This window comes from Pseudoxanthomonas sp. J31 (assembly GCF_000510725.1).
In the GTDB taxonomy this organism is placed as follows: Bacteria; Pseudomonadota; Gammaproteobacteria; order Xanthomonadales; family Xanthomonadaceae; genus Pseudoxanthomonas.
In genome coordinates this window covers 223,116-667,050 of sequence record NZ_AZNZ01000001.1, presented here as the reverse complement: position 1 = coordinate 667,050, position 443,935 = coordinate 223,116, and the positions used below count along the sequence as shown (strand labels likewise).

At 72.2% G+C, this 443,935-nt stretch carries 405 protein-coding genes, 3 tRNA genes, 4 pseudogenes and 2 riboswitches (2 of these 414 only partly in view); of the genes and pseudogenes, 182 read left to right on the top strand and 230 right to left on the bottom strand.

Annotated features, from left to right (window positions below; genetic code table 11):
- Positions 1-208 carry the end of an ABC transporter permease gene (locus PSEJ31_RS0103030; RefSeq protein WP_019398432.1) on the top strand. The gene continues 527 nt to the left of window position 1, outside the view, so 208 of the gene's 735 nt are visible here — the last part of the coding sequence; its start codon lies beyond the left edge, outside the window; the stop codon is at positions 206-208.
- 31 nt (positions 209-239) lie between these two features.
- Here PSEJ31_RS0103030 and PSEJ31_RS0103025 read toward each other — a convergent pair whose 3' ends face one another.
- Positions 240-1,103, bottom strand: coding sequence for a YicC/YloC family endoribonuclease (locus PSEJ31_RS0103025; protein ID WP_019398433.1), 864 nt, complete (start codon positions 1,101-1,103; stop codon positions 240-242).
- Between the two features lie 117 nt (positions 1,104-1,220).
- Here PSEJ31_RS0103025 and rph point away from each other — a divergent pair, with 117 nt between their 5' ends.
- From rph to pepQ, 6 genes are all read left to right on the top strand, one after another.
- Positions 1,221-1,946, top strand: a complete 726-nt coding sequence (gene rph, locus PSEJ31_RS0103020; protein WP_019398434.1) for a ribonuclease PH — start codon at positions 1,221-1,223, stop codon at positions 1,944-1,946.
- A gap of 14 nt (positions 1,947-1,960) precedes the next feature.
- On the top strand, positions 1,961-2,557 hold the full coding sequence (gene rdgB / locus PSEJ31_RS0103015; protein ID WP_019398435.1) for an RdgB/HAM1 family non-canonical purine NTP pyrophosphatase: 597 nt from the start codon (positions 1,961-1,963) through the stop codon (positions 2,555-2,557).
- Positions 2,558-2,578: 21 nt separating this feature from the next.
- Entirely contained in the window at positions 2,579-3,733 is a 1,155-nt protein-coding gene (gene hemW / locus PSEJ31_RS0103010; RefSeq protein WP_019398436.1) for a radical SAM family heme chaperone HemW, read from the top strand.
- Positions 3,734-3,830: 97 nt separating this feature from the next.
- Positions 3,831-6,176, top strand: a complete 2,346-nt coding sequence (locus PSEJ31_RS0103005; RefSeq protein ID WP_028914609.1) for a DUF1631 domain-containing protein — start codon at positions 3,831-3,833, stop codon at positions 6,174-6,176.
- The gene (locus PSEJ31_RS0103000; protein ID WP_019397503.1) at positions 6,173-6,505 is read left to right on the top strand and encodes a PilZ domain-containing protein; all 333 of its coding nucleotides are present in this window, start codon (positions 6,173-6,175) and stop codon (positions 6,503-6,505) included. Before PSEJ31_RS0103005 ends, PSEJ31_RS0103000 begins: the two co-directional genes overlap by 4 nt.
- A 58-nt stretch (positions 6,506-6,563) precedes the next feature.
- A complete protein-coding gene (pepQ, locus tag PSEJ31_RS0102995) occupies positions 6,564-7,883 on the top strand; it encodes a Xaa-Pro dipeptidase (RefSeq protein WP_019397504.1) in 1,320 nt (439 codons plus the stop codon).
- A gap of 55 nt (positions 7,884-7,938) precedes the next feature.
- Here pepQ and PSEJ31_RS0102990 read toward each other — a convergent pair whose 3' ends face one another.
- Positions 7,939-8,535: a TetR/AcrR family transcriptional regulator gene (locus PSEJ31_RS0102990; protein WP_019397505.1), complete on the bottom strand. Its 597-nt coding sequence runs from the start codon at positions 8,533-8,535 to the stop codon at positions 7,939-7,941.
- A gap of 164 nt (positions 8,536-8,699) precedes the next feature.
- Here PSEJ31_RS0102990 and PSEJ31_RS0102985 point away from each other — a divergent pair.
- The 3 genes and pseudogenes from PSEJ31_RS0102985 to PSEJ31_RS0102975 form a co-directional block, all read left to right on the top strand.
- Positions 8,700-9,542 (top strand): annotated as a pseudogene (locus PSEJ31_RS0102985) (alpha/beta hydrolase); the annotation flags it as partial.
- An 80-nt stretch (positions 9,543-9,622) separates the two neighbouring features.
- Positions 9,623-12,100 carry an acyl-CoA dehydrogenase gene (locus PSEJ31_RS0102980; protein WP_028914608.1) on the top strand — a complete coding sequence of 826 codons (2,478 nt, stop codon included), beginning with the start codon at positions 9,623-9,625 and terminating at the stop codon, positions 12,098-12,100.
- A gap of 77 nt (positions 12,101-12,177) precedes the next feature.
- Entirely contained in the window at positions 12,178-12,654 is a 477-nt protein-coding gene (locus PSEJ31_RS0102975; protein WP_028914607.1) for a hotdog fold domain-containing protein, read from the top strand.
- A gap of 123 nt (positions 12,655-12,777) precedes the next feature.
- On the opposite strand, the gene PSEJ31_RS0102970 is transcribed toward PSEJ31_RS0102975, so the two are convergent.
- A complete protein-coding gene (locus PSEJ31_RS0102970; RefSeq protein ID WP_037034295.1) occupies positions 12,778-14,127 on the bottom strand; it encodes an MFS transporter in 1,350 nt (449 codons plus the stop codon).
- A 219-nt stretch (positions 14,128-14,346) separates the two neighbouring features.
- On the opposite strand from PSEJ31_RS0102970, the gene PSEJ31_RS0102965 reads away from it, so the two are divergent.
- Positions 14,347-15,933 carry a choline dehydrogenase gene (locus tag PSEJ31_RS0102965; RefSeq protein ID WP_028914605.1) on the top strand — a complete coding sequence of 529 codons (1,587 nt, stop codon included), beginning with the start codon at positions 14,347-14,349 and terminating at the stop codon, positions 15,931-15,933.
- A gap of 42 nt (positions 15,934-15,975) precedes the next feature.
- Here PSEJ31_RS0102965 and PSEJ31_RS0102960 read toward each other — a convergent pair whose 3' ends face one another.
- Positions 15,976-17,874 (bottom strand): M48 family metallopeptidase, encoded by a 1,899-nt coding sequence (locus tag PSEJ31_RS0102960; RefSeq protein ID WP_028914604.1) that lies wholly within the window; start codon positions 17,872-17,874, stop codon positions 15,976-15,978.
- 73 nt (positions 17,875-17,947) lie between these two features.
- The gene (locus tag PSEJ31_RS0102955; RefSeq protein ID WP_026010270.1) at positions 17,948-18,553 is read right to left on the bottom strand and encodes a LemA family protein; all 606 of its coding nucleotides are present in this window, start codon (positions 18,551-18,553) and stop codon (positions 17,948-17,950) included.
- A gap of 161 nt (positions 18,554-18,714) precedes the next feature.
- Here PSEJ31_RS0102955 and PSEJ31_RS0102950 point away from each other — a divergent pair, with 161 nt between their 5' ends.
- Positions 18,715-20,019 carry a serine hydrolase domain-containing protein gene (locus PSEJ31_RS0102950; protein WP_019397513.1) on the top strand — a complete coding sequence of 435 codons (1,305 nt, stop codon included), beginning with the start codon at positions 18,715-18,717 and terminating at the stop codon, positions 20,017-20,019.
- Positions 20,020-20,475: 456 nt separating this feature from the next.
- On the opposite strand, the gene PSEJ31_RS0102945 is transcribed toward PSEJ31_RS0102950, so the two are convergent.
- From PSEJ31_RS0102945 to PSEJ31_RS0102925, 5 genes are all read right to left on the bottom strand, one after another.
- Complete coding sequence (locus PSEJ31_RS0102945) at positions 20,476-20,931, bottom strand: histone H1-like repetitive region-containing protein (RefSeq protein WP_028914603.1); 456 nt, start codon at positions 20,929-20,931, stop codon at positions 20,476-20,478.
- Between the two features lie 772 nt (positions 20,932-21,703).
- Positions 21,704-22,099 (bottom strand): glycine cleavage system protein GcvH, encoded by a 396-nt coding sequence (gene gcvH / locus PSEJ31_RS0102940; RefSeq protein ID WP_019397515.1) that lies wholly within the window; start codon positions 22,097-22,099, stop codon positions 21,704-21,706.
- Positions 22,100-22,190: 91 nt separating this feature from the next.
- Positions 22,191-23,297, bottom strand: a complete 1,107-nt coding sequence (gene gcvT / locus PSEJ31_RS0102935) for a glycine cleavage system aminomethyltransferase GcvT (RefSeq protein ID WP_028914602.1) — start codon at positions 23,295-23,297, stop codon at positions 22,191-22,193.
- A 96-nt stretch (positions 23,298-23,393) separates the two neighbouring features.
- Positions 23,394-23,825 (bottom strand): NfeD family protein, encoded by a 432-nt coding sequence (locus PSEJ31_RS0102930; protein WP_019397517.1) that lies wholly within the window; start codon positions 23,823-23,825, stop codon positions 23,394-23,396.
- Positions 23,826-23,828: 3 nt separating this feature from the next.
- The gene (locus tag PSEJ31_RS0102925; protein ID WP_028914601.1) at positions 23,829-24,794 is read right to left on the bottom strand and encodes an SPFH domain-containing protein; all 966 of its coding nucleotides are present in this window, start codon (positions 24,792-24,794) and stop codon (positions 23,829-23,831) included.
- Between the two features lie 135 nt (positions 24,795-24,929).
- Between PSEJ31_RS0102925 and PSEJ31_RS0102920 the strand changes: the two genes are divergently transcribed.
- The 3 genes from PSEJ31_RS0102920 to PSEJ31_RS0102910 are packed head-to-tail and all read left to right on the top strand — an operon-like array spanning position 24,930 to position 27,388.
- Positions 24,930-25,592 (top strand): sigma-70 family RNA polymerase sigma factor, encoded by a 663-nt coding sequence (locus tag PSEJ31_RS0102920; protein ID WP_026010271.1) that lies wholly within the window; start codon positions 24,930-24,932, stop codon positions 25,590-25,592.
- Entirely contained in the window at positions 25,589-26,248 is a 660-nt protein-coding gene (locus tag PSEJ31_RS0102915) for a hypothetical protein (RefSeq protein WP_028914600.1), read from the top strand. Before PSEJ31_RS0102920 ends, PSEJ31_RS0102915 begins: the two co-directional genes overlap by 4 nt.
- A 33-nt stretch (positions 26,249-26,281) precedes the next feature.
- The gene (locus tag PSEJ31_RS0102910) at positions 26,282-27,388 is read left to right on the top strand and encodes a PDZ domain-containing protein (protein WP_028914599.1); all 1,107 of its coding nucleotides are present in this window, start codon (positions 26,282-26,284) and stop codon (positions 27,386-27,388) included.
- A 68-nt stretch (positions 27,389-27,456) separates the two neighbouring features.
- On the opposite strand, the gene PSEJ31_RS0102905 is transcribed toward PSEJ31_RS0102910, so the two are convergent.
- Positions 27,457-27,651, bottom strand: a complete 195-nt coding sequence (locus tag PSEJ31_RS0102905) for a hemin uptake protein HemP (protein ID WP_028914598.1) — start codon at positions 27,649-27,651, stop codon at positions 27,457-27,459.
- Between the two features lie 74 nt (positions 27,652-27,725).
- Positions 27,726-28,700, bottom strand: a complete 975-nt coding sequence (locus tag PSEJ31_RS0102900; RefSeq protein WP_028914597.1) for an aldo/keto reductase — start codon at positions 28,698-28,700, stop codon at positions 27,726-27,728.
- Between the two features lie 192 nt (positions 28,701-28,892).
- Here PSEJ31_RS0102900 and PSEJ31_RS0102895 point away from each other — a divergent pair, with 192 nt between their 5' ends.
- From PSEJ31_RS0102895 to dusB, 3 genes are all read left to right on the top strand, one after another.
- Complete coding sequence (locus PSEJ31_RS0102895) at positions 28,893-30,191, top strand: nucleoside transporter C-terminal domain-containing protein (RefSeq protein ID WP_019397443.1); 1,299 nt, start codon at positions 28,893-28,895, stop codon at positions 30,189-30,191.
- 75 nt (positions 30,192-30,266) lie between these two features.
- Positions 30,267-31,232: a ribokinase gene (locus PSEJ31_RS0102890; protein ID WP_028914596.1), complete on the top strand. Its 966-nt coding sequence runs from the start codon at positions 30,267-30,269 to the stop codon at positions 31,230-31,232.
- A gap of 10 nt (positions 31,233-31,242) precedes the next feature.
- Positions 31,243-32,241, top strand: coding sequence for a tRNA dihydrouridine synthase DusB (dusB, locus tag PSEJ31_RS0102885; protein WP_028914595.1), 999 nt, complete (start codon positions 31,243-31,245; stop codon positions 32,239-32,241).
- 142 nt (positions 32,242-32,383) lie between these two features.
- Here the strand turns inward: dusB and PSEJ31_RS0102880 are convergent, their stop codons facing one another.
- On the bottom strand, positions 32,384-33,397 hold the full coding sequence (locus PSEJ31_RS0102880; protein WP_028914594.1) for a metal-dependent hydrolase: 1,014 nt from the start codon (positions 33,395-33,397) through the stop codon (positions 32,384-32,386).
- 153 nt (positions 33,398-33,550) lie between these two features.
- Here PSEJ31_RS0102880 and metK point away from each other — a divergent pair, with 153 nt between their 5' ends.
- A complete protein-coding gene (metK, locus tag PSEJ31_RS0102875) occupies positions 33,551-34,768 on the top strand; it encodes a methionine adenosyltransferase (RefSeq protein ID WP_028914593.1) in 1,218 nt (405 codons plus the stop codon).
- 75 nt (positions 34,769-34,843) lie between these two features.
- Here the strand turns inward: metK and PSEJ31_RS0102870 are convergent, their stop codons facing one another.
- The 3 genes from PSEJ31_RS0102870 to ppc form a co-directional block, all read right to left on the bottom strand.
- Positions 34,844-36,964 carry an amylo-alpha-1,6-glucosidase gene (locus tag PSEJ31_RS0102870; RefSeq protein WP_232210965.1) on the bottom strand — a complete coding sequence of 707 codons (2,121 nt, stop codon included), beginning with the start codon at positions 36,962-36,964 and terminating at the stop codon, positions 34,844-34,846.
- 9 nt (positions 36,965-36,973) lie between these two features.
- Entirely contained in the window at positions 36,974-38,065 is a 1,092-nt protein-coding gene (locus PSEJ31_RS0102865; RefSeq protein WP_019398505.1) for a glycosyltransferase family 4 protein, read from the bottom strand.
- Between the two features lie 329 nt (positions 38,066-38,394).
- Entirely contained in the window at positions 38,395-41,109 is a 2,715-nt protein-coding gene (gene ppc, locus PSEJ31_RS0102860) for a phosphoenolpyruvate carboxylase (protein ID WP_026010501.1), read from the bottom strand.
- Between the two features lie 245 nt (positions 41,110-41,354).
- Positions 41,355-41,470: riboswitch (S-adenosyl-L-homocysteine riboswitch) on the top strand.
- Between the two features lie 31 nt (positions 41,471-41,501).
- Between ppc and ahcY the strand changes: the two genes are divergently transcribed.
- Positions 41,502-42,947: an adenosylhomocysteinase gene (gene ahcY, locus PSEJ31_RS0102855; protein WP_019398507.1), complete on the top strand. Its 1,446-nt coding sequence runs from the start codon at positions 41,502-41,504 to the stop codon at positions 42,945-42,947.
- A 64-nt stretch (positions 42,948-43,011) separates the two neighbouring features.
- Here ahcY and PSEJ31_RS0102850 read toward each other — a convergent pair whose 3' ends face one another.
- Together PSEJ31_RS0102850 and PSEJ31_RS0102845 are read right to left on the bottom strand one after the other, a co-directional pair.
- Complete coding sequence (locus PSEJ31_RS0102850; protein ID WP_028914591.1) at positions 43,012-43,704, bottom strand: hypothetical protein; 693 nt, start codon at positions 43,702-43,704, stop codon at positions 43,012-43,014.
- A 139-nt stretch (positions 43,705-43,843) separates the two neighbouring features.
- On the bottom strand, positions 43,844-44,401 hold the full coding sequence (locus PSEJ31_RS0102845) for a DUF3228 family protein (RefSeq protein WP_028914590.1): 558 nt from the start codon (positions 44,399-44,401) through the stop codon (positions 43,844-43,846).
- Positions 44,402-44,604: 203 nt separating this feature from the next.
- Here PSEJ31_RS0102845 and metF point away from each other — a divergent pair, with 203 nt between their 5' ends.
- Together metF and PSEJ31_RS16285 are read left to right on the top strand one after the other, a co-directional pair.
- A complete protein-coding gene (gene metF, locus PSEJ31_RS0102840) occupies positions 44,605-45,429 on the top strand; it encodes a methylenetetrahydrofolate reductase [NAD(P)H] (protein WP_028914589.1) in 825 nt (274 codons plus the stop codon).
- Positions 45,430-45,477: 48 nt separating this feature from the next.
- Complete coding sequence (locus tag PSEJ31_RS16285) at positions 45,478-46,263, top strand: hypothetical protein (RefSeq protein WP_028914588.1); 786 nt, start codon at positions 45,478-45,480, stop codon at positions 46,261-46,263.
- Here PSEJ31_RS16285 and PSEJ31_RS15595 read toward each other — a convergent pair.
- The 5 genes from PSEJ31_RS15595 to PSEJ31_RS0102810 form a co-directional block, all read right to left on the bottom strand.
- Positions 46,260-47,669, bottom strand: a complete 1,410-nt coding sequence (locus tag PSEJ31_RS15595) for a HAMP domain-containing sensor histidine kinase (protein ID WP_051403623.1) — start codon at positions 47,667-47,669, stop codon at positions 46,260-46,262. The two genes, PSEJ31_RS16285 and PSEJ31_RS15595, sit on opposite strands and share 4 nt — an antisense overlap.
- Positions 47,626-48,309, bottom strand: a complete 684-nt coding sequence (locus PSEJ31_RS0102825) for a response regulator transcription factor (RefSeq protein WP_019398513.1) — start codon at positions 48,307-48,309, stop codon at positions 47,626-47,628. Before PSEJ31_RS0102825 ends, PSEJ31_RS15595 begins: the two co-directional genes overlap by 44 nt.
- A gap of 551 nt (positions 48,310-48,860) precedes the next feature.
- On the bottom strand, positions 48,861-49,748 hold the full coding sequence (gene rimK / locus PSEJ31_RS0102820; protein ID WP_019398514.1) for a 30S ribosomal protein S6--L-glutamate ligase: 888 nt from the start codon (positions 49,746-49,748) through the stop codon (positions 48,861-48,863).
- Positions 49,749-49,822: 74 nt separating this feature from the next.
- Positions 49,823-49,896, bottom strand: a tRNA-Gly gene (locus tag PSEJ31_RS0102815).
- A gap of 64 nt (positions 49,897-49,960) precedes the next feature.
- Complete coding sequence (locus tag PSEJ31_RS0102810) at positions 49,961-51,757, bottom strand: autotransporter domain-containing esterase (RefSeq protein WP_028914587.1); 1,797 nt, start codon at positions 51,755-51,757, stop codon at positions 49,961-49,963.
- Positions 51,758-51,897: 140 nt separating this feature from the next.
- Between PSEJ31_RS0102810 and thiS the strand changes: the two genes are divergently transcribed.
- From thiS to PSEJ31_RS0102790, 4 genes are all read left to right on the top strand, one after another.
- The gene (gene thiS / locus PSEJ31_RS0102805; protein ID WP_019398516.1) at positions 51,898-52,098 is read left to right on the top strand and encodes a sulfur carrier protein ThiS; all 201 of its coding nucleotides are present in this window, start codon (positions 51,898-51,900) and stop codon (positions 52,096-52,098) included.
- Positions 52,099-52,152: 54 nt separating this feature from the next.
- Positions 52,153-52,947, top strand: a complete 795-nt coding sequence (locus PSEJ31_RS0102800; RefSeq protein ID WP_019398517.1) for a thiazole synthase — start codon at positions 52,153-52,155, stop codon at positions 52,945-52,947.
- 2 nt (positions 52,948-52,949) lie between these two features.
- A complete protein-coding gene (gene trmB / locus PSEJ31_RS0102795; RefSeq protein ID WP_028914586.1) occupies positions 52,950-53,714 on the top strand; it encodes a tRNA (guanosine(46)-N7)-methyltransferase TrmB in 765 nt (254 codons plus the stop codon).
- A gap of 87 nt (positions 53,715-53,801) precedes the next feature.
- Positions 53,802-55,655 carry an SLC13 family permease gene (locus tag PSEJ31_RS0102790; RefSeq protein WP_019398519.1) on the top strand — a complete coding sequence of 618 codons (1,854 nt, stop codon included), beginning with the start codon at positions 53,802-53,804 and terminating at the stop codon, positions 55,653-55,655.
- Between the two features lie 6 nt (positions 55,656-55,661).
- Here PSEJ31_RS0102790 and PSEJ31_RS0102785 read toward each other — a convergent pair whose 3' ends face one another.
- The gene (locus tag PSEJ31_RS0102785) at positions 55,662-56,003 is read right to left on the bottom strand and encodes a Rieske (2Fe-2S) protein (RefSeq protein WP_019398520.1); all 342 of its coding nucleotides are present in this window, start codon (positions 56,001-56,003) and stop codon (positions 55,662-55,664) included.
- 62 nt (positions 56,004-56,065) lie between these two features.
- Between PSEJ31_RS0102785 and PSEJ31_RS0102780 the strand changes: the two genes are divergently transcribed.
- The 5 genes from PSEJ31_RS0102780 (at position 56,066) to PSEJ31_RS0102760 (ending at position 61,266) form a co-directional block, all read left to right on the top strand.
- Positions 56,066-56,341, top strand: coding sequence for a hypothetical protein (locus PSEJ31_RS0102780; RefSeq protein WP_019398521.1), 276 nt, complete (start codon positions 56,066-56,068; stop codon positions 56,339-56,341).
- A gap of 54 nt (positions 56,342-56,395) precedes the next feature.
- On the top strand, positions 56,396-57,112 hold the full coding sequence (locus PSEJ31_RS0102775) for a fumarylacetoacetate hydrolase family protein (protein WP_037034290.1): 717 nt from the start codon (positions 56,396-56,398) through the stop codon (positions 57,110-57,112).
- Positions 57,113-57,187: 75 nt separating this feature from the next.
- Positions 57,188-57,613, top strand: a complete 426-nt coding sequence (gene mscL, locus PSEJ31_RS0102770; protein WP_028914584.1) for a large-conductance mechanosensitive channel protein MscL — start codon at positions 57,188-57,190, stop codon at positions 57,611-57,613.
- A 91-nt stretch (positions 57,614-57,704) separates the two neighbouring features.
- Entirely contained in the window at positions 57,705-59,105 is a 1,401-nt protein-coding gene (locus PSEJ31_RS0102765) for a M28 family peptidase (protein WP_028914583.1), read from the top strand.
- 160 nt (positions 59,106-59,265) lie between these two features.
- Positions 59,266-61,266, top strand: a complete 2,001-nt coding sequence (locus PSEJ31_RS0102760; protein ID WP_028914582.1) for a glycoside hydrolase family 97 protein — start codon at positions 59,266-59,268, stop codon at positions 61,264-61,266.
- Between the two features lie 22 nt (positions 61,267-61,288).
- On the opposite strand, the gene PSEJ31_RS15590 is transcribed toward PSEJ31_RS0102760, so the two are convergent.
- The 9 genes from PSEJ31_RS15590 to cysD all read right to left on the bottom strand — a co-directional run bounded on the left by PSEJ31_RS15590 (position 61,289) and on the right by cysD (position 75,662).
- Positions 61,289-62,197, bottom strand: coding sequence for an RNA methyltransferase (locus PSEJ31_RS15590; RefSeq protein WP_037034288.1), 909 nt, complete (start codon positions 62,195-62,197; stop codon positions 61,289-61,291).
- Positions 62,197-63,702 (bottom strand): alanine/glycine:cation symporter family protein, encoded by a 1,506-nt coding sequence (locus PSEJ31_RS0102750; protein WP_028914581.1) that lies wholly within the window; start codon positions 63,700-63,702, stop codon positions 62,197-62,199. Before PSEJ31_RS0102750 ends, PSEJ31_RS15590 begins: the two co-directional genes overlap by 1 nt.
- A gap of 117 nt (positions 63,703-63,819) precedes the next feature.
- Positions 63,820-65,016, bottom strand: a complete 1,197-nt coding sequence (locus tag PSEJ31_RS0102745) for a DUF418 domain-containing protein (RefSeq protein WP_037034286.1) — start codon at positions 65,014-65,016, stop codon at positions 63,820-63,822.
- Positions 65,017-65,082: 66 nt separating this feature from the next.
- The gene (locus PSEJ31_RS0102740; protein WP_028914579.1) at positions 65,083-65,628 is read right to left on the bottom strand and encodes a GNAT family N-acetyltransferase; all 546 of its coding nucleotides are present in this window, start codon (positions 65,626-65,628) and stop codon (positions 65,083-65,085) included.
- Between the two features lie 49 nt (positions 65,629-65,677).
- Entirely contained in the window at positions 65,678-68,347 is a 2,670-nt protein-coding gene (locus PSEJ31_RS0102735) for a M1 family metallopeptidase (protein WP_028914578.1), read from the bottom strand.
- Positions 68,348-68,437: 90 nt separating this feature from the next.
- A complete protein-coding gene (locus tag PSEJ31_RS0102730; protein ID WP_028914577.1) occupies positions 68,438-71,572 on the bottom strand; it encodes an efflux RND transporter permease subunit in 3,135 nt (1,044 codons plus the stop codon).
- 4 nt (positions 71,573-71,576) lie between these two features.
- The gene (locus tag PSEJ31_RS0102725; RefSeq protein WP_028914576.1) at positions 71,577-72,680 is read right to left on the bottom strand and encodes an efflux RND transporter periplasmic adaptor subunit; all 1,104 of its coding nucleotides are present in this window, start codon (positions 72,678-72,680) and stop codon (positions 71,577-71,579) included.
- 100 nt (positions 72,681-72,780) lie between these two features.
- The gene (gene cysN, locus PSEJ31_RS0102720; RefSeq protein ID WP_050992141.1) at positions 72,781-74,751 is read right to left on the bottom strand and encodes a sulfate adenylyltransferase subunit CysN; all 1,971 of its coding nucleotides are present in this window, start codon (positions 74,749-74,751) and stop codon (positions 72,781-72,783) included.
- On the bottom strand, positions 74,751-75,662 hold the full coding sequence (gene cysD / locus PSEJ31_RS0102715) for a sulfate adenylyltransferase subunit CysD (protein ID WP_028914575.1): 912 nt from the start codon (positions 75,660-75,662) through the stop codon (positions 74,751-74,753). Before cysD ends, cysN begins: the two co-directional genes overlap by 1 nt.
- 230 nt (positions 75,663-75,892) lie before the next feature.
- Between cysD and PSEJ31_RS0102710 the strand changes: the two genes are divergently transcribed.
- From PSEJ31_RS0102710 to PSEJ31_RS0102700, 3 genes are all read left to right on the top strand, one after another.
- Entirely contained in the window at positions 75,893-77,749 is a 1,857-nt protein-coding gene (locus PSEJ31_RS0102710; RefSeq protein WP_028914574.1) for an assimilatory sulfite reductase (NADPH) flavoprotein subunit, read from the top strand.
- 63 nt (positions 77,750-77,812) lie between these two features.
- The gene (gene cysI / locus PSEJ31_RS0102705; RefSeq protein ID WP_028914573.1) at positions 77,813-79,534 is read left to right on the top strand and encodes an assimilatory sulfite reductase (NADPH) hemoprotein subunit; all 1,722 of its coding nucleotides are present in this window, start codon (positions 77,813-77,815) and stop codon (positions 79,532-79,534) included.
- 33 nt (positions 79,535-79,567) lie between these two features.
- A complete protein-coding gene (locus PSEJ31_RS0102700; RefSeq protein ID WP_028914572.1) occupies positions 79,568-80,308 on the top strand; it encodes a phosphoadenylyl-sulfate reductase in 741 nt (246 codons plus the stop codon).
- A gap of 25 nt (positions 80,309-80,333) precedes the next feature.
- On the opposite strand, the gene PSEJ31_RS0102695 is transcribed toward PSEJ31_RS0102700, so the two are convergent.
- On the bottom strand, positions 80,334-80,717 hold the full coding sequence (locus PSEJ31_RS0102695; RefSeq protein ID WP_028914571.1) for a DUF6165 family protein: 384 nt from the start codon (positions 80,715-80,717) through the stop codon (positions 80,334-80,336).
- A gap of 162 nt (positions 80,718-80,879) precedes the next feature.
- Here PSEJ31_RS0102695 and PSEJ31_RS0102690 point away from each other — a divergent pair, with 162 nt between their 5' ends.
- Positions 80,880-81,101, top strand: a complete 222-nt coding sequence (locus tag PSEJ31_RS0102690; RefSeq protein WP_019397952.1) for a hypothetical protein — start codon at positions 80,880-80,882, stop codon at positions 81,099-81,101.
- Positions 81,102-81,160: 59 nt separating this feature from the next.
- On the opposite strand, the gene PSEJ31_RS0102685 is transcribed toward PSEJ31_RS0102690, so the two are convergent.
- Complete coding sequence (locus PSEJ31_RS0102685; RefSeq protein WP_019397953.1) at positions 81,161-82,144, bottom strand: LysR family transcriptional regulator; 984 nt, start codon at positions 82,142-82,144, stop codon at positions 81,161-81,163.
- 206 nt (positions 82,145-82,350) lie between these two features.
- Between PSEJ31_RS0102685 and cobA (PSEJ31_RS0102680) the strand changes: the two are divergent.
- Positions 82,351-83,133 (top strand): annotated as a pseudogene (gene cobA / locus PSEJ31_RS0102680) (uroporphyrinogen-III C-methyltransferase); the annotation flags it as partial.
- A gap of 31 nt (positions 83,134-83,164) precedes the next feature.
- Complete coding sequence (gene cysK, locus PSEJ31_RS0102675; protein ID WP_019397955.1) at positions 83,165-84,124, top strand: cysteine synthase A; 960 nt, start codon at positions 83,165-83,167, stop codon at positions 84,122-84,124.
- A 72-nt stretch (positions 84,125-84,196) separates the two neighbouring features.
- Here the strand turns inward: cysK and PSEJ31_RS0102670 are convergent, their stop codons facing one another.
- Positions 84,197-85,708 carry an acetyl-CoA hydrolase/transferase family protein gene (locus tag PSEJ31_RS0102670; RefSeq protein ID WP_026010380.1) on the bottom strand — a complete coding sequence of 504 codons (1,512 nt, stop codon included), beginning with the start codon at positions 85,706-85,708 and terminating at the stop codon, positions 84,197-84,199.
- A 311-nt stretch (positions 85,709-86,019) separates the two neighbouring features.
- On the opposite strand from PSEJ31_RS0102670, the gene ppa reads away from it, so the two are divergent.
- Both ppa and PSEJ31_RS0102660 read left to right on the top strand, forming a co-directional pair.
- Positions 86,020-86,559 (top strand): inorganic diphosphatase, encoded by a 540-nt coding sequence (gene ppa, locus PSEJ31_RS0102665; RefSeq protein ID WP_019397957.1) that lies wholly within the window; start codon positions 86,020-86,022, stop codon positions 86,557-86,559.
- A 199-nt stretch (positions 86,560-86,758) separates the two neighbouring features.
- Entirely contained in the window at positions 86,759-87,868 is a 1,110-nt protein-coding gene (locus tag PSEJ31_RS0102660; RefSeq protein ID WP_026010381.1) for an HDOD domain-containing protein, read from the top strand.
- Between the two features lie 55 nt (positions 87,869-87,923).
- Here PSEJ31_RS0102660 and PSEJ31_RS0102655 read toward each other — a convergent pair whose 3' ends face one another.
- The 5 genes from PSEJ31_RS0102655 to thiC all read right to left on the bottom strand — a co-directional run bounded on the left by PSEJ31_RS0102655 (position 87,924) and on the right by thiC (position 96,898).
- Positions 87,924-88,514 (bottom strand): DUF4136 domain-containing protein, encoded by a 591-nt coding sequence (locus PSEJ31_RS0102655; protein ID WP_037034283.1) that lies wholly within the window; start codon positions 88,512-88,514, stop codon positions 87,924-87,926.
- A gap of 134 nt (positions 88,515-88,648) precedes the next feature.
- The gene (locus PSEJ31_RS0102650) at positions 88,649-91,264 is read right to left on the bottom strand and encodes a TonB-dependent receptor (RefSeq protein ID WP_028914569.1); all 2,616 of its coding nucleotides are present in this window, start codon (positions 91,262-91,264) and stop codon (positions 88,649-88,651) included.
- A gap of 62 nt (positions 91,265-91,326) precedes the next feature.
- Positions 91,327-92,229: an AraC family transcriptional regulator gene (locus PSEJ31_RS15585; RefSeq protein WP_051403622.1), complete on the bottom strand. Its 903-nt coding sequence runs from the start codon at positions 92,227-92,229 to the stop codon at positions 91,327-91,329.
- A 118-nt stretch (positions 92,230-92,347) separates the two neighbouring features.
- Positions 92,348-94,636, bottom strand: a complete 2,289-nt coding sequence (locus PSEJ31_RS15580) for a winged helix-turn-helix domain-containing protein (protein ID WP_051403621.1) — start codon at positions 94,634-94,636, stop codon at positions 92,348-92,350.
- A 384-nt stretch (positions 94,637-95,020) separates the two neighbouring features.
- Positions 95,021-96,898 carry a phosphomethylpyrimidine synthase ThiC gene (gene thiC, locus PSEJ31_RS0102635; protein WP_019398180.1) on the bottom strand — a complete coding sequence of 626 codons (1,878 nt, stop codon included), beginning with the start codon at positions 96,896-96,898 and terminating at the stop codon, positions 95,021-95,023.
- Between the two features lie 109 nt (positions 96,899-97,007).
- Positions 97,008-97,115: riboswitch (TPP riboswitch) on the bottom strand.
- Positions 97,116-97,215: 100 nt separating this feature from the next.
- Between thiC and PSEJ31_RS0102630 the strand changes: the two genes are divergently transcribed.
- A complete protein-coding gene (locus tag PSEJ31_RS0102630; protein WP_028914568.1) occupies positions 97,216-98,778 on the top strand; it encodes a BCCT family transporter in 1,563 nt (520 codons plus the stop codon).
- Here PSEJ31_RS0102630 and PSEJ31_RS0102625 read toward each other — a convergent pair.
- From PSEJ31_RS0102625 to ilvD, 3 genes are all read right to left on the bottom strand, one after another.
- Positions 98,763-100,595: a methyl-accepting chemotaxis protein gene (locus PSEJ31_RS0102625; RefSeq protein WP_019398178.1), complete on the bottom strand. Its 1,833-nt coding sequence runs from the start codon at positions 100,593-100,595 to the stop codon at positions 98,763-98,765. The genes PSEJ31_RS0102630 and PSEJ31_RS0102625 overlap by 16 nt on opposite strands.
- Positions 100,596-100,687: 92 nt before the next feature.
- Positions 100,688-102,025 (bottom strand): cellulase family glycosylhydrolase, encoded by a 1,338-nt coding sequence (locus PSEJ31_RS0102620; protein ID WP_028914567.1) that lies wholly within the window; start codon positions 102,023-102,025, stop codon positions 100,688-100,690.
- 115 nt (positions 102,026-102,140) lie between these two features.
- Entirely contained in the window at positions 102,141-103,979 is a 1,839-nt protein-coding gene (gene ilvD, locus PSEJ31_RS0102615) for a dihydroxy-acid dehydratase (protein ID WP_028914566.1), read from the bottom strand.
- A gap of 463 nt (positions 103,980-104,442) precedes the next feature.
- On the opposite strand from ilvD, the gene ilvC reads away from it, so the two are divergent.
- From ilvC to PSEJ31_RS17185, 9 genes are all read left to right on the top strand, one after another.
- A complete protein-coding gene (gene ilvC, locus PSEJ31_RS0102610; protein ID WP_028914565.1) occupies positions 104,443-105,450 on the top strand; it encodes a ketol-acid reductoisomerase in 1,008 nt (335 codons plus the stop codon).
- A complete protein-coding gene (gene ilvG, locus PSEJ31_RS0102605) occupies positions 105,447-107,177 on the top strand; it encodes an acetolactate synthase 2 catalytic subunit (RefSeq protein WP_028914564.1) in 1,731 nt (576 codons plus the stop codon). The genes ilvC and ilvG overlap by 4 nt, the downstream gene beginning before the upstream one ends.
- Positions 107,161-107,445 carry an ACT domain-containing protein gene (locus PSEJ31_RS0102600; RefSeq protein ID WP_028914563.1) on the top strand — a complete coding sequence of 95 codons (285 nt, stop codon included), beginning with the start codon at positions 107,161-107,163 and terminating at the stop codon, positions 107,443-107,445. Before ilvG ends, PSEJ31_RS0102600 begins: the two co-directional genes overlap by 17 nt.
- A gap of 90 nt (positions 107,446-107,535) precedes the next feature.
- A complete protein-coding gene (locus tag PSEJ31_RS0102595) occupies positions 107,536-108,687 on the top strand; it encodes a threonine dehydratase (RefSeq protein ID WP_028914562.1) in 1,152 nt (383 codons plus the stop codon).
- On the top strand, positions 108,684-110,258 hold the full coding sequence (locus PSEJ31_RS15575) for a 2-isopropylmalate synthase (RefSeq protein ID WP_051403620.1): 1,575 nt from the start codon (positions 108,684-108,686) through the stop codon (positions 110,256-110,258). The genes PSEJ31_RS0102595 and PSEJ31_RS15575 overlap by 4 nt, the downstream gene beginning before the upstream one ends.
- A gap of 103 nt (positions 110,259-110,361) precedes the next feature.
- Positions 110,362-110,574, top strand: a complete 213-nt coding sequence (locus PSEJ31_RS0102585) for a hypothetical protein (protein WP_125075860.1) — start codon at positions 110,362-110,364, stop codon at positions 110,572-110,574.
- Between the two features lie 49 nt (positions 110,575-110,623).
- The gene (leuB, locus tag PSEJ31_RS0102580; RefSeq protein WP_019399662.1) at positions 110,624-111,682 is read left to right on the top strand and encodes a 3-isopropylmalate dehydrogenase; all 1,059 of its coding nucleotides are present in this window, start codon (positions 110,624-110,626) and stop codon (positions 111,680-111,682) included.
- 29 nt (positions 111,683-111,711) lie between these two features.
- Complete coding sequence (gene gdhA, locus PSEJ31_RS0102575) at positions 111,712-113,052, top strand: NADP-specific glutamate dehydrogenase (RefSeq protein ID WP_028914560.1); 1,341 nt, start codon at positions 111,712-111,714, stop codon at positions 113,050-113,052.
- Positions 113,053-113,996: 944 nt separating this feature from the next.
- Positions 113,997-114,347 carry a hypothetical protein gene (locus PSEJ31_RS17185; protein WP_232210964.1) on the top strand — a complete coding sequence of 117 codons (351 nt, stop codon included), beginning with the start codon at positions 113,997-113,999 and terminating at the stop codon, positions 114,345-114,347.
- 51 nt (positions 114,348-114,398) lie between these two features.
- Here the strand turns inward: PSEJ31_RS17185 and leuD are convergent, their stop codons facing one another.
- Positions 114,399-115,043: a 3-isopropylmalate dehydratase small subunit gene (leuD, locus tag PSEJ31_RS0102560; protein ID WP_028914557.1), complete on the bottom strand. Its 645-nt coding sequence runs from the start codon at positions 115,041-115,043 to the stop codon at positions 114,399-114,401.
- An 11-nt stretch (positions 115,044-115,054) separates the two neighbouring features.
- Positions 115,055-116,482, bottom strand: coding sequence for a 3-isopropylmalate dehydratase large subunit (gene leuC, locus PSEJ31_RS0102555; protein WP_019399658.1), 1,428 nt, complete (start codon positions 116,480-116,482; stop codon positions 115,055-115,057).
- A gap of 133 nt (positions 116,483-116,615) precedes the next feature.
- Here leuC and PSEJ31_RS0102550 point away from each other — a divergent pair, with 133 nt between their 5' ends.
- Positions 116,616-117,482, top strand: coding sequence for a LysR family transcriptional regulator (locus tag PSEJ31_RS0102550; RefSeq protein ID WP_019399657.1), 867 nt, complete (start codon positions 116,616-116,618; stop codon positions 117,480-117,482).
- Positions 117,483-117,643: 161 nt separating this feature from the next.
- On the opposite strand, the gene PSEJ31_RS0102545 is transcribed toward PSEJ31_RS0102550, so the two are convergent.
- Together PSEJ31_RS0102545 and PSEJ31_RS0102540 are read right to left on the bottom strand one after the other, a co-directional pair.
- A complete protein-coding gene (locus PSEJ31_RS0102545) occupies positions 117,644-120,808 on the bottom strand; it encodes an efflux RND transporter permease subunit (protein ID WP_028914556.1) in 3,165 nt (1,054 codons plus the stop codon).
- 3 nt (positions 120,809-120,811) lie between these two features.
- A complete protein-coding gene (locus PSEJ31_RS0102540) occupies positions 120,812-121,930 on the bottom strand; it encodes an efflux RND transporter periplasmic adaptor subunit (protein WP_037034279.1) in 1,119 nt (372 codons plus the stop codon).
- Between the two features lie 85 nt (positions 121,931-122,015).
- Here PSEJ31_RS0102540 and PSEJ31_RS0102535 point away from each other — a divergent pair, with 85 nt between their 5' ends.
- From PSEJ31_RS0102535 to PSEJ31_RS0102525, 3 genes are all read left to right on the top strand, one after another.
- The gene (locus PSEJ31_RS0102535) at positions 122,016-122,675 is read left to right on the top strand and encodes a TetR/AcrR family transcriptional regulator (protein ID WP_028914555.1); all 660 of its coding nucleotides are present in this window, start codon (positions 122,016-122,018) and stop codon (positions 122,673-122,675) included.
- A 138-nt stretch (positions 122,676-122,813) separates the two neighbouring features.
- Complete coding sequence (locus PSEJ31_RS0102530) at positions 122,814-123,476, top strand: protein-L-isoaspartate O-methyltransferase (RefSeq protein WP_019399653.1); 663 nt, start codon at positions 122,814-122,816, stop codon at positions 123,474-123,476.
- Positions 123,477-123,570: 94 nt separating this feature from the next.
- Positions 123,571-124,935, top strand: coding sequence for a TolC family outer membrane protein (locus PSEJ31_RS0102525; protein WP_028914554.1), 1,365 nt, complete (start codon positions 123,571-123,573; stop codon positions 124,933-124,935).
- A gap of 68 nt (positions 124,936-125,003) precedes the next feature.
- Here the strand turns inward: PSEJ31_RS0102525 and waaA are convergent, their stop codons facing one another.
- Entirely contained in the window at positions 125,004-126,329 is a 1,326-nt protein-coding gene (gene waaA / locus PSEJ31_RS0102520) for a lipid IV(A) 3-deoxy-D-manno-octulosonic acid transferase (protein WP_028914553.1), read from the bottom strand.
- Positions 126,330-126,388: 59 nt separating this feature from the next.
- Here waaA and PSEJ31_RS0102515 point away from each other — a divergent pair, with 59 nt between their 5' ends.
- Entirely contained in the window at positions 126,389-127,342 is a 954-nt protein-coding gene (locus PSEJ31_RS0102515) for an LpxL/LpxP family Kdo(2)-lipid IV(A) lauroyl/palmitoleoyl acyltransferase (RefSeq protein WP_037034277.1), read from the top strand.
- A gap of 14 nt (positions 127,343-127,356) precedes the next feature.
- On the opposite strand, the gene PSEJ31_RS0102510 is transcribed toward PSEJ31_RS0102515, so the two are convergent.
- The 5 genes from PSEJ31_RS0102510 to PSEJ31_RS0102490 form a co-directional block, all read right to left on the bottom strand.
- Positions 127,357-128,682 (bottom strand): O-antigen ligase family protein, encoded by a 1,326-nt coding sequence (locus PSEJ31_RS0102510; RefSeq protein WP_028914551.1) that lies wholly within the window; start codon positions 128,680-128,682, stop codon positions 127,357-127,359.
- A complete protein-coding gene (locus tag PSEJ31_RS0102505) occupies positions 128,663-129,775 on the bottom strand; it encodes a glycosyltransferase (protein WP_028914550.1) in 1,113 nt (370 codons plus the stop codon). The genes PSEJ31_RS0102510 and PSEJ31_RS0102505 overlap by 20 nt, the downstream gene beginning before the upstream one ends.
- 28 nt (positions 129,776-129,803) lie before the next feature.
- Positions 129,804-130,001 (bottom strand): zinc-finger domain-containing protein, encoded by a 198-nt coding sequence (locus PSEJ31_RS0102500; protein ID WP_019399647.1) that lies wholly within the window; start codon positions 129,999-130,001, stop codon positions 129,804-129,806.
- Between the two features lie 108 nt (positions 130,002-130,109).
- Complete coding sequence (locus PSEJ31_RS0102495) at positions 130,110-130,799, bottom strand: YceI family protein (RefSeq protein WP_232207938.1); 690 nt, start codon at positions 130,797-130,799, stop codon at positions 130,110-130,112.
- Entirely contained in the window at positions 130,732-131,319 is a 588-nt protein-coding gene (locus PSEJ31_RS0102490) for a malonic semialdehyde reductase (RefSeq protein WP_026010733.1), read from the bottom strand. Before PSEJ31_RS0102490 ends, PSEJ31_RS0102495 begins: the two co-directional genes overlap by 68 nt.
- A 109-nt stretch (positions 131,320-131,428) precedes the next feature.
- On the opposite strand from PSEJ31_RS0102490, the gene PSEJ31_RS0102485 reads away from it, so the two are divergent.
- On the top strand, positions 131,429-132,397 hold the full coding sequence (locus PSEJ31_RS0102485; RefSeq protein WP_028914549.1) for a mitochondrial fission ELM1 family protein: 969 nt from the start codon (positions 131,429-131,431) through the stop codon (positions 132,395-132,397).
- Here PSEJ31_RS0102485 and glnE read toward each other — a convergent pair.
- From glnE to groES, 5 genes are all read right to left on the bottom strand, one after another.
- Positions 132,394-135,231 carry a bifunctional [glutamate--ammonia ligase]-adenylyl-L-tyrosine phosphorylase/[glutamate--ammonia-ligase] adenylyltransferase gene (glnE, locus tag PSEJ31_RS0102480; RefSeq protein WP_028914548.1) on the bottom strand — a complete coding sequence of 946 codons (2,838 nt, stop codon included), beginning with the start codon at positions 135,229-135,231 and terminating at the stop codon, positions 132,394-132,396. The genes PSEJ31_RS0102485 and glnE overlap by 4 nt on opposite strands.
- 381 nt (positions 135,232-135,612) lie before the next feature.
- Positions 135,613-136,689: a 3-deoxy-7-phosphoheptulonate synthase gene (locus PSEJ31_RS0102475; protein ID WP_028914547.1), complete on the bottom strand. Its 1,077-nt coding sequence runs from the start codon at positions 136,687-136,689 to the stop codon at positions 135,613-135,615.
- Positions 136,690-137,043: 354 nt separating this feature from the next.
- Positions 137,044-137,712, bottom strand: coding sequence for a hypothetical protein (locus PSEJ31_RS0102470; RefSeq protein ID WP_028914546.1), 669 nt, complete (start codon positions 137,710-137,712; stop codon positions 137,044-137,046).
- 197 nt (positions 137,713-137,909) lie between these two features.
- Positions 137,910-139,544, bottom strand: coding sequence for a chaperonin GroEL (gene groL / locus PSEJ31_RS0102465; protein WP_019399950.1), 1,635 nt, complete (start codon positions 139,542-139,544; stop codon positions 137,910-137,912).
- A gap of 63 nt (positions 139,545-139,607) precedes the next feature.
- On the bottom strand, positions 139,608-139,898 hold the full coding sequence (gene groES, locus PSEJ31_RS0102460) for a co-chaperone GroES (protein ID WP_019399951.1): 291 nt from the start codon (positions 139,896-139,898) through the stop codon (positions 139,608-139,610).
- Between the two features lie 224 nt (positions 139,899-140,122).
- Here groES and cutA point away from each other — a divergent pair, with 224 nt between their 5' ends.
- From cutA to PSEJ31_RS0102390, 14 genes are all read left to right on the top strand, one after another.
- Entirely contained in the window at positions 140,123-140,440 is a 318-nt protein-coding gene (gene cutA / locus PSEJ31_RS0102455; protein ID WP_028914545.1) for a divalent-cation tolerance protein CutA, read from the top strand.
- A 73-nt stretch (positions 140,441-140,513) separates the two neighbouring features.
- The gene (locus PSEJ31_RS0102450; RefSeq protein WP_051403631.1) at positions 140,514-142,751 is read left to right on the top strand and encodes a protein-disulfide reductase DsbD; all 2,238 of its coding nucleotides are present in this window, start codon (positions 140,514-140,516) and stop codon (positions 142,749-142,751) included.
- Complete coding sequence (locus PSEJ31_RS0102445) at positions 142,748-143,317, top strand: TlpA disulfide reductase family protein (RefSeq protein WP_019398821.1); 570 nt, start codon at positions 142,748-142,750, stop codon at positions 143,315-143,317. The genes PSEJ31_RS0102450 and PSEJ31_RS0102445 overlap by 4 nt, the downstream gene beginning before the upstream one ends.
- A 104-nt stretch (positions 143,318-143,421) precedes the next feature.
- Entirely contained in the window at positions 143,422-143,862 is a 441-nt protein-coding gene (gene aroQ / locus PSEJ31_RS0102440) for a type II 3-dehydroquinate dehydratase (protein ID WP_019398820.1), read from the top strand.
- Positions 143,863-143,916: 54 nt separating this feature from the next.
- On the top strand, positions 143,917-144,402 hold the full coding sequence (gene accB / locus PSEJ31_RS0102435; protein WP_019398819.1) for an acetyl-CoA carboxylase biotin carboxyl carrier protein: 486 nt from the start codon (positions 143,917-143,919) through the stop codon (positions 144,400-144,402).
- A 27-nt stretch (positions 144,403-144,429) separates the two neighbouring features.
- Complete coding sequence (locus PSEJ31_RS0102430) at positions 144,430-144,876, top strand: four helix bundle protein (protein WP_026010559.1); 447 nt, start codon at positions 144,430-144,432, stop codon at positions 144,874-144,876.
- A complete protein-coding gene (accC, locus tag PSEJ31_RS0102425) occupies positions 144,866-146,233 on the top strand; it encodes an acetyl-CoA carboxylase biotin carboxylase subunit (RefSeq protein ID WP_019398817.1) in 1,368 nt (455 codons plus the stop codon). The genes PSEJ31_RS0102430 and accC overlap by 11 nt, the downstream gene beginning before the upstream one ends.
- 156 nt (positions 146,234-146,389) lie before the next feature.
- The gene (prmA, locus tag PSEJ31_RS0102420) at positions 146,390-147,307 is read left to right on the top strand and encodes a 50S ribosomal protein L11 methyltransferase (protein ID WP_019398816.1); all 918 of its coding nucleotides are present in this window, start codon (positions 146,390-146,392) and stop codon (positions 147,305-147,307) included.
- Positions 147,308-147,348: 41 nt separating this feature from the next.
- Positions 147,349-148,200: a DUF3426 domain-containing protein gene (locus tag PSEJ31_RS16425; RefSeq protein WP_084220782.1), complete on the top strand. Its 852-nt coding sequence runs from the start codon at positions 147,349-147,351 to the stop codon at positions 148,198-148,200.
- A gap of 80 nt (positions 148,201-148,280) precedes the next feature.
- Positions 148,281-148,556 carry a DNA-binding transcriptional regulator Fis gene (gene fis / locus PSEJ31_RS0102410; RefSeq protein WP_028914542.1) on the top strand — a complete coding sequence of 92 codons (276 nt, stop codon included), beginning with the start codon at positions 148,281-148,283 and terminating at the stop codon, positions 148,554-148,556.
- Between the two features lie 67 nt (positions 148,557-148,623).
- Positions 148,624-150,210, top strand: a complete 1,587-nt coding sequence (gene purH / locus PSEJ31_RS0102405; RefSeq protein ID WP_019398813.1) for a bifunctional phosphoribosylaminoimidazolecarboxamide formyltransferase/IMP cyclohydrolase — start codon at positions 148,624-148,626, stop codon at positions 150,208-150,210.
- 157 nt (positions 150,211-150,367) lie between these two features.
- Entirely contained in the window at positions 150,368-150,874 is a 507-nt protein-coding gene (locus PSEJ31_RS0102400; RefSeq protein ID WP_028914541.1) for an N-acetyltransferase, read from the top strand.
- Between the two features lie 99 nt (positions 150,875-150,973).
- Entirely contained in the window at positions 150,974-152,266 is a 1,293-nt protein-coding gene (gene purD, locus PSEJ31_RS0102395) for a phosphoribosylamine--glycine ligase (RefSeq protein WP_028914540.1), read from the top strand.
- A gap of 3 nt (positions 152,267-152,269) precedes the next feature.
- Positions 152,270-153,409, top strand: coding sequence for an aminotransferase class I/II-fold pyridoxal phosphate-dependent enzyme (locus tag PSEJ31_RS0102390; RefSeq protein ID WP_028914539.1), 1,140 nt, complete (start codon positions 152,270-152,272; stop codon positions 153,407-153,409).
- 4 nt (positions 153,410-153,413) lie between these two features.
- Here the strand turns inward: PSEJ31_RS0102390 and PSEJ31_RS0102385 are convergent, their stop codons facing one another.
- Both PSEJ31_RS0102385 and ygiD read right to left on the bottom strand, forming a co-directional pair.
- Positions 153,414-154,727, bottom strand: a complete 1,314-nt coding sequence (locus PSEJ31_RS0102385; protein ID WP_028914538.1) for a M20 family metallopeptidase — start codon at positions 154,725-154,727, stop codon at positions 153,414-153,416.
- A 46-nt stretch (positions 154,728-154,773) separates the two neighbouring features.
- On the bottom strand, positions 154,774-155,634 hold the full coding sequence (gene ygiD / locus PSEJ31_RS0102380; protein WP_051403618.1) for a 4,5-DOPA dioxygenase extradiol: 861 nt from the start codon (positions 155,632-155,634) through the stop codon (positions 154,774-154,776).
- 153 nt (positions 155,635-155,787) lie between these two features.
- Between ygiD and PSEJ31_RS0102375 the strand changes: the two genes are divergently transcribed.
- The 3 genes from PSEJ31_RS0102375 (at position 155,788) to PSEJ31_RS0102365 (ending at position 158,757) form a co-directional block, all read left to right on the top strand.
- On the top strand, positions 155,788-157,695 hold the full coding sequence (locus PSEJ31_RS0102375; RefSeq protein WP_028914536.1) for an MFS transporter: 1,908 nt from the start codon (positions 155,788-155,790) through the stop codon (positions 157,693-157,695).
- 306 nt (positions 157,696-158,001) lie between these two features.
- Entirely contained in the window at positions 158,002-158,340 is a 339-nt protein-coding gene (locus PSEJ31_RS0102370; protein ID WP_019398806.1) for a CD225/dispanin family protein, read from the top strand.
- Positions 158,341-158,373: 33 nt separating this feature from the next.
- Positions 158,374-158,757, top strand: a complete 384-nt coding sequence (locus PSEJ31_RS0102365; protein ID WP_164514527.1) for a DUF2752 domain-containing protein — start codon at positions 158,374-158,376, stop codon at positions 158,755-158,757.
- Positions 158,758-158,849: 92 nt separating this feature from the next.
- Here the strand turns inward: PSEJ31_RS0102365 and PSEJ31_RS0102360 are convergent, their stop codons facing one another.
- Genes PSEJ31_RS0102360 through PSEJ31_RS0102340 form a run of 5 tightly spaced genes read right to left on the bottom strand, consistent with a single transcriptional unit; the run spans position 158,850 to position 162,306 of the window.
- The gene (locus tag PSEJ31_RS0102360) at positions 158,850-159,743 is read right to left on the bottom strand and encodes a membrane protein (protein WP_019398804.1); all 894 of its coding nucleotides are present in this window, start codon (positions 159,741-159,743) and stop codon (positions 158,850-158,852) included.
- Between the two features lie 21 nt (positions 159,744-159,764).
- On the bottom strand, positions 159,765-160,700 hold the full coding sequence (nudC, locus tag PSEJ31_RS0102355) for an NAD(+) diphosphatase (RefSeq protein WP_019398803.1): 936 nt from the start codon (positions 160,698-160,700) through the stop codon (positions 159,765-159,767).
- A gap of 20 nt (positions 160,701-160,720) precedes the next feature.
- On the bottom strand, positions 160,721-161,089 hold the full coding sequence (erpA, locus tag PSEJ31_RS0102350; RefSeq protein WP_019398802.1) for an iron-sulfur cluster insertion protein ErpA: 369 nt from the start codon (positions 161,087-161,089) through the stop codon (positions 160,721-160,723).
- Positions 161,090-161,120: 31 nt separating this feature from the next.
- Positions 161,121-161,579 carry a polymer-forming cytoskeletal protein gene (locus tag PSEJ31_RS0102345; protein ID WP_019398801.1) on the bottom strand — a complete coding sequence of 153 codons (459 nt, stop codon included), beginning with the start codon at positions 161,577-161,579 and terminating at the stop codon, positions 161,121-161,123.
- Position 161,580: 1 nt separating this feature from the next.
- Complete coding sequence (locus PSEJ31_RS0102340; protein WP_019398800.1) at positions 161,581-162,306, bottom strand: DUF6776 family protein; 726 nt, start codon at positions 162,304-162,306, stop codon at positions 161,581-161,583.
- A 119-nt stretch (positions 162,307-162,425) separates the two neighbouring features.
- On the opposite strand from PSEJ31_RS0102340, the gene PSEJ31_RS0102335 reads away from it, so the two are divergent.
- The 3 genes from PSEJ31_RS0102335 to PSEJ31_RS0102325 all read left to right on the top strand — a co-directional run bounded on the left by PSEJ31_RS0102335 (position 162,426) and on the right by PSEJ31_RS0102325 (position 167,804).
- On the top strand, positions 162,426-163,010 hold the full coding sequence (locus PSEJ31_RS0102335; protein ID WP_019398799.1) for a DUF4126 domain-containing protein: 585 nt from the start codon (positions 162,426-162,428) through the stop codon (positions 163,008-163,010).
- 76 nt (positions 163,011-163,086) lie between these two features.
- Positions 163,087-164,976, top strand: coding sequence for an EAL domain-containing response regulator (locus tag PSEJ31_RS0102330; protein ID WP_028914535.1), 1,890 nt, complete (start codon positions 163,087-163,089; stop codon positions 164,974-164,976).
- A gap of 53 nt (positions 164,977-165,029) precedes the next feature.
- Complete coding sequence (locus tag PSEJ31_RS0102325) at positions 165,030-167,804, top strand: hybrid sensor histidine kinase/response regulator (protein ID WP_037034377.1); 2,775 nt, start codon at positions 165,030-165,032, stop codon at positions 167,802-167,804.
- Here PSEJ31_RS0102325 and bfr read toward each other — a convergent pair.
- From bfr to PSEJ31_RS0102310, 3 genes are all read right to left on the bottom strand, one after another.
- A complete protein-coding gene (gene bfr, locus PSEJ31_RS0102320) occupies positions 167,777-168,247 on the bottom strand; it encodes a bacterioferritin (protein ID WP_028914533.1) in 471 nt (156 codons plus the stop codon). The two genes, PSEJ31_RS0102325 and bfr, sit on opposite strands and share 28 nt — an antisense overlap.
- 101 nt (positions 168,248-168,348) lie before the next feature.
- The gene (locus tag PSEJ31_RS0102315) at positions 168,349-168,546 is read right to left on the bottom strand and encodes a (2Fe-2S)-binding protein (RefSeq protein ID WP_019399996.1); all 198 of its coding nucleotides are present in this window, start codon (positions 168,544-168,546) and stop codon (positions 168,349-168,351) included.
- Positions 168,547-168,635: 89 nt separating this feature from the next.
- Entirely contained in the window at positions 168,636-169,235 is a 600-nt protein-coding gene (locus PSEJ31_RS0102310; protein ID WP_028914532.1) for an RNA pyrophosphohydrolase, read from the bottom strand.
- A 157-nt stretch (positions 169,236-169,392) separates the two neighbouring features.
- Between PSEJ31_RS0102310 and PSEJ31_RS0102305 the strand changes: the two genes are divergently transcribed.
- Positions 169,393-169,469 (top strand) — tRNA-Met (locus PSEJ31_RS0102305).
- 80 nt (positions 169,470-169,549) lie between these two features.
- Here PSEJ31_RS0102305 and flgA read toward each other — a convergent pair.
- Complete coding sequence (gene flgA / locus PSEJ31_RS15565) at positions 169,550-170,278, bottom strand: flagellar basal body P-ring formation chaperone FlgA (RefSeq protein ID WP_084220780.1); 729 nt, start codon at positions 170,276-170,278, stop codon at positions 169,550-169,552.
- Between the two features lie 136 nt (positions 170,279-170,414).
- Between flgA and flgB the strand changes: the two genes are divergently transcribed.
- The 12 genes from flgB to PSEJ31_RS16280 all read left to right on the top strand — a co-directional run bounded on the left by flgB (position 170,415) and on the right by PSEJ31_RS16280 (position 180,065).
- The gene (gene flgB, locus PSEJ31_RS0102295; RefSeq protein ID WP_028914531.1) at positions 170,415-170,783 is read left to right on the top strand and encodes a flagellar basal body rod protein FlgB; all 369 of its coding nucleotides are present in this window, start codon (positions 170,415-170,417) and stop codon (positions 170,781-170,783) included.
- A 5-nt stretch (positions 170,784-170,788) separates the two neighbouring features.
- Positions 170,789-171,190 (top strand): flagellar basal body rod protein FlgC, encoded by a 402-nt coding sequence (flgC, locus tag PSEJ31_RS0102290; protein WP_028914530.1) that lies wholly within the window; start codon positions 170,789-170,791, stop codon positions 171,188-171,190.
- On the top strand, positions 171,187-171,873 hold the full coding sequence (locus PSEJ31_RS0102285) for a flagellar hook capping FlgD N-terminal domain-containing protein (RefSeq protein ID WP_028914529.1): 687 nt from the start codon (positions 171,187-171,189) through the stop codon (positions 171,871-171,873). Before flgC ends, PSEJ31_RS0102285 begins: the two co-directional genes overlap by 4 nt.
- Before the next feature lie 6 nt (positions 171,874-171,879).
- Complete coding sequence (locus PSEJ31_RS0102280; RefSeq protein ID WP_028914528.1) at positions 171,880-173,067, top strand: flagellar hook-basal body complex protein; 1,188 nt, start codon at positions 171,880-171,882, stop codon at positions 173,065-173,067.
- Positions 173,068-173,071: 4 nt separating this feature from the next.
- Complete coding sequence (gene flgF / locus PSEJ31_RS0102275; protein ID WP_028914527.1) at positions 173,072-173,797, top strand: flagellar basal body rod protein FlgF; 726 nt, start codon at positions 173,072-173,074, stop codon at positions 173,795-173,797.
- A gap of 30 nt (positions 173,798-173,827) precedes the next feature.
- On the top strand, positions 173,828-174,613 hold the full coding sequence (gene flgG / locus PSEJ31_RS0102270; protein WP_028914526.1) for a flagellar basal-body rod protein FlgG: 786 nt from the start codon (positions 173,828-173,830) through the stop codon (positions 174,611-174,613).
- Entirely contained in the window at positions 174,613-175,272 is a 660-nt protein-coding gene (locus tag PSEJ31_RS0102265; RefSeq protein WP_037034273.1) for a flagellar basal body L-ring protein FlgH, read from the top strand. The genes flgG and PSEJ31_RS0102265 overlap by 1 nt, the downstream gene beginning before the upstream one ends.
- Positions 175,269-176,402, top strand: coding sequence for a flagellar basal body P-ring protein FlgI (locus PSEJ31_RS0102260; protein WP_306460557.1), 1,134 nt, complete (start codon positions 175,269-175,271; stop codon positions 176,400-176,402). The genes PSEJ31_RS0102265 and PSEJ31_RS0102260 overlap by 4 nt, the downstream gene beginning before the upstream one ends.
- A gap of 101 nt (positions 176,403-176,503) precedes the next feature.
- Positions 176,504-176,737 carry a hypothetical protein gene (locus PSEJ31_RS15560; protein WP_051403616.1) on the top strand — a complete coding sequence of 78 codons (234 nt, stop codon included), beginning with the start codon at positions 176,504-176,506 and terminating at the stop codon, positions 176,735-176,737.
- A 20-nt stretch (positions 176,738-176,757) separates the two neighbouring features.
- The gene (gene flgK / locus PSEJ31_RS0102250; RefSeq protein ID WP_028914524.1) at positions 176,758-178,101 is read left to right on the top strand and encodes a flagellar hook-associated protein FlgK; all 1,344 of its coding nucleotides are present in this window, start codon (positions 176,758-176,760) and stop codon (positions 178,099-178,101) included.
- A gap of 10 nt (positions 178,102-178,111) precedes the next feature.
- Positions 178,112-179,023, top strand: coding sequence for a flagellar hook-associated protein FlgL (gene flgL / locus PSEJ31_RS0102245; RefSeq protein ID WP_028914523.1), 912 nt, complete (start codon positions 178,112-178,114; stop codon positions 179,021-179,023).
- 7 nt (positions 179,024-179,030) lie between these two features.
- A complete protein-coding gene (locus PSEJ31_RS16280; protein WP_051403615.1) occupies positions 179,031-180,065 on the top strand; it encodes a hypothetical protein in 1,035 nt (344 codons plus the stop codon).
- A 6-nt stretch (positions 180,066-180,071) separates the two neighbouring features.
- Here PSEJ31_RS16280 and PSEJ31_RS15550 read toward each other — a convergent pair whose 3' ends face one another.
- From PSEJ31_RS15550 to PSEJ31_RS0102060, 36 genes are all read right to left on the bottom strand, one after another.
- Positions 180,072-181,364, bottom strand: a complete 1,293-nt coding sequence (locus PSEJ31_RS15550; RefSeq protein ID WP_051403614.1) for a HAMP domain-containing sensor histidine kinase — start codon at positions 181,362-181,364, stop codon at positions 180,072-180,074.
- 2 nt (positions 181,365-181,366) lie between these two features.
- Positions 181,367-182,128 carry a response regulator transcription factor gene (locus PSEJ31_RS0102230; RefSeq protein ID WP_028914522.1) on the bottom strand — a complete coding sequence of 254 codons (762 nt, stop codon included), beginning with the start codon at positions 182,126-182,128 and terminating at the stop codon, positions 181,367-181,369.
- A gap of 364 nt (positions 182,129-182,492) precedes the next feature.
- On the bottom strand, positions 182,493-184,586 hold the full coding sequence (locus PSEJ31_RS0102225; protein WP_028914521.1) for a flagellar biosynthesis protein FlhA: 2,094 nt from the start codon (positions 184,584-184,586) through the stop codon (positions 182,493-182,495).
- A complete protein-coding gene (locus PSEJ31_RS0102220; protein ID WP_028914520.1) occupies positions 184,583-185,719 on the bottom strand; it encodes a flagellar type III secretion system protein FlhB in 1,137 nt (378 codons plus the stop codon). The genes PSEJ31_RS0102225 and PSEJ31_RS0102220 overlap by 4 nt, the downstream gene beginning before the upstream one ends.
- Complete coding sequence (fliR, locus tag PSEJ31_RS0102215; protein ID WP_028914519.1) at positions 185,716-186,501, bottom strand: flagellar biosynthetic protein FliR; 786 nt, start codon at positions 186,499-186,501, stop codon at positions 185,716-185,718. The genes PSEJ31_RS0102220 and fliR overlap by 4 nt, the downstream gene beginning before the upstream one ends.
- A gap of 5 nt (positions 186,502-186,506) precedes the next feature.
- Positions 186,507-186,776 (bottom strand): flagellar biosynthetic protein FliQ, encoded by a 270-nt coding sequence (locus PSEJ31_RS0102210; RefSeq protein ID WP_028914518.1) that lies wholly within the window; start codon positions 186,774-186,776, stop codon positions 186,507-186,509.
- 4 nt (positions 186,777-186,780) lie between these two features.
- Complete coding sequence (fliP, locus tag PSEJ31_RS0102205) at positions 186,781-187,524, bottom strand: flagellar type III secretion system pore protein FliP (RefSeq protein ID WP_028914517.1); 744 nt, start codon at positions 187,522-187,524, stop codon at positions 186,781-186,783.
- On the bottom strand, positions 187,521-187,859 hold the full coding sequence (fliN, locus tag PSEJ31_RS0102200) for a flagellar motor switch protein FliN (RefSeq protein ID WP_028914516.1): 339 nt from the start codon (positions 187,857-187,859) through the stop codon (positions 187,521-187,523). Before fliN ends, fliP begins: the two co-directional genes overlap by 4 nt.
- Positions 187,860-187,862: 3 nt before the next feature.
- The gene (locus tag PSEJ31_RS0102195; protein ID WP_028914515.1) at positions 187,863-188,708 is read right to left on the bottom strand and encodes a FliM/FliN family flagellar motor C-terminal domain-containing protein; all 846 of its coding nucleotides are present in this window, start codon (positions 188,706-188,708) and stop codon (positions 187,863-187,865) included.
- Between the two features lie 168 nt (positions 188,709-188,876).
- Entirely contained in the window at positions 188,877-189,707 is an 831-nt protein-coding gene (locus PSEJ31_RS0102190; protein ID WP_028914514.1) for a flagellin, read from the bottom strand.
- A 153-nt stretch (positions 189,708-189,860) separates the two neighbouring features.
- Entirely contained in the window at positions 189,861-190,601 is a 741-nt protein-coding gene (locus tag PSEJ31_RS0102185) for a glucosaminidase domain-containing protein (RefSeq protein WP_028914513.1), read from the bottom strand.
- Positions 190,585-191,016 (bottom strand): flagellar export chaperone FlgN, encoded by a 432-nt coding sequence (flgN, locus tag PSEJ31_RS16275; RefSeq protein WP_051403613.1) that lies wholly within the window; start codon positions 191,014-191,016, stop codon positions 190,585-190,587. The genes PSEJ31_RS0102185 and flgN overlap by 17 nt, the downstream gene beginning before the upstream one ends.
- Position 191,017: 1 nt before the next feature.
- Entirely contained in the window at positions 191,018-191,308 is a 291-nt protein-coding gene (locus PSEJ31_RS15540; protein WP_037034269.1) for a hypothetical protein, read from the bottom strand.
- Positions 191,309-191,439: 131 nt separating this feature from the next.
- Entirely contained in the window at positions 191,440-192,393 is a 954-nt protein-coding gene (locus tag PSEJ31_RS15535) for a flagellar motor protein MotB (RefSeq protein WP_051403612.1), read from the bottom strand.
- Positions 192,390-193,262: a flagellar motor stator protein MotA gene (motA, locus tag PSEJ31_RS0102165; protein ID WP_028914512.1), complete on the bottom strand. Its 873-nt coding sequence runs from the start codon at positions 193,260-193,262 to the stop codon at positions 192,390-192,392. The genes PSEJ31_RS15535 and motA overlap by 4 nt, the downstream gene beginning before the upstream one ends.
- Positions 193,263-193,322: 60 nt before the next feature.
- The gene (fliA, locus tag PSEJ31_RS0102160; RefSeq protein WP_028914511.1) at positions 193,323-194,042 is read right to left on the bottom strand and encodes an RNA polymerase sigma factor FliA; all 720 of its coding nucleotides are present in this window, start codon (positions 194,040-194,042) and stop codon (positions 193,323-193,325) included.
- Positions 194,039-194,503 carry a flagellar basal body-associated FliL family protein gene (locus PSEJ31_RS0102155; protein WP_028914510.1) on the bottom strand — a complete coding sequence of 155 codons (465 nt, stop codon included), beginning with the start codon at positions 194,501-194,503 and terminating at the stop codon, positions 194,039-194,041. Before PSEJ31_RS0102155 ends, fliA begins: the two co-directional genes overlap by 4 nt.
- 4 nt (positions 194,504-194,507) lie before the next feature.
- Positions 194,508-195,653 (bottom strand): flagellar hook-length control protein FliK, encoded by a 1,146-nt coding sequence (locus PSEJ31_RS17335; protein WP_198015015.1) that lies wholly within the window; start codon positions 195,651-195,653, stop codon positions 194,508-194,510.
- An 8-nt stretch (positions 195,654-195,661) separates the two neighbouring features.
- Positions 195,662-195,982 (bottom strand): hypothetical protein, encoded by a 321-nt coding sequence (locus PSEJ31_RS0102145; RefSeq protein ID WP_028914508.1) that lies wholly within the window; start codon positions 195,980-195,982, stop codon positions 195,662-195,664.
- On the bottom strand, positions 195,979-196,365 hold the full coding sequence (fliS, locus tag PSEJ31_RS0102140; protein ID WP_028914507.1) for a flagellar export chaperone FliS: 387 nt from the start codon (positions 196,363-196,365) through the stop codon (positions 195,979-195,981). The genes PSEJ31_RS0102145 and fliS overlap by 4 nt, the downstream gene beginning before the upstream one ends.
- Positions 196,366-196,371: 6 nt before the next feature.
- Positions 196,372-197,721: a flagellar filament capping protein FliD gene (gene fliD / locus PSEJ31_RS0102135; protein WP_051403611.1), complete on the bottom strand. Its 1,350-nt coding sequence runs from the start codon at positions 197,719-197,721 to the stop codon at positions 196,372-196,374.
- Between the two features lie 18 nt (positions 197,722-197,739).
- A complete protein-coding gene (locus tag PSEJ31_RS0102130) occupies positions 197,740-198,189 on the bottom strand; it encodes a hypothetical protein (protein ID WP_028914505.1) in 450 nt (149 codons plus the stop codon).
- A complete protein-coding gene (fliI, locus tag PSEJ31_RS0102125; protein WP_028914504.1) occupies positions 198,186-199,481 on the bottom strand; it encodes a flagellar protein export ATPase FliI in 1,296 nt (431 codons plus the stop codon). Before fliI ends, PSEJ31_RS0102130 begins: the two co-directional genes overlap by 4 nt.
- Positions 199,478-200,143 carry a FliH/SctL family protein gene (locus tag PSEJ31_RS15530; RefSeq protein WP_084220778.1) on the bottom strand — a complete coding sequence of 222 codons (666 nt, stop codon included), beginning with the start codon at positions 200,141-200,143 and terminating at the stop codon, positions 199,478-199,480. The genes fliI and PSEJ31_RS15530 overlap by 4 nt, the downstream gene beginning before the upstream one ends.
- Positions 200,140-201,186 carry a FliG C-terminal domain-containing protein gene (locus tag PSEJ31_RS0102115; protein ID WP_028914503.1) on the bottom strand — a complete coding sequence of 349 codons (1,047 nt, stop codon included), beginning with the start codon at positions 201,184-201,186 and terminating at the stop codon, positions 200,140-200,142. The genes PSEJ31_RS15530 and PSEJ31_RS0102115 overlap by 4 nt, the downstream gene beginning before the upstream one ends.
- Positions 201,179-202,795 carry a flagellar basal-body MS-ring/collar protein FliF gene (gene fliF, locus PSEJ31_RS0102110; protein WP_051403609.1) on the bottom strand — a complete coding sequence of 539 codons (1,617 nt, stop codon included), beginning with the start codon at positions 202,793-202,795 and terminating at the stop codon, positions 201,179-201,181. The genes PSEJ31_RS0102115 and fliF overlap by 8 nt, the downstream gene beginning before the upstream one ends.
- A 16-nt stretch (positions 202,796-202,811) precedes the next feature.
- On the bottom strand, positions 202,812-203,126 hold the full coding sequence (locus PSEJ31_RS0102105; RefSeq protein WP_037034265.1) for a flagellar hook-basal body complex protein FliE: 315 nt from the start codon (positions 203,124-203,126) through the stop codon (positions 202,812-202,814).
- A 124-nt stretch (positions 203,127-203,250) separates the two neighbouring features.
- Positions 203,251-203,988, bottom strand: a complete 738-nt coding sequence (gene cobA / locus PSEJ31_RS0102100) for a uroporphyrinogen-III C-methyltransferase (protein WP_028914500.1) — start codon at positions 203,986-203,988, stop codon at positions 203,251-203,253.
- Between the two features lie 68 nt (positions 203,989-204,056).
- On the bottom strand, positions 204,057-206,837 hold the full coding sequence (locus PSEJ31_RS0102095; protein WP_028914499.1) for a nitrate reductase: 2,781 nt from the start codon (positions 206,835-206,837) through the stop codon (positions 204,057-204,059).
- Entirely contained in the window at positions 206,837-207,202 is a 366-nt protein-coding gene (gene nirD, locus PSEJ31_RS0102090) for a nitrite reductase small subunit NirD (protein WP_028914498.1), read from the bottom strand. Before nirD ends, PSEJ31_RS0102095 begins: the two co-directional genes overlap by 1 nt.
- A 1-nt stretch (position 207,203) precedes the next feature.
- A complete protein-coding gene (nirB, locus tag PSEJ31_RS0102085) occupies positions 207,204-209,669 on the bottom strand; it encodes a nitrite reductase large subunit NirB (protein WP_037034262.1) in 2,466 nt (821 codons plus the stop codon).
- Positions 209,666-210,220: a GNAT family N-acetyltransferase gene (locus PSEJ31_RS0102080; RefSeq protein ID WP_125075834.1), complete on the bottom strand. Its 555-nt coding sequence runs from the start codon at positions 210,218-210,220 to the stop codon at positions 209,666-209,668. The genes nirB and PSEJ31_RS0102080 overlap by 4 nt, the downstream gene beginning before the upstream one ends.
- Before the next feature lie 12 nt (positions 210,221-210,232).
- Positions 210,233-211,096 carry a formate/nitrite transporter family protein gene (locus PSEJ31_RS15525; protein WP_037034260.1) on the bottom strand — a complete coding sequence of 288 codons (864 nt, stop codon included), beginning with the start codon at positions 211,094-211,096 and terminating at the stop codon, positions 210,233-210,235.
- A gap of 43 nt (positions 211,097-211,139) precedes the next feature.
- On the bottom strand, positions 211,140-212,309 hold the full coding sequence (locus tag PSEJ31_RS0102070; protein WP_028914496.1) for a nitrate/nitrite transporter: 1,170 nt from the start codon (positions 212,307-212,309) through the stop codon (positions 211,140-211,142).
- A gap of 373 nt (positions 212,310-212,682) precedes the next feature.
- A complete protein-coding gene (locus PSEJ31_RS0102065) occupies positions 212,683-213,747 on the bottom strand; it encodes a CmpA/NrtA family ABC transporter substrate-binding protein (RefSeq protein ID WP_037034254.1) in 1,065 nt (354 codons plus the stop codon).
- 4 nt (positions 213,748-213,751) lie between these two features.
- Positions 213,752-214,324: an ANTAR domain-containing protein gene (locus PSEJ31_RS0102060; RefSeq protein WP_028914494.1), complete on the bottom strand. Its 573-nt coding sequence runs from the start codon at positions 214,322-214,324 to the stop codon at positions 213,752-213,754.
- A gap of 435 nt (positions 214,325-214,759) precedes the next feature.
- Here PSEJ31_RS0102060 and PSEJ31_RS15520 point away from each other — a divergent pair, with 435 nt between their 5' ends.
- From PSEJ31_RS15520 to PSEJ31_RS0102045, 3 genes are all read left to right on the top strand, one after another.
- Positions 214,760-215,218 carry a hypothetical protein gene (locus PSEJ31_RS15520; protein ID WP_019398266.1) on the top strand — a complete coding sequence of 153 codons (459 nt, stop codon included), beginning with the start codon at positions 214,760-214,762 and terminating at the stop codon, positions 215,216-215,218.
- Positions 215,219-215,364: 146 nt separating this feature from the next.
- Positions 215,365-216,762: an oxygen-independent coproporphyrinogen III oxidase gene (gene hemN / locus PSEJ31_RS0102050; RefSeq protein ID WP_028914493.1), complete on the top strand. Its 1,398-nt coding sequence runs from the start codon at positions 215,365-215,367 to the stop codon at positions 216,760-216,762.
- Between the two features lie 19 nt (positions 216,763-216,781).
- Positions 216,782-217,540, top strand: a complete 759-nt coding sequence (locus tag PSEJ31_RS0102045) for a helix-turn-helix domain-containing protein (RefSeq protein ID WP_051403606.1) — start codon at positions 216,782-216,784, stop codon at positions 217,538-217,540.
- 7 nt (positions 217,541-217,547) lie between these two features.
- On the opposite strand, the gene PSEJ31_RS0102040 is transcribed toward PSEJ31_RS0102045, so the two are convergent.
- Complete coding sequence (locus tag PSEJ31_RS0102040) at positions 217,548-219,323, bottom strand: alpha/beta hydrolase (RefSeq protein WP_198015013.1); 1,776 nt, start codon at positions 219,321-219,323, stop codon at positions 217,548-217,550.
- Positions 219,324-219,675: 352 nt separating this feature from the next.
- Here PSEJ31_RS0102040 and PSEJ31_RS0102035 point away from each other — a divergent pair, with 352 nt between their 5' ends.
- Positions 219,676-221,973 carry a nitric-oxide reductase large subunit gene (locus PSEJ31_RS0102035; RefSeq protein WP_028914490.1) on the top strand — a complete coding sequence of 766 codons (2,298 nt, stop codon included), beginning with the start codon at positions 219,676-219,678 and terminating at the stop codon, positions 221,971-221,973.
- A gap of 183 nt (positions 221,974-222,156) precedes the next feature.
- Here PSEJ31_RS0102035 and PSEJ31_RS0102030 read toward each other — a convergent pair whose 3' ends face one another.
- From PSEJ31_RS0102030 to PSEJ31_RS0102020, 3 genes are all read right to left on the bottom strand, one after another.
- Positions 222,157-222,477, bottom strand: coding sequence for a YkgJ family cysteine cluster protein (locus PSEJ31_RS0102030; protein WP_019398262.1), 321 nt, complete (start codon positions 222,475-222,477; stop codon positions 222,157-222,159).
- Complete coding sequence (locus PSEJ31_RS0102025) at positions 222,474-223,145, bottom strand: methyltransferase domain-containing protein (RefSeq protein ID WP_019398261.1); 672 nt, start codon at positions 223,143-223,145, stop codon at positions 222,474-222,476. Before PSEJ31_RS0102025 ends, PSEJ31_RS0102030 begins: the two co-directional genes overlap by 4 nt.
- Before the next feature lie 196 nt (positions 223,146-223,341).
- Positions 223,342-223,596: a hypothetical protein gene (locus tag PSEJ31_RS0102020; protein ID WP_019398260.1), complete on the bottom strand. Its 255-nt coding sequence runs from the start codon at positions 223,594-223,596 to the stop codon at positions 223,342-223,344.
- Positions 223,597-223,737: 141 nt separating this feature from the next.
- On the opposite strand from PSEJ31_RS0102020, the gene PSEJ31_RS0102015 reads away from it, so the two are divergent.
- The 3 genes from PSEJ31_RS0102015 to PSEJ31_RS17310 are packed head-to-tail and all read left to right on the top strand — an operon-like array spanning position 223,738 to position 225,536.
- Positions 223,738-224,982, top strand: coding sequence for an NnrS family protein (locus PSEJ31_RS0102015; RefSeq protein ID WP_037034251.1), 1,245 nt, complete (start codon positions 223,738-223,740; stop codon positions 224,980-224,982).
- A gap of 9 nt (positions 224,983-224,991) precedes the next feature.
- The gene (locus PSEJ31_RS0102010; protein WP_028914488.1) at positions 224,992-225,393 is read left to right on the top strand and encodes a SirB2 family protein; all 402 of its coding nucleotides are present in this window, start codon (positions 224,992-224,994) and stop codon (positions 225,391-225,393) included.
- 11 nt (positions 225,394-225,404) lie between these two features.
- Complete coding sequence (locus tag PSEJ31_RS17310) at positions 225,405-225,536, top strand: hypothetical protein (protein WP_019398257.1); 132 nt, start codon at positions 225,405-225,407, stop codon at positions 225,534-225,536.
- 10 nt (positions 225,537-225,546) lie between these two features.
- Here PSEJ31_RS17310 and PSEJ31_RS0102000 read toward each other — a convergent pair whose 3' ends face one another.
- Positions 225,547-226,791, bottom strand: coding sequence for an alginate export family protein (locus tag PSEJ31_RS0102000; protein ID WP_028914487.1), 1,245 nt, complete (start codon positions 226,789-226,791; stop codon positions 225,547-225,549).
- A gap of 56 nt (positions 226,792-226,847) precedes the next feature.
- Between PSEJ31_RS0102000 and PSEJ31_RS16420 the strand changes: the two genes are divergently transcribed.
- Complete coding sequence (locus tag PSEJ31_RS16420; protein WP_232210963.1) at positions 226,848-227,243, top strand: DUF2249 domain-containing protein; 396 nt, start codon at positions 226,848-226,850, stop codon at positions 227,241-227,243.
- Positions 227,240-228,511 (top strand): hypothetical protein, encoded by a 1,272-nt coding sequence (locus PSEJ31_RS0101995; RefSeq protein WP_028914486.1) that lies wholly within the window; start codon positions 227,240-227,242, stop codon positions 228,509-228,511. The genes PSEJ31_RS16420 and PSEJ31_RS0101995 overlap by 4 nt, the downstream gene beginning before the upstream one ends.
- Before the next feature lie 54 nt (positions 228,512-228,565).
- Here PSEJ31_RS0101995 and PSEJ31_RS0101990 read toward each other — a convergent pair whose 3' ends face one another.
- Positions 228,566-230,623, bottom strand: coding sequence for a TonB-dependent copper receptor (locus PSEJ31_RS0101990; protein ID WP_028914485.1), 2,058 nt, complete (start codon positions 230,621-230,623; stop codon positions 228,566-228,568).
- A gap of 240 nt (positions 230,624-230,863) precedes the next feature.
- Between PSEJ31_RS0101990 and nirK the strand changes: the two genes are divergently transcribed.
- The 8 genes from nirK (at position 230,864) to prpF (ending at position 238,719) form a co-directional block, all read left to right on the top strand.
- The gene (gene nirK / locus PSEJ31_RS15515) at positions 230,864-231,928 is read left to right on the top strand and encodes a copper-containing nitrite reductase (RefSeq protein ID WP_019398253.1); all 1,065 of its coding nucleotides are present in this window, start codon (positions 230,864-230,866) and stop codon (positions 231,926-231,928) included.
- A gap of 14 nt (positions 231,929-231,942) precedes the next feature.
- Entirely contained in the window at positions 231,943-232,746 is an 804-nt protein-coding gene (locus tag PSEJ31_RS0101980; RefSeq protein WP_028914642.1) for an SUMF1/EgtB/PvdO family nonheme iron enzyme, read from the top strand.
- Positions 232,743-233,363 (top strand): SCO family protein, encoded by a 621-nt coding sequence (locus PSEJ31_RS0101975; protein WP_019398251.1) that lies wholly within the window; start codon positions 232,743-232,745, stop codon positions 233,361-233,363. Before PSEJ31_RS0101980 ends, PSEJ31_RS0101975 begins: the two co-directional genes overlap by 4 nt.
- 37 nt (positions 233,364-233,400) lie before the next feature.
- A complete protein-coding gene (gene azu, locus PSEJ31_RS0101970) occupies positions 233,401-233,859 on the top strand; it encodes an azurin (protein WP_028914484.1) in 459 nt (152 codons plus the stop codon).
- 75 nt (positions 233,860-233,934) lie between these two features.
- The gene (locus PSEJ31_RS0101965) at positions 233,935-234,174 is read left to right on the top strand and encodes a hypothetical protein (protein ID WP_019398249.1); all 240 of its coding nucleotides are present in this window, start codon (positions 233,935-233,937) and stop codon (positions 234,172-234,174) included.
- A 204-nt stretch (positions 234,175-234,378) separates the two neighbouring features.
- Positions 234,379-236,997, top strand: a complete 2,619-nt coding sequence (gene acnD / locus PSEJ31_RS0101960; RefSeq protein ID WP_028914483.1) for a Fe/S-dependent 2-methylisocitrate dehydratase AcnD — start codon at positions 234,379-234,381, stop codon at positions 236,995-236,997.
- Between the two features lie 45 nt (positions 236,998-237,042).
- Complete coding sequence (locus PSEJ31_RS0101955; protein WP_019398247.1) at positions 237,043-237,501, top strand: SRPBCC family protein; 459 nt, start codon at positions 237,043-237,045, stop codon at positions 237,499-237,501.
- Positions 237,502-237,537: 36 nt separating this feature from the next.
- Positions 237,538-238,719 (top strand): 2-methylaconitate cis-trans isomerase PrpF, encoded by a 1,182-nt coding sequence (prpF, locus tag PSEJ31_RS0101950; RefSeq protein ID WP_028914482.1) that lies wholly within the window; start codon positions 237,538-237,540, stop codon positions 238,717-238,719.
- Positions 238,720-238,754: 35 nt separating this feature from the next.
- On the opposite strand, the gene PSEJ31_RS0101945 is transcribed toward prpF, so the two are convergent.
- Both PSEJ31_RS0101945 and PSEJ31_RS0101940 read right to left on the bottom strand, forming a co-directional pair.
- A complete protein-coding gene (locus PSEJ31_RS0101945; RefSeq protein WP_028914481.1) occupies positions 238,755-239,681 on the bottom strand; it encodes an NAD(P)/FAD-dependent oxidoreductase in 927 nt (308 codons plus the stop codon).
- 62 nt (positions 239,682-239,743) lie between these two features.
- A complete protein-coding gene (locus PSEJ31_RS0101940; RefSeq protein ID WP_019398244.1) occupies positions 239,744-242,455 on the bottom strand; it encodes a bifunctional acetate--CoA ligase family protein/GNAT family N-acetyltransferase in 2,712 nt (903 codons plus the stop codon).
- A 196-nt stretch (positions 242,456-242,651) separates the two neighbouring features.
- On the opposite strand from PSEJ31_RS0101940, the gene ccoN reads away from it, so the two are divergent.
- The 10 genes from ccoN (at position 242,652) to PSEJ31_RS0101890 (ending at position 251,759) form a co-directional block, all read left to right on the top strand.
- Complete coding sequence (gene ccoN / locus PSEJ31_RS0101935; protein WP_026010448.1) at positions 242,652-244,091, top strand: cytochrome-c oxidase, cbb3-type subunit I; 1,440 nt, start codon at positions 242,652-242,654, stop codon at positions 244,089-244,091.
- 15 nt (positions 244,092-244,106) lie between these two features.
- Positions 244,107-244,736 (top strand): cytochrome-c oxidase, cbb3-type subunit II, encoded by a 630-nt coding sequence (gene ccoO, locus PSEJ31_RS0101930; protein WP_028914480.1) that lies wholly within the window; start codon positions 244,107-244,109, stop codon positions 244,734-244,736.
- Positions 244,733-244,891 carry a cbb3-type cytochrome c oxidase subunit 3 gene (locus tag PSEJ31_RS16415; RefSeq protein WP_125075816.1) on the top strand — a complete coding sequence of 53 codons (159 nt, stop codon included), beginning with the start codon at positions 244,733-244,735 and terminating at the stop codon, positions 244,889-244,891. Before ccoO ends, PSEJ31_RS16415 begins: the two co-directional genes overlap by 4 nt.
- Positions 244,888-245,829 (top strand): cytochrome-c oxidase, cbb3-type subunit III, encoded by a 942-nt coding sequence (gene ccoP / locus PSEJ31_RS0101920; protein ID WP_019398240.1) that lies wholly within the window; start codon positions 244,888-244,890, stop codon positions 245,827-245,829. Before PSEJ31_RS16415 ends, ccoP begins: the two co-directional genes overlap by 4 nt.
- Complete coding sequence (locus tag PSEJ31_RS0101915; RefSeq protein ID WP_019398239.1) at positions 245,826-246,122, top strand: hypothetical protein; 297 nt, start codon at positions 245,826-245,828, stop codon at positions 246,120-246,122. Before ccoP ends, PSEJ31_RS0101915 begins: the two co-directional genes overlap by 4 nt.
- Before the next feature lie 184 nt (positions 246,123-246,306).
- The gene (locus PSEJ31_RS0101910) at positions 246,307-247,857 is read left to right on the top strand and encodes a 4Fe-4S dicluster domain-containing protein (RefSeq protein ID WP_037034352.1); all 1,551 of its coding nucleotides are present in this window, start codon (positions 246,307-246,309) and stop codon (positions 247,855-247,857) included.
- Entirely contained in the window at positions 247,854-248,372 is a 519-nt protein-coding gene (locus PSEJ31_RS0101905; protein WP_019398237.1) for a FixH family protein, read from the top strand. The genes PSEJ31_RS0101910 and PSEJ31_RS0101905 overlap by 4 nt, the downstream gene beginning before the upstream one ends.
- 5 nt (positions 248,373-248,377) lie before the next feature.
- The gene (locus PSEJ31_RS0101900; RefSeq protein ID WP_028914478.1) at positions 248,378-250,840 is read left to right on the top strand and encodes a heavy metal translocating P-type ATPase; all 2,463 of its coding nucleotides are present in this window, start codon (positions 248,378-248,380) and stop codon (positions 250,838-250,840) included.
- The gene (gene ccoS / locus PSEJ31_RS0101895) at positions 250,837-251,031 is read left to right on the top strand and encodes a cbb3-type cytochrome oxidase assembly protein CcoS (protein WP_019398235.1); all 195 of its coding nucleotides are present in this window, start codon (positions 250,837-250,839) and stop codon (positions 251,029-251,031) included. The genes PSEJ31_RS0101900 and ccoS overlap by 4 nt, the downstream gene beginning before the upstream one ends.
- Positions 251,028-251,759, top strand: coding sequence for a sulfite exporter TauE/SafE family protein (locus PSEJ31_RS0101890; protein WP_019398234.1), 732 nt, complete (start codon positions 251,028-251,030; stop codon positions 251,757-251,759). The genes ccoS and PSEJ31_RS0101890 overlap by 4 nt, the downstream gene beginning before the upstream one ends.
- Before the next feature lie 4 nt (positions 251,760-251,763).
- Here the strand turns inward: PSEJ31_RS0101890 and PSEJ31_RS0101885 are convergent, their stop codons facing one another.
- The 4 genes from PSEJ31_RS0101885 to rplM form a co-directional block, all read right to left on the bottom strand.
- Positions 251,764-252,801 (bottom strand): sensor domain-containing diguanylate cyclase, encoded by a 1,038-nt coding sequence (locus tag PSEJ31_RS0101885; RefSeq protein WP_037034242.1) that lies wholly within the window; start codon positions 252,799-252,801, stop codon positions 251,764-251,766.
- An 80-nt stretch (positions 252,802-252,881) separates the two neighbouring features.
- Positions 252,882-252,956, bottom strand: a tRNA-Gln gene (locus PSEJ31_RS0101880).
- Positions 252,957-253,060: 104 nt separating this feature from the next.
- The gene (gene rpsI / locus PSEJ31_RS0101875; RefSeq protein ID WP_019398232.1) at positions 253,061-253,453 is read right to left on the bottom strand and encodes a 30S ribosomal protein S9; all 393 of its coding nucleotides are present in this window, start codon (positions 253,451-253,453) and stop codon (positions 253,061-253,063) included.
- A gap of 10 nt (positions 253,454-253,463) precedes the next feature.
- Complete coding sequence (rplM, locus tag PSEJ31_RS0101870) at positions 253,464-253,892, bottom strand: 50S ribosomal protein L13 (protein ID WP_019398231.1); 429 nt, start codon at positions 253,890-253,892, stop codon at positions 253,464-253,466.
- A gap of 226 nt (positions 253,893-254,118) precedes the next feature.
- Between rplM and coq7 the strand changes: the two genes are divergently transcribed.
- Positions 254,119-254,766, top strand: coding sequence for a 2-polyprenyl-3-methyl-6-methoxy-1,4-benzoquinone monooxygenase (coq7, locus tag PSEJ31_RS0101865; RefSeq protein WP_028914477.1), 648 nt, complete (start codon positions 254,119-254,121; stop codon positions 254,764-254,766).
- Positions 254,767-254,914: 148 nt separating this feature from the next.
- On the opposite strand, the gene sugE is transcribed toward coq7, so the two are convergent.
- Together sugE and speD are read right to left on the bottom strand one after the other, a co-directional pair.
- Positions 254,915-255,232, bottom strand: coding sequence for a quaternary ammonium compound efflux SMR transporter SugE (sugE, locus tag PSEJ31_RS0101860; RefSeq protein ID WP_028914476.1), 318 nt, complete (start codon positions 255,230-255,232; stop codon positions 254,915-254,917).
- Between the two features lie 166 nt (positions 255,233-255,398).
- Positions 255,399-256,193, bottom strand: a complete 795-nt coding sequence (gene speD / locus PSEJ31_RS0101855) for an adenosylmethionine decarboxylase (protein WP_024870477.1) — start codon at positions 256,191-256,193, stop codon at positions 255,399-255,401.
- Between the two features lie 135 nt (positions 256,194-256,328).
- On the opposite strand from speD, the gene crp reads away from it, so the two are divergent.
- A complete protein-coding gene (gene crp, locus PSEJ31_RS0101850) occupies positions 256,329-257,018 on the top strand; it encodes a cAMP-activated global transcriptional regulator CRP (protein ID WP_028914475.1) in 690 nt (229 codons plus the stop codon).
- An 18-nt stretch (positions 257,019-257,036) separates the two neighbouring features.
- On the opposite strand, the gene PSEJ31_RS0101845 is transcribed toward crp, so the two are convergent.
- From PSEJ31_RS0101845 to PSEJ31_RS0101785, 13 genes are all read right to left on the bottom strand, one after another.
- Complete coding sequence (locus tag PSEJ31_RS0101845; protein ID WP_028914474.1) at positions 257,037-257,759, bottom strand: haloacid dehalogenase-like hydrolase; 723 nt, start codon at positions 257,757-257,759, stop codon at positions 257,037-257,039.
- The gene (gene trpC / locus PSEJ31_RS0101840; protein ID WP_019398226.1) at positions 257,756-258,550 is read right to left on the bottom strand and encodes an indole-3-glycerol phosphate synthase TrpC; all 795 of its coding nucleotides are present in this window, start codon (positions 258,548-258,550) and stop codon (positions 257,756-257,758) included. The genes PSEJ31_RS0101845 and trpC overlap by 4 nt, the downstream gene beginning before the upstream one ends.
- Before the next feature lie 79 nt (positions 258,551-258,629).
- Entirely contained in the window at positions 258,630-258,986 is a 357-nt protein-coding gene (locus PSEJ31_RS0101835; RefSeq protein WP_028914473.1) for an antibiotic biosynthesis monooxygenase, read from the bottom strand.
- The gene (trpD, locus tag PSEJ31_RS0101830) at positions 258,983-260,029 is read right to left on the bottom strand and encodes an anthranilate phosphoribosyltransferase (RefSeq protein WP_028914472.1); all 1,047 of its coding nucleotides are present in this window, start codon (positions 260,027-260,029) and stop codon (positions 258,983-258,985) included. The genes PSEJ31_RS0101835 and trpD overlap by 4 nt, the downstream gene beginning before the upstream one ends.
- A gap of 374 nt (positions 260,030-260,403) precedes the next feature.
- Complete coding sequence (locus PSEJ31_RS0101825; RefSeq protein ID WP_028914471.1) at positions 260,404-260,826, bottom strand: F0F1 ATP synthase subunit epsilon; 423 nt, start codon at positions 260,824-260,826, stop codon at positions 260,404-260,406.
- 38 nt (positions 260,827-260,864) lie between these two features.
- Positions 260,865-262,262: a F0F1 ATP synthase subunit beta gene (gene atpD / locus PSEJ31_RS0101820; RefSeq protein WP_019398222.1), complete on the bottom strand. Its 1,398-nt coding sequence runs from the start codon at positions 262,260-262,262 to the stop codon at positions 260,865-260,867.
- A 97-nt stretch (positions 262,263-262,359) separates the two neighbouring features.
- Positions 262,360-263,223, bottom strand: coding sequence for a F0F1 ATP synthase subunit gamma (gene atpG / locus PSEJ31_RS0101815; RefSeq protein WP_019398221.1), 864 nt, complete (start codon positions 263,221-263,223; stop codon positions 262,360-262,362).
- 125 nt (positions 263,224-263,348) lie between these two features.
- On the bottom strand, positions 263,349-264,896 hold the full coding sequence (atpA, locus tag PSEJ31_RS0101810) for a F0F1 ATP synthase subunit alpha (protein ID WP_028914470.1): 1,548 nt from the start codon (positions 264,894-264,896) through the stop codon (positions 263,349-263,351).
- 75 nt (positions 264,897-264,971) lie between these two features.
- The gene (locus tag PSEJ31_RS0101805; protein WP_019398219.1) at positions 264,972-265,499 is read right to left on the bottom strand and encodes a F0F1 ATP synthase subunit delta; all 528 of its coding nucleotides are present in this window, start codon (positions 265,497-265,499) and stop codon (positions 264,972-264,974) included.
- Between the two features lies 1 nt (position 265,500).
- A complete protein-coding gene (locus PSEJ31_RS0101800) occupies positions 265,501-265,971 on the bottom strand; it encodes a F0F1 ATP synthase subunit B (RefSeq protein ID WP_019398218.1) in 471 nt (156 codons plus the stop codon).
- Positions 265,972-266,093: 122 nt separating this feature from the next.
- Complete coding sequence (gene atpE / locus PSEJ31_RS0101795) at positions 266,094-266,375, bottom strand: F0F1 ATP synthase subunit C (RefSeq protein ID WP_013534007.1); 282 nt, start codon at positions 266,373-266,375, stop codon at positions 266,094-266,096.
- A gap of 69 nt (positions 266,376-266,444) precedes the next feature.
- The gene (gene atpB, locus PSEJ31_RS0101790; protein WP_019398217.1) at positions 266,445-267,242 is read right to left on the bottom strand and encodes a F0F1 ATP synthase subunit A; all 798 of its coding nucleotides are present in this window, start codon (positions 267,240-267,242) and stop codon (positions 266,445-266,447) included.
- A gap of 72 nt (positions 267,243-267,314) precedes the next feature.
- Positions 267,315-267,683 (bottom strand): hypothetical protein, encoded by a 369-nt coding sequence (locus tag PSEJ31_RS0101785; RefSeq protein ID WP_026010442.1) that lies wholly within the window; start codon positions 267,681-267,683, stop codon positions 267,315-267,317.
- Between the two features lie 346 nt (positions 267,684-268,029).
- On the opposite strand from PSEJ31_RS0101785, the gene PSEJ31_RS0101780 reads away from it, so the two are divergent.
- The gene (locus PSEJ31_RS0101780; protein ID WP_037034234.1) at positions 268,030-268,854 is read left to right on the top strand and encodes a hypothetical protein; all 825 of its coding nucleotides are present in this window, start codon (positions 268,030-268,032) and stop codon (positions 268,852-268,854) included.
- 79 nt (positions 268,855-268,933) lie between these two features.
- Here PSEJ31_RS0101780 and lpdA read toward each other — a convergent pair whose 3' ends face one another.
- Positions 268,934-271,042: a dihydrolipoyl dehydrogenase gene (gene lpdA, locus PSEJ31_RS0101775; RefSeq protein WP_019398214.1), complete on the bottom strand. Its 2,109-nt coding sequence runs from the start codon at positions 271,040-271,042 to the stop codon at positions 268,934-268,936.
- Positions 271,043-271,052: 10 nt separating this feature from the next.
- Entirely contained in the window at positions 271,053-272,462 is a 1,410-nt protein-coding gene (aceF, locus tag PSEJ31_RS0101770; protein WP_028914468.1) for a dihydrolipoyllysine-residue acetyltransferase, read from the bottom strand.
- Between the two features lie 385 nt (positions 272,463-272,847).
- On the opposite strand from aceF, the gene PSEJ31_RS0101765 reads away from it, so the two are divergent.
- On the top strand, positions 272,848-273,468 hold the full coding sequence (locus tag PSEJ31_RS0101765) for an OmpW family outer membrane protein (protein WP_028914467.1): 621 nt from the start codon (positions 272,848-272,850) through the stop codon (positions 273,466-273,468).
- A 57-nt stretch (positions 273,469-273,525) separates the two neighbouring features.
- Here PSEJ31_RS0101765 and PSEJ31_RS0101760 read toward each other — a convergent pair whose 3' ends face one another.
- From PSEJ31_RS0101760 to PSEJ31_RS0101735, 6 genes are all read right to left on the bottom strand, one after another.
- Entirely contained in the window at positions 273,526-274,299 is a 774-nt protein-coding gene (locus tag PSEJ31_RS0101760; protein WP_019398211.1) for a YiiX/YebB-like N1pC/P60 family cysteine hydrolase, read from the bottom strand.
- 48 nt (positions 274,300-274,347) lie between these two features.
- Complete coding sequence (locus PSEJ31_RS0101755; RefSeq protein WP_028914466.1) at positions 274,348-274,899, bottom strand: hypothetical protein; 552 nt, start codon at positions 274,897-274,899, stop codon at positions 274,348-274,350.
- 9 nt (positions 274,900-274,908) lie between these two features.
- Positions 274,909-275,715: a MetQ/NlpA family ABC transporter substrate-binding protein gene (locus PSEJ31_RS0101750; protein WP_019398209.1), complete on the bottom strand. Its 807-nt coding sequence runs from the start codon at positions 275,713-275,715 to the stop codon at positions 274,909-274,911.
- Positions 275,716-275,751: 36 nt separating this feature from the next.
- Positions 275,752-276,453 (bottom strand): methionine ABC transporter permease, encoded by a 702-nt coding sequence (locus PSEJ31_RS0101745; RefSeq protein WP_028914465.1) that lies wholly within the window; start codon positions 276,451-276,453, stop codon positions 275,752-275,754.
- On the bottom strand, positions 276,450-277,457 hold the full coding sequence (locus PSEJ31_RS0101740) for a methionine ABC transporter ATP-binding protein (RefSeq protein WP_028914464.1): 1,008 nt from the start codon (positions 277,455-277,457) through the stop codon (positions 276,450-276,452). The genes PSEJ31_RS0101745 and PSEJ31_RS0101740 overlap by 4 nt, the downstream gene beginning before the upstream one ends.
- A gap of 106 nt (positions 277,458-277,563) precedes the next feature.
- Positions 277,564-278,463, bottom strand: coding sequence for a DMT family transporter (locus PSEJ31_RS0101735; protein ID WP_037034232.1), 900 nt, complete (start codon positions 278,461-278,463; stop codon positions 277,564-277,566).
- An 86-nt stretch (positions 278,464-278,549) separates the two neighbouring features.
- Here PSEJ31_RS0101735 and PSEJ31_RS0101730 point away from each other — a divergent pair, with 86 nt between their 5' ends.
- The 3 genes from PSEJ31_RS0101730 to PSEJ31_RS0101720 all read left to right on the top strand — a co-directional run bounded on the left by PSEJ31_RS0101730 (position 278,550) and on the right by PSEJ31_RS0101720 (position 280,492).
- A complete protein-coding gene (locus tag PSEJ31_RS0101730) occupies positions 278,550-279,032 on the top strand; it encodes a YajQ family cyclic di-GMP-binding protein (protein WP_028914462.1) in 483 nt (160 codons plus the stop codon).
- Positions 279,033-279,066: 34 nt separating this feature from the next.
- Positions 279,067-279,615: a DUF1415 domain-containing protein gene (locus PSEJ31_RS0101725; protein WP_028914461.1), complete on the top strand. Its 549-nt coding sequence runs from the start codon at positions 279,067-279,069 to the stop codon at positions 279,613-279,615.
- A 70-nt stretch (positions 279,616-279,685) separates the two neighbouring features.
- Positions 279,686-280,492: an SDR family oxidoreductase gene (locus tag PSEJ31_RS0101720; RefSeq protein ID WP_028914460.1), complete on the top strand. Its 807-nt coding sequence runs from the start codon at positions 279,686-279,688 to the stop codon at positions 280,490-280,492.
- Positions 280,493-280,499: 7 nt separating this feature from the next.
- Here PSEJ31_RS0101720 and PSEJ31_RS0101715 read toward each other — a convergent pair whose 3' ends face one another.
- The 7 genes from PSEJ31_RS0101715 to PSEJ31_RS0101685 form a co-directional block, all read right to left on the bottom strand.
- Positions 280,500-281,777: a sialidase family protein gene (locus PSEJ31_RS0101715; RefSeq protein ID WP_028914459.1), complete on the bottom strand. Its 1,278-nt coding sequence runs from the start codon at positions 281,775-281,777 to the stop codon at positions 280,500-280,502.
- Between the two features lie 9 nt (positions 281,778-281,786).
- Positions 281,787-283,916, bottom strand: a complete 2,130-nt coding sequence (locus tag PSEJ31_RS0101710; protein WP_232210962.1) for a TonB-dependent receptor — start codon at positions 283,914-283,916, stop codon at positions 281,787-281,789.
- A 103-nt stretch (positions 283,917-284,019) separates the two neighbouring features.
- Positions 284,020-284,415 carry a DUF2946 family protein gene (locus PSEJ31_RS0101705; RefSeq protein ID WP_019398200.1) on the bottom strand — a complete coding sequence of 132 codons (396 nt, stop codon included), beginning with the start codon at positions 284,413-284,415 and terminating at the stop codon, positions 284,020-284,022.
- A gap of 66 nt (positions 284,416-284,481) precedes the next feature.
- Positions 284,482-285,186, bottom strand: coding sequence for an HAD family phosphatase (locus PSEJ31_RS0101700; RefSeq protein ID WP_019398199.1), 705 nt, complete (start codon positions 285,184-285,186; stop codon positions 284,482-284,484).
- On the bottom strand, positions 285,183-285,893 hold the full coding sequence (locus PSEJ31_RS0101695) for a pseudouridine synthase (protein WP_028914457.1): 711 nt from the start codon (positions 285,891-285,893) through the stop codon (positions 285,183-285,185). Before PSEJ31_RS0101695 ends, PSEJ31_RS0101700 begins: the two co-directional genes overlap by 4 nt.
- Positions 285,894-285,901: 8 nt before the next feature.
- Entirely contained in the window at positions 285,902-286,948 is a 1,047-nt protein-coding gene (locus tag PSEJ31_RS0101690) for a class I SAM-dependent methyltransferase (RefSeq protein WP_028914456.1), read from the bottom strand.
- 160 nt (positions 286,949-287,108) lie between these two features.
- Positions 287,109-289,955 carry a TonB-dependent receptor gene (locus tag PSEJ31_RS0101685; protein ID WP_037034230.1) on the bottom strand — a complete coding sequence of 949 codons (2,847 nt, stop codon included), beginning with the start codon at positions 289,953-289,955 and terminating at the stop codon, positions 287,109-287,111.
- 134 nt (positions 289,956-290,089) lie between these two features.
- Here PSEJ31_RS0101685 and agaR point away from each other — a divergent pair, with 134 nt between their 5' ends.
- Positions 290,090-290,872: a transcriptional repressor AgaR gene (gene agaR / locus PSEJ31_RS0101680; RefSeq protein ID WP_028914454.1), complete on the top strand. Its 783-nt coding sequence runs from the start codon at positions 290,090-290,092 to the stop codon at positions 290,870-290,872.
- Positions 290,873-290,884: 12 nt separating this feature from the next.
- On the opposite strand, the gene PSEJ31_RS0101675 is transcribed toward agaR, so the two are convergent.
- Positions 290,885-292,018, bottom strand: coding sequence for an amidohydrolase family protein (locus tag PSEJ31_RS0101675; RefSeq protein ID WP_232210961.1), 1,134 nt, complete (start codon positions 292,016-292,018; stop codon positions 290,885-290,887).
- 124 nt (positions 292,019-292,142) lie between these two features.
- Here PSEJ31_RS0101675 and PSEJ31_RS0101670 point away from each other — a divergent pair, with 124 nt between their 5' ends.
- From PSEJ31_RS0101670 to PSEJ31_RS0101650, 5 genes are read left to right on the top strand one after another with little or no spacing between them, the layout of a single operon-like run.
- Complete coding sequence (locus tag PSEJ31_RS0101670) at positions 292,143-294,242, top strand: glycoside hydrolase family 36 protein (RefSeq protein ID WP_028914452.1); 2,100 nt, start codon at positions 292,143-292,145, stop codon at positions 294,240-294,242.
- Positions 294,239-295,138, top strand: a complete 900-nt coding sequence (locus PSEJ31_RS0101665) for a DMT family transporter (protein ID WP_019398049.1) — start codon at positions 294,239-294,241, stop codon at positions 295,136-295,138. The genes PSEJ31_RS0101670 and PSEJ31_RS0101665 overlap by 4 nt, the downstream gene beginning before the upstream one ends.
- A 32-nt stretch (positions 295,139-295,170) precedes the next feature.
- A complete protein-coding gene (locus PSEJ31_RS0101660; protein WP_019398048.1) occupies positions 295,171-296,460 on the top strand; it encodes a D-tagatose-bisphosphate aldolase, class II, non-catalytic subunit in 1,290 nt (429 codons plus the stop codon).
- A complete protein-coding gene (locus PSEJ31_RS0101655) occupies positions 296,450-297,607 on the top strand; it encodes an SIS domain-containing protein (protein ID WP_028914451.1) in 1,158 nt (385 codons plus the stop codon). The genes PSEJ31_RS0101660 and PSEJ31_RS0101655 overlap by 11 nt, the downstream gene beginning before the upstream one ends.
- Positions 297,607-298,554, top strand: a complete 948-nt coding sequence (locus PSEJ31_RS0101650) for a BadF/BadG/BcrA/BcrD ATPase family protein (RefSeq protein WP_028914450.1) — start codon at positions 297,607-297,609, stop codon at positions 298,552-298,554. The genes PSEJ31_RS0101655 and PSEJ31_RS0101650 overlap by 1 nt, the downstream gene beginning before the upstream one ends.
- 208 nt (positions 298,555-298,762) lie before the next feature.
- On the opposite strand, the gene alr is transcribed toward PSEJ31_RS0101650, so the two are convergent.
- Positions 298,763-299,833, bottom strand: coding sequence for an alanine racemase (gene alr, locus PSEJ31_RS0101645; protein ID WP_028914449.1), 1,071 nt, complete (start codon positions 299,831-299,833; stop codon positions 298,763-298,765).
- Between the two features lie 52 nt (positions 299,834-299,885).
- A complete protein-coding gene (locus PSEJ31_RS0101640; RefSeq protein WP_028914448.1) occupies positions 299,886-301,196 on the bottom strand; it encodes a D-amino acid dehydrogenase in 1,311 nt (436 codons plus the stop codon).
- Positions 301,197-301,345: 149 nt separating this feature from the next.
- On the opposite strand from PSEJ31_RS0101640, the gene PSEJ31_RS0101635 reads away from it, so the two are divergent.
- Complete coding sequence (locus tag PSEJ31_RS0101635) at positions 301,346-301,849, top strand: winged helix-turn-helix transcriptional regulator (protein WP_019398043.1); 504 nt, start codon at positions 301,346-301,348, stop codon at positions 301,847-301,849.
- A gap of 143 nt (positions 301,850-301,992) precedes the next feature.
- On the opposite strand, the gene PSEJ31_RS0101630 is transcribed toward PSEJ31_RS0101635, so the two are convergent.
- The 4 genes from PSEJ31_RS0101630 to PSEJ31_RS0101615 form a co-directional block, all read right to left on the bottom strand.
- Positions 301,993-304,173, bottom strand: a complete 2,181-nt coding sequence (locus tag PSEJ31_RS0101630) for a carboxy terminal-processing peptidase (RefSeq protein WP_037034227.1) — start codon at positions 304,171-304,173, stop codon at positions 301,993-301,995.
- A 217-nt stretch (positions 304,174-304,390) separates the two neighbouring features.
- Positions 304,391-305,404 (bottom strand): lipoyl synthase, encoded by a 1,014-nt coding sequence (gene lipA / locus PSEJ31_RS0101625; protein WP_028914446.1) that lies wholly within the window; start codon positions 305,402-305,404, stop codon positions 304,391-304,393.
- A gap of 361 nt (positions 305,405-305,765) precedes the next feature.
- Complete coding sequence (lipB, locus tag PSEJ31_RS0101620) at positions 305,766-306,479, bottom strand: lipoyl(octanoyl) transferase LipB (protein WP_026010396.1); 714 nt, start codon at positions 306,477-306,479, stop codon at positions 305,766-305,768.
- Positions 306,467-306,745: a DUF493 family protein gene (locus PSEJ31_RS0101615; protein ID WP_019398039.1), complete on the bottom strand. Its 279-nt coding sequence runs from the start codon at positions 306,743-306,745 to the stop codon at positions 306,467-306,469. Before PSEJ31_RS0101615 ends, lipB begins: the two co-directional genes overlap by 13 nt.
- 147 nt (positions 306,746-306,892) lie before the next feature.
- Here PSEJ31_RS0101615 and PSEJ31_RS0101610 point away from each other — a divergent pair, with 147 nt between their 5' ends.
- Positions 306,893-307,963, top strand: coding sequence for a lipid A deacylase LpxR family protein (locus tag PSEJ31_RS0101610; RefSeq protein ID WP_083852396.1), 1,071 nt, complete (start codon positions 306,893-306,895; stop codon positions 307,961-307,963).
- A 51-nt stretch (positions 307,964-308,014) separates the two neighbouring features.
- Here the strand turns inward: PSEJ31_RS0101610 and PSEJ31_RS16270 are convergent, their stop codons facing one another.
- The 10 genes and pseudogenes from PSEJ31_RS16270 to PSEJ31_RS0101560 all read right to left on the bottom strand — a co-directional run bounded on the left by PSEJ31_RS16270 (position 308,015) and on the right by PSEJ31_RS0101560 (position 320,101).
- Positions 308,015-309,202, bottom strand: coding sequence for a CsgG/HfaB family protein (locus PSEJ31_RS16270; protein WP_051403605.1), 1,188 nt, complete (start codon positions 309,200-309,202; stop codon positions 308,015-308,017).
- Between the two features lie 151 nt (positions 309,203-309,353).
- Complete coding sequence (locus PSEJ31_RS0101600; RefSeq protein WP_147208018.1) at positions 309,354-310,241, bottom strand: CsgG/HfaB family protein; 888 nt, start codon at positions 310,239-310,241, stop codon at positions 309,354-309,356.
- A gap of 268 nt (positions 310,242-310,509) precedes the next feature.
- Positions 310,510-311,727 (bottom strand): D-alanyl-D-alanine carboxypeptidase family protein, encoded by a 1,218-nt coding sequence (locus PSEJ31_RS0101595; protein ID WP_028914444.1) that lies wholly within the window; start codon positions 311,725-311,727, stop codon positions 310,510-310,512.
- 77 nt (positions 311,728-311,804) lie between these two features.
- A complete protein-coding gene (locus PSEJ31_RS0101590; protein WP_051403604.1) occupies positions 311,805-312,902 on the bottom strand; it encodes a septal ring lytic transglycosylase RlpA family protein in 1,098 nt (365 codons plus the stop codon).
- Positions 312,899-314,026: a lytic murein transglycosylase B gene (gene mltB / locus PSEJ31_RS0101585; RefSeq protein ID WP_019398169.1), complete on the bottom strand. Its 1,128-nt coding sequence runs from the start codon at positions 314,024-314,026 to the stop codon at positions 312,899-312,901. The genes PSEJ31_RS0101590 and mltB overlap by 4 nt, the downstream gene beginning before the upstream one ends.
- Positions 314,027-314,099: 73 nt before the next feature.
- Complete coding sequence (gene rodA, locus PSEJ31_RS0101580; protein ID WP_019398170.1) at positions 314,100-315,221, bottom strand: rod shape-determining protein RodA; 1,122 nt, start codon at positions 315,219-315,221, stop codon at positions 314,100-314,102.
- A 401-nt stretch (positions 315,222-315,622) separates the two neighbouring features.
- Positions 315,623-317,485 (bottom strand): annotated as a pseudogene (gene mrdA / locus PSEJ31_RS15505) (penicillin-binding protein 2); the annotation flags it as partial.
- 9 nt (positions 317,486-317,494) lie between these two features.
- Positions 317,495-317,980 (bottom strand): rod shape-determining protein MreD, encoded by a 486-nt coding sequence (mreD, locus tag PSEJ31_RS0101570; protein ID WP_019397792.1) that lies wholly within the window; start codon positions 317,978-317,980, stop codon positions 317,495-317,497.
- A complete protein-coding gene (mreC, locus tag PSEJ31_RS15500; RefSeq protein ID WP_084220774.1) occupies positions 317,977-318,951 on the bottom strand; it encodes a rod shape-determining protein MreC in 975 nt (324 codons plus the stop codon). Before mreC ends, mreD begins: the two co-directional genes overlap by 4 nt.
- A gap of 103 nt (positions 318,952-319,054) precedes the next feature.
- Positions 319,055-320,101: a rod shape-determining protein gene (locus PSEJ31_RS0101560; RefSeq protein ID WP_013533965.1), complete on the bottom strand. Its 1,047-nt coding sequence runs from the start codon at positions 320,099-320,101 to the stop codon at positions 319,055-319,057.
- A gap of 327 nt (positions 320,102-320,428) precedes the next feature.
- Here PSEJ31_RS0101560 and PSEJ31_RS0101555 point away from each other — a divergent pair, with 327 nt between their 5' ends.
- A complete protein-coding gene (locus PSEJ31_RS0101555) occupies positions 320,429-321,364 on the top strand; it encodes a carbohydrate kinase family protein (protein ID WP_028914442.1) in 936 nt (311 codons plus the stop codon).
- Between the two features lie 72 nt (positions 321,365-321,436).
- Here PSEJ31_RS0101555 and PSEJ31_RS0101550 read toward each other — a convergent pair whose 3' ends face one another.
- The 4 genes from PSEJ31_RS0101550 to ubiE all read right to left on the bottom strand — a co-directional run bounded on the left by PSEJ31_RS0101550 (position 321,437) and on the right by ubiE (position 325,315).
- Positions 321,437-321,703, bottom strand: coding sequence for a hypothetical protein (locus PSEJ31_RS0101550; RefSeq protein WP_019397789.1), 267 nt, complete (start codon positions 321,701-321,703; stop codon positions 321,437-321,439).
- A 7-nt stretch (positions 321,704-321,710) separates the two neighbouring features.
- Positions 321,711-322,451 (bottom strand): hypothetical protein, encoded by a 741-nt coding sequence (locus PSEJ31_RS0101545; RefSeq protein WP_019397788.1) that lies wholly within the window; start codon positions 322,449-322,451, stop codon positions 321,711-321,713.
- Positions 322,452-322,501: 50 nt separating this feature from the next.
- Entirely contained in the window at positions 322,502-324,436 is a 1,935-nt protein-coding gene (locus PSEJ31_RS0101540) for a M1 family metallopeptidase (protein WP_028914441.1), read from the bottom strand.
- 117 nt (positions 324,437-324,553) lie between these two features.
- Complete coding sequence (gene ubiE, locus PSEJ31_RS0101535) at positions 324,554-325,315, bottom strand: bifunctional demethylmenaquinone methyltransferase/2-methoxy-6-polyprenyl-1,4-benzoquinol methylase UbiE (protein WP_019397786.1); 762 nt, start codon at positions 325,313-325,315, stop codon at positions 324,554-324,556.
- A gap of 89 nt (positions 325,316-325,404) precedes the next feature.
- On the opposite strand from ubiE, the gene PSEJ31_RS0101530 reads away from it, so the two are divergent.
- The 9 genes from PSEJ31_RS0101530 (at position 325,405) to PSEJ31_RS0101490 (ending at position 335,741) form a co-directional block, all read left to right on the top strand.
- Positions 325,405-325,872 (top strand): MarR family transcriptional regulator, encoded by a 468-nt coding sequence (locus PSEJ31_RS0101530; RefSeq protein WP_026010341.1) that lies wholly within the window; start codon positions 325,405-325,407, stop codon positions 325,870-325,872.
- 6 nt (positions 325,873-325,878) lie between these two features.
- On the top strand, positions 325,879-327,543 hold the full coding sequence (locus PSEJ31_RS0101525) for an MFS transporter (RefSeq protein WP_028914440.1): 1,665 nt from the start codon (positions 325,879-325,881) through the stop codon (positions 327,541-327,543).
- Positions 327,540-328,628: an HlyD family secretion protein gene (locus PSEJ31_RS0101520; protein ID WP_028914439.1), complete on the top strand. Its 1,089-nt coding sequence runs from the start codon at positions 327,540-327,542 to the stop codon at positions 328,626-328,628. The genes PSEJ31_RS0101525 and PSEJ31_RS0101520 overlap by 4 nt, the downstream gene beginning before the upstream one ends.
- Positions 328,629-328,683: 55 nt before the next feature.
- The gene (locus PSEJ31_RS0101515) at positions 328,684-329,154 is read left to right on the top strand and encodes a nucleoside deaminase (RefSeq protein ID WP_028914438.1); all 471 of its coding nucleotides are present in this window, start codon (positions 328,684-328,686) and stop codon (positions 329,152-329,154) included.
- A 65-nt stretch (positions 329,155-329,219) separates the two neighbouring features.
- A complete protein-coding gene (locus PSEJ31_RS0101510; protein WP_028914437.1) occupies positions 329,220-330,266 on the top strand; it encodes a ligase-associated DNA damage response exonuclease in 1,047 nt (348 codons plus the stop codon).
- Positions 330,263-331,867, top strand: coding sequence for an ATP-dependent DNA ligase (locus tag PSEJ31_RS0101505; RefSeq protein WP_028914436.1), 1,605 nt, complete (start codon positions 330,263-330,265; stop codon positions 331,865-331,867). Before PSEJ31_RS0101510 ends, PSEJ31_RS0101505 begins: the two co-directional genes overlap by 4 nt.
- Positions 331,864-334,386, top strand: a complete 2,523-nt coding sequence (locus PSEJ31_RS0101500; protein ID WP_051403603.1) for a ligase-associated DNA damage response DEXH box helicase — start codon at positions 331,864-331,866, stop codon at positions 334,384-334,386. The genes PSEJ31_RS0101505 and PSEJ31_RS0101500 overlap by 4 nt, the downstream gene beginning before the upstream one ends.
- Positions 334,376-335,026, top strand: coding sequence for a ligase-associated DNA damage response endonuclease PdeM (gene pdeM, locus PSEJ31_RS0101495; protein WP_028914434.1), 651 nt, complete (start codon positions 334,376-334,378; stop codon positions 335,024-335,026). The genes PSEJ31_RS0101500 and pdeM overlap by 11 nt, the downstream gene beginning before the upstream one ends.
- Positions 335,027-335,276: 250 nt before the next feature.
- On the top strand, positions 335,277-335,741 hold the full coding sequence (locus tag PSEJ31_RS0101490; RefSeq protein WP_028914433.1) for a hypothetical protein: 465 nt from the start codon (positions 335,277-335,279) through the stop codon (positions 335,739-335,741).
- A gap of 57 nt (positions 335,742-335,798) precedes the next feature.
- Here PSEJ31_RS0101490 and hslU read toward each other — a convergent pair whose 3' ends face one another.
- Both hslU and hslV read right to left on the bottom strand, forming a co-directional pair.
- Positions 335,799-337,163 carry an ATP-dependent protease ATPase subunit HslU gene (gene hslU / locus PSEJ31_RS0101485; RefSeq protein WP_028914432.1) on the bottom strand — a complete coding sequence of 455 codons (1,365 nt, stop codon included), beginning with the start codon at positions 337,161-337,163 and terminating at the stop codon, positions 335,799-335,801.
- A gap of 159 nt (positions 337,164-337,322) precedes the next feature.
- The gene (hslV, locus tag PSEJ31_RS0101480; RefSeq protein WP_019399937.1) at positions 337,323-337,874 is read right to left on the bottom strand and encodes an ATP-dependent protease subunit HslV; all 552 of its coding nucleotides are present in this window, start codon (positions 337,872-337,874) and stop codon (positions 337,323-337,325) included.
- A gap of 563 nt (positions 337,875-338,437) precedes the next feature.
- Between hslV and PSEJ31_RS0101475 the strand changes: the two genes are divergently transcribed.
- Both PSEJ31_RS0101475 and PSEJ31_RS15495 read left to right on the top strand, forming a co-directional pair.
- Positions 338,438-339,598 carry a zinc-dependent alcohol dehydrogenase gene (locus PSEJ31_RS0101475; protein ID WP_028914431.1) on the top strand — a complete coding sequence of 387 codons (1,161 nt, stop codon included), beginning with the start codon at positions 338,438-338,440 and terminating at the stop codon, positions 339,596-339,598.
- Between the two features lie 23 nt (positions 339,599-339,621).
- Complete coding sequence (locus tag PSEJ31_RS15495; RefSeq protein WP_125075786.1) at positions 339,622-340,029, top strand: hypothetical protein; 408 nt, start codon at positions 339,622-339,624, stop codon at positions 340,027-340,029.
- Positions 340,030-340,089: 60 nt separating this feature from the next.
- Here PSEJ31_RS15495 and PSEJ31_RS0101465 read toward each other — a convergent pair whose 3' ends face one another.
- The 17 genes from PSEJ31_RS0101465 to acs all read right to left on the bottom strand — a co-directional run bounded on the left by PSEJ31_RS0101465 (position 340,090) and on the right by acs (position 357,812).
- Positions 340,090-340,413, bottom strand: a complete 324-nt coding sequence (locus PSEJ31_RS0101465; RefSeq protein ID WP_019399940.1) for an MmcQ/YjbR family DNA-binding protein — start codon at positions 340,411-340,413, stop codon at positions 340,090-340,092.
- Positions 340,414-340,436: 23 nt separating this feature from the next.
- Positions 340,437-340,829 carry a DoxX family protein gene (locus PSEJ31_RS15490; protein WP_051403602.1) on the bottom strand — a complete coding sequence of 131 codons (393 nt, stop codon included), beginning with the start codon at positions 340,827-340,829 and terminating at the stop codon, positions 340,437-340,439.
- A gap of 147 nt (positions 340,830-340,976) precedes the next feature.
- On the bottom strand, positions 340,977-341,858 hold the full coding sequence (gene xerC, locus PSEJ31_RS0101455) for a tyrosine recombinase XerC (protein ID WP_028914430.1): 882 nt from the start codon (positions 341,856-341,858) through the stop codon (positions 340,977-340,979).
- A gap of 66 nt (positions 341,859-341,924) precedes the next feature.
- The gene (locus PSEJ31_RS0101450) at positions 341,925-342,605 is read right to left on the bottom strand and encodes a DUF484 family protein (RefSeq protein ID WP_019398822.1); all 681 of its coding nucleotides are present in this window, start codon (positions 342,603-342,605) and stop codon (positions 341,925-341,927) included.
- On the bottom strand, positions 342,602-343,447 hold the full coding sequence (dapF, locus tag PSEJ31_RS0101445) for a diaminopimelate epimerase (protein WP_019398823.1): 846 nt from the start codon (positions 343,445-343,447) through the stop codon (positions 342,602-342,604). The genes PSEJ31_RS0101450 and dapF overlap by 4 nt, the downstream gene beginning before the upstream one ends.
- A complete protein-coding gene (locus PSEJ31_RS0101440) occupies positions 343,434-343,679 on the bottom strand; it encodes a lipoprotein (RefSeq protein ID WP_019398824.1) in 246 nt (81 codons plus the stop codon). Before PSEJ31_RS0101440 ends, dapF begins: the two co-directional genes overlap by 14 nt.
- Before the next feature lie 49 nt (positions 343,680-343,728).
- Positions 343,729-344,139, bottom strand: a complete 411-nt coding sequence (locus PSEJ31_RS0101435; RefSeq protein ID WP_019398825.1) for a YbaN family protein — start codon at positions 344,137-344,139, stop codon at positions 343,729-343,731.
- Positions 344,140-344,235: 96 nt separating this feature from the next.
- Positions 344,236-346,383 (bottom strand): S9 family peptidase, encoded by a 2,148-nt coding sequence (locus tag PSEJ31_RS0101430; protein ID WP_232210960.1) that lies wholly within the window; start codon positions 346,381-346,383, stop codon positions 344,236-344,238.
- 97 nt (positions 346,384-346,480) lie between these two features.
- Positions 346,481-348,592 carry a prolyl oligopeptidase family serine peptidase gene (locus tag PSEJ31_RS0101425; protein WP_026010562.1) on the bottom strand — a complete coding sequence of 704 codons (2,112 nt, stop codon included), beginning with the start codon at positions 348,590-348,592 and terminating at the stop codon, positions 346,481-346,483.
- A 99-nt stretch (positions 348,593-348,691) separates the two neighbouring features.
- Positions 348,692-349,039 (bottom strand): hypothetical protein, encoded by a 348-nt coding sequence (locus tag PSEJ31_RS17375; protein WP_028914428.1) that lies wholly within the window; start codon positions 349,037-349,039, stop codon positions 348,692-348,694.
- A 283-nt stretch (positions 349,040-349,322) separates the two neighbouring features.
- Positions 349,323-350,291, bottom strand: a complete 969-nt coding sequence (locus tag PSEJ31_RS0101415; protein ID WP_028914427.1) for a YafY family protein — start codon at positions 350,289-350,291, stop codon at positions 349,323-349,325.
- Positions 350,292-350,439: 148 nt separating this feature from the next.
- On the bottom strand, positions 350,440-351,345 hold the full coding sequence (gene hemC / locus PSEJ31_RS0101410) for a hydroxymethylbilane synthase (RefSeq protein ID WP_019398830.1): 906 nt from the start codon (positions 351,343-351,345) through the stop codon (positions 350,440-350,442).
- 81 nt (positions 351,346-351,426) lie between these two features.
- Positions 351,427-352,155 carry a LytTR family DNA-binding domain-containing protein gene (locus PSEJ31_RS0101405; RefSeq protein ID WP_198015012.1) on the bottom strand — a complete coding sequence of 243 codons (729 nt, stop codon included), beginning with the start codon at positions 352,153-352,155 and terminating at the stop codon, positions 351,427-351,429.
- Positions 352,156-352,243: 88 nt separating this feature from the next.
- Positions 352,244-352,906, bottom strand: coding sequence for a carboxylesterase (locus PSEJ31_RS0101400; protein WP_028914425.1), 663 nt, complete (start codon positions 352,904-352,906; stop codon positions 352,244-352,246).
- Positions 352,907-352,978: 72 nt separating this feature from the next.
- Positions 352,979-354,913 (bottom strand): glucans biosynthesis glucosyltransferase MdoH, encoded by a 1,935-nt coding sequence (mdoH, locus tag PSEJ31_RS0101395; protein WP_232210959.1) that lies wholly within the window; start codon positions 354,911-354,913, stop codon positions 352,979-352,981.
- 159 nt (positions 354,914-355,072) lie between these two features.
- On the bottom strand, positions 355,073-355,738 hold the full coding sequence (locus tag PSEJ31_RS0101390) for a response regulator transcription factor (protein WP_019398978.1): 666 nt from the start codon (positions 355,736-355,738) through the stop codon (positions 355,073-355,075).
- A gap of 130 nt (positions 355,739-355,868) precedes the next feature.
- Positions 355,869-357,812, bottom strand: a complete 1,944-nt coding sequence (acs, locus tag PSEJ31_RS0101385) for an acetate--CoA ligase (protein ID WP_019398979.1) — start codon at positions 357,810-357,812, stop codon at positions 355,869-355,871.
- Positions 357,813-358,125: 313 nt separating this feature from the next.
- Here acs and PSEJ31_RS0101380 point away from each other — a divergent pair, with 313 nt between their 5' ends.
- Positions 358,126-359,466 carry a DcaP family trimeric outer membrane transporter gene (locus PSEJ31_RS0101380; protein WP_026010601.1) on the top strand — a complete coding sequence of 447 codons (1,341 nt, stop codon included), beginning with the start codon at positions 358,126-358,128 and terminating at the stop codon, positions 359,464-359,466.
- Between the two features lie 14 nt (positions 359,467-359,480).
- Complete coding sequence (locus tag PSEJ31_RS0101375) at positions 359,481-361,142, top strand: MFS transporter (protein ID WP_028914423.1); 1,662 nt, start codon at positions 359,481-359,483, stop codon at positions 361,140-361,142.
- A 436-nt stretch (positions 361,143-361,578) separates the two neighbouring features.
- Here the strand turns inward: PSEJ31_RS0101375 and PSEJ31_RS0101370 are convergent, their stop codons facing one another.
- The 5 genes from PSEJ31_RS0101370 to def all read right to left on the bottom strand — a co-directional run bounded on the left by PSEJ31_RS0101370 (position 361,579) and on the right by def (position 367,583).
- Positions 361,579-362,820, bottom strand: coding sequence for an O-antigen ligase family protein (locus PSEJ31_RS0101370; protein WP_019398982.1), 1,242 nt, complete (start codon positions 362,818-362,820; stop codon positions 361,579-361,581).
- Positions 362,821-362,927: 107 nt separating this feature from the next.
- Positions 362,928-364,646, bottom strand: coding sequence for a glycosyltransferase family 39 protein (locus PSEJ31_RS0101365; protein WP_019398983.1), 1,719 nt, complete (start codon positions 364,644-364,646; stop codon positions 362,928-362,930).
- 29 nt (positions 364,647-364,675) lie between these two features.
- The gene (rsmB, locus tag PSEJ31_RS0101360; protein WP_051403600.1) at positions 364,676-366,031 is read right to left on the bottom strand and encodes a 16S rRNA (cytosine(967)-C(5))-methyltransferase RsmB; all 1,356 of its coding nucleotides are present in this window, start codon (positions 366,029-366,031) and stop codon (positions 364,676-364,678) included.
- Between the two features lie 3 nt (positions 366,032-366,034).
- On the bottom strand, positions 366,035-366,955 hold the full coding sequence (gene fmt, locus PSEJ31_RS0101355) for a methionyl-tRNA formyltransferase (protein ID WP_019398985.1): 921 nt from the start codon (positions 366,953-366,955) through the stop codon (positions 366,035-366,037).
- Positions 366,956-367,070: 115 nt separating this feature from the next.
- Complete coding sequence (gene def, locus PSEJ31_RS0101350; protein ID WP_019398986.1) at positions 367,071-367,583, bottom strand: peptide deformylase; 513 nt, start codon at positions 367,581-367,583, stop codon at positions 367,071-367,073.
- A gap of 144 nt (positions 367,584-367,727) precedes the next feature.
- On the opposite strand from def, the gene PSEJ31_RS0101345 reads away from it, so the two are divergent.
- The 10 genes and pseudogenes from PSEJ31_RS0101345 to PSEJ31_RS0101305 all read left to right on the top strand — a co-directional run bounded on the left by PSEJ31_RS0101345 (position 367,728) and on the right by PSEJ31_RS0101305 (position 377,190).
- Positions 367,728-368,846: a LysM peptidoglycan-binding domain-containing protein gene (locus PSEJ31_RS0101345; protein WP_028914421.1), complete on the top strand. Its 1,119-nt coding sequence runs from the start codon at positions 367,728-367,730 to the stop codon at positions 368,844-368,846.
- Between the two features lie 74 nt (positions 368,847-368,920).
- On the top strand, positions 368,921-370,039 hold the full coding sequence (gene dprA, locus PSEJ31_RS0101340; protein ID WP_028914420.1) for a DNA-processing protein DprA: 1,119 nt from the start codon (positions 368,921-368,923) through the stop codon (positions 370,037-370,039).
- Positions 370,040-370,114: 75 nt separating this feature from the next.
- Positions 370,115-370,585 (top strand): DUF494 family protein, encoded by a 471-nt coding sequence (locus PSEJ31_RS0101335; RefSeq protein ID WP_019398989.1) that lies wholly within the window; start codon positions 370,115-370,117, stop codon positions 370,583-370,585.
- A 103-nt stretch (positions 370,586-370,688) separates the two neighbouring features.
- Positions 370,689-370,829 (top strand): annotated as a pseudogene (locus tag PSEJ31_RS17370) (DUF4339 domain-containing protein); the annotation flags it as partial.
- 129 nt (positions 370,830-370,958) lie between these two features.
- Complete coding sequence (locus PSEJ31_RS17365; protein WP_050992193.1) at positions 370,959-371,204, top strand: CD225/dispanin family protein; 246 nt, start codon at positions 370,959-370,961, stop codon at positions 371,202-371,204.
- Entirely contained in the window at positions 371,201-371,875 is a 675-nt protein-coding gene (locus PSEJ31_RS0101325; RefSeq protein ID WP_028914418.1) for a GYF domain-containing protein, read from the top strand. The genes PSEJ31_RS17365 and PSEJ31_RS0101325 overlap by 4 nt, the downstream gene beginning before the upstream one ends.
- Positions 371,876-371,899: 24 nt before the next feature.
- Entirely contained in the window at positions 371,900-373,126 is a 1,227-nt protein-coding gene (locus PSEJ31_RS16260) for an RDD family protein (RefSeq protein WP_051403599.1), read from the top strand.
- 179 nt (positions 373,127-373,305) lie between these two features.
- Positions 373,306-375,798, top strand: coding sequence for a DNA topoisomerase I (locus tag PSEJ31_RS0101315; RefSeq protein WP_028914417.1), 2,493 nt, complete (start codon positions 373,306-373,308; stop codon positions 375,796-375,798).
- A gap of 122 nt (positions 375,799-375,920) precedes the next feature.
- Positions 375,921-376,484, top strand: coding sequence for a Sua5/YciO/YrdC/YwlC family protein (locus PSEJ31_RS0101310; RefSeq protein ID WP_019399204.1), 564 nt, complete (start codon positions 375,921-375,923; stop codon positions 376,482-376,484).
- 4 nt (positions 376,485-376,488) lie between these two features.
- Positions 376,489-377,190 (top strand): hypothetical protein, encoded by a 702-nt coding sequence (locus PSEJ31_RS0101305; protein ID WP_232210958.1) that lies wholly within the window; start codon positions 376,489-376,491, stop codon positions 377,188-377,190.
- A 7-nt stretch (positions 377,191-377,197) separates the two neighbouring features.
- Here the strand turns inward: PSEJ31_RS0101305 and PSEJ31_RS0101300 are convergent, their stop codons facing one another.
- A complete protein-coding gene (locus tag PSEJ31_RS0101300; RefSeq protein ID WP_232207928.1) occupies positions 377,198-378,004 on the bottom strand; it encodes a sulfite exporter TauE/SafE family protein in 807 nt (268 codons plus the stop codon).
- Between the two features lie 91 nt (positions 378,005-378,095).
- On the opposite strand from PSEJ31_RS0101300, the gene PSEJ31_RS0101295 reads away from it, so the two are divergent.
- The 4 genes from PSEJ31_RS0101295 to PSEJ31_RS0101280 all read left to right on the top strand — a co-directional run bounded on the left by PSEJ31_RS0101295 (position 378,096) and on the right by PSEJ31_RS0101280 (position 382,348).
- On the top strand, positions 378,096-380,090 hold the full coding sequence (locus PSEJ31_RS0101295; RefSeq protein WP_019399207.1) for a transglycosylase SLT domain-containing protein: 1,995 nt from the start codon (positions 378,096-378,098) through the stop codon (positions 380,088-380,090).
- A gap of 40 nt (positions 380,091-380,130) precedes the next feature.
- A complete protein-coding gene (locus PSEJ31_RS0101290; protein WP_028914415.1) occupies positions 380,131-381,372 on the top strand; it encodes a multifunctional CCA addition/repair protein in 1,242 nt (413 codons plus the stop codon).
- Between the two features lie 102 nt (positions 381,373-381,474).
- Positions 381,475-381,831, top strand: coding sequence for a DUF1428 domain-containing protein (locus tag PSEJ31_RS0101285; protein ID WP_028914414.1), 357 nt, complete (start codon positions 381,475-381,477; stop codon positions 381,829-381,831).
- 91 nt (positions 381,832-381,922) lie between these two features.
- Positions 381,923-382,348: a YciI family protein gene (locus PSEJ31_RS0101280; protein ID WP_019399210.1), complete on the top strand. Its 426-nt coding sequence runs from the start codon at positions 381,923-381,925 to the stop codon at positions 382,346-382,348.
- A 28-nt stretch (positions 382,349-382,376) separates the two neighbouring features.
- On the opposite strand, the gene crcB is transcribed toward PSEJ31_RS0101280, so the two are convergent.
- The 4 genes from crcB to PSEJ31_RS0101260 all read right to left on the bottom strand — a co-directional run bounded on the left by crcB (position 382,377) and on the right by PSEJ31_RS0101260 (position 384,207).
- A complete protein-coding gene (gene crcB, locus PSEJ31_RS0101275) occupies positions 382,377-382,754 on the bottom strand; it encodes a fluoride efflux transporter CrcB (protein ID WP_026010643.1) in 378 nt (125 codons plus the stop codon).
- A 141-nt stretch (positions 382,755-382,895) separates the two neighbouring features.
- Positions 382,896-383,291, bottom strand: coding sequence for a GFA family protein (locus PSEJ31_RS0101270; RefSeq protein WP_028914413.1), 396 nt, complete (start codon positions 383,289-383,291; stop codon positions 382,896-382,898).
- A gap of 16 nt (positions 383,292-383,307) precedes the next feature.
- Positions 383,308-383,733: a VOC family protein gene (locus tag PSEJ31_RS0101265; RefSeq protein WP_028914412.1), complete on the bottom strand. Its 426-nt coding sequence runs from the start codon at positions 383,731-383,733 to the stop codon at positions 383,308-383,310.
- 69 nt (positions 383,734-383,802) lie between these two features.
- Complete coding sequence (locus tag PSEJ31_RS0101260; RefSeq protein ID WP_037034338.1) at positions 383,803-384,207, bottom strand: ester cyclase; 405 nt, start codon at positions 384,205-384,207, stop codon at positions 383,803-383,805.
- Between the two features lie 222 nt (positions 384,208-384,429).
- On the opposite strand from PSEJ31_RS0101260, the gene PSEJ31_RS0101255 reads away from it, so the two are divergent.
- The gene (locus PSEJ31_RS0101255; protein WP_028914411.1) at positions 384,430-385,704 is read left to right on the top strand and encodes an RNA polymerase sigma factor; all 1,275 of its coding nucleotides are present in this window, start codon (positions 384,430-384,432) and stop codon (positions 385,702-385,704) included.
- Positions 385,705-385,712: 8 nt separating this feature from the next.
- Here PSEJ31_RS0101255 and PSEJ31_RS0101250 read toward each other — a convergent pair whose 3' ends face one another.
- From PSEJ31_RS0101250 to PSEJ31_RS0101230, 5 genes are read right to left on the bottom strand one after another with little or no spacing between them, the layout of a single operon-like run.
- Entirely contained in the window at positions 385,713-386,786 is a 1,074-nt protein-coding gene (locus PSEJ31_RS0101250) for a heparan-alpha-glucosaminide N-acetyltransferase domain-containing protein (protein WP_019399219.1), read from the bottom strand.
- A gap of 50 nt (positions 386,787-386,836) precedes the next feature.
- Positions 386,837-387,988 carry an N-acetylglucosamine-6-phosphate deacetylase gene (gene nagA / locus PSEJ31_RS0101245; protein WP_028914410.1) on the bottom strand — a complete coding sequence of 384 codons (1,152 nt, stop codon included), beginning with the start codon at positions 387,986-387,988 and terminating at the stop codon, positions 386,837-386,839.
- Positions 387,988-389,037, bottom strand: a complete 1,050-nt coding sequence (locus PSEJ31_RS0101240) for an SIS domain-containing protein (RefSeq protein ID WP_019399221.1) — start codon at positions 389,035-389,037, stop codon at positions 387,988-387,990. Before PSEJ31_RS0101240 ends, nagA begins: the two co-directional genes overlap by 1 nt.
- Before the next feature lie 7 nt (positions 389,038-389,044).
- Positions 389,045-390,118: a LacI family DNA-binding transcriptional regulator gene (locus PSEJ31_RS0101235; protein ID WP_028914409.1), complete on the bottom strand. Its 1,074-nt coding sequence runs from the start codon at positions 390,116-390,118 to the stop codon at positions 389,045-389,047.
- 39 nt (positions 390,119-390,157) lie between these two features.
- Positions 390,158-391,444, bottom strand: coding sequence for a sugar MFS transporter (locus tag PSEJ31_RS0101230; protein ID WP_028914408.1), 1,287 nt, complete (start codon positions 391,442-391,444; stop codon positions 390,158-390,160).
- Positions 391,445-391,822: 378 nt separating this feature from the next.
- Between PSEJ31_RS0101230 and PSEJ31_RS0101225 the strand changes: the two genes are divergently transcribed.
- The 3 genes from PSEJ31_RS0101225 (at position 391,823) to PSEJ31_RS0101215 (ending at position 398,039) form a co-directional block, all read left to right on the top strand.
- Positions 391,823-392,824: a glucokinase family protein gene (locus PSEJ31_RS0101225; protein ID WP_019399224.1), complete on the top strand. Its 1,002-nt coding sequence runs from the start codon at positions 391,823-391,825 to the stop codon at positions 392,822-392,824.
- A gap of 128 nt (positions 392,825-392,952) precedes the next feature.
- Entirely contained in the window at positions 392,953-395,619 is a 2,667-nt protein-coding gene (locus PSEJ31_RS0101220) for a TonB-dependent receptor (protein ID WP_028914407.1), read from the top strand.
- A gap of 110 nt (positions 395,620-395,729) precedes the next feature.
- On the top strand, positions 395,730-398,039 hold the full coding sequence (locus PSEJ31_RS0101215) for a family 20 glycosylhydrolase (protein WP_037034225.1): 2,310 nt from the start codon (positions 395,730-395,732) through the stop codon (positions 398,037-398,039).
- 44 nt (positions 398,040-398,083) lie between these two features.
- Here PSEJ31_RS0101215 and PSEJ31_RS0101210 read toward each other — a convergent pair whose 3' ends face one another.
- Both PSEJ31_RS0101210 and PSEJ31_RS0101205 read right to left on the bottom strand, forming a co-directional pair.
- Positions 398,084-398,470: a membrane protein gene (locus tag PSEJ31_RS0101210; RefSeq protein WP_019399227.1), complete on the bottom strand. Its 387-nt coding sequence runs from the start codon at positions 398,468-398,470 to the stop codon at positions 398,084-398,086.
- Positions 398,467-399,657 carry an SAM-dependent methyltransferase gene (locus PSEJ31_RS0101205; RefSeq protein WP_028914405.1) on the bottom strand — a complete coding sequence of 397 codons (1,191 nt, stop codon included), beginning with the start codon at positions 399,655-399,657 and terminating at the stop codon, positions 398,467-398,469. Before PSEJ31_RS0101205 ends, PSEJ31_RS0101210 begins: the two co-directional genes overlap by 4 nt.
- 51 nt (positions 399,658-399,708) lie before the next feature.
- Between PSEJ31_RS0101205 and PSEJ31_RS0101200 the strand changes: the two genes are divergently transcribed.
- Positions 399,709-400,446, top strand: coding sequence for a pteridine reductase (locus tag PSEJ31_RS0101200; RefSeq protein ID WP_019399229.1), 738 nt, complete (start codon positions 399,709-399,711; stop codon positions 400,444-400,446).
- A 7-nt stretch (positions 400,447-400,453) separates the two neighbouring features.
- On the opposite strand, the gene folK is transcribed toward PSEJ31_RS0101200, so the two are convergent.
- The 7 genes from folK to tsaD form a co-directional block, all read right to left on the bottom strand.
- Positions 400,454-400,963: a 2-amino-4-hydroxy-6-hydroxymethyldihydropteridine diphosphokinase gene (gene folK / locus PSEJ31_RS0101195; protein ID WP_028914404.1), complete on the bottom strand. Its 510-nt coding sequence runs from the start codon at positions 400,961-400,963 to the stop codon at positions 400,454-400,456.
- Between the two features lie 14 nt (positions 400,964-400,977).
- Entirely contained in the window at positions 400,978-401,808 is an 831-nt protein-coding gene (locus PSEJ31_RS0101190) for a 20S proteasome subunits A/B (protein WP_028914403.1), read from the bottom strand.
- 63 nt (positions 401,809-401,871) lie between these two features.
- The gene (locus tag PSEJ31_RS0101185) at positions 401,872-402,801 is read right to left on the bottom strand and encodes an alpha-E domain-containing protein (RefSeq protein ID WP_019399232.1); all 930 of its coding nucleotides are present in this window, start codon (positions 402,799-402,801) and stop codon (positions 401,872-401,874) included.
- Positions 402,801-404,246, bottom strand: a complete 1,446-nt coding sequence (locus PSEJ31_RS0101180) for a circularly permuted type 2 ATP-grasp protein (RefSeq protein ID WP_028914402.1) — start codon at positions 404,244-404,246, stop codon at positions 402,801-402,803. The genes PSEJ31_RS0101185 and PSEJ31_RS0101180 overlap by 1 nt, the downstream gene beginning before the upstream one ends.
- Positions 404,247-404,318: 72 nt before the next feature.
- Entirely contained in the window at positions 404,319-405,569 is a 1,251-nt protein-coding gene (locus tag PSEJ31_RS0101175; RefSeq protein ID WP_084220772.1) for a mechanosensitive ion channel domain-containing protein, read from the bottom strand.
- A 57-nt stretch (positions 405,570-405,626) separates the two neighbouring features.
- Positions 405,627-405,992 (bottom strand): dihydroneopterin aldolase, encoded by a 366-nt coding sequence (folB, locus tag PSEJ31_RS0101170; RefSeq protein WP_019399235.1) that lies wholly within the window; start codon positions 405,990-405,992, stop codon positions 405,627-405,629.
- Positions 405,993-406,102: 110 nt separating this feature from the next.
- Complete coding sequence (gene tsaD, locus PSEJ31_RS0101165) at positions 406,103-407,137, bottom strand: tRNA (adenosine(37)-N6)-threonylcarbamoyltransferase complex transferase subunit TsaD (RefSeq protein ID WP_019397769.1); 1,035 nt, start codon at positions 407,135-407,137, stop codon at positions 406,103-406,105.
- Between the two features lie 132 nt (positions 407,138-407,269).
- On the opposite strand from tsaD, the gene rpsU reads away from it, so the two are divergent.
- The 10 genes from rpsU (at position 407,270) to PSEJ31_RS0101115 (ending at position 417,538) form a co-directional block, all read left to right on the top strand.
- A complete protein-coding gene (rpsU, locus tag PSEJ31_RS0101160; protein WP_013533886.1) occupies positions 407,270-407,485 on the top strand; it encodes a 30S ribosomal protein S21 in 216 nt (71 codons plus the stop codon).
- Between the two features lie 155 nt (positions 407,486-407,640).
- Positions 407,641-408,087, top strand: a complete 447-nt coding sequence (locus PSEJ31_RS0101155; protein WP_019397770.1) for a GatB/YqeY domain-containing protein — start codon at positions 407,641-407,643, stop codon at positions 408,085-408,087.
- 237 nt (positions 408,088-408,324) lie between these two features.
- Positions 408,325-409,491 carry an acyltransferase family protein gene (locus PSEJ31_RS0101150; RefSeq protein WP_028914400.1) on the top strand — a complete coding sequence of 389 codons (1,167 nt, stop codon included), beginning with the start codon at positions 408,325-408,327 and terminating at the stop codon, positions 409,489-409,491.
- The gene (locus PSEJ31_RS15480; protein WP_051403597.1) at positions 409,481-410,614 is read left to right on the top strand and encodes a serine hydrolase; all 1,134 of its coding nucleotides are present in this window, start codon (positions 409,481-409,483) and stop codon (positions 410,612-410,614) included. The genes PSEJ31_RS0101150 and PSEJ31_RS15480 overlap by 11 nt, the downstream gene beginning before the upstream one ends.
- Positions 410,605-411,705, top strand: coding sequence for a serine hydrolase (locus PSEJ31_RS0101140; protein ID WP_028914399.1), 1,101 nt, complete (start codon positions 410,605-410,607; stop codon positions 411,703-411,705). The genes PSEJ31_RS15480 and PSEJ31_RS0101140 overlap by 10 nt, the downstream gene beginning before the upstream one ends.
- A 143-nt stretch (positions 411,706-411,848) precedes the next feature.
- Positions 411,849-412,340: a GNAT family N-acetyltransferase gene (locus PSEJ31_RS0101135; RefSeq protein WP_019397005.1), complete on the top strand. Its 492-nt coding sequence runs from the start codon at positions 411,849-411,851 to the stop codon at positions 412,338-412,340.
- Between the two features lie 62 nt (positions 412,341-412,402).
- Positions 412,403-413,329 (top strand): YihY/virulence factor BrkB family protein, encoded by a 927-nt coding sequence (locus PSEJ31_RS15475; protein ID WP_037034220.1) that lies wholly within the window; start codon positions 412,403-412,405, stop codon positions 413,327-413,329.
- Between the two features lie 87 nt (positions 413,330-413,416).
- Entirely contained in the window at positions 413,417-415,135 is a 1,719-nt protein-coding gene (gene dnaG, locus PSEJ31_RS0101125; RefSeq protein ID WP_028914398.1) for a DNA primase, read from the top strand.
- 379 nt (positions 415,136-415,514) lie between these two features.
- On the top strand, positions 415,515-416,261 hold the full coding sequence (locus PSEJ31_RS0101120) for a TerC family protein (protein WP_028914397.1): 747 nt from the start codon (positions 415,515-415,517) through the stop codon (positions 416,259-416,261).
- A 302-nt stretch (positions 416,262-416,563) separates the two neighbouring features.
- On the top strand, positions 416,564-417,538 hold the full coding sequence (locus tag PSEJ31_RS0101115) for an MBL fold metallo-hydrolase (RefSeq protein ID WP_028914396.1): 975 nt from the start codon (positions 416,564-416,566) through the stop codon (positions 417,536-417,538).
- 48 nt (positions 417,539-417,586) lie between these two features.
- Here PSEJ31_RS0101115 and PSEJ31_RS0101110 read toward each other — a convergent pair whose 3' ends face one another.
- Genes PSEJ31_RS0101110 through PSEJ31_RS0101095 form a run of 4 tightly spaced genes read right to left on the bottom strand, consistent with a single transcriptional unit; the run spans position 417,587 to position 421,031 of the window.
- Positions 417,587-418,486, bottom strand: a complete 900-nt coding sequence (locus tag PSEJ31_RS0101110) for a heme o synthase (RefSeq protein ID WP_028914395.1) — start codon at positions 418,484-418,486, stop codon at positions 417,587-417,589.
- Complete coding sequence (locus PSEJ31_RS0101105) at positions 418,483-419,670, bottom strand: COX15/CtaA family protein (RefSeq protein ID WP_019397011.1); 1,188 nt, start codon at positions 419,668-419,670, stop codon at positions 418,483-418,485. Before PSEJ31_RS0101105 ends, PSEJ31_RS0101110 begins: the two co-directional genes overlap by 4 nt.
- 13 nt (positions 419,671-419,683) lie before the next feature.
- Entirely contained in the window at positions 419,684-420,259 is a 576-nt protein-coding gene (locus tag PSEJ31_RS0101100) for a hypothetical protein (RefSeq protein WP_028914394.1), read from the bottom strand.
- A 55-nt stretch (positions 420,260-420,314) separates the two neighbouring features.
- Positions 420,315-421,031 carry an SURF1 family protein gene (locus PSEJ31_RS0101095; RefSeq protein ID WP_050992095.1) on the bottom strand — a complete coding sequence of 239 codons (717 nt, stop codon included), beginning with the start codon at positions 421,029-421,031 and terminating at the stop codon, positions 420,315-420,317.
- Between the two features lie 75 nt (positions 421,032-421,106).
- Here PSEJ31_RS0101095 and PSEJ31_RS0101090 point away from each other — a divergent pair, with 75 nt between their 5' ends.
- Positions 421,107-421,325, top strand: a complete 219-nt coding sequence (locus PSEJ31_RS0101090) for a twin transmembrane helix small protein (RefSeq protein WP_019397014.1) — start codon at positions 421,107-421,109, stop codon at positions 421,323-421,325.
- Positions 421,326-421,435: 110 nt separating this feature from the next.
- Here the strand turns inward: PSEJ31_RS0101090 and PSEJ31_RS0101085 are convergent, their stop codons facing one another.
- From PSEJ31_RS0101085 to PSEJ31_RS0101060, 6 genes are all read right to left on the bottom strand, one after another.
- Positions 421,436-422,311 (bottom strand): cytochrome c oxidase subunit 3, encoded by an 876-nt coding sequence (locus PSEJ31_RS0101085; protein WP_028914393.1) that lies wholly within the window; start codon positions 422,309-422,311, stop codon positions 421,436-421,438.
- Between the two features lie 22 nt (positions 422,312-422,333).
- Complete coding sequence (locus tag PSEJ31_RS0101080; RefSeq protein WP_019397016.1) at positions 422,334-422,936, bottom strand: cytochrome c oxidase assembly protein; 603 nt, start codon at positions 422,934-422,936, stop codon at positions 422,334-422,336.
- Positions 422,933-423,064 carry a hypothetical protein gene (locus PSEJ31_RS17305; RefSeq protein ID WP_255326644.1) on the bottom strand — a complete coding sequence of 44 codons (132 nt, stop codon included), beginning with the start codon at positions 423,062-423,064 and terminating at the stop codon, positions 422,933-422,935. The genes PSEJ31_RS0101080 and PSEJ31_RS17305 overlap by 4 nt, the downstream gene beginning before the upstream one ends.
- Before the next feature lie 67 nt (positions 423,065-423,131).
- A complete protein-coding gene (ctaD, locus tag PSEJ31_RS0101070) occupies positions 423,132-424,745 on the bottom strand; it encodes a cytochrome c oxidase subunit I (protein ID WP_019397017.1) in 1,614 nt (537 codons plus the stop codon).
- A 62-nt stretch (positions 424,746-424,807) separates the two neighbouring features.
- Positions 424,808-425,731, bottom strand: coding sequence for a cytochrome c oxidase subunit II (gene coxB, locus PSEJ31_RS0101065; RefSeq protein ID WP_026010171.1), 924 nt, complete (start codon positions 425,729-425,731; stop codon positions 424,808-424,810).
- 19 nt (positions 425,732-425,750) lie between these two features.
- Positions 425,751-426,224, bottom strand: coding sequence for a DUF2244 domain-containing protein (locus PSEJ31_RS0101060; RefSeq protein WP_028914392.1), 474 nt, complete (start codon positions 426,222-426,224; stop codon positions 425,751-425,753).
- 211 nt (positions 426,225-426,435) lie between these two features.
- Here PSEJ31_RS0101060 and PSEJ31_RS0101055 point away from each other — a divergent pair, with 211 nt between their 5' ends.
- Positions 426,436-427,149, top strand: coding sequence for an AraC family transcriptional regulator (locus tag PSEJ31_RS0101055; protein ID WP_019397020.1), 714 nt, complete (start codon positions 426,436-426,438; stop codon positions 427,147-427,149).
- A gap of 196 nt (positions 427,150-427,345) precedes the next feature.
- Positions 427,346-430,534, top strand: a complete 3,189-nt coding sequence (gene putA, locus PSEJ31_RS0101050) for a bifunctional proline dehydrogenase/L-glutamate gamma-semialdehyde dehydrogenase PutA (protein ID WP_051403596.1) — start codon at positions 427,346-427,348, stop codon at positions 430,532-430,534.
- Positions 430,535-430,606: 72 nt separating this feature from the next.
- On the opposite strand, the gene tyrS is transcribed toward putA, so the two are convergent.
- The gene (tyrS, locus tag PSEJ31_RS0101045; protein ID WP_028914390.1) at positions 430,607-431,815 is read right to left on the bottom strand and encodes a tyrosine--tRNA ligase; all 1,209 of its coding nucleotides are present in this window, start codon (positions 431,813-431,815) and stop codon (positions 430,607-430,609) included.
- A gap of 182 nt (positions 431,816-431,997) precedes the next feature.
- Here tyrS and PSEJ31_RS0101040 point away from each other — a divergent pair, with 182 nt between their 5' ends.
- The 3 genes from PSEJ31_RS0101040 (at position 431,998) to PSEJ31_RS0101030 (ending at position 435,652) form a co-directional block, all read left to right on the top strand.
- Complete coding sequence (locus tag PSEJ31_RS0101040) at positions 431,998-433,425, top strand: peptidoglycan DD-metalloendopeptidase family protein (protein WP_028914389.1); 1,428 nt, start codon at positions 431,998-432,000, stop codon at positions 433,423-433,425.
- A gap of 19 nt (positions 433,426-433,444) precedes the next feature.
- Positions 433,445-434,563, top strand: coding sequence for an anhydro-N-acetylmuramic acid kinase (locus PSEJ31_RS0101035; protein ID WP_028914388.1), 1,119 nt, complete (start codon positions 433,445-433,447; stop codon positions 434,561-434,563).
- A gap of 90 nt (positions 434,564-434,653) precedes the next feature.
- Positions 434,654-435,652, top strand: a complete 999-nt coding sequence (locus PSEJ31_RS0101030) for an isoaspartyl peptidase/L-asparaginase (protein ID WP_051403629.1) — start codon at positions 434,654-434,656, stop codon at positions 435,650-435,652.
- Positions 435,653-435,658: 6 nt separating this feature from the next.
- Here PSEJ31_RS0101030 and PSEJ31_RS0101025 read toward each other — a convergent pair whose 3' ends face one another.
- Positions 435,659-436,165, bottom strand: coding sequence for an O-acetyl-ADP-ribose deacetylase (locus PSEJ31_RS0101025; protein ID WP_026010175.1), 507 nt, complete (start codon positions 436,163-436,165; stop codon positions 435,659-435,661).
- A gap of 222 nt (positions 436,166-436,387) precedes the next feature.
- Between PSEJ31_RS0101025 and PSEJ31_RS0101020 the strand changes: the two genes are divergently transcribed.
- The gene (locus PSEJ31_RS0101020; RefSeq protein WP_019398609.1) at positions 436,388-437,077 is read left to right on the top strand and encodes a hypothetical protein; all 690 of its coding nucleotides are present in this window, start codon (positions 436,388-436,390) and stop codon (positions 437,075-437,077) included.
- A 25-nt stretch (positions 437,078-437,102) separates the two neighbouring features.
- On the opposite strand, the gene PSEJ31_RS0101015 is transcribed toward PSEJ31_RS0101020, so the two are convergent.
- The 3 genes from PSEJ31_RS0101015 to PSEJ31_RS0101005 form a co-directional block, all read right to left on the bottom strand.
- On the bottom strand, positions 437,103-437,330 hold the full coding sequence (locus tag PSEJ31_RS0101015; RefSeq protein ID WP_028914386.1) for a hypothetical protein: 228 nt from the start codon (positions 437,328-437,330) through the stop codon (positions 437,103-437,105).
- A gap of 74 nt (positions 437,331-437,404) precedes the next feature.
- Positions 437,405-438,712 (bottom strand): MFS transporter, encoded by a 1,308-nt coding sequence (locus PSEJ31_RS0101010; protein WP_028914385.1) that lies wholly within the window; start codon positions 438,710-438,712, stop codon positions 437,405-437,407.
- Positions 438,709-439,521: an exodeoxyribonuclease III gene (locus PSEJ31_RS0101005; protein WP_019398612.1), complete on the bottom strand. Its 813-nt coding sequence runs from the start codon at positions 439,519-439,521 to the stop codon at positions 438,709-438,711. Before PSEJ31_RS0101005 ends, PSEJ31_RS0101010 begins: the two co-directional genes overlap by 4 nt.
- A gap of 114 nt (positions 439,522-439,635) precedes the next feature.
- Between PSEJ31_RS0101005 and pyrE the strand changes: the two genes are divergently transcribed.
- A complete protein-coding gene (pyrE, locus tag PSEJ31_RS0101000) occupies positions 439,636-440,295 on the top strand; it encodes an orotate phosphoribosyltransferase (protein WP_019398613.1) in 660 nt (219 codons plus the stop codon).
- A 51-nt stretch (positions 440,296-440,346) separates the two neighbouring features.
- Positions 440,347-440,991, top strand: coding sequence for a hypothetical protein (locus PSEJ31_RS0100995; RefSeq protein WP_037034215.1), 645 nt, complete (start codon positions 440,347-440,349; stop codon positions 440,989-440,991).
- A gap of 40 nt (positions 440,992-441,031) precedes the next feature.
- Here PSEJ31_RS0100995 and PSEJ31_RS17170 read toward each other — a convergent pair whose 3' ends face one another.
- The 3 genes in view from PSEJ31_RS17170 to coaBC are tightly spaced (at most 14 nt apart) and all read right to left on the bottom strand, a layout consistent with a single transcriptional unit that may run on beyond the window.
- On the bottom strand, positions 441,032-443,359 hold the full coding sequence (locus PSEJ31_RS17170) for a phosphomannomutase/phosphoglucomutase (protein ID WP_051403595.1): 2,328 nt from the start codon (positions 443,357-443,359) through the stop codon (positions 441,032-441,034).
- A gap of 14 nt (positions 443,360-443,373) precedes the next feature.
- Positions 443,374-443,835 (bottom strand): dUTP diphosphatase, encoded by a 462-nt coding sequence (gene dut / locus PSEJ31_RS0100985; protein WP_019398196.1) that lies wholly within the window; start codon positions 443,833-443,835, stop codon positions 443,374-443,376.
- On the bottom strand, positions 443,832-443,935 hold the 3' portion of the coding sequence (coaBC, locus tag PSEJ31_RS0100980; RefSeq protein ID WP_051403594.1) for a bifunctional phosphopantothenoylcysteine decarboxylase/phosphopantothenate--cysteine ligase CoaBC. The gene runs 1,141 nt beyond the window's last position; only the last 104 of its 1,245 coding nucleotides appear in the window; its start codon lies off the right edge, out of view — the gene reads right to left on this strand; it ends in the stop codon at positions 443,832-443,834. Before coaBC ends, dut begins: the two co-directional genes overlap by 4 nt.

Here is a 443,935-nt window from a genome sequence, read left to right as displayed (position 1 = left end):
GCTGGCGGTGTCGGTGGTGGCCACCCTGGCGGCGATGCAGCTCGGCGCCTCGCAATACTGGTACTGGCTGCCCTGGGCCTATCCGGTGGCGGCCAGCAACGGCGGCCATGAGGCCATGCGCGACGCGGCGGTGCTGCTCGGACCCATGCTGGCGGCGGTGCTGTTCCCGCTGACCGCCTGGTGGCTGTCGCGGCGCGAGATCGCCTGAGCGCCATCCGGCGCGCGGCCCCCCGCGCGGCTCACTCGATGTTCTGCACCTGCTCGCGGATCTGGTCGATCAGCACCTTCAGCTCGACCGCGGCGGCCGAGGTGCGGGCGTCGACCGACTTGGAACCGAGGGTGTTGGCCTCGCGGTTGAACTCCTGCAGCAGGAAGTCCAGGCGGCGGCCCACGGCCTGCGCCTTGCCGGAGAGGATCCGGCGGATCTCGGCGACGTGGCTGGCGAGGCGGTCCAGCTCCTCGTCCACGTCCAGCTTCTGCAGCCACAGCACCAGCTCCTGCTCGGCGCGGCCCGGGTCCACCGGGTGCGGCAGGTCGGCCAGGCGCGCGGCCAGCTTGGCGCGCTGGCCCTCGCGGATGTCCGGCACCAGCGCGCGCACTTCGCCGGCGATGCGCTCCACCGCGTCGACCCGCTCGCGGATCGCGGCGGCCAGCGCCGCGCCCTCGCGCTCGCGCGCGGCGATGAACTCGTCCAGCACCTGGTCCAGCAGCTCCAGCGCCTGCGCCTGCAGCGCCTCGCCGTCGGCCACCGGGGTCTGCAGCACGCCCGGCAGCTGCAGCAGGTCGGTGAACTGCACCTGCAGGTTGGGGAAGCGCGCGTCCAGGCGCTGGGCCAGCTCGCCCAGCTGCGCCAGCAGGGCCTCGTTGACCGCCAGCCCGGCGGCGCCTTCCGGCGCGCGCAGGCGCATCACCAGGTCCAGCTTGCCGCGCTGCACGCGCGCGGCCACGCGCTCGCGCAGCACCGGTTCCAGCGCGCGCAGCTCGTCGGCCAGGCGCAGGCCGGTCTCCAGGAAGCGGTGGTTGACCGAGCGCAACTCGCAGGAGAGCACGCCCCAGGAGGTACCACGTTCGCCGCTGGCGAAGGCGGTCATGCTGCGGATCATGCGGGAATCCGTCTTTGGCAGGGGGCGAATGTTAATCTAGCCGGCCCGCCGCGGCACCCTGCCGCCTTCGCCGGCCCCGCCGGCGGACCGCCGGGGCCCCGCCTACGGAAACCACACATGACCGTCGTCCGCCCCAGTGGCCGCGCCCCCGACCAGCTGCGCCCCGTGCGCATCGAACGCGGCTTCACCCGCCACGCCGAAGGCTCCGTGCTCGTCAGCTTCGGCGACACCCGCGTGCTGTGCACCGCCAGCATCGACAACAAGGTGCCGGCATTCCTGCGCGGCAAGGGCGAGGGCTGGGTGACGGCCGAGTACGGCATGTTGCCACGCTCCACCCACACCCGATCCGAGCGCGAGGCCGCGCGCGGCAAGCAGGGCGGCCGCACCCTGGAGATCCAGCGCCTGATCGGCCGCGCCCTGCGCGCCTGCGTCGACCGCGGCGCCCTGGGCGAGCGCACCATCACCCTGGACTGCGACGTGCTGCAGGCCGACGGCGGCACCCGCACCGCCGCCATCACCGGGGCCTACGTGGCGCTGGCGGACGCGGTGCGCTGGCTGCTGGCGCGCGGCGAGATTTCCCGCGACCCGATCCACGGCGCGGTCGCCGCGATCTCGGTCGGCGTATACCGCGGCGTGCCGGTGCTGGACCTGGACTACGCCGAGGACAGCGACTGCGACACCGACATGAACGTGGTGATGAACGACGGCGGCGGCTTCATCGAGCTGCAGGGCACGGCCGAGGGCCATGCCTTCCGCCGCGACGAACTGGACGCGCTGCTGGGCCTGGCCGAGCGCGGCATCGGCCAGCTGCTGGAACTGCAGCGCCAGGCCCTGGCCGGCTGAGGCGGGAGCATGCGATGAAGCTGGTCCTGGCCTCCTCCAACCGCGGCAAGCTCGACGAACTGCACCACCTGCTGGCCGACAGCGGGATCGAGCTGGTCGCGCAGTCCGACCTGGGCGTCGAGGACGCCAAGGAGACCGGGCTGACCTTCGTCGAGAACGCGCTGATCAAGGCGCGCCACGCGGCCCGCGTCACCGGCCTGCCGGCGCTGGCCGACGACTCCGGGCTGTGCGTGGACGCCCTCGGCGGCGCGCCGGGCCTGTACTCGGCGCGCTATGCCGGCGAGCCGGCCAACCCGCAACGCAACATCGACAAGCTGCTGGCCGCGCTCGACGGGGTCGACGACCCGCGCCGCGGCGCCCACTTCCAGTGTGTGCTGGTGGTGCTGCGCCATGCCGAAGACCCGCAGCCGCTGCTGGTCGAGGGGCAGTGGCGCGGGCGCATCATCCGCGAACGCCGCGGCAGCGGCGGCCACGGCTACGACCCGGTGTTCCTGGACCCCGCGCACGGGCTGACCGCGGCGGAAATGCCGATGGAGCTGAAGAACCGCATCAGCCACCGCGGCAAGGCGCTGGAACTGCTGCGCGCGCGCCTGCCCGAAGTGCTTGGCTGAGCGCGCCGGCGCGAGCCTGCCATGCCCGACCTGATCCCGCCGCCGCTGTCGCTGTACGTGCACCTGCCCTGGTGCGTGCGCAAGTGCCCGTATTGCGACTTCAACTCGCACGGAGCCAGGGGCGGACTGCCGTTCGACGAGTATGTGGCCGCGCTGGTACGCGACCTGGAACACGACCTGCCCCTGGTCTGGGGCCGCACCGTGCACAGCGTGTTCTTCGGCGGAGGCACGCCCAGCCTGTTCCCGGCCGCGGCGATCGAGGCCATCCTCTCGGCCGCCGCCGCGCGCCTGCGCTTCGCCCCGGACGCGGAAATCACCCTGGAGGCCAATCCCGGCACCGCCGAGCACGACCGCTTCGAGGGCTACCGCGCCGCCGGGGTGAACCGGATCAGCTTCGGCATCCAGAGCTTCGACGACGGCTGCCTGCAGCGCCTGGGCCGGATCCACGACAGCGCCGAGGCCGAGGCCGCGGTGAAGCTGGCCCAGGACGCCGGTTTCGACAACCTCAACCTGGACCTGATGTACGCCCTGCCCGGCCAGGACCTGGCCATGGCCGAGCGCGACCTGGAACGTGCCTTCGCCCTGCAGCCGGCGCACATCAGCCACTACCAGCTGACGCTGGAACCCAACACCGTGTTCTTCGCCCGGCCGCCGCAAGGCATCCCGGACGACGACCTGGCCTGGGACATGCAGGAGCGCTGCCAGGCCCTGCTGGCCGACGCCGGCTACGTCCACTACGAGACCAGCGCCTACGCCCGCCCGGGCCGGCAGTGCGCGCACAACCTCAACTACTGGCGCTACGGCGACTACCTGGGCATCGGCGCCGGCGCCCACGGCAAGATCACCCTCGGCGCCGAACAGGCCATCCTGCGCCGCTGGAAGCACAAGCACCCGGCCACCTGGATGGCCGCCGCCGGCACCGCCCAGGCGATCGGCGGCGACGACCGCATCGCCCCGGAGCAGCGCCCGTTCGAGTACATGCTCAACGCCCTGCGCCTGCACGAGGGTTTCGCCCTGGCCGACTTCGAGGTGCGCACCGGACTGCCGCGCGCGCATCTGGCGCCGGCGCTGGAACAGGCCCGCGGCCGCGGCTGGCTGCAGCTCGAGGGCGAGCGGGTGGCGCCCACCGCACTGGGGCGGCGCTTCGCCAACGACGTGATTTCCCTGTTCCTCTGAGACCATCCCCGGCCCCGCCGGGACCGCGGTGCGGCGCGCCATGCCGCCCCGCATGGAAACGTGCTAAATACCGCCCAAGGGGGAACGCGGTCACAGAATGCAAGCCACCAACCGACCAACGCCGGGCCACCCGGCATTCCCGGCGCTGGCCGACGCCGCCCTGCCGGCGCGCGTGCGCGCCATCCTCCTGCAGGTGCGCGAGCTGGCCGCCACGCAGCTGGGGCCGTGGCTGGAGGCCACTCTGGACGGGCTGGAAAACCAGCTCTTCAGCCTGGCCGAGGGCGCGCGCAGCAGCAGCGAGCAGGCCGAGCGCCTGGATGCGATGCGCCTGCTGCGCCAGCACCGCGCCGCCTTCCAGCCGCGCTTCCTCGCCGCACTTGAAGGCAGCCTGGCCGGCCTGCGCGCACCGCCGCCGGCCGAGCCCGCCGAACCGGCCGAACCCGCGCCCGGGCCGGCACTGGCCCTGGTCGAGGACACCGAACTGGACCGCGCCATCGTCCTGCGCGAGATCGCCCGCCGCCAGGTGCAGCGCGGCGGCAGCGAGCTGTTGCTGCTGGCGCAGCGCTTCGCCGTGCTGGCCGCCACGCCGGCGTTCGAGCTGGAGCAGCTGCCGCTGGGACCGCATGCGCTGTGCCAGTGCCTGCGCACGGCTGGCGACGCGCTGCAGCTGCCGCCGGAGGCGCAGCTGCTGCTGTACCGCCAGTTCGAACGCCAGGTGATGGACCTGCACGGCGAGTTCGCCCGCCAGCTCAATGCCCTGCTCGACCGCGCCGGGGTGCTGCCGGGCCTGGTGTACACGCCCTACCGTCCACCGCGTGCCAGCGCCCCGCAGCGGCGCAGCACGCCGGCGCAGGCCGCGAACCGCCCGCGGCCGATGACCGGCTGGCACGGCCAGGGTCGCGGCGCGGGCTGGGGCCGGGCGCTGGCCGGCCTGCCGGGGGGCATGCCGCCAGGGGCGGCTGCCGGCACCGCGCCCGCGGCCGCGGCCGGAGAGGCCACGCCCGCCATCGCCAGCGCGGACGGCGACCCGAAGGAAGTGCAGGCCGCGTTCGCCGCCATGCGCGAATTGCTGGCCGCGCACCGCGCCGCCACCCGCCCAGCGGCACCCGGACCGGCGGTCCCGCCGCAGGTGCTGCCGCCGCAACTGGTCACCCAGGTGCTGGGCAGCCTGCAATCGCTGCCGCTGGCGCGCGCCCGCGGCCAGCGCCGCCGCACCATGCAGGACCTGCGCGAGGCCACCCTGGCGCGGCTGCGCGCCGAGCACGGGCCGGCCGCCGCACTGCCGCCGGAACACGAGGACGCGTTCGACCTGCTGTCCATCCTCTACCAGGAGATCGGCCGCCAGGTGCGCGGCGACGCACCGGCCCAGGACCTGCTGGAACGGCTGCAGGTGCCGCTGGCGCGCGCCGCGCTGCAGGACCAGGGCTTCTTCGTCGCCGAGCGCCACCCGGCGCGCGAACTGCTCAACTCGGTGGCCGAGTCCGGCGCCACCTGGCTGGGCGAGGACGATGCCGACCCGCAGCTGGTGCAGCGCCTGGAGCAGGTGGTGCAGCGGGTGGTCGAGGCCTACGACGGCGACCCGGCGGTGTTCGAACTGGCCAACCAGGAGGTCCAGGAACAGCAGCGCGCGATGCTGCGCAAGGCCGAGGTCAGCGAGCGCCGCCAGGTGGAGGCCGCGCGCGGGCGCGACCGCCTGGCCGGTGCCAAGCACCAGGCCGACGCCGCGATCCGCGCCTGCCTGGCCGGGCGCAGGCCACCGCAGTTCGTCCAGGCCCTGCTCAACCAGGCCTGGGCCGACGTGCTCACCCTCACCGCCCTGCGCCACGGCGAGGACTCGCCGGAATGGCGCGAGCGCACCGCGGCCACCGCGCGCATCGTCGAGGTCACCTGCGATCCGGAAGCCGCGCCCGACTCGGCACTGGGCACGCAGATCGAGGCCGCGCTGCGCCAGGTCGGCTACCACGAGGACGAGGCCGGCGCGATCGCCCGCCGCCTGTCGCGCAGCGAGGACGACGAGGTCACCTCGCGCACCGAGCTCACCGCGCGGCTCAAGGCGCGCGCGCGCCTGGGCGAGGACGCGGCACGTCGCAGCGAGCCGCTGCCGCCGCGCAGCGCCGGGGAGCAGGCCTGCTACGACCAGGTGCGGGCACTGCCGTTCGGCACCTGGTTCGAATTCAGCCTCGGCGCCCAGGGCGAGGTGCGGCGGCAGCGGCTGTCCTGGTACAGCCCGGTCACCGACCACGCGCTGTTCGTCAACACCCGCGGCCAGAAGGTGGCCGAACATTCGCTGGACGCGCTGGCGCGGATGATGGCCGCCGGCCAGGCGCGGGTGGTCACCGAGGAACGCAGCCGCCTGGTCGACCGCGCCTGGCACGCCACCCTGCGCCTGCTGCGCGGGCTGGCCGGGCGCGCGGAGCCGGCGCCATCGGGAGCAGGTGCATGAACAACGAGGATGCCCGCCGCGGGCGGCGGCGCCAGGTGCCCGGCAGCGTGCCGGTGGAAGACGTGATGGCCGGCGCCGTGGTCGGCCACCTCGGCAACCTGTCCGAGGGCGGCCTGCTGCTGCTCGCCGCGGCGCCGCTGCGCGAGGACGCGCTGTACCAGCTCCGGTTCGTGCTCGACGACCCGGGCGATCCAATCGACGTCGGTGTGCACCTGCTGTGGTCGGCGCCGGCCAACACCCCGGGCCAGGCCTGGTGCGGCTTCCGCTTCCTGGCCATCTCCGAGGTGCACCGCGCGCGGGTGCGCGCCTGGGTCGAGGCCGAGGCCTGACGGCGGCAGCGGCGCATGCGCTGGGGCAGAATGGGCGCTTTCCGCCGTACTGCCCCCGATGAACGCCACCGAGATCGCCGCCCTCTACCCCCAGCACCTGGCCACCCTGCGCGCGCGCGCCGACGAGGCGCTGGCCCGCTGCGGCCGCGAGCACCTGCTGGTGCCGAGCGGGCGCCGCCACTACCAGGCCTTCGACGACCGCGACTACCCGTTCGCGGCCAACCCGCACTTCAAGCACTGGGTGCCGCTGACCAGCGTCGCCGACAGCTGGCTGGTGTACACCCCCGGGCACAAGCCCAGGCTGATCTACCTGCAGCCGCGCGACTACTGGCACGTGGTGCCGGAGGCGCCCAGCGGCTGGTGGGTGGAGCACGTGGAGGTGCAGGTGATCCGCACCCCGGAGGAGGCGCTGCCGCTGCTGCCGCCTGCCGCGCGCAGCGCGATCATCGGCGAGGCCAACAGCGCCCTGGGCGACTACGTCCCCGACAACCCGCAACCGGCGCTGGACTACCTGCATTACCAGCGCTCGTACAAGACCGCGTACGAGGTCGCGCTGATGCGCCTGGCCCAGCGCCGCGCGGTGCGCGCCCACCGCGCCGCCGAGCGCGCCTTCCGCGCCGGCGCCAGCGAGTTCGAGATCCACATGGCCTACTGCGCCGCCGCGCAGCAGGACGCCACCGAGGTGCCGTACCAGAACATCGTCGCGCTCAACACCCACGGCGCGGTGCTGCACTACACCGAACTGGACCGCGTGGCCCCGGCGGAGTCGCTGAGCTTCCTGATCGATGCCGGCGCCAGCCACTGCGGCTATGCCGCCGACATCACCCGCACCTACGCCGGCGACTGCGCCAGCGAGTTCCAGGCCATGATCGACGCTGTGGACGCCGCGCAGCAGGCGATGTGCGCCGGCGTGCGCGCCGGCGCCGACTACCGCCAGCTGCACCTCGACGCGCACCTGGCGCTGATGGGCATCCTGCGCGAGTTCGGCGTGCTGAAGGTGTCGCCGGAAGCGGCGCTTGCCACCGGGGTGAGCGCGGCGTTCTTCCCGCACGGCCTGGGCCACCCGCTGGGGCTGCAGGTGCACGACGTGGCCGGGTTCGCCGCCAGCGACCGCGGCGGCACGATCGACCGTCCCGCCGGGCATCCCTACCTGCGCATGACCCGCGTCCTGGAGCCGGGCATGGTCGTCACCATCGAGCCGGGCATCTACTTCATCGACATGCTGCTGGACGAGGTGAAGGCCCGCGGCCACGCCGACGCGGTGGACTGGGCGCGGGTGGATTTCTTCCGCCCCTACGGCGGCATCCGCATCGAGGACGACGTGCTGTGCACGGAGGCGGCGCCGGAGAACCTCACCCGCGCCGCGTTCGCCGGATAAGCCGCAAAAAGCGAAGGGCCCGCTCGCGCGGGCCCTTCGCCTTCCAGCCGTCCCCTCAGTTCGGGATCAGCGTGTTGATCACGTGCTCGAGGTATTCCTCGAACTCCTCGTGGGTCATCTTCGGCTGCTGCGGGCGCAGCTGCAGGAAGCCGACGTAGGCGGCATAGGTCAGGCGCGCGCGGTTCACCGCCTCGCTGCGGCCGAGGCCGGCCTGGCGGAACGACGCGGTGAGGTAGTCCTGGCGGCGCTGCGAGACCCGCTGGATCACCGGACCCACGGCCGGATGCTCCAGCGCGCGCAGCAACTCGCTGTAGATCGCGTGCGGCTTGGTCTCGTGGCCGACCAGCTGGAACAGCTTGCGCAGGCGCTCGCGCGGATCCGGCACTTCCTCCAGGCTGCCGAACACCTGTTCCTGCTCGACCTCTTCCCAGCGCTCCAGCGCGGCCTGCAGCAGCGCATCGCGTGAAGGAAAGTGCCAGTAGAAGCTGCCCTTGGTCACGCCCAGGCGGCGCGCCAGCGGCTCCACCGCGACGGCGGACACGCCCTGTTCGGCAATGACATCCAGCGCGGCCTGGGCCCAATCGGCGGCGCTGAGACGGGCGCCACGCGCGGGCGTGGCGGGCGGGGTGGCGGGCGCGGTGGTGGTATCCATGGGCGGATTTAACCATACGGCGAGGTGCGTTGCAGTATGCCGTTTCCGCGGAAACCGAGGCCTGACAGGGATTTGCAGCACCACCGCCGGCACCATACGGTGCATGCTGCACTGCCATACGCCTTCGTATTGACTTTGCGTGAAACGCATCCATACCATTGGGTATGGTATTTCCCCCGACCCCTGCCCCCGGCAGCCACGAGCTGCGCCTGTCCGGCGCCGGCCTGGAACTGGCTGCCACCTGCCATGGCGACTGCCATGCGCCGGCAGTGCTGTTCGCGCACGGCTTCGGCCAGACCCGCCGCGCCTGGAGCGCCAGCGCAGGGCGCGTCGCGCAGCGGGGTTACCGCGCCCTGGCCTACGACGCCCGCGGCCATGGCGGCTCGGACCGCAATCCGCCGGACCTGGCCTATGCCGCGCAGCAGTTCATCGACGACCTGATCGTGGTCGCCGGCGAGCTGCCGCAGCCGCCGGTGCTGGTGGCCGCCTCGATGGGCGGCCTGTTCGGGCTGGCCGCCGAGGCACGCTGGCCGGGCCTGTTCCGCGCCATGGTGCTGGTCGACATCACCCCGCGCTGGGAAGCGGCCGGCATGCAGCGCATCCTCGGCTTCATCAGCGCCTTCCCGGAAGGCTTCGCCTCGCTGGACGAGGCCGCCGACGCGATCGCCGCCTACCTGCCCGGGCGCGCGCGCAAGAGCGAGGCGGCCCTGCGCGAGGTGCTGCGCCAGGGCGCCGACGGCCGCTGGCAGTGGCACTGGGACCGCCGCCTGGTGGACGAGCTGGCACGCGACGGCGAGCGCCACCAGGACGAACTGTCCGCGGCCGCCCGTGCGGTACGCTGTCCGCTGCTGCTGCTGAGCGGCGGCCGCAGCGACCTGGTGTCCGACGCCACCGTCGACGAGTTCCTCGGACTGGTGCCGCACGCGCGCCATGTCCGCATCGCCGGCGCCACGCATATGCTTGCCGGCGACGACAACGACCGTTTTACCGCCACCCTGCTGGACTACCTGGGCGAACTGGACGGTACGGGGCACACCGGCCGTTGCGCCGCGCCCTCCGATCCAGCGTCCGTCAACGGAGCTTTACCATGAGCATTGCCGCGCCAATCCTGGCCTTCCTGCTGATCAGCGGGTTCGCCGCCTACCACCGCATGCGCCTGATAACCTGGGCCGTGCTGCAGGCCATCGCCCTGGCCGCCTGCTGGTGGCTGGGCGCGCACCAGACCACCACCCTGGTGATGGCGATCATCACCGCGGTAATCGCCGTGCCGCTGCTGCTGCCGTTCATCCGCAAGCCGCTGATCGTGGCCCCGCTGCTGAACGTGTTCCGCAAGATCCTGCCGCCGCTGTCGCAGACCGAGCGCATCGCCCTGGAGACCGGCTCGGTCGGCTTCGAGGGCGAGCTGTTCACCGGCGACCCGGACTGGCAGAAGCTGCTCGCCTATCCCAAGCCGCAGCTCACCGCCGAGGAGCAGGCCTTCCTCGACGGCCCGGTGGAAGAGCTGTGCAAGATGATCAACGACTGGGAACTGACCCACGTCCACGCGGACCTGCCGCCGGAGATGTGGGAGTTCATCAAGAAGAACAAGTTCTTCGGCATGATCATCCCGAAGGAGTACGGCGGCCTGGGCTTCTCCGCGCTGGCCCACCACAAGGTGATCCAGAAGATCGCCTCGATCTCCTCGGTGGTCAGCTCCACCGTCGGCGTGCCCAACTCGCTGGGCCCGGGCGAGCTGCTCAACCACTACGGCACCAAGGAGCAGAAGGATTACTACCTGCCGCGCCTGGCGGTGGGCGAGGAAGTGCCGTGCTTCGGCCTGACCGGCCCGTTCGCCGGCTCCGACGCCACCTCCATCCCCGACTACGGCATCGTCTGCAAGGACACCTGGCAGGGCCAGGAAGTGCTGGGCGTGCGCCTGACCTTCGACAAGCGCTACATCACCCTGGCCCCTGTCGCCACCCTGATCGGCCTGGCGTTCCGCATGTACGACCCGGACGGCCTGATCGGGCAGACCAAGGACATCGGCATCACCCTGGCGCTGGTGCCGCGTGACACCCCCGGGGTCGAGATCGGCCGCCGCCACTTCCCGCTGAACTCGCCGTTCCAGAACGGCCCGATCCGCGGCAAGGACGTGTTCATCCCGCTGAGCCAGCTGATCGGTGGCGCCGAGATGGCCGGCAAGGGCTGGAACATGCTCAACGAGTGCCTGGCCGTGGGCCGCTCGATCACCCTGCCGTCCACCGCCTCCGGCGGCGCCAAGTTCGGCGCCCGCGTCACCGGTGCCTACGCCCGCATCCGCAAGCAGTTCGGCCTGTCGGTCGGCCGCTTCGAGGGCGTGGAGGAAGCGCTGGCCCGCATCGGCGGCAAGGCCTACACCGTCAGCGCGCTGTCGCAGGCCACCGCCGCGGCGGTCGACCGCGGCGACGTGCCCTCGGTGCCTTCGGCGATCGCCAAGTACCACTGCACCAGCATGGGCCGCGAGGTCATCTCCGACACCATGGACGTGATCGGCGGCAAGGGCATCATCCTCGGCCCGCGCAACTTCGCCGGCCGCAACTGGCAGGCCGCCCCGATCAGCATCACGGTCGAAGGCGCCAACATCATGACCCGCAGCCTGCTGATCTTCGGCCAGGGCGCGATCCTGTGCCATCCGTGGGTCATGAAGGAGATGAAGGCCGCCCAGGAGAAGGACCGCAAGGCCGCCGTCGCCAGCTTTGACGAGAGCCTCGCCGGGCACGTCCGCTTCGGCTTCTCCAACGCGGTGCGTTCGTTCTGGCTGGGCCTGACCGGCTCGAAGTTCGGCAGCGTGCCGGGCAACGCCTACACCCGCCCGTTCTTCCGCAAGCTCGACCGCTACTCGGCCAACCTGGCGCTGATGACCGACGTGTCGATGCTGCTGTTGGGCGGCAAGCTGAAGTTCAAGGAATCCCTGTCCGGCCGCCTGGGCGACGTGCTGAGCCACCTGTACATGGCCGGCGCCGTGCTCAAGCGCTACCACGACGAGGGCACCCCGGAAGCGGACAAGCCGCTGCTGGCGTGGAGCATGTACAACAGCTTCCACGTGATCGAGAAGGCGCTGTCGGACGCGCTGCGCAACTTCCCGATCCGCCCGGTGGGCTGGCTGCTGTGGGCGCTGGTGTTCCCGCTCGGCCGCCGCGCCGAGGCCCCCGGCGACCGCCTGAACCACCGCGTGGCCTCGCTGCTGATGACCCCGAACGAGGCGCGCGACCGCCTGGGCCAGGGCGTGTTCCTGACCCCGTGCGAGAACAACCCCGGCGGCCGCATCGACAGCTACCTGGCCAAGGCCGTGCAGGCCGAGCCGGTGGAGCGCAAGTTCCTCAAGGCGCTCAAGACCAAGGGCATCGAGGCGCTGGACTTCAACGCCCAGCTCGACGAGGCCGTGGCCGAGGGCGTGATCACCGCCGAGGAGCGCAAGCTGCTGGAAGAGCTGCGCCAGATCACCCTGGACACCATCACCGTGGACGACTTCGACGTCCACGAGCTGCGCGCGGCCAGCTTCTACGACCGCTACGGCAACGACGGCCGGCCCAAGGCCGCCGCCTGACCGGCAAGGCAAGACGAGGACGGCGGGCCCTGTGCCCGCCGTCTTCGTATCCGGCATCCGCCAATGGAGGAAGCGACATGTCCCAGACCCCGCTGTTGCGCCTGTACCGGCGCATGCAGGCCTGGCCCGCCGGCCAGTGGCTGTTCTCCCGCGCCGTGTGCCTCAAGGCGCCCTACTTCGCCAGCATTGCCCCGCGCATCACCGCGCTGGAACCGGGCCGCTGCGAGGGCCGCATCCGCCACCGGCGCAAGGTCACCAACCACATCGGCACGGTGCACGCGATCGCCCTGTGCAACCTGGCCGAGCTGGTCGCCGGACTGATGACCGACGCCAGCCTGCCGCCATCCATGCGCTGGATCCCGCGCGGCATGCAGGTGGAATACCTGAAGAAGGCGGCCGGCACCATCCACGCCGTGGCCACGCTGGAAGCGCCGCTGGTCGCGGCCACGACCGGCTACGACCTGCCGGTGCGGGTCGAGGCGCGCAACAGCGCCGGCGAGGCCGTGTTCCGCGCCCGCATCAGCATGTGGGTCTCGCCGCGCCCACCGCGCTAGCCGCGTAGCCCGGGCAAGCAGAGCGCGCCCGGGGCACGCAGGTCACCGGCGCTGCGCAAGTGCTCTGGATCCCGGCGTACGCCGGGACGACGGTCGCGGACGGCGCCGGCGACGCCGCCGGCCTCATCCCCCGCGCTCGGCCGGCAGCTTGCGCTCCTCGCGCAGCAGGCGCCACGCGCCCACGGTCATGGTGCCGGCCACCAGCAGGCCCGCGCCGAACACCACGCTGGAGCCGAAGGCCGACAGCAGCTTGTGCAGCCAGACGAAGGTCAGGTCGCCGCCGCGGTAGATCACAGTGTCGATCGCCGCGCCGGCCTTGTAGCGCCACTCGCGGCCGACGCGGGTATAGATCGTCTCGCGCGCCGGCTTGGCCAGGGAGAACTCGCTGGCGCGGGTCACCACCTGCACCACCGCCACCAGCAGCGGCAGCGGCGAGGCGGCCAGCAGCGAGAAGCCGAGGATGATGGCGAAGCCGGGGATCAGCAGCGCGGGAGCGATGCCGAAGCGCGACAGGATCCGCCGGGTCAGCAGCAGCTGCACCACCAGGGTCAGGGTATTGACCGCCAGGTCCAGGGTGGCGAAGTAGTCGGCGCGCTGCTCGGCGCTGCTGAAGGCGACGCGGGCGATCGCGTTCTGCTCGTTGTACAGCAGGGTGCCCACGCCCACGCCCATGACCACCATCAGCGCCAGCCAGCGCAGCAGCGGCTCGCGCGCGATCAGCTTGAGCCCGGCCAGGACCTCGCCGCCCATCGGCTGCTCGCCGCTGGCCAGCTTGCGCGCGCGCTCGCGGCGCACGGCGTAGTGCCGCAGGCGCAACAGGCAGACCACGCACAGCGCCAGCATGACCGCCGAAACCAGCATCATGTTGGCCACCCCGAGCCGGGTCACCAGGGCCTTGGTCAGCAGCGGACCGAGGAAGGCGCCGACGGTGCCGGCCGCGCCGATGTAGCCGTAGCAGGCGCGCGCCTGGACGTTGTCGAACACGTCGGCCATGAAGCTCCAGAACACGGCCACCGCGAACAGGTTGAACACCGTGATCCAGAGGATGAAGGCCAGCCCGCGCCCGGGCATGCCGCTGTCGAACATCGCATAGAACAGCAGCAGGGTGAGGATGAAGAAGCCGTAGATGACCGGCAGGAACACCCGCCGCGGGAAGCGGCTGACCAGCCAGCCGTACACCGGCTGCAGCACCAGCATGATCAGGAACACCGAGGTGAAGATCACCTGCAGCGCGAACTCGCCCAGGGACACGCCGCGCCGGGCGAAGAACCCGATCATGGCCGTCGGGAAGATCGCCTCGATGTCGCTGGAGGCGGCCATCGCCTCGCGCACCGGGCGCAGCACGTAGTAGCCGGTGAGCAGGCAGAAGAAATACAGCAGCGACCACCACAGGGCCGGCGAATCCACCCCGAGCTGGTCCAGCACCTGCCGCAGGCCGCGGCGGCGGGTCGGAGCGTCGGTGGTTCGGGTCATGCGTCCTGGGCTGCCGGCCTGGGGGACGGCCGTAAGGCGCGCAAGTTAGCCGATGCCGGGCAATGCCGCCAGCGGCAGCCCGCTTCGCACCGGGAGAGGGAAGCGCGCCGCCTCCCGCGGAGAGGGGGATTCCGGCCCCTCCCAGGCCGGAGCCGGGTTGCGCGCCGCCGGGGCCACCGCCAGCATTCATCCACGCCACGCGGCGGAACAGGGGAACGCATGTACGACTACGTGATCATCGGCGCCGGTTCGGCCGGCTGCGTGCTGGCCGCGCGGCTGAGCGAGGACCCGGGTTGCCGGGTGCTGCTGCTGGAGGCCGGCCCGCGCGACTGGCACCCCTTCATCCACATGCCCGCCGGTCTCGGCCGGCTGGTCAACCAGCGCAGCATCAACTGGGATTACAGCACCGAGCCGGAGCCGCAGCTGCACGGACGCCGGCTGTGGTGGCCGCGTGGCAAGGTGCTGGGCGGCTGCAGCTCGATCAACGCCATGTGCTACACCCGCGGCGTGCCTGGCGACTACGACGCCTGGGCCGCGGCCGGCGCCGAGGGCTGGCACTGGGAAGCGGTACTGCCGTACTTCCTGCGCGCCGAGGGCAACGCGCGCGGTGCCGGGCCGCTGCACGGCGCCGACGGCCCGCTGGCGGTGTCCGACCTGCGCCACCGCAATCCGCTGTCGGAGGCCTTCGTCGAGGCCGGGGTGCAGGCCGGCTGGCCGCGCAACGACGATTTCAACGGCCCCTCGCAGGAAGGCTTCGGCTTCTACCAGGTCACCCAGCGCGACGGCGCGCGCTGTTCCACCGCGGCCGCCTACCTGGCCCCGGCGCGGGCGCGGCCCAACCTCGAAATCGCCACCGGCGCGCTGGTGACCCGGATCGTGGTCCGGAACGGACGCGCCTGCGCGGTCGAGTACCGGACCGGCACGCACGCGCACCGTGCCGAAGCAGGACGCGAAGTGCTGCTCAGCGCCGGCGCGGTCAACTCGCCGCAGCTGCTGATGCTGTCCGGCATCGGCCCGGCGCACGAGCTGCGCGCGCTCGGCATCCCGGTGCTGGCCGACCTGCCCGGGGTCGGCGCCAACCTGCAGGACCACCTGGACATCTGCACCCTCCACCACTGCCCGCCGGGGCTGAGCTACGACCGCGCCAGCGAGCTGAAGATCGCCTTCGACTACTTCCTGCGCGGCCGCCGCGGCGCCGGCACCAGCAACATCGCCGAGGCCGGCGGCTTCGTGCGCTCGGCGCTGGCCACCGACGCACGTCCCGACGTGCAGTTCCACTTCGTGCCGGCCATGCTCGACGACCACGGCCGCAACCGCCTGGCCGGCGACGGCCTGACCGTGCATGCCTGCTTCCTGCGTCCGCGCAGCCGCGGCCGGATCGCGTTGCGCGATGCCGATCCGCGCAGCCCGGCGAGGATCCACGCAGGCTACCTGTCCGATCCGGAAGGCTTCGACCTGAAGGTGATGGTCGAGTGCGCGAAGCTGTCGCGCCGGCTGCTGTCGCAGCCGGCGCTGGCGCGCCACCTGGGCGCCCCCATCCACCCGCAGCGCACCGACCTGTCCGATGCCGGGCTGGAGGAATTCGTGCGCGCCAAGGCCGAGACCATCTACCACCCGGCCGGCACCTGCCGCATGGGCAGCGATGCGCAGGCGGTGGTGGACCCGCAGCTGCGGGTGCGCGGCATCGACGGCCTGCGCGTGGTCGACGCGTCGGTGATGCCGGAACTGCCCGGCGGCAATACCAATGCGCCGGTGGTCATGATCGCCGAGCGCGCCGCCGACCTGCTGCGCGGCCGCGCCGCCTGAGCCTGCAACCACGCACCCCGTCGCCGGCGGCGCGGGTGCGCTTCAGCGCGACAGCAGCGCCGGCAGCGGGCAATGCAGGACCCCGCATACCGTGCGCAGCAGCTCGGCCTCGGCCACGCTGACCTTGCCGTCGTGCGAGACCGCATCGACCAGCGCTTCGACCAGCACCTGCTTGGCCGGCGGCGCCAGCGCATCCAGTGGCTCCCACACCGTGTCCAGCGCCTGCACGCCCTGCGCCGGCGGCGCGTACGGCAGGTGGTCGCGCGGCAGCACCCGCTGCAATCCGGCCAGGTAGGCGCGGCGCGCGCCCTCCGGGTCGCCCGGGTGCCCGGCCTGGGCCAGCACCGCCAGCAGGGTGGCGAACTCGCGGCGCACGCCGGGCGCCTTGTTGCGGCCGAAGCGCGCGTGGCGCGAGGGATCCAGCGCCTCGCGCACCTGCACCTGCAGCAGCCGCGACAGGCAGTACTCGAACACCGAGACCCGGCCGTCGGCGTGCACCATCGCCTCGACCGCGCCGAGGAAGGCATCCAGCTGCGGCCGCGGCTGCTGGCGCAACACCGGGAAGGCCAGCGCCGCCAGCGGCAGGCGCAGTGCCGGGTGCAGCGCCTGCAGGCGCTCCTGGCGCAGCTGGCGGGTGCGCGCGGCCACTGCCTCGCCGCAGCGCGCGGCCACCTCCTGCAGCTGGCGCGCGGCGACCGCGGCGTCCGCATCCAGCACCAGGGCCAGCAGCAACGGCATCGCCGCCTCGCGCTGGCGCGCCAGCGCCCGCAGTTCCGGATCCAGGTTCTCCACCAGCCCGTGCGCCTGGCGGTAGTCGTCCTCGGCCGGCGCCGCGACCTGCCCGGAGACCGCGGCCGGCGCCACCGCCATCCGCGCCTCGCGCGGCGGCAGCGGCGGCGGCAGGCCCGGCACCGCATCACGCGCGGCCAGCCCCAGGGCCAGGTCCTCGGCCAGGCCATCGGGCGGGGCGGCGTGCCAGCGCGCCTGCAGCTGGCGCAGCTGCTGCGGGTCGAACGACGGTTCCAGCCGGCGGATGCGTTCGACCAGGGGCGGGTGCGTGGCCATCAGCGAGGACAGCGCCATGCCCTGGCCGAACAGCATGTGCCCGATCTCCTCGGCCTCGGCGCGGTCGGCCAGGTGCGAGCCTTGGCGCAGGCCGCCGATCTTCTTCAGCGCGCCGGCCAGGCCGCTGGTCTGGCGGGTGAACTGCACCGCCGAGGCATCGGCCAGGTATTCGCGCTGGCGGCTGATGCCGGCCTTGATCAGGCGGCCGAAGAACACGCCAATGCTGCCCACCACCACCGCCACCAGCGCCGCCAGGACCAGCGGCAGCCCGTCCCGGCTGCGGCCCAGCCGCCCGTGGAACAGGATCCGCTGGCCGATCAGGGACAGCATCATGATCCCGAACAGCACGCCCACCAGGCGGATGTTCAGGCGCATGTCGCCATTGAGCACGTGGCTGAACTCGTGCGCGATCACGCCCTGCAGCTCGTCGCGGTTGAGCCGCTCCAGCGCGCCGCGGGTGACCGCGATCGCCGCGTCGGAGGGGCTGTAGCCGGCGGCGAAGGCGTTGATGCCGGTTTCCTGTTCCAGCACGAACAGGCGCGGCACCGGCACGCCGGAGGCGATGGCCACTTCCTCGACCACGTTGCGCAGCCGGCGCAGCTGCGGGTCGAGGGTGTCCTCCGGCACCCAGGTGCCGCCCATCTGCGCGGCGATGGCGGCACCGCCGCCACGCAGCGAGGCGATCCGGTACAGCGAGCCCAGCCCGATCACCGCCAGGGTGAGGACCGTGGCCGCCAGCGCGGCGCCGGTGCTGCCGGTGAACAGCAGCACCGCCGCGTCCACCGCCAGCACGATGCAGACCACGGCCAGCGCGAACAGCAGCACCAGCCGGAACGAGCCGCGGCGCGCGCGTTCCTGGTGTTCGAAGAAGTTCATCGTCGACGTTCCCTGGTCGAGGCCCGGCGCCCGCGGCGGCGTGGGCCGCCGACGGGCATGCTGCCGGGGGCGATCAGAACTGGACGCGCGGGGCCTCGCGCACCTGCGCTGCGCGGTCGGCCGGCGGCTCCAGCAGCGCGGCAGGAGCGAAGTTGAACAGCCCGGCGACCACGCTGGAGGGGAACATCTCGCGCTTGTTGTTGTAGGCCATCACCGCGTCGTTGTAGGCCTGGCGGGCAAAGGCCACGCGGTTCTCGGTCGAGGTCAGCTCCTCGGACAGCTGCATCATGTTCTGGTTGGCCTTCAGGTCCGGATAGGCCTCGGCCACCGCCATCAGCCGCCCCAGCACCCCGTTGAGCGCGCCCTGGCTGGCGGCCAGCTCGGCCATCGCCGCGGCGTCGCCCGGGTTGGCCTTGGCCGCGGCCAGGCCGGCCTGCGCTGCCGAGCGCGCGGCGATCACCGCCTCCAGGGTCTGCCGCTCATGGCTCATGTAGGCCTTGGCCGTCTCCACCAGGTTGGGGATCAGGTCGAAGCGGCGCTGCAGCTGCACGTCGATCTGGGCGAAGGCGTTCTTCCACGCGTTGCGCGCGCTCACAAGGCCGTTGTAGATGCCCACCGCCCACAGCGCCGCGACCACGACCAGGCCCAGAATTACCAGCAGGATCAACAAACTGCCCATTCATCTTCTCCTTGTTTGTGCAATCCGGAAAACCGGCGCTAGAATCGGTTGCGGCAGTAAATCACAGGTAGGAAGCGATGAGAGACGGGCGCACTTCCCGGTCCGCCAAAGCGGGCCGCGTACTCGCACCCCGGGCACTCAGGCTCGCTACCCTGGGGCTGATGCTGGGACTGGCGATCCCGTCCACCGCGCGCACCCCCACCCTGTCGGCCAACCCGCCGCCGCCGACCCAGCCGCTCCCTTACCGCGACGTCTCTACCCGCACCGTGCTGCCGCCGGCCGCGGGCTTCGACGTGGCCGTGTTCGAGGCGATGGCCGAGCAGCTGGTGGAAGGCCGGCGCGTGCCGGGGCTGGCCATGGCCGTGGTCCAGGGTGGCCGCATCCTCAGCGCGCGCGGCTACGGTGTCACCGACGTGGCCCGTCCGGAGCCGGTCGACGCCCACACCGTGTTCCGCCTGGCTTCGCTGTCCAAGGCCTTCGCCGGCACCATGGCCGGCCTGCTGGTCAACGACGGCAGCCTGCGCTGGGACAGCAAGGTGGCCGACTACGTCCCCGGCTTCCGCCTGGCCGACGAGGAATACACCCGGCGGGTCACCGTCACCGACCTGCTGAGCCACAGCGTCGGGCTGAAGGCGCACAACGCCTACGACCGCGACATCGAGGCCAATGCCGAGTACTACCAGGTCGCGCAGAAGCTGGCCGAGGCGCCGGTGCAGTGCGCGCCCGGCGAGTGCTACGCCTACCAGAACGTGGCCTTCAGCCTGGTCGGCGACGTGGTCTTCGCCGCCACAGGCAAGTTCTACGAACAGGAAGTGCAGCGGCGCATCTTCGAGCCGCTGGGCATGCGCGACGCCAGCCTGGGCCTGCCGGGCATCGAGTCCAGCCACCGCTGGGCGCGCCCGCACGTGCGCAGCCGCAACGGCTGGGTCTCGATCCGGCCCAAGCCGACCTACTACCGCCTGCCGCCTGCCGCCGGCGTCAACGCCAGTGCCAACGACATGGCGCAGTGGCTGCTGGCCCACACCGGACACCGCCCGGACGTGTTGCCGGCGCCGTTGCTGGCCACCCTGCACGCACCGGTGGTGCCGACCCCGGGCGAGCTGCGCTCCGGCTGGCGCCGCGAGCGCCTCAACTCGGCCGCCTACGCCCTGGGCTGGCGCGTGTTCGACTATGCCGGCGAGGAAGTCGTGTTCCATGCCGGCGCGGTGCAGGGCTACCGCGGCATGGTCGCGCTGCTGCCCGGGCGCGACCTGGGCGTGGCGATCCTGTGGAACAGCGAGAGCAGCCTGCCCTCCGGCCTGCTGCCGACCATCCTCGACCAGGCCATCGGCCTGCCGCCGAAGCGCTGGCTCGACGTGGACGTCGACTTCGGTTCGGACAACCTGATGGTGGACCGCGAGGCGGCCCCGCCTGCACCCGCGCGCCGCGGCACCTCCGCCGCGCGCGCCACCGCCTCGCCGCGCTGAGCGGCGCGACCACGTCGGGGCCGGCGTAGCACGGTCCCGCGGCACCTTTGAAGTGCGCTCCATGGCGGGCGACGCATAGCCCCGGACAGGCCGAAGGCGCATCCGGGATCCCCTCTGGCAGGAAGTTACGGGCCGCCCCGGTCTGCGTAGCCCGGCGGCGACTGCGCACCGCGTGGCGACGCGACGGGCTTGCGCCATTGGAGCGCGACGCCCGCGGGCCGTCGCCGCGCCCCTGCAGCCCCGGAGTGCGAGGCCCTTCTTGCCGGCTTGGCTGCCCACCAGCCCGCATGCATCGCCAGCCCCGGCTGGCCGGATGCACTCCGCTCACCCGTGCCTCGGTCGCGCGCGCGCCAGGACGTCTGCCCCGGAGGACCGGACGACCCGGATAAAAAAAACTCCCTCCCCGCTGGGCTTCGGGGAGGGAGTCATTCAGGTACTACGGTAATCGGAGGCTGATCAGATCAGCGGGGCCGGGGTGGCCGGCAGCGCAACCGGGGCCTGCTTCTTCTTGGCGGCCTTGCGGGCGGCCGGCTTCTTCGCGGCGGCCTTCTTGGTGGCCTTCTTCGCGGCCGGCTTCTTGGCGGCCTTCTTCGCAGCCGGCTTCCTGGCGGCGGTCTTCTTGGCGGCCTTCTTGACGGTCTTCTTCGCCGCGGCCTTCTTCGCGACCTTCTTGGTCGCCTTCTTGGCGGTGGCCTTCTTCGCGACCTTCTTGGTCGCCTTCTTGGCGGCGGCCTTCTTCGCGACCTTCTTGACGGCCTTCTTCGCGGTGGCCTTCTTGGCGACCTTCTTCGCAGCCGGCTTCTTGGCGGCGGTCTTCTTGGCGGTGGCCTTCTTGGCGGCGGCCTTCTTGGCGACCTTCTTCACCGCCTTCTTGGCGGCGGGTTTCTTCTTCGCAGCTTTCTTGACAGCCATGGTGTAGCTCCTCGTCAGTGATTTGCGGTTGGGTTAACGCCCAGTCGCGAAAGCCCGCCGCACGTGCAGCGGGGAACCCGTCGGCGCGCCAGGCACGTCGATACGGATACAGTTTCGCCCGCGCGATGCAGTGGCGCGGGCGGGAATCTGGGGGGGCGCTGCGTTTGCTCGGGGGAAGCGGGTCCTATCCACCTGGAGGGATTTCATGGCGGATGCCCGGGTTGTGCTTCGCGTTGTGGTGTTGATTCGACTCACTCGCTTCGGCAGGCAGCGTCTGCTGGGCGAAACCTAATCACGGTTTTTTTTACTGTCAACACCCGCGCGCGCGTTTTCTCCCGCCATCGCGCGCGGCGCGAGGCGGCATCCCGCCTCGGGCGACCACCCGCCGGTGCGGCAAGGCGCGCGCGCACATCGCGCGCCTTGCAAACCGATGCGGAAAAACAAGTGGTTTTTTGCGAGGCGCGCCTGCGCACACGCTTCCGGGCACGCGCCCGGTGCTCCCCGGGAAAGCGCGGCGCCGGCATCGCGCGCGGCGTGCATCAGGCGGTTTTTTTTTCCGCCGCAACCGATCCTTTTCGCGTCGCACAAGCCGATTTGCGCAGAACTGCGCGAGCCTTGCGCGGCGTTCGACGCGCACCGGAGCGCTGGCCGGCGCATCGCGCGCGTCGCTGCGGCCACATCGCCACCGCCCGCGCGCGCCGACCACATCCCGGAAACGACGACGCCCGCCGGAAGGCGGGCGTCGTGCGTTGCCGCGGGTCGGCGAGGACGTTCAGTCCTCTTCGCCCTCGATCAGCTCGGCATAGTCGTCCGGCGACAGCAGCTCGGCGAGCTGGTCCTCGTCCACGCCCTCGATCACGAACAGCCAGCCCTCGCCGTAGGCGTCCTCGTTGATGGCCTCCGGCTTGTCGGCCAGCGCGGTGTTGACCTCCGCCACCCGGCCGCTGACCGGGCTGTACACGTCCGAGGCGGCCTTGACCGACTCCACCACCGCCACGGCGTTGCCCGCCTCGACGCTGGCGCCGACTTCCGGCAGCTCGACGTACACCAGGTCGCCCAGCAGCGACTGCGCGTGGTCGGAAATACCCACGGTCACGCGGCCGTTGCCTTCGGCACGGGCCCACTCGTGGGACTTGAGGAATTTGAGGTCGCCGGGGATCTCGCTCATTGGGGTGGCTCCGCTCGCGCAGGGGGTGTTGGGACGGCGGCTAGTCTAAGTACGGCCCCTCGCGAGGTAAACCGTCGCCGCCGTCGCCGGATCAGGCCAGCACGCCTGGTTGCGCCTTGCCCTCGCGCACGAACGGGAATTTCACCACCCGCACCGGCACCTCGCGGCCGCGGATGTCCACCCGCACCTGGCCCGGTTCGCCGGCGGGGATGCGCGCCAGCGCGATCGCCTTGCCCAGGGTCGGGGAGAAGGTGCCGGAGAGGATCTCGCCCTCGCCGCCGGCGGCCAGCACCTTCTGGCCATGGCGTAGCACGCCGCGCTCGTCCATCACCAGGCCGACCAGCTGCCGCGGCACGCCCGCGGCCTTCTGCGCCTCCAGCGCGGCGCGGCCGATGAAGTCCCGGCCCTCGTCCAGCGCCACCGTCCAGCCCAGGCCCGACTCCCACGGCGTGGTGGATTCGTCCATGTCCTGGCCGTAGAGGTTCATGCCTGCCTCAAGGCGCAGGGTGTCGCGCGCGCCCAGGCCGGCCGGGCGCACGCCCGCCTCCAGCAGCGCGTTCCAGAACGCGACCGCCTGCCCCTCCGGCAGCACCACCTCGAAACCGTCCTCGCCGGTGTAGCCGGTGCGCGCCAGGAACAGCGGGATGCCGGAGGCCGAGGCGACCTCGATCGCGGCGAAGCGGGCCAGCGCGCCGGCGCGCGCGCGATCGGCTTCGGCAAGCAGGCCGATCACCTTGTCGCGCGCCTGCGGGCCCTGCACGGCGATGATCGCCAGCTCGGCGCGCTCGCGCACCTCCACGCCGAAGGCTTCGGCCTGCTGGCTGATCCACGCCAGGTCCTTCTCGCGGGTGGCGGCGTTGACCACCAGGCGGAAGTAATCCTCGCCCAGGTAGTAGGCGATCAGGTCGTCGATCACCCCGCCCTGCTCGTCGAGCATGCACGAGTACAGGGCCTTGCCCGTGGCCTTGAGCTTGTCCACCGAGTTGGCCAGCAGCCGGCGCAGGAACGGGCGCACCCGGGCCCCGTGCAGGTCGACCACGGTCATGTGGCTGACGTCGAACATGCCGGCGGCCTGGCGCACCAGGTGGTGCTCGTCGATCTGGGAGCCGTAGTGGATCGGCATGTCCCAGCCGCCGAAGTCGACCATCTTCGCGCCCAGGGCACGGTGGCTTTCGTTGAGTACGGTCTTGCGGGTCATGGCGCTCTCGGAGATGGAAAGGCGCCATTATCCCCTACCCCGCCGGCGCCGCGGCCGGTGCCGGGAGTCATGCCGTGCGCCGCGACGGCGCCGTGCTCAGGCTTCCTGCACCTTGAGGATGGCGCCGTCGGCGGCCACCACCCGCACCAGGGTCCCGGCCGGCAGGTCCGGGCCCTCGACGGTCCAGAACGCATCGCCGACCTTGATCCGCCCGCGGCCGGCGACGATCGCCTGCTCCAGCGGCGCGACCAGGCCGATGTTCTGCTCGGCGCGGCGGTTGAGCAGGGGCCGGTCGCTCTGCCGCCCGCGGCCGCGGAACCAGCGCCGGTAGACCTGGATCGACAGGAAGCTCAGCACCACGAACAGCGCCACCTGCGCCAGCAGCGGCAGGCCGGGCAACAGCAGGACCAGCAGCAACATCGCCGCGGCGGCAAACCCCATCCACAACAGGAAGGCGCCCGGGGCCAGGGTCTCGGCGGCGATCAGCGCCAGCGCCAGCACCGCCCAGGTGGTCACGTCCCAGCGCATGGCTCAGGCCCCCGGGCGCAGCGGCGGCGGGTTGCGGCGCGCGGCGCTGGCCTGTTGCTGGCCGGCCAGCGCCTCGCGCGCCAGCTCGGCCACGCCACCCAGCGAGCCGAGGATGCCGCTGGATTCCATCGGCATCAGCACGAACTTCTGGTTCGGCGCGGTGGCCAGCTTGGCGAAGGCCTCGACGTACTTCTGCGCGACGAAGTAGTTGATCGCCTGCACGTCGCCCTTGGCGATGGCCTCGGACACCATGGCCGTGGCCTTGGCCTCCGCCTCGGCCAGGCGCTCGCGCGCCTCGGCGTCGCGGAACGCCGCCTCCTTGCGGCCCTCGGCCTCCAGGACCGCCGCCTGCTTCTCGCCGTCGGCGCGCAGGATCTCGGCCTGGCGCAGGCCCTCGGCCTCCAGGATCTGCGCGCGCTTCTCGCGCTCGGCCTTCATCTGCCGGGCCATGGCGTCGACCAGGTCGCGCGGCGGCTGGATGTCGCGGATCTCGATGCGGGTGACCTTCACCCCCCACGGGTTGGTGGCGTGGTCGACCACGCCCAGCAGCTGGGCATTGATCGCCTCGCGCTGGCTCAGCGACTCGTCCAGGTCCATCGAGCCGATCACGGTGCGGATGTTGGTCTGCACCAGGGCGATCATCGCCACCTCCAGGTTGGCGACCTCGTAGGCGGCCTTGGCCGCGTCCAGCACCTGGAAGAACACCACCCCGTCCACCCGGACCACGGCGTTGTCCTTGGTGATGACGTCCTGGCTGGGCACGTCCAGCACCTGCTCCATCATGTTCACCTTGCGGCCGACGCCGTAGATGATCGGGATCAGGAAGTGCAGGCCCGGCTCGAGCGTGTGCGTGTAGCGGCCGAAGCGCTCGACCGTCCATTCGTAACCCTGCGGCACCATGCGCACGGTCTTGAACAACACGATGATGCCGGCCAGCGCCAGCACCGCGGCGACGAAACCCGAAGACATCCCCTTCCTCCCGTGGCCATCCAGGCCCTGATTGTCCGGTTTCCAGTATAGGCACGGCCGGGCCCGGCACCGCCGCGTCCCCTCGCGGCGCCCCCGCGTGCGACGCTTTCGCCGTCCCGGGCATCCATGAGGTCGATGAGCCACGATCTGCCGCCCGATCCACCCGCGCCCCCGGCATCCGTCCCCTGGGTGCCGGCGGCCGTCGCCGCGCCGGCGCCGGACCTGCGGGCGCAGCCGGGCGCGCCGCGCTCGGCCTTCGCCATCGCCGTGCCCGACATCCTGCTGGCGCGGGCCCGCCGCGGCGAGCCGGCGGCGTTCGAGCAGATCTACCGCTGGTTCGAGCGGCCGGTGTTCACCCTCGCCCTGCGCCTGTGCGGCGATCGCGAAGAGGCCAGCGAGGTGTTGCAGGAGACGATGCTGAAGGTGCTGCGCGGGATCGGCGACTACCGCGGCAGCGGTCCGTTCTGGGGCTGGTTGCGGCAGATCGCGATCAACGAAGCGCTGCTGCGGCTGCGCCGCGGCCGCCGCCTGGACCAGGAACTGGCGCTGGACGGCCACGACCTGGAGGACGCCGCGCCACCGCCGCCGGCGGCGGCCGATGCCGCCCTGCTGCAACGCGCGCTGGCGGCGCTGCCGGCAGCCACCCGCAGCGTGCTGTGGCTGTACCACGCCGAGGGCCACACCCACGAGGAGATCGCCGCGCTGATGCAGCGCAGCCCGAGTTTCTCCAAGTCGCAGCTGGCGCGCGGCACCCGCCGCCTGCGCGCCCTGCTGCAGGTCGAGGAGTCCCCCGCATGAACGAGCACACCCCTTCCCGCGCCACCGACAGCTGGCACGAGGCATTCGCCGCGTTGCCGCTGGAAGCCCCGCCCGCCGATGCCTGGCCGAAGCTTGCACCGCACCTGGCGCCCCCGCGGCGGCACCCGCGCCGCGCGCTGTCCTGGGCGATCGCCGCCTGCACGGCGGCATTGGCCGCGCTGCCGGCGCTGCTGCTGGTACGCCATGCAGGCCCCACGCAGGAATTCGCGACCCCAGCCGCCACCACGCGGATCCCTGCCCGCGCGGCCCAGGCCGGCGCCGTCGGCGTGCACGCCGACGCCCGCCCCGATCCGGCCGCAGCCGGTGGCGCGTCCGCCGCGGGCAGCCCCCCGGCGCATGTGGCCCTGGACCAGCTGCAGGCCGAGTCCGCCCGGCTGGAGGCGCTGCTGGCCGAACTGTCCGTCGACGGACCCGTCGATGGTGCGCAGCTGGCCCTGGTCCTGGCGCTGCAGGCGCAGGTCGGCGAGGTCGATGCCGCGCTGGCCGCCCCCGCGTTGGCGGCTGATGCGCGCGCGGAACTGTGGCAGCACAGGGTGGCGCTGCTGCGCGAACTGGCTGCCGTCGCCAGCGACCAGCGCTGGGATGCGCTGTTTGCCGATGCCTCCTCCCGCTACGCCCTGGTCCAGGTCTACTGACCGGGCGCCATCGTCTTCCACCGGAGAACGATCATGAGTCCTGCCTGCATCCGCACGACCCGGCGCGCCACGCCGTGGCTGCTGGTCTGTGCCTGCCTGCTGGCCCTGCCGGCCCAGGCCGCCGCCGACGCGAACAAGAAGGAAGCCGGGACCGCCGCCGGCGCCGAGGCGGCGCGCGCCGCGGCCGACCTTGCGAAGGCGCGCGCCGACCTGGCCGAAGCCGCCCGCCGGGTTGCCGAGCTGTCGCGCACCCAGGCCGGCGGAGCCGTGGCCTCGCTGCGCAGCGCCCAGGCGCGCCCGCGCCTGGGCGTATTGCTGGGCGAAGATCCGCAGGCCGGGGTGCGCATCGTCGGCGTGACCCCGGGCAGCGGCGCCGAGAAGGCCGGCCTGCGCAGCGGCGACCGCCTGCTGCGCATCCGCGGCAAGGCCATCGCCGGCGGCACCGGGCAGGCGCGGGTCGAGGCCGCGCGCCAGGCACTGGCGCAGCTGCAGGCCGGCGGCAAGGTGCAGCTGACTTACCAGCGCGACGGCCGCGAACACACGGTCGAGGTCGCGCCCGAGGCGCTGCCGGTAAGGGTAATCGCGCACCGCATCTCCGGCGACGGCGCGCTCGGCGAAGACCTGGCCCCGCTGCGCGACCTGGCCCCGGAACTGCGCCGGGAGGTGCTGCACCTGGCGCGCGGCGCCTGCGCCGACGGCGAGGAGTGCAGCGCGCCGCTGCTCGGCGAGGCGCTGCGCTGGAACGGCCTGCACCTGGTCGCGCTCGATGCCCAGCTCGGACGCTACTTCGGCACCGATCGCGGCGTGCTGGTGCTGTCCCAGGGTGCGCTGCCCGGGCTGCAGGCCGGCGACGTGATCCAGCAGGTGGAAGGCGTGGCGGTGGCCACGCCGGCCGAGGCCATGCGCCGGATGGCGCAGAAGAAGCCCGGTGAACAGGCGCGGGTGACGGTGCTGCGCGAGCGCAGCGCGCGCCAGCTGCAGGTGACCGTGCCCGAGCCGCTGCGCGCGCTGGATTTCGTGCCTGCGCCGCCGGCTCCGCCCGCGCGGCCCGCGCATCCGGACATGCCGCCGCCGCCCGCGCCGCCGCGCCCGCCGACCGCGCAGCTGCAACCGCCGGCGTCGGTGCCGCTGCTGGTCTGAGCCTGGCGCGCCGCGGCCACGGCGCCCGGCGCGGGGGAGGGAGGACGCCGGGGCCGGGGCCGCAGGCGTTACTTGGTGAGGATCAGCTTGTCGTTGCTGGTGTGGCGCAGGCGATACACGCGGTCGCCGTGGCGGATCAGGATCTCGCGGCGGCCGCGCAGCAGCTGCTCGCTGCTCAGGGCCTCGGCATCGATGGAAACGCTGGCGCCGTCCGGGGTGCTGCGGACGGCGGACGAAGGCAGGCTCAGGCGATGCACGTTCATTGCGGACTCCAGCGGGGGGACGGGAAGGTTCCAGCCCCGCCAATGATAATAATTCGCATTTGCGTGTCAACGCCTCAGCGGGTGGTGACCACCTCCAGCCGCTGCCACGCCTGCTCGTCGTGGCGCTGCGCCACGTCCAGCGCGGTGAGGTTCTGCAGCAGCTGCTCCACCCGGCTGGCGCCGAGGATCACGCTGCTGACATGCGGATTGCGCAGGCACCAGGCGATGGCCAGCGGCGCCGGCGCCTCGCCGAGCCGGGCCGCCGCCTCGACGAAGGCTTGCGCGCGCTCCAGCCGGCGCTCCTGCGGGTCGCCCAGCACCAGCGGCTGCAGCCAGCCGGCATCGGCCTGGGCCAGCCTGCCCTCCCCGGCCAGGCCGTTGGCGTACTTGCCGGTCAGCAGGCCCGAGGCCAGCGGCGACCAGGTAGTGGTGCCCAGGCCCAGCTCCGAATAGAGCGGTGCGTACTCCAGCTCCACCCGCTGCCGGTGCAGCAGGTTGTACTGCGGCTGCTCAACCACCGGCGCGGCCATGTGCTCGCTGCGCGCGAAGCGTGCCGCCTCGCGGATCAGCGCTTCCGGCCATTCCGAGGTGCCCCAGTACATGACCTTGCCCTGGCGCACCAGCATGTCCATCGCCGCGACCGTCTCCTCCACCGGCGTGTCCGGATCCGGGCGGTGGCAGTAATAAAGGTCCAGGTAGTCCACCCGCAGCCGCTTCAGCGCGGCGTGGCAGGCATCGACCACGTGCTTGCGCGACAGCCCGCGCTGGGTCGGGCGCGGCGCTTCGGCGGCGCCGAAGAACACCTTGCTGGAAACGCAGAAGCCGTCGCGCGGCAGGCGCAGGTCGGCGATCACGTCGCCCATCACCCGCTCGGCCTCGCCGTTGGCATAGGCCTCGGCGTTGTCGAAGAAGTTGATGCCGTGGTCCCAGGCCGCGGCCACCAGTTCGCGGGCCTGGCCGCGGCCGACCTGGCGGCCGAAGGTCATCCAGGCGCCAAAGGAAAGCGCGGACAGCTGCAGGCCGGTGGCGCCAAGGCGGCGGTATTGCATCGGAGTCACTCCTGTGGATCACGGATGCGGCAGTGTAGGCGCGTCCGCCGCGGGGCCGCGCAACAAGGCGCCCGGCGATCGTCGCAACACCCCTGCGACGCCTTTGGCGACGGGCCCTGGCGTGCTCCATACATACGCGCAGGGGGCCGACCTGCTACGCTTTCGCACATCCTTAACATTCGCGGAACCCTCATGATCGAGGCAATCGGACGGATCGGCTTCGGCCTGTTCGGACTGGCCGTGCTGATCGGCATCGTCTGGCTGTTCTCCAACAACCGCCGCGCGGTGGACTGGAAGCTGGTCGGCACCGGCGTGGTGCTGCAGATCGCCTTCGCGGCGCTGGTGCTGCTGGTGCCGGGCGGGCGCGAGGTGTTCGACGCCATGAGCCACGGCTTCGTGCGCGTGCTCGGCTTCGTCGGCGAGGGCTCCAACTTCATCTTCGGCAGCCTGATGGACACCTCGACGGTGGGCTTCATCTTCGCCTTCCAGGTGCTGCCGACCATCATCTTCTTCTCGGCCCTGATGGGCGTGCTCTACCACCTGGGCGTGATGCAGGCGGTGGTGCGGGCCATGGCCTGGGCGATCACCAAGGTCATGCGCGTGTCCGGCGCCGAGACCACCAGCGTCTGCGCCAGCGTGTTCATCGGCCAGACCGAGGCGCCGCTGACCGTGCGCCCGTACATCCCGAAGATGACCCAGTCCGAGCTGCTGACCATGATGATCGGCGGCATGGCCCATATCGCCGGCGGCGTGCTGGCGGCCTACGTGGGCATGCTCGGCGGCGGCGACCCGGAGCAGCAGGTGTTCTACGCCAAGCACCTGCTGGCGGCGAGCATCATGGCCGCCCCGGCCACCCTGGTGATCGCCAAGATCCTGGTGCCGGAAACCGCCGAGCCGCTGACCCGCGGCACGGTCAAGATGGAAGTGGAGAAGACCACCGCCAACGTGATCGACGCGGCCGCCGCCGGCGCCGGCGACGGCCTGCGCCTGGCACTGAACATCGGCGCGATGCTGCTGGCCTTCATCGCCCTGATCGCCCTGGTCAACGCCCCGCTGACCTGGCTGGGCGAGGTCACCGGCATCGCCTCGGCGATCGGCAAGCCGACCAGCCTGTCCACCATCCTCGGCTACCTGCTGGCGCCGATCGCCTGGGTGATCGGCACGCCGTGGGCCGACGCCACCACCGTCGGCTCGCTGATCGGACAGAAGGTCGTGATCAACGAGTTCGTGGCCTACACCGAGCTGTCGCAGATCGTGAACGGCCAGGTGCCGGGCCAGGTGCTCAGCCGCGAGGGCGCGCTGATCGCGACCTACGCGCTGTGCGGCTTCGCCAACTTCAGCTCGATCGCGATCCAGATCGGCGGCATCGGCGGCCTGGCCCCGGAGCGCCGCCAGGACCTGGCGCGCTTCGGCCTGCGCGCGGTGCTGGGCGGCTCCATCGCCACCTTCATGACCGCCACCATCGCCGGTGTACTGTCGCACTTCGGCTGACCGCCGGCCGGCGGCCGCGCGCCCCCGCGCCCGGCCTGGCCATTCCCCCCGTAGTCCAGACGCAGCAGAGGCTCCATGAATCCGGTCATCGTCGTCGGCTCCTTCAACGTCGACCATGTCTGGCGTTGCAACGAACTCCCCGCCACCGGCGCGACCATTGCCGGCCAGTACATGACCGGCCCCGGCGGCAAGGGCTTCAACCAGGCCGTGGCCTCCGCCCGCGCCGGCACGCCGACCACCTTCATCTGCGCCCTCGGCGAGGACGCCGGCGGCGCGCTGGCGCGCGAACTGGCCGCGGCCGACGGCATCGACCTGCGCGCCGAGTCCAGCAGCGAGCCCACCGGCACCGCGGGCATCTACGTCGACGCCCGCGGCCGCAACACCATCGTCATCGGCGCCGGCGCCAACGGCGTGCTGGGCGTGGCCCACGTCACCGCCGACCCGGCGCTGGCGCGCGCGGCCGGCGTGCTGCTGGCCCAGCTGGAATCACCGGTGGATGCAATCGAGGCGGCGCTGGCCATGGCCCGCGAGGCCGGCACCACCACCGTGCTCAACCCGGCGCCGGCCAACGCGCAGGCCAGCATGGGCCTGCTGCGCCTGGCCGACGTGCTGACCCCGAACGAGACCGAATTCGCCGCCCTGCTCGCGCGCCAGGTCGGCGAGCGGGTGGAGCCGGACGCGGTGGCCGCGCTGGATGGCGCGCGCCTGCACGCGCTGTGCCGCAAGCTGCTGCCGCACGGCACCGTGGTGGTGACCATGGGCTCGGTGGGCGTGTTCGTCTCGCATGCCGAGGAGCAGTTGCGCGGTGATGCCCAGCCCTACTACCGGATCGGCGCCGAGAGCGTGGCCGCCAGCGATACCACCGGTGCCGGCGACGCCTTCAACGGCGCCCTGGCCGCCTCGCTGGCGCGTGCCCCGGAGCAGGCCTTCGCCACCCACGTGCGCTACGCCAACCGCTTCGCCGCGCTGTCCACCGAGCGCCCCGGCGCGGCCGCTTCGATGCCGCGCCACGACGAGGTGCTGGCCCGCTTCCCGGGCTGAGGCGGCGGCGATGCGGATCGGTCCCTACGCGATCGAGCCGAGGGTGGTGCTGGCGCCGATGGCCGGCGTCACCGACAAGCCGTTCCGGCTGCTGTGCAAGCAGCTGGGCGCGGGCCTGGCGGTGTCGGAGATGACCATCTCCGACCCGCGCTTCTGGAACACCCCCAAGTCGTTGCGGCGCATGGACCACGCCGGCGAGCCGGATCCGGTCAGCGTGCAGATCGCCGGCACCGAGCCGCGGCAGCTGGCCGAAGCGGCGCGCTACAACGTCGACCAGGGCGCGCAGATCATCGACATCAACATGGGCTGCCCGGCCAAGAAGGTGTGCAATGCCTGGGCCGGCTCGGCGCTGATGCGCGACGAGGCGCTGGTGGCGCGCATCCTCGAGGCGGTGGTGGCGGCGGTCGAGGTGCCGGTCACGCTCAAGATCCGCACCGGCTGGTGCGCCGAGGTGCGCAACGCGCCGGCCATCGCCCGCATCGCCGAGGACGCCGGGATCTCCGCGCTGGCGATCCACGGCCGCACCCGCAACCAGCACTACACCGGGCAGGCGGAGTACGACACCATCGCCGAGGTGAAGTCGCGCCTGCGCATCCCGGTGGTGGCCAACGGCGACATCGACTCGCCGGCCAAGGCCGCCTTCGTGCTCGCCTACACCGGCGCCGACGCGGTCATGGTTGGCCGTGCCGCGCAGGGCCGGCCGTGGATCTTCCGCCAGATCGCCCATTACCTGGCCACCGGCGAGGAGCTGCCAGAGCCGGCCGTGGCCGAGGTGCGCGACATCCTGCTTGGCCACCTGCAGGCGCTGCACGCGTTCTACGGCGAGGAACAGGGCGTGCGCATCGCCCGCAAGCACCTGGGCTGGTACGCGAAGGACCGCCCGGAGAACGCCGCCTTCCGCGCCGTGGTCAACCGCGCCCAGACCGCCGCCGAGCAGCTGGCCCTGACCCGCGACTACTTCGACGCGCTGGAAGCCGGCGTGGCGTTCGCCCTGCCCGAGGTGGCCTGAGCGCGTAGCGACGGCAGCGCTGAAGCGTGGCTGTTGCGACCGGGGCGATGTGTCGTGATCCCGCCCCCTCCCGCGCCCCCTCCCACGGGGAGAGGGAAACTGCGCAATCCCGAATCACGAATCACGAATCAAGAAACCCCAATCACTCCGGCGCCTCCCAGATCCGCCGCCACATCGGCCCCAGGCGCCGGCGCGCTTCCCAGGGCAGGCGCAGTTGCTGCGGCCGGATCGCCTGCCAGCGGCCGTCGGGACCGCGCTGGGCCACCACGAACACGAAGCTGTAGTCCGGTTCGGCGCCCATGCGCAGGTCGGACAGTTCCAGGCGGCCGTCGCGCTCGCGCGCCTTCATGAAGCCGTGGTTGAACCAGGCCAGGCGCTGCACCGCCGGGATCTGCGCGGCCTCGGCCAGGGCCTGGGTATTGGACGGATGGCCGCGGAACGCGATCGGGCCCTGGTCGGCCACCAGCGAGTGCTCGCCCTCGACGAAGCCGCTGGGCGTCATCGCCACCACCCGCCACAGCAGGGTGTTGAACGGCATCGGCACCGAGAAGCGCGGCGCATCGCCCAGGCCCATGGCCGCCAGGGTGCGCTGGGCCTGGCGCTCGACCATGGCCTTGGCCGCCAGCGACCAGCCAAGGTAGGCGCTGCTGAGGACCAGGCCGGCCACCAGCGCGCGCTGCGCCAGCGGCCGCTCCCGCGCCCACCAGGCGACCCCGCAGCCCAGCAGCAGCCACACCGTGTACAGCGGATCGATGATGAACACGCTGGACCACATCACCGGCGGCACCGGCAGCGGCCACCACAGCTGGGTGCCGTAGACGGTGAACGCGTCCAGCAGCGGATGCGTCACCAGCGCCAGCTGGATCGCCCAGAACCAGCGCGCCGGCGCCTGCGCCACCCGCCCACGCCCGTACCGCCGGAACAGCCACCACAGCAGCCAGCCCAGCAGCGGCAGCACGAACAGCGAATGGCTGAAGCTGCGGTGCGCGGTCATCAGCACCACCGGATCGTCGCTGGCCAGCATGATCGGCAGCGAATCCAGGTCCGGCAGGGTGCCGAGGGCGGCGCCGGCCAGCAGCGCGGCGCGGCGGTGGCGGGCGGGGGCGATGGCGGCGGCGACGGCGCCGCCGAGGACGATCTGGGTCAGCGAATCCATGGCCCGGATGCTAGCAGCCGGCCTTCACGCCGGCCCGCGGCGGGGCCGCCACGGTTAACGGAAACCGACCCCGGCGGCGGCAGAATGCAGGACGGCGCGCGCGCGTGTATCATGCGCGGCCATCTTTTCATCCGAATACAGGGATATAGCCCGATGTCCAGCTATCTCTTCACCTCCGAATCGGTCTCCGAGGGCCATCCGGACAAGATCGCCGACCAGATCTCCGATGCGGTCCTGGACGCCATCCTGGCGCAGGACAAGCGCGCCCGCGTGGCCTGCGAGACCCTGGTGAAGACCGGCGCCGCCATCGTCGCCGGCGAGGTGACCACCACCGCCTGGGTGGACATCGAGGCGCTGGCGCGCCGCATCATCAACCAGATCGGCTACGACAACTCCGGCGTCGGCTTCGACGGCCACACCTGCGCCATCATCAACATGCTCGGCAAGCAGTCCCCGGACATCGCCGCCGGCGTGGACCGCAAGAAGCCGGAGGAACAGGGCGCGGGCGACCAGGGCCTGATGTTCGGCTACGCCTGCAACGAGGCGCCGGAGTTCATGCCGGCCCCGATCTACTACTCGCACCGCCTGGTCGAGCAGCAGGCCAAGGTCCGCAAGAAGAAGAGCTCGCCGCTGCCGTGGCTGCGCCCGGACGCCAAGAGCCAGGTCACCCTGCGCTACGACGGCAACAAGGTGGTGGGCCTGGACGCGGTGGTGCTGTCGACCCAGCACGACCCGGGCATCAGGCACAAGGACATCGTCGAGGGCGTCTACGAGTACATCCTCAAGCCGGTGCTGCCGAAGAAGTGGCTGGAGACGCTGCCGAAGAAGAAGCTGCACATCAACCCGACCGGCATCTTCGTGATCGGCGGCCCGGTGGGCGACTGCGGCCTGACCGGCCGCAAGATCATCGTCGACACCTACGGCGGCATGGCCCGCCACGGCGGCGGCGCGTTCTCCGGCAAGGACCCGTCCAAGGTCGACCGCTCGGCCGCCTACGCCGCCCGCTACGTGGCCAAGAACGTGGTCGCCGCCGGCCTGGCCGACAAGTGCGAGGTGCAGGTGTCCTACGCCATCGGCGTGGCCGAGCCCACCTCGATCTCGGTCACCACCTTCGGCACCGGCCGCATCCCGGACGCGCAGATCGAGAAGCTGATCCGCAAGCACTTCGACCTGCGTCCGTACGGCATCATCAAGATGCTGGACCTGGTGCACCCGGTGTACCAGGCCACCGCCGCCTACGGCCACTTCGGCCGCAAGCCGTACGAGGTCAGCTACACCGACGGCGCCGGCAAGAAGCAGGTCGCCACCGCCTTCTCCTGGGAGAAGACCGACAAGGCCGAGGCGCTGCGCGCCGACGCCAGGCTGAAGTAATCCGCCCCGCCGCATCCGCGGCGGCCGGAACCAGCGAAGGGCCGCGCGATGCGGCCCTTCGCTTTTGCGCGGCGGCTACAGCCGCACGCTTACCCGGACCGATTCGGCGCCACCGGCGCGGGCGGCGACCACGCGTTCGCCGATGCGCTCGAACACCAGGTCCAGGCGCGCCCCGCCCACGTCCAGCCGCTCCACCCACAGCCGGTCCACGCCAGGCGGCAGCTGCGGGTGCTCGATCGCCACCTCGCCGGCCAGCGCATCCACCTCCAGGCCCAGGCAGGCCTGCAGCAGCATGAACACCGAGCCGGCCGACCAGGCCTGCGGCGTGCACGCCACCGGATAGGCGATCGGCGGCTCGCCGGCGCTGCGCGGGAAGCCGCAGAACAGTTCCGGCAGGCGCATGTCGAAATGGGTCGCCGCCTCGAACACCTCGCCCAGCAGGCGCGCCGCCTGGCGGCGCGCGCCGTAGCGCGCCATGCCCGCCGCGCACAGGGCCACGTCGTGCGGCCATACCGAGCCGTTGTGGTAGGACATCGGGTTGTAGCGCGGCTGGTCCGCGGCCAGGGTGCGCACGCCCCAGCCGTTGTCGAAGCGCGGCGAGGCCAGCTGCGCGATCACCCGCTGCGCGCGCTCCGGTGGCGGCAGGCCCACGTACAGCAGGTGCCCGGGATTGGAGGCCAGCACCCGGCACATGCGCCCGTCGCCATCGCGCGCCAGCGCGTAGAAGTCCAGCGCCTCGTCCCAGAAGCGCGCCTCCACGGTCCGGCGCAGGCGCCCGGCGCGCGCCTCCCAGGCTTGCGCCGCCGCGTGCTCGCCACGCTCGCGCGCCAGCGCCGCCATCGCCCGCAGCGCCTCGTAGGCATAGCCCTGCACCTCCACCAGCGCGATCGGGCCGGAGGGCAGCTGCCCGTCCTCGTGGAACACCGAGTCCTCGCTGTCCTTCCAGCCCTGGTTGGACAGGCCGCTGTCCTGCCCGCGCGCGTAGGCCAGCAGGCCGTCCGGGTCGGCGTCGCAGCTGCGCTCGATCCAGCCGGTGGCGCGCTGCAGCGCCGGCCACAGCTGGTCGATGAAGGCGCGGTCGCCGGTGCGGCGGAAGTAGCGGCCGGCCAGGGCCACGAACAACGGGGTGGTGTCCACGCCGCCGTAGTACAGGCCGAACGGCACCTCGCCCAGCGCCGCCATCTCGCCCTTGCGGGCCTCGTGCATGATCTTGCCCGGCGCCGAATCGCGGAAGCTGGAATCCTCCGCGGCCTGGCGTTCGGCGAGGAAGGCCAGCACGCCGCGCGCCAGGCCCGGGTCCAGCCACAGGGTCTGCAGCGCGGTGATGATGGCGTCGCGCCCGAACGGGGTGGAGAACCAGGGAATGCCGGCGTACGGGTAGCGTCCCGAAGGCAGGTCGCTGGCCAGCAAGGCGATGTCGGTGCGCGAGCGCTCCACCCAGGCATCGAACAGCAGGCCGCTGCCGCGCAGGCGCGCCCCGGAGCGGCGCCGCGCGCGCAGCGCGCGCCGGGCCTGGGCCATGGCCCGGCGGTGGCGGGTGGCTTCCGGCTGGCCGGCGTCGGCGCCGGCCTCCAGGTACAGGGCGAAGCTCGCGCGCGGGTCCAGCCGCAGTTCGAAGCGTGCCATGCCCTCCTCCAGCCGCGCCGGCGCGGTGGAGAAGGCCAGCACGGTGCGCCGCTCCACCCCGTCCAGGCCCTGGTAGCGCAGCACCACGCGGTCGGCCGCGGCCTCCACCTGCGGGTAGTTGCCGCGGCGCACGCGCTCCATGCCGCGTACCTCGAACATGTCGCGGAAGTCGGCGGCGAACTCCAGGGTCAGCGGCACCGACACCGGCACGCGGTCGTAGTTGGAGCAGACGATGCGCTCGTGCAGGCGTCCCTGCCACAGGAAGCGCGAGCGCTCGATGTGGATCACGCCCCGCCCCGCCGCCGCGCTGCCGCCGATCGGCGGCAGCGGGCGGTTGGTCAGGTGCGCGGTGAACACCACCTTGTCGTGTGCGGTGGCGGCGCTGAGCAGGGTCGGCGCGGTGCCGTCCAGGCCCAGGCGCAGCCGCGACAGCACCCGGGTGCCGTCGTGGAACAGGCCATCGGCCACGTCGCCGCCGTGGATGTCGCCCAGCGCGTCGCTGACCAGGAAGCTGTCGCCGTCCTTGAGCGAATAACTCACCTGGCGGCTGGCCGGGAGGGTGCGCGCCATGCGCATGGCTCAGGCCCTGCGCACGAACGCGTCGCCGTCGCCGGCCACGGCGTCGTTGGCCGCCTCGGTGGCGCGGGTGGCCAGGCGCCGGTACAGGTCCAGGTAGCCGCGCGCCATCACCGTGGACGAGAAGCGGCGCTCGAACACCCGGCGGATCGCGGCGCGGTCCAGCTCGGGCAGGCGCTCCACCGCGGCCACCGCTTCCTCCATCGAGGCGACGATGAAGCCGGTGACGCCGTGCTCCACCACCTCGCGCACCGAGCCGTGGTCCCAGGCGATCACCGGGGTGCCGCAGGCCATGGCCTCGATCATCACCAGGCCGAACGGCTCGGGCCAGTCGATCGGGAACAGCAGCGCGGCGGCGTGGCCGAGGAAGCCGGACTTGTGGGCGTCGTCGATCTCGCCGATGAACTCCACGCCCTCGGCCTCCAGCATCGGCTCGATGCAGTCATGGAAGTAGACCGCGTCGGCCGCGTCGACCTTGGCCGCCATGCGCAGCGGCATGCCGGCGCGGGCGGCGATGTCGATCGCGCGGTCCGGGCGCTTCTCCGGCGAGATCCGGCCCAGGAACGCCAGGTAGTCGCCGCGCGGCGACTCCGGCGGTTGCAGCAGGTCCTCCGGCAGGCCGTGGTGCACCGTGCCCAGCCAGCTGGCGAAGCGCAGCGGCTGGCGTTGCTGGTCGGAGATGGACACCAGCGGGTAGCGCGGCCACAGCCGGTAGGCCTGGGCCAGGCCGGCCAGGTCCAGCCGCCCGTGCAGGGTGGTCACGGTGCGCCCGGCCAGGTCCTCGAACATCGGGAAGTGCAACAGGTCGACGTGGAAGTGCAGCACGTCGAATTCGTCGGCGCGGCGGCGCACCTCGTGCAGCATGGCCAGGTGCGCGGCGACGTCGGACTTCAGCGGCTCCGGATCCAGGCGCAGGGCCTGGTCGCGGCAGGCCACCAGGCGCGCGCGGGTGCGGCTGTCGCCGCTGGCGAACACGGTCACCTCGTGGCCGAGCTGCACCTGGGCGTCGGCCAGGTAGGCGACGATGCGCTCGGTGCCGCCGTACAGGCGCGGCGGGACGGCTTCGTACAGGGGTGCGATATGGGCGATGCGCATGCCGGGCCCTCCTCAGCGGCGGCCCGGGCCGCCGGCTGACGGCCTGCGCGCGTGGCGGTACAGGATCAACACGTCTACGTTCATCGTGCTCCTCCTCGTTGCGGTCGCCGGCGGCAAGCCACGGGCCACGCCCGCGGCCGGGCGGCCACGGGCAACGCAAGGGGACGCACGGCCAGCACCGTCGGTCGGCCCGGAAGACACACGGGGGACGGTGGAAGCGGTGTTTCCGCGGCCGGCCGTGGGCGCCGCCGCGGCCGGGAATCTGGGGACGGCGGCGGCGCTTTCAAGCCCCGCCGCCCGGGCCCGGCCGCGCCGGGCGGGGGCCGGCCTCAGCCGGTGTTCTGCACGCCCTGGGATACGCCGTTGACGCTGGCCACCAGCGCCCGCAGCAGGGCATCGTCCTCGCGCCCGCTGGTGCGCCAGCGCCGCAGCAGGTCGGCCTGGAGCACGCTGATCGGGTCCACGTACGGGTTGCGCAGGCGGATCGACAGGGCCAGGCGCTGGTCATGCTGGAGCAGGAACTCGTGCCCGTTCAGGCGGAGCACCCAGTCGCGGGTGCGCGCGTGCTCGTCGCGGATGCGCGGGAAGAACTGCGCGTGCAGCTCATCCCCGGCCAGGCGCGAGAACATCTCGGCGATGCCCATGTCGCCCTTGGCCAGGACCATGGAGATGTCGTCCAGGAAGGTGCGGAAGAACGGCCAGTCGGCGGCCATTTCGCGCAGCACCTCCTCGCCGTGCCGCTCCACCGCCGCCTGCAGGCCGCTGCCCACGCCGAACCAGCCGGGGATCACCGCGCGCGCCTGGCTCCAGGCGAACACCCACGGGATCGCGCGCAGGTTGGACAGGGCCGCGTCCTCGCCCAGCCGGCGCGAGGGCCGCGAGCCGAGGGTCATGCGCTCGATCACGTCGATCGGGGTGGCACTGCGGAAGTAGTCCATGAACCGCGGCGCCCCGACCAGGGCGCGGTAGGCCACGCTGCTGGCCTCGGCCACGGTATCCATCACCTCGCGCCAGCGCGCCTCGCGCGGCTCCGGCGGGCGCGGGCGGATGCTGGAGACCAGCACCGCGCCGGTGGTCTGCTCCAGCGAGCGCAGGGCCAGGGCGCGGATGCCGAACTTGCGGTGGATGGCCTCGCCCTGCTCGGTCACGCGCAGGCGGCCGTCGACGCTGCCGCGCGGCGAGGCGTCAACCGCGCGGGTGGTCTTGCTGCCGCCGCGGCTGAGCGAGCCGCCGCGGCCGTGGAAGAAGGTCAGGCGGATGCCATGCTCCTCGGCCACCTGCAGCAGCTCCACCTGGGCGCGCTGCAGGCTCCAGCGCGAGGCGGCGATGCCGCCGTCCTTGCCGCTGTCCGAGTAGCCCAGCATCACCATCTGCACGTTGCCGCGCGCCTGCAGGTGTTCGCGGTACACCGGGTCGGCCAGCAGGTCGCGCAGGGTGGCCGGGCCGTGGCGCAGGTCGTCCACGGTCTCGAACAGCGGGGCGATGTCCAGCGGCACCCGGCCGGCCTCGTCCACCAGGCCGCCGCGGCGGGCCAGGGCCAGCACCGCCAGCACGTCGGCGCGGCTGCGCGCCATGCTGATGATGTAGGCGCCCAGCGCGTCGGGCCCGTGGCGGCGGCGGGCGTCGACCAGGGCGCCGAACACCGCGTCCAGGCGCCGGTTGCCCTCGTCGCCGGCCTGCGGCAGCGGCTGGCCGGCGCCGGCATGCCCAGCCAGGATCCGCGCCTGCTCGACCGGGTCGCGGCTCTCCCATTGTTCGTCGCCGAGCGCGGCGGCGATGGCGCGCGCGTGCACGGTCGATTCCTGGCGCACGTCCAGGCGTGCCAGGTGGAAGCCGAAGGTACGCAGGCGCCACACCAGGCGCCGCACCGAGAACCAGCCGGCGTGCACGCCGCGGTTGTGCTCCAGGCTCTTGCGGACCAGGTCCAGGTCGGCGGCGAACTCCTCCGGCGAACCGTAGCCGCTGGCCTGGTCCTCCAGCGTGGCCAGCAGGCGCGCGCGCATCAGCTCCAGCAGCAGGCGGTAGGGCATGTCGGCGTGGCGCGGGCGGCTGGCGGCGGCCGCCTGCGGCAGCAGCGCGCGGTACTGCTCCAGCCGCTCCAGCACCGCCGCGTCCACCCCGACCACGCCCGTGCTCTGGGTCAGCACGCTGGCCAGCTGCTGCAGCTCGGCCGCGTACTTGCCCAGGATCGCGCGGCGCTGGGCGTCGAGGGTGTTGCGGATGGTGTTGGCGTCGACGTTCGGGTTGCCGTCCATGTCGCCGCCGACCCAGGTACCGAAGCGCAGCAGGCGCGGCAGCTCGGTGGCGATGCCGAAGGTATCGCCCAGCGCGTGCTCCAGGGTCTCGTAGAACACCGGCATGATCCGGTACAGCACCTCGGTCAGGTAGAAGCCGACGTGCTCGCGCTCGTCGTCCACGGTCGGGCGCACCGGCGAGGAATCGGCGGTCTGCCAGGTCGAGGTCAGGGCCATGCGGAAGCGCGCCAGGTCGGCGGCGCGCTCGCCCGGGGTGCGGTTGCCGTCGAGGTCGTCGATCAGCGCCGCCACCATGATCTGTTCCTTCTCCAGCAGCGCGCGCCGCACCGCCTCGGTCGGATGCGCGGTGAACACCGGCTCGATGTCGATCCGCTCCAGCCATTCCAGCAGCTCGGTCGGTTCCACCCCGGCCGCGCGCAGGCGGCGCAGGGCATCGAGCAGGCTGTCCGGCTGCGCCTTGTCGCCGCCGGCGCGCTGGTAGTCGCGGCGGCGGCGGATGCGGTGCACGCGCTCGGCGATGTTCACCACCTGGAAGTAGGTGCTGAAGGCGCGCACCAGGGCTTGGGCATGGGCCGGCTCCAGGCCGTCCAGCAGCGCCGACAGCGAGGCCATGCCGCCGCCGTTCTGGCGGCGGGCGATGGCCGTGGTGCGCACCCGCTCCACTTCCTCCAGGAACGCCGGCGACTCCTGTTCGGCGAGCATCTCGCCGACCAGCGCGCCGAGGCGGCGCACGTCGTCGCGCAGGGGAAGATCCGGTGGAGCAAACTCGAGGTTGCGGGGAGCGTTCATCGGCACGCGCACGGCTCTGCTTTGACCAGCGATCTGGCAGCTTAGCCGGGGGTTGTGCGGCGCCGCAAAAGTTTCAGGCGTATCGGAAACCGTCGCCGTGCCGCGCATCGGGGCCGGCCCGGTCGCAGGCCACGCGGGGCGGCTCCCCGCGCCGGAGCGCGACCCGGCTGGCCGAAGCCCGGATGCGGCCCCCTGCCGCGCCGGGTTCATCCCCCGATCCGGATGCGCCGATATAATGCGCCGGCGCCGTCGAGGGGCGCTGCGACCAAGGATCGCGCGGGTTTCCCGCCACCGCCCGCCAGCCGGGCCGGACTTGGCCAGGCTCGACGCGCATCTTCCGCGACAACGGCGCCCGGACCACTGGGGACTCCCCCTTTCCTCCGGAGCATGCAATGAACGCCGTAGCACAGACCTCCCCCGCCACCGCCCCGTACCGCGTCGCCGACATCTCGCTGGCCGACTGGGGCCGCAAGGAGATCGACATCGCCGAGCACGAGATGCCGGGCCTGATGTCGATCCGCCGCAAGTACGCCGCCGCGCAGCCGCTGAAGGGCGTGCGCGTGACCGGCTCGCTGCACATGACCATCCAGACCGCGGTGCTGATCGAGACCCTGAAGGACGTCGGCGCCGACGTGCGCTGGGCCTCGTGCAACATCTTCTCCACCCAGGACCACGCCGCGGCGGCGATCGCCGCCACCGGCACCCCGGTGTTCGCCTGGAAGGGCGAGACCCTGGAGGAATACTGGGACTGCACCCTGGACGCACTGACCTTCACCCTGCCCGACGGCACCCTCGCCGGCCCGCAGCTGGTGGTGGACGACGGCGGCGACGTCACCCTGCTGATCCACAAGGGCTACGAGCTGGAGCAGGGCGACGACAGCTGGGTCAACTCGCCCTCCTCCTCGCACGAGGAGCAGGTGATCAAGGACCTGCTCAAGCGCGTCGCGCAGGAGCGCCCGGGCTACTGGACCCGCGTGGTCGCCGACTGGAAGGGCGTGTCCGAGGAGACCACTACCGGCGTGCACCGCCTCTACCAGCTGGCCGAGGCCGGCAAGCTGCTGGTGCCGGCGATCAACGTCAACGACTCGGTCACCAAGAGCAAGTTCGACAACCTCTACGGCTGCCGCGAATCGCTGGCCGACGGCCTCAAGCGCGCGATGGACGTGATGCTGGCCGGCAAGGTCGCCGTGGTCTGCGGCTACGGCGACGTCGGCAAGGGCTCGGCGCATTCGCTGCGCGCCTACGGCGCGCGCGTGATCGTCACCGAGATCGACCCGATCTGCGCGCTGCAGGCGGCGATGGAGGGCTTCGAGGTCGCCACCGTCGAGGACACCCTGGGCAAGGCCGACATCTACGTCACCACCACCGGCAACCGCGACATCATCACCCTCGAGCACATGCAGGCGATGAAGGACCAGGCCATCGTCTGCAACATCGGCCACTTCGACAACGAGATCCAGGTCGACCGCCTGAACAACTCCGGCGCCGTGCGCCTGAACATCAAGCCGCAGGTGGACAAGTACACCTTCCCCTCGGGCAACAGCATCTTCCTGCTGGCCGAAGGCCGCCTGGTGAACCTGGGCTGCGCCACCGGCCACCCGAGCTTCGTGATGTCCAACAGCTTCTCCAACCAGACCCTGGCGCAGATCGACCTGTGGCAGAACAAGGACAAGTACGAGAAGGTGGTCTACCGCCTGCCGAAGAAGCTGGACGAGGAAGTGGCGCGCCTGCACCTGGAGAAGATCGGGGTCAGGCTGACGAAGCTGACCCAGGCCCAGGCCGACTACCTGGGCGTGCCGGTCGACGGCCCGTTCAAGCCGGAGCACTACCGCTACTGACCTGTCCCCCGGGACGGAACACGGAACGGGCGCCGCGAGGCGCCCGTTTCCGTTTGCGCGCGGCTCAGACCATGCGCTGGGCGGCGGCGATCTCCTCCGGCGTGGCCGCCGTCTTCATCACGATCGAGCGGATCGCCTCGGAAACGCCGGTCAGCGGCACCCGGTCGGACAGGCGGCGGAAGGTGTCGCGGCTGTCGTAGCCGGAGCTGTCGGTGAGGTAGGTGTCGTACATCTGCAGCAGCTCCTGGCAGGCGGCCGACAGCGAGCGCTGGCTGCCGGCGGCCAGGGCCTTGCCGACCCGGTCGAAGGTGTGCAGGCAGTCGGACAGCCACAGCAGGTCGTAGCGCGCCTTGCTGTGCTCCGGCCCGTAGTGGCCGCGGGTGTAGGCGCTGTAGTCGCGGATCGCGGTCGCGACCCGGGCCACGTGCTCGAACAGGGTGCCGATCTCGCCGGAGATGTCCAGGCAGTCGATCATCACCGTCGGCACCGGCCGTTCCTCCGGCTCGGCCTCGCTTTCCTCCAGCTCGCGGCGCAGGGCCGCGTGCTCGCGCTGGAGGGCCTCCAGCTGCAGCGCCAGCGACTGCGCCTTCTCCTCGGTCCGGCGCAGCGCGGCGCGGTAGCGGGCGATGCGGTCCTGGGCCTGGCCGTGCGCGCTGCGCTCGCGCCGCAGCCGGCGCGCGCCGATGACCGCCAGCGCCGTGGCGCAGGCGGCCCAGATGGCCAGGACGGTCATCATGACGATCGGGAAGATGCTCATGCGCTCGGATCGGCAGTGGCAGGTTCGCGCCGGCAGCGGGCGCGCCGGACCATCCCCCGCGCGGGGCTGGCACCTCTAGATCGGCCGCGACCGCCCGGTCCTGAAGCCCGGCCGGGCCACGGACCGCGGCGGCGGCGGTTCAGGGCCGCCAGTTGGCGTTGTTTTCCCAGAACTCCACGCTGCGGCGGTAGGCCTCGCGGTCCAGCGGCACGCCCGAGCCGCCCTCCTCCACGCCCAGCGCGTTGCGCATCATGGTGATGGGCGCCATCGGGATTTCCTCCGGCTCCATGGTGTACAGGCAGCCGACGATGCCCCAGTCGCCGTCGATCGGGCTGCCTTCCTTCGCCAGTTGCTCGGCGCTGTACAGGATCGGGATCAGGTAGTTGGCCACCGGCGGCTCCACCCCCTCGAACCACCGCACCAGCACCGGCAGCTCCTCGCGGGTGCGCGCCTCGTAGGCCGAGCGCAGCAGGTGCCGGTTGGCATCGGTGATCGGCACCGTCAGGCAGCGGGTGCTGGTCCAGTTGCGGTGCACGTGCAGCTTGCAGAACGGCGCGTAGCCGTCGAGCACCTTCAGCGGCGGATGCTCGTTGAGGTAGCGCTCGAACTCCTCGGCGCTGCAGTCGCGGATGGTGTTGCCCCGCGGCTGGCGCGGGAACAGGCGGGTGCGGGCGAAGGGGGTCATTACGATGCGCATGGCCCATTTTGGGCTGTGATTCGTGATTCGTCATTCGTCATTCGAAAAAGCAAGGCATCCCCCTGCGCCCCAACCCCGGGGTCCCGGCCCTCCAATCACGAATCACCAATCACGAATCACCAATCACCAATCACCAATCACGGCTTCTACCCATCCATCGCGATAAAGAGATATGATTGCGGCGCCCCTCGGGAAATGCCGCGATGACGCCGATCAGCTTCGAGTTCTATCCGCCCAAGACCGACGAGCAGCGCGCGCAGCTGGACCGCGCCGCCAGCCGCCTGGCGGCCTGGGGCCCCGAATACGTCTCCTGCACCTTCGGCGCCGGTGGCTCCACCCTCAGCTACACCGCCGACACCGTGCGCCACCTCAACCAGCACCATGGGTTCGAGGCTGCGCCGCACGTGTCCTGCGTGGGCGGCAGCCGCGAGGAGATCCGCGAACTGCTGCGGCGCTACCGCGAGCTCGGCTGCCGCCGCATCGTCGCCCTGCGCGGCGACCTGCCATCGGGCATGGGCCATCCCGGCGACCTGCGTTACGCCGCCGAGCTGGTGCAGCTGATCCGCGCCGAGCACGGCGACCACTTCCGCATCGAGGTGGCGGCCTACCCGGAAACCCATCCCCAGGCCGAGGACGCGCTGGCCGACCTGCGCCACTTCAAGGCCAAGGTCGAGGCCGGCGCCGACGCCGCGATCACCCAGTACTTCTACAACGCCGACGCCTACTTCCGCTTCGTCGACGACGCGCGCCGGCTGGGCGTGGAGGTGCCGATCGTGCCCGGGATCATGCCGATCTCGAACTTCACCCAGCTCAAGCGCTTCTCCGAGGCCTGCGGCGCGGAGATCCCGCGCTGGATCGCCCGGCGCATGCAGGCCTATGGCGACGACCTGGCGGCGGTGCGCGAGTTCGGGGCCGACGTGGTCGCCGACCTGTGCCGGCGGCTGGTCGCGGGCGGCGCTCCGGCCCTGCACTTCTACACCCTCAACCTGGCCCGGCCGACCGAAACCGTGCTGCAGCGGCTGGCCTGACCCGGCGTTCGCCTCCCGTGCACGGGGGGCGTCGCTAGGCTCGGGCGCATGTCCTGCCGGCTGCCGCCCCTGCCCCGCCTTGCCCTTGCCGCGCTGGCCGCCGCGGCGGCACCCGCACTCGCGCAGGACAGCATCAAGCGCTGCGTCGACCCGGCCGGACGCAGCGTGTTCACCGACCGCCGCTGCAGCGAGCTGGGTGCGGTGCCGACCGCGCCGGAAGAATTCCTGGCGCCGACCCCGTCCACGCCGGATGCGCCGGCCGACGGCCCCGCCGGCGGCGCGGGGCAGACTCCGCCCCCCGGCGGCTGCCCGCGCACCCCGTCGCAGCTGGCCGGGCGGCTCAACCGCGCCCTCGCCACCCGCGACGGCAACCGTCTCTCGAGCCTGTACGACTGGGTCGGCGTCTCCGGGCGCGCGGCCGCACGGGTGCTGGATCGGCTGGAACGGATCGCGGCGCGGCCGGTGCTCGGCATCGTCCCGGTGCTGTCCGCGGCGCCGGCCAGCGAGCCGCCGCCGGCGGTGGCGGAACCGGAACGGGAGCCGGTGCCGGAGCTTGCGGGCATGTCCGGATCGGCGCCGCCGGAAGCCGCACGCTGGCTGCCGGACTGGATGCGCATGGACGGCGGCGGCACGGGCAGCGCGCGCGGCAGTGCGGATGAAGCACTGGCGCAGGCAGCGGCAGAGCCGGTACTGCTGGCCTCCACCGCCGCGCCGCCACCGGCGCCGCGCACGGTGGGCCTGCGCGTGGAGCAGGCCTTGCCGGGCACGGCGACGCCGGCGCGGACCGTGTTCGGCCTGCAGCGCCGCTTCGGCTGCCTGTGGCTGAAGCTCTAGCCGGCGCGCACCGCGGCCGCCCCGCGGCCGCCGAAGGCCAGGGTCGCGACCACGCCGTGCTGGCCGTCCTCGCGCGGCCTGACGCTGACCTCCCAGCCGTACAGCTCGCACAGCCGGCTGACGATCGACAGGCCGATGCCCGCGCCCTGCGAATGCCCGGCGTGGGTGCCGCGGTAGCCGCGGCGGAACAGGCCGGCCGCATCCTCGCTGCTGAGCCCGGGCCCGGTGTCGACCACCTGCACCGCGCCCGGCAGCAGCCGCACCCGCACCTCGCCGGAAGGCGTGTACTTGACCGCGTTGCCGATCAGGTTGCCCAGCGCCACCGACAGCGCCGCCTCCGGCGCCTCCACCACCAGCTCGCCCTCACGCCCTTCCAGGCGCAGCTCCAGCGACTTGCCGCCCAGCTGCGCGCGGTGCGATTCCAGCAGCTGCTCGGCGACCACGGCCACGTCGCTGCGGCCCTGGCCACGCTCGTTGCGCGACAGCAGCAGCAGCGAGCCGATCAGGTCGCTGCACTGCTGCTCGGCGCGTTGGATGCGCAGCAGCCGGGCGCGGGTGCGCTCGTCCAGGTCCGGGCGCGACAGCAGCAGTTCCACCGCACCCTTGATCACCGCCAGCGGGGTGCGCAGCTCGTGGCTGACGTCGGCGTTGAACTCGCGGTCGCGCTGCACCACCTCGGTCAGCCGGGTGGCGTAGTCGTCCAGCGCCTCGGCCAGCTGGCCGACCTCGTCCTCGGGGAAGTGCGGCGCCAGCTTCTTCGGCTGGCTGCTGCCGCGGTAGGCGCGCAGGCGCGCGGCCAGCTCGGTCACCGGGCGCATCACCCGCGACGCCGACCACCAGCCGATCAGCCACGACAGCGCGCTGAACAGCACCAGCGAGGCGAACAGCGCGCGCTTGAGCTGGGCCTCGCCGCGCAGCGCCTGGGTCATGTCGTAGGCCAGGAAGAACCACTCGTCAGGGGTCTTGCGCACCGCCAGCTTGTACGCGAACGGCTCGCCGTCCTCGTCGCGGCCGACGATGTTGTGGATCCCGTCCGGCAGCTCGTACCAGTCCGGCTCGTCGCGGCGCAGCTGCTCGAAGTCCGGGCGCCGCACCACCCGCCCGTACATCTGCTGAACCGGCAGGTCCGGGTTGCGGGTCGGGTCGATGTAGAACCGGCGCGCGTACTCGTTGATGTTGCGGTTCATCACGTCCTCGACCAGCTGGTTCTCCACGCGCTGGCGCGCGTAGTCGGTGAGGAACGCGAACAGTGCCGTCAGGCCGGTGCCCAGCAGCAGGAACGAGAGGATGATGCGGGTGCGCAGCCGCCTGCGGAAGCGGCGCGGCCGGCGGCGGCCGGGCGGCCGTTCCGCCGGCGCCTGCTCAGTTGCCACCTTCGGGGGCTGCGATGCGGTAACCGATGCCATGGCGGGTCTGGATGTAGGGGGTGGCGAAGGGCTTGTCCACCACCGCCCTCAACCCGTGGATGTGGACCCGCAGGGAATCGGAATCGGGCAGTTCCTCGCCCCAGACGCGCGTTTCCAGCTCCTGGCGCGTGACCACCGCCGGCGAGGCCTCCATCAGCGCCTGCAGGATCTTCAGCGCGGTGGGGTTGAGCTGCAGCAGCCGGCCCTCGCGCCGCACCTCCAGGGTGTCCAGGTTGTACTCCAGGTCGCCGACGTTGAGGATCCGGGTCTGCACGCCCTTGCCGCGCCGGGCCAGGGCGTTGAGCCGCACCTCCACCTCCTGCAGCGCGAACGGCTTGATCAGGTAGTCGTCCGCTCCGGAATCGAACCCGGCGAGCTTGTTCTCCAGGCTGTCGCGGGCGGTCAGCATCAGCACCGGGGTCTGCTTGCGCGCCTCGTTGCGCAGCTTGCGGCAGACCTCGATGCCGTCCATGCCCGGCAGGTTCAGGTCGAGCACGATGGCGTCGAAGTCGTGGACCACGGCCAGGTGCAGGCCGGTCACGCCGTCGGCGGCGAAATCCACGGTGTGGCCGCGGTCCTCGAGGTAGTCGCCGAGGTTGGCGGCGATGTCGCTGTTGTCTTCGATGACGAGTATGCGCACTTAGGATCCTGTCGTTGGCTGGGCGGCTCGCGCCATGGTCGGGCGGGAGCGCATCGGGTTCTGCGCGCGCGGCCGCGCGGCCGCGGCCACGCGGTTGGCGGCGCGCCAGCGGCCGGCCGGGAGGCGGCGGCACGCCAGGCGACCATCCTCGCGTTTGCGGGTGAGCATGGCGTTTACGCGGGCCGGGGCGGAACGCGCCGTCCAGGCCGCCGGCCCGGCGGCGGGCCCCATGGCGGTCGGTGGAAGCGGCAGCGGCTTGCGCATCAGGGTGCTCCGGTCGGGAAGGTCCGCTTGCGCGGTGGGCAGGCGGGGTTCCGCGCCGTCCGATTCTGCCCCTGCGCCGAGTGGGGCGGCAATCCGGGCCCCGGACCTACAAAAAGGCCCAGGCCTGACCGCCTGGGCCGAAGTAGTGCCCCGATTACCGTAGTCCCTGGACACCGGCGGGCGGCAACCCGCCGGGGACGATGGAGCCTGCGGTCCGGGCGAGACTACGGACGGGGCGATTAAAGGGGTGTTAAAGCCCCCTGGCCGCCGCCCGGGTCTTGCATAAGTTATTGATCCAAAAGACTCACGCGTTGGGCGACGTGGTCGATGATGGCCCCGGCCACGTCCACCCCGCAGGCGCTCTCGATGCCCTCCAGGCCCGGGGTCGAATTGACCTCCAGCACCAGCGGGCCGCGGCTGGAAGCGACCAGGTCCACCCCCGCCACCTCCAGGCCCAGGGCCCGGGCCGAGCGCACCGCCACCTCCTGCTCGCGGGCGCTGGCCTCGGCCGGGCTGGCCTGGCCGCCGCGGTGCAGGTTGGAGCGGAACTCGCCCTCGGCCGCCTGGCGGCGCATCGCCGCCACCACGCGGTCGCCGACCACGAAGCAGCGCAGGTCGGCGCCCGCGGCCTCGGCCACGAACTCCTGCACCAGGAAGTTGGCGTACAGCCCGCGCAGGGCCTCGACCGTGGCGCGCGAGGCCGAGGCCTTCTCGGTCAGCACCACCCCCGCGCCCTGGGCGCCCTCGTTGAGCTTGACCACGTGCGGCGGCGGGCCCAGCAGCGAGAGCAGGTCGTCGGTGTCGTCGGGGTTGTCGCCGAACACCGTGGTCGGCAGGCCGATGCCCTGCGCGGCCAGCAACTGGTGCGCGCGCAGCTTGTCGCGCGCGCGCAGGATCGCGTCGGAGGGATTGGGGGTCCAGCTGCCCATCAGCTCGAACTGGCGCAGCACCGCGGTGGCGTAGCGGGTGACCGAAGTGCCGATGCGCGGGATCACCGCATCGTAGCCGGACACCGGCTTGCCCTTGTAGCGCATGGCGAAGTCGCCCGGGGCGATGCGCATGTAGCAGCGCAGCGGGTCCAGCACGCGCACGCTGTGGCCGCGGCCGCGCGCGGCCTCGACCAGGCGCCGGGTCGAGTACAGCGAGCCGTTGCGGGAAAGGATCGCCAGCTTCATCTCGATCTCGCGCGGTCCGCGTGCATGGCCCGGAAACGCAAGACGCCGCGGCTCGCGCGGCGTCTTGCGGGATATGGAGCGGGAGACGGGAATCGAACCCGCGTTAGCAGCTTGGGAAGCTGCAGTTCTACCATTGAACTACTCCCGCACGGCCGGAAGTCTATGCGGCCGCGGGGCACGGGCGCAACGCCCGTGCCCACCACGGCGCCGGCTCAGAAGCCGCCGGCCAGGCCCAGGAACAGGCCGGCGTCGGTGCCGCCGGCGCGGTCCAGGGTGCCGCGCGCGCCGAGGTCGGCCTTCAGCCCGAACAGGTTGAAGCGCGCGCCCAGCACCACCGTGCCGTAGCTGTCGTCGATGTCCAGGCCCGGCACTGCGAACTCCACGCCCGGCATGGTCTGCAGCCGCGCGGTGGCCCGCGCCGGCGCGTCCTCGAACTCGCGATCCCAGGTCGCGCGCAGGTACGGGGTGAAGTCGCCGGTGTCGTAGCTCAGCTGCCAGCCCAGGCTGCCGACCAGCGAGTCGCGCGACTGGTCCGGCAGGACCAGGGCGCTGGAGGAGGTGTTGCCCTCGGTCCAGCCGTCCAGGTCGATCTTCTGCCACAGCAGCGAGGCCACCGGGCCGTGGCGCAGCGCGCCCTCGCCGAACTGGAAGCCGCCGGACACGCCCACGGCACTGGCATGGCCCTCGGTCGAGCCGGAGTGGCGGCGCAGCGCCGGGCCGATGCGCACGTCGCGGTCCACGTCCAGGTCCAGGTAGGTGTAGCTGGCCTGCGCGTTCACCCAGGCGCGCTGGCCGTACCAGCCGACGAAGCCGCCGAGGGTGGTCTCGTCCTGGGTGAAACCGCCACGGTTGCGGCCGAAGTCGGCGTCCATGCGCCCGTAGCCGGCGAAGCCGCCGGCGACCAGGCCGTTGCCGTTGGACCAGTCCACCCCGAACAGCGCCGCCGGGGCCATGCCGTCGTACAGCTTGCCGTGGTCGTAGCGCTGGTGGTCGGCGCGCAGGCCGCCCCACCAGCGCACCCCGGCCGCGGCCGGGCGGCCGTCCACGTGCAGGGCCACCTGGTCGGCGCGGCTGCGCCCGGTCACCGTCGCCGCGTGCGGCAGGATCGCCACCAGGCGCGGGCCTTCCAGCACCGAGACGGCGTAGTCGGCCAGCATCGCGTGGGCCGCGCCGGTGGGATGCACGCCGTCGGCGAACAGGTAGGTGGTGCCGGCGTCCGGGCTGGCGTAGCTGGTCGGGTTGCAGGCCAGCGAGCTGCTGCCCGGCGGCAGGCAGGCCACGCCGGTGACGTTCGCCAGCCCGTAGGTCGCGGGGCTGGCGGCGATCTCCCGCAGCAGGTTGAAGGTATCCAGCGGGATCACCTTGTAGCCGGCCTGGCCCAGGGCGCCGTACAGCGCCTCGTTGTAGCCGGCCGACAGCGCGGTGAGCGTGGCCTGGGCCACGGGGCCGGCGGCGATGGCGCTGGGGGTGATGCCGATGTCGGGCAGGTTCGGGACCAGGATGTAGCGGGCACCGGCCGCGTCCAGCGCGCCCACCGCCTGCACGGTGCCGCCCACCGCGGCGGCGATGGTGGCATCGACCGGGGCGCCGTCGCTGATGGCGAAGATGTCGTTGGCGCCGGTCCACACCGTGTACAGCGCCGAGCCGTCGGCGCGGCCGCCATTGGCGCCCAGGTAGGCCTGGACCTGGCTGAGGGTGCTGTCGGCCGGGGCGTTGGGAACAGCGGCCCGCGAGCCACCCTGGGCGTAGTTGTCGCCGCCGTCCACCGCCGGGCTGGCGTTGGTGCCGTAGTGCTGGGCCAGCTGCTCGGACCAGACCAGGGCCGGGTTGGTGGTGAACTTGCCGGCGAACGCCCGCGCCTCCGGCGGGACCAGGCCGCGGAAGTGGCCGGAGTCGGTCAGGCTGTCGCCGAAGAACACGGTGCGGCTGTATTCCCCGGCCATCGCCGGGGCGGCCGCCAGGGCCAGGGCCAGCGGCAGCAGCTTGCGCAGGGGACGGAACTGGGACATGCGGAACTCCTGTGGTGCCGGGCATCAGCGGGCCGGCGATGGTTGGTTGGAACCGAAACGGTTGCCGCAATGATCGGCGATGCGCGCGCCGGCTCCACGCTGCGCTGCGGCAGGCGCCGCGGGATGCGACAATCGCGGCCATGGACATCGTGCTGAACGGAGAGCCGCGCAGCCTCGCGGCCGCAACCACCATCGCATCGCTGCTGGAAGCCGAGGGCCTGGCCGGGCGCCGGGTCGCGGTCGAGGTCAACGGGGAAATCGTGCCGCGCGGCAGCCATGCCACCCACGTGCTGGCCGAGGGCGACCGGGTCGAAGTGGTCCATGCCCTGGGCGGCGGCTGAGCAGGAAGCGCCGCGCCGGTTCCGCCTGCACGCGCCGCGGGCCATAATCGGCCGATGAACAACGTTCCCGCTTCCGATCCGCTGGTCATCGCCGGCCGGACCTTCCATTCGCGCCTGCTGACCGGCACCGGCAAGTTCAAGGACCTGGACGAGACCCGCCGCGCCACCGAGGCCGCCGGCGCGCAGATCGTCACCGTCGCCATCCGCCGCACCAACATCGGCCAGAACCCGGGCGAGCCCAACCTGCTCGACGTGCTGCCGCCGGAGAAGTACACGATCCTGCCCAACACCGCCGGCTGCTACACCGCCGAGGACGCGGTGCGCACCTGCCGGCTGGCGCGCGAGCTGCTGGACGGCCACAACCTGGTCAAGCTCGAGGTGCTGGGCGACCAGAAGACCCTGTACCCGGACGTGGTGCAGACCCTCAAGGCGGCCGAGCTGCTGGTGGCCGACGGCTTCGACGTGATGGTCTACACCTCCGACGACCCGATCCTGGCCCGCCAGCTGGAGCAAATCGGCTGCGTGGCGGTGATGCCGCTGGCCGCGCCGATCGGCTCGGGCCTGGGCATACAGAACCGCTACACCCTGCTGGAGATCATCGAGAACGCCAAGGTGCCGGTGCTGGTCGACGCCGGCGTGGGCACCGCCTCGGACGCGGCCATCGCCATGGAGCTGGGCTGCGACGGCGTGCTGATGAACACCGCCATCGCCGGGGCCAAGGACCCGGTGCTGATGGCCAGCGCCATGCGCAAGGCGGTGCAGGCCGGGCGCGAGGCCTTCCTGGCCGGGCGCATCCCGCGCAAGCGCTACGCCAGCGCTTCCTCCCCCGTGGACGGACTGATCGGCTGACGATGACCGACCCGTTCACCAGCGAGGGCGCCAAGGCCCCGCCCAAGCCCTACACCGCCAGCGAGGGCCGGCGCGAGATCCGCAGCTTCGTCCTGCGCCAGGGCCGGTTCACGCCGGCGCAGCAACGCGCGTTCGACGAGGCCTGGCCGCGCTTCGGCATCGACTACACCGGCCAGGTGCGCGACTACGACGCCCTGTTCGGCCGCGCCGCGCCGAAGGTGATGGAGATCGGCTTCGGCAACGGCGAGGCGCTGCGCTTCGCCGCGCAGCAGGACCCTTCGCGCGACTACATCGGCCTGGAGGTGCACGCCCCCGGCGTGGGCCGCCTGCTCAACGCCCTGGCCGCCGACGGCAGCGACCACGTCAAGGTCTACCACCACGACGCGGTGGAGGTGCTGCGCAACGAGGTCGCCGACGGCGCCCTGGACGAGATCCGGATCTACTTCCCCGATCCGTGGCACAAGAAGCGGCACAACAAGCGCCGCCTGGTGCAGCCGGAGTTCGCCGCGCTGCTGGTGCGCAAGCTGCGCATCGGCGGCCGCCTGCACCTGGCCACCGACTGGGAGCCTTACGCCGAGCACATGTGGGACGTGCTCGAGGCGACCCCCGGGCTGGCCAACCGCGCCGGCCCGCGCGGCCACGTGCCGCGCCCGGAATGGCGGCCGCAGACCCACTTCGAGCGCCGCGGCCTGACGCTGGGCCACGGCGTGTGGGACCTGCTGTACGACCGCACCGACGCCCCCTCGCCGGAGCCCGTCGCAGGATGAGGCACCTGGCCGTGGCCGCCGTCGTGCACCTGGCATGCGGCCACGGCCGCCGTCCCGCCACGGGCCGGCGCTGAGCACGGGGACGCCATGGAATCCGGCCTGACCCTGACCAACGACATGCGCCTGGTGCTGGGCCTGGTGGCCTTCACCATGGCGATGTTCGTGTTCGACCGGATCCGCGCCGACCTGGTCGCGCTGGTGGTGCTGGTGGTGCTGGGCGTGACCGGCCTGGTGGCGCCGGAGGAGATCTTCAGCGGCTTCTCCGGCAACGCGGTGATCAGCATCATGGCCACGATGGTGCTGGGCGCGGGCCTGGACCGCACCGGCGCGCTCAACCGCCTGGCCGGCTGGCTGCTGCGGCGCGGCCACGGCATCGAGCAGCGGCTGATGCTGATGACCACCGCCATCGCCGGCCTCAATTCCTCGTTCATGCAGAACCCGTCGGTGATGGCGCTGTACCTGCCGGTGGCCTCGCGCCTGTCCACCCGCACCGGGATGGCGCTGTCGCGGCTGCTGCTGCCGCTCGCCGCGGCGATCGTGATGGGCGCGGCGCTGACCATGGTCGGCAACTCGCCGCTGATCCTGCTCAACGACCTGCTGGTCTCGGCCAACAACAACCTGCCCTCGGGCATGGCCACGCTGGAACCGCTGTCGATGTTCGCCCCGGCGCCGGTGGGCCTGGCCCTGCTGGTGGGCTCGCTGCTGTACTTCCGCTTCTACGGCAACCGCAAGCTGGCCGAGGAGGAAACCGGCGGCGAGAACGCCACGCCCTCCAGCACCGAGGGCTACTTCGCCCGCACCTACGGCCTGGACGGCGACGTCTACGAACTGGCGGTGACCGCCGACAGCCCGCTGGTGGGCATGACCCTGGGCGAGGCCGAGAACCTGCACGACGCGCCGGTGCTGCTGGCGCTGAAGACCGGCAACGACACCCGCCTGGCGCCGCCGGCGGACATGCGCATCTGGGTCGGCAGCGTGCTGGGGGTGATGGGCCGCCGCCAGCAGGTGGCCGACTTCGCCCAGAACCATTTCCTGCGCATGTCCTCGCGCCTGCGCAACCTCGGCGACCTGTTCAACCCGGCGCGCGCCGGCATCTCCGAGGCGGTGGTGCCGCCGACCTCGACCTTCATCGGCAAGACCGCGCGCGAGATGCGCCTGCGCCAGCGCCTGGGCATCAGCCTGCTGGCGATCAACCGCGACAAGCAGGTGATCCGCGAAGACGTGCGCTCGGTGCCGCTGCGCGCCGGCGACATGCTGGTGTTCCACAGCTTCTGGCAGGACCTGGCCCAGGCGGCGCGCAGCCGCGACTTCGCCGTGGTCACCGACTACCCCAAGGGCGAGCAGCGCCCGCACAAGTTCAAGATCGCCATGGCGATCTTCGCCTTCACCATCCTGGTGGCGCTGTTCGCGCGCCTGCCGGTGTCGCTGATCCTGATGACCGGCGTGGCCGGCATGCTGCTGGCCGGCGTGCTGAAGATGGACGAGGCCTACGCCGCCATCAACTGGAAGACCGTGTTCCTCACCGCCTGCCTGATCCCGCTGGGCTGGGCCATGGACAGCAGCGGCGCGGCGGCGTGGGTGGCGGGCAACACCCTGGACCGGCTGCCGGAGGGCACCCCGCCCTGGGTGCTGCAGATCGCGGTGGCGCTGCTGACCACCGGCTTCTCGCTGGTGATCAGCCACGTCGGCGCGACCATCGTGATGGTGCCGATCGCGATCAACCTGGCGCTGGCGGTGGGCGGCGACCCGACCGCGTTCGCCCTGGTCACCGCGCTGTCGGCCTCCAACAACTTCATGACCGCCTCCAACCCGGTGATCTCGATGATCACCGGCCCGGCCGGCTACACCTCGCGCCAGCTGTGGCGCGTGGGCGGACCGTTGTCGCTGCTGTACTCGGCGATCGCGGTGACCGTGGTCAACCTGATGTTCTGGGGCCGCTGAGCCGGTTCAGGCCAGCCACACCTGGCCGTCGCGCACTTCCACCGCCACCGGCCGCAGGCGGTCGCCGCGGCACGGCCCGGCCACGCAGCCACCCCGCTCCAGCTCGAACGCGGCGCCATGCGCGGCGCACACCAGCTGGCCCTCGCGGCTCTTCAGGAACTGTCCGGGGGCCCAGTCCAGGCGCCGGCCGGCATGCGGGCAGACGTTGAGCCAGGCGCGCACGGCCTCGCCGCTGCGGTACACCACCAGCGACTCGGACTCGCCGTCGATCACGGCCTGGGCCTCGGCCAGGGCGCCGTCGGGCAGGGCGTCCAGGCTGAGCAGGGGTTCCTGGTTTAACGGATTCATCACACCTCGCGTGGGCATCGCGCCGATACTGCCGGCCACCGCCATTCTGGCACGGCACCGAAATGCACCAACGCTCCTTCCGCTTCGACAGTGCGCGCCTGCGCGACCTGTTCCAGCCCCGCAAGCCGCGGCACCCGCTGCTGCGCGTGGCCCTGGGCGTGGTCGGCGTGGCCCTGCTGGCGCTGCTGGTGTTCTTCAGCGTGTTCGTGGGTGCGGCCATGCTGGCCGCCGGCCTGGCCTGGAAGCTGCTGCGCGGGCGCGGCAGCGCGCGCCCGGGCGCACGCCCGGTGATGGACGGCGAGTACCGCGTGCTGCGCCGCCAGGCCCTGCCCCGCTGACCCGGGCCTGCCGCCCCGGCTAGACTGTGCGGCCCTCCAGCCAGCGGGCCGCCCATGAGCGCCGATAACCAAGACGTCATCCCCGCGCCCCCCGTGCCGCGCCTGGCCGTGCGCGGCGGCGGCCGCTTCCCGGTACGCCGGATCTATTGCGTGGGCCGCAACTTCGCCGACCACGCCCGCGAGATGGGCGTCGCGGTGCCGGGCAGCAAGGCCGAGCGCGGCACCCCGGTGTTCTTCATGAAGCCGGCCGATGCGGTGGTCACCGACGGCGTGGTGCCCTACCCGCCGGCCACCGCCGACCTGCACCACGAGGTCGAGCTGGTGGTGGCGATCGGCCGCGACGCCCCGGCCGGGGTGCTGCCGGTGGAACAGGCGCAGGCGCTGGTGTTCGGTTACACCGTCGGCCTGGACCTGACCCGCCGCGACCTGCAGGCCGCGGCCAAGGCCAAGGGCCTGCCCTGGGACACCGCCAAGGGCTTCGACCATTCCGCGCCGGTGGGCGAACTGCTGCCGGCGGCCGAAGCCGGAACCCTGGACGGGCGCGTGCTGGAGCTGCAGGTCAATGGCCAGGTGCGCCAGCGCGCGCCGCTGTCGGACCTGATCTGGGACGTGCCGGAGATCCTGCACGAGCTGTCGAAGCTGTATGCCTTGCGCGCCGGCGACCTGGTGTTCATGGGCACCCCGGCCGGAGTGGCCGCGCTGCAGCCCGGTGACGCCTTCGCCGCCAGCCTGGACGGCATCGCCACCCTGCACGGCCGCGTCGCCGCCTGATCGCCGCCCGCGCCCGGCGCGGGTTACGCTTCGCGCCCGTGCCGCGGGCACCCGTAGACAGAGAAGGAGAACGAGATGGGCATGATCAGCGAGTTCAAGGAATTCGCCATGCGCGGCAACGTCATCGACCTCGCCGTGGGCGTGGTGATCGGCGGCGCCTTCGGCAAGATCGTCACCGCGCTGGTGGACAAGGTCATCATGCCGCCGCTGGGCTGGCTGATCGGCAACGTCGACTTCTCCGACCTGGCCTGGACCCTCGCGCCGGCGCGCGTGGCCGCCGACGGCAGCGAGATCCCGGCGGTGGTGATCGGCTATGGCGAGTTCCTCAACACCGTCATCCAGTTCCTGATCGTGGCCTTCGCCATCTTCATGCTGGTCAAGGGCGTCAACCGCCTGGCCCGTCGCCGCAAGCAGGAAGAGGAAGCCCCGGCCGCGCCGCCGGAGCCGAGCGAGGAAGTGCTGCTGCTGCGCCAGATCCGCGATTCGCTGCAACAGCGCTGAGCGGACCCGCCGCTCCCGTGACCAAGCGCACGGGAGCGGCCCGGCGGGGCTTGCTAGGCTCGGCTTTTCCCAACGCCGGAGCCTCGCCGCAATGCGCCTTGCCCTGCTTGCCGCCGCCCTGCTGGTCCCGCTGGCGGCCGTCGCCGCCGAAACCCGCATCCCCGACCGGGCCCTCGAACAGGCCGCGGGCCTGCGCGAGCGGGCCCTGGCCGACGACACCGCCTGGAAGGTCACCGAGTCGCTGACCACCGAGATTGGCCCGCGCATCGCCGGCAGCGAGGCCGACGCCCGCGCCGTGGCCTGGGCGGCGGCCAAGTTCCGCGAGCTGGGCTTCGACAAGGTGTGGACCGAGCCGGTGACCTTCCCGAAGTGGGAGCGTCGCAGCGAAAGCGCCGCGGTGGTCGGCGCCAACGCGCAGCCGCTGGCGGTCACCGCCCTGGGCGGCAGCCCGGGCGGCACGGTCGAGGCCGAGATCGTGCGCTTCCCCGACCTGGCGGCGCTGGAAGCGGCGCCGGAGGGCTCGCTGGCCGGGCGCATCGCCTTCGTCGACTACCAGATGCCCGCCGCGCGCGACGGCAGCGGCTACGGCCCCGGCGGCGCGATCCGTTCGCGCGGCCCGTCGCTGGCGATCCGCAGGGGCGCGATCGGCTTCCTGATGCGCTCGGCCGGCACCGACAGCCACCGCGTGCCGCATACCGGCATCACCCACTTCGACGAGGGCCTTGCCCCGGTGCCCTCGGCCGCGCTGAGCATCCCCGACGCCGACCAGCTGGCGCGCCTGGCCGCGCGCGGCCCGGTCAAGGTGCGGCTGTCGCTGGATTGCGGCTGGGACGGCGAATACACCTCGCAGAACGTGATCGGCGAGATCACCGGCCGCAGCAAGCCCAGGGAAGTGGTGCTGCTGGGCGCGCACCTGGATTCCTGGGACCTGGGCACCGGCGCGGTGGACGATGCCGCCGGCATCGGCATCACCATGGCCGCCGCACGCCTGATCAAGCAGATGCCGCGGCGCCCGGCGCGCAGCATCCGCGTGGTCGCCTACGCCAACGAGGAACAAGGCCTGGTCGGCGGCAGGGCCTACGCGGACAGGCATGCCGGCGAGATCGCGGTGCACCAGCTGGCCGCCGAGAGCGACTTCGGCGCCGGCCGCATCTACGCCTTCAACACCGGCGCGCCGGAGCATGCGCAGGCCGCCACCCGCCAGATCGCACAGGCGCTGGCGCCGCTGGGCATCGAGCACGCGCCCGGCCAGGGCAGTCCCGGCCCGGACATCATCCCGCTGTCGGCCAAGGGCGTGACCTGGGCCTGGCTGGCCCAGGACGGCAGCGACTACTTCCACCTGCACCACACCGCCGACGACACCCTCGACAAGATCGACCCGGAGGCGCTGAAGCAGAACGTCGCCGCCTGGGCGGTATTCGCCTGGCTGGCGGCCGAGGCCGAAGGCGACTTCGGCAGCAAGCCGGGCGCCACCCCGCGGCCGGCGAACTGATCGCGCAAGGCCTCCGCGGCGCACCGCCGCGGAGGCAGTCCGCCCCGGCGGGCCATGCCTGCGCGCCGGGTGCGCAGGTATTCCGGATCCTCACCGGTCCATGCCGGACGCCAGCCGCGGCAGCGGGTACGCTCCCCTGCACCAGGAAGGGAGCCGCCGAATGCCAGCCATGCTGCGAACCGTACTCGTCCTCCTGCTGGGCCTGCCTGCGGCCCACGCCCAGGCATCCGCGCCGCTGCAGCTGCAGTCGCCCGACGGCCGCAACAGCGTCACTTTCGAGCTGGATGCCGACGGCGCCCCGCTATGGTCGGTGGCGCGCGACGGCCAGGCGGTGATCGCGCCCTCGCCGCTGGGCGTGCGCCTGGGCGGCGGCGAACCCATCGCCCAGGGCCTGCGCCTGGCCGGCAGCCGCGCCAGCGAGGCCGACGAGCCCTACGAACTGGTGGCGGGCAAGTCGCGCGAAGGACGCGACCATTACCGCCAGCTGGAAGTCGAACTGGCCACCACGGACGGTCGCATCCTGGGCCTGGTGCTGCGCGCCTATGACGACGGCGTCGCCCTGCGCTACCGCCTGCCGCGCCCGGCGCGCGGCGACCTGGTGGTGGACGGGGAACTGACCGGCTTCCTGTTCCCGCGCGACTTCGCCTGCCACGCGCTCAACCTCGGCCGCTTCGGCACCAGCCACGAAGGGGAGTTCGACCCGGTCGCCGCCTCGCGCATCCGCCCCCACCACCTGCTTGGCCTGCCGCTGGTGTGCGCCACCGGCGAGGGCAGCACCACCTTCGCCATCGCCGAGGCCGACCTGGACCGCTATGCCGGCCTGTACCTGGCCGGCCGCGGCGATGGCCGCCCGGGCGTGGAGGCCAGGCTGTCGCCGCGCCTGGACGAACCCGGCGTGGCCGTGCGGCTGCCGCGCGGCGAGGTGGACGCCGGCGGCCATCCCACGCCCTGGCGGGTGCTGATGCTGGGCGACAGCCCCGGCGCACTGGTGGAGTCGGACCTGGTGGCCCGGCTCAATCCGCCCACGCCGATCGCCGACACCTCGTGGATCCGCCCAGGCAAGTCGGCCTGGGACTGGTGGTCCGGCGGCCTGGCCCCGGACGTGCCGGAGCCGGGCATGAACACGGCCACCATCCGCCGCTACATCGACCACGCCGCGGCGCTGGGCCTGGAATACATGCTGATCGACGATGGCTGGTACGTCGGCAGCAGCGGCGACGGCCGGTACAACCCCAGGGCCGACATCACCCGGCCGGTGCCCGGCCTGGACCTGGAGGGACTGATCGGCTACGCCCGCCAGCGCGGCGTCGGCATCTGGCTGTGGGCGCACTGGAAGTCGCTGCAGCCGCGCCTGGACCAGGTGTTCGCGCACTACGCCAGGCTCGGCGTCAAGGGCGTCAAGGTCGACTTCATGGAGCGCGACGACCAGCAGATGGTCGCCTTCTTCCACGAGATGATGCGCGCCTCGGCCCGGCACCGGCTGATGCTCAACCTGCACGGCGCCTACCACCCCACCGGCCTGCACCGCACCTGGCCGCAGTTCCTGACCCAGGAAGGCGTGCTCGGCGCCGAGTACAACAAGTGGAGCCGGCGCATCACCCCGGAGCACAACCTGACCCTGCCGTTCACCCGCATGCTGCTGGGGCCGATGGACTACACCCCGGGCGGGTTCCGCAACGCCACGCCGGAGCAGTTCCGGATCTCGTTCAAGGGGCCGCAGGTGATGGGCACGCGCGCGCACCAGCTGGCGATGTACGTGGTCTACGACAGCCCGCTGCAGATGGTCGCCGACAGCCCGGACGCGTACGTCGACGCCCCCGGCGCCGAATTCATCGCGCGCGTGCCGGCCAGCTGGGACGAAACCCGGGTGCTGGACGGGGCGATCGGCAGCCACATCGCGACCGCGCGCCGCGCGGGCCGCGACTGGTACATCGGCGCGATGGCCAACCAGGCACGCAGCGTGGAGCTGGACCTGGGCTTCCTGCCGGCGGCGGACTACACCCTGACCCTGTGGCGCGACGGCGCCACGCCCACCGACGTGGTCCGCGAGCAACGGCGCATCGATGCCGACCACCGTCGCATCCGCCTGGAACTGGCGGCCGGCGGCGGCGCGGTGCTGCACCTGCAGGCGGTGCCGCTGCGGATCGCCGCGTCCGACTGAAGCGCGGCGATCCCGGGCGCGCTCAGCACCGGGTCGCGGCCCAGTGCGCGAGGAACACCGCGGTGGCCGCGGCGACGTTGAGGCTTTCCACCGCACCGGTGCCGGGAATCGACACGCGGTGCATGCAGGCACCGGCCAGGCCCGGGTCCATGCCCTCGCCCTCGGCGCCCATCACGTAGACCAGGCGCGCCGGCGGCTGCAGCGCGAACAGGTCCTCGCCGTCGCGCACCACGGTGGCGGCCGAAGCGAAGCCGGCCGCATGCAGGCGCGCCAACGCCGCATCGTTGTCCGGCAGGCGCACCAGGGGCACCGCCTCGGCACCGCCCTCGGCCACCCGCGCGGCGGCGCCGGACAGGGCCAGGGTCGAACGCTCCGGCAGCAGCACCGCCGCGCCGAAGTGCGCGGCCGAGCGCAGGATCGCGCCGAAATTGTGCGGATTGCCCACCCCGTCCAGCCACAGCGCCAGCGCCGGGGCGCCGGGCGCCAGGGCGGCGAGCCAGTCATCCAGCGCCAGCGGCGCGGTGCGCAGCACGTCGGCGACCACGCCTTCGTGGTGGGAGCTGGCGGCCAGCCGGTCCAGGTCCTCCGCCTCGACCACGCGGTAACCGACGCGGTTCTGCACGCACCAGGCCAGCAGCGGGCGCAGCGCGTGCACCCGCGACTGCAGCAGGTACAGCTTGCGGATCGCCTGCGGCCGGCGTTCGAACACCGCCTGCACCGCGTTGAGCCCGTACAGCCGTACTTCCTCGCGGCGCGCCGGCCGCGGCGCCGGCGCCGCGGCCGCGTCGGGCTCCCGTGCCTGCGGCCAGCCCGCCGCGGCGGGAACCGCGCCACGCTCCGGGCGCCCGGCCGGCGCCGGCCGCGCATCGCCCTCGCGGCGCGGCGGCCCCTTGCGCGGTGGGCGCGGGCCGCGGTCCCAGGGATTGCCCATCAGTCCTTCCTGGACCAGAAGCCGGCATTGCGGATGCCCAGCGCCTCCGGGTCGAACACGGGCTCGACGCCAAGCTTCTTCTGCCGCTCGTAGTCCTGCAGTGCCAGCAGCGCCGGCTTCTGCAGGATCAGGATGGCGATGATGTTGAGCCAGGCCATCAGGCCCACGCCGATGTCGCCCAGGGTCCAGGCGGTGGCGGCGTTGTGGTAGGCACCGAACACCACCATGGCGATGATGCCCAGGCGCAGCAGCAGGGTCGCCAGCGGGTGCGTCTTGCGCACGCCGGCCAGGTAGGTGAGGTTGGTCTCGGCCATGTAGTAATAGGCCATGATCGTGGTGAAGGCGAAGAAGAACAACGCCAGCGCCACGAACGCCGAGCCCCAGCCCGGCAGCACCGACTCCACCGCCGCCTGGGTGAACTGCGCGCCCTCGGAGGGTGCCACGCCCGGCACGCCGCTGACGATGGCCTGCAGCGTCTCCTTGCCGTCCTCCATCACCACGCGGAAGGTGTTGTACATGCCGGTGGACAGCAGCAGGAACGCGGTGGAGGTGCACACCAGCATGGTGTCGAAGTAGATCGCGAAGGCCTGCACGTAGCCCTGCTTGGCCGGGTGCGAGACCTCGGCGGCCGCGGCCGCGTGCGGGCCGGTGCCCTGGCCGGCCTCGTTGGCGTACACGCCGCGCTTGACGCCCCAGGCGATGGCCTGGCCGATGATCGCGCCGAACGCCGCGTGCGCGCCGAACGCGCTGGAGAAGATGTCGGCGAACATGCCCGGCACCTTGTGCGCGTTGAGGATCATCACCACGATCGCCATCAGGATGAAGGCCAGGGCCATGAACGGCACCACCAGCTCGGCGAAGGCGGCGATGCGCTTGATGCCGCCGAAGATGATCAGGCCCAGCAGGGTGGCCACGCCCAGGCCGATCCACAGCTTGAGCATGCTGGCGCCGCCGCTGGCCTCGCAGAACGCCGCGCCGCCGCCGCACAGCACGTTGCTGGCGCTGTCGGCGATGGCGTTGGCCTGCACGCCCGGCAGCAGCAGGCCGGTGGCGACCACGGTGGCCACGGCGAACGCCACCGCGTACCACTTCAGGCCCATCGCCTTCTCGATGTAGTACGCCGGGCCGCCGCGGTAGCGGCCCTCGGCGTCCTTTTCCTTGTAGATCTGGGCCAGGCTGGACTCGACGTACGAGGTCGAGGCGCCGAGGAAGCCCATCACCCACATCCAGAACACCGCGCCCGGGCCGCCGTAGGCGATGGCGGTGGCCACGCCGGCGATGTTGCCGATGCCCATGCGCCCGGCCATGGAGATGGCCAGGGCCTGGAACGAGGAGACGCCGGCGTCGGACTTCTGCCCGGTGACGGTCAGCCGGCACATCTCGGCGAATCCGCGCACCTGCATCACGCGGGTGCGGAAGGTGAACCACAGGCCGGCACCCAGGCACAGCGCGATCAGCGCATTGCTCCAGATGATGCCGTTAATCCAGGCAAGAAAAGCTTCCACGGGTCAGGGTCTCCGGCCGTCGGAACGGAAAGGGGAAGGGGCGGCGCGCGCCGCAAGGTGAAGGAAAGATAACCGCAACCCGCCCCGCCGCGCAGTGCCTTCCGGCACGGGCGCCGCTCAGGCCGGTGCGCCCTGCACGCGGCGGAACGGCACCCGCAGGGTGGTCCAGGTGCCCGCGCGCCACAGCCATTCCAGCGGTCCGTACAGGAAATGGCGGAACCACAGGTGGGCGAACGCCAGCTGCGCGGCGAACGCGGCCAGGCCCCAGAGCACGGCCTGCAGCTGGGTCATGCTGGCGTGCAGGCCCAGGCCGTAGCCGTAGAACACCGGCACGAACAGCAGCGACTGGCCCACGTACAGGCTCAGGGTCATGCGCCCGGCCGGCGCCAGCAACCGCAGCACCGGCTGCGCCGGTCCGTGGTACAGCACCAGGAAGCCGAACAGCAGCACCGCCATCACCGCCAGGTCGAACAGGCTGCCAAGCAGGCTGCCGGCCAGCGCGCGCGGCATGAACATCGCATCGCTGGCCGGCACCAGCGCCGCCAGCGGTTCGCGGGCGAAGTACAGGACCGCGGCCGCGGCCAGGGCCAGCAGCAGGCCGGCCATGCGCAGGCGCGCGAATGCCTGCGGCCGGGCGAAGAAGCCGATCCGTCCCAGCACCATGCCGGCCAGCGACAACCCCAGGATCTGGCTCAGCCGGCCGGAGCCGTGCATGAAAGCCCATTTCTGGGCGTGTCCCTCCACCACGTTGATCCGCACCGTGTCCCACAGGCTGCCGCTGGCGTACAGCGGATTGATCGCGTCGCTCCAGTAGGCCGGCGCGCGGTTGGCCCATTCCGCGCCGGCCAGCCCGGCCGCGATCTGCACCAGCATCAGCGGCTGCAGCAGCAGCACCGCCGCCAGCGCCAGCAGCACGCGGTTGGACCGGACGCGGTGGAACGGCAGCAGGAACAGGCCCATCACCGCCAGCACCTCGAGGATGTCGCCGCGGTACCACAGCCCGTGCAGCAGGCCCATCGCGGCCAACAGCAACAGCCGCCACGCGAAGCGGAGGCTGAAGTCCCGGCCGCGGCGTTCCCCGGCCTGCATCAGGATGAAGAAGCTGGTGCCGAAGCACAGCGCCATCAGGGCGAAGGCCTTGCCGGCGAACACCAGCCACACCGCGTCGTGCACCGCCAGCTGGAACGGGTCGGTCACCGGCGCCAGCCAGTACAGCTCGAACAGTTCCGGCATGTGCACCATGAACAGCCCGAACAGGGCGAAGCCCCGCAGGGCATCGAGGTTCTCCAGGCGCGCGCCGCCGCTCCCTGCCATGCCGTTCCCCTCCACCGGAATCGGCCCATGGTGCATGCACCGGGGGCGGGCTGGAAGGGCCCGGGCTCAGCGCCCCGCGGCCCCGCCCCACAGCCGCGCATACCAGTGCAGGTCGTGGAAGCGGCCGCCCTTGCGGATCCCGGCGCGGCAGGTGCCCTCGTGGCGGAAGCCGTTCTTCTCCAGCACCCGCGCCGAGGCCGGGTTGCCCTCCAGCACGAAGGCCTCCACCCGCTGCAGGCCGTACGCGGGCACCGCCGCCTGCAGGAATGCGCCGACGATCCGGGTCATGTGCCCGCGGCCCCAGTGGCGGCGCCCGAGCCAGTAGCCCAGCCGCGCCGCGTGCGCGCGTTCGCCGCCCTGCAGCAGCAGGCCGAGGCCGCCGCAGGCGCGGCCTTCCAGTTCGATCGCCCAGGCCGTGGCCAGGTCGACCACGCGCCCGGCCAGGAAGGCCTCGCCGTCGGCGCGCGTGTACGGATGCGGGAAGCGCTCGCCGAGGCCGCGCACCACCGCGGCGTCGTCGGCGTGTTCCAGCAGCGCCTCCAGGTCGTCGGCGCACCACGGGCGCAGGAGGAAGCCGTCCCCCTGCACCCGCAGCCTAGGCGCCGCGCTCATCGCCGCGCCCCCTGCGGGGCGGGGCGATGCGGCCGCGCGGCGGCCGCCATCAGCGGATCCGCGCCGGGTCCTGGGCGGCCTTGAGCGCGGCGCACAGGCGCTGCGATTCGGCCGCCTGGGCCATGCCGCGCTCGGCACCCGGCAGTTCCGCCAGGCGCGGGCCGAAGAACGCCTCCAGGCGCTCGGCCGCCTCGACCGAGCACTGCCCGGCCACGGCCATGCCCGGCATGTAGGTGGCGGCGAACACGCCGGTGCGCGCGAGGATGCGGTCGAAGTTGGCGGTGAACCACGGCCACAGGCCCTCGCGCAGCTGCGGATCGTCCACGCCGACGCCGACCAGCCAGTACATCTCGCCGACCTTGACCACCGGATCCAGCGCCAGGTCGCGCACCCGCGCCACCTGGGCCGGGTCGCGGGTGGCGGCCAGGGCATGCAGCATGGCGTTGCGCTGCACCGGATCGCCGTTGTCCGCCAGCTCGGCGATCAGCCGGCTCACCACCGGCTCGCCACGGGTGCGCACCGCCGCGCCCAGCACCTCGCCCAGCAGGTCGGGCTCGGCGGCGGCGAAGTCGAGGGCGCCGCTGCCGCCACCCAGCACCTTGTCCGCCTGCTCCAGCAGGGCCGCGGTCACCTCGGGGATCTCCAGCTGCCCGCCCAGCAGCTGCACCAGGGCCGGACGCAGCTCGGTGTCGCGCGCCGACTCACCCGGCTTGCGCGCGTAGCCCAGCGCGCGCAGGCGCGGCAGGAACGCATCGCTGGCCGCCTGGCGCAGCACCTGGCGCTGCGCGTCGGTGCTGGCCAGGTTGCTCCAGATCCAGTTGAAGCGCGGGAGCAGCGCGGTGGCCACCTCCGGCGAGGCGGCCCCGGCCAGGCGGCGCATGCCCTCCAGCACGTCGTGCGCGTCGGCGTCGCCGCGGGCGAAGGCCGCGCCCAGCGCATCGGCGTAGGCCAGCTGCTCGGTATCGGCCAGCTTGGGCACCTGCGCGGCCAGGCGCGCCAGCTGCTGCGGCGGCAGGCTGAAGCGGTAGTAGCCGGTGGCGCCGGCGTTGGGCATCACCCAGCTGTCCGCGCTGGCGCCGGGCAGCGCGATCTCGCCGCTGCGTCCGCTGACCAGCCCGCAAGCAGTGCGGTCACCGCCCTTGACCCCGTAGCGCACGCACACCGGCACGCCCCACTGCTGGGCGGCGTCGCCGGCCGAACCCAGCGGCAGGTAGCGCTGCTGCTGCACGCGGAAGCGCCATTCCCTGCCCTTGCCGACCAGCTCGCCGGACAGGTACGGCACGCCCGGCTGCTCGATGAAGCTGCGGAACGAGGCCTTCAGCGCCTCGCCCTTGCCGGAGGCGGCGGCGATCTCGTCGATCAGGTCGAACGCAGTGGCGTTGCCGAAGGCGTGCTTGCGCATGTACTGGCGCATCGCCTGGCGGAACACGTCCTCGCCGACGAAGGCCTCGAACATGGCCAGCACCGCCGCGCCCTTCTGGTAGGTGATGCCGTCGAACGCGGTCTCGATGTCGCCGTTGCCGGTGATCGGCTGGCGGATACGGCGGGCACTGACCAGGCTGTCGGCGGTCATCGTGCGCTGCGCGCTGGAGACCCGGTCCAGCTGCGCCTCGTATTCCGGGCGCAGGGCCATGGTGATCTTCTGCTGCAGCCAGGTGGCGTAGGCCTCGTTGAGCCACAGGTCGTCCCACCACTCCATGGTCACGATGTCGCCGGTCCACTGGTGGGCCAGCTCGTGCGCGGTGACGTTGAACGAGCCCTTGACGTTGCGCGTGGGCGAGTTGTCGTCCAGCAGCAGCAGCCAGTCGCGGAAGGTGACGAAGCCCGGGTTCTCCATCGCGCCGGCGGAGAAGTCCGGGGCCGCGACCAGGTCGAGCTTGCCGAACGGGTAGCCGTAGTCGAAGTACTCCTCCAGCCACTCGATCATCGCCGGCGACTGCTCCAGCGCCTTCTGCATGCGCCCGCCCTGGCCCCTGGCGGCGACGCCGGCCAGCGGCACCGGCTCCTTGCGCCAGCGGTTGGGTGCGATTTGCGGGCCCTCGACCACGTCCCACGGGCCCACGCCGAAGGCCACCAGGTAGGTGGGCAGCGGCAGGGTCGGGGCGAAGCGCACGGTCTTCCAGCCCTTGCCGGCCGGTTCGGTGGCGACCTCGGCGGTGTTGGCGCGGGCCACGTCCTGTTCGGGCACGGTCAGGCTCAGCTCGAACGGGGTCTTGTACGCCGGCTCGTCGAACGCCGGGAACGCCAGGCGCGCGCTGATCGGCTCCATCTGGGTGATGGCGTAGTCATCGCCCTGGTAGCCGACCTTGTATAGGCCTTCCAGCTGCTGGTTGAACGGCGCGGTGTAGCGGAACTCCAGCGCCAGCTTCTGCGCCGGCAGCTCGCTGCCGAAGTCCACCCGGGCGACCCCGGCGCGCTCGTCGGCCTGGCTCCAGCGCGCCGGGATGCGGCGGCCGTCGGCGGTGACCACCGTGGCCGATGCCACCTGCAGTTCCTTGCCATGCAGCCACACGTGGTCCGAGGCCTGGCGCAGCTCCAGTTCGATCCGCGCCGTGCCCTCGAACCGCGGCTGGCGCGGGTCGACCTTCAGGTCGATCGCGTAACGGGCCGGCACCGCCCAGTCGGGCAGGCGGGTGAGCGGGACCTCGTCGGCGGCGTGGGCGCCAAGGCAGGCCAGGGCCAACGGGGAGAGCAACAAGGGACGGAGGAACTTGCGCATCAGGACATCCAACCTGCGACGTGTGAAAGGTTGCAGGTGTACCAGTCCGGGCAATCCGGGAAAAGTGCCGCAAGGCCCCTTTCCCGGGTTTCAGCCGTGACCGCCCACCGGCGGCGTGCGTGCTTCCAGCCGCTCCAGCTCCTGCGCCAGCGCCTCCGGCGAACGGGTGAACGGCGCCAGCAGGGCGTAGAACGCGGGCACCACGTACAGCGACAGCAGGGTCGAGAACGACACGCCGAAGATGATCACGATGCCGATCGTGGCGCGGCTGGCCGAACCCGGGCCGCCGGCCACCACCAGCGGCACCGCGCCGACCACGGTGGCGACCGAGGTCATCAGGATCGGGCGCAGGCGCACCCGCGCCGACTCGGCGATCGCGGCGGCCACGGAGCGGCCCTCGTCGCGCAGCTGGTTGGCGAACTCCACGATCAGGATGCCGTTCTTGGCCGCCAGGCCGATCAGCATGACGATGCCGATCTGGCTGAACAGGTTGAGCGTGCCGCCGGTGGCCCACAGGCCGATGAGCGCGCCCAGCACCGCCAGCGGCACGGTCAGCATGATCACCAGCGGGTGCAGGAAGCTCTCGAACTGCGCCGCCAGCACCAGGTACACCACCAGCAGGGCCATGGCGAAGGTCAGCAGCACCGCGCCGCCGGCCTCCTGGTACTCGCGCGACTCGCCCTTCCAGTCGATCTGGGCGTAGTCGGGCAGTTCCTCGGCGGCGACCTGGCGGGTCCATTCCAGCGCCTCGCCCATGCTGTAGCCCGGCGCCAGGCCGGCGCTGATGGTGATCGCGCGCAGGCGGTTGAAGCGGTTGAGGCTGCCCGCCTCGGCCACCTCGCGCAGGGTGACCAGGTTGGACAGCGGCACCAGCTCGCCGCTGGCGGCGCGCACCCAGGTGCGCTCCAGGTCGGCCGGGTCCATGCGCTTGTCGCGGTCGGCCTGGAGCATGACGTCGTACTCCTCGCCGTTGTCCACGAAGGTGGTCACCTGGCGCGAGCCCATCATGGTCTCCAGGGTGCGGCCGATTTCCTGCACCGACACGCCCAGGTCGGCGGCGCGGTTGCGGTCGATCTCCACCCGCATCTGCGGCCGGGTTTCCTTGTAGTCCGAGTCCGGGTCCTGGATCCCGGGGTTGGACTCCATGCGCTGCAGGATGCGGTCGCGCCACTGCGCCAGCTCGGCGTAGTCGGGGCCGCCCAGCACCAGCTGGTAGCGCTGGCCGCGGGTGTTGACCAGGCCACCGGGCACGTTGGCGCGCACCTGCACCCCCGGCAGCGTGCCCAGCTCGCGGCGCAGCTCCGCCACCACCTCGTCGGTGCTGGCCTTGCGCTGGCGCCAGTCCTGCAGGAACACCACCACTTGACCGGTGTGCATTTCCTCGCTGCCACCGAAGCCGCGCGGCACGCGCGAGTTGGCGCGCTGCACCGGCTGGTCCCCGCCCACCCGGCGCAGGATGATCTCCTCCACCTGCTGGATCTGGGAGACGGTGTAGTCGAAGCCGGCACCCTCGGGGCCGTCGACCATCACGAAGAAGCGGCCGCGGTCCTCGGCCGGTGCCAGCTCGCTGGGCACGCGCAGGCCCAGCGCCGCCACCGCCGCCAGGCACAGGGCCATGGCCAGCAGCAGCAGCGCCAGCAGGCGCCGGCCCGGCAGCCCGACCAGGCGCGTGACCTGGCGGCCGTAGCCGTCGCTGACCCGGGCCAGCACGCGCTGGGTCCAGGCGTTGAGCCCGCGCGGCGCCGCATGCGGGCGCACCAGCTTGGAGCACATCATCGGGGTCAGGGTCAGGGCGACGAAGGCCGAGATCGCCACCGCCGCCGCCAGCGCCACCGACAGCTCGCGGAACAGGCGCCCGGTATTGCCCTCCATGAAGCCCACCGGCAGGAACACCGCCACCAGCACCGCGGTGGTGGCGATCACCGCGAACGCCACCTGCGCGGTGCCGCGGCGCGCGGCCACCAGCGGCGGCTCGCCGAGGTCGGCGCGGCGCTGCACGTTCTCCAGCACCACGATGGCGTCGTCCACCACCAGGCCGATGCACAGCACCAGCGCCAGCAGGGTCAGCAGGTTGATCGAGAAGCCGAAGGCATACAGGGCAATGAATGCGGTCACCAGGCACACCGGCACGGTGACCGCCGGGATCAGCGCCGCGCGCAGGCTGCCCAGGAACAGCCAGATCACCCCGAACACCAGGACCATGGCCTCGGCCAGGGTCCAGTACACCCGCTCCACCGAGGCTTCGATGAAGATGGTGCTGTCGTAGGCCACGAAGATGTCCGTGCCTTCCGGCAGCGTCTTCTGGATCTCCTCCGCTTCGGCGCGCGCGGCGCGGGCCACGTCCAGGGCGTTGGCAGTGGAAGTGCGGACGATGCCCAGGCCGACGTTGGGCACGCCGTTGCTGCGCAGGTAGGAGCGCCGCTCCTCCGGGCCCAGTTCGACCCGGGCCACGTCGCCCAGGCGCACCACGTAGCCGTCGGCGCCCTTGCGCAACGGCAGGTTCGCGAACTGCTCCGGCGCCCGGTAGCCGCGCTCCACCCGCAGGGTGAAGTCGCGGGTGGCCGACTCGATGCGCCCGGCCGGCAGCTCCACGTTCTCCGTGCGCAGCGCCGATTCGACGTCGCCGGCGGTGATCCCGCGCGCGGCCATGGCATCGCGGTCCAGCCAGATGCGCATGGCGTAGCGCTGGGCGCCGCCCAGCTGCACCCGGGCCACGCCGTCCAGCGCCGAGAGCCGGTCGACCACGTAGCGGTCGGCGTAGTCGGTCAGCTCCATCGTGTCCATCACGGTGGAGCGCATGTTGAGCCAGATGATGACGTCGGCGTCGGCCTCGACCTTGGCGATCTCCGGCGGGTCGGCCTCGTCCGGCAGGCGGTCCATGACCCGGCTGACGCGGTCGCGCACGTCGTTGGCCGCCGCCTCGATGTCGCGGCTGAGGTTGAACTCGATGGTGACGCCGGCGCGGCCGTTGCGGCTCTGCGACTGGATGGTGCGGATGCCCTCGATGCCGGCCAGGCCGTCCTCGAGGATCTGGGTCACGCGGGTCTCGACCACCGCCGCCGAGGCGCCGGGATAGCGCACCTCGACCGAGACGATCGGCGGGTCGATGTTGGGCAGCTCGCGCAGGGTCAGGCGCATGAACGACATGCCGCCCAGCACCACCAGCAGCAGGCTCACCACCATCGCGAAGACGGGGCGGCGGATCGACAGGTCGGACAGCTTCATCGGCTCAGCCCTGGCCGCCCGCGCCGGCGTCGGCGGCATGGCCGGCGGGGGCCGCGGCCCCGCCTTCGGCCGCGGCCGGCGCGGCGGCATCGACCACCTTCACCCCCGGGCGCAGCTTGCCGGTGCCCTCGACCACGATGCGGTCGCCGGCGGCCAGGCCCTCGGCGATCTCGGCCAGCCCCTCGCGGCGCAGGCCGGTGCGCACCGGCACCTGCTCCACCACGCCCTCGCCGTCGACCCGGTACACGAACGAGTCGCGGCCCACCTGCACCACCGCCAGCTCCGGCACCACCAGCGCCTCGCGCGGCGGCTGGAACAGGCTCACGTCCAGCAGCATGCCCGGGCGCAACAGGCCTTCGGGGTTGTCGAACTCGGCGCGCACGGTCACCGCGCGGGTCTGCGGGTCGATCCGCGCGTCCACGGTCTGCACCCGGCCCTCGAAGCTGCGGCCGGGCCAGGCCGCGCCGCGGGCGCTGACCACGGCGCCCTGCGCCACCCGCGACAGCGCCGCCTCCGGGACCTGGAAGTCGACGTAGACCCGGGAGATGTCGTCCAGGGTGGCGATCACCGCGTTGGGGGTCAGCAACGCGCCGGGGCTGACCTGGCGGATGCCCAGCACGCCGGCGAACGGCGCCCGGATCTGGCGGTCGCCGATGTCCGACTGCATCTGCCGCACCCGTGCCAGGGCCGCGTCGCGGGTGGCGCGCTGGGTATCGAGGGTGGCGCGCGAGACCAGCTGCTGCGCGGCCAGGCTCTCCAGGCGGCGGAACTGCTGCTCGGCCTCGGCGGCGGCGGCCTCGGCCTCGACCAGGGCGGCGCGCTGGGCGTCCACCCGCAGGGTCACCAGGGGCTGGCCGGCGGCCACCTTCTGCCCGCTGTCGAAGTGCACCTGCTCGACGATCTCGCTGACCTTGGCGCTCAGGGTCACCGACTCGCGGGCACGCACCGTGCCCAGGCCCTGGACGGTATCGCTCCACGGCCGCGGCTGGACCACGGCGGTGGTCACCGGGATCGCGGCCCCGCCGCCGCGGGCGGCCGGCGCCTGGCGGTCGCAGCCGGCCAGTGCCAGCAGCCCGCACAGGAGCAACGCCGGGATTCGTGCCGCCATCGATCGCCTCGCTGGATTCATGCGCAAACCGCGGAGTGTAGCCAGCGGGCGTGAACGGCTCTATGTGGCTTTGGTTGGCCCCCGCCCCCGGGAACTTCCGCTATGGCTGCAGGTCCAGTGCCGCCAGCACCCGCGCGACCAGCGCCTGCGGGTCCTCGCGGTCGGCGTGCAGGTGCACCTCGGGTGCCTCCGGCGGCTCGTAGGGCGAGTCGATCCCGGTGAAGTTCGGGATCAGCCCGGCCCGGGCCTTGCGGTACAGGCCCTTGACGTCGCGCGCCTCGGCCACTTCCAGCGGCACGTCCACGAACACCTCGATGAACTCCCCCGGGGCGAAGCGCTCGCGCGCCATCCGCCGCTCGGCGCGGAACGGGGAGATGAAGCTGACCAGCACGATCAGGCCGGCGTCGGCCATCAGCCTGGCCACCTCGGCCACGCGGCGGATGTTCTCCACCCGGTCCTCGTCGGTGAAGCCGAGGTCGCGGTTGAGGCCGTGGCGGACGTTGTCGCCGTCCAGGACGAAGGTGTGGTAGCCCAGCGCATGCAGGCGCTTGTCCACCAGGTTGGCCACGGTGGACTTGCCGGCGCCGGACAGGCCGGTGAACCACAGCACCCTCGGCACCTGGCCCTTGATCCGGGCGCGGGCGGCCTTGTCCACGTCCAGGTGCTGCCAGTGCACGTTGTCGGCGCGGCGCAGGGCGAAGTCCAGGGTGCCGGCGGCGACGGTGTCGTTGTTCTGGCGGTCGATCAGGATGAAGCCGCCCAGGGTGCGGTTCTCCGCGTAAGGCGCGAAGGCGACCGGCTCCTCCAGGCTCAGGTTGCAGTAGCCGACCTCGTTGAGCTGCAGGCGCTTGGCCGCCAGGTGCTCCTGGGTGTTCACGTCCACCCGGTGCTTGATCTCGCTGATGCTGGCGGCCACGGTGCGGGTGCCGATCTTCAGCCAGTACGGCCGGCCCGGCAGCAGCGGGGCGTCGCTCATCCACAGCAGGTGGGCGGCGAACTGGTCGGCCACCGCGGGCGGGTCGCCGGCGGCGGCGATCAGGTCGCCACGGCTGACGTCGATCTCGTCGGCCAGGGTCAGGGTCACCGCCTGGCCGGCCTCGGCGCGCGGCAGCGGGCCGTCCGGGCCCAGCACCTGGGCAATGGTCGAGCGCCGCGCCGAAGGCAGCACCACCACCGGGTCGCCCGGGCGCGCCACGCCGGCAGCAATCGTGCCGGCGAAACCGCGGAAGTCCTGGTTGGGCCGGTTCACCCACTGCACCGGCAGGCGCAGGCCGGTGCGGGCCTGGCCGTCTTCGACCTCCACCGACTCCAGGTGCTCCAGCAGCGCCGGGCCGTCGTACCACGGGGTGTTGGGCGAGCGCCGCAGCAGGTTGTCGCCTTCCAGCGCCGACAGCGGGATCACCTGCACGTCGGGAATGCGCAGCTGCGCGGCAAGTTCGCGATAGCCGGAGGCGATCGCCTCGAACACGGCCTGGTCGTAGCCGACCAGGTCCATCTTGTTCACCGCCAGCACCACGTGGCGGATGCCCAGCAGCGAGACGATGTAGCTGTGGCGGCGGGTCTGCGCCAGCAGGCCCTTGCGCGCGTCCACCAGGACCACGGCCAGGTCGGCGGTGGAGGCGCCGGTGGCCATGTTGCGGGTGTACTGCTCGTGGCCGGGGCAGTCGGCGACGATGAACTTGCGCTTGTCGGTATCGAAATAGCGGTAGGCCACGTCGATGGTGATGCCCTGCTCGCGCTCGGCGGCCAGGCCATCCAGCAGCAGGGCGTAGTCGATGCGCCCGCCCTGGGTGCCGTGGCGCCGGCTGTCGGCCTCCAGTGCCGCCAGCTGGTCGTCGAACAGGCGCTTGCTCTCGTACAGCAGCCGCCCGATCAGGGTGCTCTTGCCGTCGTCGACGCTGCCGCAGGTGATGAAGCGCAGCAGCGGCTTGCTTTCGTGCTGGCGCAGATAGAGTGAAACCGCGCTATCCGCGCCGTCATTGGTGATTGGTGATTCGTGATTGGAAGAAGCAACGGCGGTGGCCTGCGCCTTCGAATCACCAATCACGAATGACGAATCACTGCTGCCCATCAAAAATACCCCTCGAGCTTCTTCTTCTCCATCGACGAGGACGGGTCGTGGTCGATCACCCGGCCCTGGCGCTCGGAGGTGGTGGCCACCAGCATCTCGGCGATGATCGCCTCCAGGCTGTCGGCTTCCGATTCGATCGCACCGGTCAGCGGGTAGCAGCCGAGGGTGCGGAAGCGGACCTTGCGCATCCGCGGCACCTCGCCCGGCCGCAGCGGCAGGCGCTCGTCGTCGACCATGATCAGCGCGCCGTCGCGCTCGACCACCGGGCGCTCGGCGGCGAAGTACAGCGGCACCACCGGGATCTTCTCGCGGTAGATGTAGAGCCACACGTCCAGCTCGGTCCAGTTGGACAGCGGGAACACGCGCACGCTCTCGCCGCTGCGCACGCGCGCGTTGTACAGGTTCCACAGCTCCGGGCGCTGGCGCTTGGGGTCCCAGCGGTGGTGCTCGTTGCGGAACGAGAACACCCGTTCCTTGGCCCGCGACTTCTCCTCGTCGCGGCGCGCTCCGCCGATGGCAGCGTCGAACTTCCACTTCTCCAGCGCCTGCTTCAGGCCCTGGGTCTTCATCACTTCGGTGTGCACGCTGGCGCCGTGGCTGACCGGGCCGATGTCCTGGGCGATGCCCTCGGGATTGACGTGCACCCGCAGTTCCACGCCGGTCTCGGCCGCGCGGCGGTCGCGGAAGGCGATCATCTCGCGGAACTTCCAGCGCGTGTCCACGTGCAGCAGCGGGATCGGCGGGATCGCCGGGGCGAACGCCTTCAGCAGCAGGTGCAGCAGCACCGAACTGTCCTTGCCCACCGAGTACAGCAGCACCGGGTTGCGGAACTCGGCCGCCACCTCGCGCAGGATGTGGATGCTCTCCGCCTCCAGGCGGTCGAGGTGGGACAGGCGGTGGGAAAGGCTCATCTGCGACCTGGGGAATGGGGCCGCGGCAGGCGTTGCCGGGGCGCTTCGCAGTACCGGCCCGCATGGAACGGGGGGCGTGCGATGGAGCCGCAGTATCCGCACGCGGGCCCGCGCAGATGAAATAAGCGGCGAGCATAAGCCAATAACCACAAGCCGTTTCAATAGCGGGACCGGGCTTCCTACCATCGGACTCCCGTCGAGTTGCGACTGCGTCCACAAGGCCCCTGCCAATGACCGCTGCGTCCCCCGCCTTTCCGCCCGGTCCGCTCGACGAGGACCGCAAGGTCCTGCTGGCGCGGCTGGTGGAAGGCCTGGATGCGCCCGCGCTGTGGTGGCTGTCCGGCTACACCGCCGGCCTGGCCCAGGGCCACGGCGCGCCGCAACTGGCGGTGCTGCCCGGCGGCGGCGCGGCCGCGGCCCCGCAGTCCGGCCAGCGCCTGACCGTGCTCTACGGCAGCCAGACCGGCAATGCCCGGCGCGAGGCGGAGAAGCTGGCCACCGCCGCGGAAGCGGCCGGCCTGGCGGTGCGCCTGGTGCGCGCCGACGCCTACCCCACCCGCGAGCTGGCCAGCGAGCGCCTGCTGTACATCGTCATCAGCACCCAGGGCGAGGGCGATCCGCCGGACGACGCGATTGGTTTCACCGAGTTCCTTTCCGGCAAGCGCGCGCCGAAGCTGCCGGAGCTGAAGTACGCGGTGCTGGGCCTGGGCGATACCAGCTACGCCGATTTCTGCGGCATCGCGCGCAAGCTGGACGCGCGCCTGGCCGAACTGGGCGCGCAGCGCATCCACGACCTGGGCCAGGCCGACCTGGACATCGACAGCGTCGCCGCGCCCTGGCGTGAAGCGGCCCTGGCCAAGGCCGGCGAACTGCTGCGGGCCGCCGCGCCTGCGTCCGGCGCGCACCTGGCTACGGTCACCCCGCTGCGGCCGGCCGCGGCCGGCTGGTCGCACGAGCGCCCGTTCCCGGCCGAGGTGCTGGCCAACCAGCGCATCACCGGGCGCGAGTTCCGCGCGGTCGGTTTCCGCAAGTACGGGCCGGTGGAGAAGGACGTCCGCCACATCGAGCTGTCGCTGGAAGGCTCCGGCCTGGCCTACGAACCCGGCGATGCGCTGGGCATCCGCCACCGCAATCCCGAACCCCTGGTGGCCTCCGTGCTGGAGGCCGCCCGCCTGGACGGTAACGCTGCCGTCACCATCGAAGGGGAGACTCTGCCCCTGCACGAGTGGCTGGCCACCCGGCGCGAGCTGACCCGGCTGTCGCGACCGTTCCTGGCCGCGCATGCCGAGCGCTCCGGCTCCGCGTCGCTGCGACAGCTACTCGACCCGACCCAGCCTGCCGGCCTGGCGGCGCTGCTCGCGGACCACCAGCTGGTGGACGTGCTGCGTCGCTGGCCGGCGGATTGGGACCACCAGGCCCTGGTGGCCGCGCTGCGGCCACAGGCCCAACGCCTGTACTCCATCGCCTCCAGCCGCAAGCGCGTCGGCGAGGAAGCGCACCTGACCGTGGACGCGCTGCGCTACCACGCCCACGGCCACGACCACCTCGGCGCCGCCAGCGCCTTCCTGGCTGCGCTGGAGGAAGGCGCGCAGGTACCGGTGTACGTGGAGCCGAACGAGCGCTTCCGGGTCCCGGCCGATGCCAGCCGCGACATCATCATGATCGGCCCGGGCACCGGCGTGGCCCCGTTCCGCGGCTTCGTCCAGGAGCGCGCCGAGACCGGCGCCAGCGGCCGCAACTGGCTGTTCTTCGGCGCCCAGCACTTCAACACCGGTTTCCTTTACCAGGCCGAGTGGCAGGAAGCCCTGCAGCGCAAGGAACTGCATCGCCTCGACCTGGCCTTCTCCCGCGACCAGCCCGCCAAGGTCTACGTGCAGGACCGGCTCCGCGAGCGCGGCGCCGAGCTGTACGCCTGGCTGCAGGACGGCGCGCACCTGTACGTTTGCGGCGCGATCGCCATGGGCAAGGACGTGCATGCGGCGCTGCTGGACGTGGTTGCCGCGCACAACGGCGGCGACCGCGAAGCGGCGGCCGAATACCTCACCACGCTGCAAGCCGAAGGGCGCTACGCCCGCGACGTCTACTGACCCGATCCGGTTCAACGGAAACACGTCCCCCAATCCCGAATCACCAATCACCAATCACTTTCCATGAGCCACCCCTCCGTCGAAGACATCAAGATCAACAGCCGCGGCCTGCGGGGCACGCTGCTGGAGGGACTGGCCGACCCGGTCAGCGGCTCGCTGTCGTTCGAGGACCAGCGCCTGGTCAAGTTCCACGGCACCTACCAGCAGGACGACCGCGACATCCGCGACGAGCGCCGCCGCCAGAAGCTGGAACCGGCGCACCAGTTCATGATCCGGATCCGCGCCCCGGGCGGGGTCTTCACCCCGGAGCAGTGGCTCAAGCTCGACGCCATCGCCACCCGCTTCGCCAACCACTCGCTGCGCATCACCACCCGCCAGACCTTCCAGTTCCACGGCGTGGTCAAGCGCGAGCTGAAGGCGACCATGCAGGCCATCAACGCCGCCGCGCTGGACACCATCTCCGCCTGCGGCGACGTCAACCGCAACGTGCTCGGCTGCAGCAACCCGCTGCTGTCCGGCCTGCACGCGCAGGTGCACGAGTGGGCGCAGAAGCTGTCGCTGGAGTTCCTGCCGAAGACCCGCGCCTACTACGAGATCTGGCTGGACCAGGAGAAGCTGGCCGACAGCGGGCAGGAGGAAGAGCCCCTGTACGGCAAGTCCTTCCTGCCGCGCAAGTTCAAGATGGCCGTGGCGGTGCCGCCGGTGAACGACGTGGACGTGTTCGCCAACGACTTCGGCCTGATCGCCATCGACGACGGCGCCGGCGGCCTGGCCGGCTTCAACGTCACCATCGGTGGCGGCATGGGCGCCAGCCACGGCGATCCGAAGACCTATCCGCGCCTGGGCAACGTGATCGGCTTCGTCGCCCCGGAGCAGGCGATCGACATCGCCCGCGCCGCGCTGGTGGTGCAGCGCGACCTGGGCGACCGCGTGGAGCGCAAGCACGCGCGCTTCAAGTACACCATCGACGACCACGGCCTGGACGCGATCGTCGCGCGCATGCAGGAACTTGCCGGGTTCCGCCTGCAGCCGGCGCGGCGGTTCCGCTTCGAGCACAACGGCGACCGCTTCGGCTGGATCGAGGGCGAGGACGGGCGTTGGCACCTGACCCTGTCGGTCCCGTCGGGGCGCATCGCCGACCGCCCCGGCGCGCCGCACCTGACCGGCCTGCGCGAGATCGCCAACGTGCACCGCGGCCAGTTCCGCCTGACCGCCAACCAGAACCTGATCATCGCCAACGTGCCGGCCAGCGAGCGCAAGCGGATCGACGCCCTGGTGCGCGACCACGGCCTGGACCTGGAGAACCGCGCCCCGATCGCACTGCAGCGCACGGCCATGGCCTGCGTCGCCCTGCCCACTTGCGCCCTGGCCATGGCCGAGGCCGAACGCTACCTGCCCGACTTCGCCGCCAGGCTGCAGCCGGTGCTGGAGAAGCACGGCCTGGCCGACGCGCCGATCCTGCTGCGCATCTCCGGCTGCCCCAACGGCTGCTCGCGCCCCTACCTGGGCGAGATCGCCCTGGTCGGCAAGGCCCCGGGCCGCTACAACCTGATGCTCGGCGCCGACCACCGCGGCCAGCGGCTCAACACCCTCTACCGCGAGAACATCACCGAGGCGCAGATCCTCGAGGCGCTGGAACCGCTGCTGGCGCGCTATGCCGCCGAGCGCCAGCCGGAGGAGCGCTTCGGCGACTTCCTGCACCGCGCCGGGCTGGTCGCCCTGCCGTCCTATCCCACCCACGTCCAGGTCGGGCCCGCCGAAGCGGCCGTGCCCGTCCCCGCCTGAGCCATGCCGCATCCGCACCGGAGCGCCACCCCCATGAGCACCAATGCCGTTCCCGACCAAGCCGCCAACAGCGCCGATGCCAGCCCGGTGCTGGACCTCGACACGCTGAACCCCAGGCTGGAAGCGATGGACGCCGAGGCCCGCGTGGCCTGGGCGCTCGAACAGGGCCCGGCCAACCACGTGCTGTCCTCCAGCTTCGGCGCCCAGGCCGCGGTCGCCCTGCACATGCTCACCGCGCAGAAGCCGGACATCCCGGTGATCCTGGTCGACACCGGCTACCTGTTCCCGGAGACCTACCGCTTCGCCGACGAGCTGGCCGAACGGCTGAAGCTCAACCTCAAGGTGTACCGTCCGCTGATCAGCCGCGCCTGGATGGAAGCGCGCCACGGCCGCCTGTGGGAGCAGGGCGTGGAAGGCCTGGACAACTACAACCAGCTGCGCAAGGTCGAGCCCATGCGCCGCGCCCTGGACGAGCTACAGGCCGGCACCTGGTTCACCGGCCTGCGCCGCAGCCAGTCGGCCAGCCGCGCCAACACGCCGATCCTGCAGTGGCGCGGCAACCGCCTGAAGGTCAGCCCGATCGCCGACTGGAGCGACCGCGACGTGTGGCAGTACCTGAAGAAGCACGACCTGCCCTACCACCCGCTGTGGCACGAGGGCTACGTTTCCATCGGCGACTTCCACACCACCCGCCGCTGGGAGCCGGGCATGAAGGACGAGGACACCCGCTTCTTCGGCCTCAAGCGCGAGTGCGGGATCCACGAGGACATCTGAGGGTTGGCGAGCGGGCCGGAAAACCTCAGCGGTACTGCTTTTCCTCGACGAACTGCGAACCGGCCAGGCGGTTGATCTCATTCTTGTAGCCGACGCGCTCGCCATTGCGCGCGGCCACCGCGCGCGCCAGTTCGATGAATTCGGCGCCAAAGTCCTGGGCCGCTTCCTTGGCGCGCAGCGCGTCCTGCACGTCCCACATGCGCTCGTTGACGTCGCGCAGCCTGGCCTTGAGCGCGGCCAGCTCGGCCGAGCTGCCTTCCAGCGGCTGCCACAGCGGCCGCAGGCCCTCCAGCTCGCGCACCACGTTGGCGCGCTTGTCCGGGTCGGCGATGCGCTCGGCCTTGATCTCCAGGATCGTGATCTTGTCGACGAGCTCCCCGACCGAAACGGGGACCATGATGGTGTTCATGCGGCTTCTGCTGGCGGTGGGGTGGCCAGTTTACCGGAGGGCCGCAGCGGGCCGCGTGGCAGGCGCCCCGGAAAAACCTGCGGACACTGCCGCCCGGGCACGACACGGCATCCACCGGCGCCGGCGCAGACTGCCGGCGACCTGGATACCCGCGGAGGCGACATGGCACGCGAGCACGGCGGGAAAGGCATTTCCTTCACGACCGGCATCGCCCTGGGCATCGCCATCGGCGCGGCGATCGGCGTGGCGATGGACAACGTGGCGCTGGGCATCGGGCCGGGCATCGCCATCGGCATCGCCCTGTCGCTGGCCACTTCGGGCAAGCGCACCAGACCCGGGGACGAAGCGGGAACCAGCGGGAACCGCGACGACGGGAGGTCCTGATCGCCGGCCTGTGGCTGCCGGCCCTGCATCACCAGACGCCATTGCCCTGAGGGCGCGGCTCAGCTGGTGATCGTCTGGGTCAGGGATTCCCAGGTCGGCGGCGGCGGCCAGTCGGGCTCCTGGTTGCCGTCCAGCACCCGGCGCAGGTCGCGCTTGTCGATCTGCGGCGCCAGTACGTGCACCAGCTCCAGCGCGTAGTCGCGCAACACCCGCTCGCGCGGCAGCACCGCCCAGGCGATGCACTCGCTGACCTCCGGCGGCGCCGGCCAGCCGCGCAGGTCGGTATCGCCGGTGCTCACCGCCATTTCCGCCAGCAGGCCCACGCCCAGCCCGGCGCGCACGTAGGTCTTGATCAGGTCCGCGTCCAGCGCGGTCAGCGCGAGGTTCGGCTCCAGGCCCACCGAGTGGAAGGCGCGCTGCAGCGAGGATTCCGGGCGCACCGAGGATTCATAGCTGATCAGCGGGTACTTCGACAGCTCGTGGATGTCGGGCGCGCGCCCGGCGCGGTCCAGCGGATGCCCGCGCGGCACCAGCGCCAGCCGGCGCCAGCGGTACAGCGGCACCGCCACCCCGCCCTGCGGCTCGCTGCCGGCGGTGCTGACCACGGCCATGTCGGCATCGCCCTGCGACAGCAGGTCCAGGGCCACGCCTTCGGCCGACTGCTGCAGGTGCACGCTCACCTGCGGGAAGTCGCGCTTGATCCGCGCGATCGCCGGCGGCAGCACGAAGCGCGACTGGGTGTGCGTGGTGATGATGGTCAGCTGGCCCTGGTTGTCGCGGCGCTGGTTGGCGGCGTAGGCGCGGATGTTGGCGGTCTCGGCCAGGATCACCCGCGCCCGCTCCAGCACCTCGGCGCCGGCCGGGGTGATCGATTCCAGGCTGCGGCCCTTGCGCACGAACAGCAGGAAGCCCAGCTCGTCCTCCAGCTGCTTGAGCTGTTTGGACAGGCCCGGCTGGGTGGCATGCACGCGCGCCGCGGCCAGGGTGATGTTCAGCCCGGCGTCGGCAATGGCGACCAGATAGCGCAGCTGGGTGAGCGTCATGGCGCGGTACCGGCGATGGCATGGCGGGGTGTTGCGGACTGTAGGGCAATCCGCGCCCGAGCCTTATAACCCGAACGCATGAGCTTTGCCCGGCAAGTTATTTCCGCCGGTCATGAGGCGGGCGTACGGTCGGCTTCCCTTCCTGCGACCGTACAGCCGTGAGCCTGTCGCCCACCGCCGCACCGTCTTCCGGCTCCCCCCTGGAACTGGCCCCGGGCAGCGTCGCCCTGGTCGGTGCCGGGCCCGGCGATCCGGGACTGCTGACCCTGCACGCCCTGCGCGCGCTGGAAGCCGCCGAGGTGCTGCTGCACGACCGCCTGGTCGGCGCCGGGGTGCTGGCCCTGGCCAATCCGCAGGCGCTGCGGGTGGAGGTCGGCAAGTCCGCCGGCAACCACAGCATGCCGCAGGAGGAGATCCACGCCCTGATGCTGCACCACGCCCGCGCCGGCCGCCGCGTGGTCCGGCTCAAGGGCGGCGACCCCTTCGTGTTCGGGCGCGGCGGCGAGGAGCTGGAATTCCTGCGTGCGCACGGCATCCCCTACCAGGTGGTGCCGGGCATCACCGCGGCGGTCGCCTGCGCGGCCTATGCCGGCATTCCCCTGACCCACCGCGACCACGCCCAGTCCCTGCGCCTGGTCACCGCGCACTGCCGCGACTCGGCCGACACCCTGGACTGGGAGGCGCTGGCCCAGGAGCGCCAGACCCTGGCCGTGTACATGGGCGTGGCCGCGCTGGAGCAGTTGCAGCAGCGCCTGCTCGCCGCCGGGCGCGACCCGGCCACGCCGTTCGCCCTGGTGGAAAACGGTTCGCGCCCGGAGCAACGGGTGGTCGCCGGCACCCTGGCCGACCTGGCGCAGACCGCGCGCGCGCATGCGGTGTCTTCACCGGCCCTGCTGATCCTCGGCGAGGTGGCCGCGCTGGCCGCCCGCCTGCACTGGTTCGGCGCCCCGCCGCTGGGCGCGCCCGCGGCGCTGGCGCGCGCCGCCTGATTTCCATCCCGTCACGACAACGGAACTTCACATGGCCATCTACGACAGCATCCTCGACACCATCGGCCGCACTCCGGTCGTCCGCCTCAACCGCATCGCCCCGGAGGGCATCGAGCTGTACGCCAAGGTCGAGGCCTTCAACCCGGCCGGCTCGGTCAAGGACCGCCTGGCCCTGGCCATCGTGCTCGACGCCGAGGCCAAGGGACTGCTCAAGCCGGGCGACACCATCGTCGAGGCGACCTCCGGCAACACCGGCGTGGCGCTGGCGGCGGTGGCCGCGGCGCGCGGCTACAAGTTCGTGGCCACGATGGTGGAGACCTTCTCGGTCGAGCGCCGCAAGCTGATCCGCGCCTACGGCGGCAAGGTGATCCTGACCCCGGCGGCCGAGCGCGGCAGCGGCATGGTGCGCAAGGCCGAGGAGCTGGCGAAGAAGCACGGCTGGTTCCTGGCGCGCCAGTTCGAGAACCCGGCCAACCCGGCCTACCACCGCCAGACCACCGCCGCCGAGATCCTGCGCGACTTCGCCGGCCGCCGCCTCGACCACTTCGTCAGCGGCTGGGGCACCGGCGGCACCCTGACCGGCGTGGGCGAGGTGCTGCGCGTGGCCCGCCCGGAGGTGAAGATCACCGCCGCCGAGCCGGCCAACGCCTCGCTGCTGGCCGGCGGCGAGTGGAAGCCGCACAAGGTGCAGGGCTGGACCCCGGACTTCGTCCCCTCGGTGCTCAACCGCGACGTGGCCGACCGCATCCTCGGCGTGACCGACGACGAGGCCATCGCCACCGCGCGCCGCCTGGCCGCCGAGGAAGGCATCTTCGTCGGCATCTCCGCCGGCGCCACCGTGGCCGCCGCGCTGAAGGTGGCGGCCGAGGCCCCGGCCGGCTCGGTGCTGCTGGCCATGCTGCCGGATACCGGCGAACGCTACTTCTCCACCCCGCTGTTCGAGGGCGTCAACGAAGGCTCGGACGACGAGTGGCTGGAGTCGCTGGGCTGATCCGGCCGCACCGGCAGGGACGAAGAAGGGCGGCCACTGGCCGCCCTTCTTCGTCTGCCACCGCGAAGGCCGTCAGGCCTTCATCGTCCCCGTCTCCAGGTAGCGCTGGTGCCAGGACAGTGCCTCGGCCAGCAGGTGCGGGGTATGCCGGCCCTTGCTGTCGCGCAGGGCGCGGTCGTAGTAGTCCTGCAGCATCGGCCGGTAGTCCGGGTGCGCGCAGTTGTCGATGATCGCCCGCGCGCGCTGCTTGGGCGACAGCCCGCGCAGGTCGGCCAGGCCCTGCTCGCTGACCAGCACCGCCACGTCGTGCTCGGTGTGGTCGACGTGGCTGACCATCGGCACGAAGGCCGAGATCGCGCCGTTCTTGGCCGTGCTCGGGCTCAGGAAGCAGGACATGAAGCCGTTGCGGGCGAAGTCGCCGGAGCCGCCGATGCCGTTGATGATGCTGGTGCCGCAGACGTGGGTGGAGTTCACGTTGCCGTAGAGGTCGGCCTCGACCATGCCGTTCATGCCGATCACGCCCAGGCGGCGCACCAGCTCGGCGTGGTTGGAGATCTCCTGCGGGCGCAGCACGATCTTCTCGCGGTACAGGTCGATGTTGCGCGCGAACTCCTCCACGCCCTCGGGGCTGAGCGAGAACGAGGTGGCCGAGGCCATGTCGATCGTGCCGTTGCCGATCAGGTCGAGCATGCCGTCCTGGATCACCTCGGTGAACGCGGTCAGGCCACGGAATCCGCCGTCGTGCAGGCCGGCCAGCACCGCGTTGGCGATGTTGCCCACGCCCGACTGCAGTGGCAGCAGGTGCTCGCCCAGGCGCCCGGCGCGGATCTCGTGGCGGAAGAACTCCACCAGGTGGCCGGCGATGGCGCGGGAGACGTCGTCGATCGGGGCGAAGCGGCCGATGCGGTCCGGCGCGTCGCTCTCCACCACCGCCACGACCTTGTCCAGGTCGACCTTGAGGTAGGGCTCGCCGATGCGGTCGCCCGGGTGGGTCAGCGGGATCGGCTTGCGCTGCGGCGGCTTGGCGGTGCCGTAGTAGATGTCGTGCATCCCCTCCATGCCGCGCGGCTGGCGGTGGTTGACCTCGATGATCACCTTGTCGGCCAGGTCCAGCCAGGTCTTGTTGTTGCCCACCGAGGTCGAGGGCACCAGGCGGCCGTCGGGCAGGATCGCGGTGACCTCGACGATGGCCAGGTCGATGCGGCCGAGGAAACCGAACAGCGCATGCTGGGCGACGTGGCCCAGGTGCACGTCCATGTACTCGATCTGGCCGCCGTTGATGCGGCCACGCAGTTCCGGATCGGACTGGTACGGCAGGCGGAACTCGATGCCGCCGGCGCGCGCCAGCACGCCGTCCAGTTCCGGCGCTGTCGACGCGCCGGTGAGGATGCGGATGGCGAAGGATTCGCCGCGCTCGTGCGCCGCCTCGATGCGCGCGGCCAGCGCCTGGGGCACGGCCTTGGGATAGCCGGCGCCGGTGAAGCCACTCATGCCCACGGCCATGCCGGGCTGGATCAGGGCAGCGGCCTGCTCCGCCGACATGAGCCTGGAAGCCAGGCCGGCGTGGGCAATACGCTCGTTCATGATGCAGGGGGTCCAACGTCGCGGGGAGAATCGCCCGATTCTACCGGTCCCGGGCCCCCGGCCTGCCGCCGCGGCCGCGGCGCGCCCATGCGCTTTTCGGCTAATTGCACCGCGGCCCCGGCTGTGCGCACCGGGGATTTGCGTGATGCGCGGCACGCCCCGGGCCGTGCCTGGCCGCGCGGGAGCCCGCCGCGGCGCCCCGCCTCCGGGCCGCGCCCGCCCCGGAGGGCCCTGCCATCGTGCGTTGTGCAATGCAATACCGCAGCGCGTAAAATGGCCGGATTCACCCAACCGATGGAATGGAGTCACTGATGGGCCTCGACCAGGTCAATTCCGGACGCAACCCGCCCGAGGAAATCAACGTCGTCATCGAGATCCCGAAGGACTCCGAGCCGGTCAAGTACGAGGTGGACAAGGAAAGCGGCGCGATCTTCGTCGACCGCATCCTCTCCACCCCGATGCGCTACCCGTGCAACTACGGCTACGTGCCCAACACCCTGTGCGGCGACGGCGACCCGGCCGACGTGCTGGTGGTGCTGCCGCTGCCGCTGGTCCCGGGCTCGGTGGTGCGCTGCCGCCCGGTGGGCGTGCTGAAGATGAGCGACGAGGCCGGCGGCGACGAGAAGATCCTGGCCGTGCCGGTGGCCAAGGTGTTCGCCGGCTACGCCCACGTGGAGAACATCAACCAGGTCTCCAGCCACTGGCTGGAGCGCATCGGCCACTTCTTCGAGCACTACAAGGACCTGGAGAAGGGCAAGTGGGTCAAGGTCGAGGGTTGGGGCGACGCCGAGGAGGCCCGCCGCATCCTGGTCGAGTCGATGGAACGCGCCAAGGCCAAGGGCGAGGCCTGATCGCCACCGGGTGCGGCACGGCCGCACCCATCGCGCGCCGGCGGTCCGCCGGCGCCGCCGGACCGCCAAATGCGGCACACTTCCCGGCAGTGCCGTGCCCGGGGTGCCGGCAATCCTGAAGATTCCTGCGCGGTTATCCGCTACCGTGCAGGGGCGGGCCCCGGCACGCCCTGGCTGGACGATCTTCGTGGAGGAATGAGTGCGCATCCTGTTCGTCGGTGACGACGTCGTGTTTCCTGCCGACCTCGTGGAACTGGTCGGTGACATGGGAGAGGACTGGGATGTCCACCGTTGCCCGGATGGCGGCTCGGCCATGGCCCACGTGGCCGCGGTCGAGGTCGACGTGGTCCTGGTGCCGCCGGCGCTGCCGGACATGCCGCCGGCCACCCTGCTCGGCCAGGTCCGTACCCTGAGGCCCTCCACCTCGCGCATGGCGGTGATCGAGAACTCGGCCACCCCGCCGGCGCGCATCATCGGCCTGGCCCACCGCTTCCTGCCCGCCCCCGTGGCCCCCGAGTTGCTGCTGGAATCCATCGGCAGCCTGGAGGAGCTGCGCGAGCTGGTCGACAACCCGCAGCTGCGCGACGGCATCGGCCGGGTCGAGCAGCTGCCCTCGCCGCCGCAGCTGTACCTGCGCCTGATGCACGCGCTGGAGAACGACGAGGACACCAGCGCCGCCGACATCGCCGCCCTGGTCGCGGCCGACCCGGCGATCGCGGCCAAGGTGCTGCAGCTGTGCAACTCGGCGTTCTTCTCCTCCGGGCGCACCGTGACCGACCTGCGCGCCGCGGTGACCCGGCTGGGCATCGCCACCCTGCGCGACCTGGTCCTGGCCAGCGAGGTGTTCGCCCTGCCGGCCCCGGCCGGGGTGGACCGCGCGGCGCTGCAGCAGCGCGCGCTGGTGGCCTCGCGCCTGGCCAAGCGCATGCTCCCCGAATCCAGCGCCGAGCTGGGCGCCACCGCCGCCCTGCTGGCCGACATCGGCCTGCTGCTGCCCGGCGTGCGCGACGAGCGCGAGCCGGCCGCCGCCGGCGACGCGCGCCCCGGCCATACCGAGGCCGGCGCCTACCTGCTGGGCCTGTGGGGCCTGCCGATGCCGATCATCGAGGCGGTGGCGTTCCACCGCACGCCGTCGCGCTCGTCCAGCCGCAGCTTCTGGGTCACCGGCGCCACCCACGTGGCCATGGCCCTGGCCTCCGGCGAGGAGCCGGACCTGGAGTACCTGCAGCGCTGCAACGTGCTGCCGCGCCTGGAGGAGTGGCGCGCACAGGCGGACCTGCTGCTGGACTCGGCCGCGGTCGGCGCCTGAGGCGCGGCGGCCGCGGCATGCAACCGGCGCGGGCACATCCGCCCGCGCCGCCGCGTCAGCGCGGCGCGGCCCGGTACGGGTAGCGGGCGAAGATCTGGGCCACGGCCGAGTCGATCCGCGCGTCGCGCTCGGCCGGCGTGCTGCGGCTGCTGGCCTGGCCTACCGCCACCCCGGTCCACACCAGCCGGTTCTGGCGCGCGTCCACCAGGTCCACGTTGAGCGTGCCTTCGGTGTAGCGGCGCACGCTGGTGCGCTCGCGCCAGTACGGCACCGCCACGTAGCTGCGGGCGCGGTAGCTGTAGTAGTAGTCGTAGTCCACCTCGGGGATGGTGCTGACGTCGGTGCGTTCCTGCAGGTAGGCGTTGAGGTTCACCCACAGGTCCGGGTCGCGCTCGTCGTAGACGTAGCCGCGCGCCTCCAGCTGCGCGCGTGCGGCCTGGCGGATGCGGTTGCTGGTGGGGGTGGAATAGCCGCGCGACTCGATCGCCAGCGGCGAATAGAAGGCGAAGCTGCGGTAGCGGCCGAAGTCGGCCGAAGGATCGGCCTCGCTGCTGATCCGCGGGCCGCTGGCACAGGCCGCCAGCAGCAGCATGGCCGCGGCCGCCAGCACGGCGGCGGCGCGGGGGATACGGAGGAAGCGGACCATGGCGTGCTCCTGCGTCCCCCGGGAGGGAGGACCTGGCGCCGGATGATCCGCGCCGGCCCGTGAACGCGGCGCCAGCGCGCGCCGAAAAAAGACGGGGAGGCCTTGCGGCCTCCCCGTCCCTCCCCCTGCAGGCCTCAGAACTTCTGCGAGACGCGGAAGTACACGGTGCGCCCGTAGGCGTCGTAGAGGTGGAAGTTCCAGGGCTGGTTGTCGTAGCCGACCAGCTCCGGGTAACGGTCGCCGGCGTTGTTCACGCCCAGGCTCAGGCTGCCGTTCCACGGCGCGTTCCAGGTCAGGTTGAGGTCGTGGGTGGTGTAGCTGCCCACGCGCACGCCCGGACCGCTGGTGATGAAGCCGTAGGGCGGGACCTCGGCCGGGTTCTGCTGGCTGCCGATGTAGTTGATGTTCCAGGCGAGGTTGAAGTCGCCGCGGCTCCAGGCGTTGCGCCAGGTGGCGCGCAGCTTCGGCTGCGTGACCCAGCCCAGCGGATCCTTGCGGGTGTCACCGTCGACCACGGTGTACTCCAGCACCCGCGCCACCTGCAGCCAGCTGTCCACGCGGCCCCAGGCGAGGTTGCCGGAGGCACGCAGGTTCAGGTCCAGGCCGCGGGTATCCAGCTTGCCCTCGTTGACGAAGGCGGTCTGGATCTCGCTGATGGAACCGTTGCTGCGGCGCTTGACCCAGGTGTGCTCCGGCAACGGCTGGCCGGCGTTGTCCAGGCCGACCAGCTCGCGGAAGGAGATCAGGCGGATGCGGTCGTCGATCTGGATCCGGTAGTAGTCCAGGGTCAGGTTGAACCAGTCCAGCGGATCCCAGGCCAGGCCGACGCTGAACTGCCGCGAGTGCTCCGACAGCAGGTCCGGGTTGCCGGTCTGGTAGGAATCGACCTGGTAGGCGACCTCCTCCTCGTTCTCCGGGCCGTCGGCGATGTTGTCGCCGTTGGCGTCGCCGCCGCACAGCACCGGCGAGAAGCCGGTGGCCACGCAGGTGCGGTAGTCGGAGATCGGCTCGGCGCTGAACGCGCGCTGGCTGTGCACGTAGGGCAGCGCCGGGGCGCGGAAGCCCTCGCCCACCGAGGCGCGCAGGGTCAGGTTGTCCAGCGGCTGCCAGCGCAGCGACAGCTTCGGCGAGACGTCGCTGCCGTAGTCGTCGTAGCGGTCGTAGCGCGCGGCCAGGGTGAAGTCGAAGTCCTGCGCCACCGGCAGGTACCACTCGGCGTAGGCCGCGCTGACCTTGCGCCGGCCGCCGGCGGTGTTGCCGGCCGAGCCGGCCACCGCGCCGGACTCCGACAGCGCGTCGTAGACGTCGGCGTAGTCCTCCCGGCGGTGCTCCACGCCCAACGCCACCGCCGAGGTGCCGCCTGCCATCTGGAACAGGTCCAGCGCCGCGCTGGCGAACATCTCGTCGACGTTGAACTTGCCCTGGCGGTTGGTGGTGACGGTGAAGCCCTTGACCACGTCCGGGTCGGCGAACGGATCGGCGACGTTGTAGCTGCCGTTGGCGGCGGCCTTCTCCGCCAGCGGGGTGACGATGTAGCCGCGGCCGATGTCGGAGGAGCTGGCGCGGCTGGTGCGCAGGCCGAAGTCCAGGGTCAGGCGCTCGCTGGCCATCCAGCTGGCGCCCAGCTGCACGTCGACGGTGTCGTTGTCGATGAAGTTGTCGCGGTTGCCGGCCGCGGCGTAGCGGTGGTAGATGAACGCGCCCAGGCCGTCGCCCTTGACCGGGTCGTTGGGGCTGCCCTCCTCCACGTACAGCACGCCCGGGGTCGGGGCGAAGCGGCCGAAGCTGCTGGCCTTGCTGTAGCTCAGCGCGGCATTGACGCTGAAGCTGGGGCTGACGTCGTACTGGCCGCGGGCGAAGAGGGCCTTGTTGCGGACCGAGGCGTCGCTGGCGGCCACGGCGTTGTAGTCGTAGGCGCAGGTGTCGCCGTTCATCCAGAAGCCGTCGCTGTTGCAGGCGAAGCCCGGCAGCGCGCCGCCGTACTCGCCTTCCTCGCCCGGCGCGTCCGGGTCCTCGATGTAGTAGTTGTTGCCGTAGCCGGAGCCGCCGCGGACGTCGCCGCCGATCTGGTCGCGGCTGAAGACGATGCCGCGCGCGTTGTACGAGGCGCCCATCAGCAGGCTGCCGCGCTCGGAGCTGGTGCCGAACAGCAGCGAGGCCTCCTCGGTGTCGCCGCCGCGCACCGCCGGGTTGCCGCGGCCGTAGCGCACCTCGCCACCCTCGAAGTCCTTGCGCAGGATGATGTTGACCACGCCGCCGATGGCGTCGGAGCCGTACAGCGCCGAGGCGCCGTCGGACAGGATCTCGATCCGTTCCACCGCCGCCAGCGGGATGGTGTTGAGGTCGGCCGCGGTGCCGGTGCTCGGCGCGTACGGCGCGCGGCGGCCGTCGACCAGCACCAGGGTGCGGTCGGCGCCGATGCCGCGCATGTCCACCTCCGACACCGCCTGGGCGCTGCTGCCCGAGCGCGGGCGGAAGCTGCCGAACGCGGCGAAGGAGCTGTCGCGCAGCAGCTCGGCCACCGAGATGTCGCCGCTGGCGTCGATCGTGGCGCGGTCGATCACGGTGACCGGGACCGCGCCCTCGATGTCGGCGCGCTTGAGGCGCGAGCCGGTGACGGTGACCCGGTCCAGGGTCTGCGCCTCGCCGGCGGGGCCTTCCTGTGCGGCGACGCCGCTGGCGGCCAGGGCGCAGGCGATGCCCAGCGGCAGCGCCGCCAGCCGCGATGCGGCGCGTGGATGGTGTTTCATGGGTGTTCTCCGGTCCGTTAGGGGTTTGCGAAAACGCAGCAAGACGTTACGGAGCCACGCGCTCATCCCGCTTGGCCGTGCATGTCGACCGGGTTTGCCAGGGCTGCCGCCACGCTCCCCCCATGGAGACGGTAGATCGACGGCGGCACGCCGAACTGCGCGCGGAACGCGCGCGAGAAGCTGCAGTTGTTCTCGAAGCCGCACGCGGCGCCGACCTCGCCCACCGCCATCCGCCCCTCCAGCAGCAGGCGCGCGGCGCGCTGCAGGCGCAGGCGCGCCGAGGCCGCCTGCGGGGTCTCCCCGTACACCGCGCGGAACGCGCGGATGAAGTACCAGACCGACATGCTGGCGCGATCGGCCATCTGCAGCGTGGTCAGGGCGCGCTCGGGGTGCCCCTCCAGGTAAAGCATCACCCGCTGCATGCGCGCGAACACCTGGCGGCGGCGGTGCAGGGTGCGGCCGGGGCAGCGCTCCACCAGCGCGCTGCAGTCGTCCTGCAGGTCGGCCAGCGCGCGCAGCAGGCGGCCGAGCAGGACCGAGGCGTCAGCCGGGTGCAGCCCGGGACGCAGCAGCCGGCGCCACAGCGACAGCACGCCGCGGCGCGCGCGCGGCGGCGCCTCGCCGCGCCCGGGATACATCGGCGCATAGGCCGACTGCTGCAGCCGCGCCTGCAGGCCGGCGGAAAGCACCAGGCCCAGCACCAGCGCGCGGCTGCCGCTGCGCACCACCGGCATCGACTCGCGGTCCAGGTAGATCCAGTGCCCGGCGCCCAGGGCGAAGCGGCCCTCCTGGCTTTCCAGCTCGGCGCTGCCGCGCACGACCAGCCAGATGCTGGCCGCGCCGGCCTGCAGCGCGAGGCCCGCGCCGCGCGCCAGGGTCGCCAGCGTGGGCCGCTCGTGCGCGCCGGGCGGCCAGTGCAGCTCCTGCAGCTGTCCGCGGTCGCCCGACAGTGTCCTGATCCTCATGGCCGTGTCTCCTTGCGGGGGAACTGGCCACCTGTTTGCCGGAGCGCCGCGCGCGTTGCAGGAAACGCCGCTGAAATCTTCCTGATATTTGTCTTTCGGCCGGCCTCGCCCTTTCGGATCAGCGGCTTGCGCCGCGCCGCAGCGAGGCCAGCGAGGCCAGGCCCACGTCCATGTCGTCCTCCAGCGGCAGCGCCAGGAAGGCACGGCGCCCGGCCTCGTCGACACTGGCCGAACCGGAGGCCACCGCGTGGGTGTGCGACAGGCAGCGCGGACGCGCCGCTCCGGCGCCGATCTCGCTCCAGCCGGTGGCGCAGCCCGGCGCCGGCGCGGTGGAGAAGATCCGCCCGCCGGCAACCAGCCATTCGCGGTACTGCTCAGGCACCGGCGCATCCATGCCGACCTGCACCACCCGCTGCAATGCCGGGTCGGCGCACCACAGCCCGCTGCGCGTGGTGCGGCTGAAGCAGACGCGGTCCTGCCGGTGGTCGTAGCGGGCCAGGGCGACGTCGTCGAGGCTGGCCAGTTCGCGCCACTCCGGCAGCTGGTACAGGACCAGCCGGGTACTGCCGCCGCTGCCGTCGACGCCGACCAGCAGCTGGTCCGGCCTGCCGGTCCAGGCGGCGAAGGCGGGCACGCCCGGCACCGGCAGCACCCGCACGGTGTCGAAGCCAACCTCGACCTGGTACAGGCGGTCGCCGCCGCTGCCGGTGGCACCGATCACCAGCAGGCGGCTGCCATCCGGCGCCCACACCGGCGGGTTGCGCGGCACCGGCACGATGCCCGGCACCGCGCGCAGGGTCTGCGGGTGCTCCAGCTCGCCGATCCACAGCTGCGCGGCCAGGCTGCGGTCGGACACGAAGGCCAGGGTCGAGCCGTCGGGCGATACCGCAGGCATCAGGTCCACGCCGCTGGAGGCGAACACCGGTTCGCCCGGCTGCGTGCCGTCGCCGGCCGCCTCCAGGTCGAAGGCGTACAGGCCGCTGCGGAAGCGGTAGATGCCGAACACCATCGTCCACGCATCGGCGGCCACTTCCGGGAACACCGGGTTGCCGCGCGGGGGCGACGGCAGTTCGGTGATCGAACCGTCCGCCAGCGCCAGCCGGTACAGGCGCGCCTCCTCCTTGACCAGGCTGAAGACCAGGCCGCTGCCGTCGGGCAGCCAGTCCCAGCCGCGGATGTCGCCGCGCAGGCGGGTCAGCTGCCGCGGCGGACCGCCGGCCGCGGGCATCAGCCACAGGTCGCCCAACGAGGTGCCGCGGCGGAAACCCAGCCAGGCGCCGTCGGGCGAGAACCGCGGCAGGGTATCCAGGCCGTCGGCCGGATAGGCCAGCGCCTCCCAGCGCCCGCTGCCCAGGTCCAGGCGCCGCAGCGGCGCCGACTGCCCGCTGCTGCGGCGGCGCCCGCCCATCACCAGGGCACGGCCGTCCGGGCTCCAGTCGAAGGCGGCGTAATCCTCGCCCTCGCAGCGGCCGACTTCGCGCTCGCCGCCGCCGGCGGCCGCGACCACCATCAGCCGGCAGCCGTCGCCGCCGGTGCGCACGAAGGCGATGCGGCGCCCGTCGCGCGACCATGCCGGCAGGTCATCGGCCTCGCCGTGGCCGGGGAAGGTCAGCTGGCGCGGACTGCCGTCGCCGGCCGGCTGCAGGTACAGCGTGCGCGGGCCGCCGGCGCGGACCGGGCGCGCGTAGGCGACCTCGCTCCCGTCCGGCGAAAGCGCCGGCCCCTGCTCGGGCAGCGCGGTCGCGGCGATGGCCTGGTACTGCAGCGGCGGTGCGCCGGCCGCCACGTCGGCGGCATCGTTGGCGCGCGTGCGCGGATTCAGCAGTTGCCACGCGCCGGCGCCGAAGGCCAGCACCAGCAACAGGGACAAGGCCGGCCACCAGGACGCGATGCGCCGGCGCGGCGCGCGTGCGGGCGCGCCCGTGCCGGCGGCCGCTGCAGGCGCCTGCTCCTGTGGCGCCGGCCGCGGCTGGATCGGCGCCGGCACCGCGGGCGCCGGTGCCGCCGGCACTGCGGCCGGTTCCGGCGTGGCGGCCGGTTCGATCCAGCAGCACGGCACCACCAGGCGGTAGCCGGCCTTGGCAATGGTCTCGATGTACGGCGGCGCCTCGCCGCGGCCGCCGAACGCACGCCGCAGCTGCGCCACCGCCTGGGTGAGCACGTCGTCGGTGGGCAGGGTGTCAGGCCAGACCCGCTCCAGCAGCTGTTCGCGGCTGACCACGCGGCCGCCGGCCTCGACCAGCGCCAGCAGGACCTGCAAGGCCTTGAGCGTCAGCCGCCGCGGTTCCTCCGCGCCCGGCCGCGACACCACCCTGCGGTCGACGTCGACCTCGCACTCCCCCACGCGCAACAGCCTGCCGGCCGCTTCCGCGGCCCGTTTGCGCGCCTCGCTCTCCGCCGCACCCATGCGACTCCCATGTATCCAGTGCCCCGGGGCGCTTCGCCCCGCCGTGCCACGACCGCCGGCCGGCGCAACCGGCCTGGCGCCTGCCCCATGCAGGCGGGCGATCCGGCAATGCAGGCACACTAGCCACGGCCCCGGGCAGCGCCATGTGTCTTTGGTACGGGTGACCGAAGTCCGGTCAGCTGCCGGTCGGGAAACGGGCAGGCGCGGCGCGCCATCGCGGCAAGCGCGGCAAAGCCGCCCGGCCATCGCCGGCTAACACCCCCGGGACGGCGATGGGGACACTGGCGCACGCCGCGGTCGACGTCGTTCCGCGGCATGGCGCCAGCAGCGCCTTGCCTGGTCGCGGTACCAGGGGGAGGGGCCGCGACCAGGCCCTTTTGCGCGCTATCCGGCGCGGTAGACCTCCGCGCCCTGCTCGCGGAACTCGGCCGCCTTGCCGGCCATGCCCGCCTCCAGCGCCGCCCGCTCGTCCAGCCCGTGCTCGGCCGCGTAGTCGCGCACGTCCTGGGTGATCTTCATCGAGCAGAAGTGGGGCCCGCACATGGAGCAGAAGTGCGCCAGCTTGTGCGCCTCCTTGGGCAGGGTCTCGTCGTGGAACTCGCGCGCCTTCTCCGGATCCAGGCCGAGGTGGAACTGGTCCTCCCAGCGGAACTCGAAGCGTGCCTTGGACAGGGCGTTGTCGCGTACCTGCGCGCCGGGATGGCCCTTGGCCAGGTCGGCCGCGTGCGCGGCGATCTTGTAGGCCATGATGCCGTCGCGCACGTCCTGGCGGTTGGGCAGGCCCAGGTGCTCCTTCGGCGTGACGTAGCAGAGCATGGCCGTGCCGTACCAGCCGATCATCGCCGCGCCGATCGCCGAGGTGATGTGGTCGTAGCCCGGGGCGATGTCGGTGGTCAGCGGCCCGAGCGTGTAGAACGGCGCCTCGCCGCACTCGCGCAGCTGCTTGTCCATGTTCTCCTTGATCAGCTGCATCGGCACGTGGCCGGGGCCCTCGATCATGGTCTGCACGTCGTGCTTCCAGGCGATCTTCGTCAGCTCGCCCAGGGTCTCCAGCTCGCCGAACTGGGCCGCGTCGTTGGCGTCGGCGATGCAGCCCGGGCGCAGGCCGTCGCCCAGGGAGAAGGCCACGTCGTAGGCCTTCATGATTTCGCAGATTTCCTCGAAGTGGGTGTAGAGGAAATTCTCCCTGTGGTGCGCCAGGCACCACTTGGCCATGATCGAGCCGCCGCGGGAAACGATGCCGGTCACGCGCCTGGCCGTGAGTGGCACGTAGCGCAACAGAACGCCGGCGTGGATGGTGAAGTAGTCCACGCCCTGCTCGGCCTGCTCGATGAGCGTGTCGCGGAAGATCTCCCAGGTCAGCTCCTCGGCGCGGCCGTCGACCTTTTCCAGTGCCTGGTAGATCGGCACCGTGCCGATCGGCACCGGCGAGTTGCGGATGATCCACTCGCGGGTCTCGTGGATGTGCTTGCCGGTGGACAGGTCCATCACCGTGTCCCCGCCCCAGCGGATCGCCCACACCATCTTCTCCACCTCCTCGGCGATGCCCGAGGACACGGCGGAGTTGCCGATGTTGGCGTTGATCTTGGTCAGGAAGTTGCGGCCGATGATCATCGGCTCGCTCTCGGGGTGGTTGATGTTGCACGGGAGGATGGCGCGGCCGCGGGCGATCTCGTCGCGCACGAACTCCGGGGTGATCACCTCGGGGATGCTGGCGCCGAAACCCTGGCCCGGATGCTGGGCACGCAGCGCCGCGTCGCGCACCGCCTCCAGGCGCTGGTTCTCGCGGATGGCGACGAACTCCATCTCCGGGGTGATGATCCCGCGCCGCGCGTAATGCATCTGGGTGACGTTGGCGCCGGCCTTCGCCCGGCGCGGCAGGCGGCGCCCGGGGAAGCGCACTGCGTCCAGCTTCGGGTCGTGCTCGCGCGCGCGGCCGAACTCGGAGGTCAGCGCCGGCAGCTCCTCGGTGTCGCCGCGTTCGGCGATCCACTGCGCGCGCAGCGGCGGCAGGCCCGCGGCCAGGTCGATCCGCGCCTCCGGGTCGGTGTACGGGCCGGAGGTGTCGTACACCGTCACCGGCGGGTTGTCCTCGCCGCCGAACACGGTGGGGGTGCGGGTCAGCGCGATCTCGCGCATCGGCACGCGGATGTCCGGGCGCGAACCTTCGACGTGGATCTTGCGCGAGCCGGGGATCGGCCGGGTGACGGAGCCGGAAAGCTGGGCGGTCTGCTGGAGCAGGGAGGCGGGGATGGCGTTCATGCGTTGTGTCCGTCCGTTCAGGGGATAACCGCACCGGGGTGCGGGACGGGACGACGGACCACGCATGCGCGGCACCGCCGCCCGAAGCGGGCGGACACAGGACGGACGGAGCCCGTCCTGCGAAGCTTCCCTACGCCGGTATGAGCCGGATCAGGTTCCAAGGGACTGTCTCAACCGCGCGCCCCAACCGGCGCCCGCGGTACCCCCGCTTCGGCGCCGATTACACCACAGACCGCGCGCGCTTGCCGCAGGCCGCCGCGACGGGCCGCCAACGGGGCCGTTGCTAGACTGTGCGCCTCCACGCCACCGGAGCCGGCATGGTCTTCCGCATCTCCTTCTTGCTGATCGCGCTGCTTGCGGCGGCAGCAGGCCTGGCGCCGTCGCGCTTCGCCGCGATGGTGGACGCGCTGCTCGGGGGCATGCTCGCCAACACCGGCTGGCTCTACCTGCTGGTCGTGTTCGCCACCCTGCTGTTCATGCTGTACCTGGCCTTCGGCAGCCTGGGCGAGCTGCGCATTGGCGGCGAGGACGCCGAACCGCAGTTCGCGGTGGGCAGCTGGCTGGCGATGCTGTTCGCGGCCGGCATGGGCATCGGCCTGGTGTTCTGGGGCGCGGCCGAGCCGCTGTCGCACTACTTCAATCCGCCCGAGGGGCTGGAACCGGCGAGCATGCCGGCCGCGCGCGCGGCGATGCGCTACGCGTTCTTCCACTGGGGCCTGCACCCGTGGGCGATCTACGCCCTGGTCGGGCTGGCCATGGCCTGGTTCCAGTACAACCGCCGCGGCCGCGGCCAGCTCAGCGACCTGCTGCAGCCGCTGCTGGGCCGCCACCACCGCGGCTGGGCCGGGCGTTGCGTGGACATCGCCGCGGTGGTGGCCACCGCGATCGGCGTGGCCACCACCCTGGGCTTCGGCGCGCTGCAGATCACCGCCGGCCTGCGCACCGTGTCCGGCACGCCGACCGGGACCGGCATGCAGCTGGCGGTGATCGGCGTGGCCTTCGTGCTGTACATGGCCTCCAGCCTCAGCGGCGTGGAGCGCGGCATCAAATGGCTGTCCAGCGCCAACCTCGCGCTGGCCGGCGCGCTGCTGCTGGCGGTGCTGGCGCTGGGCCCGACCGCGTTCCTGTTCGACGTGTTCACCAACGCGCTGGGCGGCTACCTGGACCGGCTCGTCGGCATGAGCCTGCGCATGTCGCCGTTCTCCGGCAGCGCCTGGGTCAGCGAGTGGACGATCTTCTACTGGGCCTGGTGGATCTCGTGGGCGCCGTTCGTGGGCAGCTTCATCGCCCGCGTGTCCTACGGCCGCACCATCCGCGAGTTCGTGGTCGGCACGGTGCTGGCGCCGAGCCTGCTGGGCTTCGCCTGGTTCGCGGTGTTCGGCGGCCTGGCGCTGTGGCAGCAACTGTTCGTGGCCGACCTGCAGCCGGTGCTGGAAAGCGGCTACGAGAACGTGCTGTTCGCCCTGTTCGGGCACCTGCCCGGCAGCACCGCCCTGAGCGCGGTGGCAGTGGCGCTGCTGGCGGTGTTCTTCGTCACCTCGGCCGACTCGGCGGTGCTGGTGCTGGCCAGCATGTCCAGCGACCAGTCCGGCGACCCGCCGCCGCTGCGGCGGATCGCCTGGGGCGTGGCGATCGCGGTGGTGGCCGCGGCCCTGCTGCTGGCCGGCGGCCTGGACGCGCTGCAGGGCCTGGTGACGATCTCGGCGCTGCCGTTCGCGCTGTTGCTGGTACTGGTGATGCTGGCCCTGCAGCGCACGCTCGCGCATGCGCGGGCGGTGCGCCGGCGCCGCGCGCAGATGCTGCGCCACGCGCTGGAGCACTGGGTCTACGGGCCGCGCCAAGGCCGCGGCCCGGCGCCCCCGCCCTACTCCAGCGAGTAGCCGATGCGGAACCCGCCCCAGTGGCGCCCGTCCACGTACACCGGCACCGACAGGTCGAACATGATCTGGCCGGTGTCGCGGCGGTAGACCTGCAGCCGGTACGGGTCGGTGTGCGCGCCCACGCTGCGGCCGACGCGGTCGCCGAAGATGCGCTTGGTGCGGTTGCCGACCAGGTCCTTCTCGCGGTCGCCGGTCAGAGGCTGGCAATAGCGCTGGTTGTGGGTGGGCACGTAGCCGTCGGGGTTGGCGCTGATCGCGAACACGATCCACGGCTCGGCGTTGGCCACCGGCTCCTGCAGCGGCGGCAGGATGCGGTCGCACAGCGCGTCGAACGGGGTGCGGTACTTGGGCGGGTCGATCCCGGGGATCTGCTTGTACTCGCGCGAGAACAGCGCCTCGGCACCGATCCGGCCCTCGGCCACCGCCGCGGCCAGGGCCATGCCGATGCGGCGCGCGCCGGCCTCGGCCAGTTCGCGCACGCGCGCATGCCTCGGCACCTGCATCGGGTCCGGCGGCAGCCGGAACAGGCCGACGCAGTCGTGCAGGGTGGCCACGCCCTGGCCCAGCGCCTCGCTCAGTTCGGCCACGTGCGCGGCGTGCTGCAGGTTGCTGTGGCCCAGTTCCACCACCTGCTCCACCGCGCGGTCGATCGCCAGCACCTCCTCGCCCTGCGAGGCGATGCGCCGCGCCACCGATTCCATCGCCGCGCCGGCGCCCTGCAGGGACTGGCCGATGCCGGCCAGCATCTCCCCGGTATGGCGCGCCGACTCGGCGCTCTCGCCCAGCGCCTCGACCGTGCCGCCGACGATGGCGCGCACGTCGCGCGCGGCACTGGCGGCGCGCTCGGCCAGGCGCCGGATCTCGCTGGCGACCACGGCGAAGCCGCGCCCGGCCTCGCCGGCATGCGCGGCCTCGATCCCGGCGTTGATCGACAGGATGTTGGTCTGGAACGCGACCGAGTCGATCACCTCGATCACCTCGCCGGCGCGCGCCGCGCGTTCCTCCACCTGGCGCATCGCCGCGGCCAGGGCGCGCGCGGCCTCGCCGCCGCGCCGCGCGTCCTCGTCGGCGCGCACCGCCGCGGCGCGCACCTGCTCCAGTTCGCCGCGCACGTCGTCCAGGTCCTGGCGCAGCCGGCTGGTGGCCGCCAGCACCTGTTCCAGGGCCTCGGCCTGGGCGCGGGTCTGCGCCGCCAGCTCGTCGTTCTCGCCGACCACCTTGGGCACGTCCGCGGCCAGCTGCACCGACAGCGCCACCGCCTGGCGCACCGCCTCGGCGAGGTTGCCGAAGCCGGCAGCCAGGCGCCGCCCGGCCTCGCTCGCGGCCTGCGCAGGCGGCAGCTGCAGGGCCAGGTCGCAGCGGGCCAGGGCCTCGTTGACCGCCGCCAGCAGCTCGCGCGGCTGTTCGGCCCCGGCCAGCCGCTGCGCCAGCGGGGCCAGCAACGGATGGGTGACCGCCCCGCCGCCGGCGGCCATGCCGGCGGCCTCGCGCAGCAGCGTGGCGGTTTCGGCGTGCGGCAGCGAGGCGATCCAGCCCTCGCCATCGGCCTGGTAGCGCAGGCGCCGCGCAGGATCGTCGCCGGGCGCGGCCCACACCCCGGCGCCATCGGCCAGGTCGCCGCGCTGCAGGCCCCATAGCGGGCCTGCGGCCGGCACCGGCAGGGCGGTGTCCTCCAGCCCCAGCAGGTCCCGGGCGGTGCGGTTGGCGGCCACGATGCGGAGCCCGTCGTCCAGGCGCAGCAATGCAACCGGCGCATCGGGCAGCGCAGGCGCGCTGGCCTGCGTGTCCTGCTGCGTCGGCGACTCGATCGTCGACATGATCCCCCTCCTCTCCCTGTCCCGGATATCGGCCGCCGAGCGCAAGGCCTGAAGGCGGAAAGCACGGCGCCGCCGGCCCGGCCTGAACCAGTTCAGGGGAGCGCGCGCAACTGGCGTGCGTGGGCGGAGACGATTTCCAGGGTCGAACGGTCGCTGTCGAACAGGGAGAACAGGCCCTGCGCTTCCTGCGGCGGGTCGCCGGTGAACGGATCGCCTTCCTTCCACATCCAGTCCGGGTTGGAGGTGCGGCCGCGGCCGCCCCAGGCCCAGAAGTTGGAACCGGCAATCGGCGCCCCGGCGCGCGCATGCTGCAGCAGGCGCGCGTACACCGCCTGGTAGAAGCGGTCGCGTGCGGCCACCGGCGCGGCCGGGTCGTAGGAACCCTTGTCGCGGTTGAGGCCGAACTCCGACAGCACGATCGGCTTGCCCAGCCTGGCCGCCATTTCCACGTGGCGGTCGATGTACTCCAGCGACGCCTGCAGCCCGGCTTCCAGCCGCGCCGCCGGGTCGTGGTGGTCGATCCAGCCCCAGTTCGACGGCCACAGGTGGAACGTCAGGTAGTCGATGTGCGGCGAGGCATGCGCGATCAGGTAGTAGTCGTCCTCGCCCAGCGAACCCATGCGGCCCTCGCTGCCGGTGCTCACCAGTTGCCTGGGCGCCAGCTGGCGGATGAAGGCGGCGGTATCGTCCAGCCAGGCGCGGTAGGCCTGGAAATTGGCCGCGCCGGCGGCGTCGCTGCCCGGGCGCGGCTCGTTGGCCAGCTGCCAGGACATCACCGTTGGATCCTCGGCGTAGGCGATGCCGTTGACGCTGTTGCGGCGGGTGACGACGGTGCGGATCGCGTCGCGGTAGGCGGCCTGCGCATCGGGCATGGCGTAGAAGCGCGCCGAATTCTGCATGAAGCCGTTCCAGTCGCCGGTCTCGTCCGGATCGAACACCGGTTCGCCGCTGAACCAGGACACGTATTGCGACATGCCGCCGGACCACTGCCAGAAGTTGTTGAGGTACAGCACCGCCTTCATGTCGCGCTTGCGCATCTCGTCCAGCAGCACGTCCAGGCCCTCCAGCAGGCGCTGGTCGTACTCGCCGGGTGCGACCATGAAGGCCGGGCGCACGCCGCGCCTGAAGCCGCTGGCCTCGCTCATCGCCAGCACGCGCAGGTTGTCGATGCCGGCGGCCTTGAGCTGGTCCAGCTCGGCGCGCAGCCGCTCGCGGTCGCCCACCCCATCGGGGGCGCCGAGGTAGGCGCCGTACCAGAAGTTGGCACCGGCAAAGCGGTAGGGCTTGCCGTCGAGCACGAAGCCGGTCCCGTCGACGCGCACGAAACCGGACGCTGCGGCCGGCGCCGGCAGGCACTGCAGTACCGCCAAAAGCACCGCGGCGGCGAACGCGAAGCGGCGGCCTGGCCGAGGTAACGATATCCCACGCATGCACTGCCCTCCTGGCTTGGGAAGGCGCATTAGACCCGGAACGGTCGCGGCAGGCATGCTGCGGCCGCACAAGGCGCGCCCGCGCCGGCACCGCCGGGCGGGCGCGTCCGAAGGCTCACCCCTCCAGCAGCTCGCGGTTGCGCACCGCGCCCTTGTCGGCGCTGGTGGCCAGCAGGGCATAGGCCTTCAGTGCGGTGCTGACCTTGCGCGCGCGCGGCTGCCCCGGGCGCCAGCCCTGCGCGTCCTGCTCGGCCCGGCGGCGCGCCAGTTCGGCCTCGTCCACCAGCAGCTGGATGCTGCGCGCGGGAATGTCGATGCGGATGCGGTCGCCGTCGCGCACCAGGCCGATGGTGCCGCCGGCCGCGGCCTCCGGCGAGGCATGGCCGATCGACAGGCCCGAGGTGCCGCCGGAGAAACGGCCGTCGGTCAGCAGCGCGCACTTCTTGCCCAGGCCCTTGGACTTCAGGTAGCTGGTCGGATAGAGCATCTCCTGCATGCCCGGGCCGCCCTTGGGCCCTTCGTAGCGGATCACCACCACCTCGCCCGCCTGCACCTCGTCACCGAGGATGCCCTTCACCGCCGCGTCCTGGCTCTCGTACACCCGCGCCGGGCCCTCGAACACCAGGATGGACTCGTCCACGCCCGCGGTCTTCACCACGCAGCCGTCGGCGGCGAGGTTGCCGTAAAGCACCGCCAGTCCGCCCTCGCTGGAGTAGGCGTGCTGCAGGTCGCGGATGCAGCCTTCGCTGCGGTCCAGGTCCAGCGACGGCCAGCGGGTGTCCTGGCTGAAGGCGACCTGGGTGGGGATCCCGGCCGGGCCGGCGCGGTAGAAGGTGTGCACGGCCTCATCGCTGGTGCGGGCCACGTCCCAGCGCTCGATCGCCTCGCCCAGGCTGGGCGCATGCACGGTCGGCACGTCGGTATGCACCAGTCCGCCGCGCGCCAGCTCGCCGAGGATGGCCATGATGCCGCCGGCGCGGTGCACGTCCTCGATGTGGTACTTCTGCGTGTTCGGCGCGACCTTGCACAGCTGCGGCACCTTGCGCGAGAGGCGGTCGATGTCGCGCAGGGTGAACGGCACCCCGGCCTCCTGCGCCGCGGCCAGCAGGTGCAGGATGGTGTTGGTCGAACCGCCCATGGCGATGTCCAGCGCCATCGCGTTCTCGAACGCCTCGAAAGTGGCGATGCCGCGCGGCAGCGCGCGCCCGTCGCCGCCGCCATACCAGCGGTGGCACAGCTCCACCGCGGTCACGCCGGCGCGCTTGAACAGGGCCTCGCGATCGGCATGGGTGGCGACCACGGTGCCGTTGCCCGGCAACGACAGGCCCAGCGCCTCGGTCAGGCAGTTCATCGAGTTGGCGGTGAACATGCCCGAGCACGAACCGCAGGTCGGGCAGGCGCTGCGCTCCACCGCCGCCACCTGTTCGTCGGTGGCGTTGGGATCGGCGGCCATCACCATCGCGTCGATCAGGTCCAGCTTGTGGTCGGCCAGGCGGGTCTTGCCCGCCTCCATCGGCCCGCCGGACACGAACACGGTGGGGATGTTGAGCCGCAGCGCGGCCATCAGCATGCCCGGGGTGATCTTGTCGCAGTTGGAGATGCACACCAGCGCGTCGGCGCAGTGCGCGTTGACCATGTACTCCACCGCGTCGGCGATCAGTTCGCGGCTGGGCAGCGAATAGAGCATGCCGTCGTGGCCCATGGCGATGCCGTCGTCGACGGCGATCGTGTTGAACTCCTTGGCCACGCCACCCACGCGCTCGATCTCGCGCGCCACCAGCTGGCCGAGGTCCTTGAGGTGGACGTGGCCGGGCACGAACTGGGTGAACGAGTTGGCGATGGCGACGATCGGCTTGTGGAAGTCGCCATCCTTCATCCCGGTGGCGCGCCACAGGGCGCGGGCACCGGCCATGTTGCGGCCGTGGGTGGAGGTGCGGGAGCGGTATTCGGGCATGGCTGTACGGGTGCTGGCGAAGGCGGGCGCGCATGCGCGGCGGGGTTGCCGGATGCGGACGGAGCGCGCGGGAGGTGCAACCGATTGTGATGCGTTTCCACGGTTGCATCTGCAACAGTAAAACGGCCACGGAAGGCGCTTGACAAGCCTGGAATCGGCGTGCTTTCCTGCGACCCATGCTGCATCGCCACACGACCACCGACGCCGACCTGCACGCAGCCGCGAACGCCGCGGTGTCGGTCCTCGTCCTCGTCCTTATTAGCTCGCCAACAGGTGCGGGACGAGCCGGCGTGTAGGCAACAGAAAGACGCCAGACCCTCAAAACCCCGCACCGGAAGGCGCGGGGTTTTTTGTTTCCACCTTGCACAAGGTTCCGTCCGGAAAGTTCTCAGCAGAAACGATCTCGTTCCGGCAAATTCCCAAGCTTCGCCTTCCCATCCACGCAACCGCACAGGACCACGCCATGACCAGCAGCACCTCCACCAAGATCGCGATCGTCGGCTACGGCAGCCAGGGCCGCGCGCACGCGCTGAACCTGCGCGATTCCGGCTTCGACGTGACCGTGGGCCTGCGCCCGGGCGGTCCGACCGAGGCCAAGGCCCAGGCGGACGGTTTCGTGGTCAAGAGCCCGGCCGAGGCGGTGAAGGACGCCGACCTGGTCGCCGTGCTGGTCCCGGACATGGTCCAGAAGAAGCTCTACGAGGAAGTCCTGCGCGACAACCTCAAGCAGGGCGCGGTGCTGCTGTTCGCCCACGGCCTGAACGTGCACTTCGGCATGATCACCCCGCGCGAGGACCTGGACGTGGTCCTGGTCGCGCCCAAGGGCCCGGGCGCCCTGGTCCGCCGCGAGTACGAGATCGGCCGCGGCGTGCCGTGCATCTATGCGGTGTACCAGGACAAGTCGGGCAAGGCCGAGGAATACGCCCTGGCCTACGCCGGCGGCCTGGGCGGCGCCCGCGCCAACCTGATCAAGACCACCTTCAAGGAAGAGACCGAGACCGACCTGTTCGGCGAGCAGGCCGTGCTGTGCGGCGGCGCCTCGTCCCTGGTGCAGGCCGGCTTCGAGACCCTGGTCGAGGCCGGCTACCAGCCGGAGATCGCCTACTACGAAGTCCTGCACGAGCTGAAGCTGATCGTCGACCTGTTCTACGAAGGCGGCATCACCCGCATGCTCGAGTTCATCTCCGAGACCGCCCAGTACGGCGACTTCGTCTCCGGCCCGCGGGTGATCGACGCCTCGGTCAAGGCGCGCATGAAGGAAGTGCTGAAGGACATCCAGGACGGCACCTTCGTGCGCAACTGGCAGGCCGAGTACGACGCCGGCCTGCCGAACTACAGGAAGTTCCAGCAGGCCGACAAGGACCATCCGATCGAGAAGGTCGGCCGCGAACTACGCGCCAAGATGGTGTGGCTGCAGGGCAGCGCCCAGCCCGCCGAAGAACAAACCGCCAAGAAGACCGCCGCCGCATGAACGCCAACACCCCCACAGCGACGGCGGCCGGGCTGCGCAATGGCGCAGCCTGGGTCGCGCACGCGCTGGAGGCCGAGGGGGTCGACACCATCTTCGGCTATCCGGGCGGCGCGATCATGCCGTTCTACGACGCCCTGGTGGATTCGGGGCTGCGCCACATCCTGGTCCGCCACGAGCAGGGAGCGGCCCTGGCGGCCAACGGTTACGCCCGCGCCTCCGGCAAGGTCGGCGTATGCGTGGCCACCTCCGGGCCCGGCGCCTCGAACCTGGTCACCGGCATCGCCGACGCGATGCTGGATTCGGTGCCGATGGTGTGCCTGACCGGCCAGGTGCCGACGTCGCTGCTGGGGACCGACGCGTTCCAGGAGCTGGACGTGTTCGGCATGACCATGCCGATCGTCAAGCACAGCTTCCTGGTGCGCAGCGTGGACGAGCTGCCGCACGTGATGGCCGAGGCCTTCCGCATCGCCCGCGAAGGCCGCCCGGGCCCGGTCCTGGTCGACCTGCCCAAGGACGTCCAGGTCGGCGCCGCCACCCACCTGCCGGCGCACGTGCCGGCCCCGGTGCAGGCGCCGCCCCCGCCGCCGGATGCGGCCCTGGCCGAGGCCATCGCTGCGATCGCCGCGGCCGAAAAGCCGGTGATCTACGGCGGTGGCGGCATCGGCATCTGCGATGCGGTGGACGAGTTCCGCCAGTTCGTCGAGGCCACCGGCATCCCGACCGTGCTGACCCTGCGCGGCCTGGGCGCCTTGCCCGGCAACCACCCGCAGTTCCTGGGCATGCTGGGCATGCACGGCACCCGCGCCGCCAACATCGCGGTGCAGGAGTGCGACCTGCTGGTGGTGGTTGGCGCCCGCTTCGACGACCGCGCCACCGGCAAGCTGTCCGAGTTCGCGCCGTTCGCGCGGGTGGTCCACCTGGACGCGGATGCCTACGAGATCTCCAAGCTGCGCACCGCCGACATCGCCCTGCCCGGCGACCTGGCCGCGGGCCTGCGCGCCCTGGCCGCGGCGCGCAGCACCGCCGGCGAATGGCGCCAGCGCTGCACCGCCCTGCGCGAGAAACATGCCCCGCGCTACGACGCACCCGGCACCGACATCTACGCCCCGGCGCTGCTGAAGCGGGTCAGCGAACTGTGCCCGGACGCGATCATCACCGCCGACGTGGGCCAGCACCAGATGTGGGTGGCGCAGCACTGCCGCTTCAGCCATCCGCGCAACCACCTGACCTCCGGCGCGCTGGGCACCATGGGCTTCGGCCTGCCGGCGGCGATGGGCGCGCAGTTCGCCTTCCCCGACCGCCCGGTGGTCCTGGTCAACGGCGACGGCGGCTTCATGATGAACGTGCAGGAGCTGGTCACCATCGCCCGCTGCAAGCTGCCGGTGAAGATCATCCTGCTGGACAACAGCGCCCTGGGCATGGTCCGGCAGTGGCAGGAACTGTTCTTCGACAAGCGCTACAGCGAGATCGACCTGTCCGACAACCCGGACTTCGCCGCCCTGGCCCAGGTGTGCGGCATCCCGGCCTCGCGCATCGAGCAGCGCTCGCAGATCGAGGACGCACTGGCGGCGCTGCTGTCGGCGCCCGGCCCGGGCCTGCTGCACGTGAAGATCGACGCCAGGGCCAACGTCTGGCCGCTGGTCCCCGCCGGGCAGGCCAACAGCCACATGCTGGACGCCAACCCCAACGAACAGAAGGCAGAGTCAGCTCATGCACTACCGGCTTGACCTGGTGCTGAAGCCCGTGGAGGGCGCGCTGGTGCGCGTGATCGGCATGACCGAGCGCCGCGGCTTCGCGCCGCGCGCGATCCAGGGCTTCCCCGACGCCGCCGACGGGCGCTGGCGCCTGCAGATGGTGGTCAACAGCGGCGGGCGCACGGCCGAGACCCTGCGCCGCCAGCTGCAGAAGGTGTACGACTGCGAATCGGTGCAGATCTCGCCGGTCGACGGCCCGCTGCCCGGCGAAGCCGGCGCCGGCCACGGAGGCGCGCCATGAACGCGCGCGCAGCCGCCCGTTCCGCCGTCGCCCCCGTGGAGGCGACGGTGCGGAGGTGCCTTCTCGGAAATCGCACGGAGCGCCGCGGCGATGCCTGATACCGGCCGCACCAGCGCAGGAGAAGCGGACGTCGGCGACGTCGGCGTGGCCGACGTACTGGCCGCGCAGTCGCGCCTGCGCCGGTTCCTGCCGGTGACGCCGATGCACCACGCCGAGCGCTTCGGGGTGATGCTCAAGCTGGAGAACCTGCAGCGCACCGGCTCCTACAAGGTGCGCGGCGCGCTCAACGCGATGCTGGCCGCGCGCGAGCGCGGCGACGACCGCCCGGTGATCTGCGCCTCCGCCGGCAACCACGCCCAGGGCGTGGCCTGGGCCGCCTACCGCCTTGGCGTGCAGGCGATCACGGTGATGCCGCACGGCGCGCCGCAGACCAAGATCGCCGGCGTCACCCACTGGGGCGCCACCGTGCGCCAGCACGGCGACAGCTACGACGAGGCCTACGCCTTCGCCCGGCAGCTGGCCGAGCAGTACGGCTACCGCTTCCTGTCCGCGTTCGACGACCCGGACGTGATCGCCGGCCAGGGCACGATCGGGATCGAGATCGCGCCGCACGCCCCGGACGTGGTGATCGTGCCGATCGGCGGCGGCGGGCTGGCCTCCGGCGTGGCCCTGGCGCTGAAGTCGCAGGGCGTGCGCGTGGTCGGCGCCCAGGTCGAGGGCGTGGATTCCATGGCCCGCGCGATCCGCGGCGACCTGCGCGAGATCGACCCCGCCAGGTCGCTGGCCGACGGCGTCCGGGTGAAGGTGCCCGGGTTCCTGACCCGGCGCCTGTGCGCGCGCCTGCTGGACGACGTGGTGATCGTGCGCGAGGCCGAACTGCGCGAGACCCTGGTCCGGCTGGCGCTGGAAGAGAACCTGATCGCCGAGGGCGCCGGTGCCCTGGCCCTGGCCGCCGGCCGCCGCGTGGCCGGGCGTCGCAAGTGCGCCGTGGTCTCCGGCGGCAACATCGACGCGGCCACCCTCGCCCAGCTGCTGTCCGAGGTCCGCCCGCGGCCGCCGCGCAAGCCGCGCCGGCGCAGCCGCGGCCCGGAACCGGCCGCCGCCGCGGGGGATGGTGCGGCGCGCAAACCGATCCCCGTGGCAAAGCGCCGCCCAGCCGCTAACCTGTCCCCCACCACCACCGTTTCCGTCCCAATGGCGCCCATCGCGCCGCAGCCCGTCGAAGAGGAGTTCACCTGGTGAACGCGCAACAGTCCCAAGCCCAAACCCAGGTCTCCCAGGCCCGCATCCGGGTGTTCGATACCACCCTGCGCGACGGCGAGCAGTCCCCCGGCTGCAGCATGACCCCGCCGCAGAAGCTGGTCATGGCCCGCGCACTGGCCGAACTGGGTGCGGACGTGATCGAGACCGGCTTCCCGGCCAGCTCGCAGTCCGACCGCGAGGCCATGGCCCTGATCGGCCGCGAGATCCGCGAGCCGGTGCTGGCCGTGCTCTCGCGCTGCCTGCAGGCGGACATCGACACCTCCCTGCGCGCGCTGGAGGCCGCCGCGCGCCCGCGCCTGCACGTGTTCCTGTCCACCAGCCCGCTGCACCGCGAGCACAAGCTGCGCATGAGCCGCCAGCAGGTGCTGGACCGGGTGGTCGAGAGCATCCGCTACGCCAAGGGCCACATCGACGACATCGAGTTCTCCACCGAGGACGGCACCCGCACCGAGGAGGACTTCCTGCACGAGGTCGTGGCCGCGGCGATCGAGGCCGGCGCCACCACCATCAACATCCCCGACACGGTCGGCTTCACCACCCCGGAGGAGATCCGCGGCATCTTCCAGCGCCTGATCGCGCAGGTGCCGGGCGCGGACAAGGTCATCCTCAGCGCGCACTGCCACAACGACCTGGGCCTGGCCGTGGCCAACACCCTGGCCGCGATCGAGGGCGGCGCGCGCCAGGTCGAGTGCACCATCAATGGCATCGGCGAGCGCGCCGGCAATTGCGCGCTGGAGGAGATCGTGATGGCGCTGAAGGTGCGCAACGCGTTCTTCGAGGCCGACACCGGCATCGACACCCGCCGCCTGGTGCCGACCTCGCAGCTGCTGCAGCGCCTGATCGGCATGCCGGTCCAGCGCAACAAGGCGGTGGTCGGCAGCAATGCCTTCGCCCACGAGTCGGGCATCCACCAGCACGGCATGCTGCGCCACCGCGGCACCTACGAGATCATGCGCCCGCAGGACGTGGGCTGGCCGGACACCCAGATGGTGCTGGGCCGCCACAGCGGCCGCGCCGCGGTCGAGCAGCGCCTGCGCGCGCTGGGCTACTACCTGGAGGAGGCGGAGCTGGACCTGGTGTTCGCCGACTTCAAGGCGCTGTGCGAGCAGCAGCGCGTGGTCACCGACGCCGACCTGCAGGCGCTGATGCAGGACACCGGCGACGGCGAGGGCTACCGCCTGGCCTCGATGACGGTCAGCGACGCCGGCCAGCGCGCCAGCGCCACCGTCGAGCTGTCCGACCCGGATGGCCGCCGCGTGGCCGAGACCGCCGAGGGCGACGGCCCGGTGGACGCGCTGTTCGCCGCGCTGTCGGCCGCCACCGGCGTGCAGCTGAGCCTGGAGAGCTACCAGGTGCACAGCGTCGGCCTGGGCACCGATGCCCGCGGCGAAGCCAGCCTCAGCGTACGCCACGGCGAGGACGAATACGAAGGCACCGGCACCAGCCGCGACATCATCGAGGCCAGCGCGCTGGCCTGGCTGGACGTGGCCAACCGCCTGCTGCGCCAGCGCCGTGCCGCGGGGAACAGCGAGCAGCTGGCCACCGCCTGATCCGATGCAGACCCGGCCGGCCGCCGGTGGGGAGCCGGCGGCCGGCCTCCATTCCACAGACCGCCGACCGGCGCTCCCCGTGCCGGTCGCCGAGGAACGTTCCATGCCCATCCCCGAAAGCAACCCGGCCGCCGCGCTGAGCTTCGACGCTGCCGTGAACCGTGCCCTGGCGCGCCGCCGCGCCGACATCCCGCTGCCGCCGCGCCCCGACGCGTCCGAGTGGGACGGCCCGGTGCGCCCGCAGGCAGCCGCGGCCGGGCCCGCCCGCGATCCGGCGCCCGCGCCGGCCGAAGCCGAAACCGAAGCCGCCGGCTGAGCCGCGCCCGGCCACGCGCATCCCACCTTCCCCGTTGCGAGGCACCCCCATGCACGCGAACATCGTCGTACTGCCCGGCGACGGCATCGGCCCGGAGATCGTCTCCGCCACCCTGCCGGTGCTGGAGGCGGTCGCCGCCCGCCATGGCCACAGCTTCTCCTTCCAGGAGCACGACATCGGCGGCATCGCCATCGACCGCCACGGCGAACCGCTGCCGGCATCCACCCTGGAGGCGGCGAAGAACGCCGACGCGGTCCTGCTCGGCGCGGTCGGCGGCCCGAAGTGGTCCGATCCCAACGCCAAGGTGCGGCCGGAGCAGGGCCTGCTGGCGATCCGCAAGGGCCTGGGCCTGTTCGCCAACCTGCGCCCGGTGCGCCCGCACGCGGCGGCGCTGGGCGCCTCGCCGATCAAGTCCGAACTGCTGGAAGGCGTGGACATCGTGGTGGTGCGCGAGCTGACCGGCGGCATCTACTTCGGCGACAAGACCCGCAGCGCCACCGACGCCAGCGACCTGTGCCGCTACACCGTGGCCGAGATCGAGCGCGTGGTGCGCAGCGCCGCGGCGCTGGCGCGCAGCCGCCGCGGCCACCTCACCTCGGTGGACAAGGCCAACGTGCTGGAGACCTCGCGCCTGTGGCGCGACGTGGCCGCGCGCGTGGTGCGGGAGGAGTTCCCGGACGTGACCCTGGAGCACCAGCTGGTCGACTCCATGGCCATGCACCTGCTGTCGCGGCCGCGCGCCTACGACGTGATCGTCACCGAGAACATGTTCGGCGACATCCTCACCGACGAGGCCTCGATGCTGGCCGGCTCGCTGGGCCTGCTGGCTTCGGCGTCGCTGGGCGACGGGAAGGTCGGGATCTATGAACCGATCCACGGCTCGGCGCCGGACATCGCGGGCAAGGGCATCGCCAACCCCTACGCCACCATCCTCAGCGCGGCCATGCTGCTGCGCCACTCGCTGGGCCTGGAGGCCGAGGCCGCCGCGGTGGAGGCGGCGGTGTCGTCCGCGCTGGACGACCGCGTGTTCACCGCGGACCTCGCGCCGGCGGGCCAGGCCGTCGACACCACCCGGGCCGCGCAGGCCGTGATCGAGCGCCTGCGCTGAGCAGCCGCCCCAGGCAAAGGAGACAAGCCATGCCAGGTTCCAGGGAAGAGTTCCTCGAGCGGGTACAGCGCCGCGATCCGGGCCAGCCGGAATTCCTGCAGGCGGTCAAGGAAGTCACCGCCAGCCTGTGGCCGTTCCTCGAGCGCAACCCGCAGTACGCGCGCGACGGCCTGCTGGAACGGCTGGTCGAGCCGGAGCGGGTGATCCAGTTCCGCGTGTCCTGGGTCGACGACCGGGGCCAGGTGCAGGTCAACCGTGCCTGGCGCGTGCAGCACAGTTCGGCGATCGGCCCGTACAAGGGCGGCATGCGCTTCCATCCCACGGTGAACCTGTCGATCCTGAAGTTCCTGGCCTTCGAGCAGACCTTCAAGAACGCGCTCACCACCCTGCCCATGGGCGGTGGCAAGGGCGGCTCGGACTTCGACCCCAAGGGCAAGAGCGACGGCGAGGTGATGCGCTTCTGCCAGGCGCTGATGCTGGAGCTCTACCGGCACCTGGGCCCGGACACCGACGTGCCGGCCGGCGACATCGGCGTTGGCGCGCGCGAGGTCGGCTACATGGCCGGCATGATGAAGAAGCTGTCCAACCAGGCCGGCTGCGTGTTCACCGGCAAGGGCCTGGCCTACGGCGGCAGCCTGATGCGCCCGGAGGCCACCGGCTACGGCACCGTCTACTTCGTCGAGCAGATGCTGCACCACGCCCACCGCGAGACCCAGGGCGCGCGGGTGCTGGTCTCCGGCTCGGGCAACGTCGCCCAGTACGCGGCGGTGAAGGCCACCGACCTGGGCGGCAAGGTGCTGACCTTCAGCGATTCCGGCGGCACGCTCTACGCGCGCGACGGCTTCGACATGGAGGCGATCGAGGCGGTGATGGAACTGAAGAACGTGCGCCGTGGCCGCCTGGCGGAACTGGACGGGGACCGGCGCTTCGAATACCTGCCCGGCAAGCGCCCCTGGCACATCCCGGCCGAGATCGCCCTGCCCTGCGCCACCCAGAACGAGCTGGACGGCGAGGACGCGCGCACCCTGGTGAAGAACGGCGTCATCTGCGTGGCCGAGGGCGCGAACATGCCCTCGACCCTGGAGGCGGTGGACGTGTTCCTGGAGTCCGGCACCCTGTACGCGCCGGGCAAGGCCTCAAACGCCGGCGGCGTGGCCACCTCGGGCCTGGAGATGAGCCAGAACGCGCTGCGCCTGTCCTGGCACCACGCCGAGGTGGACGAGCGCCTGCACGCGATCATGAAGGACATCCACGGCAACTGCGTGCGCCACGGCAAGCGCAAGGACGGCACGGTCAACTACGTGGACGGCGCCAACATCAGCGGCTTCGTGAAGGTGGCCGACGCGATGCTGGCGCAGGGCGTGTACTGAGGCGCCCGCGGCGCGGGCGCCGCCCCGCCGCGGAAGGTCTGCACGCCGCATCGCGCCAGCGCGGCGCGGCGTGGCGGCCACCAGGGCCCATGCCTGGCGCCGCCCTTGCCGGCTTCCGTCGGCGTTTCCACCGCTTCGTCGCATCGCCCCTGCTGCGCGCGCGGGGCGCGTGCCAGGCTCCCGGCACCCTTGCCGCCGGAGACCTGCCATGCGCCTGCCCTTGCTCGCCACGCTCCTGCTCCTCCTGCTTCCCGCCACCGTGCCGGCGAAGCCGCCGGCCTGGCGGCTGGAACCCGCCGCGGACCACGGCATCGATCCGGCCGCGCTGGCCGGGATGGAACGTGCCATCGCGGCCGGCGAGTTCGGCCAGGTCACCAGCGTGCTGGTCGCCCGCGACGGCGTGCTGGTCTACGAGCGCTATTTCGACGAGGGTGGCGCGGAGGCGCGCCGCGACACGCGCTCGGCGACCAAGACCGTCGCCGGCATGTTGGCCGGCATCGCCCAGGCCGAGGGCCGGATGCGGGCCGACGCGCCGGTGCTGCCGCTGCTGCGGCGCCCGCCTCCGGCCAATCCGGATCCACGCAAGGACGCGATCACCGCGGTCGACCTGATGACCATGTCCTCGCTGCTGGAGTGCGACGACTGGAACCAGTGGTCGCGCGGCAACGAGGAACGCATGTACCTGGTCGAGGACTGGGTCGGGTTCTACCTGGACCTGCCGATCCAGGGCTTCCCGGCGTGGATGGAGCGGCCGGAAGACTCGCCATACGGACGCAGCTTCCGCTACTGCACCGCCGGCGTGACCACGCTCGGCGCCGCGATCCAGGCCGCCGTCGGCCGCCCTCTGCAGGACTATGCCCGCGCCAGGCTGTTCGACCCGCTGGGCATCGAGGCGCCGGCCTGGCAGTTCTCGCCGCTGGGCCTGGCCCAGGCCGGCGGCGGCCTTGCCCTGCGCAGCCGCGACCTGCTCGCGCTGGGCGAGCTTGTACCGCCGCGGCGGCGAATGGAACGGCCGCCAGCTGGTGCCGGCGGCATGGGTGGCCGAATCCACCCGGCCGCATGCGCGCATCGAGGACGGCATCGACTACGGCTACCTGTGGTGGCTGCACCACGACACCAGCGAGGGCCGCACGTTCGATTCGTTCGCGATGAACGGCACCGGCGGCAACACGGTGCGGGTGTTCCCCGCGCAGCGCCTGGTCGTGGTCGTCACCACGACCAACTACGGCAAGCCCGACGCGCCGCAACTGACCTTCCGCCTGCTGACCGGCAAGCTGCTGCCGGCGGTCAGGTGACCGCCCACGGCCGCGGGAGCGCGGCGCGGGCAAGCCGCGCCGCATCCTGGATCAGGCGGCGCCGAACAGCCAGGGCTGGGCGGCGCGGTGGCGTGCCTCGAAGGCGGCGATCGCGTCCTTCTCCTGCAGGGTCAGGCCGATGTCGTCCAGGCCGTTGAGCAGGCAGTGCTTGCGGAAGGCGTCCACCTCGAAGCGGTGCTGCACGCCATCGGGGCGGGTGACCGTCTGCGCCGCCAGGTCCACGGTCAGGGTGTAGCCCTCGCTGGTTTCGCACTGGCGGAACAGCTCGTCGACCTCGGCGTCGGACAGCACGATCGGCAGCAGGCCGTTCTTGAAGCTGTTGTTGTAGAAGATGTCGGCGAAGCTGGGCGCGATGATCGCGCGGAAGCCATACTCGTCCAGTGCCCACGGCGCGTGCTCGCGCGAGGAGCCGCAGCCGAAGTTCTCGCGCGCCAGCAGCACGCTGGCGCCCTGGTAGCGCGGGAAGTTGAGCACGAAGTCCGGGTTGATCGGCCGCGTGCTGCAGTCCTGCCCCGGCTGGCCCACGTCCAGGTAGCGCCACTCGTCGAACAGGTTCGGGCCGAAGCCGGTGCGCTTGATCGACTTGAGGAACTGCTTGGGGATGATCTGGTCGGTGTCGACGTTGGCGCGGTCCAGCGGGGCGACCAGGCCGGTGTGGGTGGTGAAGGCTTTCATTGGCGGTTTCCTCAGGCCTGGACCAGTTCGCGCACATCGACGAAGTGGCCGGCCACCGCGGCGGCGGCGGCCATCGCCGGGCTCACCAGGTGGGTGCGGCCACCGGCGCCCTGGCGGCCCTCGAAGTTGCGGTTGGAGGTGGAGGCGCAGTGCTCGCCGGCGCCCAGCCTGTCGGGATTCATCGCCAGGCACATCGAGCAGCCCGGCTCGCGCCACTCGAAGCCGGCCTCGATGAACACCTTGTCCAGGCCCTCGGCCTCGGCCTGGGCCTTGACCAGGCCCGAGCCCGGCACCACCAGCGCCTGCTTGATCGTCGGCGCCACCTTGCGCCCGCGCGCCACCGCGGCGGCCGCGCGCAGGTCCTCGATCCGCGAGTTGGTGCACGAACCGATGAACACGCGGTCCAGCCGGATCGAGGTGATCGGCTGGTTGGGTTGCAGGCCCATGTACTTCAGGGCGCGCACGATCGAATCGCGCTTCACCGGATCGGGTTCGCGTTCCGGATCCGGCACCGTCGCGTCCACCGGCACCACCATCTCCGGCGAGGTGCCCCAGCTGACCTGCGGCTTGATGTCCTCGGCGCGCAGCTCGACCACGGTGTCGAAGTGCGCGTCCGGGTCGGAGACCAGGGTACGCCACAACGCCACCGCCGCGTCCCACTGCCCGCCCCTGGGCGCGAACGGGCGGCCCTTCACGTATTCGATGGTCTTCTCGTCCACCGCGACCATGCCCACCCGCGCGCCAGCCTCGATGGCCATGTTGCAGATGGTCATGCGGCCTTCCATCGACAGTTCGCGGATCGCGCTGCCGGCGAACTCCAGGGCGTGGCCGTTGCCGCCGGCGGTGCCGATCCGGCCGATCACCGCCAGCACGATGTCCTTGGCGGTCACGCCCGGGCCCAGCTTGCCTTCGACCCGGACCTGCATGTTCTTCATCTTCTTGGCCACCAGGCACTGGGTGGCCAGCACGTGCTCGACCTCGGAGGTGCCGATGCCGTGCGCCAGCGCTCCAAAAGCACCATGCGTGGAGGTGTGCGAGTCGCCGCAGACCACGGTCATGCCCGGCAGGGTCGCGCCCTGCTCCGGGCCGACCACGTGGACGATGCCCTGGCGGGCATCGTCCATGCGGAACTCGAGGATGCCGAAATCGGCGCAGTTCTCGTCCAGGGTCTGCACCTGCAGCCGCGACACCGGGTCGGCGATGGCCTGCAGGCCGCCGGCGCGCTCGGCCCGGGTGGTGGGCACGTTGTGGTCGGGCGTGGCGATGTTGGCGTCCACCCGCCACGGCTTGCGGCCGGCGAGGCGGAGCCCCTCGAACGCCTGCGGCGAGGTCACCTCGTGCAGGATGTGGCGGTCGATGTAGATCAGCGAGGAGCCGTCGTCGCGGCGGCTTACCTCGTGCATTTCCCACAGCTTGTCGTAAAGGGTCTTGCCGGCCATTCCCTCTGTTCCTCTGGCGGTGGCGGGCGCGCGGCCCGCCGAGCTTGGGGAAATCCTGCCGCCTTGCCATCGATAACTCAAATGCATATTTTTCATCCGGTAGATTCCTGCCAGGAATCAATCCGGAGCCGCGATGGACTGGGGCAGCCTGTCGGCATTCGTCGCCGTCGCCGAGCGCGGCGGCTTTTCCGCCGCCGCCGAGCAGCTGCACCTGACCCAGCCGGCGGTGAGCAAGCGCATCGCCCAGCTGGAGCAGGACCTGGAGGTGCGCCTGTTCGACCGCCTCGGCCGCCAGGTGGTGCTGACCGAGGCCGGGCGCCTGCTGCTGCCGCGGGCGCGGCAGATGCTGGCCGAGGCCGATGCGGCGCGGCGCGCGTTGCAGGACCTGGGCCAGGACATCGGCGGCCGCCTGAGCCTGGCCACCAGCCACCACGTCGGCCTGCACCGGCTGCCGGCCCTGCTGCGCCGCTTTACCGCGCTGCACCCGCGGGTGGCGCTGGACATCCGCTTCATGGATTCGGAGCAGGCCTATGCCCAGGTGCTGGGCGGCGACGTGGAGCTGGCGGTGACCACGCTGGGGCCGACCGAGGCACCGCTGCTGGCCACGCCGGTATGGGACGATCCGCTGCGCTTCGTGGTGGCGCCGGACCATCCGCTGGCGCGGATGGCGAAGGTGGGCCTGGCCGACATCGCCGCGCATCCGGCGGTCCTGCCGGATCCGGGCACCTTCACCCACCGCATCGTCGCCCAGGCCTTTGCCCGCCGCGGCCTGTCGCTGCAGCTGCGCCTGACCACCAATTACATGGAGACCATCAAGATGCTGGTCTCGGTGGGCCTGGCCTGGGGAGCGCTGCCGCTGACCATGCTCGACGCCCAGGTGCAGGTGCTGCCGGTCCAGGGCGTGCAGCTGTCGCGGCAACTCGGGTATGTCGTGCATGGCGGCCGCACGCTGTCGCGGGCGGCGCAGGCGTTCATCGCGCTGCTGCGTGGGGATTCGTGATTCGTGATTCGTGATTGGTGATTGGCCGGGACGATGGCGCTGGCCGAGGGGTAAGCGAAGCGCACCCGGGTTCCCCTCTTCCGAGGGGAGTGGGGCTTCGTGCGGGTGTGCCCGGGGCGTAGCCGAAGCAGCGGCATTGCTCCGGCTACACCGTCCCGCCGTCAGGCTGTTGCCTCTTCCGGCCTGACCCGGAACCAGGCCGCGTACAGCGCCGGCAGGAACAGCAGGGTCAGGGCGGTGGCCACGATCAGGCCGCCCATGATCGCCACCGCCATCGAGCCGTAGAATGCGCTGCGCGACAGCGGGATCATCGCCAGCACCGCGGTCAGCGCGGTCAGCACGATCGGGCGGAAGCGGCGCACGGTGGCGTCGACGATGGCGTGCCAGCGGTCGTGGCCGGCGGCGATGTCCTGCTCGATCTGGTCGACCAGGATCACCGAGTTGCGCATCACCATGCCGGCCAGCGCGATTGTGCCCAGCAGTGCCACGAAGCCGAACGGCATGCGGAAGACCAGCAGGAACCAGGTCGCGCCGATCAGGCCCAGCGGCGCGGTCACCAGCACCATCAATGTGCGGGAGAAGCTGCGCAGCTGGACCATCAGCAGCGTCGTGACCACGAACAGGAACAGCGGCATGCCGGCCTTGATCGAGTTCTGCCCGCGCGCCGAATCCTCCACCGAGCCGCCGACCTGCAGCAGGTAGCCCGGCGGCATCGCCTCGCGGATCCCGTCCAGGGTCGGGTCGATCTGCGCGGTGACCGCCGCCGGCAGCAGTTCGTCGCCGATGTCGGCGCGCACGGTGATGGTCGGCAGCCGGTCGCGGTGCCAGATGATCCCTTCCTCGAAGGTCTGCCGGATGCGCGCCACCTGCGACAACGCCACGCTGCCGCCGTCGCCGGTGGGGATGGCCAGGCTGCCCAGCAGTTCCAGCTGCTCGCGGTCGCCGGCGCCGCCGCGCAGCATGATCCCGACCAGCTCGTTGCCCTCGCGGAAGGTGCTGGCGGTGTAGCCGGACAGCTGCGCGCTGAGGAACTGCGCCAGCTGGGCGCTGTTGACGCCCAGCGCGCGGGCGCGGTCCTGGTCGATCTCCAGGCGCACCACCTTGCTCGGCTCGTCCCAGTCCAGGTTGACGTTGGTGGTGTGCGGGTTGGCGCGCACCTTCTCCGCCACCTCGCGTGCGATCGCGCGCACCTGGTCGATGTGCTCGCCGGAAACGCGGAACTGCACCGGGTAGCCCACCGGCGGGCCGTTCTCCAGCCGGGTCACGCGCATCTGCAGCTCCGGGAACTGCGGCGCCACCTCGCGCAGCAGCCAGTTGCGCAGTTCCTCGCGCGCCTGGATGTCGCGTGCCAGGACCACGAACTGGCTGAAGTTGGTCGCCGGCAGCTGCTGGTCCAGCGGCAGGTAGAAGCGCGGCGAGCCGGTGCCGACGTAGGCCACGTAGTTGCGCACGTCCTCGCGCTGCTGCAGCAGCGCCTCCAGTTTCTTCGCCTGCGCCTCGGTGGCGCGCAGCGACGCGCCCTCGGCCAGTTCCAGGTCCACCATCAGCTCCGGCCGGGTCGAGTCCGGGAAGAACTGCTGCGGCACGAAGCGGAACATCGCCAGCGACAGCACGAACAGGCCGACGGTGGCGCCGATCACCCACCAGCGCCGGCGCAGGCAGGCATCGAGCAGGCGGCGGAAGCGCTGGTAGAACGGGCGCTGGTACGGGTCGTGGTGGTGGCCGTCGAGCGGCGCCGGGGCCAGCAGCGCGGCGTACTGAGGCCAGCGGTCGGCCAGCCGCTCGCGGAAGGCACGCCGGCGCGCGGCCAGGCTGCCCGGCTTCGGCGGCCGGGGATGCGCCAGGTCCGGCAGCATCTTGTCGCCCAGGTAGGGGATGAACAGCACCGCGGCGATCCACGACACCAGCAGGGCGATGGTCACCACCTGGAACAGCGAGCGGGTGTACTCGCCGGTGCTGGAGGCGGCGGTGGCGATCGGCAGGAAGCCGGCCGCGGTGATCAGGGTGCCGGTGAGCATCGGGAACGCGGTCGATTCCCAGGCGAAGCTGGCCGCGCGCAGGCGGTCGAAGCCCTGCTCCATCTTGATGGCCATCATCTCCACCGCGATGATCGCGTCGTCCACCAGCAGGCCCAGCGCCAGCACCAGCGCGCCCAGCGAGATCTTGTGCAGGCCGATGCCGAAGTAGTTCATCACCGCGAAGGTCATCGCCAGCACCAGCGGGATCGAGACCGCCACCACCAGGCCGGTGCGGAATCCCAGCGAGAAGAAGCTGACCAGCAGCACGATGGTCACCGCCTCGGCCAGCACGCGCACGAACTCGCCCACCGAGTCGCGCACCGCCTCCGGCTGGTCGGAGACCTTGCGCAGCTGCATGCCCGCCGGCAGCTGCTCCTGCAGCCGCGCGAACTCGGCCTCCAGCGCCTCGCCCAGGCGCAGGATGTGGCCGCCGTCGCGCATGGCCACGGCGATGCCGATCGCGTCCTGGCCCATGAAGCGCATGCGCGGCGCGGCCGGATCGGCGAAACCGCGGGTCACCGTGGCCACGTCCTGCAGGCGGATGGTGCGGCCGTTGGCGCGGATCGGGAACGCGCGGATCTCCTCCAGGGTGCGGAACGGGCCGTCCACCCGCAGCTGCACGCGCTCGGAGGCGGTCTCGTAGAACCCGGCCGGCACCACCGCGTTCTGTCCTTCCAGCGCCTGCTGCACCGCCTGCAGCGGGATGCCCAGGGTGGCCAGGCGCGCGTTGTCGATCTCGATCCAGACCTTCTCGTCCTGCAGGCCGATCAGCTCGACCTTGCCCACGTCCGCCACCCGCTGCAGTTCCAGCTGGATGCGGTCGGCGTAGTCCTTGAGGATGGCGTAGTCGAAGCCCTCGCCGGTGAGGGCGTAGATGTTGCCGAAGGTGTCGCCGAACTCGTCGTTGAAGAACGGCCCGACCACCCCGTCCGGGAGCGTGGCGCGGATGTCGCCGACCTTCTTGCGTACCTGGTAGAACAGCTCGGGGATGTCCTTCGAGCGCATCGAGTCGCGGGCCATGAAGATCACCTGCGACTCGCCCGGGCGCGAGTACGAGCGCACGAACTCGTACTTGCCGGTGTTCATCACCGCCTTCTCGATCCGCTCGGTGACCTGCAGCGAGACCTCCTCGGCGGTGGCGCCCGGCCACAGCGTGCGCACCACCATGGCCTTGAAGGTGAACGGTGGGTCCTCGCTCTGGCCCAGGCGCAGGTAGGACCAGGTGCCGATCACCGCCAGGGCGATCATCGCGTACAGCACCAGGCCGCGGTTGTGCAGCGCCCACTCGGAAAGGTTGAAGCGGCGCATGGCTCAGTCCGCCTTCGGCCGCACGGCGGCGGCCACCGGCCGGTTGCCGCGGTCCACCGCGAGCACCGCCTCGCCCTCGCGCAGCAGGTGGCCGCCGGCGGCGACCACCCAGTCGTCGGCGCGCAGCTCGCCGCGGACCTCCACCGTCTCGGTGCCCAGCGGCCCGTGCTCGACCGGCACGCTGGCGACCTTGCCCTCGCGCACCACCCACACCGCCGGCTTGCCGTCGGCGCCCTGCTGCAGCGCCGCCAGCGGCACCCGCAGGCCGGCGCCGGCCGCGCCGTGGCCGAGGAACACGCGCGCGCTCTGGCCCAGCACCACGTCGCCGGCCACCGCATCGTCCAGGGCCACGCGCACGGCGTAACTGCGGGTCAGCGGATCGGCCGCCGGGGCCAGTTCGCGGATCCGCGCCGGCAGGCGCTGGCCGGGGCGGCTCCACAGCTCGACCTCGGCCGGATCGCCGACCTTGAACTGGCCGATGCGGTCCTCCGGCAGGTCGATCGCCACCTCGCGGCCACCGTCGGCGGCCAGGGTGAACACGGTCTGCCCGGCCGCCACCACCTGGCCGACCTCGGCCTGGCGGCTGGCGATCACCCCGGCGTGCGGCGCGCGCAGGGTGGCATAGGCGGCCTGGTTGCGGGTCACCTCCCACTGCGCGCGGGCGGCATCGACCTGCCCGGCCGCGGCCTTGTACGCCGCCTCCTGGGCCTCGTAGGCCGAGCGGCTCACCAGCTGCTGCTCGACCAGCTTCGCGTAGCGGTCCAGGTCGCCCTTCGCCCGCGCCAGCTCGGCCTCGGCCGCCGCCAGCTGCGCCCGCGCGGCCTGCGCCTGCAGCGCCTGGTCGCCCGGATCCAGCTCGGCCAGCACCTGGCCTTCGGCCACCCGCGCACCGGCGTCCACCCGCCGCGCCACCAGCTCGCCACCGATGCGGAACGCCAGCGGGCTTTCCTCGCGCGCCCGCACCTCGCCGGGGAAGGCCAGCCCCGCGGCTTCGCCGGCCGCCTGTGGCTGCACCACCCAGACCGGGCGCGCCTTCTCCGGCGCCTCCGCGCCATTGCCGCACCCCGCGAGGGCGACCACCACGAGGGCTGCCGCTACGCCACGCCTGACCCGTCCCTGCATCGCCACGACTCCGTCCCGTAGGTGGAAAATAGTGAACCGGCCGGTATGGTATAAATAGAAAACCAACTAGTCTAGTATTGCCTGCATGACCCGCCCGACCACGCCCGCCAGCGCCGCCGCGCCCGCCCGCAATCCGGGCCCCGGCCGCCCCAAGGACCTGGCCAAGCGCGCCGCGATCCTGGAAGCGGCCAAGCGCATGTTCCTCGAACAGGGCTACCAGGGCGTGAGCATGGACCAGATCGCCGCCGCCGCCGGCGTGTCCAAGCTGACCGTCTACAGCCACTTCGGCGACAAGGAGACCCTGTTCTCCGAGGCGATCGCCGCCAAGTGCCGCGAGGTGCTGCCGGACGAGCTGTTCGTGAACCCGCCCGAGGGCCCGCTGCGCGAGCAGCTGCGGGCCATCGGCCACGCCTTCTTCGCCCTGATCACCAGCGACGAGGCCATCCGCATGCACCGGATGCTCTCCAATCCCGGCGCCGCCGACCCGGCCCTGCGCGAGCTGTTCTGGAACTCCGGCCCGCGCCGGGTCCAGGAGGTGTTCGCCCAGTTCCTGCAGGCACGGGTGGCCGAGGGCCAGCTGCGGATCGAGGACGTGCCCCTGGCCGCCTCGCAGTTCTTCTGCCTGCTCAAGGGCGAGCTGTACTCGAAGATGGCCTGCGGCCTGTGCGGCACGCCCGCGCCGGCCGACCTGCAGCGGCACCTGCGGGCCACGGTGGATTTCTTCCTGCGCGCCTATGCGGCCTGAACCGCGTCCCGCAGGGCCGGTGGTCGCGGTGACTTCCGGCACTGAACGCCGCCGCCCGGGCGCGGCGATCCTTCCAGCGCCGGCACGGGCCGCCGCGGTAGTAGAATGCCCGGCCTCCCGCGCCTTGTGATAGCAGCCATGACGATCGATTACGCCCTTGCCCGCGAACTGATGGTGGAACAGCAGGTCCGCCCCTGGGAGGTCCTGGACGCCGCCGTGCTCGAGGTGATCGGCCGCCTGCCGCGCGAGGCGTTCGTGCCGGAGGCGCAGCGCGCGCTGGCCTACGCCGACATCGAGCTGCCGCTGGGCCACGGCGTGCGCATGATGAAGCCGGTGGTCGAGGGCCGCATGCTCCAGGCCCTGGCCCTGCAGCCGGGCGACAGCGTGCTGGAAGTGGGCACCGGCAGCGGCTACGTCACCGCCTGCCTGGGCGAGCTGGCGCGCGAGGTGGTGAGCATCGAGATCCAGCCGGAACTGGCCGCCGCCGCGCGCAGGCACCTGGACGCTGCCCGCCTGGGCACCAACGTCCGCATCGAGACCGCCGACGCCCTGCAGTACGCGCCGACCCGCCAGTTCGACGCGGTCTGCGTGACCGCCGCGGTGGACACGGTCCCGACCCGGTTCCTGGAGTGGCTGCGCCCGGGCGGCCGCCTGTTCGTGGTCCGTGGCCGCGCGCCGGTGATGGAAGCCGTGCTGCTGCGCCACACCGGCGATGTCAACGCGCCGGCCGTTGAATCGTTGTTCGAGACCGAGCTCGAGTACCTGCGCGGCGCCGAGCCGGCCCCGCAGTTCAGTTTCTGACCGCAATGCCCCGCGGGGCAGCGGTCGGATCCCGATATCCCCACGACGGCCCGGGCATGGACCCGGGCCCAACATGAAGATAAGGAAGCCGCTGATGATCCGCCGTTCCCTCGCCCTGGCCCTGGCGGCCGCACTGGCCCCCGCCTCCGCCGGCGCCGCCGACCTGCTGCAGACCTACGAGATGGCCCGCAACGGCGACCCCACGCTGGCGATCGCCGAATCGAACACGCTGATCACCAAGGAAGGCCGTGTGCAGGCGCGCGCCGCGCTGCTGCCGAACCTCAGTGGCGAGGCCAGCCTGAGGCGCGCGCGCAACGAGCACGAGGGCGTCCCCGGCTCGACCACCACGACCACCCGCAGGTACAACCTGAACGCCTCGCAGACGCTGTTCAACTGGGGCCAGTTCGCCAGCCTGCGCGCCGAGCGCACCCTGAGCGCCGCCGCCGACCAGGACCTGGCCGCCGCCAGCGACGACCTGATGGTGCGTACCGCCGCCGCCTACTTCGACGTGCTGGTGGCGATCGAGTCGCTGGCCGCGGCCGAGACCAACGAGGCCGCCGCCAAGCGCCAGTTCGACTACGCCGACAAGCGCCTGGAAGTGGGCCTGGCCCCGATCACCGACGTGCACGAGGCCCGCGCCCAGTACGACGAGGCCCGCGCCAACGCCATCCTCGCCCGCAATGCGCTGCAGGACGCCTACCAGGCCCTGGCCGAGCTGACCGGCCAGCCGGTGCGCGACCTGCGCGCCCTCCCGGCCGACTTCCGCCCCGAGCTGCCGACCCTGCGCGACGGCGCCGATGCCTGGGTGGCCGCCGCGATCGAGCGCAACCCCAGCCTGCGCTCGGCCGAACTGCGCGCCCAAGCCGCCAATCACAACGTGGAAAACGCCCGCGCCGGCCACTACCCGACCCTGTCGCTGAATGCCACCTGGGGCAAGGACGAGAGCTGGGGCGACCTGTCCGAAAGCGGCATGCGCGCCGGCGAAAGCACCGGCAGCGGCATCGGCATCACCCTGAACGTGCCGATCTTCTCCGGCGGCGCGACCCAGTCGCGCGTGCGCCAGGCGATCGCCCAGCGCGACATCGCCCAGGACCAGTACGAGCAGCAGCGCCGCGCCCTGGACCGCAACACCCGCAACCTGTACCAGGCCCTGGTCGCCGGCGTGAGCGAGGTCGAGGCCCGCCGCCTGGCCGTGGTCTCGGCGCAGAGTGCCTACGAGGCCTCGCAGGTCGGCCTGGAAGTCGGCACCCGCACCGTGCTGGACGTGGTCCAGAACCAGCGCACCCTGTTCCAGGCCCAGGTCGAGTACGCCCGCGCCAAGTACAACTTCCTGCTCAACCGCCTGCTGCTGTCGCAGGCCACCGGCGAGCTGGACGTGGACGCGCTGCGCCAGGTCAATGCCCTGCTGACCGTCGACGCCGAGGCCCAGCTGCAGGATCCGTCGGTCCTGCGCCAGTAAGCCGCGGCACCGGCACCGGAATGGAGAAGGCCGCCCACGGGGCGGCCTTCTTCGTTTCCGGCTTCCGCTCAGTCCTCGACCGGATCCGGCGCCGGCAGGTCCGGCGCGATCAGCTCCAGGGTGTTGCGCAGCGCCCCGCGGCCCTGGTCGACCAGGGCGCGGCCGGCCTCGACCATGGCCTGGCGCAGCGGGGCGTCGCCCAGCAGCGCCTCCAGCGCGTCGCCGACCTCCTGCAGGTCGCGGCCCACGCGCAGCGCCCCGGCCTCGTCCAGGCGCCGCGAGATCTCGGCGAAATTGTGCAGGTGCGGGCCGGTGACCACCGCCGTGCCCACCGCCGCCGGCTCCAGCAGGTTGTGCCCGCCGACCGGCTGCAGGCTGCCGCCGACGAAGGCCACGTCGGCGCAGGCGTAGAACGCCATCAGCTCGCCCAGGGTATCGACCACGAACACGTCGTCCCCGGCCGCCGGCCAGCCGCCGGCGCTGCGCGTGCCCACCTGCCAGCCCGCCGCCTCGGCCGCGGCGCGTACCCGCCCGAAGCGCTCCGGGTGGCGCGGCGCCCACAGCAGCAGCAGGTCCGGCCAGCGCGCACGCAGGCGCCGGTGCAGGGCCAGCACGTCCTCCTCCTCGCCCTCGTGGGTGCTGGCCGCGATCCACACCGGGCGCTTGCGGCCGAGCGCGTCCTCGAACGCCGCGCGCAACGCCTCCAGGCCGTCGGGCACCTCCACGTCGTACTTGAGGTTGCCCAGCACCCGCACCTGGTCGGGACGCGCGCCCAGCACCTGGAAGCGGCGCGCATCGGCGTCGGACTGCGCGGCCACGCAGCGCACCGTGCGCAGGGCGCGGCCCAGCAGCGGCCGCAGCAGGCGGTAGCCGCGCAGGGAACGGGCCGACAGGCGCGCGTTGAGCACGTACACCGGGATGCCGTGGTCGCGGCAGCCGAACAGCATGTTCGGCCACAGCTCGGTTTCCATGATCAGTGCCAGGGTCGGGCGGAAGTGCTGCAGGAAGCGGTCCACGCTGCCGGGCAGGTCGTAGGGCAGGTACACGTGGTCCACCCGCCCGCCCCACAGCGCGCGCACCCGCTGCGAGCCGGTGGGCGTGATCGTGGTGACCACCCAGCGGGTGCCCTTGCCCTGGCGCAGCAGGGCGTTGACCAGCGGCGCGGCGGCGTTGACCTCGCCCACCGACACCGCGTGCAGCCACACGCACGGGCGGCCCTGCTCGGTGCTGTAGGCGCCGTAGCGCTCGTCCCAGCGGCGGAAGTACTCGCGCACGCGGAAGCCGCGCGAGATCAGGTGGTACAGGGTGAAGGGCGACAGCAGGTACAGCGCCAGCGAGTAGAGCCAGCGCACCAGGCGTTCGCCCGGTTCCTTGGGCGGAAACGGAGTCGGCATCGGCGCAGGATAGCCGAGCCGGCGACGGCCGGTTGCCGGCCAAGGCTTAGAATCTGCGCATGAGCGCCGCAGACACGCCCCCTCCCCGCCCTTCCTTCGCCCCGCGCAACTGGCCGATGTGGCTGGCCCTGGGGATCATGGTCGCCGCCGCGCGCCTGCCCTGGCTGTGGCAGCGCGCGATCGGCCGCGGGGTGGGCTGGCTGGCCTGGCACCTGGCCCGCGAGCGCCGCCGCGCCGCCGAGGTCAACCTCGCCCTGTGCTTCCCGCAGCAGACGCCGCAATGGCGCGCGCGCCTGGCGCGCGACAGCTTCGACGCGCTGGGCGTTGGCCTGTTCGAGTTCGCGCGCGCCTGGTGGGGTTCGCTGGCGCCGATCGAGCGCGACGTCCGGATCGAGGGCCTGGAGCACCTGCGCGAACTGCAGGCCCAGGGCCGCGGCGTGCTGCTGGTTTCCGGCCACTTCATGACCCTGGAGATGTGCGGGCGGCTGCTGTGCGGGCAGGTGCCGCTGGCCGGCATGTACCGCCGCCACCGCAACCCGGTGATGGAGTGGGCGGTCAAGCGCGGCCGCCTGCGCTATGCGGTGGCGATGTTCGCCAACAGCGACCTGCGCGGCGCGGTGCGCCACCTCAAGCGCGGCGGGATGCTGTGGTACGCGCCGGACCAGGACATGCGCGGCAAGGACTCGGTGTTCGCGCCGTTCTTCGGCATGCCGGCCTCGACCATCACCGCCACCCACCAGCTGGCGCGGGTCACCGGCTGCGCGGTGGTGCCGTTCTTCCACCGCCGCGAGGGCGGCCGCTACATCCTGCGCGTGGCCCCGCCGCTGGCGGACTTCCCCAGCGAGGACGCGGTCGCCGACACCGCCCGGGTCAACGCCGCGATCGAGGCCATGGTGCGCGAGGCGCCGGCGCAGTACCTGTGGATCCACCGCCGCTTCAAGCGCCAGCCGCAGGGCCGCAGCAACTACTACGAGCGCGGCCGCGGCCTGCCCGCGCCGCCACCGGCCGCCTGAGGCCGGCCCGGAGCTCAGGCGCGCGCCGCCGGCGCGTCGCCGCGGGCATGCAGCAGCCCGGCGTAGAGCCCGGCCAGCAGCATCAGCACCCCGCCCCAGAAGGTGGAATAGAACGCCAGGTGGGTGTTGAGCGGGAACACGGTCGCCGCCAGCGCCAGCAATGCCGGGGCCGCGCGCCGGCGCGCCGCGGGCCCGGCGCGGCACCAGCCGCGCCACGCCGCCCAGGCCCCGCCCAGCCAGGCCAGCAGGCCCAGCACGCCGGTCTCGCTCAGCAGTTCCAGCACCAGCTGGTGCGCGTGCAGCGCCTCGCCGCCGCCCCACAGGGTCTCCTGCGCCGGCGCCGGATCGCAGCCTGCCCAGGCCCGGCGGAAGCCGCGCACGCCCACGCCGTTCAGCGGATGCTCGCGTGCCATGCATAGCGCGCCCCGCCAGATCCGCCCACGTCCGGACAAGGCGCCGTCGATCCCGCCGGCATCGGCCTGCAGCGCCAGCGCAGTGCGCGCCACCCGCTGCTGCAGCGGCGGCGAGGCCAGGTACAGCGCCACCAGCGCCAGCAGCGCGGCAGCTCCGAAGCCGGCCAGCCGCGCCGGCCCCAGCACCCGCCAGCCCGTGGCCAGCAATACCAGCGCCAACGTCAGCCAGGCCGCACGCGCGCCGCCGAGGACGACGGCCAGGCCCAGCACCGCCGCGGCCAGGCACCAGCCCCACGCCCGCCCGCGCGCCGCCGCCGGGGCGAGGACGAATGGCGCCAGGCTGGCCAGCACCAGGCCCAGCTTGGGATTGCAGTCACCAAACACGCCGTTGACCCGGTCCCAGGCCTGCACCTCGGCAACCGGACACAGCGGCCCGCCGCCGGCCAGCGCCTTCAGCGCGTCCAGGGCGAGGAACAGCGGACTGGCCCCGGCCAGCGCCTGCAGCAGCGCATCGACGCTCCAGGCCAGCGCCAGCAGCGCCAGCCCACCCAGCACCACCCCGCGCCCGCGCGGTTCGCGCACGGCAATGGCGACGCCCCACAGCAGCGGCAGGTAACGCAGGTCGGCCAGGGTTTCCTTCCAGGCCCGGGCCCGGTCCAGCGCGTCCGCGGCCGACAGCAGCTCCGGCAGCCAGTAGGCGCCGAACAGCAGGCCCGCCAGCACGAACGCGCCGCGCTGCAGCGGCAACGGCCGGCGCCGCAGCGCGCACCAGGCCAGCTGCACGGCCACCGCCAGCGCCCCCAGCGACAGCACCGCCTCGGCCGGCCCCGGTAGCGGCCACAGCGCCACCGCCAGCAGCACCCAGGCCGGCGTCCAGGCGAACGCGCGGCCAGGCGCGGGAGCGTGCTCAGCCGGCCAGTTCCGCATACAGGTCCAGAGTGGCCTGCTGCATGGCCTGCAGGGTGAAGGGGACGGCCACCGGCGCGGGCGGCTCGCGCAACAGCCGGGCTGCGGCCGCGGCCAGCGCATCGCTGTCGAACGGCGGCACCGCGCCGGCCGGCTGCAGCGCCTGCAGCAGTTCGCCCACCCCGCCATGGGCCCAGCCCAGCACCGGGCGGCCCACCGCCAGCGCTTCCACCACGGTACGGCCGAAGGCCTCGGGCTTGCGCGACAGCTGCAGCACCAGGTCGCTGGCCGCGTACGCGGTGGCAATGGCCGCGGTGGGTGCGGTGAACAGCACCGCATCGGCCACGCCCAGCTGCGCGGCCAAGGCCTCCAGTTCGGCGATATAGGCCTCGCGCCCGGGTTCGCGCGCGCCCGGCAGCCACAACCGTGCCTGCGGCTGGCCACCGGCACGCAGGGCGGCCAGCAGCCGCAGGGCGTCGGCATGGCCCTTCAGGCGCGTGCCGCGCCCGGGCAGCAGCAGCAAGGGGGCGGCCCCGGCCAGGGCCGGGTGCTCCGCCGCCACCGCGGCGCGGGCAGCGGGATCGGGCAAGGGCCGCGGCGGAAACTGCGCCGGATCGATGCCGCGCTCGATCACCCGCAGCCGGCCCGGATCGGTGTCCGGGTAATGACGCAGCACGTAGTCGCGCACCGTGCGCGAGACGCAGACCACGCGCTCGCCGCTGGCCATGACCGCGCTGTAGCGCCCGGGCGAATTGAGTCCGTGCACGGTGGTGACCCAGTGCGGGCGGCGCGCGGCCGGTAGTCCGGCCAGGGCCATCCGTCCCAGCCAGGCCGGCAGGCGCGAGCGCGCGTGGACGATGTCCACGCCCTGGTCCAGGAACAACCGGCGCAGGGCCGGGACATGGCGCAGCACGGCCGGCGACTTGCGGCCGATGGCCAGTTCGACGTGCTCTGCCCCGCCGGCGCGCAGCTGCGGCACCAGGCGGCCGCCGGCGGAGACGACGATGGCGCGGTGGCCGCCGGCGGCCAGGGCCGCGGCGATCTCGAGGGTGGAACGTTCGACGCCGCCGGATTCCAGCGCCGGCAGCAGCTGGACCACGGTCAGGCGGCGCATCGGCGGCGTGGCCGGGATGCGGCGGGCGTCAGTCGACCAGCTGGTAGACGGCCGAGCAGTACGGGCACTTGGCCTCGCCGTTCGGCTCGTCCTGGATCGGCAGGTACACGCGCGGGTGCGAGTTCCACAGCGCCATTTCCGGCGTCGGGCAGCTCAGCGGCAGGTCCGCGCGGTGCACGGTGTAACGCTTCTCGGCATTGGCGGGCGCGGCGGCGGTGGTGTTCATGGCGTGTAGCTCGGATCGGCAGGAAGCGCGTGGATTCTACCAGCGCGCGGGCCACCGCGGCCCGGGTCGCGGCGGTGCCGGCCCGCGCGGGGCCGGCACCGGCGGGCCTCACTTGGCCTTGGCGTGGGCCTCGGTGGTGATGCGCAGGGTCACCTCGTCGCCGACGTTGGGCACGTAGGCGCCCACGCCGAACTCGCTGCGCAGGATGGTGGCGGTGGCGTCGAAGCCGATCGCCGGGGCCTTGAGCATCGGATGGTCGGCGGCCTTGTTGAAGGTCACGTCCAGCACCACCGGGCGGGTGATGTCCTTGATGGTCAGCTCGCCGGTGACCTTGAGCTTGCCCTCGCCGGCGGGCTCGACCTTGGTGCTCCTGAACTTCGCGGTCGGGTACTTCTCGGCGTCGAAGAAGTCGGCGCTGCGCAGGTGCTCGTTGAACTTGCTGCTGAAGGCCTCCAGGCCGGACAGCGGCAAGGTCACCTCCACGCTGGAGGCGGACACGTTGTCGGCGTCGTACACCAGGGTGCCCTGGACGTCGCCGAAGTTGGCGAACGGATGCGAGAAGCCGAAGTGGCTCCACTGCGCCAGCACGTTGGTGTGGGTCGGATCGAGGTTGTAGGTCACCGGGGCGGCGGAGGCAGCACCGGCGAAGGCGGCCAGGGCGACGGCGAGCAGGATCTTGCGCATGGTGGAACTCCTTGTGGTTTGCCGTGACGACTGCGGGGGCGACGCCTCAGACGATGCGCGCGGCTTCGTCGAAGGACAGTCGCGGGGAACGCGGGAACAGGCTGGCCGGGTCACCGTAGCCGAGGTTGACCAGGATTTCCGAGCGGATGTTGGTGCCGGCGAAGAACGCCTCGTCGACCTTGGCCGGGTCGAAGCCGGTCATCGGGCCGGCGTCCAGGCCCAGCGCGCGCGCGGCCAGGATCAGGTAGCCGGCCTGCAGCGACATGTTCAGCAGCGAGGGCTTGTCGCGGCCCTCGCGCGGGCCGTCGAACCAGGCCTTGGCGTCGGCGTGCGGGAACAGGTAGGGCAGCTTCTCGTGGAAATCCAGGTCGCGGCCGACGATCACCGTCACCGGCGCGGACATGGTCTTGGCATGGTTGCCCTCGGACAGCGCCGGGGCGAGCTTGGCCTTGGCCTCGGCCGATTTCACGAACACGAAGCGCGCCGGCGTGGTATTGGCTCCGGTCGGGCCCAGCTTCAGCAGGTCGTAGAGCCGGCGCAGGGTGTCGTCGCTTACTTCGCCGGTGAAGGCGTTGTAGGTGCGGGCGCTGCGGAACAGCTGGTCGAGGGCGGCTTCGTTCAACGGTTGGCTCATGGTTCTGGCTAAAGGGTCCGGTTGCGGCACGAGGCCACGGGTGGGCCGCAGTGTAGAGTGTTGCAGCAGCGGTTTACCAAATCCGGCCCGGAACGAATTGATGTCGCGCATGGAACGGAACGCGTCCACCACGGCCTGGCTGCTGACCGATGGCAACGCCGGCAACGTGCGCCAGGCCGAGGCCCTGGCCGGCGCCCTCGGCCTGGACTCGCCGCACCTGCCGGAACTGGCGCCGCGCGCGCCCTGGCGCTGGCTGGCGCCGCGGCGCTTGCCCGGGGCGCGGCACGCGTTTGGTCCCGGGCTGGCGGCGGCCCTGGCGGGTCCGGCCCCGGCGCTGGCGATCGGCTGCGGCCGCCAGGGTGCGCTGGCCGGGCGCCTGGCGCGCGAGCGCGGCGCGCGTGCGGTGCAGATCCTCGATCCGCGCATCGACAGCCGCCACTGGGACCTGGTGGTGGTGCCGGAGCATGACCGCCTGCGCGGCACCAACGTCATCACCCTGCTGGGCAGCCTCAACCCGGTCGACGACGCCTGGCTGGAACGGGCGCGGCAGCAGTTCCGCGCGCTGTGCGCGCTGCCGCGTCCGCGCACCGCGCTGCTGCTGGGCGGCCCGACCCGGCATGCGCCTTGGTCGCTGGATTCGCTGGCGCAGGCGCTGGCGGCGCTGCGCGCGCAGGTGCGTGCGGAGGGTGGCAGCCTGCTGGCCACGGTCTCGCGGCGCACCCCGGCGGCCGCCTCCGCGCCGCTGCACGCGGCGATGCAGGGCGTGCCGGGCATGGCCTGGGACGGCGGCGGCGCCAACCCCTATCCGGGCCTGCTGGCCTGCGCCGACCGCATCGTCTGCACCCCGGACTCGGTGAACATGCTCTCCGAGGCCTGTGCCACCGACGCGCCGGTGTACGTGCTCGAACCGCAGCTGGCACGCGGGCGCCTGGCGGCCTTCCTGCGCGCACTGCAGGATCTGGGCCGGGTGCGCGCGCTTGCCGGCGGGCTGGAACCGTTCCCGGTGCAGCCGCTGCGCGAGACCGCGCGGGTCGCCGCCGAGGTGCGCCGGCGGCTGGGACTGGAGGACGCGCCCTAGGAGGCGTCCGGCGCCGGGTCGAACACCAGTCCGTGCGCGGCGATCGCAGCGGCCACCTGCGCCCGCTGCGGATCCAGCGCGCCGTCGTCGGGAACCAGCCGCGGGCGCCGGTCCAGGGTGCAGCCCAGGCCCGCCTCCACCAGCGCCGCATGCGCCGCCAGCAGCGCCTGCACGGTGGCCTCCGCCAGCCGGCCGGCCGCGCCCAGCGCGGCCAGCAGCCGCGGCGTGTCGCGCGGCTCCAGCAGCGGCGGGCAGGTCGCGGCCTCGCGCAGCACCAGGTACTGCACCAGGAACTCCAGGTCGACCAGGCCGCCGGCGCCCTGCTTGAGGTCGAAGCGCGCCGCGTCGCTGCGGTCCAGCTCGGCGCGCATGCGCCGGCGCATGCCGGCCACGTCGGCGGCCAGCGCCGCCGGATCGCGCGGCCGCGCCAGGGTCTGGCGGCGGATGCGCTCGAAGTCCGCCCCCATCGAGGCATCGCCGGCGACCATGCGCGCGCGCACCAGGGCCTGGTGCTCCCAGGTCCAGGCGCGGTGCAGCTGGTATTCCGAATAGCTGGACAGCGAGGACACCAGCAGGCTCTTGCCGCCGTCCGGGCGCAGGCGCATGTCGGTCTCGTACAGGCGCCCGGCGCTGGTGACCGCGCCCAGCAGGCCCACCACCTTCTGCGCCAGGCGCGCGTACCAGCGCCCGGCCTCCAGCGGCCGCGCGCCGTCGGACAGGGCCTCCGGGTCGGCGTCGTAGAGGAACACCAGGTCCAGGTCCGAACCGAAGCCAAGCTCGCAGCCACCGAGGCTGCCGTAACCGACCACGGCGAAGCGCCCGCCGGGGATGCGGCCGTGCGCAGCGACCACCTCGCCCTCGGCCATGGCCAGCACCTGGGCCACCACCGCGTCGGCCAGCCAGGCCAGCTCGCGCACGCTGTCCGTGGCCGGCTGGCGCCGATCCAGCGCGGCCAGGGCGATGCGGAAGCTCAGCGCCAGGCGCACCTCGTTGAGCGCGCGCAACGCCGCCTCCGGGTCGCCGTCGCCGCTGGCCACCGCCGCGGCGCAGGCGCGGTGCATTTCCGCCGCGTCCGGGATCGGCCCGGCCACGCGGATGTCCAGCAGCTCGTCCAGCAGCAGCGGATAGGCGGCGATGCGGTCGGCCAGCAGCGCGCTGCGCGCCAGCACGTCGACCAGCCGCGCCAGCGCGCTGGGCTGCTCGTCCAGCAGGGCCAGGTAGCTGGCGCGGCGCAGGATCGACTGCAGCAGGCCCAGCAGGCGCTTGAGCGCCGCATCCGGCTGCGCCGAGCGCGCGGCCGCACCCAGCAGCGCCGGCACCACCCGGTCCAGGCGCGCGCGCGCCGCGTCCGACAGCGCGCGCACGCCGTTGCCGCGGGCGAAGTCGCGCAGTGCCGCGTCGGCGCCGGCGGAATCGCCAAAACCGGCATCGGCCAGCACTCCGGCCTCGCCGGCCTGCGGCAGCGCGCGCCAGTAATCCTGCAGCGCGTCCGGCGCGGATTCGCGCCGGCGCGGCACCAGCAGCGCGTCGAACTCGGCCGAGACCCGGGCGCGGCAGGCGGCCAGTTCCGCCGCCAGCGCCTCCCAGCCTGCGTGGCCCAGGGCCAGGGCGATGCGCTCGCGCGCTTCCGGATCCTCCGGCACCGAGTGGACCTGGGCATCGCCCAGCATCTGCACCCGGTTCTCCAGCCGGCGCAGGAAGCGGTAGGCAGCGGCCAGCGCGGCGCCGTCCTGCGCGGCGATCTGCCCGCCCTCCACCAGCGCCTGCAGCGCCGGCAGCAGGCAGCGGCCGCGCAGCGCCGGTTCGCGCCCGCCGCGGATCAGCTGCAGCGACTGCACCAGGAACTCGATCTCGCGGATGCCGCCGCGGCCGCGCTTGAGGTCGTCGGCCATGTCGCGGCGCTGCATCTCCGCCACGATCGCCGCCTTCATCGCGCGCAGGCCGTCGAGCGCGGTGAAGTCCAGGTAGCGGCGGTAGACGAACGGGCGCAGCGTCTCCAGCCAGGCCTCGCCGGCGGCGATGTCGCCGGCCACGGTGCGCGCCTTGAGCCAGGCATAGCGCTCCCAGTCGCGGCCCTCGCGCTGGAAGTACTGGTCCATCGCCGCGAACGACCACGCCACCCGGCCGGCATTGCCGAACGGACGCAGGCGCAGGTCGACGCGGTGGCAGAAGCCGTCGGCGGTGACCTCGTCCAGCAGCTTGGCCAGGCGCTGGCCCAGGCGCGCGAAGTATTCCTCGGCTTCCAGCGCGCGGCGGCCGTCGGATTCGCCCTCGTGGGCGTAGGCGTAGACCAGGTCGATGTCGGAGGAGAAGTTCAGCTCGCCGCCGCCGAGCTTGCCCAGGCCGAACACCACCAGCCGCTGCGGCCGCCCGGCCGGATCGCGGACCACGCCATGGCGCTGCGCGAACTCCTGCTCCAGCGCCTCCAGGGCCAGCGCCAGGCATTGCTCGGCCAGCCGCGTGCTGCCAGCCAGGGTGGCGTCGACGTCGTCCAGGCCCAGCACGTCGCGCCATACCAGGCGGGTGGAGGCGGCGGCGCGGAAGCGGCGCAGCTGGCCGGGCCAGTCGTGCGGCTGCAGCGGGTCCAGCACCGGCGGCGGCAGCGGCGCCGGATCGTCCGCGGCCAGGTGGGCCAGCAGCGCCGGCTGCCGGCGCAGGGTCTCGATCGCGAAGTCGCTGCCCAGGGCCACCCGCGCGACGCGGTCGCACAGCCCGGGGTCCTGCAGCAGCGCGGCATGCTCGGCCGAGGCGGCACGCAGGGTGGAAAGGGCGCGTTCGGCGTGGAGCCTGCGGAGTTCATCCGCGGCGGGGACGGGAGGCGTGGGCGTGCTCATCGCCCGGATTGTGGCATGCGCCCGGCGCGCGCCCGGGCCGGGCAGGCATAAAAAAAGCCCGCTTGCAGCGTACTGCCAGCGGGCCTGCTCCCTCCCCCACGTCGGGATGCGGGGCCATCGTGAAGAGCGTCCGAAGCCTTTGCACGCTGCACTGCAAAACAGCACCCGCCGATTCATCAACGTGGATTTCCGGGCATTTTTGCTGAATACGGATATTCCCCGAAGTGATACCGGTATCACATGAACCGACATGGATCCCGGGCAGGACCCGCGGGCACCTTTCCGGTGCCGCCGCGGGCACCTGCGGGGGCCATCAGCCTGAACGGACTGCGCAAAAACGCCCCGGGCGCGGTGCGCGGCCGGGGCGTCCGGGGGGCGGATTCAGGCGGCCTGGTGCGCGGCCGGCAGCGCGCGGCGTCGGCGCACGGCCTGCGCCAGCCGCTCCAGCACCGCGGCCGAGGCCTCCCAGCCAAGGCAGCCGTCGGTGATGCTCTGCCCGTAGGCCAGGGCACGCCCGGCCACCGGGTCCTGGCGCCCGCCGACCAGGTGGCTTTCCACCATCACCCCGATGATCCGGCGCTCGCCGCCCTCCAGCTGCGCGGCGATGTCCTCCACCACCGCGGGCTGGCGCTCCGGGTTCTTGCCGGAGTTGGCGTGGCTGGCATCGATCATGATCCGCGGCGCCAGGCCCGAGCGTTCCAGCACCTCGCTGGCGGCCTGCACGCTGGCGGCGTCGTAGTTGGGCGCCTTGCCGCCGCGCAGGATCACGTGGCAGTCCGGATTGCCGGCGGTGGCGGCGATGGCCGAGCGCCCGTCCTTGGTCACGGCCAGGAAATGGTGCGGATGCGCCGCCGCCATCACCGCGTCGGCGGCGATGCGCACGTTGCCGTCGGTGCCGTTCTTGAAGCCCACCGGGCAGGACAGGCCAGAGGCCATCTCGCGGTGGATCTGGCTCTCGGTGGTGCGCGCGCCGATCGCGCCCCAGGCCACCAGGTCGGCGATGTACTGCGGCGAGATCGTGTCCAGGTACTCGCAACCGGCCGGCAGGCCCAGGTGGTTGATGTCGCGCAGCAGGCCGCGGGCGATGCGCAGGCCCTTGTTGATGCGGAAGCTGCCGTCCAGGTCCGGGTCGTTGATCAGGCCCTTCCAGCCGACGGTGGTGCGCGGTTTCTCGAAGTACACGCGCATCACGATCTCCAGCGCGTCGCCGAGGCTGTCGCGCAGCGGGCGCAGGCGCCGGGCATATTCCATCGCCGCGTGCGGGTCGTGGATCGAGCACGGGCCGATCACCACCGCCAGGCGGTCGTCGCGGCCGTGCAGGATCGCCGACAGCGCGCGGCGCGCATCGGCCACCGTCTGCGAGGCCTGCTCGTCGCAGGGAATCTGGGCCAGCAGCTCGGCCGGGGGAGTCAGCGGTTCGAGGCTGCGGATGCGGAGGTCGTCGGTATGCGGGGCCATGGCGTTTCCATCTCTTGGTGTGGGGTCTGCCCAGCGTGGCGGCATGAAAAAAGCCGCCAGGTTCGCTGGCGGCTTTCGGGAATGCGTCTGAAGCTTTCTTCAGGGTGAGCGCAATCCTTCCTCCGCCAGCGGCTTCGGAAAGTAGTACCAAAAGTAAAAGCTGGCACGGGTTGCGATCATGGGCCGTATTGATAGCACGCGGTGCTTGTGCGCTGCCACAGTTTCATCCGCAACCCGCGCGTCCGCGGCGTGGATGCGGTCACGGAACGCAAAAAAAGAAGGCCGCCGCGAAGAGCGGCGGCCTTGCCAGGCCCGCGCAACGGCGCGGGCCGGCGGATCAGGGAATCCGCAGGATCAGAAGCGGTACACCAGGCCGGCGCCCAGCACCGGGTACAGGCTCAGGTCGACGCTGTCCTCCAGGTCGCGGCGCTCGGCTTCCAGGTCGGCGGCGAACTGGGGGTCGCCGGCCAGGCCGGTGGCGACCAGCTCGACCGAGGTCTTGGCCGCGACCACGCCCAGCTCGGCGTAGAAGCCCAGCCCCGAGCCGCCGCGCGAGCGGTAGCCGATGCCGGCGTACGGGGCGACCTTGTCCTTCAGCTCGACGCGGCCCTGCAGGCTGCCCACGTCCTCGGCCGAGTACTCGGTGCCGTTGAACTCGTAGACGCCGCCGGCGCGCGGAGTGCCGGTCACCGCGGCCTTGATGTCGCCGACCACGGCGCCGACCGACAGCTGCAGGCCACCGGCGAACGGATGCCAGTTCAGCAGCACGCGGGCGTTGTCGGACTTCAGCTCGCCGTCGTAGCGCACCTCGTCGGTGGTCTCGTCGCCGTCGAACTGGAAGGTGCTGTAGCCGACGGTGGCGGAGAAGCGCTTGCTGAGGCTGGCGTTGACGTCCACGCCGTAGCCGAGGGTGGACACGCCGGCGCCGACGCTGACGTCCTCGAACGGGGCGGCGATGGCGGCGGGCGCGAGCAGCGCGGCCGGCAGGGCGAGGGCCAGGGCGGCGAGTTTGTTCTTGGTCATGGGGGATTCCGTTGGGTGGGTTGGGACGCGGGGTCCTGGGTGGATAGCGACCGCCACCGCGCGCGCATTAATCCCGCCTTGGTCGCGGCGTGCCCGCGGCGCGCACCCGGTCACGGAATCCGCCATGCGCGCAAAGGAAAGGCCCCGCCTTGCGGCGGGGCCTTCCGGTACTGCGTGGACCGGCCTTGGGGCCTGGATCAGAAGTCCATGCCGCCCATGCCGCCCATGCCGCCCGCGGCCGCCGGCTCTTCCTTCTTCGGCAGCTCGGCCACCATGGCCTCGGTGGTGATCATCAGGCCGGCGATCGACGCCGCGTTCTGCAGCGCGGTGCGGGTGACCTTGGTCGGGTCCAGGATGCCGAACTCGAACATGTCGCCAAACTGGCCGGTGGCGGCGTTGTAGCCGAAGTTGCCATCGCCGTCCTTGACCTTGTTGACGATGACCGACGGCTCCTCGCCGGCGTTGGTCACGATCTCGCGCAGCGGGGCCTCCATCGCGCGCAGGGCGATCTGGATGCCGTGGTTCTGGTCCTCGTTGGCGCCCTTCAGGGCCTCGACCGCCTTCTTGGCGCGGATCAGGGCGACGCCGCCGCCCGGCACCACGCCTTCCTCGACGGCCGCACGGGTGGCGTGCAGGGCGTCTTCGACGCGGGCCTTCTTCTCCTTCATCTCGACCTCGGTGGCGGCACCGACCTTGATCACGGCCACGCCGCCGGCGAGCTTGGCCACGCGCTCCTGCAGCTTCTCGCGGTCGTAGTCCGAGGAGGTCTCCTCGATCTGGGCCTTGATCTGCTTGATGCGGGCCTCGATGGCGGAGGTGTCGCCGGCGCCGTCGATGATGGTGGTGTTCTCCTTGGAGACCTGCACCTTCTTGGCGCGGCCCAGGTCCTTGATGGTGGCCTTCTCCAGCTGCAGGCCGACTTCCTCGGAGATCACGGTGCCGCCGGTCAGGACGGCCATGTCCTCCAGCATCGCCTTGCGGCGGTCGCCGAAGCCCGGGGCCTTGACGGCGACGACCTTGACGATGCCGCGGATGGTGTTGACCACCAGGGTCGCCAGGGCTTCGCCCTCGACTTCCTCGGCCACGATCAGCAGCGGCTTGCCGGCCTTGGCCACGCCCTCGAGGATCGGCAGCAGGTCGCGCACCGACGAGATCTTCTTGTCGTGCAGCAGGATGAACGGATCATCCAGGTCGGCGGTCTGCGACTGCTGGTTGTTGATGAAGTACGGCGACAGGTAGCCGCGGTCGAACTGCATGCCCTCGACCACGTCCAGCTCGTTCTCCAGGCCCGAGCCTTCCTCGACGGTGATCACGCCTTCCTTGCCGACCTTCTTCATCGCCTCGGCGATGATGTTGCCGATCGACTCGTCGCTGTTGGCCGAAATGGTGCCGACCTGGGCAATGGCCTTGTCGTCGGCGGTCGGCTTGGACAGCTTCTTCAGCTCCTCGACGGCGGCCTTGACGGCCTGGTCGATGCCGCGCTTGAGGTCCATCGGGTTCATGCCGGCGGCCACGGCCTTGGAGCCCTCGCGGATGAAGGCCTGGGCCAGCACGGTGGCGGTGGTGGTGCCGTCACCGGCGTTGTCCGAGGTCTTGGAAGCGACTTCCTTGACCATCTGCGCGCCCATGTTCTCGAACTTGTCGGCCAGCTCGATCTCCTTGGCGACGGACACGCCGTCCTTGGTGATCGTCGGGGCGCCGAAGCTCTTCTCGAGCACGACGTTGCGGCCCTTCGGGCCCAGGGTCGCCTTGACGGCGTTGGCGAGGATGTTCACGCCGCGCACCATGCGCGAGCGGGCGTCTTCACCGAAACGGATTTCCTTCGCAGCCATTTTGAAAAACTCCGTGATTCTTTAAGCGTTGAGTGGATCGAAGCGCAGGAACCGCGGCGGGACTCAGCCCAGCACCGCGAAGATGTCGTCTTCCTTCACCACCAGGTACTCGGTGCCGTCCAGCTTGACCTCGGTGCCGGCGTACTTGCCGAACAGCACCTGGTCGCCGACCTTGACCTTGGGGGCGCGCACGCTGCCGTTGTCGAGCACCTTGCCCTCGCCCACGGCGATGACCGTGCCCTTGATCGGCTTCTCGGCAGCCGAATCCGGGATCACGATGCCACCGGCGGAGACCTTCTCCTCCTCGGTGCGCTTGATCACGACGCGGTCGTACAGCGGCTTGATGTTGCTCATTTCAATCCCTCACAAGTGATTGACTGGGTTGGAAAAAGGGCGGCGAGTCTAGCACTCGCCCCTGGCGAGTGCCAGCGCCCGCGACGGCAGGAAAAACCCCCGACGGGCCGAGGGCATGGGCCCCATGTGGGGCGCCGGCGGAGGCCTTTCAAGGGGCCGGCCGGGTTTTTCTTCCGGGCCCCGGGTCCGGGCCCCGGGGCCGCGGCCGGCTACACTCTGAGCCCATGGACGTGCACCTGGTGTTTTGCAGCTGCCCCGACCCGGACACCGCCTCCACCCTGGCCAGGACCCTGGTGGAGGAGCGGCTGGCCGCGTGCGCCAGCGTGCTGCCGGGGATGCACTCGGTATACCGCTGGCAGGGCGCGGTGGAGTTGGCCGACGAGGTGCTGCTGCTGGCCAAGGCCCCGGCCGACCGCCTGCCGGACCTGATCGGGCGGCTGCAGGCGCTGCATCCCTATGAACTCCCCGAGGTGCTCGCGGTCCAGGCCACGGCCGGGCTGCCCGCCTACCTCGGATGGGTGGTCGAGGCCACCCGCGACTGACGAACGGAAGACGAAGACACGCATGACCCCGCACCGCCCCCTGCCGGCCCGGCACCTGCCCGGCCTGCTCCTGATGCTGCTGACCTGGCTGGCGGTCCTCGCCCCCGTCCAGGCCGCGGTCGACGCCAAGGACCTGCTGCCGGTGGACGAGGCCTTCGTCCTGACCGCGACCGCGCCCGAACCGGGGCGGATCGAGATCCACTGGAAGATCGCCGAGGGCTACTACCTCTACCGCCACCGCACCGCGGTCAGCGCCAGCGGCGACTTCGTCGGCGGCAACCTGCGGCTGCCGGCCGGCGAGCGCCACGTCGACGAGTTCTTCGGTCCGGTGGAAACCTACCGCGGCGCGCTGGTGGCGATCCTCGACGGCCAGCCCACCGGCGCCGGCGCCAGCGCCGAGCTGCAGATCCGCTACCAGGGCTGCGCCGACATCGGCATCTGCTATCCGCCGCAGACCCGCCGGGTGCAGGTGCGCCTGCCCGGCACCAGCACCGCCGCCAGCCGCCTGGCGGCGCTGCAGTCGGCCAACGCCGGGCGCGACCGCCTCGCGACGGCGCTGGGCGGCGTCCGCCCGGCCCTGCCGGAGGCGCAGGCCTTCGCGGTGGACGCCATCGCCGACGGCGGCAACCGCATCCGCGTGCGCCTGCAGCCGGTGGCCGGCTACTACATCTACCGCGACACCACCCGGTTCGTGCTGGAGGACGCGCCGGGCCTGTCCGCCGGCCGCCCGCAGTGGCCGCCGGGAACCGCGCACCGCGACGAGCACTTCGGCGAGGTGACGGTGTACTTCGAACCGGCGGAGGTCGTGCTGCCGGTGGTCCGCACCCGGCCGCACCCGGCGCGCGCCACCCTGGTGGTGACCTTCCAGGGCTGCCAGGAAGGCGGCATCTGCTACCCGCCGATGACCCGGCGCGTGGCCGTGGACCTGCCCACCGGAGAGGTGACGACGGCGGCGGCGGTGGGCGCCGCGCCGCTGCCCCCGGCCCCGGCCGCAGACGCCGGCGAGGTGGCGCCTGCGGAGCTGCCGGCCCCGCCGGAAGCGGCACCGGATGCCTCGGCCGGCAACGCCGCGCGCACCGCGGCGCCGCCAGCGGCCGCGGGCAACGGCAAGCGCGGCCTGGTCGGCGCCCTGCTGCTGGCCCTGCTGGGCGGTCTGGTGCTGAACCTGATGCCATGCGTGCTCCCGGTGCTCTCGCTCAAGGCCCTGGGCCTGGCCCAGAGCGGGGAGAGCCGCGAGCGCGCCCGCGCCCACGCGCTGTGGTACACGGCGGGCGTGCTGGTGGCGTTCGCCGCCGTCGGCGCCCTGGTGGTGGGCCTGCGCGCCGCCGGCCAGGCCGCCGGCTGGGGCTTCCAGCTGCAGCAGCCATGGTTCGTGGCCGCGCTGGCCTACCTGATGTTCGCGGTCGGCCTGAGCCTGTCGGGCGTGTACACCCTGGGCACCGGGGTCGGCGGCGGCCTGGCCGCCGCGCGCAACGGACCGGCCGGCGACTTCCTCACCGGGGTGCTGGCCTGCGTGGTCGCCAGCCCCTGCATAGCCCCGTTCATGGGCCCCGCCCTGGCCTACGCCTTCGCCGCGCCGGCCGCGGCCGGGATGCTGGTGTTCCTGGTACTGGGCCTGGGCCTGGCGCTGCCGTTCCTGCTGGTCGGCTTCGTGCCGGCACTGGCACGGCGGCTGCCGCAACCGGGGCCGTGGATGGAGACGGTCAAGCAGCTGCTGGCCTATCCGATGTACCTGACCGCGGTGTGGCTGCTGTGGATCCTCGGCCGCCAGCGCGGGGTGGACGCGGTGGCGATGGTGCTGGTCGGCGCCGCGGTGCTGGCGCTGGCGCTGTGGTGGTTCGAGCGCAGCCGCTGGTGGGGCCGCCGTGGCGCCACCCTGGCCGCCCTGGTCCTGGTCGCGGTGGCGCTGGCGCCGGTGTGGGGCGTGACCCGCCTGCCGCCGGCCAGCGTGCGCGCCGCCGACAGCGACGCGGTGCCCTACTCGGCCGCCGAGCTGGACCGGTTGCGCGGCGAGAACCGGGTGGTATTCGTCAACATGACCGCCGACTGGTGCGTGACCTGCAAGGCCAACGAGCGCAACGTGCTGGCCCGCGACGGCTTCCGCGAACTGCTGGGCCGCACCGGGGCGGTCTACATGCGCGGCGACTGGACCAATACCGATCCGGCCATCAGCGCGTTCCTCGAGGCGCACAACGCGGTGGGCGTGCCGCTGTACGTGGTCTACGGACCCGGCGCACCGCCGGCGGTGCTGCCGCCGGTGCTGACCCCGGCGATCGTCGAGGACGCCCTGCTCAGGGCGGCGGCGCGGTGAGGCCCGGCCTGCGCCTGGTCCTGGCGGCAGCCTGCGCCGCCGCGCTGGGCCTGGGCGCGCGCGCCTGGTACGAGCAGCGCCGCCCGGACCTGCCGGCGCCGCTGCCGGTGCCCGAAGGGGTGCGCGCGGCCATGCCGGGGCAGCACCCCGACCCGATCCGCCTGCCCGACCTGGACGGCAACCTCGTCGAACTGGCCGCGATCGCGCCCGGCCGCCCGCTGCTGGTCAACGTCTGGGCCAGCTGGTGCGGGCCTTGCGTGGAGGAGATGCCGGAGCTGCAGCGCTTCGCTGCCGCCCAGGGCGCGGACGGGGTCCAGGTCGTGGGCCTGGCCCTGGACGAGGCGGAGGCGGTGCGCGCCTTCCTGCGCCAGGTCCCGGTGGACTACCCGATCCTGCTGGACCGCCCCGGTCCGGCCGACGCCAGCGTGCGGCTGGGCAATACCCGCGGCCTGCTGCCCTACACGGTGCTGCTGGATCGGCAGCGCCGGGTGCTGCGGCAGAAGCTGGGACCGTTCCAGCCCGGCGAGATCGCCGACTGGGCCGCGGCCGGCACCGGGCCGGACTGAGGCCGGCCTTCAAACGGTTGCTTGAAACGCTTTCATCTTCGCCGAACTGGACAGTAAAGGCGCCTTCCTCCAGACTGCCGCCCTTTCCGGTTCCGCCCGCAACCATGGCAAAGCTGCTGGTCCTGCACGGCCCCAACCTCAACCTGCTCGGCACCCGCGAGCCGGAGGTCTACGGCCACGCAACCCTGGCCGACATCGACGCCGACCTGGCCCGCCGCGCCGCGGCCGCCGGGCACCAGCTCGAGTCGTTCCAGTCCAACGCCGAGCATGCGCTGGTGGACCGGGTCCAGGCCGCCCGCCAGGACGGCACGGCCTTCATCCTGATCAACCCCGCCGCCTTCACCCATACCTCCGTCGCCCTGCGCGACGCCCTGGCGGCGGTGGCGATCCCATTCATCGAGATCCACCTGTCCAACCCGCACGCCCGCGAACCGTTCCGCCAGCACAGCTACTTCAGCGACAAGGCGGTCGGCGTGGTGTGCGGGTTCGGCGCCGACAGCTACCGCTACGCCCTGGATGCGGCGCTGGCGCGGCTGCCGGCCTGAGCCCCATCCCGTTGCAACGCGTCCGCGCCGCGGACGCCCCACACAGAGGCCACCATGGACCTGCGCAAGATCAAGAAACTCATCGACCTGCTGGAAGAATCCAACCTCGCCGAAATCGAGATCAAGGAAGGCGAGGAAAGCGTGCGCCTGTCGCGCATCCCGCAGGGCGTGGCGGTGGCCGCCCCGGCCGCCTCGCTGGAAGTGCGCTCGCCCGCCGCGGCCCCGGCCGCCGCGCCGATGCCGATGAGCTCCCCGGTCGAGGCCGCCACCGGCGGCACCCCCAAGCCGGGCAGCGACCTGCCGCCGGGCCAGGTCGTGCGCGCGCCGATGGTCGGCACCTTCTACGCCGCCCCGGCCCCGGACAAGCCGGCCTTCGTCACTGTCGGCCAGCAGGTCAAGGCCGGCGACACCCTCGGCATCATCGAGGCGATGAAGATGTTCAACCCGATCGAGGCCGACGTCTCCGGCACCGTGGTCGCCATCCTGTGCGAGAGCGGGCAGCCGGTGGAGTTCGACCAGCCGCTGTTCGTGATCGGCTGACGCCGATCACGACGGGATTGGTGATTCGTGATTGGTGATTCGAAGGAGCGGCCGCACCAGCGCCTGGATGCATGGCGCGATGCGATGGAACTTGCCGCCCTGGTGTACGCGTACTCGGCCGGCTTTCCCGCGGAGGATCGGTACGGCCTGACGGCGCAGATGCGCCGGGCCGCCGTGAGCGTGCCATCGAACATCGCCGAAGGCGCCGCCCGTCGCTATGCCCCTGAACTCGTACGTTTCCTGCTGATTGCGCGCGGCTCGCTGTCCGAACTGGATACGCAGCTGGCGCTGGCTCCGCGGCTCGGCCTCGCCGCCCCGGACCAGGACCTCCTGCAGCTGCTCGATCGCACCTTCGCGCGCCTCAACGCGCTGATCAGGTCGATCGACGACACCGCAGCCGCGCGCGACGAGCCGGCCTACTACGAATTACCAATGACGAATCACGAATCACGGGCCCAATCCCATGCTCGATAAAGTCGTAATCGCCAACCGCGGCGAAATCGCGTTGCGGATCCTGCGCGCCTGCCATGCGCTGGGCATTCGCACCGTCGCCGTGCACTCCACCGTGGACCGCAACCTCAAGCACGTGGCCATGGCCGACGAGTCGGTCTGCATCGGGCCGGCGCCGTCCACCGACAGCTACCTCAACATGGCCTCGATCATCGCCGCCGCCGAGGTGACCGATGCCCAGGCCATCCACCCCGGCTACGGCTTCCTGTCCGAGAACGCGGACTTCGCCGAGCGGGTGGAGCAGTCCGGCTTCATCTTCATCGGCCCCAAGCCCGACACCATCCGCCTGATGGGCGACAAGGTCGAGGCGATCCGGGCGATGAAGGCCGCCGGCGTGCCCTGCGTGCCCGGCTCCGGCGGCCCGCTGGGCGACGACATCGCCGCCAACGCCAGGATCGCCCGCGAGATCGGCTACCCGGTGATCATCAAGGCCGCCGGCGGCGGCGGCGGCCGCGGCATGCGCGTGGTCCACTCCGAGGCCGCGCTCAGGGCCGCGATCGAGACCACCAAGAGCGAAGCCAAGGCCGCCTTCGGCAATGGCGAGGTGTACATGGAGAAGTACCTGGAGAATCCGCGCCACGTGGAGATCCAGGTGCTGGCCGACGGCCAGGGCAACGCCATCCACCTCGGCGAGCGCGACTGCTCGATGCAGCGCCGCCACCAGAAGGTGGTCGAGGAGGCGCCGGCGCCGGGCATCACCGCCGAGCAGCGCGCGGAGATCGGCAAGGTCTGCGTCGAGGCCTGCATCCGCATCGGCTACCGCGGCGCCGGCACGTTCGAGTTCCTGTACGAGAACGGCCGCTTCTACTTCATCGAGATGAACACCCGCATCCAGGTCGAACACCCGGTCACCGAGATGGTCACCGGCATCGACCTGGTGGCCGAGCAGCTGCGCATCGCCGCCGGCCACAAGCTGCGCATCCGCCAGGAGGACGTGGTGCTCAACGGCCACGCCATCGAGTGCCGCATCAACGCCGAGGACCCGGAGACCTTCTTCCCCAGCCCCGGCCTGATCCAGCACTTCCACGCTCCGGGCGGCCCGGGCGTGCGCGTGGACACCCACATCTACGAGGGCTACCGCGTGCCGCCGAACTACGACTCGATGATCGGCAAGCTGATCGTGCACGGTCCGGACCGCGAGACCGCGATCTGCCGCATGCGCGTGGCCCTGAGCGAGATGGTGGTCGACGGCATCAAGACCAACATCCCGCTGCAGCAGCGGATCATGCGCGACAAGGGCTTCCAGGCCGGCGGCCAGAACATCCACTACCTGGAGAAGCGCCTGGCCGAGCGCAAGAACCAGTCGATCGCACTGGGGTGAGGACAACCCGCCTGCGCGGCGCCGCCTCGGGAACGCCCCGGCGCGCCGCGCCGGGCAGGTGGCACCTGGGGCCGGCCATGCCGGCCCTTTCCCTTTGCGGCCAGCGCAGGCCCCGCGTGAGACAATCGCGCCCCCACACCGCAACCGCCCACGCCCATGCCCTACCTTGAACTTAGCCTGCGCAGCACCGAGGCCGAGCAGCCGCGCTACGAGCGCGCGCTGGAGGACGTGGGCGCGCTGTCGGTGACCCTGCTGGACGCCGACGCCGACACTCCCAACGAGCGCGCCATCCTCGAACCCGGCGTGGGCGAGACCCCGGTGTGGAAGTCGCTGGTGCTGAGCGCGCTGTTCGACGCCGACGTCGACGCGCTGGCCCTGCTGGCCGCGCTGGAGGCGTTCGACCCGTCGCTGGACTGGAGCAGCGCCTCGTTCCGCAAGGTCGAGGACCAGGACTGGGAGCGGGTCTGGCTCGACCAGTTCCAGCCGATGCGCTTCGGCGCGCGCACCTGGATCGTGCCGTGGAACCACGAACTGCCGGCCGAGGCCACCGCGGCCGATGCCGCGGTGGTGCGCCTGGACCCGGGCCTGGCGTTCGGCTCGGGTACCCATCCGACCACCGCGCTGTGCCTGCGCTGGCTGGACCAGCTGGCCGGCGAAGGCCTGCTGCAGGACGCGCGCGTGCTCGACTTCGGCTGCGGCTCCGGGATCCTCGCCCTGGCCGCGCTGAAGCTCGGCGCCGCGCAGGCGGTGGGCGTGGACAACGACCCGCAGGCGCTGCAGGCCTCGCTCGACAACGCGCTGCGCAACGAGGTCGAAGGCCAGCTGGCGGTGTACCTGCCGCAGGACGAACCGGAAGCGACCTATCCGGTGGTGGTGGCCAACATCCTCGCCTCGGCGCTGGATGCGCTGGCCAACACCCTGGCCGCGCGCGTGGCCCCGGGCGGGCGCATCGCCCTGTCCGGCATCCTGGAGGGCCAGGAAGGCGAACTGCTGCAGCGCTACGCGGCCTGGTTCGACGAGCTGCAGGCCAGCGTCGACGGCGATTGGGTGCGGATCGACGGCGTGCGCCGCTAAGGCGCCTGCGCCGGCCGCGGGCGCATGGTTGAATAGCGGGCATGTTCACCGCCTGCCCGCACTGCGATTTCCTGGTCACCCACCTGTCGGGCCAGCCGCGGCCCGAGGCCTGCCCGCGCTGCGGCAAGCCGCTGGCGGCCGATCCCGGCGCATCGGCCGCCAGCGGTCCGGCCGTGGCAGGCGCGGCTGCACCGCCGGCGCTGGCCACCCTGCTGGATGACGAACCGACGCCGCCAGCGGCTATCGCGCCGGAAGCGGCATCCGCCGCAGCAGACCCTGCGCCCGGACCGGAGCCCATCCCGCAACCGCAGCCCGAGCCGCGGTCCACGCCGCAGCCGCCACCGGCCATCGCCGCGGATGCACCGTCCGTCGTCGCCCTGCATGCCACGCCGGCGCAGGCGTCCGCCGCACCACGCACCAACGCGGCGCGCCCGCGGCGCGCGCGCTGGCAGTGGCCGCTGGTGGTGCTGCTGGCCCTGCTGCTCGGCCTGCAGGTGCTGCTGGCCGACCGCGCGCGGCTGGCGGCCGATCCGCAATGGCGCCCGTTGCTGCTGCAGGCCTGCGGCGTGCTGCGCTGCAGCCTGCCGGACTGGCGCGAGCCGGGCGCATTCACCATGGTCGAGCGCAGCGTGCGCCCGGGCCAGGCGCCGGGCACCCTGCGCGTGGACGCCACCTTCCGCAACGATGCGCGCTGGGCCCAGCCCTGGCCGCTGCTGCAGCTGTCGCTGGCCGATGCCGACGGCCGCACCACCGGCAGCGGCGTGTTCGCGCCGGAGCAATACCTGGGCGAGGCGCCGGAAGGATTGCTCGCACCCGGGCAGAGCGCGCAGGTCACCTTCGTGGTGCAGGAGCCGGCGCCGGGCACGGTGGCGTTCTCCTTCAGGTTCCACTGATGGCCAATGGCAGCGGCCGGGCGGCCGCGCTAGACTCCCCAACCCGCTCGATGCACGCGCATCATCCAACGGAATCCCACGTGCAGCAGAACGCCCCTTCCCGCGCCGACGCCGGCCGCAGCGCCCCCCGCCCGCCCCTGCGCGAGCACGTGGCGCAGTCGGTGCGCCGCTACCTGCGCGACCTGGACGGGGTGGAAGCCAACGACGTCTACGAGATCGTCCTGCGCGAGATGGAGATCCCGCTGTTCGTCGAGGTGCTGAACCACTGCGACGGCAACCAGAGCCGCGCCGCGGCGCTGCTGGGGATCCACCGCGCCACCCTGCGCAAGAAGCTGAAGGACTACGGGCTGGTCTGAGCCCGCGGGCGGCCCCGGGGGCGGCGGCTATAATTCCGCCTCTTTCCCCGCACCCTGCTGCCCACCCATGACCGCCGATTTCCTGCCCGTGCGCCGGGCACTGCTGTCCGTTTCCGACAAGACCGGCCTGATCGACCTGGCCCGCGCCCTGGCCGCGCGTGGCGTCGAGCTGCTGTCCACCGGCGGCACCGCCCGCGCCATCCGCGAGGCCGGCCTGCCGGTCAGGGACGTGTCCGAGGTCACCGGCTTCCCGGAAATGATGGACGGCCGGGTCAAGACCCTGCACCCGGTGGTCCACGGCGGCCTGCTCGGCCGCGCGGGCCTGGATGATGCGGTGATGGCCGAGCACGGCATCGCCCCGATCGACCTGCTGGTGCTGAACCTGTATCCGTTCGAGCAGGTCACCGCCCGCGCCGACTGCACCCTGGCCGAGGCGGTGGAGAACATCGACATCGGCGGCCCGGCGATGCTGCGCAGCGCGGCCAAGAACTTCGCCCGGGTCGCGGTGGCCACCTCGCCGGAGCAGTACGCCGGCCTGCTGGCCGAGCTGGAGGCCAACGACGGCAAGCTCTCGGCCGCCACCCGCTTCGCCCTGTCGGTGGCCGCGTTCAACCGCGTGGCCCAGTACGACGCTGCGATCAGCAACTACCTGTCGGCCGTGACCGACGCCAGCGCCGAAGTGCCGGTGCGCGCGGCCTTCTCCGCCCAGGCCAACGGCAGCTTCGTCAAGGTCATGGACCTGCGCTACGGCGAGAACCCGCACCAGCAGGCCGCGTTCTACCGCGACCTGCACCCGGCGCCCGGCTCGCTGGCCACCTTCACCCAGCTGCAGGGCAAGGAGCTGAGCTACAACAACATCGCCGACAGCGACGCGGCCTGGGAATGCGTGCGCCAGTTCGACGCCCCGGCCTGCGTGATCGTCAAGCACGCCAACCCCTGCGGCGTGGCCGTGGCCGCCGGCGTGGGCGAGGCTTACGAGCAAGCCTACGCCACCGACCCGACCAGCGCCTTCGGCGGCATCATCGCCTTCAACCGCCCGCTGGACGCGGCCACCGCGCAGACCATCCTCGACCGCCAGTTCGTCGAGGTGCTGATCGCCCCGGACTACGACGAAGGCGCGCTGGAGTACGCGAAGAAGAAGGCCAACGTGCGCGTGCTGCGGATCCCGATGGCGCCGCCGTCGCCGGGCTTCATCGACCTCAAGCGCGTGGGCTCGGGCCTGCTGATGCAGACCGCCGACGACCGCGTGGTCACCCGCGACGAGCTGAAGGTGGTGACGAAGCTGGCCCCCACCGAACAGCAGTTCGCCGACCTGCTGTTTGCCTGGAAGGTGGCCAAGTTCGTCAAGTCCAACGCCATCGTCTACGCGAAGGACAACCGCACCATCGGCGTCGGCGCCGGGCAGATGAGCCGCGTCTACTCGGCGCGCATCGCCGGGATCAAGGCCGCCGACGCCGGGCTGGTGGTCGAGGGTTCGGTGATGGCCTCCGACGCGTTCTTCCCGTTCCGCGACGGCATCGACGCGGCGGCCGAGGCCGGCATCAAGGCGGTGATCCAGCCCGGCGGCTCGATGCGCGACGCCGAGGTGATCGCCGCGGCCGACGAGCACGGCATCGCCATGGTGTTCACCGGCGTGCGTCACTTCCGCCACTGAGCGCCGTCCGCCGGCGGGCATGGGCGCGGCCGCGTCCCCCGGGGCGCGGCCGCTGCGCGTTGCGCACCAACCGGCATCACCCGGCGTTCGCCGCCGCGCCGCTACCTTGCCCGGCACGCCGCCCGCCCATGGGCCGGCCATGCACAAGGAGGCTGCCATGTGGATCCGCGAGGAAGGCCCCGGCGACGCCGACGCCATCTGCACCGTGCTGCGCGCCGCCTTCGCCGGATTCCCGGGCGCGGGCCAACTGGAGGCCCGCACCGTGGACAGCCTGCGCCTGGACGACGCGCTGGCGGTCTCGCTACTGGCCGACATCGACGGCCGCGTGGCCGGCTACGTCGCCTTCTCCCCGGCACGGCCCTCGCGCGACGGCGACGCCTGGTACGTGCTGGGCCCGCTGGCGGTGGACCCGGCCGACCAGGGCCATGGCATCGGCAGCGCCCTGGTCCACGCCGGGCTGCTGGCGCTGCAGGAACGCCAGGCCAACGGCTGCGTGGTGCTGGGCGATCCGGCCTACTACGGCCGCTTCGGCTTCGTCGCCGATCCGCTGCTGACCCTGCCCGGGGCGCCGCAGGGCGCGTTCCAGGCCCTGCGCTTCACCGATGCCGCTTCGGCCGGCGAGGTGGTGTTGCATCCGGCCTTCGGCCACCACGAGAAGCCCTGAGCCAGTCGCGGTGGTTGCCGGCGAAAGCGCCGCGCGCGGCAGGCCGGACCCGGCGGGCAGGCTAGAATCGCGTTCCCTTTCCCGCGAATCCCTTCCCACATGAGCAAGGTCCTGGTCATCGGTTCGGGCGGGCGCGAGCATGCGCTGGCCTGGAAGCTCGCGCAGTCGCCGCGCGTCAGCGAAGTGATCGTCGCCCCCGGCAATGCCGGCACCGCCGCCGAGGCCAGGTGCCGCAACGCCGCGGTCAAGGCCACCGACCTCGAGGGCCTGCTGCAGCTTGCGCGCGGCGAAGGCGTGGCGGTGACCGTGGTCGGACCCGAGGTGCCGCTGGTGGCCGGCGTGGTCGACCGCTTCCGCGAAGCCGGGCTGCGCATCTTCGGCCCCACCTCCGCGGCCGCGCAGCTGGAAGGCAGCAAGGCCTTCGCCAAGGACTTCCTCGCCCGCCACGGCATCCCCACCGCGTTCTACGCGGTGCACACCCAGGTCGAGGCCGCCCTCGCGTACATCCGCCAGAAGGGTGCGCCGATCGTGGTCAAGGCCGACGGCCTGGCCGCCGGCAAGGGCGTGATCGTCGCCATGACCCTGGAGGAGGCCGAGGCCGCGGTGCGCGACATGCTTTCCGGCAATGCCTTCGGCGATGCCGGCGCACGCGTGGTGATCGAGGAATTCCTCGAGGGCGAGGAAGCCAGCTTCATCTCGATGGTGGACGGGAAGACGGCGCTGCCGATGGCCACCTCGCAGGACCACAAGCGCGTGGGCGATGGCGATACCGGCCCCAACACCGGCGGCATGGGCGCGTACTCGCCGGCGCCGGTGGTCACCCCCGACGTGCACGCGCGGATCATGCGCGAGGTGGTGGAGCCAACCGTGGCCGGCATGGCTGCCGACGGCATCCCGTTCACCGGCTTCCTCTACGCCGGGCTGATGATCGATGCCTCCGGCGCGCCGAAGGTGATCGAGTTCAACGTGCGCTTCGGCGACCCGGAAACCCAGCCGGTGATGCTGCGCCTGCAGTCGGACCTGCTGGACCTGGTCGAGGCGGCGATCGACGGCCGCCTGCACGAGGTCCAGGCGCAGTGGGATCCGCGGCCCTCGCTGGGCGTGGTGATCGCCGCGCGTCCGTATCCGGAGTCGCCTGTGACGGGCGAGGCCATCAGCGGTCTCGACGCGGTGCCCGCCGACGTCAAGGTGTTCCATGCCGGCACCGCACTGGATGCCGACGGCAAGGTCGTCAGCGCCGGCGGCCGCGTATTGTGCGTGACCGCGCTGGGCGACAGCGTGGCCGACGCCCAGCGCCGCGCCTATACCGGGGTGGACGCGATCCGCTGGGAACACGCCTTCTGCCGCCGCGACATCGGCTGGCGCGCGATCGCCCGCGAGCAGGGCAACTGAGCCATGGCCGGCCGGGTCGAGCCGTTCCGCGCGATCGCCATCAGCCAGCTGGCGCGTGCGCTGGAGGCCCAGGGCCGCTCCGTGGTGCACATGGAGTTCGGCCAGCCTTCCACGCCGGCGCCGGCCGCGGCACTGGCGGCGGTGCGCGAGGGGCTCGACCGCGATCCGCCCGGCTACTGGGAGAGCGTGCCGCTGCGGGCCCGCATCGCCCGCCACTACCGCGACGCCTACGGCGTGGAAGTGGATCCGGCGCAGGTCGTCCTCACCTGCGGCGCATCGCCGGCGCTGCTGCTGGCGATGCTGTCCCGCTTCGAGGCCGGCGACCGCATCGCCTTCGCCCGCCCCGGCTACATCGCCTACCGCAACACCGCCATCGCCGCGCGCCTGCAGCCGGTGGAGATCGGCTGCGGACCGGAAAGCCGCTACCAGCTCACCGCGGCGGCGATCGCCGCGCTGGATCCTGCACCGGCCGGCGTCATCCTCGCCAGTCCGGCCAATCCCACCGGCACCATCATCGAACCCGAAGAACTGCGCGCCATCGCGGACGTGTGCCGGCAGCGCGGCATCGTCCTGCTGTCGGACGAGATCTACCACGGCCTGCACTACACGCAGCCGGCGCACTCGATCCTGCAATACGCGCCGGACGCGATGGTGGTGAACAGCTATTCGAAGTACTACTCGATGGTGGACTGGCGCCTGGGCTGGCTGCTGGTGCCGCCGTCGCACGTGGACACCGCGCGTGCCTATGCCGGCAACCTGTTCCTGACCCCGCCCTCGCCCAGCCAGCAGGCCGCGCTGGTGGCGATGGACTGCACGGAGGAGCTGGAAGGCCATCGCGCCACCTACGCGCGCAACCGCCAGCTGCTGCTGGAGGCGCTGCCCGACCTGGGCCTGGAGCGCATCGCCCCGCCCGACGGCGCGTTCTACATCTGGGCCGACGTGGCCCACCTGGCCGACGACAGCCTCGGGCTGTGCCGGCGCATCCTTGAGGACACCGGCGTGGCCCTGGCCCCCGGCGTGGACTTCGACCCCGTCGATGGCCACCGCTTCATCCGCTTCAGCTTCGCCCCGGCCACGGTGCACGTGGAGGAGGCGCTGCGACGGCTGCGGCCGTGGTTCGCGGCGCAGCCGCGCATCCGCTGAGGGCTCAGCCGGGCGCGCCGCCCAGGTAGTCCAGCACCACCTGCAGCATCGCCTTCGCGCCATGCTCCAGCGCCGCCTCGTCCGGCGCGTAGTGCGACGAGTGGTTGATCGGCGCCTGCGCCGGATCCTGCCCGGCCGGCGTGGTGCCGACCAGGAAGAACGCGCCCGGCACCTCGTTGGCGAACTGCGAGAAGTCCTCGGCGATGGTCTGCAGCGGCATTTCCACCACGTTCTCCGCGCCGGCGGCGGCCTGCAGCGAGGCCAGCACGCGTCGCGCCAGCTGCGGATCGTTGATCGTGGCCGGCGCGTTGTTCACCACTTCGAGCTCCGCCGTGGCGCCGGCCGCATGTGCGTAATCGCTGGCGATGCGTCCGAAGCGCGCGATCACGTCCTCGCGCACGGCCGGGTCGAAGGTGCGCAAGGTACCGACCAGCTTCGCCTCGTCCGGGATGATGTTGAAGCGCACGCCGGCGTTGAACTGGCCCGCGGTCAGCACCACCGGCGTGCTGGCGATGTTCACCTGGCGCGCGATCATGCTCTGGGTGCCCAGCAGGATCTGCGCAGCCACCGTGATCGGATCGACGCCATCCCACGGCCGCGAACCATGGGTCTGGCGGCCACGCACCGTCAGGGCCCACTCGTCGGCGCTGGCCAGCAACGGCCCGCTGCGGAAGCCGACCTGGCCCACCTGCAGCGCGGACCACACGTGCAGGCCGAACACCGCCTCCGGGCGGAAGTCCTTCCACACGCCCTCGTCCAGCATCAGCCGCGCGCCGAACCGCGCACCGGGCTCGTCCGGGCCTTCCTCCGAGGGCTGGAACACGAACATCACCTCGCCGGCCAGTTCCTGCCGGCGTTCTGCCAGCGCGCGGGCCACGCCCAGCAGGATCGCCACGTGCAGGTCGTGGCCGCAGGCGTGCATCACGCCCACCGGCTGGCCGCGATAGGTCGAGCGCACGGTGGAGGCGAACGGCAGGCCGGTGGCCTCCTCCACGGGGAGCGCGTCCATGTCCGCGCGCAGGGCGATGCGCGGGCCGGGTTTGCCACCGCGCAGGACCGCGGCCACGCCGGTGCGGGCGATGCCGGTGCGCGGCTCCAGTCCCAGCGCGCGCAGCTCGCGGGCGATGGCGGCAGCGGTGCGGGTCTCGTGTCCGCCCAGCTCCGGATGGCGGTGGAAATCGCGCCGCCACTCCACCATCGCCGGGTACTGCGCCCTGGCCGCAGCGATGGCGCTGGTGGTGGCGGATTCGGCGGCGGACGCGGGCAGGGCCATGCCCAGCAGCGCGGCCAGCAGGCCTGGCAGGATCGACGGCTTCATCACTCGGCTCCGGCGCGGGGATGGCCGATGGTAGCCGGCTGCCGCACTAGACGTTGGCCTGCTCCGCCGGCAGCGAGGTCTCGATCGGGGCGGCGCCCGGGCCAGCGCCGGCGGCCGCGCCATGGCTGTCCACGCCGTACGATGTCATCGACAGCGAGCCGTAGGCGTAGCCCTCCACCAGCGGCCGCGCCGGATGCCCGGAAGCGGCGGCCAGGCCAGCGATGTACAGCAGCGGCAGGAAATGGTCCGGGGTGGGCACGGCCAGGCGGTAGTCGGGGTGGGATACCAGCGAGGGCGCGTCGTGCGGCCGTTCCAGCATCAGTTCGCGCGCGGCCTCCTCGAAGCGGCGGGTCCAGTCGAAGGCACCGTCGGGCTGGTGCCAGTCGATCGCGCGCAGGTTGTGCACCACGTTGCCGCTGCCGATCACCATCACCCCGCGCGAACGCAGCGCGGCCAGCTTGGCGCCAAGGGCCAGGTGCCATTCCGGCGGCCTGCGCGCGTCGATCGACAGCTGCACCACCGGCACGTCGGCCTGCGGGAACGCATGCACCAGCACCGACCAGGTGCCGTGGTCCAGGCCCCAGCCGTCCAGGTCGGCGCCGAGCTGGTCCGGCGCCACCGCGTCGGCCACCTCCTCCACCAGCTCCGGCAGGCCCGGCGCCGGGTACTGCACGTCGAACAACGCCTGCGGGAAGCCGTAGAAGTCGTGGATGGTGCGCGGCCTGGGCATGGCGGTTACCGCAGTGAAGTTGCCGTACCAGTGCGCCGACACCGCCAGGATCGCGCGCGGCCGCGGCGCGGTGGCGCCGAAGGCGCGCCAGGCCTCGGTGTAGCGGTTGCGCTCCAGCGCGTTCATCGGGCTGCCGTGGCCAAGGAAGGCGGCCGGCATCAGGGCATGGGCGTCCACGCAGGACTCCGGAAACGGGGGTACCGCGCCCACTGTAAGCCGGCGCGGCCGGCGCGGCACGCAAGGCAACGGTCGGGTGCGCCGTCCACGCCGCGCATGTCCACCGCGACCCGGCGCTCTGCTAGGCTCCGCGCCAGTCCCGCGGAGAGCCGCATGGCCGCCCACAGCCAGTTCGCGCTGCTGACCCAGCGCCGCTTCCTGCCCTACTTCATCGTGCAGGCGCTCGGCGCCTTCAACGACAACGTCTACCGCCAGGCCATCATCGGCCTGCTGTTCTTCCTCGGGGTCAGCGCCGAGGAGCGCTCGACCTACGCGGTCATCGCCCCGGCGATCTTCATCGCGCCCTACTTCCTGTTCTCGGCGATCGCCGGGCAGGTGGCGGAGAAGCTGGAGAAGCAGCGCCTGATCGTGGTCACCACCAGCATGGAGATCGCGATCATGTCGCTGGCGGCGGTGGGCTTCCTGCTGCAGTCCATGCCGCTGCTGCTGGTGGCGCTGTTCTGCACCGGCCTGCAGTCGACCCTGTTCGGCCCGGTGAAGTACTCGGTGCTGCCGGCCATCCTCAAGCCCGAGGAACTGACCGGCGGCAACGGCCTGGTCGAGATGGGCACTTCGATCTCGATCCTCGGCGGCATGATCACCGGCGGCCTGATCTTCCAGCTCGCCGGCGCGCACGGCCCGGAGGCAGCGGCCGCGGCGATCGTGGCGCTGGCCATCGCCGGCAATCTGGTGGCGCGCATGATCCCGCGGGTGGACGCCGGCGCGCCGGACCTGAAGATCGGCTGGAACCCGCTGCCTGAGTCGCTGGCGGTGCTGCGCATGGCGCGCGCCCAGCCGGCGGTGCGGAACGCCATCCTCGGCGTGTCCTGGTTCTGGTTCTTCGGCACCATCGTCACCTCGCAGCTGCCGGCCTACGCCGAACTCAACCTCGGCGGCGCCTCCGGCTCGGCCACGCTGTACATCTTCGTGCTGGCGCTGTTCTCGGTCGGCACCGGCACCGGCTCGCTGCTTTGCGAGAAGCTGTCGGCGCGCACCGTGGAGATCGGCCTGGTGCCGCTGGGCGCGGCCGGCATGAGCGCGTTCCTGCTGGACCTCTACTTCGCCCGCCCCGGCGCGCCGCCGGCCACCGGGCTGGACGTGGCCGGCTTCCTGGCCCAGCCCGGCAGCCTGCGCATCGTCGTCGACCTGCTGGGCATCGGCGTGTTTACCGGCTTCTTCGTGGTGCCGCTGTTCGCCCTGATCCAGAGCCGCACGCCGTCCTCGCGCATGTCGCGGGTGTTTGCCGCGCTGAACATCCAGAACTCCGGCTTCATCGTGCTGGCGGCGGTGGTCGGACTGGGCGCGGGCATGCTGGGCTGGAGCAGCCCGCAGCTGTTCCTGGCCCTGGCGATCGCCAACGTGCTGGTGGCGGCGTGGATCTTCGCCCTGGTGCCCGAGTTCCTGATGCGCTTCCTCGGCTGGGTGCTGGTGCGGGCGCTGTACCGGCTGCGCGTGCGCGGCGTGGAGGAGCACGTGCCCGACGAGGGCGCGGCGGTGCTGGTGTGCAACCACGTCAGCTACATGGACGCGCTGATCCTGGCGGCGAGCATCCCGCGCCCGGTGCGCTTCGTCATGTACTACCGGATCTTCGACATCCCGGTGATGAGCTGGATCTTCCGCACCGCCCGCGCCATCCCCATCGCCGGCGCGCGCGAGGACCCGGAGCGCATGCAGCGCGCGTTCGACGCGATCGACGCCGCGCTGGCCGAGGGCGAGCTGGTGTGCATCTTCCCCGAGGGCGCGCTGACCAAGGACGGCGGGATCGCGCCGTTCAGGTCCGGGGTGGAGCGGATCCTGGAACGCGCCGCCGCGGCCGGGCGCCCGGTGCCGGTGGTGCCGATGGCGCTGCGCGGCATGTGGGCCAGCATGTGGAGCCGGCGCGATTCGCGCCTGGGCCGCATGCGCGTGCCGCGCCGGCTGCGCGCGCGGGTAGAGGTGATCGCCGCCGCGCCGCTGCCCGGCCCGGTGTCGGCGCAGGCGCTGGAGGCACGCGTGCGCGAACTGCGCGGCGACGATGCATGAGCCACGCGCCACGGCGCGGCTTTTGCCGCCAGTGGCCGGTCGGTTAGGCTTGCGGCTGTTGTCCGGGGGGATGTACGCCAGCATGGACGCGCCGAACAACGCCATGGGACGTGGCACCTGTATTCCGGCAACCGGGGCCCGGGCAACCGCGCCGCGGACGACGGGCGCGCCGCCGCACGCGCGGCACGCCACCATCCGCGACCGCAGCTGTCCGCCCCTGCAGCACCGGGCCCGGTGCCCGCGCCGGCATGCCGCCGGCCGGTGTCAGGCCCGCCACGGCCTTTCCTTCCCTGCTGGAGCAACCTGATGAGCTACGTTCCGCCACCGTCCCCCCAGTCCGCCGCGCCGGTGCAGGAGCCGGTTCCCAACCACCTGGCCTGGGCCATCATCTCCACGATCCTGGCCACCTGCCTGTGCTGCCCGCTGGGGCTGGTCGGCATCGTCGCCATCGTGTTCGCCAGCAAGGTCAACTCGCTGCTCGACCGCGGCGACCTGGAGGGCGCGCGCCGCGCCTCGGCCAATGCCAAGACCTGGTGCTGGGTGGCCACCGCGCTGGCCATCATCGGCCTGCTGCTCAACATCTGGGCGCTGGCCACCGGCGGCATGGCCGAGTACATGCAGATGATGCAGCAGATGCAGGGCTGATCCATGGCCCTGTCGCGGCCCTTGCGGATCGCGATGCTGGCGTCGGCCGCGGTGGCGGCCGGCGCCGGCGTGTGGTTGCTGCGCACCTACGATCCCAACGTGGCCGGCAACCCGTTCCCGCCATGCATGTTCCGCGCCTTCACCGGCTGGTTCTGCATCGGCTGTGGCCTGACCCGGGCCATGCACGCGCTGGTGCACGGCGACCTGGTGCGGGCCTTCTCGATGAACCCGCTGGGCCTGCTGGCGCTGGGCCTGACCCCGCTGATGCTGGCCTGGTCCGGCGGCTGGCAGCCGCGGCTGCTGGCACCGCTGATGCGCTGGGTGCTGGCGCCGAAGCTGTGGCTGGCGGTGTTGCCGGGGTACTGGATCCTGCGGAACCTTCCGTGGTTTCCGTTCACGCTGCTCGCACCGGTCTAGGGCAACGCCAGCCCGGGCGGTGAGGCCGCTGGCGCGTGGCGACGCCTTCGTCGTGGCCAGCCCTGATGCCTGCCTGGCGCGGCGCGCGCCGCTCAGCCGGCCCAGCCGGCCAGGATCAGCAGGGCCAGCACTGCCAGCCAGAGCAACAGCGCCCGCCAGATCAGGTTCATCGCGTCGCGCAGCTCGGCCAGTTCGCCGCGCGCGGGCACGCGGCCGGCCTCCAGGTCCTCGGCGTCTTCCTCGGCCAGCTCGCCGACCACCGCCGCGCGCGCTGCCGCCTCCAGGAACCGGCTTTCCGGGTTCCAGCCGGCGCCGCCCTTGTGCCGCCAGGCACGGCTGACCAGGTCGAAGTTGCCGGCCAGGGCCAGGGCCAGGGTCATCAGCTGGGCCACCGGCCATTCCATCCAGCGCAGCAGCCACAGCAGTCCGGCGGCGTTGTCCTCGGGCAGCTGGCGGACCTGGCCGGCGAACGCCGAACGCTCCAGCAGGCGGTACAGCACCGCCCCGGCCGGGCCCAGCAGCAGGAACCAGAACAGCACCGCGAACCAGCGCCGCAGGGCGGCGCGTGCCATCACCGCCGGCAGTCCGGGGCCTTCGGCCACCACCTGCCCGGGTTCGGCCGCCAGCTGGTCCAGGCGGGCCTTGCGGGTCGCCGGGTCCTCGGCGTCCAGCACCGCTTCCACGTCCACGTCCAGGTCGCGCGGGCCCCAGGCCAGGACCAGCACCAGCACGCCGAACAGCAGCCCCGGCAGGCCGTACAGCACCCGCCCCAGCGCCAGCTGCAGGGCCAGCACCAGCAGCACCGGCGGCAGCACCGCCAGGGCGATGCCCCAGCGGGTGCGCCAGGGGCCGCCGTCGGCCAGCTGCGCGGCCAGCCAGGCCTGCCAGCGCGCGTACCAGCCGAAGCTGCGCGCCGGCGCCAGCACGGCCGGCGCCACGTGGCCCAGCACCAGGGCGATGATCACCGCGACCAGGGTCGTGAACATGCTCCCTCCGTGCCGCGGATACTAGCCGGCGGCGCGGGCGGCGGTCACCGCCGGCGCGCCCTCGGCGTACCAGTACTCGACCAGCGCCCGCGCGATCGACAGCGAGGGCGGCAGGACCGGGCCGCCACTGGCGTCGTCGCCGCGGGCCAGGGCCTGGCCGACTTCCTCGCGGGTGAACCAGCGCGCCGCCTCCAGTTCGCCGTCGATCCGCGGCAGGTCGGGCTCGCCGCGGGCGATGTAGCCCAGCATCAGCGAGCCAGGGAATGGCCAGGGCTGGGCGGCCAGGTAGCGGCAGTCGCGCACCCGCACCCCGGTTTCCTCGTGGACTTCGCGCACCACCGCCTGCTCGGGGGTCTCGCCCGGCTCCACGAACCCGGCCAGCACCGACCAGCGCCCCGGCACCCAGCCGGGCTGGCGCCCCAGCAGCAGCCGCTCGCCGTCGCTGACGGCCACGATCACCGCCGGGTCCACCCGCGGGTAGTGGTCGCTGCCGCAGGCCGGGCAGTGCGCAACGAACCCGCCACGCTGGAATTCCACCGCCGCGCCGCAGGCACCGCAGTGGCGGTTGCGGGCCCGCCAGTGGAGCATGCCGCGGGCATAGGCGAAGGCGCCGGCCACGGTGGGCGGCCAGGCGCCAGCGGCGCGGCGCAGGTCGATCCATTGCCGAACCGCCTGCCCGGCGGGCGCCTGCAGGGCGAAATGCGGCTGGCCGCTGCCGTCCAGGCCCAGGAATACGGCCTGGTCGAAGCGGTCGGGAAGGTCGGTGCCGGCCAGCGGCAGCGGCTGGCCGCACCCGTCGGCGGCGGCGCGGCCCTCGGCGTCCAGCAGCAGCAGCCGCGCCCGCGGCCACAGCGCGCGCAGGGCGGCGGCGTCGCCGCGCAGGGCGTCGGAGCGGTCCAGCCCGGCGTCGCCGAAGGCATAACCGGACAACGCGGCCGCCGCGGTGGACGTGGCCATCGGCCTGGCCTCCGCCGCGGTCAGACGCTGAAGCTGCTGCCGCAGCCGCAGGTCGTCTTGGCGTTGGGGTTGCGGATCACGAACTGGGCGCCGCTGAGGCCTTCGCTGTAGTCGACCTCGGCGCCCATCAGGTACTGCAGGCTCAGCGGGTCGACCAGCAAGGTCACCCCGTCGGTGTTCACGGCCATGTCGTCCTCGGCCTGGTTCTCGTCGAACTCGAAGCCGTACTGGAAGCCTGAACAGCCGCCGCCCTGGATGTAGACGCGCAGCTTGAGGTCGGCGTTGCCCTCTTCGGCGATCAGCTCGCGGACCTTGGCCGCGGCTGCGCTGCTGAAGCGCAGCGGCTGGTCCAGCTGCTGGTAGCTGGGAACGGTGGGAAGCGGAATCATGCTGCCAGCATGGGGGCGTGGCGCCCCCCGTTCAAGCCTCGGCGGTCGCCATCGCCTCGCCGGAACCGGCCTTGGCGGCTTCCCGCGGCTGCTGTTCCGGCGCCGGCAGGGCGCGGGTCGCCGGCGGCTGGGCGTGGACCAGGCGGCCGGTCAGCTGGGCACCGGCGCTCATCTCCACCACGGCATAGTGGACATCGCCCTCCACCCGCGCCTGCTGCCCCAGCTCCACCCGCTCGGATGCGTGCACGTCGCCGACCACGGTGCCGTTGATCACCACCACCGGGACGTGGATCCCGCCGGCGATGCTGCCGCCCTCGGCCAGCACCAGGCTGGCGGGCTTGCCCTGGACCGCCTGCACCCGGCCCTCGATGCGGCCTTCCACGTACAGGCCGCCGCTGAATTCCAGGTCGCCGCGGATCACCACCTCAGGGCCCACCAGGGTATCGATGGTGTAGCCGTTGCGCTGGCCGGACTTCTTCTTTCCGAACACGTTACCTGCCTCCCCCGCTGCCGGCGGTTTTCCAGTCGAAAGTCTGCTCGGCACCCCCTCCGTTGCCGCGCAGCAAGACTCGCACACGTTGCGGGGTGAAATCCTTGGGCAGCATCACGCTGCCGTCCAGTTCCTGGAAATACCTGAAGGAATACGGCTGGCCGGGCGCGTCCGGGCGCTGCAGCAGCTCGTTCCAGCCGATGCTGGCGAGCTTGCCGTCGCGCACGCCCTCCACGGTGAAGCGCATCTGCCCCTGGCTGATCGCGCCGCGGTTGAGGTTCTGGGTCAGCACCGCGCGGTAGCGCCAGGTGCCGCCCTCCTCCGGGGCGAACTCGATCGAGTGCACGCTCAGGCCCTTGCGCTGGCTGGTCGCGCCCACCAGGCGCTCGTAGAACGCCACGTCGGTGCGCAGCGCCGCGATCTCCTCGTCGCGCGCGGCCAGCGAGGCCTGCAGTTCGATGTTGGCGGCGCGGCTGATCTGGTCCGAGCGTTCCAGGGTCACCACCCGCTGGTTCAGTTCCTCGAGCTGGCGGCGCAGCTGCTCGGCCTCGTGCCGGGCCTGGCGCGCGCCCTCGCGCACCTGCTGCAGCCCCGGTGCGGCGAGCCGGGTGGCCACCAGGCCCACCACCACCAGGCTCAGCAGCCAGGCGCAGGCGAGGCCGATCTTCCATGCGCGCCCGGAACCACGGCGCGGGACGATGCGAAAGCGTGAGGACGATCCTGTCATCGGGTCATGCCGTCGTTTCTGCCTATACTGCGGCCGATGGCCGGGCAGTGTAACCGCCCCGGTGCCGGCGGCCGGAGCCGCCCCGCCCTGGCCCCGTGTCCCCTCCGCAAGGAGCCGCCATGACCGATGCCCACGTCTTCGTGATCGGCCTGCTGCTGGCCTGGATGGCCGGCATCCGCGCCTACCTGACCGTGTTCGGCGTGGGCCTGGCCGGGCTGCTCGGCTGGGTCGAGCTGCCGCCGGCCTTGCAGGCCACGCAGTCGTGGTGGGTGCTGGGCACCTCCGGGGCGCTGGCGGTGGCCGAATTCCTGGCCGACAAGATCCCCGGGGTGGACTCGGTCTGGGACCTGCTGCAGACCCTGGCGCGGATCCCGGCGGGCGCCTTCCTGGCCGCCGCCGCGTTGTCGCCGGACGGCGAGCTCGGCGCCGGCGCGCTGGCCACCGGCGCGGGCGTGGCCCTGGCCAGCCACGCGCTCAAGTCCGGCACCCGCGCCCTGCTCAACACCTCCCCCGAACCAGCCAGCAACTGGGCCGCCTCGGCGGCCGAGGACACCGTGGTGGTCGGCGGCCTGGCGCTGGCGCTGGCACACCCATGGCTGGCGCTGGCGCTGGTGGTCGGCACCACCGTGCTCGGCGCGCTGCTGGTGTGGTGGATCTGGCGGCTGATGGCGCGCGGCATGCGCCGCCTGCTGGCCGCCCGATGAACCGTTGCGGACCGCCCAGGGTTGTACCGGATGGAGGGATTGGTCACATAATGCAGGCCCAATAGGGGAGCCATTGATGGCCGCACGAGATCCTGCGCCCACGCCGGAGGACCCGGCGGCGCGCCAGCGCATACGCGCCGAAACCCCGCCACCGCATTACTGGCGCCGCTGGACCCGCGACGCCGCGGACGTGGCGGCCGAAGCCGCGGCCGCTCCCGCCGCGCGCGTGGGCGCCGCGGTGCCGCCGCCCGCCGCCGTGGCCCCGTCCGGCCCGGTGCCGACCCCGGCCCCGGTGCTCAGCACCGGCGAAGAGGCCCCGTACCGCATCCTGGTGGTCGAGGACGACCGTCCGCAGGCGCTGTTCGCGCAGAGCGTGCTGCACGGCGCCGGCATGCAGGCCGAGGTGCTGATGCAGCCGGAGGGCCTGATCGAGGCGATCACCCGGTTCGAGCCGGACCTGATCCTGATGGACCTGCACCTGCCGGGCGTGGACGGCCGCCGCCTGACCACCCTGGTGCGCCAGCAGCCCGGCTGCCAGCTGCTGCCGATCGTGTTCCTCACCGGCGAACCGGACCCGGACCTGCAGTTCGAGGTGCTGGAAGCCGGCGCCGACGATTGCCTGGTCAAGCCGGTGCGTCCGCGCCACCTGATCGCCGCGGTGGCCAACCGCATCCAGCGCCGGCGCGCGCAGCGCGAGGCCGCGGCCGCGCCGGCGATCGCGGTGCCGACCCTGCGCAGCCACCCGGACACCGGCCTGGCCACCCGCAGCTGGCTGCTGCAGCAGGTGGAGGAGATGCTTGCCGCCGGCGCCACCGCCGGTCTGTTCTTCGTCGAGGTCGCCGGCGCGCTGAGCCTGCGCGAGCGCTTCGGCTACGCCGCGTTCGAGCGGCTGATGGCCGAGGCCGGCCGCCGCCTGGCGCTGATCGTGGCGCCGGCGCCGCTGGCGCGCCTGAACGACAACAGCTTCCTGGCGCTGGTCCGCGACGCGGTCCCGGACCAGCTGCAGGCGATCGCCGCGGAGATGCGCGCGCGCCTGGCCACCGAAACCTTCCAGGTGCGCGAGGGCGAGCCGCTGCAGCTGCGCAGCGCGGTCGGCCACGCCGCCCTGCCCGGCGGCTTCGAGCACGCCACCGCCGCGCTGGAGGCGACCGAGCGCGCCGCGCTGCAGGCGCGCCTGCTGCCGGAGGGCGTGTGCGGCTACGTGCCGCCCAGCACCCAGGAGGCACAGGAACAGCTGGCCCTGCTGGAAGGCGAGATCGAACTGGCCTACCAGCCGGTGGTGGCGGTGGCCGGCAGCGAACAGGCCCGATACCAGGTGCTGATGCGCCTGCGCCAGGCCGACGGCACGGTGCTGTCGGCCGGCCAGGTGGTGCCCACGGCGGAGGCCAGCGGCCGCATCACCGACCTGGACCAGCAGGTGATGGAGCACGCGCTGGACCTGATCGCGCGCCGCGCGCGCGAGGGCAACCCGCTGCAGCTGTTCGTCTCGCAGTCGCCGCGCACGCTCACCCGCGAGGCCTACGCCGACTGGCTGCTGCAGGCGATCGGCGCGCGCGCCATCGACGGTGGCGAGGTGATCATCGACCTGCGCCTGGCCGACGCCCTGGTCCACTGCGTGGCCCTCGCCCCGTTCTGCCGCCGCCTGGTGGAGGCCGGCGTGCAGTTCTGCCTCAGCCAGTACGAGCCCGGCCCGGAGGCCGAGGCGCTGCTGGGCCAGCTGCCGCTGGGCTACGTGCGCATGGCCGGGCGCTTCGCCGGCGCGCACACCGACCAGGGCCTGCGCGACCAGCTGCGCGCCACCATCGACAAGGCCCATGGCTTCGGCCTGCTGGTGGTCGGCCAGCAGATCGAGGATCCGCAGGCCGCCGCGGCGATGTGGATGGCCGGCATCGACTTCGTGCAGGGCAACCTGGTCAGCTCGGTAGGCAGCGAGCTCGACTTCGACTTCCAGAACGCGGTGCTCTAGCCATGGCCGCGCCCGCCTCCCGCAGCCCGTGGCCGGCTGCCGCCGCAGGCGCGATGGCAGCGGCGTTGCTGGCCCTGGCCCTGGCCCTGGCACTGGCCGGGATCCCCGGGCCCTGGGTGGCGCTGGCCGGCGGCCTGGCGCTGGCCGGGCTGGTGGCCGCGCTGGTGACCCTGTTCGCCACCCGCCGCACCGCGGCGGTGCTGGACACGGCGCTGGCGCGCGCGGCCACGGCCGAGCACGAGCGCAACCAGCTGCAGCGCGAGCTGCAGCGCCACGACAAGCTCGAGCAGCAGCTGCTGCAGGCCAAGCAGGCGGCCGAAGCCGCGGCCCTGGCCAAGGGCGAGTTCCTGGCCACCATGAGCCACGAGATCCGCACCCCGCTCAACGGCATCATCCCGATGCTGGACCTGATCGGGCACGGCACCCTGGCCGAGGACCAGCGGCAGATGCTGCGCACCGCGCACGAGTCCTCGCTGCAGCTGCTGCGGATCGTCGACGACATCCTCGACTACTCCAAGCTGGAGGCGAACCGGCTTGAGCTGGAGATCACCACCTTCAACCTGCGCGAGCCGCTGGAGGCGATGCTGCAGCTGATGCGCCGCCCGGCCGAGGACAAGGGCCTGCGGCTGGAGCTGGAGATCGACCCCAACGTGCGCCTGCCGGTGCGCGGCGACCCGGTGCGGCTGCGCCAGGTGCTGGGCAACCTGGTCGGCAACGCGGTCAAGTTCACCGAGCGCGGCGGGGTCACCCTGGCCGTGCGCCGGCTGGGCGAGACCCCGGCGCAGCACCTGCTGCGCTTCGAGGTGCGCGACACCGGCATCGGCATCGACCCGGACATCCAGGCGCGCCTGTTCCGTGCCTTCAGCCAGGCCGACGCCTCCACCACCCGCCTGTACGGCGGCACTGGCCTGGGCCTGGCCATCTGCAAGCGCATCGTCGACCTGATGGGCGGACGCATCGGGGTGGAATCCGAGCCCAGCCGCGGCTCCACCTTCTGGTTCGAGATCCCGCTGCTGAAGGTGGTCGGCGACCTGCAGCGCGGCGAGACCGGTGGCGCAGAACTGCGCCAGGTGCTGGTGGTCAGCCCGGACGTGCGCCTGCGCCAGCGCTTGGGCCTGCTGCTGCCACCGTGGGGCTACGCCGTGGACGCGGTCGAATCGCCGCAGGAAGCGCTGGAACGGCTGCGCGGCGATGCCCTCCCGCGCCAGGCACGCGGCGCCTACGTCGCGGTCCTGGCCGACCACGACGGCCTGCGCCACAGCGCGCGCGCCCTGTACCGGGCGCTGGCCCGGACCCCGGCCTACGCCGGCATCCGCCTGCTGTGGCTGTACGGCGCGGAGGTGCCGGGGGAACTGCGCGAGGGCGCCGAGCTGGTGCCGCGGATGGCGGCGGACGCCGAGCTGCGCGCCGCGCTGCAGGAACCGGCCGGCGATGGTGCGGGCACGGCCGCCGACACCGCCCCGGGCGGCGACGACGACACCCCCGGCGCGCTGGCCGGCGGCGGGCTGGCCGGCGCCGAGCCGGGCCCGGCACCGCAGGTACCGGAAACCCCGGCTGCGCCCCCTGCCCCGCCTGCATCTCCCGCGCCGGCGGCCGGGCCGGCGCCGGTGCATGCGGCGCGCCTGCTGCTGGTGGAGGACAACCCCGTCAACCTGCTGGTGGCGCAGAAGCTGCTGTCGGTGCTGGGCTACGCCTGCGACACCGCGACCAATGGCGAGGCCGCGCTGGCGCGCCTGGCCGCGGCCGAGTACGACCTGGTTTTCATGGACTGCCAGATGCCGGTGCTGGACGGCTACAGCGCCACCCGGCGCTGGCGCGAGCAGGAAGCGGTGCGCGGCGGCCGGCGCCTGCCGATCGTGGCCATGACCGCCAACGTCATGGCCGGCGACCGCCAGCGCTGCCTGGACGCGGGCATGGACGACTACCTGTCCAAACCGGTGGCGCGCGAGCAGCTCGATGCCTGCCTGCGGCGCTGGCTGCGCCCGGCGCCCGCCGCCCCCCAGGCGCCTGCGCCCGCGGCGTCCGCGGCCCCGGCGCGGCCTGCACCCAGCGTCCCGCCGGCGGCGACGCCCGCGTCGGCTGCCGCCCCGGGCCCGGTCCCGCGCGCCGCGCCCGCCCCTGGCCCGGCGCGCCCGGCCCCCGCTCCGGCCGTGGCCACGCCGCCGGCCCGGCCCGCGGCCCCGCTGATGCCTCCCGCAACCCAGCCGTCGCGGGTTGCGGCGACGCCGCCGCGCCCGGCCCCGGCGCCGACTACACCGACCGCGCCAGGCGCCCCCGCCGCGCCGGCCGCCAGCCGAGCGGCCACGCCGGCGGCTCCTGCGCACCCCATGGCTCCGGCGAACCCTGCACCGTCTTCCACGGCTCCGGCCACGCCGGCAATCACCCCGGTCCGCCCGGCGGCCCCCGCGGCGCGCGCCAGCGGCGCCCAGGCCACGGCCCTGTCGGCCGTGGATGCCGGGATCCCGGTGCTGGACATGGAAATGCTGGATGAGCTGCGCGCGATCGCCGGCGACGACGCCACCGCGATCGTGCGCCTGTTCCTGGAGGATGCGCCGCGGCTGGTGCGCCAGGTGGAGCAGGCCTCGGCCACGCCCGACCTGCCGGCCATGCGCGAGGCCGCGCATGCGCTCAAGTCCTCCAGCGCCAACATCGGCGCGCTGGCGCTGTCGTCGGTGGCGCGCCGGATCGAGACCGCGGCGCGCACCGGCACCCTGGAGCGGCCGGCGGTGGCCGCGGCGCTGCTGATCGCCGAATTCGGCCGCGCGCGCGAGGCGCTGCTGGCCTGGCTGGCGACCCCGGGTCAGTCCTCGAGCTTGCTGAGCAGGTAGTTCTGCTCGCCGATGCGGGCGATCAGGTCCAGCTGGGTCTCGAGCCAGTCCACGTGCTCCTCCTCGTTGTCGAGGATCTTCGTGAACAGCTGGCGGCTGACGTAGTCGCCGACCGAATCGGCGTAGGCGATGGCTTCGCGCAGCAGCGGAATGCCTTCCAGTTCCAGCGCCAGGTCGCACTCGAGCACCTCGCGCGGGCCCTCGCCGATGCGCAGCTTGCCCAGCGCCTGGAAGTTCGGCAGGCCCTCGAGGAACAGGATGCGCTCGGCCAGCCAGTCGGCGTGGTGCATCTCCTCGATCGATTCCTTGTACTCGTGCTCGGCCAGCTCCTTGAGCCCCCAGTTCTTCAGCATCTTGGCGTGCAGGAAGTACTGGTTGATCGCGGTGAGCTCGTTGTACAGGGCCTTGTTGAGGTACTCGATGACCTTCGCGTCGCCTTTCATCGGGTTCGCTCCTGCGCGGGGGATGCGCGCACTCTAGCGCGCCGCGGGCGGCGGCGAGGTAACGCGAATCGTGTGCATCGCCGGCCGCGGGCCGGCGAGGCTCAGGCCGCCTGCAGCAGCGGCAGGGGCAGGGCGCGGGCCCGGTATTCGGCCACCAGGTCGGCGGCCAGCGGCAGGCAGGTGCCGCAGGTCGCGCCGCAGCCGGTACGCATGGTCAGTTCGGCGACGCTTTCGCAGCCGGCCTCGACGGCCTCGCGGATCTGGCGGTCGGTAACCCCATTGCAGATGCAGACGTACACGGCGGTCTCATGTGGCTGAACCGGGATCCATTCCACAATGAATGAGAACCGTTGTCAATTGCATCCGCGTCCGCGGCCCCTGCCAGGGTTCAGGCGGATGAACGCCCGCCCCGCGGCTGCCGCGGCCGCCGCCGCGGACGGTCGTGGCCGGCGCTGTTGCCCGGCAGCCAGGCCTGCTGCGCCACCCCCGGCATCTGCCGCAGCTGGGCGCCCACGCTGGTGGCCAGCGGGGCCAGGTGGCGCAGGGCGCGGGCATAGACCCCGCGCTTGAAGGTGACCACGTGCTCGACCGGGTACCAGAAGTCGACCCAGCGCCAGTGGTCGAACTCGGGGCTGTCGGTGGCGTCGAAGCGCACCAGTGACTCGTCGGCCACCAGCCGCAGCAGGAACCAGACCTGCTTCTGCCCGATGCACACCGGCCCCGGCCCGCCACGGCGGATCGCCCGCCCCGGCAGCCGGTAGCGCAGCCAGCCGGGCGTGGCGCCCAGCAGTTCCACATGCTCGGGGGACAGGCCGGTTTCCTCGTACAGCTCGCGGTACATGGCCTCGACCGGGGTTTCGTCGCTGCGCATCCCGCCCTGCGGGAACTGCCAGCCATCCCGGCGCACCCGGCGCGCCCAGAACACCTGCCCATCGTCGCGCATCAGCACGATGCCGACGTTCGGCCTGTAACCGTCCGGATCGATCACGATGCGGACTCCAGAAAATTCGACTGCCCCGACAATGCCACGCCCCCGGCAGGGCGACAAGCGGCGATTGACAGCGCGGCCAGGAACGTGAAAAATTCGCAATTCCCCGCCGCCCTGCAGGCGCGTGCGCGGGAAGCGCGGCCTGGTCCGCGGTTTCGGCTACGTAGCTCAGCCGGTTAGAGCACAGCACTCATAATGCTGGGGTCGGTGGTTCGAGTCCACCCGTAGCCACCATTGCCTGCAACGCAAAAGCCCCGCATCCGCGGGGCTTTTTGTTTCCATCGCCACGCCTGACCGCGCCGTCCGGCGCCGCGCTATGGCGCCGCCTCCGCCTCCAGGCCGACCACGCCGGGGGCCAGGACCCGGGCACGGGTGGTCTTGCCTGTGCTGGTGTTGCGGATGCGCACGCTGTCGCCTACCCCGCCATCCTCCAGCGCGGTGCCTGCAATCGCGATCTGGAAGCCCTGCCCCGTCGCCACGATCCGCAGCGGCTGGCCACGGGCGACCGCGCTGCCGCCCTGCAGCAGCGAACGCCGCAACGGCTGGCCCGCGCGCAGCGTGCGCCGGGCGCGGTAGCCGGCGGCCTGGTCCGGCGACAGCAACAGGTCGGGGATCGCCGCCAGGTCCTGCTCGCCGGTTCCCAGCGCCTCGGCACGCAGCGGCTGCCCGGCCTCCACTTCCCCGCGCGCGACCACCGCGTCCACGTAGGCGCCGGCGCGCGCCGCGAAACGCACCTCGCCGCCGCCAGGACAGCGCACCAGCAGCTGCAGGCGGTCGAAGCGCTCGTCCGCCGCCACCTCGGCCACCTCCACCTGCAGCGGCCGCGCGCAATCGGGCGGGCGCCGTGCCGCCGGCAACAGCAGCACCTCGATGCGTGCGGTGGGCACGCCCATTGCCTGGACCCGCCGTTGCACCCAGGCACGCGCCACCTGTTCCAGCCGCGCCTGCGGCATCGAAGCGTCCTGCGCGCGTGCCTGCGGCGGCATACATGCCACCAGCAGGCAGGCGAGGACGGGCAGGGAGGCGAGGTGCGATTGGGACATGCCGCGCAGATTAGCCGCGCGGGCGCGCGGGCTTCGCTCAGGATCTTTTTAGATTCCGCCAGCGGCCGGGGGGCCTCCCTACCATGCGACGGCCCGGTCGTGGCACTGCCGCGACCACCAGAGGAACCGGAACAGCATGGGTATCAACCTCGGACAGGCGCTTGGCCTGCACCCTGCCGCGCTGAAGCTGCGCGGCGAACGCGCCCAGGTACTGGCCTCCAACCTGGCCAACGAGAACACCCCCGGCTACCAGGCACGCGACCTCGACTTCCGCGCGCGCCTGGACGAGGCCGCGCTCGGCCTGGCCGAGCCGCTGCTGCAGCCGTTCGAATCCGACGCGGTGCTCTACCGCGTTCCCAGCCGCCCCTCGCAGGACGGCAACACCGTCGAGCTCGGCGTCGAACAGGCCGAATTCGCGCAGAACGCCCTCGATTTCCAGACCAGCCTGACCTTCCTGAACATGAAGCTCAAGGGCCTGGCCGCGGCCATCCAGGGCAACGGATAAGCACGATGAGCCTCAAGCAGAGCGTGGAAATCGCCGGTTCGGCCATGGCCGCCCAGACCGTGCGCATGAACACCATCGCCAGCAACCTGGCCAACGCCAACACCGCCGGCACCGCCGACGGCGCCTACCTGGCGCGCAAGCCGGTGTTCGCCTCGGTGTTCAACGGCCTCGGCGCGCGCGTGCAGGTGCTGGACGTGATCACCAGCCAGGACCCGCTGGAATCGCGCCACGAGCCCGGCAACCCCCTGGCCGACGAGAACGGCATGGTCTTCTATTCCAACGTCAACCCGGTGGAGGAGATGGCCGACATGCTCGCCGCCTCCCGCGCCTATTCCACCAACGTCGAGGTGCTGGCGCGCCTGAACGGGATGCAGCAGGCGGTGCTGAAGCTGGGAGAAGGCGCATGACCGCGGTCGACAACGCGTTGCTGGCCGGCGCCGGCGCCGGCAGGTCCGACGGGGCCGTGGCCGCGAACGGCCGCAGCGTCTCCGACCTGTTCATGACCCTGCTGGTGGCGCAGATCCGCAACCAGGACCCGCTCTCGCCGATGGAGAGCAAGGACTTCGTCAACCAGTTCGCCTCGATGAGCCAGGTCGAGACGATGCAGACCCTGTCCAGCCTGACCAGCAGCTCCGCGGCACTGCAGGAAAGCATGCTGGTGGTGAACCTGGGCGCCCAGGTCGGCAGCGACATCATGGTCGCCGCCGCCGGCGTCAGCCTCGGCGCCGACCCGGTCCAGGGCGCATTCGTGCTGGATGCGCCCGCCGCCGAGGTGGCCGTGCTGCTGACCGGCGCCGACGGCAGCACCCGCCGCATCGAGCTGGGCGCGCACGACGCCGGCACCGTGCAGTTCAGCATCGACCCGCGCAAGCTCGGCCTGCCCGCCGGACGCTACGCGCTGCGGATCGAGGCCGGCACCGGCGAGGCGCCGCGCGCCGAGCTCCAGGGCCGCCTGCTTGGCGTGCGCCTGGACGCGCAGGGCCAGGTGGTGCTCGACGTCGCCGGCGTCGGCGAGGTCGGCACCGGCGACATCTCCCGATTCCTGGGCCGCAGCGGCGGCACCCGGACCCCCTCGCAGCAAGGAGCCTGACGGTCCATGGCATTCAACATCGCACTCAGCGGCCTCAACGCAGTCACCGGCCAGCTCGACCAGATCAGCAACAACATCGCCAACAGCGGCAGCTACGGCTTCAAGTCCGGCCGCGCCAACTTCGCCTCGGCCTATTCGCAGGGCAAGGCCGGCGGCGTGTACATCGGTTCGACCACGCAGTCGATGAGCCTTGGCGGCAACGTGCTCGCCACCGGCCGCAGCCTGGATGCGGCGATCCAGGGCCGCGGCTTCTTCGTCGCCCGCGACAGCAGCGGCGCGATGGTGTACTCGCGCCTGGGCCAGTTCAGCGTGGACAAGGACGGCTTCGTGGTCGACTCCATCGGCCGCCGCGTGCAGGGCTACGGCACCGCCTCCGGCGGCGTGCTCGGCGACCTGAGCGTGCCCACCGAGGCGATGCCGGCCGCCGCCAGCACCACCCTGAACTACGCCGGCAACATGTCCGCCGACTGGCAGCCGCCGGCCGGCGCGTTCGACATGGCCGACGCCACCACCTACAACGGCGTGCAGGTTTCCAGCCTGTACGACTCGCTGGGCCGCCAGCACACCCTGAGCCAGTACTTCGTGCGCGGCGCCGGCAACGAGGTCACCGTGTACTACGCGGTGGACGGCACCCTGGTGGACGATGGCACCGGCCCGGTGACCTCCAGCCTGCAGTTCGGGACCACCGGCCAGCTGGCCGCGCCGGCGGCGCCGGTCAGCATCGGCCTGGGCACCCCCGATGGCGCCGAGCCGCTGCAGGTGGCGATCAACTACGCCACCACCACCTTCTTCGGCGGCGACTTCAACACCACCACCAACCGCGCCAACGGCAACGCGCCGGGGACCGTGGTCGACACCACCCTGGCCGAGGACGGCAGCATCCAGGTGCAGTACAGCAACGGCAGCCGCCAGGAAGTGGGCCGCCTGGCGCTGGCCGTGTTCCCCAGCGAATCCGGCCTGACCGCGGTGGACGGCACCTCCTGGCAGCCGAACGCGACCACCGGCGAGCCGATCTACGGCGAGGCCGGTTCCGGCGTGATCGGCTCGCTGGAAGTGGCCTCGCTGGAAGCCTCGAACGTGGACATGGCCGCCGAGCTGGTCAACCTGATGAACGCCCAGCAGGGCTACCAGGCCAACTCCAAGGTGCTGACCACCGAGAGCGAGATGGTGCGCACCCTGATGCAGGCGCTGTAAGCGGATGGACAGCTTCCTCTACACCGCCGTCAGCGGCGCCGACTACACCCGGCGCGCGCTGGCGGTGCGCGCGAACAACCTGGCGAACGCGCAGACCACAGGCTTTCGCGCCGACATGGCGGTGGCCGAGCACCTGGAAGTCTCCGGCTACGGCTACGACTCGCGCCGCCAGGCAAGCCTGACCAGCACCTTCGTCGACCAGGCGCGCGGCCGCCTCAACGAGACCGGGCGCACGCTGGACGTGGCCATCCAGGGCGACGGCTACTTCGTGGTCCAGGCCGGCGACGGCCTTGCCTACTCCCGCGCCGGCCACTTCGAGCTCGACGACCAGGGCGCGCTGACCCTCGACGGCCGCCCGGTGATGGGCGAAGGCGGTCCGCTGTTCCTGCCGCCGCACCAGTCGATCGACATCGGCGCCGACGGTCGCATCTCGGTGCGCCCACAGGACGGCGGCGAGCTGCAGGAAGTCGGCCGCCTGGCCCTGGCCCTGCCCGAGCCGGCCGACCTGGTGAAGCGCCCCGACGGCCTGCTCGGCACCCGCAGCGGGATCGAGTACGGCCCCGACGAGCGCGTGCGCGTGGCCGCCGGCCACCTCGAGAGCAGCAACGTCTCGGCGGTGGAGGAAATGATCCAGACCATGCAACTGGGCCGCACCTTCGAGATGCAGATGCGGCTGTTCCGCAACGCCGACGAGATGGCCCAGGCCGGCGAGCGCCTGATCCGCGGCTGACCTTCCGCCCCCTACTAGCGAGCCCCCCCGATGAACCCCGCATTGTGGATCAGCAAGACCGGCCTGCAGGCCCAGGAAGCGCGGCTGCAGACCATCTCCAACAACCTCGCCAACGTCAACACGATCGGCTACAAGCGCGACCGCGCCACGTTCGAGGACCTGTTCTACCGGGTCGAGCAGCAGCCGGGCACCCAGATCAGCGATTCGGCGCTGTCCGGCGGCGTGCAGCTGGGCAACGGCACCCGCGTGGTCGGCACCCAGAAGGTGTTCACCACCGGCAACCTGCAGACCACCGGCGGCGAGCTGGACGTGGCCATCGTCGGCAACGGCTTCCTGCAGGTGGAACTGCCCGACGGCGAGATCGGCTACACCCGCGCCGGCCAGCTGCGCATGGACCAGGACGGCAACCTGACCAACGCCCAGGGCCTGCCCCTGGTGCCGGCGATCACCATCCCGGCCAACGCCACCAGCGTGAGCATCGGCGAGAACGGCGCGGTCACCGTCACCACCAGCGATTCGGCCAACGCCACCGAGGTCGGGCAGCTGCTGCTGGCCGGCTTCGTCAACCCGGCCGGCCTGCTGGCCATGGGCGACAACCTGTACCGCGAGACCGTGGCCAGCGGCGCGCCGGTGGAGGCGCAGCCGGGCCAGGAAGGCCTGGGCACGCTCAAGCAGCGCGCGCTGGAAGGCTCCAACGTGCAGGCGGTGGAGGAGATGGTGGAGATGATCGCCGCGCAGCGCACCTACGAGATGAACACCAAGGTGCTGACCGCGGCGGACAACATGATGCAGCAGCTGGCGCAGGCGGCCCGCTGATGCGCGCGGCGGCCTCCCTGGCGGTGCTGGCGCTGGCCGCGTGCGCGGGTTGCACGACCCTGCGCGGGGAAGTGGCCATGCCGCCGCACGACAGCATGCCGGAACTGGCGCTGGAAACGCCGCAGGGCCGCTCCGGCGGCCTGTACGCGCCCGGCAACCTGCGCCCGCTCACCGCCGACGACCGCGCCTGGCGGGTGGGCGACGTGCTGACCGTGGTCCTGCAGGAATCGACCCAGGCCAGCAACCGCAGCGACGCGGCGGTGAGCAAGCAGTCCAGCATCCAGATGGGCGCCGGGCGCCTGCTCGGCAGCGACGTGGACCTGGACACCGAGCTCGGGCTCAAGCGCGGCACCACCGGCTCCGGCTCCACCACCCAGCAGGCCTCGCTCACCGGCTCGGTCACCGTGGTCGTGCAGAAGGTCCTGCCCAACGGCCTGCTGCAGGTCGACGGGCAGAAGAGCCTGGCGCTCAACCAGGGCGTGGAGACCGTGCGCCTGAGCGGCTACGTCCGCCCCGGCGACATCGACACCGGCAACCTGGTGTCCTCGCAGCGCGTGGCCAACGCGAGCATCCAGTACTCCGGCCGCGGCACCGTGGCCAACGCCAGCCGCAGCGGCTGGCTGGCGCGCTTCTTCAACCACCCGCTGGTGCCGCTGTGAACCGTGCGTCCCGCTTCCCCGGCATGCGTCCGCGCGCGCCGCGCTGGGTCGCGCTGCTGGCCCTGCTGCTGGCGGCCGCGCCGGCGGCGGCGCAACGCATCGGCAGCCTGGTCGACGTGGAGGGCGTGCGCGAGAACCAGCTGGTCGGCTACGGCATCGTGGTCGGCCTGGACGGCAGCGGCGACGGCACCCAGGCGCGCTACACCAGCCAGTCGGTGCGCAACATGCTCGAGCAGCACGGGGTGAGCCTGCCCACCGGGACCTCGGTGCGCGCGCGCAACACCGCCGCGGTGATGGTCAGCGCCAGCTTCCCGCCCGGCTACCGCCGCGGCCAGACCATCGACGTCACCGTGTCCTCGCTGGGCGACGCCAAGAGCCTGCGCGGCGGCACCCTGCTGCTGACCCCGCTCAAGGGCGCCGACGGCCAGGTCTACGCGCTGGCGCAGGGCAACCTGGTGATCCCGGGAATGAGCGCGCAGGGCCGCAGCGGCTCCAGCGTCACCGTCAACACGCCCACCGCCGGGCGCATCCCCAACGGCGCCACCATCGAGCAGGAGATCCCCTCGGACTTCGCCACCGCGCCGACCATCCGCCTCAACCTGCGCCGCCCGGACTTCCAGACCGCCGACAGCATCACCCGCGCGCTCAACCGCGAACTGGGCGCGGACATGGCGCACTCGCTGGACGCCACCGCGGTGGAAGTACAGGCGCCGGCCGATCCGCGCAAGCGGGTGGGCTTCGTCGCCCGCCTCGGCGCGATCGACATCGACGCCGGCGAGGGCCAGCCGAAGGTGGTGTTCAACTCGCGCACCGGCACCGTGGTGATCTCGCGCGAGGTCACGGTCAAGCCGGTCGCGGTCTCGCACGGCTCGCTGCGGGTGAGCATCGGCGAGGGCTTCGACGTTAGCCAGCCCAACGGCTTCTCCGGCGGCCAGACCGCGGTCACCCCGCGCTCGGACGTGGAAGTGCAAAGCGAGGTGCCGCGCGTGTTCCACTGGACCGAGGGCGCGAGCCTGCAGGCGATCGTGGACACCATCAACGGCATCGGTGCCAGCCCCGACGACCTGATGGCCATCCTGCAGGCGCTGGACGAAGCCGGCGCATTGTCCGGCGAACTTGTGGTGATCTGATGCTGCCCGTCTACGTTCCTCCCCCGCCCCTCCCCCCCGCGCTCGCGGCGGCGGATGCCCCCGGCGCCCCACCCGCGCCCGCGGCCTCCGCCGACGCGCGCATGGTCGAGGCCGCGGTGCAGTTCGAGGGCCTGTTCATCGCCCAGATGTTCCAGGCCATGCGCCAGGCCGCCGACGCCTTCGGCGAGGGCGAGGGCGGCGGCGAGCAGGCCGCCATGCTCGACCACGCCGCCGGCCTGGTCGCCTTCGACATCGCCCGCCTGCGTTCCTTCGGCATCGCCGATGCATTGCTGGCCCAGCTCGCCGACCCGTCCGCCGCCGGCGACGGCACCTGACCGAACCGCCGAATCCCATGATGAACATCACCCACATCGGCCTCTCCGGCCTGCTTGCGTCCCAGGCCGGCATGGACATGTCGGCGCGCAACACCGCCAACCTCAACACCCCGGGCTATACCCGCCAGGGCACCCTGGTGACGGCGCGCGCCGGCGGCGGCGTGGCAGTCACCGCGCTTACCCGCTTCGAGGACCGCTACAAGAGCCAGCAGGTGTGGAACACCACCGCGCGCGCGGCCAGCTACTCGGCGACCGAGCCGTACTTCGCGCAGCTGGAGGAGGTGATGGGCCTGGAGGACGGCAGCGTCAAGGGCGGCATCGACGCCTTCTTCGCCTCGCTGGACGAGGTGAGCACCAGCCCGACTTCGGTGCCGCTGCGCCAGCAGGTCATTTCCGCCGCCGAAGGCCTGGTCAAGCGCTTCGACTCGCTGCGCCAGACCCTGTACGGCCAGCTCGACGCGGTACGCCAGCAGGTGGCTGCCAGCGCCGGCCAGGTCGGCAACCTCACCGCCACCGTGGCCCGCCTCAACGAACGCATCGCCGAGACCGCCGCGCTCGGCGGTTCGACCTCCGAACTGGTCGACCAGCGCGACCGCGCACTGACCGAACTGGCCGGACTGGTCGAGATCCGCGTGGTCGAGAACGGCGACGGCACCGTCGACGTGGCCCTGGCCAAGGGTCCGCCGCTGGTGGCCGGCAAGCTGGCCGCGCGCCTGGAGCTGTTGCCCGCCACCGACGGCGGCATCGACCTGCAGCTGTCGCTGGGCGCGGCCACGTTCCCGCTGGCCGGCGAACAGGCCGGCGGCGCGATCGGCGGCATGAGCGGCTACGCCAGCGGCGTGCTGGCGCAGCAGCTGGAGTTCACCCAGGCGCTGGCCGCGGAACTGGCCACCCGGGTCAACGCCGGCCTCACCTCCGGCTACGGCATCGACGGCCTGCCCGGCCTGGAACTGTTCCTGGTCGACCCGGCCACCGGCCGGATCTCGGTCAACCCGGACATCACCCAGGCGCGCCTGGGCTTCTCCGCGGTCGCCGGCGAGCCGGGCAACAGCGAGAACCTGGCCGAGGTGCTGGGCGTGCGCCTGCAGACCTTCGCCCTGGCCGGCCTCGGCGAGGTATCGGTGGGCGATGCCTACACCATGATGGTCGGCCAGCTCGGTTCGGACAGCCAGAACAACGGCGCGATGCTGCAGACCGCGATCACCCTGCGCCAGCAGGCCGAGCAGGACCTGGCCTCGGTCAGCGGCGTCAACAGCGAGGAGGAAGTTGTGCGCATCTCCGAACTGCTGCAGGCCTACCAGGCCAACATGAAGGTCATCTCGGTGGCCGGCGAAATGTTCGACAGCCTGATCCAGGCGTTCTGAGGAGCCTCCCATGCGCATCGCCAGCAGCCACCTGGCCACCACCATCCAGGGCACGCTCGCCGACGGCAACACCCGGCTGTCGCGCTTGATGGAGCAGATGTCCTCCGGGAAGCGGGTCATCCGCCCGTCCGACGACCCCATCGCCAGCGTGCGCCTGCGCATGATCGAACGCGACGAGGTGCTGCTGGCCCAGTACCGCAGCAACATCGGCACCCTCACCAACCAGCTGCAGCGCAACGAGACCCACCTGCAGGGCATGCTGGACACGGTGATGTCCGCCCACGACCTGCTGGTGTGGGCGCTGGACGGCGCCAACAGCACCGGCGACCTCAACGCCATGGCCACCACCCTTGGCAGCCTGCGCGACACCCTGCACGTCTCGGCCAACGCCATGGACTCGGAGGGCAACTACCTGTTCTCCGGCACCCTCACCGGCACCGCGCCGATCGGCTACGACCCCACCCTGCCGGTGGGCTCGCGCTACAGCTTCGACGGCAACGACAAGCGCCAGCAGGTGGTGGTGGGCAACGGCCTCACCCAGTCCGGCAACGTCAGCGTGGACAGCCTGGCCGAGGTGCTCAACCGGATCGACGCCGCGCTGGCGGTGCTGCAGGACCCGGCAGCCGATGCCAGCGACCCGGCGATGCGCGCGATCCTGGCGGCGGCCGAGGCGGCGATGGGCGCCGGCATGGACTCGCTGACCGCGAAGATGGGCGAGCTGGGCGGCGCGCGCAACACCATCGCCCTGCTCGACGACACCCACGCCGCGATGCAGGTCGGCAACGCCGCGGCCACCGAGCAGGTCGCCGGGCTGGACGTGGCCGAGGCCTATGACCGCCTCACCCGCCACACCGTCGCGATCCAGGCCACCTACCAGGTGTATGGCCGGATCATGCAGCTGAACCCTTACGACCTGCTGTGACCTGCGCATGAGCGTGCGGTTGCAATCGTCGGGCATCGAGTCCCGCGGGATCGCCACCCCTTCGCGGGTCGGCGCACCGGCGGCGGTGGCGGCCGCGCCGGCGCCGGCCGTGCGCGAGGCCGAGGCCAGCGCGCCCGACACCAGCTGGTACGCCGGCTTCGCCGCGCGCCAGTCCGAACTCAACCGCGAGGCCACCGGCACCCAGCGCGCGCTGGCGTGGATGGACGGACTGCTGCCGCGCTTGCGCGAACTGGCGCGGCGCCTGTCCGCACCCGCGGCCAGCGCCGGCGCCGCCCCGCCCGCGCTGGAGGCCAGCCTGGCGCAGCTGCGCGGCTACTGGGAGCGGCGCCCGGCCGACAGCGGCGGCACCGTGGATGCGGAGTTGCAGCTGTTCCCCGCCGGCGACGCGCGCCAGGCGTTCCGTATCCGCGGCCTCGACCAGGCCGCGCTGGCCGCGCCGGAGGCCGAGACCCTGGTGTTCCATCCGCGCGGCATGGGCCGCCGCGCGCGGGTGCTGGTGCTGGGCGAGGGCGATGCGCCGGAAGAGCGCTTGCGCCGGCTGGGCGCGGTGCTGGCGCCGGACGGGCTGCAGGTGGCCGCGGACGATGCCGGCGGCCTGCGCTTCTCGGTGCAGGAGTCGGCCTGGCCGGCGCTGCGCGGACAGTTGCTGGTGCAGGGCGGCGGCCGGCGTTTTCCCAGCGGCTGGCCCAGCCGGGTGGTGGCCGAGCCGCTGGCCGGCGCGATCGATCCGGCGCAGTGGTCGGTGGACGATGCCGGCACGCGCCAGGACGCCTTCCGCCAGGCCTCGGCCGCGCTGATCCGGGCCGAACACGCGCGCAACGACATGGCCGCGCACCTGGCGGCCACCGCGGCCCAGGTACGCGCCGGGCAGCCGCAGGCGACTCCGGCGGCGATGCGGCAGGCCGCCGATGGCTTTGCCGCCGGCCTGGCCGGGGACGCCGGGTTCCGCCGCCTGGCCACCGCCGGTGCCTGCCTGCGCGGGATGAGCCGGCAGCGCGTGGGTTCGGTGCTGGGGGCCTAGCGCGGCTCAGCCGGCCGGCAGGAAGATCGAGACCTCGGTGCCGTGGCCGACGCGGCTGGCGACCGAGATCTCGCCGCCGTGGCGCTCCACCACGCAGCGCACGAAGGCCAGGCCCAGGCCCACGCCCATGTTGGCGCCGCCGCGCATCGCACCGGCCGCGCCGCCGGCCTGGAAGAACGGATCGAACAGGTGCGGCAGGTCGGCCTCGTCGATGCCCACGCCCTGGTCGATCACCCGCAGCAGCAGGCGGCCGTCCTCGGCACGGCGTACCCAGGCGGCCACCTCGGTGTCCGGGCCGGAATACTTCAGCGCGTTGTCCAGCAGGTTGGCCAGCGCGCGCACCAGCATCGCCGGGTTGCCCTGGATCCACGGATCGCGCACGTGGCCCACCGGGCCGACCAGGCGGATCGAGCGCTGCTCGGCCGCCAGCCACATCTGGTCCACCGCCTCGGCGACGACGTCCTCGAGGTTGACCGGGACGAAGCTGCCGCGGTCCAGGCGCTCGGCGCGCGAGATCTGCAGGAAGTCGCGCGACAGCCGCAGCGAATAATCGGCCTGGCGGCGCAGTTCCTCCAGGAAGCTGAGGTCTTCGCCGGCGGGATTGCCCGGGCGTTCGTGCAGCCGCGCCGAGCGCTCCTCGATCAGGGTCAGCATCGTGGTCAGCGGACTGCGCAGGTCGTGGGCGATATGGCGCAGTGCGGCGCGGTCGCGGCCGGCGTCGCCGGCCTCGGGATCCAGCAGGCACAGCACGCTGTACGCGCCGGCACCCGGGACCAGCGGCGGCGCGGGCACCCGCAGCCACTGCCAGGCGCGGCCGCCGACCCGCACCTCGCCGGCACTCGATGCCGCCGCCGCGCCCACCGCCAGGCGCGCGATCTCCACCGGCGCGTCGTTGCCGTCGCCGCAGGCCAGCGCCGCCAGGCGGCTGGCCTGGCGGTTCTGCAACACCACCAGGCCGTGGCCGTTGACCACGAACACCGGGTAATCAAGCGTGTTGAGGGTGCGCTGGTAGCGGCGCTGCCAGGCCAGGTACCAGGCGCGGCGGCGGCGCGCGCGGCGGTGCAGGATGCCGGCCAGCATCGAGCCGGCCAGCCCGCACAGGAACGCCAGCAGCGCCAGCCCCAGCCACATCCACAGCGCCGACACCGGGAAGCCCGCATGCAGCTGCGCGGCCAGCAGGCGCAGGCCGCCGGCCTGCTCCGGCGCGACCGGGACGACGCCGATCGCGCACAGCCGGGCGGTGTGCCCGCCGGGAGCTTGCCAGGGCAGGCCCCGGCCGGAAGCCGCGACCGCGGCCATGCTCACGAGTACTGGCGCGCCAGGCGCGGCCTGGCGGCGGCGTAGCCGGCTTCCTCGCTGCGCGCGCCCGGGAGCTGCTCGAGCCGGTAGCCGTGGTTGTACACGGTGGAGATCACCAGCCCGTTCTTGGCGCGCAGCTCCAGGCTGTTGCGCAGCTTGCTGATGTAGGTGGCCAGGGTGGCGTCGTACTTGCGGTCGACCTCGCCCCAGATCTGCCGGATCAGGTCGTCCTTGCGCACGATGCGGCCGGCGTTGCGGAACAGGTGCTCGGCCAGGGCGAACTCGCGCGCCGGCAGGTTCACCACCTGCGAGTGCGGGCCGTTGGCCAGGCGCGCGCTGCGGCTGGCCAGGTCCAGGGTGTAGTTGCCGACGACGATCTGCTGGCCGCGCATCCGCTCCGGGTAGTAGCGGCGCATCTGCGCCCGCACCCGCGCGATCAGTTCGCGCTCGCCGGCCGGCTTGACCAGGTAGTCGTCGGCGCCGCATTCCAGGCCCTGCACGATCTGCTCCTCGTTGTCGCACTGGCTCAGCATCACCACCGGCAGGTCGTCCGGGTGGCGTTCGCGCGCCCAGCGCAGCACATCGATCCCGCTGCGCCCGGGTACGTCCCAGTCCAGCAGCAGCATGTCGACCTGCTCGGTCTCCAGCAGCCTGATGAAGCCATTGCCTTCGTGGCGGACGATGCTCTTGAAGCCGGCCTTCTCCAGCCAGCCGGCGACGGTGATCGCCTGGCCGATGGTGTCTTCGAGGATTGCGACGCGCATTGTGGGGGGACCTTCTGCGGCGGTGCCGCGGAACAGCGGGAACACGGGATGGGGGCGGCGGAACCGGCCCGGGGGGCGTGGGGGGAGGGGCCGCTTCCGCGGGCGCATGCGGGGGACACGTGCCGCGGGCAGGGACGCCCACCGGGCGGTCCGTCGGACGCCTGGCCCTGGTCGGGGCGTTGGCGACGGTGAGCAGATCGCCCCTGGCGGGGCATTCTTGAGCGCGACCTTCACGTTCTGTGCAAACGCGCACAGTGGTCCCGTGCGTTGCGCACGCGGGCACGACGAAAGTCCAAAGCGCAAGGCGCCGGCGCGCCCGCGCACCAGCGCAATGATTACCGTGGCAACCGGTTGCGGCGGCGGATCAGCCGAGGGTGCCGACCAGGCTTACCTCCCGCCCATCGGGGATCTCGTTGTACGAGAGCACGTTCAAGCCGGGCGCGAACAGCCGTGCGTAGCGCGCCAGGATCGGGCGCAGCCGCGGGATCACCAGCAGCACCGGCGGCAGGCCCTGCTGCTTCATCTGCTCGCGCGTGGCCGGCATGTTGAGCTGCAGCTGGGTCAGCACGTTGGGATCGATCGGGAAGTTGTCCAGGGCGATGCGGCTGCTGGAGCTCTCGGCGCTGCTGAGCGCGCCCAGCAGCAGGCCCTCCAGCTCGCTGCCCAGGCCGAAGCCGTGGATCTGCCGGCGCTGGCCGAAGATCCCGGCCACGATCTGCCGGCGCAGCGCGCAGCGCACCTCCGCCGCCAGCAGCACCGGGTCCTTGGTGCCCTCGGCCGCCTCGACCAGGGCCGAGGCGATGCCGCGGATGTCCTTCAGCGACACGTTCTCCGCCAGCAGCTGGCCGAACACGCGGCGCAGCTGGCCGTGGCTCAGCGCCTTGCCCAGCGCCTCCCCCAGCACCGGCGCCTGCGCCGACAGGCGCTCGAGCATGGCCGCCACGTCGTCGTAGGTGAACAGGTCCTGCAGGTTGTCGCTGACCACCTTGGCCAGGTGGGTGGCGATCACGGTGGAGCAGTCCACCACCTGGTAGCCCAGGCCCAGCGCGTGCGCCTTGCGCTCCGGCTCGATCCAGGTGACCTGCATCTCGTAGGCAGGGTCCACGTCCGGGATCCCGTCCAGTTCGCCGTACACCTTGGCCGAGGGGATGGCCATCAGCCGGTTGGCGTGCACCTGGCCCTGCGCCACCACCGCGCCGGCCATCAGCACCGAGTACTGCGCCGGCGGCTGCGACAGGTCGCTGCGCGCGCCGATCGGCGGCACCAGGAAGCCGAGGTTCTCCGACAGGTTCTGGCGCATGCCACGCAGGCGCTTGAGCAGCGGCGCGCCCTGGGCTTCGTCGATCAGGCCGATGAGCTTGTAGCCCAGCGCCACCGACAGGGTTTCCACGTACGGGATGCTGGCCCAGTCCAGCGCCGCCGGCGGCGCCGACAGCAGGGTGGCCTCGACCTCGCGCGCCGGGTCCGGGGCTTCCACCGCCGCGCCCCCGCGCTGCAGGCGCCAGCCGAGGTAGCCGAGCAGCGCGGCGAAGGCCAGGAACAGCAGGCCCGGCATGCCCGGCAGCATCGCCAGCAGCAGCAGCAGGCCGGCGGTGCCGTACATCACGCTGGGCGAAGCCAGCAGCTGCTGCCCCAACTGCTGCTCCATGTCGCCGCTGGAGCTGATCCGGGTGACGATGATCGCCGCCGCGGCCGACAGCAGCAGCGCCGGGATCTGCGCCACCAGGCCGTCGCCGATGGTCAGCAGGCCGTACTGCTGGAAGGCGTCGGCGAAGCCCATGCCGTTCATGGCCATGCCGATCAGCAGGCCGCCGACCAGGTTGATGACCAGCACCAGGATGCCGGCGATGGCGTCGCCGCGGACGAACTTGGAGGCGCCGTCCATCGCGCCGTAGAAGTCGGCCTCGGCAGCGACCTCGGCGCGGCGCTGTTGCGCCTGGTCCTGGGTGATCAGGCCGGCGTTGAGGTCGGCGTCGATCGCCATCTGCTTGCCGGGCAGCGCGTCCAGGGTGAAGCGCGCCGAGACCTCGGAGATGCGCTCGGCGCCCTTGGTGACCACCACGAAGTTGATGATCATCAGGATGACGAACACCACCAGGCCGACCACGAAGTTGCCGCCGATCACCACGTGGCCGAAGGCCTCGATCACGCGGCCGGCCGCGTCGGTGCCCTCGTGGCCGTTGAGCAGCACCACCCGGGTGGAGGCCACGTTGAGCATCAGCCGCATCAGCGTGGCGCCGAGGATGATGGTCGGGAACGCGGAGAACTCCAGCGGCCGCCGCACCGTCACGCTGACCAGGATCACCACGATGGCCAGGGCGATGTTGAACACGAACAGGGTGTCCAGCACCGCCGGCGGCAACGGCAGCACCAGCATGGCCAGCATCAGCAGCAGGGCCAGCGGCGCGCCGACCTTGATCCGGCGCAGGGGGGCGAGGAAGTTCTTGGACGGGTTCATGCCGGCTCGGGGGAACTCAGTTCTGCGGGGATGTCCAGGCGCGCCGGCCGGCGCGGCGGCGCGCGCCGCTGGCCGTTGCGGAAGGCCTTGATCTGCAGCACGTAGATCAGGACCTGGGCGACCGCGTCGTACAGCGCGGCCGGGATCTGCTGGTTGACCTGGCTGGTGTGGTAGACCGCGCGCGCCAGCGGCGGCAGCTCGAGCACCTCGACGCCGTGGGCCTCGGCCACCTGGCGGATGAACAGCGCCGACTCATCCAGGCCCTTGGCCAGCACGAAGGGCGCCTGCGCGCGGGACTCGTCGTACTTGAGCGCCACCGCGTAGTGGGTCGGGTTGACCACCACCACGTCGGCCTGGGGCACCGCGCGGCGGATGCCGCTGTGCAGCATCGCCCGCCGCAGCTGGCGCATGCGCTGCTTGACCTCGGGCCGGCCTTCGTTCTGCTTGTGCTCTTCCTTCAGGTCGCGCTTGCTCATGCGCTGCTCGCGCAGGAACAGCAGGCCCTGCAGCGGCACGTCGGCCAGCGCGAACGCCGCCAGCACCGCGCACAGCCACAGCATCGTATCAAGCAGCAGGCGCGAGCCACCGGCCAGCGCGTCCTCCAGCGGCACGCCCTGCAGCGCGGCGAACGCGCGCAGGTTGCCGCGGCACTGCCAGTACAGAACCGCCAGCACCGCCACGCACTTGAGCACCAGCATGCCGGTCTGGGCGTAGTGCCGTGGCTTGACCAGCTTGCCGAGGTTGGCGGCCGGGTTCAGCCGGCTGAACCTGGGCTGCAGCTGCGCCGGCGCCAGCACCCAGCCGCCGGGGAACAGCGAGGCCAGGGCGATGCAGGCCGGCACCGCCGCCAGCGGCAGCAGCATCTTCGCCAGCAGCATGAGGGTCGCCGGGAACAGCTGCGAGGCGGCGTCGTCCAGCCCGCCCGGCCCGGGCCCGGGCATGGCCAGCGCGAACAGCCGGCGGAAGTCGTCCAGCCAGCCCGGCATCAGCCACAGCGCCAGCTGCAGGCAGGCCAGCACCCCGACCGCGGTGCCGACGTCGCGCGAGCGGGCGACCTGCCCTTCCTCGCGCGCCTTGCGCAGCTTGTGCGGGGTCGGCTTTTCGCTCTTGTCCCCGGCATCGGACTGGCTCATGGCACCCCCGGGGCGGCGGCCAGGCCGTCCAGCATCCCGACCACGTGCGCCAGCATCCGCTGCACATGGCCTGGCAGCGACGGCACCAGCAGCATCACCAGCAGCAGGCCGAAGGCGATGGTCACCGAGAAGCCCAGCGCGAACAGGTTCAGGGTCGGGGCCACGCGGTTGAGCAGGCCGGAGCCGAACTGCACCGCCATGGCCGCGAACACCAGCGGCAGCGCCAGCATCAGTGCCGCGGCGAAGATCCAGCCCACCCCCAGCGCCAGCCGCAGCAGCGCGCCGTCGTCCAGCGAGGCGGCGCCCACCGGCCACACGTGGAAGCTGCGCGCCAGCACGTGGGTCACCAGCAGGTGGCCGTCGAAGGCGAAGAACAGCAGCACGAACACCACGTAGACCAGGACCGAGACCGCGTCGCTGGGGGTGCCGCTCACCGGGTCGTTGAGCATGGCCATGGCCAGGCCCATCTGCGAGGAGGCCAGCACGCCGAACAGGGTCAGCGCCGCCAGCACCAGGTGGAACGCCAGGCCGATCATGCCGCCCACCAGCACCTGCTCGAACACCAGCACCACCCCGTGCAGCGAGACCGGGTCCACCTGCGGCGGCGGCGGCAGCGCCGGCTGCACCGCCACCGCCAGCACCAGGGCCAGCAGCATCCGCGCGCGCACCGGCACCAGCGCCTCGCCCAGCACCGGCGCAACCGCCAGCGCCGCGGCGAAGCGGAAGAACGGCCACAGCAGGACGGTGTAGACGTCCTGCAGCTGGTGCAGCAACGCCTCCATCGCCGCTACCCCACCAGCTGCGCGGCGCGCTGGAAGATTCCCACGGTGTACTGCATCAGCTGCGCGGCCACCCAGTGCCCGGCCAGGCCGATCACCAGCAGGGTGCACACCAGGCGCGGCAGGAAGCTCATGGTCTGTTCGTTGATCTGGGTCGCGGCCTGGAACAGGCTCACCAGCACGCCCACCACCATGCTCGGCACGATCAGCACCAGCACCAGCAGGATGATCAGGCGCAGCGCGCCCATCGCCAGCTCGGCGACGATGTCCGGGCTCATGCCGCTATATCCCCTGCACGCTGGTGACCAGGGTGTTGACCGTCAGCGACCAGCCGTCCACCAGCACGAACAGCAGCAACTTGAGCGGCAGCGATATCACCAGCGGCGAGAGCATCATCATGCCCATCGACATCAGCAGCGAGGCCACCACGATGTCGATCACCAGGAACGGGATGAACAGCATGCAGCCGATCTGGAACGCGGTCTTCAGTTCGCTGAGCACGAACGCGGCCAGCTTGACCGTGAACGGCTGCGCCTCCGGGTCCAGGCCGGCCGGCGAGCCGGAGATGGTGGCGATGTGGGCCAGGGTGGCCTTGTCGGTCTGCGCCAGCATGAAGCGCGACAGCGGCACGTTGCCGCGGCGCAGGGCCTCCTGCATGGTGATCTGGTCCTGGTCGTAGGGGACCATCGCCTCGTTCCAGATGCGCTCGCCGACCGGGCGCATCACCAGCAGGGTCAGCACCAGCGCCACGCCGGTGACGACCCGCTGCGGCAGGCCCTGCTGCAGGCCCAGCGCCTGCTTGAGCAGGGACAGCACGATCACGTAGCGCAGGAAGCTGGTCATGGTCATCACCAGGGCCGGCAGCAGCCCCAGCAGCGTCATCAGGACCAGGATCTGGGTCTTGACCGTGAAGCCCTGCTCGATCGAGCCGGACACCATCGGTGCGGTGGCCGCGGCCTGCGCCGCGACCGGCGCCAGCGCCAGCAGGCCCGCGGCCGGCAGCGCCCGCGCGAGGCGCCTGCTCATGGCGCCAGCGAGCCCAGGTCGTCCAGTTCCACGACCTTCAGCCCGTAGTTGTCGCCGGCCACCACCACTTCGGCACGCCCGATGGTGGCGCCGTTGACCTTGATCAGCAGCGGCTCGCCGGCCAGCCGGTCCAGCTCCACCACCGAGCCGTGCTCGAGGGCGACCAGCTCCGACAGCGGCAGGGTGGCGCTGCCGACCTCCAGGGTCAGGCGCACCGGGATGCGCCGCAGCAGCTGCAACGGCGCGCGTTGCGCGGGCGCCGCCTCGGACGGCTCGGCGGCCTGGCCGGCGAGCGCGCCCAGCAGCGCGTCGGCGTCGAAATCACGGGTACTCATGGCTTACTCGACAGGCACGAAGGAGGTCAGGCACAGCGTCCCGCCCTGTTCGGCGACGCTGGCGCGGAAGAGGTGCACGTCCTCGACCAGGACGTCGGCGGTGCCGACCGGGCGGATCGGCAGGATGTCGCCGGGACGCAGGCGCAGCAGGTCCTCGAACGCGATCTCGCGGGTGGCGATGCGCGCGTTGAGGGTCACCGGCAGGCGCCGCTGCAGCGGCTGGCCGGCATCGGGCGCCGGCGCCAGCGCCGGGCGCGCCGGGGCGACGTGGTGGAACAGGTGCTCCAGCCAGGCTTCGTCCAGGGCCAGTTCCAGGCGCCCGGCCAGGCCCAAGCCGTCCTCGTGCAGCTCGATGCGCACGATGCGGCGGCCGGCGTGGGGCGAGGCGGCGGCCTCGGCGGCGAAGCCGCCGGCGCTGCCGCCGGAACACACCGCCAGCGCGTCCAGGAACTGCGGGTAGAGGCCGCCGGTGAAGCGGTGCTCGGTCTCGGTTTCCGGCGCGTCGGCCTGGGCCGCGGCGGTGGCCGGATCGTCGCCGTAGTGGAAGCCGAGCATGGCCAGCAGCAGCGGGCGCTCCAGGCGCACGGCCACCGCGCCTGTCGCATCGCGGTAGGCGCGCCAGCGGGTGGCGCCGTCGGCGCCCGGCAGGCTGGCGGCGATGCCCGCCGCGCCGACCCGGAAGCGCGCGCCGCAACGCCTGTTGAAGCGGTGCTGCAGGGCCTGCTCCAGGTGCAGCGCCAGGCGCTGCAGGAAACCGTCCAGCAGGTGGAACGGGCGCCCCAGGGTGCACGGGTCCAGCGGCGCGACGCGCGCCGTGGCGGGACCGGGTTGGAGGCGCGGGCGGGCCATGGGGCAGGCAGGCAGCCGGTTGGGAGGGGCCTGCATTGTGGTGGCCGCACCCGGTGGAGGCGGCGAATCTCAACGCAATCCAAAGACGACGACGGGCCGCCGGCAAAGGCCGGCGACCCGTCGTGGTGGCGCGCGGCGGGCGGGCCCGCCGCGCCTGCCGGCCGCGGATTACTGCAGCAGCGACAGGACCATCTGGCTCATCTGCGAGGACTGCTTGAGCATCGAGGTGCCGGCCTGCATCAGGATGTTCTTGGCGGTCATGTTCGCGGTCTCCGAGGCGTAGTCCACGTCCATGATGCGGCCGCGCGCATCGGTGGTGTTGGTCTGCATGTTCTGCAGGTTGTTGTAGGTGTGGGTCAGGCGGTTCTGGGCCGCACCCAGCTTGGAGCGGGCGGCGCCGACGTCGTCCAGGGTGGTGTTCAGCGTGCTGATCAGGGCCGAGGCGTTGCCGCTGGTGGTCAGGTCGCTGGCATTGGTGCCCTGGAAGTCCTTCAGCTTGGTGATGTCGGCGCTGATGTCCACCGACATGGTCTCGGCCGCGGTCGCGCCGATCTGGAAGCTGACCGAGCCGGCCAGCTTGCCGCCGTCCAGCAGCGCTTCGCCGCCGTAGGTGGTGTTGCTGAGGATGTTGCCCAGCTCCTTGACCAGGTCCTGGTACTCCGCGTCCAGCGCGGTGAGGTCGGAGGTGGTGGTGGAACCGTCGGCGGCCTGGGTGGCCAGGTCCTTCATGCGCAGGACGATGTTGGTGAACTCCTGCAGCGCGCCTTCGGCGGTCTGCATCAGCGAGATGCCGTTCTGGGTGTTCTGCGCGGCGACCGACATGCCGCGGGTCTGGGCCAGCAGGCGGGTGGCGATCTGCAGGCCGGCGGCGTCGTCGGCGGCCGAGTTGATCTTGTAGCCGGTGCCCAGGCGGGTCATCGAGGTCGACAGCGCGGCGTTGCTGCTCGCCAGGTTGTTGCGGATGGTCAGGCCGGCGGAGTTGGTGTGCAGGCTCAGCATGGTGAGGTGTCCTTGGTGTTCATCGAGAGGAGGGGCGTGGACGCCATCGCCCACCCCTGATCAAGACGACGCCGCGGTCCGGGCGATTAAGCGTTTCCGGCGCCTTCTCTCCGTTCCGTGCGCCGCGTCATGCTTTGGCGCGCGGACGCACGCTCAGCCGCCGGCGAGGCGCTGCACCTGGCCGGCGACCTGGCGCAGCTTGGCCGCGTAGTCCGGGTCGGTGGCGTAGCCGCCGCGCACCAGCCCGGCGGCGAACGCGGCGGCATCGTCGCCGGCGCCGCGCACGCCGGCGTAGCGCGGGCTGCGCAGCAGGCGCACGTAGTCGGCGAAGGCGGAGGCGTAGTCCCCATAGGCGCGGAAGCGCTGCATCACCGGCAGCAGGCCGCCGTCGGCGGTGGCCTCGCGGGTCAGCGCCTCGACGCTGGCGCCGCTCCACCCGGATCCGGCCTTGATCCCGAACAGGTTGTGGCTGCTGCCGCCGTCGCCGGTGCGCGGCGGCTGCCGGCCCCAGCCCGATTCCAGCGCCGCGTGCGCGGCCACCAGCGCCGGTGACACGCCCAGCGCCGCCGCGGCCTGCCGGGTCCACGGCGCGATCGATTCGAGGAAGCCGCGGCGCTGCTGCTCGTCGGCCGCGCCGGCGGCGCCGGCGGCCGCGGCGGTGGCCGCCGGCAGCTGCGAGGGCAGCAGGTTGGCCATGGCCGCGCCGGCGGCCATCGCGGTGCGCGCCTGGCCGTGGCCGAAGCCGTTGCGGATGCTGTCGACGATCTCGCCGTGCAGGCGCGCGAAGGCCGGCGCGAAGGCGCCGGCCTGGCCGGAGGTCGGTGCGGTGGGCCGGGTCGCTGCCGGCGCGGCCCAGGCGCCGGCGGCGGAGCCTGCGTCAGCCGGCCGGAGCATAGGTATGGCTTTCGCCGTACAGCACCTGGCTCATCGTCTCGTACTGGGCGGCCAGCAGGTTGCCGTTGCGCACGGTCAGGGTGCGGCAGTGCACGGCCATGTCGCGCAGCTCGCAGCAGCGCTGCTCCAGCTCGGCCTGCTGCCCGGCGCTGAACGCCGCGCCGGCGGGCAGGCCCTGGGCACTGCGCCCGCAAAGCAGGCGCGCGACTTCCAGCAGGCGCGGATGGCGCGCCTGGCCCTGGTCCTCGAGCCGGGCCAGGCCCTGCGAGATCGACTCGCTGATCCGCATCATCGCCGCGGTGTCCAGGCGCGCGGCCACCTGGTACTGCTCCTCGAGCATGCGCGCCAGGTTGCGGTAGATCTCCAGTTCGCGGTCCAGGCCCGCGATCATCTGCTCGAGCACGGTGGCGTGCATTTCAGTCCTGCTTGCCGTGGAAACGCAGGATCATCGTCGCCAGCACGTCGGCATCGAAGCGGATGCGGCCGGCCTGGATCGAGCGCTTGATCTCGGCGATGCGGCCGTCGGTCTTCACGTCCGCCTTCAGCGCGGCCTCGGCGGCGCGCACGATCTCGGCGTCGGCGGCGGGCCGGCCGGCATCGGGCGCGGACTGCGGCGCGGCGGCCGCGCGCTCCTGCGCGGCGCGCTCCTGGGCGGTGCCCTGCACCTGGCTGGGGCCCTGCACGGGCGTGGGGAAGACGATCTTCATGGCGGCCACCTTAGGGGGATTGGGGCTGGCGCGGCCGGATCCTCAACGGAATCTGGCCCGCCTGACCACGATAGACGGCAGCCGGCGGCCGCCGCTTAAATCCGCCGGCCCGGAACCGGCGCCGCCGCGGCTCATGGGGCGGCCGTGGCGGGGCCGCTGCCGACCATCTGCACGCCCTCGATCAGCGGCCGGGGGCTCAGCGGCACCCCGAACATCCGGCGCATGGCGTCGGCGTGGCCGGCGTCGAGGATCATGAACTCGATCCGGCGGTTGACCGCGGCAGTGGGGTCGTCCGGGGTCAGCGGCGCATTGGCGGCCATGCCCACCGACTGCAGCACCGCGGTGTCGGGCATGCCGCCTTCCAGCAACAGGGTGCGCGCGGCCAGCGCGCGCTCGCTGGACAGGTGCCAGTTGGAGCGCGCGGCGCCGCCGGCCTCGCGGTACGGCAGGGCGTCGGTGTGGCCCACCAGCACGATCGGGTTGCCGACCCCGGCGAACACCGCGCCCAGGCGCCGCAGCAGGTCGCGGAAGCGCTCGTTGGGCACCGCGCTGCCGAGCCGGAACACGCCGCGGCGGTCGGTGTCGTGCAGCATCACCCGCAGGCCCTGGTCGGTGATGGCCAGGCCGAGGTTGTCCTCCAGCCCGGCCTCCTCGCCCAGCTGGCGCAGGCGCTCGGCCAGCTGCTGCATGTCCTGCGGCAATTCGTAGAAGCGCGGTTGCTCCTGTTCCGCCTGCTGCCCGTCCACGGGCTCGCCGTGGGGCGTCTCGGCGGGCACCTCGCCCAGGCCGCGGTCGTCGCGCTGCCCGCCCTCGCCCGGCAGCAGGCCGGTGCCGCCCTCGTAGGCCAGGCTCTGGCTGAGCTTGCGCACCGCCTCTTCCTCGCGGCTGCTGATCAGCCACAGCACCAGGAACAGGCACATCAGCGCCAGGCAGAAGTCGGCGAAGGCGACCTTCCAGGTGCCGCCGTGCTCGTCGTCGTGGCCGTGGCCGCGGCCGCCGCGCTTGATGATCGTCGTCTCGGCGCCGGCGCGCGCCGGGCGCGCGCCGCGCTGCGCGGGGTCGCCGCCGGACCCGTCCGGGCTCACGCCGTGCCCCCCTCAAGCCGGGTGATCCAGCCCTCCAGCTGCAGGAAGCTGGGCTTGCTGTTGAGCGGCATCAGCCGGCGACCGGCGTCCAGCGCCAGCAGCGGCGGCTTGCCGGCGGCGTACGCCACCAGCACCACCTTGATGCACTCAAGCTCGGCGACCTCGTCCTTCACCCCCTGCGAGATCATGTTGCTGAGCGGGTCGAGCACGCCGTAGCACAGGAACACGCCGAGGAAGGTGCCGATCATCGCCGCGGCCACCTTGGCCGCGATCTCGCCGGAGGTGGCGCCGTCGGCGACGATGTTCATCGCCATCACCACGCCCAGGACCGCGGCGACGATGCCGAAGCCCGGCATCGCCTCGCCGGTCTTGCGCAGCGACTTGGACGGCTGTTCCAGGTCGCCGTGGATCGCCTCCAGCTCCTGCTCCAGCACGCCTTCCAGCTCGTGCGCGGTGATCCGGCCCAGGGCCATCAGCCGGAAGTTGTCGACGATGAAGGCCAGCACCCGCGGCGAGGACAGCACCAGCGGGTAGCGCTGGAAGATCGGGCTGGCCTGCGGCGACTCCACGTGCTCGTCCAGGGCCTTGAGGTCGCGGCCCAGCTGCAGCAGTTCGTACATGGCCAGCAGCAGCTGGCGCTCGGCCTCGTGGCCGCTGCCCTTGCGCGAGCGCGCGAAGACCTTGCGCACCTGGCCCACCAGCTCGGCCAGCACGTGGCGCGGGTTGCCCAGCACGATCGAGCCCAGCGCGGCGCCGACGATGATCAGCAGCTCCACCGGCTGCCAGATCAGGCTGAAGGTGCCGCCCATGATCATGAAGCCGCCGAACACGGCGCCGAGGACGATGAAGATGCCGAACAACTGTTGCATGGTGGTGTTCCCAACGGTGCCGGGCGCGGCCCGGCGTTCGGCCCGCGCCGGCGGGCGGCGTTATTCCTGCTCCAGCACGCTGCGCATCTTGGCCAGCGCGCGCTTGTTGATCTGGCAGATCCGCGCCGCGGTCAGGTCGAGCACCTGCGCGATCTCCTCCAGGTTCAGCTCGAACTCGTAGTACAGCTGGATCACCTTCTGCTCGCGCTCGTCCAGCGCCAGCAGCGCGCGCGCCAGGCTGGCGGCGTCGATCGCGCGGCGCTCCGGGCCCGGCTGCTGGCCGGCCACGTCCGTCCCTTCCGCCAGCAGCGCGTCGAAGCTGGCGAACTCGCTGGCGCAGTCGTCGCACAGCAGCTGCTCGTACTCGGCCAGGTCGATCCCCAGTGCCGCGCACACCTCCGCCCGCCCCGGCTCGCGCCCCAGCTGCCGGCGCAGCTTGCGCTCGGCGGCGCGCAGGCGGTGCGCGCCCTGGCGCGCGGCGCGCGGGCGCCAGTCCTGGCGCCGCAGCTCGTCGAGGATGGCGCCGCGGATGCGCATGGCGGCGTAGCCGGGGAAGCCTTCGTCCGGGCGGCCGTAGCGGCGCAGCGCCTCGAGCAGGCCCATCAGCCCGACCTGCTCCATGTCCGAGCATTCCATCACCGCGCCGGCGTGCGAGGACAGCGCGCGCACCGCGCGCCGGACCAGCGGCATGTACGCGATCATCCACTCCCGTTCGGAGGCCGCGTCGGCCTGGTCGGCGAGCGATTGCAGCTGCGCGTACTGGACCGCCGCCGCGCTCATTCCACCATCATCCTTGCGACCATGACCTGGGAGAACGGCATCCGCTCCGGGTCGCCATAGGCCTGGACGTACTGCTCGTCCAGCAGCGCCGCGATCTGGTCCACCTGCATCCGCCGCAGCTCGTCGGCCGAGCGCGCCGACAGGGTGCGCAGGGCGACGCTGCGCAGCAACGGCAGCTGCGCGGTGGTGCGGCTGGCGGCGTCCTTGTCGGCGACCGCGAACACCAGGTCCATCGCCAGGTAGCGCGGCCGCCCGCCGGCGCCGTCGCTGCGGGTCATCACCACCAGTTTCTCCAGGGTGACGTAGCGCTCGCTGGGCACCGGCGCGACCGGGCGCGCGGCCGGCGCACCGGCCTGCTCCGCGTGCGCGGCGAACGGCCCCCAGCCCTTGTACCAGGCGCCCCCGGCCGCGGCGGCCAGCACCAGTACGCCGGCCAGGACCAGGACCAGGCTCTTCTTCATCACATCAGGCTCCGGTGGTGCTCACGCGGCGCAGGGCCGCGGCGAAACGGGTATAGGCCTCGTCGGACTCGCCCAGTGCACGGCCCGGCACGGCCGGCTGCGGCGCGTCCTCGCGCGCATGCCTGCCCTGCCCCTGGGGATCGGCATGGCGCTGCTGCGCCACCTGCACGCTGACTTCGGTGAAGTGGCGGCCGCCGAGGTCCTGGCGCAGGCTGTCGCCGATCCCCTGCAGCTGCCGCACCACGTCGTCGTGGCTGGCGCTCAGGTGCACCCGCAGTGCGCCGGCCTCGTGGCGCAGTTCCAGCTGCACCGTGCCGGCCAGGTAGGGCTCCAGCTGGATCACCGCCTGCTGTACGCCCTGGCGGAGCTGGGCCTGGATGCGCGCGCCGAGCAGGCCCAGCAGGGCCTCGTGGCTGGCGCGGCCGGCCTCGTGCGGCGCCGCCTGGACCATCCCGGCCAGCGGCACCGGCGGGTTCGCGGCCGGGACCGGCGCCGGAGGCGGGGCAGCGGCGGCGATCCCGGCCAGGGCCACGCCGGCGCCATGGGCTTCGCCCGCGGGCGCGGACGGCGCCGGCGATGGATTGGCGTCGGTGCCAGCCTGCGCCATCGGCCGGGCGGCGGCGGGGGGATAGGGGGCGGGGGCTGCCAGCGGGGGGAGAGTGGCAGCCCCCGCCATGTGGGCCGCCGCGTCATGGCCTGGCACGGCGGCCGCAACAGCGGCATTGGGGGGGATGGGGAGCGGCGGCGCCTTCGCGGGGGAAGGCGCTTCGGCCGGGAACAGCTGCGCGCGCAGCGCGCGGGTCACCGCGTCCTTGTGGTCGAGGCTGGCCAGGGGCAGCGCCGGCACGGCCGCGGCCCGCGGCTGCGGCGCCTGCGCCGGCAGGCCGTCCGCCACCGGCGCCGGCGGCAACGGTGCGGCGGGGATCGCCAGCAGGTCGGCCAGCATGTCCGCAAGTTCGGTATCCACGGCGGCATCGGCCGCGGGCACGCCCGCTTCAGCCACGGGCATGGCCGCGTCCAGCGACGCGGCGAAATCCTCCAGCACGGTCGCCGGCATCCCGCCCTCGCCGTCGGCCATGGGCAGCGCGGCGGCGACCGGATCGCCGCCGGGGTTCGTGGCGGCGCCGCCGCAAAGGGCCCTGCCCTGCATGGCGGCGATCACGACCGCCCGTCCAGCGGCGCGTCGTGCCGCGCATAGGCGCCGGCGCCGGTACGCCGGCGGCGCAGGATGGCCATGTCCTCGGCCAGCCGCGCCAGGTGCGCGGCCAGCGCCACGCGCGCTTCGCGCAGCAACTGTTCGGCCTCCTCGATCCTCTCGCGCAGCGGCGGCGTCATCGTGCCCAGCTGCCCGGCCTCGTGCAGGGCCTGGCGCAGCTGCAGGTCGGCGTTGGCGACGCCGTCCCAGTCGCAGGCCTGCATGCGCGCGCGCACCAGCTCGGTGGCCTCGCGCAGTTGCAGCGCGATGCGCGCCCGGCTCATGGGCCGCGTGCCTCGAGGCTGCGCCAGGCCTGGCGCAGGGTCTCCACGGTCGCGGACACCTCTTCGACCATGGCGGCGTCCATGGCGATGCCGGCCTCGTTGATGCGCAGGATCATGTATTCGTACAGGCGCCCCAGATCGGCCACCGGCTCGCCGCCCAGCTCGAAGTCCAGCGAGCTGGACAGGGCGGTGATCAGGTCGATGCACTTGCAGATGCCCTGGCCCTTGGCCTCGTAGCGGCGCGCCTCGATGTGCGCGCGCACCCGCGCCAGTTCGTCGGCCAGGCCGTCCAGCAGGACCAGGACCAGCTGCACCGGCGAGGCGCTGGCGGTCTGGCTGCTCAGACCGACCGACTGGTAACTGCCGTATCCGAACTGGTCCATCGTCGCTTACTTCCCGCTGTCGATCAGGAGGCTGTCGATCAGCGACAGCGTGTGCTCCATCTGGCTGTTGAGCGCCTGCACCTGGGTGAACTGCGCCAGGTAGCGCGAGTAGAGGCGATCGTACTGTTCGGTCACCGCGCTCTCGCGCTTGCTCAACGCTTTTTGAATCGCCTCGGCGGTCTCCTGGCGCTTCTTGAGCTGGCCGTTGGTGCCCGAAAGCCAGCTGTCCAGGTAGCCGTCCATGCTGGCGGTGATGCCGCTGCGGCCGTCGCCCAGCACCGAGGACAGCGCCTCCGGGTCGCGCTCCAGGGCCGCGAGCAGGCGCCTGGAATCCAGTTGCAGCACGCCCTTGCGGTCGGCACTCAGGCCCAGTTCCTGCAGGCTGCTGCCGCCGACCTTCTGCCGCAGCAGGTCGTCGAGGCGGCGCTGCAGCGCGATCACGCCGGCGTCGCCGGAGAACGCGCCGCCGGGGTCGCCGCTGGCGGCATCGCCGGCGCGGGTCAGCGCGGACAGCGAGCTGCGCAGCGCTTTGTAGGCGTCCACGAAGGACTGCACCGCCGCGGTGGTGGCCGTGTCGTCGCGGGCCACTTCCAGGGTCACGGTGGCGTTGGCCGCGGTGAAGTCCAGGGTCACGCCCTGCACGCCGGTGAAGCTGTTGCTGCCCTGCTCGATCCGGGTACCGCCGGTGCCACCGAGGAAGAACACCGCGTTGCGCGCCTCCGCCAGTTCGGTGGCGCCGGCCAGCGCCGCGGCCAGGCCGGCATCGCCCAGGCCGCTGGTGTCCAGGGTGATCGCGCCGGCGGCGCCGCCGACCGACGAGGCCAGCACCAGCTGCTGCTGGCCGTTGACGGTAAGCGTGGAGGCGCTGAGCTTGCCGCCGGCGGCCTGGTTGATGGCGCGCGCGATCTCCGCGGCCGACAGCTGGCCGTCGCCGTTGCCGTCGGCGCCGGACAGGTCCACGGTGAAGCTGCTGCCGTCGGCCAGGCCCACGCCCAGGCTGCCGGCGCCGGCCGCGGCGGTGGCGGCCAGCGCGCCGGAGGCCAGCTGGTGGTTGCTGGCCAGCTGCTCCACGAAGAAGGTGTAGCTGCCCGGGGCCGCGCCGGCCGCGGCGGTGGCCTTGGCCAGGCTCGTGTCGGACACGCTGGCCGTGTGCGCCACCGCGCCGCCGCCGGCGCCGGTGAACTTGTCCAGTGCGGCCTGGAAGGTCTCCAGCGCCTTGCGCAGGTCGGAGATGCCGGTGCTGGTGCGCTGGGCATTGGCCTTCTGCGCCGCCAGCAGGTCCTTGCTGCCCTGGATCGCCAGGTCGGCGTAGGCCTGGGCCATGGTGTGGGGGTAGTTCGAATCCGAGATTTCCATGGGCGGCTCCGGGCGGGATCAGTAGGCGTGGGCGAAACGGTGCGCGTGCACCCAGGACTGCAGCGCGAGCTGGTCCTGGCGCTTCTGGTCGCGGCTGGCCAGCTCGCGCGCCAGCTCGGCCTGCTTGTCGCGCAAGGTGCGCTGCACGCGCTCGCGGCGCAGGGCGGCTTCGGCCAGGGCGCGGCGCGCGGCCTCGATCGCCGCTTCCTGCGCGGCCAGGTCGCGGCGCTGGGCGGCGATCATGTCCACCAGCGAGGCCTTGTAGTGGGCGCTGTTGCTGGCGCGCACCGGGCAGTGGGCGCTCTGCCGGCCCACTTCCTCCAGCAGTTCGCGCATGCGCCGCAGGCTGTTGCGCGCGCGCTCGGCCAGCGCCTGGCGCTGCACCTGTTCGGCTTCCAGGCCCTCGACCTCGCGCGCGCGCAGTTCGGCCAGGCGGCGCAGGCTGGCCACGGTGTGTTGCAGGTTCATGCCAGGATCTCCTCGAGCCGGGCCACGGCGTCTTCGAGCGGCGAGGCTTCGTCCGTGCCCTGGCGCAGCCAGGCCACCAGGCGCGGATTGAGCGCCACGGCGCGGTCGGTGGCCGGGTCGGCGCCGGCGACGTAGCCGCCCAGCGGGATCAGGTCGCGCACCTGGGCGTGGCGCGCCAGCAGGTCCTTGAGTTCGCGCACGCGCGCCAGGTGGGCCTCGTCGACCACCAGGTCCATGCAGCGGCTGACCGAGCGCAGCACGTCGATCGAGGGGTAGTGGCCCTGCGCGGCGAGCTGGCGCGAAAGCATGATGTGGCCGTCGAGGATGGCGCGCGCGGTGTCCACCACCGGGTCCTGCTCGTCGTCGCCCTCGGCCAGCACGGTGTAGATCGCGCTCATGCTGCCCTCGCCCTCGCCATTGCCGGCGCTTTCCACCAGCTGCGGCAGCAGGCCGAACACCGAGGGCGGGTAGCCGCGGGTGGCCGGCGGTTCGCCCAGGGCCAGCGCCACCTCGCGCTGGGCCATGGCGTAGCGGGTCAGCGAATCGACCAGCAGCAGCACGTGCTCGCCGGCGTCGCGGAAGTGCGCGGCGATGGCATGGCACAGCTCGGTGGCCATCAGCCGCATCAGCGGCGATTCGTCGGCCGGGGCGACCACGACCACGGCCTTGCGCAGGCCTTCCGGGCCCAGCGAGCGCTCGATGAACTCGCGTACCTCGCGCCCGCGCTCGCCGATCAGGCCGACCACCACCACCGAGGCGGTGGTCTGCCGGGTGATCATGCCCAGCAGCACGCTCTTGCCCACGCCGCTGCCGGCGAACAGGCCCACGCGCTGGCCGCGGCCCAGGGTCAGGGCGCCGTTGATCGCGCGCACGCCCACGTCGAGCACGCCGCGCACCGGGCGCTTGCGCAGCGGGTTGACCCGCGGCGGATGCAGGTCCAGCGGCGCGCTGCCGCCGAGCGGGCCCATCCCGTCCATCGGCTCGCCCAGGCCGTCGATCACCCGGCCGCGCCAGGACGGGCCGATCAGCAGCGACTGTTCCTCCTGCTCGGCGATCACGCGCGCGCCGGCGACCAGGCCGGAAGGCTTGCGGAACGGCATCAGGAAGCAGGTGTGCTCGCGGAATCCGACCACGCGCGCGGCGATCCAGCCGCCGGATGCGGTCTCGATCCGCACCCGCTGCCCGGTCTCGAAGGCGTAGCCGGAGGCTTCCAGCAGCAGGCCGGAGACGCCGACCAGGCGCCCGACCGGGCGCGCCACCGGGATCTCGCCCAGGCTCAGCGCCAGGCTCATGGCGCCGGCCCTTGCGCCTGGCTGACCAGGGCGCGCAGCTGTTCGAGGCAGGCCGCCAGGCGCTGGCCGCAACCGGCGTCCAGCTCGCGCGCGCCGGCGCGGATCCGGCATTCCCCGGCCGGCAGGCGTTCGTCGGCCACCAGCTGCCAGCGCTCCGCCAGTTCCGGCGCCGCGGCGCTGATGCGGCGGAACTCCCCGGGATTGAGCCGCACCTCGACCGTCTCGGCCGGCACCGGCTGCTCGGCCAGCGCTTCCTCGACGAACTGCAGCAGGCGCTCGGGCTTCATCTCCAGCTCGCCGCGGATCACGTGCCGGGCCACCTGTTCCACCAGCGGCACCAGTTCCTGGCGCAGGCTCTGGCGGTGCTGTTCCTGCAGTTCGGTGATGCCGGCCATCAACGCCTGCACCGGCTCGGACAACGCCTTGAGGCCCTCGTCCACCAACGCGCGGGCGCGCTCGCCGCCGGCCTGCAGGCCGGCGGCGTAGCCTTCGGCGTGGCCCTCGGCATGGCCCTGCGCGCGCGCTTCCTCCAGCAGTTCCGGTGCCGGCAGCTGCGGCTGCGGTTCCTCCAGCAGCGGTGCCAGGCCGTCCATCCCGGCCATGGCCCGGACCCGGGCCAGCGACGGGAAGCTGTAGCGGCGGTATGGAAGCGGCGGGCTCATTCGACCACTTCCTCGGTGTACAGCTGCAGCTCGATCTCGCCGGCCTCGGCCATGTCGCGCACCTGCTCCATGATTTCGCGGCGGGCGCTATCGATGCGGCTCATGGGCAGCGGGCCGGTGCGCTTGAGCATGTCCTCGAAGGCCTGCACCTGGCGCCGCGGCATGGCCCGCGACAGCGCCTCGCGCAGCGACGGCTCGGTGCCCTTGAGGGCCACGCCCCAGCTCTCGAACGGCACCGCGGCGAGGATCGCGGAGATGGTCTGCGCGCTCTGGTGGGTCAGCAGGTCGATCGAGTACACGCGGTCCTCGATCTGCGCGGTGGCGTCCGGATCGGCCTCGCGCAGCACTTCGATCAGCTGGGCGCGGTTGCCGGGCAGGCGGTTGAGGATCTCCGCCGCCTGGCGCACGCCTTCCACCGCCGCGCTCTGGCTGCCCAGGTTCTCCAGGCAGGCGTCGACGATCGCCTCCAGGTCCTGCAGCAGCTCGTGGTCGATCTCCTTCAGCCGCGCGATCTGCAGCACCACGCGCTCGCGCTGCGCCTCCGGCAGCGCGGCGATCACCTGGCTGGCCTGCTCGGGCTTGAGGAAGGCCAGGAAGATCGCCTGCATGCGCACGTGCTCGCGCGCCAGGCGCTCGGCCAGCCACTGCGGCTGCGCCCACTCCAGGCGCTGCATCTTCGGCCCGATCACGTCGCCGTAGATGCCGTTGAGCACGCTGTTGGCCACCGCGCTGCCCAGGGCCAGGTCCAGCGAGCGCTGCAGGTAGGCGCGCGAGGCGCCGTTGACCCCGCTCTGCTCGCGGTAGGCATCGAAGAACATCTGCAGGGTTTCCTGCACCGCGTCGACCTTGACGCCGTTGATGCCCGACATCACCCGGGTCACCTCCAGCAGCTCCTCGCGCGAGAGGCAGCGCATCACCGCCGCGGCCGCCTCCTCGCCCATGCTCAGCAGGGTGATGGCGGCGCGTTCCAGCGGGGAAACCTCCACGCGCTTGGCCGGGACCAGGTCGGCGCCGGTCGGCGCCGCTTCGGCGGGGTTATCCATGCTTGCGTATCCAGGGCTTGAGCACTTCGGCCACCCGCTCGGGGGCCTGGCTGGCGAGCACGCGCAGGTGCTCGACCAGCACGTCGGCATCCGAACCCAGCGGCGGCAGCTTGGGGTCCGGCGGCGCCAGTTCCGGCGCCGGCACCGGCTCGGCGACCAGGGTCGCGGCGGCCGGGCCGCCCACCAGGGCCGGTTCCGGCGCGGGCGGCTGCGGCGCGTACTGGCGCAGGATCGCCAGCAGCGGGCGCACCAGCAGGAAGAAGCCCAACAGCGCCAGCACGGCGTAGCCCAGCCACGGCAGCGCCACGACCAGGTTCTCCGGGTCCTTCCACCACGGCGGCACCACGTGGCCGCCGTCGGGGCGGAAATCCATGGCCGAGACCACCAGCGCATCCTGGCGCGCGGCGTCGATGCCGATGCCGCTACGCAGGACGTCCTCGATCCTGGCGATCTGCTCGGCATTCCAGCCACCACCACCGGTGCCGGGCGCGGCGGCGTTGTTGAGCACCACCGCCACGCTCAGGCGCTTGAGCCGCACCGGGCTGCGCCGGATCTGGACCACGTTGCGGTCGTACACGTACTGGCGGGTGAGCGCGTTCTTCTGCGAGCGCGGACCGTCGGGCGCGTCGTTGGCGGCGGCGCCGGCCACCGCCACCGGGCGGTTGGACAGCGAACCGGGCACGCCCAGCGGGATCACGCCGCTGTCGTTCTCCTCGCGCGTGGCCTCCTGGGTCACGCGCGGGGCCTCGCCGTACTGCTCGTGGGTTTCCTCCACGCGGTCCTGGTCCACTTCCACCGCCACCGAGGCGCGGAAGTTGCCGTCGCCCAGGGTCGGCCCGAGCAGGTCCTGGATGTTGCGCAGGGTTTCCTCGCGCACCCGGGTGGCCAGTTCGCCGTTGTCGCCGCCGTGCGGGCTGGCCGGGTCGACGCCGGCGGACAGGAAGTTGCCGGCCTGGTCCACCACCGACACCCGCGCCGGGTCGAGGTTGGCGACGCTGCCGGAGACCATGGCGATGATCGCCGCCACCTGTTCCTTGTTGAGGCGCCGCCCCGGCTTGAGGGTCAGCACCACCGAGGCCGAGCTCTTGTCGCCGTCGCTGAGGATGAAGGACGAGGACTTGGCCACCGACAGGTGCACGCGCGCCGACTGCACCGGGTCCAGGGTGACGATGCTCTGCACCAGCTCGCCTTCCAGGCCGCGGCGGAAGCGCACGTCCTGCACGAACTGGCTGACGCCCAGCGGATCCTTCTGGTCGACCACCTCCAGGCCGTCCGGCAGGCGCGCGACCACGCCGCGCGCGGCCAGCAGCATGCGCACCTGGCCCAGGCGCGAGTCCGGCACCAGCACCTGGCCGGTGTCCGGGTGCAGGCGGTAGGGAATGCCCTCGGCGTCGAGCACCGACATCACGTCGGCCGCCACCACCTTCTCCTGCGCGCCGAACACCGGCTTGTAGCGCGAGTCGGCGTGGTGCAGGTACATCATCCCCAGCGCGGTCAGCGCCAAGGCCAGCAGCACCACCGGCAGCAGCCGCGACAGGGTGGCCGGGGACGGGCGCGGCAGCGAGGCGGGGAGCCAGCGCTGGGCCAGGGGCTTGAGGCGTTCGATCACGTCCGTGGGCGCCCGCTCAGACCGTGGTCTTCATGAGGTCGTCGAACGCGGCCATGACCTTGTTGCGCACCTGGATCAGCATCGAGAACGAGAGGCTGGCCTCCTGGCTGGCGAGCATGGCGCCGACCAGGTCGTCGCTGGCGCCGGTTTCCACCGCCTCGACCTGGCGCGCGGCCTCGTGCTGGACCGCGTCCACCTGGTGCAGGGCGCGCTGGAACAGGTCGCCGAACCCGCTGGCCGAAGGGCCTTCGGACGCCGGGGCCGGCGGCAGCTCGCCGGGCTGCAGCATGGCCAGGGACGGCAGGGAAGGCAGGTGCGTCAGGGCATCCATGGGCAGGCGGACTCGGGCAGCAGATCGGCCGGCATTGTGTCCAGCCGTTCCCGGGGCCGGGCCGATTCTGAAAGGAATCTCTACGGTCCTGCCGGCCGCCGCCCGGCCGCCTCGGCTGGCCGCCTCAGCCCGCAGCCAGCGCCCGTGCCTGCTCCGCCATGGCCGGCAGCGCGGCCTCGCCCAGTGCTGCCCCGACCAGGACCACGCCGGGGCGGCCGTCGCCGCCGGCCGGCAGCGTCGCCAGCCGCGCCAGGGTGGTCAGCCGCGCCTGTTCGCCGGGCTGCGAGGCCGCCTGCACCACCGCCGCCGGGGTGTCCGCCGGCAGGTGCGCCAGCAGGCCGCGGGCGATGCGCGGCAGCCGGCCCATGCCCATGTAGATGGCCAGGGTGGTGCCGCTGCGGGCCAGCGCCTCCCAGTCCGGCTCGCCGTGGTCGGCGGTATGCGCCGTGACGAAGCTCACGCCATGGCAGTGCTGGCGGTGGGTCAGGGACACGCCCAGCGCCGCCGCCGCGGCGAAGGCGGCGCTGACGCCATTGATGATGCGCACGGGGACGCCCGCCTCGCGCAGGAAAGCGATCTCCTCGCCGGCACGGCCGAACAGCAGCGCCTCGCCGCCCTTCACCCGGACCACGCGCAGGCCCTGCAGCGCGTAGCGCCGCATCAGCCGGCAGATGAAGGCCTGCGGCGTGGAGCGGCAGCCGCCGCGCTTGCCCACGCGCACCACGCGTGCCTGCGGCGCCAGCCCGACGATCCCCGGATCGACCAGCTCGTCCAGCAGCAGCACCTCGGCCTGCTGCAGGGCACGCACGGCCTTGAGGGTCAGCAGTTCCAGGTCGCCGGGCCCGGCGGAAAGCAGCACCACCTCGGCGGGCGTGCACGGGTTGGGTGAGGGGTGGTGGGGGTCGCGGGCCATGGTGGTTCTCCGGGAAGTCAGGCGCTGGCGGCCTGGCGGACCAGGCGGGTGAGCTGGGGCACGCAGGAGCCGCAGACGCTGCCGCAGCCCAGGCGCTGCTTCAGTGCGGGCAGGTCGGCGCCGGCCGCGACTTCGGCCCGGATCGCCGATTCGCTGACCTGGCGGCAGACGCAGACCACCGCATCGCGCGCCACTTCGGGCAGCGCGGCAAAGGCGGCCAGGCGCGAACCCTGCCAGGGCTCGCCCGCCAGCGCGGTGCGCAGCAGGGCTTCACCGCCGGGTCGCACGTCGCTCCAGAGCAGGCCATCGATACGGCTGGCACCTGCGGCAACGCGCCAGGCCACGCGCTTGAGCTGGCCGCGGCGGGCGTCGCGGTACTCGAGGGTGTCGACGGAGGCGGCCAGGCCCAGCGCGTTCTCCAGCGCGGCCTGCCAGTCGGCTGGCATGGCCGCGGCGGCGGCGGCGCGCAGCACCACCCAGCCGCTGCCTTCGACCGCCTCCGGATCCACGTCCGGCTGCAGCGTGACCGATGCATAGCCGCAGGCCGCAAGCAGCGGCTGCACCGCCGCGTGCATCGCCAGCACGTCGCCACGGCGCGCGGCCAGCAGATGCCAGCCGAACTCCGCCCTCTCCACCCGCACCGCGGCGTGCTTGAGCTCGGGCTGGCGCGAGCGCGCATCCACCGCCGGCTGGCTGAGCTCGTTGATGCCGCCGCTGGACAGGTGCTGGCCGCTCCAGTGCATGGCCGCGAACACGGTGCCGGAGCCGACCTCGTCGGACAGCTCCAGGGGCAATACCAGGCCGCCGCGCTTGCTGGACACGCGCACCAGCTCGCCAGCCCTGAGGCCGCGCCGTGCCGCATCCTCCGGGTGCATGCGCAGCGCGGGCTCGGGGCTGTGCGTGTACAGCGCCGGCACCCGCCCGGTGCGCGACATGCCATGCCACTGGTCGCGCAGGCGCCCGGTCAGCAGGCGCAGCGGGAAGCGCGCCGACGTCGGCTCGGCGACTGGCCGGTACGGGGTGGCGTGGAAGCGTGCGCGACCATCGGCGGTGGCGAACACGCCGTCGGCATAGCGACGCGCGTCACCCTGCTCCGCACCGGCCCGGAACGGCCACTGCTGCGGACCGCGTTGCTCCAGCACGGCGTAATCCAGCCCGCCGATATCCAGGTCGCGGCCCACGGTCAGCGCTCGGTGCTCGGCGAAGATCGCCGCAGGCGTGTCGGCGGCAAACAGCGGCGCGGCGCCCGGTGCGGCCAGTCGCGCTTCCAGCCGCAGCGCGACCTCGCGTGCGATCCACCAGTCCGGACGCGCCTGCCCCGGCGGCGCCACCGCGGCGCGCACGCGCGAGATGCGGCGTTCGGAATTGGTGACCGTGCCCTCCTTCTCGCCCCAGGTGGCGGCCGGCAGCAGCACGTCGGCATAAGGCACAGTATCGATATTGGCGAAGGCCTCCTGCACGATCACCAGCTCGGCGCGCTGCAGCGCCTCGCGTACCGGGCTGAGGTCGGGCATCGAATGCGCGGGATTGGTGCATGCGATCCAGATGGCCTTGATCCGGCCGGCGCGCACCGCCTCGAACAACTCCACCGCCGCCAGCCCCGGCTGTGGCGGCAGGCTGCCCTGCGGCAGCTGCCACAAGGCCTCCACCTCGGCGCGGTGCGCCGGATCGGTGATCTCGCGGTGCGCGGCCAGCATGGTCGCCATGCCGCCGACCTCGCGCCCGCCCATGGCATTGGGCTGGCCGGTCAGCGAGAACGGCCCCGCCCCCGGGCGGCCCAGCTGGCGGGTGGCCAGGTGCAGGTGGATCAGGGCGAGGTTCTTGTCGGTGCCGTGCACCGACTGGTTCAGGCCCATGCAGTACAGCGACAGCGACGCCGCGCTGCGTCCGAACCACTCGGCCGCGGTGACCAGGTCCTCGACCGGCACGCCGCAGATCTCCGCCGCCATGCGCGGGGTGTAGTCGCGCAGCAGGCGCTTGAGTTCGCTGAAGCCGGTGGTGTGGCGGTCGATGAAGTCCTGGTCGAGCAGCCCCTCCCACACCAGGTGGTGGAGCATGCCATTGAACAGGGCCACGTCGGTGCCGGGCTGGATCAGCAGGTGCAGGTCGGCCATGGCCGCGGTATCGGTGCGGCGTGGATCGACCACGATCCAGCGCACGTCCGGATCCTTCGCCCTCGCCTCCTCCAGCCGCCGGAACAGCACCGGATGCGCCCAGGCGGCATTGCTGCCCGCGAACAGCACGGTCTTCGCCTGCTCCAGGTCCTCGTAGCAGGTGGGCGGGCCGTCGGCGCCGAAGGCCAGCTTGTAGCCGGTCACCGCGGCGGACATGCACAGCCGCGAGTTGGTATCGATGTTGTTGGTCCGCAGCAGGCCCTTGGCCAGCTTGTTGAAGACGTAGTAGTCCTCGGTCAGCAGCTGCCCGGACAGGTAGAACGCCACCGCGTCCGGACCATGGCGCTCGACGATGTTGGCCAGGCGGTCGGCCACGCTGTCCAGCGCCACCGCCCAGTCCGCCGGCCGGCGCGGATCCTGGCGGCGGTGGCGCAGCTCCGGCACCAGGGCGCGGCCCTGCAGGCTGCGCGCGGTCTCGGCCAGGGTACGGCCCTTGCTGCACAGGCGGCCCCGGTTGGCCGGATGCAGGGGATCGCCTTCCACGCCCGTGATGCGTTCGCCGGCGGCATCGTGCCGGCTGTGCACCAGCACGCCGCAGCCCACGCCGCAGTAGCAGCAGGTGCTGCGGGTGGTGCGCCGCTCCACCGCCGGCGGCGCCTGCGCGGTGCGGACGGCGCCGTCCATCAGGCCACCGCCTCCGCGGCACCCGCCGGCGTGGCCAGTTCCAGCGGCAGCGCCAGCCACACCTCTTCGCCGCGCAGCTGCACCGGATAGGTGCGCGCGCAGCCCACGTCGGGGGCGCAGGCCTGGCCGTCGTCGAGGCGGATGTTCCAGCCGTGCAGCGGGCAGGTCACCGTTTTCCCGGCGACGATGCCCTGCGACAGCGGACCGCCGCGATGCGGGCAACGGTCGGCCAGGGCGAACACCTTGTCCGCCTCGGGACGGAACAGGGCGATGGCATCCGCCTGGCCGCAGTCCAGCACGCGCGATCCCAGCAGCGGGATCTCCCCGAGCGCGCACACCCGTACCCAGTTGGCGTTCATGGCCATGTCAGTCCTCCAGGGTCGCGGGGATGCGCCGCTCCGGCGCTTCCAGCTTCAGCGGTGTGTATTCGCGCGGACGCTCGCCGGCGATGCGCGCCTGCCACGGATCCGGCAGGCCCTCCAGCGCATAGAGCAGGCGCTCGTACAGCGCGCGCCGGCTTTCGGCGTCCTCGACCACCTTGCGCTTGACGTATTCCAGGCCCACGCGCTGGATGTAGTGCACGGTGCGGTCCAGGTAGTACGCCTCTTCGCGGTACAGCTGCAGGAAGGCCCCGGTGTATTCCTTCACTTCCTCGGCCGTGCGCACCTTGCACAGGAACTGCGCGACCTCGGTTCGGATCCCGCCGTTGCCGCCGACGTGGATCTCCCAGCCGGACTCCACCGCGATGATGCCCACGTCCTTGATCCCGCTTTCGGCGCAGTTGCGCGGGCAACCGGACACGGCGAGCTTGACCTTGTGCGGGCTCCACATGTTGGCCAGCATGGTTTCCAGGTCGATGCCCATCTGCGTGCTGTTCTGGGTGCCGAAGCGGCAGAACTCGCTGCCCACGCAGGTCTTCACCGTGCGGATCGATTTGCCGTAGGCGTGGCCGGACTTCATCCCCAGGTCGCGCCAGACATCGACCAGGTCCTCCTTGCGCACGCCCAGCAGGTCGATGCGCTGGCCACCGGTGACCTTGACCATGGGGATGGCGTACCTGTCGGCGACGTCGGCGATACGGCGCAGCTCGGAGGGATTGGTGACGCCGCCCTTCATCTGCGGCACCACTGAGAAGGTGCCGTCCTTCTGGATGTTGGCGTGGGCGCGCTCGTTGATGAAGCGGCTCTGCGGGTCGTCCACGGCCTCGCGCGGCCAGGTCGAGAGCATGTAGTAGTTGATCGCCGGCCGGCAGGTGGCGCAGCCGTTGGGCGTGCGCCATTCCATGAAGGCGTAGGCCTGGGCGTGGCTGACCAGGTGGTGCTCGCGGATCGCCTGGCGCACCTCGCCATGGGCGAGGCTGGTGCAGCCGCACACCGCCTTGGTCTTGGGCGTCTCCTGGAAGTTGGAACCCAGGCAGTTCATCAGGATCTGCTCGACCAGGCCGGTGCACGAGCCGCAGGAACTGGCGGCCTTGGTGTGCTTCTTGACCTCGTCCACGGTGAACAGGCCCTGCTCGCGCACCGTCTTGACGATGGTGCCCTTGCACACGCCGTTGCAGCCGCAGACCTCATCGGTGTCGGCCATGGTTGCGGCGCGGTCCTGGCCGGCGGTGCCGGCCTCGCCCATCGCGGTCTCGCCGAAGGCCAGGGTGTCGCGGCGCCCGCCGATCGCGGTGCCGTCCTTGATCTGCTTGAAGTACCACGCGCCGTCGGCGGTGTCGCCGTACAGGCAGGCACCGACCAGGCGGTCGTCGCGGATCACCAGCTTGCGGTACAGGCCGGCGGCCGGATCCGACAGCACGATCTCCTCGGTCCCCTCCCCGCCCATGAAGTCGCCGGCGGAGAACAGGTCGATGCCGGTGACCTTGAGCTTGGTCGACACCGCCGAGCCCTTGTAGATACCGATGCCGAAGGTGGCCAGGTGGTTGGCGCAGATCTTTGCCTGCTCGAACAGCGGCGCGACCAGGCCGTAGGCGATGCCACGGTGCGCCGCGCATTCGCCCACCGCGTACACCCGCGGGTCGTAGGTCTGCAGGGTGTCGTTGACCACGATGCCGCGGTTGCAGTGGATGCCGGCGGCCTGGGCCAGGGCGGTGTTGGGACGGATGCCCGCGGCCATGACCACCAGGTCGGCGGCGACCTCCCCGCCGTCGGAAAAGCGCACCGCGGCCACTTCGCCAGCCTCGTTGCCGACGATCTCCGTGGTCGAGGTGTTGAGCCGGAACTCCAGCCCGCGCTCGCGCAGCGACTTCTCCAGCAGCGCACCAGCCACCGGGTCGAGCTGGCGCTCCAGCAGCCAGCCGGCCAGGTGCACCACGGTCACCTCCATGCCGCGCTGCCTGAGGCCGTTGGCCGCCTCCAGCCCGAGCAGCCCACCGCCGATCACCACCGCGTTCCGCTTCACCTTCGCGGTCTCGATCATGGTGCGGGTGTCGTGGATGTCGCGGTAGCCGATGACGCCCTTCAGGTCCTTGCCGGGGATCGGCAGGATGAAGGGCACCGAACCGGTGGCCAGCAGCAGGCGGTCGTACTCGGCCTCGGTGCCGTCGGCCGCCACCACCCTGCGGCGCACGCGGTCGATCCGGGTGACCTCCTTGCCCAGGTGCAGGGTGATGCCGTTGTCCGCGTACCAGGACAGCGGATTGAGCACGATGTCGTCGAAGTCCTGCTCGCCGGCCAGCACCGGCGACAGCAGGATGCGGTTGTAGTTGGGATGCGGCTCGGCGCCGAACACCGTGATGTCGTACATCCCGGGCACCAGCTTCAGCAGCTCCTCGAGCGTGCGGATGCCGGCCATGCCGTTGCCCACCACCACCAGCCTGGGCTTCTTCATCGTGTTTCCTCGCTTGGCCCCTGCAGGGCCAGGGTCATGAACGTGGAACAGGGGTCCTCGACGTAATCCGCGAACGGAGCGCAGGGACGGAAGCCGGCACGCGCGTACAGCGCGCGTGCCGGCACATAGGCGGGCTGGCTGCCGGTCTCCAGGCTGAGCCGCCGGTAGCCGCGACGGCGCGCCTCTTCGACCACCCGCGACAGCAGCGCCGCCGCCACGCCGCGGCGACGCGCGCGCGCCACGGTGCGCATCGACTTGACCTCGCCGTGGGCCGGATCCAGCTCGCGCAGCGCGGCACAGCCGAGCAGCACGTCGCCATCCCATGCGCTCCAGAAGGTGATGTCCGGCGCGCGCAGGCGGTCGAGGTCCAGCGCATGCACGCTTTCCGGCGGCGACAGCCGGTACATCTCGTCCAGGTGCTCCTGCAGCAGCGCCGCGATCTCCGGACCGGTCAGCGGATCGACCACGATCCGCAGCGGTGCCGCGTGCTGGGAGGAGTCGCCTTCCATGGCAACAAAGGGGTCGTGCGATGTCATCGTCGGACTGGCCATGGCCGGCTGCACTCAGGCGGTCCCGGCAGTGGCGCCCGGCGCCGGCGACGAAGCGGGCGCAGGGGGCACAAGGGCGGCACCGGCGGCGGTGCGGGCATGGGTCGCGTACATGGTCAGGCCGACGAAGGTCAGGCCGCCGACCAGGTTGCCGACCACGGTCGGGATCTCGTTCCAGACCAGGTAGTCGCCGAAGGAGAACTGCCCGCCGAGCATCAGTCCGCTCGGGAACAGGAACATGTTGACGATGGAGTGCTCGAAGCCCATGTAGAAGAACACCATGATCGGCATCCACATGGCGATGACCTTGCCGGACACGTGGGAGGACACCATCGCCCCAACCACGCCGGTGGAGACCATCCAGTTGCACAGCACGCCGCGCACGAACAGGGTCAGCATCCCGGCCGCGCCGTGGGCGGCATAGCCCAGGGTGCGCGCCTCGCCGATATGCCCCAGCTTCTGGCCGATGGCATCCGGCGCGGTGCTGAAGCCGAAGGTGACGATGATCGACATGAACACCGCCACCGTCAGCGCGCCGGCGAAGTTGCCCGCGAACACCAGGCCCCAGTTGCGCAGCACCCCGCGCCAGGTGCAGCCGGGGCGGCGGTCGATCACCGCCAGCGGGCACAGGGTGAACACGCCGGTGAGCAGGTCGAAGCCGAGCAGGTAGAGGATGCAGAAGCCGACCGGGAACAGCAGCGCGCCCAGCAGCGGCTGCCCGGTCTGCACGGTGACGGTCACCGCGAACGCGGCCGCCAGGGCGAGGATCGCGCCGGCCATGTAGGCGCGGATCACGGTGTCGCGGGTGGACATCAGGATCTTGGACTGGCCTGCGTCGACCATCTTCGCGGCCAGTTCGGAGGGGCTCACGTAGCTCATGGCGGTCTGCCTGCTGTGGGGGAGGAAGGAACTGAAGGAACCGCTACACGCGGGCGTCGCCGAGGCGTGCCCAGCCGACGCGCCAGCGCTGCTTCACCCCGACCAGGCACAGCGAGGCCGCCAGGGCGATGCCGGCGAACAGCCACAGCCCCGGGCCGTAGCTGCCGGCCTGCTGCTTGACCACGCCAAGCCCGGCCGCCAGCAGGAAGCCGCCCACGCCTCCGGCCATGCCGATCAGCCCGGTCATCAGCCCGATCTCGGCACCGAAGCGCTGCGGCACCAGCTGGAACACCGCGCCGTTGCCCGCGCCCAGGCACAGCAGGGTCAGCACGAACAGGGCCACGGTCACCACCGGGCCGCCCACCTGCAAGGCCGCGGCGGCCACCAGCACCGTCACCGCGGCGTACACCGCCTGCAGCGAACGGGTGCCGCCGATGCGGTCGGCGATCACGCCGCCGAGCGGCCGCATCACCGAGCCGGCCAGCACGCAGGCGGCGGTGGCCCAGCCGGCGACCTTCGGTTCGAACGCGAACTGGTCGTGGAAATAGCCCGGCAGCGCGCTGGCGAAGCCGGAGAAGCCGCCGAAGGTGATCGCGTAGAAGAACATGAACCACCACGAGTCGCGGTTGCCGACCAGCACCCGTGCGTAGTCGCCCAGTCCCTTGCGCGCCACCACCACCGGCGCCTCGCGCGCACAGGTCCAGAACACCGCCAGCACCAGCAGCAACGGGATGCAGGCCAGGCCGAACACGTTCTGGAAGCCGTAGGCCACTGCCAGCGCAGGCGCCAGCAGCGCGGCGAACACGGTGCCGGAGTTGCCGGCGCCGGCGATGCCCATCGCCGTGCCCTGGTGCTGCGGCGGATACCAGCGCGAGGCCAGCGGCAGCGCCACCGCGAACGAGGCGCCGGCCACGCCCAGCATCACGCCCAGCAGCAGCACCTGGCCGAAGCTGTGCACGCCCAGCCGCCAGGCCACGGCCAGCGCGGCGATCACCACGATCTGCGCCAGCACGCCGGTGGTCTTGGCGCCGATGCGGTCGGCCAGCAGGCCGAGGAACAGGCGCAGCACGGCACCGCACAGGATCGGCACGGCCACCATCAGCGCGCGCTGCTGGGTGTCCAGTTGCAGCGCCTGCGCGATCTGCACCTGCATCGGGCCCAGCAGGTACCAGACCATGAAGCTGAGGTCGAAGTAGAGGAAGGCCGACAGCAGGGTCGGCGTGTGTCCGGCTTTCCAGAACGAACGGTCCATCCGGGTCTCTCCTGGCAGCGGTGGGGGCACCGCGGAGCTGGAAACAAAAAAGCGCCTCCCGGCCGGGTGGCCGGAAGACGCCGTTGTCTTCGTGCCGGCCGCCGTTGGCCGGACTTGCAGGTTTTGGTGCGGGCACCTCGTTGCACCCGCACCATGGACTACGCAATCAGCGTGCCAACGTCCGCTGCGATGCAGCACGGACCACCGGAAGCCTTGTGCCGCCTGCGTTCCGCCGGAATCCAGGGACGCCGGGGCGGCGTGCCCGGACGCGCGCCACGACCGGCGTCATGCACCTCCGCGGTGCCATCGCGCACCGTGCGCGTGCACGTCGCGCTCAGGGCGGCGCGGGTGCGCCCGGGCGCGAATCCCCATCCGGCACCGGCACGCCCAGCAGCGCCGCGGCCTCGCGGTAGCTGCCGGTGCGGAACACATCCACCAACCATGCCTCGTCGCCATCCGCCGGCGGCAGCCAGCCCCAGCGGCGGAACTGGCCCAGGATCCAGCGGCCATCGGAGATCCACGGGAAGTTCGCCTGGCCATCGGCGTGGAACTGCAGGACCTGGCCGGGCTCGCCCGCCGGCAGCAGGCCGGCGAGCAGGCGCTGCGCCGGCACGCCGATCGCATCGTCGGCCGACAGCCACTGCGCGGCCTGGCGGCGGTGGTCCGGATCGGCGTCCAGCCAGCGGCAGCCTTCCAGCACCGCCGCGGTAAGCGCGACCGACACCTCCGGCTCCAGCGCGGCGAAGCTGCGGCGCGTCGCCAGCACCTTTTCCGGATGCCCGGGCCACAGCTGCCCGCTGGCGGCCACGCGCCGGCCCGCGCCCAGGTTCTCGGCCTCCGCGCCCCAGGGTTCGCCGGCGCAGAAGCCATCCAGCTCGCCCGCCGCCAGCGCCTGCGGCATGCGCGGCGGCGGCAGGGTCACCGCCTCGATGTCGCGCAGCGGATCCACGCCCTGCGCGGCGAGCCAGTAGTAGAGCCAGAGCGCATGGGTGCCCGTGGGGAAGGTCTGGGCGAATACCGGCCGGCGCGGCAGCGCGCGCAGCAGCTCCGGCAGCGGACCGCCCTCGGCCAGGCCGGCGGCCAGCGCCGGTGACAGCACGATCGCCTGGCCGTTGCGGTTGAGCCCCAGCAGGATGGCCAGGTCCGCCTGCGGCCCGCCGATCCCCGCCTGCACGCCCAGCACCATCGCCGACATCGCCTGCGCCGCGTCCAGCGCGCCGGTGAGCAGGCGGTCGCGCAGCGTGGCCCACGACGGCTGTCGGTGCAGGCGCAGCTGCAGGCCGTGGCGCCGGTCCAGGCCCAGGTGCGAGGCGGCCAGCAGGGGCGCGGCGTCCAGCAGCGGCATGAAGCCCACGTCCAGCGGGCGGAGGAAGGCGGTGGTGGCGCGGGTATCGGTCATGCGGTCAGCCCAGCAGGTCGGCCATGGCCAGGATGCGGCGCGCCACGTCCGCGAGCTTGAGGCCCTGCTTCATCGCCTGCTGGCGCAGCGTGGCGTAGGCCTCGGCCTCGCTCATGCCGCGCCGGTCGATCAGCAGGCCCTTGGCGCGTTCGATGCCCTTGCGGTCCTGCAGCCGCTGTTCCAGCTCGTCCACGCGCTGGCGCACATGCGCCTGCTGCTCGAAGCGGGCCATGGCCACGCGCAGGATCGAGGCCAGCCGCCCGGGCGCCAGCCCGTCGACCACGTAGGCGGCCACGCCGGCGCCAAGCGCCTGGCGGATCAGGCGCTCGTCGTCGTCGGCGGAGAACACCACCACCGGGCGCGGCGCGTGGCGGTCGATCATCGCCAGCTGCTCGAGGGTGTCGCGCGAGGGCGATTCCACGTCCAGGATCACCACGTCCGGCTGCTGTTCCTGCACCGCGCGCAGCAAGCCGGCAGTGGCCACCGGCTCCAGCACCTCGCAGCCGGCATCGGCCAGCGCCTGCCGCAGCTCGGCGATCGGCTTGTCCGTGTCGTTGACCAGGAGGACGCGCGGCATCGGGACGGGGCGGCGGGGGATGCGCCTGATGTTGCCATGCAACATCGCCGCTGTGGGAACCGGTCGCGCCGGGCACGCGCGGCGGTCCCGGCGGCAAACCGCGGCAGCGGTCACTGATCGCGCAACTGGGCCGGTGCAGCCCCTCAACCGCCGCGCTGCCGCGGCCGTTAGGGAAACAGGTCGCGGGACAGCGTCCCCCGCCGCGAACGGCTGCGGCCAGGTGCCGCCAGGCCGGCCCGCCTTCCCGGGCCGCACCACCGGCTGCGCCGTTTCCGTTCGCGGCATGCCCCCCCGGCATGGCGCCCGCCCGCGTCCGCCCGCCGCGCCCTCCCCCAGGTCCAGACATCCCCCATGAACGCCCCGCGCCCCCATACCCCAGGCACGCCCGCGGCCCCAGGCCACTCCACCCCGGCTACCGCCGCGCTTGCCGCGGCCATGCCCACGCTCGCGCCGGCCGATCCGCTCGGCCCGCTGGGCAAGCTCGTCCTGGCGGCAGGCATCGTCGTGGGCGTGGCCCTCTTCGCCCGGGCCACCTGGCGCTACCTGTTCGGGCCGCAGTACCCGGCCTCGCACCCGGCGGTGATCTCCTTGTTCAACGCCCGCGACGCGGCGATCGATGCCGCGGTGTCGGCCGACCACATGCGCCTGCACGGCTACATGGCCGAGCTGGAAACCCTGCTGATCGCGCGCCTGCCGGACGACATCAACGAGGCCTCGCTGTACATCGCCGAGGCCACCTGCGCCCGCGACATCCTCTCCGGGATCGCCGCCACCGATCCGGAAGGCGCCGAGCAGCTGCTGCACGCGCTGCACCGCGCCGGCTTCGTGGTGCCGGCGGACCTGGAATTCCTGCAGGCCCACCCCCGCGCCGGGATGTCGCTGGCGGCGCAGTAGGCCTGCCCGGCCGTGCCGGCCCCGCGCGGCCCGGGGACGCGGTCCCGGGGCCGGGCCGCCATCACGAAGCTGAAGCGGCCCTGCCGGCACGCCGGCCATTGACCTGCATCAAGGACAGGCACCGCGGGCGGGCCTAGCCTCGCTCCATGGCCAGCCTGTCCTCCCTGTTCGATCCCGAGCTGCTGCGGCGCTACGACGTGCCGGGCCCGCGCTACACCTCCTACCCGACCGCGCCGCAGTTCACCCCCGGCTTCGGCGAAGCGGACCTGCGCGCGGTGGCGGCCGCCAGCAACGGCGACCCGATCCCGCGGCCGATCTCCCTGTACCTGCACGTGCCGTTCTGCACCAGTCCGTGCTTCTATTGCGGCTGCAACCGGATCATCACCCGCGACAAGGCGCGCGGCACCGCGTACCTGACCCGGCTGTACCGCGAGATCGGCATGGCCTCCGAACTGTTCGACCGCGACCGCGACGTGGAGCAGGTGCATTTCGGCGGCGGCACCCCCAACTTCCTGGACCCGCTGCAGATCGCCGAGGTGATGGACGTGCTGCGCCGGCACTTCCACTTCGCCCCGGGCGCGCGCATGGACTGCTCGATCGAGCTGGACCCGCGCTTCATCACCCCGGCCGAGGTCGGCGAGCTGGCCGCGGCCGGCTTCAACCGCGCCAGCCTGGGCGTGCAGGACTTCGATCCGGCGGTGCAGGAGGCGGTCAACCGCGTGCAGGGCGTGGCCCAGACCCTGGGCATCATCGACGCCTGCCGCGCGCACGGCTTCCGTTCGGTCAACGTGGACCTGATTTACGGCCTGCCGAAGCAGACCCTGGAGGGCTTCTCGCGCACCTTGGACATCACCCTGCAGGCGCGCCCGGACCGGCTGGCGATCTACGGCTACGCGCACCTGCCGAGCATCTTCCGCCCGCAGCAGCGGATCCGCGCCGAGGACCTGCCGAGCCCGGAGCAGAAGCTGGACCTGCTGCGCCTGGCGATCGAGAAACTGGGCCAGGCCGGCTACGAATACATCGGCATGGACCACTTCGCCCTGCCGACCGACGAGCTGGCCCGCGCCCAGCGCGAAGGCGGCCTGCACCGCAACTTCATGGGCTACACCACCCATGCCGAGAGCGACCTGGTGGGCCTGGGCGTGAGCGCGATCAGCCACATCGGCGCCAGCTTCAGCCAGAACCCGCGCGACATCGCCGGCTGGGAGCAGGCGATCGACGAGGGCCGCCTGCCGGTGTGGCGCGGCATGCGCATGGACGAGGACGACGTGGTCCGCGCCGACGTGATCCAGCAGCTGATGTGCCACGGGCGGCTGGATTTCGACGCCATCGGCCGCCGCCACGTGATCGATTTCCGCGAGTACTTCGCCGACGCCCTGGCGCGGCTGCGGCCGCTGCAGGCCGACGGCCTGGTGGAGGTCGACGGGTCCGGGCTGAGGGCGACGATGCGCGGACGCCTGCTGCTGCGTATCATCGCCATGTGCTTCGACCGCTACCTCACCGCCGCCGGGGGCTCCGCCCCCCTGTACTCGCGCACCGTCTGAACCGCGGGAGGGCGCGCGCATGAGCGGTCCCGGCGTGGTCTTCCCGCGCAGCGGCCCGGCCGTGATGGCCGACGACGGCGACGCGCTGACCTTCTGCTCCACCTGCGCCTTCTCCCAGGCCTGCATGTCCGAGGGCATGGACAAGGCCGCGCTGATGGACCTGCACGTGCTGGTGGAGCACGTCGGCCCGCTGCACCCGGGCGAGCACGTGTTCCGCGAGGGCGATCCGTTCGGCGCCATCGCCGCGGTCCGCGCCGGCACGGTGAAGACCTACCAGGTCGACCGCAACGGCCACGAGCAGGTGCTGGGCTTCCACCTGCCCGGCGAGGTGATCGGCCTCAACGCCATCCACGACGACCGCTATCCCTGCAACGCGGTGGCGCTGGACACGGTGATGCTGTGCCGGTTCTCGTTCCCCAAGATCGCGCTGCTGGCCCAGCGCCTGCCCAACCTGCAGCAACACCTGTTCCGGCTGATGAGCCGCGACATCGGCGTGGCCTCGCTGTTCGCCCGCGACAACACCGCCGACGAGCGCATGGCCGCGTTCCTGATCGGGCTGTCGCGGCGGCTGGCCGCGCGCGGCTTCTCGCCGCGCCGCTTCCAGCTGACCATGTCGCGCACCGACATCGCCAACTACCTGCGCCTGGCCCCGGAGACGGTCAGCCGCGTGCTGCGCCGCTTCGAGCAGGACGGGCTGGTGCACATCAAGCTGCGCGACGTGGAAGTGCTGGACATGCAGCGCCTGGAGGCGCTGGCGCTGGCGGTCCTGCGCGACTGAAGTCCCGCTAGTCCGGCATGTCCCGGGCGGCATCCCCCGCATCCGCCGTGTTCCCGGGATCGGCCGCGCCCGCGCACGGCAGCCCGCGTTCCTCGCGCAGGATCTCCAGCACGCGGCCGATGACCACCGGATCGCGGTAGAGCGTGTGCCCCTGGTCCACCACCAGGGTCGAGCGTGCGCCCGGCAGCAGGGCGCTTTCCAGCGGTACCAGGCCGTCACCGCCCTGCCCGTGGAGATCGCCGGCGATGGTGTGGTAGCGGATGCCCGGCGCCGGCAGCAGCGATTCGCCGGCCCGCCGCACCGGTTGTGGCGCGCGCAGGGTCCAGATGCTGTCGAGCCGGGCGAAGCGGTAGCTGTCGCGCACCTCCTCGCGCACGTCCTCCGGGTGGGCCAGCGTCACCTCCTTGAGCGCCTGGATCTCCGGTGCGCGGCGGGCCACCAGCGCCCGGGCCAGTCGCCCGGCGAAGCCCGATGCGGCCGGGCTGCCCTTGTGCGGAGCGGCGAGCATGACCACCGCGCAGACACCCGGATACGGATCGAACAGGAAGATGTCCTGGATCGCCGCCACGTCCTCCGCCGCCCCGTGGAGCTGCCCGGGGGCGACGGTGAACGCCGCATCCCACAGCACCCGTCCGCTGTCGACCGCGAGCAGGCGCGCGACCACTCCGCCCAGGCTGTGGCCGACCAGCACCATCTTCCCGCGCGCCGGGTCGTCGCCTTCGGGGTCGAGCAGTTCCCACATCCGGTCCAGGTACGTGCGGACGCGTTGCGTGGACACCAGCAGCGGGGCGTTGGTCTGGAATACGACGTGGATGACCTGGTAGCTGTCGCGCAGCACCGGATCGGCCCAGATGGCACCTGACAGTTCGGCCCAGATGATCGGGTGGCTGCCCAGCCCGTGCACCATTACCACCGGCGTCTTGCGCGGATCGTAGTCCGTGAGCAGGTAGGCGCCCGCGCGCCGGCCGATGCCATCGCCTCCGAGCAGCCCGTAGACGCCCAGCCGCGGAAGGCGCGAGGCCATCGCGCCCTTCCAGTAGGACGAGAACGCATCGAAGGAGAGCCGCATCCCGCGCCCGCCCACGGTGGTCGACGGCGTCGCCACCGGGTCGACGATGCGTACGACGGGGACGTCGTCGCCATGCTCGATCCAGGCGGTGGCCCAGCGGTAGATCCCTTCCGGCGTGTACAGCGCACAATCGGGCGCATCGGTGCAGCGGTCGGCGCGCAGCACCAGTGGCAGGCCGAAGCCGGGCTGGCGGAAGTCCCAGCCCGGCGGCACCGGGACATCCTGCGCCGGGGTGATCGTATAGGCACCGCGGGCCATCGGGCTGGCACCTTCGATCCGTAACTCCAGCTCGCGTCCGGCGATGCGCCGCCGCCCGGGTTGCCATCCGCCGGGATGGCGGCGGAACAGGTCCAGCAGCGCCCGCGTCGAACAATGGTCCGCCAGTGCGATTCCCGCATCCGGCAGGGCCACCTCCCCGTCCAGCGCGGCATGGGCCGCGGACGCGCAGTCCAGCCACAGGCGCGTGCGGATCGATGGGTCCGGCTCGCGCGCCGCGCGGCGGGCAAGCGCGGCGGCCTCCTGCTGCGTGCGTGGACCAGCCGCTGCGGCGGCAGCGGAAGGTTCGCGGGGCGTGGCCACGCAGCCGGCCAGCACTGCGGCCAGCAGCAGCGTCCCGCGACGGATCGCCGGTGCCGTCGCGTCCCGGACGCGGATGCGGCCTGGGTGCCCCGGCACCTGTTCGATCGCTGGAGAGGGCTTCCTGTGCACCGGCATGGCACCCGGGAAGGCGGCGGGATGGGAACCGGAATTTACCGGGCCATGGCCCCTGCCGCGTCAACGCGATGGGCCGGCCTGTGCGGTGCATGCATGCGGCGCCCGGGCACCTGCACCGCCGACCGGCAGGGCGCCGCCGGGGTTGCGGTGCGGAAGCCTCCAGCTCCCGCCACGGCATGCCGGCCACCTGGGACCGGACGCGCATCGCGCCCGTACTGCCTACCCCGTCACGCGACAACTGCGCCGGCTCACCGCTCCAGCACCGCCAGTGTCCGTGGCTTGACCTGCGTCAGGGCCGCCGCCGGCCCCGCTGCCGAAGATGCGGCCGTTCCTTCCCCGGAGAGGCCGCATCATGGATCCAACACGCAAGCTCTGGGCAGGCCTGGCGGTCCTGCTCTTCGCCTCGTTCGCCGCCCTGTTGTGGGTCGGCAGCGAGATCCATCGCCAGGCGCCACCCATGCCCGAACAGGTGGTCACCACCGACGGCACCGTGGTCTACACCCGCGCCGACATCGAGACCGGACGCCAGGTCTGGCAGTCGATCGGCGGCCAGCAGCTGGGCTCGATCTGGGGCCACGGCGGCTACGTGGCGCCGGACTGGGGCGCGGACTGGCTGCACCGCGAGGCCGAGGCCATCCTCGATGCCTGGGCCGCGCGCGAGCATGGCGTCGATTCGTACAAGCAGCTGGACGAACCGACCCAGGCCGCGTACGCGAAGCGCGTGCAGGCACTGCTGCGGCCCAACACCTGGGACGCGGACACCGGCACCATCACCCTGGACGCCGAGCGCGCCGCGGCGATGGCGAAGGTTTCCGCGCACTACGAGAGCCTGTTCTCCAACGACCCGGCCACGGCGGAGCTGCGCGAGGCCTATGCCATGCGCAACGACGCGGTGCCGGACGCCGGGCATCGCCGCCAGCTGGCGGCGTTCTACTGGTGGGCGGCCTGGGCCTCGGTGACCGAGCGTCCGGGCTCGGAGATCAGCTACACCGCCAACTGGCCGCATGACGAACTGGTCGGCAACACGCCGCCGTCCAACCTCCTGATCTGGACGGTGTTCAGCGTGCTGTTCCTGATCGCCGGCGTCGGCCTGCTGGGCTGGCACTACGCCACCGGCCACGGCGAGGAAATGCAGCCGGTGCTGCCCAAGGCCGATCCGCTGGCCTCGATCCGGGTCACCCCGTCGATGCGCGCCACCGCCAAGTACTTCTGGGTGGTGATCGCGCTGTTCCTGGTGCAGATCCTGCTGGGCGCGACCACCGCGCACTACCAGGTCGAGGGCCAGGAAGCCTATGGCTTCGCCCTGTCCGAGATCCTCCCCTACGCGCTGACCCGCACCTGGCATACCCAGCTGGCGGTGCTGTGGATCGCCACCGCGTGGCTGGGCATGGGCCTGTACATCGCCCCGGCCATTTCCGGGCACGAGCCAAAGTTCCAGCGCCTGGGCGTCAACGTGCTGTGGACCTGCCTGCTGGTGATCGTGGTCGGCTCCTTCGCCGGACAGTGGATGGCGGTGATGCAGAAGCTGGGCCTGGCCCACAACTTCTGGTTCGGCCACCAGGGCTGGGAGTACGTGGACCTGGGCCGGTTCTGGCAGTGGTTCCTGTTCGTCGGCCTGCTGCTGTGGCTGGCCCTGGTCGGCCGCGCGCTGTGGCCGGCGATGCGCAAGGGCGCGCAGTCGCGCTCGATCGTGGGCCTGCTGTTCCTGTCGGTGGTCGCGATCGGCGTGTTCTACTCGGCCGGCCTGATGTGGGGCGAGCACAGCCACCTGTCGATGGTCGAGTACTGGCGCTGGTGGGTGGTGCACCTGTGGGTGGAAGGCTTCTTCGAGGTGTTCGCGGTGGCGGTGATGGCCTTCCTGTTCACCCGCCTGGGCCTGCTGCAGGTGCGTTCGGCGACCGTCGCGGTGCTGTTCGCCACCATCATCTTCATGGCCGGCGGCGTGCTCGGCACCCTGCACCACCTGTACTTCAGCGGCACCCCGACCGCGGTGGTCGCCCTCGGCGCCAGCTTCTCGGCTCTGGAAGTGGTGCCGCTGGCCTACGTCGGCTTCGAGGCCTGGCACAACTACCGGCTGGGCAAGGCCACGCCGTGGATGGCGCGCTACAGGTGGCCGATCATGTTCTTCCTGGCGGTGTCGTTCTGGAACCTGGTGGGCGCCGGCCTGTTCGGCTTCCTGATCAACCCGCCGCTGCCGCTGTACTACATGCAGGGCCTGAACCTGACCGCCAACCACGGCCACACCGCGATGTTCGGCGTGTACGGCATGCTCGGCATCGGCCTGATGCTGTTCTGCCTGCGCGGGCTCAAGCCCGACCTGCAGTGGAGCGAGCGCCTGCTGAAGACCTGCTTCTGGTCGCTCAACATCGGCCTGGCCGGGATGTCGCTGTTCACCCTGCTGCCGCTGGGCATCCTGCAGCTGGACGCGGCGATCGAGCACGGCTACTGGTTCGCGCGCTCGGCGGAGTTCATGCAGCAGCCGATCATCGACCTGCTGGTGTGGATGCGCGTCCCTGCCGACACGCTGTTCAGCGTCGGCGCGCTGGCCCTGGCCTGGTTCGTGTTCCGGCTGTGGGTGGCGCCCAAGCGCGGCGCCCAGGCCTCGTCCGCCACCACGGTGGCCGCGGCGGCGATCATGCCGCGGCGCTGAGTCCGGCATCCGATGCAAAGGGACGGGCCGCATTCGCGGCCCGTCTTCTTTTTCCCCGGGTGGCCACATGGCACGTGCCGCGCGGTGCGGCGCGGGGCGCCCGAGGTGCGGCGCATCGTCCCCGCCGGGTCCGGTGACGCGGCCGGGAGGCTGCCCCGCTCCCGGAGGGAGAAGGGCCCATGGTCAACGCAGCAACAGGGGGATCGTCCCGCGTGCCGCGTGTTCGCTGCGCACCGAGCGGCAATAGGGGCCATTCATCACGAAACGCCGGCAGGTATCCGGGCGGTCGTCGTAGATGCCGCAGTTGCGATGCTCCGCATCCAGCGCCACGCACCAGCCATCGGCGCCGTGCGCCATCACCCGTGCCCCGCCGGGCAGCAGCTCGGTCAGGTGTTCGGGGACATGGTCGTCATCGTCCAGCACCACCGTCAGCCGGCAGCACACCGCGTCGCAACGGCTGCACTCGGCCGCGCAGCGCGCGTGCCGGGCGCCGTGGCGGCTCATGCCTGGCCGCCGGGAACGCCGCGGGTGTAGTGCAGCAGCCGCCCGCGGTAGGGCGGCGCCTCGCCAGGCTGCAATGCGCAGCGCCGCTCCTCCAGGGCGAAGCCGCGCGCGGCCAGCTGGCGGTTGAGGTGCGCGCTGTTGCCGCGCCCCGGGTCGGCCACCAGCACCTCGGCGGCCGCGTGCGCGTGGCGGTCGATCACCCCGCCCAGCAGCGGCGCGTGCGCGGTCTCGTAGAGCACGTCGCTGGCGATGATCAGGTCGAAACGGCCCAGCTCCGGCAGCGGCGCGTCCCATTGCAGGTGGCGGTAGTGCAGCGCCGGCAGCTCGTTGAGCGCGGCGTTGTAGGCCAGGAACACCTCGGCCAGCGGGTGCATGTCCGAGGCGACCACGTCGGCGCCGCGCCGTTGCAGCACCAGGCTGGCCAGGCCGATGCCGCAGCCCAGCTCGAGGATGCGCTTGCCGCGGATGTCGAAGTCCTGCATCGCCCGCGCCAGCAGCTGCCCGGCCGGCCACAGCTGGCCGAACAGCGCCCACTGCGCCGAGGAGATGCCCAGGCGCTCGCCGTGCCCGTCCGGATCCCAGAACTGCTGGCGATCGGCGAGCACGCGCAGGCGGTAGTCGTGGCCGCCGATGGCGACGTGTTCTTGGCGGGTTTCGTAGCCAGGCATGTGCTGCTCCCCGGGCTTGGCCGCGCAGGGCGGGCCTCTCAGGTGTGGAAGGGAGCGAATCGGGGCCGCAAGGCCGCGCGGGACGCGCGTGGGAGCACGGAGCTCGCCGCCATGGTACCACCCGGGCCGATGAACCCAGGCCCAAGCGCCGGGCGGGCGCCGCCGCGCGCCACGCCCGGAGGGACATCCGGGGAACTCAGCCGCCGCTGCAGGAGCAGCCGCAACCGCAGCCGCCGCCGGCACCGGCCGGGGTTGGCGCGACAGGGATCCCGGCCGCGGCGAGGATGCGGTCCACTTCTTCCGGGTCAAGCACGGTGAGGACCTGGACGCTGCCGTGGTCCGGGTCCAGCGCCACCTGCGCGCCGGGATCGTGCGGGCGCAGCGCCGCGCTGATGGCGGCCAGGCGCGACAGGCCGGCGCCGGTATCGGCCTGGGCGGAGGGATGGCTCATGCGTTCCTCGTGGCGTGATCGGAGTGGCCGCACGTTAGGCAGCACGCTCGCTTCCCGCCTTGACCCTGGTCAAACCCGGCGCAACGCTCCGGGCTGACCTGGGTCAAGGCGGCATCCCTGGGCGGGAGACAGACTGCGCCCATGCACATCGAGACCGTTCCCCTGCCCCGCCGCGGCCATGCGCGGCCCTCGCCTGCCTGGCTCGCGCATGCCCCGCACCGGCTGATGTTCTTCATCGGCGCGGCCAATGTGCTGCTGGCGATGCTGTGGTGGGCGCTGTGGCTGGTGTCCGCGCGCTGGGGCGCGTGGACCATGCCGGAGTTGCCGGTTCCCGCCGGATGGCTGCACGCCTTCCTGATGCAGTACCTGGTGCTGCCCAGCTTCGTGTTCGGCTTCCTGCTGACCGTGTTCCCGCGCTGGATGGGACTGCCGGAACTGCAGCGCCACCACTACCTGCCGGTGGGCGCCGGCCTGATGGGCGGGCAGCTGGCGATCCTGCTCGGGGCCGCCGGCTGGGAAGCAGGCCTGACCGTGGGCCTGTGGATGGCACTGGCGGGCTGGAGTACCGCGCTGTTCCTGCTGGGCCGCCTGCTGGTCGACGAGCGCGGCCGCACCTGGCACGCCCGCTCCTGCTTCGCCGCGTTGCTGCTGGGCTGGCTGGGCCTGGCCATGTTCCTGGCCTTCGTGCTGGGTGCATCGGCGCAATGGGCCTTCGCCAGCATCAAGCTGGGGAGCTTCGGCCTGCTGCTGCCGCTTTACGTCACCGTCGCCCATCGCATGTTCCCGTTCTTCGCCGGCAATGCCGTGCCCGGCTACCGCGCCTGGCGGCCGCTGTGGTGGCTGCTGGCGGTGTGGGTGCTGGCGCTGGCCCATCTGGCCCTGGAGCTGGTGCACGGCTACGCCTGGCTGTGGACCACCGATGCGCCGCTGCTGGCGTTCACCACCCTGGCCGTGTGGCGCTGGTGGCCGCGCGCGCGCATGCCGGGCCTGCTGGCGGTGCTGTTCATCGGCACCGCATGGCTGCCGGTGACCTTCGGCCTGTACGTGGCGCAGAGCCTGGCCTATGGGCTCACCGGCGAATTCATCCTGGGACGTGCGCCGATGCACGCGCTGTTCATCGGCTTCTTCGGCAGCCTGCTGGTGGCGATGGTCACCCGCGTGACCCAGGGCCATTCCGGGCGTCCGCTGCGGATGTACGGCATCGCCTGGTTCGCGTTCGTGGCGATCCAGGTCGTGGCCACCCTGCGCATCCTGGCCGACGTGCTGCCCGATCCGGGGCTGTGGCAGGCACTGGCCGCGGTCGGCTGGCTGCTGGCGCTGTCGCCGTGGGTGGCGCGCATCGGCCATGTCTACCTCACCCCGCGCCGCGACGGTCGTCCTGGCTGAGCCACTCCCATGATCGAGTTCTATCCGCAGATCAAGCTCGTCCACGTCAGCGCCGTGATGCTCAGCGGCAGCTTCTTCGCCCTGCGCGGGCTATCGCTGCTGGCAGGCCTGCAATGGCCCCGGCACGCGTTGCCGCGCTACCTCAGCTACACGATCGACACCGTGCTGCTGACCGCGGCGCTGATGCTGCTGACCATCCTGCCGCGCGAGCTGTACGCCAACGGCTGGCTGCTGGTGAAGCTGGGCTTCGTCGCCAGCTACGTGGTGCTGGGCATCCTCGCCTTCCGTCCGCGCCGCGGGCCCGGGGCGCGCGGGGGACTGCTGGCCGCCGCGGCGCTGTGCTTCCTGCAGGCCTACTGCATCGCCCGCGCCCACCATCCATTAGGCGCGCTCTACCTGCTCGGCGGCTGAGCGGAGGAACCATGGAACACGAGTGCCCCGAGCTTCCCGATCCGTGCCTGGCGGCCAGCCCGCTGCTGCAGGAATCCTGCGATGCGGCGGGCGTGGCGCTGTTCCTGGAAGCGGTGCCGCCGGCGGATCCTGCCGCCGGCTAGCCAGTCCCGCTCAGTAGCTGTACTGCAGCTGCAGCCAGAGCTTGCCGGTGTCGGCACTGTAAGCCGGGTCGTCGCTGCGGTAGCGGGCCAGCTTCAGCAGGCCGGTCAGGCCCTGCACGCCCGGTACCGCGTGCGCGTAGGAGACATCCAGCTCCCGTCCATAGCTGCCGCCGCCACGCTCGGCGGCGAAGTCGTGGTACCAGGCCTGCAGGCTGCCGCCGGCCAGCGGCACGGTGGCGCCCGCGTAGCGGTCGTCCACGCCCTGCGCCGGCGTGGTCAGGAACACGTCGGCCCAGCCCTGGAAGGCATGCCGGGTCGCCAGCGGGGTCTGGAAGGCCCGGTTGCCCTCGCCCTCGCCGCCGCCCAGCGACTCGTACCCGGCCTTCAGCACGCTGCCGCCGGCCAGGGCGTAGCCCAGCTCGGCCAGTACGTAGCGGCTGTCGAGCCGCCACGGGTTGCCCGCAAGGTCCCGCTGGCGCGCGTATTCGCCCGCATAGCTCCATCGGCCCCGGCTTCCCTCCAGGCGCAGGCCGCTGGTGCGGCTGTCCAGGGTGCCCAGCGGCGCGGCCGCGGTGACCGCCATGTCCTCCAGTTCCACCCGGTAGTGGTAGGCGACCAGGCGCAGCGGCGGCGCAAGCTGCAGCGCGGCGCGCAGCAGATGGCTGTCGCCGCTGCTGTCGGAGGGGTTGGCACCGGTGGAGGCGCTGCTGTCGGCCGGCCCGAAGATGGTGCTGACCCCGCCGATCCAGGCGTAATCCAGCGCCAGGCGCGGCGTGGCGGCCAGCTGCAGGTGCACGCCGTCGTAGGTCTGTTCGTTCTGCCGCCACGCGCTGCCGCCGACGAAGCGCTGGTTGTCCAGGTTGATCCGCTGCCGGCCCAGGGTCGCGACGGTGCGGGTGCCGGCGTGGCGCAGCAGGGCCTGGTTGATCTCCGCGCCGGCCGGATCGGCGACCACGGGATAGGCGCGGCGGCCATTGCGGGTGTCGTTGTAGCGACCATCGTCCTGGCCCAGCACCGCGTCGGCCTCGGCCAGCGCCGACCAGCCATGCCACGGCGCGCTGCGTGCGCCCACGCGCAGGCGCAAGGTGTTGGCGACCGCATCCTCGCCGAAGCCGGACTGGTCGACGCGTTCATGGCGGTAGCGCAGGTCGAGCCAGGTGCCGTGGCCTGCGTCCTGCGCGGCCAACGCGGGCAGGGGAAGCATGGCCAGGGCAAGCAGGGGTGCGACGTGGCGCGGACGGTATTGGGCAGTCATGGGGGAGCCGGAGTGTGGGGTTGCGCGCACGCTAGGCCCGCCAGCGCCAGCGAGCCATGACCAGGGTCAAGACGCCGCGGCGGCGGAGTGATCCGCGCACGCGGCTGACGCACGTCAATGCGCCGCGGCAGCCGCGCTGCGAACGTGCAGCGGCCCGCACCCGCCCGCCGATCGCCATGTCCCATCTGCTCGACCTGCGCCACCTGCCGCCACCCGAACCAATGCAGCGCATCCTCGATGCGCTGGAGGTCCTGCCCGTACGCGCGGTCCTGGTGGCGCTGACGCCGTTCCGTCCGGTACCCCTGCTACCCATGCTGGAAGCGCAAGGCTGGGCATGGCGGCTGCGAGATCTGCCCGAAGGCGGTTGCCGCATCGCGATCTGGCGGCGGCCGCGCAGCCGGGCCGGCTCCATCGCTGCGCCCGCTGCGGGCGCGGCAACGGCACGGGCATGAGCGGCCTGGCCTTCGCCAGCGCGCCGCCGGCGGCGCGGCCGCTGCGCTTCCTGCTGTGCGCGCCTGCATGGGGCGTGGTTGCCGGCACACTGCTGGTCGCCGACCCGCACCTCCTGGACGGCGGACGCTGGTCGCCGCCGGTGGTGGCCCTGGTACATGTGTTCACCCTGGGCGTGCTTGGCAACGCCATGCTCGGCAGCCTGCTGCAGTTCCTGCCGGTGGCCGCCGGCACGCCGGTGCGCGCCGGGCGCCTGCTGCCGCTGGCGCATGCGGCGCTGAACCTGGGCCTGGTCCTGTTCGTGCTGGCGTTGTACCGCTGGCCTGCCGTGCTGCCCGCGGCGGCGACCCTGCTGGCGGCATCGTTGTTGCCCGTGCTCGCCCCGCCGCTGCCGGCGCTGCTGCGCCAGGGCACGCAGCGGCTGCTGCGCGCGGGCATCGGCGCGGCGCTGCTGGCACTGGCGGCGACGGCGTTGCTGGGCGTGGTGGCGACCGCAGTGCTGCGCGGCTACCTCATGCTGCCCCTGGACCAGGTGGTGGACGCCCACGCCATGCTCGGTGGCGGCGGCTGGCTGCTTGGCCTGCTGGCGGCAGTCGGCGGGGTGACCGTGCCCATGTTCCAGGGCACCGCGCAGGTGGCGCCACGCGCGCAGCGCGCCTGGACCCTGGCGGCGGTGGTCCTGCCGCTGGCCGCGGCAGTGGCGCGATTGCTTGGCATGCCGGCGACCGTGGTCACGCTGGCCCTCGCCCTGCAGGCCGGCGTCCTTGCCGCGGCGGTGCTGCGGCTGCAATGGCATGCGCCGCACCGGCGCAATCCGGCGCTGGTGCGCTTCTGGTGCGCCGGCTGCATCGCACTGTGCCTGGCGGCCGCGGCGGCCTGCGCGGGTGCAGCCGGCGCTCCAGGCCTGGAAGCACCGGCGTGGGCCATGCTTGCGGGTGTGCTGGGCCTGGGCGTCGGTGCGCCGCTGCTGGTCACCGGCATGCTGCTGGAGATCGTTGCATTCATCGCCTGGGTGGACCTGCGCGGCCGCTGCCCGCGCGGCATGCGCATTCCCGCGGTGGGCCGCCTGCAGCCGGAGGAAGACAAGCGCCGCGTCCTGGCCCTGCACCTGGTCGCAGCGCTGCTGCTGCCGGCCGCGTTCCTCGGACCGCTGGCGACGCTTGCCGCCGGCCTGGCCCTGTCTGCGGCGCATGCGGCAACCGCGCTCTGCCTGCTGCGTTGCCTGCGACGCGCGCGCCACTTCCGGCTGCATCCGGAAGCCTACCGATGAGGTGCGGATATCCGGCGGCGGTCCCCGACAGCGCCGCCACCGGCAACATCCGGCTCAGTAGCTGAAGTTGAGCTTGATCCAGGCCGTGCGCCCCGGCTCGGCGATGCGCTCCGGCTCGGAGGGGTAGCCGAAACCGCTGTTGCCGGCGGCATTGAGGTGCTCGCGGTAATCGCGGTCGAACAGGTTGTCGATGCCCGCGGCCAGCTGCACGCGCTGCCCGAAGCGGTAACCGCCGTTGAGCGAGAACACCGCGAAGCCCGGGCTCGGGCCCAGGTCGCGGCCGACCACGTTGCCCTGCCCGGTATTGCTGCGGTGCTGGGCCGCGGCCACGCGCAGCAGCGCGCCCCAGGACCAGGGACCGCGCTCGCCACTGGCGGTCAGGCGCGCCTCCAGCGGCGGCATCTGCGGCAGCGCGCCCTCCGTGGTCCGGCCCCAGGCATAGGCCAGGGCGCCGCCCAGCTTCAGCCCGGGCCGCGGCTTCCAGTCCGCGCCCAGTTCGCCGCCGGCGATGTCCGCATCCAGGTTCCGTGCACGCGTGCTGCCTCCCATCATCCCGCCGGGGAGATAGTCGAACACGATGTAGTCGTCGATCCGCCCGGCGTAGACCGAGGCCCAGGCTTCCACCTTGCCGGCGCGGTACTGCAGGCCGGCGTCGAGCTGGGTGGTGCGCTCCGGCTGCAGACCGATGAAGGCATTGGCCGCGCCCTGCGGCCCCATCGTGGGCGAGAACAGCTCCCAGTAGTCCGGCATGCGCTCGGCGTGGCCGAGGCCGGCATACCAGCCGAAGCGCCCGGCCATGTCGTGCTCGTAGCGGACGAAGCCGCCGGCGAGGGTTTCCCCGCGGCGCTGGCCCGCGGTCGGGTTGGGCATGGCGTCCATGCCGCTGCCGGTGCGCGCGCGCCGGTCCTCGGCACGGGCGCGGTCCACGCGCAGGCCGGACATCAGGTGGTGCACCTCGTCGATGTGCCAGTGCGATTCGGCGAACGCGCCGACGGTGCGGATGCGTGCGTCATGGGTCCAGGGCGCCTGGCGCCAGACGTCGCGGCCCATGCCGCTGCGCCGGCGGTGTTCGCCCTGCCTGCCGTCCACGCCGGCGGTCACCTCCCAGCGGCCGTGCTGGAAGGTCAGGGCAATGCGCCCGCCCTCGCTGGTGTCGCCGACATTGCTGGCCATCGGCATGGGCATGGCCGAATCCGGATCCGGGTCGCGCAGGCTGTAGTTGTCCATCACGTGGTCGACCTCGTTGCGGTAGAGGCTGGCCACCACCGCATCGAGCACGCCACCCATGTGCTTCTTTTCAAAGCGCAGGCCGAGGCTGTCGCGGCGGAACCGCGAGCCGTCCATGCCGCGGCCGGCATAGCGGGCTTCGGCATCGCCGGTGCCAGCCGACAGCTCCAGCACGGTGTCCGCATCCGGGGTCCAGCCGATTGCCGCGTCGGCGTTCCACTTGTCCCAGGCCGAGGGCACGCGCCGGCCGTCACCGGCGCGGTAGTCGCTGGCCTCCGAACGGTTGCCGGCGACACGCGCATAACCGCGCGGGGTGCCGGCACTGGCATCCAGCATCTGGTCGTTGCGGCCGTTGCCGCCGGCCAGCAGGCTGCCCTGGGCACGCACGCCCGGGCGGTCGAAGTACGGGATCTCGCGCTCGAAGCGCACCGTGCCGGCCGAGGCGCCGCCTCCCCACAGCACGGTCTGAGGACCCTTCACGACGGTCAGGCGGTCGTAGGTCTCCGGCGCGATGTAGGACATGGCGTTGTCCATGCGCGAGGGACAGGCGCCGCTGAGCACGCCGTCGTTGGTAAGCAGGGCGATGCGCGAGCCGAACATGCCGCGCAGTACCGGATCGCCGTTGGTGCCGCCACTGCGCAGGGTGGAGAAGCCGGGGATGGTCTTCAGGTAGTCGGCGCCATCGCTGGCGGGGACCGGCTGGCGCGGCAGCTTCGGATCGGTGGTGAAGGTGGCCGCGGCCACCGGGGCCACGCCCAGCACCACCACCCCATCCAGGTCGGTGGTGGCCAGTTCGGCATGGACATGCCCGTCCGCGGCCACGGCGGCGGGGACGGCGGCGCAAAGCGCGGCGACCAGGGCATGGGCAAGGGGATTGCGGATCATGGCTGCGCCTCGTGCGCGTTGCCTCGGGGTACGGGCAGTCTTCGCGCCGGCCGCCGCATGCGCCTTGATGGTGGTCAATCGCAAGCCCCCGCAGGCGGCCGCCATGCACCGGCTTGACCTGGGTCAAGTGGAGCGCAGGTCGTGCCCGCCGCGGGTAGCGGATTGATGCAAATCAAGGTCCGTCCGGTGGCGTACGCGCACTGTTCGTCCCGCAGCCCAACGAGACGAAAGAGACGAAACATGAAGATCCGTCACCACCTGGCCATCGGCGCGCTTTCGGCGGCAATCGCCCTGGCTTCCGCTCCCGCCTTCGCCGCCAAGGCCAAGGCTTCCGATGCCCCGCTGCCGGTCGTGCAGGCGCAGCTGACCGCGCCGCCGCTGGTCCCGGCCCCGATCTCGCGCAAGACCCCGGCCAAGGTCGTGGTCGACCTGGAGATGGTCGAGAAGGAGATGCAGCTGGACGACGGCGTCACCTACAACTTCTGGACCTTCGGTGGTTCGGTCCCCGGCAGCTTCATCCGCGTGCGCGAGGGCGACACGGTGGAGTTCCGGCTGAAGAACCACCACAGCTCGCACTTCTCCCACAACATCGACCTGCACGCGGTGACCGGCCAGGGCGGCGGCGCCGAGGCCACCTTCACCCTGCCCGGCCGCGAGACGCAGTTCACGTTCAAGGCGCTCAACCCCGGCCTGTACGTCTACCACTGCGCGATGGCCCCGGTGGCGATGCACGTGGCCAACGGCATGTACGGCCTGATCCTGGTCGAACCGGAGGAAGGCATGGAGCCGGTGGACAAGGAGTTCTACGTCATGCAGGGCGACTTCTACACCGAGGGTGCCAACGGCGAGAAAGGCCTGCAGGCCTTCAGCCTGGAGAAGGGCATCGCCGAGGATCCGACCTACGTGGTGTTCAACGGCTCGGTCGGCGCGCTCACCGGCGACAACGCGCTGCAGGCCAACGCCGGCGAGAAGATCCGCATGTACGTCGGCAACGGCGGCCCCAACCTGACCTCCAGCTTCCACGTCATCGGCGAGATCTTCGACAAGGTCTACTTCGAGGGCGGCAGCAAGTACCAGGAGAACGTGCAGACCACGCTGATCCCGGCCGGCGGCTCGGCCATCGTCGAGTTCAAGGCCGACGTGCCCGGCAACTTCGTGCTGGTCGACCACAGCCTGTTCCGCGCCTTCCACAAGGGCACGCTGGGCATCCTCAAGGTCGACGGCGAGAAGCGCCCGGAGATCTACACCGGCCAGCAGCACGACGTCGAGTACCCGGAAGCCGAACCCCAGGGCCACCAGCACTGAGCGCAGCCGCCGCCATGTCCCGCAGCATGCCCCTGTCCACCACCCTCGCCGCCGTCCTGGCGCTGGCTCCGGCCCTGGCCGGGGCCGCCGCCACCGACGCGGCGTCCGGCGGCGGGATCGCATGGCGGTCCATTCCCGGCGGCGCGTTCCGTTCGGCGGTGCGCTTCGAGGAGGAGCGGCCGGTGCTGCCGGTGGCGCCGTTCCAGCTGATGGAGCGCCCGGTCAGCAACGCGCAGTTCGCCGCATTCGTGGCGCGCCGCCCCGAGTGGCGGCGCGACCGCATCCCCGCGCTGTTCTCCAGTCCCGGCTACCTGGGCCACTGGGAAAGTGCCGACGCCCCCGGCGCCAGGCTGGACCCGGACGCACCGGTGGTGCACGTGAACTGGTACGCCGCCGATGCGTTCTGCCGCGAGGCTGGCGGGCGCCTGCCGGACTTCCTCGAGTGGGAATTCGCCGCGGCCGCCGACGCCACCCGCGCCGATGCCCGCCACGACCGCCAGTGGCGCCTGCGCCAGGCCAACGACGGCACCCCGCACGCGCCCGATGCCGCGGCGGACGCCCCGGCCAACGTGTACGGCGTCCGTGGCCTGCACGGCGCCTACTGGGAATGGACCGGCGACGCCACCTCGTTGCTGGGCGGCGGCGACCGCCGCGGCCGCGACGACGGCGACGCCCTGCAGTACTGCGGCGCCTCGGCCATGGCCTTCAACGATCCGGCCGACTACGGCGCGGTCAAGCGCTTCGTCCTGCTCTCGGCCCTCACGCCCGCTGCCACCCTCGGCAACCTGGGCTTCCGCTGCGCGAGGAGCCAGCCATGAACCACCACTTCAAACCCCTGCGTACCGCCCTGGGCCTGGCCCTGGCGCTATCCCTGTGCGGGCCGCTGCCGGTCGCCCTGGCCGCGCTGGCCGGGCCGGACGCGCCCGCGGCGACCATGCTGCCCGGCAGTTCGCTGTACCAGGTCGATGCCGGCCTGACCGACCAGCACGGCCAGCCGCTGCGCTGGTCCGACCTGCACGGCCGGCCGCAGCTGGTGTCGATGTTCTACGCCAACTGCCACCTGATGTGCCCGCTGATCCTGGAGAACGCCAAGGCCCTGCAGAAGCAGCTGGGCGCCGACGGCGAACGCCTGGGCGTGGCGGTCATCACCCTGGACCCGGCGCGCGACACCCCGCAGGCCCTGGCCGCGGTCGCCGCCGACCACCGCACGCCCGCCGCCTGGCGCTACCTGCGCCCGGAACCGGACGCGGTCCGCGCCCTGGCCAGCGTGTTGGGCGTACGCTACCGCTTCCGCGACGACGGCAGCATCAACCACACCAGCGTACTGGTGCTGCTCGACGCCGAGGGCCGCGAGGTCGCACGCTCCGACGTCACGGGCATCGCGCCCGATCCCGCATTCGTGCAACAGGTCCGCGCCACGCTGGCCGCGGACTGACGCTTCCATCCATCCCCGTCAAACCGGAGTAACCACCATGAAGAACCGCACCCGCATCCTCGCTGCCCTGGCCCTGATGGGCGCCGCCGGCATGGCCCAGGCCGCCGGCAACTGCACCATCTCGCTCAAGGGCGACGACGCCATGAAGTTCGACCTGAAGGAGGCCACCGTCTCGGCCAGCTGCCCGACCATCACCGTCGAGCTGGCGCACACCGGCAAGCTGCCGGTCAACGCGATGGGCCACAACGTGGTCATCAGCAAGACCGCCGACATGGCCGGCATCGCCCGCGACGGCATCAAGGCCGGCGCCGCCAACGCCTACGTGCCCAAGGGCGACGCCCGCGTGATCGCGCACACCGACCTGGTGGGCGGCGGCCAGAAGACCAAGATCACCTTCCCCGGCAAGGCCCTGGCCGCCGGCGGCGACTACAGCTTCTTCTGCAGCTTCCCGGGCCACTCGGCCATGATGAAGGGCAAGCTGGTCGTCACCAAGTAAGTCCCGCGCCACCCGTGCCGCCGAGGCACGGGTGGCCCGTTCCCGGCCGCGACGCGGCCCCAAGGGGATTCCCGCATGGAACTGGACATCCGCATCGATCCGACGCGGGTCGACCTGGCACGCATCGAGCAGGCCCTGCTGGAAAGCGACCCGGCCGCCCTCGTGGACCTGGACCCGGCCAGCGGCCACCTGCGCGTGGCCACCTGCGCCGGCACCGCCGAGGTCGGGGCGATCCTCGCCGCCGCCGGCGTCCCGGTGCCGCAGCAGGCCATCCACATCGTGCCTTCGGTGTGCTGCGGCGGCTGCAGCGGCTGAAGCGCCGCGGCGATCCGTTGATCGCCGGCATCAATACGAGACCCGCATTCAGGCCGCAAACCCGCTGTTTCCGGCCTCCGGCGGCGGGTCGTGGCGCGACGCAGGGGTAAGATCGGTCCTCCGATCCATGCCCGGCCCGCCCGGCAGGCCGGTGCGCTCCGCACCGGCGGCAGGCAGGCCGGCGCGACCAGCGACCTGCCCGCCATGAATACCAAGCACCGCAAGCCCCTCCCCGGAACCCCCCTGCACTGGTACGACGCCCGCGAGGCGGTCGAAGCCCTGCAGCCCGGCGCCTGGGCCAGCCTGCCCTATACCTCGCGCGTGCATGCCGAGAACCTGGTGCGTTGCGCCGACCCGGCCCACCTGGACGACTACCTGCGCCAGCTGGTCGAGCACCGCCGCGACCTCGACTTCCCCTGGTTCCCGGTGCGGGTGGTATGCCACGACATCCTCGGCCAGACCGCGCTGGTGGACCTGGCCGGCCTGCGCGACGCCATCGCCGACAAGGGCGGCGACCCGTCCAGCGTCAACCCGGTGGTGCCGGTGCAGCTGATCGTCGACCATTCGCTGGCGGTGGAGTGCGGCGGCCACGACCCGCAGGCCTTCGAGAAGAACCGCGCGATCGAGGAGCGCCGCAACGCCGACCGCTTCCACTTCATCGAGTGGTGCCGGCATGCGTTCCGCAACGTGGAGGTGATCCCGCCGGGCAACGGCATCATGCACCAGATCAACCTGGAGAAGATGTCGCCGGTGGTGTACGTGCGCGACGGCGTCGCCTTCCCCGACACCTGCGTGGGCACCGACTCGCACACCCCGCACGTGGACGCGCTGGGCGTGATCGCCATCGGCGTCGGCGGCCTGGAGGCGGAAAACGTGATGCTCGGCCGCGCCTCGTGGATGCGGCTGCCGGAAATCACCGGCGTGCGCCTGACCGGCCGCCCGGGCCCGGGCATCACCGCCACCGACGTGGTACTGGCGCTGACCGAGTTCCTGCGCGCGCAGCGCGTGGTCGGCCACTACCTGGAGTTCTTCGGCGAGGGCGCGGCCACGCTGACCATCGGCGACCGCGCCACCATCTCCAACATGTGCCCGGAGTACGGCGCTACCGCCGCGCTGTTCCACATCGACCAGCAGACCCTGGACTACCTGCGCCTGACCGGGCGCGAGGAGCAGCAGGTGCAGCTGGTGGAGACCTATGCGAAGACCGCCGGCCTGTGGGCCGACGACCTGGCGCAGGCGCAGTACGAGCGCGTGCTGGAATTCGACCTGTCCTCGGTCGTGCGCAACCTGGCCGGCCCGTCCAACCCGCACCGGCGCCTGCCGGTCAGCGCGCTGGGCGAGCGCGGCATCGCCGACCCGGCCAAGCTGCAGGCGGCGCGCGAGGAAGAGGCCCGCGGCCTGCTGCCGGACGGCGCGGTGATCATCGCCGCCATCACCAGCTGCACCAACACCTCCAACCCGCGCAACGTGATCGCCGCCGGCCTGCTGGCGCGCAACGCCAACGCCCGCGGCCTGCTGCGCAAGCCCTGGGTCAAGACCTCGCTGGCCCCGGGCTCCAAGGCGGTGCAGCTGTACCTGGAGGAAGCCGGACTGCTGCCGGAGCTGGAGAAGCTGGGCTTCGGCATCGTCGGCTTCGCCTGCACCACCTGCAACGGCATGAGCGGTGCGCTGGACCCGAAGATCCAGCAGGAGATCGTCGAGCGCGACCTGTACTCGGTGGCCGTGCTGTCGGGCAACCGCAACTTCGATGGCCGCATCCACCCGTATGCCCGGCAGGCATTCCTGGCCAGCCCGCCGCTGGTGATCGCCTACGCCATCGCCGGCACCATCCGCTTCGACATCGAGAAGGACGTGCTGGGCCTGGACGCCGACGGCAAGCCGGTCACGCTCAAGGACATCTGGCCGGCGGACGAGGAGATCGACGCCATCGTGCGCGCCAGCGTCAAGCCGGAGCACTTCCGCAAGGTCTACGCGCCGATGTTCCAGGTGCGCGTGGAGCACGGCGAGCCGGTCAGGCCGCTGTACGACTGGCGCCCGATGAGCACCTACATCCGCCGCCCGCCGTACTGGGAAGGCGCGCTGGCCGGCGAGCGCACCCTGCGCGGCATGCGCCCGCTGGCGGTGCTGGGCGACAACATCACCACCGACCACCTGTCCCCGTCCAACGCCATCCTGCCGACCAGCGCCGCCGGCGAGTACCTGGCGAAGATGGGCGTGCCGGAGGAGGACTTCAATTCCTACGCCACCCACCGCGGCGACCACCTCACCGCGCAGCGCGCCACCTTCGCCAATCCCAAGCTGCTCAACGAGATGGTGCGCAACGAGGACGGCAGCGTGCGCCAGGGCTCGCTGGCGCGGCTGGAGCCGGAAGGCAAGGTGATGCGCATGTGGGAGGTGATCGAGACCTACATGCAGCGCCGCCAGCCGCTGGTGATCATCGCCGGCGCCGACTACGGCCAGGGCAGCTCGCGCGACTGGGCCGCCAAGGGCGTGCGCCTGGCCGGCGTGGAGGCGATCGTGGCCGAGGGCTTCGAGCGCATCCACCGCACCAACCTGATCGGCATGGGCGTGCTGCCGCTGGAGTTCAAGCCGGGCACCACCCGCCTGACCCTGGGCATCGACGGCACCGAGACCTTCGACGTGGTCGGCACCCGCGCCCCGCGCGCGGACCTGACCCTGGTCATCCACCGCCGCAACGGCCAGGCCCTGGAGGTCCCGGTGACGTGCCGCCTGGACACCGCCGAGGAGGTGAGCATCTACGAGGCCGGCGGCGTGCTGCAGCGCTTCGCCCAGGACTTCCTGGATGCGTCGAAGGCTGCCTGACTGGTTCGTCGCAGTGACATGACCCACTGCGAAGGAGCCACGACCATGACCGACACGACCGCCACCGGCACCGTCCACCTGCACCGCATCCTGGCCGCGCCGCCGGCCCGGGTGTTCCGCGCGTTCACCGATCCGGACGCGCTGGTGCGCTGGATGCCGCCGTACGGCTTCACTGCGCGCATGCTCGAGTTCAAGCCCGGCGTGGGCTACCGCATGGCCTTCACCAACTTCTCCACCGGCAGCAGCGAGTCGTTCACCGTGCGCTACCTCGAGCTGGTCGAGGACGCGTTGATCCGGCATGCCGACACGTTCGACGACCCCGGGCTGCCCGGGGAGATGCTCGTGACCGTGTCGCTGAAGCCCAGCATCGCAGGGACCGAACTGCGGATCGTGCAGGAAGGCATTCCCGCGGCCATCCCGGAGGACATGTGCCACCTGGGCTGGCGCGACTCGCTGGACATGCTGGCGAAACTGGTCGAACCGGAGATCCCGGACGGGGCCTGAGCCCCGCCCTCCCCTACCCTCAGCGCAAGCGAATCCATGAGCCACAAGCCCCAGCTCCGCATCCCCGCCACCTACATGCGCGGTGGCACCTCCAAGGGCGTGTTCTTCCGCCTGCAGGACCTGCCCGCCGAGGCGCAGGTGCCGGGTCCGGCGCGCGACCGCCTGCTGCAGCGGGTGATCGGTTCGCCCGATCCCTACGGCAAGCACACCGACGGCATGGGCGGCGCCACCTCCAGCACCAGCAAGTGCGTGATCATCGGCCCGGCCACGCGCCCGGGCCACGACGTGGACTACCTCTACGGCCAGGTCGCGATCGAGGAGGACTTCGTCGATTGGAGCGGCAACTGCGGCAACCTCAGCACCGCGGTCGGTCCGTTCGCGGTCGCCAACGGCTTCATCGACCCGGCGCGCATCCCGCGGGAAGGCACGGTGGAAGTGCGGGTGTGGCAGGCCAACATCGGCAAGACCATCGTCGTGCACGTGCCGGTCAGCGGCGGCCAGGTGCAGGAGACCGGCGATTTCGAGCTGGACGGCGTGGCCTTCCCCGCCGCCGAGGTGGTCGTCGAGTTCCTCGATCCGGCCGAGGAAGGCGAGGACGGCGGCAGCATGTTTCCCACCGGCAACCTGGCCGACAGCCTCGAGGTGCCCGGCGTGGGCACGCTGGAGGCGACCCTGATCACCGCCGGCATCCCCACCGTGTTCGTGGACGCGGAAGCCATCGGCTTCACCGGCACCGAGCTGCAGCCGGCGATCAACGGCGATCCGGCAATCCTGGCGAAGCTCGAGGCCATCCGCGTGGCCGGCGCACTGCGCATGGGCCTGATCCGCACCCCGGAGGAGGCCGCCACCCGCCAGCACACGCCCAAGGTCGCCTTCGTCGCACCGCCGCGCGACTACGTGTCCAGCAGCGGCAAGCCGATCGCGGCCGCCGACATCGACCTCAACGTGCGCGCCATGTCCATGGGCAAGCTGCACCACGCGATGATGGGCACCGCCTCGGTGGCGATCGCCACCGCCGCCGCGGTGCCCGGGACCCTGGTCAACCGCGCCGCCGGCGGCGGCGCGCGCGAGGTGGTGCGCTTCGGCCATCCCTCCGGGACCCTGCGCGTGGGCGCCTCGGTCGCCCGGGTCGACGGCCAGTGGACCGTGACCCGCGCGGTGATGAGCCGCAGCGCGCGCGTGCTGATGGAAGGCCACGTCCGGGTGCCCGCGGCCTGATCCCTCGCCGGCCCGCCGCCTCCCGGCGCGCCGGCTCAGGCCGCCCCCGGTCCCGCGGCCGCCGCCTGTTCCTGCTGCAGTTCCCGCGGCCGCGGCGGCAGCCGGTTGTGCGCGGCCAGCGCGGCGATCGCCGCCTGGCCCACCGCCACCGAGATCTGGTTGAGCCCGCTGACCACGTCGCCGGCCGCGTAGAGGCCCGGTACCGAGGTCAGCTGGTGGGCGTCGACCGGGATCTCGCCGCTGTCCGACAGCTCCACCCCGGCCTGCCGCGCCAGGTGCGCGCTGCTGTCGCAGCCGAGGAACGGGTACACCGTGTCGAAGCGGTGGCAGTGGCCGTCGACCACGTAGCCGCAGCGGCCGTCGGCGAACACCAGGCGGCCGCCGGGCGGCAGCACTTCCACGCCCAGGTCCGGGGGCGGCGACGCCGGCACCGCATCGGTCGGCAGCAGGCTCAGGCGTGCGCTGTAGCCGCGCAGGAACGGCACGTGGCCGATGATCGTCTCCCACGGACCGTAGATGCCGATGGCCTGGTCGCTGGCCTCGTAGGCATCGCAGACCGGGCACAGCCGCAGCGCGCCGCAGGCCACGGCCTGCTCCACGTCCGGCAGGTCCGGCAGGCGGTCGCTCAGCCCGGTGGCGAGGATCACCGCCGCCGCGTGCCAGCGGCGCCCGTCCGGTGCTTCGGCGACGAACACGCCGTCGGCGCCGCGCTGCAGCGAGGCCACCAGGCCGTGTTCGAGCACCGCGCCGAACGATTCGGCCTGGGCGCGCAACCGCGCCAGCAGCGCGGTGCCGGCGATGCCCTGGGGGAAGCCGGGGCAGTTGTTGCTCTCGGGGATCCAGCGCGCGCGGCTGTCGCCGGCGTCGACCACCACGCAGCGGCGGTGCAAGCGCCCCAGGTAGATGGCCGCGGTCAGCCCCGCAGGGCCGCCGCCAACCACCAGCACGTCCGTCTCGATCACGGCCCACCTCCGTCGTCCTCGCCGGAACGATAGGCGGCCGGCGTGAACGCGGCGCGAGGCGGCTAGGCGGCGGCGTTGGCGCTGGCCACGTCCAGCACCACGTCCATGACGGTGGGATCCTCGCGGTCGGGCGCGACCTTGAAGCCCAGCTGCTGGCACATCGCCAGCATGGTCACGTTCTCGCGCAGCACCTGGCCCTCGACCGCCTTCAGGCCGATGCTGCCGGCCCACTCGATCATGATCCGCATCAGCTGCCAGCCAATGCCCAGGCCCTTGAGGTCGGAACGGACCATGATCCCGTACTCGCCGCGCTCGTAGTTGGCGTCGGCCAGCAGGCGCACCGCGCCCAGCATCTCGCCGCTGTCCGGGTCGATCGCCACCAGGGCGATGGAGCGGGCGTAGTCGAGCTGGGTCAGGCGCGCGATGAACTCGTGGCTGAAGTGGCGCACCGCGGAGAAGAAACGCAGGCGCAGGTCCTCGTCGCTGACCCGGGAAAAGAACTCCAGGAACATCTGCTCGTCCTCCGGCCGCACCGGGCGCACGAACATGCGCCGGCCCTGCGACAGCTCCAGCGTGCGCTCCCACTCCTTCGGATACGGGCGGATCACGAAGCTGGAATGCCACGGGCCCTTCTGCGCCGGGCCCGGGTGCGGCGCCACCGCCACCCGGGCATCGACCGCGACCACGCCCTCGCGGTCGGCCAGCAGCGGGTTGATGTCCAGCTCGCGGATCTGCGGCACGTCGGCCGCCAGCTGCGCCAGCTTGACCAGCACCAGGGCCACCGCGCGCTCGTCGGCCGCCGGCACGTCGCGGTAGGCCTTGAGGATGCGGCTGACGCGGGTGCGCGAGATCAGGTCGTGGGCCAGGCGCAGGTCCAGCGGCGGCAGGGCCAGTGCCTTGTCGTCGATCACTTCCACCGCGGTGCCGCCGCGGCCGAACACGATCACCGGGCCGAAGGTCGGGTCGTGGGCGATGCCGGCGATCAGTTCACGCGCCTTGGCCCGCGCCACCATCGGGTGCACGGTCACGCCCTCGATCCGCGCCTTGGGCCGCAGTTCACGGGCGCGTGCCAGGATCGAGGCCGCCGCCTCGCGCACCGCGGCCTCGCTGGACAGGTTGAGGCGCACGCCGTCCACGTCGGACTTGTGCACGATGTCCGGCGACAGGATCTTCAGCGCCACCAGCTTGCCCGCCTCCAGCAGCGGCCGCGCGGCGGCGACCGCGGCCTCGGCGTCGGCGGCGCGCCACGCCGGGGTGACCGGGATGCCGTAGGCGCCCAGCAGGTCCACCACCTCCAGCGGGTCCAGCCAGTCGCGGCCCTGCTCCAGGGCACGGGCGACGATCGCCTGCGCCGCGGCGGCGTCGACCACGAAGTCCTCCGGCAGGCTGGGCGGGGTTTCCATCAGCGCCTGCTGCGCCTCCCGGTGCCGCACCAGGTAGGTGAAGCCGCGCACCGCGTCGGCCTCGGTGGCGTAGGTGGGCACCCCGGCCGCGTCCAGCCGCGCCAGCGCCTCCTGGCCGCCGCCCAGCCATACCCCCAGCACCGGCTTGCCGTGGCCGGGGCGCGGCCGCCGCGCCAGCACCGAGGCCACCGCCTCGGCCGCCTCGAGCGAGGACGACAGCGCGGTGGGCACGTTCATCACCAGCACCGCGTCGTTGCCCGGGTCGGCCAGCAGCGCCTCCAGCGCGGCGGTGTATCGGGCCGCGTCGGCGTCGCCGACGATGTCCACCGGGTTGGAATGCGACCAGGTCGGCGGCAGCACCTTGTCCAGGGCCTGCACGGTCTGCGGATCCAGGCTGGCCAGGGTGCCGCCAAGGTCGACCAGGCGGTCCACCGCCAGCACGCCGATCCCGCCGCCGTTGGTGAGGATGGCCAGGCGCCGGCCGGGGGCCTGGCGCAGGTGGCCCAGGGTCTCGGCCGCGGCGAACAGCTCGTCCAGCGCGTGCACGCGCAGCAGGCCGGCGCGGCGGAAGGCGGCGTCGTATACCGCGTCGGCGCCGGCCAGGGCGCCGGTATGGGTGGCGGCGGCGCGCGCGCCCTGCTCGTGGCGCCCGGACTTGACCACCACCACCGGCTTGGAGCGGGCCGCGGCGCGCGCGGCCGACATGAACTTGCGCGCGTCGCGGATGGATTCGATGTACAGCAGGATGGCCCGGGTCTTCGGGTCCTGGGCGAACCAGTCCAGCAGGTCGCCGAAGTCCACGTCCAGGGCATCGCCCAGCGAAACCACGGCCGAGAAGCCGATCGAGCGCGCCGCGCCCCACTCGACCAGGCCTGCGGCGATGGCGCCGGACTGCGAGACCAGGGCCAGGTCGCCCGGCAGCGGGCTGCGCGCGGCGAAGCTGGCGTTGAGGCCCACGTGCGGGGCCATCACCCCCAGGCAGTTGGGGCCGACGATGCGCAGGCCGTGCGGGCGGGCCTCGTTGCGCAGGTGCTCCAGCAGCGAGCCCGGGCCCTGGCCAAGCCCGGCGGTGACCACGATCGCCGCCCGCGCCCCCACCGCCACCGCCTGGGCGATCACCCCGGGTACGGTTTCGGCCGGGGTGGTCACCACCACCAGCTCGGGCGCGAACGGCAGGTCGCGCAGCGAGGCCACCGCCGGCACGCCCTCGATCCGCCGGTACTTGGGGTTGACCAGGCCCACCTGCCCGGCGAATCCGGCCTGGCGCAGGTTGTGGACCACGGTGCGGCCCACCGACCCGGGGCGGGGGCTGGCCCCGACCACGGCCACCGACTTGGGGGCGAAAACGGCTTCCAGCGCGTAGATGCTCATCCGCGAACGGCTCGGTACGTCTCAGGGCTAAACGATACAGTGCGGCGCCGGCGGGCGCCTCCGGGTCCCGGAACCGGGATGCAGTTCCCCTATTTCAAGGGATAACCCGTTAACGGCGCTTGGCGCCTTGATCCTGATCAATGCCCCGCTTGCCTTCCCTGCCGATCATGCGCCCCATCCACAGGAGGATTGGGACGTGTCGACCGTTCAGGAGACATACAACGACAAGGTAGTGCGCCAGTTCGCGGTCATGACCGTGGTCTGGGGCATCGTGGGCATGGCCGTGGGCGTGCTGATCGCCGCCCAGCTGTACTGGCCCGCCCTCAACTTCGACCTGCCGTGGCTGAGCTACGGGCGCCTGCGCCCGCTGCACACCAACGCGGTCATCTTCGCCTTCGGCGGCAGCGCGCTGATGGCCACCAGCCTGCACGTGGTGCAGCGCACCTGCCACGTGCGCCTGCTCTCGGACGGCCTGGCGGCCTTCGTGTTCTGGGGCTGGCAGCTGGTCATCGTGCTGGCCGCCGTGACCCTGCCGCTGGGCCTGACCCAGGGCAAGGAGTACGCCGAGCTGATCTGGCCGATCGACATCCTGATCGCCGTGGTCTGGGTGGCGTACGCGGTGCTGTTCATCGGCACCATCGCCAAGCGCCGGGTCAAGCACATCTACGTGGCGAACTGGTTCTACGCCAGCTTCATCATCGCCGTGGCGCTGCTGCACATCGTCAACAACATCGCCATCCCCACCGGCGCCCTGCACTCCTACCCGGTGTACAGCGGCGCGGTCGACGCGATGGTGCAGTGGTGGTACGGCCACAACGCGGTCGGCTTCTTCCTGACCGCCGGCTTCCTGGGAATGATGTACTACTTCGTGCCCAAGCAGGCAGGCCGCCCGGTGTACTCCTACCGGCTGTCGATCGTGCACTTCTGGGCGCTGATCGCCGTGTACATGTGGGCCGGCCCGCACCACCTGCAGTACACCGCGCTGCCCGACTGGGCGCAGTCGCTGGGCATGGTGTTCTCGCTGATCCTGCTGGCCCCGTCCTGGGGCGGCGCGATCAACGGCATCCTGACCCTGTCCGGCGTCTGGTACAAGCTGCGCACCGACCCGATCCTGAAGTTCCTGATCGTCTCCGTCTCGTTCTACATGATCGCCACCTTCGAGGGGCCGATGATGTCGATCAAGACGGTCAACTCGCTGTCGCACTACACCGACTGGACCGTCGGCCACGTGCACGCCGGCGCCCTGGGCTGGGTCGCGATGATCTCCATCGGCTCGATCTACGCCCTGCTGCCGAAGCTGCTGGGCCGCGAGCAGATGTTCTCGACCAAGGCCATCGACCTGCACTTCTGGCTGCACACCGGCGGCGTGGTGTTCTACATCGCCTCGATGTGGATCGCCGGCGTCATGCAGGGCCTGATGTGGCGCGCCACCAACCCGGACGGCACGCTGACCTACAGCTTCGTCGAGTCGCTGCACGCCACCTACCCGTACTACCTGATCCGCCTGGGCGGCGGCCTGCTGGTGCTGTCCGGCATGGGCGTGATGGCCTGGAACACGTGGCGCACCTGGCGTGCGGCCCCGGCGATCGCCCCGCAGCCGGTGCTGCCCGTGGCGGCCTCCGATGCGCGCGCCTGAGGAGGAACTAGGACCATGAGCGAAAACCACAACGCGCACGAGAAAGTCGAGAAGAACGTCGGCCTGATGGCCGTGCTGATCGCGGTGGCCGTGTCCTTCGGCGGCCTGGCCGAGATCGTCCCGCTGATGTTCCAGGCCGAGGCGATCGAGCCGCTGGAGGGCGTGGAGCCCTACCCGGCGCTGGAGCTGGCCGGGCGCGACGTCTACGTCCGCGAAGGCTGCTACAACTGCCACTCGCAGATGGTGCGCACCCTGCGCTTCGAGTCCGAGCGCTACGGCCACTACTCGCTGGCCGGCGAGTCGGTCTACGACCGCCCGTTCCAGTGGGGCTCCAAGCGCACCGGCCCGGACCTGGCCCGCGTCGGCGGCCGCTACTCCGACGACTGGCACCGCGTGCACCTGAACAACCCGCGCGACGTGGTGCCCGAATCCAACATGCCGGCGTTCCCGTGGCTGGCCAAGGCCAAGGTCGACGGCGAAGTCGTGGCCAAGCGCATGCGCGCGCTGCAGGCCCTGGGCGACCCCTACACCGACGAGCAGATCGAGCAGGCCCCGGCCGAGCTCGAGGGCAAGACCGAGCTCGACGCGGTGGTCGCCTACCTGCAGGGCCTGGGCCGGCACGCGCCGAAGGGAGGCCAGCCGTGATTTCCGGAATCGTGACCGCAGTGCTGCTGGTGCTGTTCATCGGCGGCTGGATCTGGGCCTGGAGCCCGGCACGCAGGACCGAGTTCGAGCAGGCGGCGCAGCTGCCGCTGGAAGAGGACTCGCATCAGGGCAATATTGGGGAGAACCGCGCATGAGCATGGGATGGACGTGGTACGTCATCGCCCTGGTCGCGCTGAACATCGTCGGCTACGTCTGGTTGCTGTGGTGGACGTCGCGCCGGCGCCCGGGCGATCCGAAGCCCGAGGACACGCTGCACACCTGGGACGGCGACATCACCGAGTACAACAAGCCGCTTCCGCGGTGGTGGATCAACCTGTTCTACATCACCATCGTCTTCGGCATCGGCTACTTCTTCTGGTACGGCGGCCTGGGCAGCATCCCCGGCTACAGCGGCTGGAGCTCCAAGCAGGAGCACGCCGAGGAGAAGGCGGTGCAGGACGCGCGCCTGGAGCAGACCTTCAAGCCGTACGCCGGCAAGTCCATCGACGTGCTGGCGCAGGATCCGAAGGCGGTGGCCCTGGGCCGCTCGATCTTCAGCAACACCTGCGCCACCTGCCACGGCTCGGCCGGCCAGGGCGCGGTGGGCTACCCGAACCTGACCGACGAGATCTGGCACTGGGGCGGCAGCCCGGACCGCATCCTGGAGACCATCCTGGACGGCCGCGAGGGCGTGATGCCGGAGTGGGGCACCGTGCTGACCGGCATGGGCGGCCCGGAGGCGGTGGACTACGTGATCGCCTACGTGCGCGCCCTGTCCGACCCGGAGGCCGGCCTGCAGAACAACTTCATGGCCGCCCAGGGCAAGAAGCTGTACGAGGGCGTCTGCGTGGCCTGCCATGGCATCGACGGCAAGGGCAACCAGGACCTCGGCGCGCCCGACCTGACCGACGACTACTGGCTGTACGGCAGCAGCCGCGAGAGCCTGCGCAAGACCATCGCCGAAGGCCGCCACGGCACCATGCCGGCCCACCGCGAGCTGCTCGGCGAGACCCGCGCGCGCCTGGTCGGTGCCTATGTCTGGTCGCTGTCGCATAATCGGGCCGACTCCGGGGAACCGACGGACCAACAGTGACCGACTTCAGCGAGCCACGCTTTGACCACCCCCCACGTCCGCTGGCCCAGCGCGTGGGGGCCATCGCCTGGCCCAGCTTCTTCGCGGCCGGCGTGTCGACGATGGTGTTCTTCGCCTTCGTCGACCCGCTGGTCCTGCGCGACCTCACCTTCCCCGGCCTGCCGATGACACGGGAACTCGGCTACACGCTGGGGTTTTTCCTTTTCTGGATCGCGACCGCGTCCTCCAGCCTCTTCACCTGGATCCTGCTGCGTCCCTCCAGCCGCTTCAACCGCGCGCTTCCGCCTGAATAAGCGCGCTCCGGCGCGCGGCCCTGGGACAATCTGTCGCTTTCGCGCGCGGACCGGATGCGGATACTGGGACATGCGGCGGACTCCCCCGCACGCCACGCCGCGGACGCGGCCAAGCAAACGCCATGACTGCCCAAGAACGCATCCTTTCCCTTCCTTGCCACGCCGCCGGCGTACGGTGGACGCCGTGAGCAAGCGCATTCCCCTGGACGTGGTCGACGACCAGGGCAACTCCTTCTACGTCAGCGAGCGCAAGGTCTACCCGCGCGACGTCTCCGGCCGCTTCAACCGCCTGCGCGTGGCCGCGGTGGTGTGGCTGCTGGGCATGTTCTACCTGTTCCCCTGGCTGAAGTGGGACGGGCGCCAGGCGGTGCTGTTCGACCTTCCGGCGCGCAAGTTCTACGTGTTCGGCCTGGCGTTCTGGCCGCAGGACTTCCTGTTCCTGGCCCTGCTGCTGATCATCGCCGCGTTCGCGCTGTTCTTCTTCACCGCCCTGGCCGGCCGCCTGTGGTGCGGCTACGCCTGCCCGCAGACGGTGTGGACCGAGGTGTTCCTGTGGATGGAGCGCTGGACCGAGGGCGACCGGCCCAAGCGCATGAAGCTCGACGCCGGCCCCTGGAACCGCGAGAAGATCCTGCGCAAGGGCGCCAAGCACGCGCTGTGGCTGGCGTTCGCGCTGTGGACCGGCTTCACCTTCGTCGGCTTCTTCACCCCGATCCGCGACCTCGGCGCCCGCATGTTCCCGTTCGAGCTGGGCGGCTGGGAGACCTTCTGGGTGTTCTTCTACGCCCTGGCCACCTGGGGCAACGCCGGCTTCCTGCGCGAGCAGGTGTGCAAGTACATGTGCCCGTACGCGCGCTTCCAGAGCGCGATGTTCGACCGCAACACCCTGCTGATCGCCTACGACCCGATGCGCGGCGAGCCGCGCGGCCCGCGCAAGCGCGGGCTGGGCAGCGTGCTCGAGCGCGCGCGCGGCCTGCTGGACCCGAAGACCGCCTACGACTACGTGTTCCGCGCCAGCGCGCACCCGACCGCGGCCGACAACCGCGCCCAGGCGCGCGGCACCATCACCCTGGCCGGCGTCGGCCAGAAGCCCGAGCCGCTGCCGAAGTTCGCCCCCGAGGAACTGGGCGACTGCATCGACTGCACCATCTGCGTGCAGGTCTGCCCGACCGGCATCGACATCCGCAACGGCCTGCAGTACGAGTGCATCGCCTGCGGCGCCTGCATCGACGCCTGCGACGAGGTCATGGGCAAGATGGGCTACCCGCGCGGCCTGATCCGCTACGCCACCCAGAACGGCATCGACGGCAAGCCCACCCGGGTGCTGCGCCCGCGCATCCTGGTCTACGGGCTGGTGCTGCTGGGCCTGTGCGCGGCTTGGGCCTGGGGCGTGGCCAACCGCAGCGAGCTGATCGTCGAAGTGCTGCGCGACCGCAACGCCCTATACCGCCAGCTCGGCGACGACGGCGTCGCCAACGACTACACGCTCAAGCTGGTCAACAAGAGCCAGCAGGAACAGCGCTACCGCATCAGCCTCGAGACCGACGCCCCGTTGCGCCTGGCCGGCGCCGGCGAGGTCGCCGCCGGGCCGGAGCAGGTGGTGCCGGTGGCGGTCAGCGTGGTCGCCGACGAGGGCATCCCCGCCGGCCGCCACGAGCTGCGGTTCGTCGTCGAGAGCATCGATGGCAGCGAAAGGCGCATCATCGACAGCAGCTTCTTCGGACCGGTCCAATGAACGAGCCCAACCCGCACAAGGATTCCCCGGCCTGGCGCAACCCCGTGCTGTGGCTGGTCATCGGGCTGCCGCTGCTGTCGATCGTCGCCGGCGTGGGCCTGGTGGTGGTCTCGGTGCGCTCCGGCGGCGCCGACGTGGTGACCGACCCGGTGCGCCGGGTCTCGCAGATCCAGACCGCCGACCTGGGCCCGGACGCGCAGGCGAAGAAGCTGGGCCTGAGCGCGGTGCTGCGGGTGGAGGACGGCATCGTCGAGGTGCTGCCGGCCACCGGCAAGTTCGACCGCGCCGCGCCGCTGCGGCTGCACCTGGAGCACCCGACCACCCAGGCCCGCGACCTGCAGCTGGAACTGCAGCCGCACGGCCCGGGCTGGCGCACCGAGCAGGCGGTGGACGGCTCGCACGACTGGATCGCGCGCCTGCGCGCGGCCGACGGCAGCTGGCGCCTGCAAGGCCGGCTGCCGAAGGATCAGCACGCCACGCGGCTGGCGCCGGCGCTGGGCGGCGGCCAGGGCTGAGCGCCATGGCGGCTGCCCTGGCCATGCCGGCTGCCGCTTCCACCAGCGGCCACTGCCACCACTGCGGCGAGCCCCTGCCGGCCAACCCCTGCGTGGTCGAACTCGACGGCCAGGCCCGTTCCTTCTGCTGCCAGGGCTGCGCCGCGGCCGCCGAATGGATCGCCCAGGCCGACCTGGACGGCTACTACCGCCTGCGCAGCGCCGCCGCCGGCAAGGTCGGCGACGAACTGCCCGACCTGGCGGTCTGGGACCGGCCCGACGTCCAGGCCGAGCACAGCCGGCCGGTCGAGGGCGGCCGCGAGATCACCCTGCTCACCGACGGCATGCGCTGCGCCGCCTGCGCCTGGCTGATCGACCGCGCCCTGGCACGCGAGCCGGGCGTGCTCGACTGCGGCGCCAATGCGGTGACCGGCCGCATCCGCATCGCCTGGGACCCGCAGCGCACCGCGCTGTCGGCGCCGCTGCGGCGGCTGGCCATGCTCGGCTACCGGCCCTACCTGGCCGGCAGCGAGGCGCTTGAACGCGAACGCACGCGCGAGCGCCGGCGCTGGCTGCTGCGGCTGGGCATCGCCGGACTGGGCATGCTGCAGGCGATGATGATGGCCGAGGCCCTGTACCTGGACTTCGACAGCACCATGCCGGAGGCGACCCGCGACTTCTTCCGCTGGCTGACCTTCCTGCTGTGCGCGCCGGTGGTGTTCTACTCCGGCTGGCCGTTCCTGGCCGGCGCCGCGCGCGAGCTGCGCCAGCGCCGCCTGGGCATGGATTTCCTGATCGCCAGCTCGACCCTGCTGGCCTACTTCGCCAGCCTGGTGGAAACCATCCGCGGCGGCCCGCACGTCTGGTACGACGCGGCGGTGATGTTCGTGTTCCTGCTGCTGGCCGCGCGCATGCTCGAGCAGCGCGCGCGCAGCGTGGCCTCGGCCCAGGTCGACGCACTGGCCCGTGCGCGCCCGGCCTTCGCCACCCGCGAACTGGCCGACGGCCGCCGCGAGACCGTGCCGCTGGCGGCGCTGGCGCCCGGGGACGTGGCCTGCGTGGCCGCCGGCGAGGCGGTGCCGGCCGACGGCGTGCTGTTGGCCGATGGCGACAGCGCCGAGGCCTGGTTCGAGGAAGCACTGCTGACTGGCGAGTCGGCCCCGGTGCGCCGCACCGCCGGCGAAACCGTCTACGCCGGCACCATCTGCCGCGAGCGCCCGGCCCGCCTGCGGGTGACCTGCACCGGCACCGCCACCCGGCTGTCGCAGCTGGCCCGCCTGGTCGAGCAGGCCCAGGCGCACCGCCCGGCGCTGGCGCGGGTGGCCGACCGCATCGGCAGCCGCTTCGTGATGTCGCTGCTGCCGGTGGCGGCGCTGGTGTTCGCCGGCTGGTGGCACTGGCAGCCGGAGCGGGCGCTGGAAGTGACCCTGGCCCTGCTGGTGGTCAGCTGTCCCTGCGCGCTGTCGCTGTCGGTGCCCACCGCGCTGGCGGCCGCGCATGGCGCACTGGCGCGGATCGGCCTGCTGGCCATGCGTCCGGACGCACTGGACACCCTGGCCCGCGCCACCGACGTGGTGTTCGACAAGACCGGCACCCTCAGCGATGGCCGCCCCGCACTGGCCTCGGTCGAGGTGCTGGACGCCACGCTGGACCGCGACGGCGTGCTCGCCATCGCCGCTGCGCTGGAGCGCGATACCGGGCATCCGCTGGCGGCCGCCTTCGCCGGCGCCACGCCGCTGGCCGCGAGCGCGGTGGAAACCCTGCCCGGCCGCGGGGTGCAGGGCGTGGTCGGCGCCCGCGCCTGGCGCCTGGGCCGCGCCGATTTCGCCGCCGGCCGCGAAGACGACGGCGCCCTGTGGCTGGGCGACGGCCAGCACGCGGCCGCGCGCTTCGTGCTCGAGGAACGCGCCCGCGCCGATGCCGCCGCCGCGCTGGCCGCGCTGCGCGCGCAGGGCCTGCGCCTGCACCTGGCCAGCGGCGACGGCGAGGCCGCGGTGGCGCGGCTGGCGTCGGCGCTGGGCCTGGACGCGCGCCATGCGCGGCAGTCGCCGGAGGACAAGTTGGCCCTGGTGCGCCGCCTGCAGGCCGGGGGCCGGATCGTGGCCATGGTCGGCGACGGCCTCAACGACGCCCCGGTGCTGGCCGGCGCCGACGTCTCCATCGCCATGGGCCAGGGCGCCTCGCTCGCCCACCGCGCCGCCGACCTGGTGACCACCGGCGAGGGCCTGCTGCGCATCCCGGCGGCGGTATCGCTGGCCCGCCGCACCCGCGCCATCATCCGCCAGAACCTGGCCTGGGCCGCCGCCTACAACGTGCTGGCGATCCCGCTGGCCGCCGCCGGGCTGGTCACCCCGTGGCTGGCGGCGCTGGGCATGGCCCTGTCCTCGCTGCTGGTGACCCTCAACGCGCTGCGCCTGGCCCGGCGCGCGCCGACGTCCGCCAGCGGCGACAATGGCGGTACCGCCACCACCCGCGAGGCCCGCGCATGAGGATCCTGCTGCTGCTGATCCCGATCAGCCTGGTGCTGCTGGGCGTGGCCATCGCCGCCTTCGTCTGGGCGGTCAAGCGCGGCCAGTTCGACGACCTCGACACCCCCGCCCTGGACATCCTCGAGGACAACGACCGCCCGGCCCCGCCGCGCGGGCAACCGCGCGGGGACGGCGACCGGCCGGCGCCATGATCCTGCCGGTCGACCTGCCGACCCTGCTGGCGGCGCTCACCGCCGGGCTGCTTGGCGGCCTGCACTGCGCGGTGATGTGCGGCGGCATCGCCACCGGCTTCCACGCCATGGCCGCCGGCCCCGCGCACCGCGTGGCCTGGCAGGCCAATGCCGGCCGCATCCTCGGCTACGTGCTGGCCGGTGCCCTGGTCGGCGGCCTGGGCGGCGGCGTGCTGCGGCTGCTGCGGATCGAGGCCCTGGCCCTGGGCCTGCGCATGGCCGCCGGCCTGGCCCTGGTGCTGGTCGCCCTGCGCCTGCTCGACCGCGGCGGGCGCCTGGACCTGCTGGCCAGGCCCGGGATCCAGGCCTGGCGCTGGCTGCAGCCGCTGCGCCGGCACCTGGTTCCCGCCGACCGCAGCTGGAAGCGTCTGGCGCTGGGCGCGCTGTGGGGCTGGATGCCGTGTGGCCTGAGCCTGGGCCTGCTGACCGTGGCCTGGCTGCAGGCCAGCGCCGCCGGCGGGGCGCTGGTGATGGCCGCGTTCGGCCTGGGCACGCTGCCGGTGATGCTGCCGCTGACCTGGAGCGGGGCGCGGGTCGGGCGCTGGCTGCAGCGCCCGGCGCTGCGCACTTCGCTCGCCCTGCTGGTGCTGTGCGCGGGCCTGCTGACCATGGCCGCGCCCTGGCTGATGCAGGTGCCGGCGCTGCACGGCCCGCTGGCGGCGCTGGGTTGCCGCCCGGCGGGCGGCTGAGCGCTCAGTCGCGCACGCAGTCGCGGCCGGCGAGCTTGGCCCGGTACAGGGCGGCGTCGGCCGCCCCGGTCCAGGCTTCGAAATCATCCAGCCCCGGCCCGATCTGGGCCACGCCGATGCTCAGGGTCACTGGCCGGCCGCCGCCCAGCACGCAGGCCCGCACCGCGTCGGCCAGGCGCCGGGCCAGGTCCAGCGCGGCCTCGCGCGCGGTGCCGGGGAGCAGCACGCCGAACTCGTCGCCGCCGAAGCGGCCGGCGGCGTCGCCGCCGCGCAGGCTGTCCAGCACGCAGGCGGCGACCTTGCGGATCACTTCGTCGCCGGCCAGGTGGCCGGCGGCGTCGTTGACCTGCTTGAAGTGGTCGATGTCCACCATCATCAGCGAGGCCACCGTGCCGTAGCGCCGGTAGCGCCGCACCTCGGCGGCCACCTGTGCCTGCCACTGCCGGCGCGTGGCCAGACCGGTCTGCGGGTCGATGCGCGAATCCTGCTCCAGCTCGCGCTTGCGCACGCGCACGTGCTCGGTCAGGCGCCAGGCCACCGCACCGATCGCCAGCGGGTAGAGCACGAAGAACGGCATGCACCAGAGCATGGTGCGGAAGCTGGTATGGGGGTGGAACGGGAAGCCGCGCGCGATCCAGGTCAGCAGGGCGGCCGCGGCCATCGTCGCGAACGCGCGCAGGGCCAGGCCCCAGCCGCCGGCGATCAGGCGGTCCATCATCATCATCGCCAGCATCATCGCCGTAGGCACCAGGTCGAAGCCGGTCATGGCCATCCAGAACCCGGCCATGCCGGTGTCGACCAACAGGCTGCGGTACTCGGTGCGCAGGGGTTGCAGGGATACGTCGACCAGGCGCCAGGCCAGCAGCGGCCAGCACACCGCGTTGAGCCACACCACCGCCAGTACCCAGGCCGGATGGCCCTGCCCGGCCAGCGAGGAGGCCACGCCGAAGGCTCCGGCGACAAAGCCCAGCGCCCGCATCAGGGCGGTGTGCCTGACGAATCGCGCCAGGGAGCTTCCTGCATTGCCTGGGTTGTCGGGCATGGCGTGCGTCCGCTGCAAACCATGGTTCCATCGGCACGAAAAAGCCCGGCTTAAGGGCCGGGCTTTCTCGATCTCGAATTTGGCAGCCCCGGATGGATTCGAACCACCGAATGCCTGAGTCAGAGTCAGGTGCCTTACCACTTGGCGACGGGGCTGTGGGCTGGAGATTATAACCCCAGGTGCCGGTGCGGATGCAACACCACCGGCGGTGGAACCGGCACGCACCGCAGCGCGTGCCGGATCCCCTCCAGGCGCCGGATCAGCGCTTGGAGAACTGCGTGGCGCGGCGGGCCTTGTGCAGGCCGACCTTCTTGCGCTCGACCTCGCGGGCGTCGCGGGTCATGAAGCCGGCCTTGCGCAGGTCGGACTTCAGCGACTCGTCGTACTCGACCAGGGCGCGGGCGATGCCCAGGCGGATCGCACCGGCCTGGCCGGTGGTGCCGCCGCCGCTGGCGGTGACGACGACGTCGAACTTGTCGGTGGTCTGGGTCAGCTCCAGCGGCTGGCGCACGATCATGCGCGCGGTCTCACGGCCGAAGAACTCGTCCAGCGGACGGCCGTTGACGGTGATGTTGCCGCTGCCCTTGCGCAGGAACACGCGGGCGGTGGAGGACTTGCGACGGCCGGTGCCGTAGTTTTGCGTGGTAGCCATCGTGTGTGCCTCAGATTTCCAGCGGCTTCGGCTGCTGCGCCGCGTGCGGGTGTTCGGAACCGGAATAGACCTTGAGCTTGCGGTACATCGCGCGGCCCAGCGGGCCCTTGGGCAGCATGCCCTTGACCGCGATCTCGATCACGCGCTCCGGGTGGCGCTCCAGCGCCTGGGCGAGGGTCTCGCTCTTCAGGTTGCCGACGTACCCGGTGAAGCGGTGGTACATCTTGTCCTGCAGCTTCTTGCCGGTGACGGCGATCTTCTCGGCGTTGATCACGACCAGGTAGTCGCCGGTGTCAACGTGAGGGGTGTAGGTGGGCTTGTGCTTGCCGCGGAGGCGGTGGGCAAGCTCGGCGGCCAGGCGGCCCAGGGTCTTGCCGGAGGCGTCGACGAGATACCAGTCGCGCTGGACGGTCTCGGACTTGGCGATGAAGGTCTTCATGGGGACTCGAAGGTTGGTCGGGCGGATTCCGCACCGGATTGCCCGGACGGAACTTTGCCTCGCGTTGTGAAGGGTGCAGCAAAGACGCGGGATGGTAGCGCATCCGCGCGGTCCGGCGCAAGCCGCCGGGTACTCCGGCCGCAGGCGCCGCGTCCGGGGGGCGGCTTCACTTGGCGACGCCCGCGGGCCGGCCGACAATCCCCCGTTCCACGCAGGAGGTTCGCCCATGTCGTCCGTCGCCGCCCGCCAGCTCTCCCCCCTGGACCGCGTCCTGGTCGAGGTCCAGCGCGCGCTGGAGACCACCCTGGGCGATCCGCCGGCGTCCCGCCCCTGCCCGGCCCGCGCCGGGGACCCGGTGCTGCCGCGGGCCGAGCGCCGCCATGCCGCCGGCCTGATGCGGATCAACCACGTCGGCGAGGTCTGCGCCCAGGGCCTGTACTTCGGCCAGGCCGCCGTGGCACGCGACCCGGCCACCCGCCAGCACCTGCTGGACGCGGCCCAGGAGGAGACCGACCACCTGGCCTGGTGCGCGCAGCGGCTGCGCGAGCTGGACAGCCGCCCCAGCCTGTTCAACCCGCTGTGGTACGCCGGCAGCTACGCCATCGGCTCGCTGGCCGGGTTGCGCGGCGACGGCTGGAACCTGGGCTTCGTGGTCGAGACCGAGCGCCAGGTCGAAGCCCACCTGGACGAGCACCTGGACAGCCTGCCGCCGGGCGACCAGCGCAGCCGCGAGATCATCCGGGTGATGAAGGAGGACGAGGCGCGCCACGCCGACAACGCCGAGCACGCCGGCGCGCGGGTGCTGCCGCCGCCGATTCCGCAGGCGATGGCCCTGGCCTCGAAGTTCATGAAGCTGGTGGCGTACCGGATCTGATGGATCCGGGATTGGTGATTGGTGATCGGGGGTTGATCCGTAGCCCGGGCAGGCACAGCGCATCCGGGGTGCGGCGGATGACAGGCCACCGGCGCGTGTCCACGTACTCCCCCGTGCCAACGCCCTGGCCCGCTCCCGGCGCGGGCGCTCAGGCGCTGGTGAGCTTGAGGCCGGCGATCCCGGCCACGATCAGGCCGATGCACAGCAGCCGCGCGGTGGTCGCCGGCTCCTTGAACACCAGCATGCCCAGCAGGGCGGTGCCGACCGCGCCGATGCCGACCCACACCGCGTAGCCGGTGCCCAGCGGGATGTGCTTCAGCGCCGTGGCCAGCAGCCAGAAGCTGCCGAGCATGGCCACCACGGTGACCGCGCTGGGCAACGGCCGGGTGAAGCCCTGCGAATACTTCAGGCCCACGGCCCATGCCACTTCCAGCAGGCCGGCCAGCACGAGCAGGATCCAGGACATCGTCGATCTCCTCCTTTCCACCGGGCCAGGGACGCGAAAGCGGCCCGGAACATGGTTCCGGACCGCCGTCGGTCCTGCGTTCGCGGCGCGTGCCGCGGGCGGGCCGTCCCGCCTGGATTTCAGCGGGCGCCGGGATACCCGGCGCCGGCGCAACCGCGCGTAACCGTCACTCGACCAGGTTGCGGCCGTGGAACAGCTCCTCGATCTCGCGCTTGAGCAGCGCCTCGATGCGCATGCGCTCCTTGAACGAGAGGTTGCGCGCCTTCTCCTCGAACAGGTAGGTGTCCAGGTCGAACTCCTTCAGGTGCATCTTCGTGTGGAAGATGTTCTCCTGGTACACGTTCACGTCGATCATCTCGTAGCGCGAACGGATGTTCTTGGCCAGGAAGTCCTGGATCGAGTTGATCTTGTGGTCGATGTAGTGCTTCTTGCCCTTGATGTCGCGGGTGAAGCCGCGCACGCGGTAGTCCATCACCACGATGTCGGACTCGAAGCTCTCGATCAGGTAGTTCAGCGCCTTCAGCGGCGAGATCACGCCGCAGGTGGCCACGTCGATGTCCGCGCGGAAGGTCGCGATGCCGTTCTGCGGGTGCGTCTCCGGGTAGGTGTGGACGGTGATGTGGCTCTTGTCCATGTGCGCCACCACCGCGTCGGAGATGACCTCCTTGCCGGCCTGCTTCTTGTCGATCACCGGCTCCTCGGAGATGAGGATGGTCACCGACGCACCCTGCGGGTCGTAGTCCTGGCGGGCCACGTTCAGGATGTTGGCGCCGATGATCCGGGCCACGTCGGTCAGGATCTGGGTCAGGCGGTCGGCGTTGTACGCCTCATCGATGTACTCGATGTAACGCTGGCGCTCGTCCTCCGAGACCGCGTAGCAGACGTCGTAGATGTTGAAGCTCAGCGCTTTGGTCAGGTTGTTGAAGCCTTGCAGCCTCAGGCGCGGCAGGGGTTTGACCACGGCGGTCATGCCTCTGGGGGTGGGAAACGCGCCATTATGCGGCAAAGCCGATGAAGGGGGGATACGCTCCGTGAACCGGAGTTTGCCCCCCGGGCGACACGGGGGTACCCTTCGCTTGCCCCATACCCCCAATTCATGAACGCCAGGAATCCTGCCGCCGTGTCTCCCGTGCGTTTTGCCACCAGCCCCCTGTCGCTGGACCAGACCGTCGTCGACCGATTCCTCGTCCACTGCCAGCGCCGACGTTACCCCAACCGCACCGACGTGTTCAGGCCTGGCGACCCCGCCGGGACCCTGTACTACGTGGTCAGCGGCTCGGTCAGCATCATCGCCGAGGAAGACGATGGCCGCGAACTGGTCCTGGGCTACTACGGCCCGGGCGAGTTCGTCGGCGAGATGGGCCTGTTCATCGAGACCGACAGCCGCGAGGTGATCCTCCGCACCCGCGCGGCCTGCGAACTGGCCGAGATCAGCTACGAGCGCCTGCAGCAGCTGATGCTGGGCTCGCTGGCGGCCGACGCCCCGCGCCTGCTGTACTCGATCGGCGTGCAGCTGTCGCGGCGCCTGCTGACCACCAGCCGCAAGGCCAGCCGCCTGGCCTTCCTCGACGTCACCGACCGCATCGTGCGCACCCTGCACGACCTGGCCCGCGAGCCGGACGCCATGTCGCACCCGCAGGGCACCCAGCTGCGGGTCTCGCGCCAGGAGCTGGCGCGCCTGGTCGGCTGCTCGCGCGAGATGGCCGGCCGCGTGCTGAAGAAGCTGCAGGCCGACGGCCTGCTGCATGCGCGCGGCAAGACCGTCGTGGTCTACGGCACGCGCTGAACTTAACCGTTCAGTGGATCAGGCCCGGGGCGGTGCCTCGCCGCCGCGGTCCTTGCAGCCCCAGTTGAGGATCGGCGTCCCGGCCGGCAGCACCTGCCGGAAGAACGCCTCGCGCCCGCGCTTGGGATTGACCACCACCGGCTGGCGCGCGGCCTGCAGCAGCGGCAGGTCGGCGGTGCTGTCGCTGTAGGCCATGTCGATGTCGCCATAGCCGCGCTCGCGCAGCATCCGCACCTTCTCGCGGTTGTGGCAGTGGCGGGTGGCCTTGACCCCGCCCAGGCGCGGCCCGACCTCGGTGCCCACCACCGGCACGTCGGCGTGGGCGACGAAGCCCAGGATCGCCCGCGCCAGTTCCGGCGGCGCGCCGGTGGCCACGACCACGCGGTCGCCGCGGGCGCGGTGGTTGGCGAACACCTCCAGCGCGGTCGGCAGCAGGCGCGCGGCGATCTCCTCGCGGTGGGTGGCCACGTAGCGGTCGATCACCCGGTCGAACTCGCGCACCCGGTGCATGCCGAAGCTGCCGATCCAGGCGTAGCCGGAGATGCCCCAGCGCCGGGTCGGCAGGAACGCCACCATCGGCCCCAGCACCGGCGTGGCCAGCAGCGCCACCAGGGTGCGCAGCCAGCTGCGGCGGATCAGCCAGGCGAACAGGTGGCTGCCGGAGTCGCCGTCGTACAGGGTGTGGTCGAAGTCGAACACCACCAGCGGCGCGTCGGCCTTGGGTTCGGGCCAGGTACTCATGCTTCGAAGAACAGCTGGCGCAGGGCCTCGCCCGGCTCCTCGGCGCGCATGAAGGCCTCGCCGACGAGGAACGCGTGGACCCCGGCCTGGCGCATCAGGGCCACGTCGGCCGGGCCGAGGATGCCGCTCTCGGTGACCAGCAGGCGGTCGCGCGGCACGGCGTCCTTCATGCCCAGGGTCACGTCCAGCGACACCTCGAAGCTGCGCAGGTTGCGGTTGTTGATGCCCACCAGCGGCACCGGCACCTGGATCGCGCGCTCCAGCTCGTCGATGTCGTGGACCTCGACCAGCACGTCCATGCCCAGTTCCAGCGCGGTGCCGGACAGCTCGGCCAGCTGCTCGTCGGACAACGCGGCCACGATCAGCAGGATGCAGTCGGCGCCGAGCATGCGCGCCTCGTGCACCTGGTAGGGATCGATGGTGAAGTCCTTGCGCAGCACCGGCAGGGTGCAGGCCGCGCGCGCCTGCTGCAGGTACTGGTCCGCGCCCTGGAAGAAGTCCACGTCGGTCAGCACCGACAGGCAGGAGGCGCCGCCGAACTCGTAGCTGACGGCGATCTCGTCCGGGCGGAAGTCCGGGCGGATCACGCCCTTGGACGGGCTGGCCTTCTTGATCTCGGCGATCACCGCCGGGTCGCCCTGGGCGATGGCGGCCTGCAGGGCCGCGGCGAAGCCGCGCACCGGCCCGGCATCGCGGGCGCGGGCAGCCACCTCGGCCAGCGGCAGGCGCGCGCGGCGCTCGGCGATTTCTTCGGCCTTGCGGGCCAGGATGGTCTGCAGGATGTCGCTCATGGGGTCCCTGTATGGCGCGGCACCCCGGCCGGGGCCGGGACCGGCATTCTCGCATGAGCCGGGCGCGGCCCGGCGCCGTTCAGTCGGCGGCGGGCACGCCGGCGCGGTAGCCGCAGGCGCGCTCGACCCTGCCCACGCGCAGCTCGTAGCGCTCGTACCAGTGGGCACGGCCGTGGCGGCGGATCTCCGCGTGCTCGGCGTGCGCGCGCCAGGCGGCGATCGCCGCCTCGCTTTCCCAGTACGACACGGTGATGCCGAAGCCGTCGGCGCCACGCACCGACTCCACGCCCAGGAAACCGGGTTGCCGGCGCGCCAGTGCCACCATGCGCTCCGCGGCGCCGGCGTATTCCTCCGGGTCGGCGTCGTTGCGCTGCGAGGCGAACACCACCATGTAGTACGGCGGTGCCGGCAGCGTGGCGAAGCGTCCCTCGCTCATGCCGGGGCCGCCTCCGCGGCCAGCGCGCGGCTGGTCTGGACGTAGCGGTCCAGCGCCGCGCGGGCGGCACCGGAGTCGATCGCCTGCCGCGCGCGGCCGATGCCGTCGGGGATGTCCTCGGCCACGCCGGACACGTACAGCGCGGCGGCGGCGTTGAGCAGGACGATGTCGCGCGCCGGGCCGGGGGCGCCGTCCAGCACCGCCAGCAGCATGCCGCGCGACTGCGCCGCGTCCTCGACCTTCAGGTTGCGGCTGGCCGACATGGCGATGCCGAAGTCCTCCGGATGGATGTCGTACTCGCGCACCTTGCCGTCGCGCAGCTCGCCGACCAGGGTGGCCGCGCCCAGCGAGATCTCGTCCATGCCGTCGCGGCCCCACACCACCAGGGCGCGCTCGGCACCCAGCTCCTGCAGCACGCGGGCCTGGATGCCGACCAGGTCGGGATGGAACACGCCCATCAGGATGTTGGGCGCGCCGGCCGGGTTGGTCAGGGGGCCCAGGATGTTGAAGATCGTGCGCACGCCCATCTCGCGACGCACCGGCGCGACCACCTTCATCGCCGGATGGTGGATCGGCGCGAACATGAAACCGATGCCGGTGCGGGCGATGGATTCGGCCACCTGCTCCGGCTGCAGCTCGATCGACGCGCCCAGCGCTTCCAGCACGTCGGCCGCGCCGGAGCTGGAGGACACGCTGCGCCCGCCGTGCTTGGCCACGCGCGCGCCAGCCGCGGCGGCCACGAACATCGAGCAGGTGGAGATGTTGAAGGTGCGCGAGCCGTCGCCGCCGGTTCCGACGATGTCGACCAGATGGCTGCGGTCGGCGACCTCGACCTTGCGCGAGAACTCGCGCATCACCGTGGCCGCACCGGCGATCTCGCCCACCGTCTCCTTCTTCACCCGCAGGCCGGTGAGGATGGCCGCGGCCATCACCGGCGAGACCTGCCCGCCCATGATCTGGCGCATGAGGTCGACCATCTCGTCGTGGAAGATCTCGCGGTGTTCGATCGTGCGTTGCAGGGCTTCCTGCGGGGTGAAGGTCATGGTCATGGCGGCTGTGCGGGGGTACCCGGGCGAGTTTATCGCGGTGGCGCGTGCGTGGCCCCGGGACAGGCCGTAGGGCGCATCCGGGATGGCGCGCCGGGCTCCCGGGCGCCTGCCGCAGCCGGTTCCCGGGGCCTGCTTCGCTCATCCGGGCTGCGAGCATCGGAATACCCGTTGCCGGGGCGCCCACTCCAGGGGCGGGAACCGGACCACACGCCCCCCGACGCGCCGGAAGCCGCTTGTAGCACGCGGGCATGCCACAAGCGGGCCATGAGTCTTGCCAGCCCCTGGTCCATTCCCGGCCCCCAAACGCAAAACGCCGGCCCCGGGGCCGGCGTTCGCGTAACCCTGCCCGGCCGTGGCCGGGAGCAGCGTCAGTGCTTGAGGTTGCGGCGCAGGCGCTCCAGCGCCTGCAGCTGGGCGGTGACCTCGGCCAGGCGCTGCTGCGCCTCGGCCACTTCCATCGCCTCGCTGCGGTTGGCCAGCACCCGCTCGGCCTCTTCCTTGGCCTTGCGCACCGCGGCCTCGTCGATGTCCTCGGCGCGGATCGCGGTGTCGGCCAGCACCGTCACCACCTGCGGCTGCACCTCGAGGATGCCGCCGGAGATGGCGAAGTCCAGCTGCGAGCCGTCCGGCAGCGTCACCACCACCTTGCCCGGCTTCAGGCGCGTGATCAGGGGCGCGTGCCGGGGCGCGATGCCCAGCTCGCCCAGCTCGCCGGTGGCCACGACCAGGGTGGCCTCGCCGTGGAAGATCTCCTGCTCGGCGCTGACGATGTCGCAACGGATGGTGCTCATGCTGCCTCGCTGTGCTCAGTGTCCAAGGAAGACCGCGCTCAGGCGATCTTCTTGGCCTTCTCGACGGCTTCCTCGATGGTGCCGACCATGTAGAACGCCTGCTCCGGCAGGTGGTCGTACTCGCCGTCCACGATGCCCTTGAAGCCGCGGATGGTGTCCTTCAGCGAGACGTACTTGCCCGGCGAGCCGGTGAACACCTCGGCCACGTGGAACGGCTGGCTGAAGAAGCGCTCGATCTTGCGGGCGCGCGACACGGCAAGCTTGTCCTCTTCCGACAGCTCGTCCATGCCCAGGATCGCGATGATGTCCTTCAGCTCCTTGTACTTCTGGAGCGTGGCCTGCACGCGGCGCGCGGTGTCGTAGTGCTCGTGGCCGATGACGTTCGGGTCCAGCTGGCGGCTGGTCGAGTCCAGCGGGTCCACGGCCGGGTAGATGCCCAGCGCGGCGATCTGGCGCGACAGCACCACGGTGGCGTCCAGGTGGGCGAAGGTGGTGGCCGGCGACGGGTCGGTCAGGTCGTCCGCGGGCACGTACACGGCCTGGATCGAGGTGATCGAACCGGTCTTGGTCGAGGTGATGCGCTCCTGCAGCACGCCCATTTCCTCGGCCAAGGTCGGCTGGTAGCCCACCGCCGACGGCATGCGGCCCAGCAGCGCGGACACTTCGGTACCGGCCAGGGTGTAGCGGTAGATGTTGTCGATGAACAGCAGCACGTCCTTGCCCTTGCCGGACGCGTCCTTCTCGTCGCGGAAGTACTCGGCCATGGTCAGGCCAGTCAGGGCCACGCGCAGGCGGTTGCCCGGCGGCTCGTTCATCTGGCCGTACACCATCGCCACCTTGTCGAGGACGTTCGACTCCTTCATCTCGTGGTAGAAGTCGTTGCCCTCGCGGGTGCGCTCGCCCACGCCGGCGAACACCGACAGGCCCGAGTGCGCCTTGGCGATGTTGTTGATCAGCTCCATCATGTTGACGGTCTTGCCGACGCCGGCGCCGCCGAACAGGCCGACCTTGCCGCCCTTGGCGAACGGGCACATCAGGTCGATCACCTTGATGCCGGTCTCCAGCAGCTCGGTGGCCGAGGACTGGTCCTCGTAGGACGGGGCGGCGCGGTGGATCTCCCAGTGGTCGGAGGCCTGCACCGGGCCGGCCTCGTCGATGGCGTTGCCCAGCACGTCCATGATGCGGCCCAGGGTGCCGGCGCCGACCGGAACCGAGATCGCGCGGCCGGTGTTGGTCGCAACCAGGTTGCGCTTCAGGCCGTCGGTGGAGCCCAGCGCGATCGCGCGCACCACGCCGTCGCCCAGCTGCTGCTGCACTTCCAGGGTGATGTTGGTGCCTTCGACCTTCAGCGCGTCGTACACCTTCGGCACTTCCGCGCGCGGGAACTCGACGTCGACGACCGCGCCGATGATCTGAACGATCTTGCCCTGACTCATGGTGATTTCCTCAGACTCTTGAAATTTCTCGCGACCGGGTCGCCGAAGGTTTTTCCTGATGGCCGCCGCCGGAAGGCGCGGCCGCTTGGTGTTCGCGTCAGACCGCCGCCGCGCCGCCGACGATCTCGGAGATTTCCTGGGTGATCGCCGCCTGGCGGGCCTTGTTGTAGACCAGGTTCAGCGTGCCGATCAGCTTGGTCGCGTTGTCGCTGGCGGCCTTCATCGCCACCATGCGCGCCGCGTGCTCCGAGGCGACGTTCTCGAGCACCGCCTGGTAGACCAGGGACTCGATGTAGCGGGTGATCACGTGGTCCAGCACGCTGGCCGCGTCGGGCTCGTAGATGTAGTCCCAGTCGTGGGCCGGCACGTCGGTCTGCGCCGCCGGCAGCGGCAGCAGCTGGTCGAACGTGGCCTTCTGACTCATCGTGTTCACGAAGTGGTTGTAGACCACGTACACGCGGTCGACCTTGCCCTCGGTGTACGCGTCGAGCATCACCTTGATCACGCCGACCAGGTCGTCCAGGTGCGGCATGTCGCCCAGGTGGGAGACGCTGCCGACCATGTTCACCTTGATCCGGCGGAAGAAGGCCTGCGCCTTCTGGCCGATGGTGACCATGTCGACCTCCACGCCCTGCTCGTTGTGCTGGCGGATCTCGCCCAGCAGCTTGCGGAACAGGTTGTTGTTGAGGCCGCCGGCCAGGCCGCGGTCGGAGGAGACCACGATGTAGCCGACCCGCTTGACCTGCTCGCGCTGCACCAGGAACGGGTGCTGGTAATCGGTGTTGGCCTGGGCCAGGTGGCCGATCACCTGCTTCATCGCCTGCGCGTACGGGCGCGAGGTCCGCATCCGATCCTGCGCCTTGCGGATCTTGGAGGCCGAGACCATCTCCAGCGCGCGGGTCACCTTGCGGGTGTTCTGCACGCTCTTGATCTTGGTTTTGATTTCCCTGCCGCCTGCCATTAGCTCGCTCCGCTCGCCGGGATTCGGGATTCGGGAACGGGGATTGGCCGAAGGCGCATCCCGTGTCCCGTCACGAACCCTGTTTTCCTACGAATCCCGAATCTCGAATCCCAAATCCCACGGACTCAGTAGGAGCCCGTGGTCTTGAACTCCTCGATGCCCTTCTTGAACGCCGCCTCGATCTCGTCGTCCCAGGCACCGGTGTTGTTGATGCGCTCGACCAGCTCGCCGGCGGTGTTGATGAAGTGGGCGTGCAGGCCTTCCTCGAAGGCGCCGATCTTGTTGACCGGGACGTCGTCCAGGTAGCCCTCGTTGACCGCGTAGATGGACAGGGCCTGCAGCGCGATCGGCATCGGCGCGTACTGCTTCTGCTTCATCAGCTCGGTCACGCGCTGGCCGCGCTCCAGCTGCTTGCGGGTGGCCTCGTCCAGGTCGGAGGCGAACTGGGCGAACGCCGCCAGCTCGCGGTACTGGGCCAGGGCGATGCGGATGCCGCCGGACAGCTTCTTGATGATCTTGGTCTGGGCGGCGCCGCCGACGCGCGACACCGAGATACCGGCGTTCACGGCCGGGCGGATGCCGGCGTTGAACAGGTCGGTTTCCAGGAAGATCTGGCCGTCGGTGATCGAGATCACGTTGGTCGGCACGAACGCGGACACGTCGCCGGCCTGGGTCTCGATGATCGGCAGCGCGGTCAGCGAGCCGGTCTTGCCCTTGACCTCGCCGTTGGTGAACTTCTCCACGTACTCGGCCGAGACGCGCGCGGCGCGCTCCAGCAGGCGCGAGTGCAGGTAGAACACGTCGCCCGGGTACGCCTCGCGGCCCGGCGGGCGGCGCAGCAGCAGCGAGATCTGGCGGTAGGCCACGGCCTGCTTGGACAGGTCGTCGTAGACGATCAGGGCGTCCTGGCCGCGGTCCATGAAGTACTCGCCCATGGTGCAGCCGGCGTAGGCCGAGATGTACTGCATGGCGGCCGACTCGGAGGCGGTGGCGGCGACCACGATGGTGTGCTCCAGCGCGCCGTTCTCCTCCAGCTTGCGCACGATGTTGGCGACGGTCGAGGCCTTCTGGCCGATCGCCACGTACACGCACTTGATGCCGGTGTTCTTCTGGTTGATGACCGCGTCGATCGCCATCGCGGTCTTGCCGGTCTGGCGGTCGCCGATGATCAGCTCGCGCTGGCCGCGGCCGATCGGGATCATGGCGTCCACCGACTTGTAGCCGGTCTGCACCGGCTGGTCGACCGACTTGCGCCAGATCACGCCCGGGGCCACGCGCTCGACCGGGGCGGTCAGCTTGGCGTTGATCGGGCCCTTGCCGTCGATCGGCTCGCCCAGGGCGTTGACCACGCGGCCCAGCAGCTCCGGCCCGACCGGCACTTCGAGGATGCGGCCGGTGGTCTTGGCCACGTCGCCCTCGCGCAGGTGTTCGTAGTCGCCCAGGACCACGGCGCCGACCGAGTCGCGCTCCAGGTTCAGGGCCAGCGCGTAGGTGTTGCCCGGCAGCTCGATCATTTCGCCCTGCATCACGTCGGCCAGGCCGAAGATGCGCACGATGCCGTCGGACACGCTGGTCACCGTGCCCTCGTTGCGGGCCTCGGCCGAGAGCTTGACCTGCTCGATGCGGGACTTGATCAGGTCGCTGATTTCGGAGGGGTTGAGCGTGGTAGCCATGTTGGTTTCCTTGGAGTCGCTCGCCGGCATCCCGGGTCGCGACCTGAAAAGTGAACTGTCTGGGTGCGGCGTCCGTCAGCCCGCCAGGGCGGTCTGCAGGCGCGCCAGCTTGCCCTTGAGCGAGCCGTCGATGACCACGTCGCCGGTGTCGATCACGGCGCCGCCGATCAGGCTGGCGTCCACCGCCTGCTGCAGCTCGACCTCGCGGCCGAAGCGGCGGCGCAGCGCGGCGCGGATCTTCTCCAGCTCCTCGGCCGAAAGCTCGGTGGCGGAGGTGACCTTGGCCCGCACCACGCGCTGTTCCTCGGCGCGCAGCTGCTCGAACAGGCCGGCGATCTCGGCCAGCAGCGGCAGCCGGCCGGCCTCGGCCAGCACCGCCAGGAAGCGGCGGAAGCTGTCGTCGGCGTCCTGCGGCGCCAGCAGCGCGATGGCCGCCTCGTCGCCCAGTTCCGGGTTGAGCAGCAGCCTGGCCACGCGCGGGTCGGCAGCGACCTGCGCCGAGAACGCCAGCGCCTGCGACCAGGCGTCCAGGCGGCCCTGGTCGCGGGCCGCGCCGAAGGCGGCGCGGGCATAGGGACGTGCGAGGGTCAGCGCCTGGCTCATGTCAGATCTCGGCCGCCAGTTCGTCCAGCAGCGCCTTGTGCGCGTTGGCGTCGATCTCGCGCTGCAGCAGCTTCTCGGCGCCGCTCACCGCCAGCAGGGAGACCTGCTTGCGCAGCTCCTCGCGGGCGCGGTTGGCCGAAGCCTCGATCTCCGCCTGGGCCAGCGCCTTCTGGCGGTTGGCCTCGACGATGGCCTCCTCGCGGGCCGCGTCGACGATCTGGTTGGCGCGCGCGTGGGCCTGGTCGATGATCTCGTTGGCCTTGGCGCGGGCTTCCTTCAGCAGCTCGTTGACCTTGTCCTGCGCCTGGGCGAGGTCCTTCTGGCTGCGGTCGGCCGCGGCCAGGCCCTCGGCGATCTTCTGCTGGCGCTCTTCCAGGGCCTTGAGCAGCGGCGGCCAGATCTTGGTGGCGACCAGCCAGATCAGGCCTGCGAAGGCCAGCGCCTGGGCGAAAAGAGTCAGATTGAGGTTCATTGGTACGCTCTGCCTGTGCTCAGGGAGCCTGCGGCGCGGACGCCGCGAGGCTGCCTACATGCCGCCGCCGGTTCCCGCGAAGCGGACCGGCGGCAGACCCGTCGAATCGAACGATCCGGCAGTTACGGGGCCAGGCCGCCGACCAGGAACGGGCTGGCGAAGGCGAACAGCAGGCCCACGGCGACCGAGATGATGAACGCGGCGTCGATCAGGCCGGCGGTGATGAACATGCGGACCTGCAGCACCGGGATCAGTTCCGGCTGGCGGGCGGCCGATTCCAGGAACTTGCCAGCCATGATGGCCAGGCCCAGGCCGGCGCCCAGCGCGGCCAGGCCGATCATGATGCCGATGGCCAGAACGGTCGAAGCCTGGACGGAAGCGAGGGCGGTCAGTGCGGTTTCCATGGTTTTCTCCGGAACGGATAGCTGAGTTGGTGAAACGGTGGGAACGAAGGGTGAAGCGAATGGGGGAAATCAGTGGCTGTCTTCGGACAGGCTCAGGTACACGATCGACAGCATCATGAAGATGAAGGCCTGCAGCGGGATCACCAGCAGGTGGAAGATCATCCAGCCGAAGCCGAAGACCGCGCCGCCGAGCATGCCCAGCAGGCCGGCGCCGCCGAGCACCCAGATCAGCAGGAACACGATCTCGCCGCCGAACATGTTGCCGAACAGTCGCATCGCCAGCGAGATCGGCTTGCTGAGCCATTCGACGATGTTGAGGATGAGGTTGAACGGCATCATCCACTTGCCGAACGGCGCGGTCAGGAACTCGGCGGTGAAGTGGCCCAGGCCCTTGGCGCGCAGCGCGAAGAACAGCATCAGGAAGAACACGCTGATCGACATGCCGAGGGTGGCGTTGACGTCGGCGGTCGGCACCGGCTTCCACGAGGAGACGCCCAGCGCGTGCAGCGGCTGCACGATGAAGTCCGCCGGGATCATCTTCAGCAGGTTCATCAGCAGGATCCAGAAGAACAGGGTGATCGCGATCGGCGTCACCAGCTTGCTGGTCCCGTGGTAGGTGTCGCGGGCCTGGCGGTCCACGAATTCAAGGCAGATCTCGACGAAGGCCTGCCACTTGCCCGGCACGCCGGACGTCGGCTTGCGGGTGGCCAGCCAGAACAGGAAGACCATCAGCAGGCCCATCAGGACCGAGGTCACCAGCGTGTCGACGTGAATCGTCCAGAAGCTGCCCTCGCCGACGTGCGCCGTCAGGTTGTGCAGGTGGTGCTGGATGTAGCTGGTAGGGGTAAGTTCCGCCTCGCCCGCCATAGGTCCGATCTTCCTGTGCTAACGACCTGGAGTTGTGTGTTGCGGTATAACGGCCCCGTCGGCCTGAGCCGTTCAGGGATGTCGCGCCATGGCCAGTACCTGCGCCACCAGCGAGACCGCCGCCGCCGCCAGCATCGGCAGCGGGGGCAATCCCAGGGCGACCACCCCGATCACCATCACGGCGACCAGGACGAACCACTTGGCCAGCATCCCTGCCAGCAGCCGCGCCATCGCCGGAACCGCCCCGGTGATGCCGCCGCCCAGTCCGATGCGGGCCGCGATCCAGCCGCCCAGCAGCACCGCAGCCCCGCCCACCAGCGCCGCCGCGCCCGCCTTCCAGCCCTGCCAGAGGCAGGCCAGCGCGGTCAGCAGCGTCGCCATCGCCTGCCAGGCAATCGCGCGAACGGCCTGTCGCCGGGCTGCGGCAACGGAATTGATCACGCGACGGTACCTGTGAGGGGAGGCGGAAGCAGGCTGCACTGCAGCAGATGCGCCCGTTGAGCCGCAAAAGTATAGCAGCGGGACAATTTGCGGGACAACCGACGCAAGTCACGGCCCCCGGGCGGGAACTTGCCGGGAAAATCCCGGTCGTAAGCCCCTGCAGCCGCGGAGTACCTCGTCGATCCGTCGCCGCCAAGGCCCCGTCCCCACCGGGGCCTTCGTCTTTGGTAGGGGCCTGCCTTGGTAGGGTGGCCCGCCTTCACCCGGCCTGTGCGCCGGGCTCACGGGTTCTGGACCGCACGCGCCCGCATAGTGGCGGCCCCTCCTCCCACGAGAGCCCGACCCGATGCGCTTCCACCACGCCCCCGCCCTGCTTGCCACCGCCCTGCTGGCCTGCGCCGGCACCGCCGCCGCCCAGGACGCGCGCGGCGACCGCTTCACCCTGCGCGTGGGTGCGATGAGCGCCGCCGCCGAGACCGAGCTGTCGGCCTCCACCACCTTCATGGGCGAGCCGTACCGCTTCTCCCAAGGCTTCGACTTCGGCAGCGACGAGTGGGTGCCGCGCATCGACGGCGTGTTCCGCCTGTCCGAGCGCCAGCGCCTGGTGTTCGACTACTTCAACTACGACAAGAGCCGCCGCGAGACCCTCGGCGAGAACCTCTCCTACGACGACATCACCATCCCCGCCGGCAGCTACGCCGAGGCCACGCTGGACTTCCAGCTGGCCAGCCTGCTGTACGACTACTCGGTGGTGCAGACCGATTCCTTCAGCCTGGGCCTGCAGATCGGCGCCGAGTGGGCCAAGGCCAAGGCCACCCTGGTGGCGGAGGCCGGCGAGGACCGCTGGAGCGACGACACCAGCGAGGACGGCTACGCCCCGGTGGTCGGCGTGCGCCTGACCGCGCGCCCGGGCGAGCGCTGGCTGCTGAACCTGCAGGGCCAGTACCTGGACGCGGACTGGGGCGATTTCGGCGACTATGACGGCAGCATCACCCGCGCCAACGCCGTGGCCGAGTACCGCTTCACCGACAACTTCGGCCTGTTCGCCGGCTACGAGTGGTACCGCCTGGACGTCAAGCGCACGGTCTCCGGCGACGGCATGCGCGACGGCCTGGCCGGCTGGGACCAGCGCTTCAAGGGCCCGGTGGTGGGCGTGACCCTGGCGTTCTGAACCGCGCCGGCGACACCTGCGGAAACGAAGAACCCCGGCGCAGGCCGGGGTTCTTCGTTGCGGTGCCAGCGGCGCCGGCTTACTTCTTCTTCGGGATGTACAGGTCGGTGATCGTGCCCTCGTACACCTCGGCCGCCATCGCCACCGTCTCGCCCAGGGTCGGGTGCGGGTGGATGGTGTGGCCGATGTCGCCGGCCTCGGCGCCCATCTCGATCGCCAGCGCCAGTTCGGAGACCAGGTCGCCGGCATGCACGCCGACGATGCCCGCGCCGATGATGCGGTGGGTGGCCTCGTCGAAGATGAGCTTGGTGAAGCCCTCGGTGCGGCCGATGCCGATGGCGCGGCCGCTGGCCGCCCACGGGAACTTGCCGACGCCGACCTGCAACCCCTTGGCCTTGGCCTCGGTCTCCGTCACGCCCACCCAGGCGATTTCCGGGCTGGTGTAGGCCACCGACGGGATCACCCGCGCCACCCACTCCTTCTTCTCGCCAGCGGCCACTTCCGCGGCCAGCTTGCCCTCGTGCGTGGCCTTGTGCGCCAGCATCGGGTTACCGACGATGTCGCCGATGGCGAAGATGTGCGGCACGTTGGTGCGCATCTGCCGGTCGACCGGGATGAAGCCGCGCTCGGTGACCTGCACGCCGGCCTTTTCCGCGTCGATCTTCTTGCCGTTCGGCGCGCGGCCGACGGCGACCAGCACGCGGTCCCAGGTGCCCGACTCCAGCTCCGGCTTCTGGCCTTCCACGGCCGATTCGAAGGTCACGGTGATGCCCTTCTTGTCGGCCTTCACGCCGGCCGCCTTGGTCTTCAGGTGCACCTCGATGCCCTGCTTCTTCAGGCGGTCGGCCAGCGGCTTGACCAGGTCCTTGTCGGCGCCCGGCATCAGCTGGTCCATGAACTCGACCACGGTGACCTTGGCGCCCAGGGCGCTGTACACGGTGGCCATTTCCAGGCCGATGATGCCGCCGCCGACGACCAGCAGCCTCTTCGGCACCTCGGCCAGTTCCAGCGCGTCGGTCGAATCCATGATCCGCGGGTCGTCCCACGGGAAGTTCGGCAGCTTCACCGCCTGCGACCCGGCGGCGATGATGCACTGCTCGAAGCGCAGCAGCTGGACCTTGCCGTCGGCGCCGGTGATCTCCAGCTCGTTGGGCGAGACGAACTTGCCCACGCCCTGGACCACGCGCACCTTGCGCTGCCTGGCCATGCCGGCCAGGCCCTTGGTCAGCTGGCCGACGACCTTCTCCTTGTACTCGCGCAGCTTGTCCAGGTGGATCTTCGGCGCCGGGAACTCGATGCCGCACTCGCCGGCGTGCGCGGCCTCCTCGATGATCGCGGCCGAGTGCAGCAGCGCCTTGGACGGGATGCAGCCGACGTTGAGGCATACGCCGCCGAGGCTGGAATAGCGCTCGACCAGCACCGTATCCAGGCCCAGGTCGGCGGCGCGGAACGCGGCGGTGTAGCCGCCGGGGCCGGAGCCGAGCACGACCATGCGGCATTCGATGTCGGCCGGGCGGCCGGTGGCCAGCGCCGGCTTCGGCGCCGGGGGCTCGGCCGGGGCGCGGTGCGACGGGGTCACCGGCGGCTTGCTGCCCGGCGCCACCGGGGCCGGCGCCTCGGCCGCGCCCGCGGCTTCCAGCACCACCACGACGTCGCCCTCGGACAGCCTGTCGCCGACCTTGACCTTCACTTCCTTGACCACGCCGTCGGCCGAGGACGGCACCTCCAGGGTGGCCTTGTCCGATTCCAGCGTCACCAGGCCCTGGTCCTTCTTCACCGTGTCGCCGACGGCGACCAGCACCTCGATGACCGGGACGTCCTTGTAGTCGCCGATGTCCGGAACCTTGACCTCGACCGCACCGCCACCCGCGGCGGGAGCGGCCGGAGCAGGCGCGGGCGCGGCGGCAGCCGGGGCGGCCGCCTTCGGCGCCTCCGCCGCGGCGGCACCGGCGGCTTCCAGCACCACGACCACGCTGCCCTCGGACAGCCTGTCGCCGACCTTGGCCTTCACTTCCTTGACCACGCCCTCGGCCGAGGACGGCACTTCCAGGGTGGCCTTGTCCGACTCCAGCGTGACCAGGCCCTGGTCCTTCTTCACCGTGTCGCCAACGGCGACCAGCACCTCGATGACCGGCACGTCCTTGTAGTCGCCGATGTCCGGGACCTTCACTTCGATCGTGTTCGCCATGTGCCCTCCGTTACAGCAGCACGCGGCGCATGTCCGCGAGGACCTGGGCCAGGTAGCTGGTGAAGCGCGCGGCGGCGGCGCCGTCGATCACGCGGTGGTCGTAGCTCAGCGACAGCGGCAGCATCAGCCGCGGCTGGAACTGCTTGCCGTCCCACACCGGCTGGAAGCTGGACTTGGACACGCCCAGGATCGCCACTTCCGGCGCGTTGATGATCGGGGTGAACGCGGTGCCGCCGATGCCGCCCAGCGAGCTGATCGAGAAGCAGCCGCCGGTCATCTCGGCCGGGCCCAGCTTGCCCTCGCGCGCCTTCTTCGCCAGCTCGCCCATTTCCTGGGCGATCTGCAGCACGCCCTTCCTGTCGACGTCGCGGATCACCGGCACGACCAGGCCGTTGGGCGTGTCGGCGGCGAAGCCGATGTGGAAGTACTTCTTGAGGGTCAGGTTCTCGCCGGACTCGTCCAGCGAGGCGTTGAACTCGGGGAACTGCTTCAGCGCGGCGACCGAGGCCTTCAGCAGGAACGCCAGCATGGTCAGCTTGATGCCGGACTTGGCCTTCTCCTGCTCCTTGTTGAGCTGCACGCGCAGCTCTTCCAGGTTGGTGATGTCGGCCTGGTCGAACTGGGTGACGTGCGGGATCATCGCCCAGTTGCGGGCGAGGTTGGCGCCGGAGATCTTCTTGATCCGCGACAGCGGCTTGGTCTCGATCTCGCCGAACTTGCTGAAGTCCACCTTCGGCCACGGCAGCAGGTTGAGGCCGCCACCGGTGGCAACGCCGCCCGGAGCGGACGCCGCGGCGCCGCCGGCCAGCGCCGACTTGACGTAGCGCTGCACGTCCTCCCGGGTGATGCGGCCGCCGCGGGCGCTGCCGCTGACCCGGGCCAGGTCCACGCCCAGCTCGCGCGCGAACAGGCGCACCGCCGGGGTGGCATACGGCACCTTCTCCGGCAGCACGCTGTCGGCGTTGAACTCCACCGGCGGGGTGCGCGGGCCGGACGGCTGCTGCAGCTGGGCCTGGCCGATGTCGCGCTGGGCGAGGTTGTCGGCCTTTTCGGGCACGGCCACCGGCTCGATGCGCTCGCCGGTCTCGGCGGTCTTGACCGAGGCGGCCGGGGTCTGCGGCGCGGCCGGGGCGGCCTCGGCCTTCGGCGCGGCGGCGGGGGCCGGCGCGCTGCCGCCTTCGGCGACCTCGATCAGGGCCACGACGCTGCCCTCGGACAGCTTGTCGCCAAGTTTGACCTTCAGTTCCTTGACCACGCCGGCGTAGGGAGAAGGCACTTCCAGCGTCGCCTTGTCCGACTCCAGGGTCACCAGGCCCTGGTCCTGGTTCACGGTGTCGCCAACGGCGACCAGGACTTCGATGACGGGGACGTCGCTGTAATCCCCGATGTCGGGGACGCGCGCTTCCTTGATTTCGGCCATGCCAGGGCTCCGGCGTTGTACGTGGGGAAAGACCCCTATTGTGTCCGTCCGCGCCCCACCCGCCAACCTCCGCCACTGTCGCGCTGCGGGAACATTGAAGGCCGCTTTCAGGCGCTACGGTTGCAACGGTGACCATACGCAAGCGCAGGGTGCACCCGCCCTCACCGGCGCATCACGCTCACCCGCCCCTCGCCCACCTTCCACGCCGCGCCGACGTGGATGAACCCGGTCCGCGCCGGCGGGCAAGCAACGGCGCGGCCTGCGGCGGTTTGCCTGAACGCCGCGCACGACGCGCCACGTGCGGCAGGGTTTGGTTCATCCCCGTGCTCCTACGTTCGGTCGCGCCCACTCCAAGGGCGCCTAGAACAACAAAGGAGACTCCCCCATGCGGTCCATTCGAATCCTGACCCTCGCCCTCGTCCCCGCCCTGGCCGCTGCCCCGGCCTTCGCCCAGGACGCCTCTTCCACCGCCGCGGACAAGCGCTTCGCCGTGGTTGGCGGCATCGCCCACATCGAGCCCTCCGATCCGGGCAACAACCTGAAGGTCGACGGTGGCCCGGCCCCGACCCTGAGCGCCAGCTGGTACGCCACCGAGAACTTCGCGGTGGAGCTGTGGGGCGCGGCCGACAAGTTCGACCACCGCGTGCGCGACAAGGACCTGGGCAAGCTGGGCACGGTCGAGCAGCAGCCGATCGCACTGAGCGGCCAGTGGCACTTCGGCCAGGCCGGGCAGACCTTCCGCCCGTTCGTCGGCCTGGGCTACTACGAGTCCAACTTCAGCGACGAGGAAGTCGCCGGCCTGGGCGGCGTGGTCGGCCTGGAGACCGCCAAGGGCGCGATCGGCACCGTCGGCGTGGACATGAACATCAACGAGACCTGGTTCGCGCGCACCGACGTGCGCTACATGCACTCGCGCCCGGAAGTCCGCATCGACGGCGCCGGCACCGGGCAGGAGCTCAAGCTCGACCCGTGGACCGTCGGCGTCGGCATCGGCGCGCGCTTCTAACGCTCCCGCCGCACGACACGGCGACAGGACGGGCCCGCGGGCCCGTCCTTTTTTGCGTCAGCGCGCCGGCTCCAGCGGCGCGTCCACCACCGGCGGCGGCGCCCACACCAGGCGGCGGTAGTCGAAGCCGGCCTCCAGCCGCGGCTTGACGATGCGGAAGAACGGCGAGACATCGAAGTCGCGCGGGGTGTACAGGCTGTGGTGGCGGATGTGCAGCACTTCCTCGCGGGCGAAGCGCCCGCCGGGACCGGCCGCCTCCAGCACCTCGATCTCCGGCAGGATCGGATAGCCGATCGAGCCGAAGGCCTGGGCCAGCAGGGTCGAGCAGATCGCCCTGGTCGGCTCGCCGCTGCCCAGCGCCAGCATGCGCCGCTTGAGCGGGTCCGGCAGCGGCGGCTGGCGGATGAGGTAACGCGCCAGGTCGAGGATGTTCTTCAGGTCGTAGCTGTAGCCCAGCCGCTGCAGCATGTAGCCGGCCACCGCGTCGATCTCGGCCGCGCCCAGGCCCACCGGCCGGCAGATGCGCAGGTGCAGGCCGGCGAACTCCGACAGCGGCACCGTGCGCACGCCGTCGTTGACGTCCACGTCCACGAACCAGGGCTGGTCGCCGCCCTCCGGCACGCCCAGGCACAGCGCCGCGTGCGACCAGGTCGACTGGGTGAGGTACTTGATCGCGCTGGAGAAGCGGCTGGTGCCTTCGACCAGCAGCACGTCGCCGCGGCGCAGGCTGGCCGCGACCAGCTCCAGGCGACTGCTGGGACCGCGCGCGCGGCCCGGACGCGGCCGCGCCAGGAACCGCGCCAGGCGCCTTCCGATCCACTGCAACACCATCGTGTTCCTCCCCGGGTGGACCGGCCAAGGCTAACCGACGCCGGCCGCTCAGGGCCGGCGCAGGACCCCGCCGTCGCGCCTGTACGCCGCGGTACGCATGCAGAGGTAACGGGTCATCACCAGGGCATAGCCCAGCAGCAGGCCGCCGACCGCCATCAACCCGGCATGGCTGAGCCAGCCCGACTCCGGCCAGGTGGCATCACCGAAGGCCACGCGCAAACCCTGCACCAGGCCAGCCACCAGCCGCACCAGGACCAGCGCCAGCAGGCCGACCGACAGCACCGGGCTGGTGCGGTAGAACAGGCCCGCGGTGGTTTCGACGAAGCGCACGCGGGTGGTGGCGAGCAGGCCCAGCACGATGCCGGCCAACGCCGCCAACGGCACGTACGTCCACACGTTGCGCCAGAACAAGCCCGCCAGCAGCGCGGCCAGCGCGAACAGCACCGCCGACAGCAGGCTCGACCACCAGGCCAGCCGCAGTGGCAGCAGCCAGGCCTGGCGGCGGGTATTGAACGCGCCGCGGATGCGCAGCGCCAGCGCCACCGGCAGCAGGGCCAGGAACAGCGCCAGGGCGGCGACGAGGGCCAGCAGCAGCGGCACGGGCGCGGCTCAGAACGCCGGCAGCACCGCGCCCTTGTACCTGCGCTGGATGAAGTCCCTGACCTCGGGGCTGGTCAGCGCGCGCGCCAGCGCCTGCACCCGCGGATCGTCGCGGTTGTCCGGGCGCGCGACCAGGAAGTTCACGTAGGGCGAATCGCTGCCCTCGATCGCCAGCGCGTCGCGGGTGGGGTCCAGCCCGGCGTCCAGCGCGTAGTTGGTGTTGATCAGGGCCAGGTCGACCTGGTCGAGGATGCGCGGCAGCATCGCCGAATCCAGCTCGCGGAACTTCAGGCCCTTGGGGTTGGCGGTGATGTCGCGCTGGGTCGCCAGGGCGTTGGTCGGGTCGGCCAGGGTGATCACGCCGGCGGTGTGCAGCAGGATCAGCGCGCGCGAGTTGTTGCTCGGATCGTTGGGGATGGCCACGTCGGCGCCGGCCGGCAGCGCCTCCAGCGAGGCGTGGCGGCGCGAGTAGGCGCCGAACGGCTCGATGTGCACGCCGGCGACGGCCACCAGGTCGGTGCCGCGGCCCTGGTTGTAGGCCTGCAGGTAGGGCTCGGTCTGGAAGTAGTTGACGTCGATGTGCTTCTGCGCGACCTGGTCGTTGGGCTGCACGTAGTCGTTGAACACCCGCACCTGCAGGCGCACGCCCTCCTTCTCCAGCATCGGCTTGACCACCGCCAGGATCTCCGCGTGCGGCACCGCGGTGGCGGCCACGCGGAGGGTCTGGTCGCCGCCGGCGGCGGAACCGGAGCCGCCGCCGCAACCGGCAAGCACGGTGCTGGCGGCAAGCAGGAGGGGCAGGAGGATGGCGCGCATGGGGGGAGTCCGTGTGGGTTGGGGGAAGGATACGGCTCAGCGGCGGCTGTAGCGGGCCACCAGGCGGTCGCCCAGCATCTGCACCAGCTGCACCAGCACCAGCAGCAGCACCACCGTGACCAGGGCCACGTCGGTGTGCGAGCGCTGGTAGCCGTCGCGGAAGGCCAGGTCGCCCAGGCCGCCGGAGCCGATCGCGCCGCCCATGGCGGTGAAGCCGACCAGGGCGATGGTGGTGACGGTGGCGCCGGCGACCAGCCCGGGCCGCGCCTCCGGCAGCAGCACCCGCCACACCAGCTGCCAGGTGGTCGCGCCCATCGCCAGGGTGGCCTCGATCACGCCGCGGTCGACCTCGCGCAGCGCGGTCTCCACCAGGCGCGCGTAGAACGGCGCCGCGCCCACCACCAGCGGCAGGATCGCGCCGCGCACGCCCAGCGAGGTGCCCATCACCGCCAGGGTCAGCGGGATCATCGCGATCATCAGGATGATGAAGGGCACCGAGCGCAGGATGTTCACCACCAGCGACAGCACCGCGTACAGCCCGCGGCGCTCGTGCAGCTGGCGCGGGCCGCACAGGAACAGCAGCACGCCCAGCGGCAGGCCGGCCAGCAGGGTCAGCGGCAGCGCGCCGCCGAGCATGGCCAGGGTATCCAGCGTGGCCTGGCCGATCTCGGCCCACTTGCCGGCGTCCAGGTTGCGGAAGAAGCCGTCCGCGGCGGCGACCAGGGCAAACGTGCTCATGCGCGCAGCACCTCCACGGTGACGCCCGCCGCCGCGAACGCCTGCTGCGCGGCGTCGGCGTCGCCGCCGACCAGGGCCACGACCAGCTGCCCGTAGGGCGTGTCGCGGATGCGGTCGATGCGGCCGGACAGGATGTTGTAGTCCACGCCGCACTGGCGCGCGATGCGGCCCAGCAGCGGCGCGTAGGTATCGGCGCCGAGGAAGGTCAGGCGCAGGATGCGCCCTTCCACCACGGCGAAATCGGCATGCAACCCATGCTCGTCCACGTGCTCGGCCTCGGACACGAAGCGGCGCGTGGTCGGGTGCCGCGGGTGCAGGAACACATCGGTGACCGGGCCGCTCTCGACCAGGCGCCCGGCGTCGAGCACGGCCACGCGGTCGCAGACGCGGCGGATCACGTCCATCTCGTGGGTGATCAGGACGATGGTCAGGCCCAGCTCGCGGTTGATCCCGGCCAGCAGGGACAGCACCGAGGCGGTGGTCTGCGGATCCAGCGCGCTGGTGGCCTCGTCGCACAGCAGGATCTTCGGCCCGGTGGCCAGGGCGCGGGCGATGCCCACGCGCTGCTTCTGCCCGCCGGAAAGTTGCGCCGGATACTTGTTCGCGTGCTCGGCCAGGCCGACGCGCTCCAGCAGTTCCGCCACCCGCGCGTCGATGCGCGCGCGCGGCTCGCCGGCCAGTTCCAGCGGGAAGGCCACGTTCTGCGCCACCGTGCGCGAGGACAGCAGGTTGAAGTGCTGGAAGATCATGCCCACGCGCCGGCGCAGCGCGCGCAGGCCCTCGCCGTCCAGCGCCGCCACGTCCTGGCCATCGACCCACAGCTGGCCGCCACTGGGCGCCTCCAGGCGGTTGATCAGGCGGATCAGGGTGGACTTGCCGGCGCCGGAGTGGCCGATGATGCCGAACACCTCGCCGGCCCGGATCTCCAGGTCGAGCGGATGCAGGGCGGCGACCTGGCGGCCACCCACGGCGTAGGACTTGTGGACCTGCTGGAACCGGATCACGGGGGAGCGGAAGGGCATCGACGCGCGGGCCGGCAAGCCTAGCAGCTGCCGTGCCCCGGTGGCGTGGCGCGGCGTTCCAGCCGCGCCCCGCAGCGTCCCGGCCGGCTCAGGAATGGTCCAGCGGCGCGCTGCGCGCGGCGCCGACCGTGCGCTCGCGGCGCAGCAGGTACAGGCCGCTGCCCATGATGATGGCCGCGCCGATCCAGGTCACCGCGTCCGGCAGGGTGCACCAGAACAGCCAGTCCCAGCCGATCACCCAGACCAGGCCGGTGTACTCCAGCGGCGCCACCAGCGAGGCGTCGCCGCGCATGAACGCCGCGGTCAGCGCGACCTGCCCCAGCGCCCCGGCCAGGCCCAGGCCCAGGATCAGCGGCGCATCGCCGCGCTGCAGCGGCACCCAGCCCGGGATCGCCGCCAGCCCCGCGCCGACGGCCATGATCGCCAGGAACCAGACCACCATCGACTGCGGCGTGTCGGTGCGGGTCAGCAGGCTTACGGTGACCGCGGCGATCGCGTAGGCGGTGGCCGCCAGCAGCACCATCAGCCCCGGCAGCGACGCGAAGCCGCCTGCGCCCGGGCGCAACACCACCACCACGCCGACCAGGCCGATGCCGATGGCGGTCCAGCGCCGCGGCCCCACCTTCTCGCCCAGCAGCGGCACCGACAGCGCCGCCACCAGCAGCGGCGCGACGAAGTAGATCGTGTACGCGGTGGACAGCGGCATGCGCTTGAGCGCGAACACGAAGCAGCCGATCATGGCCATGCCCAGCGCGCCGCGCAGCAGGTGCAGGCCCCAGCGCACCGGCAGGATCGAGCGCGGGCCGGCGGTGGCCATCACCCAGGCCAGCACGAACGGCAGCGAGGCGGCGCCGCGCAGCAGGGTCACCTGCAGCGGCGGGTAGCGGGCCGAGAGCAGCTTCATCGCCGTGTCCATCAGCGAGAAGCAGGCGATGGCGGCGACCATCCAGGCGGCGGCCGCCAGGTTCGAGCGGGGACGTGGGGGCATGCACGCATTATCCGCGCACGCGCGCCGATGCGCGCGCCGGCGCGGGCACCGCCTAGAATGTGCGCATCCGCACAAGGAGCCCCCCGATGCCTTCCTTCGACATCGTGTCCGAAGTGGACACCCACGAGCTGACCAACGCCGTCGACCAGGCCAGCCGCGAACTGACCACCCGCTTCGACTTCAAGGGCGTGGACGCGAAGTTCGTGCTGGAGGACAACGTGATCAGCCAGTCCGCGCCCAGCGATTTCCAGCTCGGGCAGATGACCGACATCCTGCGCCAGCGCATGACCGCGCGCGGCCTCGACATCCGCTGCCTGGAGTTCGGCGACATCGAGACCAACCTGGCCGGCGCGCGGCAGAAGGTCACCGTGAAGCAGGGCATCGAGCGCGAGACGGCCAAGAAGATCCAGGCCGCGCTCAAGGACGCCAAGCTCAAGGTCGACAGCCAGATCAACGGCGAGAAGCTGCGGGTCAACGGCAAGAAGCGCGACGACCTGCAGGAGGCCATCGCCCTGCTGCGCAAGGGCGATTTCGGCATCCCGCTGCAGTTCGAGAACTTCCGTGACTGATCCGGCCATCGGCAACCCCGGCGGGGACGCCGCGCTGGACGAGGCCAGGGTCCTGGCCGATACCCGGCGCTGGCTGGAGCGGGCCGTGATCGGCCTGAACCTGTGCCCGTTCGCCAAGGCGGTGTACGTCAAGGAGCAGGTGCGCTTCGTCGCCAGCGACGCGACCACGCCGGAGCAGCTGCTGGAGCAGCTGGGCGAGGAGCTGGTGCTGCTGCGCGACACCCCGGCCGAACAGGTCGACACCACCCTGCTGGTGCACCCGCTGGTGCTGGGCGACTTCCTCGACTACAACGACTTCCTCGACCAGGCCGACGCCCTGGTCGAGGCGCTGGAGCTGGACGGCGTGCTGCAGGTGGCCAGCTTCCACCCGGACTACCAGTTCGCCGACAGCCGCCCGGACGACATCGAGAACTACTCCAACCGCGCGCCCTACCCGACCCTGCACCTGCTGCGCGAGGACAGCGTGGCCCGCGCGGTGGAGGCCTACCCGGACCCGGACGTGATCGTGGAGCGCAACTACGCCACCCTGCGCAAGCTCGGCCACGAGGGCTGGCGCAGGCTGCTCGCGGACGAGGCCGGCTGAGCGCGCCGGCGCGCGGCGACCGCGCCTGCACGCCGCGCACGCCACACTGCAGCCGCAACGGAGCCACGCCATGCCGATCGTCCCTCCCGTCCAGCCCTGGGATCCCGCGCCGCTACGGGACCGCGTGGTCCTGGTCACCGGCGGCGCCCAGGGCATCGGCCGCGGCATCGCCCAGGCGGTGCTGGGCGCCGGCGGCTGCGTGGCCATCGGCGACCTCGACGCCACAGCCGGCCGCGCCTGCCTGCGCGAATGGGGCGTCCCGGGGCGGGCCATGTTCCGCCGCCTGGACGTGGCCAGCGAGCGCAGCACCGCGGCGTTCGTGGCCGCGGCGCTGGAGCGCTTCGGCCGCATCGACGGCCTGGTCAACAACGCCGGCCTGCCCGATCCGCAGGTGCCGCCGCTGGAAGCGCTGGATTTCGCCGGGTGGAACCGGCGCCTGTCCAGCCTGCACGGCGCCTTCCTGTGCAGCCGCCATGCCCTGCCCGCGCTGCGCCAGGCGCCCGGCGGCGGCGCCATCGTCAACATCGCCTCCACCCGTGCCCACCAGTCCGAGCCGCACAGCGAGGCCTACGCCGCGGCCAAGGGCGGACTGGTCGCGCTGACCCACGCGCTGGCACTCAGCGAAGGCCCGCGGGTGCGGGTGAACTGCATCAGCCCTGGCTGGATCGCCACCGAGGCCTGGCAGGCACCCGCACGCCGGCGCCGGCCGAAGCTGTCGCGCCGCGACCACGCCCAGCATCCGGCCGGGCGCGTCGGTACCCCGGAAGACATCGCCGCGCTGGCGGTCTACCTGCTGGCGCCGGCGCTGTCCGGCTTCACCACCGGGCAGGAATTCATCGTCGACGGCGGCATGACCCGCAAGATGCAGTACGCCTGAGCGCGCTTCAGCGCGCGACCGCGCCGCGCAGCGCCGGGGTGCCGTCCACCACCTCGGTCCACACCAGCCAGGCGGCGCCGTCGGCCACCTGCATGCGGGGCATGCCGCTGGCGCGGCCGCGCGCCGGGAAGGTGGCCACGACCTGCATCTCCCCGCGCCGCAGGTCGGCCGTGTAGCGCATCAGGCGCAGCAGTTGCAGGCCTTCGGGGAGTTCCTCCAGCCACGCCGCGTAGAGCTGGTCGTCGGCGGCGGCCACGGCCACCCGGCCCAGCAGCTGCGGCCCGCGCACCAGGGTCACCGGCGCGGCGAAGCTGTCGCCGCCGTCCTGCGACACCGCCGCGCGCAACTCCGGCCAGCCGCCGGCCTCGGTGTACCAGGCCACCCACACCCGCGGGCCCTGGGCCGCCACCGCCGGGCCGTTGACCGGGCAGCCGGCGAAGTGCCAGCCATCGGCATGCACCGGCCGCGGCGGCGTCCACGCCTGGCCGTCGAAGCGCACGATGCGGATGTCGCGGATCTCGCCCGCGCCGCGCCCGCGGTAGACCACGACCACGCCCTTGCCGCTGCGCGCGGCGGCGGTGGGACAGCAGTCGCAGGTGGAGGCATCCAGCGGCCATTCGCGCAGCTGCGCGCCATCGGCGCCATGCACGGCGGCGCGCAGCATCATTGCCGCGCCGCCGTGGTGGCCGTCGCCGTCATGGCCGTCGTGTCCGCCGCCGGCCGCGGCCGCCTTCTGCCGGCTGTCCAGCCAGGCGATGCCAAGCTGGCCCTGGCCCTGTTCCCAGAAGCTGACGAAGCCGTGGTCGCCGCGGCTGCCGCCCGGATGCACCGCGGCGGCCGGCGTCCAGCTGCGGCCGTCGTCGCCGGAGCGCGCCAGCACGATGCCGTAGTCCATGCGCGACGGACCGGTATTGCGCAACCAGTGCGCCCACAACGAGCCGTCGCCCAGGGCGTACACGTGCGGGGTGTCGGCCCAGTTCACGAACCAGTCGCTGCCTTCGGCGATGGTGCGCGTGGGTTCCCAGTCCGCGCCAGGGCGGGTACTGGCCAGCCGCAGGCGGTGGCCGTCGCCGGCTGGTTCCAGCCAGCTCAGCAGCAGGCGCCCGTCCGGCGCCCGCACCAGGTCCGGCTGGGCCGCGCCGGGCGGCGCCGGCAGGGTCCACGGCTGCGCCTGCAGCGGCCGGACCGGCGTTTCCGTGTCGCGGCCGCAGGCAGCCAGCAGCAGCGGCAGCAGCAGCGCCGCGACGGTGGCGCGCCAGTGGCTGGATGGCGATGGCGTATGCATGCGCTGTCCTCAGTCGAAGGCCTGGTGCAGGACCAGTTCCCAGCTGCGCGGATCGCCCGGCCAGGCCATCTGCCCGCCCAGTGCCTGGGCAATGTAGCGGCGGTCGCCAAGATTGCGCCCGCGCAGGGTCAGTTCGGTGCGCGCGCCGGCGCGCCAGCGCAGGTGCGCGTCCCAGGTGGCGTAGCCAGGCACGCGCAGGCTGTTGGCCGCGTCGGCCTGGCGCGCCGATACCGCACGCAGGCCGGCACCCAGCGCCCAGCGCGGCTGCAGCTGCCAGTCCAGCCACAGGTTGCCCACCCGCGCCGGGATGTTGGGCGGGCGGTTGCCCGCGCGCGAGACCGCCTGGCCGGCGACGGTCTCGGTGAACGCGTCCAGGCGCGCATCCACCCAGGCCAGGTTGCCGTCCAGCGCCAGCCGCTGCGCCGGCTTCCAGCCGAAGGCCAGCTCCAGGCCGCGCGCGGACTGCCGCCCCACCGGCAGGGTCTGGCCCGGGTTGTCCGGGTCGGCCACCGCCAGGTTGCGGCGGACGATGCGGTACACGGCCAGGGTGGCGTGGCTGCGGCCGTCGGCCGACTGCAGCTTGGCACCCAGCTCGGCCTGGCGTCCGCTGGACAGGTCGAAGTCGCGCAGCTGGGCGAAGCTGGCGGTGCTCAGCACGCCGGCCGGCGGGTCGGCGGCGGTGCTGGCCTGGACGTAGGCGCGCGCGTTCGGCGCCGGTGCCCATTCCAGGGCCAGGCGGCCGGTGGTCGGCCGGTAGCGGCGCTCGAAGCGCGCGGGGTTGCCGGGGCCGGGCGCGCGGTGGTTGCGCACCTCCAGCTGCAGGCGTTCGTGGCGCAGCGCGGCCAGCAGCGACACGCCGGCGCCCAGGGTGGTGAGGTTCTCGGCATACACCGCCTGGCTGCGCAGGCGGTTGCTGCGGTCCGGTCGGTAAGCCAGTTCCGCGCCCGGCACGTCGAGGAAGCGGCCCGGCGCCACCGCGTCCACCGGCACGGTGTCGACCACGCCCGGCAGCGACAGCGGGAAGCGGGTCTGCCGGTTCCACGCCGCCTCCGCGCCCACGGCCCAGCGCGCGGGGCGGCCGGCCAGCAGGCCCTCGTGCAGCCATTCGCTGCGGTTGCCCCACACCTCGTGGTCGTGGCGCTGCAGCAGCGCGCCGGAACGCTGCACGCCGCCCTCCGCCAGGCGGTAGCTCTCCACGTTGCGGTAATCGCGCAGGGCGTCGTAGTGGTAGACCGTGTTGCGCACGCGGTCGCCGTCGCCGCGCTGCCATTCCAGCAGCGAGCGCACCCAGCGCACGTCCTGGGCGTAGCGGCCGTCGCCGACGTTGTAGTTGCGCGCGGCCAGGGCCGGATCCAGCCGCAGGCGCCCGCCCGTGGCCTCGCCCGGCACCCCCCAGTACGGGCGCCGCACGTCCTCGTCCTGCCATTCCAGGGCCAGCACGTGCTCCAGCCCGGGCGCCAGCCGCACCCGCCACGACCCGGCCGCCGCCAGCGCGCTGCGCTGCTGCGCATCGATCCAGCTGTCGCCATCGCGCGCGCTCAGGTCCAGCGCCAGCGCCTGGCGCGCGGCGGCATCGCGCAGGTTCATGCCGAAGGCCACGGTGCCGTCGCGGTGCGAACCCCAGGCCGCGCGCCAGCGCGCCTGGTCGTGTCCGAGGCTGGCCAGGCGGGTGACGTAGTTGATCGCGCCGCCGACGGCGCCCACGCCATGCAGGAAACTGGAAGGGCCACCGATGGCCTCGATCCGCTCGTACTGCCAGGCATCCACCGGACGCGCGGCGATGCTGGCGTACTGCACGTCGATGCCGTTGAACAGCTGGCTGACCTGGCTGCCGGAGAAGCCGCGCCAGGCCACGTTGTTGCCTTGCCCGGGCGGAGCGGCGGCGGTCAGGCCGGGCACCGCGGCCAGGGCTTCCTGGGTGGTGCGCACGCCGCGTGCGTCCAGGGTGTCGCGTTCGACCACGGTGACTGCGGCCGGGGTGTCGAGCACGTCCAGCCCCAGGCGCGAGGCGCTGCCGGCCGGCGCCTGCAGCGGCCCGGCGCGGCCGCTGACCTGCACGGCATCGAGGGTGGTGGTGGCCGGCGCCTGGCCGGCATGCACGATCGGGATCGGGGACAGGAGAAGCAGGACCGCGGGCATGGCCACGGTCCGGCGTGCCGCGGTTGGCGGCAGGCGGTGGCAGGGCATGTTGGGCTCCAGGACGCGGGAACGCGCGGCGTGGCCGCGCGGGACGGTTCGCGGTTCAGGCCTGGAGCGGCGGTCCACGGCTGCCGGGACCGTGGAGGCGGCGGAAGCGGCGCCGCGGGCTGGCACGCCGGGCGGGAGGCGTGGCCGGGGCCAGGCCGGGCACGGTCGCGGTCGCCGTCGCCGGCAGCGCCAGCGAGGCAGCCAGCGGGCAGTAGGGGCAGTCGGCGTCGCCATGGAGGCTGGCCGGCGCCAGCGGTGCGCCGTCGGCATCGCGGGCCTCGCTGGGCGCCAGCTGCAGGCCTTCGGCGGTGCACAACTCGGACCAGCCGGCCAGCAGCTGCGGGCCGCCGGCGGCCAGCACGCGCCCGGCCACCGGCGCCAACGCCAGCAACAGCCCCGCCAGCAGGGCCAGCGGGGCCAGGAGCCGGTGGAGGCGGGAGGCGCGCAGCATGGGGCGGATTCTAGACAAAGGGGCGCGCACGGCCAGTGACAGATGGTCCCAGCCGCGCGGCGGCGCTCAGTCCGCCGCCGCCACCGGGTCGAACACCGCCTGCAGCAGCGGCAGCACCTGCTCCAGCGAGGCGGCGATGCGGTGGCCCAGGGCGCGGGTGGCCGCGTCCGGCGCCACCAGGTCCGGGACCTGGATCGGGGTCATGCCCGCGGCCAGCGCGGCGCGCACGCCGGCGGGCGAGTCCTCCAGCACCAGGCAGCGCGCCGGCTCCACGCCCAGGCGGCTGGCGGCCAGCAGGTACACGTCCGGCGCCGGCTTGGGATGGGCCACGTCCGAGGCGGTGCAGACCACCGGGAAGTACGGCAGCAGGCCGGCCTGGCGCAGCTTGTGGCTGGCCAGCGGGTTGCGGGTGGAGGTGGCGACCGCGCGCGGGACGCCGCGCTCCTGCAGCCACTGCAGCAGGGCGAGGATGCCGGGACGGTGCGGGATGCCGGCATCGACCATGGCGCTGTACTCGGCGCCGGAGCGCTGCAGCAACGCATCGGCCTGGGCCTGGCCCAGGCGCTCGACCAGCATCGCGCGGCAGGCGGCATCGCCGGTGCCGACCATCTGCAGCCAGTAGTCCTCGGGCAGGTCGTGGCCGAGCGCGGCGGCGGCGCGCGCGTAGCAGCGGGTGATGGCGCGCTCGCTGTCCAGCATCAGCCCGTCCATGTCGAACAGCACCGCCTCCGGGGCGAATGGCAGCGGGGCCAGGCCCGCGCCGGCGCTCACGCGCCCGCTCCGGCGAACAGCGCGTCGAGGTCGGCCTGGCCGAGCTGGCGCCACTGTCCTTCCGGCAACCCGCCCAGCTCCAGCCCGCCCACCTGCGGCCGGTGCAGTGCCAGCACCCGGTTGCCGGCGGCGGCGAACATGCGCCGCACCTGGTGGTAGCGGCCCTCGTGCAGGACCAGGCGCGCGCGGCGCGGGCCCAGCACCTCCAGGCGCGCCGGCAGCAGCGGCGTGTCCTCGCCTTCCAGCACCAGGGTGCCGCTGGCGAACAGCTGCGCCTCGTCGCCGCGCAGGTCCTCGGCCAGCCCGGCCTCGTAGACCTTGGCCAGCTTCGACTTCGGCGAGACGATCCGGTGCAGCAGCTGGCCGTCGTCGGTCATCAGCAGCAGCCCGGTGGTGTCGCGGTCCAGCCGTCCGACGGTGGACAGCACCGGGTTGCGCAGGCGGAAGCGCGGCGGCAGCAGGTCGTAGACGATGCGGCCCGGGTCCTTGGTCGAGCAGGTGTAGCCGGCCGGCTTGTGCAGCATCAGCACCAGGCCCGGCGGCGGGTCCAGCGGCTGCCCGTCCACGCGCACGTTGTCGTGGTCCAGCGGGTCGTCCTGGTACAGCACCTCGCCATTGGCGTCGGTGACGCGGCCCTCGCGGAACATCCAGGCCACCTCCTTGCGGCTGCCGTAGCCCAGGTTGGCCAGGTGCTTGACCAGCTTCATCGACTTGCTCAACGCGACGCTCCCTTGGTTGCCTCGATCACCTTGAATCCCCCGGCTTCGGCCAGCACCCTGCGCTGGCCGAACGCCTGCGCCAGGGTGCCCTCGTACGGCAGGTGGCGGTTGGCCACCAGCAGCAGGCGCCCGCCGGGACGCAGCGCCCGCGCCGCCACCTCGATGAATCGCTGGCCCAGTTCCGGGCGGTCGCCGCGGTCGTGGGCGTGGAACGGCGGGTTGCTGACGATGAAGTCGTAGCCGCCCCGGGCCAGCCCGGCGGTGACGTCGTGCCAGTGGAAGCCCGGCGCGATGCGCGCCCCGGCAAGGTTGCGGCGCGCCAGCTCCAGCGCGCGGAACTCGGCCTCGTACAGGTCCAGCGCGGTCACGCCCGGGGCGCGTTCCAGCACCTCGGCGGCGAGGTAGCCCCAGCCGGCGCCGAGGTCGGCGCCGCGCCCGCGCAGGTCGGCCGGCAGGTGCGTGGCCAGCAGCGCCGAGGCGGCGTCGATCCGGTCCCAGGCGAACACGCCGGGGCGGCTGTGGAAGCGCCCGCCCGGCAGCGGCCGCACCGCGTCGCCGCCGCGCCACTGCGCGGCCAGCGCGGCGTCGCGCGGTCCCTGCAACGGCGGGGTCCAGAACACGCGGCAGTGGAACTTGGCCAGGTTGCCGTCCAGCCCGGCCAGCTGCTGCAGGTCCTTCTCCCGCGAGCGCGCGCCTTCGTCGTTGGCCGCGGCGGCCACCACGCGCGCGCCGGGCGCGGCCAGGTCCACGGCGCGTGCCAGCAGGGCGCGCGCCTCCTCGCGCTGGCGCGGCGGCAGCACCAGCACCAGCGCCGCCGCCGGCTCGTCGGCGGGCAGTTCCGGGACCGCATCGATCCCGGCGCGCTGCAGCGCGTCGGCCAGCGGCCGCGAGCCCTGCTCGCAGCGCAGGCGCGAAAGGTCGTGGCGGCGCAGCGGCCAGCCGTCGCGCCCACGCAGGAACAGCACGCGGCCCTGCGGCCACGGCAGGACGCCGCCGTCGAACGGCAGCAGCAGGGCCTTGAGGGGTTCGTCTTCGGTGCTCACGCGGTCGGGAACGGGCGGCGGGGCTGGCCATTATCCGCCAGTCGCGGCAGTGCGCCGCAGCGGCCGGTGCGCGGGCAAAAAAAGAAGGCCAGCCTCCGCGGGGGAGGCTGGCCCGGGTTACGCGGCGTCATGGCCGGCGCCGCGTCGCCCTCTCGCAAGCTCAGAAGCGGTAGCTCACCCCGAGGGTGATGCCGCGGCCGTAGCGGTAGTAGCCCTGGCTCAGCAGCGGGTTGCCGTTGATGCTGTAGGTGTTGGCCTCGTCCAGCAGGTTGCGGCCTTCCAGCGAGAAGGTCAGGTGCTTGTCGTACTCGTAGGACACGTGCGCGGTGACCCAGGTGATCGGGTCGGCCACTTCGTTGAAGCCCGCGCCGAGCACGTTGGTCGCGGTGACGAAGCCGTCGGTGCGGTCGGCGGTGACGCCGGCCGACCACGGGCCACGCTCGTACATCACGCCCAGCGAGTACACCGACGGGGCGATGCCCTCCAGCGGGCGCTCCTCGCCGTCGACCCAGCTGCTGGACCAGTTGCGGGTGTACTGCGCGCGCACGCCGAAGCCGTTGTCCCAGAAGTGCTGGGCGCCGATCTCGTAGCCATGCACCTTGGCGTGGTCGCCGTTGATCGGGCGCATGATGTTGAACAGGGTCGGGCCGTCGGTGATGGCGTTGCCGGCGGCGTCGAGGATCGGGCCGACGCCGATGTCCTCGCCGGGCTCCCAGCTGGTGGTGATCTGGTTCTTGATCTTCTTGTAGTACACCGCGAAGTTGAAGATCGAGTTCTCGGCGAAGTACCACTCCAGCGAGGCGTCGGCCTGGTTGGCGGTGTACGGCTTCAGCTCGGCGTTGCCGCCGTAGATCTGGGTGAACTCGCCCCAGGACACGCTCTCGGTGGTGTTGGTCGGCGCCAGGGTGCTGACCGCCGGGCGTGCCATGGTCTTGGCCGCGCCCAGGCGCAGCAGCAGGTCCTCGCTGAAGTGCCAGCTGAAGTTGGCCGACGGCAGCGCGTAGGTGTAGTCCGAGGTCTGGTAGATCGAGCTGGGCTCGGCGTAGGTGGCGGTGTAGTTCCAGGCGCCGTTCTCGACGATCTTCGTGATCTTCCCGTCCCAGGCCTGGGCGGTGGTGCGGGTCTTGACCAGGCGCACGCCGGCGTTGGCGTCCCAGCGCTCGCCGGCCATCTCCAGCTCGACGTAGCCGGTCCAGGTCTTCTCCGTCACCCGGTAGCTTTCCAGCGGGTTCCACACCGGGCCGGCGGCGGCGTAGTCGTACGGGGTGCCGTCCGGGCGGGTGCCGTTGTAGGCCTTCAGCGCCTCGATGTAGGCCGGCACGTCGAACGCCAGGAACGAGCGCGGGAACACCGAGCCGGACTCGTCCATGAAGTGCGGCAGGTTGAAGCTGCGCGAGAGCACGTTGCCGCCCAGCAGGCCGACGTTGATCGCGTTGTCGCCGGAGTAGTAGTCGGCGCCGCCGTTGAGCGAGTTGTTGACCAGGTCGCGCGACTTCTTGCGCTGGTTGTGGCCGATCCCGAACTTGATCTTGTCGATGTTCAGTTCGCCCACGTACAGCTCGCCGCCGACGTTGCTGCCGGTGATCTGGTCGCGGACGTTGTCGCCGGCCAGCGAGAAGTAATGGGTGTTGAAGTCGGACGGGCCGAACTCGCCGTTGGCCAGGCCGGCGGCCAGCTGGCGGCCGTCGGCGAAGGTGGCCTCGACGTTGGGCACGCCCTTGTCCAGCCAGAAGTGCGAGGTGTTGGGCTGGTTCATGCGCAGGACCACGTAGGTGTCCTGGCCGCCGGAACGGCGCTCGGAGCTGGAGCGGTAGACGTCGCCCACCAGCAGCAGGTTGTCGCTGGCCTGCCAGTGGACGTTGGCGCCGAACAGGTCGGTGTCGACCACGCGGTGCTCGGTCTGGTTCAGCAGCTCCGGGTTCAGGCGCAGCTCGGGGTCGTCGCTGGTGATGTCGAACGCGGTGACCACGCCGTTGCGGACCACCATGTTTTCCCAGCGGCCCGGCGCGTACAGCGGGTAGTAGGACTGCTGGTAGCCGACCTGCGGCGAATCCAGGCGGGTCTTCAGGCCGTCGACGGTGACGCGCAGGTCGCTGGTCGGGCGCCACTCCACCTTGGCGGTGAAGGCGGTGCGCTTCTTCTCCTCCAGGATCGAACCGACGCGGAACTGGCCGGGGCCGATCAGGCCGTACTCCTCCGGGTCCAGCTCGCCGTTGCCGTTGGGGTCGATCGAGCCGCCCCAGGCGTTGCCCCACAGCCAGCTTTCGTCGGTCGGGTCGGGGTTGCGGGTCCAGCCGCCGTCGTTGCCGGCCACGTCGGTGCGGTCCTTGCGCTTGGCGTAGACCGTGCCGACCACCACGCCGATGGTGTCGTCGGCGAAGGTGTTGCTGTAGACGGCCGAAAGCTTGCCGCCGTTGAGCTCGGACATCAGGTTGCGGTCGCCTTCCAGGCGCACGGCGCCGTGCTGGCCCTTCTGGTCGAACGGGCTGGCCGAGCGCAGGTTGATCAGGCCGCCGATCGCGCCCTCGGTGAGGGAGGCCTGCGCGCCCTTGACCACGTCGGCGCCGCTGATCACGTCGGCCGGCAGCACGTCGAAGGCGAAGTCGCGGCCGGCACCGTCGGTGGCGAGGATGCGGCCGTTGAAGGTGGTGATGGTGTATTCCGGGCCGAGGCCGCGCACGCTGACCTTCTGGCCCTCGCCGCCGGCGGTGCGCGAGATGGCCACGCCGGTGATGTGGCTGAGCGAGTCGGCCACGTTGTCGTCCGGGAACTTGCCCAGCTCCAGCGCGCTGATGGAGTCCTGCACGGTGCCGGCCTCGCGCTTGAGCTCGACCGCGCGGGCCATCGAGGCACGCACGCCGGTCACGACCACGGCATCCAGTTCCTGCGGGGCGGCTTCGGCCGTGGCGGCGGCGTCCTGGGCCAGCGCGGCGACCGAGGGGGACGCCAGCAACGCCACGGCGATGCCACGGAACAGCGTATTGCGACGCGGGAATAGCGACTTCACGGGCTCTCTCTCCTCGGCAGGTGAAGAACGATTGTGAACGGAACGAAACCGAGCGTAACCTAGTGTTTCGTTTCCTATCAATAGCGAAAGCAAACGAAATACGACATACTCGCCCGCAGGAGGATGGAGGCTCCATGACCAGTACAGGCCGGGACACCAGCCAACGTCGCCTGCAGATCAGCGAACTGGTGCGCCAGCACGGCAGCGTCCAGGTCGCCGAACTCGCCCGGCGCTTCGGCGTGAGCATGCAGACAGTGCGCAAGGACCTGCGCTACCTGAGCGAACGCGGGGTGATGTCGCGTGCCTACGGCGGGGCGATCGACAACGGCGCCCTCGGCGCGCCGGCGGTCGAGCCGCACTACGAGGCCAAGCGCACCTCCCACCTGGAGCAGAAGCGCCGGATCGGCGCGCGCGCGGCCGCCCTGGTCGAGCCGGGCGCGACCATCGCCATCGACTCCGGCACCACCGCCATCCAGCTGGCCGAGGCCCTGCCCAACGTCGAGCTGACCGTGGTCACCAACGACTTCGGCGTGCTTGGCGCGCTGGTGTCCAAGAGCAACATCGAGATCGTGATGCTCGGCGGCCAGCTGCGGCGCAAGAACATGGCCTTCTACGGCGGCCTGACCGTGGAGGCGATCGAGGCCCTGCACGTGGACGCCCTGTTCCTGGGCGTGGACGGCTTCGACCTGGAGCGCGGCATCACCACCCACTACGAGCCGGAAGCCCAGCTCAACCGCAAGATGGTGGAGGCCGCGCGCAAGGTCGTGGCGATCACCGACAGCTCCAAGTTCGGCAGGATCTGCCTGCACCGGATCATCCCGGTGTCGGAGCTGGACATGCTGATCACCGACACCGACGCGCCGGCGGACATCGTCCAGGCCTGCGAGCAGCTCGGGGTCGAGCCGCTGCTGGCCTGAACCGCGGCGGCCTCACTCGGCCGCCGCCTCCAGCCCGAACACCCGGGCGGCGTTGCCCCAGTAGATCCGGTCGACGACCTCGCGCGGCAGCGCCAGGCCCGGCACGTCGGCGCGGATCGTCGCGATGTGCTGGGTCTCGGCGGTGGCCAGGTACTTCCAGTCCGACAGCCAGGTTTCGTGCGCCACGCGGCGGAACTCGGCCGGATCGTCGCCCGGCTGCTGGGTCAGGTCGGTGCCGTAGAGCAGGCGGTCGGCGTAGCGGATGAAGAACTGGCGCACCCGCTCCGGGTCGCGCACCGACTGGTACTGCACCTGGGCCATGCGCGCGGCCAGGTCCACGGTGGCGTTGGGGAAGCGGTCCAGGAACTCGCCCAGGCGGCCGACGTCGTACTCCAGGCTGGCCATGTGCGCGCCAACCAGCGACATCTCCGGGTGCGCGGCGAAGAAGCGGTCGCGCGCGGCCATCAGGTCCTCGTAGCCGGGCATGTCCGGCTGCAGGTACATGTGGTACTCCGGGTGGTTGGAGAAGTACTCGCGGTCGTTGTCGGTGGTCATCTCCTCCAGCGGCAGCCAGCAGTTGTGCGGCTCGCCCTGGTGCGCGATCAGCGGCACGCCCAGGCGCGCGATCGCGCCGGCCACCGGGGCCAGGCCCGGGTCGTCGATGCTGACCAGGTTGCCGGCCGGGTCGCGCTCGACCATGCCGATGTTCTTCCACAGCTTCACCGCGCGCGCGCCCTCGGCCACGGCCACCTCCAGCTCGCCTTCCACCCGCGGCGCCCACTCCGGCGAGCCGTAGCCGGCCATGGTGAAGGTCGCGGCCCAGTGGAAGCGGTCGCCGGCCGCCCCGGCCAGGTCCAGCGCCACCGCATGCTGCTCCGGCACCGGCGGGAACGCCGGGTAGTCGACGTTGATCGACAGCACCGCGAAGTTGTCGGCGGCGGCCTGCTCGACCAGGGCGCGGTCGTGGGTATTGGCGTGCACGTGCGCGTCGAACTTGCGCACCGTGGCGAAGTCGTCCATTGCATAGGTCGCCGGGACCGCGGCCTGCGGCGCCTGCCCGGATCCGCAGGCCGCCAGCGCCAGGGCCAGGCCCAGTGCCGCCATCCCCGTCCGCCAGCGGCCGTCCATGCTCGTGTGCTGTGCCATGCTGTCTCCCGTGGTAGGTGCGAGTAACTAAACGAAACTTTTGTAGCACACAACGAAACGAAATTGTTGCGACAGGTGGCGGTAGACGGTAAGAATGACCCCCAAACCAACCGGGGAGTCCCACATGCCACCCATCGGTCGTCGTTCGGTCCTCAAGCTGGTCGCCGGAGGCGTGGCCGCCTCCACCCTGCCGTTTGCCGGCATGCCGCTGGCCCAGGCCGCGGCCAGGGTGGCCGCGGGCGCCGGCCGCGCGGTGGTGCAGGACGGCGAGCTGGCGATCGCGTTCGACGAACGCCTGCATACCCGGCTGGCGCGGCGCGGCGAGTTCGCCACCGGCTGGCACGCCAGCGAGGCACTGCTGGTGGACGGCCAGCCGCTGGCCGACTTCCAGTTCACCGGCCAGCGCAGCGAGGGCGTGCGCGACCGCCGCCATGGCAGCGGCGTGCGCACCATCGTCAGCGGCCGCGCGGCCAACGGCGTGGAGAAGCAGGTCGAGGTGACCTTCCTCGCCCGCTATCCCGGCCTGGCCCTGCTGCAGGTCCGCTACCGCAACACCGGCGACGCCCCGCTGGAGGTCGACGGCTGGCGCAACAGCGGCTACAGCCTCGAGGAGCGCGAGGGCGGCTTCTGGAGCTTCTCCGGCGCCACCCACACCGACCGCCGCGACTGGGTGCAGCCGCTGGTGGAAGGCTTCGACCAGCGCAACTCGCTGGACATGGACTCCTCCGACTACGGTGGCGGCACCCCGGTGGCCAACATCTGGCGCCGCGACATCGGCCTGGCCGTGGGCCACGTCGAACCGGTGCCGCACCGGCTGGAGATGCCGGTGCGCCGCAGCCCCAACGGCGCCTCCATCGCCATCCAGTCGCCGCACGCGACCACCCTCGCCCCCGGCGCCGAACTGGCCACCGAGCGCACCTTCGTGAGCCTGCACACCGGCGACTACTTCGCCGTGCTGGAGCTCTACCGCCGCTACATGGAGGCCGAGGGCATCGCCGCGCCGGAAGTGCCGGCTTCGGCGTTCGCGCCGGTGTGGTGCGCCTGGGGCTACGAGCGCGACTTCACCTTCGACCAGGTGCTCGGCACCCTGCCCAAGGTCAAAGAGCTGGGCTTCGAGTGGGTGGTGCTGGACGACGGCTGGCAGAACAACGAAGGCGACTGGCAGCTGGACCCGAAGAAGTTCCCCAATGGCGACGCCGACATGCGCCGCTTCGTGGCCGACATCAAGGCCCAGGGCCTGCGGCCGCGCCTGTGGCTGGCGCCGCTGGCCGCCGACCCGGGCAGCGAGGTCCTGTTCAAGCATCCGGACTGGCTGCTGCTGGACGCCGACGGCGGCTTCCAGACCGTGACCTGGTGGAACTCGCTGACCCAGTGCCCCGGCCACCAGCCGGTGGTGGACTACTACGTGGCCCTGGTGAAGAAGATCATCGGCGACTGGGGCTTCGAGGGCCTCAAGCTCGACGGCCACCACCTCAACGGCGTGGCCGCCTGCCACAACCCGGCGCACAACCACGCCGACCCGGACGAGTCCTGCCGCGCCCTGCCCAGGTTCTGGGAGGCCATCCACCGCGCCGCGCACGAGGCCAACCCGGAGGCGGTGGTGGAGCTGTGCCCCTGCGGCACCGCGCTGTCCTTCCACAGCCTGCCGGGCACCGACCAGTTCCCCTCCTCCGACCCGCTCTCGTCCTGGCAGGTCCGGCACAAGGGCAAGACCTTCAAGGCCCTGGCCGGTTCCCGCAGCAGCTACGCCGGCGACCACGTCGAGCTGAGCGACAACGGTGACGACTGGGCCAGCAGCGTCGGCATCGGCGCGGTGATCTCGACCAAGTTCACCTGGCCGAAGGACGTGGAGAACCCCAAGCTCACCCCGCCGCCCGGCGGCCTGCTGCTGGCCGGCGAGCGCGAGCAGCTGTGGGAGAAGTGGGTCGGCCTGTACCGCGAGCACATGCTGCCGCGGGGCGAGTACCTGGGCGCGCTGTACGACATCGGCTTCGACCGCCCCGAGGCGCACGCCATCCGCAAGAACGGCGCCATGTACTACACCTTCTACGCGCCCCAGTACCAGGGCCCGGTGCAGCTGCGCGGCCTGGGCAAGGGCCGCTACAAGGTGCGCGACCTGTTCAACGGCGTGGACCTGGGCGTGGTGGACGCGAAGGCCAACACCCTGCAGGTGTCCTTCAACCGCTTCCTGTTCCTGCAGGCCACCCCGGAGGTGGCCGCATGAGCGCGGTGCCCAGGCGCAGCTGGCTGGGCTATGCCCTGGCCACCGTGGTGCTGTGGGGCATCTGGGGCGCGCTGTCCTCGCTCTCGGCCGAGCGCGGCTTCCCGGACACCCTGGTGTACTGCGTGTGGGCGCTGACCATGATCCCGCCGGCGACCTTCGTGCTGTGGCGCAATGGCTGGAAGCTGGACCGCACCCCGCGCGCGGTGGCCTACGGCCTGCTGATCGGCCTGCTCGGCGCCGGCGGCCAGATGGTCCTGTTCCACGCCCTGACCGTGGGCCCGGCCTACTTCATCTTCCCGGTCATCTCGCTGTCGCCGGTGGTGACCATCGCCCTGTCGTTCGTGCTGCTGCGCGAGCGCACCGGCCGCATGGGCGCGCTGGGCATCGTCCTGGCACTGGTCGCGCTGCCGCTGCTGGACCTCGGCTTCGGCGGTGGCGGCGAAGGCCTGGGCTGGTTCGTGTACGCGCTGCTGATCATGGCCGCCTGGGGCGTGCAGGCCTACTTCATGAAGCTGGCCAACCACACGGTCAGCGCCGAAAGCATCTTCTTCTACATGGCGCTCGGCGCGGTCGCGCTGATCCCGGTGGCCTGGTCGATGACCGACTTCGGCCAGCCGGTGAACACCGGCTGGGACGGCCCCTGGCTGGCGGCGGGCATCCAGGTGCTCAACGCCATCGGCGCGCTGTGCCTGGTCTATGCCTTCCGCTACGGCAAGGCGATCGTGGTGGCGCCGCTGAGCAACTGCGGCGGCCCGCTGGTCACCGCGGCCGTGTCCCTGCTCTTCGCCGGCGTCGTGCCCGGCCCGCTGAAGCTGGTCGGCCTGGCGCTGGCCCTGGTGGCATCCCTGCTGCTGGCCCTGGAGCCGGAGCAGGAAGCGCCGCTGCAATCCCCCTGACCCCCGCTCCCCTCCCCCGAGGTTCGTTTCCCATGCACGTTCTCCAGGACCTGGTCGCGCGCCACAAGCAGGGCATCCCCTGCGGCGTGACCTCGATCTGCTCGGCCCACCCCATCGTCATCGAGGCCTCGCTGCGCCATGCGCAGCGCGCCGGCCTGCCCTTCGTCCTGTTCGAGGCGACCTGCAACCAGGTCAACCAGGACGGCGGCTACACCGGCATGACCCCGGCCGACTTCGTCGCCTTCGTCCACGGCATCGCCGCCAAGGTCGGCTTCGACCCGGCGCGGATCGTGCTCGGCGGCGACCACCTCGGCCCCAACCCGTGGACCGCGCTGGACCCGGAACAGGCGATGGCCAAGGCCGAGGTGATGGTGGCCGCCTACGTGGCCGCAGGCTTCCGCAAGATCCACCTGGACTGCTCCATGGCCTGCGCCGGCGATCCGGAACCACTGCCGGAAGCGGAGATCGTCCGCCGCGCGGTGCGCCTGTGCCAGGCCGCCGAGGCCGCATGGCGGCAGGCCGGCGGCGAGGCGCCGGTGTACGTGATCGGCACCGAGGTGCCGGTGCCGGGCGGCGCCACCGAAGCCATCGAAGGGCTGGCGGTGACCACGCCCGCGGCGGCGCTGGCCACGATCCAGGCGCACAGGGACGCGTTCCTGGCCGCCGGCCTGGAAGCAGCCTGGGAGCGGGTGATCGCCTCGGTGGTGCAACCGGGCGTGGAGTTCGACCACCACCAGGTGGTGGACTACGTGCCGGAGAAGGCCGCCGCCCTGAGCCAGGCGATCGAGTCGGTGCCGGGCATGGTGTTCGAGGCCCATTCCACCGACTACCAGACCCGCAACGCGCTGGCCGCGCTGGTGCGCGACCACTTCGCCATCCTCAAGGTCGGCCCCGGCCTGACCTTCGCCCTGCGCGAGGCGCTGTGGGCGCTGGACGCGATCGAGCGCGAGTGGATCGCCCCGGACGCGCGCGCCGAGCTGCGCGAGACCGCGCTGGACCGCATGCGCGCCGAGCCGAAGTACTGGCAACGCTACTACCACTCGCGCGGCCAGCAGCTGACCGTCGACCTCAACTACAGCCTCAGCGACCGCATCCGCTACTACTGGCCCGACCCGGCGATCGAGGCCTCGCGCCAGCGCCTGTTCGCCAACCTGCGCGCCAACCCGGCACCGATCTCGCTGGTCGGCCAGTACCTGCCGCGCGCGCTGGCCGAGCTGCGCGACGGCCTGGCCGGCAACGATCCGCACGACCTGGCCGTGGCCCACGTCATCTCCGTCCTCAACGACTACCACTTCGCCTGCAGCATCGCTAATGACCACTGAGTTCCTGGGCATCCCCGAATCCGAACTGGCCGCCGCCAAGGCGCTGGCCACCGCGCGCGAGATCGAGCAGCAGCCGCGCATGCTCGTGCGCACCCATGCCCTGGTCGCGCAGATGCATGCCGAACTGGCCGCGTTCATCGCGCCGGTGGCGGGCAATCCCAACGCGCGGGTGATCCTCACCGGCGCCGGCACCTCGGCCTACATCGGCCAGTGCCTGGCCCCGCTGCTGGACCGCCAGGTGGCGGCGCGCGTGGACGCGGTGCCGACCACCGACATCGTCGGCTGCCCGCGCCTGTACCTGGACCCGGAGCAGCCGCTGCTGCTGGTGTCCTTCGGCCGCTCGGGCAACAGCCCCGAGAGCCTGGCCGCGGTCGACCTGGCCGAGAAGCTGGTCAAGGACGTGCGCCACCTGGTGGTCACCTGCAATCCGAAGGGCGGCCTGGCCAACCTGGACGTGCGCCAGGCGCTGACCATCCAGCTGCCGGAGGAAACCCATGACGAAAGCTTCGCCATGACCTCCAGCTTCAGCTGCATGATGTACGCCACCCTGGCCGCGTTCTCCGCCGACGGCGCCCTGGACGCGCGCATCGGTCCGCTGGCCAATGCCATGGCCAGGGTGATCGCCGGCAAGCGCAAGGTGCTCAGGACCCTGGCCGAGCAGAAGTTCGAGCGCGTGGTCTACCTGGGCAGCGGCCTGTTCCAGGGCCTGGCGCGCGAGGCCACGCTGAAGCTGGGCGAGCTGACCAACGGCGCGGTGGCCACCTGCTTCGATTCGCCGCTGGGCTTCCGCCACGGGCCGAAGACCTTCGTCAGCGAGCGCACCGTGGTGTTCGTGTTCGTGTCCAACGACCCGCTCACCTGCCGCTACGACCACGACCTGATCGACGAGCTGCGCCGCGACGGCCGCGCCGCGCACGTGGTCGAGGTGACCGCGCGCCCGCGCGCCGGGCACCTGGCCAGCAGCATCGTGCTGGAGGGCATGGAGCAGGCGCCGGACGCGGACCTGCTGTGGCCGTACATCGCCGCCGCCCAGGTCTACGCGTTCTTCGCCTCGCGCGCGCTGGGCCTGGCCCCGGACAATCCCAACCCGCAGGGGCTGGTCAACCGCGTGGTCCAGGGCGTGACCCTGCATCCGCTGGAGGGCTGATGGACGCGCCCTGCTTCCTCGGCGTGGACGGTGGCGGCACCAAGACCCGCTTCGTCCTGATCGACGCCAGCGGCAAGGTGCTGGCGGAGGCCCAGCTCGGCACCACCGACGTCACCCAGGTCGGCGTCGAGGGAGCGGTGCGCGTGCTTGGCGAGGGCATCGCCCAGGTGGTGACCCAGGCCGGCGTCGACCGCGCCGGCATCGCCCATGCGTTCTTCGGCCTGCCCTGCCATGGCGAGGACGGCGGCGTCGACCAGCAGCTGGACGCGATCCCGGGCGAGCTGCTCGGCCACGACCGCTACGCGTGCGGCAACGACATGGTCTGCGGCTGGGCCGGCTCGCTGGCCTGCGCCGACGGCATCAACATCGTCGCCGGCACCGGCTCGATCGGCTACGGCCAGTACCAGGGACGCGCGGCGCGCGTGGGCGGCTGGGGCGAGGTGTTCTCCGACGAGGGCTCGGCCTACTGGATCGCGGTGCGCGGCCTCAACGCGTATTCGCGCATGAGCGACGGCCGCTTGCCGAAGGGCCCGCTGCACGCGGTGTTCAACCGCGCCCTCGGCCTGCAGCGCGACCTGGACCTGTGCGCGCGGATCAACGGCGCCGGCGGCCTGGCGCGCGGCGAGCTGGCGCAGCTGTCGCGGCTGGTCAGCGAGGCGGCGGCCGCGGGCGACGCGGTGGCGCTGGCGATCTTCTCCGACGCGGCGCGGGAGTTGGCGGCGATCGCGCTGGCCCTGCACCGGGAATTGCGGTTCCCGGCCGGCACGCCGGTGCCGCTGTCCTGGTCCGGCGGCGCCTTCAGCGCCGGCGAACTGCTGCTGCAGCCGTTCCGCGAGGCCCTGGCCCGGGCCGATGCCGGGTTCGTGCCGACCGCGCCAAAGCATCCGCCGCACTACGGCGCGGCGCTGTATGCCGCGCGCCTGGCCGGCGTGTCCATCCCGGCCTGATTTCCCCCAAGGACAGCCGGGCCGCTCCTCCCCTCCATGGCCCGGCTGTCCGTCTTCTTCCGTGCATGGCGGACACCCGCCGGCACATGAAAAAGCCAGCCCCGCGGGGCTGGCCGGAAAACGTGGCGGCACCGGCCGCTGCATCAAGTAGTCCGCGCGCCGGGCCCATCCCGCGGGAGGATGGCCTGCGCGCCGCGCCCGCGCGGGCTCAGTCCTGGTACTGCAGCGGCACGCGCTTGACCGCGCACAGCAGGCGGTAGCTGCTGGTCTGGCTGTGCGCCACCACCTGCGCGGCCGGCACCCGGCTGCCCCACAGCTCGACCACGCTGCCGACCCCGGCGTGCGGGTGGTCGGTCAGGTCCACGGTGAGCATGTCCATCGACACCCGGCCGACGAGGCGCCCGGGGCGGCCATCGATCGCCACCGGGGTGCCGTTGACCGCGAACTGCGGGTAGCCGTCGGCATAGCCCGTCGCCACCACACCCACCCGGGCGGGCGCCTCGGTGACGAAGCGCGCGCCGTAACCCACCGGTTCGCCCGCGGGCAGCTCGCGCACCGCGATCACCTTCGACTCCAGGGTCATCACCGGGCGCAGCTGCGCGGCCAGGTCGTGGTCCTGGGCGAACGGCGAGACGCCGTACAGCATCAGGCCCGGGCGCGCCCAGTCGCCGCGTGCCTGCGGCCAGCCCAGCAGCGCCGGCGAGTTGCAGATGCTGGTCTGGCCCGGCAGCCCGGCGGTGGCGCGGGCGAAGGTGTCCAGCTGCTCGCGGGTGCGCGCGCAGTCCAGTTCGTCGGCGCGCGCGAAATGGCTCATCTTCACCACCACGCGCACGTGCGGCAGCGCCTCCAGCCGGCGCCAGGTGGCGGCGTAGTCGTCGGCGCCGATGCCCACGCGGTGCATGCCCGAGTCCAGCTTCAGCCACACCGTCAGCGGCGCCGGCAGCGGCGTGCGCTCCAGCGCCTCCACCTGCCAGGGTGCGTGGACCACGCACCACAGGTCGTGCTGCAGCAGCAGCGGCAGTTCGGAAGCCTCGAAGAAGCCCTCCAGCAGCAGGATCGGCTTGCGGATCCCGGCCTCGCGCAGGACCAGCGCCTCCTCGATGCAGGCCACCGCGAAGCCGTCGGCCTCCGGCTCCAGCGCCGCGGCGCAGCGCACGGCGCCGTGGCCGTAGGCATCGGCCTTGACCACCGCCAGCGCGCGCCCGCCGCCGAGGCTGCGTGCCAGGCGGTAGTTGTGGCGCAGGGCGGAAAGGTCGATCAGGGCGCGGGCGGGACGCATGGCAGGCAGGGGGCAGCGGGAACGGGGAAGCGGTGTGCGGATGCGCGCCGGATCAGGGCGACATTGTCGCCGGAACCGGGCCCTTGCCGTCGCCGCGCGCGCCGCCGCGGCCGTAGCGCGAGATGTCCAGGCCCTCGCGGCGGATGCCGGTGGGCTGGCGCGCGATCACGTCGGCCAGGTAGCGGCCGGAACCGCAGGCCATGGTCCAGCCCAGGGTGCCGTGGCCGGTGTTGAGGTACAGGTTGCGCAGGCGGGTCTCGCCCACCACCGGGGTGCCGTCGGGCGTGGCCGGGCGCAGGCCGGTCCAGAACGTGGCCCGGGACAGGTCGCCGCCACGCGGGTAGAGATCGTTGACCACCTTCTCCAGGGTCGCGCGCCGGCGCGGATCCAGGCGCAGGTCGAAGCCGGCCACCTCGGCCATGCCGCCAACGCGGATGCGCTGGTCGAAGCGGGTGATGGCGATCTTGTAGGTCTCGTCGAGGATGGTCGAGGTCGGCGCCATCTCCGGATCGGTGATCGGGATGGTCAGCGAGTAGCCCTTGAGCGGGTACACCGGCAGGTCGATGCCCAGCGGCCGCAGCAGCCGCGGCGACCAGCTGCCCAGCGCCAGCACGTAGCGGTCGGCGGTCTCGACGCGGCCGTCGATGCGCACGCCGGTGACGCGCTCGCCATCTGACTCGATCGCCTCGATGGTCGCGCCGTAGCGGAACTCCACGCCCTGCGCCGCGGCCATCGCCGCCAGGCGCTCGCTGAACAGCTGGCAGTCGCCGGTCTGGTCGCCGGGCAGGCGCAGGCCGCCCACCAGCAGGCCGGAGGCGGCGGCCAGCGCCGGCTCCACGCGGGCGATGCCGGCGCGGTCCAGCACCTCGTAGGGCACGCCGGCCTGCTCCAGCACCGCGATGTCGCGCGCCGCGGCGTCCAGCTGGGCCTGGGTGCGGAACAGCTGGGTGGTGCCCAGCTTGCGGCCTTCCCAGCTCAGCCCGGTCTCGCGCGCCAGCTCGTCCATGCAGTCGCGGCTGTACTCGGCCAGCCGCACCATGCGCTCCTTGTTCACCGCGTAGCGGCCGGCGGTGCAGTTGCGCAGCATCTGCCACAGCCAGCGGTACTGGGCCGGGTCGGAGGTCAGGCGGATCGCCAGCGGGGCGTGTTCCTGGAACAGCCACTTGATCGCCTTCAGCGGCACGCCCGGCGCCGCCCAGGGCGAAGCATAGCCCGGCGAGATCTGTCCGGCGTTGGCGAAGCTGGCGCCGCGCGCCGGGCCCGGCTCGCGGTCGACCACGGCCACCTCGAAGCCGGCGCGCGCCAGATACCACGCGCTGGCCACGCCAATCACGCCACTGCCAAGAACCAGGACCCGCTGCATCGCACCCTCCGTCAGGAGCTTTCACTGCCCCGAAGCGCCGGAGCCATGGAATGCGCGCATACTACCGCCACGATTCCAGGATTATTTTCTGTTTTTCTTCCCGCCAGCCGGCCTTTGCACTGCCACAGGCCGCTTCCACGGAGGTTTCCATGCCCGCCCGCCCCGAACGCCTGCGCGGCGACCGTCCACGCCACCTGGACCGGATCGACCGCCACATCCTGCGCATCCTGCAGGAGGAGGGCCGCATCTCCTTCACCGAGCTGGGCGAGCGCGTGGGCCTGTCGACCACGCCCTGCACCGAGCGCGTGCGCCGGCTGGAGCGCGACGGGGTGATCACCGGCTACCACGCCCGCCTCAATCCGCAGCACCTGGGCGCCAGCCTGCTGGTGTTCGTGCAGATCAGCCTGGCCTACAAGTCCGGCGACATCTTCGAGGAATTCCGCCGCGCCGCGCTGAAGCTGCCCAACGTGCTGGAATGCCACCTGGTCTCCGGCGACTTCGACTACCTGATCAAGGCGCGCATCACCGAGATGGCCTCCTACCGCCGGCTGCTGGGCAGCAGCCTGCTGACCCTGCCGCACGTGCGCGAGTCCAAGAGCTACATCGTGATGGAGGAGGTCAAGGAGACACTGGCGCTGGATGTGCCTGACTGACGGGATTGGTGATTGGTGATTGGCGATTGGTAACGCGGGCAAGCGGAGCGCAGCCGGGATCGGCTTGCAACGCGCGCGGAACGCACAAAGAAAGACGGCGGCCCCTGGGCCGCCGTTCTTCATTGCACCACCGGCGCCGGGGCTCAGCGCGCCCAGCGCACCGCCGAGGCGGTCAGCGGCAGCACCTGCGCGGTCAGCGGACGGTCCTGCTCCAGCAGGCCGATGGCGTTGGCCAGGATCGCGGCGGCCTCGCGCTGCAACGGGTCCGGGCGCTTCTCGGCCGCCTTCTCGCGCTCGGCGTCCTTGACCACGTCGCGCTCGCTGGCGGTCAGGCCGTCGTCGAAGTCCTCGGCCAGCGGATCCAGCTCCAGGCCCTTCTCCTTGCGGATCGCCTGGCGCTCCTTGCGCTGCTTCTCCTGGCGCTCGCGCTCGGCGCGGCGCTCGGCCTCGTTGAGCGACAGGTACTTCTTCGCCGCTTCCTCGCGGTAGCGCGCCACGTCCTCGCTCCACCACTGGAACTCCAGGTCGTCGGCGATGCGGCGCGCATGCATGGCCTGCAGGCGCGGCAGCAGCGGCTGGAAGTTGCCGTAGCGCTCGTGCGGCACCGCGGCGATGCGGGTCCACGGCAGGGCGTTGTCGTAGGTGCTCTCGCCGAACTCGTTGGCGTCCACGCTCAGCGGGTAGGCGATGTCGGGGACCACGCCCTTGTGCTGGGTGCTGCCGCCTTCGATGCGGAAGAACTGGGCGATGGTCAGCTTGACGTGGCCAAAGCGCGGGCCCTCGGAAGCCGGCCAGCGGTCCAGGTCGACCAGGTTCTGCACCGTGCCCTTGCCGAAGGTGGTCTCGCCGATGATCAGGGCGCGGCCGTAGTCCTGCATCGCCCCGGCGAAGATCTCCGAGGCCGAGGCCGAGGCACGGTTGACCAGCACCGCCAGCGGGCCGTCCCAGGCCACGCCCGGCTTGTTGTCGCTGTTGACCGTGACCCGGCCGCCGGACTCGCGCACCTGCACCACCGGACCGCGGTCGATGAACAGGCCGGTCAGCTGCACCGCCTCGTCCAGCGAGCCGCCGCCGTTGTTGCGCAGGTCCAGGACCACGCCGTCCACGCCCTCTTCCCGGAAGCGCGCCAGCAGGTTGGCCACGTCGCGGGTGGCGGAGGTGTAGTCGCTGCCGTTGCGGCGGCGGCCCTCGAAGTCCTGGTAGAAGGTCGGCAGCTCGATCACGCCGATCTTGCGCGCCGGCAGGCCGTCCTGCGCCGGGATGTTGTACAGCTTGCTCTTGGCCGCCTGCTCGGACAGCTGGACCCGCGCGCGGGTCAGGGTCACGGTGCGGTGCTCGCCGTCCAGGCCATCCTCGGCCGGGATGTACTCCAGCCGCACCTGGGTGCCCTTGGCACCGCGGATCTTGGCGACCACGTCGTCGATGCGCCAGCCGATCACGTCCTCGACCGGCCCGGACTTGCCCTGGCCCACCCCGACGATGCGGTCGCCGGCCTTGAGCGTGCCGTCCAGGGCCGCCGGGCCGCCGGGGATGATCTCGCGCACCACCACCACGTCGTCCTGGCGCTGCAGCTGGGCGCCGATGCCCTCCAGCGACAGCGACATGGCCTGGTTGAAGTTCTCGGCCGTGCGCGGGTTGAGGTAGTTGGTGTGCGGGTCGATCGAGGCGGTGTAGGCATTGAGGAAGATCGAGAACACGTCCTCGCTCTTGAGCTGGTCCACCGAGCGGGCCAGCTGGGCGTAGCGCTTCTCCAGCGTCCTGCGGATCTCCTCCGGCTCCTTGCCGGCCAGCTTCAGGCGCAGCCAGTCGTTCATCACCGACTTGCGCCACAGCGCGTCCAGCTCGGCGCCGTCGGCGGCCCACGGCGCGTTCTGGCGGTCGTATTCCCAGCGCTCGTTGCCGCTGAAGTCGAAGTTGCCTTCCTGCAGCAGCTTCTGCGCGTAGGCCACGCGCTCGACCACCCGCTGCCGGTACACCGAGAACATGGCGAACGCGGGGCTCGGGTCGCCGCCGCGCACGGCGTCGTCCAGCTGCAGGCGGTAGGGCTCGAAGCGCTGGATGTCGGCCGCGGTGAAGTACTGCTTGTTGCCGTCCAGCGCCTCCAGGTAGCGGCGGAAGATGTCCTCGGACATCGCGTCGTCGGCCGGGCGCGGGCGGTAGGCGTAGCGGCTGTCCGACAGCAGGCCGTAGACCAGGCGGGTGGTGGTGGACTGGTCCGGGGTCGGCGCCACGGCCACCTGCGCGGGGGCGTCGGCGCGCGCGAGCAGCGCCGCGGGGGCGGCCAGCAGGAGGGCGAACAGTGCTGCGGTGATTCTGGAATTCATGCGGGGGCTCGGGCCGGAGGCGGCCGTTGGAAATCGGGCGTCACCGCCACTGGGACCACGGCCGGCGCCGGAAGTTGCCGGACGGTCCCGTGGGTGCACGGGGACGTTCCGCCGCAGGCTAGCCGCTGCGGCGTAGGGAAAGGTGAACGGAAACGGCGTGGCGACGGGGCGCGACGGGGCCGGCGCCCGCGGAGGAGAAGGACCGCGCGCGGCCGGCTCAGGCCGCCACCCCGGCGCCGGCCGCCTGGCGGTCGGCGTGGTAGGACGAACGTACCATCGGCCCGGAGGCGACGTGGCTGAAGCCCAGCTGGTAGCCGTACTCCTCCAGCGCCTTGAACTCCTCGGGGGTCCAGTAGCGCATCACCGGGTGGTGGTGCGCGGTCGGCTGCAGGTACTGGCCGATGGTGACCATGTCCACGTCGTGCGCGCGCAGGTCGCGCAGGGTCGCCTGCACCTGCTCAAGGGTCTCGCCCAGGCCCAGCATGATCCCGGACTTGGTCGGGATCGACGGATGCTGCGCCTTGAAGTTCTTCAGCAGGGTCAGCGACCACTGGTAGTCCGCGCCCGGGCGCACGTTGCGGTACAGGTCCGGGACGGTCTCGATGTTGTGGTTGAACACGTCCGGTGGGTTCTTCGCCAGGATTTCCAGCGCGCGCTCCATGCGCCCCTTGCCGCGGAAGTCCGGGGTCAGGATCTCGATCCGGGTGCCGGGAGCGCGCTCGCGGATGGCGGCGATGCAGTCGACGAAGTGCTGGGCGCCGCCGTCGCGCAGGTCGTCGCGGTCCACGCTGGTGACCACCACGTACCTCAGGCCCATGTCGGCCACGGTCTGGCCGAGGCTGGCCGGCTCGTCCGGATCCGGCGGCTTCGGGCGGCCGTGGGCCACGTCGCAGAACGAGCAGCGGCGGGTGCAGACCTCGCCGAGGATCATGAAGGTCGCGGTGCCGTGGCCGAAGCACTCGTGGATGTTCGGGCAGCTGGCCTCCTCGCACACCGTGACCAGGCGGTTGGCGCGCAGCTTGGCCTTGAGGTTCTGCACGGCGTTGCCGGACGGGATGCGCACGCGGATCCACGAAGGCTTGCGCAGCACCGGGGCGTCGGCGAACTGCACAGGAGAACGGCCGATCTTGTCCCCGCCCAGCTGCTTGGCCCCGGCCTGCAGCGGAGCCGCCGGGGCGACAGGTTCGGACAGGACCTGGAGCGGGATGGTGCGGGGAGCGGCGTCAGTCATGGCGCCTATTGTAGGCCGCCGCCGCGCCCCGCGCCCGGCACCAGCAGTGCCGGGACCGGAACGCCCGGTGGCGGCGGATGGAACGGACGGGGCCAGCCCCCACTGTCCGCGCCTGCGGCGCAGCTGGATGGCACCCCACTCCGGGTACGGGAAAACGAAGCCACGCGCCCGGCGCGCCCGCGGACGCGGTAGCGCGGGGGATGGGGCAAGCAGGCCATGGATGGCCCGTGGTCGCGCATCGGAGCCAGGGCGGCGAGCGGGAGGGGGAAGCCCCGGGCAGTGCGGCCAGGCCAGCGGCGCGCGGCAACACTTCACGCACGCCGGCACCCGGTTTCATTCCCGGCGCACGCGGCGCCGGTCTTCATTCCCCGCCTGGCGCGGCGGAGAGGTCGGGCAGCCCCGCCTGGGGCCGCAGCTCCAGCCCGAACTGGCGCGCGACCTGCTCCAGCAGCACCGGCTTGACCGCATCCATCGAGGACGGGCCGCCCAGGTCCTGCAACGAGGTCACGCGCAGCCCCTGGTAACCGCAGGGATTGATCCGGTGGAACGGCTCCAGGTCCATGCCGATGTTGAACGACAGGCCGTGGAAGCAGCAGCCGCGGCGCACGCGGATGCCCAGCGCCGCGACCTTGGCCCCGCCCACGTACACGCCCGGCGCGCCCTCGCGGCGCTCGCCGCCGATGTTCCATTCCCCGAGCGTGTCGATGATCGCCTGCTCGATCCGGCACACGTACTCGCGCACGCCCACGCCCAGCCGGCGCAGGTCCAGCAGCGGGTAGAGCACGATCTGGCCGGGGCCGTGGTAGGTCACCTGGCCGCCGCGGTCCACGTGCAGCACCGGGATGTCGCCCGGCGCCAGCACGTGCTCGGGCTTGCCGGCCTGGCCGAGGGTGAACACCGGCTCGTGCTCGACCAGCCACAGCTCGTCCACGGTGTCGCCATCGCGCGCGTCGGTGAAACGCTGCATTGCCCGCCACACCGGCTCGTAGGCCTGGCGGCCGAGGTCGAATACCCGCGCCGGGCGCAGGGCGCGGGCCGGCGCCGCGGAGGCGCCGCAGGCGTTCACAGCGTCCATTTCACTTCCGGATGGTCGCGCAGCGCCTGGTGGGCGCGCTCGTACTGCTCGCGGCTCTGGGCGCGGAAGCCGATCCGCACCGAAACGTAGCGGCCGTTGGAGGAATGGCGCCACTGCACGCTTTCCTCCAGCACTTCCACGCCGGTGGCGGCCAGCAGCCGGGGCAGTTCGGTCTCCAGGCCCTTGTCGGCCGCGCCCATGGCGCTGAGCTCGAAGGTGCCGGGGAACTGGAAGCCGTGCTCGGGGTTGTCGGACTTGATTTCCATCGGGGCATTATCAGGGCCTGCGTGCGCGAACCCAAGCGGCGGCGCGTTGCAACGCACCGGTGCGGCCATGCACGCCCCGCGGACGCTCCGCATGCGATTCAATGCGCGTCCCTCCCCCGCCACCTCCCCCGCCCAAGGATCCCGCCCATGCCCGCTCCCGCACGGACGCGACCCCCGCGCGTCCCCACCGCCGCGTTGTTGTTGGTCTTCCTGTTCCCCGCCGCGGCCATCGCCGCCCCGCAATGCAGCAGCAGCCGCCTCAGCGAAACCCCGCCGGCGGTGAACTTCCGCGTCGACAACGACCTGTTCGGCGGCGAGAACCAGGACCAGGGATACACCAATGGCGCGGTGATCACCCTGGTCTCGCCCAACCTGGCCGACTACACCGACGACCCCTGCCTGCCGCGCCCCGCGCGCTGGATCAACCGCTACCTGGAGCGGCTGCATCCCGGCCGCTTCGAGCAGCAGAACATGGTGTTCAGCATCAGCCAGAGCCTGTACACGCCCACCGACTACAGCCGCGCCGACCTGATCCCCGACGACCGCCCGTACGCGGCGATCCTGATGGCCAGCTTCGGCTACAACGCGCGCAGCGGCGACAGCCTGCGCACCACCCAGCTGCAGCTGGGCGTGATCGGCCCGGCGGCCCTGGGCAAGCAGGTGCAGAGGGCGGTGCACCACGTGTTCGACGGCGAGGACTTCCGCGGCTGGGACAACCAGCTGCACAACGAGCCGCTGCTGGGCATCGTGCACGAACGCATGCACCGCTGGGGCGACAGCGAGGGCAACGCCGGCGGCTGGGGCTGGGACGCGATCGCGCACTACGGCGGCGCCCTCGGCAACCGCGCCACCTACGTCAACACCGGCCTGGAACTGCGCTGGGGCTGGCGCCTGCCCGACGACTTCGGCAGCACCCCGCTGCGTCCGGCCGGCGAGAACACCGCGCCGGCGCGCGAACGCCTGTCGGGCTGGTCCTGGCACGTGTTCGCCACCTCCGACGTGCGCGCGGTGGCGCGCGACATCACCCTGGACGGCAACACCTTCCGCAGCAGCCACAGCGTGGACAAGCGGCCGCTGGTGGGCGAGGTCGGCTACGGGATGGCCGTGACCCACGGCCGCTGGAAGTTCGCGCTGGCGCGCTACCACGGCGCGCGCGAGTTCGAGGGGCAGAAGGAGCGGCCGGTGTTCGGCAGCTTCACCATCAGCCGGATGCTGTAGGCCCGGCCGGGAAGCCGGCGCCGCCGCGCGGCGGCGCCGGGGGAACGCGCCTTACTGGGCGACGGTGACCGCGGCCGAGGGCACCCAGCCGCGCTGGCCGACCTCGTTTTCGACCTCGAGCATGGTGCCCTGCTTGCCGCCGGTCGGGAACAGCAGCATGCCGGTGCGCAGCTCGGCCACGACGTCGGCGTCGGCGCTGGGCTGGGCCAGCAGGCGCGCGGTACGGCGCAGGGCCAGGGTCTGGCTGGCCAGCAGCTCCGCGTCCGCGTCCATGTCCGGCGCCACCACCGCCGCCGGCGCCGGCGCGGCAACCGCCGGTTCGGCGGCGGGCGCGGCGGCGACGGGGGCCGGCTCCGGTTCCGGCGCAGCGGCCGGCACGGGGGCCGGAGCCGCGGCGGCGGCCACCGGGGCGGGCGCCGCGCCCGTCCGCAGCGCCGCCGGGGCGTCCTTGGGCACGCCCAGCAGGCCCAGGGCGGCGGACATCATCCCCTGCGGGCGCCCGGTGCGCTGCGCGGCCAGCCGGCGCAGGGCCGGCTCCATCTTCTCGAAGGCCTCCTCGTAGGCCTTCTTGATCACCTTGCCGATCTCGGTGTTTTCCCAGCTGCTGTAGTGGATCCCGCCGCGCACGCCGGCCTGGGCCTGCTGCGCGCGCAGCGCCGCGTCCCAGGCCTTGTCGGAGATCTTGGCCTCGCCGCTGACGGTGGCCACCTGCTCGGAGGTGCGCGCATCGATCAGGGTCAGCACCACCTCCGCGTTCTGGCGCCGGGTGGACACGCCGGCGCGGCCGGCGCCGGTGATCCCGCGCAGCAGGCCGCGCTTGGCCTCGGCCTCGACCCCGAAGCTGCTGCCGCCGGCATTGGCGTTCTGCGAGACGATGTCCGGGACCAGCACGAAGTCGGCGGCGCGGATCTGGCCACCGCCGACGTTGTGGCCCTCGCGCAGCTGGCCGGCCGCGGCCAGCTCCTGCTCGGCACGGATCGCGGCCAGGCCGGCGCCGCGGTCGACCACGGTGAAGCAGCGCGATTCGTTGACCAGCACCCGCAGCATGCGGGTCGGGGCCGACAGGCCGTAGCTGGCCCACAGCTCGTCGCCGTCGTCCGGCTCGGAGATGCGCACGGTGCCGATCGGCTCGCTGCAGGTGGAGCCGAACAGGGCGGCGCGGGCGTCCGGCGCCCAGGCCGCCGTGGCGAGGACCGCGCCCAGCACCAGGGCACGGGACGGAAGATGCGGATGGCTCATGGTTTCCCCTTGGATTGCTCTGGCGCCTGGTTGCGGCGCGCAGGAAGCCAAGTTTAACGAAACCTTCATTTCAATGAACAAGGCCGGGAGGCCACCCTCCCGCAAAAGGAAAAGGCCGGCAAAGCGCCGGCCTTCCCCGGAACCGCCGCGCTCAGCGGGCCAGTTCGGTGCTGGTCGAATTGACCCAGCCGCGGTTGCCGAGTTCGTCCTCGACTTCCCACATCGCCCCGTCCTTCTGCCCGGTCGGGTACAGCAGCATGCCAGGCTCCAGGTCGCGCACCGCCTTGCCGGTGCCCTTGGCGTTGGCCAGCATGCGCGCCGCGCGGGTTACGCGCAGGGCCTGGATCGGGCTGGCCGCCGAGGCGTCCTCCGGCAGGCCGCCGAGCTGGGCGACCAGGTTGGTGTAGGCCTGCAGGTAGGCCAGGGTGATGACCTGGCCGATCTCGGTGTTGGCGTAGCCGCCGACGCCGGCCGCGCCCAGGCCGCTGCCCGAGAACAGGTTGCCGCGCGCGCCGAAGCCGATGTCGGTCTTCTTGGCGCTGCCCTCGGCCAGCGCCACCTGCTCGGAGGAGCGCACGTCGGTGACCGTCAGCACCACGTCGGCGGTCTTCTTCTTGAAGTTGAGGCCGCCGAGCACCTGCCCGGCACGGCCGCCGACCAGGCCGCTGAGCAGGCCGCCGACCGCGTTGCCGCCGGCGTCGCTGTTCTGCGAGATCAGGTCAGGCACCAGCACGTAGTCGGCCGCCTTGACCTGGCCCTTGCCGACGTTGGAGCCGCGGCGCAGGTTGCCGTCCGCCGCCAGCGCGCGCTCGTTCTGCGCGGCGGCCATGCCGGCGCCGCGGTCGACCAGGGTGAAGCAGCGCGAGCGCGACACGAACACCTTGATCAGGCGCGAGGGCTCCGGGAGCTGGTGGCCGCTCCACCAGTTCACCCCATGCTCCGGTTCCAGTACCGAGATCGTGCCCAGCGGCTTCTTGCATACCGGGATCTCCGCCGCCTGCTGCTGGCGCAGTTCCTGCGCGCTCTGCCGTTGCGCCATGGCCGGAGCGGACACAAGCGCCACCGTCAACGCGGCGCCGAGCGCCGCGCGTACTGCCTTCCTATTGCCCATGTTTTTCCCCGTTGGAGATTTGCACAAAGCGCGGGCAATCCCGCCCGCCACGCGCGACCTCGGCAGGCAACGCGCCGGCCGAGGATAAACGATGGAATAACCCGGGCGGGCGCCACCCGTCGGGAGGCGCGGTCGCGCGCAACGAAAACAGCCGGCGCGGGGCCGGCTGTTTCCAGGGCGTTGCGTGGGCGATCCGTCAGGATTCCCACCACATCCAGAACGCGTCCCACAGGCGCTTGAAGAAACCGGCCTCCTCGACCGCGCCGGTGGCTACCAGCGGCGCCTCGGCGATGACCTGGCCGTCCAGCGACACCTTCACCGTGCCGATCTGCTGCCCGGCGGCAATCGGCGCCACCAGCGAGCGCGGCACTTCCATCGCCGGCTTGAGGTCGCCGTAGCGGCCACGGGCCACGCTCACCAGCAGCGGCTCGGCCACGCCCAGCTGCACCTGGTCGGCCTTGCCCTTCCACACCTTCAGCGAAGCCACCGGCTTGCCGGGCTCGTACAGGCGGTGGGTCTCGTGGAAGCGGAAGCCCCAGTTGAGCAGGGCCAGGCTGTCGTCGGCGCGCTGGCGCTCGGAGGCGCCGCCCATCAGCACCGCGATCAGGCGCTGGTCGCCGCGCTGGGCCGAGCTCATCAGGCAGTAGCCGGCCCTGGAGTGGTGCCCGGTCTTGATGCCGTCGACCGAGGAATCGCGCCACAGCAGCAGGTTGCGGTTCGGCTGGGTGATGCCGTTGACCGTGAATTCCTTGATCTTGTTGTACGCGTACTGCTCCGGGTAGTCGCGCACGAAGGCGCGGCCCAGCAGCGCCAGGTCGCGCGCGGTGCTGTAGTGCCCTTCCGCCGACAGGCCGTGGGCGTTGACGAAGTGGCTGTTCTTCATGCCGATCTTCGCCGCGTAGCTGTTCATCAGGTCGGCGAACGCCTCCTGGGTGCCGGCCACGTGCTCGGCCAGGGCGATCGCGGCGTCGTTGCCCGACTGCACCGCCATGCCCTTCTCCATCTCCTCCAGCGGCGCGGTCTGGTTGACCGGGAAGCCGCTGAAGCTGCCGTCGGTGCGCGCGCCGCCCTCGCGCCATGCGCGCTCGCTCATCAGCACCTGGTCGTCGGGCCGGACCCGGCCGGCGGCCATTTCCGCGGCGATCACGTAGGCGGTCATCACCTTGGTGATGCTGGCCGGTTCCACCCGCTCGTCGACGTTCTCCCCGGCCAGGATCTGGCCGGTGGCGTAGTCCATCACCAGCCAGGCGGTGGCCTGGGAGGGACGCGGCGCCGGCGGGATCGCGACCGGGGCCGGCGCGGCGGCGGCCGGCGCCGCCGGGGCGGGTGCCGGCGCCTGGGCGCTGGCCAGGCCGAAGGCGAAGGTGGCCACCGCGGCGAGGGCGGCGAGCATGCCTGGGGAACGGAACTTCATGGAAACGGGAACTCCTGCGGCAACCGGCTCGCGGCCGGGCGGAAGGGAAGGACGAAAGGACGGATTGTAGCCCCGGCTCAGTCGCGCACCGGCTGCGGGGTACCGAATCCCAGACCGGCGATGCGCAGTGCAAGTTCCGCCGGGTCGCCGGCGGCCGGCACCCGCAGGCGCCACAGGGTGCGCCCGCCGCTGACCACGTCCTCCAGGCGCGCGTCGCTGATGCCCGCGGCCAGCAACCGTTCCAGGGCGCGGCGGGCATTGTCGGCGCTGGAGAAGCTGGCCACCTGCAGCAGGGTCGACGCAGCGGCGGCCGGCGCGGCGGGGGTGGCGGCTGCCGGCGCGGCGGCAGCGGGCGGCGGATCCGGTGGCAGCGCCTGCACCAGCTGGTCCAGGGCGGTGGCCGGGGTGGCCGGCGCGGTCTGCACCGGCGCGGGCGTGGCCGGGCGCGCAGCGGGGGTGGCGGCGCGGCCGGCGTAACGGGTGCCGTCGTCCTCGCCCGGGACCAGCGCGCGCACCTCGACCCGCCCGGTACCGCGCGGATGGATGCCCAGCTTGACCGCCGCGGCGTAGCTGAGGTCGATCACCCGGCCCTCGTGGAACGGGCCGCGGTCGTTGACCCGCACCACCACCGACTTGCCGTTGTCCAGGTTGGTGACGCGGGCGAAGCTGGGCAGCGGCAGGGTCTTGTGCGCGGCGGTGAAGGCGTACATGTCGTACACCTCCATGTTCGAGGTGCGGCGGCCGTGGAACTTGGCGCCGTAGTAGGAGGCGATGCCCTGCTCGACGTAGCCGTGCGGGCGGTCCAGCACCTTGTACTGCTTGCCCAGCACCGTGTACGGCGAGCGGTTGCCGACCGGCGAGCGCGGCTCGTCGGTCACCACCGGCTCGGGGATGCAGTCGACGTTGGGCAGGTGGTCGGGGAGCCGGTCAGGCACCCCGGGCTTGTACAGCCCACCGGCCGTGTAGTGGCCGCGGGTGGACGGGTCCTCCTGCGCCGGCGGGTAGTAGACCCCGGCGCAATCGCCGGCCGGCGCGGCGCCCGCGGGCGCGCCGCCGGCCCCGCCCGTGGACGGGGCCGCAGGCTTCTTCGGCGCGCTGCCGCAGGCGGCCAGCGCAAGCGCGGCCAGCACCATGGCGGCGCGCAGCCCCAGGGTCCGGGCCCGGCGCCGGGTCATGCCGGCGGGATCTCCCGCCCGGCGATCGCCTCCGACAGCTGGAACACCGCCATCGCGTACATCTTGGAGATGTTGTAGCGGGTGATCGCGTAGTAGTTCTGGAAGCCCAGCCAGTACTGCGGGCCGTTGCTGCCGGCCAGGCTGACCGGGGTGGCGGTGGCGCCCGCCGGCACCGGCGCCTGCGGGGTGTAGCCGCGCGCGGCCAGCTCGGCCAGGCTGTGGGTGGGCGCCCACTCGGACGGCTCGAACGGCTCGCGCCCCGGCTCCAGGGTGGCCGGCACCGCGACCAGGCCGCCGCGCACCCAGCCGCCCTTCTCCACGAAGTAGTTGGCGACCGAGGCGAACACGTCGTCGAGGCTGCCGAACAGGTCGCGGCGGCCGTCGCCGTCGCCGTCCACCGCGTACTCGCGGTAGCTGGAGGGCATGAACTGGCCCATGCCCATGGCGCCGGCGTAGCTGCCCTTGAGCGCGGCGATGTCGAGCTTTTCCTCGCGGCCCAGCGCGAACAGCTGCGCCAGTTCCTCGCGGAAGAACAGCTCGCGCCGCACCTCGCGCTCGAGCTTGGCCGGGTCGCCGCTGCGCGGGTAGCGGAAGGCCAGGGTGTACAGCGCGTCGAGCACCGAATAGCGGCCGGTGTTGGCGCCGTAGCTGGTCTCCACGCCGATGATCGCCACGATCACCTCGGCCGGCACGCCGGTTTCGGCCTCCACCTTCGCCAGCTTCGCCCGGTGCTGTTCGAGGAAGCGGCGGCCACCGTCGATCCGGGCCTGGCTGATGAACATCGGCCGGTACTCGTGCCAGGGCTTGACCCGCTCGGCCGGTCGCGACATCGCCGCGACCACGCTGTCGAGGAAGTTCGCCCGGGCCAGGGTGGCCTCGATCTCGGCGGCGGGAATGCCGTAGCGCTCGCTGGTCTGGGCGACGAAGCGCGCGCGCGCCAGCTCGAACGGCACCGGGGTGAGGTCCACCGGCGCGGCGGCCGGGGCCTCGGGCCGGGCCTCGGCCGGCGTGGACGTGGCGGCCACCGGGACCGCGTCCGGCGGGTTCTGGGACACGACGCCGGCGCGGGGCGTGCAGCCCAGCAGTCCGGCGAGGATCAGGCCGGTCAGCACACGGCCGCGCATTGCGGGCTTCCTGGTCATCGAAGGCAGATTAGCATGCGCGCGCAAGGCCGCGCAGGCATTGGGATTTCCCGCTTCAGTGCCAGGCATGGACCGGACGGTGGCTGCGCACCGCCATCACCAGCCCCAGCCCGGCCAGCAGCGACACCGCCGAGGTGCCGCCATAGCTCAGCAGCGGCATCGGCACGCCGACCACCGGCAGCAGGCCGGAGACCATGCCGCCGTTGACCAGCACGTAGACGAAGAAGGCCAGGCCCAGCGAGCCGGCCAGCAGCCGCGAGTAGCCGTCGCGCGCCTGCGCCGCGATCCACAGGCAGCGCCCGATCACGAACAGGTACAGGGCCAGCATGGTGGCCACGCCGATCCAGCCGAACTCCTCGCTGAGCACGGCGAAGGCGAAGTCGGTGGTCTGCTCGGGGATGAAGTTCAGGTGCGACTGGCTGCCCTCGCCCCAGCCCTTGCCGGTGAGGCCGCCGGAACCGATCGCGATCTTGGACTGGATGATGTTCCAGCCGGCTCCCAGCGGATCGCGCTCCGGATCGAGGAAGGTCAGGATCCGGTCCTTCTGGTACGGCCGCAGCAGCCAGAACCAGGCCACCGGCGCCACCGCGGCCACGCCGCCGATGCCGACCCCGACCCACCACCACGGCAGGCCGGCCAGCAGCAGGGCGAACACGCCGCTGCTGGCGATCAGCATCGCCGTGCCGAAGTCCGGCTGCAGCAGGATCAGCCCGGTCGGCACCGCGATCAGCACGCCGGTGGCCAGCACCGTCGGTACCCGCGGCGGCAGGGGCCGCGAGTGCAGGTACCAGGCGACCATCATCGGCAGGGCGATCTTCAGCAGCTCCGAGGGCTGCAGGTAGAACACGCCGAGGTTGAGCCAGTGCCGGCCGTGCTTGCCGGTGCCCACCAGCAGCACCGCCAGCAGCGGCAGCAGCGACAGCGCGTACACGATCGGCGACCAGGCACGCAGGCGGATCACCGAGACCCGCGACAGCGCCCACATCGCCAGCACGCCCAGGGCGAAGCGCGCGCCCTGGGCCTTGACCAGCGCGGCGCCGCCGGAGGGGCCGCCGGCGCTGTACAGCACCGCCAGGCCGAACGCCATCAGCCCGGCCAGGGCCAGGCACAGCGGCCAGTCCAGGGTGCGCACGAAGCGCCCGGCCAGGTCCAGCAGCCAGCGCAGGAAATCCCTCATGGGTCGCCTCCCTCCTGGTCGGGCGCGGGTCCGGGGGACGCCGGGGCGGCGGGCGCGTCCCCGCCGGGCCCGGCAGGCGGGGCAGGCGACACCTGCGTGCCGGTGCCGTTGTCGGTGCCGTTGTCGCCGCGCCTGCCATCGCCGCTGCCGCCGCCGGCCGCGGGCGTGGCCTGGCGCAGCAGGTGCGGCTGGCGCCGGATCCAGCTGCCGAAGCTGTTGCCGGCGGGATTGCGGTCGCTGGCCAGGGCCGGGGTGCGCCGCGACGCCACCGGCGCGGCCGGCACCGCGGCGGCATCCCCGCCCGCGCCGGCGGATGGCGTGCCCTCCCCGGGCTGCCCCGCCGCGTCCAGCGGCGCGCACCCGGCGCCGCCCTCGCTGCAGGAGGCAGGCTGCGGGGCGCCGTCCAGCGGTTCCAGCCCGTCCGGCAGCTTGCCCAGCAGCCAGGCGTCGAAGATCTTGCGCGCGATCGGCGCGGCGGTGCTGCCGCCGTAGCCGCCGCCCTCCACCGCCACCGCCACCGCGATCTGCGGGTCCTCGGCCGGGGCGAAGCCGATGAACAGCGCGCGGTGGCGCAGGTGCATGGGCAGGCTGCGCGGGTCGACCGCGCTGGTGCCGCGGCGGCTGACCACCTGCGCGGTGCCAGTCTTGCCGGCGATCCGGTACGGCGCACCGACGCCGATCGCGCGCGCGGTGCCGCCGGGGCCGTGCACGGTCATCTCCATGCCCTCGCGCACCACCCGGAGGTTGTCCGGGCGCTCGCTGATCCGCTCCGGCTCGCCGCCGGGCAGCGGCGCCCACGGCGCGTCGAAGCGGTCGCGGCGCGCCTCCACCAGGCGCGGACGGCGTAGCCGGCCCTCGTCGGCCAGGGCACCGGTGGCGCGCACCATCTGCAGCGGGGTGACCTTCCAGTCGCCCTGGCCGATGGAGATGTTCACGGTGTCGCCGGGATACCAGCGCTCCTTGCGCTGCTTCATCTTCCACGCCGGGGTGGGCAGGATGCCCGAGCTCTCGCCGACCAGGTCGATGCCCGAGGGCTGGCCGAAGCCGTAGTGCACCAGGAAGCGCTCGATCCGCTCGATGCCCATGTCCAGCGCCAGCTGGTAGTAGTACGTGTTGACCGAATCGGCGATCGACTTGCGCGCATCGGTCCAGCCATGGCCGCCGCGGTGCGAATCGCCCCAGCCACGGCTGGTGCCGGGCAGGTAGAACATGCCGGTCGAAAGCGTGCGGTCCTCGGGCCGGCGCACGCCGCTGTCCAGGCCGGCCAGGGCCAGGAACGGCTTGAGCGTCGACCCGGGGGCCACGCCGCCGAGCACCGCGCGGTTGAACTGCGGGCGCGAGGGGTTGTCCATCAGCGCGCGGTAGTCGGCGTGGGAGATGCCGTTGACAAACAGGTTGGGGTCGTACGACGGCAGGCTCACCAGCGCCAGGATCTCGCCGGTGCGCGGATCCATCGCCACCGCCGTGCCCTCCAGGTCGCCGAACGCGGCCACGGTGGCGCGCTGCAGCTCGGCGTCGATCGACAGGCGCAGGTCCGCGCCCGGACGCGCCGGCACCCGGCCCACGGTGCGCAGGGCGCGGCCCTGGACGTTGGTCTCGATCTGCTCGTAGCCGACCTTGCCGCGCAGCACGTCCTCGTAGGCGCGCTCGATCCCGGTCTTGCCGATGTGGGTCAGCGCGCTGCCACCCTCGCCCAGCGTCTCCAGGTCCTTCTCGTCGATCCGGCCGACGTAGCCGATCACGTGCGCGAACAGCTCGCCGTAGGGGTAGTGCCGGGTCAGGTACGGCTCCATCTCCACACCCGGGAAGCGCCAGCGGTTGACCGCGAACGCGGCCATCTCCTCGTCGGTGAGGCGCAGCTTCAGGGTGATCGGCCGGAAGCCGCGCCCGGCCTTGCGCTCGCGGCGGAAGCGCTCGATGTCGTCCTCGTCCAGCCGGATCAGCCGGCCGAGCTCGGCCAGCAGCTTCTCGGTGTCGCCGGCCTTGTCCGGGACCACGTCCAGGCGGAAGGCGGGCACGTTCTCGGCCAGCAGCCGGCCCTGGCGGTCGTAGATCATGCCGCGCGCGGGCACCACCGGCCGCGGGCGGATGCGGTTGGCCTCCGAGCGGGTGGCGTAGTCGTCGTGCTGCAGCACCTGCAGGCGGAAATACCAGGCCGCCAGCCCGCCCAGGGCCAGCGCCACGGCGAGGAAGCCGAGCGCGGCGCGGCGCCGGAACTGCTCGGCCTCGGCGTGCGGATTCTTGCTCGCGCGGCGGCTGCCCATGCGATGGCCTCAGTCCCGGCGGCCCAGGCGCAGGGCGTCCAGCAGCAGGAACAGCGGCGGCCACAGCGCCAGGCCCAGCAGCGGCGCCCACCAGTATTCCCATGGCAGCAGCGGCTGCCCCAGGGCCAGGTTCACCGCCGCGTCGACGATGCGGTCGTTGAGCAGCAGCGCGCCGATCGCCAGCGCCTGCTGCGACAGCGGGAAGAAACGCAGCCGGGCGCGGAAGCGCTGCAGGATGAAGGCCATGATCACCAGCCGCAGGGCCTGCTCGCCGAGCAGGCTGCCGTAGGCCAGGTCGGCGACCAGGCCGCAGGCGAAGGCCAGGCCCAGGCCGGCGCGCGAGGGCGTCTCGATCACCCAGTAGGCCAGCACCAGGGCCAGCCAGTACGGCCGCAGCGGCTGCAGCTGCGCGTGCAGCGGCAGCAGGCCCAGCAGCAGCGCCAGCAGCAGGCTCAGCGGCAGCAGCCAGCCACCGAGGCGGTCGCGGGCGCTCATCCGGTCGCCTCCTGCGGAGGCTGTGATTCGTTATTGGGGATTGGTGATTCGGAAGAGCCGGCGGCCGGCTCCCCTTGCGCGGCCGGATCCTCGGCCTCGCCGGGCTCGCCGGGGACGGGAGGGAGCGGCAGGTCGGGGGCGGCGCCGGGGCGCAGGAGCAGGACGTCGCGGCCGCGGTCCAGCTGCGCGGCCGGCCTCAGCTCGCCGACCAGGAAGGCCTGGCTGTCGTCCGGGTGCAGGGCGGTGATGGTGGCCACCGGGAAACCCGGCGGGAAGCGCCCGCCCAGGCCGGAGGTGACCAGCTGGTCGCCAACCTGCACGTCCTGGTTGAGCGGGATGTCGCGCAGCTCCAGGCGGTCGCCGCGGCCGTACACGATCAGGCGCACGCCGTTGCGCGCCACCATCACCGGCACCGCGTGGTCCGGGTCGGTCAGCAGCAGCACGGTGGACTGGGTCGGGGTGGTCTCGATCACCTGGCCGAGCAGGCCGCCGGCGTCGATCACCGCCTGCCCGCGCTGCACGCCCTGGCGGCTGCCGGCACGCAGCACCAGGCGCTGGCGCGAGGGCTCCAGGTCGATGTCCAGGATCGGCACCAGCTGCACGTCCAGGCCGCGCCGCTCGACCACGCCCAGCAGTTCGCGCAGCTGGGCGTTGTCGACCGCGGCGTTGCGCAGCCGGGTCAGGCGCGCATTGGCCACCAGCAGCTCGTTGCGCAGGCGCCGGTTCTCCTCGACCAGGCTGGCGTGCGAGGCCAGGCCGTCGCGCAGCGCGCCGCGGACCGTCCCCGGCAGGCCGGCGATGCTGCGCAGCGGCTGCACCAGCACCGTGGCCTGGGTGCGCACCCACGACAGCCAGCCGCCGCGGTGGTCCAGCACCAGCAGGGTCACGGCCAGGGCGAGGTAGGCCAGCAGCCGCAGGGGACCGGATTCACCGGGGCGCGCAGCGTGTGGGGAACCGACGTAGGACGACACGGACGGTGATCAGTCGGGGCAGCGCGGCGGAGATGGGAGTATGGCGGCAGCGTCCGCCGCTGGCGAACGCCGCCCCGGCGCGGGGCGGCGCGGAGGGCGCGGGTCAGTCCGGCGCGAAGAACTCGTTGCCGTGCATGTCGACCAGCTCCAGCGCGCGGCCGCCACCGCGGGCCACGCAGGTCAGCGGGTCGTCGGCGACCTGCACGTGCAGGCCGGTCTCCTCGGAGATCAGCTTGTCCAGGTCGGCCAGCAGGGCGCCGCCGCCGGTCAGCACGATGCCGCGCTCGGCCACGTCCGCGCCCAGCTCCGGCGGGGTCTGCTCCAGCGCCAGCTTGACCGCCGAGACGATGCCCGACAGCGGCTCGTGCAGCGCCTCCAGCACCTCGTTGGAGTTGATCTTGATCATCTTCGGCACGCCCTCGGCGAGGTTGCGGCCGGTGATCTCCATCTCCTTGGCCTCGGCCTGCGGATAGGCGCAACCCAGCTCCATCTTGATCCGCTCGGCGGTCACCTCGCCGATCAGCATGCCGTGGTTGCGGCGCACGTAGTTGGTGATCGCCTCGTCGAAGCGGTCGCCGCCGATGCGCACCGAAGCCGAATACACGATGCCGTTGAGCGAGATCACGGCGACCTCGGTGGTACCGCCGCCGATGTCGATGACCATCGAGCCGCGCGCCTCGGACACCGGCATGCCGGCGCCGATCGCCGCGGCCATCGGCTCCTCGATCAGGTAGACGTCGCGGGCGCCGGCCTCCTCGGCCGATTCCTTGATCGCGCGGCGCTCGACCTGGGTGGAGCCGGCCGGCACGCACACCAGCACGCGCGGGCTCGGACGCAGGACCCGGGCCTTGTGCACCTTCTTGATGAAGTGCTTGAGCATGGCCTCGGTGTAGGTGAAGTCGGCGATCACGCCATCCTTCATCGGCCGGATGGTGGTGATGTTGCCCGGGGTGCGGCCCAGCATCTGCTTGGCCTCCGCGCCCACCGCCGCGACCGAGCGGGTGCCGCCGATCGCGCGGTCCTGGCGCACGGCCACCACCGAAGGCTCGTTCAGCACGATGCCCTGCCCGCGGACGTAGATCAGGGTATTGGCCGTGCCCAGGTCGATGGACAGGTCGTTGGAGAACATGCCGCGGAGCTTCTTGAACATCGAGGGGCGGTCCTGGGGTTTCCGGTCTGGAGGAGGCGGGCGTGACGGAACCGGCTGGACGCCGGCGCTTGCGGCGGTCGGCGCGCGAGGCGCGCCGATGGCGAAAAATTGGACAGCGAAAACAGGCCGGCTAGCCTAGCAACGGGGCCGGTCGCGGGCAAGGAATTCCGCGGTAATCCGCGGGTTTGGACGCATCCGGGGCGCCGCCGGCGGCGCCCGCCCCGAGGCCCGGGCTGGCCGCGCGGGGGCGCAGCCGGTAACCTTTGCGCCGCGGCGCAAGGCCGCAGCCCCTGTCACGCGCGCCGCGCGCGCCCGAGTACCAAGCCGATGTCCACCCTGATCTGTGGTTCCCTCGCCTACGACACCATCATGGTGTTCCCGGACCAGTTCAAGAACCACATCCTGCCGGACAAGGTGCACATCCTGAACGTCTCCTTCCTGGTCCCGCGCATGCGCCGGGAGTTCGGTGGCTGCGCCGGCAACATCGCCTACAACCTCCACCTGCTCGGCGGCAAGCCGGTGCCGATGGGCACCGTTGGCGGCGATTTCGGCCCTTATCGTGAGCATTTCGAGTCCCTTGGCATCGACCTGTCGCAGGTCAAGGTGATCGAGGAGCTGTTCACCCCGCAGGCCTTCATCACCACCGACCACGACAACAACCAGATCACCGCCTTCCACCCGGGCGCGATGATGCGTTCGCACGAGAACCACGTGAAGGACGTGCCGGGGATCACCCTGGGCCTGGTCGGCCCGGACGGCCGCGAGGGCATGTTGCAGAACGCCGCCGAGTTCCACGAGATGGGCGTGCCGTTCATCTTCGACCCGGGCCAGGCCATGCCGCTGTTCAACGGCCAGGAGCTGCGCCAGTTCATCGAGCTGGCCGACTACGTGGTGGTCAACGACTACGAGTCCAACCTGCTGCAGGAGCGCACCGGCTGGACCGACCGCGAGATCGTCTCGCGGGTGAAGGCCTACATCACCACCCAGGGCCCGCGTGGCGCCCTGGTGCATACCCCGGAGAAGACCTACGAGGTGCCGCCGGCGCACGAGCGCCGGGTGGTCGATCCGACCGGCTGCGGCGACGCCTTCCGCGCCGGCCTGATCTTCGGCATCGAGAAGGGCTACGACTGGCTGACCATCGGCCGCATGGGCAACCTGATGGGGGCGCTCAAGGTCGAGCACCCCGGCACCCAGAACCAGCGCTTCGACTTCGCCGAGTTCAACGAGCACTTCCGCCAGCAGTTCGGCTACAGCCTCGAGTAAGGCGGCCCGCGCCGCCGGGCAGGCGCCCGGCACCGCCGTCGCCGCGGGCCAGGCCAGCCCGCGCCTTCGCTTTCAGCCTTCCGCCGGCGGGCTTGCCGCCGCGGGCGCCGCCCTGGCCGCCTGCTCCAGCCAGGCCGGCAGATCGCGCCGGCGCACGCCCTGGCGGCGGGCCAGGGCCAGCTGCTCCAGCATCCACTGCCGCCGCGCCGGGTCCTCGCCGGCCAGCGACAGCGCCAGGTCGCGGTCCATCCAGCGCCGCACCAGCACGAACAGGACCACGTGCAGGGCGATGGCCAGCACGCTGACCACCGCCACGACCACGTAGTCCAGGTTCGGCATGGCGGCGTCAGTCCCAGCCCGGCATCTGGCTGCCGTCCAGGCCGCCGGTCTCGAACACCGCGGTGCGGCTGCCGCCGGCCTTCACCGGGAAGCTGATCTCCAGCCGCCGCGCCTGGCGCATGCGCTTCCACAGCCCGCGGTAGTCCTCGATGAACATGGCGATGGCCTCGTCGGTTTTCGGGCGCCAAGCCGACATCGGCCGCGCCGCGGCATCGTCGAACTTCACCTGGACCTTGCAGCCGCCGTAGCAGTCGAAGTCGCCGCCCTCCAGCACCAGGTAGGCGCTGCGCTTCCACTCGGGATGGTCGCGGATCACCAGCTGCACCGCGGCCGGCCGGCTGCCGCCGGTGTCCACCGGCTCCTGGCTGAGGATCGCCGCGGTGCGCTGTTCGCCCCTGCCGGCCGGCACCCGGGCGTAGTTCCACAGGCTGGCCAGGCGGCGCTGCTCGCGCGCCTCCTCGGCGCGCGCCTTGACCTCCTCCAGCCCGGGGCCGATGGCCGCGGCGGCCTCGCTGTCCGGGTACTGGTCCAGCAGGGCCACGCCGTGGACCCGCGCCAGTTCCCAGTTGCGGTCGGCCACCGCCGCCTCGTACTGGCGCTGCAGTTCCGCCGCGGCACGGGCCCGGGCCTCGGCCTCGGCGGCCAGCTGCGCCTGGCGCTGGGCCTCGCGGTCGGTGCAGGCGCTGGCGCCGGCCAGGGTGGCGGCCAGCAGCAGGGCCAGGGACAGTCGCGGACGGATCGGCTGCATGTCTTGCTTCCTCGGGCGGGCGCGCCGGGTGGGCCGGCGCGCCCGGGGTCTTACTGCTTCGCGCCTTCGGCGCGGGCCAGGATCGCCTCCACCGAGGCGGTGGTGATCGGGTGGTAGCCGGGCCTGGCGCGCTCGAACACCTCGCGGGCGAAGGCCAGGCCGTCCGGCGTCTTCACCAGCTCCAGGTACACCGGCAGGATCAGCTTGCGCCGGCCGACCCGCTGGATGAACTCGCCGGCCGCCGGGCGCGCCTCGAGGTAGCCGCTGCGCAGGGCCAGCGGATACCAGCGCATGGCGATCTCGCCGTTCGGGGTGCCGGTGAAGCGGTAGGCCTTGTCCAGCTGCGCCAGCCGCGCGGGCTCGAGGCTCTGGCCCATGCCTTCCAGGAAGCGCACCCAGGCCTGGGTGCCCCAGTCGGCGGTCACCTGCGGGCTGGGCAGCTCGCCGCTGCCGAGCCAGGCGATGCGCGCGCTGTCCACGCTGGCGAAGGTGCGCGCCTGCGCCGGGGTGGCGAACGCGGGGATGCCGGGCTGGTTGAGCCAGGCGTCCAGCTCTTCCTCGGTCACCGCCATCGGGTTGTCCTTCAGCAGCTTCTCGCGCAGGTAGGCGACGAACTGCTCGCTGTCGGCGCTCTGGAAGGCGTGATCGTCGAACCAGCCGCGCAGGAAGGGGTCGAACTTCGCGCGGCCCACCCGCTGCTCCAGGAACTGCAGGAACCAGGCGCCCTTGGTGTAGGCCACCTCGCTCAGCGCCTCGTCCGGGTCGCGTGCGGCCAGCGGCGGCAGCACCAGCAGCTGGTCCTGGGCGGCCATGTGCTCCATGTCGGCCTTGACCCCGGCCTGGTCGATCTGGCGCTCCATCTCGGCCAGCTCCTCGCCGTACAGCGCCTCGACGATGCGGCCCTGGACGTAGGTGGTGAAGCCCTCGTTGAGCCAGATGTCCTTCCAGCTGGCGTTGGTGACCAGGTTGCCGGACCAGCTGTGCGCCAGCTCGTGGGCGATCAGCGAGACCAGCGACTTGTCGCCGACGATCACGGTCGGGGTGATGAAGCTCAGGCGCGGGTTCTCCATGCCGCCGAACGGGAACGACGGCGGCAGCACCAGCATGTCGTAGCGCTCCCACCGGTAGGCGCCGTACAGGCCCTCGGTGGCGACGATCATCTGCTCGGTGTCCTCGAACTCCTTCACCGCGCGGTCGACCATGGACGGCTCGGCCCACACGCCGCTGCGCGCGGAGATCGGCTTGAACACCAGGTCGCCGGCGGCGATCGCCAGCAGGTAGGACGGGATCGGCTGCGGCATGGTGAAGCTGTAGTCGCCGTCGCGCACCGCCGCCGGGTCGTTGTCGGCGCTCATCAGCACCATCACGTCCGGGCGGGTGGTGACGTGCGCGCTATAGGTGAAGCGCACGCCCGGGGTGTCCTGCAGCGGCACCCAGCTGCGGGCATGGATCGCCTGCGACTGGCTGAACATGAAGGGCAGCTTGCCGCCCTCGGTCATCGACGGCTCCAGCCACTGCAGGCCGGAAGCCTGCGGCGAGGTGGCGTAGGTGACGCGGATCCTGGCGTTGCGCTGCGGCGCCTGGATGGTCAGCTTGCTGCCGAACACCGGGTCGGCCTCGGCCAGCTCGAACTGCAGCGGGGTCCAGGCGCCGTCGACCTCGCCCTCGACCTTGTCGATGGCCAGGTCGCGGGTGTCCAGCACCAGCTGGGTGGCCTTCGGATCGGCCCACTGCAGGGCGTAGGTGGCGGTGCCCGACAGCTGGCGGGCGTCGAAGTCCAGCTTCAGGTCCAGCGCCAGGTCGGCGATGCGCACCTTGTCCGGCTCGGACCAGGAGCTTTCGTCGTGGCGGCGGGCCGAGGCCTGGGCGGCCTGGGCCGGGCGGGCCTGGGGATTGGCGGGATCGGCCGGACCGGCCTGTTCGCCGGAGCAGCCGCTGGCGGCGGCGGTCATGGCAAGGGTGAGCAGCAGGGCTGGAAAGCGCATGTTCGAGGGTCAAGCGGAAAACAGCGAGTGTACCGCGCGCCCGCGCCCCGGCCACCCGCCGACGCGCAGGCCGGGCAAGCCGGAAGGACAATCCGGGCCGCCTGGCGGCCCGCGCGCTCAGACCTTGTAGCCGGTATGCACCGCGACGATGCCGGCGCTGAGGTTCACGTAGCCGCAGCGCGACAGCCCGGCCTCTTCCATCATCGCCTTCAGCTGCTCCTGCGGCGGATGCTTGCGGATGCTCTCGGCCAGGTACTGGTAGCTGGCGGCATCGCCGGCGAACAGCTGGCCCAGCCTCGGCAGCACCTTGAACGAGTGGAAGTCGTAGATCGGCCGGAACCACTCGGCCTTCACCTCGGAGAACTCCAGCACCCGCGCCTGGCCACCCACGCGCAGCACGCGCGCGATCTCGCGCAGGGCCGCGTCCTTGTCGGTGACGTTGCGCAGGCCGAAGGCCATGGTCACCAGGTCGAAGCTGCCATCCGGGAATGGCAGCTTCTCGGCGTTGCACTGCACGTACTCCAGGCCCGAGACCAGGCCGCGGTCGGTGAGGCGGTCGCGGCCGACCGAGAGCATGCCGGCGTTGATGTCGCCCAGCACGATCTGCCCGGTGGCGCCCACGCGCGGCTTGAGCAGCGCGGCGATGTCGCCGGTGCCGCCGGCCAGGTCCAGCACCCGGTCGCCCGGCTTCACCTGGCAGGTGGCGGTGAAGTAGCGCTTCCACGCGCGGTGGATGCCCAGGCTCATCAGGTCGTTCATCAGGTCGTACTTGCGCGCGACCGAGGTGAAGACCTGGCCCACCAGCTTCTGCTTCTCCGTGGCCGGGACGTCCCGGAAGCCGAAGTGGGTGGTGCCGCGTTCGTAGGGGGATTCGCTCATGCGGCAATTATGGCACCACGGGCGTGGAGGCCGCCCGCCGGGCGCGCGGTTCCGGCCAGTTCATAAGCCAAGCTTACAATATGGCTCCCATGGAAACCCACTCCCCCTCCCGCGGCGACGACAGCTTCGGCTTCCTGCTGGTCACCGCCGCCCGCCTGCTGCGCCAGCGCTTCGAGGCCGCCCTGGCCGCGGCCGACCTGGACATGACCCCCGGCGAGGCCCGCACCCTGGTGGTGGCCGACAAGCTCGGCCCGGTGCGCCAGACCGAGCTGGCTGCGGCGCTGTCGATCGAGCCGATGTCGCTGGTCGCCCACCTGGACCGGCTGGAGGCGCGCGGCATGGTCGAGCGGCGGCCCGATCCGGACGACCGCCGCAGCAAGCGCGTGCACCTGGCGCCGAAGGCGCGCCCGGCCCTGCGCCGGATCCTGCGCGTGCTCGGCCAGGCGCGCGAGCAGGCCATGCAGGACTTCGGCCCGGACGAGACCGCGCAGTTCCACGACTACCTGCGGCGGCTGTGCCGCAGCCTTGGCGCCGCGCCCGGGGACGGCAACGGCTGAACCCCGATGGACCCGCGCTACATCCCGCGGCAGTGGCTCCCGCACGAACGCCCGACCTTCCCCGGCTCGCCGTCCACGCCCCACCATCCCACCCTGCGCCGGCTGCAGTTCGCCGGCGTGGGCGTGCTGGTGGCGCTGGCCGGCGGCCTCGGCAACGCCCTGGTCAGCGCCAACCTGCCCTACCTGCAGGGCAACTTCGGCGCCTATGCCTGGGAAATGCAGTGGCTGCCGGCGGCGTTCTTCATGACCAGCATGTCGGCCAACCTGGTGCTGGTGAAGTTCCGCCAGCAGTACGGCCTGCGCCTGTTCACCGAGATCTGCCTGGCGCTGTACGCGGCCATCGCCCTGGCCCACCTGTTCGCCAACGACCTCGGCTCGGCGGTGGCGGTGCGTGCCGCGCATGGCCTGTGCGCCACCGCGCTCAACTCGCTGGGCGTGTACTACATGATCCAGGCCTTCCCGCCCGAGCACCGCCGCAAGGCCCTGGCCATCGCCCTGGGCCTGACCCAGCTGCCGATCCCGCTGGCGCGGATGTTCTCCACCGAGCTGCTGCAGCTGGGCGAATGGCGCGGCCTGCACGTGTTCGAACTGGGCCTGGCGATGGTGGCGCTGGCCGGGGTGCTGGCGGTGAAGCTGCCGCCCGGCGACCGCTACAAGGTGTTCGAGCGGCTGGACCTGGCCACCCTGCTGAGCTTCATCCCCGGCGCCGCGGGCCTGGCCGTGGTCCTGGCCTTCGGCCCGGTGCTGTGGTGGACCGACACCCCCTGGCTGGGCCTGGTGCTGGCCGCCTCGCTGGCCCTGCTGGCGGTGGCCGCGGTGATCGAGCACAACCGCCGCAATCCCATGCTCAACCTGCGCTGGCTGGCCAGCGGCGACCTGCTGCGGCTGACCCTGTCGATCCTGCTGATCCGCGTCTGCCTGTCCGAGCACAGCTTCGGCGCGGTGCCGATGTTCCAGCAGCTGGGCCTGGACAACGCCCAGCTGCAGGTGATGTCGGCGATGGTGGTGGCCGGCTGCCTGTGCGGGATCGCGGCCAGTGCCCTGACCCTGGCGCCGCCGAACTTCCCGCAGCAGCTGATCGCGGCGGTGCTGCTGATCGCCACCGGCGCGTTCATCGACGCGCACGCCACCAGCCAGACCCGGCCGGCACAGATGTACCTCAGCCAGTTCCTGATCGGCTGCGGCAGCACCGTCTTCATCGCCCCGGCCATGCTCAGCGGCATCGGCAAGGTGCTGGCCCAGCCGCGCAACTTCATCAGCTTCATCGTCCTGTTCGGCATGGCCCAGGGCCTGGGCAGCCTGCTCGGCAGCGCGGTGCTCGGCAGCTTCCTCACCGTGCGCACCCGGCTGCACGCCGCGCGCCTGGGCGAGGGCCTGGAGCTGCCCGACCCGCAGGTGGCCGCGCGCCTGCACGGCTACGCCGCGCTGCACCTGCACGACGTGCCCGATGCGGCGCAGCGCCAGCTGCAGGCGCTGCGCATGCTCGGCCAGGCCACCGGGCGCGAAGCCACGGTGCTGGCCTACAACGACCTGTTCCTGCTGGTCGGCTGGCTGTCGCTGGCCACCCTGGCCTGGCTGCTGGCCGACCTGTACCTGCGCCGGCGCAAGGCCGCGCCGCAACCCACCGCACCCGGCGCGTCGCCCGCGCCCGCTTCCCCCGCACGCCCATGAACGCCCCCGCCACCGCCTCCCCCACCGCCTCCACGCCGCAGCCCGCCGCGCCCCGGCGCCGGCTCTTGGCCACACTGGGCATCGCCGCGCTCGCGCTGGCGGGGATCGGACTGGTGCTCTACGCCTGGCAGGTCCCGCCGTTCCACGGCGCCATCGAACGCACCGAGGACGCCCAGGTGCAGGGCCAGGTCACCCTGGTCGCACCGCAGGTGGAAGGCTACGTGGTCGAGGTGGCGGTGCAGGACTTCCAGCAGGTCCGCCGCGGCCAGCTGCTGGCGCGGATCGACGACCGCATCTACGCCCAGCAGCTGCAGCAGGCCCGGGCCCAGCTGCTGGCCGCCCGCGCCGAGCTGGCCGCCTGGGACCAGCAGCGCCGCGGCGCGGCTGCCGCCAGTGCCCAGGTCGCCGCCCGCATCCAGGCGCAGCAGGCCCAGCGCGAGCATGCCGATGCGGTGCTGCGCCGGGCCAACGAACTGGCCGCGCAACGCCTGGTTTCCGAACAGGACCGCGAGGCCGCGCTGGCCAGCGACCGCCAGGCCCGTGCCGACCTCGTCCAGGCCCGCGCCGCGCTGCAGGCCGCGCGCGAGAACGAGCGCGGCATCGAGACCGGGCGCCGGGGCCTGGAAGCGCGGGTGGCCGCCGCCGAGGCGGCGGTGGAACTGGCCCGGATCAACCTCGACAACACCCGCATCCTCGCACCGCGCGACGGCCGCCTGGGCCAGGTAGGCGTGCGCGAGGGCGCATACGTGGCCACTGCGACGACGCTGATGGCACTGGTGCCGGACGAGCTGTGGGTGGTGGCCAATTTCAAGGAGACGCAGATGGCGCGGGTGCAGTCCGGGCAGCCGGTGCGCTTCACCGTCGACGCGCTTGGTGGCCTGGCCCTGTCCGGCCACGTGGAGCGCATCGCCCCGGCCACCGGCGCGCAGTTCTCGGTGCTGCCGCCGGACAACGCCACCGGCAACTTCGTGAAGATCCCGCAGCGCATCCCGGTGCGGATCGGCATCGACCCGGGCCAGGAACCGCTGCTGTCGCGCCTGGCGCCGGGCATGTCGGTGGTGGTGGCGGTGGATACCGGCGCCTGACAACCACGCCCGTCCGGCGTACGCTGGCACCCCCCTCCGCAACCTGACCGCGACCGTGAGCATCGATTACCGCAGCCTGCTGGTCATTGCCGTCGAGGAAGCCCGCCAGGGCCTGGCCGAGGGCGGCATCCCGATCGGCGCGGCCCTGTTCCGCCGCGACGGCACCCTGCTCGGCCGTGGCCACAACCGCCGGGTGCAGGAAAACGATCCTTCCGTGCACGGCGAGACCGATGCCTTCCGCAAGGCCGGGCGCCAGCGCTCCTACCGCGACACCATCATGGTGACCACGCTCTCGCCGTGCTGGTACTGCAGTGGCCTGGTCAGGCAGTTCGGCATCGGCACGGTGGTGATGGGCGAGGCGGTCAACTTCCAGGGCGGGCACGAGTGGCTGCGCGAACAGGGCGTTGAGGTCATCGACCTCAACGACGCCGAGTGCATCCGCATGCTTGGCGACTGGATCGCCGCCAACCCGCACGTGTGGAACGAGGACATCGGCGAAGACGACGCCTGCGGCCACGGACACTGAATGACTGATCCGCGGCGCGCGGGAGGTTCTCGCCGCCTGCACGCGCGCCGGCCGAGACTCGGGCCATGCCCGAGTCCCCCGACGACCTGGTCGTCCTGCGCCCGGAAGGGCTTTACTGCCCGCCCGGCGATTTCCACATCGATCCGTGGCGGCCGGTGCCGCGCGCGGTCATCACCCATGGCCATGGCGACCACGCCCGCGGCGGCATGGGCGAGTACCACTGCAGTCGCGACAGCATTCCGATCCTGCGCTGGCGCCTGGGCGGGCAGGTGGTGCACGCGCACGATTACGGCAAGGCCTTCACCCTCGGCCGGGCACGCGTGTCGCTGCATCCGGCCGGGCATGTACTGGGCTCGGCGCAGGTAAGGATCGAGGCCGATGGCCAGGTCTGGGTCGCCTCGGGCGACTACAAGCGCCAGCCCGATCCCACGTGTGCTCCGTTCGAACCGGTCCAGTGCGACACCTTCATCACCGAGGCGACCTTCGGGCTGCCTGTGTACCGCTGGCCGGACACGCGCCAGGTCGCGGCCGACATCGTGCAATGGCGGCGGCAATGCGCCGAGCGCGGCGAGGCCGCGATCCTGTACTGCTACGCGCTGGGCAAGGCGCAGCGCGTGCTGGCCGAACTGCGCCGACTGGATGACGTGCCAGCGCTGCTGCACGGTGCGATCGACGCCGGCGTGCAGGTCTACCGCCAGGCCGGCATCGCGATGCTCGATACCGAACGCGTCTCGGACCTGCCACGCAACGCCGACTGCGCCGGGCGCCTGGTGATCGCCCCGCCCTCGGCCGCAGGCAGCGCCTGGCTGCGGCGCTTCCGTCGCGCCCAGCACGGCTTTGCCTCCGGCTGGATGCGGATCCGCGGCAACCGCCGCCGGCGCAACGTGGACCGCGGCTTCGTCATCTCCGACCACGCCGACTGGCCCGACCTGCTGCGCACCATCGCCGACACCGGCGCGCGCCGGATCATCGCCACCCACGGCAACACCGACGCCCTGGTGCGCCACCTGTGCGAACAGGGCGTGGCCGCCGAGTCCTTCCACACCGGCTACGGCGATGAAACCCTGCAGGACGCCGCAGCGGCCGGCGAGCCGCAGGAGCCGGGCACATGAGGCGCTTCGCCGCGCTCTACCGGGAACTGGACCGCAGCACCGCCACCGGCGACAAGCGCGCGGCCCTGGTCGCCTATTTCCGCGATGCGCCGCCGGCCGACGCCGCCTGGGCCCTGCACCTGCTGTCCGGCGGCAAGATCTCCGGCGCCGGCCGCAAGATCGCCGCCAGCGGCGAACTGCGCGCCTGGGTGGGCGAAGTCGCCGGCCTTCCCGGCTGGCTGGTGGACGACAGCTACTCGCAGGTGGGCGACCTGGCCGAGACCGTGACCCTGCTGCTGGACGACCCGCCCGATGCCGGCGCCGACGTGCCGCTGTCGGAATGGATCGAACGGCGCCTGCTGCCGCTGGCCAATGCCGTGCCGGAAGTACGTCGCGCCGCGATCATCGAGGCCTGGCGCAGCCTGTGCTTCGACGAGCGCCTGGCCTTCAACAAGCTGCTGACCGGCTCGCTGCGGGTGGGTGTGTCGCAGCGACTGGTGCAGCAGGCGCTGGCCGAGCTGTCCGGGGTGGATATCGCCCGCATTGCCCAGCGCATGCTTGGCGCCTGGACGCCCGATGCGGCCTGGATGCAGCACCTGCTGGACCCGGAAGAGCAACCAGGCGACCGCCAGCAACCCTATCCGTTCTTCCTTGCCTCGCCGCTGGAAGCCGAACCCGGGAACCTGGGCCCGATCGAAGACTGGCTGCTGGAATGGAAGTGGGACGGCATCCGCGTGCAGCTGCTGCGCCGCGCCGGCGAGGTGGCGCTGTGGTCGCGCGGCGAGGAGCGCCTGGATGGCCGCTTCCCCGAGATCGAACAGGCCGCCGCGGCGCTGCCGGACGGGACGGTGATCGACGGCGAACTGCTGGCCTGGCGCGATGGCGAGGATGCGCCGCTGCCGTTCACCGCGCTGCAGACCCGAATCCAGCGGCGCAAGCCGGGCGCGAAGACCCTGGCCGACACGCCGGTGCGGGTGGTGGCATACGACCTGCTGGAGCTCGATGGCCAGGACCTGCGCGCGTTGCCGCAACTGCAGCGCCGCGCGCGGCTGGAACGGGTGCTGGCGGCGCTGGTTGGCCCGCGCATCGCGCTGTCGCCGCAGGTGCAGCCCGCCAGCTGGGAGCACGCCGCCGCGCTGCGCATGCAGTCGCGCGGGCGCGGCGTGGAAGGCCTGATGCTCAAGCGCGCCAGTGCCGCCTACCAGTCCGGCCGCCGCCGCGGCGACTGGTGGAAGTGGAAGATCGACCCGCTGACCATCGACGCTGTGCTGATCTACGCCCAGGCCGGCCATGGCCGGCGCAGCACCCTGTTCACCGACTACACCTTCGGCCTGTGGCACGACGGCGCCCTGGTGCCGGTGGCCAAGGCCTACTCCGGGCTGGACGACGCCGAGATCCTGAAACTCGACCGCTGGATCCGCGCGCACACCCTGGAACGCTTCGGCCCGGTGCGCTCGGTGGAACCGGTGCAGGTGTTCGAGCTGGGCTTCGAAGCAGTCAACCGCAGCAGCCGGCACAAGTCCGGCATTGCCGTGCGCTTCCCGCGCATCCTGCGCTGGCGCCACGACAAGCCGGCCGCCGAGGCCGACGTGCTGGCCACGCTGCAGGCGCTGGCGCGATGAGCGGCGCGCCGCCGGCCACGCCACCGGCGCCTCCGCGGCCGACCGCGGCCGCATTGCGTCGCGCGCGCCGGCAACTGGATGCCTGGTTCGCGCAACGCGAATGGATTCCGCTGCGTTTCCAGCGCGAGGTCTGGCGCCGCGCCCTGGCTGGCGAGTCAGGCCTGCTGCACACGCCCACCGGCAGCGGCAAGACCCTGGCGGTGGCCGGCGCGTCCCTGCTCGAGGCGCTGGCACGCGCCGAATCCGCGCCAGCCACGAAGCGCCGCATGCGCGCCGCCGAGGCGCATCCCCTGCGCCTGCTGTGGATCACCCCGCTGCGCGCGCTGGCCAGCGATACCACCCGCGCGCTGCGCGAGCCGGCAGCGGCGCTGGGCCTGGACTGGCGCGTGGGCCAGCGCACCGGCGACGCCTCCGCGCGCGACCGCCGCCTGGCGCGCGAGGGCGGGCTCGACGCGCTGGTGACCACGCCGGAATCGCTGGCCCTGCTGCTGTCCTATCCCGACGCGCCGGAGCGCCTGCGCGCGCTGGACATGGTGGTGGTCGACGAGTGGCACGAGCTGCTGGGCAACAAGCGCGGCGTGCTGCTGCAACTCAACCTCGCGCGCCTGCGCGCGCTGCGCCCCGGGCTGCGCATCTGGGGCCTGTCGGCCACGCTGGGCAACCTCGGGCAGGCACGCGAGGTGCTGCTGCCTCACGTTCCCGGTGCGGCCCTGGTCGGCAGCCCCCGCGCCCGCACGGTGGCGGTGCGGACGCTGCGACCCGAGGGCCGTGAACGCTTCCCCTGGGCCGGGCATCTGGGCCTGGGCCAGCTGGCGCGCGTGCTGGAGCGGCTGCTGGCGGTGCGCAGCAGCCTGCTGTTCACCAATACCCGCGCCCAGGCCGAACTCTGGCACCAGGCGCTCGCTGCGGTCTGGCCCGAGGATCCGGCCACCCTCGCCCTGCACCACGGCTCGCTGGACCCGGCCCTGCGCGGCGCCGCCGAGCAGGGACTGCGCGAGGGCACGGTGCGCTGCGTGGTGGCCACCTCGAGCCTGGACCTGGGCGTGGATTTCCCGGCGGTGGACCAGGTGCTGCAGCTGGGCAGCCCCAAGGGCGTGGCGCGCCTCCTGCAGCGCGCCGGCCGCGCACGCCACCGTCCCGGCGAATCCGGCGCGATCACCTGCGTTCCCACGCACGCGCTGGAACTGCTGGAGTTCGCCGCCGCCCGCCATGCGCTCCGCAGCGGCCGGGTGGAAGCGCGCCCGCCACCGCGGTGCCCGCTGGACGTGCTGGCCCAGCACTGCGTCAGCTGCGCGCTGGCCGGCGGCTTCGAGCCGGATGCGCTGCTGGCCGAGGTGCGCGGCACCCACGCCTTCGCCGGGCTGGACGATGCGACCTGGCGGGCGGTGCTGGACTTCATCGTCCAGGGCGGCCGCGCGCTCTCGCACTACCCGGACTTCCGCAAGGTGGTCCGCGCGGAAGACGGCCGCTACGTGGTCGAAGACCGCCGCGTGGCGAGCCGCCACCGGCTGTCGATCGGCACCATCACCAGCGATGGCAGCGTCACCGTGCGCATGCTGCGCGGCGGTCGGCTCGGTGCGGTGGAGGAACAGTTCGTCGGCCGCCTCCGCCGCGGCGACCGCTTCCAGTTCGCCGGGCGCCTGCTGGAGCTGGTGCGCCTGGAGGACATGACCGCCTACGTGCGGCCCGTGCGCGGTGGCGAGGGTGCAGTGCCGACCTGGCGCGGCGGGCGCATGCCGCTGTCCTCGCAGCTGGCCGACGAGGTGGAGCAGCTGCTGGGCACGCCCGACGGCTCGCCCGAACTGCGCGCGCTGGCGCCGCTGCTGGCATTGCAGGAACGCCTGTCCGCCCTGCCCGGGCCCGGCCGGCTGCTGGCCGAGCAGGTCACACTGCGCGGGCGCCTGCACCTGTTCGCATACCCGTTCGGCGGGCGCCAAGTGAACGAAGGCCTGGCTGCGCTGTTCGCCCTGCGCTGGGGTCGGCTGCAGCGCAACAGCTTCGCCTTCGCCGCCAACGATTACGGCCTGGTGCTGTCGCCGGCGCAGCCGGTGCCGGTGGACGAAGGCCTGCTGCAGGCGATGTTCTCGCCACAGGCACTGGCGGAGGACCTGCGCCAGGCGCTCAACCTCAGCGAACTGGCACGCCGCCGCTTCCGCGAGATCGCGCGCGTCTCCGGCCTGCTGGTGCCCACGCTGCCGGGCCGCCAGCTGCGCAGCCTGGGCCAGCTGCAGGCCTCCTCCGGGCTGCTGTTCGACGTGTTGAGCCGCCACGATCCCGGGCACCTGCTGCTGGCCCAGGCCGAGCGCGAGGTGCTGGAAGGCGAACTGGAACTGGACCGGCTGGAACAGGTGCTGCGCGACCGCGGCGCGCGCGCGCTGGTCCTGGCCCGGCCGCCGGGGCTGACCCCGCTGTCGTTCCCGCTGTGGGCCGAGGGCCAGCGCGGCCAGCTCAGCACCGAGGACTGGCGCACCCGCGTGCGCCGCGCCGCCGAGCGGCTGGAGCGTCGCCATGGACGCTGACTGGCGTACGGAACTGGCCGGCGAACCGGTGCGGCTGCTTGGCGCACGCGCGCTGTACCGGCCACGCGCGCGCGCCCTGCTGGTGGCCGACCTGCACCTGGGCAAGGGCGATGCCTTCCGCCGCGCGGGGATCGCCATCCCCGGCGGCGGCACCGCGCACGACCTGCAGCGCCTGGATGCCCTGCTGGCCGCGCATCCGGCCCAGGTGCTGTGGATCCTCGGCGACCTCCTGCACGGCCCGGCACCGCGCGCACACTGGCTGGCGGCGTGGCAGGCCTGGCGCGCAGGCCATCCCGGCTTGCGCATCCGCGTGCTGCGCGGCAACCACGACCGCGCCCTGGACGCGGCCGCGCTGGGTGTCGAGGACGCCGGCAGCGAACAGCGCGATGGCCCGTTCCTGCTGCGCCACGAGCCGCGCCCGGCGCCGGACGCGCACGTGCTGTGCGGCCACCTGCACCCCCTGGCCGCCCTGCCCGGCATGCGCCGGCGCTGGCCGGCGTTCTGGCTGCGCGAGCGCCTGACCGTGCTGCCGGCGTTCTCGGCCTTCACCGCCGGCGTGGTGCCGATGCAGCAGCCGGGCGAGCGCCTGGTGGCGTGCGTCGAGGACGAGGCCTTCGCCCTGCCGCCATGGCCGCGCTGAACGCTGTGCGATGAAGGCCCTCTAAAGCGCCAGCCACCAGCCGCCGAGGAACGCGCCACCACCGCCGGCGCAGTGAAGCAGGCATCGGCGATTCCGCTGCATGACGCGCGCGGAGGCTCGCAGATCGCGAAGCAGACCCGGGGCACGTCCGCCGGGTGGCGCGTGGCCCGCGGGGCGGCACAAGTCGCACGGCCTGCACGCCGTGCTCCGCATGATCCAGGGCACGCCCGACGAAGACGGAGGACCTCAGATGAGGATGACGCCCGCCCAGTCCGCCCTGCTCAATGCCCGCGAGAAGCAGCTGCTGCAGGCGCGCGGGCCGTACGAAGTGAAACAGCTGGCCACCCTGATCCGGCGCACCCGCGAACTGCGCGACCGCCAGCGCGACCTGGCCCAGCGCCAGCGCGTGGCGGCAACCACGCAGGGACGCTCCAGGGAATCGGCCACGATCACGCGCACCTTGCGCAAGGAGCAGCTGTTCAGCCGCGCCCTGGAGCAATTCGAGGCACAGCTGGCCCGGATCAACCGCGAATCATCCGATGTGATGGGCGAGCTGGCACTCGGCAACAACGCCGCCGCCTCGCGCCCGGGCCGGCGCGCGACGACCGCGGCCGCGCCGCGCGAGCCTTCGGCCGGGAGCGCGAAGAAAGCCGGCGTGGCCAGGTCGCGCACCGGCGTTGCGCTGCGCGGGCGCGCCCAGGCGGCTTTCCGCTAGCAAGAAGGGCCGGCACCGCCATGGTGCCGGCCCTTCCATGCCAGGCGTCGCGACCGCTCAGAGGATGTAGCGGCTCAGGTCCGGATCCTGCACCAGTTCGCCCAGGTGCTGGTCCACGTAGGCGCGGTCGATGGTGATCGCCTGGCCATCGCGGTCCGGGGCCTCGTAGCTGAGGGTGTCGAGCAGGCGCTCGAGCACGGTGTGCAGGCGGCGGGCGCCGATGTTCTCCTGGCGCTCGTTGACCTGGGCCGCGATCTCGGCGATGCGCTCGATGGCATCGGTGGTGAATTCCAGCTTCACCCCCTCGGTGGCCAGCAGCTCCACGTACTGCCGGGTCAGCGCGGCCTTGGGCTCGGTGAGGATGCGCACGAAGTCTTCCTTGCTCAGCGCGCCCAGTTCCACGCGGATCGGGAAGCGGCCCTGCAGCTCCGGGATCAGGTCCGAGGGCTTGGCCAGGTGGAAGGCGCCGGAGGCGATGAACAGGATGTGGTCGGTCCTGACCGTGCCGTACTTGGTGGACACGGTGGAGCCTTCCACCAGCGGCAGCAGGTCGCGCTGCACGCCCTCGCGGGAGACGTCGCCGCCGCCCACGTTCTCGCCGCGCTTGGCGACCTTGTCGATCTCGTCGATGAACACGATGCCGTGCTGCTCGCAGGCCTCGATCGCCGCGGCGCGCACGTCGTCCTCGTTGACCAGGCGCGCGGCCTCCTCCTCGATCAGCTGCGGGCGCGCGGCACGGATGGTCAGGGTGCGCTTGTGGGTGCGGCCGCCGCCGAGGCTGGCGAACATCTGCTTGAGCTGCTGGCCCATCTCCTCCATGCCCGGCGGGGTCATGATGTCCACGCCCGGGGCGGCGGCGGCCAGCTCCAGCTCGATCTCGCGGTCGTCCAGCTCGCCGTCGCGCAGCATGCGGCGGAACTTGGCGCGGGTGGAATCCTCCGGGCCGGACACCTGCACCTCGGCGGTGCCGCCGCCGAAGCCCGGCACCGCGCGGCGCGGCAGCAGCGCGTCGAGGATGCGCTCCTCGGCGCGTTCCTCCGCCTGCAGGCGCACGCGCGCCTTGGCCTGCTCGCGGTACATCTTGACCGCGGTATCGGCCAGGTCGCGGATGATCTGCTCCACGTCCTTGCCCACGTAGCCGACCTCGGTGAAGCGGGTGGCCTCGACCTTGACGAACGGGGCGTTGGCCAGCGTCGCCAGGCGCCGCGCGATCTCGGTCTTGCCCACGCCGGTGGGGCCGATCATCAGGATGTTCTTCGGCATCACCTCGTTGCGCAGCTCCGGGTCCAGCTGCATGCGCCGCCAGCGGTTGCGCAGGGCGATCGCGACCGCGCGCTTGGCGGCCTGCTGGCCGACGATGTGGCGGTCCAGCTCCTGCACGATCTCGCGCGGGGTCATGGTCGGGGAATTGTTCGCGGTCATCTGGGGGATCCGTGATTCGTTATTCGTGGTTCGTGATTTGTGGCTGGAAGAAGCAGCACCGGGCCGGTTCGCGACGGAAGTGAGTTGAAGGAGCGCTTTGCTCTCTACGAATCACCAATCCCGAATCACGAATCCCGGCTCTTGAATCCCGGTTCTTCCTCACAGCTCTTCGACCACCACGTTGCGGTTCGTGTAGATGCAGATGTCGCCGGCGATGCCGATCGCCTCGGTGGCGATGGTGCGGGCGTCCAGTTGCGTATGCGCCAGCAGGGCGCGCGCGGCCGACAGCGCGTAGCTGCCACCGGAACCGATGGCGATGATGCCGTCCTCCGGCTCGATCACGTCGCCGGTGCCGCTGATGACCAGCGAGGTTTCCTTGTCGGCCACCGCCAGCAGGGCCTCGAGCTTGCCGAGGCGGCGCTCGGTGCGCCAGTCCTTGGCCAGCTCCACCGCGGCGCGGGTCAGCTGGCCATGCTTCTCAAGCTTGGCCTCGAACAGTTCGAACAGGGTGAAGGCGTCGGCGGCGGCGCCGGCGAAGCCCGCCAGTACCTGGCCGTCGCGGCCCAGGCGGCGCACCTTGCGCGCGTTGCCCTTCATCACCGTGTGGCCAAGCGTCACCTGGCCGTCGCCGGCGATGGCCACCTTGTCGCCGCGGCGCACGCAGACGATGGTGGTGGCGTGGAACACATTGGGGTTCTGGCTGGGGTCCATGCGGCACTCCGGGGATCGATAGCTCCCTCAGTGGGGGCTGACCCGGACCGGTTCAAGCCGGCCGCCGCCAGGCCTGGCGCCCGCCGGCGATGACCACCGCGCGCAAGCCCATCGGGCATCCAGGGCCCGGATCCCCACCGGGGCCAGGCCAGGCCCGCCATCGCCACGCCATCCAGGCCGCAGCCCAGCAGTCCACCGCTCGCGGCAACCGGGACCGCGGCGGGCAGTCTCCGCACGCGACGCCTCGCTGGCAGCTGCGCGTGCGATCCCCTTCCACGGGCCCGGCAAGGCCGCGTCGCCGCAAGTCCATCCACCGCACGCGGACGCGGCACCGGCCGGGTTCCTGCCCGCGATTGGCGGCCTGCCGCCCGCGGGTCCGGCCCGCGGCGGCTGGCAGGCGGCTGCGGAGCATCTGCCGGACCGTCGGCACTGCAGAACGTGCAGGCTCCGGCGCGGCACCTCCACGCCCCCGCCACGTCGGCGACGCGTGCTGTTCACGGCTCTGGCGCCAAGGTCGTACGCCTGGCCGGGCCCCCGGCGCAGCAATCCGAGTGGAGATCCCAATGCTGGCCACCACCTACCGCCGCCCCCGCAAGATGCGCATCGAGCATGTCGCCGAGCCGGAGATCGAGCATCCGAACGATGCCATCGTGCGCGTCACCCGCACCTGCATCTGCGGATCGGACATCCATATCTACAACGGCCTGGTGCCCGACACCCGGGTCGGCTCGATCATCGGCCACGAGTTCTGCGGCGTGGTCGAGGAAGTCGGGCCCTCGGTGCAGAACCTGAAGGTGGGCGACCGGGTGCTGGTGCCGTTCAACATCTTCTGCGGCAGCTGCTATTTCTGCCAGAAGGAGCTGTACGGCAACTGCCACAACGTCAATTCGCAGGCCAGCGCAATGGGTGGCTTCTACGGTTACACCCATACCGCCGGCGGCTACGACGGCGGCCAGGCCGAGTACGTGCGCGTGCCCTTCGCCGACGTCGGCCCGACCGTGATCCCCGAGGACATCCACATCGAGGACGCGGTGCTGCTGACCGACGCCTTCCCCACCGGCTACCAGGCCGCGGAGATGGGCAGCATCCGCGAGGGCGACACCGTGGTCGTGTTCGGCGCCGGTCCGGTCGGCCTGTTCGCGGCCAAGAGCGCGTGGTTCTTCGGCGCCGGCCGGGTGATCGTGGTCGACTGCGAGGACTACCGCCTGGAGTTCGCGAAGAAGTTCGCCCACGCCGAGACGGTCAACTTCCGCGAGGCCGATGACGTCGCCACCCACCTGAAGAAGATCACCGACTGGCTGGGCGCGGACGTGTGCATCGACGCGGTCGGCTGCGACGCCACCGGCAGCGCGTTCCACGGCATCACCGGGAAGATCCTGATGCTGCAGGCCGGCTCGCCGATCGCCCTGCACTGGGCAATCAACAGCGCGCGCAAGGGCGGGCGCATTTCGATCGTCGGTGTCTATGGGCCGACCTTCAACATGATTCCGATCGGCAACGCGGTGAACAAGGGCCTGACCCTGCGCATGAACCAGGCCAGCGTGAAGCGCCACCTGCCGCGGCTGATCGAGCACATCCGCGCAGGCCACATCTCCCCGCGCGAGGTCATCACCCACCGCATCCCGCTGGAGGACGTGGCCGACGCCTACGACATCTTCGTCAACAAGCGCGACAACTGCATCAAGACCGTGCTGGTCCCGCCTTCGGCGCGGGCGGAAGCATGAGCCGGCGCGCACAGGAGCAGACCATGGATCGCAGCAGCTACGCCCACATCCCCGGCTGGGGTTCGGACCTGGAACGCGGGAACCGCCCGGCTGTGCCAATGGAACGCACCCCACCACGGCTGGACGTGCCGTGGAGCGAGCCGCCGCCGCGGCAGCCGATGACCGTCGAGGTGCTCAAGTCGGTCGAGCGGCCGGAGCATTCGCGCACGTTCGGCACCCGCCTTCCACCGAAGGGCCTCAGCGGCGCGATCCGCCGCGCCGCCTTCCGCCGCAGCGAGAACGACATCGGCCACTGGTTGGCGCTGGTTGCCGCCGACCGGGTGAACATCGTCGAGGGCCTGTGCCAGGACGTGCGCCGCTCGCCGGCCAAGGCCATCATCGCCGGGCTGGGCATCGGGCTGGCGGCCTGGTGGCTGCTGCGGCGCGACTGAGCGGCCGGAACTTCGATCCTGGCCAGCGCCGCTGGCACGCGGCTGCGGCGTCCCGGCGCCTCAGCCGCCGCGCAGCGCCCTGGGCGCCCGGCGCTCCCAGGCCAGGCGGACCAGCGCGGCCACGATCTTCGGGTTGGCGCCGGCCAGGCGGATGCGCACCCCCACCGCCTTGCTGCCCCAGGTCAGGGTCTCGACCCAGGCCGGATGCAAACGGACCGCCAGTTCCCGCTGCTCGTCGTCGAGGAAGAGGTGCGCGTGCTTGCCGTCCGGCGGCATGGTCGCGAAGATCCTGCCCCCGACCCGGAACGAGGCGTAGTCGAAGTGCGGGGCCTCGCTGGCCTCCGGCAGTGAGAGCGCGTACTGGCGCAGTTGTTCCGGCTTCATTGGTAGCCTCCGGGTGCCGGGCTTCAGGAGCGCGGTCGCGACTCCCGGTAATGCGTGCCCACGCATAGCAGGGCGCAGACCAGCAGCACGCTGTACTCCATGCCGTTGCGGCCCAGGCCGACCACGAACCAGCCCTCGGGCAGGTGCACCAGCACCAGTCCCGCCAGGTAGATCGCGGCAAAGCCCAGGCTCAGCGGGAACACCAAACGGCGCAGCGCGAACAGGGCCGAGCCGACGATCTCGTACAGCGTCACGCCCCAGGCGATCACCGGTCCGATCATGAAGCCCAGGCCGTCCAGCCACTGCCCGAACGGCGCCACCGCGCCGGCGAACAGGCGTGCCCAGCCATGCGCGGCGATCAGCACCGCCAGCACGAGGCGCAGCACGGTCCACAGCTTCTCGTCGCGGGAATGCATCCTCGTCCTCCACTGCCCGCGGGCGCTGCCGGTTGCGGCGCTACCCTGCCCAGGATGGCCCGCCGCTGGAACCCGGCGGGGCGACGCAGGCAGGGTACGCCGGAATCGCCTGCGGGGCATCTCCGGGCCGGCCTGCGCCGCCCGCCGCTAGCCCTTGCGCCGGGCGCGCGGGTGCGCGGCGTCGTAGACCTTCGCCAGGTGCTGGAAATCGAGGTGGGTATAGATCTGGGTGGTGGCGATGTCGGCATGGCCGAGCAGTTCCTGCACGCCGCGCAGGTCGCCGGAGGACTCCAGCACGTGGCTGGCGAAGCTGTGCCGCAGCATGTGCGGGTGCACGTGCTTGAACAGCCCCTGGCGCGCGGCCAGCTGGCGGATCCGCACCTGCACCGCGCGCGGGCTGATCGGGCGGCCGCCGCGGCCGGGGAACACGAAATCGTCGGCGCCTGCACCGGTGGACTTGCGCCACTCCTGCAGCGCGCGGCGCGCGTGCGAGCCCACCGGCACGGTGCGCTGGCGGCTGCCCTTGCCGAGCACCGTGACCAGTCCTTCCTCCAGCTGCAGGTCGCGCCAGCGCAGCGCGCACAGCTCGCTCAGGCGCAGGCCGGAGGAATAGAACAGTTCCAGCAGGGCACGGTCGCGCAGGCCCAACGGGGCGTCGGTGTCCACTTCCACCAGCTGCACCGCCTCGTCCACGTCCAGCACCTGGGGCAGCTTGCGCGGGGCGCGCGGCGCGCGCAGGCCGGTGGCCGGGCTGGCGGCGATCGCGCCGTGCTTCAGCAGCCAGGCGTAGTAGCTGCGGCAGGCGGACAGGCGCCGCTGCAGGCTGGTCGGCGACAGCCCGCGGCGGTGCTCGCTGGCGATGAACTCGCGCAGCTGCGCGCCGTCCAGGCGGGCGGCCGCGGCGCCGCGCGCGGCAGCCCAGTCCTGCAGCGCCTGCAGGTCGCGCTGGTAGGCGTCCAGGGTGTGCGGCGACATCGCCCGCTCCACCCGCAGGTGCTCGAGGAAATCGTCGATGCCGTTCGTGGTCATGGCGCCGGGGCCGGGGACATGGGTCGCATCATGCGCCCGCCGCGGCGCGGCGGGCGCGTGCCGGGCTCAGGGCTGGGCGTCGAAGCGCGCCAGCGCGGTGGCCAGGGCCTCGCCCATCATGCGCAGGAACAGGGTGCCCATGCCCGGGTAGAAGCGGTTCGGGTCGTGGCTGCCGACCGCGACCAGGCCGGTGCCGGCCAGCGGCAGCAACGCGCTGGACTGCACCTGCTCGCGCGCCTGCCCGTACAGCACCGCGTTCTTGTCCGCTTGCAGGCGCCCGCACAGCGGCTCGCCGGAGGCCAGCGCGTCGCGGAACGCGCCCAGTTCCGGCGCGTCCTCGGCCACCACGCGCAGCCACTCGGCGTCCTCCAGGCCCGCCACCGGGCGGAACGAGACGATCCGCACCAGGTCGCCGGCGAAGTCCTCGGCCAGCGAGGCGGCCATCGCGCGCAGGGTCTCGGCGCGGCTGTCCTGGCGCATCAGCGACAGGGTCAGCTGGTGGGTGCGCACCGCCAGCTGCTCGTTGACCTGGGCGTTGGCCGACAGGTCGGCCAGCCGCCGCGACAGCTCGCGGTTCTTCTCCCGCAGCACCTCCAGCTGGTAGCTGGCCAGCGAGGCGGTGCGTCCGTCCTCGCGCGGCACCACCAGGCTTTGCGCCAGGTCGGGGAACTGCTTGAGGAAATCCGGGTGCCGGCGCAGCCAGGCAGCCACCTCGTGCGCGCCGAGTTTCTCCTGGGTCTCGCTCATGCCTGCCACTCCCCTTCGAATACGAATGCGGCCGGTCCGGCCATGATGATCGGTGCGTCGTCGGCCGCCCAGCCGATGCGCAGGTCCCCGCCCGGCAACGACACCGTGGCCTGCCGCGCGATGCGGCCGCGCCGCACCAGCGCGGCCACCGCGGCGCAGGCGCCGCTGCCGCAGGCCAGGGTCTCGCCCACGCCGCGCTCGTACACGCGCAGGCGCACGTGGTCCGGCGCCAGCACCTGGGCGAAGCCCACGTTGACCGACTGCGGGAACGCGGGCGAGGCCTGCAGGGCGGCGCCAAGCCCGGCCACGTCGGCTGTGCCCACGTCGCCTACCTCGATCACCGCGTGCGGATTGCCCATCGACACCGCGCCAAACACGACGCGGCGGCCATCGAGCTCCAGCGCGTACTCCGCCGCCTCGGCCTCGAACCCGGCCAGCGGCACCGCAGCCGGGGCGAAGCGCGGCGCCCCCATGTCGACCGCGTAGCGGTCGTCGCCCAGTACCTGCACCTGGTGGATGCCGGCGGGGCTGTCGACCACGAAGCGTTCGCCGCGGGCGGCACCGTCGCGCACCAGCCAGGCGGCCACGCAGCGCGCGCCGTTGCCGCACTGCCCCGAGGGGCTGCCGTCGGCGTTCCAGATGCGGTAGGCGGCCACCGCGCCGGCGCTGCGCGGCGGCTCGATGGTCAGGATCTGGTCGCAGCCCACGCCGCGGTGGCGGTCGGCCAGGCGCGCGGCCAGTGCCGCGTCCGGCGGTGGGCTGCCATCGCGCAGGTCCAGCACGACGAAGTCGTTGCCGGCCCCGTGCATCTTGCTGAAGCGCAGGCGCTCAGCCATCGCCATCGTCCGCGCCTGCGTCCTCCGGCACGGGCAGCGGCTCGGCCGGGGTGGTGGGAACGTCGCCCGGCGCGGGCGCGTCCGGCTCCACCGGGGAACTGGCCGGCGGCGCGGGCGCCGGGTCCTCGACCGGGACCGGCTTCTGCGGCATGACCAGCGGGCCCTTGTTGCCGCAGGCGGCCAGCAGCGGCAGCGCGGCAAGTGCCAGGAGGAAGGCGGAACGTCGGATGGTGTCCATGCGCCGAGTATAGCGACGCGCTGGTGCAGGCCGGTTCGCCGGCTGCCATTCACGGCGGCGGATCGGCGCCCTCCGGTGGCTCCGGGCGCAGCCACAGCCAGGTGCCGACCACGGCCATGCAGGCAACCGGCAGCACCACCATCCAGGCGCGGTGCGAGGGCACGGCCAGCATCACCCCCAGCAGGACCGCGGCGCAGGCGAGCATCGCCCAGGTCGCCGCCCATTTGGCCCGGCGTGGTACCGCGCGGTGCTGGCGCCAGGCGCCAATCACCGGACCGAAGCGCGGATGCTCCAGCAGCCGCCGTTCCAGCCGCTCGGAGCCGCGTGCCGCGGCCCAGGCCGCGACCAGGATGAAGACCGTGGTCGGCAGGCCCGGCAGGAAGATGCCGAGGATGCCCACGCCGAGGCTGGCGTAGGCCAGCAGCCACCAGGCCCAGCGGAAGCGGTCGCGGTTGCCCATCGGCGCATCATAGGCCGGCGGGCGTGGCGCGTCCGTGGCCGCCCGGCCACGGACGGCATGGCGTGCGCGGGCGGCAGGCCCGCGCACGCGCCCGGGTCAGGGCTTTTCGGCCACGCCCAGCTGGTCGAGCACGAAGGCGTAGTACTCGGCCTGCTCGCGGAAGCGGCGGAAGCGGCCGGACTTGCCGCCGTGGCCGGCGTCCATGTTGGTGCGGAACACGATCGGCGCCCTGCCGGTGTTGAGGTCGCGCAGCTTCGCCACCCACTTGGCCGGCTCCCAGTACTGCACCTGCGAGTCCCACAGGCCGGTGCCGACGAACATCGCCGGGTAGGCCTGGGCGCGCACGTTGTCGTACGGGGAGTACTTGAGCATGTACTCGTAGTACTGCGGCTGCTCCGGGTTGCCCCACTCGTCGTACTCGTTGGTGGTCAGCGGGATCGACGGATCGAGCATGGTGGTGACCACGTCCACGAAGGGCACCTGGGCCACGATCACCTTGTAGTCCTGCGGCGCCTGGTTGGCCACCGCGCCCATCAGCAGGCCGCCGGCACTGCCGCCCATGGCCGCGACCCGGCCCGGCGCGGCATAGCCCTGCGCGACCAGGGCGCGGGTCACGTCGACGAAGTCGTTGAAGGTGTTCTGCTTGCGCAGCAGCTTGCCGTCCTCGTACCACTTGCGGCCCAGTTCCTGGCCGCCGCGGATGTGGGCGATGGCGTAGACCACGCCGCGGTCCAGCAGGCTCACCACCGGGCCGTTGAAGCCCGGGTCCATGGAGATGCCGTAGCTGCCGTAGGCGTACTGGAACAGCGCCGCGGTGCCGTCCTTCCGGAAGCCCTTGCGGTAGACCAGCGACACCGGGATGCGCACGCCGTCGCGCGCCTCCACCCACAGCCGCTCGGTGGCGTACTGCGACGGGTCGTAGCCCGGCACCGCCTGCTGCTTGAGCTGGCGGCGCTCGCCGGTGGCCACGTTGAGCTCGTAGGTGGTGGCCGGGGTGGTCAGCGAGGTGTAGCCGTAGCGCAGCCACTGGGTGTCCGGCTCGGCGTTGACCGACAGGCCCATCGAGTAGGCCGGCTCGTCCGCCGCCACGTACTGCTGGCTGCCGTCGGCGCGCAGGATGCGCACCCGCTCCAGGCCGCCGGAGCGCTCGCCGACCGCGGTGAAGCCGTCGAACAGCTCGTACTCCTCGATGAACACCTCGGGGTCGTGCGGCAGCCAGTCCTGCCACTGCTTGCGCGAGGTGGCGTCGCTGGGCGCGGTGACCAGCTTGAAGTTGGTGGCGCCGTCGGCGTTGGTGCGGATCACCCAGCGGCCGCCGTGGTGGTCGGCGTCGTACTCCACGTCGCGCTGGCGCGGCGCCAGCACCCGGAACTCGCGCGGGTCCGCGGCCGGGGCGTAGCGGACCTCGGAGGACACGGTGCTGTCCAGGCCGATGGTGATGTACTTGTCGTCGCGGGTGCGGCCGATGCCCATGTAGAAGGAATCGTCCTCCTCCTCGTACACCAGCTGGTCCTGCTCCGCCGGGGTGCCCAGCACGTGCTTCTTCACGCGCACGGTCAGCAGCGTTTCCGGGTCGTTCTCGACGTAGAACAGGGTGCGGTTGTCGTCGGCCCACACCAGGTTGGGCGAGACGCCCTTGATGGTGTCCGGGTAGACCTCGCCGGTGGCCAGGTTGCGGAAGCGGATGGTGTACTGGCGGCGGCCGACGTCGTCCTCGGCCCAGGCCAGCAGGGTGTTGTCGGGGCTGACCTCGTAGTCGCCGACGCTGAAGTAGTCCTTGCCGGCGGCCAGCTGGTTGACGTCCAGCAGCACCTGCTCGGCGGCGAAGTCGCCGGCCTCGTTGGCGGCCTGGATCGCGACCGCGTCCACGCCGGGGCCGTCCTTGCGGCGGGCGTGGACCGGGTAGTCCTTGCCCTTCTCGTAGCGCGAGTAGTACCACCAGCCGCGCTCGCGGTACGGCACCGAGCTGTCGTCCTGCTTGATGCGCGCGACGATCTCCCCGTACAGCTTCTCCTGCAGCGGCTTCAGCGGCGCCAGCAGCTGGTCGGCGTAGGCGTTCTCGGCCTCCAGGTAGGCCAGCATGCGGCGGTCCTGGCGGGTGTCGTCGCGCAGCCAGTAGTAGTCGTCCTGGCGGGAGGCGCCGAACGGGGCGGTCACCGTGAACGGCTTGCGCTCGGCGTCGGGCGGGGCGGCGATGGCGGGGGGCGTGGTCATCAGCAGGGCAAGTGCGAACAGGAAGGGCATTCTCATCGATGCGGTCCCGGGATGGAAAACGGAAGGGTCCGCGCGCGCGCGGACCCCGGAACCAGGCGCCCCCGGCCGGGGCCGGGGGCGCGAGGGATCACTTCTTGGCCTTGGCCGGCTGGCTCAGGCGCTGCCAGAGGAAGGCGTAGGCCAGCGCGCTCATGTGCGCGGCCTGGGCATTGTTGGCCGCGCCGCCGTGGCCGCCCTCGATGTTCTCGTAGTAGGTCACGTCCTTGCCGGCATCGATCATCTTCGCCGCCATCTTGCGCGCGTGGCCCGGGTGGACGCGGTCGTCGCGGGTGGAGGTGAGGAAGATCACCGGCGGGTACTCCTTCGCCGGGTCGAACAGGTGGTACGGCGAGAAGGTCCTGATGAACTCCCAGTCGGAAGTGTCCGGGTTGCCGTACTCGGCCATCCACGAGGCGCCGGCCAGCAGCTTGTTGTAGCGCTTCATGTCCAGCAGCGGCACCTGCACCACCACCGCGCCGAACAGCTCCGGGTACTGGGTCAGCATGTTGCCGGTCAGCAGGCCGCCGTTGCTGCCGCCCTGCACGCCCAGGTGCTGCGGCGAGGTGATCTTGCGCTTGACCAGGTCCTGCGCGACCGCGGCCATGTCCTCGTAGGCCTTGTGCCGGTTCTGCTTGAGCGCGGCCTGGTGCCAGCGCGGGCCGTACTCGCCGCCGCCGCGGATGTTGGCCACCGCGTACACGCCGCCGCGCGACAGCCAGGCGCGGCCGAGGCCGCCGGAGTACGACGGGGTCAGCGAGATCTCGAAGCCACCGTAGCCGTACAGCAGGGTCGGCGCCTTGCCGTCCAGCTTCAGGTCCTTCGGCCGCACCAGGAAGTACGGCACGCGGGTGCCGTCCTTGCTGGTGGCGAAGTGCTGCTCGATCGCGTGCTTGCTGCTGTCGAAGAACGACGGCATCGACTTCAGCTGCTCCGGCTGCTGGCCGATGGCGGCCAGCGACAGCGTGGTCGGGGTCAGGTAGTCGGTGGCGGTCAGCCACACCGCGTCGGATTCGTCGCTGTCCACCGCGCCCACGGCCAGGGTGCCGAACGCCGGCGCGCCCACGAACTCGCTGCGCTTCCAGCCGCCGGCGGCCGGGGTCAGCACGTGCAGGCGGTTCTTCACGTCCTCCAGCACGTTGAGCACCAGGTGCGAGCGGGTCCAGGCGAAGCTGGCCAGCGAGCTGCGCTCGGTCGGCTCGAACAGCACCTCGAACTCGCGCTTGCCGGCCATGAACTCGTCGAAGTTGGCCGCCAGCAGCGAACCGGCGGCGTAGGTGCGGCCGCCCACGGACCACGGCTCGCGCAGCTCCAGGGTCAGCCACTGGCGCTTGACGCCCTTGTTGGCCGAGTTGGGCGCGTCGACCTTGGCTAGCTTGCCGTCCTTGCCGACCAGGTACAGCTCGTCGTTGTAGAAGGCGATGGTGCGGCTGACGAAGTCGCGCTCGAAGCCCGGGGTGTCGTCGTGGAAGGCGGCGATGTACATGTCGTCGTCCTTGCCCTCGTACACGACCTCGGCCGACTCCAGCGGGGTGCCGCGCTTCCAGCGCTTGACGATGCGCGGGTAGCCGGACTCGGTGGTCGAGCCGTCGCCGAAGTCGGTGTAGACGTAGACGGTGTCCTGGTCGATCCAGTTCAGGCCGCCCTTGGCCTCGGGCCGGAAGAAGCCGCCCTCGACCCAGGCCTTGCGCTCGAGGTCGAACTCGCGGGTGACGTCGGCGTCGGCGCCGCCGCGCGACAGCGCGATCAGGCAGCGCTCGTAGGCCGGGCGCAGGCAGTCGGCGCCGTGCCACACCCAGTTCTCGCCCTCGGCCTTGTTCAGCGCGTCGAGGTCGAGGATCGTTTCCCAGGCGGGATTGGGCTTGCGGTACTCCTCGAGCGTGGTGCGGCGCCAGACGCCGCGCTCGTGGTTACGGTCCTTCCAGAAGTTGTAGTAGTACCCCCCGATCTTCTGCACCCCGGGGATCTTGGCGTCGGAGTCCAGCACCTCGCGGATGCCGGCCTCCATGGCCTTGAACTCGGGCGTGGAGGCGAGGGCGGCGTCGGTCCGGGCGTTCTGGGCGCGGACCCAGGCCAGCTGGCGCTCGCCGGTCACGTCCTCCAGCCACTGGTACGGATCGTCGGCCATGTTGGGCTCCTGGGCATGGGCCACCCCGGCGGCGGCGAGACCGGCGACGAGGCAGGCCTGGGCAAGACGCGACATACGCACTCCGTGAAACTGGGACAGCCGGCGAAGCTAGCACAGCGCCCGCCGGACGTACGCATGCCGATGGTCAGGGGCCCGTGGCGGTCCCGGCCGCGCTCAGGCGGCCGCGCGGCGGCCGAAGCCGGAAGCCCGGCGCCCCCCCCCCCCGCGGCGGCGGGCCTGGACCCGCGGCCGCAGCTGGCGCAGGCGGCGCGCGGCGGCCGGCAGCGCCGGCGGCAGGCGGAAACGGTGCAGCGCCCACCATGCCGCCAGCGGCATGCCCACCAGCCACAGCGGCCACCAGCCGATCCACTCGGAGGAACCGCGCAGCGGCGGCACCAGGCATACGCCCAGCAGGCCGGTGGCGAACCAGTAGCGCAACAGCCTTTCCAGGTTCGATTCCGGAGCCCCGGCGGCTTCGGGTTGGCGGGGGGCGGCGGCGGGGGTAGGCGACCAGTTCGACATGGCTGCGGCTCCTTGTTGGGAGGCGCAGGTTGCCGGGGGGCCATCTCACCGGCTGCGATGGTGTACCCCCTCCGCCTGCGGGGAGGTCGGGGGCGAGAGCCGGGCTCCAGCCGCAGCGATCACTGCCAGGGCCTACGGAAGCACACCGACTTTGCGGGCAATGCTGCAACCGGTGCCCGCGCCCGGGGAGCCCGGAGTTCCGCTTCTTGCGGGCCCCAGCCGGCGCCGGGTTGCCGGGCCCTTCCCCTATCCCCGGGAGGAAGAGGGAAGCATGGCCCCCGCCTCAGCGGTCGTACTGCGCCAGCGCCAGCGAAAGCAGGCTCTTGGCCTGCTCGCGCAGCACCGCCGGCTCGACGATCTCGGCATCGGCACCGTAGTGCAGCACGTCCATCAGCAGCTCGCGCGAGACGCTGTAGGGCACCTTCAGCTCGTAGCGGCCGTCGGGCAGGAAGCGGCCCTGCTGGCGCGAGTGCCAGTGCTCGTCGGCCACCCAGCGCGCGACCTTGGGGCTGAACACGATGGTCGCCCAGCCCTTGGGCTCGCCGGAGAAGATGCCGTAGCTGGAAGCGAAGTGCTGGTCCAGCACGCCGTCCTCGACATCGTGCGCCGGCTCGTCCAGCAGCCGCGCCTGGCTGATCCGGTCCACGGCGAAGCTGCGCAGGCCCTCGCGCTCGTGGTCCCAGGCATCCAGGTACCAGTTGTCGCGGTAATGGGTGATCCGCTGCGGCGAGACCTTGCGCCGGGTGATCTCGTCGGTGGAGCGGGCGCGGTATTCGAAGGCCAGGCGCTTGCGCTCCAGCACCGCCGAGGCGACGGTGCGGAAGCTGGTCTCGTCCAGGCGGCGGCCGCGGTGCGGGATCACCCGCACCCGCTCCACCGGCCAGCGGCTAGTGCCAGCCTGGGCGGCAAGCAGGCCCTCGATGCGCTGCTGCAGCGGCGCCAGCACGCTGGACAGCACCCCGGCGCCGGTGCGCCGCAGCAGCTGCTGCGAGGCCAGCAGCGCGTACAGCTCCTCGGAGCTGAGCCACAGCCCCGGCAGCTCGAACCGCTCGCTCTCGGCCGCCGCGTAGCGGAAGCCCGCCTCGCCGTCGCCCTCCACCGGCGCCATCAGCGCGTCGCGCAGGAAGGCCAGGTCGCGGTAGACGGTGGCCCGGGAGCAGCCCAGCTCCTCCTGCAGCCGCGGCACGGTCACCGGGTAGCGCGCCGCCTTGAGGATGCGGTGCAGCGCGTTGATGCGTTCGTAGCGGTCCATGCCCGCGATTATGCGCGGTTGCAGGGCCCGCTGCGACGGAGGCCGGGCGACCCGCCCTGCCGGCCGCGCTTGCCTGGCTCGCAGGCACCCGGCCCACCGGCGCGGCTCGCGCCAGCTGCGGCACGGGGCGTGCGGGCGGGCGCGGGGCCTACAGGAACTCGCCGGCGCCGCGCTCCAGCAGCTCGGCGGCCAGGCGCCGGCCCAGCGCCGCCGGGTCGGCGGCCGGGCCCTCGCCTTCGGCGCGCACGGCGCGGCCGTCGGCGGCCGAGCCGACCAGGGCCTGCAGGTGCAGGCGGTCACCGCGCAGCTCCGCGTAGGCGGCCACCGGCACGTGGCAGCTGCCGTGCAGGCTGCGGTTGAGCGCGCGCTCGGCCTCGATCACGGTGCGGGTGGGCGCGTGCTCCAGCACCGACAGCAGGCCGAGGGTGCGTTCGTCGCCGGCGCGGCACTCGCAGGCCACCACCGCCTGCGCCGGCGCCGGCAGCCACTGCGGCGGCAGCAGGCGGGAGCGGATGCGCGCGTCCAGGCCCAGCCGCTGCAGGCCGGCGCACGCCAGCACGATGGCGTCGTACTCGCCGGCGTCGAGCTTGGCCAGGCGGGTGTTGACGTTGCCGCGCAGGTCGCGCAGCTGCAGGTCCGGGCGGCGCGCGCGCAGCTGCGCCTGGCGGCGCAGCGAGGAGGTGCCGACCACCGCGCCCTGCGGCAATGCGTCCAGGTCGGCGCAGGCGTTGCTGACGAAGGCATCGGCCGGGTCGGCGCGCTCCAGCACCGCCGGCAGGGCGAAGCCCGGCTCCAGCTCCATCGGCACGTCCTTGAGCGAGTGCACCGCGCAGTCGGCCTCGCCGCGCTGCATCGCCAGCTCCAGTTCCTTGAGGAACAGGCCCTTGCCGCCGATCGCCGCCAGCGAGCGGTCCAGGACCTCGTCGCCGCGGGTGCTCAGCGGCACCAGCACCACCTCCAGGCCGGGATGGGCCGCGCGCAGGCGGGCGGCGACGTATTCGCTCTGCCACAGGGCGAGCGGGCTCTTGCGGGTGGCGATGCGCAGGGTGTCCATGCGCGCATTATCGGCGAAGCACGCCCCCGGCGCCTTGCGCGGAACGCTTGCGCCGGTGGCCTGCCCCTGCCCGGCTGGCGCTCAGGGCTGCTGCAGGGCCTGGCGCAGCACCGGCACGCAGCGCCGGCTGACCTCCAGGGCCGGCCCGCCGCTGCGCAGCAGGGCCTGGACGTGGCCGTCCGGGCCGCGCCGCAGTTCGGACAGTTCGCGGCGCGCCACCAGGCAGTTGCGGTGGATGCGCACGAACAGGTCGCCGAACTCCTCTTCCAGCGACTTCAGCGATTCCTCGATCAGGTCCTGGCCGCGGGCGTGGTGCACGACCACGTACTTCTCCTCGGCCTGCAGATAGCGCACGTCCTCCAGCGGGATCACCCGCAGGCTGCCGCGCAGGCGCGCGCACAGCTGGGTGCGGCGCTGCGCCGGGACGGCGTTGCCGCGCCCGGCCAGGAACGCGCGCACGCGCTCCAGCGCGGCGGCCAGCCGCTCCGGGCGCACCGGCTTGACCAGGTAGTCGATCGCCGCGGCCTCGAACGCCGACAGCGCGTGCTCGTCGTAGGCGGTGCAGAACACCACCGCGGTGGCCGGGTCGCTGCCGGCCAGGCGCCGCGCCACTTCCAGCCCGTCCATGCCGGGCATGGCGATGTCCAGCAGCACGGCGTGCGGCTGGTGGCGGGCGCAGGCCTCCAGAGCCTCGCTGCCGTCGCCGGCCTCGGCCACCACTTCGACTCCTGCATCGCCGGCAAGAAGCGTGCGCAGGCGCTCGCGCGCCAGCGGCTCGTCGTCGGCGATCACCAGCTTCAGGCTGTGCATCAGGCGGATTGCGGATTTTCCCCGCGGCCATGGTAGCCGCGCCGGCGGCCGGCCGCCATCCGTCCTCGCCGCCCCCCCGTTCCGCGCCTCAGCGGAAGCGGCGTTCCAGCCAGTCGCCGAGGTCGGCGATCTCCTGCGCGCAGACCTGGTGGGCCATCGGGTAGTGGTGCCATTCCACCTCGAAACCCGCCTGCTCCAGCGCGCGCGCGCTGGCCTGCCCGTGCTGGAAGGCGACCACCGGGTCGGCGCTGCCATGGGCGAAGAACACCAGCTGGGCCACCGCGTTGGGCTCGCGCGCGGCTGCCGCCGCGGTGCCGCCGGGCAGGTAGGTGGACAGGGCGACCAGGCCGGCCAGCGGCTCGCGCCGGCGCAGGCCGGTGGCCAAGGTGATGGCGCCGCCCTGGGAGAACCCGGCCAGCAGCAGGCGCGAGGCGGGGATGCCGCGCTCGGCCTCGCGGGCAATCAGGGCCTCGACCTGTTCGATCGATTCCTCCACCCCGGCCGCGTCGGCGCGGGTGGCGAAGTCCATGCCGACGATGTCGTACCAGGCGCGCATCGGTACCCCGCCGTTGATGGTCACCGGGCGCACCGGCGCGTGCGGGAACACGAAACGCAGCGCCGGCCAGTGCGGACGCACCAGCTCCGGGACGATGGGGGCGAAGTCGTGGCCGTCGGCGCCCAGTCCGTGCAGCCAGAGCACGGTCCATTGCGGGTTGGCGCCGGTTTCCTGTTCGACGGTCTGCAGCAGCATGGGATTCCCCGGAAAACGAAGCCCCACAGTATGCCCGCTGGCGGCAGGCGCCGCCGCGGGCACCGTCGCGGCTCAGGCGCGGGCGCGCAGTTCGGCGGCGCGGCGCAGCACCGGCGGCGGCTGCAGTTCCTCGGGGATGCACAGCAGGCGGTGCCGGCGCAGCCACTGGCCGGCCTGGCGCGAGGAGGTCAGCCACACGGTCGGGATCGACAGCACCATGCCGGCCACCACCGGCAGCATCCACAGCGCCAGCCCGGGCGACACCGCCCAGGACAGCAGGCCCATGAACGCGCCGAACAGGGTGATGCCGCCGTAGCTGCGCACCAGCGCCGACAGCGGCACGCTGCCGTCGTCGCGCTGCTGCGCTTCCCAGCCGGAATCGCGGCCGGCCAGCACCTCGGCCACGCCGCGCGACTGCCGGAACATCACGATCGGCGCCATCAGCGCGGCCAGCACGCTCTCGATCAGCACGCCGGCGAAGGCGCGCGCCGCGCCGCCGCAGCCACGGCGCTCGGCCGGGTCGGCGAGCATGGCCAGGAAACCCAGGATCTTGGGCAGGAACAGCACCAGCATGGTCGCGGCGAACAGCCAGGCCACGCGCTCGGCGTCGTGCCGGGTCCAGTACTCGATCGGCGAGAACCCGGCCAGCTGGAAGCCGTCCCAGGCCAGGTCGGCGTGGTATAGCGGGATCGCCAGGCCGACCAGCATCAGCATGGCCCACATCGGCGCGGTGAAGTAATGGCCGATGCCGACCAGCATGTGGCTGCGGCTGACCCAGTGCAGGCCGGCGCTGCCGACCACCTTCATGTGCTGCAGGTTGCCCTGGCACCAGCGGCGGTCGCGCACCATCATGTCGCTCAGCGAGGGCGGGCCCTCCTCGTAGCTGCCGCCCAGCTCCGGCACCAGGTGCACGGCCCAGCCGGCGCGCCGCATCAGCGCCGCCTCGACGAAGTCGTGGCTCAGCACGTGGCCGCCGAACGGCTCCCGCCCCGGCAGCTCCGGCAGGCCGCAGTGCGCGGCGAAGGCCTCGGTGCGGACCATCGCGTTGTGGCCCCAGTAGTTGCTCTCGGCACCGTGCCACCAGGCCACGCCATGGCCAATCACCGGGCCGTACACGCGCCCGCCGAACTGCTGCATGCGCGCGAACAGGGTGTTGCCATTGACCACCCGCGGCAGGGTCTGCAGCAGGCCCACGCCCGGATGCGCCTCCATCGCCCCGGCCAGGCGCACCAGGGTCTGGCCGCTCATCACGCTGTCGGCGTCCAGGATCAGGAACTGCGGGTAGGCGCCGCCGAAGCGCTGCACCCAGTCGCCGATGTTGCCGGCCTTGCGCCCGCGGTTGTCCGAGCGGCAGCGGTAGAACAGCCGGCCCTCGGCGCCCAGGCGCTCGCGCAGGGCGCGGAACTGCTCGACCTCGGCCGCCACCACTTCCGGGCGGCGGCTGTCGCTGAGCACGAAGAAATCGAATGCGTCCAGCTGCCCGGTGGCCGCCACCGACTCGTACACCGCCTGCAGGCCGGCCAGGACCCGCGCCGGGTCCTCGTGGTAGGTCGGCATCAGCAGCGCGGTGCGGGTGCGCAGGCGCGGCAGCGGGCCGTCGGCCGACAGCCCCAGCGGATTGCGCCGGCGGGACAGCAGCACGCAGAAGCCGGCGAAGGCGGTCACCGCCGACAGCGCGATCCAGGCGAACAGGGCCACGAACAGGCCCAGCAGGATCAGGTCCAGCAGGCTCAGGCCGCCAATGCGCAGCACCTGGGTCATGCCCAGGCTGGCGGCGGCGGTGAGCACGGCGGTGGAGCCGACCACCGCGGCGCGTCGCCAGCCGACGCGGGCCGGCGAGGTGGCCGGCCGGACCCTGGCCAGCTCGCCTTCGCGCAGGGACTGGCGCGGCATCGGCAGCGGCGTGGCCGGCGGCAGCCAGGCCTCGGCGGCCAGCGGCCGCGGGGACGGCAGCGGCGCGGGGCGCCGCTGGACGGCGGGGCCGATGGATTCGATGACTTGCAACACGGGTGTCTCCCTCGGTCGCATTCCGGAGCCCGGTGAGGGGCCGGAGGAAAGCGTCGCATCATTGTGCGCCGCACCAAGGGGCTGGGCACGGGGTTGCAGTATTCCCGTTCAGCCGCGTGTTTGCCTTGCGAAGGGTTGGTTAGCCGTGGTTTTGTGACATCAGTCCTGTTCTTCCGGCGGCACCACCAGCCCGTCCGGATCCACTGCCAGGCGTCCGGCCATCAGCACGGCCTGGGTGCGGTTGCCCACCCCCAGCTTGCGCAGCACCGCGGTGACGTGCGCCTTGATGGTCGCCTCGGACACGCCCAGGTCGTAGGCGATCTGCTTGTTCAGGCGGCCCTCGCCCAGCATCTGCAGGACCCGGAACTGCTGCGGGGTCAGCTCGCGCAGGCGCTGGGCCACTTCCTGCTCGTCGCGGCTCAGCGCCGGGGCGGCGGCCGCAGCCGCCGGCGCCCAGCGCTCCCCGTCCAGCACCGTGCTGATGGCGGTGCCGATGGTCTCCGAGTCGGCCGACTTGGGAATGAAGCCCAGCGCGCCGTGGTCCAGCGCCCGGCGCATCACCCCCGGCTCCTCCCGCGCCGAGACCACCACCACCGGCAGCTGCGGGTGCTGGGCGCGCAGGTGCACCAGGGCGCTGAAGCCGTGCGCGCCGGGCATGTTCAGGTCCATCAGCAGCAGGTCCGCGTCCGGATGCGCCTCCACCAGCGCGTACAGCGCGTCCACGCTGTCGGCCTCGTGCAGCTCGGTGCCCGGCAGGATCCGCTGCACCGCCCCGCGCAGGGCCTCGCGGAACAGCGGATGGTCGTCGGCGATCAGGATGGTCATAGGGGCCGTGATTGGGGATGCGTGATTCGCGGTTCGCAAAAGCGGGGGCGGCCGGACCGCCGCCCCGATGGTGACCGAAGCGGGCGCCTCGCTCTTCCGAATCACCAATAACTAATCACGAATCACGACCTCATTTCACCTTGCGCTCGGAGACCAGCGACTCGACCACCGACGGATCGGCCAGGGTCGAGGTGTCGCCCAGCTGGTCCGGGGCGTTCTCGGCGATCTTGCGCAGGATGCGGCGCATGATCTTGCCCGAGCGGGTCTTGGGCAGGCCGGCGGCCCACTGCAGGTGGTCGGGGGTGGCGATCGGGCCGATCTCCTTGCGCACCCAGGCCACCAGCTCCTTCTGCAGCTCGTCGCTGGGCTGCTCGCCGGCCTTGAGGGTGACGTAGGCGTAGATGCCCTGGCCCTTGATCTCGTGCGGGAAGCCGACCACCGCGGCCTCGGCCACCTTCGGGTGCGCCACCAGTGCGCTCTCCACCTCGGCGGTGCCGATGCGGTGGCCGGAGACGTTGATCACGTCGTCGACGCGGCCGGTGATCCAGTAGTAGCCGTCCTCGTCGCGGCGGCAGCCGTCGCCGGTGAAGTAGGTGCCCGGGTAGGTGCGGAAGTAGGTGTCGATGAAGCGCTGGTGGTCGCCGTAGACCGTGCGCATCTGCCCCGGCCAGGAATCCAGCAGCACCAGGTTGCCCTCGGCCGCGCCCTCGAGCACGCGGCCGTCGGTATCGACCAGGGCCGGGCGCACGCCGAAGAACGGGACCGTGGCCGAGCCCGGCTTGAGGTCGACCGCGCCGGGCAGCGGCGAGATCAGGATGCCGCCGGTCTCGGTCTGCCACCAGGTGTCCACGATCGGGCAGCGGCCGTCGCCGACCACGTCGTAGTACCAGCGCCAGGCCTCCGGGTTGATCGGCTCGCCGACGCTGCCAAGCAGGCGCAGGCTGGAGCGGCTGGTCTTCTTCACCGGCGCCTCGCCCTCGCGCATCAGCGCGCGGATCGCGGTCGGGGCGGTGTAGAAGATGGTGACCTGGTGCTTGTCGATCACTTCCCAGAAGCGCGACACGCTCGGGTAGTTGGGCACGCCCTCGAACACCAGCGAGGTGGCGCCGTTGGCCAGCGGGCCGTAGACGATGTAGCTGTGGCCGGTGACCCAGCCGACGTCGGCGGTGCACCAGTAGATGTCGTCCTCGCGCAGGTCGAAGATCGCCTCGTGGGTGTAGGACGCGTACAGCAGGTAGCCGCCGGTGGTGTGCAGCACGCCCTTCGGCTTTCCGGTCGAACCGGAGGTGTAGAGGATGAACAGCGGATCCTCGGCGTTCATGCGCTCCGGCTCGCACTGCGCCGGCTGGCCGTCGACCACGTCGTGGAACCAGCGGTCGCGCGGGGCCTGCATGTCGACCGCGCCGCCGGTATGGCGCACCACCAGCACGGTCTCGACGGTATTGGTGCCCGGCAGCTTCAGCGCGGCGTCGACGTTGGCCTTCAGCGGGATCTTCTTGGCCCCGCGCAGGCCCTCGTCGGCGGTGATGATCAGCTTGCTGCCGCAGTCGGCGACGCGGTCGGCGATGGAGTTGGGCGCGAAGCCGCCGAACACCACCGAGTGGATCGCGCCGATGCGCGCGCAGGCCAGCATCGCCACCACCGCGTCGGGGATCATCGGCAGGTAGATGGTGACGCGGTCGCCCTTGCCGACGCCGAGGTTGCGCAGGGCGTTGCCCAGCTTGCACACCCGCTCGTACAGCTGGCGGTAGGTGACCTTCTGCACCGGCGCGGACGGGTCGTCCGGCTCGAACAGGATGGCGACCTTGTCGCCGCGCTTCTCGAGCTGGCGGTCCAGGCAGTTGACCGAGGCGTTGAGCTCGCCGTCGGCGAACCAGCGGATGCGGAAGTCCTCGAGCTTGTAGCTGACGTCCTTGATGACGGTCGGCTTGCGGAACCAGTCCAGGCGCTCGGCCGCCTTCGCCCAGAAGCCCTCGGGATCCTCCACCGATTCGCGGTAGAGGCGCTGGTAGTCATCCTTGCCGATCCTCGCCTTGGCGGCGAACTCGGGCTTGACGGGGTACAGGTCGGACATGGCTTCCCTCCTCCAGATGCCAGTGACTGGACGCCGCGCGGGGGCGTGCGGCAACGGCCCAAGTTTGACGCAAGGGCCGTGACGCGATGCAGCAGTATGGCTACTACCTTGGTCGATAGATGCACTGCAGCATGGCGGCCTTGCGCGCGCGGATCCCGCAACGGCGGGCCCGGATGTCCGGCCGCCCGGCGTTTTCGACTAATGGCGAATAGGCGCTTGCCCGGCAGCGTGCGAAGTCTGGCCGCGCAACCGGCCGCAGAGGGGCGGTCGGTCGCCATTTCGAGCACTCATTCGCAGAGGGAGAGGAGGGGCAATGAGCATGCATCCCGCAAGACTGGTGCGCAGGCCGCTGGCAGCCGCAATGCTGCTCGCGCTTGCCGTGCCCGGCGCTGCCATGGCGCAGAGCGACCGCGAGAAGGAACTTGAGGCGAGGGTGGCCGAACTGGAGCGCCAGGTGCAGGCGCTGCTGACCACCCAGCAGCAGCAGGCGGCGCAACCGGCGGCACCGGCGGTCCCGGCCGGCAAGCAGCCGGTGCAGGCCACCACGATCACGCCCAACGCCAACCCGGGCACCACGTTCTCGTACACCGGCTTCATCAAGATGGACGCGATGGTCACCGAGACCAGCGACGGCCGCATCGCCGACGGCTCGTCGGGCCGGCTGTTCTACGTGCCCAGCACCATCCCGGTGGGCGGCGCCGGCGCCGACGGCGGCGACCCGTACACCGACTTCCATGCCCAGTTCTCGCGCTTCGGCCTGGGCGTGGACCACGTCACCGCCAACGGCGACAAGTTCAAGGGCTACGTCGAGGCCGACTTCTTCGGCGGCGGCAGCAACGCCCTGGCCGGCAACGAGACGGCGACCAACACCTACGCCGTCACCCTGCGCCACGCCTACGTCAGCTGGAACAACTGGCTGGCCGGCCAGACCTGGTCCAACTTCATGGACGTGGCCGCCCTGCCCGACGCGGTGGACTTCGTCGGCCCGACCGACGGCACCGTGTTCGTGCGCCAGGCCCAGGTGCGCTACACCAAGGGCCCGTGGTCGGTCTCGCTGGAGAACCCGCAGACCACGGTCAACCCGTACCTCAGCGCCGCGGCGCGCTTCAACAGCGGCGACAACGTCCTGCCCGACCTGACCGCGCGCTGGCTGACCAAGGGCGACTGGGGCCACTTCACCGTCGCCGGCCTGGTGCGCCAGTTCAAGTGGCTGGACGAGACCGAGACCGGCGCCGCGCTGAGCGTGTCGGGCAAGTTCAACCTCGGCGCCAGCGACGACATCCGCTGGGCGGTCAACGGCGGCAGCGGCATCGGCCGCTACCTGGCGTTCGGCATCGGCAGCGACGTGGTGGTCGACGCCAACGGCGCGCTGCACGCGCAGGACGGCTACGGCGGCTTCGTGGCCTGGCGCCACGTGTTCAGCCCGAAGGTCCGCACCAACCTGATGTACGCGGCCTCGCACTTCGACAACGACACCAGCCTCACCGGCTACGGCGCGACCGAGCGCACCCAGTCGTTCCACGCAAACCTGATCTACTCGCCGTTCCCGAAGCTGGACGTTGGCGCGGAAATCAGCTACGGCCAGCGTTCCCTCGAGGATGACCGCGAGGGCGACCTCAAGCGTCTGCATACCTCCATCAAGTACAGCTTCTGAGGAAGGGGATCCCTATGAGCACCACGGCAGCATCCGCCTCGCCCAAGGGCGAGCTCACCTCGGGCCACAAGAAGGTCATCTTCGCGTCGAGCCTGGGTACCGTCTTCGAGTGGTATGACTTCTACCTCTACGGCTCGCTGGCGGCGATCATCGCCAAGCAGTTCTTCAGCGGCGTCAACCCGACCACGGGCATGATCTTCGCGCTGCTGGCCTTCGCCGCCGGCTTCTTCGTGCGTCCGTTCGGCGCGGCCTTCTTCGGCAGCCTCGGCGACCGCATCGGCCGCAAGTACACGTTCCTGGTCACCATCCTGATCATGGGCATCTCGACCTTCCTGGTCGGCGTGCTGCCCAACTACGCCTCGATCGGCATGGCCGCCCCGGTCATCCTGATCATCCTGCGCCTGGCCCAGGGCCTGGCCATGGGCGGCGAGTACGGCGGCGCGGCCACCTACGTGGCCGAGCACGCGCCCGCCAACCGCCGCGGCCTGTACACCAGCTTCATCCAGACTACCGCGACCCTGGGCCTGTTCCTGTCGCTGCTGGTGATCCTGGGCTGCCGCCTGTCGCTGGGCACCGAGGCGTTCGAGGACTGGGGCTGGCGCATCCCGTTCCTGGCCTCGATCGTGCTGCTGGGCATCTCGGTGTGGATCCGCCTGCAGCTGAGCGAGTCGCCGCTGTTCCAGGAGATGAAGGCGCAGGGCAAGGGCTCGAAGATGCCCTTCCGTGACTCGATCAAGACCGGCAACCTGAAGCTGATGCTGCTGGTCCTGTTCGGCGCCACCGCCGGCCAGGCCGTGGTCTGGTACTGCGGCCAGTTCTACGCGCTGTTCTACCTGCAGAGCATGCTCAAGGTCGACTCCACCGTCGCCTACCTGCTGATCGCCGCGGCGCTGGCCCTGGCCACCCCGTTCTTCCTGTTCTTCGGCTGGCTGTCGGACAAGATCGGCCGCAAGAAGATCATCATGGCCGGCTGCCTGCTGGCCGCGGTGACCTACTTCCCGATCTTCAAGGGCCTGACCCACTTCGCCAACCCGGCGGTGGAGGAAGCCGCGCGCACCTCGCCGGCGGTGGTGGTGGCCGATCCGGAAACCTGCAGCTTCCAGTTCGACCCGGCCGGTGTCCGCAAGTTCACCAGCTCCTGCGACGTGGCGACCGCCGCGCTGGCCCGCGCCGGCGTGCCGTACACCATCCAGCCGGCGGCCCCGGGCTCGGTGGCCGAGGTCCACATCGGCGACCGTCCGGTCACCTCGTACGACGCCACCGGCCTGGCCGGCGACGAGCTGAAGGCCAAGCAGGGCGAGTTCGGCGGCGCGCTGAAGGCTGCCCTGGTCGACGCCGGCTATCCGGACAAGGCCGACACCGCCCGGATCAACATGCCGATGACGATCCTGCTGCTGTGGCTCCTGGTGATCTACGTGACCATGGTCTACGGCCCGATCGCCGCCTACCTGGTGGAGCTGTTCCCGACCCGCATCCGCTACACCTCCATGTCGCTGCCGTACCACATCGGCAACGGCTGGTTCGGCGGCTTCCTGCCGGCGATCTCCTTCGCCCTGGTGGCGGCTTCGGGCAACCTGTACTACGGCCTGTGGTACCCGATCATCATCGCGGTCATGACCCTGGTGATCGGCACCCTGTTCCTGCGCGAGACCAAGGACGTGGACATCACCGCCTGACCCTCCGCGGCAGGCAAAGCCGGTCCCGCGCGGACCGGCTGCAGCACCCGGCGCCGGCCCCCGTGGGCCGGCGCTTTTTCATGCCGCGCGTGGCCCGCGGCCGGCCGGCAGGCAGGCACGGCCTGGCATCCCCTGCCCTGCAACGGCGGACACCGGACGCGACGGCGCCATCGGCCAGTGCCCCCGCGCCGCTGGGCCGCGACCGTTGTCCGCGCAGGCGCAGCACGCCCGGGAATGGAGGGCGCGGAACACGACACCAGCACGGCCGGTGGGCCGTCGCGGAGCAGTCCGGACAAGCGCAGCACGCCCGGGAGAACGGAAGGCGAGGCCCGTGCCAGCCGGTGCACACCCGGGACTGCGGCTGTGGCCGCGGCCTGCCACGGACCATGGAGACGGCAGCGGCCGGCAGGCGCCGGGCGCCGGACCGCGCCGCGGTTCAGTCCCCGCGCACGCCGCGTCCGCGCAGGCGTCCGGCGGCGGCGGCCTCGTGCAGGGCCAGGCCCAGCAGGATGCCGGTCAGCGCGGCATAGGCGCTGGTGGTGGTCTGGTGCGCGAACATCGACTGGGTAAGCCCGCACAGGGCGAACACCACCACCAGCATGGCGCCGCCGGCGGCGATCCCGCGCATGCGCGGCACGCCGGTGTGCCCGGCCAGGTGCAGGAACAGCGCCAGCGGCACGCCGTACAGCAGCAGCAGCGAGACCACGCCGGGGATGCCCATGGTCGCGGCCCACTCGGCCAGGTCGTTGTGGGCGTGGCCCAGGTCGCAGCGCTCGGCCGGGTGCGGCTCGCGGCAGGCCGGCAGCTGCTCGCGCATGGCGCGGTCGAACTGGGCAAAGCCCACCCCGGTCCAGGGCCGCTCGAGGAAGGCGTCGACCGCCACCTGCAGCCGTTCCAGGCGCGCGCCGGCGGAGGAATCGTGGTCGCCGGCATCGATCCGTTCGATGTCCTGCTGCAGCTCGACCAGCCGCATCTGGTGGCTCATCCCGGGCACCACCCCCACCAGCGCCACCACGCCGGCCAGGCCGGTGGCCAGCAGCAGCACCCGGTAGCGCCAGCTCTGCCAGCCGCTGCCCAGCACCACCGCGGCCAGCAGCAGCAGCAGCCCCGGCCAGGTCCCGCGGGTGCCGCTGAACAGGATCGCCACGGTGCCGCAGACCACTCCGAACACCGCCCAGTGCCAGCTGCGCGGCGGCCGGCAGAACACCGCCAGCACCATCAGCAGCAGGACCACGTCGGCAAACACGATCGCGTTGACCCAGCCGGAGGCGCGCCCCAGCCCGGTGGCGACCTGGACGAAGGCCAGCACCACCGCGCAGGCCAGGCCGGCCATCGCCCCGCGCCACAGCCAGCTGGCCGGCGGACGCAGGGCCCAGGCCCAGGCCATCGTCCACGGCAGGACCAGCAGGCGGTCGCGGCTCTCGATGCCCCCGCCGCCGGCCCAGTGGCTGGAAAGCAGGGCCACGCCCATCGCCAGCAGGGCCGTCGCGGCCACTGCCGCCAGCGGCCAGCCGATGCGGCGCGCGCCGGCGACCACGCCGGGCACCAGCAGGGTGGAGACGAGCAGCAGCAGGCCGAACGGGAGCAGTCCCTTGGGCAGGGTCAGGGCCAGCGCCGGCAGGCACCACAGCGCGCAGGCCGCACAGCGCCGTGCCCAGTGCAGCCGGTGTCCTTCCATGCGGTCGTCGTCACTCCCCACTCTTTCCTCGGCTTGCGTGCGCGGCGAGCCGCACATGGTCGCCGCGCCACGCGGAACGAAGGCTGAGCCGGCGCCGGCGCCGGCGCTCACTCCTCCAGGTCCCGCGCCTGCCCGGCGGCCGCGCGCGCGCGCTCCTCCGGGGTGGCCTCGCAGGGGGCGACGACCGCGTCCGGCGGCACCAGGTACCAGCGGCGGCGGTTGGAAATGCCGGCCAGCTCGATCCGCTGCGGGTCCAGGCAGTGCTCCAGCGCGTCCTCCAGCACCAGCAGCCAGCGGTCCGGGGCCTGCGCCTGCCAGGCCACCGCCAGCTGCAGCTGCTCGTCCCAGGGACGCTTGAAGCCGAAGGTCGCCGCCGGGCGGTCGGCCATCAGCAGGTTCTGCTCCTTCCACGCGACCAGGCCCAGCTCCGCCTCCGGGCCGATGCGGCGGCCGGCCGCGGCCATCACCCCGCGCGCGGAACTGGCGTCGTTGAGCAGGCCGTAGCCGACCAGCCCGAACACCACCCACAGCCCCGCCAGGGTGGCGGACAGCGCCGCCACCGCGCGGCGGCGGAAAGCCAGCACGCAACCCAGGCCCCAGGCGCCGATCGCCAGCAGCATCCAGCCGCCGGCGACGATGCCCTGCGGATCCAGGCCGCGCTGCTCGCGCAGCCGCTCCGGCAGCGAACCGACGCCGGACAGCACCGAGGCACCGCCGGCCAGGAACAGCAGCGCCACCAGCAGCGCCAGCGCCAGCAGCAGCGCGCGCGGCAGGCGCCGGCGCAGGATCCCCGGCAGCAACGGCGCCAGCGCCAGGCACATCATCGGCAGCGCCGGCATGATGTACACGTCGCGCTTGCCATCGGGGATGGAGAAGAACACCAGCACCAGCAGCCACCAGGCCAGCGGCAGCAGGTAGCGCGGGTCGCGCCGGCGCAGGCGCCGGCGCCAGGCCGGGATCGCCCACGGCAGCGCCAGCACCGCCGGGATCCACATGCTGGCCATCACCCCCAGGTGGTACCAGGCCGGCTGGTGGTGGTCCCAGGACTGCGAATAGCGCTTGGCGGTCTGCCGCAGCAGGATGTCGTCCAGGTAGGCGCGATACTCGGGCAGGTCCTGCGACAGCGCCACCGCGAGCACCGGCACCAGCCACACCGACACCGCGCCGAGGAACGCCAGCGGGCCCAGCCAGAAACGGCGGTCGCGCGCGTGTACCCGCACCCGCGGCCAGCCGCGCACCGCGGCGATCGCCGCCGGCAGCACCATCAGCAACGCCAGCGCGCCCACGCCCTTGGTGATCGTGCCCAGGCCGGCCGCGGCCCAGCCCAGGGCCCACCAGCGCCAGGCCGGGCCCAGCAGCAGGTGGCGCAGCAGGCCGTAGTTGGCCAGGGTGATGAAGAAGGTGACCAGCGGGTCGATCTGCGCCTTCTTCGCCTGCCAGGTGAACTGGAACGCGAACAGCAGCGCCCACGCCGCGTACAGGCCCACGCGCCGGGTCCACAGCCGGCCGGCCAGGTCCTGCACGCACCACAGCGTGCCCAGCGCGGCCAGCAACGAGGGCAGCAGGAACGCCACCCGCCAGTTGCCGGTCACGGTGTAGAACGCGGCCTGCAGCCACATCAGCATCGGCGGCTTGTCCGAGTACAGCTCGGTGCCGCGGTGCGGGAACAGCCAGTTGCCGCTCTCCACCATCTGCTTGGCCACCAGGGCGAAACGCGGTTCGTCGGCCGGCCACGGGTCGCGCAGGCCCAGGCCCGCGCCGAGTACCAGCAGGGCCAGGGTCCAGAACAACCAGAGGTCGCGCTTGCGCAGGTCCTGTATCGGCATGGCCGTGGCTCGGGTTGGCGGGGATCAGGTCACTCGGATTTGCGCAGGCGCGCGTAGAAGAAGCCGTCCATGCCGTCCTCCCCGGTCAGGCGCTGGCGGCCGGGACCGGCGGCATGGCCGAACGCCTCCGGCAACGGCACTGCGGCCGCGTCCGGGGTACGGGCCAGGAACGCCTCGACCTGGCCGGCGTTCTCCTCCGGCAGGATCGAGCAGGTGGCGTACAGCAGGATGCCGCCCGGGCGCAGCAGCGGCCAGACCGCGTCGAGCAGGCGCGCCTGCGCGGCGACCAGGGACTCGATGTCCTCGGGACGGCGGTGCAGCAGGATGTCCGGCTGGCGCCGGACCACGCCGGTGGCCGAGCACGGCGCATCCAGCAGGATCGCGTCGAAGGTGAAACCGTCCCACCACAGTGCCGGGGTGGTGGCGTCGACCGGGCGCAGCTGCACGCGCTCGCCGAGCAGGCCGCCGCGGCGCAGGGTGTCTTCCACCCGCGCCAGCCGGCGCGGGTCCACGTCCAGCGCCAGCAGTTCCAGCGTGGGGTCGCGCTCGAGCAGGTGCGCGGCCTTGCCGCCGGGGGCGGCGCAGGCATCGAGCACGCGCGCGCCCGGCTCCGGGGCCAGGGCGTCGGCCGCCTGCTGCGCCGAGCCATCCTGGACCGCGACCAGGCCTTCCTCGAAACCGGGCAGGGCCGCCACCGGCACCGGCTCGTCCAGGCGCAGGCCGTCGGCCAGGCGCGGATCGATGCTGGCGGCGATGCCCGCCTCCTGCAGCCGCGCGCGGTAGGCCTCGCGACCGGCCAGCCTGCGGTTGACCCGCAGCCACAGCGGCGCGGCATGCGCGCTGGCCGCGAACACCGCGGCCGCGTGCTGCGGCCAGGCGGCCTCGACCTTCTTCCGCAGCCATTGCGGCCACGCCGCGGCCGGATCGGCGGCCGGGAAACCCTCGCGCTGGGCACGGCGCAGCAGCGCGTTGACCAGGCCCGCCTGGTGCGGACGGCCCAGCGCGCGCGCGGCCTCGACCGTGGCATCCAGGGCCGCGTGCGCCGGCAGCTGCAGCGCGTCGAGCTGGGCGCAGCCGGCCAGCAGCAGGGCCACCAGGGAACCGTCGCCGGCGCCCGGCGGCTTGGCCATCCAGCCGCGCAGCGCGGCCTCGTAGCGGTGGCGGCCGCGCAGGGCGGCGAACACCACCGCCTCCAGCAGGGCGCGGTCGCGCGGATCGGCCAGGCGCGGCAGCACCGGCCCCAGCTCGGACTTCAGCGAGCGGCCGCGGTGCATCACCGCGTCGAGCACGCGCGCGGCGTGCACGCGCACTTCCACGCCGGGGGCCAGCGGCCGCTCCGGGCGCGGGTGCGCAGGGCGTCGTGCGGGCGGACGCGGCGCAGGCATCCGTCAGCCAGCCACCAGGTCGCGGCGCGCGTTGAGCCAGTCGGCCGCGGTGATCGCGCGGCCGCCGTCGCGCTGCACCGTGCGCAGGCGCAGCACGCCCTCGCCGCAGGCGATGTCGATGCCCTCGCGGCTGGCGCCGAGCAGGGTGCCGGGCGCGGCGCCATGGGCCTGGTCCAGCGCCACCGCGCCGTGGATGCGCAGGCGTTCGCCGGCCACCTGGGCCTCGGCCACCGGCCACGGGTTGAACGCGCGCACGGTGCGCGCCAGCTCGGCCGCCGGGCGGCTCCAGTCCAGCCGCGCCTCGGCCTTGTCCAGCTTGTGCGCGTAGGTCACGCCCTCGGCGGGCTGCGGCCGCGGCACCGGCCGGATCCCGGCGCGCAGCAGGCCCAGGCCGTCGCCCAGTACCTGCGCGCCCAGCTCGGCCAGGCGGTCGTGCAGCTGGCCGCCGGTCTCGGCCTCGCCGATGGCGGTGCGCTGTTCCAGCAGCACCGGGCCGGTGTCCAGGCCGGTTTCCATCTGCATCAGGCACACGCCGGTCTCGGCGTCGCCGGCCTGGATCGCGCGCTGGATCGGCGCGGCGCCTCGCCAGCGCGGCAGCAGCGAGGCATGCACGTTCCAGCAGCCGTGGGTCGGGATGGCGAGCACGGCCTTGGGCAGGATCAGGCCGTAGGCCACCACCACCATCAGGTCCGGCCGCAGCGCGCGCAGCTGTTCCTGGGCGGCGGGGTCGCGCAGGCTTTCCGGCTGGTAGACCGGGATGCCACGGGCCACCGCCTCCAGCTTCACCGGCGAGGCCTGCAACCCGCGGCCGCGGCCGGCGGGCCGGTCCGGCTGGGTATAGACGGCCACCACCTCGCCGCGTTGCGCGGCGACGCGCAGGGAAGGCACCGCGAACTCCGGGGTGCCTGCAAATACGATCCTCATCGGGTCATCGTCTCCAGATGGCCCGTCCGCCCGCGGGCGGTACGGGGGCCGGCCGGCGCGCCGCCGGCGGCCCGGGGGGCTGCGGGGCGCCGCCGCGGCGGGGGCGCCACCGGGCTCAGGCGGCGTGCCTGCGCGCCTTGGCCAGCTTCTTGCGCACCATCTCGCGCTTGAGCGGCGAGAGGTAGTCCACGAACAGCTTGCCGTCCAGGTGGTCGATCTCGTGCTGGATGCAGGTGGCCAGCAGGCCCTCGGCGGGCAGTTCCTGCTGCTTGCCCTCGCGGTCCAGGTAGCGCACGACGATGGTGTCGGCGCGGGTCACGTCGGCATAGATGCCCGGGATCGAGAGGCAGCCCTCCTGGTAGGCGCGCTTGCCCTGGGAGGAGACGATCTCCGGGTTGATGAACACCATCGGCGCGGACTTGTCCTCGCTGACGTCGATGACCATGAAGCGCAGGTGGCGGTCCACCTGGGTGGCGGCCAGGCCGATGCCCGGCGCCGCGTACATGGTCTCGAACATGTCGTCGACCAGGCCCTGGAATTCCGGGCTGGTTACCTGCGCCGGATCGACCTGGGCGGCCTTGGTGCGCAGGCGCGGATCGGGGAATTCGAGGATGGGCAGCAGGGCCATGGCGGGCGCTCCGGGGGGTGGCAAACAGGATCGGCCGGGACGGACCCGGCCAGCGTCCCCAATTCTAGCGCGGATGCTTGCGCTGGGACCGGGTTTCTGGACTATAGTCCGCGGACCTGTTGGGGAATCAGGCGGATTTCAACAATGCTCACGCGCCTTCGGACGGCCTTCGCCGTCGCGATGCTGACTGTCGCTACCTATGCGCTGGCGGTCGAATCCGCCGGCTCCCATCCGGATACCTACGTCGTCCAGAAGGGCGACACCCTCTGGGACATCGCCGGCCGCTTCCTGAAGAAGCCCTGGCTGTGGCCGGAGATCTGGCAGGCCAACCCGCAGGTGGCCAACCCCCACCTGATCTATCCGGGCGACGTGCTGAGCCTGGCCTACCTGGACCGCGTGGTCGCGGTCGAGCCGGGCCCGCGCGAGGAGGCCCCGATCGGCGCCGTGCCGCTGTCGGAGATCGAGCCGTTCCTGAAGAACCTGCGCGTGACCGACGCCTTCGAACACCTGCCGTACGTGGTCGCGTTCGAGGACAACCGCCTGCGCGGCAGCGCCGGCCAGGCCGCCTACGTGAAGAACCTCGCCGGCGCCGCCGTGGGCCAGCGCTACGCCGTGGTCCGCCCGACCGTGCGCTACGCCATGCCGCGCAACACCCGCGACCTGCTGCCCAGCGGCCGCCCGACCCCGGGCGACGGCGCGCTGTGGAAGGAATACGTGCCGCCGACCGACCGCAACGAGTTCCTCGGCTACGAGCTGACCCAGGTCAACGTCGGCACCATCACCCGCGTGCCGGCCGGCTCGGTCGAGGTGGCCACGCTGACCCTGGAGGACAGCAACGGCAAGGAAGTCCGCGCCGGCGACCGCCTGATCCCGGTCGAGCCGCAGCCGTACGACCTGCAGTTCTTCCCGCACCCGCCGCGCGAACTGCCGACCGACGTGCGCGTGCTGGCGGTGGCCGACGCGATCGCCTCCGGCGGCCCGCGCGACGTGATCGCGCTGTCGGCCGGCGCCCGCGACGGCTTCGACAACGGCACCGTGGTCTCGCTGTGGCGCACGAGCACCAAGGTCAACGACCGCGTCACCGGCGGCCAGACCTCGCGCATGGACGACCGCTTCAGCGGCGCCGGCGTGGCCCTGCCGGAGGAGTACGCGGCCCACGCGATGGTGTTCCGCACCTTCGACAAGGTCAGCTACGCCCTGGTGATGGACGGGGTGAAGCCGGTGCGCGTGGGCTACAGCGCGCGGCATCCGGATACCGAGTAAGCCGGACTAGTCCTACACACCGATGCGACGGCGCCCTAGGGCGCCGTCGCCGCTTCCGGGCGACGATGGCGGGCATGTCCGCCGCCGTCGCCCACCCGCCCGCAACTGCCGCCGATCCCCTGCCCGCCCTGCGCCTGGCCCTGGCCGGCGGCCCGCGCGCGCCGCGCCGGGCGCTGTTGCAGGCCGGGCCGGCGGCGCGGCCCGATCCGGAGCTGGCCGCGCGCCTGGACGCGGTGCCCGCGCCCCTGCTGGAGCGCTGCCTGGCCTGGCTGGAACAGCCCGGGCACCACTTCCTGCCCTGGAACGACCCCCGTTACCCGGCCCTGCTGCGGGAATGCGCGGACGCGCCGCTGGCGCTGTTCGTGGCCGGCGACCCGGACCTGTTGTGGCGGCCGGCCCTGGCGCTGGTCGGCAGCCGCGCCGCCAGCGCCGGCGGCCGCGACAACGCCCGCGCGTTCGCCCACGCCTTCTGCCGCGCCGGCCTGGTGGTGGCCAGCGGCATGGCCGCCGGCATCGACGGCGCCGCGCACGAGGCGGCGCTGGAGTGCGGCGGCGGCACCGTGGCCGTGCTTGGCACCGGCCCGGACGTGGCCTATCCGCGCCGCCACGCCGGGCTGCTGGAACGGATCGCGGCCCACGGCGCGGTGGCCAGCGAGCATCCACCCGGCACCCCGCCGCGGGCCGCGCACTTCCCCGGGCGCAACCGGATCATCGCCGGGCTCGCCCTGGGCACGGTGGTGGTGGAGGCCGCGCTGCGCTCCGGCGCCCTGATCACCGCGCGCCTGGCCGCGACCTACGGGCGCGAGGTGTTCGCCCTGCCCGGTTCGATCCACCACCCGCAGGCCCGCGGCTGCCACCGCCTGATCCGCGACGGCGCCCAGCTGGCGGAAACGCCGGAGGACGTGCTGGCCGGCATCGCCGCGCTGGCCGGGCACCTCGCCCGGCAGCTGGCACCCCCGCCCGCGGCCCGTCCCGGACCCGCCACGACGCCTGCCCAGCCCCGGGGGGACCACGACAAGTTGTGGCAGGCACTGGGCCATGACCCAATCCCTATGGACATCCTCGCTGAACGGACCGGATTGACGCCCGCCACCCTGTCGTCCATGCTGCTGGCCATGGAACTGGACGGGCGGATCGTGGTCGAACATGGCCGCTATGCGCGCAGGTCCAGCGGCGACGGCCCCGGAGCCTGACGGCGACCGGACGGCCTGGCGCCAGGCCCGTGGTTCCCCACCCACCGCGTCCTTCCCGGACGCAGGCCGAGGGCAATGAAAGAAAGCATCCTGGACGTCCTGCTCTACCTCTTCGAACACTACATCGCCGACGATGCGGACACCCTGCGCGACCGGGATCCGCTGCAGGCCGGCCTGATCGAGGCCGGATTCACCCCCGCCGAGATCGCCAAGGCCTTCGACTGGCTCGACGGCCTGGCCCAGCAGCGCCCCAGCGCCGAGCCGCGCTGCAACGGGCCGGTGCGGGTGTTCCATGGCCCGGAGCTGGACAAGCTGGACGTGGAATGCCGCGGCTTCCTGACCTTCCTGGAGCAGCAGGGGGTGCTGGATGCCGCCCAGCGCGAGCTGGTGGTCGACCGCGCCATGGCCCTGGACCAGGACGAGCTGGACCTGGACGACCTCAAGTGGGTGGTGCTAATGGTGCTGTTCACCCAGCCCGGCGCCGAGGCCGCCTACGCCTGGATGGAAACCCAGATGTTCGGCGAGGACCCCGAGCCGGTGCACTGACCGGCCGCGCCACTGCCCTGCCTCCCGGAAGCCGGCCACGCGCCGGCTTCCGCGCATCTGGAGGTTAAGGTAACGTGACGAAACGGATTTTCCGGGGACACGAATGGACTGGTATTACGCCACTGCCGGCGGGCAGGGGCATGGCCCGGTGCCGGCCGCGCGCCTGCGCGAGCTGGCCGCCACGGGCGAGATCGGGCCGGCCACGCTGGTGTGGCGCGAGGGCATGGCGCAGTGGCAGCCGCTGGCACAGGTGGCGGCCGAGCTGGGCCTGCCCGGCTTCGGCGCAAGCCCGCCGCCGCCACTGCCGCCGGCCGCCGCTGCCGGCCCCTACGCGCCGCCGCAGGCCTGGGACAGCGCGCGCCCGGCGCCGGTCGTGCAGCCGGTGCCGACCTACCTGGCCTGGGCGATCCTCACCACCCTGCTGTGCTGCTGGCCGCTGGGCGTGGTGTCCATCGTCCATGCCTGCAAGGTGGACCGCCGCCGCGCCGAGGGCGACCTGGCCGGGGCCCTGGAGGCCTCGCGCAAGGCGCGCCTGTGGGCGCTGTGGTCGGCGCTGTCGGTGCTGATCGCGCTGGCCGCGTTCGTGTTCTTGTCCGTGCTTGGGGAGCTGCTGGGATGAGCCATTGGTACTACGCCACCCCGGACGGCCAGCAGCACGGGCCGCTGCCGGCCGCCGAACTGGCCGCGCTGGCACGCCGCGGCGCGATCGGGCCGCAAACCCTGGTCTGGCGCGAAGGCCTGGCGCAGTGGTGCCCGCTGTCGGCCGTGGCCGTCGAACTGGGCCTGGCCGCCCCGCCGCCGCCCCCGCTCCCCGGCCAGGCGCGCACCGCCATGCCGGCGCCGCCGCCGCGGCGCACCGGCTGCATCGTGGCCGTGGTCCTGGGCGTGGCCCTGCTGGTGCTGGTCGCGGTCCTGGGCATCATGGCGGCGGTCGCCCTGCCGGCCTACCAGGACTACGTGGCCAGGACCCGGGTGGTGGCGGCCATCGCCGAGGCACGCGTGCACCAGCCGGCGGTGGTGGCCTTCGTCGAGGAGCACGGCCGCTGCCCGACCAACGACGACGAAGGCTTCGCCAGCGCCGAGGAATACGCCGGCGGCAACCTCGCCGCGATCCGCTTCGGCGAGTTCGAGGAAAGCGAGCTGTGCGGCCTGGCCGCAACCCTGCGCGTGCCAGGCAACGACGACCTCGACCAGCAACCGGTCTGGCTGGAATACAACGCGGCGGTGGACACCTGGCTGTGCTCCTCGGCCATCGAAGACCGTTACCTGCCCCATGAATGCCGCGGCTGACGCGGTACACGAAGGATCCAACGCATGACCCAGTGGTATTACGCCGATCACAACCGCCAGCAGCAGGGCCCGGTCGCGGCCGCCGAAGTGGCGCGCCTGTACCGCCAGGGCCGGGTCGGCGATGCCACCCTGGTGTGGCGCGAGGGGCTGTCCCAGTGGCAGCCGCTGGGCGCCCACCGCAGCGAGCTGGGCCTGGACCAGCCGGTGCCGCCGCCCGCGCCGGTGGCTGCGCCGCCGGCCCCGCAGCCCGCCCCGGCGCCGGCGACCGCGCCCGTCGCGCCCGTCGCGGCCGAACCGGCCGCGTGGCAGCCCGCGGAGCCCGTGCTGGAACCCGTGCTGGAGCCCGTCCTGGAACCGGTCGCGGAACCGGTCGTCCCCGGAACCGCCGCATCCGGCGTGGCGCCCGTCGCTGAGCCCGTGCTGGAGCCAGCCACGCCCGAGCAGGTGGCCGGACCGGCCCTTGCCGAGGTCACCAGCCCCCACCACGGGAGCGCCCCCGAGGCCCGCCTGGAACTGGAGCCGCTGGCCCCGACCGCCGCCCCCGGGACCGGCACCGCGGACGGCCACGACGGCGGCCACGCCTGGACCACGGCCGAGGCCAGCCAGGCCTATTCGCCCTACGCCGCCCCGGTGGCGGCGGCCACCGGCTACTATGCCCTCCAGGCCGCCGGCGAGGTGGTGCTGGCCGGGTTCTGGAAGCGCGTGGCCGCCTACCTGATCGACAGCGTGATCGTCGGCGTGGCCGGCACCCTGGTCGGCATGGTCCTGGCCCTGTTCGCGCTGCCGCTGGCCCTGTCCGACGACTCCGGCGCCGCCACGGCGATCATGCACCTGGGCGTGCAGCTGTTCTCGATCCTGCTGACCGCCGTCTACTACGCCGCCTTCCACGCCTCGCGCGGCGGCGCCACCCCCGGCAAGATGGCCATCGGCATCAAGGTCGTGCGCACCGACGGCAGCCGCATCAGCCTGCTGCGCGGCATCGGCCGCTACTTCGCCACCATCCTCAGCAGCCTGATCCTGTGCATCGGCTACCTGATGGCGGCCTTCACCCAGCGCAAGCAGGCCTTGCACGACATGGTTTGCGACACCCTGGTGGTGGACAAGTGGGCCTTCACCGAGCACCCGGAATGGCAGCGCCGGGAGCTGGGCACGCTGACCATCGTGGTCCTGGTCCTGGGTGGCCTGCTGCTGGTCGGCGCCCTGGTCGCGCTGGTGGCCATGATCGGCGTGATCGCCTCGCTGGCCGCCTGAGCCGCGCCGGAGGCCGGCTTGACACGGCCGGCCGGGGCGTGATTCACCTATAAAAAGAAAGCTGGCCGACGCCCGGGGGTCCCGCCCCCGGGCGTCGACATCTATGGGGAACGCGTTCTTCACGCGTCGTCCCGCACGTTCCGGTCCCGGAAGGACCGTCGCCCTTGTCTGGTTCACACATGCCCAAGCACCTCCTCATCGTCGAGTCGCCCGCCAAGGCCAAGACGATCAACAAGTACCTCGGCAAGGACTTCACCGTCCTGGCCTCCTACGGGCACGTCCGCGACCTGGTTCCCAAGGAAGGCGCGGTCGACCCGGACCGCGGCTTTGCCATGCGCTACGACCTGATCGAGAAGAACGAGAAGCACGTCGAGGCGATCGCCAAGGCGGCCAAGGCGGCCGACGACATCTGGCTGGCCACCGACCCGGACCGCGAGGGCGAGGCGATCAGCTGGCACATCGCCGAGATCCTGAAGGAACGCGGCCTGCTCGACGGCAAGCCGCTGCGCCGGGTGGTGTTCACCGAGATCACCCCGCGCGCGATCAAGGAGGCGATGAACCAGCCGCGCACCATCGCCGCGCCGCTGGTCGACGCCCAGCAGGCGCGCCGCGCGCTGGACTACCTGGTCGGCTTCAACCTCTCCCCGGTGCTGTGGCGCAAGGTGCAGCCGGGCCTGTCGGCCGGCCGCGTGCAGTCGCCTGCGCTGCGCATGATCGTCGAGCGCGAGGAGGAGATCGAGGCGTTCAAGGCGCGCGAGTACTGGAGCATCGGCGCCGAGCTGGCGCACCCGGCGCAGCCGTTCGCCGCCAAGCTGGTCAAGCTGGACGGGCAGAAGTTCGAGCAGTTCACCATCACCGACGGCGAATCGGCCGAGGCTGCGCGCCTGCGCATCCAGCAGGCCGCCGGCGGCGCCCTGCACGTCACCGACGTGGCCAGCAAGGAGCGCAAGCGCCGCCCGGCGCCGCCGTTCACCACCTCGACCCTGCAGCAGGAAGCCTCGCGCAAGCTCGGCTTCACCACCCGCAAGACCATGCAGGTGGCGCAGAAGCTGTACGAGGGCGTGACCCTGGGCGAGGAGGGCACGGTCGGCCTGATCACCTACATGCGTACCGACTCGGTGAACCTCTCCCAGGAGGCGGTGGCCGAGATCCGCGACGTGATCGCCCGCGACTACGGCACCGCCTCGGTGCCGGACAAGCCGGTGGTGTACCAGACCAAGTCCAAGAACGCGCAGGAGGCGCACGAGGCGATCCGCCCGACCTCCGCGCTGCGCACCCCGGCCTCGGTCGCCCGCTTCCTCACCGACGACGAGCGCAAGCTCTACGAGCTGGTGTGGAAGCGCGCGGTGGCCAGCCAGATGGTGCCGGCCACCCTCAACACCGTCTCGGTCGACCTGGCCGCCGGCAGCGAGCACGTGTTCCGCGCCAGCGGCACCACCGTGGTCTTCCCCGGCTTCCTGGCGGTGTACGAGGAAGGCAAGGACGTGAAGTCCGCCGAGGACGAGGACGAGGGCCGCAAGCTGCCGCCGCTCAAGCCCGGCGAGCGGGTGCCGCTGGACCGCGTCCACGCCGACCAGCACTTCACCCAGCCGCCGCCGCGCTACACCGAAGCGGCCCTGGTCAAGGCGCTGGAGGAATACGGCATCGGCCGTCCCTCGACCTACGCCTCGATCATCCAGACCCTGCTGTTCCGCAAGTACGCGGAGATGGAAGGCCGCGCGTTCAAGCCCACCGACGTGGGCCGCGCGGTCAGCAAGTTCCTGGCCGGGCACTTCAGCCGCTACGTGGACTACGACTTCACCGCGCGCATGGAGGACGAGCTGGACGCCGTCTCCCGCGGCGAGGAGGAGTGGGTGCCGCTGATGGAGCGCTTCTGGGCCCCGTTCAAGGAGCTGGTCGAGGAGAAGAAGGAATCGCTGGACCGCACCGACGCCGGCAGCTCGCGCGTGCTGGGCGTGGACCCCAGGACCGGCAAGGAAGTCAGCGCGCGCATCGGCCGCTTCGGGCCGATGGTGCAGATCGGCACGGTCGAGGACGAGGAGAAGCCGAAGTTCGCCTCGCTGCAGCCGGGCCAGAGCATCTACTCCATCACCCTGGAGGAGGCGCTGAAGCTGTTCGACATGCCGCGCAACCTGGGCGAGAGCAACGGCCAGCAGGTGAGCGTCGGCATCGGCCGCTTCGGCCCCTTCGTCAAGCGCGGCAGCACCTACGCCTCGCTGAAGAAGGAGGACGACCCGTACAAGATCGACCTGGCGCGGGCGGTGTTCCTGATCGAGGAGAAGGAGGAGATCGCGCGCAACCGGATCATCAAGGAGTTCCCGGGCAGCGACATCCAGGTGCTCAACGGCCGCTTCGGCCCGTACATCAGCGACGGCAAGCTCAACGGCAAGATCCCCAAGGACCGCGAGCCGTCCTCGCTGACCCTGGAGGAAGTGCAACGGCTGCTGGCCGAGACCGGCAAGCCCGCGCGCCGCGGTTTCGCCGCCAAGAAGGCGCCGGCGAAGAAGGCGGCGAAGAAGGCCGTCGCCGATGACGCCGCGCCGAAGAAGGCGCCGGCGAAGAAGGCCGCGGCAAGGAAGGCTCCGGCCAAGAAGGCCACCAAGACCGCCGCGAAAAAGGCTCCGGCCAGGAAGGCCGCGCGCGCGACGGCCGACGACGCCCCGCCGTTCTGAGCCCGGCGGCATCGATCGCAACCAGGCGGGCCCGTGCGAGCGGGCCCGTCCGTTTTCCGGAGGTGCGTTTCCCGCCAGCCGGGCTTCATCCCGGGCACACCGCCGCGTACTACCATCCGCGCATGGAGAACACCCTCGACATCGCGTCGGCCGTGGACCTGCTGCGGCGCGGCGGCGTGATCGCCTATCCCACCGAAGCCGTATGGGGGCTGGGCTGCGACCCAGCCGACCAGGCGGCGGTCATGCGCCTGCTGGAGATCAAGCAGCGGCCGGTGGAAAAGGGCCTGATCGTGGTGGCCGCCGGGCTGGAAGCGGTGCGGCCGTGGCTGGACCTGGCGCAGTTGCCGGCCGGGCGCATGACCGAGGTCTGCGCCAGCTGGCCCGGCCCGAACACCTGGGCGATCCCGGCCACGTCGCTGGCGCCGCCGTGGGTGACCGGCAGCCACCGCAGCCTGGCGGTGCGCATCAGCGCGCATCCGGAGGTGGTGGCGCTTTGCGAGGCCTTCGGCGGAGCCCTGGTCTCCACCAGCGCCAACCTCGCCGGACGGCCGCCGGCCTACGCCCGGCACGAACTGGATCCGGCCCTGCTGGGCGGGATCGACGGCGTGGTCGGCGGGGAAACCGGCGGCCTCGACCGCCCCACCCCGATCCGCGCCGCGCTCGACGGCGCCGTCCTGCGCGGATGAGCCCATGCCCGGGCACGGTCATCGCGCAGGCGCGGTTGCCGGGGCCACGACTGCCCTGCTTGCCTGCCTGGCACCGTTGCTGGCGGCAGCGCCCGCGACCGCCGGCGACGCGCTCACCATCTACCGCTGCACCGCCAGCGACGGCACGGTCAGCCTCGGCAACCAGCCCTGCGGCAGCGGCGAGCGCCAGCAACAGCGGACCATGGAGCGTCCGCGCGACCCCGCGCCCGGGGCCAATCCGGTGCCGCCCGCCCCGGCGCAGCCCGCGCCGCCGCCACGCAGCATCGTGCACGTGGTCCGGGTGCAGGACCCGGAGCCGATGTACGCCTGCACCGCTCCCGACGGCGAGCGCTACCTGAGCGACCAGCCGCAGGGCACGCCGCGCTGGGTGCCGCTCTGGGTGGCAGGGCGCGCCCCGCCGCCGCGGCTGCATCCGCCGCGTCCCCCGGCCCGTCCGGGTCCCGGCCGGGATCCGGTGCCGCCGGTGCGGCCGCCCCATCCGGGCACGGCGCTGGTCGCCACCGGCACCTGGGTGCAGGACCCGTGCGAGCGCCTGCCGCAGGAAGAGGTCTGCGCGCGACTGTCCGACCGCCGCTACGGGATCCTGCGCGTCTACCACGGGCTGATGCCCAGCGAACGCCAGGCGCTGGACGCCGAACAGGCGCGCATCGACGCGCGCATGGCCCGCGACTGCGGTGGCGGCTGATCGCCGCTCAGCCCGACAGCGCCACGCTCACGCCCACCAGCAGCAGGAACAGTGCGAACACCTTGCGCAAGGCCTGGCCGCTGATTGCATGCGCCAGCCGCGTGCCCAGCGGCGCCGCCAGCACCGAGGCCATGGCCACGCCCAGGGCCGCCGGCAGGTAGACGTAGCCGAACGCGTGCTGCGGCAACGCGCCCGGCGGCGCGTGCAGGGCGTAGCCGGCGGCCGAGGAAACCGCGATCGCCACGCCGCAGGCGCTGGACGTGCCCACCGCGCGCACCGGGCGCACCCCGCGCCATACCAGCAGCGGCACGGTCATGCTGCCGCCGCCGATGCCGACCACCGCCGACATCGCGCCGATGCCGCCGCCGGCCAGGGTCATCGGCCAGCCGCGCGGCGGCGCCACCTCGCTGCCGTCGGCCGGCGCGCGGGTGGCGCCGAAACCGATCTGCCAGGCCGCCAGCAGGCAGTACCCCGCTACCACCCAGCGCAGCACCGAATCATCCAGCGCCACCGCCAGGCCGCTGCCGAGCCAACCGCCCAGCAGCAGGCCCGGCACCATCCACGCCACCGTCGGCCACAGCACGCTGCCGCGGCGTGCATGGGCGCGCGCCGACGACAGGCCGGTCAGCACGATGCTGGCCAGCGAGCTGGCCAGGGCCGCGTGCATGGCCGCTTCCTGCGGGATGCCGAACAGCGGCAGCATCCACGCCAGCGCGGCGATGATCACCAGCCCGCCGCCGATGCCCAGCAGGCCGGCAAGCAGGCCTGCGGCCAGGCCAAGCAGGGGGAATCCGAGGTACATCCACGGCGACACGGCGTGCTCCTGTCGATGCGCCGGCCGTGGACGCCGCCGCGCGCGGCCGCTTCGTCACGGCCATTCAGGCGCGTTGCGTATATTCGAGCGCATGTCGTCTCCCCCCACCACCCCCCGCTTCGCTTTCCCGTCCATCGCGCGCAACCACCCGGCCCTGGCGCCGCTGCTGTGGCTGCTGGCCGCCCTGTGCGGCGCGGCCCAGGCGCAGGCGCTGCCGGATGCCGCCGCCGATGCCGCGGTGAGCGCCGCCATCGCCGCTGCCCGGCGCGGCGAGCCGGTGGCGGCCTCGCCGGCCCTGCGCGCGGATCCGCGCTGGCCTTGGATCGAGTACGCGCGCCTGTCGCGCGACCTGGACCGCGCCGACCCGGCCGAGGTCCGCGCTTTCCTGCAGCGCCACGACGGCCAGGCGGTGGCCGCGGCGCTGCGCCCGCTGTGGCTGGCCTCGCTGTCGCGCCGCAAGCAGTGGGCCGACCTGCTGGCCGACTGGCGCCCGGTGGAGGACGTGGCCCTGCGCTGCGCGCGGCTGACCGCGCTGCACGAACTCGGCCGCCACGGCCCGGACTGGAACCGCGAGGCGCAGGCGATCTGGCGCACCGGCGAGTCGCTGCCGGACGCCTGCGACCCCGTGATCGCGGCGCTGGAGCGGCGCGGCGGCCTGGACGAGGCGCTGCGCTGGGAGCGCTTCGACCTGGCGGTGGCGGCCGGCCAGCCGGGCGTGATGCGCGCCATCGCCCGCGGCCTGCCGCACGCCCGGCGCGGGCTGGCCGAGGACTACGCCGCCTTCGTGCTGGCGCCGCACCCGCGCGCGGCGCAATGGCCGCGTGACGCGCGCAGCCGCAAGGTGGCTGCCGCCGGCCTGGCGCGGCTGGCGCGCAACGATCCGGACGCGGCCGAGCGCCAGCTGGCGCAGCTGGCGCCGGCGCTGGGCCTGGACGAGGCCGAGCGCGGACAGGTGCTGTACCAGGTGGCGTTGTGGACCGTGGCTTCATATCTGCCCGATTCGGCGCGCCGGCTGCAGGCGGTGCCGGACGCGGCCTACGACGAGCGCCTGCACGAATGGCGGGTGCGCGAGGCCATGGCCCGCGGCGACTGGAAGGCGGCGCTGGCGGCACTGCAGAAGATGCCGCCGAAGCAGCGCGCCGATCCGCGCTGGCAGTGGTTCGAGGCACGCATGCTGGAGAAGACCGGCCAGGCCGCGCAGGCGCGCGAGCTGCTGGCGCAGGCCGCGCGTACCGCCACCTTCCACGGTTTCCTCGCCGCCGACCGCCTCGGCCTGTCCTACGCGCTGTGCCCGTGGAAACCGGAGGAACCGGCGGCGCTGCGCGCGGAAGTGGCGCGCGACCCGGCCCTGGTGCGGGCGCTGGCGCTGTACCGCATCGACCAGGCCGGCTGGGCCACGCGCGAATGGAACGAGGCCGTGGGCCGCTTCGACGACGTCCGCCGCCGCATCGCCGTTGCCCTGGCCCAGGAGCAGGGCTGGTTCGACCGCGCGGTGTTCTCGCTGGGCCGCACCCCCGACGAGCTGCGCCTGTACGAACTGCGTTTCCCGCTGCACCACGACGCCGACATCCGCGCCGCGGCCGCGCGCAACGGCCTGGACCCGGCCTGGATCGCCGCCGAGATCCGCGCCGAGAGCATCTTCAACCCGAAGGCACGCTCGCCGGCCAACGCCCGCGGGCTGATGCAGCTGCTGCCGGGCACCGCCGCCGCGGTCGCGCGCCGCACCGGCCTGCCCTACGCCGGCGCCGACAGCCTGTACGACCCGGCGGTCAACATCGCCCTCGGCAGCGCCTACCTGCGCGAGATGGAGGACAAGTACGGCGCCACCTACCAGGCCATCGCCGCCTACAACGCCGGGCCGACGCCGACCGCGCGCTGGCTGCAGCAGCGCCCGGGGCACGACCCGGACCTGTGGATCGAGACCATCAGCTACAAGGAAACCCGCGACTACGTGGCGCGGGTGCTGGCCTTCAGCGTGATCTACGACTGGCGCCTCAACGGCGACGCACTGCCGCTGGGCGAGCGCATGCTTGGCCGCACCAGCGGCAAGCGCAAGGGCTTCGCCTGCCCGGCCGCGGCGCAGTAGCGCGGCGGCCGCGGCGGCCGGCCACGGTAGGATGCCGCGCATGGAAACCTATCTTGTCGGCGGCGCGGTCCGCGATGAACTGCTCGGGCTGCCGCCCGGCGACCGCGACTGGGTGGTGGTCGGTGCCACCCCGCAACAGATGCTCGAAGCCGGCTTCCAGCCGGTGGGACGGGACTTCCCGGTGTTCCTGCACCCACAAACCGGCGAGGAGCACGCGCTGGCGCGCACCGAGCGCAAGAGCGGACGCGGCCACCGCGGTTTCGTGGTCGACGCCGATCCCTCGGTGACGCTGGAGGAGGACCTGCAGCGGCGCGACTTCACCATCAACGCCATCGCCCGCGCCGGCGACGGCCGCCTGGTCGATCCCTGGGGTGGCGCGCGCGACCTCCGCGACCGCGTGCTGCGCCATGTCGGCCCGGCCTTCGTCGAGGATCCGCTGCGGGTGCTGCGCGCCGCCCGGTTCATGGCGCGCCTGGCGCCGCTGGGTTTCCGCGTTGCCCCGGAAACCATGGAACTGATGCGCGCCATGGTCGCCGCCGGCGAACTGGAAACCCTGGTGGCCGAGCGGGTGTGGCAGGAACTGCGCAAGGCGCTGGCCGCGGCGCGGCCGTCGGCGTTCCTGGCCACCCTGCGCGCCTGCGGCGCACTGGCGGTGGTGCTGCCGGAGGTCGACGCGCTGTACGGCGTGCCGCAGCGCGCCGAGTTCCATCCGGAAGTGGACACCGGCGTCCACCAGGAACTGGTCAGCGACATGGCCGCGCGGCTGGCGCCGGGCGACGACCTGGTCGGCTTCGCCGCGCTGGCCCACGACCTCGGCAAGGCGCTGACCCCGGCGCACGTGCTGCCGCGGCATATCGGCCACGAAGGCGCCGGGCTCAAGCCGCTGGCGCGGCTGTGCGAGCGCCTGCGGGTGCCGGCCGCGCACCGCAAGCTGGCCGAGGCCGTGTGCCGCGAGCACCTCAACGTGCACCGCCTGGGCGAACTGCGCGACGACACCGTGCTGGAACTGCTGGAGCGCTGCGATGCCTTCCGCCAGCCGGCGCAGGTGGCCCGCATCGCGCTGTGCTGCGAGGCCGACAAGCGCGGCCGCCTGGGCCACGAGGACGACGCCTATCCGCAGGGTCCGGAACTGCAGCGCCTGCATGCCGCGGCCGCGGCGGTGAACGCGCGCGACCTGGCGCTGGCCGAGGGCATCTCCGGGCCCCAGGTCGGCGCCGCCCTGCGCCGCGCGCGGGTGCGGGCGATCGCCGCCGCGCGCACCCTGCGCCGCGACGCGGGCTAGCGCCACGCCAGCCCGCGCACCGCGGCCGCCGTCGAATCCGCGCGTTTCCATCCGTCGCACCAGGCGGGGCGGCCGCCCCGCGCAACCGAGGAGGAAATGGCAATGGCTTACGTGGATGGTTTCGTGCTGCCGGTGCCCCGTGACCGGATCGAGGACTACCGGGCGATCGCCGGACAGGCCGGCAAGGTCTGGCTGGAACACGGCGCGCTGGAATACGTCGAATGCGTCGCCGACGACGTGCAGCCCGGCAAGCTGACCTCGTTCCCGCAGGCGGTGCAGCTCAAGCCGGACGAGGTGGTGGTGTTCGCCTGGATCCGCTATGCCTCGCGCGAGGACCGCGACCGCATCGATGCCGCGGTGATGGAGGACCCGCGCATCGCCGGCATGGACCCGGCCACCCTGCCGTTCGACGGGCAGCGCATGTTCTGGGGCGGCTTCAGGCCGATCGTCGAGTACTGAGGCGGCTGTCGAATCCGGCGCGCTCCATGCGTCGCAGCTGCGAGGACCGCGACGGCGGGCGCCGCGGCCATCCACCCAGGAGGACACCGACATGCGCGTGATGGTGATGGTGAAGGCCACCCCAAGCTCCGAGGCCGGGGCGATGCCCGACGGGCAGCTGCTGGCCGACATGGGCCGCTACAACGAGGAACTGGTCAAGGCCGGGGTGATGCTTGCCGGCGAGGGTTTGCACCCCAGCTCGCGCGGCGTGCGGGTGCGCTTTTCCGGCAGCACCCGCACGGTGACCGACGGACCGTTCACCGAGACCCATGAGCTGGTGGCCGGCTTCTGGCTGTGGCAGGTGCGCTCGATGGAGGAGGCGATCGAGTGGGTGCGGCGCTGCCCGAACCCGATGCCCGAGGACAGCGAAATCGAGATCCGGCCGGTATTCGAGGCCGAGGACTTCGGGCCGGAGTTCACCCCGGAACTGCGCGAGCAGGAGGAACGCCTGCGCCAGACCCTGGCCAGCCGCGGCTGAGCGCCGGTGCGCGGCGGCGGCGTGCGGGCTAGGCCTGCGCGCCGCCGGCCAGGCGCCAGCCCAGCCACACCGCCAGCAGGCCCGCGGCCACGCTGCCGGCCACGTACGCCGCGGCCAGCGCGGGCTCGCCGCGGCGCAGCAGCTGCAGCGACTCCAGGCCAAACGCGGAGAACGTGGTGAAGCCGCCGAGGAGGCCGGTGACCAGGAACAGGCGCAGCTGCGCCGGTACCGGCACGCGGGTGGACAGCCCCGCCAGCAGGCCGATCGCCAGGCAGCCGGCGGCGTTGACCGCGAAGGTCGGCCACGGGAAGCGTTGCATCGCCGCCTGGCCCATGGCCAGGGCCACCGCGTAGCGCGCGACCGCGCCCATGCAGCCCCCAAGTCCCACCCACAGGAAATCGCCCACCGCATCCTCCATCGACCGCTACGCGCCGCCCGCGCGGGCGGGCCATGTTAACGCCGGCGGCTGCCCGGCAGCCGGCGGGTGCCGTGCGCCGCACCCGCCCCGGGGGCCGGGCACGGCGGGTGCTCCCCGATGCAGCGCCGCTCAGTCGATATGTTCGATGTCCTCGGGCAGGCGCACCCAGGCGTGCCTGCGCGCCTCGTACACGGATACGCGCGGTGGCGGGAAGCCGGGATCGGCGAACACGCCCACCGGGACGCTCACCACGCCCGGGATCGCATCGGGTACGAAGTACACGGTGGTGCCGCAGCGCGGGCAGAAATGGAAGGTGCACGAGGTGCCTTCGTCGCCGGTGCGCGCGTAGGCACCGGCCTGGCCGCGGATCGCCACCGCGTCGGCCGGGAACCTGGCCTGCACCGCGAACACGCTGCCGGAGCGCCGCTGGCATTCCAGGCAGTGGCAGACCGACACGCGCAGCGGTTCGCCTTCGGCGGTCAGGGCCAGCTGGCCGCAGCTGCATGAGGCATGGCGACGGGTCATGGCATCTCCTCCGCGGTCACGTGGGCGGATCGCCGGCGGCGCGCGGCGCCGGCGAAGGCTGCAGCAGGTCCCACAGGTTGCCGTACAGGTCGCGGAACACCGCCACCGTGCCGTAGGGCCTGGTCCTTGGCGCGCGCACGAACACCACGCCCCTGGCGCGGTAGGCGTGGTAATCGCGCCAGAAGTCGTCGGTATACAGGAACAGGAACACGCGCCCGCCGGCCTGCGCGCCGATCCGCGCCCGTTGCTCCAGGGTGGACGCGCGCGCCAGCAGCAGCTGGCCCGCGTCCGCGCCCGGCGGCGCCACCACTACCCAGCGCTTGCCCTGCTCCGGCACGCAGCTGTCCTCGACCAGGCGGAAGCCCAGCGTGCCGACGAAGAACGCGATCGCCTCGTCGTGTTCGCGCACGACCAGCGATACCAGGCCCAGCGACTGCCGCATGCCCGCGTCCTCCGGCGATCGATGGCCGAGTCTAGCCGGCAGGCGCGCGCGGTTCCGCGACGCATGCCGCTACCGGCCGGCTCCCGGCTCCAGCTGCGCCTCGATCGACGCCTTGTCGATCACCGACCACACCCGCGCGATGCGCTCGCCGGCGAATTCGTAGAACGCGTGCTCGGCGAAGCGGATCCGCCGGCCGCCTGCGTCCAGGCCGAGGAAGCGGCCCCGCGGCGTGCAGTGGAAATCCAGGCGCGCGGCAAGCCGCGGCGGCTCAGCCACCAGCAGTTCGACCGCGTACTGCAGGTCCGGGATCGCCGCCACGTCCTGCTCCAGCATCCGGCGGTAGCCGGCCAGGCCCAGGGCCCTGCCGTTGTGCTCCACGGCCGCATCGACGAACCGGCCCAGCGCGTCCCAGTCGCGCGCGTTCAGGCAGGCAATGTAATCGCGGTACCGCCGTGCGAGCAGCCTGGCGTCCACCACCGCCTCCGCTTCCCGTGATCCGGAGCTTCCTGATCGCATGCATGGCGTGCATGCCGCGTGGTGGCACCGCGCGCGGCGGCCTTGCCCGGGCTGCCCGGGGCACGCGCCGGCCATGGCCGCTTCCCGCCGGTCCGGCCGCCGGCCCCAGGGCCGGGCGCCGCAATGCGATGCGCATCACGGCTTGCTCCGCGCCGCGCGCGGTGGTGTGATCCACCGCGCATGAGTCCGCACCCGCACCAGGTCGACATCGCCCGCACCATCGACGCCGTCTGGCGGATGGAATCGGCGCGCGTGATCGGCGGCCTGACCCGGATCGTGCGCGACGTCGGCCTGGCCGAGGAGCTGGCCCAGGACGCGCTGGTGGCGGCGCTGGAGAAGTGGCCGGCCGACGGCGTGCCGGACAATCCCGGGGCCTGGCTGATGACCACCGCGCGCAACCGCGCCATCGACCGCCTGCGCCACCTGAAGCTGCGCGAGGAGAAGCACGTGCAGGTGGCCTGGGAGCTGGAGCAGCTGCAGGAGGACGTGGCCGCGCGCGCGGAGCACCTGCTGGACGACACCGTCGGCGACGACGTGCTGCGGCTGATGTTCATCGCCTGCCACCCGGTGCTGCCGCAGGACTCGCGCGTGGCCCTGACCCTGCGCCTGCTCGGCGGCCTGGAGACCGGCGAGATCGCGCGCGCGTTCCTGGCCAACGAGGCCACCATCGCCCAGCGCATCGTGCGCGCCAAGCGCACCCTGGCCGAGGCCGGGGTGCCGTTCGAGATCCCGCGCCGCGAGGAGTTGCCGGAGCGGCTGTCGGCGGTGCTGGGGGTGATCTACCTGGTGTTCAACGAAGGCTACGCCGCCAGCAGCGGCGACGACTGGATGCGCCCGGCGCTGTGCGAGGAGGCCATGCGCCTGGGCCGGGTGCTGGCCGGGCTGATGCCGGAGGAACCGGAGGTGCATGGCCTGGTCGCGCTGATGGAACTGCAGGCCTCGCGCCTGCACGCGCGCACCGGCCCGGACGGCGAGCCCGTCCTGCTGCTGCAGCAGGACCGCTCGCGCTGGGACCGGCTGCTGATCGGGCGCGGCCTGGAGGCGCTCGAGCGCGCGCAGCGGCTGGGGGGCGGCGCGGGCTTCTACGCGCTGCAGGCGGCGATCGCGGCCTGCCATGCCCGCGCCCTGGCGCCGGAGGACACCGACTGGAGCCGGATCGTGGCGCTGTACGACGCGCTGGCGCGGCTGACCCAGTCGCCGGTGGTCGAACTCAACCGCGCGGTGGCGGTGTCGATGGCCGCCGGCCCGGAAGCGGCGCTGCCGCTGGTCGATGCGCTGCTGGACGAGCCCAAGCTGTCCAGCTACCACCCGCTGCCCAGCGTGCGCGGCGACCTGCTGTTCCGGCTCGGCCGCCTGCACGAGGCGCGCGCCGAGTTCGAGCGCGCCGCGGCGATGACCGGCAACGCCCGCGAGCGCGGCCTGCTGCTGGCGCGCGCCGCGCGTTGCCACGCCTAGCTGGCGGCTCAGATCTTCAGGTACCAGCCGCGCCGGTCCATCCAGCGCACCAGCAGCCACCACAGGCCGACGAAGGCCAGGGCGAACGCCAGCGACGGCAGGTACGGCCCGAAGCGCGGCGTCATCCATCCGGCAAAGACGCCGCGGTAGACCGGCTCCCACCAGCCGCGCCCGGCCAGCGCGTAGACCATCACCGCCGAACCCGCGTAGGCGGCGATCGCATTGACCCCGAACGCGCGGCCCAGCGCCGGCCAGCCGCGCAGGTCCACCAGTGCGTGCGCCACCACCAGCGCCAGCAGCGCCCAGCCGCCGCTCCACGCCACGTAGGACGGCGTCCACAGGTTCTTGTTCCAGGGCATCCATGGCGTGCAGGCCAGGCCCAGCAGCAGCGCCAGAACAGCGGCGCCCGCCAGCCGCCGCAGCTGGCCGTGGCGCAGCCAGTCGCCGGCACGCAGGCCCAGGAGGGTCGTGGCCAGCGCGCCAAGGGTGGTGGGCAGGCCTTCCGGATCATGGCCGCGGCCGGCGGCATCGTGCTGGTACAGCCATGGACCCAGCAGCGCATCGTCGATGCGGCTGGCGATGTTGGCGTAAGGCTCCAGGCTGCCGCCGGCGCGCAGCAACGCCCACCAGCCCGCGAGCAGGCCCGCCAGCAGCAGCCACTGCCCGCGCGGCCGCAGGTACAGCGCCGCCGCGCCGGCGGCGAGGAAGCACAGGCCGATCCGCTGCAGCACGCCCCACGGCCGGTAATGCGGCAGGTCCAGCCACCACCAGGCCAGCAGGTGCAGCAGCAGGCCCAGGCCGAGGATGCGCAGCGCGCGCACCGCCACCGCGCGCATCAGCACGGCGCGGTCGCCGCCAGCCTCCGCGCGCGGCACCACGCCGAGCGCGATGGAAACCCCGACGATCGCCAGGAAGAACGGGAACACCAGGTCGGTCGGCGTGCAGCCCTGCCAGTCTGCGTGCAGCAGCGGGGCATACACGTGGCCCCAGTCGCCGGGGTTGTTGACCAGCAGCATCGCCGCCACGGTCAGCCCGCGCAGGGCATCGACCGAGGCCAGGCGTTGCACGCCCGCGTGCGCCATGGAACTCACCGGGAAACCAGGGCCAGGGCCATCGTGGCTCCCCGCGACGCTCAGGCGTCCGAAGCGGCGCCTGCGACCCAGGTCGCCTGCACCTGCAGCGCCTCGTCCAGCAGCACCAGGTCGGCCTGCCAGCCCGGCGCGATCCGGCCCAGCCGCGAATCCACGCCAAGGAAGCGCGCCGGGTAGGTCGAGGCCATGCGCGCCGCCTCCTCCAGCGGCAGGCCCAGCAGCCGCACCGTGTTGCGCACCGCGGTGGCCATGTCCAGGGCCGAGCCCGCCAGTGCGCCGGCGGCGTTGCGCACCACGCCATCCACCGCAGTGATGGTTTCGCCGTACAGCTCGAACGAGGGATCGTCGGAGCCGACCATCGGCATCGCATCGGTGACCAGGAACAGGGTGCCGCGCGGCTTGGCCGCCAGCGCCACGCGCAGGCTGGCCGGATGCACGTGCACGCCGTCGACGATGATCCCGCAGTAGGCCTCGCGGCTTTCCAGCGCGGCGCCGACCGTGCCCGGCTCGCGCCCCTGCAGCGGCGACATCGCGTTGTACAGGTGGGTGAAGCCGCGCACCCCGGCCTCCAGCCCGGCATGGACCTGCTCGTAGGTGCCGGCGGTATGCCCGGCGCAGACGATGGCCCCGCGCGCGACCATGGCGCGGATGGTGTCGGCCGGCACCTGCTCCGGCGCCAGGGTGACCAGGGTGATGCCGTTGTCCAGCGAGGTGGCCATGGCCAGTTCGGCCGCGTCCGGCACGCGGAAGCGGCTGGCGTCGTGCGTGCCCTTGCGCGCCGGCGCCAGGTAGGGGCCTTCCAGGTGGATGCCCAGTACCCCGGGCACGCCGGCGGCGATCGCCGCGCGGGTGCCGGCGATGGCGCGCTCCATCACCTCGGCGGTGTCGCTGATCAGGGTCGGCAGGAAGCTGGTGGTGCCGTAGCGGCGGTGCGCGCGGCCGATGGCGTCGATCGCCTCGGGACGGGTGTCGTTGTTGAACAGCACGCCGCCGCCACCGTTGACCTGCACGTCGATGAAGCCCGGCAGCAGCCAGCCGCCGCCGAGGTCGCGCACCTTGCCGGCCTCGATCCGCGCCTGGCCCTCGGGCACCAGCGCCTGGATGCGGCCGCTGCAGTCGACCAGCACCGCCACGTCGTCATGGAAGCCGTCGTCCAGCAGGACGCGGCCGTTCACCAGGGCCTGGGTGGCCATCACACCGTCTCCGTGACCTTGTTGAGGTGCGGCGGCAGGTCCGGGTTGTGCCCGCGCCGCAGCGCCAGCGCGTTGACCGCACGGTAGAAGCTCTGCACCGCCAGCAGCGGCGCCAGCGCCGGGTCCGGCGCGGCGGCCAGCGGCAGCGCCGTGCCGGCGCCGCCGGCGCTGGCATCGGCGGCGGCCAGCCAGACCTGTGCGCCGCGCGCATGGAACTGCGCGGCGGCCGATCCGGCATCGGCGCCGGTGGCGTCGGGCTGGGCGAAGGCCAGCACCGGGAAGCCCGGGCCGACCAACGCCATCGGCCCGTGCCGCACCTCGGCCGAGCTGTAGGCCTCCGCATGCAGGCCGCAGGTTTCCTTGAACTTGAGCGCCGCTTCCTGGGCCCCGGCCAGGCCCAGGCCGCGGCCGAGCACGAACAGGTTGTGCGCATCGGCCAGGCCATCGACCAGCGGCGACCAGTCCTGCGCCCACGCCTCCGCGAGCGCGTCCGGCAGCGCCTCGAGCGCGCGCAGCAGGGCCGCGTCCTGGCTCCAGTGCGCGACCAGCTGGGCGATGGCCGCCAGCGAGGCCAGGTAGCTCTTGGTCGCCGCCACGCTGCGCTCCGGCCCGGCGCCCAGCGGCAGCACCGCGTCGGCCAGCCGAGCCAGCGGCGAATCCTCGACGTTGACCAGCGCCACCACGCAGGCGCCGGCCGCGCGCGCGGCCTCGGCGTTGCGCAGCAGGTCCGGGCTGCGCCCGGACTGCGAGATCGCCAGGAACAACGCGCCGCGCAGCCGCAGTGGCGCGGCGTAGACCGAGCCCACCGAGGGCGACAGCGAGGCAGTCACCACGCCCAGCCGGGTCTCCACCAGGTACTTGGCGTAGGTGGCGGCATGGTCGGAGCTGCCGCGCGCGCAGGTGGCCACGAACGGCGGCGTGTCCGCGCGCAGGCGCGCAGCCAGCGCGGCCACGGCATCGTGGTTGCGGCGCAGCTGCGCGGCCACCACCTCGGCCGCCTGCGCGGCCTCGCGGAACATCAGGGTCTGGTCTTGCGCGGGCAGGGCCATGGCGGGTTCAGGCCTCGTCGGAGGATGGCGAAGCGGCGCGGGCGCGCGGCAGCGGCGCCGGGCCGGTGGAGCCGCGCACCACCAGCTGCGGCACGAAGCCCTGGTTGGACAGGCCCAGCGGGTGTTCGGCGTACGCGTCCTGGCGCAGGCTGCCGATCAGCAGCCGCGCGGCATGGCGGGCGATGTCCTCGGTGGCCTGCTTGGCGGTGGTCAGCGCCGGCCAGGACTGGCGCGAGAACGGACTGTCCTCGAATCCGGCGATCGACAGGTCGTAGGGCACGTTGAGCCCCACCGACTTGGCCGCGGCCAGCACGCCGGCGGCGATCTCGTCGTTGGAGCCGAAGATCGCGGTGGGCGGCTCGCGCAGCGCCAGCAGCCGGCGCGCGCCGCGGAAACCGTCGTCGAAGGTGTAGTCGCCCGGGATCACCAGGTGCTTGTCCAGGGTGATGCCGTAGTCGTTGAGCGCGGCCTCGTAGCCGGCGTAGCGCTCGGCCGAGGAGCGGTGCTGCGGCCCGCCCCAGAGGAAGCCGATGCGCTGGTGGCCAAGCTGGATCAGGTGCTCGGTGATCTCGTAGGCGGCGTCGCGGTCGTCGATGTACACGCAGGGACCATCGCCAGGGTCCTCGGTGGCGGCGATGATCCGCACCACGCGGATGCCGCGCGCCACCAGCGCCGCCACCAGGTCCGGCCGCTCCGACATCGGCGCGGTCAGCACCAGCCCGGCCAGGCGCGAGCGCTGCACCAGCTCGGCCAGCTCCTCGGCCAGCAGCGGCGAGGTCGAGTCGCACGGATGGATCTGCAGGCCGAAGCCGGTCTCGCGGCAGGCCGCCAGCACGCCGTTCTGCACCGCGATGATGTGGTACGGGTTGGGGTTGTCGTACACCAGCCCGATCACGAACGGGGTGCCGCTGCGCAGGTTGCGCGCGGTGGCGTCCGGCTCGTAGTCCAGCTCGGCGATCGCCGCCAGCACCCGCGAGCGGGTCGCCTGCATCACCGAAGGCTCGTTGTTGATGACCCGCGACACGGTCTTGAGCGAGACCTTCGCCCGTTCCGCGACGTCCTTGATGGTGGGCCTGCGCATGCCGTCCGTCTTCCTGGAAACCGTGTCCATGATGCGCGATCAGCGACCGGCCGGCAGCCCGGCGCGGTGGCCGCGCAGGGCGTAGTAGAGGATGTACAGGTAGCAGGGCACGCCCAGCGCGGCGAACACCCACTGGAAGTGGAAGTACTGCTTGAGCACGGCGAACGCCTGCGGGATGACCGCGCCGCCGGCGATGCCCATGATCAGCAGCGCCGAGCCGGTCTCGGTGAAGCGGCCCAGGCCGCGGATCGCCAGCGGGAAGATCGCCGGCCACATCATCGCGTTGGCGAAGCCGAGGGCGGCCACGAAGCCGACCGAGACGTAGCCATGGGTCAGCAGGGCGCCCAGCGACAGCAGCACGCCCAGCACCGCCGACACGCTCAGCCAGCGCTCCTGGGTGAACACCCGCGGGATCAGCGCCAGCCCGGCCAGGTAGCCCAGCAGCATCGCCGCCAGGGTGAAGGAGGTGAAGAACTTGGTCTGGTCCAGCGGCAGGTGGAAGGCGTGGCCGTAGGTGCCGATGGCGTCGCCGGCCAGCACTTCCACCCCGACGTAGGCGAACAGGCAGGCCACGCCCAGCCACAGGTGCGGGAAGCCGAAGATGCTGCGCGGCCCCCCGCCGCCGGCGTGCGCGGGGGTGGCGTTGGCTTCCTCGCTGCGCAGCTCCGGCAGCGGCGAGAACAGCACCGCCACCGCCACCACCAGCAGCACCGCAGCCATCGCCAGGTACGGCGCGTGGATGCGGGTGGCGAAGCCCTCCAGCAGCTGCGCGCGCAGCGCCGGGTCGGCCGCCTGCACCTGCGCCGCCAGGTCGCCGATGCCGCGCAGCACCAGCGAGCCGAGCACCACCGGGGCGAGGATGCCGGCGATCTTGTTGCAGATGCCCATCAGCGCGATGCGCCGCGCCGCGGTCTCGATCGGGCCGAGGATGGAGATGTACGGGTTGACCGCGGTCTGCAGCAGGGCCAGGCCGCCGCCGATCACGAACAGCCCGGCCAGGGCGCCGCCGAACCAGCGGCGGGTGGCGAACTCGCCGAACAGCGCCGCGCCGGCGGCCATCACCGCCAGGCTCAGCGCCAGGCCCTTCTTCAGGCCGGTGCGGCGCAGGATCCACGACGCCGGCAGGGCGAGGAAGAAGTACGACAGGTAGAACACCATCAGCACCAGGAACGCGGCGATCTCGCTCACGTCGAAGGCCAGCTGCACGAAGGTGATCAGCGGGCCGTTGATCCAGGTGAAGAAGCCGATGATGAAGAACAGCCCGCCGACGATGGCGATCGAGGCGGCGAGGCTGGAACGCGCTTGCGTGGCGGTGGTCGCGGACATCTGGTGGAGCCCTCCCCGGCGGCTGGATGCCGTTCCCGCGCAGCTCCCGGGGGCGCGACGGGCGCCAGCCAGGTGGGAACAACGTTGTCACATTCTTTCCGCGAGACTTGCCCGGATGTCAACCGCCCCGCGCGCCGTCCGGCGCATCCGTGGTGCTGCCCCGCAACATCGCCCTGCCTCGCTTGACCCGGCTGTTTTTTGCTGAATACGAGGGAATGCCGGGATTCGTGCCGGGTGCCGCCGCAACCCACGGCCAGCGCCCCGGGATAGTCCGGGGGAAGTGTTGACATCGTTGTCACGATGACCCAAGACTCGGCCCGTCCGGTGGGCGCCCGGGATAGCCGCCCACGCCAACCATGCCGCCCAACGGGAGCCCGCGTGACCGCATCGATCCAATCCCGCATCGCGCCCTTCATCGCCGCCGACGTCGGCGGCACCCACGTGCGCATCAGCCTGGTCGCCGCCGACGGCGACGGCGGCGCGCCACAGGTGCTGGCCTACAGCAAGTTCCGCTGCTCCGACTACGCCAGCCTCGGCGACATCCTCGCCGAGTTCATCGCCAGCCTCGGCCGCCATCCGGTGTCGGTGGCGGTGATCGCCAGCGCCGGCTACCCGCTGGCCGACGGCACGGTGATCACCAACAACCTGCCCTGGCCGCTGTCGCCGCGCGAACTGCGCGAGCGCTTCGGCCTGGACGCGGTGCACCTGATCAATGACTTCGAGGCGGTGGCCAACGCGGTCAACCAGCTCGGCTCCAGCGAGGTGCTGCAGCTTTGCGGCCCTGCCCAGGCCGCACCCGGCCCGCTGCTGGTGCTGGGCCCCGGTACCGGCCTGGGCGCGGCGGTGTGGATCCCCACCGGGCGCCGCGGCGTGGTTCTGGCCACCGAGGCCGGGCAGGCGGCGCTGGCGGTGGGCACGGAACTGGAGATGCAGCTGCTGCAGCACATGCTCGGCCAGCGCAGCCACGTGCCGATCGAGCACGCGCTGTCCGGGCCCGGCCTGCTGAACCTGTACCAGGCGCTGTGCGCGCTGCGCGGCGCCGCGCCGGTGCACGCGCGCCCGGGCGAGATCACCGCCGCCGCGCTGGGCGGCGGCGACCCGCTGGCGCGCGAGGCGCTGGAGGTGTTCTGCGGCCTGCTCGGCAGCACGGTCGGCGACATGGCCCTGCTGTACGGCGTGCACGGCGTGTACCTGGCCGGCGGGATCCTGCCGCAGATCGGCCGTTTCCTCGCCGGCAGCCGCTTCCGCGAGCGCTTCCTCAACAAGGGTTCGATGCGCGAGGCGCTGGAGCGGGTCTCGGTGAAACTGGTCGAGCACGGGCAGCTGGGCGTGATCGGCGCCGCCAGCTGGTACCTGGGTTCGGAATTCGTGGAGCAGTGAGTGGAACGGCGCGCCAGGCGCCGGGTGTAGTCGTGCCGCGGAGTCGAGCGGTCGTGCCGTTCCGTCGCACCTGATGCAGTCCGTTGCCGGCATGCCGGCACAACCAAACCGATGATGGGAGAGACATCATGAAGTACTGCAAGTCAGCACTGAGCGCGGCGATCCTCGCCAGCCTGGCCGTGGCCGCCGGCGCGCAAGCCCAGGATGCGGGGGAACGGGCCACCGAGCTGGACACGGTCGTGGTCACCGGCATCCGCGGCTCGATGGAACGCTCGCTGGACACCAAGCGCGAGGCCGACGCGCGCCTGGAGGTGGTCACCGCCGAGGACGTGGGCAAGCTGCCGGCGCACAACGTCGCCGACACCCTGCAGCGTCTGCCGGGCGTGAACATCAGCTCCTCCTCCGCCGACGAAGGCGGCTTCGACGAGGCCGACCGGGTCAGCCTGCGCGGCACCAGCCCCAGCCTCACCCAGACCCTGATCAACGGCCACAGCGTCGGCTCGGCCGACTGGTTCGTGCTCAGCCAGGGCAACAACGTCGGCCGCAGCGTCAGCTACACCCTGCTGCCCTCGGAACTGGTCAGCTCGGTCGAGGTGCACAAGTCCTCGCAGGCCAAGCTGCCGGACGGCGGCACCACCGGCAGCGTCAACATCGTCACCCGCAAGCCGCTGCAATTCGCCGACGCGATCACCGCCGAGGCCTCGCTGGGCGTGGTCAACTCCGAGCAGGCCGACTCCACCGACCCGCAGCTGTCGGCGCTGTTCAACTACCGCAACGAGCAGGGCACCTTTGGCATCCTGGTCCAGGCCTTCAGCCAGAAGCGCGAGCTGCGCCGCGAGGCGCAGGAGATCCCGGGCGGCTTCTTCCAGATCGGCGAGGACGACCCGGTGGCCGCGACCAACCCCGACCTGGTCGGGGTGTGGGCGCCGGGCCTGCTGGGCTCGACCCTGTTCGAGCAGACGCGCGAGCGCAAGGGCGGACTGGTCGATGTCCAGTTCAAGCCGGCCGACAACCTCACCCTGGGCGTGAGCGCCTTCAGCTCGGACATGGACGCGGACAACTACAACCGCAACTTCATGCTCTGGGGCGGCAACTTCGCCCGCGCGCAGGCGCCGGAGCCGGGCTACGTGGTGCGCGACGGCGTGCTGGCCCAGGCCAGCTACGCCGGCGACCCGGACCGCGACTACGCGGTGTACGACATGATCTACCGCGAGGCCAGCGCCAAGACCCGCTACGCCACCTTCGACGTGGACTGGGACATCAGCCCGGACCTGCGCTCGCGCTTCCAGGCCGGCACCACCAAGGGCGAAGGCACCACCAACCGCCAGTACATCGCCGAGGTCACCCTCGCCCGCGGCGGCGGCGCCAGCTGGAACACCCACGGCGCCAGCGCGCCGGTGGACTGGAGCGTGGGCGGCGACACCAGCCCGGCCGGCGTCACCAGCTTCGGCACCTGGGGCAACCAGCTGGTGAGCGCGATCGACGAGGAGGACTGGTTCAGCGCCGACTTCACCCGCTACTTCGACGTTGGCGCGCTGTCCTCGCTGGACTTCGGCCTGCGCTACGCCGACCACGAGCGCGAGGCACGCTCGCCCGAGGGCGCGACCCCGGGCGACATCTGGAGCGACCTGCAGGAGGGCGCCACCGCGCCCTACCCGTCCGGCTTCGCCGACGGCATCGGCGGCAGCTTCCCGCGCAACCTGTGGTACTTCACCCCCGGCGCGCTGCGCGACGCGGTGGTCGGCAACTCCACCTGGCTGTCCGGCGACGACGGCCCCACCGGCCGCCACAACTACGGCGGCGAGTGGAAGGTGGCCGAGGAAAGCCTGGCCGCCTACGTGCAGGCCAACTTCCGCGGCGACAACTGGAGCGGCAACGTCGGCCTGCGCTACGTCGACATCGACCAGGACATCCACTCCTACCAGGCGGTCAGCAATCCGGCCAACGCCGAGGTCTCCAGCCTGTTCGGGCAGTGGATCCGGGTCCGCACCAGCAACTCGCACAGCCGCGTGCTGCCCAGCGCGAACCTGAAGTTCAACCTGGCCCCGGACCTGGTGTTCCGCTTCGCCGCCTCGCAGACCCAGACCCTGCCCGACTACTCGGCGCTGGGCGCCGCGTCCTGGGGCTCGGACCTCAACAAGACCGGCGGCGGCGGCAATCCCAACCTCAAGCCGGTGGTGTCGACCAACTTCGACGCCAACCTGGAGTGGTACTTCATGCCGCGCGGCCTGCTCTCGGTCGGCGCCTATGCCATGGACCTGAAGGACTACGTGGCCTTCGGCACCGAGACCCGGCAGCTGTTCTCGGAGCTGACCAACCAGCTGGAGGACTACCTGGTTTCGGTGCCGGTGAACTCCGACGGCAAGGTGCACGGCGTCGAGCTGGCCTACGAGCAGCCGATCGGCGAGAACTTCGGCGTCAGCGCCAACTACACCTTCGCCGACGGCAGCACCGCGCACACCTGGGCCGACGGCAGCAACAACCTGCTGGGTACCTCCAGGCACACCTACAACGTCGGCGCCTGGTTCGAGAACGAGGCCTTCGGCGCGCGGCTCAGCTACACCCGCCGCTCGGAGTTCCTGATCGGCCTGTCCGGCGCCAACCCGTACTACCAGGACGACTTCGGCACCCTGTCGGCGGCACTGAGCTACAAGCTCAACGACCAGCTCAGCTTCAGCCTGGACGCGCTGAACCTCAACGACCCGGAGATCACCTACTACCAGAGCTCCACCATCCCCACGGCCTTCTACAGCAACGGCCGCCAGTACTACTTCAACGTCCGCCTGAAGTACTGAGCGGGGACGCCGGCGCGGCGCGGTCGACCCGCGTCCGCGCCGGCCGCATCATCGGGCCCGGAGCCTTCCGGGCCCGCTGCATTGCCGAAGGCCATGACCAGGGAGCACGCATGACCCGATCCAACCCGTTGCGGCGGCTGTGCCTGCTGGGCGCCGTCGTGCTGGCAGGCACGCTGGCCGGTACCGCCACCGCCTCCGCCCCGGCGCAACCGCTGCCGCTGATCCCGATGCCGGCCTCGCTCGAGCCGCTGCGCGGGCAGTTCGCGCTGGACGCGGACACGCCGCTGCTGGCCGCCGGCGAGGCCGAGCGCACCGTGGCCGCGCAGTTTTCCGCGCTGCTGGAAAAGAGCCGCGGCATCGCGCCGAAGGTGGTGGCCGGCAGCCGCCGCCCCGGCATCCGCTTCCGCCTGGACCCGGCGCACGGTGGCGGCCGCGAAAGCTACCTGCTGGAAGTCGCGCCCGGCGGCGCCAGCATCACCGCCGGCGACCAGGCCGGCCTGTTCTACGGCGCGGTGACCCTGCTGCAGCTGGCCACCCTGGACGAGTCCGGCCCCATCCGGCTGCCGGCGCTGCGGATCGAGGACGCGCCGCGCTTCCCCTGGCGCGGCTTCATGCTCGATCCGGCCCGGCACTTCTGGAGCGTGGAGCAGGTCAAGCAGGTCATCGACGCGATGGCCCTGCACAAGCTCAATACCCTGCACTGGCACCTGACCGACGACCAGGGCTGGCGGGTGGAAATCAGGCGCCATCCGCGCCTGGTGGAGGCCGGCAGCTGCCGCCTGCCGGCCGGCGACGGCGCCATCGATCCGGCCAGCGGCCAGCCGCGCCCTTACTGCGGCCACTACACCCAGGAACAGGTGCGCGAGGTCGTGGCCTACGCCGCGCAGCACCACATCACCGTGGTGCCGGAATTCGACGTGCCCGGCCACGCCACCGCGGCGATCGCCGCCTACCCGGAGCTGGGCAGCACCGATGCGCCGCTGCGCCCGACCAGCGAGTGGGGCGTGTTCCCCAACCTGTTCAACACCGAGGAAGCCACCCTGGCCTTCCTCGAGGACGTGATCGCCGAGCTGCTGCCGCTGTTCCCCGGCCGCTACTTCCACATCGGCGGCGACGAGGCGGTCAAGGACCAGTGGCAGGCCTCGGCGCGGGTGCAGGCGCGCATGCGCGAGCTGGGACTGGCCGACGAGACCGCGATGCAGGCGCATGTCGTCCATCGCCTCGCCGCCTTCCTGGAGAAGCACGGCAAGCGCGCGATCGGCTGGGACGAGATCCTCGACGGCGAACTGCCGGCCGGCGCGGCGGTGATGTCCTGGCGCGGCACCGAGGGCGGGCTCAAGGCCGCGCGCCTGGGCCACGACGTGGTCATGGCGCCGGTGTCGGCGCTGTACCTGGACTACCTGCAGACCGGTTCCCCGCACGAGCCGCCGGGCCGCCCGGCCACCATCACCCTGCAGCAGGTCTACGGCTTCGAGCCGGTGCCCGAGGGCCTGGAGCCGGAGCGGCAGCACCACATCCTCGGCGTGCAGGCCAACCTGTGGACCGAGCACACGCGCAGCTTCGAGCGCCTGCAGCACCACATGTTCCCGCGCCTGGCGGCGCTGGCCGAGGTGGCCTGGTCGCCGCGCCAGGCGCGCGACCTGGGTTCCTTCCTGCAGCGCCTGCCGGTGCAGCTGCAGCGCTACCGGCGCTGGGGCATCGGCTACGCGTCCACCCCGTTCCAGGTGGACGTGGAACTGCAGGACGAAAGCGACGCCGGCGTGCGCGTGGCCCTGTCCAACCCGCTGGGCTACGAGATCCGCTACAGCAGCGACGGCAGCGCGCCGACCGCGGCCTCGCCGCGCTACCAGGCGCCGCTGCAGCTGCCGCTGCCGGCGCGGCTGCAGGCCGCGGCGTTCTTCGCCGGCAAGCCGCTGGCGCCGGCGCGCGCCTGGCACTGGGACGCGGCCTCGCTGCTGACCCGCAGCGACGAGCAGCTGGACGCCTGCCGCGGGCGCGCGGCGCTGCGCCTGCGCCTGGAGGACGACGGCCCGGCCGAGGGCGAGCGCGCGATCTTCGACACCGACATCTTCTATCCGTGCTGGCAATGGACCGCCGCGCGCCTGGACGGGGTGGTCGCGGTGAAGGTGCGCGCCGGGCGCATCCCCTACTACTTCCAGCTGGCGCACGACGAACCGCACCGCCGCTTCGAGCCGGCGCGTTCGGCGCATGGCGAGCTGGACGTGCATGCCGGCGGCTGCGACGGCCAGCGCGTGGCCAGCGTGCCGCTGCCGGCGGCGCCGGACGCGGACGGTTTCGTCGAACTGGAGGCGCCGCTGGCGCCCGCGCTGTCCGGGCGCCAGGACCTGTGCCTGCGCTTTACCGGCGATACCCGCCCGCAAATGTGGGTGGTCGACCGGGTGACGCTGGAAAGGCGCTGACCGCGCGGCGCGACGCCGGCCCGCGGCTGCGGCCGGCGTCGCGTTCAGCCGCCGCGCCGCAGCAGCAGGTCGCGCCAGCGGGTCAGGCGGGTGCCCAGGCCCAGCAGCACGCCAGCGGTATTGGCCAGGGCATCGGCCGGATCGGCCATGCGCGTCTGCGTCAGCGCCCCCTGGGCGAACTCCAGCGCCACGCCCATCAGGACCAGGCCGATGCCCGCCGCCCACAGCGCGCGCCCGGGACGGAAAACCTGCACCGCCGCGGCCGCCAGCGCGGCATAGGCCAGCAGGTGCTCGACCTTGTCGCCATGCCGCGGCAGTTCCATCGGCGGCGGCGGGGTCAGGCTGGCCACGCAGACCACGGCCACCGCCAGCAGCCACAGGCCCAGCCACAGATGCGGCCGCCGCAGCGGCTTCAGCGCGCCGGTGCTCACAGCCGCCAGGTCATGTCGCCGAGCAGGAAGGCCGCGCCCAAGTCGATGTCGCGGGTGAAAGCCATGGCCTGGAAGCGCTCGCCCATCTGTTCGGGCAGGGTCAGGCGCTTGAGTTCCTGGCGCAGGCGCAGCACGCCGGCCTCGTCGGTACGCGCCTCGGCCTCGGCCAGCAGGCGGTCGATGCCGTTGCCCAGCAGGAAGCTGGCCTGGCTGCAGTAGCCGGCCAGGTCCAGGCCGGCGCCGGTGCCGGCCTCGGCCAGCGCGGTGAAGTCGACCGAGGCGGTGATGTCCTGCAACCCGGGCCAGCGCAGCACGTCATCGTGCATGCGCTGGCGGTAGAACGCGCGCAGGGTGCCGTCGCTGCGCTGCGGCAGGTAGTACTCGCGGCGGGCGTAGCCGTAGTCGAAGAACAGCATGCCGCCGCTGCGCAGGCCGCCGCCGACCGCCTGCAGCCAGTACGGCAGCTGCGGCAGCAGCTCGGAGCGGTAGCCGTCCGGGAATGGCTGCTCCAGGTAGTCCTCGATGTGGCGCACCGCCGCTTCCAGCAGGGCGTCGGCCGGGCGGTCCACGCGCACGAAGCCGTCGTTGCCGTCCAGCGCCACGTGCTCCTCGTACACCTGGCGGTCGCGCAGCACGAAGCGCGGCGTCGGCAGGGCGTCGATCACCTCGTTGGCGAACAGCAGGCCGTCCCACTCGTCCTGGAACGGGCGGTCCAGCCACTCCACCAGCTCGAACACGGTGGGCACCAGGGTGCGCCGGAGGTGCTCGCGCTGGCGCTCGCGCAGGTCGGCCGAGGGCTCCAGGATCGCGTAGCGGTCCGGCAGCGCGTCCAGTTCCAGCAGTCGCTTGAGCGCGACCTCGGCGAACACGCCGCTGCCGCCGCCCACTTCCAGCACCCGCGCGTGGCCGCCGAGCTGGCGCAGGCCCTCGGCCAGCACGCCCGCCACGGTGGCCGCGAACAGCCGCCCGGACTCGGGTGCGGTGACGAAGTCGCCGGCCGGGCCGAACTTGGTCGCGCCGGCGCTGTAGTAGCCCAGGCCGGGTGCGTACAGACAAAGCTCCATGAACCGGGACATCGGGATCGCGCCACCGCCGTGGCGGATCTCCTCGCGGATGTGGTCGGCCAGGATCGCGCTGTGGTGGAGGGCGCCGGGCGCGGGTTCCGGCAGGTCGGTGTGGGGGTGCATCGCTGTGGGACGGCGTGGAGAATGGCCAGCATAGCCGAGCGGACATGCCCGATGCCCCATCCCCGCCCCGTCGTCCTGGTCACCGGCGCCGCCCGCCGCATCGGCGCGGCCATCGCCCGGCGCCTGCACCGCGACGGCTTCGACCTCGCCCTGCACTGCCACGGCTCGCACGCCGAACTGCAGGCGCTGGCCGGCACCCTGGAGGCGGCGCGCCCGGGCAGCGTGCTGGTGCTGCAGGCCGACCTGCAGGCGGAGGAAGCGCCGGCGGCACTGGTGCAGGCCTGCATCGCCCGCTACGGCCGCCTGGACGGGCTGGTCAACAACGCCTCCAACTTCTTCCCCACGCCGCTGGACCAGGCCACGCCGGCGCAGTGGGACGCGCTGTTCGCGGTCAACGCGCGCGCGCCGTTCTTCCTCGCCCAGGCCGCTGCCGCACACCTGCGCGAGCGCGGCGGCGCGGTGGTCAACCTGGCCGACGTGTACGCCGGGACGCCGCTGCGCGGGCATCCGCTGTACTCGGCGGCCAAGGCGGCGCTGGTCTCGCTGACCCGCGGCCTGGCCCAGGCACTGGCGCCGCAGGCGCGGGCCAACGCGGTGGCGCCGGGCGCGATCCTGTGGCCGGAGCAGGCGCAGGACCCGGCGGCGCAAGCCACGATCCTTGGCGATACCGCGCTTGGCCGGGCCGGCACGCCGGAGGACATCGCCGCCGCCGTGGCCTGGCTGCTGTCGGAGGAGGCCGGCTACGTCACCGGCCAGGTGCTGCACGTGGACGGCGGCCGCACCCACTGAAGGCGGGTCACAGCGGCACCACCTCGAACGCCTCGCCGTGCTGCGGGTGGTCGCGCCACAGCTCGGCCAGGGTGCGGCCGCTGAGCGGATCGACGAAGTCCGGGGCGATGTCGGCCGCCGGCTTGAGCACGAAGGCGTGCTTCAGTTCCGGGCGCGGGATCCGCACCTTGCCGCCCTCGCGCAGCACCAGGTCGCCATGGAACACCACGTCCACGTCCAGGGTGCGGTCGGCCAGGCGCGGGCCGCTGCGCACGCGGCCGTGGCGGTCTTCCAGCGCGTGCAGCCAGGCTTCCAGCTCCGGCAGCGCGAGGCCGGTATGCAGCAGGGCGGCGTTGTTGAGGAAGGGCGGGCCGTCGAAGCCGACCGCCGGGGTGCGGTAGGCCGGGGAGACCCGCAGCGTGCCGAAGCGGGCGCGCAATTCCTCCAGCGCCGCGCGCAGGTGGCGCTCCGGCTGCAGGTTGCTGCCGAGGCTGAGCAATACGGGGGTGGCGCCCGCGGGCGCCGGCTGGCTGTGCATGCGGTGCGTGCCTGTTACTGCTGCGCGGACTGGTCGCCGGGATCCTTGCGCGCCGGCACCCGGCGCGGTGGCAACGGTGGCAGCGCGGACGGGTCCTCCGTGGCCTGCGCCTGCGGCTCCCAGGGGAAGCGCGGCAGGGTGCGCACCGCGTTCTCCAGCTTGCGCGACCAGGTGTCGTGGATCTCCGCGTACAGCGGGGTGTCGGCCTCCAGCCGCATCTGCTGGCTCACCCGCAGGTCGCCGGCGCGGACCAGCGCCAGGTCCACCGGCAGCCCGACCGAGAGGTTGGAGCGGATGGTCGAGTCCAGCGACAGCAGGGCGCAGCGCGCGGCGTCCTCCAGCGCGGTGCCAGGGCGCACGATGCGGTCCAGGATCGGCTTGCCGTACTTGGATTCGCCGATCTGCAGGTAGGGCGTTTCCGGCGAGGCGGAGATGCAGTTGCCCAGCGGGTACACCAGGTACAGGCCCGGGCGCTCGCCGGCGATCTGTCCGCCCAGGATCAGCGTGGCCTGGGTGTTGATGCCGCCGTGCGGGTTGTCGCTGCCGGCCTGCACCTGGCTGGCGACCAGCACCTCGCCGACGTACTCGGCCACCTCGAACAGGTGGCGGAAGTTGCGCAGGCTGCGCGGCGCGGACGGATCCTCCGCGTCGCGGCGCAGGCGCGACACCGCCAGCTGGGTGGTGGCCAGGTTGCCCGCGCTCATGACCACGAACACGCGCTCGCCGGGATACTCGAACACGTGCAGCTTGCGGTGCACGCGCACGTCGTCGAGCGAGGCGTTGGTGCGGGTGTCGGCCGCGAACACCAGGCCCTCGTCCACTTCGATGCCGACGCAATAGGTCATGGGTATCTGCAGGTTGCGGTTCGGTGGATTCTACACCCGGCCCCGGTGGCGGCCGGCGCGCGCTCAGCCGGCGAAATAGCCCTCGGCGATGGCCTCGTGCAGGCGCCCAAGCAGCACCTGCGCCTCGTCCATGAAGCCGGCCGGGTCGCCTGCGGCCAGCAGCGCCGGGTCGGCCTGGCGCACCAGCCCGGTGACCCGGTTGAGGGCGCGGTCCACCGGCGGCCGCGGCGGCAGCGCCGGCAGGATCCGGTGCAGCCGCCCCAGGCAGAACTGCACGCTGCGCGGGAACTCGTTGTCATGCAGCAGGAAGCGCAGGGCGTGGGCGGCGGTGACCCGCTGGCGCAGGTGGCGTCGGTACATCTGGTACGCCGCCAGCGCGCGCAGCACCGCCATCCACTGCATGTTGCGCCAGGCCTCCAGGTCGTCCTCGTGGCGCGGCCGCACCAGGCCGGAGGCGCCGGCGTCGATGATCCGGGTGGTCATGTCCGCCTGCTCGATCGCCGTGCCCAGGCGCAGGAAGTGGAAGCCCATGTCGCGGCTGACGTTGGCCTGCAGCAGGCCGGAGACCTTGAGGCAGCCGTCGGTGATGCGGCCGATGAAGTCCATGCGGTAGCGGCGGGTGAGCACCCGCGGGCCGTCGGCGTCCAGGTACAGGTGCAGGTCGTTGACCGCCTCCCACACCTCCTGCGGCAGCGCGTCGCGGATGCTGCGCAGGATCTCGCGCGCCTGCGCCACCGAACTGCGCAGCGAGGACGGGTTGCGCGCGTCCAGCAGCAGGAAGTCCAGCACATCGGCCTCGTCCGGCTCCGGATGCACGCCCAGGAACAGCTCCTCGGCGCCGACCGTGGCGATCATCGGCCGCCAGGTGAAGCGCACCGAGCGCGGCAGGTCCAGCTGCAGCAGGCTGCCCACGCCCACCAGCCGCGCGGTGTTCTCGGCGCGGCGCAGGTAGCGGCTGAACCAGTACAGCTGGCTGGCGACGCGCGAGAGCATCAGGCGGTCTCCTCCAGGTCCACCACCCAGGTGTCCTTGGCGCCGCCGCCCTGGGAGGAATTGACCACCAGCGAGCCCTCGGCCATCGCCACCCGGGTGAGGCCACCGGTGGTCACGTAGGTATCGCCGCGGGAGAGGATGAACGGCCGCAGGTCGATGTGCCGCGGCACCGGCCCGCCGGGACCGATGATCGGCGCGGTGGACAGCGACAGCGTGGGCTGGGCCATGTAGTTGCGCGGGTCGGCCTCGATCAGGGCGCGGAACTTCTCGCGTTCCCTGCTGCTGGCGCGCGGGCCGATCAGCATGCCGTAGCCGCCGGACTCGTTGGCCGGCTTCACCACCAGTTCGCCAAGGTGCTCGAGCACGTAGCGGCGGTCGTCGGCGTCGTGGCACAGGTAGCTGGGCACGTTGGGCAGGATCGGCTCCTCGCCCAGGTAGTAGCGGATCATCGTCGGCACGTAGGCGAACACGACCTTGTCGTCGGCCACGCCGGCGCCGGGCGCGTTGGCCAGCGCGACCTTGCCGGCGCGCCAGCTGCGGATCAGCCCCGGCACGCCCAGCAGCGAGTCCGGGTGGAACACCTCCGGGTCCAGGAACAGGTCGTCGACCCGGCGGTAGACCACGTCCACCCGCTGCGGGCCGTCGACCGTGCGCATGTAGGTGCAGTCGTCGTCGGCCACGAACAGGTCGCTGCCCTCGACCAGCTCGATGCCCATGGCCTGGGCCAGGTAGGCGTGCTCGAAGTAGGCGCTGTTGAACACCCCCGGGGTCAGCAGCACGATCACCGGGGTGTCGCCCGGGCGCGGCGACAGCGCGGCCAGGGTGTCGTACAGCTGCGCGGTGTAGTCGTCCACCGGCAGGATCGCGCTGGTCTCGAACAGCTCCGGGAACACGCGCTTGGCGACCATGCGGTTCTCGAGCATGTACGACACCCCGGAGGGGATGCGCAGGTTGTCCTCCAGCGCGTACAGGGTGCCGTCGGCGTCGCGCACCAGGTCCGAGCCGCAGACGTGCGCCCACACGTCCAGCGGCGGGCGCACGCCCACGCACTGCGGGCGGAAGTTGACCGAGCGCTCCAGCAGCGCGGCCGGGAACACCTTGTCGCAAACGATGCGCTGTTCGCCGTAGATGTCGGCGATGAACAGGTTGAGCGCGCGCATGCGCTGGACCAGCCCCGCCTCGGTGCGCTGCCACTCGCGGCGGTCGATGATGCGCGGGATCAGGTCGAACGGCAGGGTGCGGTCGACGTTGCGGCCGTCGCTGTAGACGGTGAAGGTGATGCCCATGACCCGGGCGGCGACGTCGGCCGCCAGCTGGCGCTCGGCCAGCTCCTGGTCGGAGAGCCCGGACAGGTATTCCACCAGCGGGCGCGCGGCCGGGCGTGGCCGGCCGTCCGGCCCGATCAGCTCGTCATACGAAGGCGTCCGGTACTTCGTCCAGTCCATCGCACCCGCCCGGCCTCCCGGCGGCCCCGCGCCGGTTGTTGCACCGCAACATGCAACGCCGGCGGGCGGCCGTCAAGAGGCCGGGGCGAGCGGGCCCTGGCCGCCCCGTTCGGCCAGCAGGGCGCGGAAATCGGCGCCCCCGGGCTGCTGGAACACGCGCAGGCCGAACTCCGGCAGGATCGCCAGCAGGTGGTCGAAGATGTCCGACTGGATGCCCTCGTACACCGCCCAGCGGGTGTCGTTGGTGAAGCAGTAGATCTCCAGCGGGATGCCGTCCGCACCCGGCTGCAGCTGGCGCACCAGCAGGGTCATGTCCTGGTGCACGCCGGGATGGCGGCGCAGGTAGCGCTCCACGTAGGCGCGGAAGGTGCCGAGGTTGGTGATGCGGCGGGCGTTGACCGGCAGCTGGCCGTCCTCGCCCAGGCCGGCATTCCACTCGGCCAGCTCGCGCTCCTTCTGCGCCAGGTACTCGCGCAGCAGCACGAAGCGCCCAAGGCGCTGGCGCTCCTCCGGCTCCAGGAAGCGCACACTGGACTGGTCCAGGTACAGCGCGCGCTTGATCCGGCGCCCGCCCGCCTCCTGCATGCCGCGCCAGTTCTTGAACGACTCGCTGATCAGCTTCTTGGTCGGGATGGTGGTGACGGTCTTGTCCCAGTTCTGCACCGTGACCGTGTGCAGGGCGATGTCGATCACGTCGCCATCGGCGTTCTGGCTGGGCATCTCGATCCAGTCGCCGATGCGCACGCGGCCGTCGCCGCTGATCTGCACGCTGGCCACCAGCGACAGCAGGGTGTCCTGGAACACCAGCATCAGCACCGCGGTGGCCGCGCCCAGGCCGGTCAGCAGGTGCAGCAGCTTCACCCCGGCCAGGGTGGCGACGATCGACAGGCCGGCCAGGGCGAAGACCACGATCTTGGCCACCTGCAGGTAGCCCTTGATCGGCTTGTTGCGCGCGTCGGGACGGCGCTCGTACAGCTCGTTGGCCGCGTCCAGCGCATGCGACACCGCCAGCGCCAGGGTCAGCACCACCCAGGCCTGGCAAGCGCCGTGGACGAAGGCGACCAGCGCCGGAGGCAGGTCGGGGATCCAGCCGATGCCGGAGGAGATCACCATCGCCGGCACCACGTTGGCCAGGCGCGGGATCACCCGCATGTCGGCGATCCCGGCCTTGCCGGTCTGGCTGGCGAGCATCGCCAGCAACCGGCGCAGGCCGCGCAGCAGGATGCGCTTGGTGACGAAGTTCGCGATGGCCGCGGCGCCCAGCAGCAGCGCCAGCAGCAGGGCCGGCCAGGCCCAGGGCCAAGGCGCCAGCAGGTCCCTCACCCCATGCAGCCCGATCAGGCTGGTCCAGTCACCCGCAGTCGATACACCCCACACCACTTACGACTCCTTCGCCGGCGCACTGCGCTCGATCACCACGCCCACCGCCTGCGCACCGCGCACCGCACCGGGCTTGCTCAGCTTCAACCGCACCCACTGCACGCCGAACTCGCGGATGACCAGTTCGACGCAACGTTCGGCCAGGGTCTCGACCAGGCCGAAGCCGGACTGGCCCACGTACTCGATCAGGCGCTTGCTCACCGCCTTGTAGTCGAGGGTGTCGGCGATGTCGTCGCTGGCCGCGGGCACGCGGTTGTCGAAGGCCATCTCCAAGTCGAAGCGCAGGGTCTGGCGGATGCGCCGCTCCCAGTCGTAGATGCCGATCAGCGCCTCGATCTCGAGGCCTTCGATGAAGACTTTGTCCATGAGGCGGTGATTCGTGATTCGTGATTCGTGTGATGGTAACAGTCGTCGCCGCGACGCCAGCGCCGGCCGCTTCGCTTTGCGCCTTTGAATCACGAATTACCAATCACCAATCACGGCGACGCTGCCGCCAACGGCGGCAGCGTCGCCATGTCCCATCGCGGCGTGACCCGCACCGACGTGTCCTCGTGCTGGCCGGCCTCCAGGCGCAGCGCGCCGGCAAAGGCGATCATCGCGCCGTTGTCGGTGCACAGCGACGGGCGCGGGAAGCAGGCGCGGCCGCCGCGCCGGGCGCACATCTCCTGCAGTCTGGCGCGCAGGCGCTTGTTGGCGCCGACGCCGCCGGCGATCACCAGGGTGTCGCTGCCGGCCGCATCCAGCGCGCGCCCGCACTTGATCGCCAGGGTGTCGACCACCGCGTCCTCGAAGCCGCGGGCGATGTCGGCGCGGGTCTGCTCCGACTGGTCGGACTGCTGCCAGGCCAGCAGCACCTGGGTCTTCAGCCCGCTGAAGGAGAAATCCAGTCCCGGGCGGTCGGTCATCGGCCGGGCGAAGCGGAACGCACCCGGCGTGCCGCGTTCGGCCAGCGCGGCCAGCTGCGGGCCGCCCGGGTACGGCAGGCCCATCAGCTTGGCGGTCTTGTCGAAGGCCTCGCCGGCGGCATCGTCCAGGGTCTCGCCGAGCAGGCGGTAGCGGCCGATCGCCTCCACCGCCACCAGCTGGGTATGGCCACCGGAGACCAGCAGGGCCACGAACGGCGGAGCCGGCGGGTTGTCCTCCATCAACGGCGCCAGCAGGTGGCCTTCCATGTGGTGCACCGCCACCGCCGGCACGTCCAGCGCCCAGGCCAGGGCCCGCGCGGTGCCGGCGCCGACCAGCAGGGCGCCGACCAGGCCGGGGCCGGCGGTGTACGCCACCCCGTCCAGGTCGGCCGGGGCCAGCCCGGCCTCGGCCAGGGTCTGGCGCACCAGCGGCAGCAGCTTGCGCACGTGGTCGCGGCTGGCCAGTTCCGGCACCACGCCGCCGTATTCAGCGTGCAGGGCGATCTGGCTGTAGACCGCATGGGCGAGCAGGCCTGCGCCGGGGGCGGTGTCGTACACGGCCACGCCGGTTTCGTCGCAGGAGGTTTCGATGCCAAGGACACGCATGGGGGGAGTTCCGGGGGGAAAGGGGGCGGCCGCGGCGCGGCCTGCACCGGCGCACTTGCAGCGCGGCCGGCGAGGTGGCTATCATACGCGGCTCACCGGGCGCGACCCGGTATTTTGTGTCCCGGAGATTCCATGCCCAGCGTCAAAGTCCGCGAGAACGAGCCCTTCGAGTTTGCGCTGCGTCGCTTCAAGCGCACCTGCGAGAAGGCCGGTGTCCTGGCCGAAACCCGCAAGCGCGAGTACTACGAGAAGCCGACCCAGGAGCGCAAGCGCAAGGCTGCTGCCGCGGTGAAGCGCCAGCTGCGTCGCATGTCGCGCGACGTCACCAAGCGCCAGCGCCTGTACTGAGCCTGCGCTGCTGACGCCATGCCGCCCGTGCGCGGGCGCATGGTGTACAGGGCACCGAAGCCGGCACGCCGTCGCGTGGCCGGCTTTTTGTGTTCGCCGCGGCACCGCCCCGGGCGGCCGTCCGGCTTTGATTTAGTGACCTTGGAAGGTGTGCGATGAGCCTCAAGCAGCGTCTGACCGACGACATGAAGGCCGCCATGAAGGGCGGCGACAAGGAAACCCTGGCCGTGATCCGGCTGATCAACGCCGCGATCAAGCAGAAGGAAGTCGACGAGCGCATCCAGCTGGACGATGCCGCGGTGGTCGGCGTGCTGGACAAGATGGTCAAGCAGCGCCGCGACTCGGTGTCCCAGTACGAGGCCGCCGGCCGCGAGGACCTGGCCGCGGTCGAGCGCAACGAGATCGCGGTGATCGAACGCTACCTGCCGGCCAAGCTGGACGAGGCCGCGATCCTGGCGGCGATCGACGCCGCCATCGCCCAGACCGGCGCCGCCGGCCCGGCCGACATGGGCAAGCTGATGGGCGTGCTCAAGCCGCAGCTGGCCGGCCAGGCCGACATGGGCCAGGTCTCGGCCCTGGTCAAGCGCCGCCTCGCCGGCTGATCCCTCCCCCCGCCGGTGCCCCCGCACCGGCCCCTGCCCCGGCCGCCCCCGCGACCGGGGCAGCCCTATCCCTGATCGGGCCCTCACGGCGGCATTGCTGCAATGGCCGTCCCCGCGCCCGGAACCCGCCCATGGCCACCCACGCCCGCGACGGGCGCCCCGACCGGCCCGCCGCCGCCCCCGTTGCCATCCGCGCCGCCGCGGGCAGCCGTCCCGCTTGCGCGGCGGATCGGGCGCATGTCCGCTGACAGCCTCGCGACCACGGCCGCGCCCGGGACGGTCCCGGCCGCCGTGGCCGTGCGCGGTGGCCGGATCGGCTCGATCGACCTGGCCCGCGGCCTGGCCGTGTGCCTGATGATCGTTTCCCACGGCACCAACGGGCTGATGCCCTACGCCGACTTCCCGGACTGGGGCCAGGTGCCGGTCCACGCCCTGACCAAGTTCTCCTCCTCGCTGTTCTTCATCGTCTTCGGCATCGCCCTGGCCGTGGCCTTCGTGCCGAAGACCGCCGCCCCGGACTGGCCCGGGCGGCGCAACCACCTGGTCCGGCGCGGCCTGCTGGTGCTGTTCTGGTACAAGCTGCTGACCGTGGTCGAGCTGTGGGACCGCGGCCGCGACGCGGTGGTGGACGCCCTGCTGTACCGGTCCTTCCCCTCGTTCGTGGAGATCCTGGGCTTCTACGCCATCGCCCTGCTGTGGATCCCCTGGCTGCTGCCGCTGTGGGCGCGTACCCCGGCCTGGCTGCGCTGGGCCAGCCCGCTGCTGGCGGGCGGGCTGTGGTGGTGGGTGTCCGGCCACGTCGACTTCGACAGCCGGCCGCTGCGCGCGGTGCTGGTCGAAGACCACGAGCTGTACACCTGGGGCCAGCTGTCGCGCCTGCCGCTGGTGCTGCTGGGACTGCTGCTCGGCGGCCTGCTGCGGCGCTGGGACCAGGAGGCCCGCAGCCGGCTGCTGCTGGCGGGCGGGAGCGTGGTGGCCGGCTTGCTGCTGCTGGCGGCCTTCGCACACCTGGCCGGCGAACCGCTGCGCCCGGTGCTGGTGGAGATCGGCCGCAACCACGGCAAGCATCCGCCCGGCCTGCTGTTCTCGCTGTTCAGCGTCGGCGGCGCCCTGGTCCTGCTGGGCCTCAGCGTGGCCGGCGGCAACCTCCTGGCGCGCGCACTGCGGCCGCTGGCGGTGGTCGGCAGCGACTCGCTGATGGCCTTCATCGTCCACATCTCGGTGATCTTCCTGCTGCTGCGCGGGACGCTGGGCTATTACCAGGCCGTGTCCTACGAGCACGCGCTGCTGCTGTCCGGCGGCCTGGTCGTCGCGACCGCGGCGTGGATCGCGCTGTGGCAGGCGCTGCGCGCGCGCCTGCGCCAGTGGCGGGAGCGGCAGCGCGGAGCCGCGCATGCGGGCTAGCCGCTGCTGCCTGCTGCTGGCCCTGCTCGCCCTGCTGCCGCCGCCGGCGGCCGCCGCGCCGCCGACCGCGCCTCCCGCCACCCAGGCCGCGGTGCCGGCCTGGTCCACCGCACTGGAGCCCAGGCTGCGCGCGATCGAGGCCGCGCTGGGCGAGGGCGCCGGGATCGGGGTCTACGTGCTGCACATGGAGCGCGACGAGTCCTACGGCTACCGCGCCGGCGAGCCCTGGTACCTGGCCTCCGGGGTGAAGGTGCCGGTGGCGATCGCGGTACTGCGCGAGGTCGAGCGCGGCACGCTGGCGCTGGACACGCCGGTGGTGTTGCGGGCCGACGACTTCGTCGACGGCGCCGGCGCCACGAACCGGCACCGCCCCGGCGAGGCGCTGGCGCTGTCCTGGCTGCTGGAGCAGATGATCGTGCACAGCGACAACACCGCCACCGACGTGCTGATCCGCACCGTCGGCCTGGCCGCGGTGAACCGGGTCGCGGCCGAACTGGTGGACGCGCGCCTGCGCATCACCACCCTGGCCGACGTGCGCCGCCTGGCCTACGGCCAGTTCCATCCCGGCGCGGCGCGGCTGGACGCGCAGGACCTGCTGGCACTCAAGCGCGTCCCCGCCGGCCCGGCACGGGTACGCAAGCTCGCCGCGCTGCTGGGCGTGCCGCCGGAACAGCTGCGGCAACCGGACCTGGCCGCGGCGTTCGAGGCCTACTACGCCACCGGCGCCAATAGCGCGACCCTGGTCGACTACGGGCGCATGCTCGCCACCCTGGCCGACGGCAAGGCCCTGGGCGCGGAGGCCACCGGCTGGCTGCTGGAGCGGATGCTGCGGGTGGAAACCGGCCACCGCCGCCTGCGCGCCGGCCTGCCGCCGGGCATCGCCTTCGCCCACAAGACCGGCACCCAGTACCGGCGCACCTGCGACCTGGGCATCGCCATGCAGCCGGCCGATCCGCCGGCGCGTCCGGATCCGGCGCGGGTGGTGGTTGCCGCCTGCGTGCGCGGCATCGGCACCGCCGCCGGCGTGCACGCCCTGCAGCGGATTGCCGCAGCCATCACCGCCGCCGGGGTATTCGTGGACACCCCGCCACGACCCACGGTGTCGCCGCCGGCATGGCCCTGAGTTCCCGCCCCCTGCATCCTGCGCTGCCGGCCGTGCTGGCCCTGGTGCTGGCCGCCTGCGGCCGCCCTGCCCAGCCGCCTGCCGCGCCCACGGCAACGGAAGCGGAAGCGCCGGCGTGGATCGCCGCGCTGGAGCGGGACGTGGCGGCGATCGACGCGGCCATGCCCGGCGATTTCGGCGTGTACGTGCACCGCCTGGGGCCCCCGGCCCAGGCCGGCAAGCTGGACCTGGGCCAAGGCCGGGCCTGGTACCTGTCCTCGACTATCAAGGTGCCGGTGGCGATCGCGGTGCTGGAGGCGGTGGATGCCGGCGAACTGGCCCTGGACGAGGAACTGGAACTGACCGCCGGCGACTTCGTAGATGGCGCCGGCGACATGCTCCAGCACGAACCGGGCGAGCGCTTCAGCATCGCCACCCTGCTGCACAAGTCGCTGCGCGACAGCGACAGCACCGCCACCGACATGCTGGTCCGGCGGATCGGCCAGGACCGGCTCAACGCGCGCCTGTCCGCCTGGACCGGCTCCGGCTTCGGCCGCGTCACCCCCATCCGCCAGGTACGCTACGACGCCTATGGCGCGCTGCATCCGGGGGTGGCCGGGCTGGACAGCATGCAGATGCTGGCCCTGCGCCAGGCCGAGGCCGGCGAGCCGCGGCTGCAGGCGCTGGCCGATGCGCTGGGCGTACCGCGCGCGGAGCTGGGCGACACCACCCTGGAGCAGGTGTTCGAGGACTACTACGCGCGCGGCCTGAACTCGGCGACCCTGCCGGCCTACGGCCGCCTGCTGGAGCGGCTGGCCAGCGGCGAGCTGCTGTCGCCGCGCTCGACCGCGCTGCTGCTCGGGCACATGCGCGCGATCAGCACCGGCAGCCGCCGCATCCAGGCCGGGCTGCCGGCAGGCGCGGACTTCGCGCAGAAGACCGGCACCCAGCAGCAGCGCGCGTGCAATGTCGGCCTGCTCGATCCCGCCCTGGGCCGCGACGGCGCCACCGTCGTGGTGGCCTGCGCCGAGCGCTTCGGCGAACTGGAGCAGGCCGAGCATGCATTCCAGGCGCTGGGCCGCGCCCTGGCCGCCGCGCTGGCATTGCCCTGACCCGCCGCCCCGCCACGCGCCAGCGGTGCCCCGGCAAGGCGGCGCCGTTTGCGCGTGCGCCACACCGGGCGGAGGCCAGTACCGATTCATTCCGCGCGCCTTAGAGTTGGCGGTTCCAGCACCGTATCCATTCCCGCCGACGCATGAGCCACCTGTCCCTGCGCCCCGCCACCCCCGCGGATATCCCGCTGATCCTGTCGCTGGTCCGCGAACTGGCCGAGTACGAGCGCCTGGCCCACGAGGCGGTGGGCACCGCCGCCGACCTGGAGGCGGCCCTGTTCGGCGCGCGCCCGGCGGCGGAGGTGGTGATCGCCGAATGCGACGGCCAGGCCGCCGGGTTCGCCCTGTTCTTCGTTTCCTTCTCCACCTTCCTGTGCAAGCCCGGCCTGTACCTGGAGGACCTGTACGTGCGCCCGGAATTCCGCGGCCGTGGCATCGGCCACCGGCTGATGGCCCATCTGGCGGCGCTGGCGGTGGAGCGCGGCTACGGCCGCTTCGAGTGGTCGGTGCTGGACTGGAACGCGCCCGCGATCGCCTTCTACCGCCGCCTCGGCGCGCGGCCGATGGACGAATGGACCGTGCAGCGCGTCGACGGCCAGGCCCTGCACGCGCTGGCGGCCCAGGCCGGCGGCTGAGCGCTCACGCACCGGCAACGCGCCAGTCAACAAGCTGGGCACGCCACCGCGACCGTGCCCGCATGACCCGTCCCTTGCCCAACAAGCTGCGCCGGCACCTGCAGCGCCTGCAGGAAAGCCTGCCGGTGGCGCTGGTGAAGCGCTTCGTCGAGGCCGACCTGATGACCCAGGCCGCCTCGCTGTCCTTCTACACCCTGCTGTCGCTGGCGCCGCTGCTGGTGCTGCTGCTGTGGCTGACCGCCTCGCTGTACCCGCCGGCGCAGCAGTCGCTGGTGGACCAGATCGGCGCGCTGGCCGGCGAGCAGGCCGCGGTGGTGGCCGAAACCATCATCCGCAATGCCGATTCACAGCCGGACGTGGGCTCGCTGGCCGGCCTGGCCAGCACCGGCCTGCTATTCGTCGGCGCCACCGTGGTGTTCGCCCAGCTGCAGGGCGCGCTCAACCTGATCTTCCGCACCGGCGGCGAAAAGCTCGGCGGGCTGGGTGCCTGGCTGCGCAAGCGGGTGTTCTCGCTGGGGGTGGTCCTGGCCCTGGGCTTCCTGCTGATCGTGTCGATGATCGCCACCACCGCGCTGCAGCTGGTGTTCGCGCGCATCCCCTCGCTGCTGCCGGTGGTCGGCTACGTGACCACCCTGCTGCTGTACGCGCTGGCCTTCGCCTTCCTCTACCACTACCTGCCCGACCGCCGGGTCGACTGGCGCCAGGCCTGGCTGGGCGGGGCGATCACCTCCGGGCTGTTCGCCCTGGGCCGGTACCTGATCGGCCTCTACCTGGCCCAGGCCGCCCCGGGCAGCGCCTACGGCTCGATGGGCGCGCTGGTGCTGCTGCTGGTGTGGATGTACTACGCGGCCCTGGTGTTCTTCGCCGGGGCCCTGGTGACCGCGGTGATCGACGAACGCGCGCACGCGCGCCAGCGGCTGCGCCGGGCCGGGATCGGCGCCGTGCCCCCGCGCACCGGCGCTGACGGGGGCACGCAGGCCGCGCCCTGAGGCCCCGCGCGCGCCGCCGCGCCCCGCCGGGGCTTTTTCCGCCACGCGGACAGGGCCAGGAACCCGCGCGGATGGCATCCTATTGCGATGGCCCGCCTGCCCGACGCGTTCATCGACGACCTGCTCGCGCGCACCGACATCGTCGAGATCGTCGGTGCGCGGGTGCCACTCAAGCGCAAGGGCCGCGAATACGCCGCGCCCTGCCCGTTCCACGACGAACGCACGCCCTCGTTCTACGTCTCGCCGACCAAGCAGTTCTACCACTGCTTCGGCTGCGGCGCGCACGGCACCGCGATCAGCTTCCTGATGAACTACGACCGCCTCGAGTTCCTCGACGCGGTCGAGGAACTGGCGCGGCGCGCCGGCATGGAGATGCCAAAGGACACCCGCGCCGGCCCGCAGGACAACGACCTGCGCGACCAGTACGCGGCGCTGGAGGCGGCGGCCCGGCTGTTCCAGCGCCAGCTGGCCGACAGCCCGCGCGCGCTGTCCTACCTGCAGGGCCGCGGGGTGGACGCGGACACCCGCGCCCGCTTCGGCATCGGCTACGCCGCCGACGGCTATTCCACCCTGCTGGACGCGCTGGGCACGGACGAACGCCGGCGCAAGCTGCTGGAGCGCACCGGCATGCTCTCGCGCAACGAGCGCGGCAGCGTGTACGACAAGTTCCGCGACCGGATCATGTTCCCGATCCACGACCGCCGCGGCCGGGTGATCGCCTTCGGCGGCCGCGTGCTGGACAAGGACGCCAGCCCCAAATACCTCAACTCGCCGGAAACCCCGCTGTTCCACAAGGGCCGCGAGCTGTACGGCCTGTGGCAGGCACGCCAGGCCAACCAGAAGCTGGAGCGGCTGGTGGTGGTCGAGGGCTACATGGACGTGGTCACCCTGTTCCAGTTCGGCGTCACCCAGGCGGTGGCGACCCTGGGCACCTCCACCACCGCCGAGCACGCCGAGCTGCTGTTCCGCAACGCGCCGGACGTGTACTTCTGCTTCGACGGCGACGCCGCCGGCCGGCGCGCGGCCTGGCGCGCGGTCGAGTCGGTGCTGCCGCGGATGAAGGACGGGCGCCAGGCGTTCTTCCTGTTCCTGCCCGAGGGCGAGGACCCGGACACCATCGTGCGCAAGGAGGGCGCGGCCGGGTTCGACGCGCGCCTGGCCCAGGCCACGCCACTGTCGCAGTTCTTCTTCGAGGAACTGGGCCGCGACATCAACCGCAACACCCTCGACGGCCGCGCCCGCCTGGCCGAGCGCGCGCGTCCGCTGCTGGCACAGCTGCCCGACGGCGCCTTCGCCGACCTGATGCGCCAGGAGCTGCAGCGCCAGACCGGGGTCACCGCCACGGTCGCCGCCGCGCCGCCGCCCGCGCCCGCGCGCCGGGTGGTGCCGGCGCAGAAGCGCAGCCTGGTGCGCAGCGCGATCGCCCTGCTGCTGCAGCAGCCCTCGCTGGGCCTGCAGCTGGAGCGGCCGTACCGCTTCGACACCCTGCGCGCAGCGGGCGTGCCGCTGCTGCTGGAACTGCTGGAGGTGGTGCACCAGCGCCCGGAGATCAGCACCGGCGCGCTGCTGGAACACTTCGCCGGGCACGAACAGGGCGAGGCCCTGCGCAAGCTGGCGGCGCAGCCGCTGCCCGGCGACGAACAGAGCTGGGCAGTGGAGCTGCACGATGCCATCGCCCAGCTGGAGCGGCAGACCCTGCAGCAGCGCATCGACGAGCTGCAGGACAAGCAGCGCGCGCAAGGCCTGGACGAGACCGACAAGTACGAACTGCGGATGCTGCTGAAGGTTCTGGCCGGGCGCGCCTGAAGCCCGGCCCCGGCGTGTCATGCTAGGATGCGGGCCTTCGAAGGGGAGTAGCCCCCAACGCTGGCGTCGTCATGACGGGCCACCCGGCCCCGGCGCAGCGGCAGGCCCGGACGGCCTGCGGGCAAGACCTTCGCCGCCCCGCGGCGAAGGTGCGTCCATCGGCGATGCCACCCCACCGCGGCCCTGGAAACCCTGGAGCCCGCAACCCGTGCCAGATCCAACGCCATACCGCTCCCCGGCCCGCGCCGTGCGTGGCGCCGTGCGGCGCCGCCCGCCCGCGTCCCACCGCGCGCGCGCCGGCATCCCCGTCCCCGCATCCGCTACGCCGCCTGCACCCGCACGGCGCCAGTCTTCCGTTGCCTGACCCACGCGAGCCCACATGGACGCCCTGCTCAACCCCGAAACCTGGATCGCCCTGGCCACCCTCACCGCGCTGGAACTGGTGCTGGGCATCGACAACATCATCTTCATCTCGATCCTGGCCGGACGCCTGCCGCCGGAGCAGCGCAACAAGGCGCGCCGCGTCGGCCTGGCCGCCGCCGCCATCACCCGCCTGGGCCTGCTGTTCACCATCGCCTGGATCATCGGCCTGACCCAGCCGCTGTTCGAGCTGTTCGGCCATGCCTTCTCCTGGCGCGACCTGATCCTGATCGGCGGCGGCCTGTTCCTGATCGCCAAGGCCACCCATGAGATCCACCAGAAGATCGAGGGCGCCGGCATGCCGGAGGAAGGGCCGAACCTGGCCCGCGCCGCCACCTCCTTCGGCGGCGTGATCCTGCAGATCATGGTGCTGGACATCGTGTTCTCGCTGGACTCGATCATCACCGCGGTGGGCATGGTCGACGAGCGCTGGGTGATGGCCACCGCGATCCTGGTCTCGATCGTGTTCATGATCGGCTTCGCCGGCCCGATCGGCGACTTCGTCGAGCGCCACCCCACGGTCAAGGTGCTGGCGCTGAGCTTCCTGATCATGATCGGCCTGGTGCTGATCGCCGACGGCTTCGGCCAGCACATCCCCAAGGGCTACATCTACGCGGCGATGGCCTTCTCGGTGTTCGTCGAGCTGATCAACCTGTGGATCCGGCGCCGCGAGCAGCAGGCTGTGGCGCGGGCAGGCGGGGACTGACGCGCGCCCCTGGTTGCGCGGCCCCGCCCGGCGAAGGGAGGGCCGGTATCGCCCAGGGGCGGCCGATGGCCGCGCGACCGTGAAGCGCGGCAACACGGCGCGGCAGCCGGATGCTTCCGTCGCGGTCATGCGCGCGCCGCGGGTCGCCGGCGGCGGGCGTGCCCGGTGGGCGCCGGAAGCCACCATGCCCGCCCGCGGCGGCGCGGGGCTGGTTCCCGCCTTCCGTCGGCGCCTGCCGCCATCGCCTTGCCGCTGCGCCGGCGCGCCGCCAGAATCCGGCGGTCAATCCACGGGAGTCAGCCATGTCGCACGTACGCAAGGCGGCGCTGCCGCTGCTGGTGGTAGCAATGGGCGCGGCGCTTGCCGCCTGCAGCCGCAACGAGGAAGCGGCCGAGGCCGCGCCTGCCCCGGTCGCCGCGCCGGAGGCCACCCAGGCCGGCGTGCCCGCCAGCGAGCACGTCCACCCGTTCCAGGTCGGATCGCTGCAGGCTGCCGCGCTGCGCGACGGCGGCATTGCCGTGCCCAACGACAACTCGGTGTTTGGCGTCGGCCTGACTCCGGACGAGGTCGCCGGCGTGTTGTCGGGCGCTGGCCTGGACACCGATCGCCTGCACCTGAGCGTGCAGCCGCTGCTGGTGCGCGACGGGCAGCGGGTGATGCTGTTCGATGCCGGCGCCGGCCAGTTCGTCGGCGACAGCGCGGGCAAGCTGGGCGCGGCGCTGCAGGCGGCCGGCATCGTGCCGGCGCAGGTCACCGACGTGTTCATCTCGCATGCGCACGGCGACCATGTCGGCGGCCTGGTCGATGCCAGCGGCGCGCTGGCCTTCCCCAACGCCACCATCCATGTCTCGCAGCCGGAGTGGGAGGACCTGCAGGCCCAGGCCAGCGGCGAAGGCGCGGCCATGGCCAGCCTGGTCGCGGCGATCGCGCCGCAGGTCGACGCCTTTGCCCCGGAGGCGGAGCTGGTGCCGGGCATGGTGCAGGCGCTGCCGACCCCGGGACACACCCCGGGCCACGTCTCCTTCCGCATCAGCAGCGGCGGGGAAAGCCTGCTGTACGTGGGCGACCTGGTGCACCACCCGGTGGTCTCGGTGCAGCGCCCGCAGTGGACGATCCAGTGGGATCGCGACGCCGCCGCCGGCGCGGCGCAGCGGGCGAAGATGCTGGACACCGCCGCCGACAGCGGCGAACGCCTGTACTCGGTGCACTTCCCGTTCCCCGGCCTGGGCCGCATCGAGCGCGCCAGCGACGGCCAGCTGGCCTGGGTCGCCGAGTAAGCGATGCCCGGGCGCGGGCCGCCGCCCGCGCCCGGCCGTGCTGCCGGCTCAGGCCGGCAGCAGCAGCGGCAGCCAGTGGTCCACCAGCAGGAAGGCGAACAGCGCCATCAGGTACACGATCGAGTAGTTGAACACGCGCATGGCGTAGAACTCGTCCGGCGGATCGAGCAGGCGCCAGGCGTACCAGAGGAACACGCTGCCCAGCACCAGCGCGCCGCCCAGGTAGAACAGGCCGCTCATGCCGAACACCACCGGCAGCACCGTCACCTCGACCAGCAGCACGGTGTAGAACAGGATCTGCCAGCGGGTATAGGTCACGCCGTGGGTGACCGGCAGCATCGGGATCAGCGCGCGCGCGTAGTCCTCGCGGCGGAAGATCGCCAGCGCCCAGAAGTGCGGCGGGGTCCAGACGAAGATGATCAGCACCAGCAGCAGCGCGTGCTGCCAGTCCCAGGCGCCCTGCATGTTGGTGACCGCGGCCCAGCCCAGCAGCGGCGGCGCGGCGCCGGCCACGCCGCCGATCACGATGTTCTGCGGCGTGGCGCGCTTGAGGTAGCCGGTGTAGACCACCGCGTAGCCGATCAGCGAGGCGAAGGTCAGCACCGCGGTGACGGTGTTGACCCAAAGCACCAGCACCAGCATCGACGCCACGCCCAGCGCCAGCGCGAACGCCAGCACCTGCGCCGGGCGCAGCGCGCCGGTGGCCAGCGGGCGGTGCGCGGTGCGCGCCATCAGCTTGTCGATGCGCTGGTCGATCAGGTGGTTGATCGCCGCGGCCGAGGACGCGGCCAGCCAGATGCCGACCAGGCCCAGCACCGATTCGCGCAGCGGCGGCAGCCCCGGCACCGCCAGGAACATGCCGACCAGGGCGGTGAACACCAGCAGCGCGACCACCCGCGGCTTGGTCAGCTCCAGGTATTCGCGCCAGAGGGAAACGTGGGTGCTCATGCGACCTGCTCGGGCTCCCGCAACCGCGCCAGCAAGGTCACCAGCACGAACAGCAAGGCCGCGGCGCCGCCGTTGTGCATCACCGCCACCGGCAGCGGCAGCGACAGCTTGACGTTGAGCACGCCCAGCGCGACCTGGACCAGCACCAGCAGGCCCAGCAGCGCGGCCCAGCCGCGCATGCCCGGCAGCCGGTACAGCCGCCCGGCCAGCAGCAGCAGGTACAGCGCCGCGACCACCGCCATCATCCGGTGCGCCATCTGGATGGCGATGCGCGAGGCGCCGTCGAGCACGCCGCCTTCGTAGTCCACGCCGATCCCGCGCCACAGCACGAAGCCTTCGCGGAAGTCCGCAGGCGGCCACCACTGGCCGACGCAGCGCGGGAAATCCATGTAATGGTGGCTGGCGCCGGTCCAGCCGCCGCCGCCACAGGCGAGCGCCGCGTAGTTGGCGCTGGTCCAGCCGCCGAGCGCGATCTGCAGGCCCAGCACCACCAGCCCGGCGACCACCCAGCGCCGCAGCACGCGCGCGTCTGCCAGGCGGATCGGCAGGCCGGTGGCGCGCCAGGCCATCCATACCAGCAGCGCGAACGTGGTCAGCCCGCCCAGCAGGTGGCCCATCACCACGATCGGCTTGAGCAGCAGGGTCACGGTCCACTTGCCCAGCAGCGCCTGGAACACGATCACCGCCAGGGTCAGCACCGCCGCGCGCGCCAGGTCGATGTTGGACCAGCGCAGCGCCGCCAGCAGCAGTACCGCCTCGCCGGCACCGGCCAGGGCGAAGGCCAGGCCGATGTGGCCGTACATGTACGCCGGGATCGCGGCGGCGACCAGCAGCGAGGCGCCGATCACCAGCGGCACGCCGAGGCGGCGGCGGCGCACCGCCAGCAGCGCCAGCAGCAGCACCACCACGCCCAGGCTGGCGGCGAGGTGGCGGTGTACCTGCTCGCGCCAGGCCTTGTGGGTCTCGAACGGACGGATCCCGCTGGCCGCGTGCGCGGCCGCGTCGGCCGGCGCCGATGGCCAGGTGGCACGGCCGTAGCAGGTCGGCCAGTCCGGGCAGCTGAGGCCGGCGTCGGACAGGCGCACGAAGGCGCCGAACACGACCACGCAGGCGGTCAGCGCCACCGCCAGCCAGGCGATGCGGTGGAAATGGCGTGCCAGCGTCGGGCGGACGAGCGCGTTCATCGGATGGGAAGCCTCACTTCAGTTTCAGCAGGCGCGCGACATCGGCGCGCAGGCCGGCCGGATCGGATTGCGGCGCGTAGCGCAGGATCACGAAGCCGTTGGGATCGACCACGTACAGCGGCACGCCGGCCGGGTCGGAGGCGCCGGGCAGGGACGCGCGCACGCCCGGGTCGTCGCGCAGCACGCGCATCTCCGGCAGCTGCGCAGCGCCGGCCGGGGCGGCGCCCAGCCACAGCACGTGCACGTGGTCGGCGTTGTGCCCGAACAGGCGCCAGACCTTGTCCAGCTGCGCCGCCAGCGTGGTGCACGCCGCGTCGCAGCCGGAGGCCGGGGGCACGACCACGATGCGCCAGATGCGGGCCTGCGGCTGCCAGGGATAGGCCTCGCCGGAGGCCAGCTGCAGGCGGGCCTGGCGCAGGTCCACCGGCGGCTCCAGCAGCTGGCCGTGGTTGCGCAGGCCGGCCGGCATCCAGCCGGTGAAGCGCAGCGCGCCGGCGGCCAGCGCGCTGCCAAAGAACAGCACGAACAGCGCAACCAGCACCAGGCGGCCGCGGGCAGTGCGATCAGCGTCGGGAACGGAATGGCTCATGCGCGGGATTTTCGCATGCCGGGCCATGCCCTGTTCCGCGCGCCGGCCACGCGCCTCACCGGCGCCGCCGCAGGGTCAGCACCAGGGCGATGGCCAGCGCCGCGGCGGCCAGGGCGAACCACTGCACCGCGTAGCCCAGGTGGCGCTGCGGAGGCAGCGTGTTCGGCAGCAGTTCCAGGTCGCGCGCGTAGCCCAGCGGCAGTTCCGGATCCAGGCGCAGCACCCGCGGCGCCAGCGCCGGCAGGCCCAGTGCGGCGGCCACTGCCGCCGGCTCCAGCGCCACCACCAGCGCGGTGCCGTCGGCCTGGCGCTGCACCGCCGGCGCGGCCAGGCCGCGGGCCGGCGGCGGCAGCAGCAGGCCCGAGGCTTCGATCGTGCCGGCTGCCGGTGGCGGGACCTGCGGCATGCGGCGGTCGCCGGGCAGGGGCAGCCAGCCCAGATCCACCAGCAGCGGCAGCCCGTCCTCCGGTTCGAACACGCGGTAGGCGCGTACGCCGGGCCGGGAATCGCGGTTCTGGTTGTCCAGCAGCACCGCCGGCAGGTCGGCGAAGCGGCCGCGGCCGGACGCCCAGTCGTAGCCGCGCGCGCGCGCCGGATCGGCGGCCAGCGCCAGCGGTTGCGGCCGGCGCTCGGCCAGCACCTGCGCCGACGCGTCCAGCAGGGCCTGCTTGGCGTGCATGCGCTGCAGCTGCCAGGTGCCCAGCCCGCAGCAGGCCGCGGCCACGGCCAGGGCCAGGCCCCAGCCCGCCCACGACGGCAGGCGACGGCTCACGCGGCCCCCACGCCCGCCGCGGCGCCGGGCTGCGATAATGCCCGGCGCAAACCCGCACGCCACGAGCCACGTCCCGTGAACGATTCGCTCAAAACCCTGATCGTCGTCGCGTTCCTGCTGCTCATCATCTGGAACCTCGGCTCGGCGCTTTACTACCTCATGGTGGACCGCGGCGAGAGCAAGCGCACGGTCAACGCCCTCACCCGCCGCATCGCCCTGTCCATCGGCCTGATCCTGCTGGTCATCATCGGCATCTGGACCGGCGTGATACAGCCGCATGGGGTTGGCGGCTGAGGCCGCCAGCCCGTGGTTTGTCATTGGTGATCAGTGATCCGAAACAACAAGGGCGCCTGATGGCGCCCTTGTTGCTTGTGGCTCGCGCTTCGCTTCTATCGAATCACGAATCACAGCACGTAAACAAAGAGGAACAGCCCCAGCCAGACCACGTCCACGAAGTGCCAGTACCAGGCCGCGGCTTCGAAGCCGAAGTGCTTGTCCCGGGTGAAGTGGCCCTTCAGCGCGCGGAACCACATCACGATCAGCATGATCGTGCCCAGGGCGACGTGGGCGCCGTGGAAGCCGGTGAGCATGAAGAAGGTCGAACCGTAGATGCCCGAGCCCAGGGTCAGGTTCAGCTCCTTGTAGGCGTGGATGTACTCCTCGCCCTGGAACACCAGGAAGGTCAGGCCCAGCAGCACCGTGGCACCCAGCCAGACCAGCAGCTGGCCGCGCTTGCCGGCCTTGAGCGCATGGTGGGCGATGGTCAGGGTGGCGCCCGAGGTCAGCAGGATCAGGGTGTTGACCAGCGGCAGGCCCCAGGCCGGGATGGTCTGGAACTGGCCGCCGACGCCGCCCGGGCCGGCGCTCGGCCAGGCCGCGCTGAAGCCCTGCCACAGCAGCTCGTTGGTGAGCACGCCGTCGCCCTCGCCGCCCAGCCACGGCAGCGCGAACTGGCGGGTGTAGAACAGCGCGCCGAAGAACGCGCCGAAGAACATCACCTCGGAGAAGATGAACCAGATCATTCCCATCCGGAACGAGCCGTCGACCTGGCGGTTGTAGTGGCCGCCCTGCGACTCGCGGATCACCTCGCCGAACCAGTAGAACAGGGTCGCCACCATCAGCGCCACGCCGAGGAAGAACGACCACTTGCCCCAAGCGATCTCGTTGAGCCAGGTGGCCACGCCGATCATCATCACGAACATCGACACCGAAGCGAAGATCGGCGCCTTGCTCTTGGCCGGCACGAAGTAGATGTTGGCGTCGGTCTGGGAATGGGCCATGGCGTGGATTCCGTTGCTCGGGTCAAGGCGCCGCGAGCGGCGCGCGGGAAGCCCCGCCCGCGCCCAATTGCGCGGTGAGGGCCTCGTTCCTGAAGAAGGTATACGAGAGGGTGATGGTCTTCACGTCGGCCGGCAGGTCCGGGTCCACGATGAAGCGCACCGGCATTTCGCGCCGCTCGCCCGGCTGCAGGGTCTGGGCGGTGAAGCAGAAGCACTCGGTCTTGGTGAAGTAGCCCGAGGCCCGCGCCGGCGCCACCGAGGGCACGGCGCTGCCGACGATCGGGCGGTCGCTGTCGTTGCGCGCGTAGTACGTCGCCTCGGCCAGTTCGCCCGGGACCACCTGCATGGTCAGCTGCTCCGGGCCGAAGGACCACGGCAGCTTCGAGTTCACGCCGCCATCGAACAGCACGGTGACGGTGCGTTCCTGGCGCGGCCCGGCGGCGGCCGGCGCGGCGGCACGGGCCTGGCCGGTGCCGCCTTCCAGGCGGATGCCGAACACCTTCTCGCACGCGATCCGGTAAAGCGGCACCAGCGAGAAGGCGAACGCGAACGCGGCCAGCGACACCCCGGCCAGCTTCAGCCAGCCGCGGCGGCGCGGAGCGGCGTCGGCGCGCGGATCGCTCATGCCTGCAGCACCCCCGAGAGGATGAAGCCCACGTAGATCGCCAGGGCGATCGCGCCCACGACCCACACGGTGCGCACCACGCCACGGCGGCGTGCGGCGTCATCGCGATGGTCGGGGGCGTGGTTCATCGTTCCTCCGTTGTTCCGGGCCCGCCCGGGCGCGCCGGGCGGGAACTGCTTCCGCCGCGGCGGAAGCTCAGTGGGTGATGTCGCCGTGGGCCAGGTCGCCGTCCTTGATCACCGGCGGCACGGTGAAGGTGTGGTGCGGCGCCGGCGACGGGATGGTCCACTCCAGGCCACGCGCGCCTTCCCAGGCGCGGGCCTCGGCCCTGGCGCCGTGGCGCAGCGAGTGCCACAGGATGAAGCCCATCATGAACGGCGTGGCGAACATGCCGAACGCGCCGATCGAGCTGACCAGGTTCCAGTCGGCGAACACCACGTTGTAGTCCGGGATGCGGCGCGGCATGCCGGCCAGGCCCAGGAAGTGCTGCGGGAAGAACAGCAGGTTGGCGAACACCACCGACCACCAGAAGTGGAACTTGGCCCAGCGCTCGTTGTACATGCGGCCGGTGAACTTCGGCCACCAGTAGTACACCGCGGCGATCAGCGCGAACACGGCGCCGGTGACCAGCACGTAGTGGAAGTGCGCGACCACGAAGTAGGTGTCGTGGTACTGGAAGTCGGCCGGCACGATCGCCAGCATCAGGCCGGAGAAGCCGCCGATGGTGAACAGCAGCACGAAGGCGATCGCCCACAGCATCGGCGCCTCGAAGGTGAGCGAGCCCTTCCACATGGTGGAGACCCAGTTGAACACCTTCACGCCGGTCGGCACCGAGATCAGCATGGTCGCGAACATGAAGTAGATCTCGCCGCCCAGCGGCATGCCCACCGTGAACATGTGGTGCGCCCACACGATGAACGACAGGAAGGCGATCGCGGCGGTGGCGTACACCATGGCCTGGTAGCCGAACAGCGGCTTGCGGCTGAAGGTCGGGATGATCTCGCTGACCACGCCGAAGGCGGGCAGGATCATGATGTAGACCTCGGGGTGGCCGAAGAACCAGAAGATGTGCTGGTACATCACCGGGTCGCCGCCGCCGGCGGCGTTGAAGAAGCTGGTGCCGAAGAACTTGTCGGTCAGCAGCATGGTCACCGCGCCGGCCAGCACCGGCATCACCGCGATCAGCAGGAACGCGGTGATCAGCCAGGTCCAGCAGAAGATCGGCATCTTCAGCAGGTCGATGCCCGGGGCGCGCATGTTGAGGATGGTCGCGATGATGTTGATCGCGCCCATGATCGAGCTGATGCCCGCCACGTGGATGGCGAAGATGGTGAAGGCCACGTTGTAGCCGCCCTGCAGCGACAGCGGCGGGTACAGGGTCCAGCCGCCGGCCGGCGCACCACCGGGCAGGAACAGCGAGATCAGCAGCAGGGTGAAGGCCACCGGCAGCAGCCAGAACGACCAGTTGTTCATGCGCGGCAGGGCCATGTCCGGCGCGCCGATCTGCAGCGGCACCATCCAGTTGGCCAGGCCGACGAAGGCCGGCATCACGCCGCCGAAGATCATGACCAGGGCGTGCACCGTGGTCATCTGGTTGAAGAACTCGGGGCTGACGACCTGCAGGCCGGGGGTGGCCAGCTCGGCGCGGATGACCACGCTCATGGCCGCGCCGATGATGAACATCACGAAGGAGAACAGCAGGTACAGCGTGCCGATGTCCTTGTGGTTGGTCGAGAAGAACCAGCGCTCGACGAACCCCTGCTTGTGGCCGTGGTGGTCGTCGTGGTGCTCGGCGGCGGTATGGGCCATGGCGTTGCTACCTCTGGGATGCGTTTGCGTGGCGGCCGCGGCGGCGGCCGTTGCGTGCGGGATCAGGCGGCCTGCGGCGCCGCGGCCGGGGCGCTGCCCTCGGCCTCGTCGACCGGCTCGGCGGCGTCGGCCGGCGCTTCGCCGGACTCCTCCGCGGGCGCCTCCGGCGCGGCCGGCTTCTTCGAGGCCAGCCAGCGCGCGAATTCCTCCTTGGAGACCGCCTCGACCACGATCGGCATGAACGCGTGGTCCTTGCCGCACAGCTCGGCGCACTGGCCGCGGTACACGCCAGGGGTCTTGATCTCGGTCCAGGCCTCGTTGATCAGGCCGGGGATGGCGTCCTGCTTCCAGCCCAGCGCCGGCACCCACCAGGAGTGGATCACGTCGTCGGCGGTGATCACGAAGCGGACCTTGGTGTCCACCGGCAGCACCAGGCGGTTGTCCACCTCGAGCAGGTAGTGCGGGTGCTGCGCCGGGTCCGGGCGCTCGCCGCTCTGGCGGATGCGGTCGTGCTCGCGGTCCAGGCGGCTGGTGAAGCTCACGCCCTCGCCCAGGTACTCGTACTTCCACATCCACTGGTAGCCGGTGACCTTGACGGTCATCTCGGCGTCGCGGGTGTCGTACATCGAGATCAGCTTGGCGGTGGCCGGCCAGGCCATCGCGATCAGGATCAGGACCGGGATCACCGTCCAGATCAGCTCGGCGGTGGTGTTGTGGCTGAACTGGGCCGCGACCGCGCCCTTGGACTTGCGGAAGCGGACCACCGCCACGGCCATCGCGCCGAACACCACCACGCCGATGGCCACGCAGATCCACAGCGCGACCATGTGCGCGTCATAGGCGTTCTGGGAGGTGGCGGTGACGCCGCGCCCCATGTTCAGCTGCCACCGTTGCGGATCGGCCGACTGGGCCCAGGCCAGCAACGGTGCCGCCATCAGCGTGCCCGCAGCCATCCAACGCTTCCACCATCCCTTCGCTTGCATCATTGCCTAGACCCTGGTTGCGTCATCGGTTGCGGCCGCTGGCGGCCGCCAGGAATTCCCTCAGGCACCGCGCCAGCTGCCGGCGCTCGCCCGGGCCGAGGAAGGCTCCCACCTCCACGTCCCGGCCGCCGGAGGAGAGCATGACCATGCCATCTTCCGGCGCCACCTGCAGCCTCACCCAGTAAGGATGGGCGCTGAATACCGTCTCGGCGCCGCGGCGGACTTCCACCGCCCGCGGCCCGATGGCGATCTCCTCGCCGCGTTCCCCGTTGCTCCACAGCATGCGCAACGCCAGCGCCACCCCTGCGCTGTGCAGCAGTGCGAACGCCGGCGCGAAGACGTTGCCCGCCAGCCAGCCCAGGCCGGCCGCCAGCCACATCGCCCCCGCCAGCGCGGCGAACAGCGCCCTGAACTGGCCTGCCGTCAGGGCCCGCGGCGGGCGCAGCCTCAACTGCGCGCCGGCGTCGCCGGACCTGCCTGGCAGCACCTCGATCACGTCGCCTACCGCCGCTCGCAGCTGCGGAAAACCGAAAGATGGTAAGCGCGAATCACCGGCAGCGGCAACCCGCATTGATCCAGGACAAGGCGGCCGGGCCCGGGCCGTGGCATGGAGGGGGTCGCGCCCGGGCGGCCCGGGCCGGACCGGGGGCGGCCTGGCACCGCACCCAATTAGAATGTCGTGCCCTGCCGCCGGACCCCCTGCCCCCGTGAAGCCCAGCCCGCTCGCCGTGGATGCCGCCGAGGTCGAGGCCCTGTTCGACTCGATCCCGGACGTGCTGTTCTTCATCAAGGACCGCGAGGGCCGCTACACCCACGTCAACGCCACCATGCTGCGCCGCCTCGGCCTGCGCTCGCGCAAGGAGATCATCGGCAAGCGCGCCAGCGAGGTGTATCCCAGCGGCCTGGGCGCCAACTACGGCCTGCAGGACCGCCAGGTGCTGGAAGGGGCGGTGATCGACAACCTGCTGGAGCTGCACCTGTTCTCCGACCAGGAGCCGGGCTGGTGCCTGACCTGCAAGCGCCCGCTGCGGATCGACGGCCAGGTGGCCGGGCTGATCGGCATCTCCCGCGACCTGGCCGGGCGCGAGGGCCTGGAGGCGGACTACCGCTCCCTGCGCGAGGCCCTGGTGCACATGAACCGGCACTACGCCGAGAACATCCGGGTGCAGGACCTGCTGGACATCACCGGCTTCTCCGAGTCCAAGCTCGAGCGCACCTTCCAGAAGGTGTTCCAGCTCTCGCCGTTGCAGCTGCTGACCCGGGTGCGGATCCAGGCGGCGATGCACCGCCTGCACGGGCCCGGCAGCATCGCCTCCATTGCCCAGGCCTGCGGCTTCTCCGACCAGAGCGCCTTCACCCGGCGCTTCGTGGCCCTGGTGGGCATGACCCCGGGCGAGTACCGGCGCCTGCGCGCGGGCTGAACCGGACAGGCAGGCGACGCCGGCGTTCACGCCATCCGCCCGCCGGTGGACCAGGCTGGGGACGCGGCCCGCGCGCGCTGCGTTTGTGCCGCCCCCCGCGTCCGCGCCGGGGGAATCGATCAATCCAGCCGCCACGCCCGGCGGCGAAGATGCGCTCGCACGGCGGCCCTCCGGCCGCCCCGTTCCGAGTCGACCCATGTCCGCCCTGACCGTCCCCTGCCAGGAGCTGCCGCCTGGCACCGCTTCGCCCCTGCGCGCAGCCATCACCGCCGCCTGGCTGCGCGACGAGACCACCCATGTGCGCGAGCTGCTGGAGCAGGCGCGCCTGGACCCCGCCCGCCAGGCCGAGGTCGAGGCCCTCGCCACCGACCTGGTCCGCCGCGTGCGCGCCCGCGCCGCCGACCAGGGCGCGATCGAGGCCTTCATGCGCCAGTACGACCTGGGCAGCGAGGAAGGCGTGCTGCTGATGTGCGTGGCCGAGGCGCTGCTGCGCATCCCCGACCAGGAAACGGCCGACAAGCTGATCCGCGACAAGCTCGGCGACGCCGACTGGGAGAAGCACCTGGGCCAGAGCGAATCGGTGCTGGTCAACGCCTCGACCTGGGGCCTGATGCTCACCGGCCGCCTGGTGCAGCTCAACGACGCCACCCGCCACGACGTACCCGGCGCGTTCAAGCGCCTGGTGGCGCGCATCGGCGAGCCGGTGGTGCGCCTGGCCGTGCGCCAGGCGATGCGGATCATGGGCCACCAGTTCGTCATGGGCCGCACCATCGAGGAGGCGCTGGCCCGCTCGCACAAGGGCGACAACGCCGGCTACCGCTATTCCTTCGACATGCTCGGCGAGGGCGCGCTGACCACGAAGGACGCGCGCCGCTACCTGGAGGACTACAAGCGCGCCATCCACGCCATCGGCAAGGACAACCTCGCCCGCGGCGGCGGCCCGGGCGGCGACGTCACCCGCGCCCACGGCATCTCGATCAAGCTCTCGGCCCTGCATCCGCGCTACGAGCACGCCAAGCGCGGGCGGGTGCTGGCCGAACTGGCCCCGGCGGTGCTGGAACTTGCGCAGCTGGCCCGTTCCTACGGCATCGGCTGCACCGTCGACGCCGAGGAATGCGACCGCCTGGAGCTGTCGCTGGACGTGATCGGGAAGGTCGTCAGCGACGCCTCGCTGGAAGGCTGGGACGGCTTCGGCGTGGTGGTGCAGGCCTACCAGAAGCGCGCGCCGTTCGTGATCGACTACCTGGCCGACCTGGCCCGCCGCACCGGCCGCCGCCTGCAGGTGCGCCTGGTCAAGGGCGCGTACTGGGACGCGGAAATCAAGCGCGCCCAGGTCGAGGGCCTGGCCGGCTACCCGGTGTTCACCCGCAAGCAGAACACCGACGTGTCCTACATGGCCTGCGCGCGGCGCCTGTTCGGCCATGCCGACGCGCTTTACCCGATGTTCGCCACCCACAACGCGCACACCATCGCCGCGGTGCGGGCGATCGCCGAAGGCCGCACCTACGAGCACCAGAAGCTGCACGGCATGGGCGACGACCTCTACGCCGAGGTGGTTCCGGCCGACCGCCTGGGCGTGCCCTGCCGGGTGTACGCGCCGGTGGGCAGCCACGAGGACCTGCTGCCCTACCTGGTCCGCCGCCTGCTGGAGAACGGCGCCAATTCCAGCTTCGTCAACCGCATCACCGACGAGGACGTGCCGGTGGCCGAGCTGGTGCGCGATCCGGTGGCCGTGGTCTCCGGCTTCGCCTCCATCCCCCATCCGCGCATCCCGCTGCCGCGCGACCTCTACACCCACCAGGGCTTCGACAGGAACAACTCCATGGGCGTCAACCTCGCCGACGACAACACCATCAGGGAACTGGCCGCGCAGATGGCCGCGCATACCGGTCCGTGGCGCGCGGCGCCGCTGGTGCCGGGCGCCGCCGCGCCCGCCGGCGAGCCGGTGGTGGTGCGCAACCCGGCCGACCGCCGCCAGGTCGTCGGCCAGTGGCAGCCGGGCGATGCGGCCACCGTGGACCGCGCCCTGGCCAATGCCGTGGCCGCGCAGCCGCAGTGGGACCGCACCCCGGCCGCCAGCCGCGCCGCGATCCTCGAGCACGCCGCCGACCTGCTGGAGCAGCGCATGCCGCAGTTCATGGCCATGTGCGTGCGCGAGGCCGGCAAGACCATCCCCGACTCGGTGGCCGAGGTACGCGAGGCGGTCGACTTCCTGCGCTACTACGCCGCCCAGGCACGGGCGAAGTTCGGCGCCCCGGAGCAGATGCCGGGCCCGACCGGCGAGTCCAACCAGCTGCAGCTGCAGGGCCGCGGCGTGTTCGCGTGCATCAGCCCGTGGAACTTCCCGCTGGCGATCTTCCTCGGCCAGGTGGCCGCGGCCCTGGCCGCCGGCAACGCGGTGGTGGCCAAGCCGGCCGAGCAGACCAGCCTGGTCGGCCACGCCGCGGTGCAGCTGCTGCACGAGGCCGGCGTGCCGGAGGCGGTGCTGCAGTTCGTGCCCGGCGACGGCGCCAGCGTCGGCGCCGCGCTCACCAGCGACGCGCGCGTGGCCGGCGTGGCCTTCACCGGCTCGACCGAGACTGCGCGCGCGATCAACCGCGCCCTGGCCGCGCGCGAGGACGCCGGCATCGCCGTGCTGATCGCCGAGACCGGTGGCCAGAACGCGCTGATTGCCGATTCCTCGACCCTGCCCGAGCAGCTGGTCAAGGACGCCATCGCCAGCGCCTTCACCTCCGCCGGCCAGCGCTGCTCGGCCGCGCGCGTGCTGTTCGTGCAGGAGGACATCGCCGACAAGGTCACCACCATGCTGGCCGGCGCAATGGCCGAGCTGCAGGTTGGCGACCCGGCGCTGCTGGCCACCGACGTCGGCCCGGTGATCGACGCCGACGCGCTGGAGATGCTCAAGGCGCACGCCGCGCGCATGGACCAGGAGGCGCGCGCGATCGCGGTGGCGCCGCTGGATCCGGCGCTGGAGCACGGCAGCTTCTTCGCCCCGCGCGCCTACGAGCTGCAGTCGCTTTCGCAGCTGCAGCGCGAGGTGTTCGGCCCGGTGCTGCACGTGGTCCGCTGGAAGGCCGACCAGCTGGACGCGGTGATCGACCAGGTCAACGCCACCGGCTACGGCCTGACCCTGGGCATCCACTCGCGCATCGACGGGACCGTCGAGCACATCGTGGCGCGGGCCAAGGTCGGCAACGTCTACGTCAACCGCAACCAGATCGGCGCGGTGGTGGGCGTGCAGCCGTTCGGCGGCCAGGGCCTGTCCGGCACCGGCCCCAAGGCCGGCGGCCCGCACTACCTGCTGCGCTTCGCCACCGAGAAGACGGTGACCATCAACACCACCGCCGCCGGCGGCAACGCCTCGCTGCTGACCCTGGGCGACTGAGCCGCGGCCAGCCACGCAGGAAACGGAAAGGGGCGCCATCGGCGCCCCTTTTCCATCCGCCGGCCGCCGGGCTCAGGCGGCGACCAGGCGCACCCGCGCGAAGTTGCGCTTGCCCACCTGCAGCACGCCTTCGAAGCCCGGGGTGAATACCCGCGAGGCGTCCTCGACCACTTCGCCGTCGACCTTGACCGCGCGCTCCTTGAGCTTGCGGTTGGCCTCGGAGTTGGACGGGGTGATGCCGGCGGCGGTCAGCAGGGCGGCGATGCGCAGGCCCTCGGCCGGAACGGCCACGTCCTGCAGCGGCAGCAGCGAGGTATCGCCCTGGCCGGTGACCGCGGCGTGCCAGCCGGCGATCGCGGTCTCGGCCGCGGCGGCGTCGTGGAAGCGGGTGGCCAGCTCGCGCGCCAGGCGCAGCTTGACGTCGCGCGGATTGAGGCCGGCGGCGACCTCCTCGCGCAGCTTGCGCGCCTCGGCGGCGGAGATCTCGAAGCTGAGCAGCTCGATCCACTTCCACATCAGCTCGTCGCCGATCTTCATCGTCTTGTTGACGATGTCGATCGCGGCTTCGGCGATGCCGATGTAGTTGCCCAGCGACTTGCTCATCTTGTTCACGCCGTCCAGGCCTTCCAGCAGCGGCATGGTCAGCACGATCTGCGGCGCCTGCCCGTAGTGCTCCTGCAGGCCGCGGCCCATCAGCAGGTTGAACTTCTGGTCGGTGCCGCCCAGCTCGACGTCGGCCTGCAGCGCCACCGAGTCGTAGCCCTGCACCAGCGGGTACAGGAACTCGTGGATGGCGATCGACTGCTGCGCGGCGAAGCGCTTGGAGAAGTCGTCGCGCTCGAGCATGCGCGCCACGGTGTGCTGGCCGGCCAGGCGGATCATGTCCGCCGCCGACATCTTGCCGAACCACTCGCTGTTGAAGCGGACCTCGGTGCGCTCGCGGTCCAGCACCTTGAACACCTGCTCGGCGTAGGTCTGGGCGTTGGCCAGCACGTCCTCGCGGGTCAGCGGCTTGCGGGTGGCGCTCTTGCCGGTGGGGTCGCCGATCATCCCGGTGAAGTCGCCAATCAGGAAGATCACCTGGTGGCCCAGGTCCTGGAACTGGCGCATCTTGTTCAGCAGCACCGTATGGCCCAGGTGCAGGTCCGGCGCGGTGGGGTCGAAGCCGGCCTTGACCCGCAGCGGGCGGCCAAGCTTCAGCCGCGCCTCCAGCTCCTCGGGCTTGAGGATCTCGTCGGCGCCGCGACCGATCAGGGCAAGGGATTCTTCGACGGAAGGCACGTTCTGCTCCAGCGGGAAGTCGGGGGAAGGGGGCTGACAAACTTGAACGTCATGTTAAGTGCTAGTTAACGGGGGCGCCACCGGAAAGTTCAGGTTCTTCAATGGTTTGACGCATGGATTTCATGTGTCTAAGGTACGCGGCGGTGGGCCGCATTCCGGGGTCCCGTGAAGGAAGCCGTCCAATGCCCCTGACCGAACACCGCGTGCGCAAGCAGCAGTTCCACGACCGGCTCGGGATCCTCCACCACAGAACCCTCCGCCACAAGCTCAAGCTGAAGAAACGCTTCCCGGCGGCCTTCAACACCCGCTGGACCCGCCGCCACTGGGTCCACGCCAGCCTGTTCGCCACCCTCGGCGCCCTGATCGCCACCATCATCCCCGGATTCTCCGCGCAGCTGGAGCCGCAGACCCGGCTGCACGCCACCCTGCCGCTGAGCCTGCCGCCGCTGACCGTGCGCGCGCCCACCGCGGCCCAGCCCGGGCACCAGTGGGAAGTGGTCCAGATCCAGCCCGGCCAGACCCTGGGCGCGCTGTTCGCGGCGATGGGCGTGTCCAGCCAGGTGATGCACCAGATCCTCGAGCAGCCCGGCAACCGCGAGCCGCTCAGCCGCCTGCGTCCCGGCGCCGAACTGGCCTTCGCCCTGGGCGAGGACGGGCAGCTGCACGGCTTCCGCTTCGACCGCAGCCCGACCGAGCGGGTCGAGCTGACCCTGGCCGGCGGCAAGATCCACCAGAAGGTGCTCGAGCGCGCCACCACCACCCGGATCGCGGTGGCCAGCGCCGAGATCGAGCACTCGCTGTACGCCGCCGGGCGCAAGGCCGGCCTGAGCCCGGCCTCGATCGCGGTGATGACCGACGAGATCTTCAAGTACGACATCGACTTCAAGGACGTGCAGCGCGGCGACCGCTTCAGCGCCGTGATCGAGGAGACCTGGCGCGAGGGCGAGCGCATCGGCGGCGGCCGCATCCTGGCGGCAAGCTTCACCACCGGCGGCAAGACCTACACCGGCGTGCGCTTCGAGCACGAGGGCAAGGTCGGCTACTACACCCCCGACGGGCGCCCGCTGAAGAAGAGCTTCATCCGCATGCCGATCCCGTATGCGCGGCTGTCGTCCAAGTTCGGCGCGCGCCACCACCCGGTGCTGGGCAAGATGCGCATGCACAAGGGCGTGGACTACGCCGCCAGCACCGGCACCCCGATCATGGCCGCCGGCGACGCCAGGGTGCAGTTCGTCGGCCAGCAGCGTGGCTACGGCAACGTGGTGATCCTCGACCACGGCAAGGGCCACACCACGCTGTACGCGCACATGTCGCGCTTCGGCAAGATCCGCCAGGGCCAGCACGTGTCCCAGGGCACGGTGATCGGCTACGTCGGCTCCACCGGCCTGGCCACCGGCCCGCACCTGCACTATGAATTCCGGGTCAACGGCCAGCACCGCAACCCGCTGTCGGTGACCATGCCGCCACCGGAGCCGCTCAAGGGCGCCGCCCTGGCCGCGTTCCGGCAGCAGACCGCGCCGACCCTGGCGCGCATCGAGTCGATGGAGCAGCTGCTCTACGCCAGCGCACCCAAGGCGGAGGCGGACAAGGCCGCCGGCAAGCGCGGCTGAGCCGGCGCCCGCGCCTACAATGGCGCGCATGTCCCGACTCTTCCTTGGCCTGATCTCGGGCACCAGCGCCGACGGCATCGACGCGGCGCTGGTCGAATTCCCCGACGGCCCCGCCACCGCGGGCCTGCGCCTGGTCGCCGCCCATACCCATCCCTGGGAAGAAGCCGTGCGCGCACGCCTGGTCGCGATCGGCCAGGGCGGCGAGCCGCAGTCGCTGGACGAGCTGGGCCGGCTGGACGTGCAGGTGGGCGAGGCCTTCGCCGCCGCGGCCCTGGCCCTGCTGCGCCAGGCCGGGGTGGCGCCGGCGCAGGTGGCGGCGATCGGCTCGCACGGCCAGACCCTGCGCCACCGCCCGCACGGCCCGGCGCCGTTCACCCTGCAGGTCGGCGACGGCGCGGTGATCGCCGAGCGCACCGGCATCGCCACGGTCTGCGACTTCCGCCGCCGCGACGTCGCCGCCGGTGGCCAGGGCGCGCCGCTGGTGCCGGCGTTCCACGCCGCCCTGCTGCATTCGCCGGCCGAGGACCGCGCCGTGCTCAACCTCGGCGGGATCGGCAACTACACCCTGCTGCCGCGCGCCGGCGCGATACGCGGCTTCGACACCGGCCCGGCCAACGCCCTGCTCGATGCCTGGTGCCTGCGCCATACCGGCGCGGCGTTCGACGCCGGCGGCGCGTTCGCCGCCTCCGGCAGCGTGGACCAGGCGCTGCTGGCACGGCTGCTGGACGAGCCCTGGTTCGCCCTGCCGCCGCCCAAGAGCACCGGCCGCGAGCAGTTCCACCTGGAGTGGGTGGAAGCGCGCCTGCGTGGCGAGGCCGCGGCCGACGTGCAGGCCACCCTGCTGGAACTGACCGCCGCCACCGTCGCGGACGCGCTGCAGGCGCACCAGCCCGGCACCGCGCGCGTGCTGGTATGCGGCGGCGGCGTGCGCAACCCCGTGTTGATGGCGCGGCTGGGCGCGCGCCTGCCGCAGGTGGCGGTCGAGTCCACCGCGGCCTACGGCCTGGACCCGGATTTCGTGGAAGCGATGGCGTTCGCCTGGCTGGCGCGCGAAACCCTGGCCGGGCGCCCCGGCAACCTGGCGGCGGTCACCGGCGCGCGCGGACCCCGCGTGCTGGGCGTGGTGCACCCGGCCTGAGCGCGGCGCCGCGCGCCGCACCGGAAGAGGAGGATGGCAATGGGCAAGCGTGGCGGGACCTGGATGGCGGCCTGGCTGGCACTGGGCGCGATGCTCGCGGCCGGCGCCCAGGCCGGAGTGCAGTCCGATCCGGTACACGACGGCGCCCCGGCAGCGGCGCCACTGCTGGTGCTGCATGGCGGCGCCGGGGTGGAGCGAGGCAGCCTGGCGGCCGCCGAGGAAGCCGCCGCGCGCCAGGCCCTGGCCCGGGCGCTGCAGGCCGGGCACGCGGTGCTGCGCGAGGGCGGCGCGGCGCTGGACGCGGTGACTGCCGCGATCGCGGTGCTGGAGGACGCGCCGGAGTTCAATGCCGGCCGCGGCGCGGTGTTCACCCACGACGGCCACAACGAGCTGGACGCGGCGATCATGGACGGCGCCAGTGGCCGCGCCGGCGCGATCGCCGGGGTGCGCCGGGTGCGCAACCCGATCCGCCTGGCGCGCGCGGTGATGGAAGCCTCCCCGCACGTGATGCTCGCCGGCGAGGGCGCCGAGGCCTTCGCCGCGGCCCGGGGCATCGAGCTGGTCGATCCGTCCTGGTTCCGCACCGACAAGCGCTGGCGCCAGCTGCAGCAGGCGCGGGCACGCGAGCAGGGCCAGGCCGCCACCGCGCCGGCGCACCCCTACTTCGGCACGGTCGGCGCGGTGGCGCTGGACGCGCGCGGCGGCCTGGCCGCCGGCACCTCCACCGGCGGCATGACCAACAAGCGCTGGGGCCGGATCGGCGACTCCCCGATCATCGGTGCCGGCACCTGGGCCGACGCCCGCTGCGCGGTGTCCGGCACCGGCTGGGGCGAGTACTACATCCGCGCCGCCGCCGCGCACGAGATCTGCGCGCGGGTGCGGCTGGCCGGGCAGCCGCTGGTGCAGGCGGCCGCGGAGGTGATCAACCGCGACATCCCCGCCGCCGGCGGCAACGGCGGCGCCATCGCCCTGGGCGCGGACGGCAGCATCGCCCTGCCGTTCAACACCGGCGGCATGTACCGCGGCTGGATCGGCGCCGACGGGGTGCCGCACGTGGCGGTGTTCGACGAGCCGCTGCCGCTGCCCTGAGCCGGCTCAGGCGCCGGCCAGCAGGCGCTGGTAGCGCGCCAGGTCGGCCGCCGAGAAGCAGCAGAACAGCACTTCCCGCACCACCCGCGCCGGGAACCCCGCCACCGTGGCCAGCGCCAGCGGCGCCGCCAGGTCCGGTGGATAGCCGTACACGCCGGTGCTGATCGAGGGGAAGGCGACGCTGGCGCAGCCATGCGCCTCGGCCAGGGCCAGGCTGTTGCGGTAGCAGGCCGCCAGCAGTTCCGGTTCGCCGGCCTGGCCGCCGCGCCAGACCGGGCCGACGGTATGGATCACGTGCCGCGCCGGCAGGCGGTGGCCGGCGGTGATCCGCGCCTCGCCGGTCGGGCAGCCGCCCAGCGCGCGGCACTCCTCCAGCAGGCCCGGCCCGGCGGCGCTGTGGATCGCGCCGTCGACCCCGCCGCCGCCCAGCAGCGAGGAATTGGCGGCATTGACGATGGCGTCCACCGCCAGGGTGGTGATGTCGGCCTGTACCGCCCGCATTCGCAGGGTCATGGTTCGCGTTCCTCCGTGCCTGGCACTGCGCAGGGTGCCACGCGGCCGGCCCGCGTACAGCCGCGCGACGCCCGCGCAGCTGAAGCAGCGATGACGCAATGTTCCACGGGCCGGGCTGCCGGGGGCGGCTGCAGAAATTAAAATTCCGCTACCCAACGCGCGCGTTCCCCCCCCAGGCCCGCCCCCGACCGGGCCCCGCGCGCCTCCCCCGAGGGTTTGGACATGGAAAAACAACGGCACATCCTGCTGGCCCACCTGGGCCGTTCCGCGCTGCTGGCGCTGGTCATGGCCACCCCGGTGGCGCTGCTGTACGCCGACATCCAGCTGCTGGGCGACGACGTGGGCGAATGGTCGCTGGTCGAGCTGACCCAGCTCGGCTTCCTGGTCGCCACCGTGCTGGCGTTCGTGCGCCTGGCCCGCGCCCGCGCGGACGAGCGCGGCTTCGCCGTGCTGGCGGCCGGCTTCTTCGGCTGCATGCTGATCCGCGAGCTGGACGCGGTCTGGGACCTGCTGTTCCGCGGCCTGTGGTCGATCCTGGTCGCGGCCCTGGCCGCCGCCAGCCTCGGCTACGCCCTGCGCCAGCGCCAGGCCACCCTGGACGCCACCGCGCGCTTCCTGCGCTCGCGCCCGGCGGCGGTGATGACCATCGGCCTGGTGCTGCTGCTGATCTATTCGCGCCTGTTCGGCATGACCACGCTGTGGCACGGCCTGCTGGCGGAGAACTACGTGCGCGTGTTCAAGAACGCGGCCGAGGAATGCACCGAGCTGCTGGCCTACACCCTGATCATGGCCTCGGCCCTCACCTATGCCGCCCAGCGCATCCGCGAGCAGCGCAAGGCCTTGGCCGCGCGCGGCCACGCCCGCGCCGGCGCGGCGCTGCTGCAGGCGCGGCGCGCCTCCGGACGCCACTGAGGCGGCGGATCGCCGGCCGGCGGGCTCAGAAGTCCCGCCCGGCCGGCAGCAGCTTGAGCGCGGCGATGGCCTCGGCCAGCGCCTCCACTTCCTGGTTCTCGAAGCCCGCGCGCACCTCTTCCTCGGCCGCGAACAGGCCCTGCTCCAGCAGCCGGATCACGGCTTCCCGCAGCGGCCAGCCGCGGGCCTGGGCGACGCGCTGGATGCGCTCGGCCAGGATCGGGTCGATGTCGCGCAACACCAGGTCGGGCATGGCCTTGGCGGCTCGGTGGGGGGCGGGGCAAAGACTGCCACGAAGCGCCGCCGCATACGAGTCGCCGGCCGCCGTCAGCGTGCCGGGTCGGCCCCGGCCTCGCGGATCCGCGGCCACAGCCAGGCCAGCAGGGCCAGGGTCGGGACCACGGTCAGCGCCGACAGCACGAAGAAGGTCGCGTACGAGGTGGCCTCGACCACGTAGCCGGACACGCCGCCGGCGAACTTGCCCGGCAGGTTGGCCAGCGACACCAGCAGCGCGAACTGGGTGGCGGTGAAGTTGCGGTCGGTCAGCGAGGACATGAACGCCACCAGCACCGTGCCGGCGAAGCCCTGGGCCACGTTGTCCACGGTGATCGCCGCGTAGAACGCCCAGATCTGCGACGGGTACTGGCTCATCAGCAGGAACGCCAGGTTCGACAGCGCCACGCCGAGGGCGGCGACGAACAGCATGCGGCGGAAGCCGAACGCGGCCACGCACAACCCGCCCAGGAACGCGCCGCCGATCCCGGCCCAGATGCCGTACAGCTTGGACACGGTGGCGATGTCGGCCTTGCTGTAGCCGCTGTCCAGGTAGAACGGGCCGGCCATCACCCCGATCACCTGGTCGGGGAACTTGAACAGGCCGACGAACAGCAGCAGGGCCAGGCCCAGGGCCAGGCCGTTGTTGGCGAAGAAGCTGGAGAACGGCTGCCAGAACGCGCCGAGGAAATCGATCCGGCGCACCACGGTGGCCTCCGGCACCGCCGGCTCGCGCGACAGCAGCGTCGCCAGCGCCGGCGCCAGCATCAGCGCCGCCATCGCCAGGTAGGCCACGGTCCAGCCGCCGAACTCGGCCAGGTAAAGCGCGCCGGCGCCGCCGAGGATCAGGCCGATGCGGTAGCCCAGGGTATAGGTGGCCGCCAGCGCGGCCTGGGCCTGCGCCGGGGCGACCTCGATGCGGTAGGCGTCGACCACCGAGTCCTGGGTGGCGCCGGCGAAGGAGGTGAGCAGCACCCAGCCCACCAGCGGGCCCACGCCCAGCTCCGGGCGGGTGAAGGCCAGCGCGGCCAGGCCCGCCGCCACGCCCAGCTGCGCCGCCAGCAGCCACGAGCGGCGCCGTCCGAGCAGCCCCAGCGGCGCGAACACGTAGCGGTCCAGCAGCGGCGCCCACAGGAACTTCAGCAGGTAGAAGAAGCTGGCCAGGCTGATCAGGCCGATGCTGGCCAGGTCCAGGCCGCCGTCGCGCAGGCGGGTGGACAGGGTCATCGAGGCCACCGGCAGGAACGGCAGGCCGCAGCCGAAGCCCAGCAGCGCCAGGGTCAGCGCCGACGGCGTGCCGAAGGCGCGGCGGATGCCGGCCCAGCCCTTGTAGCGCGGCGGCTCGCCCGCGGGCGCGTTCACGGCAGCGCGCCTTCGTAGTCGACGATGAACGGGGCGTGGTCGGAGAAGCGCTGCTCGCGGTAGATCGAGCAGCCGCGCAGGCGCGGTTTCAGCGACGGGGTGACGAACTGGTAGTCGATCCGCCACCCCACGTTGTTGGCGCGCGCCGCGCCACGGTTGCTCCACCAGGTGTAGTCCTCGCCCTGCGGATGCAGCGCGCGGTAGGCGTCGACCCAGCCGCCGGGCCGCGGCGGGGTGCCGTCGCTGCCCTCGTCCGGGCCGATCATGCCGTTGAGCCAGGCGCGCTCCGGCGGCAGGCAGCCCGAATTCTTCTGGTTGGAGGTCCAGTTCCGGATGTCCTTGCGGCAGCGGACGATGTTCCAGTCGCCGCACAGCACGTAGTCGCGGCCGCTGGCCAGCCACTCGTCGAGCACCGGCTTCAGCCACTCCATGACCTGGAACTTGTAGCCCTGGCGCAGCTCGCCGGAGGAGCCGGAGGGGATGTAGAACGAGACCACGCTGAGGTTGCCGAAGCGCGCCTCGATGTAGCGCCCCTCCTCGTCGAAGTCCGGCCGGCCCAGCACCGTGCGCACCTCGTCCGGCTCGCGCCGGGCGTAGATCGCCACGCCGCTGTAGCCCTTCTTGCTGGTGGCATCGCGGTAGAAGCAGTGGTGGCCGTCGGGGCGGAAGCAGGCGTCGGCCAGCTGGTGCTCCTGCGACTTGGTTTCCTGCAGGCAGACCACGTCCGCGTCCTGGCCGGCCAGCCAGTCGAAGAAGCCCTTGCTGGCGGCCGAGCGGATGCCGTTGGCGTTGAAGCTGATGATGCGCATGCGGGGACGGGTCGGAAAAACAGGCCGACAGCCTACCCAATCGCGCCCGCCGGCGCTGCCTCCGCGGCGCGCCGCGGCCGTATCCTATGCCGCCGTCCCACCGCCGCCATCCCCATGTCCGACCACCGCACCCGCTTCCTGCAGCTGGCCCTGGACGCCGACGCCCTGCGCTTCGGCGAGTTCACCCTCAAGTCCGGCCGTGTCTCGCCCTATTTCTTCAATGCCGGCCGCTTCGACAGCGGCGCGCGCCTGGCCGGCCTGGCCGCCTGCTACGCCGACGCGGTGGACGCGGCCAGGCTGCAGTTCGACGTGGTGTTCGGCCCGGCCTACAAGGGCATTCCGCTGGCCACCGCGCTGGCCTGCGAGTACGCCGGCCGCGGCCGCGACCTGCCGCTGGCGTTCAACCGCAAGGAAGCCAAGGACCACGGCGAGGGCGGCACCCTGGTCGGCGCGCCGCTGGCCGGGCGCCGGGTGCTGGTGGTGGACGACGTGATCACCGCCGGCACCGCGATCCGCGAGGCACTGGGGATCATCGCCGCCGCCGGCGGCACCGTGGCCGGGATCGTGGTCGCGCTGGACCGCCAGGAGATCGCCTCCGAGCAGGACCGCCGCTCCGCCGCGCAGGCGGTGGCGGCGGAGGCCGGGGTGCCGGTGGTGGCGGTGGCCGGGCTGGCCGACCTGCTTGCATTCGCCGCCGGAAACGACACACTGGCGGCGTACCACGCACCGTTGCTGGCCTACCGCGCCCGCTACGGCTGCGACCACACGGGCTGACTGACAGCGCAGGGGGCTGCCGTGACGCCGCAACACATCCGTCCGCTGGCGATGCTGGCGGCACTGGTCCTGCTGCCGGCGCCGGCGATGGCGCAGCAGAAGGCCGCCAACAAGAAGCTCTATTGCTGGGACCAGGACGGGCAGCGCGTGTGCGCCGACACCCTGCCGGCGGAAGCGGCCGGGATGGCGCGCGACGAGATCAGCGCCAGCAGCGGCATGCGCACCGGCCAGGTGCAGCGCGCGCTGACCCCGGAGGAACGCGCCGCGCTGGCCGAGGAGGAGCAGCGCCGGCAGCTGGATGCGATGGCCGAGGAGACCCGGCGCCGCACCGAGCAGGCGATGCTCATCACCTTCCAGGACGAGAACGAACTGCGCCGGGTGTTCAGCGAGCGCGTCACCCTGGTGGAGAACAGCATCGAGACCGCGCGCTACAACGTGGCCAGCCTGCGCGAGGGCCTGGTCACCCTGCTGCGCACCGCCGCCGAGCGCGAACTGGCCGGCAAGCCGGTGGCCGAGAAGCTGGCCGCCGACATCCGCCAGCGCCATGCGCAGCTGCTGTACCACCAGCTGCTGCAGCGCAATTTCGAGCGCCAGCGCGCGGCGCTGGACGGCGAGATCGAGGCCACCCTGGAGCGCTACCGGGCGCTGAAGTCCGGCACCACCGCCGCTGCACCGGCCACCGCCGCGGCGCAGTAAGGCCGCCGGCCGCGCCCGCGGCGCGGCGGCCCCGCTCCGCTCAGAACGGCAGGGTGCGCCCGGGCAGCAGCGGCTGCAGCTGCTCGCGGAACAGGGTGCGGATCCGCGCCAGCGCCGGCTCGTCGTCGGCCTCGAAGCGCAGCACCAGCACCGGGGTGGTGTTGGAGGCGCGCAGCAGGCCCCAGCCATCGTTCCAGTCCGCGCGCAGGCCGTCGATGGTGGTCAGGCGCGCGCCGGCGAACGCCGAATCCTCGGCCTGGGCCGCGGCGGTGAACCGCTCCACCAGCACGTGCGGGTCCTCGCCGTCCTCCAGCGCGACCTTGATCTCCGGGGTGGACACGCTGTCCGGCAGCGCGTCCAGCACCTCCGAGGGCGCCTCGAAGCGGCCGGCCAGGATCTCCAGCAGGCGCGCGGCCGCGTACAGGCCGTCGTCGAAGCCGTACCAGCGCTCCTTGAAGAAGAAGTGGCCGCTCATCTCGCCGGCCAGCTCGGCCTCGGTCTCGCGCATCTTGGCCTTGATCAGCGAGTGCCCGGTCTTCCACATCTGCGGGCTGCCGCCGTGGCGCAGGATGTAGTCCTGCAGGCGGCCGGTGCACTTGACGTCGTAGATCACCATCGCGCCCGGGTTGCGCTGCAGGACGTCGGCCGCGTACAGCATCAGCAGGCGGTCGGCGTAGACGATGCGGCCCTCGCGGGTGACCACGCCCAGGCGGTCGCCGTCGCCGTCGAAGGCCACGCCCAGGTCGGCGTCGAACTGGCGGACGGTCTGCACCAGGTCCTCGAGGTTGCGCGGCTCGCTCGGGTCCGGGTGGTGGTTGGGGAAGGTGCCGTCGACGTCGCAGTACAGCGGCACCACCTCGGCGCCGATCGCCTCCAGCAGGCGCGGCGCGATCTCGCCGGCCACGCCGTTGCCGGCGTCGGCCACCACCTTGAGGGGGCGCTCCAGCTGCACGTCGTCGGCGATCCGGCGGACGTAGTCCTCGGCCACGTCCTGGGTGGCGTAGCTGCCCGGGGCGTCGCTGCGCAGGCGGCCGTCGCGGATGCGTGCGTACAGGTCGACGATCGCCTCCCCGGACAGGGTCTGGCCGCCGACCACGATCTTGAAGCCGTTGTAGTCCGGCGGGTTGTGGCTGCCGGTCACCGCCACGCCGCTGCCGGCGCGCAGGTGGTAGGCGGCGAAGTACACCACCGGGGTCGGCACCATGCCGATGTCGATGACATTGCGGCCTGCCTTGCGCAGGCCCTCGACCAGGCCCTCGACCAGCTCCGGCCCGGACAGGCGGCCGTCGCGCCCGACCACGATGTCGGTGAGGCCTTCCTCGGCCATCACCGTGCCGATCGCCTGGCCGATGCGCGCGGCCACCTTCGCGTCCAGCTGGCTGCCGACCACGCCGCGGATGTCGTAGGCGCGGAAGATCGCCGGGTCCACCGCGACGTCGTCTTCCGGCGCCGGCGCCGGTGCGGCCGGGGTGGAAGCGGCCGGTGCCGGGCGCGGCTCCTGCTTCAGGGTCTGGCCCAGGGTCGGGGCCTCGTCCACCGGCGCCGGGGCGGCGCTGCGGCGCCGCCGCAGCTTGCCGCCGGCGGCCAGCAGCGCCACCAGCACGCCCAGCGCCAGCACCGTCGCCGCCGCCAGGCACGGCAGCGCGCCCAGCCCGAACGGGCCGGCGCCCGGATCCGGCGCCGCCGCGGCGGCGCGCAGGCCCTCCTGGCCGACCGGGCGCGACAGCACGTCGGCGCTGCCGCCGAGGCCGGCGTCGCCGCGCTCGAGCACGTTGTAGTTGCCCTGGCGCAGGGCCAGGTAGGCGCCGTCGGGCACCGCCGCGGCCTCGGTCGCGGCGGTCAGCACGCCCAGCGGCAGGCGCACGTAGGCGACCGCGGCGTCCTGGCCCAGGCGGACCGGCGCCGCCACGCCCAGGGCGATGCGGTCGGCGTCACGCACCACCGTGGCGACCGCCTCGTCCTGCGCCAGCGCGCGCTGCAGCAGGGCCAGGCGGGCGTAGCCGAAGGTCGCCGCGTCGGCATGCGCCGCGGCCAGGTCGGCGCGCAGCACCTGCGCCTGCTCGGCCTTGTCCCAGCCGGCCTCCAGGGCGGCGGCGGCCGCTTCGGCATCGCCGGCCTCCAGGGCGGCGGCGACCGCGGCGCTTTCCAGGCGGCCGGCCAGGGCGCGGGTCTGCGCCCGCACCGCCGCGGCGGTGGCCTCGACCACCTGGTCGCGCGCCGCCTCCAGCTGCGCCAGGCGCTGGTCGGCCTGCCATTGCCGCACCCCGCTCCAGGCGAACCAGCCGGCCAGCAGCGCCAGCAATGCCGCCAGCAGCAGCGCCCCCCGCCGGACCTGCGACAGCCCCGGACCCGCGTCCTTCTGCTTCATCCCCGCCCCCTGTTTCACCGTACGCCCGTGTGGCCGAAACCGCCCTCTCCCCGGGCGCTGGCCGCGAACGTGTCCACTACCTTCAGTTCCGCTCGCACGATTGGTGCCAACACCAGCTGGGCGATGCGGTCGCCCGGCTCGATGGTGAAGGCTTCCCGGCCCCGGTTCCAGGTGCTGATCAGCAGCGGCCCCTGGTAGTCGGCGTCGATCAGGCCGGTGCCGTTGCCCAGCACGATGCCGTGGCGGTGGCCCAGGCCCGAGCGCGGCAGCACCAGCGCGCACAGGTTCGGGTCGCCGATGTGGATCGCCAGGCCGCTGGGGACCAGCGCGGCGTCGCCGGGCTGCAGCACCAGCGGAGCCTCGATGGCCGCGCGCAGGTCCATGCCAGCGCTGGACTCGGTGGCGTAGGCCGGCAGCGGCCAGCTGTCGCCGAAGCGCGGGTCCAGCAGCTTCACCTCCAGCACCCGGGAGCTCATGCCTGCAGCCTCTCGGCCACCAGCGCCACCAGGGCGTCGGCCAGCTGCACCTTGGGCGCGGAGGCGAAGTCGCGCTCGCCGCCCGGCCAGAACGCGGTCA

What these genes read in the sequence shown, in the direction of transcription:
- PSEJ31_RS0103025 (WP_019398433.1), bottom strand. Translation starts at nt 1,103, where the DNA reads ATGATCCGCAGCATGACCGCCTTCGCCAGCGGCGAACGTGGTACCTCC.
- rph (WP_019398434.1), top strand. Translation starts at nt 1,221, where the DNA reads ATGACCGTCGTCCGCCCCAGTGGCCGCGCCCCCGACCAGCTGCGCCCC.
- rdgB (WP_019398435.1), top strand. Translation starts at nt 1,961, where the DNA reads ATGAAGCTGGTCCTGGCCTCCTCCAACCGCGGCAAGCTCGACGAACTG.
- hemW (WP_019398436.1), top strand. Translation starts at nt 2,579, where the DNA reads ATGCCCGACCTGATCCCGCCGCCGCTGTCGCTGTACGTGCACCTGCCC.
- PSEJ31_RS0103005 (WP_028914609.1), top strand. Translation starts at nt 3,831, where the DNA reads ATGCAAGCCACCAACCGACCAACGCCGGGCCACCCGGCATTCCCGGCG.
- PSEJ31_RS0103000 (WP_019397503.1), top strand. Translation starts at nt 6,173, where the DNA reads ATGAACAACGAGGATGCCCGCCGCGGGCGGCGGCGCCAGGTGCCCGGC.
- pepQ (WP_019397504.1), top strand. Translation starts at nt 6,564, where the DNA reads ATGAACGCCACCGAGATCGCCGCCCTCTACCCCCAGCACCTGGCCACC.
- PSEJ31_RS0102990 (WP_019397505.1), bottom strand. Translation starts at nt 8,535, where the DNA reads ATGGATACCACCACCGCGCCCGCCACCCCGCCCGCCACGCCCGCGCGT.
- PSEJ31_RS0102980 (WP_028914608.1), top strand. Translation starts at nt 9,623, where the DNA reads ATGAGCATTGCCGCGCCAATCCTGGCCTTCCTGCTGATCAGCGGGTTC.
- PSEJ31_RS0102975 (WP_028914607.1), top strand. Translation starts at nt 12,178, where the DNA reads ATGTCCCAGACCCCGCTGTTGCGCCTGTACCGGCGCATGCAGGCCTGG.
- PSEJ31_RS0102970 (WP_037034295.1), bottom strand. Translation starts at nt 14,127, where the DNA reads ATGACCCGAACCACCGACGCTCCGACCCGCCGCCGCGGCCTGCGGCAG.
- PSEJ31_RS0102965 (WP_028914605.1), top strand. Translation starts at nt 14,347, where the DNA reads ATGTACGACTACGTGATCATCGGCGCCGGTTCGGCCGGCTGCGTGCTG.
- PSEJ31_RS0102960 (WP_028914604.1), bottom strand. Translation starts at nt 17,874, where the DNA reads ATGAACTTCTTCGAACACCAGGAACGCGCGCGCCGCGGCTCGTTCCGG.
- PSEJ31_RS0102955 (WP_026010270.1), bottom strand. Translation starts at nt 18,553, where the DNA reads ATGGGCAGTTTGTTGATCCTGCTGGTAATTCTGGGCCTGGTCGTGGTC.
- PSEJ31_RS0102950 (WP_019397513.1), top strand. Translation starts at nt 18,715, where the DNA reads ATGCTGGGACTGGCGATCCCGTCCACCGCGCGCACCCCCACCCTGTCG.
- PSEJ31_RS0102945 (WP_028914603.1), bottom strand. Translation starts at nt 20,931, where the DNA reads ATGGCTGTCAAGAAAGCTGCGAAGAAGAAACCCGCCGCCAAGAAGGCG.
- gcvH (WP_019397515.1), bottom strand. Translation starts at nt 22,099, where the DNA reads ATGAGCGAGATCCCCGGCGACCTCAAATTCCTCAAGTCCCACGAGTGG.
- gcvT (WP_028914602.1), bottom strand. Translation starts at nt 23,297, where the DNA reads ATGACCCGCAAGACCGTACTCAACGAAAGCCACCGTGCCCTGGGCGCG.
- PSEJ31_RS0102930 (WP_019397517.1), bottom strand. Translation starts at nt 23,825, where the DNA reads ATGCGCTGGGACGTGACCACCTGGGCGGTGCTGGCGCTGGCGCTGATC.
- PSEJ31_RS0102925 (WP_028914601.1), bottom strand. Translation starts at nt 24,794, where the DNA reads ATGTCTTCGGGTTTCGTCGCCGCGGTGCTGGCGCTGGCCGGCATCATC.
- PSEJ31_RS0102920 (WP_026010271.1), top strand. Translation starts at nt 24,930, where the DNA reads ATGAGCCACGATCTGCCGCCCGATCCACCCGCGCCCCCGGCATCCGTC.
- PSEJ31_RS0102915 (WP_028914600.1), top strand. Translation starts at nt 25,589, where the DNA reads ATGAACGAGCACACCCCTTCCCGCGCCACCGACAGCTGGCACGAGGCA.
- PSEJ31_RS0102910 (WP_028914599.1), top strand. Translation starts at nt 26,282, where the DNA reads ATGAGTCCTGCCTGCATCCGCACGACCCGGCGCGCCACGCCGTGGCTG.
- PSEJ31_RS0102905 (WP_028914598.1), bottom strand. Translation starts at nt 27,651, where the DNA reads ATGAACGTGCATCGCCTGAGCCTGCCTTCGTCCGCCGTCCGCAGCACC.
- PSEJ31_RS0102900 (WP_028914597.1), bottom strand. Translation starts at nt 28,700, where the DNA reads ATGCAATACCGCCGCCTTGGCGCCACCGGCCTGCAGCTGTCCGCGCTT.
- PSEJ31_RS0102895 (WP_019397443.1), top strand. Translation starts at nt 28,893, where the DNA reads ATGATCGAGGCAATCGGACGGATCGGCTTCGGCCTGTTCGGACTGGCC.
- PSEJ31_RS0102890 (WP_028914596.1), top strand. Translation starts at nt 30,267, where the DNA reads ATGAATCCGGTCATCGTCGTCGGCTCCTTCAACGTCGACCATGTCTGG.
- dusB (WP_028914595.1), top strand. Translation starts at nt 31,243, where the DNA reads ATGCGGATCGGTCCCTACGCGATCGAGCCGAGGGTGGTGCTGGCGCCG.
- PSEJ31_RS0102880 (WP_028914594.1), bottom strand. Translation starts at nt 33,397, where the DNA reads ATGGATTCGCTGACCCAGATCGTCCTCGGCGGCGCCGTCGCCGCCGCC.
- metK (WP_028914593.1), top strand. Translation starts at nt 33,551, where the DNA reads ATGTCCAGCTATCTCTTCACCTCCGAATCGGTCTCCGAGGGCCATCCG.
- PSEJ31_RS0102870 (WP_232210965.1), bottom strand. Translation starts at nt 36,964, where the DNA reads ATGGCGCGCACCCTCCCGGCCAGCCGCCAGGTGAGTTATTCGCTCAAG.
- PSEJ31_RS0102865 (WP_019398505.1), bottom strand. Translation starts at nt 38,065, where the DNA reads ATGCGCATCGCCCATATCGCACCCCTGTACGAAGCCGTCCCGCCGCGC.
- ppc (WP_026010501.1), bottom strand. Translation starts at nt 41,109, where the DNA reads ATGAACGCTCCCCGCAACCTCGAGTTTGCTCCACCGGATCTTCCCCTG.
- ahcY (WP_019398507.1), top strand. Translation starts at nt 41,502, where the DNA reads ATGAACGCCGTAGCACAGACCTCCCCCGCCACCGCCCCGTACCGCGTC.
- PSEJ31_RS0102850 (WP_028914591.1), bottom strand. Translation starts at nt 43,704, where the DNA reads ATGAGCATCTTCCCGATCGTCATGATGACCGTCCTGGCCATCTGGGCC.
- PSEJ31_RS0102845 (WP_028914590.1), bottom strand. Translation starts at nt 44,401, where the DNA reads ATGCGCATCGTAATGACCCCCTTCGCCCGCACCCGCCTGTTCCCGCGC.
- metF (WP_028914589.1), top strand. Translation starts at nt 44,605, where the DNA reads ATGACGCCGATCAGCTTCGAGTTCTATCCGCCCAAGACCGACGAGCAG.
- PSEJ31_RS16285 (WP_028914588.1), top strand. Translation starts at nt 45,478, where the DNA reads ATGTCCTGCCGGCTGCCGCCCCTGCCCCGCCTTGCCCTTGCCGCGCTG.
- PSEJ31_RS15595 (WP_051403623.1), bottom strand. Translation starts at nt 47,669, where the DNA reads ATGGCATCGGTTACCGCATCGCAGCCCCCGAAGGTGGCAACTGAGCAG.
- rimK (WP_019398514.1), bottom strand. Translation starts at nt 49,748, where the DNA reads ATGAAGCTGGCGATCCTTTCCCGCAACGGCTCGCTGTACTCGACCCGG.
- PSEJ31_RS0102810 (WP_028914587.1), bottom strand. Translation starts at nt 51,757, where the DNA reads ATGTCCCAGTTCCGTCCCCTGCGCAAGCTGCTGCCGCTGGCCCTGGCC.
- thiS (WP_019398516.1), top strand. Translation starts at nt 51,898, where the DNA reads ATGGACATCGTGCTGAACGGAGAGCCGCGCAGCCTCGCGGCCGCAACC.
- PSEJ31_RS0102800 (WP_019398517.1), top strand. Translation starts at nt 52,153, where the DNA reads ATGAACAACGTTCCCGCTTCCGATCCGCTGGTCATCGCCGGCCGGACC.
- trmB (WP_028914586.1), top strand. Translation starts at nt 52,950, where the DNA reads ATGACCGACCCGTTCACCAGCGAGGGCGCCAAGGCCCCGCCCAAGCCC.
- PSEJ31_RS0102790 (WP_019398519.1), top strand. Translation starts at nt 53,802, where the DNA reads ATGGAATCCGGCCTGACCCTGACCAACGACATGCGCCTGGTGCTGGGC.
- PSEJ31_RS0102785 (WP_019398520.1), bottom strand. Translation starts at nt 56,003, where the DNA reads ATGAATCCGTTAAACCAGGAACCCCTGCTCAGCCTGGACGCCCTGCCC.
- PSEJ31_RS0102780 (WP_019398521.1), top strand. Translation starts at nt 56,066, where the DNA reads ATGCACCAACGCTCCTTCCGCTTCGACAGTGCGCGCCTGCGCGACCTG.
- PSEJ31_RS0102775 (WP_037034290.1), top strand. Translation starts at nt 56,396, where the DNA reads ATGAGCGCCGATAACCAAGACGTCATCCCCGCGCCCCCCGTGCCGCGC.
- mscL (WP_028914584.1), top strand. Translation starts at nt 57,188, where the DNA reads ATGGGCATGATCAGCGAGTTCAAGGAATTCGCCATGCGCGGCAACGTC.
- PSEJ31_RS0102765 (WP_028914583.1), top strand. Translation starts at nt 57,705, where the DNA reads ATGCGCCTTGCCCTGCTTGCCGCCGCCCTGCTGGTCCCGCTGGCGGCC.
- PSEJ31_RS0102760 (WP_028914582.1), top strand. Translation starts at nt 59,266, where the DNA reads ATGCCAGCCATGCTGCGAACCGTACTCGTCCTCCTGCTGGGCCTGCCT.
- PSEJ31_RS15590 (WP_037034288.1), bottom strand. Translation starts at nt 62,197, where the DNA reads ATGGGCAATCCCTGGGACCGCGGCCCGCGCCCACCGCGCAAGGGGCCG.
- PSEJ31_RS0102745 (WP_037034286.1), bottom strand. Translation starts at nt 65,016, where the DNA reads ATGGCAGGGAGCGGCGGCGCGCGCCTGGAGAACCTCGATGCCCTGCGG.
- PSEJ31_RS0102740 (WP_028914579.1), bottom strand. Translation starts at nt 65,628, where the DNA reads ATGAGCGCGGCGCCTAGGCTGCGGGTGCAGGGGGACGGCTTCCTCCTG.
- PSEJ31_RS0102735 (WP_028914578.1), bottom strand. Translation starts at nt 68,347, where the DNA reads ATGCGCAAGTTCCTCCGTCCCTTGTTGCTCTCCCCGTTGGCCCTGGCC.
- PSEJ31_RS0102730 (WP_028914577.1), bottom strand. Translation starts at nt 71,572, where the DNA reads ATGAAGCTGTCCGACCTGTCGATCCGCCGCCCCGTCTTCGCGATGGTG.
- PSEJ31_RS0102725 (WP_028914576.1), bottom strand. Translation starts at nt 72,680, where the DNA reads ATGGCGGCACGAATCCCGGCGTTGCTCCTGTGCGGGCTGCTGGCACTG.
- cysN (WP_050992141.1), bottom strand. Translation starts at nt 74,751, where the DNA reads ATGGGCAGCAGTGATTCGTCATTCGTGATTGGTGATTCGAAGGCGCAG.
- cysD (WP_028914575.1), bottom strand. Translation starts at nt 75,662, where the DNA reads ATGAGCCTTTCCCACCGCCTGTCCCACCTCGACCGCCTGGAGGCGGAG.
- PSEJ31_RS0102710 (WP_028914574.1), top strand. Translation starts at nt 75,893, where the DNA reads ATGACCGCTGCGTCCCCCGCCTTTCCGCCCGGTCCGCTCGACGAGGAC.
- cysI (WP_028914573.1), top strand. Translation starts at nt 77,813, where the DNA reads ATGAGCCACCCCTCCGTCGAAGACATCAAGATCAACAGCCGCGGCCTG.
- PSEJ31_RS0102700 (WP_028914572.1), top strand. Translation starts at nt 79,568, where the DNA reads ATGAGCACCAATGCCGTTCCCGACCAAGCCGCCAACAGCGCCGATGCC.
- PSEJ31_RS0102695 (WP_028914571.1), bottom strand. Translation starts at nt 80,717, where the DNA reads ATGAACACCATCATGGTCCCCGTTTCGGTCGGGGAGCTCGTCGACAAG.
- PSEJ31_RS0102690 (WP_019397952.1), top strand. Translation starts at nt 80,880, where the DNA reads ATGGCACGCGAGCACGGCGGGAAAGGCATTTCCTTCACGACCGGCATC.
- PSEJ31_RS0102685 (WP_019397953.1), bottom strand. Translation starts at nt 82,144, where the DNA reads ATGACGCTCACCCAGCTGCGCTATCTGGTCGCCATTGCCGACGCCGGG.
- cysK (WP_019397955.1), top strand. Translation starts at nt 83,165, where the DNA reads ATGGCCATCTACGACAGCATCCTCGACACCATCGGCCGCACTCCGGTC.
- PSEJ31_RS0102670 (WP_026010380.1), bottom strand. Translation starts at nt 85,708, where the DNA reads ATGAACGAGCGTATTGCCCACGCCGGCCTGGCTTCCAGGCTCATGTCG.
- ppa (WP_019397957.1), top strand. Translation starts at nt 86,020, where the DNA reads ATGGGCCTCGACCAGGTCAATTCCGGACGCAACCCGCCCGAGGAAATC.
- PSEJ31_RS0102655 (WP_037034283.1), bottom strand. Translation starts at nt 88,514, where the DNA reads ATGGTCCGCTTCCTCCGTATCCCCCGCGCCGCCGCCGTGCTGGCGGCC.
- PSEJ31_RS0102650 (WP_028914569.1), bottom strand. Translation starts at nt 91,264, where the DNA reads ATGAAACACCATCCACGCGCCGCATCGCGGCTGGCGGCGCTGCCGCTG.
- PSEJ31_RS15585 (WP_051403622.1), bottom strand. Translation starts at nt 92,229, where the DNA reads ATGAGGATCAGGACACTGTCGGGCGACCGCGGACAGCTGCAGGAGCTG.
- PSEJ31_RS15580 (WP_051403621.1), bottom strand. Translation starts at nt 94,636, where the DNA reads ATGGGTGCGGCGGAGAGCGAGGCGCGCAAACGGGCCGCGGAAGCGGCC.
- thiC (WP_019398180.1), bottom strand. Translation starts at nt 96,898, where the DNA reads ATGAACGCCATCCCCGCCTCCCTGCTCCAGCAGACCGCCCAGCTTTCC.
- PSEJ31_RS0102630 (WP_028914568.1), top strand. Translation starts at nt 97,216, where the DNA reads ATGGTCTTCCGCATCTCCTTCTTGCTGATCGCGCTGCTTGCGGCGGCA.
- PSEJ31_RS0102625 (WP_019398178.1), bottom strand. Translation starts at nt 100,595, where the DNA reads ATGTCGACGATCGAGTCGCCGACGCAGCAGGACACGCAGGCCAGCGCG.
- PSEJ31_RS0102620 (WP_028914567.1), bottom strand. Translation starts at nt 102,025, where the DNA reads ATGCGTGGGATATCGTTACCTCGGCCAGGCCGCCGCTTCGCGTTCGCC.
- ilvD (WP_028914566.1), bottom strand. Translation starts at nt 103,979, where the DNA reads ATGCCCGAATACCGCTCCCGCACCTCCACCCACGGCCGCAACATGGCC.
- ilvC (WP_028914565.1), top strand. Translation starts at nt 104,443, where the DNA reads ATGACCAGCAGCACCTCCACCAAGATCGCGATCGTCGGCTACGGCAGC.
- ilvG (WP_028914564.1), top strand. Translation starts at nt 105,447, where the DNA reads ATGAACGCCAACACCCCCACAGCGACGGCGGCCGGGCTGCGCAATGGC.
- PSEJ31_RS0102600 (WP_028914563.1), top strand. Translation starts at nt 107,161, where the DNA reads ATGCACTACCGGCTTGACCTGGTGCTGAAGCCCGTGGAGGGCGCGCTG.
- PSEJ31_RS0102595 (WP_028914562.1), top strand. Translation starts at nt 107,536, where the DNA reads ATGCCTGATACCGGCCGCACCAGCGCAGGAGAAGCGGACGTCGGCGAC.
- PSEJ31_RS0102585 (WP_125075860.1), top strand. Translation starts at nt 110,362, where the DNA reads ATGCCCATCCCCGAAAGCAACCCGGCCGCCGCGCTGAGCTTCGACGCT.
- leuB (WP_019399662.1), top strand. Translation starts at nt 110,624, where the DNA reads ATGCACGCGAACATCGTCGTACTGCCCGGCGACGGCATCGGCCCGGAG.
- gdhA (WP_028914560.1), top strand. Translation starts at nt 111,712, where the DNA reads ATGCCAGGTTCCAGGGAAGAGTTCCTCGAGCGGGTACAGCGCCGCGAT.
- leuD (WP_028914557.1), bottom strand. Translation starts at nt 115,043, where the DNA reads ATGAAAGCCTTCACCACCCACACCGGCCTGGTCGCCCCGCTGGACCGC.
- leuC (WP_019399658.1), bottom strand. Translation starts at nt 116,482, where the DNA reads ATGGCCGGCAAGACCCTTTACGACAAGCTGTGGGAAATGCACGAGGTA.
- PSEJ31_RS0102550 (WP_019399657.1), top strand. Translation starts at nt 116,616, where the DNA reads ATGGACTGGGGCAGCCTGTCGGCATTCGTCGCCGTCGCCGAGCGCGGC.
- PSEJ31_RS0102545 (WP_028914556.1), bottom strand. Translation starts at nt 120,808, where the DNA reads ATGCGCCGCTTCAACCTTTCCGAGTGGGCGCTGCACAACCGCGGCCTG.
- PSEJ31_RS0102540 (WP_037034279.1), bottom strand. Translation starts at nt 121,930, where the DNA reads ATGCAGGGACGGGTCAGGCGTGGCGTAGCGGCAGCCCTCGTGGTGGTC.
- PSEJ31_RS0102535 (WP_028914555.1), top strand. Translation starts at nt 122,016, where the DNA reads ATGACCCGCCCGACCACGCCCGCCAGCGCCGCCGCGCCCGCCCGCAAT.
- PSEJ31_RS0102530 (WP_019399653.1), top strand. Translation starts at nt 122,814, where the DNA reads ATGACGATCGATTACGCCCTTGCCCGCGAACTGATGGTGGAACAGCAG.
- PSEJ31_RS0102525 (WP_028914554.1), top strand. Translation starts at nt 123,571, where the DNA reads ATGATCCGCCGTTCCCTCGCCCTGGCCCTGGCGGCCGCACTGGCCCCC.
- waaA (WP_028914553.1), bottom strand. Translation starts at nt 126,329, where the DNA reads ATGCCGACTCCGTTTCCGCCCAAGGAACCGGGCGAACGCCTGGTGCGC.
- PSEJ31_RS0102515 (WP_037034277.1), top strand. Translation starts at nt 126,389, where the DNA reads ATGAGCGCCGCAGACACGCCCCCTCCCCGCCCTTCCTTCGCCCCGCGC.
- PSEJ31_RS0102510 (WP_028914551.1), bottom strand. Translation starts at nt 128,682, where the DNA reads ATGCGGAACTGGCCGGCTGAGCACGCTCCCGCGCCTGGCCGCGCGTTC.
- PSEJ31_RS0102505 (WP_028914550.1), bottom strand. Translation starts at nt 129,775, where the DNA reads ATGCGCCGCCTGACCGTGGTCCAGCTGCTGCCGGCGCTGGAATCCGGC.
- PSEJ31_RS0102500 (WP_019399647.1), bottom strand. Translation starts at nt 130,001, where the DNA reads ATGAACACCACCGCCGCCGCGCCCGCCAATGCCGAGAAGCGTTACACC.
- PSEJ31_RS0102490 (WP_026010733.1), bottom strand. Translation starts at nt 131,319, where the DNA reads ATGAGCCAACCGTTGAACGAAGCCGCCCTCGACCAGCTGTTCCGCAGC.
- PSEJ31_RS0102485 (WP_028914549.1), top strand. Translation starts at nt 131,429, where the DNA reads ATGGAACGGAACGCGTCCACCACGGCCTGGCTGCTGACCGATGGCAAC.
- glnE (WP_028914548.1), bottom strand. Translation starts at nt 135,231, where the DNA reads ATGAGCACGCCCACGCCTCCCGTCCCCGCCGCGGATGAACTCCGCAGG.
- PSEJ31_RS0102475 (WP_028914547.1), bottom strand. Translation starts at nt 136,689, where the DNA reads ATGGCCCCGCATACCGACGACCTCCGCATCCGCAGCCTCGAACCGCTG.
- PSEJ31_RS0102470 (WP_028914546.1), bottom strand. Translation starts at nt 137,712, where the DNA reads ATGACCAAGAACAAACTCGCCGCCCTGGCCCTCGCCCTGCCGGCCGCG.
- groL (WP_019399950.1), bottom strand. Translation starts at nt 139,544, where the DNA reads ATGGCTGCGAAGGAAATCCGTTTCGGTGAAGACGCCCGCTCGCGCATG.
- groES (WP_019399951.1), bottom strand. Translation starts at nt 139,898, where the DNA reads ATGAGCAACATCAAGCCGCTGTACGACCGCGTCGTGATCAAGCGCACC.
- cutA (WP_028914545.1), top strand. Translation starts at nt 140,123, where the DNA reads ATGGACGTGCACCTGGTGTTTTGCAGCTGCCCCGACCCGGACACCGCC.
- PSEJ31_RS0102450 (WP_051403631.1), top strand. Translation starts at nt 140,514, where the DNA reads ATGCTGCTGACCTGGCTGGCGGTCCTCGCCCCCGTCCAGGCCGCGGTC.
- aroQ (WP_019398820.1), top strand. Translation starts at nt 143,422, where the DNA reads ATGGCAAAGCTGCTGGTCCTGCACGGCCCCAACCTCAACCTGCTCGGC.
- accB (WP_019398819.1), top strand. Translation starts at nt 143,917, where the DNA reads ATGGACCTGCGCAAGATCAAGAAACTCATCGACCTGCTGGAAGAATCC.
- accC (WP_019398817.1), top strand. Translation starts at nt 144,866, where the DNA reads ATGCTCGATAAAGTCGTAATCGCCAACCGCGGCGAAATCGCGTTGCGG.
- prmA (WP_019398816.1), top strand. Translation starts at nt 146,390, where the DNA reads ATGCCCTACCTTGAACTTAGCCTGCGCAGCACCGAGGCCGAGCAGCCG.
- PSEJ31_RS16425 (WP_084220782.1), top strand. Translation starts at nt 147,349, where the DNA reads ATGTTCACCGCCTGCCCGCACTGCGATTTCCTGGTCACCCACCTGTCG.
- purH (WP_019398813.1), top strand. Translation starts at nt 148,624, where the DNA reads ATGACCGCCGATTTCCTGCCCGTGCGCCGGGCACTGCTGTCCGTTTCC.
- PSEJ31_RS0102400 (WP_028914541.1), top strand. Translation starts at nt 150,368, where the DNA reads ATGTGGATCCGCGAGGAAGGCCCCGGCGACGCCGACGCCATCTGCACC.
- purD (WP_028914540.1), top strand. Translation starts at nt 150,974, where the DNA reads ATGAGCAAGGTCCTGGTCATCGGTTCGGGCGGGCGCGAGCATGCGCTG.
- PSEJ31_RS0102390 (WP_028914539.1), top strand. Translation starts at nt 152,270, where the DNA reads ATGGCCGGCCGGGTCGAGCCGTTCCGCGCGATCGCCATCAGCCAGCTG.
- PSEJ31_RS0102385 (WP_028914538.1), bottom strand. Translation starts at nt 154,727, where the DNA reads ATGAAGCCGTCGATCCTGCCAGGCCTGCTGGCCGCGCTGCTGGGCATG.
- PSEJ31_RS0102375 (WP_028914536.1), top strand. Translation starts at nt 155,788, where the DNA reads ATGGCCGCCCACAGCCAGTTCGCGCTGCTGACCCAGCGCCGCTTCCTG.
- PSEJ31_RS0102370 (WP_019398806.1), top strand. Translation starts at nt 158,002, where the DNA reads ATGAGCTACGTTCCGCCACCGTCCCCCCAGTCCGCCGCGCCGGTGCAG.
- PSEJ31_RS0102365 (WP_164514527.1), top strand. Translation starts at nt 158,374, where the DNA reads ATGCTGGCGTCGGCCGCGGTGGCGGCCGGCGCCGGCGTGTGGTTGCTG.
- PSEJ31_RS0102360 (WP_019398804.1), bottom strand. Translation starts at nt 159,743, where the DNA reads ATGTTCACGACCCTGGTCGCGGTGATCATCGCCCTGGTGCTGGGCCAC.
- nudC (WP_019398803.1), bottom strand. Translation starts at nt 160,700, where the DNA reads ATGGCCACGTCCACCGCGGCGGCCGCGTTGTCCGGTTATGCCTTCGGC.
- erpA (WP_019398802.1), bottom strand. Translation starts at nt 161,089, where the DNA reads ATGATTCCGCTTCCCACCGTTCCCAGCTACCAGCAGCTGGACCAGCCG.
- PSEJ31_RS0102340 (WP_019398800.1), bottom strand. Translation starts at nt 162,306, where the DNA reads ATGACAGGATCGTCCTCACGCTTTCGCATCGTCCCGCGCCGTGGTTCC.
- PSEJ31_RS0102335 (WP_019398799.1), top strand. Translation starts at nt 162,426, where the DNA reads ATGACCGATGCCCACGTCTTCGTGATCGGCCTGCTGCTGGCCTGGATG.
- PSEJ31_RS0102330 (WP_028914535.1), top strand. Translation starts at nt 163,087, where the DNA reads ATGGCCGCACGAGATCCTGCGCCCACGCCGGAGGACCCGGCGGCGCGC.
- PSEJ31_RS0102325 (WP_037034377.1), top strand. Translation starts at nt 165,030, where the DNA reads ATGGCAGCGGCGTTGCTGGCCCTGGCCCTGGCCCTGGCACTGGCCGGG.
- bfr (WP_028914533.1), bottom strand. Translation starts at nt 168,247, where the DNA reads ATGAAAGGCGACGCGAAGGTCATCGAGTACCTCAACAAGGCCCTGTAC.
- flgA (WP_084220780.1), bottom strand. Translation starts at nt 170,278, where the DNA reads ATGTCCCAATCGCACCTCGCCTCCCTGCCCGTCCTCGCCTGCCTGCTG.
- flgB (WP_028914531.1), top strand. Translation starts at nt 170,415, where the DNA reads ATGGGTATCAACCTCGGACAGGCGCTTGGCCTGCACCCTGCCGCGCTG.
- flgC (WP_028914530.1), top strand. Translation starts at nt 170,789, where the DNA reads ATGAGCCTCAAGCAGAGCGTGGAAATCGCCGGTTCGGCCATGGCCGCC.
- PSEJ31_RS0102285 (WP_028914529.1), top strand. Translation starts at nt 171,187, where the DNA reads ATGACCGCGGTCGACAACGCGTTGCTGGCCGGCGCCGGCGCCGGCAGG.
- PSEJ31_RS0102280 (WP_028914528.1), top strand. Translation starts at nt 171,880, where the DNA reads ATGGCATTCAACATCGCACTCAGCGGCCTCAACGCAGTCACCGGCCAG.
- flgF (WP_028914527.1), top strand. Translation starts at nt 173,072, where the DNA reads ATGGACAGCTTCCTCTACACCGCCGTCAGCGGCGCCGACTACACCCGG.
- flgG (WP_028914526.1), top strand. Translation starts at nt 173,828, where the DNA reads ATGAACCCCGCATTGTGGATCAGCAAGACCGGCCTGCAGGCCCAGGAA.
- PSEJ31_RS0102265 (WP_037034273.1), top strand. Translation starts at nt 174,613, where the DNA reads ATGCGCGCGGCGGCCTCCCTGGCGGTGCTGGCGCTGGCCGCGTGCGCG.
- PSEJ31_RS15560 (WP_051403616.1), top strand. Translation starts at nt 176,504, where the DNA reads ATGGTCGAGGCCGCGGTGCAGTTCGAGGGCCTGTTCATCGCCCAGATG.
- flgK (WP_028914524.1), top strand. Translation starts at nt 176,758, where the DNA reads ATGAACATCACCCACATCGGCCTCTCCGGCCTGCTTGCGTCCCAGGCC.
- flgL (WP_028914523.1), top strand. Translation starts at nt 178,112, where the DNA reads ATGCGCATCGCCAGCAGCCACCTGGCCACCACCATCCAGGGCACGCTC.
- PSEJ31_RS16280 (WP_051403615.1), top strand. Translation starts at nt 179,031, where the DNA reads ATGAGCGTGCGGTTGCAATCGTCGGGCATCGAGTCCCGCGGGATCGCC.
- PSEJ31_RS15550 (WP_051403614.1), bottom strand. Translation starts at nt 181,364, where the DNA reads ATGGCCGCGGTCGCGGCTTCCGGCCGGGGCCTGCCCTGGCAAGCTCCC.
- PSEJ31_RS0102230 (WP_028914522.1), bottom strand. Translation starts at nt 182,128, where the DNA reads ATGCGCGTCGCAATCCTCGAAGACACCATCGGCCAGGCGATCACCGTC.
- PSEJ31_RS0102225 (WP_028914521.1), bottom strand. Translation starts at nt 184,586, where the DNA reads ATGAACCCGTCCAAGAACTTCCTCGCCCCCCTGCGCCGGATCAAGGTC.
- PSEJ31_RS0102220 (WP_028914520.1), bottom strand. Translation starts at nt 185,719, where the DNA reads ATGAGCCAGTCCGATGCCGGGGACAAGAGCGAAAAGCCGACCCCGCAC.
- fliR (WP_028914519.1), bottom strand. Translation starts at nt 186,501, where the DNA reads ATGGAGGCGTTGCTGCACCAGCTGCAGGACGTCTACACCGTCCTGCTG.
- PSEJ31_RS0102210 (WP_028914518.1), bottom strand. Translation starts at nt 186,776, where the DNA reads ATGAGCCCGGACATCGTCGCCGAGCTGGCGATGGGCGCGCTGCGCCTG.
- fliP (WP_028914517.1), bottom strand. Translation starts at nt 187,524, where the DNA reads ATGAGCAGGCGCCTCGCGCGGGCGCTGCCGGCCGCGGGCCTGCTGGCG.
- fliN (WP_028914516.1), bottom strand. Translation starts at nt 187,859, where the DNA reads ATGAGTACCCGTGATTTCGACGCCGACGCGCTGCTGGGCGCGCTCGCC.
- PSEJ31_RS0102195 (WP_028914515.1), bottom strand. Translation starts at nt 188,708, where the DNA reads ATGGCCCGCCCGCGCCTCCAACCCGGTCCCGCCACGGCGCGCGTCGCG.
- PSEJ31_RS0102190 (WP_028914514.1), bottom strand. Translation starts at nt 189,707, where the DNA reads ATGCTGAGCCTGCACACCAACTCCGCCGGCCTGACCATCCGCAACAAC.
- PSEJ31_RS0102185 (WP_028914513.1), bottom strand. Translation starts at nt 190,601, where the DNA reads ATGCTCCGGCCGGCTGACGCAGGCTCCGCCGCCGGCGCCTGGGCCGCG.
- flgN (WP_051403613.1), bottom strand. Translation starts at nt 191,016, where the DNA reads ATGCACGCCACCGTGCTCGAGCAGATGATCGCGGGCCTGGACCGCGAA.
- PSEJ31_RS15540 (WP_037034269.1), bottom strand. Translation starts at nt 191,308, where the DNA reads ATGAAGATCGTCTTCCCCACGCCCGTGCAGGGCCCCAGCCAGGTGCAG.
- motA (WP_028914512.1), bottom strand. Translation starts at nt 193,262, where the DNA reads ATGCAACAGTTGTTCGGCATCTTCATCGTCCTCGGCGCCGTGTTCGGC.
- fliA (WP_028914511.1), bottom strand. Translation starts at nt 194,042, where the DNA reads ATGAGCGCGGCGGCGGTCCAGTACGCGCAGCTGCAATCGCTCGCCGAC.
- PSEJ31_RS0102155 (WP_028914510.1), bottom strand. Translation starts at nt 194,503, where the DNA reads ATGAAGAAGAGCCTGGTCCTGGTCCTGGCCGGCGTACTGGTGCTGGCC.
- PSEJ31_RS17335 (WP_198015015.1), bottom strand. Translation starts at nt 195,653, where the DNA reads ATGCAGGGCAGGGCCCTTTGCGGCGGCGCCGCCACGAACCCCGGCGGC.
- PSEJ31_RS0102145 (WP_028914508.1), bottom strand. Translation starts at nt 195,982, where the DNA reads ATGAGCCGGGCGCGCATCGCGCTGCAACTGCGCGAGGCCACCGAGCTG.
- fliS (WP_028914507.1), bottom strand. Translation starts at nt 196,365, where the DNA reads ATGGACCAGTTCGGATACGGCAGTTACCAGTCGGTCGGTCTGAGCAGC.
- fliD (WP_051403611.1), bottom strand. Translation starts at nt 197,721, where the DNA reads ATGGAAATCTCGGATTCGAACTACCCCCACACCATGGCCCAGGCCTAC.
- PSEJ31_RS0102130 (WP_028914505.1), bottom strand. Translation starts at nt 198,189, where the DNA reads ATGAACCTGCAACACACCGTGGCCAGCCTGCGCCGCCTGGCCGAACTG.
- fliI (WP_028914504.1), bottom strand. Translation starts at nt 199,481, where the DNA reads ATGAGCCTGGCGCTGAGCCTGGGCGAGATCCCGGTGGCGCGCCCGGTC.
- PSEJ31_RS15530 (WP_084220778.1), bottom strand. Translation starts at nt 200,143, where the DNA reads ATGAGCCCGCCGCTTCCATACCGCCGCTACAGCTTCCCGTCGCTGGCC.
- PSEJ31_RS0102115 (WP_028914503.1), bottom strand. Translation starts at nt 201,186, where the DNA reads ATGGATAACCCCGCCGAAGCGGCGCCGACCGGCGCCGACCTGGTCCCG.
- PSEJ31_RS0102105 (WP_037034265.1), bottom strand. Translation starts at nt 203,126, where the DNA reads ATGGATGCCCTGACGCACCTGCCTTCCCTGCCGTCCCTGGCCATGCTG.
- PSEJ31_RS0102095 (WP_028914499.1), bottom strand. Translation starts at nt 206,837, where the DNA reads ATGGACGGCGCCGTCCGCACCGCGCAGGCGCCGCCGGCGGTGGAGCGG.
- nirD (WP_028914498.1), bottom strand. Translation starts at nt 207,202, where the DNA reads ATGGCCATGAACGCCAACTGGGTACGGGTGTGCGCGCTCGGGGAGATC.
- nirB (WP_037034262.1), bottom strand. Translation starts at nt 209,669, where the DNA reads ATGAAGAAGCCCAGGCTGGTGGTGGTGGGCAACGGCATGGCCGGCATC.
- PSEJ31_RS0102080 (WP_125075834.1), bottom strand. Translation starts at nt 210,220, where the DNA reads ATGGCCAGTCCGACGATGACATCGCACGACCCCTTTGTTGCCATGGAA.
- PSEJ31_RS15525 (WP_037034260.1), bottom strand. Translation starts at nt 211,096, where the DNA reads ATGAGCTACGTGAGCCCCTCCGAACTGGCCGCGAAGATGGTCGACGCA.
- PSEJ31_RS0102065 (WP_037034254.1), bottom strand. Translation starts at nt 213,747, where the DNA reads ATGACCGATACCCGCGCCACCACCGCCTTCCTCCGCCCGCTGGACGTG.
- PSEJ31_RS0102060 (WP_028914494.1), bottom strand. Translation starts at nt 214,324, where the DNA reads ATGCCGCGCGTCCTCCTGGTCAACGACACGGACAAGCCGATCGCCGAG.
- PSEJ31_RS15520 (WP_019398266.1), top strand. Translation starts at nt 214,760, where the DNA reads ATGCCCACGCTCGCGCCGGCCGATCCGCTCGGCCCGCTGGGCAAGCTC.
- hemN (WP_028914493.1), top strand. Translation starts at nt 215,365, where the DNA reads ATGGCCAGCCTGTCCTCCCTGTTCGATCCCGAGCTGCTGCGGCGCTAC.
- PSEJ31_RS0102045 (WP_051403606.1), top strand. Translation starts at nt 216,782, where the DNA reads ATGAGCGGTCCCGGCGTGGTCTTCCCGCGCAGCGGCCCGGCCGTGATG.
- PSEJ31_RS0102040 (WP_198015013.1), bottom strand. Translation starts at nt 219,323, where the DNA reads ATGCCGGTGCACAGGAAGCCCTCTCCAGCGATCGAACAGGTGCCGGGG.
- PSEJ31_RS0102035 (WP_028914490.1), top strand. Translation starts at nt 219,676, where the DNA reads ATGGATCCAACACGCAAGCTCTGGGCAGGCCTGGCGGTCCTGCTCTTC.
- PSEJ31_RS0102030 (WP_019398262.1), bottom strand. Translation starts at nt 222,477, where the DNA reads ATGAGCCGCCACGGCGCCCGGCACGCGCGCTGCGCGGCCGAGTGCAGC.
- PSEJ31_RS0102025 (WP_019398261.1), bottom strand. Translation starts at nt 223,145, where the DNA reads ATGCCTGGCTACGAAACCCGCCAAGAACACGTCGCCATCGGCGGCCAC.
- PSEJ31_RS0102020 (WP_019398260.1), bottom strand. Translation starts at nt 223,596, where the DNA reads ATGAGCCATCCCTCCGCCCAGGCCGATACCGGCGCCGGCCTGTCGCGC.
- PSEJ31_RS0102015 (WP_037034251.1), top strand. Translation starts at nt 223,738, where the DNA reads ATGCACATCGAGACCGTTCCCCTGCCCCGCCGCGGCCATGCGCGGCCC.
- PSEJ31_RS0102010 (WP_028914488.1), top strand. Translation starts at nt 224,992, where the DNA reads ATGATCGAGTTCTATCCGCAGATCAAGCTCGTCCACGTCAGCGCCGTG.
- PSEJ31_RS17310 (WP_019398257.1), top strand. Translation starts at nt 225,405, where the DNA reads ATGGAACACGAGTGCCCCGAGCTTCCCGATCCGTGCCTGGCGGCCAGC.
- PSEJ31_RS0102000 (WP_028914487.1), bottom strand. Translation starts at nt 226,791, where the DNA reads ATGACTGCCCAATACCGTCCGCGCCACGTCGCACCCCTGCTTGCCCTG.
- PSEJ31_RS16420 (WP_232210963.1), top strand. Translation starts at nt 226,848, where the DNA reads ATGACCAGGGTCAAGACGCCGCGGCGGCGGAGTGATCCGCGCACGCGG.
- PSEJ31_RS0101995 (WP_028914486.1), top strand. Translation starts at nt 227,240, where the DNA reads ATGAGCGGCCTGGCCTTCGCCAGCGCGCCGCCGGCGGCGCGGCCGCTG.
- PSEJ31_RS0101990 (WP_028914485.1), bottom strand. Translation starts at nt 230,623, where the DNA reads ATGATCCGCAATCCCCTTGCCCATGCCCTGGTCGCCGCGCTTTGCGCC.
- nirK (WP_019398253.1), top strand. Translation starts at nt 230,864, where the DNA reads ATGAAGATCCGTCACCACCTGGCCATCGGCGCGCTTTCGGCGGCAATC.
- PSEJ31_RS0101980 (WP_028914642.1), top strand. Translation starts at nt 231,943, where the DNA reads ATGTCCCGCAGCATGCCCCTGTCCACCACCCTCGCCGCCGTCCTGGCG.
- PSEJ31_RS0101975 (WP_019398251.1), top strand. Translation starts at nt 232,743, where the DNA reads ATGAACCACCACTTCAAACCCCTGCGTACCGCCCTGGGCCTGGCCCTG.
- azu (WP_028914484.1), top strand. Translation starts at nt 233,401, where the DNA reads ATGAAGAACCGCACCCGCATCCTCGCTGCCCTGGCCCTGATGGGCGCC.
- PSEJ31_RS0101965 (WP_019398249.1), top strand. Translation starts at nt 233,935, where the DNA reads ATGGAACTGGACATCCGCATCGATCCGACGCGGGTCGACCTGGCACGC.
- acnD (WP_028914483.1), top strand. Translation starts at nt 234,379, where the DNA reads ATGAATACCAAGCACCGCAAGCCCCTCCCCGGAACCCCCCTGCACTGG.
- PSEJ31_RS0101955 (WP_019398247.1), top strand. Translation starts at nt 237,043, where the DNA reads ATGACCGACACGACCGCCACCGGCACCGTCCACCTGCACCGCATCCTG.
- prpF (WP_028914482.1), top strand. Translation starts at nt 237,538, where the DNA reads ATGAGCCACAAGCCCCAGCTCCGCATCCCCGCCACCTACATGCGCGGT.
- PSEJ31_RS0101940 (WP_019398244.1), bottom strand. Translation starts at nt 242,455, where the DNA reads ATGAGCATCTACGCGCTGGAAGCCGTTTTCGCCCCCAAGTCGGTGGCC.
- ccoO (WP_028914480.1), top strand. Translation starts at nt 244,107, where the DNA reads ATGAGCGAAAACCACAACGCGCACGAGAAAGTCGAGAAGAACGTCGGC.
- ccoP (WP_019398240.1), top strand. Translation starts at nt 244,888, where the DNA reads ATGAGCATGGGATGGACGTGGTACGTCATCGCCCTGGTCGCGCTGAAC.
- PSEJ31_RS0101905 (WP_019398237.1), top strand. Translation starts at nt 247,854, where the DNA reads ATGAACGAGCCCAACCCGCACAAGGATTCCCCGGCCTGGCGCAACCCC.
- PSEJ31_RS0101900 (WP_028914478.1), top strand. Translation starts at nt 248,378, where the DNA reads ATGGCGGCTGCCCTGGCCATGCCGGCTGCCGCTTCCACCAGCGGCCAC.
- ccoS (WP_019398235.1), top strand. Translation starts at nt 250,837, where the DNA reads ATGAGGATCCTGCTGCTGCTGATCCCGATCAGCCTGGTGCTGCTGGGC.
- PSEJ31_RS0101890 (WP_019398234.1), top strand. Translation starts at nt 251,028, where the DNA reads ATGATCCTGCCGGTCGACCTGCCGACCCTGCTGGCGGCGCTCACCGCC.
- PSEJ31_RS0101885 (WP_037034242.1), bottom strand. Translation starts at nt 252,801, where the DNA reads ATGCCCGACAACCCAGGCAATGCAGGAAGCTCCCTGGCGCGATTCGTC.
- rpsI (WP_019398232.1), bottom strand. Translation starts at nt 253,453, where the DNA reads ATGGCTACCACGCAAAACTACGGCACCGGCCGTCGCAAGTCCTCCACC.
- rplM (WP_019398231.1), bottom strand. Translation starts at nt 253,892, where the DNA reads ATGAAGACCTTCATCGCCAAGTCCGAGACCGTCCAGCGCGACTGGTAT.
- coq7 (WP_028914477.1), top strand. Translation starts at nt 254,119, where the DNA reads ATGTCGTCCGTCGCCGCCCGCCAGCTCTCCCCCCTGGACCGCGTCCTG.
- sugE (WP_028914476.1), bottom strand. Translation starts at nt 255,232, where the DNA reads ATGTCCTGGATCCTGCTCGTGCTGGCCGGCCTGCTGGAAGTGGCATGG.
- crp (WP_028914475.1), top strand. Translation starts at nt 256,329, where the DNA reads ATGAACGCCAGGAATCCTGCCGCCGTGTCTCCCGTGCGTTTTGCCACC.
- PSEJ31_RS0101845 (WP_028914474.1), bottom strand. Translation starts at nt 257,759, where the DNA reads ATGAGTACCTGGCCCGAACCCAAGGCCGACGCGCCGCTGGTGGTGTTC.
- trpC (WP_019398226.1), bottom strand. Translation starts at nt 258,550, where the DNA reads ATGAGCGACATCCTGCAGACCATCCTGGCCCGCAAGGCCGAAGAAATC.
- PSEJ31_RS0101835 (WP_028914473.1), bottom strand. Translation starts at nt 258,986, where the DNA reads ATGAGCGAGGGACGCTTCGCCACGCTGCCGGCACCGCCGTACTACATG.
- trpD (WP_028914472.1), bottom strand. Translation starts at nt 260,029, where the DNA reads ATGACCTTCACCCCGCAGGAAGCCCTGCAACGCACGATCGAACACCGC.
- PSEJ31_RS0101825 (WP_028914471.1), bottom strand. Translation starts at nt 260,826, where the DNA reads ATGAGCACCATCCGTTGCGACATCGTCAGCGCCGAGCAGGAGATCTTC.
- atpD (WP_019398222.1), bottom strand. Translation starts at nt 262,262, where the DNA reads ATGAGTCAGGGCAAGATCGTTCAGATCATCGGCGCGGTCGTCGACGTC.
- atpG (WP_019398221.1), bottom strand. Translation starts at nt 263,223, where the DNA reads ATGGCAGGCGGCAGGGAAATCAAAACCAAGATCAAGAGCGTGCAGAAC.
- atpA (WP_028914470.1), bottom strand. Translation starts at nt 264,896, where the DNA reads ATGGCTACCACGCTCAACCCCTCCGAAATCAGCGACCTGATCAAGTCC.
- PSEJ31_RS0101805 (WP_019398219.1), bottom strand. Translation starts at nt 265,499, where the DNA reads ATGAGCCAGGCGCTGACCCTCGCACGTCCCTATGCCCGCGCCGCCTTC.
- PSEJ31_RS0101800 (WP_019398218.1), bottom strand. Translation starts at nt 265,971, where the DNA reads ATGAACCTCAATCTGACTCTTTTCGCCCAGGCGCTGGCCTTCGCAGGC.
- atpE (WP_013534007.1), bottom strand. Translation starts at nt 266,375, where the DNA reads ATGGAAACCGCACTGACCGCCCTCGCTTCCGTCCAGGCTTCGACCGTT.
- atpB (WP_019398217.1), bottom strand. Translation starts at nt 267,242, where the DNA reads ATGGCGGGCGAGGCGGAACTTACCCCTACCAGCTACATCCAGCACCAC.
- PSEJ31_RS0101780 (WP_037034234.1), top strand. Translation starts at nt 268,030, where the DNA reads ATGCGCTTCCACCACGCCCCCGCCCTGCTTGCCACCGCCCTGCTGGCC.
- lpdA (WP_019398214.1), bottom strand. Translation starts at nt 271,042, where the DNA reads ATGGCGAACACGATCGAAGTGAAGGTCCCGGACATCGGCGACTACAAG.
- aceF (WP_028914468.1), bottom strand. Translation starts at nt 272,462, where the DNA reads ATGGCCGAAATCAAGGAAGCGCGCGTCCCCGACATCGGGGATTACAGC.
- PSEJ31_RS0101765 (WP_028914467.1), top strand. Translation starts at nt 272,848, where the DNA reads ATGCGGTCCATTCGAATCCTGACCCTCGCCCTCGTCCCCGCCCTGGCC.
- PSEJ31_RS0101760 (WP_019398211.1), bottom strand. Translation starts at nt 274,299, where the DNA reads ATGGTGTTGCAGTGGATCGGAAGGCGCCTGGCGCGGTTCCTGGCGCGG.
- PSEJ31_RS0101750 (WP_019398209.1), bottom strand. Translation starts at nt 275,715, where the DNA reads ATGCGCGCCATCCTCCTGCCCCTCCTGCTTGCCGCCAGCACCGTGCTT.
- PSEJ31_RS0101745 (WP_028914465.1), bottom strand. Translation starts at nt 276,453, where the DNA reads ATGAGCACGTTTGCCCTGGTCGCCGCCGCGGACGGCTTCTTCCGCAAC.
- PSEJ31_RS0101735 (WP_037034232.1), bottom strand. Translation starts at nt 278,463, where the DNA reads ATGCCCCCACGTCCCCGCTCGAACCTGGCGGCCGCCGCCTGGATGGTC.
- PSEJ31_RS0101730 (WP_028914462.1), top strand. Translation starts at nt 278,550, where the DNA reads ATGCCTTCCTTCGACATCGTGTCCGAAGTGGACACCCACGAGCTGACC.
- PSEJ31_RS0101720 (WP_028914460.1), top strand. Translation starts at nt 279,686, where the DNA reads ATGCCGATCGTCCCTCCCGTCCAGCCCTGGGATCCCGCGCCGCTACGG.
- PSEJ31_RS0101715 (WP_028914459.1), bottom strand. Translation starts at nt 281,777, where the DNA reads ATGCATACGCCATCGCCATCCAGCCACTGGCGCGCCACCGTCGCGGCG.
- PSEJ31_RS0101710 (WP_232210962.1), bottom strand. Translation starts at nt 283,916, where the DNA reads ATGCCCGCGGTCCTGCTTCTCCTGTCCCCGATCCCGATCGTGCATGCC.
- PSEJ31_RS0101705 (WP_019398200.1), bottom strand. Translation starts at nt 284,415, where the DNA reads ATGCTGCGCGCCTCCCGCCTCCACCGGCTCCTGGCCCCGCTGGCCCTG.
- PSEJ31_RS0101695 (WP_028914457.1), bottom strand. Translation starts at nt 285,893, where the DNA reads ATGAAGCTGGTCAAGCACCTGGCCAACCTGGGCTACGGCAGCCGCAAG.
- agaR (WP_028914454.1), top strand. Translation starts at nt 290,090, where the DNA reads ATGACCAGTACAGGCCGGGACACCAGCCAACGTCGCCTGCAGATCAGC.
- PSEJ31_RS0101675 (WP_232210961.1), bottom strand. Translation starts at nt 292,018, where the DNA reads ATGGCACAGCACACGAGCATGGACGGCCGCTGGCGGACGGGGATGGCG.
- PSEJ31_RS0101670 (WP_028914452.1), top strand. Translation starts at nt 292,143, where the DNA reads ATGCCACCCATCGGTCGTCGTTCGGTCCTCAAGCTGGTCGCCGGAGGC.
- PSEJ31_RS0101665 (WP_019398049.1), top strand. Translation starts at nt 294,239, where the DNA reads ATGAGCGCGGTGCCCAGGCGCAGCTGGCTGGGCTATGCCCTGGCCACC.
- PSEJ31_RS0101660 (WP_019398048.1), top strand. Translation starts at nt 295,171, where the DNA reads ATGCACGTTCTCCAGGACCTGGTCGCGCGCCACAAGCAGGGCATCCCC.
- PSEJ31_RS0101655 (WP_028914451.1), top strand. Translation starts at nt 296,450, where the DNA reads ATGACCACTGAGTTCCTGGGCATCCCCGAATCCGAACTGGCCGCCGCC.
- PSEJ31_RS0101650 (WP_028914450.1), top strand. Translation starts at nt 297,607, where the DNA reads ATGGACGCGCCCTGCTTCCTCGGCGTGGACGGTGGCGGCACCAAGACC.
- alr (WP_028914449.1), bottom strand. Translation starts at nt 299,833, where the DNA reads ATGCGTCCCGCCCGCGCCCTGATCGACCTTTCCGCCCTGCGCCACAAC.
- PSEJ31_RS0101640 (WP_028914448.1), bottom strand. Translation starts at nt 301,196, where the DNA reads ATGCAGCGGGTCCTGGTTCTTGGCAGTGGCGTGATTGGCGTGGCCAGC.
- PSEJ31_RS0101635 (WP_019398043.1), top strand. Translation starts at nt 301,346, where the DNA reads ATGCCCGCCCGCCCCGAACGCCTGCGCGGCGACCGTCCACGCCACCTG.
- PSEJ31_RS0101630 (WP_037034227.1), bottom strand. Translation starts at nt 304,173, where the DNA reads ATGAATTCCAGAATCACCGCAGCACTGTTCGCCCTCCTGCTGGCCGCC.
- lipA (WP_028914446.1), bottom strand. Translation starts at nt 305,404, where the DNA reads ATGACTGACGCCGCTCCCCGCACCATCCCGCTCCAGGTCCTGTCCGAA.
- lipB (WP_026010396.1), bottom strand. Translation starts at nt 306,479, where the DNA reads ATGGACGCTGTGAACGCCTGCGGCGCCTCCGCGGCGCCGGCCCGCGCC.
- PSEJ31_RS0101615 (WP_019398039.1), bottom strand. Translation starts at nt 306,745, where the DNA reads ATGGAAATCAAGTCCGACAACCCCGAGCACGGCTTCCAGTTCCCCGGC.
- PSEJ31_RS0101610 (WP_083852396.1), top strand. Translation starts at nt 306,893, where the DNA reads ATGCCCGCTCCCGCACGGACGCGACCCCCGCGCGTCCCCACCGCCGCG.
- PSEJ31_RS16270 (WP_051403605.1), bottom strand. Translation starts at nt 309,202, where the DNA reads ATGAGCCATCCGCATCTTCCGTCCCGTGCCCTGGTGCTGGGCGCGGTC.
- PSEJ31_RS0101600 (WP_147208018.1), bottom strand. Translation starts at nt 310,241, where the DNA reads ATGGCGCAACGGCAGAGCGCGCAGGAACTGCGCCAGCAGCAGGCGGCG.
- PSEJ31_RS0101595 (WP_028914444.1), bottom strand. Translation starts at nt 311,727, where the DNA reads ATGAAGTTCCGTTCCCCAGGCATGCTCGCCGCCCTCGCCGCGGTGGCC.
- PSEJ31_RS0101590 (WP_051403604.1), bottom strand. Translation starts at nt 312,902, where the DNA reads ATGACCCGGCGCCGGGCCCGGACCCTGGGGCTGCGCGCCGCCATGGTG.
- mltB (WP_019398169.1), bottom strand. Translation starts at nt 314,026, where the DNA reads ATGCGCGGCCGTGTGCTGACCGGCCTGATCCTCGCCGGACTGCTGGGC.
- rodA (WP_019398170.1), bottom strand. Translation starts at nt 315,221, where the DNA reads ATGAGGGATTTCCTGCGCTGGCTGCTGGACCTGGCCGGGCGCTTCGTG.
- mreD (WP_019397792.1), bottom strand. Translation starts at nt 317,980, where the DNA reads ATGAGCGCCCGCGACCGCCTCGGTGGCTGGCTGCTGCCGCTGAGCCTG.
- PSEJ31_RS0101560 (WP_013533965.1), bottom strand. Translation starts at nt 320,101, where the DNA reads ATGTTCAAGAAGCTCCGCGGCATGTTCTCCAACGACCTGTCCATCGAC.
- PSEJ31_RS0101555 (WP_028914442.1), top strand. Translation starts at nt 320,429, where the DNA reads ATGTCCACCCTGATCTGTGGTTCCCTCGCCTACGACACCATCATGGTG.
- PSEJ31_RS0101550 (WP_019397789.1), bottom strand. Translation starts at nt 321,703, where the DNA reads ATGCCGAACCTGGACTACGTGGTCGTGGCGGTGGTCAGCGTGCTGGCC.
- PSEJ31_RS0101545 (WP_019397788.1), bottom strand. Translation starts at nt 322,451, where the DNA reads ATGCAGCCGATCCGTCCGCGACTGTCCCTGGCCCTGCTGCTGGCCGCC.
- PSEJ31_RS0101540 (WP_028914441.1), bottom strand. Translation starts at nt 324,436, where the DNA reads ATGCGCTTTCCAGCCCTGCTGCTCACCCTTGCCATGACCGCCGCCGCC.
- ubiE (WP_019397786.1), bottom strand. Translation starts at nt 325,315, where the DNA reads ATGAGCGAATCCCCCTACGAACGCGGCACCACCCACTTCGGCTTCCGG.
- PSEJ31_RS0101530 (WP_026010341.1), top strand. Translation starts at nt 325,405, where the DNA reads ATGGAAACCCACTCCCCCTCCCGCGGCGACGACAGCTTCGGCTTCCTG.
- PSEJ31_RS0101525 (WP_028914440.1), top strand. Translation starts at nt 325,879, where the DNA reads ATGGACCCGCGCTACATCCCGCGGCAGTGGCTCCCGCACGAACGCCCG.
- PSEJ31_RS0101520 (WP_028914439.1), top strand. Translation starts at nt 327,540, where the DNA reads ATGAACGCCCCCGCCACCGCCTCCCCCACCGCCTCCACGCCGCAGCCC.
- PSEJ31_RS0101510 (WP_028914437.1), top strand. Translation starts at nt 329,220, where the DNA reads ATGCCCGAGTCCCCCGACGACCTGGTCGTCCTGCGCCCGGAAGGGCTT.
- PSEJ31_RS0101505 (WP_028914436.1), top strand. Translation starts at nt 330,263, where the DNA reads ATGAGGCGCTTCGCCGCGCTCTACCGGGAACTGGACCGCAGCACCGCC.
- PSEJ31_RS0101500 (WP_051403603.1), top strand. Translation starts at nt 331,864, where the DNA reads ATGAGCGGCGCGCCGCCGGCCACGCCACCGGCGCCTCCGCGGCCGACC.
- pdeM (WP_028914434.1), top strand. Translation starts at nt 334,376, where the DNA reads ATGGACGCTGACTGGCGTACGGAACTGGCCGGCGAACCGGTGCGGCTG.
- PSEJ31_RS0101490 (WP_028914433.1), top strand. Translation starts at nt 335,277, where the DNA reads ATGAGGATGACGCCCGCCCAGTCCGCCCTGCTCAATGCCCGCGAGAAG.
- hslU (WP_028914432.1), bottom strand. Translation starts at nt 337,163, where the DNA reads ATGACCGCGAACAATTCCCCGACCATGACCCCGCGCGAGATCGTGCAG.
- hslV (WP_019399937.1), bottom strand. Translation starts at nt 337,874, where the DNA reads ATGGACCCCAGCCAGAACCCCAATGTGTTCCACGCCACCACCATCGTC.
- PSEJ31_RS0101475 (WP_028914431.1), top strand. Translation starts at nt 338,438, where the DNA reads ATGCTGGCCACCACCTACCGCCGCCCCCGCAAGATGCGCATCGAGCAT.
- PSEJ31_RS15495 (WP_125075786.1), top strand. Translation starts at nt 339,622, where the DNA reads ATGGATCGCAGCAGCTACGCCCACATCCCCGGCTGGGGTTCGGACCTG.
- PSEJ31_RS0101465 (WP_019399940.1), bottom strand. Translation starts at nt 340,413, where the DNA reads ATGAAGCCGGAACAACTGCGCCAGTACGCGCTCTCACTGCCGGAGGCC.
- PSEJ31_RS15490 (WP_051403602.1), bottom strand. Translation starts at nt 340,829, where the DNA reads ATGCATTCCCGCGACGAGAAGCTGTGGACCGTGCTGCGCCTCGTGCTG.
- xerC (WP_028914430.1), bottom strand. Translation starts at nt 341,858, where the DNA reads ATGACCACGAACGGCATCGACGATTTCCTCGAGCACCTGCGGGTGGAG.
- PSEJ31_RS0101450 (WP_019398822.1), bottom strand. Translation starts at nt 342,605, where the DNA reads ATGAGCGAGACCCAGGAGAAACTCGGCGCGCACGAGGTGGCTGCCTGG.
- dapF (WP_019398823.1), bottom strand. Translation starts at nt 343,447, where the DNA reads ATGGCGATGGCTGAGCGCCTGCGCTTCAGCAAGATGCACGGGGCCGGC.
- PSEJ31_RS0101440 (WP_019398824.1), bottom strand. Translation starts at nt 343,679, where the DNA reads ATGGACACCATCCGACGTTCCGCCTTCCTCCTGGCACTTGCCGCGCTG.
- PSEJ31_RS0101435 (WP_019398825.1), bottom strand. Translation starts at nt 344,139, where the DNA reads ATGGGCAACCGCGACCGCTTCCGCTGGGCCTGGTGGCTGCTGGCCTAC.
- PSEJ31_RS0101430 (WP_232210960.1), bottom strand. Translation starts at nt 346,383, where the DNA reads ATGCCCTTCCTGTTCGCACTTGCCCTGCTGATGACCACGCCCCCCGCC.
- PSEJ31_RS0101425 (WP_026010562.1), bottom strand. Translation starts at nt 348,592, where the DNA reads ATGTCGCGTCTTGCCCAGGCCTGCCTCGTCGCCGGTCTCGCCGCCGCC.
- PSEJ31_RS17375 (WP_028914428.1), bottom strand. Translation starts at nt 349,039, where the DNA reads ATGTCGAACTGGTCGCCTACCCCCGCCGCCGCCCCCCGCCAACCCGAA.
- PSEJ31_RS0101415 (WP_028914427.1), bottom strand. Translation starts at nt 350,291, where the DNA reads ATGGACCGCTACGAACGCATCAACGCGCTGCACCGCATCCTCAAGGCG.
- hemC (WP_019398830.1), bottom strand. Translation starts at nt 351,345, where the DNA reads ATGGACACCCTGCGCATCGCCACCCGCAAGAGCCCGCTCGCCCTGTGG.
- PSEJ31_RS0101405 (WP_198015012.1), bottom strand. Translation starts at nt 352,155, where the DNA reads ATGCACAGCCTGAAGCTGGTGATCGCCGACGACGAGCCGCTGGCGCGC.
- PSEJ31_RS0101400 (WP_028914425.1), bottom strand. Translation starts at nt 352,906, where the DNA reads ATGCTGCTGCAGACCGTCGAACAGGAAACCGGCGCCAACCCGCAATGG.
- PSEJ31_RS0101390 (WP_019398978.1), bottom strand. Translation starts at nt 355,738, where the DNA reads ATGACCATCCTGATCGCCGACGACCATCCGCTGTTCCGCGAGGCCCTG.
- acs (WP_019398979.1), bottom strand. Translation starts at nt 357,812, where the DNA reads ATGTCCGACCTGTACCCCGTCAAGCCCGAGTTCGCCGCCAAGGCGAGG.
- PSEJ31_RS0101380 (WP_026010601.1), top strand. Translation starts at nt 358,126, where the DNA reads ATGAGCATGCATCCCGCAAGACTGGTGCGCAGGCCGCTGGCAGCCGCA.
- PSEJ31_RS0101375 (WP_028914423.1), top strand. Translation starts at nt 359,481, where the DNA reads ATGAGCACCACGGCAGCATCCGCCTCGCCCAAGGGCGAGCTCACCTCG.
- PSEJ31_RS0101370 (WP_019398982.1), bottom strand. Translation starts at nt 362,820, where the DNA reads ATGGAAGGACACCGGCTGCACTGGGCACGGCGCTGTGCGGCCTGCGCG.
- PSEJ31_RS0101365 (WP_019398983.1), bottom strand. Translation starts at nt 364,646, where the DNA reads ATGCCGATACAGGACCTGCGCAAGCGCGACCTCTGGTTGTTCTGGACC.
- rsmB (WP_051403600.1), bottom strand. Translation starts at nt 366,031, where the DNA reads ATGCCTGCGCCGCGTCCGCCCGCACGACGCCCTGCGCACCCGCGCCCG.
- fmt (WP_019398985.1), bottom strand. Translation starts at nt 366,955, where the DNA reads ATGAGGATCGTATTTGCAGGCACCCCGGAGTTCGCGGTGCCTTCCCTG.
- def (WP_019398986.1), bottom strand. Translation starts at nt 367,583, where the DNA reads ATGGCCCTGCTGCCCATCCTCGAATTCCCCGATCCGCGCCTGCGCACC.
- PSEJ31_RS0101345 (WP_028914421.1), top strand. Translation starts at nt 367,728, where the DNA reads ATGCTCACGCGCCTTCGGACGGCCTTCGCCGTCGCGATGCTGACTGTC.
- dprA (WP_028914420.1), top strand. Translation starts at nt 368,921, where the DNA reads ATGTCCGCCGCCGTCGCCCACCCGCCCGCAACTGCCGCCGATCCCCTG.
- PSEJ31_RS0101335 (WP_019398989.1), top strand. Translation starts at nt 370,115, where the DNA reads ATGAAAGAAAGCATCCTGGACGTCCTGCTCTACCTCTTCGAACACTAC.
- PSEJ31_RS0101325 (WP_028914418.1), top strand. Translation starts at nt 371,201, where the DNA reads ATGAGCCATTGGTACTACGCCACCCCGGACGGCCAGCAGCACGGGCCG.
- PSEJ31_RS16260 (WP_051403599.1), top strand. Translation starts at nt 371,900, where the DNA reads ATGACCCAGTGGTATTACGCCGATCACAACCGCCAGCAGCAGGGCCCG.
- PSEJ31_RS0101315 (WP_028914417.1), top strand. Translation starts at nt 373,306, where the DNA reads ATGCCCAAGCACCTCCTCATCGTCGAGTCGCCCGCCAAGGCCAAGACG.
- PSEJ31_RS0101310 (WP_019399204.1), top strand. Translation starts at nt 375,921, where the DNA reads ATGGAGAACACCCTCGACATCGCGTCGGCCGTGGACCTGCTGCGGCGC.
- PSEJ31_RS0101305 (WP_232210958.1), top strand. Translation starts at nt 376,489, where the DNA reads ATGCCCGGGCACGGTCATCGCGCAGGCGCGGTTGCCGGGGCCACGACT.
- PSEJ31_RS0101295 (WP_019399207.1), top strand. Translation starts at nt 378,096, where the DNA reads ATGTCGTCTCCCCCCACCACCCCCCGCTTCGCTTTCCCGTCCATCGCG.
- PSEJ31_RS0101290 (WP_028914415.1), top strand. Translation starts at nt 380,131, where the DNA reads ATGGAAACCTATCTTGTCGGCGGCGCGGTCCGCGATGAACTGCTCGGG.
- PSEJ31_RS0101285 (WP_028914414.1), top strand. Translation starts at nt 381,475, where the DNA reads ATGGCTTACGTGGATGGTTTCGTGCTGCCGGTGCCCCGTGACCGGATC.
- PSEJ31_RS0101280 (WP_019399210.1), top strand. Translation starts at nt 381,923, where the DNA reads ATGCGCGTGATGGTGATGGTGAAGGCCACCCCAAGCTCCGAGGCCGGG.
- PSEJ31_RS0101270 (WP_028914413.1), bottom strand. Translation starts at nt 383,291, where the DNA reads ATGACCCGTCGCCATGCCTCATGCAGCTGCGGCCAGCTGGCCCTGACC.
- PSEJ31_RS0101265 (WP_028914412.1), bottom strand. Translation starts at nt 383,733, where the DNA reads ATGCGGCAGTCGCTGGGCCTGGTATCGCTGGTCGTGCGCGAACACGAC.
- PSEJ31_RS0101255 (WP_028914411.1), top strand. Translation starts at nt 384,430, where the DNA reads ATGAGTCCGCACCCGCACCAGGTCGACATCGCCCGCACCATCGACGCC.
- PSEJ31_RS0101250 (WP_019399219.1), bottom strand. Translation starts at nt 386,786, where the DNA reads ATGGCGCACGCGGGCGTGCAACGCCTGGCCTCGGTCGATGCCCTGCGC.
- nagA (WP_028914410.1), bottom strand. Translation starts at nt 387,988, where the DNA reads ATGGCCACCCAGGCCCTGGTGAACGGCCGCGTCCTGCTGGACGACGGC.
- PSEJ31_RS0101240 (WP_019399221.1), bottom strand. Translation starts at nt 389,037, where the DNA reads ATGGCCCTGCCCGCGCAAGACCAGACCCTGATGTTCCGCGAGGCCGCG.
- PSEJ31_RS0101235 (WP_028914409.1), bottom strand. Translation starts at nt 390,118, where the DNA reads ATGCGCAGGCCCACCATCAAGGACGTCGCGGAACGGGCGAAGGTCTCG.
- PSEJ31_RS0101230 (WP_028914408.1), bottom strand. Translation starts at nt 391,444, where the DNA reads ATGTCCGCGACCACCGCCACGCAAGCGCGTTCCAGCCTCGCCGCCTCG.
- PSEJ31_RS0101220 (WP_028914407.1), top strand. Translation starts at nt 392,953, where the DNA reads ATGAAGTACTGCAAGTCAGCACTGAGCGCGGCGATCCTCGCCAGCCTG.
- PSEJ31_RS0101215 (WP_037034225.1), top strand. Translation starts at nt 395,730, where the DNA reads ATGACCCGATCCAACCCGTTGCGGCGGCTGTGCCTGCTGGGCGCCGTC.
- PSEJ31_RS0101205 (WP_028914405.1), bottom strand. Translation starts at nt 399,657, where the DNA reads ATGCACCCCCACACCGACCTGCCGGAACCCGCGCCCGGCGCCCTCCAC.
- PSEJ31_RS0101200 (WP_019399229.1), top strand. Translation starts at nt 399,709, where the DNA reads ATGCCCCATCCCCGCCCCGTCGTCCTGGTCACCGGCGCCGCCCGCCGC.
- folK (WP_028914404.1), bottom strand. Translation starts at nt 400,963, where the DNA reads ATGCACAGCCAGCCGGCGCCCGCGGGCGCCACCCCCGTATTGCTCAGC.
- PSEJ31_RS0101190 (WP_028914403.1), bottom strand. Translation starts at nt 401,808, where the DNA reads ATGACCTATTGCGTCGGCATCGAAGTGGACGAGGGCCTGGTGTTCGCG.
- PSEJ31_RS0101185 (WP_019399232.1), bottom strand. Translation starts at nt 402,801, where the DNA reads ATGCTCTCGCGCGTCGCCAGCCAGCTGTACTGGTTCAGCCGCTACCTG.
- PSEJ31_RS0101180 (WP_028914402.1), bottom strand. Translation starts at nt 404,246, where the DNA reads ATGGACTGGACGAAGTACCGGACGCCTTCGTATGACGAGCTGATCGGG.
- folB (WP_019399235.1), bottom strand. Translation starts at nt 405,992, where the DNA reads ATGGACAAAGTCTTCATCGAAGGCCTCGAGATCGAGGCGCTGATCGGC.
- tsaD (WP_019397769.1), bottom strand. Translation starts at nt 407,137, where the DNA reads ATGCGTGTCCTTGGCATCGAAACCTCCTGCGACGAAACCGGCGTGGCC.
- rpsU (WP_013533886.1), top strand. Translation starts at nt 407,270, where the DNA reads ATGCCCAGCGTCAAAGTCCGCGAGAACGAGCCCTTCGAGTTTGCGCTG.
- PSEJ31_RS0101155 (WP_019397770.1), top strand. Translation starts at nt 407,641, where the DNA reads ATGAGCCTCAAGCAGCGTCTGACCGACGACATGAAGGCCGCCATGAAG.
- PSEJ31_RS0101150 (WP_028914400.1), top strand. Translation starts at nt 408,325, where the DNA reads ATGTCCGCTGACAGCCTCGCGACCACGGCCGCGCCCGGGACGGTCCCG.
- PSEJ31_RS15480 (WP_051403597.1), top strand. Translation starts at nt 409,481, where the DNA reads ATGCGGGCTAGCCGCTGCTGCCTGCTGCTGGCCCTGCTCGCCCTGCTG.
- PSEJ31_RS0101140 (WP_028914399.1), top strand. Translation starts at nt 410,605, where the DNA reads ATGGCCCTGAGTTCCCGCCCCCTGCATCCTGCGCTGCCGGCCGTGCTG.
- PSEJ31_RS0101135 (WP_019397005.1), top strand. Translation starts at nt 411,849, where the DNA reads ATGAGCCACCTGTCCCTGCGCCCCGCCACCCCCGCGGATATCCCGCTG.
- PSEJ31_RS15475 (WP_037034220.1), top strand. Translation starts at nt 412,403, where the DNA reads ATGACCCGTCCCTTGCCCAACAAGCTGCGCCGGCACCTGCAGCGCCTG.
- dnaG (WP_028914398.1), top strand. Translation starts at nt 413,417, where the DNA reads ATGGCCCGCCTGCCCGACGCGTTCATCGACGACCTGCTCGCGCGCACC.
- PSEJ31_RS0101120 (WP_028914397.1), top strand. Translation starts at nt 415,515, where the DNA reads ATGGACGCCCTGCTCAACCCCGAAACCTGGATCGCCCTGGCCACCCTC.
- PSEJ31_RS0101115 (WP_028914396.1), top strand. Translation starts at nt 416,564, where the DNA reads ATGTCGCACGTACGCAAGGCGGCGCTGCCGCTGCTGGTGGTAGCAATG.
- PSEJ31_RS0101110 (WP_028914395.1), bottom strand. Translation starts at nt 418,486, where the DNA reads ATGAGCACCCACGTTTCCCTCTGGCGCGAATACCTGGAGCTGACCAAG.
- PSEJ31_RS0101105 (WP_019397011.1), bottom strand. Translation starts at nt 419,670, where the DNA reads ATGAACGCGCTCGTCCGCCCGACGCTGGCACGCCATTTCCACCGCATC.
- PSEJ31_RS0101100 (WP_028914394.1), bottom strand. Translation starts at nt 420,259, where the DNA reads ATGAGCCATTCCGTTCCCGACGCTGATCGCACTGCCCGCGGCCGCCTG.
- PSEJ31_RS0101085 (WP_028914393.1), bottom strand. Translation starts at nt 422,311, where the DNA reads ATGGCCCATTCCCAGACCGACGCCAACATCTACTTCGTGCCGGCCAAG.
- PSEJ31_RS0101080 (WP_019397016.1), bottom strand. Translation starts at nt 422,936, where the DNA reads ATGAGCGATCCGCGCGCCGACGCCGCTCCGCGCCGCCGCGGCTGGCTG.
- PSEJ31_RS17305 (WP_255326644.1), bottom strand. Translation starts at nt 423,064, where the DNA reads ATGAACCACGCCCCCGACCATCGCGATGACGCCGCACGCCGCCGTGGC.
- ctaD (WP_019397017.1), bottom strand. Translation starts at nt 424,745, where the DNA reads ATGGCCCATACCGCCGCCGAGCACCACGACGACCACCACGGCCACAAG.
- coxB (WP_026010171.1), bottom strand. Translation starts at nt 425,731, where the DNA reads ATGATGCAAGCGAAGGGATGGTGGAAGCGTTGGATGGCTGCGGGCACG.
- putA (WP_051403596.1), top strand. Translation starts at nt 427,346, where the DNA reads ATGTCCGCCCTGACCGTCCCCTGCCAGGAGCTGCCGCCTGGCACCGCT.
- PSEJ31_RS0101040 (WP_028914389.1), top strand. Translation starts at nt 431,998, where the DNA reads ATGCCCCTGACCGAACACCGCGTGCGCAAGCAGCAGTTCCACGACCGG.
- PSEJ31_RS0101035 (WP_028914388.1), top strand. Translation starts at nt 433,445, where the DNA reads ATGGCGCGCATGTCCCGACTCTTCCTTGGCCTGATCTCGGGCACCAGC.
- PSEJ31_RS0101030 (WP_051403629.1), top strand. Translation starts at nt 434,654, where the DNA reads ATGCTCGCGGCCGGCGCCCAGGCCGGAGTGCAGTCCGATCCGGTACAC.
- PSEJ31_RS0101025 (WP_026010175.1), bottom strand. Translation starts at nt 436,165, where the DNA reads ATGACCCTGCGAATGCGGGCGGTACAGGCCGACATCACCACCCTGGCG.
- PSEJ31_RS0101020 (WP_019398609.1), top strand. Translation starts at nt 436,388, where the DNA reads ATGGAAAAACAACGGCACATCCTGCTGGCCCACCTGGGCCGTTCCGCG.
- PSEJ31_RS0101015 (WP_028914386.1), bottom strand. Translation starts at nt 437,330, where the DNA reads ATGCCCGACCTGGTGTTGCGCGACATCGACCCGATCCTGGCCGAGCGC.
- PSEJ31_RS0101005 (WP_019398612.1), bottom strand. Translation starts at nt 439,521, where the DNA reads ATGCGCATCATCAGCTTCAACGCCAACGGCATCCGCTCGGCCGCCAGC.
- pyrE (WP_019398613.1), top strand. Translation starts at nt 439,636, where the DNA reads ATGTCCGACCACCGCACCCGCTTCCTGCAGCTGGCCCTGGACGCCGAC.
- PSEJ31_RS0100995 (WP_037034215.1), top strand. Translation starts at nt 440,347, where the DNA reads ATGCTGGCGGCACTGGTCCTGCTGCCGGCGCCGGCGATGGCGCAGCAG.
- PSEJ31_RS17170 (WP_051403595.1), bottom strand. Translation starts at nt 443,359, where the DNA reads ATGAAGCAGAAGGACGCGGGTCCGGGGCTGTCGCAGGTCCGGCGGGGG.
- dut (WP_019398196.1), bottom strand. Translation starts at nt 443,835, where the DNA reads ATGAGCTCCCGGGTGCTGGAGGTGAAGCTGCTGGACCCGCGCTTCGGC.